This is a genomic window from Pseudarthrobacter sp. NPDC092202 (genome assembly GCF_044755505.1).
Taxonomy (GTDB): Bacteria; Actinomycetota; Actinomycetes; order Actinomycetales; family Micrococcaceae; genus Arthrobacter.
Genome location: NZ_JBIVRG010000001.1, coordinates 281180 through 727331 on the forward strand (window position 1 = coordinate 281180; position 446152 = coordinate 727331).

Annotated in this window: 393 protein-coding genes, 7 tRNA genes, 1 other RNA gene, 4 pseudogenes and 3 riboswitches (1 of these 408 only partly in view); of the genes and pseudogenes, 251 read left to right on the forward strand and 154 right to left on the reverse strand. The window is 65.1% G+C overall.

Annotated features, from left to right (window positions below; all coding sequences use genetic code 11):
• The 4 genes in view from ACIQF4_RS01390 to ACIQF4_RS01405 are tightly spaced (at most 34 nt apart) and all read right to left on the reverse strand, a layout consistent with a single transcriptional unit that may run on beyond the window.
• A protein-coding gene (locus ACIQF4_RS01390; RefSeq protein ID WP_400513938.1) for a hypothetical protein crosses the window boundary here: on the reverse strand, window positions 1–376 show its 5' portion. The gene continues 149 nt to the left of window position 1, outside the view; only the first 376 of its 525 coding nucleotides appear in the window; the start codon lies at window positions 374–376; its stop codon lies beyond the left edge, outside the window.
• A gap of 3 nt (window positions 377–379) precedes the next feature.
• Window positions 380–1375 carry a magnesium/cobalt transporter CorA gene (corA, locus tag ACIQF4_RS01395; RefSeq protein ID WP_400513940.1) on the reverse strand — a complete coding sequence of 332 codons (996 nt, stop codon included), beginning with the start codon at window positions 1373–1375 and terminating at the stop codon, window positions 380–382.
• Window positions 1376–1409: 34 nt separating this feature from the next.
• On the reverse strand, window positions 1410–1835 hold the full coding sequence (locus ACIQF4_RS01400; protein WP_400513941.1) for a DUF1761 domain-containing protein: 426 nt from the start codon (window positions 1833–1835) through the stop codon (window positions 1410–1412).
• Window positions 1836–1865: 30 nt separating this feature from the next.
• Window positions 1866–2345, reverse strand: coding sequence for an Lrp/AsnC family transcriptional regulator (locus tag ACIQF4_RS01405; RefSeq protein ID WP_400513943.1), 480 nt, complete (start codon window positions 2343–2345; stop codon window positions 1866–1868).
• Between the two features lie 172 nt (window positions 2346–2517).
• Here ACIQF4_RS01405 and ACIQF4_RS01410 point away from each other — a divergent pair, with 172 nt between their 5' ends.
• Window positions 2518–3762 carry an MFS transporter gene (locus ACIQF4_RS01410; RefSeq protein ID WP_400513945.1) on the forward strand — a complete coding sequence of 415 codons (1245 nt, stop codon included), beginning with the start codon at window positions 2518–2520 and terminating at the stop codon, window positions 3760–3762.
• Window positions 3763–3789: 27 nt separating this feature from the next.
• Here ACIQF4_RS01410 and ACIQF4_RS01415 read toward each other — a convergent pair whose 3' ends face one another.
• Window positions 3790–4293, reverse strand: coding sequence for an Lrp/AsnC family transcriptional regulator (locus ACIQF4_RS01415; protein WP_066277621.1), 504 nt, complete (start codon window positions 4291–4293; stop codon window positions 3790–3792).
• A gap of 165 nt (window positions 4294–4458) precedes the next feature.
• On the reverse strand, window positions 4459–5697 hold the full coding sequence (locus tag ACIQF4_RS01420; RefSeq protein WP_400513947.1) for an MFS transporter: 1239 nt from the start codon (window positions 5695–5697) through the stop codon (window positions 4459–4461).
• 108 nt (window positions 5698–5805) lie between these two features.
• Between ACIQF4_RS01420 and ACIQF4_RS01425 the strand changes: the two genes are divergently transcribed.
• Entirely contained in the window at window positions 5806–6780 is a 975-nt protein-coding gene (locus ACIQF4_RS01425) for a LysR family transcriptional regulator (RefSeq protein ID WP_400513948.1), read from the forward strand.
• A 58-nt stretch (window positions 6781–6838) separates the two neighbouring features.
• Window positions 6839–7786 (forward strand): N-acetylglucosamine kinase, encoded by a 948-nt coding sequence (locus tag ACIQF4_RS01430; RefSeq protein ID WP_400513950.1) that lies wholly within the window; start codon window positions 6839–6841, stop codon window positions 7784–7786.
• Between the two features lie 15 nt (window positions 7787–7801).
• Here ACIQF4_RS01430 and ACIQF4_RS01435 read toward each other — a convergent pair whose 3' ends face one another.
• Window positions 7802–8815 carry a pirin family protein gene (locus tag ACIQF4_RS01435; RefSeq protein WP_400513951.1) on the reverse strand — a complete coding sequence of 338 codons (1014 nt, stop codon included), beginning with the start codon at window positions 8813–8815 and terminating at the stop codon, window positions 7802–7804.
• Window positions 8816–9063: 248 nt separating this feature from the next.
• Between ACIQF4_RS01435 and ACIQF4_RS01440 the strand changes: the two genes are divergently transcribed.
• From ACIQF4_RS01440 to ACIQF4_RS01465, 6 genes are all read left to right on the forward strand, one after another.
• Window positions 9064–10164, forward strand: a complete 1101-nt coding sequence (locus ACIQF4_RS01440) for an ABC transporter ATP-binding protein (RefSeq protein ID WP_400513954.1) — start codon at window positions 9064–9066, stop codon at window positions 10162–10164.
• Window positions 10164–10895, forward strand: coding sequence for an ABC transporter permease (locus ACIQF4_RS01445; RefSeq protein WP_400513956.1), 732 nt, complete (start codon window positions 10164–10166; stop codon window positions 10893–10895). Before ACIQF4_RS01440 ends, ACIQF4_RS01445 begins: the two co-directional genes overlap by 1 nt.
• Window positions 10892–11638 carry an ABC transporter permease gene (locus tag ACIQF4_RS01450; protein ID WP_231457031.1) on the forward strand — a complete coding sequence of 249 codons (747 nt, stop codon included), beginning with the start codon at window positions 10892–10894 and terminating at the stop codon, window positions 11636–11638. The genes ACIQF4_RS01445 and ACIQF4_RS01450 overlap by 4 nt, the downstream gene beginning before the upstream one ends.
• Window positions 11635–12597 carry a glycine betaine ABC transporter substrate-binding protein gene (locus ACIQF4_RS01455; protein WP_400513958.1) on the forward strand — a complete coding sequence of 321 codons (963 nt, stop codon included), beginning with the start codon at window positions 11635–11637 and terminating at the stop codon, window positions 12595–12597. The genes ACIQF4_RS01450 and ACIQF4_RS01455 overlap by 4 nt, the downstream gene beginning before the upstream one ends.
• A 149-nt stretch (window positions 12598–12746) precedes the next feature.
• Entirely contained in the window at window positions 12747–13967 is a 1221-nt protein-coding gene (locus ACIQF4_RS01460) for a pyridoxal phosphate-dependent aminotransferase (protein WP_350001920.1), read from the forward strand.
• A 51-nt stretch (window positions 13968–14018) separates the two neighbouring features.
• Entirely contained in the window at window positions 14019–14873 is an 855-nt protein-coding gene (locus ACIQF4_RS01465) for a polyphosphate kinase 2 family protein (RefSeq protein ID WP_350001918.1), read from the forward strand.
• A gap of 49 nt (window positions 14874–14922) precedes the next feature.
• On the opposite strand, the gene ACIQF4_RS01470 is transcribed toward ACIQF4_RS01465, so the two are convergent.
• Together ACIQF4_RS01470 and xseA are read right to left on the reverse strand one after the other, a co-directional pair.
• A complete protein-coding gene (locus tag ACIQF4_RS01470; RefSeq protein ID WP_400513961.1) occupies window positions 14923–15141 on the reverse strand; it encodes an exodeoxyribonuclease VII small subunit in 219 nt (72 codons plus the stop codon).
• Window positions 15134–16474 carry an exodeoxyribonuclease VII large subunit gene (gene xseA, locus ACIQF4_RS01475; protein ID WP_400513963.1) on the reverse strand — a complete coding sequence of 447 codons (1341 nt, stop codon included), beginning with the start codon at window positions 16472–16474 and terminating at the stop codon, window positions 15134–15136. The genes ACIQF4_RS01470 and xseA overlap by 8 nt, the downstream gene beginning before the upstream one ends.
• 238 nt (window positions 16475–16712) lie before the next feature.
• Here xseA and ACIQF4_RS01480 point away from each other — a divergent pair, with 238 nt between their 5' ends.
• The gene (locus tag ACIQF4_RS01480) at window positions 16713–17564 is read left to right on the forward strand and encodes a hypothetical protein (protein WP_400513965.1); all 852 of its coding nucleotides are present in this window, start codon (window positions 16713–16715) and stop codon (window positions 17562–17564) included.
• A gap of 9 nt (window positions 17565–17573) precedes the next feature.
• Entirely contained in the window at window positions 17574–18653 is a 1080-nt protein-coding gene (locus ACIQF4_RS01485) for a 4-hydroxy-3-methylbut-2-enyl diphosphate reductase (protein WP_188809698.1), read from the forward strand.
• A gap of 172 nt (window positions 18654–18825) precedes the next feature.
• On the opposite strand, the gene ACIQF4_RS01490 is transcribed toward ACIQF4_RS01485, so the two are convergent.
• Window positions 18826–20073 carry a DNA recombination protein RmuC gene (locus ACIQF4_RS01490; RefSeq protein ID WP_350001910.1) on the reverse strand — a complete coding sequence of 416 codons (1248 nt, stop codon included), beginning with the start codon at window positions 20071–20073 and terminating at the stop codon, window positions 18826–18828.
• Window positions 20074–20173: 100 nt separating this feature from the next.
• Here ACIQF4_RS01490 and ychF point away from each other — a divergent pair, with 100 nt between their 5' ends.
• From ychF to ACIQF4_RS01530, 8 genes are all read left to right on the forward strand, one after another.
• The gene (ychF, locus tag ACIQF4_RS01495; protein ID WP_350001909.1) at window positions 20174–21259 is read left to right on the forward strand and encodes a redox-regulated ATPase YchF; all 1086 of its coding nucleotides are present in this window, start codon (window positions 20174–20176) and stop codon (window positions 21257–21259) included.
• A 113-nt stretch (window positions 21260–21372) separates the two neighbouring features.
• Complete coding sequence (locus ACIQF4_RS01500) at window positions 21373–22044, forward strand: SDR family NAD(P)-dependent oxidoreductase (protein ID WP_400513968.1); 672 nt, start codon at window positions 21373–21375, stop codon at window positions 22042–22044.
• Between the two features lie 81 nt (window positions 22045–22125).
• Window positions 22126–23745, forward strand: a complete 1620-nt coding sequence (locus ACIQF4_RS01505) for a cryptochrome/photolyase family protein (RefSeq protein WP_400513969.1) — start codon at window positions 22126–22128, stop codon at window positions 23743–23745.
• A 63-nt stretch (window positions 23746–23808) separates the two neighbouring features.
• Window positions 23809–25587 (forward strand): ABC transporter family substrate-binding protein, encoded by a 1779-nt coding sequence (locus ACIQF4_RS01510; protein WP_400513970.1) that lies wholly within the window; start codon window positions 23809–23811, stop codon window positions 25585–25587.
• 261 nt (window positions 25588–25848) lie between these two features.
• On the forward strand, window positions 25849–27519 hold the full coding sequence (locus ACIQF4_RS01515; RefSeq protein ID WP_350001900.1) for an ABC transporter substrate-binding protein: 1671 nt from the start codon (window positions 25849–25851) through the stop codon (window positions 27517–27519).
• A 129-nt stretch (window positions 27520–27648) separates the two neighbouring features.
• Window positions 27649–28578, forward strand: a complete 930-nt coding sequence (locus ACIQF4_RS01520; protein WP_066277571.1) for an ABC transporter permease — start codon at window positions 27649–27651, stop codon at window positions 28576–28578.
• Window positions 28568–29518: an ABC transporter permease gene (locus ACIQF4_RS01525; RefSeq protein WP_350001898.1), complete on the forward strand. Its 951-nt coding sequence runs from the start codon at window positions 28568–28570 to the stop codon at window positions 29516–29518. The genes ACIQF4_RS01520 and ACIQF4_RS01525 overlap by 11 nt, the downstream gene beginning before the upstream one ends.
• Window positions 29519–29529: 11 nt before the next feature.
• Entirely contained in the window at window positions 29530–31236 is a 1707-nt protein-coding gene (locus tag ACIQF4_RS01530) for an ABC transporter ATP-binding protein (protein WP_350001897.1), read from the forward strand.
• A 68-nt stretch (window positions 31237–31304) separates the two neighbouring features.
• On the opposite strand, the gene ACIQF4_RS01535 is transcribed toward ACIQF4_RS01530, so the two are convergent.
• Entirely contained in the window at window positions 31305–32186 is an 882-nt protein-coding gene (locus tag ACIQF4_RS01535) for an SGNH/GDSL hydrolase family protein (RefSeq protein WP_400513972.1), read from the reverse strand.
• Between the two features lie 270 nt (window positions 32187–32456).
• On the opposite strand from ACIQF4_RS01535, the gene typA reads away from it, so the two are divergent.
• On the forward strand, window positions 32457–34385 hold the full coding sequence (typA, locus tag ACIQF4_RS01540; protein WP_350001894.1) for a translational GTPase TypA: 1929 nt from the start codon (window positions 32457–32459) through the stop codon (window positions 34383–34385).
• Between the two features lie 160 nt (window positions 34386–34545).
• Here typA and ACIQF4_RS01545 read toward each other — a convergent pair whose 3' ends face one another.
• The gene (locus ACIQF4_RS01545) at window positions 34546–34785 is read right to left on the reverse strand and encodes a hypothetical protein (protein ID WP_350001892.1); all 240 of its coding nucleotides are present in this window, start codon (window positions 34783–34785) and stop codon (window positions 34546–34548) included.
• Between the two features lie 136 nt (window positions 34786–34921).
• On the opposite strand from ACIQF4_RS01545, the gene fdxA reads away from it, so the two are divergent.
• The 3 genes from fdxA (at window position 34922) to ACIQF4_RS01560 (ending at window position 37922) form a co-directional block, all read left to right on the forward strand.
• The gene (fdxA, locus tag ACIQF4_RS01550) at window positions 34922–35248 is read left to right on the forward strand and encodes a ferredoxin (protein WP_026265673.1); all 327 of its coding nucleotides are present in this window, start codon (window positions 34922–34924) and stop codon (window positions 35246–35248) included.
• A gap of 14 nt (window positions 35249–35262) precedes the next feature.
• Window positions 35263–36408 (forward strand): succinyldiaminopimelate transaminase, encoded by a 1146-nt coding sequence (gene dapC / locus ACIQF4_RS01555; RefSeq protein ID WP_400513975.1) that lies wholly within the window; start codon window positions 35263–35265, stop codon window positions 36406–36408.
• Between the two features lie 227 nt (window positions 36409–36635).
• Window positions 36636–37922: a citrate synthase gene (locus ACIQF4_RS01560; RefSeq protein WP_066277559.1), complete on the forward strand. Its 1287-nt coding sequence runs from the start codon at window positions 36636–36638 to the stop codon at window positions 37920–37922.
• Between the two features lie 82 nt (window positions 37923–38004).
• Here the strand turns inward: ACIQF4_RS01560 and galE are convergent, their stop codons facing one another.
• Window positions 38005–39018: a UDP-glucose 4-epimerase GalE gene (gene galE / locus ACIQF4_RS01565; protein ID WP_231456374.1), complete on the reverse strand. Its 1014-nt coding sequence runs from the start codon at window positions 39016–39018 to the stop codon at window positions 38005–38007.
• Between the two features lie 143 nt (window positions 39019–39161).
• Between galE and ACIQF4_RS01570 the strand changes: the two genes are divergently transcribed.
• Complete coding sequence (locus ACIQF4_RS01570; protein WP_350001887.1) at window positions 39162–39764, forward strand: TetR family transcriptional regulator C-terminal domain-containing protein; 603 nt, start codon at window positions 39162–39164, stop codon at window positions 39762–39764.
• Between the two features lie 96 nt (window positions 39765–39860).
• Window positions 39861–40472, forward strand: coding sequence for a hypothetical protein (locus ACIQF4_RS01575; protein WP_350001885.1), 612 nt, complete (start codon window positions 39861–39863; stop codon window positions 40470–40472).
• 46 nt (window positions 40473–40518) lie between these two features.
• On the opposite strand, the gene ACIQF4_RS01580 is transcribed toward ACIQF4_RS01575, so the two are convergent.
• Together ACIQF4_RS01580 and dapD are read right to left on the reverse strand one after the other, a co-directional pair.
• Window positions 40519–41376 carry a hypothetical protein gene (locus tag ACIQF4_RS01580; protein WP_400513977.1) on the reverse strand — a complete coding sequence of 286 codons (858 nt, stop codon included), beginning with the start codon at window positions 41374–41376 and terminating at the stop codon, window positions 40519–40521.
• Between the two features lie 7 nt (window positions 41377–41383).
• Window positions 41384–42406, reverse strand: a complete 1023-nt coding sequence (gene dapD, locus ACIQF4_RS01585; protein ID WP_350001881.1) for a 2,3,4,5-tetrahydropyridine-2,6-dicarboxylate N-succinyltransferase — start codon at window positions 42404–42406, stop codon at window positions 41384–41386.
• Window positions 42407–42456: 50 nt separating this feature from the next.
• On the opposite strand from dapD, the gene dapE reads away from it, so the two are divergent.
• Window positions 42457–43593 (forward strand): succinyl-diaminopimelate desuccinylase, encoded by a 1137-nt coding sequence (gene dapE / locus ACIQF4_RS01590; protein ID WP_400513979.1) that lies wholly within the window; start codon window positions 42457–42459, stop codon window positions 43591–43593.
• 55 nt (window positions 43594–43648) lie between these two features.
• On the opposite strand, the gene ACIQF4_RS01595 is transcribed toward dapE, so the two are convergent.
• The 4 genes from ACIQF4_RS01595 to ACIQF4_RS01610 form a co-directional block, all read right to left on the reverse strand.
• Window positions 43649–44488: an ABC transporter permease subunit gene (locus ACIQF4_RS01595; protein ID WP_350001878.1), complete on the reverse strand. Its 840-nt coding sequence runs from the start codon at window positions 44486–44488 to the stop codon at window positions 43649–43651.
• Window positions 44485–45135 (reverse strand): amino acid ABC transporter permease, encoded by a 651-nt coding sequence (locus ACIQF4_RS01600; RefSeq protein WP_102974984.1) that lies wholly within the window; start codon window positions 45133–45135, stop codon window positions 44485–44487. The genes ACIQF4_RS01595 and ACIQF4_RS01600 overlap by 4 nt, the downstream gene beginning before the upstream one ends.
• Window positions 45136–45220: 85 nt before the next feature.
• Window positions 45221–46108 carry a glutamate ABC transporter substrate-binding protein gene (locus tag ACIQF4_RS01605; RefSeq protein WP_350001877.1) on the reverse strand — a complete coding sequence of 296 codons (888 nt, stop codon included), beginning with the start codon at window positions 46106–46108 and terminating at the stop codon, window positions 45221–45223.
• 67 nt (window positions 46109–46175) lie between these two features.
• Window positions 46176–46931, reverse strand: a complete 756-nt coding sequence (locus ACIQF4_RS01610) for an amino acid ABC transporter ATP-binding protein (RefSeq protein WP_231456382.1) — start codon at window positions 46929–46931, stop codon at window positions 46176–46178.
• Window positions 46932–47035: 104 nt separating this feature from the next.
• On the opposite strand from ACIQF4_RS01610, the gene ACIQF4_RS01615 reads away from it, so the two are divergent.
• The 4 genes from ACIQF4_RS01615 to ACIQF4_RS01630 all read left to right on the forward strand — a co-directional run bounded on the left by ACIQF4_RS01615 (window position 47036) and on the right by ACIQF4_RS01630 (window position 49957).
• Window positions 47036–47818 (forward strand): TIGR00730 family Rossman fold protein, encoded by a 783-nt coding sequence (locus tag ACIQF4_RS01615; protein ID WP_104185063.1) that lies wholly within the window; start codon window positions 47036–47038, stop codon window positions 47816–47818.
• 58 nt (window positions 47819–47876) lie between these two features.
• Window positions 47877–48257: a DivIVA domain-containing protein gene (locus tag ACIQF4_RS01620; protein WP_400513982.1), complete on the forward strand. Its 381-nt coding sequence runs from the start codon at window positions 47877–47879 to the stop codon at window positions 48255–48257.
• Window positions 48254–49534, forward strand: coding sequence for a hypothetical protein (locus ACIQF4_RS01625; RefSeq protein WP_400513984.1), 1281 nt, complete (start codon window positions 48254–48256; stop codon window positions 49532–49534). Before ACIQF4_RS01620 ends, ACIQF4_RS01625 begins: the two co-directional genes overlap by 4 nt.
• Before the next feature lie 255 nt (window positions 49535–49789).
• Complete coding sequence (locus ACIQF4_RS01630) at window positions 49790–49957, forward strand: DUF3117 domain-containing protein (protein WP_009357720.1); 168 nt, start codon at window positions 49790–49792, stop codon at window positions 49955–49957.
• Window positions 49958–50012: 55 nt separating this feature from the next.
• Here ACIQF4_RS01630 and ACIQF4_RS01635 read toward each other — a convergent pair whose 3' ends face one another.
• Complete coding sequence (locus tag ACIQF4_RS01635; protein WP_350001871.1) at window positions 50013–50645, reverse strand: O-methyltransferase; 633 nt, start codon at window positions 50643–50645, stop codon at window positions 50013–50015.
• 225 nt (window positions 50646–50870) lie between these two features.
• Here ACIQF4_RS01635 and sigE point away from each other — a divergent pair, with 225 nt between their 5' ends.
• The 3 genes from sigE (at window position 50871) to ACIQF4_RS01650 (ending at window position 52842) form a co-directional block, all read left to right on the forward strand.
• On the forward strand, window positions 50871–51485 hold the full coding sequence (gene sigE, locus ACIQF4_RS01640; RefSeq protein WP_350001868.1) for an RNA polymerase sigma factor SigE: 615 nt from the start codon (window positions 50871–50873) through the stop codon (window positions 51483–51485).
• A gap of 7 nt (window positions 51486–51492) precedes the next feature.
• On the forward strand, window positions 51493–52365 hold the full coding sequence (locus tag ACIQF4_RS01645; RefSeq protein ID WP_400513986.1) for an anti-sigma factor: 873 nt from the start codon (window positions 51493–51495) through the stop codon (window positions 52363–52365).
• Between the two features lie 69 nt (window positions 52366–52434).
• The gene (locus ACIQF4_RS01650) at window positions 52435–52842 is read left to right on the forward strand and encodes a Sec-independent protein translocase TatB (RefSeq protein WP_350001865.1); all 408 of its coding nucleotides are present in this window, start codon (window positions 52435–52437) and stop codon (window positions 52840–52842) included.
• Between the two features lie 81 nt (window positions 52843–52923).
• On the opposite strand, the gene ACIQF4_RS01655 is transcribed toward ACIQF4_RS01650, so the two are convergent.
• Genes ACIQF4_RS01655 through ACIQF4_RS01665 form a run of 3 tightly spaced genes read right to left on the reverse strand, consistent with a single transcriptional unit; the run spans window position 52924 to window position 56034 of the window.
• Window positions 52924–54066, reverse strand: a complete 1143-nt coding sequence (locus ACIQF4_RS01655) for an Mrp/NBP35 family ATP-binding protein (RefSeq protein WP_400513987.1) — start codon at window positions 54064–54066, stop codon at window positions 52924–52926.
• A complete protein-coding gene (locus ACIQF4_RS01660) occupies window positions 54066–54767 on the reverse strand; it encodes a DUF1003 domain-containing protein (protein WP_400513989.1) in 702 nt (233 codons plus the stop codon). The genes ACIQF4_RS01655 and ACIQF4_RS01660 overlap by 1 nt, the downstream gene beginning before the upstream one ends.
• Window positions 54751–56034, reverse strand: a complete 1284-nt coding sequence (locus ACIQF4_RS01665) for a magnesium transporter MgtE N-terminal domain-containing protein (RefSeq protein ID WP_066277496.1) — start codon at window positions 56032–56034, stop codon at window positions 54751–54753. The genes ACIQF4_RS01660 and ACIQF4_RS01665 overlap by 17 nt, the downstream gene beginning before the upstream one ends.
• A gap of 77 nt (window positions 56035–56111) precedes the next feature.
• Here ACIQF4_RS01665 and ACIQF4_RS01670 point away from each other — a divergent pair, with 77 nt between their 5' ends.
• Window positions 56112–57029, forward strand: a complete 918-nt coding sequence (locus ACIQF4_RS01670) for a general stress protein (RefSeq protein WP_400513990.1) — start codon at window positions 56112–56114, stop codon at window positions 57027–57029.
• 77 nt (window positions 57030–57106) lie between these two features.
• On the opposite strand, the gene ACIQF4_RS01675 is transcribed toward ACIQF4_RS01670, so the two are convergent.
• Window positions 57107–58693: an aminopeptidase P family protein gene (locus ACIQF4_RS01675; protein WP_400513992.1), complete on the reverse strand. Its 1587-nt coding sequence runs from the start codon at window positions 58691–58693 to the stop codon at window positions 57107–57109.
• Between the two features lie 133 nt (window positions 58694–58826).
• Between ACIQF4_RS01675 and ACIQF4_RS01680 the strand changes: the two genes are divergently transcribed.
• Entirely contained in the window at window positions 58827–59675 is an 849-nt protein-coding gene (locus tag ACIQF4_RS01680) for a PHP domain-containing protein (protein ID WP_400513994.1), read from the forward strand.
• A 14-nt stretch (window positions 59676–59689) separates the two neighbouring features.
• Here ACIQF4_RS01680 and ACIQF4_RS01685 read toward each other — a convergent pair whose 3' ends face one another.
• The 4 genes from ACIQF4_RS01685 to thiE all read right to left on the reverse strand — a co-directional run bounded on the left by ACIQF4_RS01685 (window position 59690) and on the right by thiE (window position 64909).
• A complete protein-coding gene (locus ACIQF4_RS01685; protein ID WP_400513996.1) occupies window positions 59690–60562 on the reverse strand; it encodes a DNA-methyltransferase in 873 nt (290 codons plus the stop codon).
• 8 nt (window positions 60563–60570) lie between these two features.
• Entirely contained in the window at window positions 60571–62253 is a 1683-nt protein-coding gene (locus ACIQF4_RS01690; protein WP_350001856.1) for a DEAD/DEAH box helicase, read from the reverse strand.
• A gap of 301 nt (window positions 62254–62554) precedes the next feature.
• Entirely contained in the window at window positions 62555–64084 is a 1530-nt protein-coding gene (locus ACIQF4_RS01695; RefSeq protein ID WP_400513998.1) for an RNB domain-containing ribonuclease, read from the reverse strand.
• Window positions 64085–64159: 75 nt separating this feature from the next.
• Window positions 64160–64909, reverse strand: a complete 750-nt coding sequence (gene thiE / locus ACIQF4_RS01700; protein ID WP_400513999.1) for a thiamine phosphate synthase — start codon at window positions 64907–64909, stop codon at window positions 64160–64162.
• Between the two features lie 27 nt (window positions 64910–64936).
• Window positions 64937–65054, forward strand: a riboswitch (TPP riboswitch).
• Between thiE and ACIQF4_RS01705 the strand changes: the two genes are divergently transcribed.
• The 4 genes from ACIQF4_RS01705 (at window position 65050) to ACIQF4_RS01720 (ending at window position 67841) form a co-directional block, all read left to right on the forward strand.
• Window positions 65050–66408: an FAD-dependent oxidoreductase gene (locus ACIQF4_RS01705; protein ID WP_400514000.1), complete on the forward strand. Its 1359-nt coding sequence runs from the start codon at window positions 65050–65052 to the stop codon at window positions 66406–66408. (Overlaps the previous riboswitch by 5 nt.)
• Window positions 66405–66641 (forward strand): sulfur carrier protein ThiS, encoded by a 237-nt coding sequence (gene thiS, locus ACIQF4_RS01710; protein ID WP_400514002.1) that lies wholly within the window; start codon window positions 66405–66407, stop codon window positions 66639–66641. Before ACIQF4_RS01705 ends, thiS begins: the two co-directional genes overlap by 4 nt.
• Window positions 66642–66646: 5 nt before the next feature.
• A complete protein-coding gene (locus ACIQF4_RS01715; RefSeq protein WP_400514004.1) occupies window positions 66647–67459 on the forward strand; it encodes a thiazole synthase in 813 nt (270 codons plus the stop codon).
• 43 nt (window positions 67460–67502) lie between these two features.
• Complete coding sequence (locus tag ACIQF4_RS01720) at window positions 67503–67841, forward strand: 4a-hydroxytetrahydrobiopterin dehydratase (RefSeq protein WP_400514006.1); 339 nt, start codon at window positions 67503–67505, stop codon at window positions 67839–67841.
• A 164-nt stretch (window positions 67842–68005) separates the two neighbouring features.
• Here the strand turns inward: ACIQF4_RS01720 and ACIQF4_RS01725 are convergent, their stop codons facing one another.
• The 3 genes from ACIQF4_RS01725 to ACIQF4_RS01735 are packed head-to-tail and all read right to left on the reverse strand — an operon-like array spanning window position 68006 to window position 69284.
• Window positions 68006–68308, reverse strand: coding sequence for a hypothetical protein (locus ACIQF4_RS01725; protein WP_350001850.1), 303 nt, complete (start codon window positions 68306–68308; stop codon window positions 68006–68008).
• A gap of 37 nt (window positions 68309–68345) precedes the next feature.
• Window positions 68346–68570 carry a DUF3107 domain-containing protein gene (locus tag ACIQF4_RS01730; protein WP_104185044.1) on the reverse strand — a complete coding sequence of 75 codons (225 nt, stop codon included), beginning with the start codon at window positions 68568–68570 and terminating at the stop codon, window positions 68346–68348.
• A gap of 48 nt (window positions 68571–68618) precedes the next feature.
• Window positions 68619–69284 (reverse strand): TetR/AcrR family transcriptional regulator, encoded by a 666-nt coding sequence (locus tag ACIQF4_RS01735; RefSeq protein WP_231456289.1) that lies wholly within the window; start codon window positions 69282–69284, stop codon window positions 68619–68621.
• An 83-nt stretch (window positions 69285–69367) separates the two neighbouring features.
• On the opposite strand from ACIQF4_RS01735, the gene moeB reads away from it, so the two are divergent.
• A complete protein-coding gene (gene moeB / locus ACIQF4_RS01740) occupies window positions 69368–70567 on the forward strand; it encodes a molybdopterin-synthase adenylyltransferase MoeB (protein WP_400514008.1) in 1200 nt (399 codons plus the stop codon).
• 247 nt (window positions 70568–70814) lie between these two features.
• On the opposite strand, the gene ACIQF4_RS01745 is transcribed toward moeB, so the two are convergent.
• Window positions 70815–72131: a glutamyl-tRNA reductase gene (locus ACIQF4_RS01745; protein WP_400514010.1), complete on the reverse strand. Its 1317-nt coding sequence runs from the start codon at window positions 72129–72131 to the stop codon at window positions 70815–70817.
• A gap of 158 nt (window positions 72132–72289) precedes the next feature.
• Here ACIQF4_RS01745 and hemE point away from each other — a divergent pair, with 158 nt between their 5' ends.
• The 10 genes from hemE (at window position 72290) to hemL (ending at window position 83259) form a co-directional block, all read left to right on the forward strand.
• Window positions 72290–73384, forward strand: coding sequence for a uroporphyrinogen decarboxylase (gene hemE, locus ACIQF4_RS01750; RefSeq protein WP_400514012.1), 1095 nt, complete (start codon window positions 72290–72292; stop codon window positions 73382–73384).
• Window positions 73385–73388: 4 nt separating this feature from the next.
• Window positions 73389–74849, forward strand: coding sequence for a protoporphyrinogen oxidase (gene hemG / locus ACIQF4_RS01755; protein WP_400514014.1), 1461 nt, complete (start codon window positions 73389–73391; stop codon window positions 74847–74849).
• A gap of 92 nt (window positions 74850–74941) precedes the next feature.
• Window positions 74942–75715 (forward strand): hypothetical protein, encoded by a 774-nt coding sequence (locus ACIQF4_RS01760; protein WP_400514016.1) that lies wholly within the window; start codon window positions 74942–74944, stop codon window positions 75713–75715.
• A gap of 111 nt (window positions 75716–75826) precedes the next feature.
• Window positions 75827–76528, forward strand: coding sequence for a hydrogen peroxide-dependent heme synthase (gene hemQ / locus ACIQF4_RS01765; protein ID WP_188811698.1), 702 nt, complete (start codon window positions 75827–75829; stop codon window positions 76526–76528).
• Window positions 76525–77802, forward strand: coding sequence for a ferrochelatase (locus ACIQF4_RS01770; RefSeq protein ID WP_400514018.1), 1278 nt, complete (start codon window positions 76525–76527; stop codon window positions 77800–77802). The genes hemQ and ACIQF4_RS01770 overlap by 4 nt, the downstream gene beginning before the upstream one ends.
• Complete coding sequence (gene hemC, locus ACIQF4_RS01775; RefSeq protein ID WP_400514020.1) at window positions 77799–78797, forward strand: hydroxymethylbilane synthase; 999 nt, start codon at window positions 77799–77801, stop codon at window positions 78795–78797. Before ACIQF4_RS01770 ends, hemC begins: the two co-directional genes overlap by 4 nt.
• 70 nt (window positions 78798–78867) lie before the next feature.
• On the forward strand, window positions 78868–79752 hold the full coding sequence (locus ACIQF4_RS01780) for a uroporphyrinogen-III synthase (RefSeq protein WP_400514022.1): 885 nt from the start codon (window positions 78868–78870) through the stop codon (window positions 79750–79752).
• 62 nt (window positions 79753–79814) lie between these two features.
• The gene (gene hemB / locus ACIQF4_RS01785) at window positions 79815–80798 is read left to right on the forward strand and encodes a porphobilinogen synthase (RefSeq protein WP_350001840.1); all 984 of its coding nucleotides are present in this window, start codon (window positions 79815–79817) and stop codon (window positions 80796–80798) included.
• Entirely contained in the window at window positions 80795–81910 is a 1116-nt protein-coding gene (locus tag ACIQF4_RS01790) for an LLM class flavin-dependent oxidoreductase (RefSeq protein WP_350001839.1), read from the forward strand. Before hemB ends, ACIQF4_RS01790 begins: the two co-directional genes overlap by 4 nt.
• Before the next feature lie 17 nt (window positions 81911–81927).
• On the forward strand, window positions 81928–83259 hold the full coding sequence (gene hemL / locus ACIQF4_RS01795) for a glutamate-1-semialdehyde 2,1-aminomutase (RefSeq protein ID WP_400514025.1): 1332 nt from the start codon (window positions 81928–81930) through the stop codon (window positions 83257–83259).
• A 174-nt stretch (window positions 83260–83433) separates the two neighbouring features.
• Here the strand turns inward: hemL and ACIQF4_RS01800 are convergent, their stop codons facing one another.
• The 4 genes from ACIQF4_RS01800 to ACIQF4_RS01815 form a co-directional block, all read right to left on the reverse strand.
• Window positions 83434–84171 (reverse strand): amino acid ABC transporter ATP-binding protein, encoded by a 738-nt coding sequence (locus ACIQF4_RS01800; RefSeq protein WP_350001836.1) that lies wholly within the window; start codon window positions 84169–84171, stop codon window positions 83434–83436.
• Window positions 84168–84932: an amino acid ABC transporter permease gene (locus ACIQF4_RS01805; protein WP_102974951.1), complete on the reverse strand. Its 765-nt coding sequence runs from the start codon at window positions 84930–84932 to the stop codon at window positions 84168–84170. The genes ACIQF4_RS01800 and ACIQF4_RS01805 overlap by 4 nt, the downstream gene beginning before the upstream one ends.
• Window positions 84933–84948: 16 nt before the next feature.
• On the reverse strand, window positions 84949–85884 hold the full coding sequence (locus ACIQF4_RS01810; RefSeq protein ID WP_400514351.1) for an ABC transporter substrate-binding protein: 936 nt from the start codon (window positions 85882–85884) through the stop codon (window positions 84949–84951).
• Between the two features lie 325 nt (window positions 85885–86209).
• The gene (locus ACIQF4_RS01815) at window positions 86210–86920 is read right to left on the reverse strand and encodes a 3'-5' exonuclease (protein WP_400514028.1); all 711 of its coding nucleotides are present in this window, start codon (window positions 86918–86920) and stop codon (window positions 86210–86212) included.
• 63 nt (window positions 86921–86983) lie between these two features.
• Here ACIQF4_RS01815 and ACIQF4_RS01820 point away from each other — a divergent pair, with 63 nt between their 5' ends.
• Genes ACIQF4_RS01820 through ACIQF4_RS01830 form a run of 3 tightly spaced genes read left to right on the forward strand, consistent with a single transcriptional unit; the run spans window position 86984 to window position 94436 of the window.
• Window positions 86984–87400 (forward strand): MGMT family protein, encoded by a 417-nt coding sequence (locus ACIQF4_RS01820; protein WP_400514030.1) that lies wholly within the window; start codon window positions 86984–86986, stop codon window positions 87398–87400.
• On the forward strand, window positions 87397–90744 hold the full coding sequence (locus ACIQF4_RS01825; RefSeq protein ID WP_400514032.1) for an ATP-dependent helicase: 3348 nt from the start codon (window positions 87397–87399) through the stop codon (window positions 90742–90744). Before ACIQF4_RS01820 ends, ACIQF4_RS01825 begins: the two co-directional genes overlap by 4 nt.
• Complete coding sequence (locus ACIQF4_RS01830; protein ID WP_400514033.1) at window positions 90741–94436, forward strand: ATP-dependent helicase; 3696 nt, start codon at window positions 90741–90743, stop codon at window positions 94434–94436. The genes ACIQF4_RS01825 and ACIQF4_RS01830 overlap by 4 nt, the downstream gene beginning before the upstream one ends.
• Before the next feature lie 12 nt (window positions 94437–94448).
• On the opposite strand, the gene ACIQF4_RS01835 is transcribed toward ACIQF4_RS01830, so the two are convergent.
• On the reverse strand, window positions 94449–95738 hold the full coding sequence (locus ACIQF4_RS01835; RefSeq protein ID WP_400514035.1) for a macrolide 2'-phosphotransferase: 1290 nt from the start codon (window positions 95736–95738) through the stop codon (window positions 94449–94451).
• Between the two features lie 140 nt (window positions 95739–95878).
• On the opposite strand from ACIQF4_RS01835, the gene nudC reads away from it, so the two are divergent.
• From nudC to ACIQF4_RS01850, 3 genes are read left to right on the forward strand one after another with little or no spacing between them, the layout of a single operon-like run.
• Window positions 95879–96901, forward strand: coding sequence for an NAD(+) diphosphatase (gene nudC / locus ACIQF4_RS01840; protein WP_350001830.1), 1023 nt, complete (start codon window positions 95879–95881; stop codon window positions 96899–96901).
• A 57-nt stretch (window positions 96902–96958) separates the two neighbouring features.
• Entirely contained in the window at window positions 96959–99094 is a 2136-nt protein-coding gene (locus tag ACIQF4_RS01845) for an ATP-dependent DNA helicase UvrD2 (protein ID WP_400514037.1), read from the forward strand.
• Window positions 99094–99693 (forward strand): M48 family metallopeptidase, encoded by a 600-nt coding sequence (locus ACIQF4_RS01850; RefSeq protein ID WP_350001825.1) that lies wholly within the window; start codon window positions 99094–99096, stop codon window positions 99691–99693. Before ACIQF4_RS01845 ends, ACIQF4_RS01850 begins: the two co-directional genes overlap by 1 nt.
• A 35-nt stretch (window positions 99694–99728) precedes the next feature.
• Here ACIQF4_RS01850 and ACIQF4_RS01855 read toward each other — a convergent pair whose 3' ends face one another.
• Window positions 99729–101261: a zinc-dependent metalloprotease gene (locus tag ACIQF4_RS01855; protein WP_400514039.1), complete on the reverse strand. Its 1533-nt coding sequence runs from the start codon at window positions 101259–101261 to the stop codon at window positions 99729–99731.
• 321 nt (window positions 101262–101582) lie between these two features.
• On the opposite strand from ACIQF4_RS01855, the gene ACIQF4_RS01860 reads away from it, so the two are divergent.
• From ACIQF4_RS01860 to ACIQF4_RS01880, 5 genes are all read left to right on the forward strand, one after another.
• Window positions 101583–102611, forward strand: a complete 1029-nt coding sequence (locus ACIQF4_RS01860; protein ID WP_400514353.1) for a PDZ domain-containing protein — start codon at window positions 101583–101585, stop codon at window positions 102609–102611.
• 167 nt (window positions 102612–102778) lie between these two features.
• Window positions 102779–105763, forward strand: coding sequence for a UPF0182 family protein (locus ACIQF4_RS01865; RefSeq protein ID WP_400514354.1), 2985 nt, complete (start codon window positions 102779–102781; stop codon window positions 105761–105763).
• Between the two features lie 121 nt (window positions 105764–105884).
• Window positions 105885–105958, forward strand: a tRNA-Met gene (locus ACIQF4_RS01870).
• 144 nt (window positions 105959–106102) lie between these two features.
• Window positions 106103–106176, forward strand: a tRNA-Met gene (locus tag ACIQF4_RS01875).
• A gap of 142 nt (window positions 106177–106318) precedes the next feature.
• Window positions 106319–107251, forward strand: coding sequence for a cytochrome b/b6 domain-containing protein (locus ACIQF4_RS01880; RefSeq protein ID WP_400514041.1), 933 nt, complete (start codon window positions 106319–106321; stop codon window positions 107249–107251).
• Between the two features lie 30 nt (window positions 107252–107281).
• Here the strand turns inward: ACIQF4_RS01880 and ACIQF4_RS01885 are convergent, their stop codons facing one another.
• From ACIQF4_RS01885 to ACIQF4_RS01895, 3 genes are all read right to left on the reverse strand, one after another.
• The gene (locus ACIQF4_RS01885; protein ID WP_400514043.1) at window positions 107282–108715 is read right to left on the reverse strand and encodes a cryptochrome/photolyase family protein; all 1434 of its coding nucleotides are present in this window, start codon (window positions 108713–108715) and stop codon (window positions 107282–107284) included.
• A gap of 101 nt (window positions 108716–108816) precedes the next feature.
• Complete coding sequence (locus ACIQF4_RS01890; RefSeq protein WP_400514045.1) at window positions 108817–109608, reverse strand: PspA/IM30 family protein; 792 nt, start codon at window positions 109606–109608, stop codon at window positions 108817–108819.
• Window positions 109609–109714: 106 nt separating this feature from the next.
• Window positions 109715–111757, reverse strand: a complete 2043-nt coding sequence (locus ACIQF4_RS01895) for a TPM domain-containing protein (RefSeq protein WP_400514046.1) — start codon at window positions 111755–111757, stop codon at window positions 109715–109717.
• A gap of 285 nt (window positions 111758–112042) precedes the next feature.
• Here ACIQF4_RS01895 and ACIQF4_RS01900 point away from each other — a divergent pair, with 285 nt between their 5' ends.
• The 4 genes from ACIQF4_RS01900 to ACIQF4_RS01915 all read left to right on the forward strand — a co-directional run bounded on the left by ACIQF4_RS01900 (window position 112043) and on the right by ACIQF4_RS01915 (window position 116500).
• Complete coding sequence (locus ACIQF4_RS01900; protein ID WP_350001817.1) at window positions 112043–113701, forward strand: trypsin-like peptidase domain-containing protein; 1659 nt, start codon at window positions 112043–112045, stop codon at window positions 113699–113701.
• Window positions 113702–113953: 252 nt separating this feature from the next.
• Window positions 113954–114754 carry an electron transfer flavoprotein subunit beta/FixA family protein gene (locus ACIQF4_RS01905; protein WP_350002132.1) on the forward strand — a complete coding sequence of 267 codons (801 nt, stop codon included), beginning with the start codon at window positions 113954–113956 and terminating at the stop codon, window positions 114752–114754.
• A gap of 14 nt (window positions 114755–114768) precedes the next feature.
• Window positions 114769–115716 (forward strand): electron transfer flavoprotein subunit alpha/FixB family protein, encoded by a 948-nt coding sequence (locus ACIQF4_RS01910; RefSeq protein WP_400514048.1) that lies wholly within the window; start codon window positions 114769–114771, stop codon window positions 115714–115716.
• Between the two features lie 4 nt (window positions 115717–115720).
• Complete coding sequence (locus ACIQF4_RS01915) at window positions 115721–116500, forward strand: PIG-L deacetylase family protein (protein ID WP_400514050.1); 780 nt, start codon at window positions 115721–115723, stop codon at window positions 116498–116500.
• A gap of 78 nt (window positions 116501–116578) precedes the next feature.
• On the opposite strand, the gene ACIQF4_RS01920 is transcribed toward ACIQF4_RS01915, so the two are convergent.
• The 4 genes from ACIQF4_RS01920 to ACIQF4_RS01935 all read right to left on the reverse strand — a co-directional run bounded on the left by ACIQF4_RS01920 (window position 116579) and on the right by ACIQF4_RS01935 (window position 119711).
• Window positions 116579–117466 (reverse strand): anti-sigma factor domain-containing protein, encoded by an 888-nt coding sequence (locus ACIQF4_RS01920; RefSeq protein ID WP_400514052.1) that lies wholly within the window; start codon window positions 117464–117466, stop codon window positions 116579–116581.
• A 1-nt stretch (window position 117467) separates the two neighbouring features.
• On the reverse strand, window positions 117468–118076 hold the full coding sequence (locus ACIQF4_RS01925) for a sigma-70 family RNA polymerase sigma factor (RefSeq protein WP_400514053.1): 609 nt from the start codon (window positions 118074–118076) through the stop codon (window positions 117468–117470).
• Between the two features lie 194 nt (window positions 118077–118270).
• Window positions 118271–118738, reverse strand: coding sequence for a tRNA (cytidine(34)-2'-O)-methyltransferase (locus tag ACIQF4_RS01930; RefSeq protein ID WP_231457869.1), 468 nt, complete (start codon window positions 118736–118738; stop codon window positions 118271–118273).
• A gap of 22 nt (window positions 118739–118760) precedes the next feature.
• Window positions 118761–119711, reverse strand: a complete 951-nt coding sequence (locus tag ACIQF4_RS01935) for a J domain-containing protein (RefSeq protein WP_400514054.1) — start codon at window positions 119709–119711, stop codon at window positions 118761–118763.
• A 200-nt stretch (window positions 119712–119911) separates the two neighbouring features.
• Between ACIQF4_RS01935 and ACIQF4_RS01940 the strand changes: the two genes are divergently transcribed.
• The 9 genes from ACIQF4_RS01940 (at window position 119912) to ACIQF4_RS01980 (ending at window position 130578) form a co-directional block, all read left to right on the forward strand.
• Window positions 119912–120610: a hypothetical protein gene (locus ACIQF4_RS01940; RefSeq protein WP_400514056.1), complete on the forward strand. Its 699-nt coding sequence runs from the start codon at window positions 119912–119914 to the stop codon at window positions 120608–120610.
• Window positions 120611–120656: 46 nt separating this feature from the next.
• Window positions 120657–121886: a cysteine desulfurase family protein gene (locus tag ACIQF4_RS01945; RefSeq protein ID WP_400514057.1), complete on the forward strand. Its 1230-nt coding sequence runs from the start codon at window positions 120657–120659 to the stop codon at window positions 121884–121886.
• 139 nt (window positions 121887–122025) lie between these two features.
• Window positions 122026–123153, forward strand: coding sequence for a tRNA 2-thiouridine(34) synthase MnmA (gene mnmA, locus ACIQF4_RS01950; RefSeq protein WP_350001804.1), 1128 nt, complete (start codon window positions 122026–122028; stop codon window positions 123151–123153).
• A gap of 237 nt (window positions 123154–123390) precedes the next feature.
• Window positions 123391–125025: an ABC transporter substrate-binding protein gene (locus ACIQF4_RS01955; protein WP_350001803.1), complete on the forward strand. Its 1635-nt coding sequence runs from the start codon at window positions 123391–123393 to the stop codon at window positions 125023–125025.
• 141 nt (window positions 125026–125166) lie between these two features.
• Window positions 125167–126258: an ABC transporter permease gene (locus ACIQF4_RS01960; RefSeq protein ID WP_400514059.1), complete on the forward strand. Its 1092-nt coding sequence runs from the start codon at window positions 125167–125169 to the stop codon at window positions 126256–126258.
• Window positions 126259–126260: 2 nt separating this feature from the next.
• Window positions 126261–127274 (forward strand): ABC transporter permease, encoded by a 1014-nt coding sequence (locus tag ACIQF4_RS01965; protein ID WP_400514061.1) that lies wholly within the window; start codon window positions 126261–126263, stop codon window positions 127272–127274.
• Window positions 127271–128995, forward strand: a complete 1725-nt coding sequence (locus ACIQF4_RS01970; RefSeq protein WP_400514063.1) for an ABC transporter ATP-binding protein — start codon at window positions 127271–127273, stop codon at window positions 128993–128995. The genes ACIQF4_RS01965 and ACIQF4_RS01970 overlap by 4 nt, the downstream gene beginning before the upstream one ends.
• Before the next feature lie 105 nt (window positions 128996–129100).
• On the forward strand, window positions 129101–129508 hold the full coding sequence (locus ACIQF4_RS01975) for a chorismate mutase (protein WP_231455704.1): 408 nt from the start codon (window positions 129101–129103) through the stop codon (window positions 129506–129508).
• Window positions 129509–129510: 2 nt separating this feature from the next.
• Window positions 129511–130578, forward strand: a complete 1068-nt coding sequence (locus tag ACIQF4_RS01980; RefSeq protein ID WP_400514357.1) for a hypothetical protein — start codon at window positions 129511–129513, stop codon at window positions 130576–130578.
• A gap of 26 nt (window positions 130579–130604) precedes the next feature.
• On the opposite strand, the gene ACIQF4_RS01985 is transcribed toward ACIQF4_RS01980, so the two are convergent.
• Genes ACIQF4_RS01985 through ACIQF4_RS02010 form a run of 6 tightly spaced genes read right to left on the reverse strand, consistent with a single transcriptional unit; the run spans window position 130605 to window position 136602 of the window.
• Window positions 130605–131318: a DUF4166 domain-containing protein gene (locus ACIQF4_RS01985; protein ID WP_400514065.1), complete on the reverse strand. Its 714-nt coding sequence runs from the start codon at window positions 131316–131318 to the stop codon at window positions 130605–130607.
• Window positions 131319–131363: 45 nt separating this feature from the next.
• Window positions 131364–132656, reverse strand: coding sequence for a DUF58 domain-containing protein (locus tag ACIQF4_RS01990; RefSeq protein WP_400514067.1), 1293 nt, complete (start codon window positions 132654–132656; stop codon window positions 131364–131366).
• Entirely contained in the window at window positions 132656–133651 is a 996-nt protein-coding gene (locus ACIQF4_RS01995) for an AAA family ATPase (RefSeq protein WP_400514069.1), read from the reverse strand. Before ACIQF4_RS01995 ends, ACIQF4_RS01990 begins: the two co-directional genes overlap by 1 nt.
• Complete coding sequence (locus tag ACIQF4_RS02000; protein WP_400514070.1) at window positions 133648–134841, reverse strand: DUF4350 domain-containing protein; 1194 nt, start codon at window positions 134839–134841, stop codon at window positions 133648–133650. The genes ACIQF4_RS01995 and ACIQF4_RS02000 overlap by 4 nt, the downstream gene beginning before the upstream one ends.
• Complete coding sequence (locus tag ACIQF4_RS02005; RefSeq protein WP_400514072.1) at window positions 134838–135545, reverse strand: DUF4129 domain-containing protein; 708 nt, start codon at window positions 135543–135545, stop codon at window positions 134838–134840. Before ACIQF4_RS02005 ends, ACIQF4_RS02000 begins: the two co-directional genes overlap by 4 nt.
• Entirely contained in the window at window positions 135535–136602 is a 1068-nt protein-coding gene (locus ACIQF4_RS02010; RefSeq protein WP_400514073.1) for a hypothetical protein, read from the reverse strand. The genes ACIQF4_RS02005 and ACIQF4_RS02010 overlap by 11 nt, the downstream gene beginning before the upstream one ends.
• A gap of 510 nt (window positions 136603–137112) precedes the next feature.
• Here ACIQF4_RS02010 and mtrA point away from each other — a divergent pair.
• The 7 genes from mtrA to secA all read left to right on the forward strand — a co-directional run bounded on the left by mtrA (window position 137113) and on the right by secA (window position 147368).
• A complete protein-coding gene (gene mtrA, locus ACIQF4_RS02015) occupies window positions 137113–137787 on the forward strand; it encodes an MtrAB system response regulator MtrA (RefSeq protein WP_400514075.1) in 675 nt (224 codons plus the stop codon).
• Between the two features lie 136 nt (window positions 137788–137923).
• The gene (mtrB, locus tag ACIQF4_RS02020) at window positions 137924–139672 is read left to right on the forward strand and encodes an MtrAB system histidine kinase MtrB (protein ID WP_400514359.1); all 1749 of its coding nucleotides are present in this window, start codon (window positions 137924–137926) and stop codon (window positions 139670–139672) included.
• Entirely contained in the window at window positions 139669–141387 is a 1719-nt protein-coding gene (locus ACIQF4_RS02025; RefSeq protein ID WP_400514077.1) for an LpqB family beta-propeller domain-containing protein, read from the forward strand. The genes mtrB and ACIQF4_RS02025 overlap by 4 nt, the downstream gene beginning before the upstream one ends.
• A gap of 104 nt (window positions 141388–141491) precedes the next feature.
• On the forward strand, window positions 141492–142415 hold the full coding sequence (locus ACIQF4_RS02030) for a ComF family protein (protein WP_400514079.1): 924 nt from the start codon (window positions 141492–141494) through the stop codon (window positions 142413–142415).
• A 144-nt stretch (window positions 142416–142559) separates the two neighbouring features.
• Entirely contained in the window at window positions 142560–143285 is a 726-nt protein-coding gene (hpf, locus tag ACIQF4_RS02035) for a ribosome hibernation-promoting factor, HPF/YfiA family (RefSeq protein WP_231455689.1), read from the forward strand.
• 32 nt (window positions 143286–143317) lie between these two features.
• Window positions 143318–144583 (forward strand): DNA glycosylase AlkZ-like family protein, encoded by a 1266-nt coding sequence (locus tag ACIQF4_RS02040; RefSeq protein ID WP_350001782.1) that lies wholly within the window; start codon window positions 143318–143320, stop codon window positions 144581–144583.
• Window positions 144584–144629: 46 nt separating this feature from the next.
• Window positions 144630–147368 (forward strand): preprotein translocase subunit SecA, encoded by a 2739-nt coding sequence (gene secA / locus ACIQF4_RS02045; RefSeq protein ID WP_400514081.1) that lies wholly within the window; start codon window positions 144630–144632, stop codon window positions 147366–147368.
• A gap of 92 nt (window positions 147369–147460) precedes the next feature.
• Here the strand turns inward: secA and ACIQF4_RS02050 are convergent, their stop codons facing one another.
• Both ACIQF4_RS02050 and ACIQF4_RS02055 read right to left on the reverse strand, forming a co-directional pair.
• Window positions 147461–147808 carry an Rv3235 family protein gene (locus tag ACIQF4_RS02050; protein ID WP_350001779.1) on the reverse strand — a complete coding sequence of 116 codons (348 nt, stop codon included), beginning with the start codon at window positions 147806–147808 and terminating at the stop codon, window positions 147461–147463.
• A 188-nt stretch (window positions 147809–147996) separates the two neighbouring features.
• Window positions 147997–148794 (reverse strand): LysM peptidoglycan-binding domain-containing protein, encoded by a 798-nt coding sequence (locus ACIQF4_RS02055; RefSeq protein WP_400579826.1) that lies wholly within the window; start codon window positions 148792–148794, stop codon window positions 147997–147999.
• A gap of 238 nt (window positions 148795–149032) precedes the next feature.
• On the opposite strand from ACIQF4_RS02055, the gene ACIQF4_RS02060 reads away from it, so the two are divergent.
• A complete protein-coding gene (locus ACIQF4_RS02060; protein ID WP_400514086.1) occupies window positions 149033–149605 on the forward strand; it encodes a hypothetical protein in 573 nt (190 codons plus the stop codon).
• Window positions 149606–149637: 32 nt separating this feature from the next.
• Here the strand turns inward: ACIQF4_RS02060 and ACIQF4_RS02065 are convergent, their stop codons facing one another.
• Window positions 149638–149853: a helix-turn-helix domain-containing protein gene (locus ACIQF4_RS02065; protein ID WP_231455677.1), complete on the reverse strand. Its 216-nt coding sequence runs from the start codon at window positions 149851–149853 to the stop codon at window positions 149638–149640.
• A 148-nt stretch (window positions 149854–150001) separates the two neighbouring features.
• On the opposite strand from ACIQF4_RS02065, the gene ACIQF4_RS02070 reads away from it, so the two are divergent.
• The 4 genes from ACIQF4_RS02070 to ACIQF4_RS02085 are packed head-to-tail and all read left to right on the forward strand — an operon-like array spanning window position 150002 to window position 158356.
• Window positions 150002–150646: a hypothetical protein gene (locus tag ACIQF4_RS02070; protein ID WP_350001774.1), complete on the forward strand. Its 645-nt coding sequence runs from the start codon at window positions 150002–150004 to the stop codon at window positions 150644–150646.
• On the forward strand, window positions 150643–151950 hold the full coding sequence (locus ACIQF4_RS02075; protein WP_400514087.1) for a CpaE family protein: 1308 nt from the start codon (window positions 150643–150645) through the stop codon (window positions 151948–151950). The genes ACIQF4_RS02070 and ACIQF4_RS02075 overlap by 4 nt, the downstream gene beginning before the upstream one ends.
• A 57-nt stretch (window positions 151951–152007) precedes the next feature.
• Entirely contained in the window at window positions 152008–156861 is a 4854-nt protein-coding gene (locus tag ACIQF4_RS02080; protein ID WP_400514088.1) for an NAD-glutamate dehydrogenase, read from the forward strand.
• 28 nt (window positions 156862–156889) lie between these two features.
• Window positions 156890–158356, forward strand: coding sequence for a sensor histidine kinase (locus ACIQF4_RS02085; RefSeq protein ID WP_104184989.1), 1467 nt, complete (start codon window positions 156890–156892; stop codon window positions 158354–158356).
• A gap of 122 nt (window positions 158357–158478) precedes the next feature.
• On the opposite strand, the gene ACIQF4_RS02090 is transcribed toward ACIQF4_RS02085, so the two are convergent.
• Window positions 158479–158727: a WhiB family transcriptional regulator gene (locus ACIQF4_RS02090; protein ID WP_015937605.1), complete on the reverse strand. Its 249-nt coding sequence runs from the start codon at window positions 158725–158727 to the stop codon at window positions 158479–158481.
• 311 nt (window positions 158728–159038) lie between these two features.
• Between ACIQF4_RS02090 and ACIQF4_RS02095 the strand changes: the two genes are divergently transcribed.
• Window positions 159039–159446: a hypothetical protein gene (locus tag ACIQF4_RS02095; protein WP_350001768.1), complete on the forward strand. Its 408-nt coding sequence runs from the start codon at window positions 159039–159041 to the stop codon at window positions 159444–159446.
• Between the two features lie 15 nt (window positions 159447–159461).
• On the opposite strand, the gene ACIQF4_RS02100 is transcribed toward ACIQF4_RS02095, so the two are convergent.
• Entirely contained in the window at window positions 159462–163613 is a 4152-nt protein-coding gene (locus ACIQF4_RS02100; protein WP_400514089.1) for an FtsK/SpoIIIE domain-containing protein, read from the reverse strand.
• Between the two features lie 222 nt (window positions 163614–163835).
• Between ACIQF4_RS02100 and glf the strand changes: the two genes are divergently transcribed.
• The 5 genes from glf (at window position 163836) to ACIQF4_RS02125 (ending at window position 170711) form a co-directional block, all read left to right on the forward strand.
• Window positions 163836–165023: a UDP-galactopyranose mutase gene (gene glf, locus ACIQF4_RS02105; protein WP_400514091.1), complete on the forward strand. Its 1188-nt coding sequence runs from the start codon at window positions 163836–163838 to the stop codon at window positions 165021–165023.
• Complete coding sequence (locus tag ACIQF4_RS02110; RefSeq protein WP_350001761.1) at window positions 165020–167011, forward strand: glycosyltransferase; 1992 nt, start codon at window positions 165020–165022, stop codon at window positions 167009–167011. The genes glf and ACIQF4_RS02110 overlap by 4 nt, the downstream gene beginning before the upstream one ends.
• Window positions 167012–167881, forward strand: a complete 870-nt coding sequence (locus ACIQF4_RS02115) for an ABC transporter permease (protein WP_350001759.1) — start codon at window positions 167012–167014, stop codon at window positions 167879–167881.
• A gap of 1 nt (window position 167882) precedes the next feature.
• Entirely contained in the window at window positions 167883–168638 is a 756-nt protein-coding gene (locus tag ACIQF4_RS02120; protein WP_163162339.1) for an ABC transporter ATP-binding protein, read from the forward strand.
• Window positions 168639–168767: 129 nt separating this feature from the next.
• Window positions 168768–170711, forward strand: coding sequence for a DUF6541 family protein (locus tag ACIQF4_RS02125; RefSeq protein WP_400514093.1), 1944 nt, complete (start codon window positions 168768–168770; stop codon window positions 170709–170711).
• A 51-nt stretch (window positions 170712–170762) separates the two neighbouring features.
• Here ACIQF4_RS02125 and ACIQF4_RS02130 read toward each other — a convergent pair whose 3' ends face one another.
• Window positions 170763–171254 carry a hypothetical protein gene (locus tag ACIQF4_RS02130; RefSeq protein WP_400514094.1) on the reverse strand — a complete coding sequence of 164 codons (492 nt, stop codon included), beginning with the start codon at window positions 171252–171254 and terminating at the stop codon, window positions 170763–170765.
• Between the two features lie 146 nt (window positions 171255–171400).
• The gene (rfbA, locus tag ACIQF4_RS02135) at window positions 171401–172264 is read right to left on the reverse strand and encodes a glucose-1-phosphate thymidylyltransferase RfbA (protein ID WP_400514096.1); all 864 of its coding nucleotides are present in this window, start codon (window positions 172262–172264) and stop codon (window positions 171401–171403) included.
• Between the two features lie 140 nt (window positions 172265–172404).
• Here rfbA and ACIQF4_RS02140 point away from each other — a divergent pair, with 140 nt between their 5' ends.
• A complete protein-coding gene (locus ACIQF4_RS02140) occupies window positions 172405–173535 on the forward strand; it encodes an acyltransferase family protein (protein ID WP_400514098.1) in 1131 nt (376 codons plus the stop codon).
• 104 nt (window positions 173536–173639) lie between these two features.
• The gene (locus ACIQF4_RS02145; protein ID WP_400514100.1) at window positions 173640–175595 is read left to right on the forward strand and encodes a hypothetical protein; all 1956 of its coding nucleotides are present in this window, start codon (window positions 173640–173642) and stop codon (window positions 175593–175595) included.
• A gap of 104 nt (window positions 175596–175699) precedes the next feature.
• Here ACIQF4_RS02145 and ACIQF4_RS02150 read toward each other — a convergent pair whose 3' ends face one another.
• From ACIQF4_RS02150 to ACIQF4_RS02175, 6 genes are read right to left on the reverse strand one after another with little or no spacing between them, the layout of a single operon-like run.
• On the reverse strand, window positions 175700–176794 hold the full coding sequence (locus tag ACIQF4_RS02150; RefSeq protein WP_400514102.1) for an NAD-dependent epimerase/dehydratase family protein: 1095 nt from the start codon (window positions 176792–176794) through the stop codon (window positions 175700–175702).
• Between the two features lie 24 nt (window positions 176795–176818).
• On the reverse strand, window positions 176819–177706 hold the full coding sequence (locus ACIQF4_RS02155) for a glycosyltransferase (protein ID WP_350001746.1): 888 nt from the start codon (window positions 177704–177706) through the stop codon (window positions 176819–176821).
• 33 nt (window positions 177707–177739) lie between these two features.
• A complete protein-coding gene (locus ACIQF4_RS02160; protein WP_310111065.1) occupies window positions 177740–178156 on the reverse strand; it encodes a DUF2304 domain-containing protein in 417 nt (138 codons plus the stop codon).
• Window positions 178153–178902 carry a glycosyltransferase family 2 protein gene (locus ACIQF4_RS02165; RefSeq protein WP_350001745.1) on the reverse strand — a complete coding sequence of 250 codons (750 nt, stop codon included), beginning with the start codon at window positions 178900–178902 and terminating at the stop codon, window positions 178153–178155. Before ACIQF4_RS02165 ends, ACIQF4_RS02160 begins: the two co-directional genes overlap by 4 nt.
• A gap of 5 nt (window positions 178903–178907) precedes the next feature.
• Window positions 178908–179981 carry a glycosyltransferase family 2 protein gene (locus ACIQF4_RS02170; RefSeq protein ID WP_400514104.1) on the reverse strand — a complete coding sequence of 358 codons (1074 nt, stop codon included), beginning with the start codon at window positions 179979–179981 and terminating at the stop codon, window positions 178908–178910.
• A gap of 45 nt (window positions 179982–180026) precedes the next feature.
• A complete protein-coding gene (locus tag ACIQF4_RS02175) occupies window positions 180027–181247 on the reverse strand; it encodes a hypothetical protein (RefSeq protein WP_400514105.1) in 1221 nt (406 codons plus the stop codon).
• Window positions 181248–181675: 428 nt separating this feature from the next.
• Between ACIQF4_RS02175 and ACIQF4_RS02180 the strand changes: the two genes are divergently transcribed.
• The 3 genes from ACIQF4_RS02180 (at window position 181676) to ACIQF4_RS02190 (ending at window position 185486) form a co-directional block, all read left to right on the forward strand.
• Window positions 181676–182980, forward strand: coding sequence for a D-alanyl-D-alanine carboxypeptidase family protein (locus tag ACIQF4_RS02180; RefSeq protein ID WP_400514107.1), 1305 nt, complete (start codon window positions 181676–181678; stop codon window positions 182978–182980).
• Window positions 182981–183053: 73 nt separating this feature from the next.
• On the forward strand, window positions 183054–184052 hold the full coding sequence (rfbB, locus tag ACIQF4_RS02185) for a dTDP-glucose 4,6-dehydratase (RefSeq protein WP_400514109.1): 999 nt from the start codon (window positions 183054–183056) through the stop codon (window positions 184050–184052).
• A gap of 3 nt (window positions 184053–184055) precedes the next feature.
• Window positions 184056–185486, forward strand: coding sequence for a sugar nucleotide-binding protein (locus tag ACIQF4_RS02190; RefSeq protein WP_400514111.1), 1431 nt, complete (start codon window positions 184056–184058; stop codon window positions 185484–185486).
• A 171-nt stretch (window positions 185487–185657) separates the two neighbouring features.
• On the opposite strand, the gene ACIQF4_RS02195 is transcribed toward ACIQF4_RS02190, so the two are convergent.
• The 3 genes from ACIQF4_RS02195 to ACIQF4_RS02205 form a co-directional block, all read right to left on the reverse strand.
• Window positions 185658–187166, reverse strand: coding sequence for a GH25 family lysozyme (locus ACIQF4_RS02195; protein ID WP_400514112.1), 1509 nt, complete (start codon window positions 187164–187166; stop codon window positions 185658–185660).
• A 936-nt stretch (window positions 187167–188102) separates the two neighbouring features.
• Window positions 188103–188834, reverse strand: a complete 732-nt coding sequence (locus ACIQF4_RS02200; RefSeq protein ID WP_400514114.1) for an LGFP repeat-containing protein — start codon at window positions 188832–188834, stop codon at window positions 188103–188105.
• Window positions 188835–189095: 261 nt separating this feature from the next.
• The gene (locus tag ACIQF4_RS02205; protein WP_400579828.1) at window positions 189096–191495 is read right to left on the reverse strand and encodes a hypothetical protein; all 2400 of its coding nucleotides are present in this window, start codon (window positions 191493–191495) and stop codon (window positions 189096–189098) included.
• A 261-nt stretch (window positions 191496–191756) separates the two neighbouring features.
• Between ACIQF4_RS02205 and ACIQF4_RS02210 the strand changes: the two genes are divergently transcribed.
• The 22 genes from ACIQF4_RS02210 (at window position 191757) to ssrA (ending at window position 211655) form a co-directional block, all read left to right on the forward strand.
• Window positions 191757–192980 carry a CpaF family protein gene (locus ACIQF4_RS02210; protein WP_400514118.1) on the forward strand — a complete coding sequence of 408 codons (1224 nt, stop codon included), beginning with the start codon at window positions 191757–191759 and terminating at the stop codon, window positions 192978–192980.
• Window positions 192977–193834 (forward strand): type II secretion system F family protein, encoded by an 858-nt coding sequence (locus ACIQF4_RS02215; RefSeq protein WP_400514120.1) that lies wholly within the window; start codon window positions 192977–192979, stop codon window positions 193832–193834. The genes ACIQF4_RS02210 and ACIQF4_RS02215 overlap by 4 nt, the downstream gene beginning before the upstream one ends.
• Window positions 193831–194766 carry a type II secretion system F family protein gene (locus tag ACIQF4_RS02220; RefSeq protein ID WP_400514122.1) on the forward strand — a complete coding sequence of 312 codons (936 nt, stop codon included), beginning with the start codon at window positions 193831–193833 and terminating at the stop codon, window positions 194764–194766. Before ACIQF4_RS02215 ends, ACIQF4_RS02220 begins: the two co-directional genes overlap by 4 nt.
• On the forward strand, window positions 194726–196111 hold the full coding sequence (locus ACIQF4_RS02225; RefSeq protein WP_400514123.1) for a recombinase family protein: 1386 nt from the start codon (window positions 194726–194728) through the stop codon (window positions 196109–196111). The genes ACIQF4_RS02220 and ACIQF4_RS02225 overlap by 41 nt, the downstream gene beginning before the upstream one ends.
• Window positions 196112–196362: 251 nt before the next feature.
• Complete coding sequence (locus ACIQF4_RS02230; protein ID WP_400514124.1) at window positions 196363–196593, forward strand: hypothetical protein; 231 nt, start codon at window positions 196363–196365, stop codon at window positions 196591–196593.
• Entirely contained in the window at window positions 196590–196865 is a 276-nt protein-coding gene (locus tag ACIQF4_RS02235; protein ID WP_400514125.1) for a DUF6011 domain-containing protein, read from the forward strand. Before ACIQF4_RS02230 ends, ACIQF4_RS02235 begins: the two co-directional genes overlap by 4 nt.
• A gap of 177 nt (window positions 196866–197042) precedes the next feature.
• Window positions 197043–197822, forward strand: coding sequence for a helix-turn-helix domain-containing protein (locus ACIQF4_RS02240; protein WP_400514126.1), 780 nt, complete (start codon window positions 197043–197045; stop codon window positions 197820–197822).
• A gap of 36 nt (window positions 197823–197858) precedes the next feature.
• Window positions 197859–198140: a hypothetical protein gene (locus ACIQF4_RS02245; RefSeq protein WP_400514128.1), complete on the forward strand. Its 282-nt coding sequence runs from the start codon at window positions 197859–197861 to the stop codon at window positions 198138–198140.
• Window positions 198141–198510: 370 nt separating this feature from the next.
• Window positions 198511–199020 carry a hypothetical protein gene (locus tag ACIQF4_RS02250; RefSeq protein ID WP_400514129.1) on the forward strand — a complete coding sequence of 170 codons (510 nt, stop codon included), beginning with the start codon at window positions 198511–198513 and terminating at the stop codon, window positions 199018–199020.
• Between the two features lie 448 nt (window positions 199021–199468).
• A complete protein-coding gene (locus ACIQF4_RS02255; RefSeq protein WP_400514130.1) occupies window positions 199469–200782 on the forward strand; it encodes a phage major capsid protein in 1314 nt (437 codons plus the stop codon).
• On the forward strand, window positions 200782–201081 hold the full coding sequence (locus tag ACIQF4_RS02260; RefSeq protein WP_400514131.1) for a hypothetical protein: 300 nt from the start codon (window positions 200782–200784) through the stop codon (window positions 201079–201081). Before ACIQF4_RS02255 ends, ACIQF4_RS02260 begins: the two co-directional genes overlap by 1 nt.
• A 224-nt stretch (window positions 201082–201305) precedes the next feature.
• Window positions 201306–204146: a class I SAM-dependent DNA methyltransferase gene (locus ACIQF4_RS02265; protein WP_400579830.1), complete on the forward strand. Its 2841-nt coding sequence runs from the start codon at window positions 201306–201308 to the stop codon at window positions 204144–204146.
• 309 nt (window positions 204147–204455) lie between these two features.
• Window positions 204456–204701, forward strand: coding sequence for a hypothetical protein (locus ACIQF4_RS02270; protein WP_400514133.1), 246 nt, complete (start codon window positions 204456–204458; stop codon window positions 204699–204701).
• Between the two features lie 84 nt (window positions 204702–204785).
• Window positions 204786–205130 carry a TadE/TadG family type IV pilus assembly protein gene (locus ACIQF4_RS02275; RefSeq protein WP_400514134.1) on the forward strand — a complete coding sequence of 115 codons (345 nt, stop codon included), beginning with the start codon at window positions 204786–204788 and terminating at the stop codon, window positions 205128–205130.
• A gap of 112 nt (window positions 205131–205242) precedes the next feature.
• The gene (locus ACIQF4_RS02280; protein ID WP_400514135.1) at window positions 205243–205632 is read left to right on the forward strand and encodes a hypothetical protein; all 390 of its coding nucleotides are present in this window, start codon (window positions 205243–205245) and stop codon (window positions 205630–205632) included.
• A complete protein-coding gene (locus tag ACIQF4_RS02285; RefSeq protein ID WP_400514136.1) occupies window positions 205629–206075 on the forward strand; it encodes a pilus assembly protein TadG-related protein in 447 nt (148 codons plus the stop codon). The genes ACIQF4_RS02280 and ACIQF4_RS02285 overlap by 4 nt, the downstream gene beginning before the upstream one ends.
• A 118-nt stretch (window positions 206076–206193) precedes the next feature.
• On the forward strand, window positions 206194–207309 hold the full coding sequence (gene prfB / locus ACIQF4_RS02290) for a peptide chain release factor 2 (protein WP_400514137.1): 1116 nt from the start codon (window positions 206194–206196) through the stop codon (window positions 207307–207309).
• 180 nt (window positions 207310–207489) lie between these two features.
• A complete protein-coding gene (gene ftsE, locus ACIQF4_RS02295) occupies window positions 207490–208269 on the forward strand; it encodes a cell division ATP-binding protein FtsE (RefSeq protein ID WP_400514138.1) in 780 nt (259 codons plus the stop codon).
• The gene (gene ftsX, locus ACIQF4_RS02300; protein ID WP_350001700.1) at window positions 208266–209180 is read left to right on the forward strand and encodes a permease-like cell division protein FtsX; all 915 of its coding nucleotides are present in this window, start codon (window positions 208266–208268) and stop codon (window positions 209178–209180) included. The genes ftsE and ftsX overlap by 4 nt, the downstream gene beginning before the upstream one ends.
• Before the next feature lie 26 nt (window positions 209181–209206).
• Window positions 209207–210655, forward strand: coding sequence for a peptidoglycan DD-metalloendopeptidase family protein (locus ACIQF4_RS02305; RefSeq protein WP_350001698.1), 1449 nt, complete (start codon window positions 209207–209209; stop codon window positions 210653–210655).
• 84 nt (window positions 210656–210739) lie between these two features.
• A complete protein-coding gene (gene smpB, locus ACIQF4_RS02310; RefSeq protein WP_050054575.1) occupies window positions 210740–211213 on the forward strand; it encodes an SsrA-binding protein SmpB in 474 nt (157 codons plus the stop codon).
• 73 nt (window positions 211214–211286) lie between these two features.
• Window positions 211287–211655, forward strand: a transfer-messenger RNA (tmRNA) gene (ssrA, locus tag ACIQF4_RS02315).
• 251 nt (window positions 211656–211906) lie between these two features.
• Here ssrA and ACIQF4_RS02320 read toward each other — a convergent pair.
• The 11 genes from ACIQF4_RS02320 to ACIQF4_RS02370 form a co-directional block, all read right to left on the reverse strand.
• Complete coding sequence (locus tag ACIQF4_RS02320) at window positions 211907–212041, reverse strand: hypothetical protein (protein ID WP_350001697.1); 135 nt, start codon at window positions 212039–212041, stop codon at window positions 211907–211909.
• A 92-nt stretch (window positions 212042–212133) separates the two neighbouring features.
• On the reverse strand, window positions 212134–212502 hold the full coding sequence (locus ACIQF4_RS02325) for a hypothetical protein (RefSeq protein WP_350001696.1): 369 nt from the start codon (window positions 212500–212502) through the stop codon (window positions 212134–212136).
• A 58-nt stretch (window positions 212503–212560) separates the two neighbouring features.
• Window positions 212561–212974 (reverse strand): CrcB family protein, encoded by a 414-nt coding sequence (locus tag ACIQF4_RS02330; protein ID WP_350001694.1) that lies wholly within the window; start codon window positions 212972–212974, stop codon window positions 212561–212563.
• Window positions 212971–213399 carry a CrcB family protein gene (locus ACIQF4_RS02335; protein WP_350001693.1) on the reverse strand — a complete coding sequence of 143 codons (429 nt, stop codon included), beginning with the start codon at window positions 213397–213399 and terminating at the stop codon, window positions 212971–212973. Before ACIQF4_RS02335 ends, ACIQF4_RS02330 begins: the two co-directional genes overlap by 4 nt.
• A complete protein-coding gene (locus tag ACIQF4_RS02340) occupies window positions 213396–214124 on the reverse strand; it encodes a metal-dependent transcriptional regulator (RefSeq protein WP_231455088.1) in 729 nt (242 codons plus the stop codon). Before ACIQF4_RS02340 ends, ACIQF4_RS02335 begins: the two co-directional genes overlap by 4 nt.
• A gap of 49 nt (window positions 214125–214173) precedes the next feature.
• Complete coding sequence (locus ACIQF4_RS02345) at window positions 214174–214932, reverse strand: class I SAM-dependent methyltransferase (RefSeq protein WP_350001690.1); 759 nt, start codon at window positions 214930–214932, stop codon at window positions 214174–214176.
• A gap of 76 nt (window positions 214933–215008) precedes the next feature.
• Window positions 215009–216466 (reverse strand): aminotransferase class V-fold PLP-dependent enzyme, encoded by a 1458-nt coding sequence (locus ACIQF4_RS02350; RefSeq protein ID WP_350001688.1) that lies wholly within the window; start codon window positions 216464–216466, stop codon window positions 215009–215011.
• Window positions 216467–216500: 34 nt separating this feature from the next.
• A riboswitch (SAM riboswitch) is annotated at window positions 216501–216614 on the reverse strand.
• A 159-nt stretch (window positions 216615–216773) separates the two neighbouring features.
• On the reverse strand, window positions 216774–217586 hold the full coding sequence (gene hisN, locus ACIQF4_RS02355; RefSeq protein WP_231455085.1) for a histidinol-phosphatase: 813 nt from the start codon (window positions 217584–217586) through the stop codon (window positions 216774–216776).
• A 47-nt stretch (window positions 217587–217633) separates the two neighbouring features.
• Window positions 217634–218749, reverse strand: coding sequence for a ribosome small subunit-dependent GTPase A (gene rsgA, locus ACIQF4_RS02360; RefSeq protein WP_350001686.1), 1116 nt, complete (start codon window positions 218747–218749; stop codon window positions 217634–217636).
• The gene (aroA, locus tag ACIQF4_RS02365) at window positions 218733–220121 is read right to left on the reverse strand and encodes a 3-phosphoshikimate 1-carboxyvinyltransferase (protein WP_400514139.1); all 1389 of its coding nucleotides are present in this window, start codon (window positions 220119–220121) and stop codon (window positions 218733–218735) included. Before aroA ends, rsgA begins: the two co-directional genes overlap by 17 nt.
• Window positions 220122–220127: 6 nt before the next feature.
• Entirely contained in the window at window positions 220128–220676 is a 549-nt protein-coding gene (locus ACIQF4_RS02370; protein WP_400514140.1) for a DoxX family protein, read from the reverse strand.
• Window positions 220677–221022: 346 nt separating this feature from the next.
• Here ACIQF4_RS02370 and ACIQF4_RS02375 point away from each other — a divergent pair, with 346 nt between their 5' ends.
• Window positions 221023–221787 carry a sigma-70 family RNA polymerase sigma factor gene (locus ACIQF4_RS02375; RefSeq protein WP_374152947.1) on the forward strand — a complete coding sequence of 255 codons (765 nt, stop codon included), beginning with the start codon at window positions 221023–221025 and terminating at the stop codon, window positions 221785–221787.
• Window positions 221784–222044, forward strand: coding sequence for a mycothiol system anti-sigma-R factor (gene rsrA / locus ACIQF4_RS02380; protein ID WP_104184948.1), 261 nt, complete (start codon window positions 221784–221786; stop codon window positions 222042–222044). The genes ACIQF4_RS02375 and rsrA overlap by 4 nt, the downstream gene beginning before the upstream one ends.
• Window positions 222045–222153: 109 nt before the next feature.
• Here rsrA and ACIQF4_RS02385 read toward each other — a convergent pair whose 3' ends face one another.
• The 5 genes from ACIQF4_RS02385 to ACIQF4_RS02405 all read right to left on the reverse strand — a co-directional run bounded on the left by ACIQF4_RS02385 (window position 222154) and on the right by ACIQF4_RS02405 (window position 228458).
• Window positions 222154–222228: a 50S ribosomal protein bL37 gene (locus tag ACIQF4_RS02385; RefSeq protein WP_369299106.1), complete on the reverse strand. Its 75-nt coding sequence runs from the start codon at window positions 222226–222228 to the stop codon at window positions 222154–222156.
• Window positions 222229–222354: 126 nt separating this feature from the next.
• Complete coding sequence (locus ACIQF4_RS02390; protein ID WP_350001682.1) at window positions 222355–222966, reverse strand: PadR family transcriptional regulator; 612 nt, start codon at window positions 222964–222966, stop codon at window positions 222355–222357.
• Complete coding sequence (locus tag ACIQF4_RS02395; protein WP_400514141.1) at window positions 222966–223793, reverse strand: DUF4097 family beta strand repeat-containing protein; 828 nt, start codon at window positions 223791–223793, stop codon at window positions 222966–222968. Before ACIQF4_RS02395 ends, ACIQF4_RS02390 begins: the two co-directional genes overlap by 1 nt.
• Before the next feature lie 83 nt (window positions 223794–223876).
• Window positions 223877–224476: a GDSL-type esterase/lipase family protein gene (locus tag ACIQF4_RS02400; protein ID WP_231455096.1), complete on the reverse strand. Its 600-nt coding sequence runs from the start codon at window positions 224474–224476 to the stop codon at window positions 223877–223879.
• A gap of 187 nt (window positions 224477–224663) precedes the next feature.
• Window positions 224664–228458 (reverse strand): multifunctional oxoglutarate decarboxylase/oxoglutarate dehydrogenase thiamine pyrophosphate-binding subunit/dihydrolipoyllysine-residue succinyltransferase subunit, encoded by a 3795-nt coding sequence (locus ACIQF4_RS02405; protein WP_350001680.1) that lies wholly within the window; start codon window positions 228456–228458, stop codon window positions 224664–224666.
• 550 nt (window positions 228459–229008) lie between these two features.
• Between ACIQF4_RS02405 and ACIQF4_RS02410 the strand changes: the two genes are divergently transcribed.
• The 5 genes from ACIQF4_RS02410 to ACIQF4_RS02430 all read left to right on the forward strand — a co-directional run bounded on the left by ACIQF4_RS02410 (window position 229009) and on the right by ACIQF4_RS02430 (window position 234267).
• Window positions 229009–230397 carry a hemolysin family protein gene (locus ACIQF4_RS02410; protein WP_400514142.1) on the forward strand — a complete coding sequence of 463 codons (1389 nt, stop codon included), beginning with the start codon at window positions 229009–229011 and terminating at the stop codon, window positions 230395–230397.
• Window positions 230394–231464 carry a hemolysin family protein gene (locus ACIQF4_RS02415; RefSeq protein WP_350001677.1) on the forward strand — a complete coding sequence of 357 codons (1071 nt, stop codon included), beginning with the start codon at window positions 230394–230396 and terminating at the stop codon, window positions 231462–231464. Before ACIQF4_RS02410 ends, ACIQF4_RS02415 begins: the two co-directional genes overlap by 4 nt.
• Window positions 231465–231587: 123 nt before the next feature.
• The gene (locus tag ACIQF4_RS02420) at window positions 231588–232577 is read left to right on the forward strand and encodes a metal ABC transporter solute-binding protein, Zn/Mn family (RefSeq protein ID WP_400514143.1); all 990 of its coding nucleotides are present in this window, start codon (window positions 231588–231590) and stop codon (window positions 232575–232577) included.
• Entirely contained in the window at window positions 232574–233389 is an 816-nt protein-coding gene (locus ACIQF4_RS02425) for a metal ABC transporter ATP-binding protein (protein ID WP_350001674.1), read from the forward strand. Before ACIQF4_RS02420 ends, ACIQF4_RS02425 begins: the two co-directional genes overlap by 4 nt.
• Window positions 233389–234267, forward strand: coding sequence for a metal ABC transporter permease (locus ACIQF4_RS02430; RefSeq protein ID WP_350001673.1), 879 nt, complete (start codon window positions 233389–233391; stop codon window positions 234265–234267). The genes ACIQF4_RS02425 and ACIQF4_RS02430 overlap by 1 nt, the downstream gene beginning before the upstream one ends.
• On the opposite strand, the gene ACIQF4_RS02435 is transcribed toward ACIQF4_RS02430, so the two are convergent.
• Window positions 234264–234728 carry a Fur family transcriptional regulator gene (locus tag ACIQF4_RS02435; RefSeq protein ID WP_400514147.1) on the reverse strand — a complete coding sequence of 155 codons (465 nt, stop codon included), beginning with the start codon at window positions 234726–234728 and terminating at the stop codon, window positions 234264–234266. The genes ACIQF4_RS02430 and ACIQF4_RS02435 overlap by 4 nt on opposite strands.
• A 94-nt stretch (window positions 234729–234822) precedes the next feature.
• On the opposite strand from ACIQF4_RS02435, the gene ACIQF4_RS02440 reads away from it, so the two are divergent.
• On the forward strand, window positions 234823–235479 hold the full coding sequence (locus ACIQF4_RS02440) for an MBL fold metallo-hydrolase (RefSeq protein ID WP_350001671.1): 657 nt from the start codon (window positions 234823–234825) through the stop codon (window positions 235477–235479).
• Here ACIQF4_RS02440 and ACIQF4_RS02445 read toward each other — a convergent pair.
• The gene (locus ACIQF4_RS02445) at window positions 235476–236579 is read right to left on the reverse strand and encodes a PLP-dependent cysteine synthase family protein (protein ID WP_400514149.1); all 1104 of its coding nucleotides are present in this window, start codon (window positions 236577–236579) and stop codon (window positions 235476–235478) included. The genes ACIQF4_RS02440 and ACIQF4_RS02445 overlap by 4 nt on opposite strands.
• Before the next feature lie 76 nt (window positions 236580–236655).
• Between ACIQF4_RS02445 and ACIQF4_RS02450 the strand changes: the two genes are divergently transcribed.
• The 3 genes from ACIQF4_RS02450 to ACIQF4_RS02460 are packed head-to-tail and all read left to right on the forward strand — an operon-like array spanning window position 236656 to window position 239107.
• Window positions 236656–237552, forward strand: coding sequence for a sulfurtransferase (locus ACIQF4_RS02450; RefSeq protein WP_400514152.1), 897 nt, complete (start codon window positions 236656–236658; stop codon window positions 237550–237552).
• Window positions 237549–238685, forward strand: coding sequence for an NAD(P)-dependent alcohol dehydrogenase (locus tag ACIQF4_RS02455; protein WP_400514153.1), 1137 nt, complete (start codon window positions 237549–237551; stop codon window positions 238683–238685). The genes ACIQF4_RS02450 and ACIQF4_RS02455 overlap by 4 nt, the downstream gene beginning before the upstream one ends.
• Window positions 238682–239107: an HIT family protein gene (locus tag ACIQF4_RS02460; RefSeq protein ID WP_400514155.1), complete on the forward strand. Its 426-nt coding sequence runs from the start codon at window positions 238682–238684 to the stop codon at window positions 239105–239107. Before ACIQF4_RS02455 ends, ACIQF4_RS02460 begins: the two co-directional genes overlap by 4 nt.
• A gap of 62 nt (window positions 239108–239169) precedes the next feature.
• Here the strand turns inward: ACIQF4_RS02460 and hrpA are convergent, their stop codons facing one another.
• Both hrpA and ACIQF4_RS02470 read right to left on the reverse strand, forming a co-directional pair.
• Entirely contained in the window at window positions 239170–243168 is a 3999-nt protein-coding gene (hrpA, locus tag ACIQF4_RS02465; RefSeq protein WP_400514157.1) for an ATP-dependent RNA helicase HrpA, read from the reverse strand.
• Between the two features lie 76 nt (window positions 243169–243244).
• Window positions 243245–243412, reverse strand: coding sequence for a hypothetical protein (locus ACIQF4_RS02470; RefSeq protein WP_231455066.1), 168 nt, complete (start codon window positions 243410–243412; stop codon window positions 243245–243247).
• Between the two features lie 81 nt (window positions 243413–243493).
• Here ACIQF4_RS02470 and ACIQF4_RS02475 point away from each other — a divergent pair, with 81 nt between their 5' ends.
• Window positions 243494–244462, forward strand: coding sequence for a GlxA family transcriptional regulator (locus tag ACIQF4_RS02475; RefSeq protein ID WP_400514159.1), 969 nt, complete (start codon window positions 243494–243496; stop codon window positions 244460–244462).
• Window positions 244463–244559: 97 nt separating this feature from the next.
• Here the strand turns inward: ACIQF4_RS02475 and ACIQF4_RS02480 are convergent, their stop codons facing one another.
• From ACIQF4_RS02480 to ACIQF4_RS02500, 5 genes are all read right to left on the reverse strand, one after another.
• The gene (locus tag ACIQF4_RS02480) at window positions 244560–244892 is read right to left on the reverse strand and encodes a protealysin inhibitor emfourin (RefSeq protein ID WP_350001658.1); all 333 of its coding nucleotides are present in this window, start codon (window positions 244890–244892) and stop codon (window positions 244560–244562) included.
• 60 nt (window positions 244893–244952) lie between these two features.
• Window positions 244953–246005 carry a M4 family metallopeptidase gene (locus tag ACIQF4_RS02485; RefSeq protein WP_400514163.1) on the reverse strand — a complete coding sequence of 351 codons (1053 nt, stop codon included), beginning with the start codon at window positions 246003–246005 and terminating at the stop codon, window positions 244953–244955.
• A gap of 85 nt (window positions 246006–246090) precedes the next feature.
• Window positions 246091–246861 (reverse strand): hypothetical protein, encoded by a 771-nt coding sequence (locus tag ACIQF4_RS02490; RefSeq protein WP_400514165.1) that lies wholly within the window; start codon window positions 246859–246861, stop codon window positions 246091–246093.
• Between the two features lie 428 nt (window positions 246862–247289).
• The gene (locus tag ACIQF4_RS02495) at window positions 247290–248075 is read right to left on the reverse strand and encodes a tyrosine-type recombinase/integrase (RefSeq protein WP_400514167.1); all 786 of its coding nucleotides are present in this window, start codon (window positions 248073–248075) and stop codon (window positions 247290–247292) included.
• Between the two features lie 203 nt (window positions 248076–248278).
• Window positions 248279–248944, reverse strand: a complete 666-nt coding sequence (locus ACIQF4_RS02500; RefSeq protein ID WP_400514170.1) for a hypothetical protein — start codon at window positions 248942–248944, stop codon at window positions 248279–248281.
• A gap of 1418 nt (window positions 248945–250362) precedes the next feature.
• On the opposite strand from ACIQF4_RS02500, the gene ACIQF4_RS02505 reads away from it, so the two are divergent.
• Together ACIQF4_RS02505 and ACIQF4_RS02510 are read left to right on the forward strand one after the other, a co-directional pair.
• A complete protein-coding gene (locus tag ACIQF4_RS02505; protein WP_400514172.1) occupies window positions 250363–250674 on the forward strand; it encodes an HNH endonuclease signature motif containing protein in 312 nt (103 codons plus the stop codon).
• 429 nt (window positions 250675–251103) lie between these two features.
• Entirely contained in the window at window positions 251104–251244 is a 141-nt protein-coding gene (locus tag ACIQF4_RS02510; RefSeq protein WP_400514174.1) for a hypothetical protein, read from the forward strand.
• A 267-nt stretch (window positions 251245–251511) separates the two neighbouring features.
• Here the strand turns inward: ACIQF4_RS02510 and ACIQF4_RS02515 are convergent, their stop codons facing one another.
• Entirely contained in the window at window positions 251512–252405 is an 894-nt protein-coding gene (locus ACIQF4_RS02515) for a hypothetical protein (protein WP_400514176.1), read from the reverse strand.
• A 205-nt stretch (window positions 252406–252610) separates the two neighbouring features.
• Window positions 252611–253246: a hypothetical protein gene (locus tag ACIQF4_RS02520; RefSeq protein WP_400514179.1), complete on the reverse strand. Its 636-nt coding sequence runs from the start codon at window positions 253244–253246 to the stop codon at window positions 252611–252613.
• A gap of 102 nt (window positions 253247–253348) precedes the next feature.
• Between ACIQF4_RS02520 and ACIQF4_RS02525 the strand changes: the two genes are divergently transcribed.
• Window positions 253349–254029: a recombinase family protein gene (locus ACIQF4_RS02525; protein WP_400514181.1), complete on the forward strand. Its 681-nt coding sequence runs from the start codon at window positions 253349–253351 to the stop codon at window positions 254027–254029.
• On the opposite strand, the gene ACIQF4_RS02530 is transcribed toward ACIQF4_RS02525, so the two are convergent.
• From ACIQF4_RS02530 to ACIQF4_RS02550, 5 genes are all read right to left on the reverse strand, one after another.
• Window positions 254016–257057: an Eco57I restriction-modification methylase domain-containing protein gene (locus ACIQF4_RS02530; protein WP_400514184.1), complete on the reverse strand. Its 3042-nt coding sequence runs from the start codon at window positions 257055–257057 to the stop codon at window positions 254016–254018. The two genes, ACIQF4_RS02525 and ACIQF4_RS02530, sit on opposite strands and share 14 nt — an antisense overlap.
• 230 nt (window positions 257058–257287) lie before the next feature.
• Window positions 257288–257360 (reverse strand) — tRNA-Arg (locus ACIQF4_RS02535).
• A gap of 106 nt (window positions 257361–257466) precedes the next feature.
• On the reverse strand, window positions 257467–259011 hold the full coding sequence (locus tag ACIQF4_RS02540) for a ferredoxin--NADP reductase (protein ID WP_400514186.1): 1545 nt from the start codon (window positions 259009–259011) through the stop codon (window positions 257467–257469).
• Window positions 259008–259877: an FAD:protein FMN transferase gene (locus tag ACIQF4_RS02545; RefSeq protein WP_400514188.1), complete on the reverse strand. Its 870-nt coding sequence runs from the start codon at window positions 259875–259877 to the stop codon at window positions 259008–259010. Before ACIQF4_RS02545 ends, ACIQF4_RS02540 begins: the two co-directional genes overlap by 4 nt.
• Window positions 259878–259880: 3 nt before the next feature.
• Window positions 259881–260354, reverse strand: a complete 474-nt coding sequence (locus tag ACIQF4_RS02550; RefSeq protein WP_400514190.1) for a hypothetical protein — start codon at window positions 260352–260354, stop codon at window positions 259881–259883.
• 179 nt (window positions 260355–260533) lie between these two features.
• On the opposite strand from ACIQF4_RS02550, the gene argS reads away from it, so the two are divergent.
• From argS to ACIQF4_RS02600, 10 genes are all read left to right on the forward strand, one after another.
• Window positions 260534–262198, forward strand: a complete 1665-nt coding sequence (argS, locus tag ACIQF4_RS02555) for an arginine--tRNA ligase (RefSeq protein WP_400514192.1) — start codon at window positions 260534–260536, stop codon at window positions 262196–262198.
• 5 nt (window positions 262199–262203) lie between these two features.
• On the forward strand, window positions 262204–263685 hold the full coding sequence (gene lysA, locus ACIQF4_RS02560; RefSeq protein WP_400514194.1) for a diaminopimelate decarboxylase: 1482 nt from the start codon (window positions 262204–262206) through the stop codon (window positions 263683–263685).
• Window positions 263686–265014: a homoserine dehydrogenase gene (locus ACIQF4_RS02565; protein WP_400514196.1), complete on the forward strand. Its 1329-nt coding sequence runs from the start codon at window positions 263686–263688 to the stop codon at window positions 265012–265014.
• On the forward strand, window positions 265015–266121 hold the full coding sequence (thrC, locus tag ACIQF4_RS02570; RefSeq protein ID WP_400514197.1) for a threonine synthase: 1107 nt from the start codon (window positions 265015–265017) through the stop codon (window positions 266119–266121).
• 2 nt (window positions 266122–266123) lie between these two features.
• Window positions 266124–267098, forward strand: a complete 975-nt coding sequence (thrB, locus tag ACIQF4_RS02575; RefSeq protein WP_400514199.1) for a homoserine kinase — start codon at window positions 266124–266126, stop codon at window positions 267096–267098.
• Between the two features lie 296 nt (window positions 267099–267394).
• Entirely contained in the window at window positions 267395–269602 is a 2208-nt protein-coding gene (gene rho, locus ACIQF4_RS02580; RefSeq protein WP_400514202.1) for a transcription termination factor Rho, read from the forward strand.
• Window positions 269603–269805: 203 nt separating this feature from the next.
• Window positions 269806–270879: a peptide chain release factor 1 gene (gene prfA, locus ACIQF4_RS02585; protein ID WP_174179130.1), complete on the forward strand. Its 1074-nt coding sequence runs from the start codon at window positions 269806–269808 to the stop codon at window positions 270877–270879.
• A 21-nt stretch (window positions 270880–270900) separates the two neighbouring features.
• Window positions 270901–271773: a peptide chain release factor N(5)-glutamine methyltransferase gene (prmC, locus tag ACIQF4_RS02590; RefSeq protein WP_400514204.1), complete on the forward strand. Its 873-nt coding sequence runs from the start codon at window positions 270901–270903 to the stop codon at window positions 271771–271773.
• Between the two features lie 12 nt (window positions 271774–271785).
• Window positions 271786–272712 (forward strand): L-threonylcarbamoyladenylate synthase, encoded by a 927-nt coding sequence (locus tag ACIQF4_RS02595; RefSeq protein ID WP_400514206.1) that lies wholly within the window; start codon window positions 271786–271788, stop codon window positions 272710–272712.
• Window positions 272712–273485, forward strand: coding sequence for a WecB/TagA/CpsF family glycosyltransferase (locus tag ACIQF4_RS02600; protein WP_400514361.1), 774 nt, complete (start codon window positions 272712–272714; stop codon window positions 273483–273485). The genes ACIQF4_RS02595 and ACIQF4_RS02600 overlap by 1 nt, the downstream gene beginning before the upstream one ends.
• Window positions 273486–273507: 22 nt before the next feature.
• On the opposite strand, the gene ACIQF4_RS02605 is transcribed toward ACIQF4_RS02600, so the two are convergent.
• Window positions 273508–274407 carry a glycosyltransferase gene (locus ACIQF4_RS02605; RefSeq protein ID WP_400514209.1) on the reverse strand — a complete coding sequence of 300 codons (900 nt, stop codon included), beginning with the start codon at window positions 274405–274407 and terminating at the stop codon, window positions 273508–273510.
• A 286-nt stretch (window positions 274408–274693) separates the two neighbouring features.
• On the opposite strand from ACIQF4_RS02605, the gene ACIQF4_RS02610 reads away from it, so the two are divergent.
• The 14 genes from ACIQF4_RS02610 to ACIQF4_RS02675 all read left to right on the forward strand — a co-directional run bounded on the left by ACIQF4_RS02610 (window position 274694) and on the right by ACIQF4_RS02675 (window position 288198).
• The gene (locus ACIQF4_RS02610; RefSeq protein ID WP_350001632.1) at window positions 274694–275806 is read left to right on the forward strand and encodes an MraY family glycosyltransferase; all 1113 of its coding nucleotides are present in this window, start codon (window positions 274694–274696) and stop codon (window positions 275804–275806) included.
• A gap of 108 nt (window positions 275807–275914) precedes the next feature.
• Window positions 275915–276397: a hypothetical protein gene (locus tag ACIQF4_RS02615; protein WP_350001631.1), complete on the forward strand. Its 483-nt coding sequence runs from the start codon at window positions 275915–275917 to the stop codon at window positions 276395–276397.
• A complete protein-coding gene (locus ACIQF4_RS02620; RefSeq protein ID WP_350001629.1) occupies window positions 276390–276728 on the forward strand; it encodes a hypothetical protein in 339 nt (112 codons plus the stop codon). Before ACIQF4_RS02615 ends, ACIQF4_RS02620 begins: the two co-directional genes overlap by 8 nt.
• An 81-nt stretch (window positions 276729–276809) precedes the next feature.
• Window positions 276810–277610 (forward strand): F0F1 ATP synthase subunit A, encoded by an 801-nt coding sequence (gene atpB / locus ACIQF4_RS02625; protein ID WP_066277093.1) that lies wholly within the window; start codon window positions 276810–276812, stop codon window positions 277608–277610.
• Window positions 277611–277720: 110 nt separating this feature from the next.
• Complete coding sequence (atpE, locus tag ACIQF4_RS02630) at window positions 277721–277924, forward strand: ATP synthase F0 subunit C (protein ID WP_009356484.1); 204 nt, start codon at window positions 277721–277723, stop codon at window positions 277922–277924.
• A gap of 52 nt (window positions 277925–277976) precedes the next feature.
• Entirely contained in the window at window positions 277977–278528 is a 552-nt protein-coding gene (locus ACIQF4_RS02635) for a F0F1 ATP synthase subunit B (RefSeq protein ID WP_188811879.1), read from the forward strand.
• The gene (locus ACIQF4_RS02640) at window positions 278528–279355 is read left to right on the forward strand and encodes a F0F1 ATP synthase subunit delta (protein ID WP_350001625.1); all 828 of its coding nucleotides are present in this window, start codon (window positions 278528–278530) and stop codon (window positions 279353–279355) included. Before ACIQF4_RS02635 ends, ACIQF4_RS02640 begins: the two co-directional genes overlap by 1 nt.
• 80 nt (window positions 279356–279435) lie before the next feature.
• Window positions 279436–281073 carry a F0F1 ATP synthase subunit alpha gene (atpA, locus tag ACIQF4_RS02645; protein WP_350001623.1) on the forward strand — a complete coding sequence of 546 codons (1638 nt, stop codon included), beginning with the start codon at window positions 279436–279438 and terminating at the stop codon, window positions 281071–281073.
• Window positions 281074–281146: 73 nt separating this feature from the next.
• The gene (locus ACIQF4_RS02650) at window positions 281147–282037 is read left to right on the forward strand and encodes a F0F1 ATP synthase subunit gamma (RefSeq protein WP_231455043.1); all 891 of its coding nucleotides are present in this window, start codon (window positions 281147–281149) and stop codon (window positions 282035–282037) included.
• 83 nt (window positions 282038–282120) lie between these two features.
• Window positions 282121–283575 (forward strand): F0F1 ATP synthase subunit beta, encoded by a 1455-nt coding sequence (gene atpD, locus ACIQF4_RS02655; protein ID WP_104184908.1) that lies wholly within the window; start codon window positions 282121–282123, stop codon window positions 283573–283575.
• Window position 283576: 1 nt separating this feature from the next.
• Window positions 283577–283861, forward strand: coding sequence for a F0F1 ATP synthase subunit epsilon (locus tag ACIQF4_RS02660; protein WP_018760117.1), 285 nt, complete (start codon window positions 283577–283579; stop codon window positions 283859–283861).
• 10 nt (window positions 283862–283871) lie between these two features.
• Window positions 283872–284303 carry a DUF2550 domain-containing protein gene (locus tag ACIQF4_RS02665; RefSeq protein WP_400514214.1) on the forward strand — a complete coding sequence of 144 codons (432 nt, stop codon included), beginning with the start codon at window positions 283872–283874 and terminating at the stop codon, window positions 284301–284303.
• Between the two features lie 5 nt (window positions 284304–284308).
• The gene (locus tag ACIQF4_RS02670; protein WP_400514216.1) at window positions 284309–285619 is read left to right on the forward strand and encodes an alpha/beta hydrolase; all 1311 of its coding nucleotides are present in this window, start codon (window positions 284309–284311) and stop codon (window positions 285617–285619) included.
• Window positions 285616–288198, forward strand: a complete 2583-nt coding sequence (locus tag ACIQF4_RS02675; RefSeq protein ID WP_400514218.1) for a bifunctional lysylphosphatidylglycerol flippase/synthetase MprF — start codon at window positions 285616–285618, stop codon at window positions 288196–288198. Before ACIQF4_RS02670 ends, ACIQF4_RS02675 begins: the two co-directional genes overlap by 4 nt.
• Before the next feature lie 155 nt (window positions 288199–288353).
• Here the strand turns inward: ACIQF4_RS02675 and ACIQF4_RS02680 are convergent.
• From ACIQF4_RS02680 to nucS, 6 genes and pseudogenes are all read right to left on the reverse strand, one after another.
• Window positions 288354–288641 (reverse strand): annotated as a pseudogene (locus ACIQF4_RS02680) (transposase); the annotation flags it as partial.
• A gap of 10 nt (window positions 288642–288651) precedes the next feature.
• Window positions 288652–289761 (reverse strand): IS110 family transposase, encoded by a 1110-nt coding sequence (locus tag ACIQF4_RS02685; RefSeq protein ID WP_400514220.1) that lies wholly within the window; start codon window positions 289759–289761, stop codon window positions 288652–288654.
• A 102-nt stretch (window positions 289762–289863) separates the two neighbouring features.
• Window positions 289864–290631, reverse strand: a complete 768-nt coding sequence (locus ACIQF4_RS02690; protein WP_400514222.1) for an IS3 family transposase — start codon at window positions 290629–290631, stop codon at window positions 289864–289866.
• Window positions 290628–290951: a helix-turn-helix domain-containing protein gene (locus ACIQF4_RS02695; protein ID WP_234005536.1), complete on the reverse strand. Its 324-nt coding sequence runs from the start codon at window positions 290949–290951 to the stop codon at window positions 290628–290630. The genes ACIQF4_RS02690 and ACIQF4_RS02695 overlap by 4 nt, the downstream gene beginning before the upstream one ends.
• 278 nt (window positions 290952–291229) lie before the next feature.
• A complete protein-coding gene (locus tag ACIQF4_RS02700; protein WP_011692441.1) occupies window positions 291230–291433 on the reverse strand; it encodes a cold-shock protein in 204 nt (67 codons plus the stop codon).
• 303 nt (window positions 291434–291736) lie between these two features.
• Entirely contained in the window at window positions 291737–292432 is a 696-nt protein-coding gene (gene nucS / locus ACIQF4_RS02705; protein WP_400514225.1) for an endonuclease NucS, read from the reverse strand.
• Window positions 292433–292536: 104 nt separating this feature from the next.
• Here nucS and ACIQF4_RS02710 point away from each other — a divergent pair, with 104 nt between their 5' ends.
• Both ACIQF4_RS02710 and ACIQF4_RS02715 read left to right on the forward strand, forming a co-directional pair.
• Complete coding sequence (locus ACIQF4_RS02710) at window positions 292537–292893, forward strand: ATP/GTP-binding protein (RefSeq protein WP_400514227.1); 357 nt, start codon at window positions 292537–292539, stop codon at window positions 292891–292893.
• 42 nt (window positions 292894–292935) lie between these two features.
• Complete coding sequence (locus tag ACIQF4_RS02715; protein ID WP_400514229.1) at window positions 292936–293736, forward strand: alpha/beta hydrolase; 801 nt, start codon at window positions 292936–292938, stop codon at window positions 293734–293736.
• Between the two features lie 9 nt (window positions 293737–293745).
• Here ACIQF4_RS02715 and ACIQF4_RS02720 read toward each other — a convergent pair whose 3' ends face one another.
• Entirely contained in the window at window positions 293746–295077 is a 1332-nt protein-coding gene (locus ACIQF4_RS02720; RefSeq protein ID WP_400514230.1) for an AI-2E family transporter, read from the reverse strand.
• A gap of 191 nt (window positions 295078–295268) precedes the next feature.
• On the opposite strand from ACIQF4_RS02720, the gene ACIQF4_RS02725 reads away from it, so the two are divergent.
• The 9 genes from ACIQF4_RS02725 to ACIQF4_RS02765 all read left to right on the forward strand — a co-directional run bounded on the left by ACIQF4_RS02725 (window position 295269) and on the right by ACIQF4_RS02765 (window position 305033).
• Window positions 295269–296972: a hypothetical protein gene (locus tag ACIQF4_RS02725; RefSeq protein ID WP_400514232.1), complete on the forward strand. Its 1704-nt coding sequence runs from the start codon at window positions 295269–295271 to the stop codon at window positions 296970–296972.
• A gap of 52 nt (window positions 296973–297024) precedes the next feature.
• Window positions 297025–297996: a co-chaperone YbbN gene (locus tag ACIQF4_RS02730; RefSeq protein ID WP_400514234.1), complete on the forward strand. Its 972-nt coding sequence runs from the start codon at window positions 297025–297027 to the stop codon at window positions 297994–297996.
• Window positions 297996–299093, forward strand: coding sequence for an NADH:flavin oxidoreductase/NADH oxidase (locus tag ACIQF4_RS02735; RefSeq protein ID WP_400514235.1), 1098 nt, complete (start codon window positions 297996–297998; stop codon window positions 299091–299093). The genes ACIQF4_RS02730 and ACIQF4_RS02735 overlap by 1 nt, the downstream gene beginning before the upstream one ends.
• Before the next feature lie 96 nt (window positions 299094–299189).
• Window positions 299190–299432: a DUF3253 domain-containing protein gene (locus ACIQF4_RS02740; RefSeq protein WP_400514237.1), complete on the forward strand. Its 243-nt coding sequence runs from the start codon at window positions 299190–299192 to the stop codon at window positions 299430–299432.
• A 110-nt stretch (window positions 299433–299542) separates the two neighbouring features.
• Window positions 299543–300454 (forward strand): ATP-binding cassette domain-containing protein, encoded by a 912-nt coding sequence (locus tag ACIQF4_RS02745; protein WP_400514239.1) that lies wholly within the window; start codon window positions 299543–299545, stop codon window positions 300452–300454.
• A complete protein-coding gene (locus ACIQF4_RS02750; protein ID WP_400514241.1) occupies window positions 300436–302007 on the forward strand; it encodes a transporter in 1572 nt (523 codons plus the stop codon). The genes ACIQF4_RS02745 and ACIQF4_RS02750 overlap by 19 nt, the downstream gene beginning before the upstream one ends.
• Before the next feature lie 22 nt (window positions 302008–302029).
• On the forward strand, window positions 302030–302812 hold the full coding sequence (nagB, locus tag ACIQF4_RS02755) for a glucosamine-6-phosphate deaminase (RefSeq protein WP_400514243.1): 783 nt from the start codon (window positions 302030–302032) through the stop codon (window positions 302810–302812).
• Window positions 302813–302910: 98 nt separating this feature from the next.
• The gene (locus ACIQF4_RS02760) at window positions 302911–303252 is read left to right on the forward strand and encodes a DUF3039 domain-containing protein (protein ID WP_231455028.1); all 342 of its coding nucleotides are present in this window, start codon (window positions 302911–302913) and stop codon (window positions 303250–303252) included.
• Window positions 303252–305033, forward strand: a complete 1782-nt coding sequence (locus tag ACIQF4_RS02765) for a DEAD/DEAH box helicase (RefSeq protein ID WP_400514245.1) — start codon at window positions 303252–303254, stop codon at window positions 305031–305033. Before ACIQF4_RS02760 ends, ACIQF4_RS02765 begins: the two co-directional genes overlap by 1 nt.
• 4 nt (window positions 305034–305037) lie before the next feature.
• Here the strand turns inward: ACIQF4_RS02765 and ACIQF4_RS02770 are convergent, their stop codons facing one another.
• From ACIQF4_RS02770 to ACIQF4_RS02780, 3 genes are all read right to left on the reverse strand, one after another.
• Window positions 305038–306072, reverse strand: a complete 1035-nt coding sequence (locus ACIQF4_RS02770; protein WP_400514246.1) for an AAA family ATPase — start codon at window positions 306070–306072, stop codon at window positions 305038–305040.
• A 98-nt stretch (window positions 306073–306170) separates the two neighbouring features.
• Entirely contained in the window at window positions 306171–306809 is a 639-nt protein-coding gene (locus ACIQF4_RS02775) for an isochorismatase family protein (RefSeq protein WP_400514249.1), read from the reverse strand.
• A gap of 9 nt (window positions 306810–306818) precedes the next feature.
• Entirely contained in the window at window positions 306819–308147 is a 1329-nt protein-coding gene (locus ACIQF4_RS02780; protein WP_400514251.1) for a nicotinate phosphoribosyltransferase, read from the reverse strand.
• A gap of 165 nt (window positions 308148–308312) precedes the next feature.
• On the opposite strand from ACIQF4_RS02780, the gene clpS reads away from it, so the two are divergent.
• From clpS to rdgB, 6 genes are all read left to right on the forward strand, one after another.
• A complete protein-coding gene (clpS, locus tag ACIQF4_RS02785) occupies window positions 308313–308681 on the forward strand; it encodes an ATP-dependent Clp protease adapter ClpS (protein ID WP_350002640.1) in 369 nt (122 codons plus the stop codon).
• The gene (locus tag ACIQF4_RS02790) at window positions 308674–309240 is read left to right on the forward strand and encodes a DUF2017 domain-containing protein (RefSeq protein ID WP_400514253.1); all 567 of its coding nucleotides are present in this window, start codon (window positions 308674–308676) and stop codon (window positions 309238–309240) included. Before clpS ends, ACIQF4_RS02790 begins: the two co-directional genes overlap by 8 nt.
• Before the next feature lie 123 nt (window positions 309241–309363).
• Window positions 309364–310362, forward strand: coding sequence for a glutamate racemase (murI, locus tag ACIQF4_RS02795; RefSeq protein WP_400514255.1), 999 nt, complete (start codon window positions 309364–309366; stop codon window positions 310360–310362).
• Window positions 310359–311156 (forward strand): MBL fold metallo-hydrolase, encoded by a 798-nt coding sequence (locus ACIQF4_RS02800; protein WP_350002639.1) that lies wholly within the window; start codon window positions 310359–310361, stop codon window positions 311154–311156. Before murI ends, ACIQF4_RS02800 begins: the two co-directional genes overlap by 4 nt.
• Before the next feature lie 70 nt (window positions 311157–311226).
• Window positions 311227–311985: a ribonuclease PH gene (gene rph, locus ACIQF4_RS02805; RefSeq protein ID WP_400514257.1), complete on the forward strand. Its 759-nt coding sequence runs from the start codon at window positions 311227–311229 to the stop codon at window positions 311983–311985.
• Complete coding sequence (gene rdgB / locus ACIQF4_RS02810; RefSeq protein ID WP_400514260.1) at window positions 311982–312641, forward strand: RdgB/HAM1 family non-canonical purine NTP pyrophosphatase; 660 nt, start codon at window positions 311982–311984, stop codon at window positions 312639–312641. The genes rph and rdgB overlap by 4 nt, the downstream gene beginning before the upstream one ends.
• Window positions 312642–312728: 87 nt before the next feature.
• On the opposite strand, the gene ACIQF4_RS02815 is transcribed toward rdgB, so the two are convergent.
• Window positions 312729–313505 (reverse strand): VTT domain-containing protein, encoded by a 777-nt coding sequence (locus ACIQF4_RS02815; RefSeq protein ID WP_350002670.1) that lies wholly within the window; start codon window positions 313503–313505, stop codon window positions 312729–312731.
• Window positions 313506–313587: 82 nt separating this feature from the next.
• Here ACIQF4_RS02815 and ACIQF4_RS02820 point away from each other — a divergent pair, with 82 nt between their 5' ends.
• Together ACIQF4_RS02820 and ACIQF4_RS02825 are read left to right on the forward strand one after the other, a co-directional pair.
• The gene (locus ACIQF4_RS02820; protein ID WP_400514262.1) at window positions 313588–314598 is read left to right on the forward strand and encodes an exonuclease domain-containing protein; all 1011 of its coding nucleotides are present in this window, start codon (window positions 313588–313590) and stop codon (window positions 314596–314598) included.
• A gap of 76 nt (window positions 314599–314674) precedes the next feature.
• Window positions 314675–315154 (forward strand): DUF4395 domain-containing protein, encoded by a 480-nt coding sequence (locus tag ACIQF4_RS02825; RefSeq protein WP_400514264.1) that lies wholly within the window; start codon window positions 314675–314677, stop codon window positions 315152–315154.
• On the opposite strand, the gene ACIQF4_RS02830 is transcribed toward ACIQF4_RS02825, so the two are convergent.
• Window positions 315135–316289: an ADP-ribosylglycohydrolase family protein gene (locus ACIQF4_RS02830; protein ID WP_400514266.1), complete on the reverse strand. Its 1155-nt coding sequence runs from the start codon at window positions 316287–316289 to the stop codon at window positions 315135–315137. The two genes, ACIQF4_RS02825 and ACIQF4_RS02830, sit on opposite strands and share 20 nt — an antisense overlap.
• 164 nt (window positions 316290–316453) lie before the next feature.
• Between ACIQF4_RS02830 and ACIQF4_RS02835 the strand changes: the two genes are divergently transcribed.
• The 4 genes from ACIQF4_RS02835 (at window position 316454) to ACIQF4_RS02850 (ending at window position 323318) form a co-directional block, all read left to right on the forward strand.
• Entirely contained in the window at window positions 316454–317521 is a 1068-nt protein-coding gene (locus ACIQF4_RS02835; RefSeq protein WP_400514269.1) for an MIP/aquaporin family protein, read from the forward strand.
• A 53-nt stretch (window positions 317522–317574) separates the two neighbouring features.
• Window positions 317575–318759 (forward strand): exonuclease SbcCD subunit D, encoded by a 1185-nt coding sequence (locus tag ACIQF4_RS02840; protein ID WP_350002632.1) that lies wholly within the window; start codon window positions 317575–317577, stop codon window positions 318757–318759.
• A complete protein-coding gene (locus ACIQF4_RS02845) occupies window positions 318756–321824 on the forward strand; it encodes an AAA family ATPase (RefSeq protein ID WP_400514271.1) in 3069 nt (1022 codons plus the stop codon). The genes ACIQF4_RS02840 and ACIQF4_RS02845 overlap by 4 nt, the downstream gene beginning before the upstream one ends.
• Window positions 321825–322175: 351 nt before the next feature.
• Window positions 322176–323318: an MFS transporter gene (locus ACIQF4_RS02850; RefSeq protein WP_400514273.1), complete on the forward strand. Its 1143-nt coding sequence runs from the start codon at window positions 322176–322178 to the stop codon at window positions 323316–323318.
• Here ACIQF4_RS02850 and ACIQF4_RS02855 read toward each other — a convergent pair.
• A complete protein-coding gene (locus tag ACIQF4_RS02855; RefSeq protein ID WP_400514276.1) occupies window positions 323315–324049 on the reverse strand; it encodes an IclR family transcriptional regulator in 735 nt (244 codons plus the stop codon). The two genes, ACIQF4_RS02850 and ACIQF4_RS02855, sit on opposite strands and share 4 nt — an antisense overlap.
• 306 nt (window positions 324050–324355) lie before the next feature.
• Here ACIQF4_RS02855 and ACIQF4_RS02860 point away from each other — a divergent pair, with 306 nt between their 5' ends.
• Entirely contained in the window at window positions 324356–325687 is a 1332-nt protein-coding gene (locus ACIQF4_RS02860; protein WP_231456818.1) for an MFS transporter, read from the forward strand.
• A gap of 96 nt (window positions 325688–325783) precedes the next feature.
• Here the strand turns inward: ACIQF4_RS02860 and ACIQF4_RS02865 are convergent, their stop codons facing one another.
• The 3 genes from ACIQF4_RS02865 to ACIQF4_RS02875 all read right to left on the reverse strand — a co-directional run bounded on the left by ACIQF4_RS02865 (window position 325784) and on the right by ACIQF4_RS02875 (window position 328849).
• On the reverse strand, window positions 325784–326431 hold the full coding sequence (locus ACIQF4_RS02865; protein WP_400514279.1) for a phosphoribosyltransferase: 648 nt from the start codon (window positions 326429–326431) through the stop codon (window positions 325784–325786).
• 123 nt (window positions 326432–326554) lie between these two features.
• Window positions 326555–327394 (reverse strand): alpha/beta fold hydrolase, encoded by an 840-nt coding sequence (locus tag ACIQF4_RS02870; protein WP_350002628.1) that lies wholly within the window; start codon window positions 327392–327394, stop codon window positions 326555–326557.
• 72 nt (window positions 327395–327466) lie between these two features.
• Window positions 327467–328849 (reverse strand): amino acid permease, encoded by a 1383-nt coding sequence (locus ACIQF4_RS02875; protein ID WP_400514281.1) that lies wholly within the window; start codon window positions 328847–328849, stop codon window positions 327467–327469.
• A 255-nt stretch (window positions 328850–329104) separates the two neighbouring features.
• On the opposite strand from ACIQF4_RS02875, the gene ACIQF4_RS02880 reads away from it, so the two are divergent.
• Genes ACIQF4_RS02880 through ACIQF4_RS02900 form a run of 5 tightly spaced genes read left to right on the forward strand, consistent with a single transcriptional unit; the run spans window position 329105 to window position 334998 of the window.
• Window positions 329105–329815 (forward strand): NrtR DNA-binding winged helix domain-containing protein, encoded by a 711-nt coding sequence (locus ACIQF4_RS02880; protein ID WP_350002626.1) that lies wholly within the window; start codon window positions 329105–329107, stop codon window positions 329813–329815.
• Entirely contained in the window at window positions 329812–331116 is a 1305-nt protein-coding gene (gene nadA, locus ACIQF4_RS02885) for a quinolinate synthase NadA (RefSeq protein WP_350002625.1), read from the forward strand. The genes ACIQF4_RS02880 and nadA overlap by 4 nt, the downstream gene beginning before the upstream one ends.
• 35 nt (window positions 331117–331151) lie before the next feature.
• A complete protein-coding gene (locus ACIQF4_RS02890; protein WP_400579833.1) occupies window positions 331152–332930 on the forward strand; it encodes an L-aspartate oxidase in 1779 nt (592 codons plus the stop codon).
• Window positions 332923–333840 (forward strand): carboxylating nicotinate-nucleotide diphosphorylase, encoded by a 918-nt coding sequence (nadC, locus tag ACIQF4_RS02895; protein ID WP_400514286.1) that lies wholly within the window; start codon window positions 332923–332925, stop codon window positions 333838–333840. Before ACIQF4_RS02890 ends, nadC begins: the two co-directional genes overlap by 8 nt.
• Window positions 333841–333843: 3 nt before the next feature.
• Window positions 333844–334998 carry a cysteine desulfurase family protein gene (locus ACIQF4_RS02900; protein WP_400514288.1) on the forward strand — a complete coding sequence of 385 codons (1155 nt, stop codon included), beginning with the start codon at window positions 333844–333846 and terminating at the stop codon, window positions 334996–334998.
• A gap of 33 nt (window positions 334999–335031) precedes the next feature.
• Here ACIQF4_RS02900 and ACIQF4_RS02905 read toward each other — a convergent pair whose 3' ends face one another.
• Entirely contained in the window at window positions 335032–335694 is a 663-nt protein-coding gene (locus ACIQF4_RS02905) for a DUF1684 domain-containing protein (RefSeq protein ID WP_400514290.1), read from the reverse strand.
• Window positions 335695–335851: 157 nt separating this feature from the next.
• Here ACIQF4_RS02905 and ACIQF4_RS02910 point away from each other — a divergent pair, with 157 nt between their 5' ends.
• Together ACIQF4_RS02910 and ACIQF4_RS02915 are read left to right on the forward strand one after the other, a co-directional pair.
• Window positions 335852–336658, forward strand: a complete 807-nt coding sequence (locus ACIQF4_RS02910; protein WP_400514292.1) for a hypothetical protein — start codon at window positions 335852–335854, stop codon at window positions 336656–336658.
• 73 nt (window positions 336659–336731) lie between these two features.
• Window positions 336732–337538 carry a transglutaminase family protein gene (locus ACIQF4_RS02915; protein ID WP_400514293.1) on the forward strand — a complete coding sequence of 269 codons (807 nt, stop codon included), beginning with the start codon at window positions 336732–336734 and terminating at the stop codon, window positions 337536–337538.
• Window positions 337539–337550: 12 nt separating this feature from the next.
• Here ACIQF4_RS02915 and ACIQF4_RS02920 read toward each other — a convergent pair whose 3' ends face one another.
• The 8 genes from ACIQF4_RS02920 to bcp all read right to left on the reverse strand — a co-directional run bounded on the left by ACIQF4_RS02920 (window position 337551) and on the right by bcp (window position 347599).
• Entirely contained in the window at window positions 337551–338033 is a 483-nt protein-coding gene (locus ACIQF4_RS02920; protein WP_350002618.1) for a MarR family transcriptional regulator, read from the reverse strand.
• Window positions 338033–339142, reverse strand: a complete 1110-nt coding sequence (locus ACIQF4_RS02925; RefSeq protein WP_350002617.1) for an LLM class flavin-dependent oxidoreductase — start codon at window positions 339140–339142, stop codon at window positions 338033–338035. The genes ACIQF4_RS02920 and ACIQF4_RS02925 overlap by 1 nt, the downstream gene beginning before the upstream one ends.
• Before the next feature lie 137 nt (window positions 339143–339279).
• Window positions 339280–342510, reverse strand: a complete 3231-nt coding sequence (locus ACIQF4_RS02930) for an efflux RND transporter permease subunit (RefSeq protein WP_400514295.1) — start codon at window positions 342508–342510, stop codon at window positions 339280–339282.
• Window positions 342511–342579: 69 nt separating this feature from the next.
• Window positions 342580–344082 carry a malate:quinone oxidoreductase gene (locus ACIQF4_RS02935; RefSeq protein WP_400514296.1) on the reverse strand — a complete coding sequence of 501 codons (1503 nt, stop codon included), beginning with the start codon at window positions 344080–344082 and terminating at the stop codon, window positions 342580–342582.
• Window positions 344083–344161: 79 nt separating this feature from the next.
• On the reverse strand, window positions 344162–345832 hold the full coding sequence (locus ACIQF4_RS02940) for an ABC transporter substrate-binding protein (protein WP_400514298.1): 1671 nt from the start codon (window positions 345830–345832) through the stop codon (window positions 344162–344164).
• Window positions 345833–346004: 172 nt separating this feature from the next.
• Window positions 346005–346679 carry a fasciclin domain-containing protein gene (locus tag ACIQF4_RS02945; protein ID WP_350002614.1) on the reverse strand — a complete coding sequence of 225 codons (675 nt, stop codon included), beginning with the start codon at window positions 346677–346679 and terminating at the stop codon, window positions 346005–346007.
• A gap of 255 nt (window positions 346680–346934) precedes the next feature.
• Window positions 346935–347016: transfer RNA gene (locus ACIQF4_RS02950), tRNA-Leu, on the reverse strand.
• A gap of 109 nt (window positions 347017–347125) precedes the next feature.
• The gene (bcp, locus tag ACIQF4_RS02955) at window positions 347126–347599 is read right to left on the reverse strand and encodes a thioredoxin-dependent thiol peroxidase (protein WP_400514300.1); all 474 of its coding nucleotides are present in this window, start codon (window positions 347597–347599) and stop codon (window positions 347126–347128) included.
• A 96-nt stretch (window positions 347600–347695) separates the two neighbouring features.
• Here bcp and ACIQF4_RS02960 point away from each other — a divergent pair, with 96 nt between their 5' ends.
• Window positions 347696–348157, forward strand: a complete 462-nt coding sequence (locus ACIQF4_RS02960; RefSeq protein ID WP_350002668.1) for a MarR family transcriptional regulator — start codon at window positions 347696–347698, stop codon at window positions 348155–348157.
• 247 nt (window positions 348158–348404) lie between these two features.
• On the opposite strand, the gene ACIQF4_RS02965 is transcribed toward ACIQF4_RS02960, so the two are convergent.
• From ACIQF4_RS02965 to ACIQF4_RS02975, 3 genes are all read right to left on the reverse strand, one after another.
• Window positions 348405–348480 (reverse strand) — tRNA-Lys (locus tag ACIQF4_RS02965).
• 114 nt (window positions 348481–348594) lie between these two features.
• Window positions 348595–349557: a PQQ-dependent sugar dehydrogenase gene (locus tag ACIQF4_RS02970; protein WP_350002612.1), complete on the reverse strand. Its 963-nt coding sequence runs from the start codon at window positions 349555–349557 to the stop codon at window positions 348595–348597.
• A 160-nt stretch (window positions 349558–349717) separates the two neighbouring features.
• Window positions 349718–350857, reverse strand: coding sequence for a hypothetical protein (locus ACIQF4_RS02975; protein WP_400514301.1), 1140 nt, complete (start codon window positions 350855–350857; stop codon window positions 349718–349720).
• Between the two features lie 266 nt (window positions 350858–351123).
• On the opposite strand from ACIQF4_RS02975, the gene ilvD reads away from it, so the two are divergent.
• The 11 genes from ilvD to ACIQF4_RS03030 all read left to right on the forward strand — a co-directional run bounded on the left by ilvD (window position 351124) and on the right by ACIQF4_RS03030 (window position 367445).
• On the forward strand, window positions 351124–352842 hold the full coding sequence (ilvD, locus tag ACIQF4_RS02980; RefSeq protein WP_350002610.1) for a dihydroxy-acid dehydratase: 1719 nt from the start codon (window positions 351124–351126) through the stop codon (window positions 352840–352842).
• Window positions 352843–353210: 368 nt separating this feature from the next.
• Window positions 353211–355118 (forward strand): acetolactate synthase large subunit, encoded by a 1908-nt coding sequence (locus ACIQF4_RS02985; protein ID WP_350002609.1) that lies wholly within the window; start codon window positions 353211–353213, stop codon window positions 355116–355118.
• Between the two features lie 2 nt (window positions 355119–355120).
• The gene (gene ilvN / locus ACIQF4_RS02990) at window positions 355121–355633 is read left to right on the forward strand and encodes an acetolactate synthase small subunit (RefSeq protein ID WP_009356538.1); all 513 of its coding nucleotides are present in this window, start codon (window positions 355121–355123) and stop codon (window positions 355631–355633) included.
• A 92-nt stretch (window positions 355634–355725) separates the two neighbouring features.
• On the forward strand, window positions 355726–356751 hold the full coding sequence (gene ilvC / locus ACIQF4_RS02995; protein ID WP_174178122.1) for a ketol-acid reductoisomerase: 1026 nt from the start codon (window positions 355726–355728) through the stop codon (window positions 356749–356751).
• A 126-nt stretch (window positions 356752–356877) separates the two neighbouring features.
• The gene (gene serA / locus ACIQF4_RS03000; protein ID WP_104184856.1) at window positions 356878–358467 is read left to right on the forward strand and encodes a phosphoglycerate dehydrogenase; all 1590 of its coding nucleotides are present in this window, start codon (window positions 356878–356880) and stop codon (window positions 358465–358467) included.
• A gap of 208 nt (window positions 358468–358675) precedes the next feature.
• Entirely contained in the window at window positions 358676–361471 is a 2796-nt protein-coding gene (locus ACIQF4_RS03005; protein WP_400514304.1) for an ABC transporter permease, read from the forward strand.
• On the forward strand, window positions 361468–362223 hold the full coding sequence (locus tag ACIQF4_RS03010) for an ATP-binding cassette domain-containing protein (RefSeq protein ID WP_350002607.1): 756 nt from the start codon (window positions 361468–361470) through the stop codon (window positions 362221–362223). Before ACIQF4_RS03005 ends, ACIQF4_RS03010 begins: the two co-directional genes overlap by 4 nt.
• Window positions 362224–362257: 34 nt before the next feature.
• Window positions 362258–363817 (forward strand): methionine--tRNA ligase, encoded by a 1560-nt coding sequence (metG, locus tag ACIQF4_RS03015; RefSeq protein WP_350002606.1) that lies wholly within the window; start codon window positions 362258–362260, stop codon window positions 363815–363817.
• Between the two features lie 510 nt (window positions 363818–364327).
• Window positions 364328–365107 (forward strand): class F sortase, encoded by a 780-nt coding sequence (locus ACIQF4_RS03020; RefSeq protein WP_350002605.1) that lies wholly within the window; start codon window positions 364328–364330, stop codon window positions 365105–365107.
• Window positions 365108–365176: 69 nt separating this feature from the next.
• Window positions 365177–366229 (forward strand): 3-isopropylmalate dehydrogenase, encoded by a 1053-nt coding sequence (locus ACIQF4_RS03025; RefSeq protein ID WP_400514306.1) that lies wholly within the window; start codon window positions 365177–365179, stop codon window positions 366227–366229.
• Window positions 366230–366332: 103 nt separating this feature from the next.
• On the forward strand, window positions 366333–367445 hold the full coding sequence (locus tag ACIQF4_RS03030) for a branched-chain amino acid aminotransferase (RefSeq protein ID WP_400514308.1): 1113 nt from the start codon (window positions 366333–366335) through the stop codon (window positions 367443–367445).
• A 97-nt stretch (window positions 367446–367542) separates the two neighbouring features.
• On the opposite strand, the gene ACIQF4_RS03035 is transcribed toward ACIQF4_RS03030, so the two are convergent.
• Window positions 367543–368865: an LGFP repeat-containing protein gene (locus ACIQF4_RS03035; protein WP_400514310.1), complete on the reverse strand. Its 1323-nt coding sequence runs from the start codon at window positions 368863–368865 to the stop codon at window positions 367543–367545.
• Window positions 368866–369841: 976 nt separating this feature from the next.
• Between ACIQF4_RS03035 and ACIQF4_RS03040 the strand changes: the two genes are divergently transcribed.
• From ACIQF4_RS03040 to ACIQF4_RS03080, 9 genes are all read left to right on the forward strand, one after another.
• Window positions 369842–370675, forward strand: a complete 834-nt coding sequence (locus tag ACIQF4_RS03040) for an MBL fold metallo-hydrolase (RefSeq protein ID WP_350002601.1) — start codon at window positions 369842–369844, stop codon at window positions 370673–370675.
• Between the two features lie 5 nt (window positions 370676–370680).
• Window positions 370681–371457, forward strand: a complete 777-nt coding sequence (locus tag ACIQF4_RS03045) for a fumarylacetoacetate hydrolase family protein (protein WP_350002600.1) — start codon at window positions 370681–370683, stop codon at window positions 371455–371457.
• Between the two features lie 50 nt (window positions 371458–371507).
• Window positions 371508–373022, forward strand: a complete 1515-nt coding sequence (gene gltX / locus ACIQF4_RS03050) for a glutamate--tRNA ligase (protein WP_350002599.1) — start codon at window positions 371508–371510, stop codon at window positions 373020–373022.
• 13 nt (window positions 373023–373035) lie between these two features.
• On the forward strand, window positions 373036–373773 hold the full coding sequence (locus ACIQF4_RS03055) for an HAD family hydrolase (protein WP_350002666.1): 738 nt from the start codon (window positions 373036–373038) through the stop codon (window positions 373771–373773).
• 158 nt (window positions 373774–373931) lie between these two features.
• Window positions 373932–374003, forward strand: a tRNA-Gln gene (locus tag ACIQF4_RS03060).
• A 138-nt stretch (window positions 374004–374141) separates the two neighbouring features.
• Window positions 374142–374217 (forward strand) — tRNA-Glu (locus ACIQF4_RS03065).
• Window positions 374218–374317: 100 nt separating this feature from the next.
• Window positions 374318–375391, forward strand: coding sequence for an acyltransferase family protein (locus ACIQF4_RS03070; RefSeq protein WP_400579835.1), 1074 nt, complete (start codon window positions 374318–374320; stop codon window positions 375389–375391).
• A gap of 85 nt (window positions 375392–375476) precedes the next feature.
• The gene (locus tag ACIQF4_RS03075; RefSeq protein WP_350002665.1) at window positions 375477–377192 is read left to right on the forward strand and encodes a dynamin family protein; all 1716 of its coding nucleotides are present in this window, start codon (window positions 375477–375479) and stop codon (window positions 377190–377192) included.
• The gene (locus tag ACIQF4_RS03080) at window positions 377189–378805 is read left to right on the forward strand and encodes a GTPase (RefSeq protein WP_400514314.1); all 1617 of its coding nucleotides are present in this window, start codon (window positions 377189–377191) and stop codon (window positions 378803–378805) included. The genes ACIQF4_RS03075 and ACIQF4_RS03080 overlap by 4 nt, the downstream gene beginning before the upstream one ends.
• On the opposite strand, the gene ACIQF4_RS03085 is transcribed toward ACIQF4_RS03080, so the two are convergent.
• Both ACIQF4_RS03085 and ACIQF4_RS03090 read right to left on the reverse strand, forming a co-directional pair.
• On the reverse strand, window positions 378783–379328 hold the full coding sequence (locus ACIQF4_RS03085; RefSeq protein ID WP_400514316.1) for a DUF1697 domain-containing protein: 546 nt from the start codon (window positions 379326–379328) through the stop codon (window positions 378783–378785). The two genes, ACIQF4_RS03080 and ACIQF4_RS03085, sit on opposite strands and share 23 nt — an antisense overlap.
• Before the next feature lie 50 nt (window positions 379329–379378).
• On the reverse strand, window positions 379379–380098 hold the full coding sequence (locus ACIQF4_RS03090) for an IclR family transcriptional regulator (RefSeq protein WP_066276894.1): 720 nt from the start codon (window positions 380096–380098) through the stop codon (window positions 379379–379381).
• Between the two features lie 113 nt (window positions 380099–380211).
• Between ACIQF4_RS03090 and leuC the strand changes: the two genes are divergently transcribed.
• The 6 genes from leuC to ACIQF4_RS03120 all read left to right on the forward strand — a co-directional run bounded on the left by leuC (window position 380212) and on the right by ACIQF4_RS03120 (window position 386746).
• The gene (gene leuC, locus ACIQF4_RS03095) at window positions 380212–381666 is read left to right on the forward strand and encodes a 3-isopropylmalate dehydratase large subunit (protein WP_400514317.1); all 1455 of its coding nucleotides are present in this window, start codon (window positions 380212–380214) and stop codon (window positions 381664–381666) included.
• Between the two features lie 8 nt (window positions 381667–381674).
• Window positions 381675–382286 (forward strand): 3-isopropylmalate dehydratase small subunit, encoded by a 612-nt coding sequence (gene leuD, locus ACIQF4_RS03100; protein ID WP_400514319.1) that lies wholly within the window; start codon window positions 381675–381677, stop codon window positions 382284–382286.
• A 151-nt stretch (window positions 382287–382437) separates the two neighbouring features.
• Complete coding sequence (gene murA, locus ACIQF4_RS03105) at window positions 382438–383763, forward strand: UDP-N-acetylglucosamine 1-carboxyvinyltransferase (protein ID WP_188808571.1); 1326 nt, start codon at window positions 382438–382440, stop codon at window positions 383761–383763.
• A gap of 9 nt (window positions 383764–383772) precedes the next feature.
• Window positions 383773–384546, forward strand: a complete 774-nt coding sequence (locus ACIQF4_RS03110) for a lysophospholipid acyltransferase family protein (RefSeq protein WP_350002593.1) — start codon at window positions 383773–383775, stop codon at window positions 384544–384546.
• Window positions 384543–385595 carry an NAD(P)H-dependent glycerol-3-phosphate dehydrogenase gene (locus tag ACIQF4_RS03115; protein ID WP_400514321.1) on the forward strand — a complete coding sequence of 351 codons (1053 nt, stop codon included), beginning with the start codon at window positions 384543–384545 and terminating at the stop codon, window positions 385593–385595. Before ACIQF4_RS03110 ends, ACIQF4_RS03115 begins: the two co-directional genes overlap by 4 nt.
• Before the next feature lie 2 nt (window positions 385596–385597).
• Window positions 385598–386746 carry a D-alanine--D-alanine ligase family protein gene (locus ACIQF4_RS03120; RefSeq protein ID WP_350002591.1) on the forward strand — a complete coding sequence of 383 codons (1149 nt, stop codon included), beginning with the start codon at window positions 385598–385600 and terminating at the stop codon, window positions 386744–386746.
• An 87-nt stretch (window positions 386747–386833) separates the two neighbouring features.
• On the opposite strand, the gene ACIQF4_RS03125 is transcribed toward ACIQF4_RS03120, so the two are convergent.
• On the reverse strand, window positions 386834–387337 hold the full coding sequence (locus tag ACIQF4_RS03125) for a DUF3515 family protein (protein ID WP_350002590.1): 504 nt from the start codon (window positions 387335–387337) through the stop codon (window positions 386834–386836).
• A 252-nt stretch (window positions 387338–387589) separates the two neighbouring features.
• Between ACIQF4_RS03125 and thiL the strand changes: the two genes are divergently transcribed.
• The 4 genes from thiL to rsmD are packed head-to-tail and all read left to right on the forward strand — an operon-like array spanning window position 387590 to window position 392475.
• The gene (thiL, locus tag ACIQF4_RS03130; RefSeq protein WP_350002664.1) at window positions 387590–388540 is read left to right on the forward strand and encodes a thiamine-phosphate kinase; all 951 of its coding nucleotides are present in this window, start codon (window positions 387590–387592) and stop codon (window positions 388538–388540) included.
• A gap of 22 nt (window positions 388541–388562) precedes the next feature.
• Complete coding sequence (locus tag ACIQF4_RS03135; protein ID WP_400514324.1) at window positions 388563–389549, forward strand: DAK2 domain-containing protein; 987 nt, start codon at window positions 388563–388565, stop codon at window positions 389547–389549.
• Window positions 389539–391806 (forward strand): ATP-dependent DNA helicase RecG, encoded by a 2268-nt coding sequence (locus ACIQF4_RS03140; protein WP_350002588.1) that lies wholly within the window; start codon window positions 389539–389541, stop codon window positions 391804–391806. The genes ACIQF4_RS03135 and ACIQF4_RS03140 overlap by 11 nt, the downstream gene beginning before the upstream one ends.
• Before the next feature lie 45 nt (window positions 391807–391851).
• Window positions 391852–392475 carry a 16S rRNA (guanine(966)-N(2))-methyltransferase RsmD gene (gene rsmD / locus ACIQF4_RS03145; RefSeq protein ID WP_350002587.1) on the forward strand — a complete coding sequence of 208 codons (624 nt, stop codon included), beginning with the start codon at window positions 391852–391854 and terminating at the stop codon, window positions 392473–392475.
• Window positions 392476–392516: 41 nt separating this feature from the next.
• Here rsmD and ACIQF4_RS03150 read toward each other — a convergent pair whose 3' ends face one another.
• Window positions 392517–393299 carry a fused MFS/spermidine synthase gene (locus ACIQF4_RS03150; RefSeq protein ID WP_350002586.1) on the reverse strand — a complete coding sequence of 261 codons (783 nt, stop codon included), beginning with the start codon at window positions 393297–393299 and terminating at the stop codon, window positions 392517–392519.
• Window positions 393296–394525: an aminotransferase class I/II-fold pyridoxal phosphate-dependent enzyme gene (locus ACIQF4_RS03155; protein ID WP_350002585.1), complete on the reverse strand. Its 1230-nt coding sequence runs from the start codon at window positions 394523–394525 to the stop codon at window positions 393296–393298. Before ACIQF4_RS03155 ends, ACIQF4_RS03150 begins: the two co-directional genes overlap by 4 nt.
• Window positions 394526–394568: 43 nt before the next feature.
• Between ACIQF4_RS03155 and coaD the strand changes: the two genes are divergently transcribed.
• The 5 genes from coaD (at window position 394569) to mutM (ending at window position 397677) form a co-directional block, all read left to right on the forward strand.
• Window positions 394569–395069 (forward strand): pantetheine-phosphate adenylyltransferase, encoded by a 501-nt coding sequence (coaD, locus tag ACIQF4_RS03160; RefSeq protein WP_350002584.1) that lies wholly within the window; start codon window positions 394569–394571, stop codon window positions 395067–395069.
• Window positions 395070–395192: 123 nt separating this feature from the next.
• Window positions 395193–395717 carry a DUF177 domain-containing protein gene (locus ACIQF4_RS03165; RefSeq protein WP_082874416.1) on the forward strand — a complete coding sequence of 175 codons (525 nt, stop codon included), beginning with the start codon at window positions 395193–395195 and terminating at the stop codon, window positions 395715–395717.
• A 36-nt stretch (window positions 395718–395753) separates the two neighbouring features.
• Window positions 395754–395957 (forward strand): 50S ribosomal protein L32, encoded by a 204-nt coding sequence (rpmF, locus tag ACIQF4_RS03170; protein ID WP_009356569.1) that lies wholly within the window; start codon window positions 395754–395756, stop codon window positions 395955–395957.
• A 21-nt stretch (window positions 395958–395978) separates the two neighbouring features.
• On the forward strand, window positions 395979–396701 hold the full coding sequence (gene rnc / locus ACIQF4_RS03175; protein WP_350002583.1) for a ribonuclease III: 723 nt from the start codon (window positions 395979–395981) through the stop codon (window positions 396699–396701).
• A gap of 4 nt (window positions 396702–396705) precedes the next feature.
• Entirely contained in the window at window positions 396706–397677 is a 972-nt protein-coding gene (mutM, locus tag ACIQF4_RS03180; RefSeq protein ID WP_350002582.1) for a bifunctional DNA-formamidopyrimidine glycosylase/DNA-(apurinic or apyrimidinic site) lyase, read from the forward strand.
• A 35-nt stretch (window positions 397678–397712) separates the two neighbouring features.
• Here mutM and ACIQF4_RS03185 read toward each other — a convergent pair whose 3' ends face one another.
• Genes ACIQF4_RS03185 through ACIQF4_RS03195 form a run of 3 tightly spaced genes read right to left on the reverse strand, consistent with a single transcriptional unit; the run spans window position 397713 to window position 402486 of the window.
• Window positions 397713–398684, reverse strand: coding sequence for an NAD-dependent epimerase/dehydratase family protein (locus tag ACIQF4_RS03185; RefSeq protein ID WP_350002581.1), 972 nt, complete (start codon window positions 398682–398684; stop codon window positions 397713–397715).
• Complete coding sequence (locus tag ACIQF4_RS03190) at window positions 398681–401470, reverse strand: alpha/beta fold hydrolase (RefSeq protein ID WP_400514327.1); 2790 nt, start codon at window positions 401468–401470, stop codon at window positions 398681–398683. The genes ACIQF4_RS03185 and ACIQF4_RS03190 overlap by 4 nt, the downstream gene beginning before the upstream one ends.
• Window positions 401464–402486, reverse strand: coding sequence for a 3-oxoacyl-ACP synthase III (locus ACIQF4_RS03195; RefSeq protein WP_231456838.1), 1023 nt, complete (start codon window positions 402484–402486; stop codon window positions 401464–401466). Before ACIQF4_RS03195 ends, ACIQF4_RS03190 begins: the two co-directional genes overlap by 7 nt.
• A 233-nt stretch (window positions 402487–402719) precedes the next feature.
• Between ACIQF4_RS03195 and smc the strand changes: the two genes are divergently transcribed.
• Together smc and ftsY are read left to right on the forward strand one after the other, a co-directional pair.
• The gene (gene smc / locus ACIQF4_RS03200) at window positions 402720–406307 is read left to right on the forward strand and encodes a chromosome segregation protein SMC (RefSeq protein ID WP_400514329.1); all 3588 of its coding nucleotides are present in this window, start codon (window positions 402720–402722) and stop codon (window positions 406305–406307) included.
• A 75-nt stretch (window positions 406308–406382) separates the two neighbouring features.
• Entirely contained in the window at window positions 406383–407591 is a 1209-nt protein-coding gene (gene ftsY, locus ACIQF4_RS03205) for a signal recognition particle-docking protein FtsY (RefSeq protein WP_400514331.1), read from the forward strand.
• Window positions 407592–407640: 49 nt separating this feature from the next.
• On the opposite strand, the gene ACIQF4_RS03210 is transcribed toward ftsY, so the two are convergent.
• Window positions 407641–408879, reverse strand: coding sequence for an MFS transporter (locus ACIQF4_RS03210; protein ID WP_400514333.1), 1239 nt, complete (start codon window positions 408877–408879; stop codon window positions 407641–407643).
• Between the two features lie 234 nt (window positions 408880–409113).
• On the opposite strand from ACIQF4_RS03210, the gene ACIQF4_RS03215 reads away from it, so the two are divergent.
• Both ACIQF4_RS03215 and ACIQF4_RS03220 read left to right on the forward strand, forming a co-directional pair.
• Complete coding sequence (locus ACIQF4_RS03215; protein ID WP_400514335.1) at window positions 409114–410475, forward strand: ammonium transporter; 1362 nt, start codon at window positions 409114–409116, stop codon at window positions 410473–410475.
• The gene (locus ACIQF4_RS03220) at window positions 410472–410810 is read left to right on the forward strand and encodes a P-II family nitrogen regulator (protein ID WP_066276845.1); all 339 of its coding nucleotides are present in this window, start codon (window positions 410472–410474) and stop codon (window positions 410808–410810) included. Before ACIQF4_RS03215 ends, ACIQF4_RS03220 begins: the two co-directional genes overlap by 4 nt.
• 142 nt (window positions 410811–410952) lie before the next feature.
• Here ACIQF4_RS03220 and ACIQF4_RS03225 read toward each other — a convergent pair whose 3' ends face one another.
• Window positions 410953–412356: a glucose-6-phosphate dehydrogenase gene (locus tag ACIQF4_RS03225; protein ID WP_350002574.1), complete on the reverse strand. Its 1404-nt coding sequence runs from the start codon at window positions 412354–412356 to the stop codon at window positions 410953–410955.
• Between the two features lie 117 nt (window positions 412357–412473).
• Here ACIQF4_RS03225 and ffh point away from each other — a divergent pair, with 117 nt between their 5' ends.
• Window positions 412474–414057 carry a signal recognition particle protein gene (ffh, locus tag ACIQF4_RS03230; protein WP_400514337.1) on the forward strand — a complete coding sequence of 528 codons (1584 nt, stop codon included), beginning with the start codon at window positions 412474–412476 and terminating at the stop codon, window positions 414055–414057.
• A gap of 105 nt (window positions 414058–414162) precedes the next feature.
• Complete coding sequence (locus ACIQF4_RS03235; protein ID WP_400514339.1) at window positions 414163–414894, forward strand: alpha/beta hydrolase; 732 nt, start codon at window positions 414163–414165, stop codon at window positions 414892–414894.
• A 71-nt stretch (window positions 414895–414965) separates the two neighbouring features.
• Here the strand turns inward: ACIQF4_RS03235 and thiC are convergent, their stop codons facing one another.
• A complete protein-coding gene (thiC, locus tag ACIQF4_RS03240; protein ID WP_400514341.1) occupies window positions 414966–416795 on the reverse strand; it encodes a phosphomethylpyrimidine synthase ThiC in 1830 nt (609 codons plus the stop codon).
• Window positions 416790–416897, reverse strand: a riboswitch (TPP riboswitch). It overlaps the preceding gene by 6 nt.
• 80 nt (window positions 416898–416977) lie before the next feature.
• On the opposite strand from thiC, the gene ACIQF4_RS03245 reads away from it, so the two are divergent.
• From ACIQF4_RS03245 to ACIQF4_RS03315, 15 genes are all read left to right on the forward strand, one after another.
• Window positions 416978–418060, forward strand: coding sequence for an amidohydrolase family protein (locus ACIQF4_RS03245; RefSeq protein WP_400514343.1), 1083 nt, complete (start codon window positions 416978–416980; stop codon window positions 418058–418060).
• 98 nt (window positions 418061–418158) lie between these two features.
• The gene (locus ACIQF4_RS03250; RefSeq protein WP_400514344.1) at window positions 418159–419034 is read left to right on the forward strand and encodes a VOC family protein; all 876 of its coding nucleotides are present in this window, start codon (window positions 418159–418161) and stop codon (window positions 419032–419034) included.
• A gap of 205 nt (window positions 419035–419239) precedes the next feature.
• Window positions 419240–419680: a hypothetical protein gene (locus ACIQF4_RS03255; RefSeq protein ID WP_350002568.1), complete on the forward strand. Its 441-nt coding sequence runs from the start codon at window positions 419240–419242 to the stop codon at window positions 419678–419680.
• Between the two features lie 216 nt (window positions 419681–419896).
• The gene (gene rpsP / locus ACIQF4_RS03260; RefSeq protein WP_231457298.1) at window positions 419897–420319 is read left to right on the forward strand and encodes a 30S ribosomal protein S16; all 423 of its coding nucleotides are present in this window, start codon (window positions 419897–419899) and stop codon (window positions 420317–420319) included.
• Between the two features lies 1 nt (window position 420320).
• Window positions 420321–420563 (forward strand): RNA-binding protein, encoded by a 243-nt coding sequence (locus tag ACIQF4_RS03265; protein ID WP_013601399.1) that lies wholly within the window; start codon window positions 420321–420323, stop codon window positions 420561–420563.
• A 108-nt stretch (window positions 420564–420671) separates the two neighbouring features.
• Window positions 420672–421220 carry a ribosome maturation factor RimM gene (rimM, locus tag ACIQF4_RS03270; RefSeq protein WP_400517757.1) on the forward strand — a complete coding sequence of 183 codons (549 nt, stop codon included), beginning with the start codon at window positions 420672–420674 and terminating at the stop codon, window positions 421218–421220.
• Entirely contained in the window at window positions 421221–422033 is an 813-nt protein-coding gene (trmD, locus tag ACIQF4_RS03275) for a tRNA (guanosine(37)-N1)-methyltransferase TrmD (protein WP_400517758.1), read from the forward strand.
• A 284-nt stretch (window positions 422034–422317) separates the two neighbouring features.
• A complete protein-coding gene (gene rplS / locus ACIQF4_RS03280) occupies window positions 422318–422677 on the forward strand; it encodes a 50S ribosomal protein L19 (RefSeq protein WP_066276805.1) in 360 nt (119 codons plus the stop codon).
• An 85-nt stretch (window positions 422678–422762) separates the two neighbouring features.
• Window positions 422763–423437: a signal peptidase I gene (gene lepB / locus ACIQF4_RS03285; RefSeq protein WP_400517759.1), complete on the forward strand. Its 675-nt coding sequence runs from the start codon at window positions 422763–422765 to the stop codon at window positions 423435–423437.
• Entirely contained in the window at window positions 423438–424265 is an 828-nt protein-coding gene (gene lepB / locus ACIQF4_RS03290; protein WP_400517760.1) for a signal peptidase I, read from the forward strand.
• Window positions 424266–424267: 2 nt separating this feature from the next.
• Complete coding sequence (locus tag ACIQF4_RS03295) at window positions 424268–425047, forward strand: ribonuclease HII (protein ID WP_400517761.1); 780 nt, start codon at window positions 424268–424270, stop codon at window positions 425045–425047.
• Window positions 425048–425095: 48 nt separating this feature from the next.
• The gene (locus ACIQF4_RS03300; RefSeq protein ID WP_056335405.1) at window positions 425096–425422 is read left to right on the forward strand and encodes a DUF2469 domain-containing protein; all 327 of its coding nucleotides are present in this window, start codon (window positions 425096–425098) and stop codon (window positions 425420–425422) included.
• A 138-nt stretch (window positions 425423–425560) separates the two neighbouring features.
• Window positions 425561–425917, forward strand: a complete 357-nt coding sequence (locus tag ACIQF4_RS03305) for a YraN family protein (RefSeq protein ID WP_350002561.1) — start codon at window positions 425561–425563, stop codon at window positions 425915–425917.
• A gap of 146 nt (window positions 425918–426063) precedes the next feature.
• A complete protein-coding gene (locus ACIQF4_RS03310; protein ID WP_400517762.1) occupies window positions 426064–427389 on the forward strand; it encodes an AAA family ATPase in 1326 nt (441 codons plus the stop codon).
• Window positions 427390–427455: 66 nt separating this feature from the next.
• Complete coding sequence (locus tag ACIQF4_RS03315; protein ID WP_400517763.1) at window positions 427456–427911, forward strand: hypothetical protein; 456 nt, start codon at window positions 427456–427458, stop codon at window positions 427909–427911.
• Window positions 427912–428059: 148 nt separating this feature from the next.
• Here ACIQF4_RS03315 and ACIQF4_RS03320 read toward each other — a convergent pair whose 3' ends face one another.
• Entirely contained in the window at window positions 428060–428263 is a 204-nt protein-coding gene (locus tag ACIQF4_RS03320; RefSeq protein ID WP_400517764.1) for a hypothetical protein, read from the reverse strand.
• Window positions 428264–429169: 906 nt separating this feature from the next.
• Between ACIQF4_RS03320 and ACIQF4_RS03325 the strand changes: the two genes are divergently transcribed.
• The 3 genes from ACIQF4_RS03325 to ACIQF4_RS03335 all read left to right on the forward strand — a co-directional run bounded on the left by ACIQF4_RS03325 (window position 429170) and on the right by ACIQF4_RS03335 (window position 430611).
• Complete coding sequence (locus tag ACIQF4_RS03325) at window positions 429170–429304, forward strand: hypothetical protein (RefSeq protein ID WP_255428732.1); 135 nt, start codon at window positions 429170–429172, stop codon at window positions 429302–429304.
• 294 nt (window positions 429305–429598) lie between these two features.
• Window positions 429599–430132 carry an HNH endonuclease gene (locus ACIQF4_RS03330; protein ID WP_400517775.1) on the forward strand — a complete coding sequence of 178 codons (534 nt, stop codon included), beginning with the start codon at window positions 429599–429601 and terminating at the stop codon, window positions 430130–430132.
• Window positions 430129–430611, forward strand: coding sequence for a hypothetical protein (locus ACIQF4_RS03335; protein WP_400517766.1), 483 nt, complete (start codon window positions 430129–430131; stop codon window positions 430609–430611). The genes ACIQF4_RS03330 and ACIQF4_RS03335 overlap by 4 nt, the downstream gene beginning before the upstream one ends.
• A 170-nt stretch (window positions 430612–430781) precedes the next feature.
• On the opposite strand, the gene ACIQF4_RS03340 is transcribed toward ACIQF4_RS03335, so the two are convergent.
• The 6 genes from ACIQF4_RS03340 to ACIQF4_RS03365 form a co-directional block, all read right to left on the reverse strand.
• A complete protein-coding gene (locus ACIQF4_RS03340) occupies window positions 430782–431072 on the reverse strand; it encodes a hypothetical protein (RefSeq protein ID WP_400517767.1) in 291 nt (96 codons plus the stop codon).
• The gene (locus ACIQF4_RS03345) at window positions 431072–431476 is read right to left on the reverse strand and encodes a hypothetical protein (protein ID WP_400517768.1); all 405 of its coding nucleotides are present in this window, start codon (window positions 431474–431476) and stop codon (window positions 431072–431074) included. Before ACIQF4_RS03345 ends, ACIQF4_RS03340 begins: the two co-directional genes overlap by 1 nt.
• Before the next feature lie 746 nt (window positions 431477–432222).
• Window positions 432223–432921 (reverse strand): hypothetical protein, encoded by a 699-nt coding sequence (locus tag ACIQF4_RS03350; RefSeq protein WP_400517769.1) that lies wholly within the window; start codon window positions 432919–432921, stop codon window positions 432223–432225.
• A 50-nt stretch (window positions 432922–432971) separates the two neighbouring features.
• The gene (locus ACIQF4_RS03355) at window positions 432972–433793 is read right to left on the reverse strand and encodes a hypothetical protein (RefSeq protein WP_400517770.1); all 822 of its coding nucleotides are present in this window, start codon (window positions 433791–433793) and stop codon (window positions 432972–432974) included.
• Between the two features lie 964 nt (window positions 433794–434757).
• Window positions 434758–435102, reverse strand: coding sequence for a hypothetical protein (locus ACIQF4_RS03360; RefSeq protein WP_400517771.1), 345 nt, complete (start codon window positions 435100–435102; stop codon window positions 434758–434760).
• A gap of 59 nt (window positions 435103–435161) precedes the next feature.
• A complete protein-coding gene (locus tag ACIQF4_RS03365) occupies window positions 435162–436676 on the reverse strand; it encodes a recombinase family protein (protein WP_400517772.1) in 1515 nt (504 codons plus the stop codon).
• 22 nt (window positions 436677–436698) lie between these two features.
• On the opposite strand from ACIQF4_RS03365, the pseudogene ACIQF4_RS03370 reads away from it, so the two are divergent.
• Window positions 436699–437313 (forward strand): annotated as a pseudogene (locus ACIQF4_RS03370) (magnesium chelatase domain-containing protein); the annotation flags it as partial.
• Between the two features lie 623 nt (window positions 437314–437936).
• On the opposite strand, the gene ACIQF4_RS03375 reads toward ACIQF4_RS03370, so the two are convergent.
• The 7 genes and pseudogenes from ACIQF4_RS03375 to ACIQF4_RS03405 form a co-directional block, all read right to left on the reverse strand.
• Window positions 437937–440255 carry a SulP family inorganic anion transporter gene (locus ACIQF4_RS03375; RefSeq protein ID WP_377087172.1) on the reverse strand — a complete coding sequence of 773 codons (2319 nt, stop codon included), beginning with the start codon at window positions 440253–440255 and terminating at the stop codon, window positions 437937–437939.
• A 261-nt stretch (window positions 440256–440516) separates the two neighbouring features.
• A complete protein-coding gene (locus ACIQF4_RS03380; RefSeq protein WP_191079188.1) occupies window positions 440517–440741 on the reverse strand; it encodes a hypothetical protein in 225 nt (74 codons plus the stop codon).
• Window positions 440742–440777: 36 nt separating this feature from the next.
• Window positions 440778–440931 (reverse strand): annotated as a pseudogene (locus ACIQF4_RS03385) (IS110 family transposase); the annotation flags it as partial.
• A gap of 206 nt (window positions 440932–441137) precedes the next feature.
• Window positions 441138–441776, reverse strand: a complete 639-nt coding sequence (locus tag ACIQF4_RS03390; protein ID WP_191079187.1) for a hypothetical protein — start codon at window positions 441774–441776, stop codon at window positions 441138–441140.
• A 224-nt stretch (window positions 441777–442000) separates the two neighbouring features.
• Window positions 442001–443257 (reverse strand): ZIP family metal transporter, encoded by a 1257-nt coding sequence (locus tag ACIQF4_RS03395; RefSeq protein ID WP_223883698.1) that lies wholly within the window; start codon window positions 443255–443257, stop codon window positions 442001–442003.
• Window positions 443254–443625, reverse strand: a complete 372-nt coding sequence (locus ACIQF4_RS03400; RefSeq protein WP_377087169.1) for a multicopper oxidase domain-containing protein — start codon at window positions 443623–443625, stop codon at window positions 443254–443256. Before ACIQF4_RS03400 ends, ACIQF4_RS03395 begins: the two co-directional genes overlap by 4 nt.
• Before the next feature lie 86 nt (window positions 443626–443711).
• Window positions 443712–444062, reverse strand: a pseudogene (locus ACIQF4_RS03405) (multicopper oxidase domain-containing protein); the annotation flags it as partial.
• 256 nt (window positions 444063–444318) lie between these two features.
• Here ACIQF4_RS03405 and ACIQF4_RS03410 point away from each other — a divergent pair.
• Window positions 444319–445779, forward strand: a complete 1461-nt coding sequence (locus ACIQF4_RS03410) for a multicopper oxidase family protein (protein WP_191079186.1) — start codon at window positions 444319–444321, stop codon at window positions 445777–445779.
• The last annotated feature ends 373 nt before the right edge of the window (window positions 445780–446152 follow it).

The following is a 446152-nucleotide window of genomic DNA, read 5'->3' on the forward strand; positions in this document are numbered from 1 at the left end:
TGCCAGCCACGAACACCGGGGTTCCCCGGGCCGCCGCAACCGTCAGCACGGCCGCAAAGAGCTCCCACGCCTCGGCCCGCTGGCCTGCATCCGATGGCGACGGTGCCGGAACATCATCGATGACCCACAACTCTGGCCCCTCGGCAAGAAAGGAGTAATCCTCCTTGGAGGTACCCGGTGCGCACAGTTCGTCGAAGCTGATCCAGAGCAGTTCCGGCTCGCAGGCCTTGGCGGCAAAGACGCGGGACCCGGCGCCGGCCTTCCGGTGCTGGCCGGGAGCCGGGGGAAAGAGGCCGTAGACAGCCAGCTGCCGGCTGCTGCCGGGCACCAGGATGCGGCCCTCGCGGAGGACCGGCCGCTCCGGATGGGCTGCCATGGCCTACAGCCAACCCTTCTTCTTGAAGATTCCGTACATGAGGGCCGCCATCGCGATCATGAGGCTGATGGACAACGGGTAGCCCAGTTCCCAATGGAGCTCGGGCATGTGGTCAAAGTTCATGCCGTATACGCCGGCCACGAAGGACGGCGCGAAGAAGATCGCGGCCCAGGAGGAGATTTTCTTCACCTGTTCGTTCTGTTCGGCGCTGGCCTCGTTTTGCCGGTTCGCCGTAAGGGTGCCGTCCAGGGTGAGGGCGTTCTGCAGCAGGTCCCGGAAGGAGTCTGCCCGGGAGATCACGCGCTCCACGTGGTCCTCCACGTCGCGGAGGCTGTGCCGCAGATCCGTTTCCACGCCGTACTTCTCGAAACCCTGCTCCAGCTGGTGCATCATGTCCGGCAAGGGATGGATTGCCCGCTGGAACTGGATAACCTCTCGGGCCAGCTCGTAGATCCGGCGGGACACCGTGGTGTCACCGCTGAACAGCTGGTCCTCGATTTCGTCGATGTCGTTTTCCAGTCCGGCCACCACGGGCGCGTAGTCGTCCACCACCCGGTCCAGCAGCGCGTACAGGACAGCTTCCGGCCCGTGGCGCAGAAGGTCGGGCCGGGCCTCCATGCGCCGCCGGACGCGGGCCACGCCGGCCATCTCGGCATGGCGGACGGTGACCACATAGTTCTTGCCGGTGAAGATGTGGAGTTCGCCGAACTCCACGCTTTCGGATTCGTCGATGTACCGGGCAGGCCGGAGGACGGTGAACAGGCTGTCGTCGTAGCGTTCCAGTTTGGGGCGCTGGTGCGCCGAGATGGCGTCTTCCACCGCAAGGTCGTGGAGGCCGAATTCGCTTGCCACTGCCGCCATTTCCTCCGGCGTGGGCCGGTACAGCCCTATCCAGGCCATCCCGCCGTGGTGGGCGAGCATGTCAAAGGTCTGTTCAAGTGTCTCGGGTTCCACGTGGCGCACGCCGTCCACATAGACGGCGTTGTCGATGATCGTCATGGGCGCCGGGCTCCGGGTGACAGGAATGCGGCCATCAGGACATTCCTCCGATAATTGCGCCGGAGACCGCCATCGCCACCAGGTCGTGCCCGGAATCGATGAGGGTGACGGCCGCGGGGCGCCCTGCAAAGCCATTGTGGATGACGTGGCCGCCTGCGCGGAAGACCAGTCCTGCCACCAGGGCGAAGAGGCCGCCGGCCACAGCGTTGTCCAGCCCGAGCCGGGCGATCAGGACAGCAAGCAGTACCGCCGTCAGTGCGGCAGCCAGCATCATCGGCAACCAGATCCCGGCGCCGCCGCTGATGTTCTTCAGGTCCTCCTCGGTCTTGTCGATCGCGGCCATCCAGCGGTTGCCCAGTACTGCAGGCATGTACCAGACGAAGCCGATGGCCATGCTTGCCGCAAAGGCAAGCAGCACGGCAAGCCAGTTGATCTGTGAGACGTCTGAGAGCCAATCCATTCTGGAAATCCTAGCCGCCCGGCCAGGGCGTCAGGTGCCGGACGCCCTGGCGAGGCCGCTGATCAGGGGCTCGGTGCGGTAGGGAATATGGGTGTGCAGTGCCAGGACCGTTTCGGTCCGGATCACGCCCTTGATCCTCAGGACCTGCCGGAGCGAGGCCTGGAGGTTGTGGGTGTCAGTGGCCACAACACGGCACCAGACATCTCCACGGCCCGAGATCTCATGAACCTCCAAGACCTGGGGGATCAGCCGGAGTGCAGCGACCACGCCGTCCAGTTCCCGGTGCGACACCTCGATGGTCACAAAGGCCACCACGTCATAGCCCACCGCTTCCAGGTCCACCTCGCGGCCGCCGAGCCGCAGCACGCCTGCGCGGAGGAGGCGCCGGACCCGGGTCTGGGCCGTGTTCCGGGCAATGCCAAGCGATTCGCTCAGTTCGCCGATCTGGATCCTGGGGTCGCGGATCATGGCCAGGAGGATCTTGAGGTCGGTGGGGTCCAGCTGGTTCAAATAGTCACTTCCAATCACAAAAGAACGGCATTATTGATGATCTTGCCCAATTCTTCCATGAAAAGCCGCTCAAAAAAGTAGTCATAACGCACTCTTGAGGCATCGGATATCCACCCCGCGCCGGACTCCCACAAGGACCCCCGCCGTGGCATGAAACCAGAGGCGGCACACGATGACGGTCTTCAGTGAACTCCGCATGCGCCCGGCCCCCGCTGCTGCGTCCGCCGGCTGGGATGCATCCACCACAACCCGGCTGGTTATGGCGGGAACCGTAATCTTCACCCTCCTGGTGGGCGCCAACCTGGCCACGCCGTTGTATCCCCTCCTGCAGGCCGAACTGGGGCTGTCCACGCTGGGAATCACCGCCGCGTTCGCCAGTTACGTCCTGTCCCTGGTTGCCACGCTGATGCTGGCCGGGCACTGGTCTGACCACATCGGCCGGCGGGCTGCGCTTATCCTGGCCGTTCTTGCGGGACTGGCTGGCGGCTGGGTCTTCTCCGAGGCCCAGACGCTCGCGGCATTATGTGCGGGCAGGGCCCTGCAGGGGGCAGCGGTTGCGCTGGCCACGGGAGCCAGTGCCGCCGCCCTGCGTGAACTCCTTCCATCCCGTCCGGAATGGGCGTCCCGCTTCACCTTGCTGGCCTCATCCGGGGGAGTGGCGGCCGGGCCGGTCATTGGGGGACTGCTGTCCCTCCTCCCGGGCGCCACCACAGCCCCGTACTATGTCCACTCGCTGGTGCTGGCCGGGCTCCTGGTGCCGTTGTTCCTGCTGCGCGCCCGGCCCGCGATCAGCATCCCCGCCCCAACCCAGCCCCTGAAGGCACTGGCGCCGCGCCGTCCATCCGTATCCCGGGAGGCGAGGGGAGCCTTCTGGCTTGCCGCCGGCGTCGGATTCCTCAGCTTCGCGGTCTTCGGCTTCTGCCTGTCGCTGGCCCCCGGCTACTTTGCGCAGGTCCTGCAGACCGGCTCCCGCCCCCTCATAGGTGTCCTGGCCGGCCTCGCCCTAGGGTCCTCGGCGCTGAGCCAGCTGGTGTCCCTCCGTGGCCGCTACACGGTCCCGGCCGGCCTGGCGGTCCTGGGGGTGTCAGTCCTGCTCCTGGGGGCGGCGGGAACCTGGCACAGTCCCGTGCTGCTGGTGGCTGCAGCCATCGCCGCCGGTGCGGGGCAGGGTATCGCGTTCCGCACGGTCTTCAACGACGTCGCCGCAAGGGTGGAGGCATCCCGGCACGCGCAGATCGTCAGCACCGTCTACGTCATCACCTACCTTGGCAGCGCAGTGCCGGTCCTCGGCCTCGGCTGGGCAGCAGGCGCCTTCGGCCTGCCTGCTGCCGTATCCGGATTCGTGGCGCTGTGCGGCGGGGCTGCGCTGATCCTGTCGGCCGTAACGCTGCGGCTGGCGCTCATCGGACCCAGGTAACCTGCCCGGCCACTTCAGCCCGTGTGGCTAGTCCGGGAGGGGGCCGTGGTTGCCCTGGATGTGTTCGAACACCAGAGTGGTTTCGGTATGTCCCACCACAGGGTCCGTAGCCAGGTTGTCCAGCACCCAGTCCCGCAGGTCCTCGGTGGTTGCCACCGCGATGTGCAGGAGGTAGTCCACTGAGCCCGAGGTGTGGAAGGTGGACAGCACGGCAGGCAGATGCGGCACCCTGCCCGTGAAGCGGTCAATCTGGTCACGGTCGTGGGCACGGAGCCGGACGGCAACCAGCGCCTGCACGGACCGGCCGATCGCGGACAGGTTGAGCTTCGCCTCGTAGCCTTGAACAATTCCCCGCTCAGACAGGGCGCGGGTGCGCATCAGGGCGGTTGAGGGTGCGATTCCCACCAGTTCCGCGAGCTGCTTGTTGGAGATCCGCGCGTCAGCCACCAGGGCTGCCAGGAGCCGCTCGTCAATCGCGTCCAGCGGTTCCAGATGCGCTCCCGGCCTGGCGTTCCTGGCATTCGTGCTCACTGCAGCTCCTCGTGACGATCCTGGGTTTCATCCTAGCCGCGCCCGGCTGCGGTACCGCGTACCCTGGGCGCTGCCGGCCGAATTTCCCGTTGCCGCTTTCCGGGAAGCAGGCAGATTATTCACGGCGCACCGGCGTGTTCAGGGGAGTTCCAGCACCGCCGGCCCTTACGCCCGGGCGCGTTCCGTCCGGGGATGGACGACGGCGACAGCCGCGGCGGTGAGGCAGGCAAGGACCATGACTGCCGCGGCCAGCGCATTCCAGCCGAGGGACTGGAACACCAGGCCGCCGGCCCAGCCGATGATGCTGGACCCGAGGTAGTAGGCCAGGTTGTACAGCGAGGCGGCCTGGGCCCGCCCGGTGCTGGCGAGGGTGCCGGTCCAGCCGGCCCCAATGCTGTGGGCGGCGAAGAACCCGCCGGTGAACACCACCAGGCCGGCCAGGATGAGGGCAAGGGACTGCGTCAGTGTCAGGGCGAGGCCTGCGGTGGACAACGCCAGGCCGGCGAGCAGGACGGTCCGGCGGCCGAAGCGAAGGGTCAGCCCCGCCGACCAGTGCGACGTGACGGTCCCTGACAGGTATGCCAGGAAGATCAGGCTGATCAGCGTTCCCGGAAGGCCGAACGGCTCGCCCGAAAGCCGGAACCCCAGGTAGTTGTACACTGCCACGAATCCGCCCATCATCAGGAAGGCCTGGCCGTAGAGGACCAGCAGCCTGATGTTCCCCAGATGGCCGCCGAGGGTCCGGAAAGCACCGCGCAGCCCGGCGGCGGGTGCCGTAACGAAACCTTGGGCCCGCGGCACCAGGATCAGGAAGGCGACGGCGGCGAGGGTGGCCAGGATGGAAACGGCCAGTGCAGCCGCGCGCCAGCCCCACAGTTCGCCGGCGGGCCCGGCAACCAGGCGGCCGGCGAGCCCGCCCAGCGTGGTCCCGGCAACATAACTCCCTGCCGCCAGGGCGGCGTGGGCTTTAGTGACTTCTTCATTGAGGTAGGCAATGGCGATGGCCGGGATCCCGCCAAGCGCCATTCCTTCGAGGAGCCGCAGCGAAAGCAGCATACCGAAGCTGGTGGACAGCGGAACCAGCAGGCCAAGGACGGTGGCTATCGAAATGCCCCACGCCATGGCCCGGACCCGGCCGATCCTGTCCGCGAGGAAGGACCACGGAATCACCGTCACCGCAAGGCCCACCGTGGCCAGCGAGATGGTCAAGGCGGCATCCGCCGCGCTGACCTGCAGGTCCGACGCCAGGATCGGCAGCACGGCCTGGGTGGAGTAAAGCTGGGCGAAGGTGGCCACGCCGGCAAAGGAGAGGCCTGCGAGGATCCTGGCGTACGCCGTCGAGCCCTTGGCATGACCGTCCCAGCTGGGAGGGAGGGCGCTGCCTGGGCGGACGATGTGTGCCATCCGGCCAGCCTAGCTTTCAGCCAATAGATGCCTCCAATGCATGCTTTGTGCAAAACTGATAGCAACTTCGCATGCTTTCTCAACTAGGTAGCAGGAAGGAGGCCGCCCATGGAGCCAGACCAGAAACAGCTCGTGCAGCTGCTGCCGCTCCTGCCTGTGCTTGCCGAGCTGGGACGGACCGAGCATGTGACGGAAACCGCTGAAGTGCTCGGAGTACCCCAGTCCACGGTGAGCCGTGCGCTGGCCCGGGCGAGCGCCGTCGTCGGTACCGAACTCCTGGTTCGGGACGGCAGGGGAGTCCGGCTGACACCCGCCGCCCGCACCCTGCTGCCGTACATCGAGCAGGCACTCACGGCGTTCCAGGCGGGACTGGACCTGGTCCGCGACGAGTCGGAGGTAATGCGGGGGAGGATTTCCGTCTCGTTCCAGCACACGTTCGGCGAGGCAGCCCTGCCGCTCCTGATCAGTGCCTTCCGGACCCGCCATCCCGGCGCCGCCTTCATCCTGAGCCAGGGGGCCCGGAACGCCTGCCTTGACGAGCTGGCCTCGGGTGGATCGGACCTGGCGCTGACGGCTCCCGTGGCGCCGCCGGGCCGGAACCTGTCCTCGGCGCCGCTCTACCGCGAGCCGCTCCGGCTGGTGGTGCACCACAGCCATCCCCTCGCTGCAAAGGCCTCCGCCCGTCTTGCGGACATCAGGGCAGACCCCTTCGTGGCGCTCGGCCCCGGATACGGGATGCGTTCGCTCACCGATGCGCTGTTCCGCGAGGCCGGCTACAGGCCGCGCATCGCCTTCGAGAGCCAGGACTCGCACACCGTGCGTGGACTGGTCTCCGCCGGCCTGGGCGTGAGCATCCTGCCGCCGGGTGGCGATGGTCCGGGCCGTACCGTCAGCCCCGAAACCGGGAACCTGGGCTGGGTTGAAGTTCCCCTCGACTCCGCACTGGCGTTCCGTGAGGTGGGGCTGTCCTGGCGGCGGCGGAAAGCCGGGTCAGAGCCCGTGCCGGTCCGGCTGTTCCGCGACATGGTGGTGGCGGAGGGGCCCGGGCTGCTGGCCGGGCTGGTGCGCCAGCGGTCCCTTTAGCTGCGCCGGGAAGGCGGGGCATGGGCCTTCGCTGCCCCCACGCCATTACCCTTGTGACGTGACCAACACCGAAAATTCCTCCGCACTCCCCGCCGCTGCCCAGGTTCCCGCATCAGGCCCGCTCCGCGGTGTCATCATTGGACTCGACATCGGCGGGACCAAGACCCATGGGGTCCGCTTCGAGAACGGCTTGCCGGTGGCGGACCAGTCCGCCGGCAGCTCCAACGTGCAGAACGTCAGCCGCGAAGAGGCGGCGGCCAACCTCGCTGACCTCTTCTCACGCATCGGCGGAGGGCAGGTGTCCCAGGTCTACGCCGGTTCGGGCGGCATCGATACCGAAGAGGACGCCGCAGCCCTGGCGTCCCTGATCCAGCCCCACGTGCCCGGGGCCCGGGTGACGGTGGTCCATGATTCACGCCTGTTGCTGGCGGCCGGGCATGCGAGCACGGGAGTCGCGGTGATTGCCGGCACCGGCTCGGCAGCCTGGGGCAGGAATGCCGACGGCGGCGAAGCCAGGGCGGGCGGCTGGGGCTACCTCCTGGGCGACGAAGGCAGCGGTTACTGGCTGGGGCGCGAAGCGGTGCGGCACAGCCTGGCACGAATGAACCGGGGATTGCCTGCCGATGAACTCACCACGGCCTTGCTGCAGTCCTGCGGGGTGGGCGATCCCAACCGCCTTATTGCGCTGTTCCACTCGCCCAAGACCGGCCGGCGCTTCTGGGCCCAGCAGGCCCGGTACGTGGTGGAGGCGGCGGCAGGCGGCCACCCGGAGAGCCAGGCGCTGCTGGACCAGGCCGGAAAGGACCTCGCCGGCCTCGCGCTGCAGGTGCTGGACCAGCTGGGTATCACCGGTCCCGTGATCCTCGGCGGCGGCCTGGGCATGAACGTGGCGCCGCTGCAGCACTCCTTCCGCCGGCATCTGACGGACGCCGGCGTGAGCGATATCCGCGTGCTGGACCAGGAACCGGTGTTCGGGGTGCTGCAGCTGGTGGCTGAGCAGGCCTGACCGTGGCCGGCCCTGCTAGAGCCGCTTCCGGGGCGTCAGCCGCACGCCGGGCAGGGGAGGGGCGGGAATGCGTCCCGCCTCTGGCCCCGCATCCGGACCATGACCGCGGACCAGGCCATACCGTGCTGCCGCCGTTTCCGTTCCAGGCAGGCCTGCCTGGGCTTCCCAGTCGCTTCTGGCCTGCTCCACTTCGTCGTGGGTGCGGCCCACAAAGTTCCACCACATCAGCAGCTCTTCCTGGAAGGGCTCGCCGCCGATGAGGAGGAAGCGGGTGCCGGGAAGCGCCTGCACCCGCAGCTCCGTGCGGCCGGTGCCCAGGTAGCCCAGCGGGCCGGGGGGAATTTCCTGCCCGTCCACTGCCAGGCCGCCGTCGAGCACAAGGAGCCCGTGCTCAAACCCGGCGTCCAGCGGCACCACGGCGGCGCCTTCACACGAAATGTCCGCACCCACGATTGGTGAGTACATGGCGGCGGGGGAAGTGGCGCCGGCGAGTTCCCCCACCATCACGGTGGCGGTGAAGCCCTGGCCGCTGACGCGGGGAAGCTCGCGGTGCTGCTCGAAGGCGGGCTCCCTGTGCCTTTCGCTGTCCGGCAGGGCCACCCAGAGCTGCAGCCCGCGCTGCACCGGCAGGGCCCCGCCAGCCGGCGGAAGCACCGCGAACTCGGAGTGTGAGACGCCGTGGCCCGCGGTCATGATGTTCAGTTCACCCGGCCGGACCACAACATCGCTGCCCACGCTGTCCCGGTGGCGGATGTGCCCGGCCAGGGGCCAGGTCACGGTCTGCAGGCCGGTGTGGGGGTGGGGAAGCACGGACATCGCGGTCCTGTCCGGGCCGAAGCTGTCCAGGAAACACCACGCTCCGATGGTGGGGAGGCCGCGCTGCGGCAGTGTCCGCTGGACGTTCATGGCGCGGACCCCGCCGAGCGGCACTTCTCGTTGCGGCCACAGCTGCAGGCAGGGCCCGGAACTGCCTTCAGGGCCCGCCGGCGGACAGACTTCCTGCTGCGGCGCTATTTCCAAATTGGTCACCCCCTCACTTTAGGCCGGTCTGCCCGCGGCGGAACAGCGCCCCGCACCATGGTGGTCCCAGGCCGCAGGAACGGTTCCCATCCGGCACCGCCGCGGCTCCGAATAGTTACAGTAGGGATTCCTTTGCCCGGATTCGGGGCGCTGCAGGTGTTGCCGGCCCCGGTTTGGGTTACCGTAACTATCAGCGTGCTGATGACAATGTCGCGGTGCTTCCAGAGGCCGTCCCAGAGAACAGGTGAGTCCGCGCCATGGACCAGGCCAAGATCGAGTTTCAGAGCGTCACCAAGCAGTTCCAGGGCGGGCAGCCGGCCGTGGACAACCTTTCCATGTCCATTGGCAAGGGCTCCATCACCGTCTTCGTGGGCCCGTCAGGCTGCGGCAAGACAACCTCTCTGCGCATGATCAACCGGATGGTGGAACCAACCTCCGGGACCATCACGGTGGACGGCAAGGATGTCACCTCCGTGCCGGCGCCCGAACTCCGCCGGTCCATGGGCTACGTGATGCAGTCGGCCGGGCTGCTGCCCCACCGCTCCGTACTGGACAACATTGCCACCGTGCCCAGGCTGAACGGCGTATCCAAGGCGGATGCCCGCCGCCGCGCCGAGGAACTCCTGGATGTGGTGGGCCTGGCCCGGCCGCTCGCCAGGCGTTACCCGTCCCAGCTCTCCGGCGGCCAGCAGCAGCGCGTGGGGGTAGCCCGTGCGCTCGCCGCCGATCCGCCCATTTTGCTGATGGATGAGCCGTTCAGCGCCGTGGATCCCGTGGTCCGCGACGAGTTGCAGCAGGAGCTGCTGCGGCTCCAGAAGGACCTGGCCAAGACCATCGTCTTCGTCACCCATGACATCGATGAAGCCACCGTCCTGGGCGACAAGGTGGCCGTCTTCGCGGTCGGCGGGAAGCTTGCCCAGTACGCCACGCCGGAGGAAATCCTCCGTGCCCCGGCAAACGACTTCGTGGCCTCCTTCGTGGGACGTGACCGGGGATTCCGGCACCTGGGCTTCACCCCGTCCGACGGCGTCACCCTCCACACCGTGCCGACGATCATCCGCGGAAGCAGCGGTTCAGGGACGGATCCGGAGGCAGCCAGCGGCTGGCAGCTGGTGGTGGACGAAAACATGCGCCCGCTGGGCTGGTCCACGCCCGGCTCTGATGGCGGCCTCATCCCGGGAGGTTCATTGTTCCGTCCCGGGGAAAGCCTGCGCCGCGCCCTCGACGCTGCCCTGTCCTCGCCGTCGGGCCTTGGCGTCGCAGTGAATGCGGAGGGCCAGGTGCAGGGTGTCATCCGGGGCGGCGAAGTGCTGGCCCTCATCGAGGAAGCCCGCCAGCTCCGGCAGGCTGCACTCTGATGGAATGGTTCCTGGCCAACAGCGGCATGGTCCTGGAGCGGTCCGGCCAGCACCTGGTGCTTGCCCTGGTCCCCATGGTCCTGGGCTTTGTCATCTCCCTTCCCCTTGCGCAGCTGGCCCGCCAGAACCGGACCCTCCGCTCTGTGGTGCTGACAGCCTCCTCGCTGCTGTACACCATTCCGTCCCTGGCCCTGTTCATCATCCTTCCCACCGTCCTGGGCACCAGGATCCTTGACCCGCTCAACGTGGTGGTGGCCCTGACCATCTACGCCGTTGCCCTCCTGGTCCGCGCCGCCCTGGACGCCTTCGACTCGGTGAGCGAGGACGTGGGCCAGGCCGCGGTGGCCATGGGGTACAAGCCGCTGGCGCGATTCCTGCGGGTGGACCTGCCGCTGTCCCTGCCGGTGATGTTTGCCGGGCTCCGCGTGGTGTCCGTCAGCAACATCTCCCTGGTCAGCGTGGCAGCGCTGCTTGGCATCGGAAACCTCGGCATGCTGTTCACCTCAGGACTGCAGCGCGGCTTCGTCACGGAAATCGTGGTGGGGATCATCGCCATCCTTGTCCTCGCCCTGCTCATGGACGCATTGCTGGTCCTGCTGGAACGGCTCCTCACGCCGTGGGAGCGGGCCGGGCGGCGGGGGACCCGCCAGCAGGACGGCGGTAACTCGGTAGAAGCAGTTGACGCAGCCGCACGTTATTCCAAGCCGAGGACCGGAGGCGGAAGCGCATGAGCAACGTTTTCACGGACACTTTCGCCTGGCTGGCCGACCCCCTGCACTGGACCGGCGCCGCAGGAATTCCCGCCCGGCTGGGTGAGCACCTCCAGTACACGGGCCTGGTCATGCTGATAGCCGTTGCCATTGCCGTCCCCGTTGGCATGTACGTGGGCCACACGGGCCGGGGGAGGGTTGCCGTAGTGGCGCTCGCCGGTGCACTGCGCGCCTTGCCCACCCTGGGGCTGCTGACACTCTTCGTGCTGCTCGCCGGAATCGGGCTGATGCCGCCCATCTGGGCGCTGGTGATCCTCACGGTCCCGCCGCTGCTGGCCGGCACCTACGCCGGTATTTCCAGCGTGGACCGCAACGTGGTGGATGCCGCCCGGGCCATGGGCATGACCGAACTGCAGGTCCTGTTCCGGGCTGAACTGCCCAACGCCCTGACCGTTATGTTCGGCGGCTTCCGGACCGGCGTGCTGCAGGTCATCGCCACCGTCTCCGTGGTGGCCTATATCAACCTGGGCGGCCTGGGCCGCTACCTATTCGACGGACTGGTCCTCAGCGACTTCCCCCAGATGCTCGGCGGGTCCCTGCTCATCGCAGCGCTCGCTATCGCCGTCGACCTCGTCCTGTCCCTTTTCCAGAGGCTGTTCCTGGCAACAGGCGCCTCCGGCCAGTCCCGCCGCAGCCAGCAGGCTGCGGCCGATCTCACAGACCCCGTCCTGGCGGAGGCTGTGGTACAAGGAGGTAAATCATGAAGGAAAGCCGTCCACACCATCTCGGCAGGCGTGCATTCAGCGGGCTCGCCGCCGGGCTCGGCCTGGCCATGGCATTGTCCGCGTGCGGAGGATCCTCCGATCCGCTGAGCAACGCGCCGGCCACCAGCGGGGCAGCCTCCGGGGAAGCAACGTCCCTCGTTGTCGGCTCTGCCGACTTCCCGGAAAGCCAGATTGTGGCAGAAATCTACGCAGGAGCCCTGACCGCCGCCGGCATCACCGCCACCACCAAGCCGAACATCGGCTCCCGCGAGGTGTACATCAAGGCCGTCCAGGACGGTTCGGTGGACGTGGTTCCGGACTACACCGGCAACCTCCTGCTGCACGTGGACAAGGAAGCCGCCGAGGAATCGGCGGACGACATCGCCGCAGCCCTGCCGGAGAAGCTGCCGGACGGACTGGCGGTGCTGGAAGCCTCCGAGGCCGAGAACAAGGACGCCATGGTGGTCACCAAGGCCACCGCCGAGAAGTACCAGCTGAAGTCCCTCGAGGACCTGGCCAAGGTATGCAGCGAAATCGTGGTGGGCGCCCCCGCCACCTTCGCCGAGCGCGCCTACGGACTGCCCGGCCTGAAGGAGAACTACAACTGCGAACCGAAGAAGCTGGAGCCGTTCAGTGACGGCGGCGGTCCCGTGACGCTCAAGGCGCTCCTGGAGGACCAGGTGCAGGTGGCGGACATCTACACCACCACCCCGTCGATCGCAGACAACGACCTCGTTGTGCTGGAAGACCCCAAGAACAACTTCATCGCCCAGCAGGTGGTTCCGCTGTACAACGAGGCGAAAATGACCGACACAGCCAAGGAGGCCCTCAACTCGGTGTCCCGCATCCTGACCACCGAGGACCTCATCAACCTGAACCGGGCCGTCAGTGGCAGCCAGAAGCAGGGTGCCAAGGAGGCTGCGGACGCGTGGCTGAAGGAAAAGGGCATCGTCAAGTAAACCCTCCCCTCCTGGCCCTAGGCAGTACGACGGCGGCTGCCGGACTTCCCGAAGTCCGGCAGCCGCCGTCGTCCCTTCCTGGTGGCGGCGCGCGCAGCCTGTGGCTGACGTCTCACGGCCGTCCATCCTTCCTGTGGCATATTTGAGGGATGGCAGAATTCAGGCAGTCCACCAAGCTCAACAACGTCCTTTATGACATTCGTGGACCGATCCTCCAGGCTGCCCAGCAGATGGAGGCCGAGGGGCACCGGATCCTCAAACTGAACATCGGCAATCCCGCGCCGTTTGGCTTCGAAGCACCGGACGCCATCCTCGTGGACATGATCCGCCACCTGCCGCACGCCCAGGGCTACAGCGATTCCCGCGGCATTTTCTCCGCACGGACCGCCGTGTCGCAGTACTACCAGACCCGGGACATCCACAACATCCATGTGGATGACATCTACCTGGGCAACGGCGTCAGCGAACTCATCACCATGTCCCTGATGGCCCTGCTCGATGACGGTGACGAAGTCCTGATCCCCACCCCGGACTACCCGCTGTGGACCGCATCCGTGGCGCTCGCCGGCGGCAGGCCCGTCCACTACCTCTGCGACGAGGAAACGGGCTGGCAGCCGGACCTGGAGGACATGGAAGCCAAGATCACGCCCCGCACCAAGGGCATCGTGGTCATCAACCCCAACAACCCCACCGGCGCCGTCTACCCGGAAGAGACGCTGAAGAAAATCGTTGCCCTAGCAGAGAAGCACGGCCTGGTGGTCTTCGCCGACGAGATCTACGAGAAGATCCTGTATGAGGACGCCGTCCACATCAACCTGGCCAAACTGACCGGTGACGACGTCCTGTGCCTGACCTTCAGCGGCCTGTCCAAGGCCTACCGGGTGTGCGGCTACCGGGCAGGCTGGATGGCCATCTCTGGCCCCAAGAAGGATGCCGCGGACTACCTCGAGGGCATCAGCCTCCTGGCCAACATGCGCCTCTGCGCGAACGTTCCGGCCCAGCATGCCATCCAGACTGCACTGGGCGGCTACCAAAGCATCAACGACCTCATCCTGCCGGGCGGGCGCCTGCTGGAGCAGCGCAACAAGGCCTACGACATGCTCAACGCCATCCCGGGCGTCAGCACCCAGCAGGCACGCGGCGCGCTCTACCTTTTCCCGAAACTCGACCCCGAGGTCTACCACATCCGCGACGACGAGAAGTTCGTCCTGGACCTGCTCAGGGAACAAAAGATCCTGGTGTCCCACGGCAGGGCGTTCAACTGGGTCCGCCCGGACCACTTCCGGATGGTCACCCTGCCCAACGTCAAGGACATCGAAGAGGCCGTGGGCCGGATGGGGGACTTCCTAAGCAGGTACCAGGGCAACTAGCCTGTGCTCACGGGCGCTTCGGTCCCGTGGAACTTCGCGAAAGGACTTCCCATGGCTGGTGCCGTTGGCTTTCACCAGGACCCCTCCGAGACCCTGCGGGCCGGCAAGGGCTTTTCGTTGAGCGACCTGGATCCTGGTTCAACGCCGGGCTTCGATGGCACCAAGGAGGACGGCCAGGCCCTGCTCGCAGCGATGGACGACGAGCTGGCTGGACTGCAGGAAAAACTCTTCGCAGAGTCCCGGTTCGGCGGCCGCAAGCGCATCCTGCTGATCCTCCAGGCCATGGACACCGCCGGCAAAGGCGGCATCGTCAACCACGTGATGGCTGCCATGGATCCCCAGGGTGTCCAGTTCAAGGCCTTCAAGGCTCCCACGGATGTGGAAAAATCATATGATTTCCTGTGGCGGATCGAAAAGGAAGTTCCCGCTGCCGGCATGGTGGGCGTATTTGACCGCTCCCACTACGAGGACGTCCTGATTCACCGCGTCCACCGCTGGGCCAGCCCGGAGGAACTCAAGCGCCGGTACGTAGCCATCAACGAGTTTGAGGCCAGGCTCAGCGGCTCCGGAACCACGGTTGTGAAGGTGATGCTCCACATCAGTGGAGAGGAACAGAAGGAGCGGCTGCTGGCCCGGCTGGACAACCCGGCCAAGCATTGGAAATACAGCCGGGGGGACCTCGACGAACGCGCGTTCTGGGAGGACTACATGAGCGCCTACCAGTCAGCCATCGATGAAACCAACACCGCGAACGCGCCCTGGTACGTTGTCCCCGCCAACAAGAAATGGTTTGCCAGGATCGCCGTGCAGCAGCTGCTGCTGGGGGCGCTGAACGGCATGGACCTTCAATGGCCCAAAGCCGAGTTCGACGTAGCCCTGGAGCGGGAGCTGGTGGCACGGTCCTGACACTTGGCCCCGGATCCGGTGACCCGGGCTCAGGGCTCCGGCTGCGGGCTTAGAGCGGCTGGTCGCGGGCAGCTGCCAGCCGCTTCCGGGCGCCTTCCAGCCATTCCTCGCAACACGCCGCCAGGGCCTCGCCGCGTTCCCATAGGGCCAGGGATTCTTCAAGGCTGGCGCCGCCGGCCTCAAGCTTTCCCACCACGGCGATGAGTTGTTCCCGGGCTTCCTCGTAGCTCAGTGCCTTGATGTCGGCCGCTGGGTTCTGCTCAGTCATTGACTTCTCCGGTTTCCGTAGTGGGCTGTTCAAGTGTGCCGGTGGAGGTTGCGCCGAAGCGGCCTTCAGCCACGCGGATGGAAAGGGGCGAGCCGGCCGGAGCCTCGGCCGGGCGGCGCACCACTGCATGGCCCGCGGTGCCGGCTTCTTCGGCCTGCTTTCCGGCGAGTTCCACGACGGCGTACCCCCGGTCCAGCGTCTTCTGCGGTGACAGCGCCCGCACCTGGGCTTTCAGGTGCCCAAGCTGGTCAGCCGCGCGGACCACGGAGGAGCTGACGGCGGCGGAGGACCTCCTGAGCAGCCGCTCAATTTCTTCGGACCGGATGGTCACGAGTCCTTCCGGCGCAGCCAGCACCGGCCGCGAGTGGAGGGACGCCAGGCGGTCCGCTTCCCTGTCCACCAGCCGTTCCATGCACCGGCGCAGCTGCACGCGTGCCTGGCGCACCCCTGCCAGTTCCTCGGACACTTCCGGGACAATCCGCTTGGCGGCGTCCGTGGGGGTTGAAGCCCGCAGGTCCGCAACGTCGTCCAGCAGCGGCCGGTCCGCCTCATGGCCGATGGCGCTGACCACGGGGGTGGCGGCAGCGGCCACGGCCCGGATCAGTTCCTCGCTGTTGAAGGGCAGGAGATCCTCCAGGGCGCCTCCGCCGCGGGCGATCACGATGACATCCACTTCGGGCAGGCCGTCCAGGTCGCGGAGGGCGCGGACCACCTGGGCCACCGCTGTGTTTCCCTGCACGGCCACCTCCCGGATTTCGAACTCGACCGCGGGCCAGCGCAGGGCCGCGTTGCGCAGGATGTCCTTCTTGGCGTCGGAATCACGGCCGGTGATGAGGCCAATCCGGTGGGGCAGCAGTGGCAGGGGCTTCTTGCGGGAGTCCGCAAAGAGGCCTTCGGCGGCGAGGGCCTGGCGCAGCCGCTCGATCCGGGCCAGGAGATCGCCCAGGCCCACCGGCCTGATGTCCCTGACCATCATGTTCAGCCGGCCGGTCTTGATCCAGAACTCCGGCTTCAGCAGTGCAACGACCCGCGAGCCCCGCTCCAGCGGCAGGTTCTGGCGTTCCAGCACCTTGGTCCAGACAGAGGCCGGCAGCGAAACCTCGGCGTCGACATCCCTCAGGGTGAGGTAGGCGTTGCTGCCACGGCGGTTCAGCTCAATGACCTGGCCCTCAACCCATGCCGAAGGGGTCCGGTCGATATGGGCCTTGAGCTTCTGTGACAGCAGCTGGAGCGGCCACGGGTTGTCCGGGCTGGTTTCGGCGGCCGTGGCAGGCAGCGTTGTGGGCGCCGCAAGCTGCTGGCCGGAGACCGGAAGCGACGCCTGGTCAGACATGCGGACGCTCGTGGCGGGCTGGAGCTGCGGGCATGGGGTCCTTCATCCGTTGGTGGGCTGTTTGTTGCAGCGCTGGTTTTCATAGGGCCGGTTGTTATACGGCCGGTTTTTGTAGGGCTGTGGTTCTTCGGCGGTCATTTCAACCTTATCCATAAGCTCTACCACCCAGGACTGACAGGATCCCGCCTGGAGCCCCGCCTAGGATGGATTGACCGCCCGCCAACCTGAAGGATGCTCCGTGCGAAGTTTTGTCTCCGCTGCCGCCACCGTGCTGGCAGTCCTGCTGGCCGCAGTGGCAGTCCCCGCCATCTGGCTGGACCGCAACATCGTCCAGGAACAGGGCTTCGTTGAGCTGGCGGCTCCGCTCGGCAGGGATCCGGGGTTCCAGCAGCAGCTGGCCACGGCCGCAGTGGCAACCATCGATACCAGCGCCGTTCCCGGGTTTCTTTCGGACCTGGTCCAGCCGGTGCTGGAGGATGCCGCATCAGCACTGGCCGCCCTGCCGCAGTATCCGGCCGCCTGGGAGGAAACGCTGCGCAAGAGCCACCGGCTCAGCTTCGCCGGCCCGGCAACGGACGACGGCGGATCAGCGCCGGCTTCATCGCTCACCCTTGATGTCGCCCCCTTGGTGTCGCTGGGCGCCGGGGAGATCTCGCGCACCACGGGGCTGCCGCTGGACCCGCCGGACCAGACCCTCATCAATGTGGGCCAGCCCGAGCACAAGGAATGGACCGAGAGGCTCACCACGTACGCCCCCGCCGGATACCTGCTGGCCGGAGGCTCGGCGATCGCACTGCTCCTGGCCCTGGTGGCGGCGAACCGGCGGTGGTCAGTGGTTGCCGGTGCAGGAGCAGGCGCGCTCGTCCTCGCGGCTGCATGGTCCCTGGGGTCCGGGATTGCGTCCGCTACTGTTGTGTCCGCGGACAGCGGAAATGAGGTTGCCAACATGTTCAGGGACGAGTTCGTGGCTGCCGCTGCAGCAGATTTCGGCGGCTGGACCATGGCAGCGGCGGTTGGGGGCGGTGCCTTGTTGCTGCTGGGCCTGGTGGCCGGGCTGGCCACGCGAAAGCGGGCGCGGGCAAGCCGGTAGCATGGAGTAATGACCCCCTCAGCTGTTTCCCTTTCGATGCCCACCATCCCGCGTAGGCGCCGCTCACCTGAGGAAGTTGCTGCCGCAGCCCCCGTCTCCGGGACCAAGAAGGTGCTGCTCGCTGCTCCCCGCGGTTACTGCGCCGGCGTTGACCGTGCCGTCATCGCCGTCGAGAAGGCCCTGGAGCACTACGGCCCTCCGGTGTACGTGCGGAAGCAGATCGTCCACAACGTGCACGTGGTCAGCTCCCTGGAGGAGCAGGGTGCCATTTTCGTCGACGAGACCGACGAAGTGCCCGAGGGTGCCCTGGTCATCTTCTCGGCCCACGGCGTATCGCCGGCAGTTGTCCAGTCCGCCGAGGACCGCGGCCTGCGCACCATCGATGCCACCTGCCCCCTGGTGACCAAGGTCCACAAGGAAGCTGTCCGGTTTGCCAAGGACGATTTCGACATCCTGCTGATCGGCCACGACGGCCACGAGGAAGTCGAGGGCACGGCCGGCGAAGCCCCGGAACACATCCAGATCATCAACGGCCCCCACGAAGTGGACAAGGTCACCGTCCGGGACCCCGAAAAGGTGATCTGGCTTTCCCAGACCACCCTCAGCGTGGACGAAACCATGGAGACCGTCCGGCTGCTCAAGCAGCGGTTCCCCACCCTGCAGGATCCGCCCAGCGATGACATCTGCTACGCCACCACCAACCGCCAGGTGGCCATCAAGAAGATCTCGCCGCAGGCAGACCTGGTGATCGTGGTGGGCTCAGCGAACTCCTCCAACTCTGTCCGGCTCGTGGAGGTGGCCCTGGAGTACGGGGCGAAGGCGTCCTACCGCGTGGATTTCGCCAACGAGGTGGACGAGGCCTGGTTCGAAGGCGTGGCCACTGTGGGCGTGACGTCCGGGGCATCCGTTCCGGAAGTCCTGGTCCAGGACGTCCTGCGCCTGCTGGCCGACTACGGCTACGGCACCGTGGAGGAAGTCGTCACCGCTGAGGAAGACCTGCTCTTCTCGCTGCCCAAGGAACTCAGGGCGACACTCAAGCAGGCCGGCGACGTCAGCCGTGCCCTGGGTGGACGCCGCTCCCGGGACTGACCGGCACCCAGCCGAACCGGCGCAGGTTTGTGGTGTGCGCAGGTTTGTGGTGTGCGCAGGTTCGTGGTGTGCGCAGCGGGTGACTGTGCATCTGATTGCAGTTCGTAGTGACTGTTGTTGAAGTGGGCCCGGCAACAGCCGGGCCCACTTTTGTGTCCCCTTGGCGTGGCTTTCAGGCTGCCTCGTGGTCGCTTTGCAGTTCAGGCGCCGCCAGGGCCCGCGGGGTGACCTCAACAACGGGAGGGGCAGCAAGTCCGGATTCCTCAAGCGAGTTCAGTTTGCGTGCCGTGGGAAGGACACGGGCCTCCAGGGTCCCCACCATGGCGTTGTAGCGGTCCACCGACGATTTCAGGGACGAGCCCAGTTTGGTGACGTTCTCGCCCAGGGTCCCCATCCGGTCGTACAGCTGCCGTGCCAGTTCGAACAACTCCCGGGCGCTGTCCGTCAGGACGTCCTGCCGCCAGGTGAAGGCCACGGACTTGAGCACGGCCAGCAGCGTGCTGGGCGATGCCAGGACCACGTTCTTGGACAGTGCATGATCAAGGAGACCGGCGTCCGCCATGAGCGCGGCGGCCAGGATGGACTCGGCAGGGATAAAGCAGATCACCAGCTCGGGGGAGTTGCCCGGAATGTCCCAGTACTTCTTGCTGCTCAGGGAATCAACGTGAGCCCGCAACGCCTTGGCATGGGCGGCCAGCAGCGCCTGCTGGTTCCGGCGGTCGCTCCCGGACAGCGGTCCGGCCTGCCGGGCGCGGGAACCGTCGGCGGCGCGGAGGTCCTGCGCCGCGCCAAGTTCCTGGGCTTCCAGGTAGGAGGAGAGCGGTACTTTCGCATCCACCACCAGCTGTTTCTCTCCCGGCAGCTGCACCACCAGGTCCGGCCTCACGCCCGAATCGTGCCCGGCACTGTGGACCTGCTCCACGAAATCGACGTGCCGCAGCATGCCGGAGGCTTCCACCACCCGCCGGAGCTGGACTTCACCCCACTGGCCGCGGGCGCTGTTCGACCGGAGGGCAGACTCCAGTGCATGGGTCGAGCGGATCAGCTGTTCGTCGGAGAGCCGCGCTTCCTGCAACTGCTGGGCGAGCTGGCCGTATTGCTCCACCCGGTCCCGTTCCAGCAGCGCCACCTGCTGCTGGACGGCCGTCAGTTTCTCCGCCACCGGGGCCAGCGCCCGCAGCACGCTGCCGTCCTGTGTCCGGGCCTCTCCCAGCTCGCGGTTCTGTGCCGCCAAAAGCCTTCGCTCGGCGTCGGCCGCGGCAAACTGCGCGCTGACCTCGGAAAGCCGTGACGACACGGCGTCGAAGTCCTCCTCCAGGCCACGCGTGTTTTTCCGCAGCACGAAGAACACAACGGCAGCACCCGCCAGGGCGCCCAGCAGCAGCATGAACAAAGCAAGAATCAAGGCGAAACCATCCATGCCCTCACTGTCGCACGGGGCTGTGACATTTTGCCGAAGCGACATTTCCCCCGGCCGGCACCGGACCCCGGGCCGCCCGCTGCGGGTAGAATAAATCCTCGTGGCTCTTACTATTGGCATCGTCGGACTGCCCAACGTCGGCAAATCAACTCTCTTCAACGCGCTCACCCGCAACCAGGTCCTGGCAGCGAACTACCCGTTCGCCACCATCGAACCCAATGTCGGCGTCGTGAACCTGCCCGACCCCCGGCTTCAGAAGCTGGCTGAGATATTCGGTTCGCAGCGCCTCCTGCCCGCACCGGTGTCGTTCGTGGACATCGCCGGCATCGTCAAGGGTGCCTCGGAAGGAGAAGGCCTGGGCAACAAGTTCCTGGCCAACATCCGCGAAGCCGAAGCTATTGCCCAGGTGGTGCGGGTGTTCGACGACCCCGATGTCATCCACGTCGACGGCAAGGTTGATCCGCGCTCGGACATGGAAACCATCAATACCGAGCTGATCCTGGCTGACCTGCAGACCATCGAGAACGCGATTCCGCGGATCGAAAAGGAAGTCAAGATCAAGAAGCGGGAAGCCGCGGAGCTTGCCGCCATCAAGGCAGCCCAGGTGGTCCTGGAGCGCGGCGACACCATCTTCTCTTCCATCAAGAGCGACAAGCTGGAGATGGAACACCTCAAGGAGCTCGGCCTCCTGACGGCCAAGCCGTTCATCTACGTCTTCAACGCCGATGAAGGCATCCTGGGCAGTCCCGAAAAGCAGGAAGAACTGCGGGCCATGGTTGCCCCGGCGGACGCCGTCTTCCTTGACGCCAAGCTCGAAGCCGACCTCGTGGAACTGGACGAGGAAGAAGCCCGGGAGATGCTGGAAATGAATGGCCAGGACGAATCCGGGCTGGACCAGCTGGCGCGCGTCGGCTTCCACACGCTGGGGCTGCAGACCTACCTCACCGCCGGCCCCAAGGAAACCCGCGCCTGGACCATCCGCCAGGGCGATACGGCACCGCAGGCTGCAGGGGTAATCCACTCTGACTTCCAGCGCGGCTTCATCAAGGCCGAGGTGGTGTCCTTCAACGATCTGGTGGAAGCCGGGTCCATGGCCGAGGCCAAATCCCGCGGCAAGGTCCGCATTGAGGGTAAGGAATACGTCATGGCCGACGGCGACGTGGTGGAGTTCCGCTTCAACGTCTAGGCCACAGAATCTCCAGACGGGCCCATCTGCTGCCGCGCGTGGGCCCGTCTCGTCCAGCATCAGGGAACCGTCCCCCGCTCGGCTGCCTGCAGCACGTGACCTAGGATCTACCCATGACGACTCTTCAGGGTGCGGTTGTTCTGGTAGTTGGCGCCACCGGCGGGCTCGGTTCGCGCATCGCCGCCCAGCTGGAAAGCAACGGCGCCATCGTCGCCCGGTCGTCAAAATCTGCGGGGCACAATCTGCGCGACCCCTCCGTGATCCAGAAGGTGCTGGATGACACAACAGCGCAGTACGGACGCCTCGACGGGCTGGTGGTTGCGTCCGGGGTCGTGGCCTTCGGTGCCGCATCAGGGCTTGAACCCGCCACGGTGGACGAACTCTTCGCCGTGAACACGACCAGTCCGATCCAGCTCATCACGCGGAGCCAGCCCTACCTCGAGGCCTCGGCACGCGAGGGCCGGGAACCGTTCGTTGTCACACTGAGCGGCGTTGTGGCCGAGGCACCCGTCGCCGGCCTGGCGGCATACTCGGCGTCGAAGGCCGGGCTTGCGGCCTTCGTTGTCGCAGCGGCGCGGGAGTATCGCCGTGCGGGCATCCGGATCGTAGACGCCCGCCCAGGCCACACTGGCACCACGCTGTCCGATCATCCGATCGCCGGGTCAGCGCCGCAATTCGGCGCGGCACTGGATCCGGACCTGGTTGCAGCGCGGATTATCACCGCGATCGTCGACGGCGAGAAGGATCTGCCCAGCACCGCCTTCCACGCTCGTCCAAGTCCATAACTGCGCGCCAAAGAACCCAATGAATTCCGTTCAGGGTTCATTGCTGACGGCGGAGGCGTCCAGGCCCCTTATGGTTGGAAAATGACGTCCGGCCCGCACCTGCGCCTGGTACTGCCGCATCAGTTGTTCCGCGAGCAAGTCAATGCGGCAGATGAGACCGTATTTGTGCTGATCGAGCATGACCTGCTCTTTCGCCAGTACTCGTTCCACTCCCACAAACTGGTCCTGCACCGGGCGTCCATGATCCGTTTCGCCCGGCGCCTGGGCGGGAACGGCCAAGAGGTCATTGTCCTCCGCAGCGACTCCGGCCGCAGCTCCCGCCAGCAGCTCGCGGACCTGGTGCGCCGCCGCCGCCCGGCCCGGGTGACCTGGTTCGACGTGGTGGACGACTGGCTTGAACAGGACCTCCATGCCGGCCTGGCCGACGGCGGCTACCGGATGCGCGGCGAGGACGTGCTGGAGACGCCCAACTTCCTCACCGACCGAAGCCAGATTGACCAGTGGTTTGCCGCCAACGCTGCCCGCATGCATGACTTCTACGTATGGCAGCGCCGCCGCCTCGGCATCCTGGTCGACGGCGGGGAGCCGGCAGGCGGGAAATGGTCCTTTGACGCAGACAACCGGAAAAAGCTTCCCCGGGGGTACGCGCCTCCCACGGTGGGCCGGTTCGCCCGCCACGCCATCCAGCGGCCGGAGGGTACCTTTGACCTTGACGCCCTCACCGGACCGGAAGCCCCTCCCGGAGATGTGGCGTTGGACGACGTCGAACAGGCCATTGCCTGGGTGGCGGAGGAGTTTCCGGATGCTCCGGGCGATCCCGCCCTGTTTGCCTGGCCCACGAGCGCGGACGAGGCACGCAAGCACCTGCAAGAGTTCGTCCGCGAACGGCTGGACGACTTCGGCCCCTACGAGGACGCAATTTCCACAACGCATCCGTTCATCGCCCACGGCCTGCTCACGCCGGCGTTGAACATCGGCCTGCTGGACCCGCGGGAGGTCCTGGAGGCCGTGCTCGAGGGTGCAGGCCCAAATACTCCCCTCGCCTCCCTGGAGGGTTTCGTCCGGCAGGTGATTGGCTGGCGTGAATACATGCGTGCCACCTACCGGACCCGCGGCCGGCAGATGCGCACCGCCAACCGGTTGAACCACAGCAACGGGCTGGGGGACGGGTGGTGGGATGCAAGTACCGGGCTGGCCCCCGTGGACCTGGTGATCTCGCGGGTGCTTGCCACGGGGTATGCCCACCACATTGAGCGGTTGATGGTCCTGGGCAACGCCATGTCCCTGCTGCGGGTCCATCCGGACGACGTCTACGAATGGTTCATGGAACTCTTCGTCGACGCGTACGACTGGGTGATGGTCCCCAACGTGTATGCCATGAGCCAGTTCGCCGCGGGGGAGGAGATCACCACGAAACCGTACGTTTCCGGCAGCAACTACCTTCGCAGGATGTCGGACCTGCCGGCGGGGGAATGGGTGCACGACTGGGACGGGCTCTACTGGACCTTCGTCGATGACCACCGGGAGGTCTTCGCGCGGAATCCGCGCTCCCGGATGGCGGTCTCCCTGCTGGACGCCATGGACCCGGAGAAGCGGCGGGAGCACCGCCGTCGTGCTGAAGCCCTGCTCGGCGCAGGGCAGGAGGCAACACGGCTGCTGCGGGCGGCACCGGCAATCAAGGGGCCGCACGCACTATCCTGAGTACAGGGCGTGATCCTGGCGATTCCAGGAGCCCCTCCCGCAGAAGGAAAAGAAGGAGGCGGCATGCCGTTCAGGCGTCTGGTGCACTACATCACCGCGGCCGTGGCGGCCGCCCTGGTCCTGTCGGGGTGTTCAGGCAACGGCGGCACCGCTCCCGTGGTGGTGGGGGAAGCCAAACGCGGCGGCAGCGTGACCGTGGCGGAGGCCAACACTTTCTCGTCCTTCAACCCTTACAGCGCGGACGGCAACACCGATATCAACTCCAAGATCGGTTACATCACCCACTCAGGCTTCTACTACCTGGATGACGCCGCAAAGGTAGTGCGGAACGAAAAATTCGGGCGCTTCGAGAAGGTCTCGGACCAGCCGCTGAAGGTCAGGTATACCGTCAACGAGGGCGTTAAATGGTCCGACGGCGAGGCGGTCGACGCCGGCGACCTCCTCCTGAGCTGGGCGGCCGGGTCAGGTTATTTCGACGACGCCGACCCCCTGGCGGGCACAGGCACCACATACTTCTCAGTAGCCTCCGACACCAGCGGCCTTGCCGGTACCGTCCTGCCGGAAATCGGGGCAGACGGCCGCTCCATCACCCTGGAATACGCCGTCCCCTACGCTGACTGGGAAGTGGCGTTCGACGTCGGCCTGCCGGCGCACGTGGTGGCAGCCAAGAGCGGCCTGAACGACGAGGAAGACCTGGTCGACCTGATCCGGGACTCGCCCCGCGGCAACGGGGAGGAGCCGGCCGTCAATGAACCCCTCAAACGGGTCAGCGATTTCTGGAACTCCGGGTTCGACACCAAAAGCCTGCCCGAGGATCCTTCCGTGTTCCTCTCGAGCGGCCCGTACATCGTGCGCGACATCGTCCCCGAGGTCTCCATGACCCTCGTGCGGAACCGCGACTACGTGTGGGGCCAGGAGCCCTGGCTGGATGAAATAACCATCCGCTTCACCGGCTCCGTGCCCACGGCAGTCGAAGCGCTCCGGAACGGCCAGGCGGACATCATCTCGCCGCAGCCTTCCGCCGAAACCGGGGAACTCCTGGCAGGGCTTGCGGGCCAGGGCAACACCGTCGAGTGGTACAACCAGTCAGGCTACGACCACCTGGACCTCAACTTCTCCGGGCCGTTCGCCGACGAGGACATCCGCCAGGCGTTCCTCAAGACGGTACCCCGCCAAGCCATTATTGACGCCGTGGTGGGCGACCGGCAGCCCGATGCGGCACCGCTGGATTCGCACGTGTTCCTGCCCTCCCAGCCCAAATACAACGACACCGTTAAGGACAACGGCTCGTCGGACTACGCGGAGGTGGACATCGATGGGGCAAAGGCGCTCCTGGATGGTGCCACCCCCACCATTCGGATCCTCTACAACCGGGACAACCCCAACCGCGCCACGGCATTTTCCCTGATCAGGGACTCTGCCGCGCAGGCAGGTTTCCAGGTGGCCGATGCGGGGGAGGGGAGTGCTGACTGGGCCCGGGCGCTCGGCGGGGAAGGCTACGATGCCGCGCTGCTGGGATGGATTGGCACCGCAGCGGGGGTCAGCCGCGTCCCCCAGATTTTCCGTACCGGGGCCGGCAGCAACTTCAACGGCTTTTCCGACGGCGACGCCGACAGGCTGATGGAACAGCTTGCCGGCACCACGGACCTGGGCAAGCAGGATGAGCTGCTGGCGGAGATCGACAAACAGATCTGGGAAAGCGCCTATGGCCTCCCGCTCTACCAGACCGTTGGTGCCACTGCCTTCAGCGCCCGGGTGGCGGGCGTCAAGACGAGCGCCGGCCCCCTGGGTGTTTGGTGGAACGTGTGGGACTGGCGCCTGGCGCAGCCGTCAGCATCCTGAAATTGGCGGACAAAAGCTTCCAGCCTGGCCGATTCGCCGTAGGGGCTACCGGCGAGTAGCATGTGACTTGCACAACTTCCGTTGACCGACTAGGCGTTCAGTTCGAGCCGGTCACGGTTTGGCAACGGAGTACCAGTATCTGGACTTCGTGCGGTTAGGCTACTCGTATATGTAGGTTGCGTCACAGTCGAAAGCTGCGTCTCACCTGCGGGGAAGCACCAGATTCCCCCTCGTTATCTCCCACAACTCATAGGAGGCGGAATGCGTTTTACGCGCACTTCCAAAGCACTGGGCATGGTGGCAATCGCCGCCCTCGCCCTGACCGGCTGCGGCGCTGGAGGCGGCAGCAATGAAGGGGCAAGCGACGCCGCAGGCGATCCGGCCAAGATCATCACCGCCTACAGCAACGAACCACAGAACCCGTTGCTGCCGGCAAACACCAACGAAGTCTACGGCGGCCGCGTTGTAGAGCTTCTCTTCGAAGGCCTGACCAGCTACAGCCCCAGCGGCGAGTCGGTCAACGCGCTGGCAGAGTCCATCGAATCCCCGGATGGCCAGAACTACACCATCAAGGTCAAGAGCGGCACCAAGTTCACCAACGGCGAGGAAGTCACCGCCAAGAGCTTCGTTGACGCATGGAACTTCGCAGCGCTGAGCACCAACGCCCAGGCGAACAGCAGCTTCTTTGAGTCCATCGAGGGCTACGACGCCGTCAGCGCCACCAAGAAGGAAGGCGAGACGGAGGTTCCCGCCCCCACGGCCGAGACCCTCTCCGGCCTGGTCCTCAAGGATGACTCAACCATTGAGGTCAAGCTGACGCAGCCGGAGGCCGACTGGCCCCTGCGCCTTGGCTACACGGCCTTCATGCCGCTTCCCTCCGAGGCCATCGCTGATCCCAAGGCTTTCGGCGAGAACCCCGTTGGCAATGGCCCCTACAAGATGGCCAAGGAAGGCGCCTGGCAGCACGACAGCCAGATTGAACTCGTCAAGAACGAGGACTACGCCGGTACCCGCGAAGCCAAGAACGGCGGCGTGACCTTCAAGTTCTACACGGACCCGGCTCCCGCCTACACCGACATCCAGGCCAACAACCTGGACGTCACGGACGTCCTTCCGACCAACGCCCTGAAGACCTACACCACGGACTTCCCGGACAACCACCTGAACAAGCCTTACGCAGGCAACTCCACCCTGAACATCCCGGGCTACCTGCCCGAGTTCCAGGGCGAAGCCGGCAAGCTGCGCCGTCAGGCCATCTCCATGGCCATCAACCGCGACGAGATCACCAAGGTCATCTTCAGCGGTACCCGCATTCCGGCCAAGGACTTCACCTCCCCGGCCGTGGACGGCTACAACGAGAACGTCGAAGGATCCGACGTCCTGAAGTTCGACGCCGCCAAGGCAAAGGAAACCTGGGAAAAGGCGAACGCCATCAGCCCGTGGCCGGCTGACAAGACCCTTCAGCTCGGTTACAACACCGATGGCGGCAACAAGGAATGGATCGACGCCGTCGCCAACAACCTGAAGAACAACCTCGGCATCCAGGTCGAAGGCCAGCCCTTCGCCAAGTTTGCCGAACTTCTGGACCTCCGTAAGTCCCAGACGCTTCCCGGCTTCGCCCGGGCCGGCTGGCAGGCAGACTACCCGTCGCTCTACAACTTCCTCGGCCCGCTGCTGCGGACCGGCGCCAGCGCCAACTACGAGGGCTACTCGAACCCCGAGTTCGACAAGCTCCTTGACGAAGGCCTGGGTTCGAAGTCCACCGACGACGCCAACGCGAAGTTCACCGAGGCCCAGGAAATCCTGTTCCAGGACCTGCCCAACCTCCCGCTGTGGTACTCCGCACGCCAGGTCGTGTGGAGCCAGAATGTCACGAACGTGGACAGCGGCTGGAACGGTGTCATCCAGTACTACAACATCACCGCAAAGTAGTCCTGAGACCGTCCAACTCAAATAGCTAGTGGGGGTCCGGCACCAGCCGGGCCCCCATAGCCTTGATACCGGCAGGAAGCTGTCCTACATGAAATTCCCCCCATCTCCACAAACCCCGGAGGGTCTGCTGTGATCCAGTTCATTCTCCGGCGGTTGCTCCAAGTCATCCCCGTTTTCCTGGGCACCACCCTGCTGGTCTACTTCATGGTGTTTGCCCTTCCCGGGGACCCCATCAGGGCGCTCTTCGGAGACCGTCCCCCGAGCGAAGCCGTGATCGCGGCCCTTCGCCAGCAGTACAACCTGGACCAGCCGTTCTGGGTCCAGTACGGCCTGTTCCTCAAGAACCTCTTTACGTTCAACCTGGGTGTTGACTTCACCGGCCAGCCCATCGCCGCAACCCTCGGCCGCGTCTTCCCCGTCACCGTGATGCTGGCCGTCGAAGCGCTGGTCATCCAGGCAGTGTTCGGCATCGGCTTCGGACTCATCGCCGGCCTCCGCAAGGGAAAGATCTTCGATTCGACCGTCCTGCTGGCCTCGCTCGTCGTCATCGCCATCCCCATCTTTGTCCTCGGCTTCGTCCTGCAGCTCGTCTTCGGCGTCTACCTCGGTTGGGCCAAACCCACCGTGGGCACTGACGTCAGCTGGAGCACGCTGCTGCTCCCGGCCTTCGCGCTTGCGCTGGTCTCCTTCGCCTACGTGCTCCGCCTCACCCGCGCGTCCGTGATTGAAAACTCGACGGCCGATTACGTGCGTACCGCTACTGCCAAGGGCCTGTCCCGGCCGCGGGTAGTCATGGCGCACATCCTCCGCAACTCGATGATTCCGGTCGTCACCTACCTGGGCGCCAGCCTCGGCGGCCTGATGGGCGGCGCCATTGTCACCGAAGGCATTTTCAACGTCCCCGGTGTGGGGCAGAAGCTCTACCAGGCAATTCTCCGCAGCGAAGGACCCACCGTCGTCGCGATCGTGAGCGTGCTGGTGCTGGTCTTCGTTATCGCCAACCTGCTGGTTGATTTGCTGTACGCCTGGCTTGATCCGAGGATTCGCTATGAAAAGTAACCAAGACACCACGCACTTCGTTGCCCCGCTGGAGGAGACCCCTCTGCTGGCAACGGATGCGGTGAAGACTGACCAGGCCCCGCTGAGCCTGTGGGCTGACGCCTGGCGGAAGCTCCGCCGTCGTCCGCTGTTCATCGTCTCGGCAGTGATGATCCTGGTCATCCTTGTTGTGGCGTTCTTCCCGGGCCTGTTCACCCAGACTCCGCCGAACGACAACTGCCAGCTGGCAAACTCGGACGGCGCGCCCTCGGCCGGGCATCCGTTTGGATTCACCTTCCAGGGCTGCGACGTGTACGCCCGCGTCATCTACGGCACGCAAGCCTCGGTCATGGTTGGCGTGTTCGCCGTCATTGGCGTGCTCATCATCGGGGTGACCCTGGGCGCACTGGCCGGCTTCTACGGCGGCTGGCTCGATGCCGTGATCGCCCGCCTCGGCGATATCTTCTTTGCACTGCCGCTGGTGCTCGGCGCACTCGTGGTTACCCAGCTGCCGTTCTTCCGCGAAAACAAGAGTGTATGGACGGTCATCATGATCATCGTGCTGCTTGCCTGGCCGCAGATGGCAAGGTTGACCCGCGGCGCGGTGATCGAAGTCCGCAATGCCGACTTCATCACGGCCGCCCGGTCGCTGGGTGTGTCCAGGATCCAAAGCCTCATCAAGCATGTGCTGCCCAACGCCCTCGCCCCCATCATCGTGCTGGCCACCATGGAGCTGGGCGTGTTCATTGTGCTGGAGGCGACGTTGTCCTTCCTTGGCATCGGCCTTCCCGGCAGCATCATGTCCTGGGGCAACGACATTTCCGCGGCGCAGTCCTCAATCCGCACCAACCCCGCAGTGCTCCTTTACCCGGCTGCCGCCCTGTCCATCACCGTCCTGAGCTTCATCATGTTGGGCGACGCCCTGCGCGATGCTCTTGACCCGAAGAGCCGCCAGCGATGAAAGAGGCACATGTGACTGCATCAGACGTCACCATTACCGAAGCCGGATCACCCGCAAACCGGCCGCTCCTGGAAATCCGGGACCTGGCCATCACGTTCAACACCAGCAACGGCGAAGTGAACGCTGTCCGCAATGCCCACCTCACCATCATGCCGGGCGAGACCGTGGCGATCGTGGGCGAGTCAGGCTCAGGCAAATCAACAACCGCCCTCGCGGCCATCGGCCTGCTGCCGGCAAACGGACGGGTCTCCGGCGGACAGATCCTGCTGGACGGCGAGGATATCTCGCACGCGCCGGAAAAGCGGATGATCGAGCTGCGCGGCAACACCATCGGCATGGTGCCCCAGGACCCCATGTCCAACCTCAACCCCGTGTGGAAAATCGGATACCAGGTCAAGGAAACCCTGCGCGCCAACGGCAGGCCCAGCGGACCGGAGGACATCGCGAAGGTCCTGTCCGAGGCAGGCCTTCCGGATGCCCACCGCCGCGCCAAGCAGTACCCGCACGAGTTCTCCGGCGGCATGCGCCAGCGGGCCCTGATCGCCATCGGCCTGTCCTGCCAGCCCCGGCTGCTGATTGCGGATGAGCCCACGTCGGCGCTGGATGTCACGGTGCAGCGGCAGATCCTGGACCACCTTGAAGGCATGACCTCCGAGCTTGGTACAGCTGTCCTGCTGATCACCCACGACCTTGGCCTTGCCGCTGAACGCGCGGACAAGGTTGTTGTCATGTACCGGGGTCAGGTGGTCGAATCCGGGCCGTCGCTGGAGCTGCTGCAGAACCCGCAGCATCCCTACACCAAGCGGCTCGTGGAGTCGGCACCGTCCCTGGCCAGCCGGCGGATCCAAGTTGCCAAGGAACAGGGCGTGGAAGCGGCGGACCTCCTGGCTCCGGCCGCTGAGGCACTTGCCGCTGACAACGTGCTGCAGATCCAGGACCTGCGAAAGGTGTACAAGCTCCGGCAGGGCCTGGGCAAATCATCCGATTTTGCGGCCGTCGACGGCGTTACCTTCGACGTCCTTCGGGGAACCACGACGGCGATCGTGGGGGAGTCGGGCTCCGGCAAGTCCACAGTGGCCAAGATGGTGCTGCAGCTGGAGAAGCCCACCGACGGCAGGATTCTTTTCGACGGCGTGGACACCTCGCTGCTGAAGCCCTCGGAACTGTTCAAGTTCCGGCGCCGGGTGCAGCCCATCTTCCAGGATCCCTACGGCTCCCTGGATCCGATGTACAACATCTACCGGACCATTGAGGAGCCGTTGCGGGTCCACAAGATCGGGAACAGGGCCAGCCGCGAGAAGAAGGTCCGCGAGCTGCTGGACCAGGTGGCGCTGCCGCAATCCACCATGCAGCGGTACCCGAACGAGCTCTCGGGCGGGCAGCGGCAGCGCGTTGCCATTGCCCGTGCGCTGGCATTGGACCCCGAAGTCATCATCTGTGACGAGGCGGTGTCCGCCCTGGACGTCCTGGTCCAGGCGCAGGTGCTGAACCTCCTGGCTGACCTGCAGTCCAACCTGGGCCTGACCTACCTCTTCATCACCCACGACCTCGCGGTGGTCCGCCAGATCGCGGACCACGTCTGCGTGATGGAGAAGGGGCGCCTGGTGGAGACAGGATCCACGGACGACGTCTTCGACGCTCCGCAGCAGGAGTACACGCAGGCGCTGCTCAACGCCATCCCGGGGGCCAAGCTGATGCTTCCGCCGGAAGTTGCATAAGCACCAGGCAGCACAACAGGAACGGCTGGAGCCGGGGCCTTCGGGCCCCGGCTCCAGCCGTCTGCTTGTCAGTCCTGTCCCGGGCCGCCGTTCATGGTGCCCGAGGCGCGCAGCGGCTGCTGGTCCGCCGTCGGCTTCCGGTCCAGGCTCAGTTCCCGGAGGCGAGCCTCGAGGAGGGTTCCCAATTTTTGGTGGCCTGCAGGGTTCATGTGCACGGAGTCGGCCAGGTCCTTGACCAGGCCATACCGGGTCAACCAGTCGCCCACGGATACAAAGGGCAGGGCATGGGACGCAGCCACCGACCCCAGCACGGCATCAACTTCGGTTCGGCGGCCGCCGCCGTGGGCCTCGCCACGGGCAAGCGTTCCAATTATCGCCATCCGCGTGCCCGGGTAGCGCTCCCGGAGCTCGGCGATAAGGCGTTCGGCGTTGGCGGCTATCCGTCTGTCACTCGCTCCGCCGGCGGCGTCGTTGCCGCCTCCCTGGATAACAATGAGTGCCGGCGTGCCGGAGGGAAGCAGCCAGTCGCCACGCAGCAGGGCATCGATGTAGTTGCCTGTTGCGCCGTTCGAGGAGACAAAACCGGTCCCGCCCCGGCCGCAGAAGTACACCTTGTACCCTGCCGCAGCCAGGCCCAGGCGTGGCCAGCCGTCCACCGGTTCCGACTGTGAATCACCGATCAGCAGGACAGTCCTGCTGATCTCGGGGATCACGGCCTCAAGCCGGCCGTTGGCCGGATTCACAACGCGGGAACCGGCAGCTATTCCAGCAGGATTCCCTGGTGCCCCTTGGGATCCCGCCGCTACTGCCGCCGCCGCAACTGGACGGACGGGATTTTCCGGGGACGGGGCGGGCAGGCCGCAGGCGGAGAGGACAACAGCAGACAAGGCAACAACCGCAGCGACGTCGGCACAACGGGTCCAGGCCCTGGCGGCCGGGGATCTTCGCATCTGGTGTCTTTCGGGCTTGCACGGTCTGTCAGAGCAATCATGTGGCATGGCGATCCGTATGGCCAGTGATATTGCCCACAATTTTCCGTGGCGGAGCAGGGCCGGGGCCACGAGGTGCCCGCACACTGCCGGAGAATTTAGGCCAATAAATGGCACTGGCGCTAGAATGGAGGAAGGCGCCCTGTGCTAAGGGCCTGATCCGTCGTGCGTTCCGGTTGGAAATGTCGCGATACAACAGCTGACTTTCACCACTGAATCGAGCCATTACGCATGTCTGAAACCACCACCAACACCGCGGTAGCCACTGCATCACGCAGTGACCTCCGCAACGTCGCGATTGTGGCCCACGTTGACCACGGCAAGACCACCCTGGTCGACGCCATGCTCAAGCAGACCAACTCCTTTGCCGAGCACAACCACCTTGAAGACCGCGTGATGGACTCCGGTGACCTGGAGCGCGAAAAGGGCATCACCATCCTGGCCAAGAACACCACCGTGGCCTACAACGGACCGTCCTCCAACGGCGAGACCATCACCATCAACGTCATCGACACCCCCGGCCACGCCGACTTCGGCGGCGAGGTGGAGCGCGGCCTGTCCATGGTCGACGGCGTCGTCCTCCTCGTTGACGCTTCCGAGGGCCCGCTGCCCCAGACGCGCTTCGTGCTGCGCAAGGCCCTCGCCGCGCACCTGCCCGTCATCCTGCTGGTCAACAAGACCGACCGTCCCGATGCCCGCATCGAGGAAGTCGTCCACGAGTCCATGGACCTCCTCCTTGGCCTTGCCTCGGACCTGGCGGACGAAGTTCCGGACCTGGACCTGGACAAGATCCTCGAAGTTCCCGTTGTCTACGCAGCCGCCAAGGTTGGCCGCGCTTCCCTGGAGCAGCCCGCTGACGGCACCGCTCCTGAGAACGAAGACCTGGAGCCGCTGTTCAAGACCATCATCGAGCACATCCCGGCACCCACCTACAACCCGGAGGGTGTGCTGCAGGCACACGTCACCAACCTGGACGCCTCCCCGTTCCTGGGCCGCCTCGCCCTGCTGCGCATCTACAACGGCACCCTGCGCAAGGGCCAGACCGTTGCCTGGGCACGCGCCAACGGTGAGCTCAAGAACGTGAAGATCACCGAACTCCTGGCCACCAAGGCCCTGGACCGCGTTCCCGCTGAGTCTGCAGGCCCGGGCGAGATCGTCGCCGTCGCCGGCATCGAGGACATCACCATCGGCGAGACCCTGACCGACGCCGAGAACCCGCAGCCGCTGCCGCTGATCACCGTGGACGATCCCGCGATCTCCATGACCATCGGTATCAACACCTCGCCGCTGGCCGGCAAGGTCAAGGGCGCCAAGGTCACCGCGCGCCAGGTGAAGGACCGCCTGGACAAGGAACTGATCGGTAACGTCTCCATCAAGGTTCTCCCCACCGAGCGTCCCGACGCCTGGGAAGTCCAGGGCCGTGGCGAGCTGGCGCTGGCCATCCTGGTGGAGCAGATGCGCCGTGAAGGCTTCGAACTGACGGTGGGCAAGCCCCAGGTTGTCACCAAGACGATCGACGGCAAGATCCACGAGCCGATGGAGCACATGACCATCGACGTCCCCGAGGAGTACCTCGGCGCCGTGACCCAGCTGATGGCAGCCCGCAAGGGCCGCATGACCAACATGGCCAACCACGGCACCGGCTGGTGCCGGATGGAATTCATCGTTCCCGCCCGCGGCCTCATCGGCTTCCGCACCAAGTTCCTCACGGACACCCGCGGCGCCGGCATCGCAGCGTCCATCTCCGAGGGCTACGAGCCGTGGGCCGGCCCCATCGAGTACCGCACCAACGGCTCGATGATTGCTGACCGCGCCGGTGTTGTCACGCCGTTCGCCATGATCAACCTGCAGGAGCGCGGCTCGTTCTTCGTCAAGCCCACCTCCGAGGTTTACGAAGGCATGATCGTGGGCGAGAACTCCCGCGCCGACGACATGGACGTCAACATCACCAAGGAAAAGAAGCTCACCAACATGCGTGCAGCCTCCTCCGACACCTTCGAGAACCTGACGCCGCCGCGCGACCTGACCCTCGAAGAGTCCCTCGAATTCGCCCGCGAGGACGAGTGCGTGGAAGTGACCCCGGAAGCCATCCGCATCCGCAAGGTCATCCTGGACACCAACGAGCGCGCCAAGGCCAACCGCGCCCGCGCCAAGGTCTAAGAGTTTTTGTCCAGATGAGGTGGCTTGAGGGCCCTTGAACCCCGCATAGCTGGACAAAAACTTATCGAAGAGCCGGTACGGCGGCGCGGATTTCCCGCCGTCGTACCGGTTTTTTCTGCTTCCCGGGGCATTGAAGGCCGCACGGCAGTGAGGACCGCGCCTACTGAGCGGGCCGGCGCCGCTCGGGTGCCGGCGGAACTTCCTTGGCGGCCACTACGTCTGAGAGCTGGATGACGACGTCGGCCTTCCGCGTGCGGATGGTGCACGCACCGGCGTCGCACGCCACCAGATGGCCCAAGGCATCCGTCAGGCCGCCCTCGATGCGGTACCGCACCACCACCCGCATTCCGGGTGCTGCGCCGGAGAGGAACCCGGCAGGGGCAGGTACAGGCTGACTCACCAGTTCATACTAGGGTGTCCCGCTAGGTTCGCGGGAACGGGCTGGGAGATAATAGGCTCAGATGTCAATGGTCCGGCCCCAGCGCCGGATGCAAGTACCGGCGGGTTGCCGGAACCAACGTGGAGAGGCCAGGGACGTGACGTACGTAATCGCGCAGCCGTGTGTAGATGTCAAGGACAAGGCATGTATTGAGGAATGCCCCGTCGACTGCATCTATGAGGGTGAGCGTTCGCTGTACATCCATCCGGACGAGTGCGTGGACTGCGGTGCCTGTGAACCGGTGTGCCCTGTTGAAGCCATTTACTACGAGGACGACACCCCGGAGGAATGGGCGGACTACTACAAGGCGAATGTTGAGTTCTTCGATGACCTCGGCTCGCCGGGCGGGGCAGCGAAGGTCGGCAACACCGGCAAGGACCACCCCATGATTGCCGCGCTGCCGCCGCAGAACCAAGACCACTGACGCGGGAAGCTACCGTGACCGCAGCGAGGACGTTTGGCCTGGACCTGCCCGACTACCCGTGGGAAGCCATGGCGCCGTATGCCGCCAAGGCAGCGCAGCACCCCGGCGGGGCCGTCAACCTGTCCATCGGGACCCCGGTGGACCCGACCCCCGCCCTCATCCAGGATGCACTGAAGGCCGCTGCTGACGCCCCGGGATACCCCACAGTGCACGGCACCCCGGCTTTGCGTGAAGCCATCGCTGGATGGTTTGAAAGGCGCCGCGGCGTCGCGGGGCTTGATCCCCGCAACATCATGCCGACCGTGGGCTCCAAGGAACTGGTGGCCTGGCTGCCGCTCCTGTTGGGGCTCAAGCCCGGTGACGTCGTCGTCCGCCCTAAGGTCGCCTACCCCACGTATGACATCGGCGCCACCCTTGCGGGTGTTACGTCCGTGGCGACCGACAACCTCGACGAACTGGACGACGCCACCCGCGCGCGCGTCCGGCTGATCTGGGTCAATTCGCCGGGTAACCCCACGGGCAGCGTCCGGGGAGTCGACTCCCTGAGGGCACTGGTGGAGCAGGCGAGGGAACTAGGCGCCGTGGTGGCCTCCGACGAGTGCTATGCGGAACTTGGCTGGGGCGACTGGGATGTCCAGCGCGGCGGACAGGCCGTGCCCAGCATCCTCGATCCGCGCGTGGCCGGCGGCTCCCACCAAGGCCTGCTGGCCGTCTACTCCCTGAGCAAGCAGTCCAACGTGGCGGGCTACCGGGCAGCGTTCGTTGCCGGCGACCCCGGGCTCATGCCCAACCTTGTGAACAGCCGCAAGCACGCGGGCATGATCGTGCCCTATCCGGTGCAGGAGGCCATGCGCGTGGCGCTCGGGGACGACGCCCACGTGGAGGCACAGAAGGACCTCTACCGGGGGCGCCGCGAGCGGCTCGTTCCGGCGTTGCTCGACTTCGGCCTCGAGATCAAGGATTCCGACGCCGGACTGTACCTGTGGTCCACCGCCGGCGAAAGCACCTGGGACACCGTGGGACGGCTGGCGGAGCGGGGCATTGTGGTGGGCCCGGGGGTTTTCTACGGCGAAGCCGGCAACGGTTACATCCGCGTCGCGTTGACGGGATCGGACGAGCGCATCGACGCAGCGGTGTCCCGGCTCATTGCGGCGCCGTAACAATACTGTGACTCGCGCCACAACCGGCCGGTTTTAGGGGCTTCCGGACCGTCTCGGATTAGTGGCACCCGCCAAGGGGCGGTACTTTTTAAGTGACTATCAATGGTGGCTTTCTACAAGAAGGCAGCCCGGGTGTTGGAACCTGTGTTCTCAGGCTTCGTGCGCGGCTCACCTGATGTTGGATCAAGCTTTCGACAGAGGCCCAGAAGCCTCATGAAGGGGACTCCATGACTGAGACCAACAATGCGGCCACCCTGCACCACGCAGGAGGCGAGCTTAAGCTGCCGCGCATCCAGGTTGTTGAAGGAAACGAGGGCTACGACGTTTCCAAACTGCTGAAGCAGACGGGCGCAGTCACCTTTGACCCCGGCTTCATGAATACGGCAGCCACGACTTCGGCTATCACCTACATCGACGGCGATGCTGGCATCCTGCGCTACCGCGGGTACCCCATCGAGCAGCTGGCGCAGCACTCCAGCTTCCTTGAGGTGTCCTACCTTTTGATCTACGGCAACCTGCCCAGCCCCACGGAGCTGGAAGAGTTCGACCAGAAAATCCGCCGCCACACCCTGCTGCATGAAGAGCTCAAGGGCTTCTTCAGCGGCTTCCCGCGCGACGCGCACCCCATGCCCGTGCTGTCCTCGGCAGTGTCGGCGCTGTCCACGTTCTACCAGGACTCGCTGGACCCGTTCAACGCCGAGCAGGTGGAAGTTTCCACGATCCGCCTGATGGCCAAGATGCCGGTGATCGCGGCGTACGCGCACAAGAAGTCCATCGGCCAGCCCATGCTGTACCCGGACAACTCCCACAACCTCGTGGAAAACTTCATGCGCCTGAGCTTCGGCCTCCCGGCCGAGCAGTACGAAGTCGACCCGGTCATTGCCAAGGCGCTGGATCTGCTGCTGATCCTGCACGCGGACCACGAACAGAACTGTTCAACGTCCACTGTGCGCCTGGTGGGCTCGTCCAACGCCAACCTGTTCGCATCGGTGTCCGCGGGCATCAACGCGCTCTTCGGGCCCGCGCACGGTGGTGCCAACGAGGCGGTGCTCAAGATGCTCCGCCAGATCCAGGCCGACGGCACCAAGCCCGAGGACTACATGGAGAAGGTCAAGAACAAGGAAGACGGCGTCCGGCTCATGGGCTTCGGGCACCGTGTCTACAAGAACTACGATCCGCGCGCGAAGATCGTCAAGGCCACTGCCCACGAGATCCTCAGCAAGCTTGGCGGCAACGACGAACTGCTGGACATCGCACTGCGCCTTGAAGAGAAGGCACTCAACGATGACTACTTCATCCAGCGCAAGCTCTACCCGAACGTGGACTTCTACACCGGCCTGATCTACAAGGCCATGGGCTTCCCGGAGAAGATGTTCACGGTACTGTTCGCAATCGGCCGCCTCCCGGGCTGGATTGCCCAGTGGCGCGAAATGATCAGCGACCCGAACACCAAGATCGGCCGTCCGCGCCAGCTCTACATCGGCGAACCGGAGCGTGACTACCCGGTCCGCTGACCTCCGTTTCAGCAAGGCCTGACGTACGACGGCGGCCGCCCACCTTCCAGAGGTGGGCGGCCGCTTGCGTTGATGGGGGAGATCAGGCGTTGTAGCCCTGCGGGTTGTTCTTCTGCCAGCGCCAGTGGTCCTCGCACATCTGGTCAACGGTTTTGGTGGTGGACCAGCTGAGGTCCGCCAGGGCGGACGTAGCGTCGGCCCAGAAGGCGGGGAGGTCGCCGGCGCGGCGGCCGGTGATCTCGTAGGGGATGGGCTGCCCGACTGCCTTCTCGAAGGAGCGCAGCACCTCCAGGACGGAGGAGCCCTTGCCGGAGCCCAGGTTCCAGCGGAAGACGCCTGTGCGCTCCGCAACGTAGTTGAGCGCGGCCACGTGCCCTTCGGCAAGGTCCACAACATGGATGTAGTCGCGCAGGCAGGTGCCGTCCGGGGTGTCGTAGTCGCCGCCGAAGACCATCAGCTTCTCGCGGCGGCCGACTGCCACCTGGGCGATGAAGGGTACAAGGTTGTTCGGGATGCCCTGGGGGTCCTCGCCGATCCGGCCGGAGGGGTGTGCGCCGACGGGGTTGAAGTAGCGCAGCAGGGCTATGTGCCAGCGGGAGTCCGCGGCGCCCAGGTCCGAGAGGATGTCCTCGATCTGCTCCTTGGTCCGGCCGTAGGGGTTGTTGGCCCCGATCTCCATCTTCTCCACGTAGGGGATCGGGTTGTGTTCGCCATAGACGGTGGCTGAGGAGCTGAAAACGATGGACCGGACGTCGTGGCGGTCCATGACCCGGATGAGGTTCAGGGTCCCCACCAGGTTGTTGTGGTAGTACTTGAGCGGTTCCCGGACCGATTCGCCAACGGCTTTCAGCCCGGCGAAGTGGATCACCGCGTCAATGGGGCTGGCGGCGAAGACGCGCTCGACGGCGGCCTCGTCCACCAGGTCGACGTTGTGGAACTCCGCGGTCTTGCCGCTGAGCTCGGCAACCCGGCGGAGCGATTCCTCGCTGGAGTTGACCAGGTTGTCGATGACCACCACATCATGGCCGGCTTCCTGCAGGGATAAAACAGTGTGGGAACCAATGTAGCCGGTGCCCCCGGTGACCAGAATTTTCATGCTTCTAACGCTATCCCACGGACACTTGCTGCCGCCGCAGTGTTCCGGATGCCGGGCAGGGCCGCCGAACCCCGGGCCGGCGCGAAGTTGCGGCACGGCATGCCGGACCCCCTCAAGGAGCACATCCGTGCTAAATAGGAGGAGTGCCAAAAATTGTAGATGCCGAAGCCCGCCGCCAGGACGTTGTTGAAGCAGTTCTCCGCATCATTGCGGGTGACGGCCTGGAGCGGGCTTCCCTCCGGGAAACGGCGGACGAAGCCGGGCTGGCGGTTGGTTCTGTCCGGCACTATTTCGCAGGCAGCGAGGAGTTGCTGGCATTCTCCTTCGCCTCAGTGGTGGACCGCATCGTTCGCAGGCTTGAAGCGTCACTGCCTGACGTTCATGCGGCGGATCCTGGTAGCCCCGGGCACCGGGCTGCCATATTAACCCTTCTGTGCGGACTCCTGCCCCTGGACGGGCCCCGCGCGCTTGAGGTCTGCGCGTGGATGGCGTTCCGGAACGCGGCGAGGGTGCGTCCGTTCCTGGCCGCCGAAGCAGACAGGAGCCACCGGGAGGTGGCCGTCATCGTGGGCGCCGTTATCAGTGCGTTGAGGCCGGAGGGCGAGCCAAAGGAAAACCTGGTGGTGGAAGCCGAGCGGCTTCTTGCCACCCTGGACGGGCTGTGCATGCACGCCCTGCTGCAGCCCGGATGGATGACCCGGGAGATGTGCATCGAAGTCCTGGAACAGCACCTCGACGGGATGTGATGAGTGCCACTAACGTGGGCACAAGGGGGAATAGACTGGGAGCCGGGGGAGCTACCGGGTCACCCCCGGCATGGGCGCGCGACGGAAGGACGTCGGATGTATCAGACAAGCGGCACCAGGTGGCAAATCACCGCGGACACGTCGGGGCCAATGATGATAGCCCTGTTCGTCCGGGATACTGCAGGCCTGGACGGCGTTGGGCACCCCGCGTTGTCCCATGCAGCGCCTAAGGTACGCCGCGCCGATCATTCACACCTGACCGCGGATGTGGGCGGCCTGAGCGCATTGAAGACCGAGTGGGAGGCGTGGTGGGAGCAGTTGCTCAAGGCGCACCCCCAGACTTCACCTGAGCTGTCGCCGCCGGAATTCGACGCTTTTGGCAATTCTCCCGCCCTGCAGCGCGTGCTCCAGGCACACTTCGGCTCCGCCCTCACATGGGCGCGGGAGCGCAGGAGCGAATATGCCGAGCTTGAGGCGGAGCGGGCCGCCAGCGGTGCGGACCAGCTTCTTGAGGACATGGTGGACGACAGGCTTATGGAGGTTGGCCGGGACTCCCGGGACTTCAAACTGACGATCATCGAGCTGCCCCTTAATGAGCAGCGGGCCTGGTACCTGGAGCCGGACAAGATTATTATGAGCAACCGGCTGATGGCCGAACCTGAGCTCTTCCGCAGCTACGTGCAGCCGGTGGTCGAGATCCTCGTGTAGGGACGTCCACCAAGCAACAGCCGGGAGGTCTTCCTGCGGCAACCGTTCAGCTGCCGGTTCCTTGCGCCGCCACGGTGATCCGGACCTGTCCGTCCGTGGCTGCCGAGGCCTGCCACCCGTCCCGCGCTTCCCGGTCCCAGCTCCGGCCGGCGACCTCCACCCGGGTGACCTCGAAGCCTTTCGCGTTGGCAACCGCCCATTGCGCCACGGACCACGCCTGGCTGCCTGCGGCGTCCACCACCAGCGTTCCACCCTCAACAACGGTCCCGAGCGGCCCGTAGGCCTGGCTCAGCTCAGCCGACAGCGCTGCGGTGTCTCCGCCCGCACCAGCCGCCCGCAGGGTGCACTGGACGGCTTCGGGCGTCTGGCCGGACAGCCCGGAGGCAAAGGTCCGCCCCATTTCCTCGTGCTGCGCGTAGGCGGTGGGGTAGGCGGACCGCTGGACGCGCTGTGCTGCGTCCGTGATCTCCAGTGACTCATAACCGGGTATTTTGACCAGGGCGTCGTAAAAGGCGTTCGCAGCGTAGTAGGGATCCATGATCTGGGCCTCGGTTCCCCATCCCTGGGAGGGTCGCTGCTGGAACAGCCCCCGGGAGTCCGGACCCGCCTTGTCCCCGTGGTCAATGTTCCGGAGCTTGGACTCCTGCATGGCGGTGGCGAGGGCGATGCTCGCAGCACGCGGCGGAAGCCCGCGCTGCACCGCCACGGCGGTGATCAGGGATGCGTTGACGGCCTGGTCCGGGGCGAGTTCCGACGTACGCTCACCGATAGAGGCCCTGCAGCGCTCCGAAACAAGCGTTTCCGAGCGCTGCAGGAAAAACACGGCCGAGTAAATGCCGCCTGCCACCAGTGCCAGGGTGAGCACCAGTACTGCGAGGCGGCGCAGTCCGCGTCTTCGTGCCATGGAATGATCAGTTGGCGTGGAGGGCGTCGTTCAGTTCCACGGTCTGGCCTTTACGGGGGAGGACCTCTACCGCGCCGGTGGTGGAATTGCGGCGGAACAACAGGTTGGGCACACCGGACAGCTCGGCAGCCTTCACGATCTTGGTGGTGTCCTCGCCCACCTCGTCCTTGGGCCCCGGTACCCGCACCCGGGTCCCGGCCGTCACGTACAGGCCGGCTTCCACCACGGAGTCGTCACCGATGCTGATGCCCACGCCGGAGTTTGCCCCCAGCAGCACACGCTCGCCGATGGTGATCTTTTCCTTGCCGCCCCCGGAAAGCGTGCCCATGATGGAAGCCCCGCCGCCCACGTCACTGCCGTCGCCGGTGACCACGCCGGCCGAGATGCGGCCTTCCACCATCGACGTGCCCAGGGTTCCGGCGTTGAAGTTCACGAAGCCTTCGTGCATCACGGTGGTTCCTTCGGCCAGGTGCGCACCCAGCCGCACCCGGTCGGCGTCGGCAATTCTTACTCCGGAAGGAACGACGTAGTCCACCATGCGCGGGAACTTGTCGATGCCGTAGACGGTGACGGCGCCGCGGCGGCGCAGCCGCGCCCGCGTGAGCTCAAAGCCTTCCACGGCGGCGGGTCCGAAGTTGGTCCACACGACGTTGGGGAGCCTGCCGAAGATGCCGTCGAGGTTGATGGTGTTGGGGCGGACCAGGCGGTGCGAGAGGAGGTGCAGCCGCAGGTAGGCGTCGGCGGTATCTGCCGGGGCTTCATCGAGGTGGATCTGGACGAAAACGACCTTCTGCTCGGTGCCGCGGTCCTGGTCGGCACCATTTTCGGCAATGCTGGTCAGCGCCTCATCCGCGTTCTCGACCGAACGCAGGTTTTCGGCGGCCACGCCAAGGGCCGGAGCAGGAAACCAGACATCCAGGACGCTGGCGTCCCTGGTGGAAACGGTGGCCACGCCGAAGCCGTAGGCAGAGCGGTGGTCAGTGGATGCAGGCGAGGTTTCGGGCACGGCAGAAGAAGCAGTCTCAGTCATGGCCCCAGTCTATCGACGGGCGGGGACAGGGTCCGAACTAGACTGGCTTCGTGACTGCCGAAACCACTCCCCAGCCTTCCACCCTGCAGCTCGACCTCCGCCAGGATGTTGCGCTCCTTACTGCCGCCATCATGGACATCGACAGCGTGTCCGGGAACGAAAAGGAACTCGCGGACGCCGTGGAGGCGGCCCTGCTGGCCATTCCCCAGCTGAGCGTGCTCCGTGACGGCGATTCGATCATTGCCCGCACCGAATTGGGCCGCCCGGAGCGCGTCATCCTTGCAGGGCACCTCGATACGGTGCCGCTGCCGCTGGCAGGGGGTGCCAAAGGGACCGTGCCTTCCAGCTGGGAGTCCGGTATCCCGGGGGAGGGGATCCTGTACGGCCGGGGCGCCACGGACATGAAGGGCGGCGTGGCGGTCCAGCTGGCCCTGGCGGCCACAATGTTCGACGACGGCGCCGCGCCGAAGCGGGACGTCACCTTCGTGTTTTACGACCACGAGGAGGTGGAAGCCGTCAAGAGCGGCCTGGGGCGCCTGGTCCGAAACCACGGCCACCTGCTCCACGGCGACTTCGCCATCCTCCTGGAACCGACGGACGGGACGGTGGAGGGCGGCTGCAACGGCACCAGCAGGTTCGAGGTGGCAACGGTGGGGGAGGCGGCCCACTCCGCCCGCGCCTGGATGGGCAGCAACGCCATCCACGCCGCGGCACCCATCCTTGCGAGGCTGGCCGGTTACGAACCGCAGACCATCGCGGTGGACGGGCTCGAGTACCGTGAAAGCCTCAACGCCGTGAAGATCAACGGCGGTACGGCCGGCAACGTGATTCCGGACCGGTGCGTGGTGGAAATCAACTACCGGTTCGCGCCGGACAAAAACCCCGACCAGGCTGAAGCCGTAGTGCGGGAGCTCCTGGCGGGTTTCGACGTTGTGCGCACGGATGCTGCCGCAGGAGCCCGGCCCGGACTGAACCACCCGGCTGCCGCGTCCTTCGTTGCCGCCGTGGGAGCCGAGCCGAAGCCCAAATACGGCTGGACCGACGTCGCCCGTTTCAGCGAGCTGGGGATCCCGGCGGTGAACTTCGGTCCGGGGGACGCGCTGCTGGCCCACAAGGACAACGAACACGTCCACGCGGATGCCATCCGCGCCTGCCTGCGGGCGCTGCAGGACTGGCTCGCAACCTGAACTTAAAACGATGGCCCGGACCAGTTGGTCCGGGCCATCGTTGCAGGGAGAACGATCAGGGAACGGGTGCTTCAGCCTTTTCGGGCTCGGCCTTAGCCACGCCGCCAGCCGCCTTCTTCGATCCGCGCCGCTCGATCCACACCGCGATCCTCGAAACGAGGATGTTGATGGCGATGTAGATGGCTGCCGCCACGAAGAAGATCGGGAACAGGAACTGCGTACCCAGGAAGTCCGCCATGACCTGCACGGCGCGAAGGAGCTCGCCGTACGCCACGATGTAGCCGAGCGAGGTGTCCTTGAGGAGCACCACCATCTGCGCCACCAGGGACGGCATCATGCGCCTGATCGCCTGCGGCAGCTCGATCAGCATGCGTGACTTGAAGCTGGTCAGGCCGATGGCAAGCCCGGCCTCTCGCTGCCCCTTGGGCAGCGACTGGATGCCGGCACGGATGATTTCGGCGAACACTGCGGAGTTGTACAGCACCAGGCCGGTGACAACAGCAATGAACGGCGAGGTGCCGAAGCCCAGCAGGACGAACAGCATCATGAGGACTACCGGCATGCCGCGGAGGAATTCCAGCACCACCCGGATGGGGATCCGGATGAAGGCCACATCCGAGATGCGGAGCAGGCAGAGCAGCAGGCCCAGGGGGAAGGCGATGACAGCCGCGAGGGCTGCAGCGCTGAGCGTTGCGCCCAGGCCGTTGCCCAGGAGCGTCCATACATCGGCCCGGGTGAAGATCTGCCAGCGGCGTCCTTCAAAGATGCCCTGCTGCGCGAAAGTCATGATGATCCAGGCCAGCAGGCCCAGGATCAGCAGCGAACCCACGATGGATCCGATCAGGGAAATGCGCCGGGCTTTGGGGCCTGGCACGTCGTAGAGGACTGAGCTCATCGGGCAATCGCCACCTTTCGTTCCACCGTGCTGGCCAGGATGCCCAGCGGAACGGTGAGGAGCAGATAGAAGAACGCAACGCCCAGCAGGACGGGGATGACGGCGTCACCGTTGGCGTTTGCCAGCTGCCGGCCGTAGCCGAACAGCTCCAGGACGAAGAATGCGCCGGCAACCGAGGAGTTCTTGACCAGTGCGATCAGGATGTTGATAAGCGGCGGGACCACCGTCCGCAGGGCCTGCGGCAGGATGATGAGGTTCAGGACCTGCCCGAAGTTCATCCCGATGCTGCGGGCCGCTTCGGCCTGGCCCACCGGAACGCTGTTGACACCCGAGCGGACAGCTTCGGCGATGAACGCTGCGGTGTAGGTGCTCAGTGCAATGATGGCGGCAATTTCGAACTGCTCGAACTTCACTCCGAGCCGGGGAAGGACAATTGCGGCGAAGAAGAAGGCAATGGTCAGCGGAGTGTTCCGGAGGACCTCCACATAAACGGTGCTGAATCCGCGGAGCGCTGCCACAGGGGAAACCCTGGCTGCTGCGAGGAGGGTGCCGAGTACCAGCGCGATGACGCCGGAAACGGCGGAGAGGAAAAGCGTGCGAAGAAAACCGTTCCAGTAGAGGGGAAGGTTCTCAAGAATGACGTCCATAGGATCCTTTGGATGTGGGCGTGGACGGAAGCGGAGACGGTGGTTGCCGGGGCCGCGGAGCAGCCCCGGCAACCACTGGGGTTACTTAGTAACGGTCAATCTCGGGCAGCTCGGGGGCAGTCTTGATGACCGAGCCCGCAGTGTCCTCCCAGGCCTTCTTGTAGGACCCGTTTTCCTCGAACTTTTCCAGCTGGTCGTTGATCCAGTTGCGGAACTCGGTGTCGTCCTTCTTCAGGCCGATGCCGTAGGGCTCCTTGGTGAAGGTCTCGTCGGAGGCGAGCTTGAAGGCTTCCGGCTCCTTGTCCACGAAGCCGGCCAGGATCACGTTGTCCGTGGTGACGGCTTCTACCTGCTTGTTGCGCAGCGGCTCAAGGCAGGCCGAGTAGGTTGCAGCCGGAACGAGTTCCGCTCCGTACTGGTCCACGATGGTGGCGGCCGGGGTGGAGCCCGTCACCGAGCACACCTTCTTGCCGCGGACGTCTTCGGGGGTCTTAATGGAGTCATTGTCTGCGTTGACCATCAGCGCCTGGCCGGCCTCGTAGTACGGGCCCGCAAAGCTGACGACCTGCTTGCGCTTGTCGTTGATGGTGTACGTGGCGATGACCAGGTCAACCTTGCCCTGTTCGATGAACGGCTCGCGGTTGGCGGAAACAGTCTCGGACCATTCGATCTTGTCAGCCGGGATGCCCAGCTCGGCCGCGATCAGCTTGCCGATCTCGACGTCGAAGCCGATGGGCTTGCCGTCCAGGCCCACCTGGCCGAAGAGGGGCTGGTCGTACTTGGTGCCGATCTTGATGGTGCCGGCCGAGGCGAGCTTTTCCATGGTGGTGCCGGCAGCGAACGTGGGCTCTGCAGCAACCGAGGGATCGCCCCCGGCGTCGGTGCCGCCCCCGCCGCAGGCGCTCAGGGACAGGGCGAGAGCGGCGGTAGCCGCCACGAAGAATGACTTCCGCCGGGTCATAAATGCCTTCATGACATTCCTTTCATTGCGGCCGTGGGTCACGGCCTGGGTGCGAACTTGGAGTGTTTGTCCGGGTGGATCAGTGGGTGAGGAGCTTGGACAGGAAGTCCTTGGCGCGGTCGCTCTTCGGATTGGTGAAGAACTCCTCCGGGGTGGCGTCCTCAACGATCTGGCCGTCCGCCATAAATACGACGCGGTCCGCGGCCTTGCGGGCGAATCCCATCTCGTGGGTGACCACGATCATGGTCATGCCCTCCTTGGCCAGCTGGATCATGACGTCCAGGACCTCATTGATCATTTCCGGGTCGAGGGCGGAGGTGGGCTCGTCAAAGAGCATGACCTTGGGCTTCATGGCCAGCGCCCGGGCGATCGCGACGCGCTGCTGCTGCCCGCCGGACAGCTGCGCCGGGAGCTTCGGGGCCTGGTGGCCCACGCCAACGCGTTCAAGGAGCGCCATTGCGTCCTTGTCCGCGGCTGCCTTGGAGACGCCTTTGACCTTGATGGGCCCGAGGGTCACGTTTTCGAGGATGGTTTTGTGGGCGAAAAGGTTGAAGGACTGGAAGACCATTCCGACGTCGGCACGCAGTTGCGCCAGTTCCTTGCCTTCCTCGGGCAGGACCTTTCCATCGATGCTGATGGTCCCGCCTTCGATGGTTTCGAGGCGGTTGATGGCGCGGCAAAGGGTGGACTTACCGGAGCCCGAAGGCCCGATGACCACAACAACCTCGCCCTTGCGGACCTGGAGGTTGATGTCCTTCAGTACGTGCAGCTGGCCGTAATGCTTGTTTACGGCGTTCAGGGAGACGAGGGCATCGCCGGGCACATGAGTAGTCATAGGAAGAATCTAGCGAACAACACAGGCTTATGACGCGAATCACCCCATGTTCCTGCGGATCGTGATTCAAGAGATACCTCCGGCTGGCAGGTTAGCCTAGGGGAATGAGCATCAGTGCAGATCCGGCAAGAAATTCCCAACCACGCCGCAAGGGGCCCCTTGAGCTGCGCCGCAAACAAGCGGCCGTGGAGATGTCGGACCAGCATCTGCTTGATACCAAGGGCCCCGGGCAGTTCGTCCACACCGATCCCTGGCGGGTCCTGCGAATCCAGAGCGAGTTCGTGGAAGGCTTCGGTGCCCTGGCGGACATCGGCAAGGCCGTGAGCGTCTTCGGTTCAGCACGCACCAAGCCCGGCAGCCCCTACTACGAGATGGGCGTGGAGGTGGGGCGGAAACTGGCGGAGGCCGGCGTTGCCGTCATCACCGGCGGCGGCCCCGGATCCATGGAGGCCGCCAACCGCGGCACCGTGGAGGGCAACGGCGTGTCCGTGGGCCTGGGGATCGAGCTGCCGTTCGAGCAGGGCCTGAACCAGTGGGTGGACCTGGGCATCAACTTCCGGTACTTTTTTGCCCGCAAAACGATGTTCGTCAAATACGCCCAGGGGTTCATCGTCCTGCCCGGCGGGCTGGGAACCCTCGACGAGTTGTTCGAGGCCATGGTCCTGGTGCAGACGCGGAAGGTGACATCCTTCCCGATCGTCCTCCTCGGCGTCGACTTCTGGGGTCCAATGATCGAGTGGATCAGGGGCACCCTGGTGGCCGAAGGCATGGTCTCCGAAAAGGACCTGGACCTGATCCAGGTGGTTGACGATCCAGCCGAGGCCGTTGATCGTGTGCTCCACGGGGCAGTTACGCCCTCCTTCAAGGGAGAGCAGCGGCCGGAGTAGCCGGTCCCGCCCGGGTGTCCGGGCTGGCAGCAGCCACCCGGTCTGGCACGATGGAACGGTGAGTTTCTTTCTGGTTTTCCTGGCCATCGGGCTGGTCGGGGCAGTTTTCTGGGTGGGCCTCGGGCTGCGTTCCGGCAGGAAAGGCAACGGTCCGTTGCCCGTCCTGCTCGACGGCGGCTTTGAACAGCCGCCTGCCAACCTTCCCCCTGTCCTGCTTCCTGCCCGGGCCGCGCCGGAGGATGTGGACCGCGTGCGCTTCTCCCTTGGCCTCCGGGGCTACCGGATGAACCAGGTGGACCAGGTCCTGGATGAGTTGCGGGACCAGCTCGCCTCCAAACAGGAGGAGATTGACGCCTTGCGGGCAGAGCTGCTGGCCCTGCAGGAGGACGCCGCCACGGAACCCGGCGGGACCGGGCCCACTGGAGAGAACACGCTGTGAGCACAGTGGCGCGGCGCCGCGCAGGCATCCTCCCCTCGCTTCAAGGGGTAGCCGGGCAGGCGGGAACGGCCCTCCGGGGCTTGCCGTGGTGGCTGCAGGTTACCGCCATCTACTTGGCCGCCCGCCTGGCCAGCGCCTGCATCTTCATGGCTGCTGCCCTCCACCAGGGCCCCAACCCCTGGTTCCCGGCCAAGCCCGATTACTGGAACTTCATCAACATCTGGGACGCCCGCTGGTATGCCCAGGTCATTGCCGGCGGCTACCCTTCCGTCCTCCCGACGGACGCCGCAGGCAACGTCCAGGAAAACACGTGGGCCTTCTATCCCTTGTTTCCTGCCCTGGCCGGAGGGCTCAGCGGACTTACCGGCATGGCTCCCGCAGCTGCCCTGACCATCATCGCCATGCTTGCGGGCTGGGGCGCGGCGCTGGTTGTCTACGTCCTTTTCCGGCACAAGGCCTCCCACGCGCCCGCGCTTTGGGGTGTTGCCTTCTTCGCTACCTTCCCCGTCTCGGCCGTCCTGCAGGTGCCATATGCCGAACCGCTGTCCCTGCTGCTCCTCGCCGCAGCATTGCTGCTGGTGATCCGGAGGCAGTACCTCTGGGCCATTCCCGTGGTGGTGCTCCTGTGCCTGTCCCGCCCGGTAGGCGTTCCCTTTGCCGCCACCCTGGGGCTGCTCCTCCTGCACCGTCTCTGGGCGCGGTTCGGCAAAGATCGGTTCCGCAATGCACCACCGCCCGCAGGGCAGCGGGAAGGAACCCATGCCACCCGTGACCTCGCAGCACTCGCCGTCCTGACCGGCGTCGGAGGCGCCATGGCGCTCGCCTGGCCCGCGGCAGCCTGGGCGGCCACCGGAGACATCCAGGCCTACACCAAAACGGAAACGGTATGGCGCGGCCACGACCTGGTGCCCTTCAAGCCATGGTTCGACACCGGCATCAGCCTTTTCGGGCCGGTGTTGGGAGTACTGGCCCCCTTCATTTACGTGGCGCTCTTCGCCGCCATGCTCTTCCTGCCCGCCGTCCGGCAGCTCGGCGTCGAACTCCGCTTGTGGTGCGCCTGCTATATGGCCTACCTGGTGGTGTTCCTGCATCCGCAGACCAGCACCTTCCGCATGCTGCTGCCACTGTTTCCGCTGGCGTTGGGAGCCGCCCTGGCCTCCAGGTCCCGGGCCTACCGCGGGACGGTGGTGCTCATGTTCCTGCTGCTGCAGATTGTCTGGATCGTGTGGCTGTGGGCCTGGGCGCAATTGCCGGGCGGAGGGGATTACCCTCCCTAGCCAGGGGATTATCCACCCTGGCCATTGGGGCTTCCGCGCAGGTCAGGGCGGAAATAGCGGCACGCAGGAAATGTCCATCGATTAGCTACGTGCGGGTAATTCCGCGATAATAGTTAGTAAGCAAGGACAAAAAGCATTCAGAATACGCGCAGCCCGGGCGGTGTCCAACCACTCCGCCATGGCAGCTTTGATCTACATGCGGACACAGCCCGCCCGGGCTGATCAGTCCTGGGACTAAATGGAGGGGAATTCCTCATGGCGGCTATGAAACCACGCACCGGCGACGGCCCAATGGAAGTCACCAAGGAGGGCCGCAGCCTGATCATGCGCGTCCCGCTCGAAGGCGGCGGGCGTCTGGTGGTCGAGCTGAACGCTGCCGAGGCAGCCAACCTCAAGGAATGCCTGGTCGGCGTTACCGAATAATCGTGAAAAGGCAGGGCCTGCAGCCACCGGCTGCGGGCCCTGCCTTTTTCGGATCCTATTTCTTGACCGCTACCAGCAGGCCGTCGCCGGTGGGGAGCATGGCCGAAGCGAGCCTGTCGTCGTCGCGGATCGCCTTGCCCACCTGGCGAAGGACCACGGTGTTGGCTTCGCGGCTTGCCGGGTTGGCCACCTTGTCCTTGTCCAGCGCGTCGTTAATGATCAGCAGCCCTGCAGGCTTCAGTAGCCGGATGGCCTGTTCCACGTATCGGGGAAGCCCGGGTTTGTCGGCGTCAATGAACACCAGGTCATAGGCACGGTCTGTCAGGCGGGGAAGGACGTCGCCCGCCCGGCCGGAAATGGTCCGGGTACGGTTTGCCGGGCTGCCCGCCTCGGAGAACGCCTCCCGCGCCGCCCGAAGGTGTTCGACGTCCACGTCAATGGTGGTGAGCACGGACTGTGGGCCAAGGCCGCGGAGCAGGCACACACCTGAAACTCCAGCCCCTGTCCCGATCTCGACGGCGGTCTGGGCTTTGGACGCGGCAGCCAGCACAGTGAGGACTGCTCCCACTCCCGGGCCAATGGGTGTCACGCCAAGCTCGAAGGAGCGCTCCCTGGCCCGAAGCATGACCTCATCCTCAGCAGGAAGATCTTCTGCATAGGACCAGCTGGTGGACTTGTCGGCGCTCATGGGTTTCGCTTTCTGGGCGGCAGGGAATGTCCTTTACAGCCTACTGTGTCCGGCGGCAACGGCAGGGGAGGCGGGCGGTTGCGCCTAGGGCTGAACTTTTCCACAATCAGGAAATTCCCAGACAAGTTTGAAATGATTAATATCCGCTCATCCAAAAGGTGACCGGCGCCGAATCAGAGATGTCAACAGTATCCGGGCGTTAGTATTCCACGAGGGGAGTGGACGATGTCATCTTCAGTTGTGGCACCTGTCCCTGCAACAAACCATCCTGAGGTTGAGTGGGTTCGTCCCACCTGGGAAGAAGTGGTCACCAACCACTCGGCGAAGGTCTACCGGCTGGCTTACCGCCTGACGGGCAACAAGTACGACGCCGAGGACCTCACCCAGGAGGTGTTTGTCCGCGTCTTCCGCTCACTGGAGAACTTCAAGCCAGGCACGCTTGACGGCTGGCTGCACCGGATCACCACCAACCTCTTCCTGGACCAGGCGCGCCGGAAAACCCGGATCAGGTTCGACGCCCTCGCCGAGGATGCGGAGTCGCGGCTTCCCGGCCGCGAGCCCGGTCCGGAACAGAGCTTCGAGCTCAACAACCTGGACCTGGACGTCCAGGCTGCGCTGGAGGAACTTCCCCCGGACTTCCGCGCCGCCGTCGTCCTCTGCGACCTCGAAGGCCTGTCCTACGATGAAGTGGCGGAAGCGCTGGGCGTGAAGCTGGGCACCGTCCGCTCGAGGATCCACCGCGGCCGGACCATGCTTCGGGAGAAGCTGGCACACCGGGACCCGCGTCCCCAGCAGTCGCGCCGCAAACTGTCCATGCCGCGTATCGCCGGCATCCTCTGAACGGCGCATGAGGTCCCCGACTCCCTTCGGACGCAGGCACCAGCGCACCAGCAGCCACCTCCGGTCCTGCCAGGAATGCTCTGCAGCGGTGCGGCGGGAACGCCAGTACCTGGAGCGGCTCCGCGATGCCCCTATCCCTCCCGCCAGCGATGACCTGACAGCCCGGCTGCTGGCCCGGACGCAGGAGCTGGCTGCCGTCCCCCAGGTTCCCTTGCAACGGCCCGCGCAGCCCCGCACGGCTGTCCGGGTCCTGGCGCTGGCCGCCGGCGGCAGCACGGCCGCGGCGGCTGTCCTGGCTGCAGGCGCCTTTGCTGCGGCAGGGGATCCCCTGCCCGGGGAGGCCTTGGGGAACCCGGCTGCTTTCTCGCAGGTCTCGTCCCGGACACCGGCGGATGGCAGGCAGCTGAACGCTGAACAGCTCACCCTGCTTCGCTCCGAAGGCTGGGCCTGCCCGGAACTTGAAGCGATGGGCTTCCACCTTGAGTCGGCGAAGGCCACGGTGCTCAACGGGCAGCCGGCGGTGGAGCTGCGGCTGACGGACGGGTCCCACTACGCCACGGTGACCGAACAGCGGCTTCCCGCCCAAGGCGGTGGAGAACAGGGCGGAACTGCGCACCGGGAAGCGGATACCAATCTTCGCGTGTGGCAGTCATCGCCGTGGCTGGCAACCTACCGGACACCGGGGCACAGCTTCACTTACGAGTCCGACCTGCCGGCGGAACGGGCCGATGACGCCGTCGCCATCCTGCAGCGCCTGGGCGCCAGGGCTGAAGAAGGGGTTGCCGCCGGAGCATCGGCGTCCCCCGAAGCAGGAGGGGAGCCGCTCACCACGCGGCTGCAGCGGGGAGCGAACCGGATCGTGGCCTTTTTCACCCCATAGCGCATGCACTTCTCCCGGGCCCCGGGTTGAAATCGTCACTGGCAGCCCGGAGAGGGTAATCTTCCTAAAGTGTTTGGAATCAACGGCCCGGAGTTCTTTCTTCTGCTGATCATTGGCGTTCTGGTGATCGGCCCCCAGCGGCTGCCCGAATACACCCAGAAGCTGGCGAACCTGGTCAAGGAAGTCCGGCGCATGGCCTCCGGTGCCCGCGAGCAGATCAAGGAAGAAGTCGGGATCGACATCGATGATGTCGATTGGAAGAAGTACGACCCCCGGCAGTACGATCCCCGGCGCATCATTAAAGAGGCGCTCCTCGACGACGATTCCAAACCCGTCAGCGCCGGCGCGCCGGCCGCAGTGGCCGCCGTCTCCGGAGCCGCCGCCGTGGCAGCCGACACCGCGCCGAAGCGGCCTGAACGCGTGATCCAGTCACTGCCGCCGGGCGAAGCTGCCCCCTTCGACACCGAAGCCACCTAGAACGCCTGCACGGGTTTCACGGCACTGCATTCGGCTGCCGGCACCCAACTGGCTGAGCCTCGCTGGATGGCTGGCGCCGGCTCAGCGCGGCTGAAGCCCCAGTTTCATGCCGGCCAACCCACGCGGTTTTGCTGCCAGCTGCCCAGCGATACCTGACAGGGCCGCCGCAGCAGGAGTCCCGGACTGGCCCAGGACGATGGGCACACCCGCGTCCCCGCCCTCCCGCAGCTGGATGTCCAGCGGAATCTGGCCCAGCAGCGGCACCTCCGCCCCTACCGTTGCCGTCAGCCGTTCGGCGAGGACCTGCCCGCCGCCGCTGCCGAACAATTCCATCCTGCCGCCGTCGGGCATTTCCAGGTAGGACATGTTCTCGATGACTCCCGCCACCTTCTGGCCCGTTTGCGTGGCGATGGCGCCGGCGCGCTCGGCGACGTCGGCGGCAGCCGCCTGCGGCGTGGTGACCACCAGGATTTCCGCCTTGGGCAGCAGCTGGGCCACCGAGATGGCAATGTCGCCGGTGCCGGGCGGCAGATCGAGGAACAGGGCATCCAGGTCGCCGAAATAGACGTCGGTGAGGAACTGCTCCAAGGCGCGGTGCAGCATCGGCCCGCGCCAGGCCACGGGCTGGTTGCCGCTGACGAACATGCCGATGGAAATCACCTTCACCCCGTACGCGACAGGGGGGAGGATCATGTCATCCACCCGGGTGGGCGGCTGCGTGATGCCCATCAGGGCCGGGACGGAGAAACCGTAGACGTCCGCGTCCACGATGCCGACGCGCATGCCCTGGGCTGCCAGGGCACAGGCAAGGTTGACGGTCACCGAGGACTTGCCCACCCCGCCCTTGCCGCTTGCCACCGCGTAGACCCTGGTCAGGGAACCGGGCTCGTTGAAGGGGATCCCGCGCTGGCCTCCGGCGCCGCGGAGCAGCTCCTTGAGGGCATCGCGCTGTTCCTGGGTCATCACCTTGAGTTCAACGTCGACGGCGGCCACGCCGGGAACTGCCAGCAGCGCCTTTGTGGCGTCGGCCGTGATGGTCTCCCGCAGGGGGCAGCCGGAAATGGTGAGCAGGACAACCAGGCTGGCCCTGCCGGCGTCGTCTACGGAGACGGATTCAACCATGCCCAGTTCGGTGATGGGGCGGCGGAGTTCGGGGTCGATAACCGTGGCCAGGGCAGCGTTGACTGCCTCAGCCAACGCAGTGTTGGCAATGGGTTCGCTCATTAACGGTCCTGGGTGGAATGGCCGGGCTTGACCCGGGGGATTTGCTGGGTGCGCGGGCTGCGCTGCCGGTCACGCTGTTCCTTGAGTTTTTCCTTGACCTTGTCGCGCGGGGATTCGTGCTGCCCCTGGCCTGAGGGATCATGGGTCCGGAGCTCCTCCTGGGCCTCCAGCATGTCCTCAAGCAGTGAACGCAGCTCGGCACGGACGTAGTCGCGCGTGGCAACCTCGCGCAGCGCAATCCGCAGGGATGCGAGTTCCCGGGTCAGGTACTCCGTGTCGGAGAGGTTGCGCTCGGCGCGCTGGCGGTCCTGCTGGAGCGAGACGCGGTCGCGGTCGTCCTGCCGGTTCTGGGCCAGCAGCAGAAGCGGTGCGGCGTAGGAGGCCTGCAGGGACAGCATCAGGGTGAGCAGGGTAAAGCCGAGGTCGCGGGAATCGAACTGCCACGCCAGCGGCGCCCAGGTGTTCCAGGCCAGCCAGATGACCACGAAGACCGTCATGTAGACGAGGAACTGCGGCGTGCCCATGAAACGGGCAAAGCCTTCCGTGGCGTGGCCGAAGGCGTCCGGATCCGGCGAGAACTTGGGCAGGATGCGCTGGCGCCCGCTCAGTGGCGTATCCAGGCTGCCCTTGTCGGCCGTTTTTCGGGCGGGTATCCGCTGGTTGGGATTCTTGGGTGCGCTGCTCTCAGCCAATACGGCCACCAAGCCTTCTTATCGGGGCTTCGCCATCGTGGGCGCGCCAATCATCCGGCAACAGATGATCCAAGACGTCATCAACAGTCACCGCCCCCACAAGCCGGCCGGCGTCATTGACCACGGGGAGGGAGTTCAAATTGTAGGTAGCCAGCGTGCGCGCCACTTCGCTGATGTGGGCCTGGTCCGACAGTGGTTCCAGGTTCTTGTCCACCAGGTTGCCGAGCGGCTCGAACGGCGGGAACCGGAGCAGCTGCTGGATGTGGACAACTCCCAGGAAACGGCCGGTGGGCGTTTCCAGCGGCGGCCTGGCTATGAAGATGGAGGAGGCAAGTGCGGGGGAGAGTTCCTCGCGGCGCACGTGGGCCAGGGCCTCTGCGACCGTGGCCTCGGGAGGAAGGATGACCGGTACCGGGGTCATAAGCCCGCCTGCGGTGTCTTCGTCGTACTCCAGCAGGCGCCGGACGTCCTCCGCGCCTTCGGGCTCCATCAGCTGGAGCAGCTCCTCCGCCTGGGCCGAGGGGAGCTCACCAAGGAGGTCGGCGGCGTCGTCCGGGTCCATCTCCTCCAGCACGTCGGCTGCGCGCTGCACGTCCAGGGCGGAGAGGATCTCCACCTGGTCATCCTCCGGGAGCTCCTGGAGGACGTCGGCCAGGCGCTCGTCCTGCAGCTCGCTCGCCACTTCGAAACGACGTTTGTCGCTCATTTCCTGAAGGGCTTCGGCGAAGTCCGCAGGTTTGAGGTCCTCATGGTTGGCCACGAACTGGGTGGCGGCCTGCGGCTCGGTGCGCGGGCCCTGGAGGGCGTCGGCCCAGTCGATGATCAGGGTTTCGTTCCGGCGGAGCCGGCTCAGCGGGGACAGGGAATGGCCGCGGCGGACAAAGAGCTTGCTGACGAACCAGTCGCGTGAGCGGTGCTGGTCCATGGCGATGTCCTCGATGGTGGCGTCGCCGCTGCCGTCCCGCAGGGTGACGCGGCGGTCGAACATCTCGGCCACCACCAGCGTTTCGGCCCCGCGCTGTTCGAAGCGGCGCAGGTTCACCAGCCCGGTGCAGATGATCTGGGTCTGGTCAATGGAGGTGATGCGCGTCATCGGCACGAAGACGCGCTTCTTGCCGGGAACTTCGACGACGATGCCCACCACGTGCGGTGCGCCCTGGGTCCCCCGGGACAGCACAACAACATCGCGCAGCCGGCCCAGCCGGTCGCCCAGCGGGTCGAAGACGTCGAGGCCCAAAAGGCGCGCCACGAAGACGCGGGTAGGAGTTGTGCTCACTCCTACAGGCTACCGAGTCTGCTCTCTTTTAGCTGAATTTACAGGCAGCACACATGCTCATGGGCAAGAATGGGAGTATGGCAAACATATTTGGTGCTCCCAAGGCCGGCGGGCCCGGCGGAATGGATGAAGCCCGGGCCGTTCCCACCGGCGATACCGTGGGTTCCTACACGTCCTACCTGGATGCCCAGAAGGCCGTGGACTACCTGGCGGACCAGCAGTTCCCGGTCCACATGGTGTCCATCGTGGGCAACGAGCTGAAGATGGTGGAACGGGTGACCGGCCGCCTGAGCTACCCCCGGGTTGCACTTTCCGGAGCGCTGAGCGGCATGTGGTTCGGCCTGTTCGTGGGTGTCATGCTGTCCTTCTTCGCACCGTCACCGGGGTACTTCTCCATCCTTACCTCGGTACTGATGGGCGCAGCGTTCTTTATGCTCTTCGGCATCGTCACCTACGCCATGCAGCGCGGCAAGCGGGACTTCACCTCCACCAACCAGGTGGTGGCCACCAGCTACGACGTCGTGGTCTCGCCGGAGGCTTCCCACGAGGCCCGGCGCCTGCTCCAGCAGTTGCCGATGACCCGGTCGGATGCGGCCGCCGGCGGTGGTCCCTACACCCAGCGCGACTACAACAGCCAGCCCTACCAGCAGAACCAGCCCGGCCAGGGTCCGGCCCGCCCGTCAGGGTGGAACGATCCTTACGGCCAGCAGTCCTCGGGGTCCTCCGCCCAGGCACATCCGGTCCAGGAGGACCAGGGCCAGCCTGCTGCCGCCCAGGACACGCAGGAGCAGCCCGCTCCGGCACGGGCAGTTCGCTACCCGGACCTGCCGGACGGGCGGCCGCAATATGGAGTCCGGCTGCCGCAGGCTCCCGCCGCTGACGCCGGCCACTCTGACGCCGGCCACCCTGAGGGCGGCCAGCAGCACACGCCGGGGCAGCGCGTTGACGGCCAGCAGGACGCACCCGAGCAGCACCCGGGTGAGCCGCGGCAGTAGACTGCGGGCTGCCGAACGGGCAAAGACAAGAACGGGGCCGCCGGAACACAATGTTCCGGCGGCCCCGTTTTTTCTGCTTACGCTTCCAGGGTTCCGTCGGCTTCGCGGTAGATACCCGCCATCCAGTCCTGCACGTCCTCGGCCTTGCGCGGCAGGGCAGCGCTCAGGTTGATTGGCCCGTCGGCCGCCATCAGGACGTCGTCCTCAATGCGGACACCGATTCCACGGTATTCCTCCGGGATGGCCAGGTCCTCGGCCTTGAAGTACAAGCCGGGTTCGATGGTGAACACCATTCCTTCGGTGAGGATGCCATCCAGGTAGAGCTCGCGTTTGGCCTGGGCGCAGTCGTGGACGTCCAGGCCCAGATGGTGGCTGGTGCCGTGCGGCATCCAGCGGCGGTGCTGCTGGCCTTCGCGACTGATGGCCTCCTCCACTGTCACGGGGAGGAGCCCCCACGCCGCAAGCCGCTCGGCCAGGACAGTGGTGGCTGCGGTGTGGATGTCCCGGAACTTTGCCCCGGGCTGTGCCGCGGCAAAGCCGGCGTCAGCAGCGTCAAGCACTGCTTCGTAGACTTTGCGCTGGATGTCCGTGAACACGCCGCCGGCGGGAAGGGTGCGGGTGATGTCAGCCGTGTACAGGGAATCCGCTTCAACGCCGGCGTCCAGCAGTAGGAGCTCTCCGGCATGGATCCTGCCCGTATTACGGGTCCAGTGCAGAACCGTGGCGTTGTTCCCGGAGGCTGCGATGGTGTCGTATCCCAGCTCGTTCCCTACCTCGCGTGCCCGGGCGAAGAAGGCGCCTTCCACCACGCGCTCCCCGCGGGCGTGCGTGAGCGCGCGCGGCAGGACTTTCACCACTTCCTCGAACCCTTCAACAGTGGCTGCCACCGCGAGCTTCATCTGCTCGATTTCCCAATCGTCCTTGATCAGGCGCAGTTCGGAGAGGGCTTCGCTCAGCTTTTCGTCCAGGGCATCGAGGACGGCGAGGTCCAGGTTGTCCGGATCCTTTGCTGTGTTGTAGCGGGCAGTGTCCACCAGCGCGTCGATGTTCTCGTCCACCTTGCGGACCAGCCGGATGGAGATGCCGCCGATTTCCGGGGCGCCCACGTCCTTGGTGATGGCGGTCTCCAGTTGGTCGATGTGCGCTGTCGCCAGCCCAAGGCGTGCCTCGAATTCGGCGAGGGTGGGGCGCGCGCCGATCCAGAATTCGCCGGCCCGGGAGTCTGCATAGAACTGCTCGGTGTCGCGTCCGGCCAGCGGCCGGAAGTAAAGCGTTGCCCGGTGGTGGCCGCCGTCGTCGCCCTTTCCTTCCGCGACGGGCTCAAGGATCAGGACGGCGTCAGGCTCGTGGTCGAGGCCAAGCCCGGTCAGGTGCGCGAATCCGGAGTGGGGACGGAAGCGGTAGTCGCAGTCGTTGGAGCGGACTTTCAACGGGCCGGCAGGGATCACCAGGCGTTCGCCCTTGAACTGTCCGGAGATTGCCCTGCGCCGGGTTGCGGCGTAGCCGGCTACGGCGTCACGCTCCGGGAGCTCCTGGCTGGCGGGCGCCCAGTTGCCGGCCATGAAGGCCTTGAAAGCGTCGGAGCTGGGCCGCTGCGAGCGGTTGTTGACGCGCTCCTCCAGTGGCTGGGAAGCAGAGGTGGGGGTGTTTTCGGCATCTTTCACGGCACCATCGTCTCACCAGCTCCGCGGCTACGCGAACAGGCGGAGCCCCGTGTGCGGGGCCCTGCGGGAAGGCCGGCCGGTCGTTGCGGCCGCGCATACGCAGGGTGAACGCCGGGTCAACTACTCTGGAAAGGTGAGGATTGACCTGCATGCCCACTCCAATGTCTCGGACGGCACCGAGAATCCTGCAGACGTCATGGCTTCTGCTGCCCGTGCCAGCATGGACGTCATTGCGCTGACGGACCACGATTCCACGGCCGGCTGGGATGAGGCGTCCGCCGCAGCCATTGAGCACGGAGTAGCCCTGGTCCCCGGGATGGAGGTTTCCTGCCGGACGGAGGAGGGCATCAGCGTCCACCTCTTGAGCTATCTGCATGACCCGAAACACCCGGGGCTCCTCGAGGAAATCACCAAGGCCAAGGACGCGCGCCATACGCGTGCCGAACGGATGGTCACCCTGCTCGCGGAGGACTACCCCCTCACCTGGGACGACGTCATCCACCATGTGGCCCCGGGGGCTACCCTCGGCCGGCCCCACATCGCGGACGCCCTCGTGGCCGCCGGCGTGGTGGAGGACCGCTCGGAGGCCTTCGCCTCCATCCTCACCTCGCGGTCGCGCTACTTCATCCAGCACTACGCACCGGCGCCGGCCATCGCCGTCGAACTTGTCCGTGCCGCCGGCGGGGTCCCTGTCTTCGCCCACCCCGTGGCATCCTCGCGTGGGAGGATCGTGGGCGAGCGGGTGTACCAGGAGATGATTGACGCCGGCCTGGCGGGCCTGGAAATCGACCACCGGGACAATCCGGAAGAGGGGCGCGTGTTCCTGCGGCGGCTGGCCGCCAAGCATGACCTCCTGATCACCGGATCATCGGATTACCACGGCACCGGCAAGCCCAACCTGCTGGGGGAGAACCTCACCGAGCCGGACGTCCTCGCCCGGATCGAGGAACTGGGGACCGGGACCGCCGTCGTCCGTCCCTGATCCCGCGCTGACCCCTAGTTGGGAGGGTAGGCGGTGAACTGGGCGTGGGCACCCAGGCGCTGGGCCATGATGTCAATGGCCGGCTGGTTCTGGTCCACGCACACAAACCTGCGGTCCATCTTTGCGGCCACCGCGCCCAGCGTCCCGGAACCGGCGAAGAAATCGAGGCACCAGTCACCGGGCCGGCTGGACGCTGCCACCACCCGGCGGATGAGGCCCTCCGGCTTTTGCGTGGGGTACCCGGTCTTTTCCTTGCCGGTGGGGGAGACGATGGTGTGCCACCAGACGTCCGTGGGCAGCTTGCCCAGTTCGCGTTTGGCCGGTGTGACCAGGCCCGGCGCCATGTACGGTTCCCGGTCCACTTCGGCGCTGTTGAAGTGGTACTTCGCTGGATTCTTGACGTACACCAGGATGTTGTCGTGCTTGGTGGGCCAGCGGTTCTTGGCACGGGCGCCGTAGTCGTATGCCCAGATGATCTCGTTCAGGAAGCACTCCCGGCCGAAGATCGCGTCCAGCATCACCTTGGCGTAGTGCACTTCGCGGTAGTCCAGGTGCAGGTACAGGGTGCCGTCCTCGGCGAGCAGCCGCCACGCCTCCACGAGGCGCGGCTCCAGGAAGGACCAGTAGTCGCTGAAGGCATCGTCGTAGCGGTGCAGCGCCCCTTTGATGGTGTCGTAGGAGCGCCCCTTGAAGCCGACGCGGTCGCCGGTGCCGTCCGCGTTGGCCACCATGGTGGTCTGCTGGCGGCTTTGGGCCCGGCCCGTGTTGAACGGGGGGTCCACATAGATAAGCGTGAAGACGCCGTCCGGCAGCGAGGGAAGGAAGTCCGCGTTGTCCGCGTGGACCACCAGGCTGCTGCCGTCCGGCGCCCAGACAGTGTCAGTCATGAAGGGCGTTAGGCCTCGGTGCTTCCGGGCTGTGCAGCGTTCCCGCCGCCCACCACTTCACCGTTGCGGCGCCGTGTGCGGGTGCGGGGGCGCCGGGTGCGTGAGGGCTGCTCGGCTCCGGCTGCTGCCGGAGCGTCACTGGCAGCAGCGGGTGCTGCGGCTGAATCAGGCGTACGACGGCGGCGCTCACCGGAGCGGGCAGCGGAGTCGCTGCTGCGGCCGGCTTCGCGCTTGGCGCCACGGTCCCTGCTGTCGCGGCCACGGCCGTCGCGCGAGCTGCCGGTCTCGCGGCCCCCGCGGCTGTTCTTCTTTCCCGTCTCGCCTAGGTCCTCGAGCACCTCAGCGTCAACACCGGCGAGGGTGCGCTTGTCGCGCGGAAGCCGGCCCTTGGTGCCCTCGGGGATGTCCAGGTCCTCGTACAGGTGCGGGGAGGACGAGTAGGTTTCGACGGGCTCGGGCACGCTCAGCCCCAGGGCTTTGTTGATCAGTCCCCAGCGAGGCATGTCATCCCAGTCCACGAACGTGACGGCAGTGCCCTTGTTGCCGGCGCGGCCGGTGCGGCCCACCCGGTGCAGGTAGATCTTTTCGTCTTCCACGCACTGGTAGTTGATGACGTGCGTGACGTCGTCCACGTCGATGCCGCGGGCGGCGACGTCGGTTGCCACCAGGACATCCACCTTGTTGTTGCGGAAGGCCCGGAGTGCCTGTTCGCGAGCACCCTGTCCGAGGTCGCCGTGGATCGCTGCCGCCGCGAAGCCGCGGTCCACCAGTTCCTCTGCAACCTTGGCCGCGGTGCGCTTGGTCTTGGTGAAGATGATGGTGCGGCCGCGCCCCTTGGCCTGGAGGATGCGGGCCACCACCTCGATCTTGTCCATGCTGTGCGCGCGGTAGATCAGCTGGCGGATGTCCCGCTTGGTGAGGCCTTCGTCATCCGGGTCAGCGGCGCGGATGTGGGTGGGCTGGGTCATGTAGCGGCGGGCCATGGCAATGACCGGCCCGGGCATGGTGGCGGAGAACAGGAGGGTCTGGCGGACCGCCGGCGTGGCCGCGATCAGGGTCTCGACGTCGGGCAGGAAGCCGAGGTCAAGCATTTCGTCGGCCTCGTCCAGGATGACGATCTTCACGTTTTTCAGGCTCAGGTGCTTCTGCTTGTAAAGGTCGATGAGGCGCCCGGGGGTTCCCACCACAACCTCCACGCCGTTCTTCAGGGCCTCCACCTGGGGCTCGTAGGCCCGGCCGCCGTAGATGGTGGCGATGCGGGCGTTCCGCTTGCGGGAGGCAGTCTGAAGATCGTTGGCCACCTGCACCGCGAGTTCGCGGGTAGGGACGATGACCAGGGCCTGCGGTGCGCCGGGGACCGCGAGTTTCTCGTAGCCGGCGTCGTCCCGGCCCACTACCCGCTGCAGGGCGGGGATGCCGAAGCCCAGCGTCTTGCCGGTGCCGGTCTTGGCCTGGCCAATGATGTCGTGGCCGGAGAGGGCCACCGGCAGGGTCATGGCCTGGATGGGGAAGGGATGGGTGATTCCGGCGTCCGCCAGGGATTCCACGATGTCGGCGCGGACGTTGAAGTCCGCGAAGGACTTCTCCTCGATCTCGTGCGGCTTCTCGTCGGAGATGATGGTTTCTTCCGGCTCGATCGTTTCGGTGCCGGAGTCGTCAGTCAGAAGCTGGTGGGTATGCAATTCACTCACGTGGAGTTTCCTTATTCATTTGGGCAAGGGCGCTGCCTGCTCAACGGGCCGGCCTTGGCCGTTCCGGAGCACGCTCAGGCGCGCAAGCAATTCCAGTGGAAGCCGATCGCGGGCTATCTAAAATGCTGGCACTGGTGACCAGCGGGTGTTTCTCAAGATCGCGTAGGGGCGGGCTTGTTGGTTTCAAATCAAGGAAATCAACGACCGGGCATCCATTTCTACCTCTCCAGTCTAGCCGCAAGGGCAGGGAAACCCGGCTTTGGACCGCCGTGCCTGCCAGCTGGAAGGAAATCAGCCCGCTTCAGGACAGTGGCGGGACCAGTTCAAAATGCACTTCGCGGGTGGCGATATCGGAGGACACCAGGCGCACGCGGACCTTGGTGCCGGCCTCCAGCTCGCCGGCGCAGCGGGCCGTGACGGCAGGTTCGGCAATCTGGATAATGCCGGAGCCCCCGTTGCCGTTGCCATTGCGGCCGTTTCCGTTCCTGCCGTTGCCGCCGTTGCCGTTCTTGCCGGTGCTCCCGTTCCCGTTTTCCTTTTGGGGCTTGGATCCGGAGATGACAATTGCGTCGAACTCCTGCCCGATGTGGTTGACCAGGAGCGCCGCCTCCACGGTGTCCAGGGCCATGCGCTCCATCCGGGACGCCAACTGGTCCGAGCCGGCCATGATCTCGGGAAGTGAGGGCAGCGCATCACGGACCCAGCCGGGCACTTCGCCACCATTGCACAGGGCCTCGCAGGTCACCAGGACAAAGCGGTCCACCAGGCGGCGCAGAGGCGCGGTGGTGTGGGCGTAGGCCGCGCCAATGGCGGACTGAACGGCGTCTTCGGGGACCGTGCCGTCGAACGCCGTGTACGCAGCCCCCCGGAAGAGCATTCCCGCTGAATGCATAATGGCCAGCTGCCGGGGCTCCGTGGGGTCGAGGCTGCGAAGGTACTCGCCGTAGCTCACCTCACCGTCCCAGGGCTTTCCGAGGGCCTCCGTCTGGAGCCGGAAATGGTGCAGGGAACGCTCGTCCGGTGACGGCATGGTGCGGAGGATGCCCACTTTGCCGGCCAGCATTAGCTGCGCCGCCGCCATGCCCGTCATAAGCGAGATCTGGGCGTTCCAGTCCTCGACGGGCAGCTGCGGGGCCGCCGAAATCCGGTAGCCGCCGTCGGGAAGCTGGACAATCTCCTGGTCCGGCATGTTCAGGCTTGCGCCGTCCCGCGCGCGCTCCAGCGCCACGCGCTTTAGCCCCACCTCTTTGAGGAGGACCAGGACGGCGGAAGGGCTGCCGCCGTCCAGCTCCTCCTGGGCGCCCTTGTAGCTGAGCTTGGCGCGGCTGCGCATGCGGGCCCGCCTGACCGTGACGGCGGTGACTTCGGCGCTGGCGTCGAGCCGGAAATCCCAAACGAACGCCGAACAGTCCTGCCCCGGCAGGAGGCTTCCCGCGCCTTCGCTGATGACTTCCGGGTGCAGCGGAATGCGGCCGTCCGGGGTGTAGAAAGTCTGCCCCCGGCGCCGTGTCTCGGCGTCCAGCGGCCCGCCGGGAGCCACGAACACGGGGACGTCGGCGATGGCATACAGCACGCGGTAGCCGCTGCCGTCCCGCTCAATGTAGAGCGCCTGGTCAAGGTCGGTGGACGACGCAGGGTCGATGGTGATGAAGTCGATGCCGGTGAGGTCATGGGCCGGCAGCTGCAGTGCCGATACCGCCGCCTCGGCGTCCTTCACGGCGTCAGCCGGGTAGTCGCCCGGCAGCTCAAGTTCCGTCCGCAGGGCGCTGAGTGCAGCCTCGAGGGCGTTGGTGTGCTCGTGGACATTGGGGGCCAGCCGATGATGTGACACGAAAATCAGCGTAGCCCGAATTTCGCAAATAGTGCACCGGGCCGCCCGCGGCTGCCCCGGAGATCCGGCTCCGCGTCAGGGGCGGGCAGCGTCCAGGGCGCCGAGCAGCGATGCGGCAGCGGCTGCCGGATCATCGGCTTCCGTGATGGCCCGGACCACAACGATCCTGCTGGCACCGGCCGCCACCACCTGCTCCACGTTGCCGTGGTCAATCCCGCCGATCGCGAACCAGGGCACGCCGCCGTCGGGCCTTCCCTGCCCTTGCGCCGCCGAGGCGGCGGCCGCATGCTTCACCAGCTCCAAGCCGACGGCGGCCCGGCCGGGTTTGGTGGGTGTTGCCCACAGCGGGCCCACGCAGAAGTAGTCGAGCGCGGCGGGGCCGGCGGCAGCGGCCAGGGCGGCGTCCACCTGTTCGGGGCTGTGGCTGGACAGGCCGATTGCGGCGTTCCCGTTCAGCAGCGTCCGGGCTGCCTTGAGGGGAAGGTCTTTCTGGCCTATGTGGAAGACCGGGGCGCCTGAGAGTACGGCAATGTCCGCGCGGTCGTTTACTGCCCACAGCCTGCCGTGGCGGACCGCTGCCTCCTTCAGGACGGACAGGAGTTCCAGCTCCTCGGCGGCTTCGATGGACTTGTCCCGGAGCTGGATGATGTCCACGCCGCCCGCGAACGCGGCATCCACGAACTGTTCAAAGTCACCCTGGCGGCGGCGGGCATCCGTGCAGAGGTACAGGCGCGCATTGTGCAGGCCGGCACTCCCTTCCGCGTTGATAAAGGCGTCTGTACCGGACGGACGGGAAGCGGCGGCAGCGGGGTGGGACACATTCATGGGAGCCAGCCTAGTTCCTCTACACTGGGCTCGTACTGCGGGAGCCGCGGCAGCTGTCACAAAGCGCCGGGCTGAGAGGGCGTCAGAGCCGACCGCTTGACCTGATCCGGTTAATACCGGCGTAGGGAAGGAGACAACCGATGCCTCACGCACAAAGCGGCCGTCCTGGTCCCGGCTCCGCGATCGCGGCCGATGTTGCGGTGATCGGCGGGGGAGCCATCGGCCACGGCATTGCCTGGGAGGCGAGGCAGTCGGGCCGTTCGGTGGTGGTGATCGATGATGCGCCGGGTTCGGGGGCCAGCTGGGCGGCCGCGGGGATGCTTGCCCCGGTGAGCGAGCTGCACTACCAGGAGGAAGACCTCCTGGAACTCATGATCGATGCCTCCGCCCGCTGGCCAGGTTTCGCCGCGGACCTCGCCGCGGCTGCGGGTTCGGATCCCGGATATCTGACGACGCCGACCCTCGCCGTGGGTGCCGACGCCGCGGACAGGAGGGCTTTGCTGGACCTGCGTGCAGTCCAGCTGTCCAGCGGCCTCACGGTTGAACCGCTCACCATCCGCGAGGCCCGGCGCCGCGAGCCCCTGCTCAGCCCGGGCATTGCCTGTGCGCTGGATACCCCGGCGGACCACCAGGTGGATCCCAGGCTGCTGGTGGCCTGCCTCCGCCGTGCCCTGGCCGGGAATGCCGGCGGAGCGTTAAGCAGCCGTTGTCGTGTGCCCGGCGCCGTCGACGGATATGCGGTGCCGGACAAGGCAACCGGCCTGCTTTGGAAGGACGGTGCCGTTGCCGGAGCAGTCCTGGAGGGCGGTGGGACCGTCCTGGCGGGGGAGACGGTGGTGGCCAACGGGCTGCACGCCGCGGAACTCGCGGGACTGCCGGCAGGCCTGCACCTTCCCCTGCGGCCGGTGCACGGGGACATCCTGCGGCTCGCAGTACCTGCGCACCTTCGGCCGCTGGTGACCTCAACTGTCCGGGGGCTGGTTCGCGGGATTCCCGTATATATCGTCCCCCGGCAGGACGGGACCGTGGTGGTCGGGGCAACCCAGCGTGAGGATGCGCTGGGAAGGGACACCGGTTCCAGCGCGGAGGCGGTGTCTGCCGGGGGCGTATACCAGCTTCTCCGCGACGCGCAGGTGCTCGTGCCCGCCGTCGCGGAGCTAGAGCTGCTCGAATGCACGGCACGTGCCCGGCCCGGCACACCGGATAACGCCCCGCTGCTCGGACGGGTGCCCCTGCCCGACGAGCCCTCCGCAGGCCGCCAACCCGGCACTGGAGGGCCGAACACGCCCGGGCCCGGCCACGTGCCCGGGCTCATTGTTGCCACCGGTTTCTTCCGCCATGGCATCCTGCTCACCCCGGCTGCGGCCGTAATCTGCCGCGAACTCCTGGACGGCAGGGAAGACCCCCGCTGGGCCCCGTTCAACCCGGGCCGGTTCAGCGCGGCTCCCTCCCGCCCGGCCGACGCGGCCCACCCACTCAACATCCAGGAGACAGCATGAACATCACCCTGAACGGAACCGGCCGCACCGTGGCCGGCGATTCGTCCATCGCGGCGCTCGTCAGCGAGGTCACCGGCCGTCCACTGGCCGCTGACGGCCGGGCCACGGACGGCCGGAGGCTGGGCGTGGCCGTGGCCCGCAATGCCCAGGTTGTGCCCCGCAGCCTGTGGTCCGCCACGGCGCTCGCCGAGGGCGACGACGTCGAACTTGTCACGGCAGTACAGGGAGGCTGACCACCATGACCGAAACCACCATCAACAGCAGCCAGCTCTCCGGCCTCAATGACCCGCTGGTCATTGACGGCGTCCCCCTGGCATCCCGGCTCATCATGGGCACCGGCGGCGCGCCCAGCCTCGACGGGCTGGGCGCCGCGCTCCTGGCGTCCGGCACTTCACTCACCACCGTGGCCATGCGCCGCTATTCGCCGGACGAGGCAGGCTCGCTCTTCCAGCTGCTGGTGGACCACGGCATCCGGGTCCTGCCCAACACCGCAGGGTGTTTTACGGCGCGTGACGCGGTCCTCACTGCCGAACTCGCCCGGGAAGCCCTTGAAACCGACTGGGTGAAGCTCGAGGTCATCGCAGATGAACACACCCTCCTGCCGGACGCCGTTGAGCTTGTGGAAGCCACGGAGCAGCTGGTCAACAGGGGATTCAAGGTCTTTGCGTACACCAATGACGATCCCGTCCTGGCCCTGCGGCTCGAAAACCTCGGAGCCACCGCTGTGATGCCGCTTGGCTCGCCGATCGGGACCGGCCTGGGCATCCTCAATCCCCACAACATTGAACTCATTGTGTCCCGGGCCTCGGTGCCGGTGGTGCTGGACGCGGGCATCGGTACGGCCTCCGACGCCGCCCTCGCGATGGAACTGGGCTGTGATGCCGTGCTCCTGGCCACGGCCGTGACGAGGGCGCAGAACCCCGCCCTGATGGGGGAGGCCTTCAAGCACGCGGTCATCGCCGGTAGGCTGGCGAAAGCGGCAGGTCGCATACCCCGCCGTGAACACGCGCTGGCGTCGTCGGCAATGGAGGGCCGGGCCGAGTTCCTGTAGGGCCCGCATTCTGCCGGCCGGCGCCCTGATCCCAGGAGCAGCAGTGGCCGGCAAAGACGCACTTTCCCCGGAACGTATCAACGAAGCCCTCGCCGGGCTGCCTGACTGGCGCGCCGGGGATGGCGGGCTGGTCACCGTCTTCAAGATGCCGACGGCGGCTGCCGCACTCGAGCTGATTGCCGACGTCGGACGCCTGGCCGAGGAGCAGAACCACCATCCGGACCTGGACTGGCGCTACAACCGCGTCTTCATCCGCTACACGTCCCACGACGCCGGGGGACAGGTGACCGCGCGGGACCTCGCGGCAGCCGCGGGAGCAAGTGAGGCTGCGGCAGCGGCCGGGGCCGTAGCCGAGCCGGCGAAGTACGTGCAGGGGCATTAGGCGCCTGCACAGCGCCAAGCGTCCCCACCGTGTGGCAGGCGGGGCACCAGGCGGCCGCGTTCACCAGAGACTGTTTCCTTTAAACGGCCGTGGCCGCCACCCCGAGGGGCTGCGGCCACGGCCGTTTAGCGTGTGCTGCGCCCGTCCACGTTCCTGGCCGGGCCTCAGGCCCGCAGGATCGCCGTCAGACGTTCCGTATCCTGCCGGGCACGGGAGCGGCCAAGGTAGATGGCGGCCGCTGTTGCGGCCGCGGCTCCGAGCACGATCGGCAGCACCCAGGGGATCCAGGTGAGTCCCGGCAGGTATCCGAATCCGGCGGCCATCAGGATGATCCACGCCAGGGCCGCCACGGCCACGGAAGCCCCGGCGGGCACACCGGCCCCATACTTGGCATGCCGCTTGTCGTTAGCCCAGACAATAAAGCCTGCGGCTGCGGCTGCCAGTACAACGATGGTCAGCGAAAGCATGGTCCTCCTTGGACTGCGGGCGGTTCTTCGGCAGGTCCTAGAACTGGCCGAACCCTACGCGCCGCGCTTCTTCGGCCCCGATTTCCACGTAGCCCAGGGCGTTTCCGGGAACAATGATCAGGCGTCCCTTGTCATCCTTCAGGCGGAGCTCACTGCCCTTGGTGATGGCATCCTCCACAATCTTGGCTACCGAATCCGCATCCTCGTTTGATTCCAGTACGATTTCGCGGCCGATATTCTGAACGCCGATCTTAATTTCCACAGGGGCCTCCCAGCCATTCACGTTCGTTGCTTATGTCTTATTTGTAGTCTAGGACTCTTTGGGGAAGCGAGAGATTCCGCGCCAAGCTAAACGGTAGATGAGGTCGCTGGCGACATCGAGGTCCAGGTTGCCGTCCGTTTCAAGCCAGTAACGGGCACTGACCTGCGCCATTCCAGCGAGTCCCCGGCCCAGGAGTTGCGCCTCAAGATGGGGGAGCTTGGTGTCCTCGGCGATGACGCGGGCGATGGCGTCGGCAAACGTCCTGTTGAAGGTTTCCAGCCGTGCGCTGACGTCAGGGTCATTGATCAGGTCCGACTCGAACACCAGCCGGTGGGCCTGGTCGTCGTTGGCTATGAACTGGAAATACGCCCGCATGACGGCCTGGACGCGCTCGTCATTGTCCGTGGTGGAGTTCAGCGCCCCCAGCATGAGGTCGGTCAGGGACGCGAGGTGGCTTTCGAGCAGGGCGAGGTACAGTTCCCGTTTTGAGGGAAAGTGCTGGTAGAGCACCGGTTTGCTGACGTGCGCCGTCTCGGCGATCTCGTCCATGGCTGCACCGTGGTAACCGTTGGCCACGAAGACTTCCTGGGCTGCCATGAGCAGCTGGGCGCGGCGTTCGTCCCGTGGAAGCCTGGCTGACCGTTGGCCTGCAGGACGCGAGGGCGTTTGCGGTTCGACGGCCGGCGGGCGGTTAGCCCGAGCTTCATGGACCACGGTTGTCCTTCTTTCGTTGCAGTTACCTCCACTTTACTGCGGGGTAATATGACCGGGCGGTATCCCGGGGCATACATTGAAGTATGGCCTCGACGTTCAATGCAAATGTTTCAACTGTGTCCTTGGATCCGCTGGTGGAACCGGCAGCCGACCTCACCGCCGCAGAGGTGGAGCGCTATTCGCGGCATCTGATCATTCCCGAGATCGGCGCCATCGGGCAGCGGCGGCTCAAGAACGCAAGAGTGCTGGTTATCGGGGCCGGCGGGTTGGGATCGCCTGCGCTGCTGTACCTCGCCGCCGCCGGGGTGGGGACGCTGGGAATCATTGACGACGACGACGTTGACCTCAGCAACCTGCAGCGCCAGGTCATCCACGGGGTGAAGGACGTTGGCCGGCCCAAGATCGAGTCGGCCCGCGACGCCATCGCCGACCTGAACCCCTTGGTGGACGTCCGGCTGCATAATGTCCGGCTGGATGCCTCGAACGCACTGGAACTGTTCGCGGGCTACGACCTCATCCTCGACGGCGCCGACAACTTCGCTACCCGCTACCTGGTTAATGACGCTGCAGCCATCCTGGGCAAGCCGTACGTCTGGGGTTCCATCTTCCGTTTTGACGGCCAGGTCAGCGTGTTCTGGGAAAAGCACGGGCCCACGTACCGGGACCTCTACCCTGAGGCACCCCCCGCCGGCTCTGTGCCGTCCTGCGGCGAGGGCGGCGTGTTCGGCATGCTGTGCGCGGCCGTGGGGTCGCTGATGGTGACCGAAGCGGTCAAGCTGATCACCGGCGTCGGACGTTCCCTGCTGGGCCGGGTGGCGCTGTACGACGCCCTCGGCGGAAGCTGGCGGGAGATCCGGGTGTCCAAGGACCCGGCGGCGGAGCCGATCACGGAACTGGTGGACTACGAGGCCTTCTGTGGCATTACCCCGGCGGCCCCGTCGGACACGGAACATACCGTCACAGCCACGCAGCTCGCCACCATGCTCGCCTCACGGAAGGCAGGCCTCAAGGACTTCGACCTGGTGGACGTGCGGGAACCGGGTGAGTACGACATTGTCCGCATCGACGGCGCCGTGCTGATCCCGCAGGGCCGGATCCTGGCGGGGGAGGCCTGGCCGGAGATTCCCCAGGACCGGGATGTGGTGTTCCTTTGCAAAGCGGGTACACGGTCCGCCAACGTCCTGGCCGCGGCCAGGAAAGCGGGCTACCAGCGGGTCAGCCATCTCGACGGCGGCATTCTCGCCTGGGTGCGTGAGGTGGAACCCAACAAACCCGTCTACTAGGACGCTCTATCACTTGATGTGGGTTGAACTGAAACGCTCTATCACTTGATGTGGGTTGAACTGAAACGCTCTATCACTTGATGTGGGTTGAACTGAAACGCTCTATCACTTGATGTGGCTTGGACCGAAACGCTCTATCACTTTCCTGCGGGAGGTGAGCGAGCGTTGGCGAAAACGGCGCATTAATGGAGAGAGCGTGGGCCAAAAGGGCACAGGAAGTGCGAGAGCGTTGGCGGGGGAGGGCGGATCAGGCGGTTTCGAGGCCGCGGTGGTCCACCGGGCATTCGGCCTGGGGGGCCGCAGCCGCCGGCTGCTCCACGGTGATGCCGTAGAGGGCCTCCAGGGCTGCCACGTAGTCGTCCTGCTGGCCATTTGCGGCGAGCTCGCGGGCGCGCACCGTGGGCACATGGAGGAGCTGCTTGACCATGCGGCGAAGCGCAAACTCCACTTCCTCGGCAGCGGCCGTGCAGCCGTGCCGGGCCCGGACCTTTTCCATTTCCGCGTCCAGGACGCTCATGGTGTGCCGGCGCAGGGCAACGATAGCGGAATCCACGGACCTGACCTCGCGCTCGTGCTCGAAGGCCTTCGCGGCCCCGCTCACAATGCCGCTGGCCTGGGCCAGCGATTCGGCCTGCTCCTGGGGAGCGGCGAGGCGCACCGACTCCAGGGTGAGGAGCTCAACGCCATCAAGTTCGCCAACTCCGGGGTCGAAGTCATGGGTAAGCGCAAGGTCGATGGCAATCAGCGGCTGTGGAGAGTTCGCGCGGACATCAGCCAGTTCAGCGGCTTCCACCCTGGTGTCGGAACCGCTGCAGCCGATCATGACGTCAGCCGCAGCAACGGCCGGGCGAAGGGAGTCGGCGTCAAGCGCGGTGCCGCCACGGGTGGCCACGAAACCTTCGGCGCGGCCGGAAGAGGAAAAGACCGATATGTCCGTGCAGCCGCGTTCGCGCAGGAGCGCCATGGTGGCCCCGGCGTAGGCTCCCGTGCCGAACACCACGACTTTCTTGCTGGACCAGTCCGGATTCTCGGACAGGTCGGTTGCCAGGTCCAGGGCGACGGAAACAATGGACAGGCCCCGGGAGCCGAGGGCCGTTTGCGCGCCGACATCCTTGGCAGTCTTTGAGGCCGCCTGGAACAGTCGGACCAGGCCGGCGCTTGCCGTGCCTTCATGCTGGGCGGTGATCAGTGCCCGCCGGACCTGCCCGGCGATTTCACGTTCTCCGACGACGGCGGAGTCCAGGCCTGCGCTGACGGCAAAGAGGTGCTGGCTGACTTCCGGACCGGTGCGGGTACTGAAGGAGCGTGAGACGAGGGGTTCGCTCAGTCCACTGACGTCACTGATCTGGGCCACCAGGGCGGCGCGGGCAGCCTCCACATCATCCGGATGGGGTGCCTCGCCATAGATCTCGTAGCGGTTGCAGGTGGCAAGGACAATGGCACCCGTCACTGCCGGCGATCCGGAGAGGGCGGATGTGGCGATCCCAGAGGAACCGTTGCTCAACTGAGCAACGGTCTCAAGATCGATGTCGGCGTGTGTAGCCACCAATGAAAAAAGAACCACAGCAGGACAATCATAGCTTTTTCGTTACTCGGTAGAACAACTCCGGACGTGGACTGGTGCAGGCGGAGGCTGTGATTCCTGCCACGGCGCGGCCAAAGCACCTTCGGGTGACACTTTGTCGTTATCTTTTGCAGCCGATTTTCGGCACAATCAAAGGCATGACTTCCAGCCCCGCCATGTCCCCTGCCGGCGCCCTCGCCGCAGACCACCCGCTGCTGGACGGCCGCACCGCAGATTCCCCGCTGATCACGGCATACCGCGGAGGCAAACCGTCCCGGCGCCCTGTCTGGTTCATGCGGCAGGCCGGACGCTCGCTGCCTGAGTACCTCAAGGTCCGCGAAGGCGTTGCGATGCTGGACTCCTGCCTGCGTCCGGAGCTGGCTTCAGAGATTACGCTCCAGCCCGTCCGCCGCCACGACGTTGACGCGGGCATCTTCTTCTCGGACATCGTCATTCCCCTGAAGCTTGCCGGAGTCGGCGTGGACATCGTGCCTGGCGTGGGACCGGTCCTTGACACTCCGGTCCGCACGGCCGCAGACGTGGCAGCGCTGCCGCAGCTGACATGGGAATCACTGGAACCGATCCGTGAAGCGGTCCGCCTCACCGTGGCCGAGCTGGGCAGCACCCCGCTGATTGGCTTCGCCGGCGCACCGTTCACGCTGGCGGCCTACATGGTGGAGGGGAGGCCGTCCCGTGACCACCTGGGCCCCCGCACCATGATGCACGCAGACCCCGAAACCTGGAACGCCCTGGCCAACTGGGCCGCCGACGCCTCCGGCATGTTCCTGCAGGCACAGCTCGAGGCCGGCGCTTCCGCAGCCCAGCTGTTCGACTCCTGGGCCGGTTCCCTGGGCCTGGCGGACTACACCAGGTATGTGGCGCCGGCCTCGGCACGCGCCCTGGACCACGTGCGGCACCTCGGCGCTCCGCTGATCCACTTCGGCACGGGCACGTCAGAACTCCTGGTGGCCATGCGCGACGTTGGAGTGGATGTGGTGGGCGTGGACTACCGCCTTCCGCTCGATGAGGCAAACCGCCGGCTGGGCGGCACGGTGCCGCTGCAGGGGAACATCGATCCCGCGCTCCTGCCGGCTCCCTGGGAAATCCTTGAAGCGCACGTCCGCGAGGTCATAGCCGCCGGCGCCGCAGCCCCCGGGCACGTGGTCAACCTGGGGCACGGCGTTCCGCCGGAGACGGATCCTTCCGTCCTCACCCGGGTAGTCGAACTCATCCACTCCATCTCCCCGGAGTAACCCCATGGGCAGCATGCCGGCTCAGCCCCGGACCGCGCTGGTGCTGGGCGGCGGTATTTCCGGGCTGCTCTCCGCCCGGGAGCTGGCTTCCGCCGGCTACCAGGTCACAGTCCTGGAAGCCGGACCGGAATGGGGCGGCTGCGTAGGCAGCCACACCGTTGCCGGCCTGACCCTGGACAGCGGCGCGGAGTCCTTCGCCACCCGGTCCGACGCTGTTGCGCGGCTGGCCGGGGAGCTTGGCCTCGCAGGCAGCATCGTCCCGCCGCGCCCGGGGGGAGCATGGGTCGAGCTTCCGGACGGCCCGCGCGAACTGCCCAAGACGGGCGTCCTGGGCATTCCGGCCAACCCGTGGGACCCGGAAGTCAGGAGGTCGTTGGGCGTCCTGGGAACCCTCCGGGCCGCCCTGGACAGGTTCCTCCCGGCCTCAGTGGGGACGGCGGAAGATGTCATCAGCGTCTCCGCCCTGGTAAAAGCACGCATGGGAAACAGGGTCCTGGAACGCCTGGTGGCCCCGGTGGTGGGCGGTGTTCACTCCGCGGATCCAGGGCTGCTCGACGTGGACATGGTGGCTCCGGGGCTCCGCGCCGGCATCAGGCGGCACGGCTCCCTTGCCGCTGCAGTTTCCGCCCAGCGCCGCGCCGGCGCCGCGTCACAAAGGCACAACGGCCGCGGGCCGGAACCTGCCGCTCCGGCCAAGGCAGGCTCTGCCGTTGCCGGCCTTGAGCGCGGGATGCACACGCTGGTCACCGCTTTGGTGGGCGAGCTCCGCAGCCGCGGGGTGACGCTCCTTTCCGCGACGCCCGCCTCCGCGGTGGCCCGGACGGCTGAAGGGTGGCGGGTTAGCTCGCCGGGAGCAACGTTCGACGCCGGCCTGCTGGTGGTAGGAGTTGACGGTCCGGCCGCCGTCGGACTTTTGGAAGCCGCAGTGCCCGCCCTGGCAGGGCGACGGCCTCCCGCAGGACCCGACGTCAAACTGGTCACGCTCGTTCTCGACAAGCCCGAACTGGACAGCCGTCCCCGCGGCACGGGCGTGCTGGTGGCGCCCCAGACCCCCGGCATTGAAGCGAAAGCCCTGACCCATGCCACCGGCAAATGGCATTGGCTGGCCGAAGCGGCCGGCCCCGGCCGTCACGTTATCCGGCTCTCCTACGGCCGGGTGGACGGGGCCGGCGAACAGCCCGGCGGTCCTGGCACCGACGCCGAACTGCTCGCCGCTTCCCTGCGCGATGCACAGGCCCTGCTGGGCGTGGCCATCGAAGCCGGGGACGTGGTGGACTGGGACGTGGTCCGGTGGCGCGGATCGCTGCCCTTCGCCGCTGTGGGACACCGCGCCCGCGTGGCGGACATCCGGAAGGCCTGTGCCGCGGCGGGGAGCCTGGCCGTCGTCGGCGGCTGGGTGGCGGGCAACGGTCTGGCCGCTGTGGTCTCCGACACGATCGAACAGATCCACAGCCTGGTCCGCTGAACTTCGCTGCTGGTCAGGAGCGCGTAGCTGCCAGGGCCTCCTGCCAGGGCACTAAGTCGCTGATCTGCCCAACTTTTATGTCGCCAGCCGCCGTGGCTAGGGGGGCAGGCAGGGAACCGAGCGCGGAGCCGCGCAAGGACACAACGTACGACGGCGGCAGGCCTGCCAGGCAGGCAGCTGCCCCTTCTCCAGTCCCTTCCACCCTGTCCGTTCCAATTCCCCTCCTTCCGGCGGTCACAGCCTCGCTGGCTCCCTCGGCCACGGCATCCCCGTCGGCGGTACCGTCGACGCCCCTCCCGCTGCCGTCAGATGTACCGGACATACCGTCGGCAACGCTTCCTGCAACAGCCGTGCCGGTTCCGTCCCTGTCCTCGCCGGGGACGCTGACAGGGAGCCCGGCTCCTTCCGCGACCGCCGGGCCGACCGCGGCCGGCACTCCCACCGGCGCGCCCGTGCCGCCGATGGAACACGGGACGCGGGCAGAGCAGCCTGCGGCTGGCCTGCCTGGCACCGAACACCGAAGTGCTGAGCAGCCACCGACCGCACACCCGGTCCCCGCGCACCCGGCCTCCGCCCAGCCAGGCATTCCCGGGGACGGCGTGCCGCCGCCTGCGGCGGGCTTGGAGGCCGGGGCCGGCACGCCCGGAGCTCCGGGGGCAGCCGAAGCAGTACAGCCGGAGCAGGCCAGGGAAACGGGCGGACGCACTCCGCAGGCCGCAGGGACACTGCCGGGCAGCAGGCAGCGTGTGGGCTCCTACATCAGCACGCAGCCGGAGCTGCAGGCAGCCATGATCGGGCTCGGCCTGGGACTGGTGGGCCTGGCCGCCGGTGCGGGCGTGATCTACCTTCGGTTGCGGAAGCCCTAGGGGAAGCCGGGAACTGCCCGGCCCTCCCGCCGATGTGACGTTGCGCACTTCTACGGCTTGTAGAAGTTGTTGGTTTCGACTTGACGGGTAGGAGGGGGCAAACTTGTAACCATGAGCCACACTTCTGCCGAATCTGTCACTAAAACCGAAGAATCAGCCGAGCAGTTTTTCACCCTCTGGACGGTATTCAAGCGCTCCGAAACCCTGATCCGCAGCGCCGACGCAGCCGCTGACTTCGAGGCCCTCCTGGAACGGCTGGCCCAGGCCGGCGTGACGCACCGCGGCAGCTACGACGTCTCCGCCATGCGGGCCGATGCGGACGTCATGGTGTGGCTCCACGGTCCCAAGCCGGAAGCGCTGCAGCAGGCCATCCGCGACATCCGCCGCAGTACCCTCTTTGCCGGCACGGAAATTGTCTGGTCCGCCATGGGCGTGCACCGCGAGGCCGAGTTCGCCAAGAACCACACGCCCGCATACTCCCGTGGGGTAGCGCCGGCGGAATGGCTGTGCGTCTACCCGTTCGTCCGCTCCTACGAGTGGTACATCCTGCCCGAGGAAGAGCGGGGCGCGATGCTTCGCGAACACGGCCTCCTGGGCCGGGAGTTCCCGCAGGTCATCTCCAACACCGTCTCCTCGTTCGCCCTCGGTGACTGGGAATGGATCCTGGGCCTTGAGGCCCCCGAACTGGTGGACCTGGTGGACCTGATGCGCCACCTGCGCGCCACCGAAGCACGCAACCACGTCCGGGAGGAAGTCCCGTTCTACACCGGACGCCGGATTTCCCCGGCAGAAGTAGCGGAGGTGCTCGCATGAGCCAGCTTGACCCCACAACCGCCGGCGGCGCCGTCGTCGTCAACCCTGTCACCGAGGCCGGGCGGATGGCACCCAAGAATTACGACGCCGTCCTCCTCGCCTCCTTCGGCGGGCCGGAAGGCCAGGAGGACGTCATCCCGTTCCTCCGCAACGTGACCCGCGGCCGCGGCATCCCGGATGAACGGCTGGAAGAGGTCTCGCACCACTACCGCGCCAACGGCGGCATCAGCCCCATCAACCAGCAGAACCGCGAGCTCAAGGCTGCCCTGGAGGCCGAACTCGCTGCCCGCGGCATCGAGCTGCCGGTCCTGTGGGGCAACCGCAACTGGGCCCCGTACATCCCGCAGACCCTGCAGGACGCGTACGACGCTGGCCACCGCCGCCTCCTGATGATCACCACGAGTGCCTACTCCTGTTACTCCAGCTGCCGCCAGTACCGCGAGGACATCGGGATGGCACTGACCGAAACCGGCCTGGACGGCCGGCTCGAAGTGGACAAGGTGCGCCAGTACTTCGACCACCCCGGGTTCGTGGAGCCGTTCGTTGAGGGCACCGCCGCCGGCCTCGCCGAGGTCCGGGAACGGCTCGCAGCGGCAGGCGCCCCGGACGCGCCGGTCCAGATCCTGTTTGCCACCCACTCCATCCCCACCCGGGACGCGGAGGCCGCCGGCCGCTCGGAGGGCGAACCCCGCGAATTCGCGGAAGGCTCCGCCTACGTTGCCCAGCACCTGGCCACGGCTGCCGCCGTCATCCGGCGCGTGGAAGAGGAATCGGGCCTGACGGCGCCCTGGTCCCTGGTGTACCAGTCCCGGTCCGGCGCTCCGCACGTGCCCTGGCTGGAGCCGGACATCAACGACGCCATCGAGGAACTGGCCGGCCAGGGTGTCAAGGGAATTGTCATCGTCCCGCTTGGATTCGTCAGCGACCACATGGAAGTTGTCTGGGACCTGGACACCGAAGCCCTGGAAACCTGCGCCAACCTGGGGCTTACCGCCACGCGCGTCCCCACACCCGGCACACACCGGAAGTTCGTCAACGGCATGGTGGACCTGATTTCAGAGCGGACGGCTGCCAACAACATCAGTGACCGTCCGGCGCTGACGGACCTCGGCCCCTGGTATGACGTCTGCCGGCCGGGCTGCTGCCAGAACTTCCGCGGCGAAAAGCCCACCATTGCCGGTGCGGACACCACCGTGGGTACCGGGCACGACTCCTACCCCGGCGAGGCCGGCGCCAGCCAGCCAGCCGCTTCCGGGGGAGCGCCGAAGCAGTGACGGTCCGGATCGGCACCCGCGCCAGCAAGCTGGCGCTCACGCAGACGCAGCAGACCGCAGACCAGCTGGCCGCCGTCGGAGGGTTTCCGGTGGAGCTGGTCCACATCCGGACCGACGGCGATGTGTTGACGGGCTCGCTCTCCCAGATGGGCGGCACCGGCGTCTTTGTCGCCGCCCTGCGGGATGCGCTGCTGCGCAACGAGTGCGACGTCGCCATCCATTCACTCAAGGACCTGCCCACGGGCGCGGCCGTAGGGCTGAGCCTGGCGGCAACTCCGCGGCGGGTGGATGTCCGCGATGTCCTGTGCGCCCGGGACGGGCTGAAACTGGCCGACCTCCCCGCGGGCGCACGGGTGGGCACCGGCTCTCCGCGGCGCGCCGCCCAGCTCCGCGCCGCACGGCCGGACCTGGAGATCATCGATATCCGCGGCAACGTGGACACCCGCCTTGGCCGGGTCCCCGGGCTGCCGGGCAACGCCACAACTGAAGTGGTTCCCGGCAAGTCCTGCGACCTGGATGCCGTGGTACTGGCAGCCGCAGGCCTGGAACGCATCAGCAGGCTGGACACCGTCAGCGAGTTCCTCGAAACGGACGTTATGCTTCCCGCCGCCGGGCAGGGGTCGTTGGCCATCGAGTGCCGCACGGCCGACGCCCCCGCCCGGCCCGGCTTTGCCGAAGGGTCCAAAGACGTCCTGGCCCAGGCCCTCAGCGCACTTGACGATCCCGACACCCGGCTCGCGGTCACGGCCGAGCGGGCCCTGCTGGCCCGGCTTGAGGCCGGCTGCGCGGCACCGGTTGGCGCCTACGCCTTCCGCAAGGGCAGCCTGCTGCACCTGGAGGCCGTGGTGTGCGCGGTGGACGGCACGGCTTCTGTCCGGGACAAGCGGGCCACCGACGGCCTCACCGAGGTGGGCGCCACGCTGCTGGGCATCGAACTGGCCGAAGTCCTGCTCGCCGCCGGCGCCGCGGACATCGCGGACCTGCAGGCTTCCTGATTCCGGCCATGCGGTTGCCTGTCCAGTGCGTCTGTCAGGTCCGGCCGGTCCGGCCGGGACGCGGGTAAGCATGCAGGACAAGGGTTTGCCGGAGCGGCCACTGTCCGGGGCGCGGGTACTGATCACGCGCAGTCCGGAGCGGTCGCTGGCGCTCGTGGACGCGCTGCAGGCGGCCGGTGCCAGTGCACTCCTGCTGCCCTTGATCGACTTCGAGCGTGCGCCGGACCAGCACTCCCTCGATGTTGCCTGCGATGCGCTGGGTGCGGGGGCCTTCGACTGGCTGGTGGTCAGCAGTGCCACCACAGTCCATGTGCTCACGGCCAAGGCCGCTGAACGGGGCCTGTCACCGGCCCAGTGGATCCCGCCTGCTACCCGGATAGCCGCGGTGGGGGCGGCGACGCGCAGGCTCCTGGAAGACCAGGGGCTTGAGGTCGCACTCATGCCGGAGGAGGACCAGTCCGCAGCAGGCCTGCTCGCTGTGTGGCCGGGAGGGGACGGCAAGGTCCTGCTGCCTCAGGCCGACATAGCATCGCCCCGCCTGGCGGGGGGCCTGTCAGCCGCCGGAAGCAAGGTGACCGCAGTGACCGCCTACCGCACCGTTGATTACCCCGCAGCAGCCGAACGCAGGCTGGCCATCCCGGGGGTAAGCCGGGGAGCGGACCGGCAGCCGCCGTCGTACGCCCTGCTCACACCGGAAAACGCCGCAGCTGAGCTGGCGGCCGGACGCCTCGACGCCGTCATCGCCGCTTCCCCCAGCGCCGCCCGGCGCATCCACGAACTTTCCCCGTTGCGCGGGTGCCGCTTCGTGGCCATCGGGCGTTCGACGGCGGACCAGGCCGACGCGCTTGGCTTACCAGTCGCTGCCATTGCAGCGGAGCCTTCACCCAACGGGCTGGTTGCCGCCGTCGTTGCAGCACTCCGCATAACCGAGGATGCCGGCGGAGAACCACCCTGACGCGGGGGACGCCCGCCAGCGGGCATCCATATACCACCCATACCAACGTTAAGGACAGGACCATGACTTTTCCCAGCCACCGCCCCCGCCGCCTGCGCACCACCCCCGCCATGCGGCGGCTGACGGCGGAAACCCGCCTGGCGCCCGCGGAACTTATCCTTCCGGCCTTCATCCGGGAAGGCCTGGCGGAGCCCAACCCCATCACCTCAATGCCCGGCGTTGTCCAGCACACCACGGAGACTTTGAAGCGTGCCGCAGCGGAAGCGGTGGAGCTCGGGCTGGGCGGCATCATGCTGTTCGGCATCCCGGAGACCCGCGACGCCGAGGGAACGGCGTCCCTTGACCCGGACGGAGTCCTGAACAAAGCAATCAGGGACGTGCGGGCAGAGGTTGGAGACGACCTGGTGGTCATGAGCGACGTATGCCTCGATGAGTTCACGGACCACGGCCACTGCGGCGTGCTCGACAACGACGGGTATGTGGACAACGACCGTACCGTGGAAATCTACGCCCGGATGGCCGTGGCCCAGGCAGACGCCGGCGCCCATATGCTGGGCCCCTCCGGCATGATGGACGGCCAAATTGCCGCCATCCGTGGCGCCCTGGACGGGGCGGGCCACACGGCGACATCCGTGATCGCGTATTCCGCCAAGTACGCCTCCGCTTTTTACGGTCCCTTCCGCGAAGCAGTCGATTCCCAGTTGAAGGGCGACCGGCGGACCTACCAGATGGACGCCGGCAATCGTACCGAGGCCCTTCGCGAGGTTGAACTGGACCTCGCCGAGGGCGCTGACATCGTGATGGTCAAACCTGCCATGAGCTACCTGGACATCGTGGCCGATGTTGCCGCCATGAGCCCGGTCCCGGTGGCGGCGTACCAGATCTCCGGCGAGTACGCGATGATCGAGGCTGCTGCCGCCAACGGCTGGATCGACAGGCGGGCCGCGATCACCGAGTCCGTGCTGGGCATCCGCCGCGCCGGCGCCCACATGGTCCTGACCTACTGGGCCGCCGAGCTGGCCGGCTGGCTGAAGGAGTCCCGATGACCGCCTCCCCGGCTCCCAGGTCCGTGTCCGTGTCCGTTCCCGAGAGTCCCACCGCCCCTGTTGCACCGGACCGGATACTTCTGGGCCTCAACACGTTTGGCGATGTCGGCGAGAATCGGGACGGAAGCCAGCAGCCGCATGCCCGGGTGCTGCGCCAGCTGCTGGAAGAGGCCCAACTGGCGGACGCCGTCGGACTTCATGCCTTTGGCGTGGGGGAGCACCACCGCAGGGATTACGCGGTGTCCGCACCGGAAGTCTTCCTCGCCGCCGCTGCCGCCCGCACCACCCGCATCAGGTTGGGCTCCGCTGTCACCGTCCTGAGTTCCGATGATCCCATCCGGGTGTTCCAGCGGTTCTCCACCGTGGACGCCATTTCCAACGGCCGCGCTGAAGTCATGCTGGGCCGTGGTTCCTTCATCGAATCGTTTCCGCTGTTCGGGCTCGACCTGGCCGACTACGAGGTCCTGTTCGAGGAAAAACTCGAGCTCTTCGACAAAGTCCGGACACAGAAGCCCGTGCACTGGGAGGGCCGTACCAGGCCGGCAGTTGCCGGGTTGAGCGTGTACCCGCCGCTGGAGCGCCACCTGCTGCCTACCTGGATCGGGGTGGGCGGCACGCCCGAATCCGTGCTGAGGTGCGCGCAGTACGGCTATCCCATCATCTTCGCCATCATCGGCGGGCAGCCCCGCGCCTTCCGCCCCCTCGTGGACCTGTACAGGGAAGCGATGGCGAAGTACGGCCACCCCATGCAGCAGGTGGCCACCCATTCACCCGGACATGTGGCGGACACCGACGAGCAGGCCCGTGAGGAGCTTTTCCCGCACTGGCTGAAGCTGCGGAACAAGCTTGGCGCCGAGCGGGGCTGGGGACCTGCGGGAAGGGGCGAGTTCGACGCCCTGTGCGCGCCCGAGGGTGCCTTGTACGTCGGCTCACCCGAGACCGTGGCCCGGAAGATCGTCCTGCTGAAGCAGAACCTGGGCGTAGACCGCTTCGACTTCAAATACAGTAACGGCCCGCTGCCGCACTCCGCCATGATGCGCTCCATTGAGCTGATGGGGACGGCAGTGGCGCCCCGCGTGGCTGAACTGCTGGCCGATTCACCGGCCCGCTAACTGAGAGAATAGGAACCATGACTTCCAGCAATCCTCGCAACGAGGAACTTTTCGACCGCGCCCGCCAGCTCATGCCGGGCGGGGTCAACTCCCCGGTCCGCGCCTTCGGGTCCGTGGGCGGTACGCCGCGCTTCATGGTCTCCGCCAAGGGGCCGTACCTGACGGACGCCGACGGCAAGGAATACGTGGACCTGGTGTGCTCCTGGGGTCCGGCGCTGCTGGGCCACGCACACCCCGCTGTGCTGGACGCCGTGCACGCGGCCGTGGACCGCGGCCTGTCCTTCGGTGCCTCCACCCCGGATGAGGCGAACCTTGCCGAGATCGTCAAGGAACGCGTTCCCGCCGTCGAACGCCTCCGGATGGTATCCACCGGCACCGAGGCCACCATGACCGCCGTCCGCCTGGCGCGCGGCTTCACGGGGCGCAACCTCATCATCAAGTTCGCCGGCTGCTACCACGGCCATCTGGACGGTCTCCTCGCGGCCGCAGGTTCCGGCGTCGCCACCCTTGCCCTGCCCGGGTCCGCCGGGGTCACGGAAGCCACCGCCGCCGAGACGCTGGTGCTGCCGTACAACGACCTCACCGCCGTCAAGGAAGCCTTCGCCACCCACGGGCAGAACATCGCGGCCGTGATCACCGAAGCAGCCCCGGCCAACATGGGCGTGGTGACCCCGGGGGAGGGCTTCAACCTCGGCCTGTCCCGCATCACCCGTGAATACGGGGCCCTGCTCATCGTCGACGAAGTGCTCACCGGTTTCCGCACAGGCTACTCCGGCTACTGGGGGCTTACCGGCGGAGCGCCGGACGCCGCCGAGCCGTGGACTCCGGACCTGCTCACCTTCGGCAAGGTCATCGGCGGAGGAATGCCGACGGCGGCCCTCGGCGGACGTGCCGACGTCATGGACTACCTCGCGCCGACGGGGCCCGTGTACCAGGCCGGAACGCTCTCCGGAAACCCGGTGGCGATGGCGGCCGGCGTGGCCACCCTGACCCATGCCACCCGCGACGTCTACTCTTTTATCGATGTCCGGTCGCTGGAACTTTCGTCGGCACTGTCCACCGCCCTGGACGCCGCAGGCGTGGACCACTCCATCCAGTTCGCCGGCAACCTCTTCTCCGTGGCGTTTGGCACCTCGGCCCACGGCGTCCACAACTACGCTGACGCCCAGGCCCAGGAAAGCTTCCGCTACGCGCCGTTCTTCCACTCGATGCTGGAGTCAGGGGTGTACCTGCCGCCCTCGGTCTTCGAGGCCTGGTTCCTCTCCGCCGCGCACGATGACGCCGCCATGAACCGGATCTTCGACGCACTGCCGGCCGCGGCAAAGGCCGCCGCCGCGGCGCAGGGGTAGGGACCCAGGCGAGTCCCGCCGTCGTCCCTTTTGCTCCCGCGAGATGGCACTTGACGGCAATTCCGGCGCCTGAAACTGCCGCAAGATGCCATCTCGGCGTAAAACCAGAAATCCCCGGCTGCGGGCTGCAGCCGGGGATTTCTTTCTGTGCTTTTGGTGCTTGAGCTTTTGGAGCTAGAGGACGTCCGAGAGGAAGCCCCTCAGCCGGTCCGTCCGAGGCTCGGTGAAGATCTGCTCGGGCGGCCCGGATTCCACCACGACGCCGGCATCCATGAAGGTCACGGTGTCCGACACGTTGCGGGAGAATCCCATCTCATGGGTCACCACCACCATGGTCATCCCGCCCTTAGCCAGGTCCGTCATCAGCGCCAGGACGCCTTTGACGAGCTCCGGGTCAAGGGCGGACGTTGCCTCATCGAAAAACATGACCTCGGGCTTCATGGCCAGTGCCCGGGCAATGGCCACGCGCTGCTGCTGTCCGCCGGACAGGTTGGCCGGGCGGGAGTCAGCCTTGTGCTTCAGCCCCACCAGGTCCAGCTGTTCCAGGGCTTCGGCACGTGCCTGCTCCTTGGACAGCTTCCGCAGCTTCCGCAGCGCCAGGGACACATTGTCCACCACCGTTTTGTGCGGGAACAGGTTGAACTGCTGGAACACCATGCCAATCCGCTGCCGGAGCTCGTCGGGATTATCCTTCAGCACCGAGCGGCCGTCCAGGAGGATATCGCCCTGGTCGGGTTCAATCAGCCGGTTCATGACCCGCAGGAGCGTGGACTTGCCGGATCCCGACGGGCCGATCACGGAGGCCGTGGTGCCCTTCTCCACATGCAGGTCAATGCCGCGGAGAACATGGTTGTGGCCGAAGGAAAGGTGCAGGTTCTTGCCGGTCAGGGTGCCGGAAGCGAATTCCGTCATGCCTGTGCCCCCTTGCCGATAGGCGCGGCCAGCTCATCCGGTTCCTTCTTTTCGGGCTTGCCGGTGCGCAGGCGGTTGTCGATGAAGTTCACGAAATGCGTCAGCGGGACGGTCAGGATCAGGTAGAGCACGCCAGCGGCGACGAGCGGAGAGAGGTTTCCGGTATTGGCCATGGCGTCATTTCCGATCCGGAAGATTTCCCGGTCGGAAGCGGCGAGTCCAAGCATAAACACGAGCGACGAGTCCTTCAGCAGCGAGATGAACTGGTTCACCAGTGCGGGCAAGACCCGCCGGATGCCCTGCGGCACCACCACCAGGCGCATGGAACTGCCATAGCTGAAACCCAGCGCCCGGGATGCCTCAAGCTGCCCCTTCTCCACGCTCTGGATACCCGACCGGAATATTTCACCGATGTAGGCAGCCGCGATCAGGGTCAGGGCCAGGATGCCCAGTGGGTAGGGGTTCCGGGACCCGGTAATTTCCCGGGCGATGGGGCTGAGCCCGATACCGATCACGAGGATTACCAGGATGGCGGGGAGGCCCCGGAAGATGTCGGTGTAAATCCGAGCCACCCACCGGGCTCCCGCGTTCCGGGAGATTCCCATCATGGCCAGGGCCAGCCCCAGCACGGAGCCCAGGATCCCTGACGCTACCGCCAGTATCAGCGTGTTGGGCAGGCCCACCATGAGCAGGGCAGGAATGACCTTGGCCATTTCCTCCCAGTTGAAGAAAGTGTCAGCCAGTTGGTCCAGGAGATCCATATACGTCCCGGCTCAATCAGCTCTGCGGAACCGTGGCGGCCTTGCTGCCCGGCTTCCAGTCGGCCGGCATTTCGCGGTCCGGGTACCACTCCTTGGTCAGCTTGGACCAGGTTCCATCGGCGATTACAGCGTCCAGGCCGGAGTTCAGCGCATCGATCAGCGGCTGGTTGTCCTTGGCCACGGCGTAGGCAGTGAAGTTCTGCGTGTTGACGACGGATTCGGCGATGACGGTGCCGTCGCCTTCCTTGACCTGGCCGGTGGCCTGCTGGGACGGCGCAACCCAGGCGTCCACCTGGCCGTTGCGCACGTTGGCGTACACGGTGGCGTAGTCCGGGAAGCGGATCGGCTCAAGGTTGAGGGTGTTGGTGACGTAATCGTCCTGGACGGTGCCCTGGACCACGCCGATGCGGAGGTTGCCGGTGAGGTCGGCGAACCCCTTGACGTCGCTGTCGGTCTTGGCAACCACGGCCATGAATCCAAAGTCGTAGCCGTTGGTGAAGCCTACGTTCTGGCGGCGGGCATCCGTGGTGGAGATGGAGGAGGACCCGACGTCGAACTGCTTCGTCTGGACCTGGGAGAGGAGTGCCGAGAAATCGGTGGCAACGAACTCGACCTCAAGGCCGAGTTTGCCGGCGATGGCGCGCAGCAGTTCGTTGTCGTAGCCCGTGAACTTGCCGGAGGGGTCGATGAAGATGTTCGGCGGGGCGTCGGAGAGCGTGCCCACCTCAAGCTTGCCCTCTGTGTTGAGGCCCAGCGTGGCCGTGTCAATCTGGTCGACCGGAGTGACGTCGGCGGTGGTGTACTTGTCCAGCGTTTGCTGGTCGCTGCCGGCGAGGGCATCCGTGGGTGTCCCTGAGGGCTCGGCGGACCCTGAGCCGCAGGCGGCGAGGGAGACAGCCAGGGCAAGTGCCACGGGCGCCGTGGTGAGCCACTTCATCGCTTTGATTTTCATCAGGTTGTCGCTTTCATCTGAGTCATTAGTCAACCGGGCCGCGAGGCTGCGCTGGTGGCGCCTGGCACCTGCCCGGCGCTGTTCACGCACGGCTAGGCAGGGGTGACCGCAAAACTTTATTCTCTCACCTGGCCCTTTTCCCTGATGAACCGAACTAAGGAAGGGCAAAGCCCGCCAGAATCGAAGGTTCTTCCCTTGTGGCGGCATCATCCACTTCGATCGAACGGGCTAGGCCGGGAGCTGCCGAATGGTAGCAGTGGAAGTACGGCCCGGTATGTGAAGCCCTGTTACTGTGACTTGCCTCGCACCCTTGCCGCGGCAGGTTTCAGAAGCCGCCGAGGCTCGCGTCCTGCGGGGGAAGTACGGGCCAGTCACCCTCGATGACCGCAGCCGGCTTGGTTTTCCGGAGGTACCCCTGGAAGTCTGCAGCCTGGCTGATGGCCCAGTCCACCTGCAACTGGTGAAGCTGGCTCGCGGGCATCATCAGCTTGGGAAATTTCCCGGCCATGGCGTCCAGGACCCTCAGCGTGGCCAGGGCATCGGCCGCGGAGGTGTGGGCATTGTCCAGGGCCACACCGTACTCTTCACACAGCGCGGTCAGGGTGCGTTTGCCTTTCCGGTAGCGGTCCACCTGCTTGTTCATGATGTAGGGATCCAGGACCGGGAAGCGGCTCAGCTGGGGCACGCCATAGCGTGCGGATTCCGCGGCCAGGACGGTGAAGTCGTAGCTCGCGTTGAAGGCGATGACAGGGACGTTTGTATCGAAAAGTTCCTGCAGGACTGAGGCAAGCTCCTGCGTGACTTCGTGTGCCGGCCTGCCCTCCCGCCGCGCCTTTTCCGTGGTGACCCCGTGCACGTCGCTGGCCTCCGTGGGAATCTCCACCCCGGGATCGGCCAGCCACTCATGTTCCGTGATGACGTCGCCGTTGTGGTCCACCACCGTTACCGAAGCCGTGACGATACGTGCAGCCCGCGAGTTGCGGCCCGTGGTTTCGAGGTCGAACGCTGCGCGGGGGAGGGTGTTCCAGGTGCTCATATGTCAACGCTAAAGGGCACCACTGACAATTCCGTGGAGCGCCACTGCCGCTAGATTGGATCAATGCGGATTGAGTACGTGGACGCGGTGCTGGCCGTGGTGGAGCTGGTGCCCGCCGCTTCGGCCGTGGCGTACGGAGACGTCGCCGAGCTGCTGGGCTCGGGAGGCCCCAGGCAGGTAGGCAGCGTGATGAGCCACTACGGAAGCAGCGTGCCCTGGTGGTGGATCCTCAAGGCGAGCGGCCATGCACCTGCAGGGCATGAGGCCGAAGCACTCCGCCACTACCTTGCCGAGGGGACACCCCTGGTGGGCGCATATGTGGAATACGAACGGACCGGGGAAGGACGCTGGCGGGTGGATCTTCCGGCTGCGCGTTGGACGCCGACCGACGGTGAGCTGGACGTCATTGATGCCGTTGCCGGCGGGCTGGAGCGCCGGCTGCATGGATTGTCAGTGGCTGATGATGGAATGTCTGGGTGACAGTAACAACGCCTTTCACCGGCCCACGCGACGAGTACCGGGATGCTTCGCCGGCAGGTCCGGCACCTGATGCGGACTCAACTGCCGGCCCTGGAGGCGGCAGCCCTGACCGCAGTCATGGAAACCCTGAGGCAGCCGGCCTCAGGCTGCTGCCGCCGCGCCACATCCATGCGGTAGAGCCCCGGCTGACTGCCGACCAACAGGCCGCCGTTGATGTCCCCCAAGGAGCCGGCCCGGTCCTGATGCCCGGCGCTCCGGGAACAGGCAAGACCACCACCCTCGTCGAGGCCGCCGTCCGCAGGGCATTGCGGGACGGCGTGGATCCTGAGCGGATGCTGATTCTGGCACCCAGCCGCCTTGCCGCAGATACCCTTCGTGACCGCTTTACCGCACGGTTGGACAGGAGCCTGAGCACACCGCCGGCGCGTACCTGGGCCTCCTACGCCTTCGATGTCATCAGGAGGGCCAAAGCCGAAGGGCTTCTTTCCCTGTCAAGGCCGCCCAGGCTCCTCTCGGGCCCGGAGCAGGACCTTATTATCAAGGAGCTCCTTGAAGGACACCGGCTCCCGGGGCTGGAACTGCCCTGGCCGGCGGATATGGAGGGAGCGCTGGAAACGCGCGGTTTCCGGCAGGAAGTCCGGCAGTTGTTTGACCGGATCATCGAATCGGGGCGCACCCCGGAGGACCTTGTGCGGCTCGGACATGACTGCGGCAGGCCGGACTGGATTGCCGCTGCCGCGCTCTACTCGGAGTACCGGGACGTCCTGGACCTGCGGATGCCAGAGGCTTTCGACCCCGCCGGGATCATCACGGCTGCCCGGCAGATTTTCCAGGACTTTCCTGCGTTCCTGGCTGCGGAACGCGAGCGGCTGCAGGTCATCCTGGTAGACGACATCCAGGAGGCCAACCCCGCAGTCTTTGAGCTGCTGGCCGATATCGCCGGCGGTAAGGACTCCTTCGTAGCCTTCTGCCCGGACACCGTCGTCCAGGGCTTCCGGGGGGCAAGGCCAGACCTGGTGGCTGAGCTGCCGCACCTGCTGTCGCCCGGCGCCCCCGTTGTGGAGCGGCCGCTGCGGCACGCCCACCGGCAGAAACGCGCGGTTGCCGAAGCCTGGCTGAGCGTTGCCGGACGGATCTCCCAGAGGGCCGGCGGCCAGCTGGCCAGGCGTCTCGAGCACGACGGCGGCGGGGCGGAAGGGGCAGTGGAAGCACACCTCGTTCCGTCCGCCGTGCACGAACTGCGCTACGTGGCCCAGCGGATCCTGGACCAGCACATCAACCATGGCCGGGATTTGGCCGACGTCGCGGTCATTGTGCGCAACGGCGCGCAGGTCAGCGAGTTCCAGCGGTACCTGTCCGGCCAGGGGATCGCAGTAAGGGTCCCGGTGGCTGAGTCCGCTGTCCGGGACGAGGTAGCCGTCCGTCCGCTGCTTGATGCTTTCGCCATCGCGCTGGACCCGGCACTGCTCACCCCCGAGGCAGCAGTGTCGCTCCTGACCTCGCGTATCGGTGGAGCAACGTCCATCGAGCTCCGCCGGCTGCGGCAATCCCTGAGAAGGGAAGAAATCCTGGGCGGCGGAGGGCGGACCAGTGATGCGCTGCTGGTTGAGGCTCTGCTGGAGCCCGGTGCGCTGTCAACCCTCGGCATCGAGGGCAGTGCCGCACGGAGGGCGGCACGCATGATCCAGGCAGGCAGCCGGGCAGCTGCTGAACCCGGCGCCAACGCCGAGTCAGTCCTCTGGGCCCTTTGGAACTCCACAGGGCTCGCCGGCAGCTGGACCGCGACGGCTCTCTCCGGCGGACCCCACGGGGCCCGCGCGGACCGCGACCTGGACGCCATGATGGCGCTCTTCCACACCGCGGAGCGCTATGTGGACCAGATGCCCGGGGCGGGCCCTGAACAGTTCCTAGAATATCTCCTGAACCAGGAGCTGCCCATGGACACCCTTGCCGCCCGCGCCCAGGTGGACGACGCCATCGAACTTATGACTCCTGCCAGTGCAGCCGGGCGTGAATGGCCGGTGGTGATTGTTGCCGGCCTCCAGGAGGGCGTCTGGCCCAACACCCGGCTCCGCGGCGAGCTCCTGGGCAGCACCCTGTACAGCGATGCGGTGGAGCACGGCGCCGGCTATGCCCTGCAGCGGGATCCCTTGAGCCGGCTTCGCGATATCCGGTATGACGAGCTCCGCAGCTTTTCAACTGCGGTGTCCCGCGCCTGCGACCTTCTGGTCTGCACCGCGGTATCTTCGGAAGACGAACAGCCCTCCTCCTTCCTTGATTACGTGGCACCGTTGGCGCCCGGACAGGAAACCCGGGGCTTCACATCTGTGGAGCGCCCCATGACGCTGCGGGCGCTTGTTGCCGAGCTGCGACAGCATGCCCAGCTGGACGGAAGGGACGCTCCGCAGGCTGAGGAAGCGGCCAGGGTGCTTGCACGCCTGGCCAAGGCGGAGCCGCCGGTTCCGGGCGCGCATCCACAGAACTGGTGGGGTCTTCCGCCGCTGAGCTCCGAAGCGGCAGTGGTTCCACCGGGCGGTACGGTCTTCGTTTCGCCGTCAAAAGTGGAGACAGTCCAGAAATCACCGCTTGACTGGTTCGTCCAGGCCGCTGGGGGCGAAGCTGCCCCCGACTTCGCCCGCAGCCTGGGCACCCTGGTTCACGCGATTGCCCAGGAACTGCCGGACGCGTCCGGCGCCGAGTACGTCGCTGAACTCGTCCGGCGCTGGCCTGCGCTGGGCATGAAGGACAACTGGGAGGGCAGGCTTGATTTCCAGCGTGCCGAGTCCATGGTGCGAAAGCTGGCCCAGTATGTCCTCCTGATGCGCAGCGACGGCAGGAGCCTCGTTGGAGTGGAACAGGATTTCGAGGTGGCGCTAGGCGGGGTCCCTGTTGACGACGCCCCTGACCGGGACGCCGTCCTGCGCGGCCAGGTGGACCGTCTGGAGATAGATGCCGAGGGCAGGCTGGTGATCGTGGATCTGAAGACGGGGAAACGCCAGCCAGGCAAGGCAGAACTGGCGCGGCATCCGCAGTTGGGTGCCTACCAGGCCGCTGTGCTCGCCGGCGGGTTCGACGACGGTCCGGGCAGCCAGGCTCCAGTGCCCGGCGGGGCTGTGCTGGCCCAGCTGGGAACCGGAGCGAAAAGTCCGGCCATCCAGCAGCAGGACCCGATCGATCCCCAGGACAACTGGGCCCTTGACATGGTGAAGGATGCGGCGTCGGTGATGGGAGGCAGCGCCTTTGAAGCTCGGCATGATCCGTCCAAAGGCAGCCACGGCGGCCATGGCTGCCGGCTCCCCGAGGTCTGTCCGTTGTGTGTGCGTGGAAGGCAAGTGACTGAATGATGCAGGATGTGCAAGAGCAGGAGGCTTCCTTTTCTGCCGCGCCATCGGCTGCCATCCCCTTGGCTGCCGGGCACGGGGCCGGTGCCGCCACACCGCCCCCGCCGCGGTTCAGCCCGGAAGAGCTATCTGTGCTTCTGGGTGAAAAAAACGTTCCCACCCCGGAACAGTCGGCCATCATTGCCTCGCCGCTGACTCCTCGGCTGGTCATTGCGGGGGCGGGATCGGGGAAGACGGCCACTATGGCCGACCGCGTGGTCTGGCTTGTGGCCAACGGTTGGGTGAGGCCGGAGGAAGTGCTGGGCGTGACCTTTACTCGGAAAGCAGCCGGTGAACTGGCATCCCGCATCCGTGCGAAGCTGGCTGCCCTCCAGCGCCTGGTTGCCCAGGACAAGATGGCCCAGGACAAAATGGCGCAGGACAAGGCTGCCCGGGATGATGGTCGTGGGGTATTTCCGGAGGGACTGCTCAGCAGCGATGCCCTGGAACCGAAAGTCTCGACTTACCACTCGTTCGCCAGCGGCATCGTTTCCGATTACGGGCTCCGGCTTGGTGTGGAGCGTGACGTGGTCCTGTTGGGCGGCGCCCAGGCCTGGCAACTCGCCAGTGAGGTCGTGGAGGCCTATGACGGCGAATACGGGCATTTCCGGGCTGCCAAGTCCACGCTTGTGAAGGCGGTTATCCAGCTGGCCGGTGAGTGCGCCGAGCACCTCCAGGAGCCCGAGGACGTTGAAGCGTGGCTCATGGCGCGGTTGTCCGACTTCGAGTCACTCCCTTACCTTGCCGATAAGAAGAAGAACCCCCCGCAGGCAGTGGCCGATCTCGCCGGGATGCTGCGGACTAGGGCAAGCGTGGCTGACATGGTTGGACGCTATGCGGCGGCCAAACGGGCGCGGGGTGCACTGGACTTCGGTGACCTGGTCGCCCTCGCCGCCCGTGTGGCGCAGGAAGTCCCCCTGGCTGCCCAGATGGAGCGGCAGCGCTATAAGGTGGTCCTGCTGGACGAGTTCCAGGACACCTCGCACGCCCAGCTGGTCCTGTTCTCACGGCTCTTCGGCGGCGGGCACGCGGTGACGGCCGTGGGTGATCCCAACCAGTCGATATACGGATTCCGTGGCGCCTCGGCGGGGCAGCTCTTCCATTTTGTCCGGGAGTTTCCGGTGAGGACGGGGACGGGCGGTAAGGGTGCAGCGGAGGAAATCGCCGTAGGGAAAGAGACAGTGGAAGACGCCGGGACCTGGGCTCCTGCGCCGACGTCCTACCTGACAACGGCGTGGCGGAACGGGCGGTCGATCCTGGCGGCGGCCAACGTCATGTCCGAATCCCTGGGACGGGCGGCGGCGCAGCGCGGCCCGGCCGGCGGGGGAGGGGCTGCGGCTCCCGAAGTGCCGCCGCTGCAGCCCAGTCCGCACGCAGCAGCGGGATCTGTGGTGCTGGGCCGTTTTGCCAGCGACGTGGACGAAGCCACCGCGCTCGCTGAGGACATCCTGAAATACCGAGTGACGGACTTTGAGCTCACGCCCGACGGTTCCCCGGTTCCGCCCGCCATCGCCGTGCTGTGCCGGCGTCGTGCCCAGATGGAACCCATCCGCCGCCAGCTGGAGGCCCGCGGGATTGCCTACGAGATCGTCGGTCTTGGCGGCCTCCTGGATACTCCGGAAATTGTGGATCTCGTGGCCACCTTGCGTGTACTCGCCGACCCCGGCCGCTCCGACGCGCTGATGCGCCTGCTGGCGGGGGCCCGCTGGCGGATAGGCCCGGCAGATTTGATGGCGCTGAGGGACTGGTCCAGCCAGCTGGCCCGGCGGCGCGGCCAGGCAGGAGCGGCCGACGACAACGCCCCGGACGGCGAACCGGCCGTCCTGGAGGGCGACCTGACAGACGCCGCCAGCCTGGTGGAGGCGCTGGACTGGCTGCCGCGGGAAGGGTGGACCTCATCGAACGGCAGGTCCCTTACACCTGCCGGGCGCGGGCGGATGCTTCGGCTTTCCACGGAACTGCGCCAGCTCCGGGGGTACCTGGGAGACGACCTCACCACGCTGCTGGGGGAAGTGGAAAGGGCGATGCTCCTCGATATCGAGGTTGCCGCACGGCCGGGCATCAGCATCCACCAGGCCCGCAGGAACCTTGATGCCTTCCAGGACGCAGCCGCGGGCTTCCTGCGGACCTCCCAGCGCGTCGACATCCTCGCATTTTTGTCCTGGCTGGAGGCGGCGTCAGCTGAAGAGAACGGCCTGGAAGCACCGCCAAGCGATGTCAACCGTGAGGCTGTCCAGCTGCTCACCGTGCACGCCTCCAAGGGCCTGGAATGGGACGTTGTCTTTGTGCCGGGGCTTAATGCCAAGGACTTTCCCAGCGACCGCGACTCGCGCTGGAGCAGCGGATCAGCTGCCCTGCCCTGGCCGCTGCGCGGCGACCGGGCGGATTTGCCCCAGTGGGACCTGGACCAGCCGGACCAAAAAGGGTGGCTGGACGCGGAAAAGGACTTCAAGGCAGCCGTCCAGGCGCATGGGGAGTCCGAGGAGCGCCGCTTGGCATACGTGGCTTACACACGGGCCAAGCACGTCCTTTGGGCGTCCAGCGCAGCGTGGGTAGGGTCCAGGTCCGGGCGGGCTGAAATGTCGCCGTTCCTTGCAGAACTGGAGCCACTGGCCGCACCGGCCCGCGGGGGTGCTCCAGTGCTGGCAGGCATTCATCCGCGCTCGGTTGAGGAAGCTTCCTTGCCGGAGGCCAGCCCACTGACTGTCGGCGTGGAGGTGGCCGGCTGGCCCTACGATCCGTTGGAGGGGCCGGTGGATCCCCGGACGGGAGAGCGCCTTCGCCTTGCCGGGGGCCGCAGGAACGCCATGGAAAGGGCATCCGTCCGGGTGATGGCTGAGTTGGAAGCCCTGCAGGACGGGAGTGTGCTGCCCCTGCGGGGCGTCGGAGTGCCGGCGGGTGCTGTGCCAGGCCAAGACACCTTGATAGCCCCTCATCCGCCGTTGGCCGGCCCGGCTGCCGGCTGGGCGCGTGAAGCGGCGCTGCTGCTGGAACGCCGGGCAAGGAAGTCGTCCGTGCAGGAGGTCCACCTCCCCAGCCACATCTCTGCATCCACCCTGGTGGACCTGGGTGAAGACCCGGGGGCGGTGCTCTGGCAGCTCCGCAGGCCCGTACCGCGGGAGCCAGGCATGTCGGCGCGGAAGGGAACGGCTTTCCACGCCTGGGTGGAAGAGTACTTCGGAAGCGCAGGCATGCTCGACCTCGGCGAGGCGCCCGGCTCGGATGACCACATCGATGCGGCGTATGACCTGGACGCCATGGTGGCCACTTTCCGGTCGTCCCCGTGGGCCCACCGTTCGCCTGCCTTTGTGGAGGTGCCGGTGGAGACGCGGGTTGGGGACGTGGTGGTCCGTGGACGGATCGACGCCGTCTTCCAGGACGCGGACGGCCGCTGGGACCTGGTGGACTGGAAGACCGGGCGGCGGCCATCGGGGGCCCAGCTGCGGTCCCGGGCAGTGCAGCTTGCCGTGTACCGCCTGGCATGGTCGCGGCTGAAAGACGTGCCCCTGGAGGATGTCAGGGCGGCGTTCTTCTACGTGGCGGACGACGAGATTGTGCGGCCCCATGACCTCGCATCCGCCGGGCAGTTGGAGGAGATAGTCGCCGCTGCCTTTACCGCTGCCGGAAAGGCGCCTCGCGGACGTCCCCTTGCCTAAGCGCCCTTCGGGCTAGTTCTTGTGGACCTCAACAATGGCGAGGGCCGCCGTCGACGTGTCATCCGGACCGCCCGGTACGTCCGGGGAGTTGGTCGTTGCACCGTCGCCGGTGCTGCTTCCCGCACCGGCACCGCCTTCAGCGCCGGCCGGTGCTGGTGTCGGGTCTGCGGGTATCGGTGTCACGTGCACAGCCGGCTGGTCTGCCGGAACCGGAATGACGGTGACCGGAGGCACGGGGGTGGGTGCACCGCCGTCGGCCGCCCGCATGCCAGGGCCGGCTCCGGCCCCTGCGGCATGTGCTCCGGAAAGCGGCGCAGCGGGCGCGGCCGCGCCGGGAACCGCGGCAGCCGCCGCGGACGGAAGGGGTTCCACGCTGATGGGCTGGCCGCCGTGTTCTGCAATGTCGCTGGCCAGGGTGGCCAGCATCTCCTCTGCCTCGGCAACCATGGTGGCGTCTCCGGCTGCGATGCCCTTGACCAGGTACTGGGCCAGGGCGAATTCAGCTGAGAGCGCTGCCCGCCGCAGCAGGTGCTTGTCAGGCTTGTCCCGGCGGGCGGTGGTGTACGCGTCCAGGACGGCGTCCACAAAGTCCTGCTCGTTGGATGCGACCAGCCAGGCGAAGTCGTCCGCGGGGTCGCCGATGCGGAGGTCGGTCCAGCCGGTCACGGCGGTGACCCTTGGGCCTTCCACGAGAAGGTTGTCCTCATGGAGATCGCCATGCACCACGGAGGGATTGAAGCGCCACAAGGAGACGTCCTCAAGGGCGTGCTCCCAGCGCAGCAGCAGGGCCGGAGGGATTTTGCCCGTAGTGGCCGCCTGGTCCAGCTCGTTCAGCCTGCGCTGCCGGAATTCGTTCGGGGTGTAGCTGGGCAGGTCGGCGTTGCTGACGATAGCGCGGGGAAGATCGTGAATGGCCGCCAGTGCCGCACCGATTTCCCGGGCCAGGGCATCCGGCCCGGCCGTCAGTTCCTCGACGCTGCGGGTGATCCCGCCCAAATGTGAGTAGACGAACGTGGTCAGGCTTCCCAGGCGCACGCTGCCCGCAACCGTAGGCATCAGGAAGGGCAGCTCGGCGCGGATAGCCGGGGCGAAGGCACGCAGGACCAGGAATTCTGTTTCGAGCCGGGCGCTGGCCTCGGCATGGCGCGGCGACCTGACCCGCCAGCGCTTTCCCTCCGAGTCAAGGAGCAGCGCTGAGTCGAAGTCCGCGGGGTCATCCGGGGCAGAGCTGACTGCCGTCGGGGTCAGGCCGGGAACGGCCGCGGTTGCAACGGCTGCCAATTCAATCGCTTTTCTTCTCACCTTTCAACGGTAGATTGCCCGCGGACCGTGAGGCCGGTCCGGCGGCGGCGAGTCTTGAGATACCTGAAAATCAGGGGGGGTGCTGCCGCGTGGCCAGGCTACAAATGTCAATTGTCAGCCCCAGTCAGTACGGTTGACGTATGAGCCACGCGGAGTCTGTTACACCGGTCTACCAGGGGCAGCCTGCAACGCTGCCTGCGAACCACCTCATGGACACACTGCTCCCTGTCAGGCCGGCGCTGGTGGACCGCGGGTCGGTTGTCCGGACGGCCCCCGGAATCGTGGATGACCAATTGGCCAGTCCCGAAACGCTTGCAGTTGTCCTGTCGGGGCGGCAGGGCCTCGTTCAGGACGATCGCCTGTGCCTGGCTCCCGCGCAGCCGCTGCTCCAGGACCTCACTGCAGCCGGGTCGTCGCCCGAACTCGTCATCTACCTGGGTTCCGCGCTTCCGGATTCGGATCTGCCGGCTGGAACCGGCCTCCTGCTGTATGTCCTGCCGGAGCAAGTAACTCCGGGCACCGCGGGCATCCCTTCCGATGCCCGCTGGGCCGGCTTTCGTGAGGTTGCTGGCGGCCTGAGCGCAACGCACACCGCCCTTTTCGTTGAAGCCAGCGCCATCACCAACTGGCACGCCGGGCACACGCACTGCCCGCGCTGCGGGACCTCCACAAACGTGGAGGCAGGCGGTTGGGTGCGCCGGTGCCCCGCGGACTCCTCGGAACACTACCCGCGGACTGACCCGGCCATCATTGTCACTGTGGTGGGCCCTGACGGCCGGCTGCTGCTGGGCGGCGGCGGTCCGCAGGACGCCCGGAACTATTCCACACTGGCTGGCTTCGTGGAGCCCGGGGAGTCCCTTGAACAGGCAGTAGTCCGCGAGATTTTTGAGGAGGTGGGAGTCAAGGTGACTGCCTGCCAGTACCTCGGATCGCAGTCGTGGCCGTTCCCCGCCTCCCTTATGCTTGGATTTACCGCCATCACTGAAGACACCGAGGCAAGGCCCGACGGCGTTGAGGTCACCAGGGCGCGCTGGTTCAGCCGCGAAGAACTCCAGGAGGCTGTGCTCGCCGGTGATATCACCATTTCGAGCCGGCTTTCCATTGCCCGCTCGCTCATAGAGCACTGGTATGGCGGACGCATCCAGGACCGGCCGGGGGACTGACCTACTACGAATCCACCAGACTCCAGCACGCGGTAGTCGAGACAAAGAGCAGCAGAAGTGACTACAGAAGATTTTGACGGGGCAGCATCGCTTGAGGACCGCATCCTGGGAGGCCTGGACGCGGAGCAGCGGGAGGTGGCCAGCACCCTGAACGGCCCGCTGTGCGTCCTGGCCGGGGCAGGAACGGGCAAGACCCGTGCCATCACCCACCGCATCGCCTACGGCGTCCACTCCGGGGTCTACTCGCCGCAGCGGCTGCTGGCCGTGACTTTTACGGCCCGCGCTGCTGCGGAAATGCGGAGCCGGCTGCGTGACCTTGGAGCAGGCAACGTCCAGGCGCGAACGTTCCACGCCGCGGCGCTGCGCCAGCTTCAGTTCTTCTGGCCGCAGGCTGTCGGCGGGACCCTGCCCAACCTCCTGGACCACAAGGCCCAGATGCTGGCGGAGGCCGCACGGCGGCTACGGCTCAGCACCGACAGGGCATCCATCCGCGACCTCGCCTCGGAAATCGAGTGGGCCAAAGTGTCCATGCTGACGCCGGCGAACTATCTGGAGAACGCGCAGGACCGGGGTGCCCCGGGCGGCTTCGACCTCACCGCCGTGGCAAGGGTCTTCCAGTCCTACGAGGACGTGAAGACGGACCGCAACGTTATTGACTTCGAGGACGTCCTGCTGATCACGGTGGGAATTCTCCAGGAGGACGAGAAAGTCGCTGCCACTGTCCGCGAGCAGTACCGCCACTTCGTGGTGGACGAGTACCAGGACGTTTCCCCTCTGCAGCAGCGTCTCCTCGAACTGTGGCTGGGCGGCCGCGACGAGCTCTGCGTGGTCGGCGATGCCAGCCAGACCATCTATTCGTTCACGGGGGCGTCCCCCAAACACCTGCTGGAGTTCAAGGCACGGTATCCGCAGGCCAACGTGGTCAAGCTCATCCGTGACTACCGCTCCACGCCGCAGGTGGTGAAGCTCGCGAACGACCTTCTGGCAGGCAGGCGCAGCAGGGGTCCCGTGGCCGACGCCGCCTGGGCGGCGCCCCTTCAGCTCGTGGCCCAGCGGCCGGCGGGACCGGCACCACAGTTTACCGAGTGCGCGGATGACGAGGCCGAGGCCGCCACTGTTGCCCAGAAGATCAAGGCACTGCTCGACGCCGGCACGCCCGCCAGCGAGGTGGCTGTCCTGTTCCGCACCAACGGCCAGTCCGAGGCATACGAGCAGGCCCTGGCCGCCGCCGGCATCGGGTACCAGTTGCGCGGCGGTGAGCGGTTCTTCGCCCGCAAAGAGGTGCGCGACGCCATCCTGCAACTGCGCGCAGCAACCCGGGCTGTGGCGGAAACGGACTCCCCGCAACCGCTCGGGCAGCTGGTCCGGGACATCGTCTCCTCGCTCGGCTACACGGATTCGGCCCCGCACAGCGGCGGCGCCCTCCGGGAGCGCTGGGAGTCCCTTGCCGCGCTGGTTGCCCTCGCCGACGAACTGGTTCAGGTACGCGGCCCACAGTTTAGCCTGGCCGACTTCGTCAACGAACTCCAGGAACGTTCCCTGGCCCAGCACGCCCCCACCGTCCAGGGGGTGACCCTTGCCTCGCTCCACGCCGCCAAGGGCCTGGAATGGGATGCCGTGTTCCTGGTTGGCCTCAGTGAGGGCCTGATGCCCATCTCCTTTGCTGACTCACCGGAATCGGTGGACGAGGAACGCCGGCTCCTGTACGTGGGAATCACCCGTGCCCGTGAACACCTTTCGCTGTCATGGTCCACCGCCCGGACCCCGGGAGGCCGCGCCAACCGCAAACCCTCACGGTTCCTCGACGGGCTGCGTCCGGACTCCGTGGCCAGTTCAAGCACCCGGGGGAAGGTGACGGTGACCCGCAGGAAAGCCGCGGCTCCCGCCATGTGCAGGGTCTGCGGAAGCATGCTCGGCACAGGGGCGGAACGCAAAGTGGGCCGGTGCAACTCCTGCCCGCCGGGCTACGAGGAGCAGACCTTCGACGCCCTCCGGAACTGGCGCCGGGAAGTTGCCCTCTCCGCGGAGGTGCCCGCATTCGTGGTGTTTACCGACGCAACCCTGACGGCCATTGCCGAAGCCCGGCCCGCTTCGCTCGAAGAGCTCGCCCGGCTGGCAGGTGTAGGCCCTTCAAAGCTGGAACGGTATGGGGAAGACGTCCTGCGTGTCTTGACGGAAAGCACGTCTCTGTAATGGCCGGCCACTCCGCGAGGCATACGGTGGCGGCTGCTTCTTCGATAACCACGGAAGACGGTGCGCCTGTAGTGGTACGGCGTTCGTCACGGCGCACCCGCACCGTAGCCGCTTTTTGGGAGAACGGGACCGCGGTGGTCGCGATACCCGCCCGGTTCACTGCTGCCCAGGAGGCTGAGTGGGTGCACAAGATGGTGGCCAAACTGCAGCGCCAAGGGGAGCGGCGGGCAGCAGCGGGCAGGAGGCGACCGGCCACGGACGCTGCCCTCGCCGAACACGCGGCCCAACTGTCCGCCAAATACCTGGGAGGACGTGCCGTGCCGACGTCGGTGCGCTGGGTCAGCAATCAGAACTCGCGATGGGGCTCTGCCACCCCGGCAGAGGGAACCATCAGGCTTTCGGACAAGCTGCGCCCCATGCCCCAGTGGGTGATCGACTACGTCCTGCTCCATGAGTTGGCCCACCTGCTGGTGGCCTCCCACAACTCGGCCTTCTGGAAGCTGCTTGAAGCCTATCCAGAGACGCAGCGGGCCAAGGCGTTCCTTGAGGGTGTCTCCTTCGCCACCGGACGCGGCCTGGCCGATCCCGACGCCGACTGACTGCATCCCGCAAACAGCCAGCGCCGGGCGGCGTCCTAACCTTTCGGCTGGCCCTCCTGGCCCTCCTGGCCGCCCTTGTCGTCCTTGCCTTCGTCCGGACGTCCGTCGTCGTCCTTCACAGCATTGTCCCGACCGGCTGCGTTGTCCTGACCGGCTGCGTTGTCCTGCCCGGCAGCGCCGTCCCGTCCGCCGTCGCCAGTGCCTTCTTCCGGCTCAGGTGCGGAGTCGAAGCCGCCACTGAGGAGCTTCTGCAGGGCGTCGTCCACTTCGCTGTCGCTGGCCTCAGCCAGCTTGCGGCGGCCGCTGAAACCCTTGGGATCGTCCAGGTCCTCGGCGGTGGGCAACAGGTCCGGGTGGTGCCAGATGGCGTCCCGGCCCTCGATGCCGCGCTCTTCCTTGAGGGTGGCCCACAACGTGGCAGCATCCCGCAGCCTGCGGGGCCGCAGCTCCAGGCCGACCAGGGAAGCGAAAGCGTGCTCCGCCGGGCCGCCGGTTGCACGGCGCCGCCGCACGGTCTCGCGCAGCGCGCCCGCAGACGGCAGAACCTTTTCGGTGGCCGCCGCGGTGAGTTCGTCCACCCAGCCCTCCACCAGGGCCAGGGCGGTCTCGAGCTTCTCCAGGGCCTGTTCCTGGGCAGGCGTCCGCTGCGGCATAAAGACCCCTTGCGACAGGGCTTCCTGGATGCCTTCCGGGTTGCTGGGGTCAAGGTCCCGGGCGAGCTCCTCAATGCGTGAGGTGTCGATGTGGATGCCGCGGGCGTACGCCTCAATTGCACCCAGCAGGTGCCCGCGGAGCCAGGGGACCTGGACAAACAGCCGGGCGTGGGCTGCTTCCCGCACGGCAAGGAAAAGCCGGATGTCATTCTCGGGCAGGGACAGGCCCTCCCCGAACGCCGCGACGTTGGACGGCAGCAGCGCCATCTCAAGGTCCGCGAGGGGGACGCCGATATCGGTGGAACTGACCACATCAGCGGACAGGGCACCGATCGCCTGACCCAGCTGCATGCCAAAGATCGCGCCGCCCATGTTCTGGAGCATCGAGGACGCCCCGCCCATCATGAACTTCATTTCCTCGGGCATCTGCTCCGTCATGGCGGAGGACAGGGCATTGGCGATGCTGTTGGCCACCGGCTCGGTGAGCCGTTTCCAGGTGCCCAGCGTCGCCTCAACCCATTCCGCCCGGGACCAGGCCCGGCCGATCAGGCCGGTGGCGGGAAGATCCGTGACGGGGTCCAGCCACAGTTCCGCCAGGCGCAGTGCCTCGTCAACCTCGCGCGACTGCTGGGACGTTACCGACGGGTCGCTTCCGCTCGCGGCTACGCGGCGGGCGTTGTCATGGGCAAGCTGCCAGTTGACGGGGCCCTCGGACGGGGCGCTCATCATTGCCTGCACCTGGGAGAACATCTGGGCCAGCAGGTTGGGGTCGTTCGGAAGCCCTGCAGCCTTGGCCAGCTCGGCGGGGTCGAAATTCTCCATCCCCTTGCCGCCCATCAGGTTCTGCAGCATCTCGGTCAACGGATCCTTGGGGGTGTCGTCGCCGTTGGACGGATTGAGTGGATTGGAGGTCATGATCCCGCCGATCGTCGGTGTGGCTGTCAACCTTCACGGTACCCCGGCCATGGTCGGCTGTCTGCCGGACTGCGTTGCCGTTCGCTCTAGGCAAAGAGCTGGCATACACCGGCACCGCGTAGTCTTGGTTGGGTGACTACAACCCGCGGCGGCCACCCCTCAGAGGACCACGCTCCTGAGCTTTTCACCCGCAACCTGCCGGCGGAAACAGGCGAAACGCCCCTGCCCCGCACACCTGGCCATGAAGAAAAGGCCGACGACGGCACGGCGGACGGAGCGCCTGCTGCGGAACGCGCACCCCGGGACAGGAAAGTGTCGGCGATGCTCCTCGCGGGAATGTCGGCGCTGGGCCTGGGAATCGCCGTGGGCACCCTTCCCGTGCCGTACGTCGTGGAGTCGCCCGGACCGACGTACAACACCCTGGGTGAAAGCCAGGGGAGCCCGGTCATCAGCATCAGCGGCCGCGAAACGTACCCGGCCAAGGGAAACCTTGACCTGACCACGGTCTATGTGGACGGCGGACCAAACGGGCCAGTCAGCATCCTTGATGCGTTCTCGGCGTGGATCGATCCTTCCAAGGCGGTCCATCCAGTGGAACTGCTCTATCCCACGGGAACCACCAAGGAAGAGGCCGAGGAACAGAGTTCCGTGGCCATGACCACTTCGCAGGAGAACGCCGTCGCCTCTGCCCTGACGGAGCTTGATATTCCCTTTGGGCAGCAGCTTCAGGCAGCCGACCTCTCCGAGAATTCCGCTTCGGCCGGAAAGATCGAGCCCGGCGACATCCTGAAAACCATTAACGGCAGGGACATCACCGCACTGGCGGTCGTCCAGGAGGAGTTGGCTGCGGGAAACGGCGCGCCGGTTTCCGTGGTGGTGGAGCGTGACGGGCAGCCGGTCACGGAAACCATCACCCCCAAGGACAACGGCGAGGGCCGCTTCATCCTCGGAGTGATGCTCAAGTACCTCTTCACCTTCCCGTTCGATGTCGAGATCTCGCTCGAGAAAGTCGGCGGCCCCAGCGCAGGGCTGATGTTTTCCCTTGGCATCATCGACACCGTCACGCCAGGGGATCTGACCGGCGGCAAGCACATTGCGGGCACCGGCACCATCTCCCCGGACGGCCTGGTGGGACCCATCGGCGGCATCGAACAGAAACTCCAGGGGGCGCGGGCCGGGGGAGCGACGCTGTTCCTTGCACCCGCCGCAAATTGCCCGGAGGTTGCAGGTCGCATCCCCGATGGCCTGCAGGTGGTCCGGGTGGAGACCCTGGCGGAGGCACGCGACGCAGTCGAACGTGCGGGTAACGGTCAGGACACGTCCGGCCTCCCGGCGTGCCCCGGCAACTAGACTGGGCGCAACTAGACTCGACAGGAACTTAGTTTTACCGCCACTCGTGGCAATTATGACGGACGAAACCGGCCGTTTGACCGGTGCCGGACGTCGCCCGCACGCACGCTCTGATTTATCTGACGACCAGCTATGAGGTACCCAGTTTGTCCCGTCCCGCCAGCACCATGTCCACAGGCAGGCCCCCTTCACGACGCGGGGCGTTGACGCCCACTTTGATCGTTGTTGCCCTGGTGGTAGTGGGCTTCATCTTCTTTGCCAACGTCTGGACCGACGTCCTCTGGTACCGGCAGTTGGGCTTTATCGAGGTGTTCATCACCGAGAACCTGGTCCGGATCGGAATTTTTGCCGCCGGGTTCGCCATCATGTTCCTGGCGGTGTTCTTTGCCATCCGCATCGCGTATAACGCCCGGCCGGTGTACGCCCCCGACTCGGAAATCAGGGACAACCTGAACCGGTACCAGGCGCAGCTGGAACCCGTCCGCCGCGTGGTGATGATCGGCCTTCCCGTCCTCTTTGGGCTCTTCGCCGGCAGCGCCGCCGCCAGCCAGTGGCAGAAAGTCCTCCTGTTCTTCAACCAGGAGCCCTTCGGCGCAAACGATCCGGAATTCGACATGGACATCAGTTTCTACCTGATGACCCTCCCGTTCCTCGGCTTCGTGACCGGATTCCTGATCAGTGTTGTGGTAATTGCCGGGATCGCGGGCATCCTGACGCACTACCTCTACGGCAGCATCCGCCTGATGGAACGCGGTGTCTTCACCAGCCGGGCTGCGCAGATCCATATCGCCGTCGCCGGCGCTTCCTTCCTGGTGCTCCTTGGCATCAACTTCTGGCTGGACCGCTTCACCGCTGTCCAGAGCAACAGCGGCCGCTGGGCGGGTGCCCTCTACACGGATGTCAACGCCGTCATCCCCACGAAGGCCATCCTTGCCGTGGCGGCGGTACTCGTAGCCATCCTGTTCGTGGTCGCCGCCATCATCGGCAAATGGCGGCTGCCCGTCATCGGTACCGCGATGCTGGTCATCACGTCGATCCTGGCCGGCGGCGTCTACCCCTGGGTGATCCAGCAGTTCCAGGTGCGTCCTTCCGAGGAGACGCTGGAGAAGGAATACATCCAGCGCAATATCGACAACACACGGGCGGCCTACGGCCTGGACAAGATCCAGGTGGAACGTTATGACGCCACCAACACAGCCAGCACAGGGGCCCTTGCCCCGGATGCCCAGACCACGGCGAACATCCGCTTGCTGGACCCGAACCTGATCTCGGATGCGTTCTCGCAGCTGGAACAGTACCGCCCGTACTACCAGTTCCCGGAAGCCCTCAACGTGGACCGGTACGAGGTTGACGGGAAGATCCAGGACACTGTCATTGCTGTCCGCGAACTCAACCCGGCAAACGTGGCAACCAACCAGCAGGGCTGGCTCAACCAGCACGTGGTGTACACCCACGGCTACGGCGTCGTGGCCGCCAAGGGCAACAAGTTCACGGTGGACGGAAAGCCTGAATTCCTGCAGTCGGGTATCCCGTCGACAGGTGTCTTGGGTGACGATTCGACCTACGAGCCCCGGATCTACTTCGGTGAATCCTCGCCGGACTACTCGATTGTTGGGGCCCCGGACGGCGCCCCTGCCCGCGAGCAGGACAGGCCTTCGGGCCGGGAAGGTGAGGGGGACAACCAGTACACCTTTGAAGGCAACGGCGGGCCCAACGTGGGAACGTTCTTCAACCGCGTGCTGTACTCCATCAAATTCCAGTCCTCGGACCTGCTGCTTTCGGACGGCGTCAACCCGGAATCCCAGATCCTCTACGACCGCAATCCCCGTGAACGCGTGGAAAAAGTTGCCCCGTACCTGACGGTGGATGGCAACGCCTATCCGGCTGTGGTGGACGGGCGCGTCAAGTGGATCGTGGACGGTTACACCACCAGCCAGTACTACCCGTACTCCCAGCAGGAGCGGCTCTCCGACGCGACGGCTGACACCCAGACCACGTCCGGCCGCGCAGTTGCCTTGCCCAACAGCACTGTCAACTACATCCGGAACTCCGTGAAAGCCACCGTTGATGCTTACGACGGTTCGGTCACCCTGTACGCCTGGGACGACCAGGACCCCCTCCTGAAGTCCTGGCAGAAGGTGTTCCCCTCATCGCTCAAGCCGTTCTCGGAAATGTCCGGGGATGTCATGAGCCACGTCCGGTACCCGGAGGACCTTTTCAAGGTCCAGCGCCAGCTCCTGGGGGAGTACCACGTGACCGATCCGTCCACGTTCTACCAGACGAAGGATGTCTGGAGCGTGCCGGCTGATCCCACCGTTGATTCCAACAGCGGTGTGAAGCAGCCACCGTTCTACATGTCACTGCAGATGCCGGACCAGGACAAGCCCGCCTTCCAGCTGACGTCGTCGTTCATTCCACAGATTGTCAACGGAAACGCACGCAACGTGCTCTATGGCTTCCTGGCCGCTGACTCGGATGCCGGGAACGAGGCGGGTGTGAAGGCGGAGAGCTACGGCAAGTTGCGGTTGCTCCAGATCCCGCCGGAGATCCAGGTGCCCGGCCCCGGCCAGGCGCAAAACAAGTTCAACTCCGATCCCACGGTGTCCCAGGCCCTTAACCTGCTGCGCCAGGGTGCCTCCGAAGTGCTCAACGGCAACCTGCTGACGCTTCCGGTGGGCGGTGGCATCCTGTACGTCCAGCCCGTGTACCTCAAGTCCACCGGCGAGACGTCCTACCCCACCCTGCAGCGTGTCCTTGTGGCCTTCGGCGACAAGGTGGGCTTCGCTCCCACCCTCGATGAGGCACTGAAGCAGCTCTTCGGCGGGGACTCCGGAGCTGCCGCCGGTGATTCCGACAACAACGGCCAGACTCCTGCAGATCCGGCTGCGCCGGGAACACCTGCAGGTGCGGACGCCAAGGCAGAGCTGAAGGCCGCGCTGGATGAAGCGAATGCGGCGATCCAGGAGGGCCAGTCGGCTCTTGCCTCGGGGGACTTCGCAGCTTATGGCGAGGCGCAGAGGAAGATCGCGGCTGCCCTCCAAAAGGCCGTGGCTGCGGAAGCCAAGATCCCGGTTGCCGCACCCGAGGCCACCCCCGCGCCGGCAGCCACCGGTGCACCTGAAGCGAGCCCGTCACCCTCAGCCACCAGCTGATTACGACGTCGGCTAACGGCACCTGCTCCTTCGGGGCAGGTGCCGTTCCCGTGGGCGAGACGGAGATCACGCTGCCCCAATTTGGCCAGGTGTTCACCTACCGGTAAAGTAGTTCTTGCGACGCGGGGTGGAGCAGTTCGGTAGCTCGCTGGGCTCATAACCCAGAGGTCACAGGTTCAAATCCTGTCCCCGCAACTGAAGAAAAGATCCGGACACTGGAGACAGTGTCCGGATCTTTTCGTTTAAGCCCCGCGCCCTCTCCCGGTTGATAGACAAAAGGTATGTAAATCCCGGAGTGGAAAACGAAGCCGGAAAACTAGGGTAGTGTTGTTTCAGCGACGCGGGGTGGAGCAGTTCGGTAGCTCGCTGGGCTCATAACCCAGAGGTCACAGGTTCAAATCCTGTCCCCGCAACTATGTGAAGACCCCGACCGGCCTACCAGCCGGACGGGGTCTTCTTTTTTCCGTGGATACGTGCAGTTCCTAGTATTCTCTTTCGCAGAGCCTCACACGCCGTGAGCACTTGGCCAGTCATTCTCGAGAGGAATGTTGTTCGATGTCCACACCCACGAAGAAGCCCCGTGCCGCGGCGGGTAAGCGGTCGCGACTCTACTGGGCGGTGCCTGCCGTCCTCGGAGGGCTGGTCCTGGTGGTGCTGGTTGCCAAGTGGCTCATGGGGCTGCCTGCCGTGGCTTCGTTCGTGGCGGACTACCCGGGACACTCAGAGCTCCCGGACAACGCTCCGGTGGGCTTTCCTGCCTGGCTCGCCTGGCAGCACTTCCTGAACGCGTTCTTCCTGCTGCTGATCATTCGCACGGGGTGGCAGGTGCGGACCACCACCCGCCCCAGCGGACACTGGACCCGGAACAACAAGGGCATGATCAAGACGAAGAACCCGCCAACCAAAATCAGCCTGGAGCTGTGGTTCCACCTGACGCTGGACGTCCTGTGGATCCTGAACGGCCTGGTCTTCGCGGTCCTGCTTTTCGCCACCGGCCAGTGGATGCGGATTGTTCCCACCAGCTGGGACGTCATTCCCAATGCACTGTCCGCAGCCCTGCAGTACGCCTCCCTGGACTGGCCCACCGAGAACGGCTGGGTCAACTACAACGCCCTGCAGTTGCTCTCCTACTTCGTTACTGTCTTCATTGCCGCTCCGCTGGCGTTTGTCACGGGCCTGCGCATGTCCGGTGCGTGGCCCAAGAAGGCTGCGGGCCTGAACAAGGCCTTCCCCATCGAATGGGCGCGCGCCGTCCACTTCCCGGTGATGATCTACTTCGTTGCCTTCATTGCCGTGCACGTCTTCCTGGTGCTGGCTACGGGAGCCCTGCGCAACCTCAACCACATGTACGCCGTGCGGGACGACGACGGCTGGTTCGGCTTCTGGGTTTTCCTCGCCTCGGTTGTGGTGATGGTGGCCGCCTGGTTCCTGGCACGCCCCTTGTTCCTCCGGCCCATCGCCTCCCTGATGGGCAAAGTCAGCCGCTGACGGGTCCCGGCCGCCTGCCGCCGGGACGGGTCAGCTGTCCCTGAGCTTCTGGTAGGCCTCGAGTGCCCGTTCCCTGGACTCGGGCAGGTCCACCAGGGGCCCCGGATACCCGTCCAGTTCAACGCCCGCCTTCCAGGGCTCGTGGATGGCTTTACCGTCAAGGTCCGCCAGCTCAGGTATGAAGCGGCGCAGGTAGTTGCCCGCGGCGTCGAATTTCTTGCTCTGCGTGACGGGGTTGAAGATCCGGTAGTACGGTGAGGCGTCTGCTCCTGAGCCGGCAACCCACTGCCAGTTGGCAGGATTGCTGGCCGCGTCCGCGTCCACCAGGGTGTCCCAGAACCAGGCTTCCCCGACGCGCCAGTCCGTCAGGAGGTTCTTGACCAGGAAAGACGCCGCGGCCATCCTCACCCGGTTATGCATCCAGCCGGTCTGCCACAGCTGGCGCATGCCTGCATCGACGAACGGATACCCGGTCCGGCCCTGTTGCCAGGCGTCCAGCTCATCCTTGCCGGGCTTCTCCCACTCGAACCGGTCAAAGTCAGGCCGGTAGTTGCGGGTGGCAAGGTCCGGGTTGGTGTACAGAAGATGCCAGCAGAATTCCCGCCAGCCAAGCTCCGAGCGGAAGATGCCGACGTCGGCAGGTACTTTGTGCGGATAGCGGCGGCGGATCTGCCGCCACACGCGGAAAGGACTGACTTCGCCGAACCGCAGATGGGGTGAAAGCCGACTGGTACCTTCCACGCCAGGGATATTACGGCCTGTCCCGTACTCCTCCGCCGGCCCGTCCAGGAAATCCTCGAGCCGGTGCCTTGCGCCGTCCTCACCGGGTTCCCAGACGGCGGCGAGTCCGCCGCTCCAATCGGGGGCGGAGGGCAGGAGGCCCCAGCCATCAAGTGTGTCGTCCGCCTGTGCAGTCCCGGTTCGCTCCGGAGGCGCCGGCAGCGCTCCCGGAACCTGGAGCGGGTCTCGGATATCAGCGCTGGCGAGGCAAGCCCGCCAAAACGGCGTGAACACCTTGTAAGGCCCTCCGGCGCCTGTCTGGACCGTCCATGGCTCAAACAGGAGGTTCGCCTGGTAGCTCAAGGCCTGTAAACCGTTCTTAGTGGCCCACGCCTTCACAGCAGCGTCCACGGTGCGCTCAGGCTGGCCGTAGCGGCGGTTCCAGAACAGATGGCGGGCGTTGGTTTCCGCGGCGAGTTCCCTGATAGCCTCCGCGGCCGGCCCGCGGCGGAGGAGCAGGCTGGAGCCTTTGGCTTCCAGGGCACACGCGAGTGAAGCGAGGGAATGGTGCAGCCACCACTTCGTGGCTCCTCCCAGCGGCCGGACACCATCGGACTCCTCGTCGAGGATGTAGACGACCGTCAGGGGCAGGCCCAGCGCGGCAGCTTCGGAAAGAGCCGGGTTGTCATCAAGCCGAAGGTCGTCGCGGAGCCAGACGATGGAAGTCTCAGTGGAAGAAGCCATGCAACCACGCTACACACTGGCAGGGACAGGCAGGGCCGGGGCCATCGATGGCCCCGGCCCCACTCGTTGCTTCGCTGGCAGGTGGTATGTCCCGCCCCTGGTCAGAGTTTGTCGAAGTCTGCTTCGTCCATCGTTGAGGCTGTTGCTGCCGAACCGGAGGCACCGATGGCCGGCTTTGAGGAGTTGCCGGACTTCAGGGCCGCCAGGCGCGCTTCGATTTCAACCTGCTCACCAAGGTCCTCAAGCTGGTTGAACTGCGCGTCCAGGCTCGAGGCGGCGAGTTCCTGCTGGCCACGGACCTTGGCCTCCTCGCGGCGGATCTTTTCCTCGAAGCGGCCCACTTCGCTGGTGGGATCCATGAAATCGATGCTCTTGATGGCGTCGTGAACCTGGGACTGGGCGGCAGCGGTCTTCGACCGGGCCACGAGTTCATTCCGTTTGCTGGTCAGCTCGTTGAGCTTGCCCTTCATTTGGTCCAGGCCGGACTTGAGCTTGTCCACCACTTCGCGCTGGGAGGCAATGCTGGGTTCTGCTCCCTTGGCTTCGTTTTCGGCGGACATCTGGCGCTGGAGGGCCACCTTGGCAAGGTTGTCGAACTTCTCGGCATCAACCGTGTCGCCGCTGGCGCGGTATTCGTCCGCCTTCCGTGAGGCCGCGAGGGCTTTGTTGCCCCAGTCCTGTGCGTTCTTGACGTCCTCGCGGTAGTCGTCCTCAAGCATCCGCAGGTTGCCGATGGTCTGTGCCACGGCGGACTCGGCCTCAGCGATGTTGTTTGTGTAGTCCCGGACCATCTGGTCCAGCATCTTCTGGGGATCCTCAGCGTTGTCCAGCAAAGTGTTGATGTTTGCCTTAGCCAGCTGCGCGATACGGCCAAAGATGGACTGCTTAACCATGTTGCTACCTTTCGTCCTGCTCTGTGGTGACCACTGAAATCAGTGAACAGTTATGTTGTGGCTTGCGCGGGGCGCCAGCCTGTGTGGCCTTGTACTTGGCCGTGGTCTAGAAATCCCCGCCGCCGCCGGAGTCTCCGCCCCAGCCACCCATGTCGCCGCCGCCGAAGTCACCTCCGCCCCAGCCGCCGCCGTCGCTGTGGCCGCCGCCCCAGCCTGCCCCGCCGCCTCCGTTGAGGATCGAGTTGATGAGGATGCCGCCGAGGATTGCACCGCCCAGACCTCCGCCACCTCCGCCCCCAAACATCCCGCCGCGGCCGTAGCCCTGGTTGGCGTAGCCGCCAAAGTGGTCAACATCCGCCTGCGCCAGCTGGGCTGCCTGGGCGGCCAGGGCGTGCGCCTGCTGGGCGTACGTCAAGGCCGTCACCGGGTCGGTGCGTGCAATGGAGAGGGCATAGTCAAGGTTCCGCTGCGACTCGGCCAGCCGCGTACGTGCCTCTGTGCCCACACCGCCACGGCGGGCAGTGATGTAGTCCGACGTCGCGCTGATCTGGGCCTGGGCAGACATGATGGTTTGCTGGAGCGAAGCCTGTGCCCGGCGGGATTGTTCCTGCTGATCCCTGATGCCACTGAGGGCCTGGTCCAGCGACTGGTGGGCAGTCTCAACGCGCTGAAGGGTGGCAATGGGGTCGATCTTGCCGCCCTGGATTTCTGCCTTGACCTGAGCGAGGGCGTTTTCAACTCCGGCTACCGGTCCAGCCAGTTCGGGGTGGGCGCCCGACTGGATCATGGCCCGCGCCTGCGCGAGGTCCTGGGAGGTGTCCACCACTGCACTTTCGAGGGTGCTCCGGGCTTCATCCAGGTTGGAGGAAACCTTGGCGATGGCATCCAGGAGGACGTTGGTCTGGTGCAGGCTCTCTTCGGCTGCGCGGACTGCTACAGCGGCCAGGCTGCCTTCGCCCTCAGCCAGCTTCTGCTGGGCGGTGGCGGTGGCGTTCTGCACGAATGCCAGGCGTTCCTTGGCCTGCAGGATGTTGTCGGAAACCTGGGTCAGGGCGCTTTCCGAATACTTCGAACGGAGTGAGGTGAGGGACTCTTCCGCGCTGGAGATCTTCGAGTCAGCTTCGCGCGCACCGGCGTTGACAGCCGCAAGCGCCTGCGGTGCGTTCTTCTCAAGTTCACGCAGGGAATCGAAGTCCGCCTTTTGCTCCTGGAGGGACGCCAGCGCGGCTTCGGACCGGCGGATGATCTCGCCGAGCCACGTCCGCTGCTGCTCTTCGGTGTCCGGGATGTGGTCGTCCAGCTGCTGCTGCAGCTTGAAGGATTCGCTCAGGTGGGCCTTGGCTTCGTTCAGCGCTTTGGTGAAATTGCCGACGGCGGAATCACCGTACTGAGCCTGGGCGAACATGAGTTCCTGCTCGCTGGACTTGATGGCATCGTCCGCCTCAATCAGCAGGGAGCCGCCCTTGCGGCGGAGTTCCTCGATGCTCAGCGACGCCAGCGGATCGAGCTCAGCGCCCTGCGGGCCATAGCTGGCGTTGGCTGCCTGCCCGGCTGCCTTCTTGCGCTTGTTGCGGAAGTAGAGGTACGCGCCGGCACCACCGGCAGCCACAACACCCGCCCCCACAAGAACTGCGGCCCCGGAACCGTCGCCGGGGACATTGCCGCTGCCGCCGCCGGCAGCATCACCGATTGCTGCTGCGGCATCTACGGCAGCCTGGGCGTAGTCACCGGCCCGCAGTTGTGGATCTACGGCGCTGGAAAGGATCTTGTCGCGTTGGGCGTCGGTTATCTTGCTGTTGCTCGGCTTGCTGAGCTGATATTTGCGGGATTCAGTCGCAACAGCGAGGACCAAGGCGTTCTGACCCAACTTGGCATTGGTTGCCACTTCAGCAGCCCATTCAGCAGGAGCATCAGGATCGGTGAAGGTTTTGACGTAGACCACGTGCAATGTCATTGCGTGATCAGTGCCGAGCTTCTTGATGGCGGCTTCGACTTCTGCCTTGTCGCCGCCCAGTACTCCCGCCTTATCGACAATTTTCGTCACAGGGTCCAGGGTGACCGGCGGCTCGGCCCAGGCCGCGCCGGCGGGCAACCCCAGGAAGGCGGTAAGGCCGATCACGGCGAATATACGTTTGAACTTTGACCGCATGTGCAACCCTTCAGCACGCCTGACACCGATTCGGGACGAATCAGTCGTCTCAGAATCCAGCAGCGCCCCCACGCTTGGTGTGAAGCCGCAGGTCGCTGTGGCAATTCATCTTGATTCTATGGTGCACCCCACAGCCAGTCCATCGGCCGGAATATGCCAGCAGCGAAACGCCAACCGCCGTTAGTCCGGAGCGGAACGGCCCTTCAGGAAGCTCTCAGCAAACATCCGAGCTTGTTCCAGCCAGGGAGTCCATAGTTAATGCAGACGAGGATGAAAGGAAGTCCCATGACTGAGAACCAGACACCGGGTCCGGCCCCGCGGAACAGCGGCCAAGACGGGCAGGATCCCTGGGGGCAGCACGCCGAACAGACGCAGGAGCCGGCTGCCGGAGAGCAGCTTGCACGTGATCCCGGCGTGAACGAGTCTGGCTCCCGCCAGTACCCCACTGAGCGGCTTGAACAGCAGGGCGGCAACCCCACCGAGGAACTCCCCGGAACCCAGCGTCCCGTCTACCCGCAGCGGCAGCCCTTCCACGGCGGCCAGCACAGTGCTGGGCAGGACCCCACGGCGCAGCAGGCGCCCGGCCAGTACCAGGCGCCCCACCCCGGTTACGGCTACGCCAGCCAGAACCGCCGGGAAAGCCAGTACGCGGGCCAGGACCATGGCGCAACCACCCTCGGCGCCAGCAGCGCCCACAGCGGCAACTCTTTCGCCCCCAATCCCAAAGATGCCCCGCGGCGGAAAGCGACGTTCGGCGTGGGCACCCTCGTAGCCAGCATCCTGGCGGCCGGGCTGGTGGGAGGGGGAGTGGCCACTGTTGGTTCCGCGGAACTGTCCGGCAACGCCGGTTCCGGTGCTGCCGTGAGCAGCAACAGCCAGCCCGGCACAGTCATCGTCAACAACAAGGACAATGTCAACGCCATTACGGCAGCTGCCCTGAAGGCGTCGCCCAGCGTGGTGACCATCAGTGCTGCAAGCGGCGGCGCCGGAGGAACGGGCTCCGGGATCATCCTGGACGACCAGGGCCATGTGCTCACCAACACCCATGTTGTCACCCTGGACGGCCAGACGGCCGACGCTGCCCTTGAAGTCCGGACCAGTGACGGCAAGGTCCTCGCCGCCAAACTCGTTGGCACGGACCCGTTGTCTGATCTCGCAGTGATCAAGGTGGACAACGCCTCCGGCCTCACCCCCGCCACCCTGGGGGACTCCGGAAAGCTCAATGTGGGGGACACCGCCATCGCCATTGGCTCGCCGCTGGGCCTCACCGGCACGGTGACTGATGGCATCGTTTCGACGCTGAACAGGACCATCAGTGTCGCCTCCGCGGCCGCCCCGGAAGAGGGGGACAACGCCGAGGGTGACGACGAAGGCGGATTCCAGTTCGCGCCTCCGGGTGGGGGCCAGAGCCAGCAGACGGCGGACCAGGGCGAGATCTCCATCAACGTCATCCAGACTGACGCCGCCATCAACCCGGGGAATTCCGGTGGTGCCCTGGTTAACAGCAGCGGCGAGGTTATTGGCGTCAACGTGGCCATCGCATCCGCGGGATCCAGCGCATCCTCAACCAGCGGAAACATTGGCGTCGGCTTCAGCATCCCCATCAACCATGCCAAGCGGGTGGCGCAGGAAATCATTGACACCGGCAAGGCCTCGCACGGCCAGCTGGGTGTCAGCGTGAAGAAGAAAACTGCCTCCAGTGCCGCTTCGGGGTTCTCGGTCGGCGCGGACGTTGCCACGGTGGAGCCCGATTCCGCAGCCGGCAAGGCAGGGATCAAGGTGGGCGACGTGATCACCAAATTCAATGATCTCGCCATTGGCGAACCGGAACAGCTGACCGCTGCAGTGCGGGAACAGCCCGCGGGGTCCAGCGTCGAGATCACCGTCCTTCGGAACGGCAAGGAACAGACGTTCGATGTAACCCTGGGCGCCGCAGCCAGCTAGCACGGGGCCGGCAAGTCAACAGGCAAGGACAGGCGGCGGTGCCCCCATGTGGTGGGCGCCGCCGTCGTTATGTATCCGCCCTGAATGGCAGCCGGGGAGCGCTGACACAGGCGTTAACGGAAGAGGGCGCTGGAGTGCGCCTATATGGTTAGCTAGGAGCTACCCGCATGCCGGGGCATTCCGCGGCCATGACCTCACCCGGCTGGCTGTCCACAAGCATGGAAGGCTGCTGTAAACACAGTGGAAGATACATTGAAGATCATCGTCCTGGTCAAGCATGTACCGGACGCCCAGTTTGACCGCCACCTCACCGGTGAGGGCCACACGACTGACCGCGACGAGAGCATCCTGTCCGAGCTTGACGAATACGCCCTTGAGGCAGCGCTACAGCTGGCCGAAGCCCGCGGCGGAGCCAAGGCAGGAAACCAGGTCATCGCGCTGAGCATGGGCCCCTCGGGTGCAGTGAATGCCATCAAGAAGGCACTGCAGATTGGTGCAACCGAAGGCGTGCACCTCACCGACGATGCCCTTGCAGGTTCGGACGCCGCGGCTACGTCGCTGGCGCTGGCTGCGGCCATCCGGCACCTGGGCGCTGACGCGCCCGTGGACCTGGTCCTCACCGGCATGGCTTCAACCGACGGGGAGACCTCGCTGGTTCCCGCGCAGCTCGCGGAGCGCCTGGGACTGCCGCAGGTCACCTTCGCGTCCTCGCTTGAGGTCGACGGCGGCCGCCTCACCGCACGCCGCGACGCCGACACGTCCTCCGAGACAGTCGAAGCCCCCCTCCCCGCTCTCGTTTCGGTGACAGACCAGATCAACGAGCCGCGCTACCCCAACTTCAAGGGGATTATCGCTGCCAAGCGCAAGAGCATCACCACCCTCTCCCTGGCCGACATCGGGGTGGACCCGGCGCAGGTTGGACACACAGGTTCCTGGACCAGCGTGCTCAGCGCCGAGGAGCGTCCGCCCCGGACCGCCGGCACCATCATCACCGACGAAGGCGATGCCGGCATCAAGCTCGTTGACTTCCTGGCCGCCCAGAAGCTGCTCTAAGAGGGACCACAGACATGGCAAAAGTACTTGTATTCATTGACAACCCCGGCACGTCGCTCAAGAAGAGCAGCCTTGAGCTGCTCACCCTGGGACGGTCGCTTGGGGAAACCGCGGTTGCCCTCAACGGAAAGCTGCACGATGACGTCGCCGCCAGCTTCGCGGAGTACGGCGCCAGCACCGTGCTGCTTCCCTCTGCCGAGGACCTTGATGATTTCCTGGTGGCACCCAAGGCGGCCTACGTGGCGGCTGCCGCTGAACAGGCCGGCGCCTCAATAGTCCTGCTGGACAACTCTCCGGAAGGCAAGGAGATCGCGGCCCGGGCGGGGATCCGCCTCAGCGCAGGAGTCATCAGCGACGTGGTCGCCGTGGACGCGGACGGCACCGCGCACAAGTCAGTCCTCGCCGGTTCCTACAACACCGCCTGCAAGGCCGGCACGGCAGTCAGCGTGCTGACCGTCAAGGCGAACAATGTGGTCCCCGAACCCGCTGCGGCCCCGGCTGCGCTGGAGACCGTCACGGTCGAGGTGCCCGCCGTCAACGCCGCGGCCCGGATCACGGCCCGGGAGCAGAAGGTTGCCAGCGGCCGTCCTGACCTCACCGATGCCCGCATCGTCGTAGCCGGCGGACGCGGCCTGGACGGCGACTTCGGGCCGGTGGAAGAACTGGCCGATGCCCTCGGAGCAGCAGTAGGCGCCTCCCGTGCAGCCACCGACGCCGGCTGGATCAGCCACGACGCGCAGGTGGGGCAGACCGGCAAGACCGTGTCCCCGCAGCTTTACATTTCGGCGGGCATTTCCGGAGCTATCCAGCAGAAGGCCGGCATGCAGACGGCAAAGGTCATCGTGGCCGTGAACAAGGATGCCGAATCTCCGGTGTTCGAGATCGCGGACTTCGGCATCGTGGGCGACCTCTTCGACGTCCTCCCGCAGGCCACCGCCGAGATCAAGAAGCGAAAAGGCTGACTCTTTGACTGCCTTTCCCCAGCAGGCACAGAGCCCGTTCAACCCGGACGTACACCGGGTTGGGCGGGTGCTCTGTTTTGCGGCGCACCCGGATGACATCGATTTCGGTGCTGTCGGCACCATCGCTGCCTGGACGGCCGCCGGCGTCCAGGTCAGCTACTGCATCATGACCGACGGCGACGCCGGCGGCTTCGACCCGGCGCACCGGCCCGACATCATCGCCCTCCGCGACGCTGAGCAGCGCCGCGCCGCGGAGCTGGTGGGGGTTACCGATATCCACTACCTTCACCAGCGGGACGGGTTCCTTGAACCCTCGCACGAGGTGATGAAGGGCGTGGTGAAGCTGATCCGGGAAATCCGTCCCGACGTCGTGCTTTCCATGCACCCGGAACGGAACTGGAAGCGCATCCAGAAGAGCCACCCGGACCACCTCGCTGTGGGGGAGGCCGTAACCCGCGCCGTGTACCCGGCCGTGGAAAACCCCTTCGCCTTCCCCGAACTGGCAGAGGCCGGGCTGGAGGCCTACAAGCTCCCGTGGCTGTGGCTATACGCCGGACCCGAGGAACGGGAGAACCACTTTGTGGATGTCACGGACCACGTGGAGTCCAAGCTCGGGGCGATCCATGTCCACGTCAGCCAGCACCCTGACGTTGAAGCCATGGAGGCGACTGTCCGGCAGGGCATGAGGGTAAACGCCGCCCGTGCGGGACTCCCGGACGGGCGCAGTGCGGAGGCCTTCCACGTGGTGGCGGTCAACGGGCCCGGAACCATCGCCGGCTTCTGACAAGTACAGGCAAAAAAGCGCCCCGCTCCTTCCCTTGGCGGAATGGAACGGGGCGCTTTTGGCGTCCTTGCCGGTGCCTCAGGCTCCCAGCGGGGCGGCGGCAACCGTGGGCAGGGTGGGGGACTGGGATCCGCCTGCCGGCTCCACAGTTATTCCGAGCGCTGCGGCTGAGGAAATCCCCTCCACCACTGCGGGCTTGGACAGTGCCTCCTCGTCCATCAGGCCTTGTGATACCGGCGCTGAGCCGTCCTTGGGGATCAGCCACATCTGGTAGACCTTTCCCTCCGGCGGTGCGGGAACGCCGTTCATTTTGACGACGGCGGCATCCTCCGACGAAGAGATCAGGAGGGTCGCGGTACCGCCGCCCGCCACGTCCACCGAAGCTTCCCGCAGGTCTCCGGCACGCACCACCTGGTTCATTGGGTCATTCTGGTCAGCCAAGTAGGAACCCACGCCTACACCGCCCAGGGCTATGGCGGCGGCAGCCGCGACGCCGGCGAGCCAACGGCGCGTGCCTCCAGGCCGGCGCCGTTCCTCGCGGCGCTGCCGTGCTTTGGCGAGTTCGTCTCCGCCGGCAGGCTGCGCTTGCCATGGTGCCGCCTGCCCAGGTGCGGACTGTCCTGCCGCAATTTGTCCTGGGGCAGGAGGAGCCGGCGTGCCGGCGTCCAGCCGGCTGCCCTGGACGGGCAGCTGGGCAACGATACGGTCGAAAAGATCAGCCGGCGGCTGATCCTCGACGCGGAAGGTCCTTGCCAGGGTTTCCCTCGCCTGGCGCACCCGGTCGAAGAATTCGGTCCGTTCCGCCGCCGGGGCGGCAGACATGTACTGTTCGATTGCCTGGCGTTCCCCATCAGTCACCGCATCCAGTGCATAGAGCTCGGCCAGGTCCACAGCCCGTCCGGAAGCCAGGTCCATGGCGACGGTGTCTCCAAACGAACCGGAACGGCCGTTATTGCTTTCAGCCATCTTAACTCACCCCCAGACAGGTCTTCAGTCGGATCAATCCATCGCGGATACGGGACTTTATGGTGGGAACTGCGGCGTTCAGGCGTTCGGCAACTTCCCGGTAGGTGAGGCCGCCGTAGTACGCCAGGCGCACGGACTCCTGCTGCGTTTCGGTCAGTGTCTCCAAACACCGCACCACGGCCTCGGCCTCCAGCCTGCTTCCCACCTGGTCCGCCACGGAGTCGTGGTCGATGTCCTGGGTGCTGGCGCCGTACTTGGCCTCGCGATCCGTGGAGGACTGCGAGGACCGGACCCTGTCCACGGCCCGGCGGTGCGAAATAGTCATCAGCCAGGAGAGCGGGCTCCCGGCCTTGGGATCGAACTTGGACGCGTTCTGCCACACCTGGAGGAAGACCTCCTGCGTAGTGTCCTCGCTGAGCTCGGGGTCGATCAGGACCCTGCGGGCCATGCCAAACACACGGCGGGACGTGAGCTGGTAGAACTCGGCGAAGGCCGCCTGGTCACCCCGGCCTATGCCTTCCAGCAGCACTGAAAGCCGGTGGCTGAGGTCGGCCGGGGGGTCTGTCACCGCGGCGTGGGCCTCGGAATGTGGCGCGTTGGGGGTTTCCATCACTACCAAGCATAAGTCTCCCGGCCGTGAATGCTCAGCAGTAGCGCCGTGGCTGCTGCGTGAGGTCCTGGATCTTGACTCCAGCAATGTCACCTGCAGCTCCTCGAACGCCTGGGAATGTTGTCGGGAGTAATTCGGAGCAGCCGCCGGGATGGATGGGCCGGATGCGCAAAGAAGTTGCGGTTTGTGCGGTGTCAGATTTTGGCTCCGGCGAAGCCCTGCTGGCGCCAGGCTTCGTAGACGGCGATGGAGGCGGCATTGGCAAGGTTCAGGGAGCGCAGGGCCGGAAGCATGGGCAGCCGCACCGTGGCGGTCACATGCGGATCCGCCTTCAGCTCCGGCGGCAGTCCCACGGACTCCCGGCCAAACATGAGGACGTCGCCCGGCTGGTAGGAGATGTCGGTATAGCTGGCGGCACCATCGGAGGTGAAGGCGTAGACCCGTTCCGGTTGCAGGTGCTGCCACGCCTCCTCGATGCCCGCGTGCACTGTGACGACGGCGAGGTCGTGGTAATCCAACCCGGCACGGCGGAGCTTCGCATCCGAGAAGTCGAACCCCAGCGGTTCCACGAGGTGCAGTTCGGCGCCCGTGATGGCCGCGAGCCTGATGGCATTGCCGGTATTGCCGGGGATTTCGGGGGCGTGGAAAAGGATGCGGAACACCGTTCCATCCTAGCCACCGTTGTCAGTGCATGCCGCGCAGCAGCCTGGCCAGCACCGGAACATTGACGGTATTGGGCGCGGGCCCGGCAGCAAGGAATTCTTTCAGCCCACGCACCATCCCCGCCGCGTTGACAACCTGGACGGCCTCGAGGGCGCCGGCTGACCGGCGGTGGTTGTCTATGACGGGCTCGTGGAGGTTGCCGCCAGGGTTGAGCACAACGGTCCAGCCCGTGACGTTCAGCTCCGGGAAGATGTCCTGCATGGCCCGGACAACGTGCGTGAGCTGCGGCGGGGCGATGGCGCGGCCTCCATGGTTCAAAGTGCGCCCGTCCCAGGCGTAGGCGCCCTTGGGCAGCAGCATGGAGCCGATCAGTGCGAGCCGGTACCCGGACAGGACTGCGTGGTCGATGTGGCTGTTGTCGGCAGGGGACTGGAGGCCGTTGATCAGGCGTGCGGCCGGGATGGCCGGCAGGACCTGGCGGGTCAGGAGCTGGACGGTGCGCATCTCCCGCTGGATACGGGCCTCGGCCCCGAAAATACCGCGTTTGCGGGGCATGCCGTGCACCTGCTGGCGGGCGACTGCCAGGGGAACCAACGGGACCCCGCCGGCGGGGGAGTCATCATACGGCGGGACGTACACAGGCGGGTCGCCCGCGGTGTTGCGGGCGTTGCCCTGCCTGTGCACGGTGGCTGAAGCGCGGCTGCCCGCCGGAGGCGCGTCGAAATGCGCCTCCGTGTCCGCATCCTCGTTGCGGAGCGTACCGGCCGCATAGGAGCGGTCGTAGGCTTTCCTGCGGGTGGGGTCGATGAGGGTCTCGTAGGCACGGGTCACCTGCCGGAACGCGGCGGCGTCTCCGCCGTGATCGGGATGCGCCGTCCTTGCAGCCCTGCGGTAGGCCACCTTGATCTCCTTCTCCGTGGCAGTTACCGCCACGCGAAGCACCTGGTAATAGGAGCTGCTGCTCTCGGTCAAGCCCTCATCCTTCTGTTGGTATGGCCAGTCTTCGCAGGTAGCCCGGTCCGCACAGTTTAACGGCCTGTCTTGAACAACGACGCTCCAGCCCCGCAAGGTTCCCTTGAAGGAATCGGACCTGGTGCGGTGCCCCGGGCAGGTGCATCTAGACTCGTGCATGCGCGGCTGTCCCGGCTGCGGCGCAACGTAGTGGGGAGGGGATGGATATGCCGACGACGGCGCGATGGCCCGGCGGGGCCAGGCGGCGGGTGGTGCAGGTGCTGGCAGCCGCCCTTGGAGCTGTGCTGGCCGGCGGCTGCAGCGTGGACGTGCCGGACCCTGCGGCTCCGCAACCCGTCTCCAGTACGCCGGAGCTGGCCACGCCCACCATCACCCCAGGCCACGACGCTGCTGCGGTGGCCGCGCAGGATCTTCCCTTTACCGCCGGCGGCAGCCTGGCTCCCGGCAAGCCCATAGGCATCGCGGACGGGCTGAAGGAGGCGCCGGGATGGAAGGCCGCCGGCGGCAGCGTGGGCGGCGAAGCCCGGTACGTGAAGGGGGACGGTTGCCTCGTGGCTGCCAAGGTGCGCACCAACCAGGCCGCCCTGGTCCGGGGTGACGACAGGGAATCCACCGTTGCACTTTTTGAGTATCTGGACCCGTCCATCCTGCCCGGCTACCTGAAGGCGGAGACCCTGCGGTGGGGCGGGGACCCGGAAGGGCCCGGCAGGACTGTCGAGGTCCTGGCCCTGGAGCAGGCAGCCCAGCCGGCAGGAAGGGCAACTGCAGTGCTGGCCCGGCTGTTTGCTACGGCCGGTTCGTCCGTCTATATCTCCCTCTCGTGCCCCGACGCTGCCGCGCTCGCAGCTGCGAGGGCCGACGTCGCCCGTTTCCTGCCGCTGATCCCGCCGTCCGCCTAGCAGCCGGACGGCATCAGCCCGGCAGGCGGGCCGGTAGAATTGTGGCGTGCCCGTTTACCTCGATCATGCAGCAACCACCCCCCTTGCACCTGAGGCGCTGGCCGCGCTGACCCGAGAACTGGCCCGCACCGGCAACCCGTCATCGCTGCACGGTTCCGGCCGGCGGGCCCGCCGAGCCGTGGAGGATGCCCGGGAGGCCGTTGCTGCTGCCGCTGGGGCACATCCGTCGGAAGTCATTTTCACGTCGGGTGGCACGGAGTCGGACAACCTGGCCGTAAAGGGGCTGTACTGGTCCCGCGTGGCAGGGATGCCCGCACGGCGCCGCATCCTGTGCTCCGCCGTCGAACACCACGCGGTCCTGGACACCGTGGAATGGCTGGAACGGCACGAAGGCGCGGAGGTCGTGTGGCTGCCGGTGGACAGCTACGGAGTGGTGGACCTCGCTATCCTCGAAGGGGAACTGTCCCGTGAGCCGGACACCATTGCCCTGGTCACTGTCATGTGGGCCAACAACGAGGTAGGCACTGTCCAGCCCATCACCAGGATCGTGGAGTTGGCGCACGCCGCCGGCGTCCCCGTGCACTCGGACGCGGTCCAGGCGTTCGGCTCGCTCCCCGTGGATTTCAAAGCCTCAGGCCTGGACGCCATGTCCATTTCCGGCCACAAGATCGGCGGACCGGTGGGGGTGGGCGCACTCCTGCTGGGCCGTTCAGTGAAACTGACCCCTGTCCAGCACGGCGGAGGCCAGGAACGTGACGTCCGCTCGGGCACCCTGGACACCGCCTCCATAGCAGCCTTCGCAGCTGCCGCGGAGAAGGCCGCAGCCACCCTGGGCGCCGAGTCCGAACGCATCGCGGGCCTGCGCGACAAGCTGATCGACGGTGTCCTGGAACGGATTCCGGAAGCAGTCCTGCGCGGACCTGCCGGGGACGGCCGGCTCCCCGGCAACGCGCACTTCACCTTCACCGGGTGCGAGGGCGATTCCCTGCTGTTCCTCCTGGACCTGGCCGGCGTGGAGTCGTCCACCGGTTCGGCCTGCACAGCGGGTGTGCCCAGGCCTTCGCACGTTCTGCTGGCCATGGGCCTGGACGAGGAGACGGCCCGCGGCGCGCAGCGCTTCACCCTGGGCCATGCTTCCGTGGAGGGCGACGTCGACGCCCTCCTGGCCGCACTGCCTGATGCCTACGCACGGGCCCGCCAGGCGGGAATGGCCGGGCATGAGTCCAGCATCCAGACCGCAGGAACCCTCGCCCGCCGGGCCCCCGGCGGCGGCTGAAGGAGCCCCGCCTCACGGAACCTGGGGCAGGGGCCGTAGAATAGATAGGCAAGGATCGTTTCGGGGAGCCTGCCTTCCTGTAATCCAGTGCGTCCGCCGGCACCGGCCAGAGCCGGACCTTCCCCAACAGAAAGCCACCATGCGAGTTCTAGCAGCCATGAGCGGCGGAGTCGATTCCGCCGTTGCCGCCGCCCGCGCCGTCGAGGCGGGGCACGACGTCGTCGGCGTCCACCTGGCGCTCTCACGCATGCCCGGAACGCTGCGCACCGGAAGCCGCGGCTGTTGCACCATCGAGGACTCCCGCGATGCCTGGCGCGCATGCGACGTCCTGGGCATCCCGTACTACGTCTGGGATTTCTCCGAACGGTTCAAGGAAGACGTCGTCCAGGACTTCATCGATGAGTACGCGGCCGGCCGCACCCCCAACCCCTGCATGCGGTGCAACGAGCGGATCAAGTTTGCCGCACTCCTGGAAAAGGCCATCGCCCTGGGGTTTGATGCTGTATGCACCGGACACTATGCCAAGGTCATCGAGGATGCCGACGGCAACCGCGAGCTCCACCGTGCTGCGGATTGGGCGAAGGACCAGAGCTATGTCCTGGGCGTCCTGACGCACGAGCAGCTCAAACACTCCATGTTCCCGCTGGCCGACACCCCCTCCAAGGCTGAAGTGCGTGCGGAAGCCGAGCGCCGGGGGCTCTCGGTGGCCAACAAGCCGGACAGCCACGACATCTGCTTCATTCCCGACGGCGACACCGCAGGATGGCTCGCCGAAAAAATCGACATGTCCACCGGGGACATCGTGGACGAAACCGGCACGAAGGTCGGGGAGCACCCGGGTGCCAACGCCTTCACCGTGGGCCAGCGCCGCGGTTTGAAACTGGGCACACCCGCAGCCGACGGCAAGCCCCGGTTCGTCCTGGAGATCCGGCCCAAGGAGAACAAGGTGGTGGTGGGCCCCGAGGCCCTGCTGGCGATCGACGAAATCCGGGGCATCAAGGTCTCCTGGGCAGGACTGCCCATCAGGGAAGTCGAAACCGGCGAGGAGTTCGACTGCTACGCCCAGGTCCGGGCGCACGGCGACCCCGTCCCCGCGACGGCCCGCATGGAGACGGCCGGGCATTCAACTGGGCAGCTGGTGGTCCGGCTGACAGACCCCCTCCGCGGGGTGGCGCCCGGGCAGACTGTTGTCCTCTACCAGGGCAGCCGGGTGCTGGGCCAGGCGACGATTGACGCTGCCCGCTCGCTTCAGCGCGCCGAGCTCTAATCCATCAGTACAACAACACCACCCCGGTTCCGCCGGGGCGGTGTTGTTGGTTGTGCCGCCGGTTCCCGGGCGCTGCAGAGCAATCAGGTAAATTTTGTGTCTCAACTCACAAAATGGGCCGGTCTGAGTGTTGACTCTCTGATTGAATCTAGGCATCAGCACCGCGCGCTTCCCGCCTGAGCAAATGCACCCATCAGCGGTCGGCGGGCGCGCACTCATCGAACAGAAAGTTCACAGATGACGAAGAGCAATAAAGCACTGCACGGCGCAATCGCGCTGGCAGGCGTTTCCGCCCTCGCACTGACGGCCTGCACGGGCCCCTCAGGCGGAGGCGGCGGGACCTCGACCGGCGATGCAGGGGGTGGTGCCATCACGTACGGCACCACGGACAAAGTGGTCACCCTGGATCCGGCCGGGTCCTACGACGGCGGATCCTTCATGGTCATGAACCAGATCTATCCCTTCCTGCTCAACTACAAGCCCGGCACCGCCGATGCCGCCCCGGACATCGCCGAGTCGGCTTCCTTCACCAGCCCCACTGAATACACGGTGAAGCTCAAGCCCGGCCTGAAATTCGCCAATGGCAACACGCTGGATTCCTCCGACGTGGTGTTCTCGTTCAACCGGGTCAAATCGATCGATGACCCCAACGGGCCGGCGTCCCTGCTCTCCAACATGGAGAAGATCGAGGCGACGGACGCCAACACCGTGGTGTTCACCCTTGCCGCCGGCAACGACCAGGTGTTCCCGGGCGTCCTCGCTTCCAACCCGGGCCCGATCGTGGACGAGGAAGTCTTCCCGGCAGACAAGATCATGGACGACGACGCCATCGTCGCGGCCAAACCCTTCGCCGGCCAGTACACCATCGAAAGCTACAAGAAGAACGAACTGGTGAGCTTCAAGCCCAACCCGGATTACCAGGGGATGCTGGGTGCTGCGGCCAACGACGGTGCCACCCTCAAGCACTACGCTGACCCGAACAACCTGAAGCTCGACGTCCAGCAGGGCAACATCGACGTCGCCGGGCGGATCCTTACCGCGACCGACGTCGCAGACCTCGAGAGCGACGACAAGGTGAAGGTCCACAAGGGCCCCGGCGGGGAACTGCGCTACATGGTGTTCAACTTCGACACCATGCCGTTCGGTGCGAAGACCCCGGAAGCCGATCCCGCCAAGGCCCTCGCCGTACGCCAGGCCATAGCCCACCTGGTTGACCGCGACGTCATTGCCTCGCAGGTCTTCAAGGACACCTACACCCCGGTCTACTCCTATGTGCCCAAGGAATTCGAAGGCGCAACGGAGCCGCTGAAGAGCCTTTACGGCGACGGCAGCGGCAAGCCGAGCCTGGACAAGGCAAAGCAGGTCCTGGCCGACGCCGGCATCACCTCGGTGGTCGACGTGAAGCTGCAGTACACGGACCGCTACGGCACCTCCGCGGCCGATGAATACGCCCTGGTCAAGGAACAGCTCGAAAAGTCAGGGCTCTTCACCGTCGACCTCAAGTCCACCGAATGGACCACCTACACCAAGGAACGCCGGGCCGACGCGTACCCCGTGTACCAGCTGGGCTGGTTCCCGGACTATTCGGACGCGGACAACTACCTGACGCCGTTCTTCATCCCGGGCAACTTCCTCGGCAACCATTACGAGAACCCGGCCGTGACGGACATTGTCAAGAAGCAGCTGGTCACCGCGGACAAGGCGGAGCGGAGCGAACTCCTGGGCGAGGCCCAGGAAGCCATCGCCAAGGACCTTTCCACGCTGCCGCTGCTGCAGGGTGCCCAGGTCATGGTGGCCGGAACGGATGTCCAGGGAGTGGAAAAGACCCTCGATGCCTCGTTCAAGACCCGTCTTGGCGTGATGTCCAAGTAGGTCCACCGCACATCCGGCTCTGACCGCACACGGGGCGGGACACGGTGCACCTGATGCCAGGTGCACGTGTCCCGCCCCGCGTGCTGGTCGGGAAGCGGTGCCGGCCCACCGCGGGCACCGCAAAGACAACCTGAGGCACCCATGACTACATTGATCGACGCGCCACCCACTGACGCGGACGGCCTGCTCCCGGCGGCCAAAAAATCTTCCGGCGGCGGACTGGGACAATACATCCTGGTCCGTTTCCTGCTGATCTTCCCCACCATCTTCATCCTGGTCACCATGGTCTTCTTCCTGATGAGGATCACCGGTGACCCCATCACCGCAGCCATGGGCGGGCGCCTGCCGGCGGACCAGCTCCAGGACAGGATCCAGGCCGCCGGCTACGACCGGCCCATCCTGGTCCAATATTTCGAGTACCTCGGCCAGCTGGCCACCGGCAACTTCGGACGGACGCTCACGGACAACCGCGCCGTCGTCGAAATGCTCACCACCTACGGTTCGGCCACCCTTGAGCTGAGCATCAACGCGCTGCTCGTCGCCCTCCTGGTCGGCATTCCCCTGGGCATGGTGGCCGCCCACCGCCGGGACAAGGCACCGGACGCCGTCCTGCGCGTCTTCGCCATTCTTTGCTACGCAACCCCTGTGTTCTTCGCCGGCATGCTCCTGAAGCTGACCTTCTCCGTCTGGCTCGGCTGGCTGCCGGTGGCAGGGCGGGCAAAGACGTCCAGCGAACTTGCCCTGACGTCCCTGGAAGCGCCCACCGGAATCTACTGGCTCGACGCGCTTCGAAGCGGCAACATGGCCGCCCTCGGAGACGTCATGGCCCACGCCGTGCTGCCCGCGGTGGCATTGGGGCTGCTGACAGCCGGCATTTTCCTCCGCCTCGTCCGGACCAACGTCATCGGCACACTCGGCAGGGACTACATTGAGGCAGGCCGGTCCAGGGGTGTCAGCGAATACCGCCTGGTCACCAAGCACGCCTACAAGCCAGCCCTGATACCCATCATCACGGTGATGGGCCTGCAAATAGCAGTGATGCTCGGCGGCGCGGTGCTGACCGAAAAGACGTTTGAGTGGAAGGGCCTGGGATTCCAGCTCGCCAATTACCTCACGGCCCGTGACTTCGTGGCCGTCCAGGGCATCGTGGTGCTGCTCGCCATCATCGTGGCCATGACCAACTTCATCGTGGACATCATCGCCGCGCTGATCGATCCCCGCGTGAGGTACTGACCATGAGCATTCCGGCCGTTCCCGTCCCGATGGAAAGCCCGCGGGCCCCTTGGTACCGCCGCCTTCCGGTGGTCTCGCACTACAACAAAAGCGTCGGCCTCCAGCGCGGCATGCTGGTGGCCGGACTGATCCTCACCGGCCTGTTCGTCCTAACGGCGCTTTTCGCACCGCTGCTGGCACCGTACGGTTTCTCGCAGCTTTCCGACGCCGACGGCAACTTCCCCACGCAGCAGGCCCCCGGAGGCAAACACCTCCTGGGGACGACAGTGGGCGGCTACGACGTCCTGTCCCGGGTCATCTGGGGGGCGCAGACGGCGATCCTGGTGATCGTCGTCGCCGTGACCATGTCAATCGTCATCGGCGTCGTCCTTGGCCTGGTCAGCGGCTACCTCGGCGGGTGGCTTGACCGGATCCTGGTGGTCATCGCCGATGCCGTGTACGCCTTTCCCTCGCTGCTGGTGGCCATTGTCATGGCCATCGTCATCAGCGGCGGACAATCCAGCCTCACCGGCGGCATCTTCGCTGCCGGCACTGCCATCACGCTGGTCTTCATTCCGCAGTATTTCCGGGTCATCAGGGCAGAGACCGTCAGGCTGAAGGCTGAGCCGTTCGTGGAGTCCGCCAAAGTGGTGGGAGCGTCCAACATCCGCATCATGACCCGCCATATCTACCGCAACGCCACCCGGACACTGCCGCTGATCTTTACCCTGAACGCTTCCGAAGCCATCCTCACCCTGGCTGGCCTCGGCTTCCTCGGCTTCGGCATCGAACCCAGTTCCGCGGCGGAGTGGGGCTTCGACCTCAACAAGGCGCTCGCCGACACCACGTCCGGCATCTGGTGGACGGGCCTGTTTCCCGGCCTGGCCATCGTGCTGACCGTGGTGGGCCTGACCCTGGTGGGCGAGAGCATCAACGACCTGAACGATCCGCGCCTCCGCGGCCGCAAGAGCACGGGGAGCAGCTCCCCGGCGCCGGTGGACAGCGCCGGGATCGCAACCGAAGTGAGGACATCATGACCGTCAACATCGATCCGCTGTCCGGGCGGAACTCCAACGGGGAGCCCGACGACGGCCGTCCCGTTCTCGACATCGACCACCTCCAGGTCACGTTCGCCACTGACGGTGGGCCAGTCCATGCAGTCAAGGACGTCAGCCTGGAGGTCCGGAAGGGGGAGGTACTGGCGATCGTAGGGGAGTCCGGATCCGGCAAGACTGTCACCGCCAAGACCATTCTGGGCCTTCTTCCCGAAACGGCCAGCAGTTCCGGGGCGGTGGTGATCAACGGGGCCGACGTCATCAGCGTCAGCGCGGCACGGCTGCGCCAGATCCGCGGCCGGGACGTTGCCATGGTGTTCCAGGAACCGTCCACCGCGCTGAACCCGGTGTTCACCGTGGGCTGGCAGATCGCAGAAGGCATCCGGGCCCATGCAGGCAGCGACGGGAAGCGGGTCCCGGCCAAAGAAGCCAAATCCCGGGCCATCGAGGCGCTGCGCAAGGTGGGCATCCCCGATCCGGAACACCGGGTCAACTACTACCCGCACCAGTTCTCCGGCGGCCAAAAGCAGCGGGTGGTTATCGCTGCGGCGCTGGCCCTGAACCCCGGGCTGATTGTCGCCGACGAGCCCACCACTGCCCTGGACGTTACCGTCCAGGCGGAAATCCTGGAACTGCTCCGGGACCTGCGGGACAAGTACGGTACGTCCATTGTGCTCATCACGCACAACATGGGGGTGGTGGCGGACCTCGCTGACCGCGTGGTGGTGATGTACCAGGGGGACGTGGTGGAGGAAGCCCCGGCCCGGACCCTGTTCGCAGAACCGCGGCAGGACTACACCCGGGCTCTCCTTGCTGCGGTTCCCCACCTCGGGCGGAACTCCGCCTCCGGAGGGCTCAGCAGCCGGGCCCACCAGGATGAGGAAATCCTGGTGGAGGCCAACAACCTGTCCATCGAGTACCCGGGCAGGCTGGGAACGCCCGCCTTCAAGGCCGTGGACCGGGTCAGCTTCACCCTGTCCCGGGGTGAGGTGTTCGGGCTGGTCGGGGAATCCGGCTCCGGGAAGACCACCATCGGACGCGCCATTGCCGGGCTGAACCGGACCACGGGCGGCAGCCTGAAAGTGCTCGGGTACGAGATGCTGAACCTCAAGGAACGCACCTTCAAACCGCTCCGCAAGGACATCGGTTTTGTGTTCCAGGACCCTGCTGCCTCCTTCAACCCGCAACTGACCATCGGGGACTGCATCGCAGAACCCATGGTCATCCACACAAAGCCAAGCCCGGCGCAGGCGCGCAAACGCGTGGGCGAGCTCCTCGAATCAGTCCAGCTGCCGGCGTCGTACGCAGGACGGTACCCGCACGAACTGTCCGGCGGCCAGCGCCAGCGGGCGTCGCTGGCACGGGCACTAAGCCTGAATCCGCGGCTGCTGATAGCCGATGAGCCAACGTCGGCTTTGGACGTTTCGGTGCAGGCCAAGGTCCTGGAACTGTTCAGGGACATCCAGCAGGAGTTTGGCTTCGCCTGCCTGTTCATCAGCCACGACCTCGCGGTGGTGGACACGCTGTCCTCGTGGGTGGGCGTCCTGTACAAAGGCCGGCTGGTGGAGCAGGGGATCGGCAGCCAGGTGATGGGAAACCCGCAGCACGATTACACGCGGCGGCTCATCGCGTCCCTGCCGGTGCCCGATCCGGATGAACAGGCGAGGCGGAGGGAAGCGCACCGCGCGCTGCTTGGCATCTGAGCGCTAAGCCGCAGGCCGGCGTTGGGACTCTAAGCGCCGGTGCCGGATACCGGCACCGGCGCTTAACACCCGGATGATTCCGGTGCCTGCCCATAGACTTGAAACATGACGCAGCACAACCTTCACACCCCTGACTCCGATGACTACGACCCCTCAGCCAGTTCGCTGGCGGACCAGGTGGACCAGTCGGTGATGGCTGAACTGCTCTCCATCCGTTCGAGCATCGACAACATTGATGCCACCCTGGTTTACCTGCTGGCGGAGCGCTTCAAGGCCACCCAGAAGGTGGGCTTCCTCAAGGCCGCCCACCGGCTGCCCGCCGGGGATCCCGGCCGCGAGGCCGCGCAGATCGCCAGGCTTCGCCGCCTTGCCGAGGACGCCCACCTGGACCCGGCCTTTGCCGAGAAGTTCCTCAACTTCATCATTGGCGAAGTCATCAGGCACCACGAGGCCATCGCCGAAGACCATGAGGCTGCCTCGGGCCAGCACCCGCAGGCATCAGCCCTCGCGTGAGCATGGTTGAAAGGCATGAATTCCGCGCCGGCACTTCGTCGCAGGCGCCGGCTCCACCCCGTGAAGTAACGGCCACCGCGCTGGGACCGTGGCCGGGCGAAGACCCCGTCGAGGCGGCCAGGATCATCCGGGGCGAACTCGGCAGCCCGCACCTGCCGTTCCTCGCCGAACTGCCGGACCGCGGAGTTGGGTCCGATGCCCTGGGGCGCACGGCCTCCCTCCTTGCGGAGCTGGCCGTTGACGTCCAGCCGTATGGGTGGCGGCTGGTTGACCGTCCCGGCAAGGACTTCCGCCGCGCCGCGTCAGCCCTGGCGACGGACATCAACGTCCTTGCGGACGTGGCCGGTGCCGAGGAGAACCCTGCCACGGAGATCAAGGTCCAGCTGGTAGGGCCGCTGAGCCTGGCGGCGGGGCTCCACCTGCACAACGGCGAGCGGGCACTCCTCGACTACGGTGCCCGGCGGGACCTTGCAGCCTCGCTTGCCGCCGGGGTAGGGGCATACCTCTCCCGGGTGGCGGCCGCCGTGCCGGGCGCGCGCCTGGTAGTCCAGATGGACGAACCGGACATTGCCGCGGTGCTGGCCGGCACCATTCCAACCTCCAGCGGCTACCGTACCCTCCGGGCGGTGCCGGTATCCGAAGCACGCGAATCATGGCGGGTGGTCCTTGACGCCCTGCGGGCCGCGGGTGCCGTCGAAACAGTCATTTCTGTTCCGGAGGTGGAGGCGCCCTTCGAGCAGATCCTGGCTGCCGGGGCGGACGGCATCGCTGTTCCGCTGAAGGCCTTGACCTCGCGGCAGTGGGAGCAGCTGGCTGGAGCAGCGGAATCCGGCGCACGCCTCTGGCTCGGCGCGCTGGAGGCAGGCGGCGGGCCGCTGCCCAAGGTCGCTGAATCAGCGGAGGCAGTGTGGCGGCCCTGGCGGCAGCTGGGGCTGCCGGCAGACACTCTGGCCTCCATCCGGGTGACACCCTCGGCCGGGCTTGCCGGCGGCTCTCCATCGCAGGCCACCGCCGTGCTGGGCAGGCTCACCCAGCTTGCGGACGGGCTAAACCAGCTCGCCCAGGGCTAGCCGGCGCGGCTTCCGCCAGGGGTTTGTCAGACCCGGTTCTCCCAGCGGTCCGGCTGCGCGTAGCGTGGCAGGAAGCTGTGGGCTGAACTGCCGCCGGTGTAGGGGCGCAGCCGGTAGTCGAAACTGCCGGCGTAGACCAGGACCAGCCCGATCTGCGGCTGGATGACCTTCACCTGTATCCGGTGCTTTCCGGCGGGTCCTTCTGCCGGGTCCCACCACTGTTCGGCGTAGGCTTTGGCGTCCAGGGCGGCAGGAAGCGGAATGCGCAGGGGGCCCAGGAGGAGCCGTGATGCTTCCGATACGCCCCGCAGCCTGCCCTCCGCCGTGACGCTCAGGTTCAGGTCGGTGACCAGCCGCCGGTACCGGCCCACGTAATCCACCAGCTGGGGCGCTCCGTCCCGGCGGGTGGCGCTTGTGGTGTCCTGGAAGATGCGGGTGCGCCCCGGGAACCGGATCTCACGGCGCGCCGTAAGGCTGGAGCGGCCAAAGGGGTCCTGGTGGGCGTGGTTTTCGATGCGGAACGGAATATTTTCGCCGTACTCGGGAAAGAACGCTTCCTCCCCGCTGGTGAGCCGCAGCAAAGGCCGTAGCCACTCCTGCCGGCAGCCCACGACGTCGAACGTTCCTTCACCGACGCCGTACCGGCCCGAGCCGGGCACCAGGGAAAAGTAGTCCTGCAGCTCGGGCTGCAGGCGCGAAAAGTCCGCGCCGAGGGCCTGCTGGTAGATGGGACTGTTCATGGGAACCTCCTGCTGGGAATGTGGCTGGAACAAGGTGCTGTGGTTTCACAATGTACCGGCAGCCTTGAGCCTGATGTACATGTCCGCCAGCCGGGGCGGCAGCTGGTGGGGTTCGGCATCCACCACTGACACGCCGTGCCGCCGGAGCTCTGCGCTGATCGCCGCACGCTGCAGGAGCGCCCGTTCTGCCGCTGCGGCCCGGAAGACACCGGTGGCGTCGTCGCGTTCCCCAAGCATGGTTCCCAGCTGCGGGTCCCGGACCGCCGCAACCACCACCACATGCTGCCGGGCCAGCTGGGCCGCAACGGGAAGCAGGCCTTCCTCGGGTGCGCCGCCGTCCAGCGACGTGAGCAGCACAACGAGGGACCGGTGCGCGGACACGGCGCGGACCTGCGCCGGGACGGCCGGCCAGTCCATCTCGATGAGGTCGGGCTCAAGCGGTGCCATGGCCTGGACCATCTGTCCCAGGAGGTTTCCCTGCCCGCCGGACCCTGCCCGGGTGCGTGTCCGGCGGTCAAAGGCAAGGAAATCCACCCGGTCCCCGCCGCGCTCCGCGAGGACGCCCAGCAGGAGCGCCGCTTCCATGCCGGTATCCAGGCGGGTTTCGTCGTCGATCCTGGCTGCGGACGTCCTCGAGGTATCAAGAACCATGACCACACGGCGGTCGCGTTCCGGCCGCCACGTGCGTACCACCACCGCGGACCGGCGTGCCGTGGCCCGCCAGTCAATCGACCGGACGTCGTCGCCGCGGACGTAGTCCCGCAGGGAATCGAACTCGGTGCCCGCCCCGCGGATCTGTACCGCGGCCTCGCCGTCGAGCTCGCGCAGTTTCCGCAGCTTGGACGGCAGGTGCCGGCGGGAGTGGAAAGGAGGCAGCACCCGCAGCGACCCGGGGCAATCGATGGTCCGCTGGCGCGCAGCCAGCAGCAGGGGGCCGAAAGACCGGAGTGTGACGTGCGGTGCCCGCAGGTCTCCGCGCCGGACGGGCCGCAGCCGGACGGTGACGCGCCTGCCCTCGCCGGCCGGAACCTCAACGTCCTGGACCGGATTCTCCGCTCCGGCCGAGGGTTGCCAGGCATCGCGCAGGACTCCGCGGAGCCGGCGGCCGCCGTCGTTCCGGACTTTCAGCCCGGCGGCCACGGCCGCATGCAGCGTAACGTTTCCGGGCTCCGTGCGCTGGACGCTGACCGTCCGCAGCGGAGCCGCTGCCAGAAGGTCGACGGCGGCAAGAACCGTCAGCAGCCCGGCCACCAACAGCACCGTTCCCCAGCCGGGCAGCACCAGGACCGGCACCACACCCAGCAGAACCAGGAGCACGAAACGGCCGGAGATGGCCATCAGCGGGGCACGGGAACGGAAGCCAGGATGCTGCCCAGCACGTCATCCACCCGGACCCCGTCCATCTGGGCTTCCGGCTGGAGCGCCACGCGGTGCCGCAGGCAGGGGAGGGCGAGGGCCTTGACATCGTCCGGGGTGACAAAGCTCCGGCCTGACAGCCAGGCCCAGGACCTGGACGTGTTCAGCAGGGCAGTGGCCCCACGGGGCGAGACTCCCAGCAGGAAGGACGGGGCAGAGCGGGTGGCCCGCACCAGGTCCACGATGTAAGCGATGATTTCCGGCTCCACCGCCACCGAAGCCACCGCCTGCCGGGCTTTGGCCAGGTCTGCCGCGCCCGCTACTGCGCGGACCCCGGCCGCTGTGAGGTCCCGCGGATCAAAGCCGGCAGCATGGCGCCGGATGACTTCCATTTCATCCTGGCGTCCGGGCAGCGGCATGGTCAGCTTGAGGAGGAAGCGGTCCAGCTGTGCTTCGGGCAGGGGATAAGTGCCTTCGTACTCCACCGGGTTCTGGGTGGCAGCCACGAGGAAAGGTGCGGGCAGTGGACGGGACACCCCGTCCACTGAAACCTGCCGTTCCTCCATGGCCTCGAGCAGGGATGCCTGCGTCTTGGGCGGCGTGCGGTTGATCTCGTCCGCCAGCAGGATGTTGGTGAATACCGGCCCTTCGCGGAACGTGAATTCTGAGGTGTGCGAGTCGTAGACCAGGGATCCCGTCACGTCACCGGGCATGAGGTCCGGCGTGAACTGCACGCGCTTTGTGTCCAGGCTCAGGGCTGCGGACAACGCACGAACAAGCAGGGTTTTTGCGACGCCCGGGACGCCCTCAAGCAGCACGTGCCCCTGGGAGAGGAGCGCAATCAGCAGCCCCGTGACGGTGGCGTCCTGCCCCACCACGGCCTTGGCTACCTCGTGCCGCACGTCCAAAAGGGCCTGCCGGGCGGAATCGTGGTCCATGTGGTCCAGGACCCGGGGGCTGCTGCCTTGCTCGCTCATCGGCTCTTGACTTCTTTCTCTAGGGTGTCCAGCTCGCGCGACCAGGCCACAAGCCTCGCCTCGGTGCCGGGACGTTCATTAACGAGTTCGCGGATATCCCGGGCCGGCCTGCCGAGGTGCTGCGCGGCTGCTTCGATGACCTGGCCGGCAGTGGCCCCTGGCCCGGTCCGCAGATGCCCGGAAAGCCGCACCAGGGTACCGGCCCGGAGGTTGTCCCGGGCCTGGTCCACGGCCCGGGAGTCTTGATAAAGCCGTGCCCGGCCCTCGGCCGTCTCCGCTGCCTTGACCACAACCGGCAAAGGCTCAAACACCAGAGGGCCAAGGCGCCTGCCACGCCAGGCTATTGCCGCCAGGGCAACCAGGACGAGCCACGGGCCAAGGAAGCGCGCCCAGTCGGGGGCCAGCTCATCCAGGCTCTCGGGCCGGCCCTCGGTTTCCAGGTCTTCAAGGGTTGGGATGTACCAAACAAGGTCCGGGGACGGGCCCAGGGTCCGGATGGCCAGCGCGGCATGCCCCAGCCTGTCCAGCTCTCCGTTACTGAAGACGGCGGTGCTGCCGACGACGATGAGCCGGCCGTCGCTGCTGGCGGCAACGAGTCCGGCACCGGAACCGTCCGGCCGGTAGCAGGACGTCCCGCCGTCGTACAGGAAGCCGGACTCCCCGGAAACCGTACCTGCGGCTTGCGGGTCAGTCAGGCTGCACCCGGGCTCCAGCACCGGAGAGGCGTCCGGCACAACTCCGGCCTGCCGGATGCCGGCATCGAGGCCGTCGAGGGTCTGCAGCCTCGGGGATACCACCACCATCCTCTGCGCGGACGCCGCCAGGTTGAGGAGACGGGGCCCGTCCAGGAAGCCGTTCCTGTCGTAGAGCAGCAGGGTGGGGGAGGAACCCGCCTGCAGCGCTGCCATGGCTGCTTCGTAGCTTCCTGCATCCTGGACCGCAACGCCGTGCCTTCCCAGGATCTGCGTGACGGCGCGGGCACCCCCGGGACCGGCGTTGTGCACCGACAACGGAACGGCGTCGCCTTTGGGACTGAGCTGAGCCCAGAGGACAAGTCCCGGCGCGGCAGCCACCACTGCGCTGAATACCGCAATTGCACGGTGCCGCCGGAGCCACCCTGTCCTGCGGAGGGGAGCCGGCTCCGCGTCGGGGCTTTCATGAAGTGTGGAAGCCGGAGTTGCGCCGGTCATGGCAGGGCCGCCGGATGCGATACTCCGAGGTCCTGGTTACTTCCGTCCTGGTGGCTTCCGTCCCGGCGGCTTTCCTGCTGGTGGTCCGGGCTGCGGATGGGCTTGAGGGCTTCGAGCGCGTCGTCCAGGCCGGCCATCGCCCGGTAGTCTGCCCCGTCCGCCGCCCTGTTTCCATAGCGGATAGCGTCGAAGGTGCCTGCCGCCCAGCCCAGGCGCTGGGCTTCGGCGCTGAAGGGAAGAGCCAGGTCCCGGGCTACTTCATCGGCCGTCCGCCCCGGCTGGGGGTCCAGGATGGTGCGGTCTTCGGCAGAGCGGACCAGGGCCCGGAAACGGTCCACGACGGCGTCTGCCCACCTTCCATTCGCTGCGGAATTTTCAGCGCGCCGCCGGTAGTCGCCCGCTGCCAGGACGCTTTCGGTACCGAACACCTCGTTAGCCTGCCGCGCCTTGTGGTTCAGGCGGGGCCTGGCAATGATCACCGCGGCCACGACGATCACTGCGATCACCACTCCAATGACGGGGCTTGGCACCGTGCTGGACGGATCGGGCGACCCGTCCAGGGACGAAAGCCAATCCAGGAAGTCCTCCCAAAGCGTCTCCACCCAAGGCGGGGCGGCGTCACGGTATTCAGGTTGCGAAAGCTCCTCTGCTGCCCAGCGTCGGGCTTCCTCGGCGCCGGGCAGCACCGGCGGTTCAGCGGCCATCCGGCCATGCCTTTGGCGCAGGCCCGGGGCCGGGGTTCCAGCCACCGGCGTACCCTCCGGTCCGGGCGGTTCCCTGGCTACGGCCCGGGATGCCGTCCGGATCCGCGCCGGACTCCATCATGCGGAGCAGCGCGATATCCAGTCCGTCCTTCCGCATCCGGAGATCCATGTAGATCAGCGCCATGACGGACGTCTGGAAGGCGTAACCCAACGCTCCTGCAAGTGCACCCAGGACTGCGGTGACGATTCCGACGCCGACGGCAATGGCTACGTCCTGCCCGGCACCACCGTGGGGTGAGAGGAAGCCCGCCATCAGCGGAGGCACAAGGCTCACCGGGATCATGACCACCTGGCTGATGACGCCCACCATGATGCCCACCACTAGGGTGATTCCAAGGATCCGCCACCAGTTGGCCCGGGTCAGTTCCCAGGACCGGCGCAGGGCGGCCAGGGCGCCCAGTTCTTCAATGACGACGGCGGCCGGGGCCACCAGAAGTTTGATGTAGATCCAAACGAACAGGGCAACAAAGCCGAGGAACATGGGGATGAGCAGCAGGATGCCTATCCGCTCCATGCTGGCTATCAGTGCGACGGTTGCCGCTGCCGGGATGAGGATGCCAAGAAGGCCGGCAACCATCAGCAGTGCCGCCAGCCGCATCAGTGCTCCCACCCGCGGCCTGGCCAGGGCCCACATCTGGCGGAAACCGGTGGGACGGTTCAGGATGGACCGCGCCACCGGCACCACCATGGCGCCCTGCAGGACTGAGGCCAGGAAGATGGTCAGGACAGCAACCAGCATGATGGCGGCAACGAAGCCCAGGCCGAGCGATGTGAGGTCGGCGGGGCTGGCGCTTTCCGCCCAGGCCTCGATGGAGCCCACCGATGTGGCTGTGGCGGCCGTAAGGACAGCCGTCAGGATGGCGGCAAGGGACTGGGCCAGGAGGGAAGCACCCAGCATGGCTTTTGCATTCCGCCTGATCGTTTGGAAGGAACCGTCCATGATCTCGCCGAACATCAGGGGGCGCAGGGCGACGATGCCCGGCTTGGGCGGAGCCACATACCGTGGCTGGCCGTAGGGGGAGCCCCCATGGGGATAGCCGGCGGGATAGCCGGCGTTGGGAGGTTGCGCCCGCGGCGGGCCCGGGTATGCCGGACCGGGCTGGCCCCACGATTGCTGCCACGCCGGCGGCCCCCAAAGGTGCTGCTGATCCGGCGGTGGACCCCAGGGTTGCTGCTGATCCGCTGGCGCGCCCCAGGGTTGCTGCCGATCCGGCGGTGGCCCCCAGGGTTGCTGCCCTCCCGAAGGCGGGTGCTGCTCCGGAGCCTGCCGCCATGCAGGCAGGCCGGGGTCGCGGGGCTCCTCCGCGTCCGAATCCTTTGGTGACACCATGTTCCTTCCCCCCATGCAGTCCGCCGTCGGCCTGGCGCCGCTTCCGCAACTCCCGCATGTCGCTCTGAACGTCCGGCGTGGCACCAGCTTATAGTTCCGGCGTCGGGCATCCTAGCGCCCGCCATGCCGGAGGGCGCTGAACAGGACAAAGCCATCCTGATAAGGGAATATATAACTATGAAGGCACGCATTCTGGTGGTAGATGATGATGAAGCGCTGGCCGAAATGATTGGAATTGTCCTTCGCAACGACGGCTTTGAGCCGGTCTTTTGCGCGGACGGCGCCCAGGCGCTCGATGTTTTCCGGTCATCGCGGCCGGACCTTGTTTTGCTGGACCTCATGCTTCCGGGCGTGGACGGCATCGAGGTCTGCCGGCAGATCCGGGGAGAGTCGGATGTGCCCATCGTCATGCTCACCGCCAAGTCGGACACGTCCGACGTCGTCCGGGGACTTGAATCCGGTGCAGACGACTACGTGCCCAAGCCTTTCAAGCCTGCCGAACTGGTGGCGCGCGTGCGGGCCCGGCTCCGCCCGGGCGACCAGAAGGCTCCGGAAACCCTGCGCATTGCCGACATCACCATCGACGTTGCCGGGCACACCGTGAGCCGGGGCAACAACCGGATTTCGCTGACGCCCCTGGAATTCGACCTCCTGGTGGCCCTGGCCCGGAAACCATGGCAGGTGTTCACCCGGGAACTGCTGCTGGAGCAGGTCTGGGGCTACCGCCATGCTGCCGACACGCGCCTCGTGAACGTCCATGTCCAGCGCCTCCGGTCCAAGATCGAACAGGATCCGGAAGCTCCGGAAGTCGTATTGACGGTGCGTGGTGTCGGCTACAAAGCAGGGGCCTGAACCCGCGGCGCAGGACGGTGCACCGGATACGGGCGCGCCCGCTCCCGCTGGGAGTTCCGCTTCCGGGCATGGCGGTGGGGCGGGCCTGCCTCCAGGGCCCGAACACACCGACGCCGTCACTGCCCGCCTCCGGCGCCTGACGTTCCGCTCCCACCTCTGGCAGCGGCGTGCCCTGATCGTCAGCCTGCGGGTCGCACGGCTGGTCAGGACCGGATTCCGGCGATTCCTGCCGGCGCTGCGGTTCATCGGCCGGTCCCTTCACCGGCGGTGGCGCCGGTCACTGCAGTTCCGGACAGTCCTCACCACGCTCCTCCTTGCCGTTACCTCCTTCGCGGTTGTGGGGGCCTACCTGTCCAACCAGATCGCCAACAACCTCTTCCAAGAGCGTCTGGCCCAGGCTGAGTCGGAGACCAGCTACCACGTCAAGCAGGTGCAGGACACGTTCGACGGCGCGCAGGTCACCGACCAGGCCAGTGTCATCACTTTGGTGTACGACACCCTGAACGCGGTGGAAGGGCGCGGCTCGGTCATCCAGCGAAGGTACGTTTTTGAGGCCATGCCGGAGCAGACCAAGCCCAGGAACCGCTGGGTCGAATCCCGGGCCTCTGACCAGCTGACTGTGAGCGTCATCCCGCCTGAACTGCGCAAGGCAGTGCAGGAGTCGGGTAAGGACCAGTACTGGGCCTCCACCGTCATTCCGGTGGGCACCGAAGACCGCCCCGGCATTGCAGTGGGGAACAAGGTGACCTTTAACGGCACCGTCTATGAGCTCTACCTCATCTACGACCTGAACTCCGCACAGCAGACCCTGGACGAGATCCAGAGCGTCCTGTGGGCCGGCGGCGCGGTGCTTGTCCTGCTGATCGGCGCCGTTGCCTGGTACGTCACCCGCAACGTGGTCAGCCCCGTCAGCCATGCCGCCATGGTGTCCGAGAAACTCGCCGCCGGCCAGCTGCAGGAACGGATGGTGGTCCGGGGCGAAGACGAAGTTGCGCGTCTGGGGGCATCCTTCAACCACATGGCAGCCAGCCTCCAGGAGCAGATCACCCAGCTGGCGACCCTCTCGCAGATGCAGCAGCGATTCGTCTCCGACGTCTCCCACGAACTGCGCACGCCGTTGACCACGGTGCGGATGGCGGCGGAAGTCCTTTACGACGCGCGGCACGACTTCGATCCCATCAATAAGCGCTCCGCCGAGCTGCTCTACAACCAGGTTGAACGCTTCCAGTCACTCTTGTCGGACCTGCTCGAAATCTCCCGCTTCGACGCCGGCGTGGCAGTGCTCGACGCCGAGGCGGAGGACATCCTGCAGGTGGTCACCCATGCCATCGAGGGCGCAGCACCGGTAGCTGCGGAATACGGTTCGGAGATCGTCCTCAGGGCGCCGGAGGGTGCCATCATCGTGGAGATGGACGCCCGGCGCATCGACAGGATCATGCGGAACCTGATCCTTAATGCGGTGGAGCACGGCGAAGGGAAGCCGGTCACTGTCACAGTTGGAGCCAGCCAGACCGCCGTCGGAATCGCCGTCCGTGACCATGGGATCGGAATGGCGCCCGCAGAGGCGGCGCGCGTCTTCGACCGTTTCTGGCGGGCCGACCCCGCACGTGCCCGAACAACCGGCGGAAGCGGCCTGGGCCTGTCCATCGCCATGGAGGACACCAAGCTGCACAACGGCTGGCTCCAGGCCTGGGGCAAGAAGGGCAGCGGGGCGAACTTCCGCCTGACGCTGCCCTTGCGCCAAGGGGAAGAAATCGACAAATCGCCGGTCCAGCTTGAGCCGGAGGACATTGTGATGCCTGGAGAACAGGGGAACGGCAACATGCTGGTCCTGGGAACACGCGCCCCGGCCGGAACAGGGCCTGCCCCCGAGGAGGGAACATGACAAGCTGCGCCAGCCGCCGGGCACAACTGTCTGCCTCCCTGCTGGTCCTCCTGCTCGTCCTGATGGCGGGCTGCGCCAGGATTCCCACGTCCGGGCCGGTGGGCAAAAGCAGTGAGGGCAGCGCGGGCAACCTCAGCGCGCCGGTGTTCCTGCCGGCGGCGCCGCAGCCGGGCGCCTCGCCAGAGACCATCATCGATTACTTCTACCGGGCCGGAAGCGGCTACGAAGACGATTACGCCGTGGCCCGCCAGTACCTGACGCAGGCCTCCTCCGTGTCGTGGAAACCGGACCAGCGTGCCCTCGTTTACCGGGAGGCGCGGGTGGTGGCGACCGCCACCGAGAACGTCTACAACTACGAGCTTGACGTCGCCTACACGGTGGACGCAGACGGCATTGCCACTCAGTCGCCGCAGGGAACGATTGAAAACATCCCAGTGACCGTCACCCAGGTGGAAGGTGAATGGAGGATCTCCGACATTCCGGACGGCACCGCCATCGCGGAGGAAACCTTCAAGGTCATCTACGGTGCCTACCCAATCTATTTCTACGACCCCTCCTTTACGTTCGCAGTCCCGGACGTCCGCTGGTTCATCAAGAACAAGACCGTCAAAGCGATGACCAGTGCATTGCTGGCGGGGCCGGCACCCTACCTGCGCGGCGCCGTCGCAAGCGCCTTTCCTTCCGGCATCAAGCTGGCCCGTGAGTCGGTCCCGGTCGTTTCCGGCGCGGCGCAGGTGGACCTCACTGCAAAAGAACTGATGGAAACGTCGCCGGAGGACAGGCTGCGGATGCAGATGCAGCTGACGTTGACTTTCCGCAGCCAGCCCGACGTCGTCAATGTCGAACTGCGGGCAAACCAGGACCTCGTGCGGGTGGAAGACGACGGATCCGTGCTTCCGCCTGTGCAGGACAAGAACGTGCCCTCCCGCCAGATAGCCATCAGCGGCAACGAGCTGGTGCGGTATGAAAACAACAGGGTTTCGCCGCTGCCCGACATGCAGCCCGTCTCCTCCCTCAACCCCAGGCTTCCCGCGGAATCTCCCGTGTCCCAGACTGCGGCCTTCCTCAATGACAGCCGCACCACCCTGTACAGCATCAGCCCCGGGCAACCGGCCCGGGCGCTCACCACGAGGAGCACCCTGAGCAGGCCGTCCTTCGGGCTTAATGAATGGGTCTGGTCGGCCGGGCCCGGAGCAACGGGGGGCACCGAAGTGGTGGCTTACCGCCCGGAGGGTATTGCCGAGGGCGCCACCGTGCCCTCCGTCACCCTGACGCCGGCCTGGCTGGCCGGGCGGACCGTCAAGGAGTTCAGGATTTCCAGGGAAGGGGTCCGTGCCCTGGTGATTTCGGAGCAGAACGGAAAGACCCGGGTGCAGGTGACCGGCATAATCCGCGGCGGCGACGGGACGCCCCGTGAGCTGACACCACCCGTTACTTTGGCAACCGGCAGCGAGCCCGACCAGGGCGCGTGGGTCTCCGACACAACAATCGCAGTCATGAAGGGGTCGGCGGCATCAAACGTGACGCCGGAGTTGCTGTCACTCGCCTCCGGGCAGCCGCAACAGCTGGCGCCCTGGCCAGGCCTCGTCGCCTTGAGCGCGGGGAACGGTCCTGAGGACATCTATGCCCAGTCAGCTGAGGGCATCTTCCAGCGACTGGGGAACGGCTGGTCACCGCAGATTAAGGGGCCTACCGATCCATCCTTTCCAGGCTGACCACCATCTGCGTGGAGCGGCGCGGGGCCCGGCAGGACCGGGCCTTGTCCACATAACGCAGGTAGGTGCTGTCCCGGAGCCGCCGGCCGGAGGACAGTCAAGGAATGGCCACCAGAGCAGGACTGCGTGACAGCGCCGGGACACCCTTGCGGCTGGACCCTGACCTGGCCCCGCCGCCCGGATACAGCGCCAGGCACCGTGCGGAGCACGGCAGCAGGGTCCTGCGCTCCCTGGACCAGCTGGCGGGCGCGGCGGCTGACCTGCTTTCCCTGGCAGTTCCCGTGGACTGCGTCTGCTGCGGTGCGGAAGACCGGGCGCTCTGCATCCGGTGCGACCGCAACATCCGGCGGCTCACCGCGAACCCGTTCCGTGCGGAGAGCGCAGCCCCGGCGCTTATGGACGTGGCGGGGACGGTGCTGCTTCCCGTGGTTGCCGCCGGCGTCTACCGCGAAGAACTTTCCCAAGCGCTGCTCTCCTTCAAAAGGCATGGCCAGCACCAGCTCAAGGGAAGCCTGGGGCGCGCGCTGGGCGGCGCGGTCCGTGCCGCTGCGGAAGGTGCAGGAGAATTCTTCCTGGTCCCCGTCCCTACCGGCGCCGCGGCGTACCTGAACCGGGGGTTCAGCCCTGTTCATTTGCTCCTGGGCGGCACGCCAGGACAGCTGCCGGGGCTGGGTGTTGCAGATGTCCTCACCAAAACACGCGGGCCGGGCCTGCTGCTGTCCGGCGGGCAGAAAGGCCTTGGCCGTGGTGCCCGGGCAAAGCGGGTGCGCGGCTCCATGCGGGTCCGCCGGCGGGCCCGGAACAAGGTCGCCGGGTACCCCTGCGTCATCGTCGACGACGTCCTGACCACCGGGGCTACGCTGGCTGAAGCAGCCCGGGCCCTTCATGCGGCCGGGGCGCAGGTGGCGGGCGCCGTCGTCCTCGCGGCGACACGCCCGCCGGACGCCGACGGCTACGCCGCAGCGGCCGCGCAGACCCGCGGAACCTGCCATGACTTAGAAAAAAATAAACCGGGAAAGGATGAATAACGGGTGCCTATGAACTAACGTCGGTGGTGGGTACCAAGAACAGAATGTACCTTTCGATGGCGGCTCGGAGAGGGGCTCGACTGTCAGGCAGATCGGCCCAGGGAAGCGCCGCCGTCGTGTCACCGAAGTCATTTGGAGGGCACCATGGAGTTTATGATCAGCGGACGAAATCTGACAGTTTCAGACCGGTTCCGCGAATACGCCGGGGAAAAGATCTCGAAAATCGAATCGCTTGGAGACAAGGTCCAGCGGGTCGATGCGAAAGTCTCCAAGGAGACCAATGCCCGGCAGACCGGCGATCAGCTGACCGTTGAGGTGACAGTCCTGGGCAGGGGGCCCGTGATCCGCGCTGAGGCCAGCGCCGCTGACAAGTTCGCAGCATTCGACCTCGCCTACAACAAGCTGCTCGAACGCCTCCGGCGCGCCAAGGACCGCAAGAAGGTCCACCATGGACGGCACACACCCAAAGCTGTCCGCGAAGCTACCGCCTCCCTCGAGCCCGCCAGCCCGAACGAGCCCCTCTACGTAGAGGCAAGCCACCGGAACGAGGCTGCTGCTGCCCCTGACGACAAGTCTCCCTACGATGTCGAAAACGACATCCCGGCCGGCAATTCCCCGGTCCTGATCCGGCGGAAAGTCTTCCCGGCCGCTTCGCTTTCCCTCGATGATGCCGTGGACAACATGGAGCTCGTTGGCCACGATTTCTACCTTTTCGTGGATAAGGCCACTAACACGCCATCGGTCGTGTACCGCCGCCGCGGCTGGACCTACGGCGTGATCACCCTGGACCACGAATGCGAACCCGGTGACACAGTGGTGGAGGAAAAAGTCCTTGCCTACCGTTCGGACGACACCCCGGCCAATGCCTAGGGTGGTGAAAACCATCAACAGAGAGGACTGATGTGCCGGCAACGCTGAGCCTGGACCAGGCACGGCGGATCGCTTTGGCAGCTCAGGGACTCGATAAAGGACGGCCCGCCGGCCCCGTGACATCACGGACGGTGGGCCGCACCTTTGCCCGGATCCAGCTTGTCCAGATCGATTCCGTCAATGTTGTAGCCCGCAGCCACTTCCTTCCGTTCTTTTCCCGGCTCGGCAATTACGACCGCACGATCCTCCAGCGGATGTCCGCCGTTCATCCGCGGCGCATGGTGGAGTACTGGGCACATGAGGCCAGCTACATCCGGCCGGAACACTATGCGGACCTCCTCTTATGGCAGAAGCGGTCCTGGGTGGGTGCCTCCCGTATGGACCCCGCACTTCGTGCCGACATCTCCGGGCGTATCCTCGACACCCTCGCCCGGTCGCGCCCCCTGACCGCTGCCGAGCTGACCGCCCGGATAGGGCACGTTGAGGAAACGCAGACAGTGAACTGGGGCTGGAACTGGAATGCGGTGAAGAGGGTCCTGGAGCACCTCTTTGAGGAGGGCCTGGTGTCAGCTGCATCGCGGACGGAGCAGTTCGAGCGGAGGTACGCGCTGGCTCCCAAAGTGTTGCCGCAGCCTCCCATCCAGGTAACAGGCGCCGACGCGGCAGCCGAGGCGATGCAACGCCTGATCGACGCCGCCGCGCAGGCCCACGGCATCGGCACCGTACGTTGCTTCGCGGACTACTTCCGCACGCCTGTCAAAGAGGCAGCGGCCGCCGTCGGACATCTTGTGCAGCGCGGAAGGCTGGAACCGGTGACCGTGGCCGGCTGGGACCGTGCCGTCTTCCGCCACGTCGACGCGAAAATGCCCCGACGGGCGACGGGCCGTGCGCTGCTGAGCCCCTTCGATTCACTGGTCTTCGAACGCCGGCGGCTTGAGGAACTGTTCGGCTTTCACTACAGGATCGAAATCTACACACCTGAACACAAAAGACGCTTCGGCTACTACGTCCTGCCCTTCCTCCTCCGGGAAAGCATCGTGGCGCGGGTGGACCTCAAGGCCGACCGGAAAGAAGGGAAGCTGCTGGTAAGGTCCTCCTTCGCGGAACCGGGCGCCCCGCCGGACACCGCCGTTGAACTTGCTGCGGAGCTTTGGCTCATGGCCGGCTGGCTGGGCCTGCCCGACGTTGAGGTTTTCCCCGTTGGCGACCTTGCAGGCAGCCTCGCCCACGCTGTAGGCAGGGGAGCGGACTCCGCTCTGAGGGAACAAGCGGGCGCCTCGGCGGTGTCTCTCCCGTAGACTAAAAACGCCAGAATTCGGCGGCAAAGACTGGGAGCATCTTCACGTGGCATCACTTATCGAAAAACTTCTCCGCACCGGTGATAAAAAAACCCTCCGGCAACTGCGGAACTATGCCGACTCCATCAATGCCCTGGAAGATTCGTTCAAGACGTTCACGGACGCCGAACTCCGGGAGGAAACCGACCGGCTGAGGGAGCGGCACCAGGACGGGGAGAAGCTGGATGACCTGCTTCCGGAAGCGTTCGCCGCCGTCCGGGAAGCTTCCTCGCGTACCTTGGGCATGCGCCACTTCGATGTCCAGATGATGGGCGGCGCCGCGCTGCACCTGGGCAACATCGCAGAGATGAAGACCGGTGAAGGCAAGACCCTGGTGGCGACCGCTCCCGCCTACCTGAATGCGCTCACCGGCAAGGGCGTCCATGTGATCACCGTGAACGACTACCTCGCTGAATACCAGTCGGACCTGATGGGACGTGTCTACCGTTTCCTGGGCCTGAGCAGCGGGTGCATCCTCGCGAACCAGGATCCCGCCGTCCGGCGCCAGCAGTACGCCGCTGACATCACGTACGGCACGAACAACGAGTTCGGTTTCGACTACCTGCGCGACAACATGGCCTGGGACAAGAATGAGCTGGTCCAGCGCGGGCACCACTTCGCCATTGTTGACGAAGTGGACTCCATCCTCATTGACGAGGCCCGCACACCGCTCATCATCTCCGGTCCGGCGCAGGGGGACACCAACCGGTGGTACAGCGAATTCGCCAAGGTGGTCCTCCGGCTCCAGCCTGAGAAGGACTACGAGGTCGACGAGAAGAAGCGCACCGTCGGCGTACTGGAGAGCGGCATCGAGAAGGTGGAGGACTACCTCGGTATCCAGAACCTGTACGAGTCTGCCAACACACCCCTCATCGGGTTCCTCAACAACGCCATCAAGGCCAAGGAACTTTTCAAGCGGGACAAGGACTACGTCATCCTGGACGGGGAAGTCCTGATTGTCGATGAGCACACCGGCCGCATCCTTGCCGGCCGCCGCTACAACGAGGGCATGCACCAGGCGATCGAGGCCAAGGAAGGCGTCGAGATCAAGGCCGAGAACCAGACCCTGGCCACCGTGACGCTGCAGAACTACTTCCGCATGTACCAGAAGCTCTCAGGCATGACCGGTACTGCCGAAACCGAGGCAGCGGAATTCATGAGCACCTACAAGCTGGGCGTGGTGGCCATTCCCACCAACCGCGACATGCAGCGCATCGACCAGGCGGACCTGGTCTTCAAGAACGAAACGGTAAAGTTCGACGCCGTTGTCCGGGACATCGCCGAACGGCATGAAAAGGGCCAGCCAGTCCTGGTGGGCACTACCAGCGTGGAGAAGAGCGAATACCTTTCCCGGCTCCTTGCCAAGGAAGGCATCCGGCACGAGGTCCTCAACGCGAAGAACCATGCACGCGAGGCTGCCATCGTCGCCCAGGCCGGGCGCAAGGGCGCCGTCACGGTGGCAACCAACATGGCCGGCCGCGGTACGGACATCATGCTTGGCGGCAACGCTGAATTCACCGCCGTGGCCGAGCTGGCAAAGCGCGGGCTGGATCCGGAGGAGAACTCCGAGGAGTACGAGTCCGCCTGGCCCGCAGCGCTCGAAGCTGCCAAGCAGTCGGTCAAGGACGAGCACGAGGAAGTCCTGAACCTCGGCGGACTCTACGTCCTTGGAACAGAGCGCCACGAGTCGCGCCGCATCGACAATCAGCTCCGCGGACGCTCCGGCCGCCAGGGTGACCCCGGCGAATCCCGTTTCTACCTGTCGCTGACCGATGACCTCATGCGGCTTTTCAACTCGGGCGCCGCGGAGCGGCTCATGAACAGTTCCGTGCCCGACGACGTCGCACTGGAATCGAAGCTCGTGTCCCGGGCCATCGCCTCGGCGCAGGGCCAGGTTGAGGGCCGCAACGCCGAACAGCGCAAGAACGTCCTGAAATACGACGACGTCCTCAATCGCCAGCGTGAGGCTATCTACAGCGACCGGCGGCGGATCCTGGAAGGCGACGACCTGCACGAGAAGGTCCAGTTCTTCGTCGAAGACACCGTCACCGCCCTCATCGACGCCGCAACGGCGGAAGGCAACGGCGACGACTGGGACTTCAACCAGCTCTGGACCAACCTCAAGACCCTGTATCCCGTGAGCGTCACGCCGGAAGAGATCATCGAGGAAGCCGGCGGCAAGTCCAGGCTGACGGTGGAATTCCTGAAGGAAGAACTGCTGTCCGACGCGCGGCTTGTGTACCAGGCGCGGGAGGAGGCCCTTGGCTCCGAGAGCATGCGCGAACTTGAGCGCCGCGTGGTCCTCTCCGTCATCGGCCGCAAGTGGCAGGAACACTTGTATGAGATGGACTACCTCAAGGAAGGAATCGGCCTCCGCGCCATGGCCCAGCGCGACCCCCTGGTGGAATACCAGCGTGAAGGCTTCATTCTCTTCCAAGGCATGATGGAAGCTATCCGGGAAGAAAGCGTCGGATTCCTGTTCAATCTCGAAGTTGAGGTCACCCCCGCACAGGATGTCGTGGTCGCGGACGACGCCGGCGAACACACCGAGCACGTGCAGCCACAGGTTCACGCTGCCGGGCTTGAAGCGCCGGAGAAACCAGCCCAGCTGCAGTACACCGCCCCCAGCGAAAGCGGTGGAACGCAGACCCGTGTGGAGACACGTTCCTCGGGCAGGTCAGGTAACCCGGCCAAGGCGGCAGCACAGGATGCGGCCAAACGTCCGGCCAAGAAGAAGCGCCGCTGACCGAGGGCTGAGCTGCCAGCCGCGCTGGGGCTCACAGTGGTTTTGGCAGGGCCGGGAACGGTGTTCCCGGCCCTGCCGCGTTCCGTTCCCTTTCAGCCGATGACAAGTTCAGTCACCCGCCACACCTGTTTGCTCCGCTCAAGCCGGACGGCCACGGCGCGTGCGCGCACGTCGTCCACCACCACAGCGCTGGCTTCGTAGATGCCGTCGGAGACTTCGCAGACACGGACGGAGCGGACTGCGGAATTGCGGTGGAGCCGGGCGAGCGCCGGATTGCCGGTCCTGGTGATTTCCCGCCTGATAAGGGCAGCGCGGTGCTGCAGTGCGGCAAGGCACCGGGGGTCAAGGCGCCTGGCGAGCTGATGGATGGGCCTGATTCCGGCAAGGACTTCCATTGCGGCCTGGACTGTGCCGCGGGTAATTGCGCGGACTTCCGCCATAGGGTCCACAGGACGCAGAGGTGCCGAGGCTCCGTCGCGTAAAGGCACCACGGGGGCAGTTGCAGCCAGCCCCTGGGGTGGGTTGGCGGGTTCTGTTGCTCCGGGCGTGGTCCTCTTCCGAACGGCGTGTAATGGTGTTGCTGCAGTCATCTGTCTTCCCCTCACGTTGATTGATTGGTGCGGCCGGGCTATTTCCGTCCGGCCAGTGGTGGCTGAAGAATTTGCCCCGGGAGCAACGCATCGGGATCCTGGCCGATGACGCCCCGGTTGGCCTCGTACCAGCGGGGCCATTGAAGTGCGATGTCCAGGTCGGACGCGCCGGGTCCCAAATGGCGGGCCGCTATGTCCCAGAGCGTGTCTCCGGCCTGGACGGTGACACCCTCGTCCTGCAGGCGGCCTTCTCCTGGAGCGGAACGGTGGGCCGGAGCTGCGAGCATTCCAGGATCCACGATGGGTGGGACGGGCTGCCAGCCTGGGTTGAAGGTTGACGGGGGAGCGGCTACTGCTCCAGCCGGTTCAGGCGAAGGGACCTCTCGGGGTGCAGCGGACGGCTCCGGTACGGTGGCCGGCGTCCCGAAGATGGCCTGCGGGGTCTGGTCCTCCACCGCGGCTGCCCCCGCTACCCCTTCTGCGGGTTCTTCGGTGGCGGGTATGGCAGGAGCCGAGGAGAACTGTCCTTGGGTGGGAGCCCATTCCGGCCCCGACCCCGGGCCGGTGACTGCGGCCTGCGCTGCGGGCCCGGCCAGAAGGTGGACTGACAGTGCGCCCAGAACCAGTCTCTGCATGAAGGCGGGTGAGAGTTTTCGTGTCGCTGCCGCGGCGCGGGTACGGCCGGTCCGGTCCAGAAGGGCGCTCAGGGCAGCACATACGAGCGACAAGATCCACCAACCCAGAAGGCAGGCCCCGGCCACGACCGACCCGATACCCAGGAGGTCATCGATGCGGGTCTCCTGGCGTCGGCCGACGGCTTCCTTCAGCTCACCCACGAGGCCCAAGCCAATGAGGCAGAGAAGCAGTCCCAGGAGCAGCAGAGCAAGCGCGGTGAGGATGTCACCCGCCTGTCGGGAGGCTTCTGATCGGCCTGCGCTAACCGGCTTTGATGCAGTTTGATGCAGTTTGCTATGCATAGACCAAGTTTGCGGGCGTGTGTCTTGATTTGTCCATACACTGGAGAGATGTTTCTTCCGATTGACCGGGTCTCCTGCAGGGCCCTACGCTGGCGCAATGCGCTGGGATTCCCTTTTCAACGACATGGAAAGTCAATTCGCTGAATCAGAGCGGCTGGCGATTGACTCTGAAATTACTGAACGCGCCCGGGCTGAGATGGTGTCCACAGACTTTGCGGATCGGCTGCGGGCGGCGGTTGGCTGCCGGATTGCGGCCCATCTCGACTGTGGGGATGTGGTCAGGGGCGCGTTGAGCCATGCGGGTGCGGATGCCTTGCTGGTGGACGAGGAACAGTATCAGGTTCTCATCCCGTACACGGCCGTTATTTGGTACGAAGGGCTGGGCCGCGCAGCCGTGGCAGAGCCGTCACGGGTGCGCAAGGGTATTGGACTTGCCCACTCTCTGCGGGGCCTGGCAAGGGACCGCGCGGAACTGTCAGTGACGGTAAGGGGGCGTGGTTCCGGCCCGGTCAGGCTGGTTGGAGTCATCGACAGGGTGGGCAAGGATCATCTGGACCTGGCCGTCTTCACTCCCGGGGAGGTGCGGCGCAGCAGCCAGGTCAAGCAGGTGGCAGTCATCCCTTTCGCGGCGCTGGGAGTCATCAGGTCCCGAAGGTCCGCAGAATTCTAGCGGCCTCGCCCGCCGGGATGACCAACGCGCCTTCAGACGGACTTGGCCTTCGACTCCTGGATCATCCGGCTGGCCTCGGCGTAGCGCTCCTCGATGTACTGCTCCAGCATCTTCTCCTCCACGCGCCACTGACCCCGGCCACCGACCTGGATGGCTTTCAGTTCTCCGCTGCGGACCAGTGCGTAAGCGGCCGGAGAGTTGATCTGGAGTTGTTCGGCAACATCTGCGAGCGTGAGGAACCTGGGCATAATCACATTTTGCCATCGAATGGCTTCAAGTGCTGCTGTTATCCACAGATTGGCCTTGTTTGCAGATATGACTTCTGTTCCGGCGTCCCGGCGGTAACAATGAGGGTGATACGGCGAGCAGGGCCGGCTTATAGGGGGAGAAGACTTGATGGTGCCTGAAGTATCTGCCACAGCGGCACGGCTGAAGCGGCCGTCCTGGAAGGATCCCCGGCTGCTGGTGGGTATCCTCCTGGTTTTGGTCTCGGTGGCGGGTGTTGTTTTCCTTGTCGGCAGCGCGGACCGGACAACAGAAGTATTCGCGGCGCGGGATGGTATCGCTGTAGGGGAGAGGCTGACCCAAGACAACGTGGTTCGTGCGAGGGTGCGCCTGGGAGATACCGAAAGCCAGTACATCACAGCAGAGTCCGGGCTCCCTGAAGGCGTCGTGGCACTTCAGCGTATTGGAGAGAACCAGCTGGTTCCCCGGGCCAGCCTCGGCGAGGTGGACGAACTTGACCGAAAGCCGGTAGCTGTCACTGTTGACGAGACACTCCCGGCACAGGCCGTAGCCGGAGCCAGGGTAGACGTCTGGGTGGGGCTACCGGATGCCCGCAATGGGTTCAACGAGCCGAAGCTCCTTCTTCCCGGCGCTGAGATAGCCGAGGTGGCAGCCGGATCCACGGCTTTGGGGTCGTCAAAGAAAACCGTCCTGATGGTGCTGGTGGAGGACAGCCATATGCCAGCCTTGCTGGGAGCCCAAGCCAACGGAGCTAAGATCTCCGTGGTCTGGAACCCGGGCGGCGGCACCAAATGAGCATTCCGGTGGTCACCGTCGGTCAGAGCCGGGAGGATCTTGTCGGTGGCTTGGAGCGGCTGCACGGGCCGGTAACGGTGGTCAGGAGGTGTGCGGAACTTCCCGAACTCCTCGCCGCATGCCAAAGCGGGCTGGCGCGGGCCGCCGTCGTGGCGGAAGGATCCGAAGGGCTGACCTCTTCGCTGGTGGACCGGCTTTCAGCAGTTGGGGTGGCCATTGTTGCCCTAACAGACAACACGGATGAAGCGGCCAGGCTCCGGGCGATAGGGGTAGCGTCCGCGCTGACCGGGGTGGAGTCCGCTGCATTGTCGGACAGGATTGCCGAAGCTGTGTCCCAGTTGTCGGGAACGGGACCGCGTGCTTCCGCCCGGAGCAGCCCGGCTGATCCCGGCGACGCGCTGAAGCCGGTCCTCGCGGAGCCGCCTCCAGGCGCGGACGATCCTGGGCCGGGCAAGATCATCGCCGTCTGGGGACCGGCTGGAGCGCCCGGCCGGACCACCGTGGCTGCAAACATGGCCGGCGAGCTGGCGGCGGACGGCAAAGGAGTAATTCTTGTCGACGCTGACAGCTATGGCGCCAGCATCGCTGCCGTGCTCGGGCTCCTCGATGAGTCCGCTGGCCTGGCACAAGCTTGCCGGCTCGCAGACCAGGGACTGCTGGACAGCGAAGCGCTTGAAAAGATCGCAGCGCCGGTCGCCATGAAGTCCGGTACCTTCAGGGTGCTCACGGGCATAACCCGCGCAGACCGCTGGACGGAGCTTCGCGCCTCAGCACTCGCGCTCGTCCTCGGCCGGGCGCGGGAAATAGCTGAGGTGGTGGTGGTAGACGCCGGATTCTGCCTTGAAGCGGATGAGGAGCTCAGCTTCGACACGATGGCGCCGCGGCGGAATGCGGCAACGCTGCGGTCCCTCGAACTGGCCGACACGGTTTACGCAGTCGGTGCTGCCGATCCGGTTGGGGTGCCAAGACTGGTGCGCGGTCTGGCCGAACTCGACGAGGCCGTGCCCGGCATCTCGCCAATTGTCGTCATGAACAGGGTGCGTGCCTCGGCCGTGGGCAGGGGCCCCGAACGCCAGTTGAGGGACGCGTGGGAACGTTATGGCCCGTCATCTGACCTCAAGTGGTTCCTGCCCCACGATGCTGCCGCGGCTGATGCCGCCCTCCTGGGAGGCTCGCTGCTGCTTGAAGCGGCACCTGATTCTCCTCTTCGCCACGCAATCCGGGAATTGGTTTGTGCACCCGCCCAGCAAAAGCGGAAATCCTCTGTCTTTTCTTCTACAGCAAGCCGCCGGGCGAAGGACTAGGCTCGCCATAAGAGCTGCAATGGTGCAGCAAATATTTCGTGATGGAGGCGTTTGTCGATGTCGTCTGGATCCAGCGTGGAGGATCAGCCCCTTTCCATTGAAGGCGATGAGAGTTTCATCGGGGACTACTATCAGCACCTTGCCGAAGAGGACGCCCGGGCCTATCCTCGGGACGTGCTGGTGGCGCGGGCGGACTATCACCGCAAGGTCGCCTCGGTCCGGCAGCGGGGACAGGCGAATACCGCCGTCATGGACGAGGAAGACAGCAGCGTCGTCTTCGTTGTCACGGATGACATGCCGTTCCTGGTCGACTCCGTGAATGCCGAGCTTGTCCGGCAGCATGCCGCCATCAAGCTGGTAATCCACCCGCTATTTGTAGCGGCGCGCAACCGGGAGAGCGGCCAGCTGGCCAAGGTCAGCAGGGTCCCGGCCCACCTCGGCATATCCAGCGGTGACACTGCTGCCATGCCCAGCCTTTCGCACCTGATTGCCCAGGGCGGGGATGCCTCCCACATGGAGTCGTGGATCGCCGTCGAGATTAACCGTGTGTCGCAGGAAGCAAAGACTGCTCTCCTCGAGGGCCTTGAACGTGTCCTTAAGGATGTCCGCGCCGCCGTTGAGGACTGGCCGAAGATGCGCCAGAAGGCCGTCCAGATCGCGGAAAGCCTGGACCAGATCGCCCATCCTGCACAAATCGCGGAACTGCGGCAAGCGAAGGACCTGTTGCGCTGGCTTGACGATGGAAACTTCACGTTCCTCGGTTATCGGGAATACGACCTGGTCAATGTCGATGGTGAAGACGTCCTGGAGCTGCGCGACAACAGCGGCCTTGGGCTGTTGAGGGATTCCGAGGACTCGCCCCATATCCAGCACCTGACAGATACCGGCCGGAAAAAAGCCCGTGAGAAGCGTGCACTGGTCATCACCAAGGCGAACTCCAGGTCCACCGTCCATCGTTCGGCATACCTGGACTACATCGGGGTAAAGAGCTTTGACGCCGAGGGCAACGTCAATGGGGAGCGCCGCTTTATTGGACTTTTTGCCACCAGCGCCTACACCGGCTCCGTCCGGGATATCCCCATCGTGCGGGAAAAGGTGGACGCGGTGCTCCAGAGCGCAGGCTTTCCGCCGGACTCCCACTCCGGCAAGGACCTGCTGGGAATCCTGGAAACATACCCGCGGGACGAGCTGTTCCAAATCGAGATCCAGGACCTGGCCGCAACGGCTCTTGGGATTCAGAAGCTTCAAGAGCGCCGGCGCACCAGGCTTTTCCTCAGGCCGGACATCTATGGCAGGTTCATGTCCGCCGTGGTGTACCTCCCCAGGGACAGGTACACCACCAACGTCCGGCTCCGTATCGAGCAGGAGCTCCGCGAAACCTTCCGTGCCGTTTCCATCGACTACGAAGCCCGCATGACGGAGTCGGCGCTGGCGCGGCTGTTCTTCCGCATCCGGCTACCCAAGAATGCGGACTTCAGTGGCGTGAATACCGTGGAGCTCGAGAAGCGCCTGGTCCGCGCCGCCCGTTCCTGGAGCGAGGGCATCGCGGAGGTGTTGCGCGAGAAGGGGGACGTTGCGGGGGCAAAGGAGCTTGCCGCCATCTGGTCCGAGGCGTTCCCGGCCAGCTACCGCGTGGACTACGAAGTCGAGGACGCCCTCGAAGATATCGCGCGTTTCGAGAAATACGGCGCGGCCGCAGAACGGTCTGGGGGCACCGTGCAGGAGCGGCCCGGCGTGCACGTTTACCTCCCGGAAGGAGCGGGCGCAACGCTGGAGGAAGACGCCCGCGTCAAGCTCTACATGCTGGAACCCAAGAGCCTCAGCCAGATTCTGCCGTACTTCCACAACCTTGGCCTGGAAGTCCTGGACGAGCGGCCCTTTGAAATTGAGACCGCGGACAGCCGCGACTTCTTTTTGTACGACCTCGGCCTGAAGTACCCGGCCAAGGTGGATCCGCTCTCGACCGGGCAGCTGCTGGCCGATTCCTTCGGCGCCGCGGTTACGGGCGCAGCCGAATCGGACAGCTTCGACCGCCTGGTCCTGCGGGAGGGCCTGCAATGGCGGCAGGTCACCGTGCTGCGCGCCTATGCGCGGTACATGCGCCAGATGGGCAACACCAATTCCTTCGGGTTCATGGCAGATACCCTGCTGGCCAACCCGCACGTAACCAAGGGGCTCAATGCGCTGTTCGCGGCGCGATTCGACCCGTCCCTCTTGGAAGACGAGCGGGCCGAGGCGCAGGCTTCCGTCCGCAAGGATCTGGAAGTGTCCATTGAGAAGGTGGCAACGCTCGACGCCGACAGGGTCCTGCGCACGTTCGTCAACCTGATCGAGGCGACGCTCCGGACGAATTACTACCAGAACAGAACCCACCTGAGCTTTAAACTCGATCCTTCACAGATCGAGGGACTGCCCTTCCCGCGTCCCATGTTCGAGATTTGGGTCTATTCGCCGCGGGTAGAGGGCGTCCACCTCCGCTTCGGCAAGGTGGCCCGCGGCGGGCTGCGCTGGTCCGACCGTCGCGAGGATTTCCGCACCGAGATCCTCGGACTGGTGAAGGCGCAGACCGTCAAGAACGCGGTCATCGTGCCCACGGGCGCCAAAGGCGGGTTCTTCGCCAAGCAGCTGCCGGACCCCACCGCCGACCGTGCTGCCTGGATGGCGGAAGGAATCGAAAGCTACAAGACCTTTATCAGGGGTCTGCTGGACATCACCGACAACCTTATTACTGAGGGTGACAACGAAAGGCTCGTGCCGCCGTCGGACGTTGTCCGGCATGACGACGACGATTCCTACCTCGTGGTGGCCGCCGACAAGGGCACTGCGACCTTCTCGGACATCGCCAACGGCCTGGCTGCGGAATATGGCTTCTGGCTGGGTGACGCGTTCGCATCCGGCGGCTCTGTAGGGTACGACCACAAAGCGATGGGTATCACCGCCCGCGGCGCGTGGGAGTCGGTGAAGCGCCACTTCAGCGAGCTCGACCTTGATACGCAGACCCAGCCGTTCACCGTGGTCGGCGTGGGTGACATGTCCGGAGACGTGTTCGGCAACGGCATGCTGCTGTCCCGCCATATCCGCCTACTCGCCGCTTTCGACCACCGGCACATCTTCCTCGATCCCAACCCCGACGAGGAATCCTCGTTCGCGGAACGGCAGCGGTTGTTCGAGCTGCCGAGGTCCTCCTGGGATGACTACAACAAGTCGCTGATCAGCGAGGGCGGCGGCGTCTTTGCCCGGCAGGCCAAATCAATTCCGGTGTCAGCCCAGGTTCGTGCTGCACTGGGGCTGCCGGCGGAAACAACCGAGCTCAGCCCGCCCGAACTCCTCCGCGCCATCCTCCTGGCCCCGGCGGACCTGCTGTACAACGGCGGCATCGGTACATACGTTAAGGCGAGCACCGAAACCAACGCTATGGTCGGGGACAAGGCGAACGACGCGATCCGCGTCGACGGCCGGGACCTGCGCGTCAAGGTTGTGGGCGAAGGCGGAAACCTCGGCATGACACAGCGCGGCCGCATTGAAGCAGCGCTGCAGGGCGTCATCCTCAATACCGACGCCATTGACAACTCTGCCGGTGTTGACTGCTCCGACCATGAGGTCAACATCAAGATTTTCGTGGACCGGATGGTGGCGGCCGGAAAGCTGTCGCCGGAAGAGCGCGCTGGCTTCCTGGCGTCAATGACCGACGAAGTGGGCCGGCTGGTGCTCGAAGACAACATCGACCAGAACATCCTGCTGCTTAATGACCGGACCAGGGTTGCCGAGTGGAGCCCCAGCTACGAACGTCTGATGGACTGGCTGGACAAGAAAGCCGACCTGAAGAGGGATCTCGAGGCGCTTCCCACAACGGAGGCGCTGCACGAGAGGCTGCAGCAGGGGCAGGGGCTGACGTCTCCGGAGCTCTCGGTGCTGGCCGCCTACGCAAAGATCGAGCTGGCGACTGCTCTGAGGGAAAGCGACCTGGCCGACGACCCGTGGTTCAGGCAGACACTGCGCGCCTATTTCCCGGCGCAGCTGCGCGAGCGCTTTGACGCCGAACTGGACACCCATCCGCTCCGCCGCGAAATCATCGCCACGGTGGTCGCCAACGACATGATCAACCTCGGCGGGATTACGTTCGCCTTCCGGGTCATGGAGGAAACCTCCGCCGGTGAAGTGGCCGTGGCCAAGGCGTTCGTTGCGCTGAGGGAGGTCTACGATCTGGACACCATGGTGGGGGAACTGAACAGCCTCCCGGCGTCCTTCCCCACGGAGCATTGGAGCACCGTCCACCTGGACATCAGGCGGTTGCTGGACCGGGCAGTCCGCTGGCTCCTGGGACAGGGAACGCTGTCGCGGCCCATCGCAGACGTAGTCTCTGAGTTCAAACCCGTCATGGAGCCAATGCGGGGGCGCCTGCTGGAATACCTGCGCGGTGATGACCGGGAACGGGTGGCCGGCTGGCTGGAGAACGCACGCGAGTGGGAGCTGCCGGAAGGTCTTGCCCTGCGATGGGCAGAACTTTTCGAAAGCTTTGTGCTGCTCGACATCGCCAAGATTGCGCACGTGCGCAAAGACCCGGTAGAGGAGATCGCGGCCGTTTACTACACCGTCTTCAACCGGTTCCACGCCGATTCACTGCTGGAGCGGATCAGCAGCCTGCCCCGGCAGGACAGGTGGCAGGCGCTGGCCCGGGCGGCCTTGCGGGATGACCTGTACTCCACCATTTCAGACATGACGACGGCGGTGCTGGACGCTACTGCCGCCGCTGACTCGCCGGAGGCGCGGCTGAAGGACTGGGAGGCGCGGAATGCCGAGCAGCTCACCAGGGCCAAGAGCATGTTCGACGAGGTGAATTCGCTGGAGGCCGACGATATGGCTTCACTGTCGGTAGCATTGAGGCTCTTGAGGTCAATCGTCCGACGCTAGCAAGTCCGGCGTCGCAAATGGAGGTGCAGTGGCAATCTTTACGGACCCTATCAGGGAACACGCTGATTTTGGGCCGGGCGATGCCGAGTGGCTGCACCTCCTGGTGGGGGACTGGCAGATGGTTGCGGACCTTGCTTTCGCCGACCTGGCCCTGTGGTTTCCCCACCCTGAGCTTGGCTACGTGGCGCTCGCCCACGTGCGGCCCTCCACCACGCACACCGTGTTCCACGGGGATTTCGTGGGGGAGGGCATCCGCTCCGACCTGCAGCCCCTTGTGGACAAGGCCTGGAACAGCCGTTCCATCGAGCGCTCCAGCGAAACCAATTGGAGCAGCGATATGGCCCTCCGCGTGGAGGCCGTTCCCATGGTCCGCAACGGGCGCACGCTGGCGGTGGTCACCACCCATATGGATCTCTCCAGCTCGCGGATGCCGTCCCGCCTTGAACTCACGTACCGCCAGTGCGCCTACGACCTCCTGCGGATGGGCACGCTGGGGCTGTGGCCGGACTTCGCCTCGCCCACCGGTTCCCGCCGCGGCGCACCCCGCGTAGGGGACGGGCTCATCAGGCTGGATGCGGAGGGAATCGTGCAGTACGCGAGCCCCAATGGCGTCTCGGCGTTCAGACGGCTCGGTGATGGGGAATCGTTGGAGGGCCGCTCACTGGCCGAGGTGACCGCCAGCCTGCTCAAGGACCGCCGCATGGTGGACGAGACATTGCCCCTGGTGGTTACCGGGCGGATGCCCTGGCGCAGTGAAATCGAATCACGTGGCGTGAGCCTGTCACTGCGCGCGATTCCGTTGCGGGATGAGCAGCAACGGTTCGGCGCGCTGGTCCTTTGCCGTGATGTGTCGGAGCTTCGCCGGCGCGAAATGGAGCTGGTGACCAAAGATGCAACCATTCGTGAGATCCACCACCGCGTCAAGAACAATCTCCAGACTGTAGCGGCGCTGCTGCGCATGCAGTCCCGCCGGATGGTCAGCGACGAAGCAAAGCAGGGGCTGGAGCAGGCCATGCGCCGGGTCGCCACTATTGCGCTGGTCCACGAAACTTTGTCCCAGGGGCTTACGCAGAGCGTTGATTTCGACGAGCTGATCGGGCGCCAGTTCCGGTTGTCGGCCGAAGTCGCCTCACCCTCGCAGCAGGTCCGGACGGAGCGATCCGGCACTTTCGGAGAGCTGCCGAGCGATCTTGCCACCCCGCTGGCCCTTGTCATCAATGAACTGGTGACCAATGCTGTGGAGCACGGGCTCGAAGGCAGGGCCGGGACTGTCTGGCTCATCGCTGACCGGTCCGAGGGGGATGATGGTGAGGAACTGACTGTCACCATTGCCGACGACGGCGTGGGGCTTCCGGATACGCCTCACGTTGAGGGGCTTGGGCTTCAAATCGTTCGGACCTTGGTGACCAGCGAGCTGGGCGGGACTATCCAATGGCGGCCGCGCGAAGGCGGGGGCACCGCAGTGGAGATTCGGATAAGCCTGGCCGGTAAGTAAGTCCATTCCGCGGGAAGCTGTTGGTTAGCCCGACCTTCGGGTTGGGCAGGCCGAACAAGCAACAGCCCCGGCTGCAACCTTGTGGTTGCGGCCGGGGCTGTTATTTATGCCTTGCTGTATGCCTAGGAAGCGCGGCGGGCGCGTGCAGCGCGGCGCTTCAGCGCACGGCGCTCGTCTTCACTCATGCCGCCCCAGACGCCTGCGTCCTGGCCCGATTCCAACGCCCACTGCAGGCACGTGTCCACAACGGGGCAGCGGCGGCAGACGCTTTTTGCTTCTTCGATCTGCAGAAGGGCTGGCCCGGTGTTCCCGACGGGGAAGAAGAGTTCAGGGTCCTTTTCGAGGCACGCTGCGCGGTTACGCCAATCCATGCTGATCAGTTGCTCCATTTCTGGGAAGAGCCCTTGTGAAATTATTCACTAGTGGCTACAAAGGAAAAGGGCCCGGCAGGGCCCCCTTGGTCATCTGAATCAAGCCTGTCATGTTAACGACGTGTAAACAAGAGGTAATACGGCTTGATATCCGCGGAAAGCTGAGCGATACATCACACTGGCGCTGGCGGCCCCAACCACTGTCCGACTATGTCCGGTAGGGTGCCAGTGTGTCAAGACCCCCGATAAACCCAACGAACCCCCAGCCTTCCTTCGAAGAACCCGGTCAGGGCCCGGAACGGCCTGATGGAATGGCCCAGGGTCACCGGCCGCCGGCCGCTATTGTCGTGACTCTGGTGGTAGCAGCAGAAGCCACGGCCCTACTGCTCGCTGCCGGCTGGTACGGGTACCAGTTGGTGATCGGGGCCCCGGTCCTGTCCTTCTGGGGAGCTGTATTCACCCTAGGCCTATTGCTTGCCTTCTCTGCGTGGCTGTACGCCGTTGCCGTCTTCCTTTTCCGGGGGTACCGCTGGACCCGCGCCGCTGCCCTGGTGGCGCAACTGTTTGTTTTAACCATCGGGTTCCCAGCCCTCAGCAGCGGCCTCGTGCCCGCCGGCCTCGCAATGCTGGTTCCTGCGGTCACCGCGATCGTGCTCCTGTTCAACAACAAAGTGATCAGCTACGCCTCCCGCACCGGAGGTGCCACCCCGGCATTATGACCCGGTTCCGTCGCATCAGGTCGTCCCCGCCCAGGCAACCTGCACCGCCGAAGACTTCCCGCGGGCAATCAGAACCCCCCTGCCCGGGGGAGGGTTCGGTTCTATCTCGAAGCGGATTCCGAAAAGGTCGCCCTCCGACATTGATCGCGGCCCCAGCAGGAGCCCTCTCCCGGCGGCGCGGGCGTCCATCGCCACGGGAACGCGCTGGATCAGTAAAGGACTGTAGCTGGCCGTGAAGACCACTGCCTGGCCCAGGCTGTGCAGGTCGGAGAGATCCCTGAGGGTACCGGCAGCCATCAGGTCAATGTCGTCCACCAACAGCGCCGCTGATCGGGGCAGTGTTCCCTGCCTCGCCTTCTCGAGGACTCCCTTCCAAAACTCGGCGGGGTCGCTCATCTTGGCGGGGTGAAGCCACGCGTCTGCACCCGGGTTCAGCGCCTGCAGGGCCCGCAGGAAGTTTGTTTTTCCTGATCCAGGTCCTCCCAAGACGGCAAAGGTGCCCCCTGGCGGCACCTGCACAAAGACGGGGTCCAGCTCGTCGCCGCCGACACCGACAAGCACATCCCGCGGCACGGACGCACCGGCCGCAGGGCGATGTCCAGCAACCCCTGCCAATGCTGGCGCGAAGATTCCTTCCGGTGCGTTGTCCCCGGCTTGCCTTGGCCCGTACTTTGCGGCTACCGCAGCCTTAGTCTGGGCCACTGCATCTGCAATAGCAGGCTGTCCCCGTCCCGTCGCCGTCCCTTGCGTACCATGGGCTGCTGCCCTGGCCTCCGCGACTGTCAGCCGGACGGGCAGCGGCTCAATCCGAAAGGGCCGTGCCAGAGACTGCTGGGTGACGGTCCTGCCGGCTCTGTCGGGCCCGCAAGTGTCGGGAGCGGGCTCGTAAAGCTGGCACACAGATGCGGTGCCGCAGGCAATGGAACCAAACGCTACGCCTCTACCCTTGACCGCTGCAGTGGCGGGCAGCTTTGGCCACGCTATCCTGCTGTCCTCATTGGAACCGGTGGGGAAATAGATGCGGCTGGGCAGCGATCCGCAGAACCTGGCGGTAACGAGTTCCCGCTCTCCGGAGATGATGACAGTAATTCCGGTCCTCATTCCGTCGCGGACAAGATCGAGCATTACGTCCTCGGCCCAAGCGAACGGGCCCGCCCGAAAAGCTGACACCCAGGAACCCCATCCAGAGATGGCGAGAACCAGCGGAATACCCCCGTGGTCAGCCCGGCTTAGCCGGGTGGCCAGTTCCTGGCCCAGCCGCTCAAGGACACGGACGCCCCGCCGCAGCTCATGCAGGCCGGCGTGAGCTCCGGTGCGCGGGTGCGCTGCCAGTCCGCGGAACGCGGCAACCGCATCCAGGAAGTACAAGTGGGTTTCTTCCGCATGTTCTGCCATGCCACGGACTGCCAGTTCGAGGGCTTCTGATGCTCCGGACAGGGGAGCACCTATCAAGGCAAGATGGCCGTCAGTTGACGGGCACCAGACCAAGGACCTGATTTCCTGCCGATGGGGCATGTCGATCAGGCCCAATGCAATAGCTGGCCCCTTTGTCCTGCCGCCCCCCGGGTGCAACACGGGCACGCCGGACTCAGGGCGGGCTGGCTTCAGCGGCAGCGGAGGGGCCACCGGAATCCGCGGTGCCGGACCTGCCGCTATGGTCCAAAGATGCCGAACCATCGCGACGAGAGGGGCAGCTGCCTGTGCGGGAGTCCGGCCCGCGGGACCTGCAGGTGCCGGGCTGATTTGGCCGCAGGCAGAAAGGAAATCAGCGGCGAGCTGCACCTTGATTTCTTCCAGGTCCCCGTCCGGGGCGGGCATCCCGATTGATGCAGCCTGAAACTCCACAGGCGGTTCCGTACCCCGGGCGATGAAGGCACGCCCCGGGGTGCCAATGCTGATTCCTGCAGCAGCGTTGCTCTGGAGGATATCGTGCGACTCCATACCGGATTGAACGCGGAGCGCGATGCTTGAGGTGACGTTTGCCCGGATATCTGCGGTCAGTGCGCCCTGGGGCCGCTGGGTTGCCATGACCAGGTGCAGGCCAAGCGAGCGGCCGATTGAGGCGATGCGCATCAGTTCTCGGAGTACTTCGGGCGCATCGTCCACGAGCATGCGGAACTCGTCGATGACGATCACCAAGTGTGGAAGTGGGTTGTCCCGGGAGGCAGGAGAGGTTCGGTAGGCTGCAAGGTCCGGCACCTGTGCCGCAGCGAGGGCTTGCTCGCGGAGCCTGATCTCAGCCTTGAGCGAGGTAAGCGTACGTTCGAGCTCATGGGCGGACAAGTCGGTCAGGACGCCGACGCAGTGGACCAGTCCGTCCAAGGGGCTGAGTCCGGCACCGCCTTTGAAATCGATGAAAAGGAAATTGACGCGGTCCGGCGGATGGGTCAGGGCCAGTGCCAGCACCAGGCTGCGCAGCAGTTCGGACTTTCCTGAACCAGTTGTTCCTGCAACCAGCACGTGCGGACCATCGCTTTGCAGGTCCAGGATCAAGGGACCCGTTGCCTGGAGGCCCAGGGGGACTGCCAGAGTGCCCGCGCGCGCAGGGGAGTTCCAGCGGGCAGCAGTGTGCGTGGGGGACGGAGGCAGCAGCCCGTCAAGGGTGCAGACCGGGGGAACTTGGTTCTCCGCGCGGTCCAGCCGCTGCGGGGAGGCCGCCAGTTGCCGGCAGTAGCTGCTGAACACATCCTCAGGCGCGAGGTCCGGGATGAACGTGGTTTCCCTGCCTGGCTCGCGCAGGTACGACTCCTTTTCGGTGAGTTCTACGTCGGCAATACCGGAAGGGCTGTCAGCCGAACGAAACTCCAGCACTTGCCAGCCCTGTTGAGCCGCCTGCTCGAGCAGCCCTGCCTCATCCTCGCCCAAGGCGGACGTGAGCAGGAGCACGCCGTGATCATGGTTGTGATTGAAACCTTCCGTGAGCGTGCGCAGGCACGACTCCAGGGAGGCGGCCAGCGTGACGCTGCGGAGAAAGCGGGCAGGAAGGGGAAGTGTTCCCGGATGGCCGCAGATCACAATGCGAGCCCTGCAGCCTCCTGGATACCCGGCGAGTTGCATAACGAGTGACCGCAGCATTCCGTCGAGCATTGTCCGGGGTCCCCGCAAGGTGGTGGGGCTGTGCGCCGGGTTCAACAACACGGGCATCTCCCCGGCGGACGGAATCGCCTGCGGAGCGTTCCCCGATTCGATCTTCAGGTTGGCGGCCTGCGGAGCCAGTCCAAGCCGCAGCCACACCCTGCCCTCCCCGGGAGCTGCCGAAGGCGCAACCTGGCATTGGGCTGCAGCGAGCGCCAGCAGCGCCAGTGACGGGCCGGCGCGCTTCCGCCGCTCCTGGTCCGCCTTGACGGCGGCGCTGATCCTGTTGGCGAATTCGAGCCGCTGCCGACGCCCGGCAGCCAGCGGGATGAGCACGGATACTGCCGAAACCGCCGCAAAAGCCAGGAACATCCACATGCCCGTGAGGACGGCGAGTCCCACGCCGATGACCAGGGGAAGCACTGCGGTGAGCACAAGGATTCCGCGGTTGCCGGACTCCGGACGACCCGCAACGGTAAGGGGATCCTGGACTGAAGTGCCGGCGTCGGCAAGTGCTTTCTCCGGGCCGTCGAGAAAGATCAGGGACATCGTTGAACTGCCACAGCGGATGGAGGTAGCCGAGGAGATCAGCGCATGGCGTACCCGCTCGCCGTCGATGAACGTGCCGTTGGCACTGCCCAGATCGACGATCATGATGTCCTTTTCGGTGACGACCAGACGGGCGTGTTCCCGGGAAAGCTCAGGGTCCGGGATGATGATGCGGGTGCTACTTCTGCCAATGGTGTAGGTGCCGCGCTGCAGGGGAATCAGGGTGCCGGCTCCGGCGCCGCTGTGAACCGCCAAAGCGATGGGGGCACCGGAATCGGAGGCAGGCCGCCGCCGGGCTTTCCGGCCAGCGGGCTCGCTTCCGCCGTCAACCAGGACGGCGCCCGCGATCAGGGGTGCCGTTCCGAGGCTCAGGGAACGCAGATCCTCCCCGTCAACATAGACAACTCCCGTGCCGAACGTACTGACAAGCTCAGTGTGGATTGCCTCACCGGACGTGCCGGCGGGAGCCGTGACAGTGAGTTCCAGGGGCGGTCCGGCTTGCGGTGACCGCGGGCCTCGGACCAGTGTGCAGTGAAGCGTCATGGTTGCAGATCCTTTGGTGCCTTTGCACTCAGGCTAGCCAGCGGCACTGACTGCGCGACACTCCCATATGTCCTATGTGGACAAGTTCCGCATGTCCGTGGCAGAGGTGCTGTGTGCGCGCCGGTGCCCAGCCGATTCGACGAGGGCTGCTGTGCCTCGGGTAGGCTAGAGCAGCAGACTTTGGACGACATTGTGCTGCCCGCATACGACACTGGAGATTTTGTGACCGCTGACCTCGTTATCGTTGGGTCCGGCTTTTTTGGCCTGACAATCGCAGAACAGGCCGCTACTGAACTCGGCTTGAAGGTCGTCGTTATCGACCGCCGCCACCACATCGGTGGTAATGCATACAGCGAAAGAGAAGAGCATACAGGTATCGAGGTGCACCGCTACGGGGCCCACCTGTTCCACACCTCAAACGAGCGTGTGTGGGAGTACGTCAACCGTTTCACCACGTTCACGAACTACGTCCACAAGGTTTACGGCGTCCACAAGGGCGAGGTCTATTCCCTGCCCATCAACTTGGCCACGATCAATCAGTTCTTCCGTGCCAACCTCACGCCCGGCCAGGCGCGTGACCTTATCCAGGAGCAGGCAGGCGAACTTGCCGGAACGGATCCCCAGAACCTGAATGACAAGGGAATCCAGCTGATTGGCCGTCCCTTGTACGAGGCATTCATCAAGCACTACACAGGAAAGCAGTGGCAGACGGATCCCAAGGACCTGCCGGCTGGCATCATCTCCCGGCTTCCGGTTCGCTACAACTACGACAACCGGTACTTTAACGACAAGTACGAGGGCCTTCCCACGAACGGCTACACCGCGTGGATCGAGAAGATGGCACAGCACCCGAACATTGAGGTGCGGCTGAATACAGATTTCTTCGACGAGTCGCATGAGTACAGCAAGAAAAGAGTGGTGGGCAACATCCCGGTTGTTTACACGGGGCCGGTTGACCGCTATTTCGATTACGCCGAAGGCGACCTTTCCTGGCGCACCATCGATTTTGAAGAAGAAGTCCTGGATATCGGTGACTTCCAGGGCACCTCGGTTGTGAACTACAACGACGACGACGTCCCCTACACCCGCGTCATCGAACCCCGCCATTTTCATCCGGAGCGCGACTACCAGACGGAGAAGACAATTATCATGCGCGAATTCTCGCGCTTTGCCGAGAAGGGCGATGAGCCGTACTACCCGGTCAACACTTCCGCCGACCGGGAACGCCTGCTCAAGTACCGAGACCTCGCTGCTGTGGAGAATGACGTCCTGTTTGGCGGCCGGCTGGGCACATACAAATACCTTGATATGCATATGGCCATTGGTTCTGCACTCAGCATGTTCGACAACAAAATCAGGCCGCACTTCGAGGCGGGCACCAAACTTGAAAGTGGAGGAGTGGACGCATGAGTGAGCAAGAAGAAAGCACCCGCTGGGCACCTATTCAGCGCATCATTCTGCCCTCGTCGGACCAGCCGGACACAGTGTCCCTCTATGTGGATGCCGGATCCGCCAGTGGAATTCGGCTTCGCGAAAATGATGAGTTTGCCCGAACGCCCAAGCTGCTTGAAGATAAGCTGCAGATGTCCAGTTCGGAAAGCCGTGAGGCACACTTCGAAGACCTTTTGTCCCGTCACTCCATGCGCATCCGTTCTGGTGAACAGATGTCTTTTGGCACCTACTTCAACGCGTTCCCTGCGAGTTACTGGCGGCGCTGGACCTCCGTGCGCGACGTGCGCCTCGTAGTCCAGACAAAAGGAACCGGGACCGTAACTGTCTACAAGTCCAACGCCCGCGGGTCTGTGCAGCGGGTCGATGGAAAACATGTCGACGGTACTGCCACTTCAATCTTTGAACTGACGCTGAAGCCGTTCGGAGACGGCGGCTGGTATTGGTTTGACTTGGCTGCGAGCTCCGGTGATCTCGTTATTGAGAACGGGCAGTGGGAAGCCCGGGACGGTTCCCGGCCGAAGGGCCAGGTAACGCTGCAAATCACCACCATGAATAAACCTGACTTCTGCCTTAACAACGCCCGAATTTTGGCTGAGAACCGTGACGTGTTGGACAACGTCAAGGAGATTCTCATTGTGGACCAGGGAACATTGAAGGTCGAACAGCAAGAGGACTTCGAGGCTGTTAGGGAATCACTGGGCGGCAAGCTAAGGGTGATAAACCAGGCCAACCTCGGGGGATCGGGCGGCTTCGCCCGCGGGATGTATGAGTCGGTAGAAAACGGCAGCGACTACGTACTTTTGCTCGATGACGACATTGTGGTGGAGCCCGAGAGCATTGTCCGGCTGCTAACTTTCGCCGACCATTGCCGGAAACCGACCATTGTTGGTGGCCATATGTTCGACCTCTATAACCGCAGCGTCCTGCATACCTTCGGCGAGGTCGTGGATCCGTTCCGGATTGTTCCGGCCCTGCCGCATGCCGACATGGAAACACGGCACGACTTCAGCGTAGCCAATCTCCGCCAGACTCCGTGGCTGCACCGGCGCGTGGATGTGGATTACAACGGATGGTGGATGTGTCTGATCCCAACATCGGTCATCAAGGAGATCGGCCTATCCCTTCCGCTCTTCATTAAATGGGACGATGCCGAGTATGGACTTCGCGCGAGGGAAGCAGGGTTCGCCACCGTGTCACTCCCCGGTGCGGCTGTGTGGCACGTCTCCTGGATTGACAAGGATGACCTGGTGGGCTGGCAGGCGTATTTCCACGCCAGGAACCGGCTGATCACCACGCTGATCCACAGTCCCTATCCAAAGGGGGGCCGTGTTTTGCGTGAATCCGTGCAGGCCGATGTTAAACATCTTGTGTCCATGCAGTACTTCACCGAGCACGGTCGGATTGAGGCGCTCCGGGACCTCTTCAAGGGGCCCGAAGGTCTCCATAAACTCCTGCCCACCAAACTGCCGGAGATCAATGCGCTGAAGTCCGAGTATCCGGATGCCCAGCTGAAGGATGACGTGGACGACTTCCCTGCCCCGAAGATCGGCCGCGGACCTATGGGGGGCACAGTCGTAGGAATGCCCAGCAAGAAGGAGCTGATTCCTTGGGGGATAAAGACGGTTGCCCGGCAGCTGATCAAAGCGCCCGGTCCGGAGAGCACCGAGCGTCCTCAAGGATACTTGGCCCACCGGGATAACCGTTGGTTCAGGGTTGCCCACTACGACAGCGTTGTGGTGTCCAACGCCGAAGGCACCGGTGCTTCGTGGTATCAGCGGGACCCAAAAAAGCTGAAATCGATGCTCGCCGAAGCGACCCTGCTGCACGCCAAGCTACTTCGAGAGTGGGACAAGCTCGCCGACCAGTATCGTCGGGCTGTGCCGGAAATCAGCTCCTTCGACGCTTGGAAGAAGACGTTCGAGGCGAATGCGAAGGACGACGCCTAGATGGCCGGTCAAACCGACCAGTTAGTAAAGCCTGGAAGCGGACGAGGGCTTCTTGACGTATACGGGGACAGGTTCCTCCTAAAGCTGCTGGTGCGCAAGGAAATCAAGGTGCGCTACCGCGGCTCCGTATTGGGGCTGCTCTGGTCCTATGTCAAGCCGCTGGTGCAGTTCCTCATCTACTTCGTTGCGCTGGGCATCTTCCTGAACCTCCAGCGGGGCACACCCAACTACGCCATCTATTTGTTTGCCGGCATTGTCCTGGTGAATTTCTTCACGGAGTCGCTCTCAAATGCAACCCGTTCCATTGTTGATAATCGTGATCTGATTCGGAAGATTTACCTCCCCCGAGAACTGTTTCCGGTATCCACTGTGTGGGTTTCGGCCGCCCACTTCCTGCCGCAACTACTCGTCCTGATTGGTGCCTGTTTTGTTGTGGGCTGGACGCCATCGATCCTGCAATTGGGCGCGGTGGTCCTGATTTTCGGGATGGTCGCTGTTCTGGCCACGGGGCTGGGCCTTATGTTCGGTGCTATCAACGTCTATTTCCGCGACTCCGAAAACATTGTGGATATGATCGTGATGGTCGTGACGTGGGCCTCGCCCGTACTCTATGTCTGGTCAATGGTCGAACGGGTGATGGGACCATGGTTCTGGGTCTACCAGCTGAACCCCATGACAGTCGCCGTCGAGGTCTTCCACTGGGCGTTTTGGGAACCGACGCTGAAAGCGGATCAGATGGTCGCCGACACAATGCCGCCCGATCTTCTGACGGTCTGGTTGCCCGTAGCGATGCTGGTGACATTAGCAGTTTTGTTCCTGGGCCAGCTGACGTTCCGCCGCCTTGCCATCCACTTTGCACAGGAGCTTTGAGATGACTTCCCACGGCAACGTGGCCATCAGTTGTGTGGGCCTCAGGAAGCAGTTTGTCCTGCGCCATACACGCTCGTTGAAGGAAGCCCTTGTTTGGCTCGTCAAGGGCCGGAAGGGGGACTTGTCCAAAAAGTTCCTGGCGCTTAAAGACGTTTCTCTTGAGGTGAAACAAGGGGAAACGGTGGCGCTTATGGGCCTCAACGGCTCCGGAAAGTCGACACTGCTGAAGCTCATTTCTGGAGTTCTGCAGCCAGACGGCGGGACTGTCCGGACACGGGGCCGGGTGGCCGGACTGATTGAAGTGGGTGCCGGGTTTCACCATGACCTGAGCGGTCGTGACAACGTGTACCTGAACGGCGCGATTCTCGGGATGACTGAGAAGCAGATCGATAATATGTTTGATTCAATCGTCGAGTTCTCCGAGATTGGTGAATTCATCGACACCGAAGTCAAATTCTATTCGTCCGGAATGTATCTCCGGCTCGCTTTCTCCATCGCAGTGCACACAGATCCTGAAGTGTTCCTGATCGACGAAATTTTGGCTGTCGGCGACGAACCATTCCAACGGAAGTGCATCGCAAAGATCAAGGAGCTGGCCGATTTGGGCAAGACGCTTTTTGTGGTCAGCCATGATCTGGACCTCGTTGCCACTGTCTGTGAGCGCGGCGTCCTTCTGGAGCACGGCCAAGTCATTATGGACGGGGATGTGCATGACGTCGTTTCGGAACTGCGTCGCCGGTCCCTCACTGAGACTTAGAGCTAGAAGCCGGTGAACTGGATCAACGTGGTTTCCTAGCCGGCGCCTCCCTGTCAGTATCTGTCCCAAATCTCCCGAGAGTGGTGTTCCGTGTCCTGGTGGCAATCATTGCCAGTAATCCTTACAGCAGTGCTGCTGCTATTGCTTCCTGGTTTGGCAACCGCGTTGGCTGTCCGAATGCGGGGAATCAGTGCCCTCCTGGTCGCACCAGCGTTCAGCATCGGAACTATCGGGTTCCTGGCGCTGATATTTCCATTTGCCCGGATACCGTGGTCGCCAGTACCGGTCGTTGTAGGCTGCGCGGTCGTCTCAGTTGTTGCGTTCTTTGTGTCCAAATTTTGGGGTTCGGGGAAAGCCCGCGCCGAACATCCTCGGAGCAGGTCAGGATTATCCCTGACGGTGGGCGTCGGAATCGTCATTACGTCTTTGGTCATCAGCATGCAAATGGCAACTGCCATGATCCATCCCGACTCCATTTCGCAGACCTACGATAATGTCTTCCATTTGAATGCAGTCCGTTGGGCAATGGAGTCACAAAATTCATCACCCCTCAATTTGGGAGCCTTTACGGGGATCAGTGCCTATCCCGCGGGTTGGCACGCATTTGTGGCAATCGTGGGGGAGCTCACGGGTGCGACCATACCCGTCCTCGTGAATTCCACCAGCATTGCCATCGGCGCAGTAGCGTGGCCACTCAGCGCTCTCTTCCTCACCTTTGCGGTCGCCGGATATCGTAAGGCGACGGCGATCGTGACCTTAGTTTTCTCAGCTGGCTTTGCGACATTTCCGATCCTGATGATCGACTGGGGCGTGCTGTATCCCAATCTGCTTTCGATCTCTGTCCTGCCTGCCGCGCTGGGGCTCGCCTTCACTGCGCTGGGGCTGGGTTATCACAGCCGCCCGCCAGCCCTGATCGCTTGGCTAAGCCTGGGTGTTGCCGTCGCAGGAGTCGCCCTCGCACACCCAAGTACGTTGATGGCTTTTCTGGCATTCGCTCTTCCAGGAGCATTGGCGGTCTACTACTTCCGGATCAGGCGTCTTTGGCCGCCAGAATCCAAGGATTCCCGGCGTCAGGCCCGGATTCTGACTGCAGCGCTGCTCGGTGGCCTGGTCCTGCTAACAGTTGTGTGGTACTTCCTTCGGCCCCCGTCAGATGCGGCGAATTGGAGGGTTGTCCAAACCCCTCCCCAGGCCATAGGGGAGCTCCTGTTCAATGCTCCGTTGGGCCGTCCGTCCCAAGAGATACTCAGCGTTTGCCTCATTGCGGGCATAGTCCATCTCTGGATCACGAAGTCTAGACGGTGGTTGATCGGAACGTATCTCATCGGCGCGGCTCTGTTCTTCTTCGCCGCAGGGTACAACGCACCCATTAGGCAATTCATCACGGGAGTCTGGTACTTCGACAGCTACCGCTTGGCGGCATTGCTGCCCGTTGTCGTTTTGGGACCAGCGGTTATTGGCGCGCTGTTCCTCTTAGATCTTGTAAGAGAAAAGATCCGGACGGCTGATGGGTCCGTCTTTGGAAAGACCCGACTTCCTGGTACCCCAGGTCCCACACGGCAGGCCGTCCTGGCCTCGGTGGTCTATGCCGCGGCCATTGTTCCGATAGCACCTCAACTGCTGCCGGTGAATTTTGCCTCCTACCAAGCACACTGGCAATACCGCAGTGACGCCAATGCTGCGCTCCTGTCCCCAGAGGAAAGAAAATTGTTGGAGCGCCTTCCGCAAACAACCGAGCCAGGCGCCAACATTGCCGGGTTACCAAGCAGCGGGACGGCACTGGCCTACGCGTTGTCCGGCCGTACTGTTATCCAGCCCCACATCCTGACCACTCATGGGTCTGACGTCGATGTCGTAAATGCCGGCCTCAAGGACGCTGCTGATTTTCCCGCTGTCTGTGAGTCTGTTCGAAGCCTTAACGTCCGGTATGTTCTGGACTTTGGCACCAGGACCGTCACGGGAACCCTCGCCGGCTATGGCGGTGTGATGGATCTTGAGGAGAATGCAAGCCTGGAGCTCGTTGATTCGGAAGGATCCGGCGCGCGTCTATTCAGGGTTGAAGCCTGCTGGTAGGAGGCGGCTGATCGGAATGCCGATCGGCACTACGCGGAAAGCCGTCCTCGCCTACTTCTCCTTAACGCTTCCCAACAGTGTTTCCAGCTTGTCCCATGTCTTGACGTTGCATTCATTGTCGCGGCGGAAGCTGGTCCTGACTGCCTTGCCATCGATCTCGCCGAAAACATCTGCAATATGCGGCTGACCAACGGCCTCACAGTCTTCACTGGTCTCGGCCGACTCATACTCCAAGAGACTCGGTTGCCGTTCCAGAACCCTGCAGGCGTCCCCTGCACCCGGAAGATCTGTTCCCTCTACGGCCGAGGTTCCAACGCAAACGAGATGATGTGTCGACTGAAGACCGGCATTTCCGCTCAGGGTGGTAACCGTCAGCCGCACGTCTGGTTCCCGATCTGATGGCGGGTACGTAGTGCTGGCGGTTTTAGTTGGCTGCAGGGTAGGCGTGGGGGAGTTCCTGGGAGGCGCGTCGGCAATACTGCATGAGCTGAGGGCCGCACCTACAGCAACTATCGAGAGGATGACTTTAATCGGGGTTCGCATGATGCTCCTTGGCTGAACTGCAGCCTTCGCGATAGTGGATCTGCTGGTAGTGCGAGTGGCGTCCTTCTTTGCCATAGTCCGGGATGGCGCGCCTCCTGCGGACCAATCTCCAGCCGCAAGTTCCGGCTTAGTGACAGCAGACTGCATCATTCATCCAGGAGTTCCAGAAGATAGGCGCCGTAACCGCTCTTCACCAGGGGCTCTGCGCGGCGGCGCAGGTCGTCGTCCGTAAGGAAGCCCAAACGCCACGCGATCTCCTCCGGGGCGCCGATTTTCTGGCCCTGCCGGTTTTCCACCGTCCGAATGAAGTTCGATGCGTCGCTGAGATCGTTGAACGTTCCGGTATCCAACCACGCGGTCCCGCGCGGCAGAATTTCCACCTGCAGATTGCCACGGTCCAAGTACACCTTGTTGACGTCGGTGATTTCCAACTCTCCGCGAGGAGAGGGCTTGAGGCTCTTCGCAATGTCGATTACGTCGTTGTCATAGAAATAGAGGCCAGGAACGGCATAGTGGCTGCGTGGGTGCGCGGGCTTCTCCTCAAGGGAAAGTGCTTTGCCTTCGCTGTCGAATTCCACCACTCCATACGCCGAGGGATCTTTTACCCAGTAGCCGAACACGGCGCCCCCCTTGATGTTCGCGTGCCGACGCAACTGCGTGCCCATGCCTTGGCCGTAGAAGATGTTGTCTCCAAGAACCAGGGCAACGGTGTCGTTGCCTATGTGATCTGCCCCTAGGATAAACGCCTGCGCGAGGCCGTCCGGGCTGGGCTGCTGGACGTAGGAGAGGTTCACACCGAACTGTGAACCATCACCAAGAAGGCGCTGGAACTGGTCCGCGTCCTGGGGCGTGGTGATGATGAGGATGTCCCGGATGCCCGCCAGGATCAACGTGGACAGGGGATAGTAGATCATTGGCTTGTCGTAGACCGGGACCAACTGCTTACTGATGCCAAGCGTGATGGGGTGGAGCCTGGATCCGGTGCCTCCGGCAAGGATAATTCCGCGCATTAGTCCATCATTGCCGCAGCTTTGGCGCGGGGCAAACCGGGAGTTAAGCCCGGCACGGTAGAATTGCGTGTCAGTGTCATTCCCAATGAGCCGAACCCGGAGTCCGCGTGTCATCAGAAAAAGCCCCTACAGGACTCCTGGTGGGCAAGCCGCTCGATCCACGGAATAACAGCCTCAACCTCATCCGGCTTATCCTGGCACTCGCGGTGCTGGTCCATCACAGCTGGCCACTGACGGGTTCAGCTAATGAGCCCGTCTTCGCCGGTGAAACACTGGGCGGATGGGCGGTTTCCGGTTTTTTTGTAATCAGCGGCTACCTTATCACCGGCAGCAGATTCAGCCACGGACTGGGTGACTACCTGGTGCACCGTGTGGCCCGGATCATGCCGGCTTTCGTTGTCTGCCTGCTCACAATGGTTGTCTTCTTCGCGCCCATTGGTTACTTCGTTGCTCGGGGAAGCTTGTCGGGTTATTTCGGTACGGCAACATCGCCGTTGAATTTCCTGTTTTCTAACCTCACCTTGAAAATGAACCATTACGATATCGCTGGAACGCCGCTTAATGTCCCCTATTCCGGGGCGTGGAACGGCTCGCTGTGGAGCCTCTACTACGAGTTCCTGTGTTATCTGGTCGTGGCCGCCCTTGGTTGTTTCGCGATCTTCCGGAAGTCCCCCTGGTTCCTGACGCTGTTTTTCGCCGCTTCCGTCGTGGCACAGGCGAACATCGAGGTTATCAACCGGTACACCAACGGAAATTTTGATGTAGTCCTCCTGTTGAAGCTCCTTCCCTTCTTCCTCGGCGGCGCTGTCCTCTTCGTCTGGAAGTCCCGGATCGGAATCCATTGGGCTCCTGCCGTCGCAAGCCTCATCGTGTCGCTGCTCATGGTTTCGGCTTTCCCCCTCTGGGGAGGTCAAGCATCTGGTGTTCTGATTGCCTACGGCACCCTTTGGATCTCAACCTGGCTTCCGCAGCCGAAGCTGATAGCCAAGAATGACGTCTCCTACGGTGTCTACATCTATGCTTTTGCGTTCCAGCAACTGTTGGCGGTCTTCGGGGCCCATGAGTGGGGCATTGTTCCCTTTTCGTTGGCTGCAGCGGCACTGACCATCCCTACAGCGATCGCGAGCTGGCTTTGGGTCGAGCGACCCGTGATGCGCAGGGTGCGCAGTAAAGACCATCGACCGATTGCGGCGCCGGTGGAGAAAACGCCCGCTGCCATGCCCACCCGGGAAGCGGCGACGAGGTCTGATACCGTCCGTACACCGTCGTGACCGCCGTGCAAACCCGGCGCGGCACCCAGCGACCTTTCTCTCACCGTAGAGGGCCGGATCGCAGCTGGTTCCTTCCGACGCCCCGGGGACACAAACCAACCGCCATGCTGAGGGGAACCCTTGCATTCTCCGCTGCGGCCGCCGTTGTCGCTGCCCTGCGCCTCGCGGATTCCATCACGGGTGGCTGGACGATCGGCCTGATTTTGGCCTGCTTGTTGGCACTCCCAACAGCCCGTACGTTCTCGGCCCGCATTGCCGTATCGCTCAGCGTGCTGCTAGGGCTGATTCCGCTGCTTTGGTGGGTTCCTTCAGGATTCGGGCCGCTGGGTCGGGGAACGCTAGTGCTGGCCGGAGCGGTTGGCGCTGTGGCTTTCGTGGTGTTCAGTGAGGGCGTCAAGGCGGGTGTACGCCGTCTAGTGCCTCAGTTCTCATGGCTCGATTGGTTGCCTGGGGGCGCCGCAGCACTGTCCGTCTGGGTCCACTTCAACCTCCTTTCGGTACGCTCCTACGAGAAGGCCCTGAGCCTGCTCACCTTGAATTGGGACAACGCTTCCCACTTCGACATCTTCCACATGCAGCGGCTCTATGGCCGCGTTGTGCCCCTCTTGGGCGCTTCTCCTGACGGCAGTGACTGGTCCTTCAAGGATTACCCGCAGGGTTTTCACGGAGTGGTTGCCATTTTTGCGGAACTCAGGTTTGCGAAGCCGGCGGGTACACCGGCGGAGGAACTGGTGAATTACGCCAATGGGAGTGCCCTTGTCTCCGTGTTGGTGGCAGCGATGGTCCTCGCTGCGCTCGCGTCGGTACCTGCGTTCCGCCGCCAGCCGCTCATTGGTTTTCCTGCTTTGACGCTGGTGGCAGCAGGCTGGGTCTTCGGCCCCGGATCCTCGGCTTCACTCCACGGCTTCCCGAACTTTTTCCTGGCAGTAGGGCTCGCATCTGTGGCGATCGTCCTGGCAGCCGGCATGGGCCGACCGCTGCACTCTCCACTATTGCTGTCCCTGGTGGCATGCGTGGTGGGGGTGGCCCACAACTGGGTTCTTCTTGAGGTGCTGGTGCTGGGTGCGGCAGTAATGGTGCTGCTTCCCTGGGACTTGAGGCGGTGGCGTGCCACCCGCAGCGGCTATGTCTTCGCGGTTGGGGTCGCCCTGGTGGGCGTCGCCGGCGTTGGCCTGGCGCTTGGCCAGCTTGCAGGGGTTTCGACGGACGCTGTCCTATACGGTGTGGGCGGCGTGCCGATACCGGATCTGGGCCAGTTGGCCGTCATCATCATTGGCACTGCAGCGTTGGCGACTCTTGTCTTCTCGAAGTCTTCCCGGCGCTTAAGCGGCACCTCACAACGACTGCGCTGGTCCTTCACAGGCCTCATCGCTGCGCTGGCGCTGGCAATTTGCATGGCAGTCGCCCAGCTGGTCAAGGGCGGGACGCTGACCTATTACTCCCACAAGCTAGGAATTGCGTTGTTCCTCGCTGGGCTCGTGACGCTCGCCCTGATGCTGGCCGCCTTCTTGGAAACCGTTCGTGTCCGCCCCCGGTCGGGATTGGATGCAGCTGGGGGAAGCGGAGCGGCTGCTGCCTCCCCAATAGACTCCAGGCGGCTCAGCAGGACAGGACCCGTTGCGGCTTCGGCGCTGGCGACTCTTGCGGCAATGCAGGCCTTCGGCTTCATTTTCCCGCTGGCAAAGGAGGGCCTGCCGCCTTCGTCCCCTTCGGCGGTGGCCATGGCGAAGGAGCTGAAAGTACTCGAAGAAGTGCCGCGCCCCGTGGAGATGCTGATGGCCGCCACCATGGGCCGCCAGGGCCAGCCAGCAGTCTATGTCACCACAAGGCCTGCCGACATTGATGCCATCCTGGCCAAGCAGTGGTACGACGGCCTGACGGCAACCTACACCGAAAGAAGCTGGGAGCTTTCGCTGAACATGTTCGAGCTCAGCGGGGGCGTGGACAACCTGCGCCCTGTGGTGAACAGGATCATGAAGGCGGAGCCGTCAGCCGTTATCATCGTAGATCCCGAAAATCAGGCAGCACTCAATCACATCCTGGCCACCTTGGACAGCTGAGAATGGGCAGCCCTTTGTCAGCCGGGGGCTTTGGATCAGGCATTGAACGCAGGCGACGGCGGTACCTTCCGGTACCGCCGTCGCCTGCGTTCTGCTGGCTATGCTTAGTAAGGCTGAACGTCCGGCTGTGCGTCAATCCATGTGCTGAGCCGTTCAATGCCCTGTTCCAGGTTGTACTGAGGCTTCCAGCCAAGTGTTGCCTTGGCAGCTTCGACGTCAGCCCACGCGTGCCGCACATCGCCCTGGCGGTACTGGCCCGTGACGTGCGGATCGGGTGCGCCGTAGCGGGCCGCGATGATCTTGGCGGCGGTGCCGATGGTTTGGAATTCCCCGGAGCCAATGTCCATGGGTTCTCCTTGAACGGTCGGGGAAAGTGCTCCAGCCACGATAGCCGAGGCTACGTCGTCGATGAGCACGAAGTCACGGCGGACCTCGCCGTCCTCGTACAGAGGAATTGACTTGCCGCCCATGGCCATGCGGCAGAACAAACTCATAATTCCGGTATAGGGATTGATGAGGGACTGGCCGGGTCCGTAGACATTCTGGAGGCGCAGGATAACCGTCTCAACGCCGTAGGACTTTGCCCATGCCTGGAGGATGTTTTCCTGGGCGAGCTTTGTGGCGCCGTAGACGCTGACAGGAGCGGGGAAGGTCTCGGAGGCCTTCATAGCTGCAGGCGTCGCATTGGGGAAGTCCCACTGTGCCTTGTCCAATGTGGCGCTGGTGCGCTGTCCCGGGTAGAACCTGTGCCCTTCGGCATCGTCCCAAGGGCCTTCGCCGTAGACCGCGCGGCTGGAGGACAGGACAATCCGACGGGGGAGCTTGCCGTGGCGGTTCAGTCCGTCAAGCATCTGCGACGTTCCCACCACATTGACGTGGGCGTGCCGCGTGGACTCCTCCAGCGACTGCCCCGTCCCGGTCTCGGCGGCGAGGTGGATGACGACGTCGGGAGCGACGTCTGCGAGGACCTTGTCCCACGTTTGGGCCTCGGTAATGTCAGCAACCACCAATTCGGCGCCTTCGTGAAGCGCGGCCGGCCGCTCGCCGGAAGCGTGGATCTGCGGGTGCAGATTATCCACCACCACCACGCGGCCGAAGTTGGCTACTAGGTCGCTCGAGATGGCGCAACCGATGAAGCCGGCGCCACCGGTTACCAGGACTGTTCCCTGGGTCCCGGCTTCGGAGGTGGTTGTTGTCATGATGGGCCTTTCTGAAGCTGACATCTAGTTACCGAATGTGTGGCTGAGGAGGACCTTCGCTGCCGGAAAGTTCCTGCTGCCCAAGGCCTTGGGCAGCAGTGCGAGGGCGTGGGCGCGGGATGTCAGGCGCAGGTTCGCAGCACGTGAGGCTTTGGTCCAGCCATTGAGTCTTGCCTGTTCTGCCGACACCTCGAAGTACTCTCGTTCGCCGGCAAAGCGGGAGCCGTCAACCAGCTTTGTGGAGGAGGCACTTTCCGAGTGGCGTCGGTAAGCAAAGCACACGGTGGGTTCGAGCAGGAGCTGGTCGCCGCGGTAGACCATGTCCATGACCAGCGCGAGGTCTTGAATGATGGGAAAGCCGGACCGGAATTCGACGGCACGAATTTTGTCAGTGCGGAACGCTAGGGAAGGCCAGTAGAGCCAGTCGCCGTGCATCAGGTTGACCGCAAGAGACTCGCCAGACAGGAGACGCGGCCCCTGGGTCCGGGGCCGGACAAGGTGCTGCTTGGTTATGTCCACCAGGGTTCGCACCGCGGTGCCATCCCCGTCGATGACACGGACGCCAGGTTGGATGATGGCGGCCTCGGGAAACCTCTGATGGGCGGCGTTGATCACCCTGACGTAATTGGGCAGGAGTACATCGTCGCAGCCCAGGATGACCATGACCTCTTCGGTAGCGAGGGCGACGCAGGTCTTGTAGTTCTCAGTGATTCCGGCGTTCTGTTCCTTGCGGATGTACTTGACGCGGGGGTCCTCGATCCCGGCCATGTACCTCTGGATCTCGTGGTCAGGGTAAGCATCGTCAACAACGGTGAGGAGCCAGTCGTCAGAGTCCTGTTCGAGGACACTTCGGACCGTCTGCTTCATGTAGTCCGGGTCGCCCCAGTAGGGAATGAAAATATCAAGTGCCATAAGTGATCCAATGCTTTTTGGGGCAATGCGGCTTTAGCCGCGGTCAAGGGGAGCGGGCTCGTTTGCTGGCGAAGTCCGGGAAGGCTCCGCCAATTCGGCGTCCAGCCTGGCTTCCAGCCGTTCGATATGGGTTCGCAGGATTGCTGCTTCCTCGGCCAGGGTTCGGGTCTCATCCTCCACGACAGAGATTTCCCATGAGAGGTGGAGGCAGACGCCCAGCGCCAACAAGATGGTCATGGAGAACAAAAGGTTGGAAGGGACCTGGACACCGAGGAGCCGGGCTGTCTGGGCCAAAAGCTGTGGGAAGGCCGCAAGGACCAGTGTGGCCAGGCCGACCACAAGCCAGAGCGCCGCATACTTCTCGCGGAGCTTCTTCCGGCGGAGCATCTCGACCACGAGGACGACGATGACAAGGGCAAGTATGAAAGCAGCCAGAACGGGCAAGATCATGCACTTTCGAGTTGGGGGGAAGTTGTTTGGATCTGCGAGCGTCGCCGTGTCAGGGCGAAGAGCAGGGCAAACACCGACCGGCCTAGGTAGATGGCAGATTTCAGTGGATTGTGGCTGGGCGTTCCGCCTTGGCGCGCCCGCATCTCTACGGGAACCTGGGTGATCACGCAGCCGGACCTGATGGCTACAACCAGCGAGTCGATGGTGTCGCCCAGGTACTCGGCAGGGTAGTGGTCGATGAACTGATCGATGCCACGGCGGTTGGCCGCCTTGAATCCAGAGGTAACGTCCGTCAGGCGGGTATGGGCCAGGGCGGAAATGACCTTGGCGAGCAGGACCATGGCCCAGCGCCGTGGTCCGGTGACCTTGTAGGTGCCGCGGTCCGCGAAGCGGGCGCCGATGGCAATGTCCGCCTCCGCCAAGGCAGCCAGTACCCGGGCGATTTCTTTGGGATCATGCTGGCCGTCGGCGTCCACCTGAATGACGGCGTCGTATCCGTTCCGCTTTGCGTACTTGAAGCCGGCACGCATGGCCCCGCCTACGCCGAGGTTGAAGGGGAGGTCCAGAACCACGGCTCCAGCCTCTCGGGCTACGGCAGCCGTGCTGTCCTGGGAACCGTCATTCACGACCAGAACGTCATATGTCTCACGCAGCGCCAGCACTTCGCGGACTGTATTGCCAACGGACTCCGCTTCGTTCCACGCCGGCATAATGACGAGGGCGCGGGTGTAGGGGGGGATTGACATAGGTACTAATCTATACCAGAACCGCTGCCGGGGGTGGCGGGTGGAGCCGCTACAGGCATCTCCGACGAGGGCGCTTGGGGCTTTCCCACGCCATATGCGGCGCGGATGTGGCGGCGGTACAGATAGGCGTACAAGGAAGGCGCCAGCTTGAGTAAAAGGGCGCCGGCGCCGATGACCTTGTGCACAGCGAGGGTCCGGTAAAGCATCCGCCAACCAAGGTCCTTGCGGCACTCGGTTACCGTGGCTGCAGCGGCGGGCGAGCCGGTACCGCGGGCAATTGCGCTTTGGGCCACAAGCAGGATTACCAGCGAGCGCATGCAGTCATACGCGGCTCCGTACTTGCCTTCCTTAAACCGCTGGTCCAGGTGCTCGGCCAGGTGGTTCATGGCCACAGTGGTGTCCGCTACCGTGGGAACCCTGCCCCATGTAAGGGAAGCATCCATGATGTAGTACCGGTAAACCGGCGTATCGATCGATCGGACCCTGCGGGACAGCGAGTGCAAGATGACGTTGACAGCCATGTCCTCGAACCGCGCGGCACCTTCGGCGAACCGGACCTTGCTGAACAGTTCCCTCCGATACAGCTTGTCCCATGGGAACGGAGTGAGCTGGTCACACATGGCCAACCGGCAGGCTTCTGCGCCGTCGAATTCGCCGAGCGCGCGCGAGCCATTGCGCGTTTCCGTACCGTTCGACTGGACTACGATTCGGCCGCCGACTACAAGGTCCACATCCGGTGCGGTGGCCGCGTGCATGGTCTCGAGGAATGCAGGCAGGTACTGGTCGTCGCTGTCGATGAAGCTGATCCAAGCTCCCCGGGCCGCTTCAAGGCCGGCGTTACGGGCCGCCGACACTCCTGCATTGGAGGGCAAAGCGATCACCGTTAGATTTCCGAACTCCTCCTCGAGCTTCCTGGCCAAGTCCAGCGTTCCGTCTGTGGAGTGGTCATCCACAATAACCAGTTCGAAATTTGGGTCTGTCTGGGCCATGACACTCCGCACCGCCCGTTCCAGAAAGCAGGCGGCGTTGTATGCGGGCAGAATTACGGTGGTCCGCGGCATGTCGGGATTGTTCGTCACGGGGCTTCCTTTGTTGGGGAGGTCGGCAGGGAGAACGGCGTCAGATCAGGCGGGCGAAGCAGCAGCGGGGTTGCCGGTACGCACGATCGAGGCGACATGGATAGCTGCGCCCACGACGGGTCCTGCCGCCAGGGCGACTGTCGTCCGGACGGACAGGGGCAGCGGCAGCAGGAGGCAGAGCACGCTGACAACCGTGCCGCTGACCCAGCCTGCGGAATAGCCACGGTGCATCCCCACTGCCAGGGCTGCCGTGCCGGTAAGCGTCAGGACAGCCATTAGCGCGGCGTCGAATGTCAGTGCGGCCAGAAGCCAGGCCGGTACATCGTATTTGCCCGGGAACAGCAGTTCCATGAGCCAGGGGCCCAGCAGACCAGCTGCGATCCCGCCTGCCAGACCCACGCCGAGGAAGAGGGCAGCGGGTTTGATCAGCGCGTGGACGCCCCGATCGCGCTGGTTCACGAACGCGGCGATGGCCACGCCCTGGAACGCCTGGAGCGGAACCATGATTGGCGCCCTCGTGAGTTGGATGGCGAGGAGAAGTCCGCCGGCCGCGGCAAGTTCCTGCGCACTGCTGGTGAAACTCAGGATCACGGGGAATCCTACGATGAGGGCAGCAGTGGCGCTTGAGGAGAGCATGGCGTGGCCGGTCTGCTGCAGGTATGCCGTGCGGGGCACATCGGCGCGGGCAGCTGCGGCGTGGCGTGCAGTTGGTGAGACCAGGAGGAAGACCAGCCAAAGGACCGCCGCCAGCGCGCAGGCGAGTTCGAGTCCCAGGAGTCCGACGCCGAGCAGGGCCACGGTGCCTACAGTTGCCAGGCGGAACACCGCCTCCGCACTCATCAGTTTGGAGTACAGGTTCCAATCCTGGGTTCCTGCTGAGGCGCCGGCCAGGGCGGAATGGCCAGAATAGGCGATTGCGGCGGCGGCCAAGGTGGGCAGGAGCCAGGGGGTGTTACTGCCGAGGACGGACGGCGCCCACAGCCAGGAGGACGCCAGGACAAGGACGGCAAGGATTCCCCCCACCAGCACCCCGTTTGCCAATACCAAGGGGTGCTGTTGTGCGCAGGCGGGGTCGCTGCCCAGAGTTTCCGCGGAGCGGACAGCGCGGGTGGTCTCGCTCTGTATGCCGGAGAGCACGCCAAAGATGCCAAACAGTGCGCCCCAAAACACGCTGAACTGTGCATATTCCTCGGGGCGGAGGTGGTTTCCGGCAATCACCAGGATAACGAACCCTGCAGCCGCGGAGACAATGGAGGCAGCGCCCACGCCCGACGCACTTCTGGAGCTGATAGTCCTGTCAGTGGCAGCGTCAGGCTCCTCCTCTGGTTGCGCAGAGGCGGGCTTCTTCCAAGGCAAATTCATTGAGGGCTTTCCGTGGCGACGCGATGCCTGGCTTTCCCAGGTGCCTTTCGATCTTACGGTAAGGCGTGCAGGGGCATGCCTGAGCGGGACCGGGTCAGCGGCATCCTGGCTACTTCGCAGATTCCGGGCCCTTTTGCACCGGAAGTGTCCGAACGGTGAAGCAGACTGCCCCTGGTGGTTTCCGAGAATCCGTGATGGGAAGAAAAGTCCATGCGTTGATGAGTCGAGCCCGTTGCCGCCGATAGAATCACGTCCAGGAGCCAGCAACGCACCGGCCCCGGTGATGGCCGTCCGTCTGGAAAACCCTTATTCCATCAAGCAGTCAGGTGAACATGAAGCACATTCGGGTTTCCGCCCTATCCACGGTCCTCAGCATCCTGTTTCTACTGGCCGGACTCTTGGTCGGCACCCCGGGTTGGGCTGCGACACCAATCCAGGACAAACATCAGGCCCTTGGGGGACCGGCGGGCAATCTTGGAGCTGCCATCGGCGGAGAAAAATGCGGGCTTGCCGGCGGCGGCTGCTACCAGGACTACCAGCGCGGCCAAATCCACTGGACGCCCGCGACAGGAGCCCGTGCCACGTGGGGTGCGGTCGGCGGACTCTGGCAGCAGCAGGGGTGGGAACAAGGCCGGCTCGGGTACGCGGTCACGGATGAGGTCTGCGGGCTCGTCAGGTCGGGCTGCTACCAGAGCTTTCAGGGCGGACAAATCCACTGGTCGCCTGCCAGTGGCGCGCAGCAGACGCTTTGGGGGGCAATCAGGAACAGGTGGGCAGGTGGAGGCTTCGAATCGGGTCCGCTGGGCTATCCAATGGCCGCCGAACGATGCGGTCTCAGGGCAGGTGGCTGCTATCAGTCCTTCCAGGGAGGTCAGGTCCATTGGGCGCCGGGTATCGGCGCTTATGCCACGGGAGGCTCCATTGATTACGTCTGGGGAACGCTCGGATGGGAGAACGGGCGTTTGGGCTATCCCTTGACCGAGGAGTTCTGCGCCGGTGATGCCGGCTGCACCCAGAATTTCCAGGGCGGCATCCTGACCTGGCACCCATCTACGGGCGTTACCGTCACGTACTACCAGCCGGGGGAGTACCAGCGCGTCATCAATAAGCGCAATCCTCTCTCGCCCATCGATTATGCGCCTTCCGACATGGTGAATGTTGGGGGGTACCCCTTGCGTTACCAGGCAGCCGTAGGCTTCTGGCAGTTTGCTGATGCTGCAAGTGCCTCGGGTGCTCCGGTGACCGTGGTCAGCGGCTTCCGGAGCTACGCGACCCAGGCGTCGCTCTACAACAGCTACGTCGCTATGTATGGGCAGGAACGCGCTGACACGATATCGGCCCGGCCCGGATTTTCCGAGCATCAAAGCGGGCTGGCCGTCGATATCGGGAACCCTGGTGGAGCCTGTGGACTCCAGGACTGTTTTGCCCAGACGGCAGCCGGGCGATTCGCGGCAAATCGTGCCCATGAGTTCGGCTTTATTGTCCGGTACCCGGCAGGAATGAGCTACTGGACAGGGTATGCCTACGAACCTTGGCATCTCAGGTATGTCGGCAAGGACGTAGCCATCGACATGCACCGCCGTGGCATCGCCACCCTTGAGCAGTACTACGGATACCCGCCGGCGCCCGGTTATTGAGCCCAAGTTCTAGAGGGGCCTGGATACCCGGATGGATGACATGGGACCAACAGCCAGCCGGTAACCTATGAATATGTCGCGACTCCTCGTAACCGGCGGTGCCGGATTCATTGGCTCAAATTTTGTCCACTACGTTCTGGAAAATACAGATGACCGGGTCACTGTGCTGGACAAGTTGACCTACGCCGGGAACCTGGAATCTTTGCGGGGCCTTCCCGAGGACCGCTTCACGTTTGTTCAGGGAGATATCGCCGACGCCGAGGTGGTGGACCGCCTGGTGGCCGAGACCGACGTCGTTGTCCACTACGCGGCGGAGTCACACAATGACAACTCGCTCCATGATCCGCGACCCTTCCTGGATACCAACATTATTGGTACCTACACGCTGATCGAGGCTGCGCGGAAGCACAACAAGCGTTTCCACCACATTTCCACGGACGAGGTCTACGGCGACCTGGAACTGGATGACCCGGAGCGGTTCACGGAGCAAACGCCGTACAACCCCTCCAGCCCGTATTCCTCCACGAAGGCCGGCTCGGACCTGCTGGTCCGCGCCTGGGTCCGTTCCTTCGGCCTGCAGGCGACCATCAGCAACTGCTCCAACAACTACGGGCCCTACCAGCACGTTGAAAAGTTCATCCCGCGCCAAATCACCAACGTAATCGACGGGATCCGGCCCAAGCTTTACGGCAAGGGAGAGAACGTTCGCGACTGGATCCATGCCAATGACCATTCCTCGGCCGTGCTGGCGATCATCGCCAAAGGCAGGATCGGCGAGACCTATTTGATCGGTGCCGACGGGGAGAAGAACAACAAGGACGTTGTTGAACTGATCCTGAAGCACATGGGCCAGGCCGCCGACGCGTACGACCACGTTGTCGACCGCCCGGGCCACGACCTGCGGTACGCCATCGACTCCACCAAGCTCCGCGACGAACTCGGCTGGGAACCAAAGTTCTCCAACTTCGATGCCGGCATCGAGGACACCATCGCCTGGTACCGCGAGAACGAAAACTGGTGGCGTCCGCAGAAGGCGCAGACCGAAGCCAAGTACAAGGAACAGGGCCAGTAGACGATGTCGATCGAGTTCTCAAAGAAGCTGACCGCACACGAAACGCCGATCCCCGGCGTCGTCCTGTACGACTTGCCGGTTCACGGCGACAATCGTGGCTGGTTCAAGGAAAACTGGCAGCGGGAAAAAATGGTGGCACTCGGGCTGCCGGACTTTGGCCCAGTGCAGAACAACATCTCTTTCAACGAGAAGGCAGGCACGACCCGCGGAATCCACGCCGAGCCATGGGACAAGTTCATCTCGGTGGCCACCGGGAGGATCTTCGGCGCCTGGGTTGACCTGCGCGAAGGCCCGTCGTTTGGTGCCGTTTTCACCGCTGAAATGGACCCCAGCCAGGCGATCTTCATTCCGCGCGGCGTGGGCAATGCCTTCCAGACCCTGGAGGACAACACGGCCTACACCTACCTGGTCAACGACCACTGGTCAGCGGATGCCCAGGGCCAGTACACCTTCCTGAACCTCGCGGACGAGACGGCGGCAATCGGCTGGCCGGTGCCGCTCGAGGAGGCAGAACTGTCCGACAAGGACAAAGCGCACCCCCGCCTTGCGGACGTTGTGCCGATGCCGGCCAAAAAGATCCTCGTGGTAGGTGCCGACGGCCAGGTGGGCAAGGCCCTACGGGAACAGTACGACGGCGATGCAACAGTTGAGTTTGCCGGCCGTGCGGGCTTCGATCTGGGCAGCGAGGCGTCCTTCGCGGAGCGGAACTGGAAGAACTACTCAACAATTATCAATGCCGCCGCGTACACCGCGGTCGACGCCGCGGAAACCGCGGAAGGCCGTGCGGCTGCCTGGGCCGTCAATGTTGCTGCCGTCGCGCGGCTGGCTCGTACCGCCGTCGACCATGACCTCACCCTGGTGCACGTCTCCTCCGACTACGTCTTCGATGGTGCGCGGGAGAGCCATGACGAAACTGAACCCTTCACCCCGCTGGGTGTTTATGGCCAGACCAAAGCAGCCGGCGACGCCGTCGTCAGCGTGGTTCCCCGCCACTACATTGTGCGGACCAGTTGGGTTATCGGTGAGGGAAACAACTTCGTGCGCACCATGGCATCGCTCGCCGGCCGGGGCATCGAGCCGTCCGTGGTCAACGACCAGATCGGCCGGCTCAGCTTCACGGAAGATATTGCCGCGGGCATCCGGCATCTCCTGGAATCGGGGGCGGAGTACGGAACGTACAACCTCAGCAATGACGGAGAGCCACAGTCATGGGCAGACATCGCCGGTGATGTCTATGAGCTGATGGGTAAGCCGAGATCAGCGGTCACCGGTGTCAGCACAGTCGAATACTTCAGGGATAAAGCGGCTGCGCCCAGGCCACTCAACAGCACTCTGGACCTCAGTAAGCTCACTTCTAAGGGATACGCCCCAAGGGATTCCAAAAAGGCCTTGGAAGAGTACGTGCGCGGAATTCGACGCGAGGACGAACAGTAGATTGATCTTGACTATCCTCACGCTGCCTCAGGATTGGCGGGATTCGTCCCCAGACAACCGACCTTAGGACCAGCGAGGGAGGACGCCTACCACAAGGGATCCTGACTCTTTCGAGTCAGGATCCCTTGTGCGTCGAGTTACCGTCCTGGGCCGACGTCACAACCTATTTTTCTATCGACGGTAGACGCTGACACCGGTCTTCGGGGTCCATATGAGGGACCCGCCCTGGAAATCTTGCCGGCATTCGCCCGATGAGGAGCAATACTCATTTGTAAAGGGGTATCCCAGCCAGCCGTTTTCGAAGTTCTGGGACGCCCAGACTCCCCTGATTGAGCCAAACGGGCTGAAATGCGCGCCTGTGGTTGACGACCAGATCATTGAGCCGCCCTGGAAGAACTGGTAGCAGCCACCATTCTTGAGCCCGCATACTTCGTTGCTGACGGGATAGCCGGGCTGCCCACCCTGCGCGCCGAGGCTTCCGTAATTAGCCCTAATGGCGCCCGCTGTGACCGCATAGGCCCCAGAGCCTGATGACCACAGGATGTCTCCTCCTTGGAAGGATTGGGAACATCCGCCGGAAGCCAGACCACACACTTGGCTGGAGGTCGGGTATCCCAGGGGGCCGTTTTCAAAACCCATGGAAGCGTAGCGGTCCCGGATGGGACCCGCGAGGCTGATCTGTGCTCCAGTAACGGAGTTCCAGATGACGGCTCCACCTTGGAACATCTGGTAGCAGCCGCCGCCTTTAAGGCCGCAAATTTCGGGGCCCAGGACGGGGTATCCCAAGGGCCCGTTTTCGGATCCCGACCGCTGGTAAGTCCCGCGTATTGCTCCGTCACGGACTGAGTGGGCTCCCGTGGCAGGGGACCATTGGATCGACCCGGCCTGGAAAATCTGGTAGCAGCCGTTGTTCACCAGCCCGCAGGCTATTGGTCCCCAAGGGTTCCCTAGCCACGAACTGGACGCTTGGTATTCCCGATTGAAGGCTTCCTCGATGCCACTCCCGGCACGGGCAAAACGCTGCAAGCTTGCATAATCGCCGTTCCACACATTCGAGTCGCCGGCAAACGGCCCGGTGCTGCTGTACTGCCACATGCTGTAGCCGCTCCAGCTGGCAGTGGGAACCGGTCCGGCGTTGTTCGTAGGCGAGCTGGGGTAGGCGGCAATCCAGAGCGGGTAGTCACCAAATCCTGAAGGGTTGGCGAGGCATTGGTTCCACCAGCTTGTGTTGGTATATATGACCGGCAATCGGCCGGTCAGCGCCTGCATGGTGTTCCCGAAGTCCCGAACCCAGGACTGAAGCTGCGACGGGGACATGTTGTAACAGGTGTTGCCGAAGTAAAAACCATTGATGGTGCGGCCCTCATACGGATTGAACTCGAAGTCCAGCACTGGCGGCATGGTGTAACCGTCTGCAGACCAGCCTCCGCCGTTTTGCACGAAGTACCGCGCCTGGTCGGCTCCTGATGACCAGTTGGGAATCGCAAAGTGATAGGCGCCGCGAATCATCCCTACGTTTCGCGAACCCTGGTACTGCGAGCTGTACGAAGGATTCTTGTAGTAGTTGCCTTCTGTCGCCTTGACATAAGCGAAACGTGCACCCATGTTCCACTGGTGCTGCCAGTCCACACTGGGCTGGTGTCCGCTTACGTCCAGTCCCTGAACACCGAACGTGGGCATCCAAGTGCCCTCGCTGGACAAAGACTCCGTACTAAGCCTCATGACGGGCCCCGACGGAGCAGCAGCGGTGACGCGAGCGGACCGCTGTCCCATTTCAGCTCCGCCCACCCCGACTGCTTCCGCCATCGACTGCGCTGTTGTCGGCGCCGGCTGGGGAGAAGTCGTGTCCACTGAAGCCGTCTCTGTCGGCGTAGGGGACGGGGACGGCACGGCAGGCAACGGTGACACAGCATCCGACCCTGCAGTTGACGGGGAAGTCGGTACGGGACCCGGCGTTGCAGTTGCGGGGGAGGAAACAGCCGGCGCAGGAGTGGGCTCCACGGTGGTTTCAACGCCCGCTACACCTGGGCTGGCTGCAAGGGTTGCAGCCAGAAGCGCTATTCCCAAGGACATAAACGCGGGGCGACGGGACTGAGACAGGTTCCGCTTCATTTTTGCTCCGGAGACAATGCGGCGCTTCGCCGAGCGCTCATTTGGTTTGCTGCGCAGGTGATTTCCCCCCAGGGAATGCACAGGGCAGGTGGTGGTTCAACAGTTAACGCGCTCACCTTAGCACTGCTGTTACCACTGCAACTAGTGGTTCAGTTGTTGCTGCTGTGATTTGTGCCTCCCGACCGTGCACTGCGGCCGCAGGCCCTGGACAGGGAGGGGATTCGCTGCTTTTGATTGCTTTACCGCCGTGATACGCCATGATGCGAGCGCTTGCAGGCGGCAGAGTGCTGGCGGTGTTCGCCAGCGTCGTGCACCCATGATGGTGGCCTGTCATGGGTGCAACGAGCTGAATACTTGCTTAGGTGGGGACTGCGCCCGCCTTGCACCGTACGGCCTTCCGCCGTCTATGCCACGAGAGAGACTGAACCATTGTCACAGGAGGCTTACTGCAACTCAGAATATTTTTCTCGCTCCCGTGACCAGCCGAAGGGTCCGGCGGGTGTTTTAGTACCTCTCGGTCCAGATTCTTCCGTTAGACCAGTAAATGATGCCGTCTTCAAAGCGCTGCGCACGAGTCGATGCGTTTGCAGAGTATTCGTCCGTCACGGGGCGGCCTAAGTAGAAGTAGCCACCGCTCCGCTCATATTCCCAGCGGATGGCGCCCTGCAGCAGTCGGGTCCCATACTGGGGTGTGAAGTAAAAGGTTCCACCCTGGAAGGCCTGAATCGCCCCTCCTGCGTACCAGTAGCCTTCATCTGACACCGGGTAGCCCGCTACCCCCGTCTGCCCGCCCTTGTTCCACCAGGCCTCGCGGATGCCGGCCCCGATGTAGTGGAGACCAATCTGCGGCGTGTAGTACATGGTTCCGTTTGTGAAGTGCTGGGCGATGGCGCCGCCGCCGAGCGGTTCTTCGTCACGGAGGGGCCAGCCCGCTTCGTGACCGGCGTACCACTTATTCTCGATGGCCCCCCAAAGCGGGTGTGCTCCTCCTACCGGTGACCAGAAGATAATCCCGCCTTGAAAATCCTGCTGAGCCCCTCCGGTGACCGGGTACTCGTTCCACAGCGGTTGTCCGAGCTGGGATGAGGGACCACCCATCGAGTAGTATTTGGCGCCGATTGCGCCGCTTACTGTTGGTGTGTAGGCGCCGGCCGCCGACCCAAGCCCTGACAGCGCAAGCACTCCTATAACTGCTGACGCCAATCTGCTTCTAAACTTCATCGTTCTTCTCCCCATAACTTTTCCTGAGACTGTGGCGGCCCCTGCGAACCGGATGACTCATTATGCGCGAGCTTTTGACCTGCGCCATAACATATTCATTCGATCGTCATGCTGGCGCCGCAGACAAAATGATGCCCCGCCCTCAGATATTGGAGGGCGGGGCATCTTGCATTCATTTATAACTCCGGGCCGCTGCGCCGGTCACCTCGATTTCATCACCGGAGGTTTACCGCGCCTGCCCTGCCGTGTGCGGTGACCTAGACAGTTGCCGCTGGCTTAAGCAATGGACGCATATTGGATAGAGACACTTCCTGATCGCCAGATAATCCGGCCACCCTGGTAGTCCTGCGCGCGACCGCCGCCGCTGGCGGCGTATTCATTGGTTGTCGGGTAACCCAAACGTCCGCCTTCCGAGCCCTGGCCGACCCAGGCGGTCCTGATGCCGCCGGTGACTATGCGGGCGCCTGCAGCGGGTGACCAAACTATCTCCCCACCTTGGAAGTACTGCTTTGCGCCGCCCCGGACGAGCCCACTAATTTCGTCCGACGTCGGATAACCGAGCCCACTGTTGGGCCCCCCAGCGTTGATCCACGTCTGACCAATCCCGCCCTTGATGAAACGGGCACCAGTGGAAGGCGACCATACAATCTGACCGTACTGGAAGGCCTGCGTCACTCCGCCGTTGGCGGTGGCGTATTCATCCGTGGTGGGGTAGCCAAGTCCGCTGAGCGGGCCGCCGACCTTGTCCCAGGTTGCCCCAATGCCGCCCTTTGTGATGCGTGCGCCTGTCGCGGCCGTCCATGAGATTTTGCCGTACTGGAAACCTTGCATGACTCCACCGGCCATTGGTGAATATTCGTCCGTGGTGGGGTAGCCAAGTCCGCTGAGCGGTCCACCGGCATCGTCCCAGGTGGCGCCGATGCCACCCTTGGTGATGCGGGACCCGGTCGCAGCGTTCCACGAGATCTTCCCGAACTGGAAGTCCTGCATTACGCCGCCGGCCATGGGTGAGTACTCGTCTGATGTTGGGTAGCCGAGGTCGCTGTTGTGGGCCCCAATACTGTTCCAGACAGTATTGATACCGTTGGCGACCGCGAAAGCGCCCGTATCCGGGAGATAGGCAATAATTCCGCGTTCGAACTGCTGGTAGGAGCCTCCGAACCGCTGGCCCGTTACCTCATTTGCAGTCGGAAGCCCGACAAGGTCGGATACCTCGGCATACTTTTCGCCAATAGGACCTTGGACGGTGTAGGTCTCCTCCTCGGTGGTGCCGCCGAAGTCGGCGAACCAGTAGCGTCCTTCCTCGTTGTCACTGGCCAGGACCACCACGCCGCTTTCAGGGGTTACAGTCTGCTTGGTGGTGGTCACGTTGTTGACGCTGGGTGTCCCGTCCTGAATGACCGGGGTGCCCCGTCCTGAAGGGAAGACGGGGTTGTCCAAGGAAGCTGTCTTTTGATAAATGGCGCCTGACACTCCGCTGTACGGGCAGCCGGTCACCGTTGTTGCCGGACCGGATTGGAAGGCATGGATTTTGTTATTTTCCGGGTCGAGCACAACCTGCGGACGGGTGTGGCAGTCGCCGATCGTCGAGATGGTGAACTTGTCAAATGCCCCCGTGGCCGGTTTGAACACCAGCAACTGCAACTGCGGATCCGAGTTTTTTGCGGTGGTGTTCATATCAAAGCTCGTCTTGACCGCTGCGAAGACGCGGCCACTACTGTCCGCTTGCAAGGATTTGATGTTGAGGTGGTCGTCAGCCTGGTTTGGACCTCGGACGGCCGACTGCACCTTCCACGAGTCGTCGGACTGGCCGTCAGTGCGGGTGGCCCACCAAACCGAGCCGGTAACATGGTCGGACCACATGACCCCGATCTTGTTGTTGCCGAAGGCCACAATGGACGAGATGTCGTCAGGGGCGACCGGCGCGTTCTCCCCGGAAAGAGTCTGTGGCGCGCCCCATGAGGTGCCGCCCGCGGCTGAGCTGTTGACCATCACCGCGCTGGTATATCCCCCCGTGGTCACGCCAGACACCTGGGTCCAGGTAGCCCAGATTTTTCCTGTGCTGTCCTTGTCGATAGTCATCGACTCACTGCTGTTCCTGGTGATCTCGGTGGGAAATCCGCTGTCCAGCGTGTATTTCCCATTGGCGTAGCTGTACCGGTAGAGCTTTGCCGGGGAGTCAGGGCGGGAAGCTTTGGGTCCGCCTTCGGTGGAAATCGTGACCACGTGGGAGGCGATGTAGAGGTGGGTGCCGTCCCACAGTGTATCTGCCAGCGTGTTCGCGCGGTTGTCAATCGGGACTTCGGTGTCCACCCACTGCTTCCCGGCGCGGTCCAGTTTGTGAATACGCCATCCGCTCGACGTCCACATATCGGCCCACCAGGAGCCGTCGTTCCACCACAGCTTGCTCTGGGGCTTGTCCGAGGTGGGTGGATTTGCGACACCGGCATAACTGAAGCTGGCGGTGCCATGGGTTGGTGCTGGCGGGGCCGGCGGCGGCACCGTTGCGCTGGCAGGCCCTCCCATTGCAGCACTGAGCCCGGCGAGGACAAGGGCTGTTGCCAGTCCTTGGCTCAGGGCGCGTTGTATCACTTTCTTCACGGTTCTCCTTAAACGGTCCGCCCCCAACGCTGTCGCGTCCAGGTCCCTGAGGAAGCTGGTGCCCCCGCACATCATTAACCTCTTCTGCAACATCTGCCCGCACGAGTAGCGGATACCTAGATTTGGGGGTATGCAGCACTCGCGCTGCCGCCTGTACTCAAAAGTCAGGGGCCGGATCCCTCCGCCGGTGTGGCCCCACCCCTCTGAACAGGGAAGATCATCAACCATGGTTGTCCACAGGTTGGCCGATATGACTTGTTGCAGTGCTGGACCGTCCTTAAGCTTTATCCCAGTTGCACTGCCTCCGCCGGGGGCGGCAGTTGTATTGGGGAACGTATGGACGCGCTGGGAATAGTCGAGGATGAAGTCCGCGAGCTTATCCGTCGTCGAGGGCTTGATCCGCTTCATCAGGCCGGCGAGGTTCGCCGCCTGGTCGAGGCGGCGGTATCGGATTACGATGAGCGGGCGCTTTTGGGTCCGCTGCCTCCGCTTGGGCCCCTGGACGCGGCCCGCAGGTTCCTCTTTGACGCGGTCGCAGGTTTCGGCGTCCTTCAGCCGCTGCTGGACGATTCAACCATCGAAGAGATCTGGCTGAACGCTCCCAACGAAATTTTTGTGGCCCGGAACGGTGAATCCGAGCTGACCTCTCTCAGCCTCACGGAGCAGCAGGTTCGGGACCTGGTTGAGCGGATGCTGAAAAGCTCAGGCCGCCGGCTGGACATGTCCTCTCCGTTCGTGGACGCAGCGCTTCCTGACGGGTCCAGGCTCCACGTGGTCATCCCGGATGTGACCCGCAAGCACTGGGCAGTCAATATCCGGAAGTTCGTGGTCAAGGCCAGCCGCCTCGAACATCTTGTCGAGCTGGGCACGTTGACGCCGCAGTCCGCCCGTTTTCTGGGTGCAGCCGTTTCCAGCGGCCTCAACATCCTGGTCTCAGGCGCCACCCAGGCAGGCAAGACCACAATGCTTAACTGCCTGGCTGCGAGCATAGGCAGCCGGGAGCGCGTGATCACCGTTGAGGAAATCTTCGAACTGCAGTTTCCCCTGCGCGATGTCGTAGGACTCCAGTGCCGCCAACCGAACCTGGAGGGGGAGGGCGAAATTCCGTTGCGGCGCCTGGTCAAGGAAGCGCTCCGCATGCGTCCGGACCGCCTGGTGGTGGGGGAAGTCCGTGAAGCTGAGAGCCTGGACATGCTCATCGCCCTAAATAGTGGTTTGCCAGGCATGTGCACCGTACACGCGAACTCGGCCCATGACGCGGTCACCAAGATCTGCACGCTGCCCTTGCTCGCAGGCGAGAACATCTCTTCAGCCTTTGTCGTCCCAACGGTCGCGTCCTGTATCGACCTTGTGGTTCATTGCAGCCGGAAGGCCAACGGCCGTAGGGAAGTCACTGAAATCCTCTCCTTGGGCCGGCGGGTGGAGAACGGCATTATCGAGTCGTCTCCCGTCTTTGCGATGGTGGACGGCACCCTTCAGGCACGTGCCAGCTCGATGCCGGCCGCGGAAAAGTTCAGCCGGGCAGGGTACGACGTCGCGGCGCTGCTGGATCCGCGATGACGTCGGCTTTGCTGGGTATCGGCGCCGGGACGGGCCTCTTCCTCATCTGGTGGTCCTTCTGGGAGACACCTGAGCAGCGCCCCAAGGCGCCGAAGGTAAGCCGCCTGGCCGACCTTCTCGCCTCCGCCGGTGTCGACAAAGTATCCCCGGGGGGCCTCATCGGCACCTGCGCGGGGCTGGGGCTCTTTGTGGCATTGGTGTTTTACGCCGTTAGCCGTTCCTGGCCTATCGCCTGTTGCTTCGCGCTGTTTGCCGCATGGCTTCCCATCAGCATCCTGCGCTGGAGGGCAAAAAAGAGAAGCGCGTTGTTGCGCCAATTGTGGCCCGACGTCGTTGATCACCTCCGCTCCGCCATACGCGCCGGCCTGCCGCTGCCGGAAGCCCTCATTCAGCTGGGGGAAAAGGGGCCCGACGAGCTTCGTCACGTATTCCGGGAGTTCGGTGCCGACTACCGCGCCGGAGGACAGTTCGACGCCTCGCTCAACAAACTTAAGCACAGGCTCGCAGACCCGGTCGCCGACCGTATAGTCGAAGCCCTTCGACTGACCCGGGAAGTTGGCGGCTCAGACCTGGGAAAGTTGCTCGGCACGTTGGCTGAGTTCCTCCGCGAGAGTGCACGCACCAGAAGTGAACTGGAGGCCAGGCAGTCCTGGACCGTCAACGCCGCACGCCTTGCGGTCGCGGCCCCGTGGATCGTCATGCTCCTGCTTGCAACAAGACCGGAGGCGGTGCAGGCATACAACACCGCCATGGGTGCAGCAGTCCTGCTAGGTGGCCTGGTAATTTCGCTGGTCTGCTACTCCATCATGCTGAGGATTGGGGCCCTGCCCCAGGATGAGCGGGTGCTCAGGTGATCGACATATCTCCTGCCGCCGTCGCCTGCGGGATTGTCCTGGGGACCGGTCTGTGGCTCGTCATCTTCAGATCGCCGTTGATGCGCGCCACCACCCTGACAGAACGCATTGAGCCGCAGTTGAAGTCCCAAAACCTTGAATCCCGGCTGTTGAGCCTGGGGGAGGCCAATCTGACGCCGTTCGGTCCGCTTGAAAGGATTTTGCGTCCGGTGATCCGGGACGGCATGGCGGCATTGGGGAGGCTGAATCCATCGCCCGGAGCGACCGCACGACGGCTGGCGCAGGCAGGAATTACCAAGACCTCCATCGACTTCCGGGCCGAGCAGCTACTGTGGGCCGCTGCCGGATTCGTGGCCGCCCTTGGCGTCACTGCCCTAGGAGCCGCCGCCGGGAGGTTCAACCCACTGCTCGCCGCGGTCGCCGTCCTGGGCAGTGCTGTGGGCGGCTTCATGCTGCGGGACTATTGGCTTGGTGTACAGGTCAAACGCCGTGAATCCAGGATGATGGCGGAGTTTCCGAGCCTGGCTGAACTGATGGCGCTCGCCGTCAGCGCAGGGGAGAGCGCCACCGGAGCCCTCGACCGGGTTTGTCGCAGCGCCAAGGGGGAGCTCACCAAGGAGTTCGCGGACATTCTTGCGGAGACCCGGGCGGGCAAGCCCCTGGTGCAGGCATTGCAGGAGTTCTCGGCACGGACCGACCTGGCCCCTCTGGTGAGGTTCGTCGACGGCATCATAGTTGCTGTCCAGAGAGGCACGCCCCTGGCGGATGTCCTGCGTGCCCAAGCCCAGGACGTGCGGGATATCGCCAAACGCGACCTTATGGAAGCTGCGGGCAAGAAGGAAATCGCCATGATGGTGCCCATTGTGCAGTACTGGGGGTACTCTTCGAGCCATGAGCACCACCGCGTTATACGTACGGCAGTCCGAGCATAAGACCGGAGCGGAAGCGGCTGTCCAGCGACAGGAGGCCGCCTGCCGTCTCCTGGCAGAAGCGAAGGGGTGGGACAGCCCGCGTCTGTACGCGGACAACGCCATCAGCGCCAGCACAGGCAAGACCCGTCCCGCCTTCGAACAGCTCCTTGCAGCAGTTGAAGCGGGCGCGGTGTCCGCAGTGGTTGTTTGGCATTTGGACCGGCTGACCCGGTCGATGAAGGACCTGACGCGCATCATCGAGGCTGGGCAGGCGCACAGAGTAAACATCGCCTGCGTTCACGGCGTCTCCCTGGACCTGGGGGACCCAACGGGCGTAGCTGTGGCGCAGATTCTCACGGCTATCGCTGCAATGGAAGTGGGGCACAAGGGACGCAGGCAGCGGGAGGCAAACAAGCAGCGTGCCGAGGCTGGGGAAGCTTTCTGGAGCCGCAGGCCATTCGGCTACGACCGCGAAGACGGCAAGGTGGTGACTGTCGAGGCTGAGGCCGCAGCCATCCGGGAAGCTGCCAAAGCGATCCTAGGCGGCGCAACCCTGACCAGCGTGGTCAGTAGCTGGAATGCTGCGGGGCTGAGGACGACCACGAAGGAACAGGGCCTGTGGGGCGTTACGCAGTTGCGCCGGGTGCTGATGAACCCCCGATACGCTGGCAAGCGCCTCTATAACGGCGAGGACAAAGCAGCGGGCAAATGGGAAGCAATCCTCGATGAGGAAACGTCTCGTCGCTTAGAGGAGATTCTGACGGACCCCAGGCGGCGGACAGCCCCGGATGACCTGAATGCAAAGTATCTGCTGTCCGGGATCCTGGTGTGCGGTAAGTGTGGCCGCAAGATGTTTGCAGCCCCTTACAAGAAGAAGGGGCGGGCGATTATGATCTACCGCTGCTTCGGTGGGCTGTGCATGCAGCGGCGCATGGACTTGGTTGACGAATATGTGGAAGGTGTGACGGTTGGCTTGCTCGCGCGCCCTGATGCCGCGGACCTTTTCGCCAACGCCGATACCGCGGCGCAACTGCGGCGGGAAGCGACCGAGCTGCGGAACCGGCGTGACGCCCTGGCATCCCTTTTGGCTGATGGGCTGATGTCTGCTGCATCAGTGCGGGAGCAGGCTGGCAAACTGAGCAAGGCGCTCGCGGATGTGGAGCGTTCCATAACTGCGGCCGAGCATTTGAACCCGGCTGCAGGCGTCATTGGCGCGGAGGATGTAGCTGAAGCCTGGCACGCGCTGCCTGTCGCCAACAAACGGCAGGTAGTCAGAGCACTGATGGACCTCACTGTGTTGCCAGCCGGTAAGGGCGTGAGGTTCAGCCCCACTCAGGTACAGATCGGTTGGAAGGCAGCAGCGTAGGCCTCTCCGAGGAACTTTTCTTCCACATTTCCAGGTCGCGGCACCGGAGCCCCGTTTGTCCGCACAAGCAGTTAGTAAAATAAGCTCAGTGCCCTTGCCCCGGCGCTTCACCTGGGGCAAGGACTGACAAGCTTCCGCAAGGAAAGCGACACATCAGAATCTGAAAGCCCTTGTAGGGCCTTCACGAATGGCTACCAGCCGCCCCCCTTATTGGGCGGGCGCCCACTCCATTTAGCTGATAGGTGATCGCTTTGCCTGGTACGCCCTCAAAAGAGGTTGCCCACGCCCGCGGCGTCGTAGCTGGCCTTTCTCGTTCACGCGCTCTCGATGACCCGGAGTTCGTGGCCGCCCGGCAGGAACTGAAGGCCGCCAAGCTTGCGGCTTTTGTCTCCAAGGCCGTGGCCGAGGCTCCGCCACTTACCCCTGAGCAGCGGGACCGCATCGCTGGCCTGCTCCGGCCGCAAAGCGGTGGTGCAGCATGAGTAACGAGGAATCCCCAGCCTTCGGGGGATCCGCTGGGGCTGCTTCCGGTCTTGGGGACCTGCCGTTTCAGTACGGCGCCGCTGACGTGCCGCCGGTAGCGCAGCACGCGAACCCCTCGGACGTCACTCTTGCACTCCTGCGGCGTGCGGCGGCCGCCTTCGGGCTTTCCCTGGCGGCACGCTGCACCCGTTGCGGGGCGCCCCTGTGGGCTGCAGCCAGTGTCGCAGCCAAACTCGGCCCGACCTGCGCTCGCCGGGGGGCGGGGAAGTGAAGGCCAACCGTGCTACCCGACGGGCGTGGCTGGCTGCTGTTCGTAAGTCTGACCTACCACCCGAGACCAAGCGCGTAGCAGAGGTCGTGGCCAAGGCAGCAAGCCCGAAGGGCCTGATACGTGACACGGGAGTTGCCGCACTCCTGGCCTCAATCGACGAGGAAGACGGGAACAGCGATGACTGACCTCAAATTCGCTTGGCACCGCGCGCTCCTGGAATCAACGCTGCATGACACCACCAAGCTTGTCGGCGTTGCCCTATGGGACTACGCCGACAAGGACGGCTGTCGCGCATTCCCTGGGAACAAAACGATCGCACAGCGCTTGGACAAGAGTGATCGCACAGTGAAGTCGCACATGAAGAAACTCCGCGACGAAGGCTGGATTGAGCGTACTAGCGTGTCCAAGAATGTAGCCGCGGACCGCCGCCTGGCGGACGAATATCGCCTTGTGATTCCAGGCGGTAAGGTGCAGAGCTCGTTGCACCTTACCGAGGTGGGCAAGGTGCAATCTGGACCACCCTCTAAGGTGCAACCTGGCGCCTCTAAGGTGCAGGGCTCGTTGCACCCCAATAAGCATTTAAGAACAAGAAGAGAAGAACAGGGTGGTTCCTTCGGAACCACTGCCCAGCGTTCGCGCACGCGCATATCTCCTGTCCCTGCTGAGTTTTCAATCTCAGCCTCGATGAAGACCTGGGCTAGTGAGAATGCGCCAGCAGCCAATCTGGAGCTTGTTACCACGAAGTTCCGTAACTACTACGAGGCAGCAGGCACCGAGAGGTTCAGCACTCTGGAGCCGCTTTGGCGCAACTGGATGTTGGAGGCGCACGACCACGTAGTGAAAGAGCGCGCAAGGAGGAACCCCTTTGCGTCCTATAGCCCCCCAACAGGCAACGAAAAGAAGCTCATCTTCGACTACGACAACTGGGGCGAAGACGAAGAGACACCAAGCAATTGACGGACGGTGGCCGACATGGAGAAGGAGAACAACAAAATGGACAACAACACAGGGGCTACGGCAGGTATCAGGCAGGGGGAGCAGCGGAGGGTACTCGGGCTCCTGCGCTCGCTGTACGAGGAAGACCCGGCCCGCGCAGTTGAGGACCGGGCGGCGCTGGCCCCGGTAGACGAGAGCGATGCACGCGCGCTGCTGGACGCAGCGTTGGTGCTGCTGGGCATGTTGACGGGCGACCCACGCCTCGGCGGCCGTGACGAAGAGATAGCCAGGCTTACAAAGCTGAGCCTGGTGTTCGAGACGAAGTACGGAATGCCATGAACGGTGGCGACCGGCTGTCTGCCCCGAGACCGGGACGAACAGGCCGCTCAGCTATGACCATCCAGAGCCAGCCGTGACAGCGCGACAGACGGGCAGACAGCACGGAGACAGCAGGGAGCGGCAATAGCGCGGGGAGCAAGGGCCGGAGGGGGACTGGCTTTTCAGCAGACACCAGACGGCAACGACCGCCCAGGTGCACCTCTTTATAGATGGTCGGGAATCGCGAAATACCGCGTACGGACAGGAGGCGGCTGTGGCTGCTGAGAAGGACCCCCGCTTTGTGGCTGTGAAGCGGCATGGGGCGCCTGGCTACCGTCAGGGCTGCCGTTGCGGGCAGTGTGTGGCGGGTGAGCGGGGGAGGAAGCATGGCGTGGCGGCTGATTCCCCCGTGCCTTCACCGCTTTCCGCTGCCCGCCGCAGGCAGGGTGAGATGGAGCGGCGCACCAGGGCGCTGATCCGGTCGATGGCCCTGGAGGGGACGGCGGCGCAGAAGTTGCTGGTGGCGCAGGCTGTTGCCGGGGCGAGGGCGCTGGATGAGGCTCTGGCCGCGGGACGGCCGTTGTCAGCGGCGCACAAGCTGCATGACGCGGCGATCAAGGGGCTGGAGGCGTCTATGCAGGCGCCCGAGCCCGACGGGCCGGGGGAGAACGGGACCAGCAACTTGGAGCTGTGGGTCGCGGCGATCCATCGACCGTCGGTGGAGTGCCAGGGCGCCTACCCGGTGGTGACACCGGGGGAGTGCGTGGCTTGTGACGAGGCTGTTGTGGCGCGGGCGCAGTACGGGGCGCGGAATCCTGACAAGCCGGGGCACGAGTACGGGATGAGCCGGGAGCAGTGCGGGTGTGCTGACTGTGGGGCTGCCCTGGGCCGTGAGTCTTAGCTGTCGGGCTTGTCTCGGTGCCTGTCGGCGCGTTCACGCCGGGTCCGGGCGGACATGCCGAGTTGGTGGTTGCTGGCCTGACAGGGGCGGAGACGGGCTTGGCACGTAGGTGGCAAAGGGTCCGTTCCACATCCGCCGTTAGTCTCCACAAGTGCTTGCTGCACTGGGTTTAGAGTCGAGGTAGCTGCTTACATGCAGCAACGGCCAACGTAGCTGAAGACGAGGCGCGGGCAGGGCAGTGCGCAACACACCCGGTCAGAACCCCGTCGGCAAAGCACTGGAGCCGCTAGAAGCGCAGAGCTTCCGCTGCCGGGCAGCGCGCAACGCACCCGGACTCGCCAAACTGGCGCGGCGTTGAGGCGAAATCTGCTTCTGCTTCCCCCATCATTCCTTCTTGCCTGGCGCCATGTTTGGCATGCTGCGCCGACCCTAGAAAGGGGTACACACAATGACATACATTCAGGAACTGACCGCTAGGAAGCACGAGCTCATGACGGCAGCTCGCGCAGTCACTGACAAGGCGACGGCCGAGAAACGTGAGCTGACACCTGCCGAGCAGGCCGAGTACGACAAGTACGACAAGGACATTAGGTCGCTGGCTCAGCACATTGAGCGGCTGGTCGATGAGCGGGAAACCGATAGCGTGCTCGAGAGAGCCCTCGGTGAGATGAACGGCGGCGGCCGTAAGGAAGCCCGTGGCGGCGAGTTCGTGAACCTTGCCACTGGCGCACCGGCTGCCGTGCGTTCCGGTGAGAGCTACCTGAACCACGAAGTGGTGCGCGCTGCTCGGGCGAATGAATCTGCGCAGGAAGAGGCTGCGGTTGCCACCTTTGGCAACCTGGCCAATCAGCTTCGCGCGGTGACGTTGTCGGGCGGCGCTGCGGTGGTGCCGCAGGTGTGGTCAGCGCAGTTGATCGACCTTGCCCGCAACAAGTCGGCTGTCCTCCAGGCCGGGGCGCAGATCGTGCCGATGGAGGCGGGCGTGGTGAAGATTGGCCGCCTGACGGGGGACCCGACGGCCGCTTTCCGCACGGAAGGTTCGCTGATCACGCCAAGCGACCCGACGTTGGATAACGTGACGCTGACCGCGCAGGACATGTCGTGCCTCGTCATCGGCAGCCTGGAGTGGTTCCAGGATTCGCAGAACGGCGACATGATCGTCAAGAACGCAATTGCCCAGGCAATGGCTTCGCGCCTCGACCTGGTGGCACTTTATGGCGGCATTACTTCCGGGGCCGGCTCAATCAACCTGCCCACCCCGCCGAACCCTCGCGGTGTGCTTGCTTCGCTGAACGCGACACTGGCGGGCAACGTGTTGGGCGGCGTCGCTAACGGTACGGCGCAGACTGCGGCGACGTACTACAACGAGGTGCTGGACGCCATCTACAAGGTGCGTTACGGCAACGAGGAGCCTAACGGGCTGATCTGGAACGCCAAGCTCTCCCGCCAGTACGCGGGAGCGAATGACACGACGGGGCAGCCGCTGCGCTTGCCTGCCGCTGTGGAGTCCATCCCGCAGTACACCTCGAACCAGTTGCCCAGCTACACGCAGGGCACGATGACGAACCGGGCTACGGACCTGTTCGTGGGGGACTGGACGCAGTTGCTCATCGGCCAGCGCCTCGGCATCACCATCCAGGTGCTGACGGAGCGGTACGCAGAGTATGGGCAGATCGGCATCGTCGCCCACTGGCGCGGCGACGTCGCACCGGCCCGCCCCGCAGCGTTCTCCGTCTACAAGGCAATCCAGGGAGCACTGTGATGAGCCGCGAAACGGATCGCCTGGAAGACGCCGGACTGACACCTGAGGAGGCAGCGGCCGTGGCCGTACCCGAAAGCGGTCCAGCGCTGACAACGAGCGGTGGCAACAGGTACGGCATTGCCCTGGACTTCTTGCACACCACGCACCCGGAAACGGGCAACGAGGTGGTGTTCGTGCCAGGCGAAGCCTTGCCCGAGTGGGCGGCTGCTGCCCAGGCAGCCAAGGAGCAGCGGATGCTGGCGGTCCTCCAGGGCCTGCCAGCGGAAGCGAAAGGCAAGCGGCCCGTCAAGGGCCGCTGAGAAGGGCGTCAACGCCACCCCCGCCCGCTGACCTGAAAAGGGACACGGGGCGGGTGGGGGAACGATGGCGGCTAGGGCTCTCCCTCACTTCCAGCCCATTGACCCGTCAGCGCCCACAACCATAAGTGGCCTCGGTCCGATCCATTAGGCGGGCTGAGGCCACTTGTCTGTGTCGTCGAGCCAGGATGTATCCCGCGACATCTACACTGAGGCGCGAGGGTTGAATGGACAGCCCGCAGGCAACACACAAGGGGGACAACTCTCAAATGGAAAAGGCACTTTCTCGGAATGAGGTTAGGCGCAGAGCGCAGAAGTTTGCGACGCGTTGGAAGGGTACTAAGTACGAGAAAGGTGAGTCGCAGTCCTTCTGGAACGACTTCCTCACGGTTTTCGGCATTGATCGAAAGCGCGTAAACGCTTCCTTTGAGCACGCGGTAACAAAGTCATCGACGAACAAAATCGGTTTCATCGACATGTTTTGGCCAGGGATTTTGTTGGTGGAGCAGAAATCCGAAGGCAAGGACCTGGATAAGGCCACTTTCCAGGCTCTGGACTACTTGCCGAACATTCCAAACCATCAACTCCCTCGCGCCCTTGTCATGTCCGATTTCCGAACCATTCGTATAAAGCGTTTGGACGGCGACGGTACTACCACCACGGAAACCTTCGAAACCGTTGACCTCGCCAAAGAGATCGATAGATTTGGGTTCCTTACGGATCAGCGCGACAAGATCATCGCCGCAGAAGTAAAGGCGAACCAGAAGGCAGTTGCCTTGATGGGTGAACTGTATGAGGAACTCGCGTCAACTGGATACGACGAGCATGAGACGTCGGTCATGATGGTGCGCCTGCTCTTTTTGTTTTTTGGTGACGACACTGGGCTGTGGAAGCGGGGCCAGTTCCATGACTTCATTTCCAAGCGAACAGTTCCTGACGGCACGGATACCGGCCCGCAGCTAGCCTCGTTATTCCAGGTTTTGGATAGGGCCGTTGACAAGCGTTCCCCACATTTGGATGACGCGCTGAATGCTTTCCCGTACGTAAACGGCGGGCTGTTTAGCGAACATGTGGGGATCGCGTCGTTTAGCCCGGAGATGCGGGGGAAGCTGCTCAAAGCCAGTGAGTTCGACTGGGGGCAAATTAGCCCAGCAATCTTCGGCTCCATGTTCCAGACCGTGCGTAACGATGAAGAACGCCGGGCCGGGGGGGAGCACTACACCTCAGAGGAAAACATCCTCAAGACTATCCGCCCCCTCTTCTTGGACGATCTCCGCGAAAAGTTCTTGTCATGCGGGACTAACCAGACCGCCTTGGAAGCTTTTCACAAGACGCTTGGCCGTTTCCAGTTTTTGGACCCAGCCTGCGGCTGCGGTAACTTCTTGCTTCTTGCATACAGGGAGCTGCGGGATCTTGAGCTTGAAGTGATGCTGAAGCTGCGGGACATCACCGGACAAAGCGTCATGGCGGCCATCGACTACGTTCACTTATTGCGGGTTTCTCCCAAACAATTCCACGGGCTGGAAATTGATGAGTGGCCAGCTAAAATTGCGGAAGCTGCCTTCTTCATGGTTGACCACCAGGCCAATCTCAAGTTTGCAGAAGAGTTCGGAGAGATGCCCGAACGCCTGCCAATTACCATCACAGCAGATATCCGTAACGTGAATGCTTTGCACCAAGATTGGGCGGAAGTCGTTCCTGCCACCAAAGACACTATTGTCTTCGGAAATCCGCCATTCAATGGCGCACGGACTGTTACTAAAGACCAGAGAAAGGACATGGAGGCGGTATGGAAGAAGGACCTGAACGCCAACTTCGACTTCGTCACGGCTTGGTACAAAAAGGCCCTCGACTTTTACGGTGACGTTGATGGGCAGTGGGCGTTCGTATCGACTAACTCCATCTGCCAAGGCGAACCGGTGGCAGACCTGTGGCGACCGATACTTGATGCTAACTGGCGGTGCCGCTTCGCACATCGTTCCCTGAAGTGGGACTCAGAGGCAAGAGGTAAAGCAGGGGTTACGGTCTCAATTGTCGGTTTCGACAGGAAGAAGTCGCCCAAGCCGGTGCTCTGGGAATACTCAGAGGGAGGCAGCGGAGATGGCGTGCCAGTGGAAGCCACTCGGATCAACCCCTATTTGATCGACGGACCAAACATTCTTGTCAGGGCTCGCAAAAAGGAGGGGCCGTTGCACCCAGGGCTTCCTCCAGCGATCCTGGGCCATCGCGCCATTGACGGAGGTGGGTTATTTCTCAACCAGGACGACTACGACCGGGTGTCTACTGACCCCGTTGTGATGAAGTATGTTCGACCCTTCCTTGGGGCAAGTGAGTTGCTGTATGACACCCCTCGATGGTGTTTATGGATGCTGAATTTCAACCCGGCGGACGTAGCTTCAAGCGCATTTCTCCAAGAGCGCTTAGGCAGGGTGAGGGACTTCCGATTGAGCAGGACCAACAAGGCTACGCGAGAGGCTGCCGACGCGCCGCAGCGGTTCGGCATTATTGCACCTAGCGACAAATTCGACCTGGGAGCCAAGTACCTGGCAATCCCGCGGCACGTTGGGGAACGCCGCCCCTACTTCTTCGCAAAATACACGGACCCGAGCACCATAACGGGCGACGCCAACTGTATTGCCTCGGACCCGGACGGTTACGGCTTGGGCATCCTGTCTTCATCTATGTTCATTGCATGGATGAAAGCTATTGGAGGTCGACTGGAAACGCGGCTCCGTTTCTCCAGCACGTATACCTACAACACCTTCCCGATGCCTGCCGCGACTCAGAAGCAGCGTGATGCAGTGGTTGCGGCAGCGCAACTCGTCATAAAGGCCCGAGAAAACCATCCAGGAGTCTGCTTGGCGGACCTCTATAATCCGCTGGCTATGCCTTTGGAGCTTGTGAAGGCGCACCAGGCAGTTGATCGGGCCGTGGACAAGATTTTTAGGACAGAAGCCCCCCTCTCAACTGTCGAAGACAGGCAAAAGGTCCTGTTTCGTTCATATGCCAAGCTGACCAACCACGAAGAGCTGCTGCTGGAAAGCGAAAGGTTGTCACTGGCTTACTAGGAAGCGCGTCACGCAGAGCGCCGCTGTTGACCCACCAAAGTCCAACAGCGGCGCTTCTGTTTGAAGAGGATCCGACGATTCTCGTGGGCCACCTCTGACAGGTCCCGCGGCTCTGGCCGAACCAGGCGCGCGGGAAAAGAACTGTAAGCGATGCACGACCGGGGTGCCGCTTGTTTTTGGCGTGCTCCCGCTGACTGTGGTGTTTGCCGTTTTCCCAGGGCTCGCGGCCATCAACCTGGGGTTTTAGGGACAACCAGTGGAGCCGGAATGCATATCGATCGAAGAACCGAACCAGGAATAGGACGGGAAATGAAAATGATGGGAACTCGCTGGGCATCCCTGCTCCTTGTTGTGAACACCGCCCTGGGCACTGCCCTTTGCACGGGAGTCCGTCGCGGTGGGAACCACAGTGACAACCACAATGAAAGGGGAGATGTGCCTGGATGGGTCATGATCACCCTGATGTCGGCTGTGCTGGTGGCGGCGCTGCTGGCACTTGCCGGACCGGCGCTGGAGTCGATGTTCAACCAGGCGATGGATACGGTCGGAAGCTAGCCCGTGTCGAGGTCCTCCCGCCCGACAAGCCAGGCCTGCAGGGTTCGCGGCTTGCCCTCGGCGCGGGAGCAGGGTTCGGCGGTCGTGGATTTTGTCCTAGTGGGTGGACTCCTCGCGATGTTCTTCCTGGCCATCATCCAGCTGACCTTGATCCTGCACGTGCGCAACACGTTGATCGATGCTGCGTCCTCAGGCGCCAGGTACGGAACCCTCGCGGACAGGGGACCAGCCGACGCCGAAGAGCGGACACGCAGCCTGATCGGCTCAGCGCTGACGGCTGGATTTGCCGAACAGGTGAGCACCAGCGAAGTGACCGTTCAAGGTCTCCGCACCCTGGAAGTGACGGTGCGGGCGCCGATGCCGGTCATCGGGCTCATAGGTCCCCGGGACATGCTGGAGGTGAAGGGCCATGCCGCCGTGCAGCCGTAGGTTCTGCGCGCTGTTCCTGAAACGCAGGCTGGCCCAAGCACTGTGCCTTCGGCCGCCTTCAGCAGGCAGTGGCCAGGAAGGCGGGGCAGAACATGAACAGGGGAGTGCCGTCGTGGAGTTTACCTTTCTTGCCCTCCTGCTTATGGTCCCGCTGGTTTACTTTGTCATTACCGTGGGGCAAATCCAGGGCGGCTCTTTTGCCGTGGTGGGAGCAGCTGACCAGGCGGCCAAGGTCTACGTCTCCCAGCCTGACGGATCGACGGCACAGGCTGCCGCCGAACAGGCGGTGTCCATCGCTCTTGCCGACTTCGGCCACCAGCCGGACAAGGCAAGCATCTCAACGACATGCGAGCCCGCAGACTGCCAAGCTCCGGGCACCGCGGTGACCATCACGGTAAGTCTGTCGGTGCCCCTGCCGTTTGCACCCTTCAACAATGACCTCCGGTTGACCGCCAGCGAGGTTGAGGCCTCCGCAACACAATTGGTGGGCAGGTTCCGATGACCGCCAGGACCAGCCACGAAGACGGCCAGATGATGGTCATGATCCTCGGCTACGTGACCTTGGCTCTGCTGGTCACCACTGTGGTGATCGGCATTTCCTCTGTGTACCTGGAACACAAGCGGCTGCTTTCGCTCGCTGACGGCGCCTCCTTGGCGGCAGCGGACAGTTACACCCTGGGCGACGTGGACGCGCACGGCGGAAGTCCCTCTGCAACACTGAACCCGGCAAGGGTCAGGAACGTCGCGGCGGACTTCGTCTCAAGGAGCCCTGCTGCCCAGCGATTCAGCGGACTCGCCGTCGCCGGGGTAACGGGCAGCCCCGATGGTTCCACCGCCGTCGTGGTGCTGACTGCTGCTGTCCACCCTCCGGTGGTCAACTTCCTGGTGCCGGACGGTATACGGATAGAAGCGACGTCAACGGCACGCTCACGGCTGACGCGCTGAACGATCGCCCGGCGGGGGCCTCACGACCGGTGCCGGGGTGCCTTTGCCCGCGGCCCCGCAAGGCAGCAAAACCAGTCCATGCCGAAGGCTTTGCCGGATAGCGTAGGCTTAAACAACCATGGCCAATATTGATTTTTCCGCTGAAATCCGCGCCCTTCGCGCCACCTACGACTCCATTGAGCGGGTCTCTGATGTAGACACGCTTAAGGAAGACATCGCCGAATTGAGCGAGCGGGCAGGCGAGCCGGACCTGTGGGACGACCCCTCGGCAGCGCAGAAAATCACGTCAAAGCTCTCGCACAAGCAGTCCGAACTCGAGCGCCTTAATAAGCTCGCCGCCCGGATCGACGACCTCGAAGTCCTGGTGGAGCTGGGACAGGACGAGGACGACGCCGCTTCGATGGGCGAGGCGGCCGCAGAGCTCGAGTCCATCAAGAAGGCCCTGAAGGAACTCGAAGTGGTCACCCTGCTCTCCGGTGAGTATGACGAGCGGGAAGCCGTCGTCTCCATCCGTGCAGGGGCCGGTGGCGTGGACGCCGCCGACTTCGCCGAGATGTTGATGCGCATGTACCTCCGCTGGGCGGAGCGCCACGGTTACCCCACAACTGTCATGGATACCTCGTACGCCGAAGAAGCCGGCTTGAAGTCCGCAACTTTCGAGGTGAAGGCACCCTACGCCTTCGGAACCCTCAGCGTCGAGGCGGGCACCCACCGGCTCGTCAGGATCAGCCCCTTCGACAACCAGGGCAGGCGGCAGACGTCCTTTGCCGCTGTGGAGGTCATCCCGCTGATCGAGCAGACGGACTCCATCGAAATTCCGGACAACGAGATCCGCGTGGATGTCTTCCGCTCGTCGGGGCCCGGCGGGCAGTCGGTCAACACCACGGACTCCGCCGTCCGCCTCACCCACATCCCCACCGGAACCGTGGTCTCAATGCAGAACGAAAAGTCGCAGCTGCAAAACCGGGCGGCTGCCATGCGGGTGCTGCAGTCCAGGCTGCTGTTGCTCAAGAAGGAGCAGGAGGACGCCGAAAAGAAGGCATTGGCCGGCGACGTCAAGGCGTCCTGGGGTGACCAGATGCGGTCCTACGTCCTCAACCCCTACCAGATGGTGAAGGACCTTCGGACCGAGCACGAAGTAGGCAACACCTCGGCCGTGTTCGACGGCGAAATTGACGACTTCATCGACGCCGGAATCCGGTGGCGCACGGATAACCGCAACGCAGAAAAATAGGCCCACACCGGCCCAGTCACGCTGATCCGGCGACACGCCTCCTGAAAGCAGTGCGATACGCGGGAACTCCTGCGTATAGTCGAGGGGCCGGGGCCCTACTTCCCCCACACGAAACCCGCGCACCGGCTGCAGAACTGGGCTGCATCAGAATCAGCCATGCCCTGCAGGGTACTTAGGGCCATGATCCGATTCGAAAATGTCACCAAGGTGTACGACCAGAAAGCCCGGCCCGCGCTGGACGCTGTCAGCCTTGAGATTGACCGCGGCGAATTCGCCTTCCTGGTCGGTGCATCCGGCTCCGGCAAATCCACCTTCCTCCGGCTCGTCCTCAAGGAGGACCGGGCAACATCCGGGGCCGTCTACGTCGCCGGCCAGAATGTCGCCAAGATCTCCAGCTGGCGCGTGCCGAGGCTCCGCCGGGGAATCGGCGTCGTCTTCCAGGATTTCCGGCTCCTGCCCCAGAAGAACGTCTTCGCAAACGTCGCCTTCGCCATGCAGGTCATCGGCAAAAGCCGAAGCGTCATCCGTGATACCGTCCCCGAGGTCCTGAAGACCGTGGGCCTCGAAGGTAAAGAACACCGCATGCCGCACGAGCTCTCCGGCGGTGAGCAGCAGCGCGTCGCCATCGCCCGCGCCGTCGTCAATCGTCCCGGCATCCTGCTCGCCGACGAGCCCACGGGAAACCTTGACCCCACCACCTCAATGGGCATCATGGGCGTCTTGGACAAGATCAACCAAAACGGGACCACCGTGGTCATGGCAACGCACGACGACGACATCGTCAACGAAATGCGCAAACGCGTGGTTGAACTCAAGAACGGCGTGGTGATCCGTGACGAGGCAAAGGCGCTTTACACCTCGATGATTCCGGTAGTAGGGCAGTCGCGCAGGCTCAAGGACGCGAGCGGGCGGGACACCCCCGAAGCAGGACTTCCCGGCGAAGGCGAGGGGAAGCGATGAGGCTCGCGTTCATCCTCGGTGAGATCGGAAGCGGACTCCGCCGCAACCTCTCCATGGTGGTCTCGGTCATCCTGGTCACCTTCGTCTCGCTCACCTTCGTGGGCGCAGCGGGCATGCTGCAGATGCAGATCAACCAGATGAAGGGCTACTGGTACGACAAAGTCCAGGTGGCCATCTTCCTGTGCAGTGAGGGCTCGACGGCGGCAGGTTGCGCCAGCGGGCCGGTCACCGCCGAACAGCAGGCCAGCCTTAACACACTGCTGGAATCGCCCGCCGTGTCGCAATACGTCAACGACTTCCAGTTCGAGTCCAAGGAGGAGGCCTACAACCACTTCAAGGACCAGTTCTCCAACTCGCCCATCGTGGACTCGGTAACCCCGGACCAGCTGCCGGCTTCCTTCCGGATCAACATGAAGGATCCCGAGAAGTACCAGATCATCAGCGAGACCTTTTCCTCCCAGCCCGGAGTGGAAACTGTCATCGACCAGCGCCAGCTGCTTGAGCGCCTGTTCTCGGTCATGAACGGCGCTTCCCTGGTGGCAGTCAGCATTGCCGGGGTTATGATCGTCTGCGCAATCCTGCTGATCGCCACCACCATCAGGCTCTCGGCGTTCAGCCGGCGCCGCGAAACCGGCATCATGCGGCTGGTGGGCGCGTCCAAGACGGTAATCCAGCTGCCGTTTATCCTCGAGGGGGTCATTGCCGCGGTGATCGGCGCTGCCCTGGCGTCAGCAACCCTCTGGGCCGTGGCACACTTCTTCCTCGGCGAGTTCATGTCCCAGCAGTACCCGGACACCGCCTTCATATCCTCCGGCCAGACGCTGATCCTGGTTCCCGCGCTGCTAATCCTTGGTGCATCCTTGGCTGGAATTTCGTCTCTCTTGACCTTACGCAGATACCTTCGCGTCTAGGTATGCAAACCAAACAAGGAATGCCCATGAACTCACCGGACAAAAACGCTTCCCGCTCCCGGCGAAACGGCGCGCGCAGTGCAGCGCCCCGCACCAGCCTCCTCAGTGGTGTGCTGGCCGTCGTCCTCGCCGCAGGACTGGCATCCTCCACACCGGCGGCCTTCGCTGACGAGCTTGAGGACCGGCAGAAAGCCCTCGAAGCTGAGGCCTCGCGTGTCCAGCAGTCCCTGGAATTCGTTGATTCGCGCATCGCAAAGGCAGCCGGCGACCTCGTGATCTACCAAGGGCAACTTCCCGGTGCGCAGCAGGCACTCCTTGAAGCGCAGGGCCGAGTTGCCGGCGCCGTCAAGGAAGTCGAGGCGCTCTCCGCACGCGTTGACATGGCCCAGCAGAACAAGGCCAAAATCACGCAGCAGCTCGAATCGGACAAGCAGAAGATTGCCGACACCAAGAAGCTGATCGGCCAGATTGCCACGCAGGCCTACAAGTCCGGCGGCGTGCCGTCCAACCTGTCCCTCTTCTTCGGCTCCAACAACGGCGGCAGCCTCACCGAAACCATGGACCTGGCGGACCAGGCCATGCGGAGCCAGAACGCTGCCATGGACAAGCTCTCGCAGCAGAGCGCCACCAACGTGAACTCTGAAGCGCGCCTCCAGGCCGTTGAGGCCGAGATCAAGGACCTCAAAGCCAAGGCTGATGCAGCCTTGGAGCGTGAGAAAGCAGCGCGCGACGAAGCGGCCGCGAAGAAGGAGCAGGTCGATAAACTCATCGCTGACACCACCCGCCTGGACGCGGAGCTGCAGGCAGCCAAGCCGGGGATCCAGTCGCAGCTGGCCGGCGTCCAGGCCAGCCAGAATGCGGTGGCTGCCGAGATCGAGGAGCGTGACCGCAGGCTGCGCGAGGCCTGGGAAGCAGAGCAGCGCAGGAAGGCTGAAGCAGCCGCCGCGGCTGCCGCGGCTGCTGCAGCAGCAGAAGCTGCAGCGCGAAACCAGCCGCCGCCGCCAGCCCCTCCGGCGCAGTCATTCATGCCGCCGGTAGGTTCGCCGTCGGCCTTCGGCCTCCGGCACCCCTTTGACGGCAGCGTTCCCATTACGTCCGGTTTCGGGTGGCGGGCCACCCCGCCTGGAACCATCGACTTCTACGGCCAGGGCGGGTACATGCATACCGGGCTGGACTTTGGCGCGGCCTGCGGCACACCGGTCTACGCGGCAGCGGCCGGGGAAGTTTTCAGCTCCGGCTGGAACTCCGGCGACGGAGGCGGCTGGCGCGTGAAAATCTCCCACGGCCTCATCGAGGGCAACACCCTGAACACCATCTACTACCACAACGCCAGCATCGTGGTCTCCAACGGCCAGCGGGTCTCACAGGGTCAACTGATTGCCTACTCCGGCAACACGGGCAACTCCACAGGCTGCCACGCCCACTTCGAAACCTGGCTGAACGGCAGCCCGGTGGACCCGATGAGGCTGCTGTAGCACCTTCTTTGACCTGCCGTACACTGGTATGACTCCCCGCCGGCTGGCCCGGAGGACAACCCATTTACACTGAGGAGCTTTCCCTTGCCTAAAGAAAGTGGCCGTAAAGTGGTGGCCACCAACCGCAAGGCCCGGCACGATTACCACGTGCTGGATACCTACGAGGCGGGAATCGCGCTGATGGGCACGGAAGTGAAATCCCTGCGCGAGGGCCACGCCTCCATGGTGGACGGCTTCTGCACCTTCTACAACGACGAGCTGTGGATGGAGGCCATCCACATCCCTGAGTACAACCAGGGAAGCTGGACCAACCACGCGGCCCGCCGGCGCCGCAAGCTCCTGCTGCACCGTGAGGAACTCATCAAGATCTCCCACAAGGTGCGCGAATCGGGCTACACCATCGTCCCGCTGCAGCTCTACTTTGTGGACGGCCGTGCGAAGGTTGAAATAGGTGTGGCCCGGGGCAAGCGGGAGTACGACAAGCGCCAGACTCTGCGCGAGCAGCAGGACAACCGCGAAGCACAGCGTGAGATGCGGGAGCGCAACCGTCGCCGCTAGGAATGTTTTTCTGCGCAGGTGCGTTATGATTAATAGTCCGGTGGGCCAGCCTGCCGGTTTGATAAAAGAATATGGGGATGATCGGTTTCGACGATGTTAGTCGCGACAGGTGAAGCGGGCCGAGGATGCAGAATTATCTCGTAAACGCTGTCTGCAAACCAATAAGTGCCGAATCTAAGCGCACTGACTTCGCTCTTGCTGCCTAAGCAGTAAGACAGTCCGTCAGCCCGAGGTTGCTATCGCCCCGGATCCTGGCGTCATTTAGATAGCCACTGCTGTCCACCTCCGTCATCGGGGTGAACGGGACTTTTAGATGACTGGGCCCGGATCAGCCAGCTGTTTGCAGCATGGCTGGGGCCGAGAAAATCCGACGCAAACTGCGCCCGGAGAAGCCCTGACAACACGACATCGGACGGGGGTTCAATTCCCCCCATCTCCACATTTTGAAAATGCCGCAAGGCGCACCGAAAGACCCGGACACTGCGTCCGGGTCTTTCGGTGCTTAACAACCAGTTGGTCAGCGCATGCCATGGGCCGGCAGCACGGATCACACTCCGGAAGAGCTCGACGACGTCCCGCCGGGCCCACATGCGGAGGCGGTCATGAGGGTGGTCGGGACGGTGTCACCACCCCTGGCACCATAGTCACCTTCAGCGGCTGCCGGCATGGAACCCAAGCCAACCGGCGGCAGGACTACCGGCGCTTCTTCAAGTGAGCCACCGGGTCCAGGGCGGCTTCAGGGTGCTTCGCCTTCTTTTCGGCGCGTTTTTCCTTGATGGTCTTGACCGGCTTTTTTGCCAGGTTTTGGTGGGGTGTCTTGTCCGGCATGGCGTGCTCCTTACGGCAGGGGACGGGCTGCGTCCCTCCTCGTAAAGTACGCCTTTTCGGCCCCGAATGTAATGGCCTGGAGCAGCAGGAAGTCAGTCCGGGACAGGCACGTCCGCGATGCCCACGAAGCGCGTGCCCACGCCGTCGAACTCGCTCCGGACCAAGCCTGAACGGGCAGCGGGCACCTCGTCCGGACGGTGGTGGCCGCAGATTACGTAGGTAAAGTCCGGCCACCATTTCTTGGGCCGGGCCGCTTCCTCGTAGCCGCACACCGCGCATTCAAGGTGGACCCAGACGGGCCGCTTGCCCGTCCGGTTCGCGCGGGACTGGACCAGCCAAGGCGGCGGGTTGTCCAGGATCTCACCCAGCTCAGCCTCGGTCAGCCATTTTGGAAGGCCGTGGCGCTGTGCCATCTCCATGGGTACGTCAAGGGCAATGGCCGCGTCGCGTCTGCTAATCATCACCATCCACGATACGGGAGCCCACCAAATCAGGGCTTCCCGGCCGTGGCCGCGCTTCCTATGCCCAGGTGGCCAGGACGATCCCCGCGGCGGCCGCAGCGAGGCCGAGGACCAGGTTGGCGGCAATGTTCACTGCGGCAGATCCGAGGCGTTCTTCGGCCACCAGCCGCACCGTGGCCGTGGTCCACGAACTGAAGGTGGTGAGCCCGCCGGCCAGGCCGGTGGTCAGCCCGGCCTGCCACTCTGCCTCCAGCCCCAGGTCTGCTGTAAGGCCGTGGGCGGCGCCAATAATGAAGCATCCTGCCACGTTCACCAGCAGTGTTGCCCAAGGCCAATGCAGCCGCGCGGGGCCGTTCCGGCCGCCGGCACGGACAGTCCGCCTGGAGCTGTGGTGGGCAAACCAGCTGTCAATGCCGAAGCGGAGGAGGGCGCCGGTTACCCCAAAAACTCCCACCAGGACAGCGGTAATCACTGACGGCTCCGGGACGGGCGGCCAATAATCTTTCCTGTCCGCCACCCAAGGCCAGCCGCCGCCAGCCCCAGCACCAGGGACAGGGCGAGATACCCAGTCCACACTCCGTGCTGCCCCGCCCTCACCAGCTGGTCCAAAGAAAAGACCACAGCGGAGAACGTGGTGAAGGACCCCAGCAGGCCCGGCCCCAGCCCTGCCCGCAACCAGAAGGGGGTGTGCGGGCGGGCCATCCACGCGGTGGTCAGGGCGGCCAGGACAAAGCTGCCGGCCACGTTGATGCACAGGGTGGTCCAGGGAAACGATCCGGGAAACTCAGGGAAGGCCAGCCCCAGGCCATAGCGAAGTTCCGTCCCCACCAGGCCGCCGGCAGCAACGGCCAGCCAGGCTCCAGCCCTGGGTGCCCACGAAATCTTCAGCCCGCTCATGCCTTGGGCAACCCGGCATCCCCCAGGAGGCAGCCTGGATGGGGCCGGTCGCTGTGCACCCACAGCGCCGACGTGATCTCATCGGCCAGGTCGTAATCACGCGTACGCCCTGAATCCCGGACGCGCACCATCAGGGCGCCCCCGAACGGCCTGCGCCCCATCACCTCCACCTCGGCATCGAGGTCTATCTCCTCGGCCGCAAGGTAGCGCAGCAGCTCCGGGTTGTCGTCGCTGATCCGGGTGATCCGGCCCGTGTGGCCCTGGTCCAGCTCGCCCATGAGGTGCGCGCGGGGCATAAAGACCGTGCCGTCCGCCGTCGGAATCGGATCACCGTGAGGATCCCGCTGGGGGTTGCCCAGCTTCGCCGCTACGCGTTCTATGAAGGTGTCCGAGACGGCGTGCTCGAGCAGCTCCGCTTCATCGTGGACTTCGTCCCAGCTGTACCCCAGCTGCTGGACGAGGTAGGTCTCGATCAGGCGGTGCCGGCGCACCATGGAGAGCGCGAGCTGCAGGCCCGCGTCCGTGAGCCTGATGGCGCTGTACGGCTTGTGGTCCACCAGGCCCTGGTCCTTCAGCTTCCGGACCATCTCTGAGACGGATGAGTTCGCCACCCCCAAGCGCTGGGCCAGCTGGGAGGACGTGATGGGTTTGTCCTGCCATTCAGTGAAGGAATAGATGACCTTGACGTAGTCCTCAATGGAGGAGGAGGGCGCGCTGGTCTTCACAGGATCCAGCCTACCGGCTGCCCTTGCCCACACGGGGGCTGCCAGCCGCTCATGCCCTGACCGCCCGCCACGACAGCGTCAGGTACGGCAGCTCCAGTACCTCGTCCGGCCCGTGGCCGAGGTGGTCATGGAGGTACCAGTCAAGGTTCGCAAGCACCTTCGCCCGGGTGGCCTCACCAGCGCGCAGGTAATAGCTGCGGGATTTCGTCAGTTCCATCAGGTCTGCGGTTGTCACGGAGTCCTGCCAGTGCGTGACATGCTCCTCCAGCGCCTCAAACTCAGGTCCTATGAGCGGGCGGTGGCCGGGTTTGTAGACATCCCCGGCATGCATGATCCTGGACAGGCGGTGGACCCAGGAAACCGACGTGTCCAGCTGGTTCCAGACGAGTCCCAGTGTTCCGTGAGGGCGGAGGACGCGGGCAAGTTCCGTGCTCGCCCTCAACGCGTCGCACCAGTGCCAGGCCTGGGCTACGGTAACGACGTCGAAGGCCTCGTCGGGCAGGCCAGTCGCCTCTGCGGTGCCAAGGACAGCTGTGGCGGCAGGATAGTGCTCGGCCAACTGCCTGAGCATGTCCGCTGAGGGGTCAACCGCCGTGACGGACAGCCCCATGCCCAGCAGCAGCTCAGTAAATTTGCCGGTGCCGGCGCCAACGTCGAGTGCATCGCGGGCCGCGGGAGTTACGAGCCAGCGCGCTGAGTCGGCAGGATACCCCGGCCGCACCTGCTGGTAGTGCTTGCCGCCGTCCTGGAAACTCAGGCCGAGCTCCCGGCGCCGGCCGTGATCCAGCCGTGGGCCACCCCGTGCCACGTGCGGCCTCCTTCATCCGGTACTTTTAGTTCCTCCGAATTTACCGCATGGGCCGCAGCAGGGCGCCAGCCGCAGGTCAGTCGTCGAGGCAGGGCGCGGCGCCGGCTGTTCCCGGGGTGTTGGGCGCCCAGTGGGGGTACGTACGGTTGTCATTGGCCGGAACCCAGCGGCCGGCGTCCACCACATAGTCCCAGCCCAGGCCCTTGCTCCGAAGGTCCCGGATGCCAGCCAGCAGCCGCTCCGCATCTTCCAGCCTTGAGCCGACGCCGAAGCTGGCCCGAAGGGAACCGGACGGAAGGCCCAGCCGCTTCAGCAGCGGGTGCGCGCAGAACCGGCCGTCGCGCAGGCCCACCCCGTGTTCGGCCGACAGGTAGGCGGCCACCAGGCCGGCGTCGTAGCCTTCAACGGAGAAGTTGACCACGCCAATCGTGTCGGTGTCCGGGTTGGTGTCCTTGAAGATCTGGTGGACCGTCACGCCGTCGATTTCCTGCAGCCCTTCCACCAGGTAGGAGCGGATGGCTGATTCGTGGGCGTGCCAGCGGTCCTGGTCCAGCTCCGCGATGACCTGCGTTGCACGGGCCAGCGTCGCCGCACCGAGCACGTTGGGTGATCCGCCCTCGTGGCGGGCCGGACCGGTTGCCCAGCTGACGCCGTCGAGCCTTGCTTCCTTGACGGCGCCTCCGCCTGCGAGGTGCGGTGTGCCGGCGTCGAGCCAGTCCGGCCGGCCGACCAGCACGCCGGCACCAAAGGGTGCGTACAGCTTGTGGCCCGAGAAGGCGAGGTAGTCGACGTCGTCCGCGGTGATGTTGACGCGCCGGTGCGGTGCCAGCTGGGCCGCGTCCACAGCGATCCGTGCCCCGTGCTCGTGCGCCAGCGCGGCAAGGGCGCGGATGGGGAGGATTTCGCCGGTGACGTTGGAAGCACCGGTCACGGCCAGCAGGCTGACGCCGCCCTGCTGCAGTTCCGCACGGACGGCGTCGATGGTTCCGGCAATGGTATCTGCTGCCACGATGCTGCGGTGGGGGACGCCCTGCCACGGAAGCAGGTTGGCGTGATGCTCAATATCGAGGTACAGGACGTCGCCGGCCGGCCGTCCATCGGTGGCCGGCAGGCAGCCCGCCAGCAGGTTCAGGGAGTCGGTGGTGTTCCGGGTGAAGATCACCGAATCATCCGGGCGGCCGCCTACGAAGTCGCGGACGATGGCACGGGCATTCTCGTAGACCGACGTGCTGATCTGGGAGGCGTAACCCGCACCGCGGTGGACGCTGGCGTAGAAGGGCAGGATCTCGTTGAGGTAGGCCGACACCACCGAGAGGGCGGGAGCGGACGCGCCATAATCCAGGTTGGCGTACCGGACGTGGCCGCCGTGGATCAGCGGAGCCTGGATCTCGGCACCGCTGACGGCAGCGAGCGGACGGCCTGCGGCGGCCTGCCACTGGTCGAAGAGCGCTGACGATTCCCGCGGAACGGCCTGATGCTGGAGAGCGGCCTTGCTGGAGAAAGCGGCGTTGGGGGAGACGGTGGCAGTTGTCACAGAGACCTCACTTCAAAACAGGACTCCGTGCAGGAATCCGCGCTTGCCGCATCCCTTCCGGACCGGCCTGGTCGTCACCCGGGGCACCCCACCGCGAATGGAGGGTTGCCGGCCAGCAAACCGGGGTTTTGCGCTGGCACTCGTGACCTGGTTAAGAGCGTAGAACATGGGCCGCGAAGGTTAAAAGCCCGCTGGAATGTTAAGGACTTTGTTACGCGCGGTTGAAAAGGGGCGGTTGAACCGAAGATCACGACGGCGGGCGCAGCCTTTCGGGGGCGTCCGCCGTCGATTGTTCGTAATGCCTGGACTAGAGCAGGTCGTCCAGGTTCGGGTTCAGGCGCCGCAGGACCTCCGAGTGGAGGATGGAATTCGTGGCCAGGGCGTTCCCGCCAAACGGACCGTCCTCGCCCTCCAGCGACGTAAAGCGGCCCCCCGCTTCCACCACGATGGGCACCAGCGCGGCCATGTCGTAGAGATTCAGCTCAGGTTCACAAGCGATGTCCACGGAACCTTCTGCCACCATGCAGTAGGACCAGAAGTCGCCAAAGGCACGGGTCCGCCACACGTCCTCGGTAAGCCCCAGGAATTCATCAAGGTTTCCACGTTCCTTCCAGCCGCCGAGGCTCGAGTAGGAGAGGGAAGCATCGGACAGGCTGGAAACATTGGACACCCGGAGGCGGGTTGCCGCGGCAAGGGAACGCCCCATGTAGGCTCCCATGCCCTTGGCGGCCCACCAGCGCTTGCCGAGGGCAGGCGCGCTGACCACGCCCACCACCGGTTCGCCCTCATCCACCAACGCGATCAGGGTGGCCCAGACCGGGACGCCCCGAACGAAGTTCTTGGTGCCGTCAATGGGGTCGATGATCCACCGCCGCGACCCATGCCCCGTACTGCCGAACTCTTCGCCGAGGACGGCATCGCGGGGACGGGAGCGGGAGAGCTGGCCACGGATGGCTTCCTCGGCTGCCTTGTCCGCATCGGTGACGGGCGTCAGGTCCGGCTTGGTCTCAATGTGGAGGTCCTGGGCCTTAAAGCGGCTCATGGTCTGGTCATCCACGGAATCGGCCAGGACATGGGCCAGGCGCAGGTCATCGTTGTAGCTCGAAGCGGGTTGGATCATGGTTCCAAACTACCGTCTGCGCGCCGTTCTGCCGGGAAGCGGGCCCGTCAGGTGACGCTGCCCAGTTCCTTGGCCTCCTGGGCTTCCATCCTCGGGTCCGTGCCGAGGAGGCGCCGCAGGGACCCCAGCCTCGCTGCTCCGGTGGGGCCGGCGTGCCCCGCACCAACCCATGCGTCCAGCCCGCAGTTGACCGCGGCGGCGGTGTGCTTGCATCCGCGCTCGCAGTCTTCAATGCCGGGGGAGAGGTCCGGGAAGGAACGGAGGATCCGGTCGGGATCCACGTGCGCCAGGCCAAAGGAGCGGATGCCGGGGGTGTCGATGATCCAGCTTCCGGACGGCGCGTCCGCGAGCTTCAGCGCAAGGGCCGACGACGACGTGTGCCGTCCGCGCCCCGTTACGGCGTTTACTCCGCCAGTAGCCCGTTCCGCCCCGGTCAGCGCGTTGACCATGGTTGACTTCCCAACACCGGAATGCCCAAGCATCACGGTGACCTTGCCGTCCAGGTGGCCGCGCATCTCGGCAACGGCGGAGATGTCCAGCCGGGCGGACAAGCCGTCATCCGAACGGGCATCAATGCCGGAAGCGCTGGCATCGGCGGTCCGGCTGATGATCACGGGAAAGTCCAGGTGGGTGTAGTTGGACAGCAGTTCCGCAGGGTCTTTGACGTCCGCCTTCGTGACCAGCAGGATCGGATCGATGCCGGCGTCGTACGCGGCCACCAGGGCACGGTCGATAAAGCCGGTCCGTGGTTCAGGATTGGCTGCTGCCACCACAATCACCAACTGGTCGGCATTGGCCACCACTGCCCGTTCAACGGGGTCCGTGTCGTCGGCGCTGCGCCGCAGCAGGGTCCTGCGGTCCTGGATTTTTACCAGGCGCGCCAGGGTGTCCGGCTCCCCGGAGACGTCGCCGACCAGCGAGACGAAGTCTCCTGCGACTACCGGATTCCGGCGGAGTTCCCGGGCCCGGGCAGCAATGACTATCCTTTCGTCGCCCGAGTCCTCTCCCACCACAGCGGTGTACCTGCCCCGGTCAACGGTAATGATGCGCCCCGTGACGGCGTCGTCATGGCTGGGCCTGTCCTTGGTGCGGGGCCGGGAGCCCTTCTTGCTGGGCCGGATCCGGACGTCCGATTCATCCCAGGAGTCAGTGCTCCGCGCCACCGCTGGAACCTTCCGGCGCTGTTTCGGCAGGACTGTTCTGCGCCAGCATGCCTGCCCACAGCCGGGGGAAATCCGGCATGGTCTTGGCTGTGGTGCCGATGTCCTGCACCTGGACGCCCTCCACGGCGAGGCCAAGGATGGCCCCCGCGGTGGCCATGCGGTGGTCGGCGTAGCTGTGGACGACGCCGGCATGCAGCTTTGCGGGCCGGATCACCAGTCCGTCGCTGGTTTCCTCGGCGTCACCGCCCAGGCGGTTGATCTCTGTCACAAGCGCGGCGAGCCGGTCGGTCTCGTGTCCCCGCAGGTGTGCGATGCCGGTGAGCCGGGAGGGGCCCGTGGCCAGCGCGCACAGGGCGGCTACGGTGGGCGCGAGTTCGCTGGTGTCCGCGAAGTCTCCGCCCTTGATGTGGGGGCCGCCGGTGACCGTGAGGACGCCGTCGTGCAGGGTCACCTGGGCGCCCATGGCGGCCAGGATGTTGCGCCAGAGGTCACCGACCTGCTGCGTTTCGTCCGGCCAGCCCGGGATCCGCACCGTTCCCCTGGAAGCCAAAGCAGCGGCCAGGAAGGGGCCGGCGTTGGACAGGTCCTGCTCGATCCGCTGGTCGAAGGCACGGATGGGGCCGGGGCTGACCACCCAGTGGTTGGGCACTGAGTCATCAACGGCAACCCCGGCGCCGCGCAGGACTGCCACGGTCATGTTGATGTGGTCGAGGCTGGGCACCGGCTTGCCCACATGTTCCAGGTGCAGGCCCTCGGTGAACCTTGCGCCCACCAGGAGCAGCGCCGAAACGAACTGGGACGATGCACTGGCATCGATGACCAGGTGGCCGCCGCGGACCTCACCAGTGCCTTCCACCACAAAGGGCAGGGACGACGGCGTGCCGCCCCCTTCTGCGGAAACAGCGACGCCAAGCGCAGAGAGCGCTTCGATGATCGTTCCCATCGGCCGTTTGCGGGCGTGGGGGTCGCCGTCGAACACGCTTTCGCCGTTCCGCAGCGCAGCCAGCGGCGGAACGAACCGCATAACCGTACCCGCAAGCCCGCAGTCGATCCTTGTAAGGGGTGACGCTGCATCCGGGTCCAGCGGAACCACTTCCAGGTCGGGCCCGAAGGCACCGTCGCCGGGAACCTCCGTAATGGTGGCGCCCAACTGCCGGAGTGCCTCGATCATGAGCGCTGAGTCCCTCGAATGCAGGGGTGCGCGGAGGCGGGACGGTCCGTCGGCCAAAGCGGCAAGAACCAGGTACCTGTTGGTCAGGGACTTGGAACCGGGAACCGTGACGGTGGCGTCGACGGGCCGGGATGCGAAGGGTGCCGGCCAGTGGGGAACATGCATTCCGGAGTCATCCCGGACGTCGGCTGCTGCGGTCATGCGTTGTTATGCCCCCGTGGCCTGTTCCACGGCGCGCCGTACAACCTTGTCTGCCTTGTGGAGCTTCTTGTTGGTTGTCTTGCGTGCGTCCGCTGCCAGGTGCGAGGCACCCTTGCGGGCGTCTGCGGCGAGGTGTTCCGCGCGCCAGGCCAGACCTGGCTTGCCGGCTGTGTCAACGGACGCCAGCAGGGCGCCGCCACTCAAGGACAGGTTCTTGAGCAGCTGGTTACGGCGGTTCTGCCGCCCTTCCTTGGTGCTGATATCCGCACTCCGCCACTCAACAAAGGTGTTCAACAGGGAGATCACCGTGAGCAGCGTGGCCGACAACCTGGAGAATTTGCCCAGTCCGAAAAGCACGCCGGCGCCCACCTGTGTTCCGCCGATGACGCGGGCCAGGGTTTTCTCATCTGACTTAAAGGGCAGGGACGCGGCCGCCTTGCGCAGCAGCGGGGAAAGCTGCTGCGCTGTGTCATCGGCGTTCTTGAGCTTATCCACTCCGGCGATGACGAAACTGGAGGCCAGCATGGGGCGGGCAAGCGTGCGGAAAAAGGACATTGATTTCCTCCTGGATGGACGAACCGCGTCGAAAGCGGCGGAGTCCGTTCTAGTCTTGCACTTTTGGGGAATATTTGCCGAAGGCATGAGGTTATTCATGACGCATCCGGAACGCGCTGCCGCAGCGAAATCATGGGCTACAGCATGCAGGTGCCGGCCGAAGGAGCTCGCCGGATGCAGATAGCCGGTGCAGTACAGGACGGACAAGCAGAGCGGAGTTGTGCCCTTGGCACGGGTGTTGGACGGAATTGAAACAGCAGGCCCGGTGGCGATGGACTCATTTGAGGCGGAACCCCGGAGCTATGGCCAGCCGCGTGCGCGTAGCCGCCCAGTAGACTTGAAGGCAATGAGCACCCTGGATCCGGCCGTCGCGGCCATGTATGAGGCTTCCCAAAGCGAAGCGAAGAGCAGCGCAGCAGCTGGGCCTGGGGCTGCGGGCTCCGCGGCTGTCCCGGCGCCGGCCGAATCCGGCGGGGACCTGGTGGATGTTTCCACCGAGTCGGTCGAGGAGCGCCGTCTGAGGTTTGAACGCGATGCGATGCAGTATGTCGATCAGCTGTACTCGGCGGCAATGCGCATGGCCAGGAACCCCTCTGACGCCGAAGACCTCGTCCAGGAGGCGTACACCAAGGCTTTCTCCGCGTTCCACCAGTACCGGCCCGGGACCAACCTCAAGGCCTGGCTGTACCGCATCCTGACAAACACGTACATCAATTTGTACCGAAAGCGGCAGCGCGAACCGCTCCAGTCCAATTCGGACACCATCGAGGACTGGCAGCTGGCGCGGGCCGAATCACACACCTCCAGCGGACTCCGCTCCGCTGAGGCAGAAGCGTTGGACCACCTTCCGGATTCCGACGTCAAAAGGGCACTCCAGGACATTCCGGAGGAATTCCGCCTGGCGGTCTACTTCGCGGATGTGGAGGGGTTCGCCTACAAGGAAATTTCAGAAATCATGAACACGCCCATCGGTACGGTGATGTCCCGGCTCCACCGCGGCCGGAGGATGCTGCGGGACATGCTGGGGGAGTACGCCGCGGAGCGCGGGTTCAAGACGGCCGCTGATGCACAGGACGCGGCAGGAAGCACACAACAGGAGAGCAGGAAATGAGCGACTGCCAGGGATTGGGCGACTGCGACGACAGCCGGATGCAACGCATCTACGAGTACCTCGACGGTGCCCTGACCCGCGAGGACATCACGGAAATCAAGAACCACCTCGATGACTGCCCGGAATGCACGGAGCAGTACGACCTTGAGTGCGTCATCCGCAACATGGTCAAACGCTCCTGCACCGAGGCTGCTCCGGAGAACCTGAAGAACGCCATCCTGGACCGGATCCATACCATCCGGCCGGTGGACGCCTAGGAACAGCGCCCGGGCGTTGCGTACGCCCTTGATCCAATGACAACAAAGGACCCCGGAAGCCATGTGGCTTCCGGGGTCCTTTGTTTGAACCGTAGTTCCTGGCATGTGCCTAGGTGTTGGGGCGCTTCCCGTGGTTCGCGCCGCCACGCTTACGGTCACGACGCTTGCGTGCACGCTTGCTCATAGCTGGCCTCCTTAAATGTTGGTACTCAAAAGAGCTGCCCTCAAGTCTCCCACATCAAGGGACAGCCCGCGAACCAGGAACCGCCGCATGACCTGCGTATTGGGGCCGGCGGGGTGACTGTGGGGGCTAGGAATTGAGCGAGTTGCGGATTGAGATGCCGGCCTGTTCCAGCACCGTCCTGACGGTTTCCAGCGCAAGGGGACTGAGCGGCTGCCTGCCCGCCTGCAGCCGAAGCTCGGCCCGGAGGTCATCCCGGAATTGCTGGAGCATCATTTCGGCTTCCTTGAGCGACCGCTGGCTTTCCGCCGGCAGACGTCCGGGAACCCTTAAATCCGTGGACAATGCAGTAGCCCGGGCCGCCTCAGCAGTGGCGGCAAGATCCGCGCGCAGCCCCCTCATGTTGCTGCGGATGTCCTCCCGCAGGCTGTCTGCCAGCCGCCGGACGGAGGCCGAGATCTCGCTCTCCACGCCTGCCAGCTCATCGCGGCGGCGGTTGAGCTCGGCCAACCCGGAGGCGGTGATGCGGTAGTTCGTGCGGCGGCCGGCGGATTCCGTGGCCACCAGGCCTTCCTCCTCAAGTTTGCCCAGCCGGGGGTAGATGGTGCCGGCGCTGGGGGAGTACGTTCCGCCGAACCGCTCCTTGAGCGCCTTGATGAGTTCGTAGCCGTGTTTGGGGCCGGACTCAAGAAGTGCCAAAAGGTACAACCGGAGCGCGCCGTGCGCAAAGACCGGTGCCATCAGGTCCCTGCTTCTGCAGATCCTGCCACGGTCCTGTGGAATATCGAGGTTTTTCCGGATACCGAGTTGGTACGTACCAGCATGAGCTGGCCGTCAGGGCCCGCGATGGTCTCCACCTTGCCGCCCACCACCGTGTACCGCTGGTCACCAATCACAACCGCACCGCTGGCAGACTTGGCCACGATGTCCACCCCTACGTCATGGGGCAGCCGGATGGTGAGGTCTCCCGACACCGAGTTCGCCCCGAAATCATGGGTAAAGCCCAGGAGGTCGAAACTCATGTCCCCGCTGACGGTGTTCGCCCGGATATTGCTGAGGCGCCCGGACGCCGTGACTTCGCCGGAGACGCTTTTGGCTGTCAGGACGCCCGTGTGGTTGCGGACTGATACTTCGCCGCTGACGGTCTGGACGTGCAGTTCCCCATTTGTGGTGTCCGCCATGACTGACCCGGATACCGTGTTGAGGCGGATGTTCCCGGTTACCCCGGACACCAGCCCGTCGCCGCTGACCGTGCCGGCCTCAAGGCTGACGTGCGCGGGAACGGCGATGCTGATGACGGCGGAGTTTTCGCTGTTGTGGTTAACAGTCCCCATCAGGTTCTTGAACCAGCCCTGGGGTCCGTGCAGCTGGTGGCGGATTTCCAGCCGGCCGCCGCTGAGGGACACCGCCACGGGATCGCCATGCACATCGGAGATCTCAAGGCGGGTGACGGGTTCCTGGTGCGTGACGACGTCGAAACGTCCCTGCACCATACCAAGCTTCAAGGACGTCACGTCGTCGACATCTATGGTTTGGGGACTGGTGACAGTCCACTCTTGATCGGTCACGGGCCCTCCAGGCGATATATCGTGTTGACCCTCCCCAACGTACCCCCGCCGCAGGGAAGGGTCAAGATATATCGCGAGAGGGGTTACTCCGGAGCGTCCATGCCGAGCCACTGGAACCAGCCGCGGTGCAGCACCAGCCAGGCCATGAGTCCGTAGCCTGCCTGCCCGGGGGTGCCGCCCTGGGCTGCCAGGTCCTGGCGCCACTGTTCGTGGTTCAGGAGCGGGGAGAAGGTGTCAACGTACAGGTGCTTGCGCCGGGTGGTGACGTCGGCGAAAGCCGTGTTGAGTTCATCCAGGCGCCGGTTCTGCGCGGGGTCCAGGGTGGGCGGCGGGCCCACAACGAACACCTCGATGCGGTTCTGGGACGCCGAATCCAGGATGTTCGCCAGGTTAAGCCGGCTGCGCGCGGTGGAGAGTCCGAACTCAATGTCGCGTCCGGAAAGTCCGATCACCAGGCGGTTCTCCGTCTGGTTGCTGAAGCGCCGGCCGGCCTCGTCGAGCCAGCGCGCGGCCAGGCCTTCCGTTCCTTCCTCCGGGCAAGGGAGGGCGTAGCTTTCGAGGAGCATGCTGTCCCGGGGAGTGCGGGCCAGCACGCGGCCCAGCCAGCCGAGGGCCCGGGGATCGCCCAGTCCGGCCAGCAGTTCATCTCCTACAGCTGCAATCCGCAGCTTCCTGTCTTCCACGCGTTCCTCTTTACGTCGGTGCGGAGCCGCCGCCGTGGAACCTGGTTCCGGCCACGGGATTGGGCTGCGCATGCGATTGGGGTTTGTCCTTCAGCGCTGTGTATTTCATCAGCGCCGTGCACTCCATTAAACAGAACCGCCCGGCCGGAGTCTGGGATTTCGACGTCCGGCCGGGCAGCCTTAGTGCTTACTTCCGTGCAAATGCCTGCTTCAGGAGGACATCCTGCTCGGCGGCGTGCCGTTTCATGGACCCGGCGGCAGTGGACGCCGACGCCGGACGCGAAACCAGCCGGATGTTGCGCTCCAGGGCACCCGGGAGGTTCAGGCCAATGAACGGCCACGGCCCCTGGTTGGCCGGCTCATCCTGGGCCCAGACAACTTCTGCGTTCGGGTACTTGGCAAGTTCCTTTGCGATTTCCTCGTGCGGCAGCGGGTAGAGCTGCTCCACGCGGATGATCGCCGTGGTCTTGTCGTCCGTCTTCTGCCGCGTGGACAGGAGGTCGTAGTACAGGCGGCCGGAGACCAGGAGGACGCGTTCGACGGCGTCTCCCGCCAGCTGCTCGTGTTCGCCGATGACGGGGCGGAAGCTGCCGGTGGTGAAGTCCTCCACCGACGATGCGGCAGCCTTGAGGCGCAGCAGCTGCTTGGGCGTGAAGATGATGAGCGGCTTGCGCGGCCGGTTGTAGGCCTGGCGGCGCAGCAGGTGGAAGTGCGAGGCCGCCGTGGTCGGGTTCGCCACGATCATGTTCTCTTCGGCACACAGCTGCAGGAACCGTTCGATCCTTGCGGAGGAGTGGTCCGGGCCCTGGCCCTCGTAGCCATGCGGCAGCATCAGGACCAGCGAGGACCGCTGTCCCCACTTCTGCTCTGCAGAGGAGATGAACTCGTCGATGATGGTCTGTGCACCGTTGACGAAGTCGCCGAACTGGGCCTCCCACAGGACCAGCGCATCCGGCCGCTCAACGGAGTAGCCGTACTCGAAGCCCATGGCCGCGTATTCCGAAAGCAGGGAGTCGTAGATCCACAGCTTTGCCTGGTCGTCGGAAAGATTGCTCAGGGGCAGCCATTCCTTGCCGTTGGCGCGGTCGTGGAACACGGCGTGGCGCTGCACGAACGTGCCGCGGCGGGAATCCTGTCCCGCCAGGCGTACGGGGACGCCCTCCATGATGAGTGAACCGAAGGCCGCGATTTCGCCGAAGCCCCAGTCGATGCCGCCCTCCCGGGACATCTGCTCACGCTTTTCAAGCAGCTGCTTGAGCTTGGCGTGCACAGTGAAGCCCTCGGGGATTTCCACGTGGGCCTTGCCGATCCGAGCCAGGGTATCGGCGGAAATAGCCGTGGAAACGGGTGCGCTGGTGCCGGAGTCGGACTGCTGGGCGTGCGGACGCTCAATGTCCGAGACGGCGGCAGTGTCCGCCGTAACGATCGGGATGGGGGAAGTCTGGGCCGCGTGCGTTTCGGCGAAGACGCGTTCCAGCCTCTCCTGGTAGTCGCGGAGCAGCTGCTCGGCTTCTTCCTCGGTGATGTCTCCGCGGCCGATCAGGGACTCGGTGTAGAGCTTGCGGACGGAGCGCTTGGCTTCGATGAGGTTGTACATCAGCGGCTGCGTCATCGAGGGGTCGTCGCCCTCGTTGTGCCCGCGGCGCCGGTAGCAGACCATGTCGATGACGACGTCCTTGTGGAACCGCTGGCGGAACTCGTAGGCGAGCTGGCCTATGCGGACCACTGCCTCGGGATCATCGCCGTTGACGTGGAAAACAGGTGCCTGGATCATCTTGGCAACGTCCGTGGAGTACGTGGAGGAGCGCGATGATGACGGGGCCGTGGTGAAACCAACCTGGTTGTTGACAACAACGTGGATGGTTCCGCCGGTGCGGTAGCCGCGGAGCTGGGACAGGTTGAGCGTTTCAGAAACAACGCCCTGGCCGGCGAACGCCGCGTCCCCATGGACCATGATGGGCAGGACCGGGAAGGACTCACCCTGGTCCAGGCGGTCCTGCTTGGCCCGGACAATGCCCTCAAGCACGGGGTCCACTGCCTCAAGGTGGGAGGGGTTGGCGGCGAGGTAGACCTTGGTTTCCTTGCCGTTGTCCGAGGTGAAGGTCCCCTCGGTGCCCAAGTGGTACTTGACGTCGCCGGATCCCTGGACGGAGCGGGGGTCCTGGGTGCCTTCGAATTCGCGGAAGACCTGCGCGTAGGTCTTGCCGGCGATGTTGGTGAGCACGTTCAGGCGGCCGCGGTGGGCCATGCCGATGGCTACCTCATCCAGGCCGTCGTCGGCGGCGTCGGACATGATGGCGTCAAGCAGCGGAATCAGGGATTCGCCGCCCTCCAGGGAAAAGCGCTTCTGGCCGACGAACTTGGTCTGCAGGAAGGTTTCGAAGGCCTCGGCGGCATTCAGCTTGGAAACGATGCGCAGCTGCTCTTCGCGGCTGGGCTTGGAGTAGGGGTGCTCCAGCTGGTCCTGGAACCACTTGCGCTCGGCAGGCTCCTGGATGTGCATGTATTCGATGCCGGTGGTGCGGCAGTAGGCATCGCGCAGGACGCCCAGGATGTCCCGGAACTTAAGCATGGGCTTGCCGCCGAAGCCGCCGGTGGGCCACTCGCGGTCCAGGTCCCACAGCGTCAGGCCGTACGTGAGGACGTCGAGGTCCGGGTGCTTGCGCTGGACGTACTCAAGCGGATCGGTATCCGCCATCAGGTGCCCGCGGACGCGGTAGGAGTGGATCAGCTGCTGGATCCGTGCCACCTTGTTGATTTCGTCTGCCGGGTCCACCTGCTTGTCGGCGCTCCAGCGGACAGGCTCGTACGGGATGCGGAGCGACTCGAAGATTTCATCGTAGAAGTTCTGCGCGCCCAGCAGCAGCTGGTGGACAAGCTTGAGGAACTCGCCGCTGCCGGCACCCTGGATCACGCGGTGATCATAGGTGGAGGTCAGGGTCAGGACCTTGCTGATCGCGTTCTGGGCGATGATCTTTTCGCTGGCGCCCTGGAATTCGGCGGGGTAGTCGAGGGCGCCGACGCCGATGATGGCAGCCTGGCCCTTGGACAGGCGGGGCACCGAGTGGACGGTCCCGATGCCGCCGGGGTTGGTCAGCGAGACGGTGGTGCCCTGGTGGTCCTCTGCCGTCAGTTTGCCGTTGCGGGCGCGCTTGATCAGGTCTTCGTAGGTGTGCCAGAACTCGGAGAAGTTGAGGGTTTCGGCCTTCTTGATGTTCGGCACCATGAGCAGGCGGGTGCCGTCCGGCTTGGGCATGTCGATGGCAATGCCGAAGTTGACGTGGGCCGGCTGGACCGCAACGGGCTTGCCGTCCACTTCGTCGTAGTACACGTTCATGGAAGGGAACTGGGAGAGTGCACGGATGACGGCGTAACCGATCAGGTGCGTGAACGAAACCTTGCCGCCGCGGGCGCGGGCCAGGTTCGAGTTGATGACCACGCGATTGTCGATCAGCAGCTTGGCCGGGATGGCACGGACGCTGGTGGCGGTGGGCACCTGGAGGCTGGTGACCATGTTGGTGGCAATTGCCTTTGCCGGTCCTCGGAGGACGGAGACGACGTCTTCCTCAGGAGCGGTAGGTGCCTTCACGTTTTTGGGCAGCTGCGCCGGGATGGGCTGGGAGCCGGTACCGGCCTCGGTCTTCTTGCCGCCGTCGCGGGCAACAGTGGCCGGGGCCTTCTTGGCCGATGCGGGCGCAGAGGCCGGAGGGGCCGGCGGCACCGGCGGGACGGCGGGTGCTTTTGCCGGCGACGGTGCCGGGGCTGCGTTCACTGCGGGCATTTCCCTGGTGGCGGGCCGGACTGCGGCGTGCTCCGAATTTCCGTTGGAAGAAGAACTGCCCGACCCGAACGATTCAAACAGCGGCCACCACTTGGCATCCACGGCGTTCTTGTCCTGCTGGTACTGCTCGTACAGTTCGTCAACGAGCCACTCGTTTCCGCCAAATTCCTCTGGTAGACGGTGGCTAGGCTGCTCTGGCACTTGAAATACGCCTCTTCCATGAGTTTGATTTCTCCCCGGCCCCACGGTGCTTCAGCAACACGTTCGAACCGATCTCTGCGTCCTCTGAACCCAGACCTTTGCAAGTCTAGTGAGCATCCTGTGTTAACTGCCAATAAGGGTGACCCAAATCATGAAGTGACGCCGGGATCGCGGAATATGGCGGGAAAAGACGTCATGCCCGCGTGTTGCGCAGCGGCCGAAAGGCCGCCGTTGCGGCACCCGCCGGGGGCAGCGCCGGTGAAGCGGGCGCAGGTGCCTCCTGTAGACTGAAGCCCTTATGGACAGTAAATCTAGGTGCCGGCCTGGGGGCTGTCAGCGGAGCATGAAGAGCAGCGCCGCGCAGTCCACCCGCAGAGCCGGCAAACCCCGAACACGAGCCCATCATCCGCCGGCGGCGCAGCCGGCCAGAACCCCCGGGGAAAGGGCGCCGGTTTCCGCCGACCATCCTCCGCCGGGAAGACCCTCCAGCTTCCCTGGTTCAACTTCCTTTTTCGTGCCGCTGGCCACCGCCTTCCAGGCGGGATGCTGAATGGAGTGGCTTCTCCTCGCAGCGGGCCTGCTGCTGATCGCCGGCACGGGCTTCTTCGTGGCCGTCGAGTTCTCCCTCATTGCCCTGGACCAGCCAACGGTCCAACGAGCCATTGACGACGGCGACACCGGCGCTGTTCCCCTGCTCACGTGCCTGAAATCGCTGTCCACCCAGCTTTCCAGCTGCCAGCTGGGCATCACGCTCACAACGCTCCTGACCGGCTACGTGATGGAGCCCTCGGTGGGACGCCTCCTGGAAGCCCCCCTGGCCGCCGTCGGACTTCCCGACGTCGCAGCAGCTTCGGTCTCCCTGGTCCTTGCCATGGTGCTTGCCACCCTGCTCTCCATGCTCCTGGGCGAACTGGTGCCAAAGAACATGGCTATTGCGCTGTCCTTCCCGGTTGGCCGGGCGCTTGCCCGGCCCCAGCTGATGTTTACGGCCGTCTTCAAGCCGGCCATCGTGGTACTCAACGGGTTCTCCAACAAGGTGCTGAACGTCTTCGGGCTGGAAGCGAAGGAAGAGATATCCGGGGCCCGGACGCCGGCGGAACTCGCATCGCTGGTGCGACGTTCGGCGGCAATGGGAACGCTCGACGCCGGAACAGCCAACTTCGTGGCGCGCACCCTGGACTTTTCCACCAGGACGGCGGCGGATGTCATGACGCCGCGCATCCGGGTGGAAACGATTGATGCCGACCAGCCTGTTTCGGATGTCCTCAGCGCGGCACGCCGGACCGGATACTCACGGTTCCCGGTGATTGGTGACTCAGCGGATGATATCCGGGGGCTGGTCCACGTCAAGAAAGCCGTCGCAGTGCCGTGGGACCGCCGTCAGAACCTGGAAGCCGGTGCCATCATGACAGAGGTGCTGAGGGTCCCCGAGACAATCCACCTCGACGCCCTGCTTGCCGAACTCCGCGAGGGCAACCTTCAGCTCGCTGTCGTCCTGGACGAGTACGGCGGAACCGCCGGCATCGCCACGCTCGAGGACCTGGTGGAGGAAATCGTGGGAGAGGTTGCGGACGAGCACGACAAGGTCCGCCCGGGACTCCTGCAGAGTGCTTCCGGCGACTGGTATTTCCCGGGCCTGCTCCGCCCGGATGAGCTGTCCGAGCAGATTCCCAGGCTGAGCGTCCCTGACGAAGCCGCCTACGAAACAGTGGGCGGATACGTCATGAGCAAGCTGGGCCGCATCGCCGCAGTTGGGGACACGGTCCCCGTTGGCGGCGGCACACTGAGTGTCACCAGGATGGACGGCCGCCGCATTGACCGGATATGTTTCCGGCCGGCTGCCGAGTCCGAAGACACCGGCGGGGCGGACAGCTCCCAGCGCGATGACAGGTCCACACGTAACGGCAGGAACCAACGCGACGACAGGACTGGACGATGAGCGACTGGGCCGGAATCTTCTGGCTGGCTGTGCTTCTGCTTGGCAACGCCTTTTTTGTGGCCGCTGAGTTCGCGGTTATGTCCGCCCGGCGCAGCCAGATCGAGCCGCTGGCCGAGGCCGGGTCGAAGCGGGCCCAGACCACGCTTCGCGCCATGGAGAACGTGTCCCTGATGCTGGCGTGTGCCCAGCTTGGCATCACCGTGTGCTCCCTCCTGATCCTGCTGGTGGCCGAACCGGCCATCCACCACCTGCTGGCCGTCCCGTTGGAGACACTGGGAATGCCGAAGGAAGTTGCCGATGTGGCTGCCTTCGCGGTGGCGCTGATGCTGGTGACGTTCCTGCACGTGACCTTTGGCGAGATGGTGCCAAAGAACATCTCGGTCAGCGTGGCGGACAAGGCGGCGCTCCTGCTGGCCCCGCCGCTGATGTTCGTTGCCCGGTTGGTGCACCCGGTCATCTCGGTCCTCAACTGGTCGGCCAACCACATCCTCAAGCTCCTTCGCATCGAGCCGAAAGATGAGGTCAACTCCTCCTTCACGCTGGAGGAAGTGCAGTCCATTGTGCAGGAGTCCACCCGCCACGGCCTGGTGGATGACGACGCCGGGCTCATCACCGGCGCGCTGGAGTTCTCCGAATACACGGCGGCGGACATCATGGTTCCCCTCGAGAAGCTGGTGATGCTCCGTGCGGCCACCACCCCCGTGGAGTTCGAGAAGGCAGTGAGCCGCACCGGATTTTCCCGGTTTCCCATGCTTGACGAGGACGACATGCTCTACGGCTACCTCCACGTCAAGGATGTCCTCTCCATCGCGGAGCAGGCGTATGAGCGGCCCATCGCCGAGAGCCGCATCCGCTCCCTGGCCAATCTGGCGCTGGATGATGAGATTGAAAAAGCAATGTCAGTCATGCAGCGCACCGGGTCCCACCTTGCAAGGGTGATCGGGCCCGATGGCAACACCAAGGGCGTCCTGTTCCTGGAAGACGTCATTGAGCAGCTCGTGGGCGAGATCCGGGATGCAACCCAGGCCACCGGCATCCGGCGCCTGGGGCAGCCGAACGGGGGATAGCGGGGGAGCGCCCTTCCGTAGGGGAAGGGCGCCCCCTCCGCGCAGCCTTTTCTAAATAGGAATCATTCCCATTTAGTTGTAGGCTGGAGTGGTCTTCGCCTTTCCCCCTTGAATGAGGTTTCAGTGCGCCGTTTCACCGCTGCCCGATCGTCCCTCGCCGCCCTCGCCGGGCTTGGACTGCTGCTCACCGGGTGCAGCCAGCAGGCGGAACCCGCGCCCGGCGCAGCCGATGGAATCAACGTCGTGGCCTCCACCAACGTCTACGGCGACATCGCCAGGACGATCGGCGCGGACAAGGTCAGCGTTACCGCCATCATCACCAAGACCAGCCAGGACCCGCATTCCTACGAGGCCACCGCCCAGGACCGGCTTGCAGTCTCCAAAGCCGACCTTGTGCTGGAAAACGGCGGCGGCTACGACGACTTCATCCACACCCTGGCCGAAGACAGCGGCCTCGACGACGCCAAGGTGCTGAACGCCGTCGAACTTTCCGGCATGGCGCATCCCGAGGAGGAGGAAGCTGCTGCGGAAGCCCCGGCCACGGAAGCGGCGGAAGGCGGAGAATCCTCGCACGACCACGGAGAGTTGAACGAGCATGTCTGGTACAGCCTCCCGGCGATGGAACGTTTGGCCGACGAAATCGCAGCAAAGCTGGGTGAGCTGGATCCAGGCTCCGCTCCGACGTTCCAGTCAAACGCCTCAGCCTTCAAATCCAATATTGCAGAACTGCACGGCAAGCTGGATGCACTGAAGACCGCTTCGGCGTCTACCGAGGTGGCGGTGACTGAGCCGGTGCCGGTCTACCTGCTGGCGGATGCCGGGCTGGTGAACGCCACGCCGGAGGACTACACTGCTGCGATTGAAGAAGGCTCGGACGTCCCGCCGGCAGTACTCAAGGCCGCCACGGACCTTGTGGCTTCGAAGTCGGTGCGCCTGCTGGCCTACAACAGCCAGACTGAAGGCCCGCAGACGGAGTCGCTGAAGAAGGCGGCGGAAACAGCGGGGGTTCCTGTGGTCGACTTCAGCGAAACACTGCCGGAGGGCAAGACGTACCTCCAGTGGATGACGGACAATGTGGACAACATCGCGAAAGTTCTGGAGACAAATAGTTGAAACCCGTGGTCAGCCTCACCGGCGCGTCCCTGAAGTTCGGTAAGCGGGCGCTCTGGGAGGATCTGGACCTGGACATCATGCCTGGCGAATTCTTCGCGGTGCTGGGTCCCAACGGAAGCGGCAAGACCAGCTTCCTGAAGGTCCTGCTGGGGCTGCAGGACCTCCACCGGGGACAGGCCAGCCTTGGCGGACGTCCGGTGGAACGGGGCAGCAGCCTCATTGGCTACATCCCCCAGCAGAAATCGTTTGCCCCGGACACCCCCATGCGCGCCCGGGACCTGGTGGGCCTGGGCGTGGACGGCCACCGGTGGGGCCTGCGCCTGTCCTCGGGCAAGGCCAACCGCAGGATTGATCAGCTCCTTGAACTCGTAGGGGCTACGGAGTACGCGAAAGTTCCGGTAGGACAGTTGTCCGGCGGGGAGCAGCAGCGGCTGCGGGTTGCGCAGGCCCTTGCCACGGATCCGCAGATCCTGCTGTGCGACGAGCCCCTGCTCTCCCTGGACCTCCATCACCAGCAGGCGGTCAGCGCCCTGATCAACAAGCAGTGCCGCGAGCAGGACAGTGCCGTGGTTTTCGTAACGCATGAGATCAACCCCATCATCGACTACGTGGACCGGGTCCTGTACCTGGCCGGCGGGCGTTTCAAGGTGGGTACCCCTGAAGAGGTCATGACCACCGAAGTCCTTTCCGACCTTTACGGCAGCCATGTCGAGGTGATCCACGCCAACGGACGCATTGTGGTGGTGGGCCTGCCCGACGCAACCACCCATCACCATGCGCCAACGCATGTGCTGGCCGGAGAGGCAGCCTGATGGACGCAGACAGTATCCTCGGCGCCATCTTCAGTTTTGAAAACTACGGCGAACTCCTCGTCCTGGTGCAGAACTCCATTTGGGCCGGAGCCGTCCTGGGCCTCCTGGGCGGCCTGGTGGGGACCTTCGTGATGAAGCGGGACCTGGCGTTTGCGGTGCACGGCATCTCCGAACTCTCCTTCGCCGGGGCCGCCTTTGCGCTGCTGATTGGTGCGGACATCGTTTTTGGGTCGCTGATCGGATCCGTCACCGCGGCGTTGTTGCTGGGCCTGATGGGCGTCCGGGCCAGGGACAAAAACTCGATCATCGGCGTCATCATGCCTTTTGGGCTGGGGCTGGGGATCCTTTTCCTGTCCCTTTATGAAGGCCGGGCTGCCAACAAGTTCGGCCTGCTCACCGGACAGATCGTCTCGGTGGACACCGTCCAGCTGCAGGCGCTTGCCGGAACGGCAGTTGTGGTGATGGTGGCGCTGGCGGCCATCTGGCGGCCCCTCAATTTCGCCAGCGTGGATCCCGAACTTGCCGAGGCCCGGGGCGTTCCAGTGCGGACGCTTGCCATCGTCTTTATGGTCCTGCTGGGCGTTAGCGTGGCCCTGTCCATCCAGGTGGTGGGAGCCCTTTTGGTACTGGCACTGCTGATCACGCCGGCGGCGGCCGCACTCAGGGTGACGTCCTCGCCCGTTGCGGTGGTGCTGCTCAGCGTGGCCTTCGCGATGACCGCGACCGTGGGCGGAATCCTGCTGGCGCTTGGAGGCCGCATCCCCATCAGCCCCTACGTCACCACGTTGTCCTTCCTGATCTACGTGGTGTGCCGGATGGTTGGCTCGGTGCGGGCCCGAAACGGGCTCAACGGGCGGGTCCTGGCGGAAACGGCCTAGAGGTTGCCGGCGGCCTTGCGCGCCGCGCAGTCAGGACACAGGCCAAAAATTTCCACGGTATGCGCGACTTCCGTATATCCGTGCTCTGCCGCTGTGCGCGCCGCCCAGGTTTCCACGGCCGGAGCCTCCACTTCCACTGCCTTTCCGCAACTCCGGCACAGCAGGTGGTGATGGTGTCCGGTAACGGCACAGCGGCGGTATACGGCCTCGCCGTCACCATTGCGCAGGACATCCACCAGGCCCTCGTCAGCGAGGGACTGGAGAATCCGGTAGGCAGTTGCCAGTGAGACCGGAGCGCCCTGGTTTTGGAGGATCCGGTAGAGCTCCTGGGTGCTGACGAAATCGTCCAGTTCATCCAGGGCCGCGCTGACAGCCAGGCGCTGCTTCGTGACGCGCTGCTCCTTGCCGCCGCCCGTCGCCGGGGATGACGTGGTGGAATCAGCTTTGGCGCCGACGGGCATGAAAGGACTCGCTTCCTCAGGTTGGTGGCAAAGATCCAGATTACCAGCCGGAGCTTCGTGGACAGGGTCCGGAGAAGGACCCTAGGCTGGCGCTATGAAGTTGACGAAATACACCCACTCCTGTGTCCGGCTTGAAAAAGACGGCAGGGCGCTGGTCCTGGATCCGGGCAACTTCTCGGAATCGGCTGAGGCCCTGGAGTCCGCTGAGGCAGTCCTGGTGACGCACGAGCACGCCGACCACATTGACGTTCCAGCCGTGGTGGACGCGCTGCGCGCAAATGCCGGGCTTGCAGTGTTCGCCCCGGCGCGTGTTGCCGGCCAGCTGCAGGACAAGGCCACCGGCGAGGCCGCCCGCATCCACGCCGTGAACCCGGGCTCAACCTTCCAGGCTGCCGGTTTCGAAATCCGCAGCTTCGGCGGCCAGCATGCCTTGATCCACCCGCAGATCCCCATCGTGGCCAATATCGGCTACCTGGTGGACGGGAACGTCTACCACCCGGGGGATTCCTTCGTGGTTCCGGACGGCATCAGCGTCAAGACGCTGCTTGTTCCCCTCCACGCACCGTGGAGCAAGTCCGCCGAAGTGCTGGACTTCGTGATTGCCGTCAGGGCCCCGCGGGCATTCCAGATCCACGACGGGCTGCTCAACGAGAACGGCCTGAAGATCGTGGAAGGCCATGTCCAGCGGATCGGTGCGAAGTACGGCACCGAATACGCCCATCTTGCGGCCCGGGAGTCGGTGGACGTTTAAGCTGCGTCTCCGGTCCATATGCCCGTGTCCATGAACCGCCGGATCACCGCTTCATATGGTGCCGGGTCCAGCCCGTGGGCAGCCAGCCAGTCCTCGTTGTAGTAGTTTCCCGCGTACCGGTCGCCGCCGTCGCACATAAGGGAAACGATGCTGCCTTTGCGGCCGGCGGCAACCATCCCCGCCACGAGCTGCCACACTCCCCAGAGGTTGGTTCCGGTGGACGGACCGGCGTGGAGCCCCGCAAGGCTGTGGAGGTGGCGCATGGCAGCCACTGACGCGGCGTCCGGAACCTGCACCATAAGGTCGATCACGGAGGGCACGAAGCTCGGCTCCATCCGCGGACGCCCGATTCCCTCGATCCGGGACGGCAGGCCCGCCGGTGCGCCGGAGGTGCCCCGCCAGCCCGGGTAGAACGCCGAATTTTCCGGATCCACCACCAGCAGCTGCGTGGGGTGGCTGTGGTAGCGGAGGTACCTGCCGATGGTGGCGCTCGTTCCTCCGGTGCCGGCTCCCACCACGATCCAGTCCGGCACCGGGTGTTCCTCCAGCCCGAGCTGGCCGAAGATCGACTCTGCAATGTTGTTGTTGCCCCGCCAGTCGGTTGCCCGTTCGGCGTAGGTGAACTGGTCCATGTAGTGGCCGTTGCAGGTCTCCGCCACCTCCTGCGCAGTCGCGTACACGTCGGACGCGTGCTCCACCAGCAGGCAGGAACCGCCGAACTGCTCGATCAGGGCGATCTTCTCGGGGCTGGTGGTGCGTGCCATCACGGCAACGAAGGGCAGGCCCAGGAGCTGCGCGAAGTACGCCTCGGACACGGCCGTGCTGCCGCTGGAGGCTTCCACGATGGTGGTGTCCTCCCGGATCCAGCCGTTCACCAGCCCAAAGAGAAACAGCGAGCGGGCCAGCCGGTGCTTCAGGCTGCCGGAGCGGTGGGTGGACTCGTCCTTGAGGTAGAGGTGGACGCCCCAATGCTCCGGAAGCGGGACAGAGTAGAGATGGGTGTCGGCGGAGCGGTTGTTTTCTGCCCGGATATTGCGGATTGCCTGGTCCGCCCAGTCCCGGTCCGCGGTGTACCGGCTGGCGCTGCGCTCGATCTTCACCGCACCAGACTACCCGCGGCGGGAAGGGCTGCCGCTAGAGTGGACCCGTTGGCCCAACCACCGCTGGAGGAGTGCAATGAGCCCCCTGATGGACGTTGCCGGTCTGCAGGCCCGCCTTGCGGATCACCGGCGCACCGTACTGCTGGATGTGCGCTGGGCCCTGGGCGATCCCCACGGCTACCGCCACTACCTGCAGGAGCACCTGCCGGGCGCAGTGTTTGTTGACCTGCATACGGAACTCGCCGCCCCCGGGGTTCCCGAACGGGGAAGGCACCCGCTGCCGGCACCGGAAGATTTCGAAGCATCTGCCCGCCGCTGGGGCATCAGCGACGGCGACGTTGTGGTGGCCTACGATGACAGCGGCAACATGGCGGCAGCCCGCGTGTGGTGGATGCTTCGGGACGCCGGGCTGGCGCAGGTGTACCTGCTCGACGGCGGCCTGGCCGCCTGGCGTGCCGCGGGACTTCCGCTTGAGGCAGGCCCCGTTGTTCCGGCCCCCGGCGGCGTGCACCTCACGCATGGAAAGATGCCGGCGCTCGACGCCACGGCGGCGTCCGCCTGGCCGGAGGCGGGCCTCCTGCTGGATGCGCGGGCGGGGGAGAGGTACCGCGGCGAGTTTGAGCCCATCGACCCGCGGGCCGGGCATATCCCCGGCGCGATCAGTGCGCCGACGTCGGAAAACGTGGACGGCAGCGGGCGGTTCCTGCCACCGGACTCCCTCCGCCGCCGGTTCGAGTCGCTGGGCGTCCGCGACGGAGTACAGGTGGCGGTGTACTGCGGATCAGGAGTTACTGCGGCCCATGAGGTCGCAGCCCTGGAAATCGCCGGGTTTGCTGCCGCGCTGTATCCGGGTTCGTTCTCCGAGTGGTCCAACAACCCGGACCTGCCGGTGGCCACCGGGGCTGAGCCCGGCCTCGGCGGCGCGCAGCCGGGTGGCAACACGGATGCGGGCAAGGGTAGCGTCGCACTATGACTCCAGGACGACCCGTACCTCCGCCCCTCGCACAACCTGCCGCACCTTCCGGCGACGGCGTACTTGCCGCAGCTTACGGCGCAACGTCCCCGGACAGCGGGCTGGTGCCGCTGACCCTCGCCCGGCGCACGCCGAAGGCAGACGACGTCGAAATAGCCATTGAATACTGTGGCCTCTGCCATTCGGATGTCCACGCCACCCGGGGCGAGTGGGGCGGTACAACCTGGCCGCTGGTGCCGGGACACGAGATTGTGGGTACCGTCCGCCGGGTGGGTTCCGCGGTTGTTGATTTTGCCGCCGGCGACCGCGTGGGCGTCGGGTGCATGGTCGATTCCTGCCGGACATGCGAGAGCTGCCTGGACGGCCTGGAACAGTACTGCGAAAACGGAATGACCGGCACGTACGGTGCCATCGACCGCCGGAACGGCGATTCCGTCACCCAGGGCGGATACTCCTCGTCCATCGTGGTGGACCGGCGCTACGTTGTGCGGGTTCCGGAATCACTTGACCCGGCGGCCGCCGCGCCCTTGCTCTGTGCCGGCGTCACCACATTCTCGCCGCTGCGGCACTTCGGTGTCGAAGAAGGGGATGTTGTGGGTGTGGTGGGGCTGGGCGGCCTGGGCCACATGGCCGTCAAGCTTGCCAGGGCCATGGGCGCAAAGGTGGTGGTGTTTACGACGTCGGATGCCAAGGTGGCGGCCGCCCTTGAGTTGGGTGCCGATGAGGTTGTCCTGTCCAGGGATGAAGAAGCGATGGCCGGGGCAAACCGCAGCATCGACCTCATCATCGACACGGTCGCGGCCCCGCATGACCTGAACCCCTACTTCCGGACACTCCGCGTGGACGGTGCGCTCTTCCAGCTGGGCCTTCCGTCAGAGCCGATGCCGCCGGTCAACCCGGGCTCATTGATCCGGCGCCGGATAGCCTATGCGGGGTCGCTCATCGGCGGCATTGCAGAAACCCAGGAGATGCTGGACTTCTGCGCTGGGCACGGTGTGGCGGCGGAGATCGAGATGGTCCGAGCCGACCAGCTCAACGAAGCCTACGACCGGATGGTGGCAGGCGATGTGAAATACCGGTTTGTGCTGGACACCAGCACACTGCACGCACCTGCCAAGGAGGCACACGCATGAGCACTCTCTTTACCAGGATCCTGAACGGCGAAATCCCGGGCCGCTTCGTCTGGCGGGAACCCGATGTTGGCGCTTTCCTCACCACGGGGCCGCTCGCCGATGGCCACACGCTGGTGGTTCCCACCGAGGAAGTGGACCGCTGGACCGACGCCTCTCCCGAAACGCTGGCCAAAGTCATGGAAGTGGCCCGCCGGATCGGCGCGGTCCAGGTGGATGTCTTCGGCGCGGCAAGGGCGGGCCTGATTGTGGCCGGCTACGAGATCAACCACCTCCACGTTCATGTCTGGCCTTCCCGGAGCATGGCGGAGTTCAACTTTGCCACCGCGGACCAGAACCCGGACCCCGACGTCCTCGACGCCAATGCGGAGAAGCTCCGCCAGGGCCTCCGGGCCGCCGGATACGGGGAGTTCGTTCCGGCCTGAAACCCGGTACGGCGCGGACCCGGTCCGGGATCCGCGCCGTTGCCTGGCGGGAAAGAAGAGCCCTACGCCGGGGCCAGTGCCTTGTTGAGCACGGCCCGTATACGCTTCTCGGACACCGAATACGCTGTGCCGAGTTCGACGGCGAAGAGGCTCACCCGGAGCTCTTCAAGCATCCAGCGCACCTGGGTTAATTCAGGTCCGGCCTTGCGTCCGGGAAGCAGGGCAGACACGGCGTCGTCGTAGTCGTCCTCAAGCCGCTGTACCACTGCCATATTGAGGGCGTCCCGCTGGACGCTGCCCGGCAGGCGTTCCAGCCGCTTCTCGATGGCGGAAAGGTATCTGGGCAGCTGGCTGAGCTGTGCGTAGCCCGTCCGTGCCACAAAGCCCGGGTACACCAGCTGCTCCAGTTGGCTCTTGACGTCGTTGAGGGCAGAAATGAGCGCCAGGCTGGTGGTCCCTTTCAGCTGCTTTTCGATCCGCCGGGTGCTGGCCAGGATCCGCTCCACCACGGCGGTCACGCTGAACACCGTGTCGATCAGTTCGGCCCGGACCACCTCATACAGGCGGTCAAAGGATTCCCGGTCCCACGGCAGGTCCTGGGGCGTGAGTTTGTCGATGGCTGCCAGTGCGCAGTCCGCGATCAGGGCTGAGACGGAGCCGTGCGGGTTCTGGCTGAACGTCAGTTTCTCGGTGTTGCTCAAATGCTCCAGCACGTAGCGGTCCGGTGCCGGGACGCGCAGGGCCAGCAGGCGGATCACGCCGCCGCGCATCGCCTCCGCCTGTTCTGCCGCCGTCTGGAAGACCCGGAGCGCCACTGACGTTCCCTGGTCCACAACCGCCGGATACCCGGTGACGGTGTGGCCCTTGACCGTGTTGCTGACCTGCCGCTGAAGGGTACCGAAGCTCCATTCCGTCAGGCCTGCCTGCTCCCTGAAACCTGCCGAAGCTGCGGCTGCCGGCACTTCGGCCGGCTGCCGTGCCGCGGGGGAGCCGGCGTCGTACCCTTGGCCGGCTGCCTGCCCGGCCTTCCTGCCGTTGCCGGAGCCCTTGGCGCCGCCGGGAGCGGTGGAGGCGGGCGTGGCACCCAGGGATTCGGCGATGGCCCGCCGGGTGGCCGGAGCCAGTTTCTCCTGCAATGCAGCGAGGTCCTTGCCTTCATCCAGGACCTTGCCCTTGCTGTCCACTACCCTGAACGAGACACGCAGGTGGGCGGGGACGGCATCCCAGTTCCACGACCCCGGAGGGACGATGTGTCCGCGGATGCGGCGCAGGGCGAGCTCAAGGGAGGGTTCCAGGTCATCGGCCGCCGGATCGAAGTCGGCTTCCAGCACTGCCACCGCCTGGCGTGCCACGTCCGGGGCAGGGACGAAGTTCTTCCGTATCTGCTTGGGGAGCGACTTGATCAGGGCTGTCACCAGCTCCACGCGCTGCCCGGGAATCAGCCAGCGGAAGGCTTTGTCGTCCAGCTGGTTGAGGAACAGGACGGGCACCTCGGCTGTCACGCCATCGGAAGGATTGGGCGGTGAGCCCGGGGCAACAGGGTGGAACTCGTAGCTCAGGGGAAGTTCGAAGCCCTTGTGCAGCCAGGTTTTGGGGTAGGCGGAGTCGTCGAGGTCGTCGGCGTCGTCGCTGAGGAGGAGCGACTTGTCGTAGTCCAGGAGGTCCGGGTTCTTCTGCCGCGCCTCCTTCCACCACTTGTCGAAGTGACGCTCGGACACCACGTCAGGTCCGATCCGCGCATCGTAGAACTCGAACAGCGTCTCGTCATCCACCAGGAGGTCACGGCGGCGCATCCTGGCCTCCAGCTCCTCAACCTCATTCAGGAGGGCACGGTTGCGGTGGAAGAACTTGTGGTGCGTTTTCCAGTCGCCCTCCACCAGGGCATGCCGGATAAACAACTCCCGGGCTACCACCGGGTCAACCCTGCCGTAATTGATCCTGCGCTGGGCGATGATGGGCACGCCGTAAAGGGTGACCTTCTCATAGGCCATCACGGCACCCTGCCGCGTGGACCAGTGCGGTTCACTGTAGCTGCGCTTCACCAGGTCCGGCGCCACCTGCTCTGCCCACACAGGATCGAACCTGGCAGCCACCCTTGCCCAGAGCCGGCTGGTTTCCACCAGTTCCGCGGCCATCACGAACGTGGGCGACTTCTTGAACAGGGCCGAGCCGGGGAAGATCGCGAAACGGGACCCGCGCGCTCCGGCGTACTCGCGCTTGCGCTCGTCCAAAATGCCGATGTGGCTCAGGAGCCCGGAAAGGAGGCTGATGTGGATGCCATCGTCGTTGCCCACGGGATCGGCCAGGCGCTTGTTGTCGAGGCTGATGCCCAGGGGCCGGGCCAGCTGGCGCAGCTGGGCAAACAGATCCTGCCATTCGCGCACGCGCAGGTAGTTGATGAACTCTGCCCGGCACATCCGGCGGAAGGCCGACGACGAGAGCTCCTGCTGCTTCTCCTGGAGGTAGTTCCAGAGGTTAAGGAATCCGGTGAAATCCGAATTTTCGTCCTTGAACCGGTTGTGCTTTTCCGCCGCAAGCTGCTGCTTGTCCGTTGGGCGCTCGCGCGGGTCCTGGATGGTGAGCGCGGCAGCCAGGATCATGACTTCGCGGACACAGCCCCGTTTTCCTGCTTCCACGATCATCCGGCCCAGCCGGGGATCCACCGGCAGCTGAGCAAGCTTTTGCCCGACGGCGGTTAGCCCGCCGCCGCTTTTCGCCCCGTCCGTGCCGTTCTGCGGCCGGGCGGCTGCAAGGGCGCCGAGTTCGCGGAGCAAGGTAACGCCGTCGTTAATTGCCCGCGTTTCAGGTGGTTCCACGAACGGGAAGTTTTCGACGTCCTTGGGGCCGCGGGCCACTCCCATGGCGGTCATCTGCAGGATGACGGCAGCGAGGTTGGTCCGCAGGATCTCCGGGTCCGTGTAGAGGGGCCGGGAATCGAAGTCTTCCTCGGAGTAGAGGCGGATGGCAATGCCGTCCGAGACGCGGCCGCACCGCCCCGAACGCTGGTTGGCGGACGCCTGCGAGACCCGCTCGATGGGCAGGCGCTGGACCTTGGTGCGGTGCGAGTACCTGGAGATACGGGCGGTTCCGGTGTCGATGACGTATTTGATGCCCGGCACCGTGAGTGACGTTTCGGCCACGTTGGTGGCGAGCACGATCCGGCGTTTGTTGCCGGGGTGGAACACCTTGTGCTGTTCCTGCAGGCTCAGCCGGGCGAAGAGCGGAAGGATTTCCGTTCCGGCCAGGCGGCGGTTGGACTGGATGCGGGCCTGCAGCGCGTCGGCCGCGTCCCGGATCTCGCGCTCGCCGGAAAAGAAGACCAGGATGTCGCCGGGTGCCTCGGCGGCGAGTTCGTCGACGGCGTCGCAGACGGCGTCGAGCGGGTCGCGGTCTTCCTCAAGTTCGTCGTCGGAGCCATTTCCGTCGTCATCCGCGGCCGCTCCTCCGGGCGGTTGGGACAGGGGGCGGTAGCGGATCTCCACGGGGTAGGTCCGTCCGGAGACCTCGACGATGGGGGCGGGGTTTTCGGCTGTGCCGAAATGGTTGGCAAACCGCTGGGGGTCGATGGTGGCGGAGGTGATGATCACCTTGAGATCCGGCCGCTGCGGCAGGATCCGCTTCAGGTAGCCCAGGATGAAGTCGATGTTCAGGCTGCGCTCGTGGGCCTCATCGATGATGATTGCGTTGTACTTGCGGAGCAGCTTGTCCCGCTGGATCTCCGCCAGCAGGATGCCGTCAGTCATCAGCTTGATCTTCGTGGCGCGGCTGACTTCGCCGGTGAAGCGGACCTGGAAGCCCACCTCCTGGCCGATGTCCACGCCCAACTCCTCCGCGATGCGCTCGGCCACGGTGCGCGCGGCCAGCCGGCGGGGCTGGGTATGGCCGATCAGGCCATTCTCACCCAGGCCAAGCTCAAGGCACATCTTGGGTATCTGGGTGGTCTTACCGGAGCCGGTCTCGCCGGCGATGATGGTGACCTGGTTTGCTGCGATGGCTGCCATCAGGTCTTCGCGCCGTTCGGAAACCGGCAGCTCAGCGGGATAGGCGATGTGAAGTGTCATGTCTGCTGACAGTCTACTGCGGGAGCCCGGGCATCCCGTTTCGACTGTCTGCAGTTGTTTCCGGATCGGGGGGTGGTTAGAAGACGCGAAGCGTGTAGTTGATGCTGGGAAGGTCCAGGGCGGACCATGCCTCGTGGGATTCGACCGGAGGCGTATGTCCCCTTCCGTCACGCAGGAGTGCTGAAAGGGTGGCGGCGATAACGAGGAGGATCACGATGAGGAGGGCGGTTATGAGGATTTCCATACCTCCATGCTTCTCCTGGTGCCACGCTGAAAAAAGTGGCAGAAATGCCCAAAAAGCTAAAATTACTGCCACAATGGTGGCATGCTCAAATCAGTGGCAGTCATCGTGGTTCCCAACTTCTCGATGTTCGAATTCGGGACCGCATGCGAAGTGTTCGGCATCGACAGATCGGCCAGGGGGAGCGGCGTTCCGGCTTTCGATTTCCGCGTGTGCACCGCTTACCCCGGAAACGTGCCGTTGAAGTCGGGGCTCTCCATGAACCTGGGCCTGGGGCTCGAAGCCACACAGGATGCGGACCTGGTCATCATGGCACCCTATGGCAGGGACGAGGAGCTGCCCGAACAGGTTTTGGAGGCGCTCCGCGCTGCCGATGCCCGGGGTGCCTGGGTCATGTCCATCTGCTCCGGCGCTTTTGCGCTGGCCCGTGCCGGCCTGCTCGACGGGCGCCGCTGCACCACCCACTGGCACTATTCGGGCCAGCTGGCCGCCGAGTATCCGCTCGTGAAGGTTGACGAGAACGTCCTGTACGTCCAGGACGGCAACATCATCTCCTCCGCCGGCACCGCCGCAGGGATCGATGCATGCCTCCACCTGGTGCGCGTGGAACTGGGCGCGCACGTGGCTGCCGCGATCGCCAGGGACATGGTGGTTCCTCCGCACCGCGACGGCGGCCAGGCGCAGTTTATCGACCGGCCCATGCCCACCTGCGGTTCAGCCCCCATGGAAAAACTGCTGCGCTGGATGGTGGAAAACCTCGAGCACGAGCACACTGTGAATGAACTGGCGTCACGGGTCCACATGTCTCCGAGGACCTTTGCAAGGCGGTTCAGGTCGGAGACCGGAGCCACCCCTGCCGCCTGGCTCAACTCGCAGCGTGTACTCCGCGCCCAGGAGCTCCTTGAATCCACTGACTTGAACATCGACGAGATCGCCAGGGAGTCAGGTTTCGGGCATCCTGTCCTGTTGCGCCACCACTTCGCCAAGGTCCTGGACACCAGTCCGCAGTCATACCGCAGGGCCTTCCGCGGCCAACTGGCTGAGGCGGGGTAGCTACTGCCTGGCCGGAGCGTGTTCCGGCTGAAGCTGCAGCGGAGCTTTCTGCGCACCCAGCGGGGCTTTCGTTTACCCAGCCGGGCTTTCCGCGCACTCAGCCGGGGGACGCGCCGTCCTGCCGCCGCTGGACCCGGGAGGCCTCGGCGGCTTCCCGGGTGCTGTCCACCAGCACGCGCCACGGCCCGGTCACGGCCTGCTCCGGAAGCGCGGCCCGGTGCTGGCCAGCCCGGATGGAGTAGAGGAACCGGTCCGGCTGGTGCCCAGCAAACTTCTCTGCCGCAGCCCTGGGCGTCCTGGGCACCGAATCCCATGGGCAGGCTTCCACGATGGGCTGCCACTGGCTGATAGCGGTCTCGGAGCGGGCTTCCACAGTCCACACCCGGGGTATCGCGGCGATTCCTCCGGTGCGCTCAACGCTGATCTTCATGGCCTGGTCCTTGGGCTTCCCCTGCAGCCCGGCGGCCAAACTGCGCCAGCCGGGCGTTTGTTAGAGCTTGACCTTCACAGTTTCCCACGCCAGCTGTACGGCGTCATGCTCCGGTGATCCGGAACCGAAGAGCTCTACGGCTGATTCAACCGTGGCGCGGGCGAAGACCCTGAAGGTGGCGGCCGGCGGAAGCGATCCGCCGGTGAGTGTCTCGTACCAGATGCGCCCGGGGGAGTCCCAGGCGTTTCCGCCGAGAGACTCCGCCACCAGGTAGAAGGCGCGGTTGGGGATGCCGGAATTGATGTGGACACCGCCGTTGTCCGCGCTGGTCCTTACGTAGGTGTCCATCGAGTCCGGCTGTGGATCCTTCCCCAGCACGTCGTCGTCGTACGCCGTTCCGGGGGCCTTCAGGGAGCGTAAGGCGCGGCCTTCCACTTCAGGAGTGAAGATGCCCTCGCCAATAAGCCAGCTGGCGTCAGCGGCGGACTGGTTCTTGACGTACTGTTCCACCAGCGCGCCGAAGACATCGGACATGGATTCATTGAGGGCACCAGCCTGGTTCCGGTACACGAGCGCAGCTGAATGCTGGGTAACGCCGTGGGCGAGCTCGTGCCCGATGACGCTCAGGGACTTGGTAAACCGTTCAAAGACCTCACCGTCCCCGTCCCCGAAGACCATCTGCTTCCCGTCCCAAAAGGCGTTGTCGTAGAGCCGGCCGAAGTGGACCGTGGCGTTCAGGGGCAGCCCGCGACCGTCAATGGAATTGCGTCCGAACACGTCGGCGTAGAGCCGGTGCGTGTGGCCAAGCCCGTCAAAGGCTTCGTCAGCCGCAGGGTCGCCGACAGGTGCCTCGCCTTCCTTGCGCACCAGCGTGCCGGGGAGAAGCTCCGAGCTGTTTGCGTCGAAGATGCTCCGGTCCGGTGGTCCGGGCTTGGCCTGGCGGACGCCTGCCGGCGCGCCGGGCGCGGACTTGGCCCGTGCTGAACGGAACGATTCAACATGGCCTAAAGCTTCCTTGGCTGCCCTGGCCGCGGACGAAAACTCCGGCGCACCCTGCCTGGCAAGCCTCCTCAGCATGTAGGGCGGGATGATGGAACAGAACGGACCGTGCATGGCGTACCCCCTCAACTTGGTGGATTCAGACTACGAGGAGGCACCGACAATCCTCGGCAGGCTCCCGGCATTGCCGGCCTGCCCCCTAGCCGGACCCGCCGGCCAGCACATCCACGTGGACGTGGTCGAGGTGGCGAAGGATCTCGTTGCGGGGCTCAGGTGCACGGTACGCCTGCCATTGCCCGCGGGAACTGTGCACGCTCCAGAAGCGGTCGTCAAAGATGACGTACTGGATATCCAGCGCCTCGGCGTGGGCAACCAGCCAGTGGGCCAGCACCCAGCCCGCACGCCGGTTTTCCTCGGTCACCGGGCGGAAGAAGACATCGATCGCCCTGCCGTCATAGTGCGTCGAGTCAGCTCCGTGCCCCTGGCCAACGCCGCCCGGGGCGAACCCGCCCAGGCTTTGGGCGCCAAATACCTCCGTCATGGCTGCGCGCAACCGCCCGGCACGGGGTGTCAGGCCCGTAGCGGTCAGCTGCTGTTCGCCCAGGCCGCTGGCGGCCGAGCCCCGGCAGGAGAGGGAAGGGCCTGCGTCTTCGGAAGGGCCGGCGGCCAGCTGCTGCAACGCCGCACTGTCGATGCCGGAGGTGTCCGGGGCCTCCACCCCGCGGGCCAGGAGCGCGACGGCCGTGGTGGCCCGCTGCGCCTCATCCCGATCGAGGCCGACGCTCCCTTCCGGGGTTTCGACGGTGCACTCCGGGCCCCATCGCAGCGGTCCGTCCCCGATGCGCAAACCGCTGGGCAGCGCGGACATGAGGAGCGCCAGCGCTGTGGCGAGCAGCCCGAACAGGAGGAAGCGTGGAAGCAGCCGAAGCGGGCCGTGCCGTCTGTCCCGGGTCCCGCCGCGGCTCAGCACGGGACCACAACGATAAGCCGCAACATGACCTCGGGGTTGTTGCGACCGGGCAGCACCAGGGGCAGGGCCGGCCCGGGAGCTCTTGTGCTGGTCACGGCGTTCCTGCCTGCGATGACGCGCCTTTCGTTCGGTGGCAGCGCTCCGGCGGTGGTGCGGGGGCGCTCCTGAAAGGTTTAATCGACGGCCAAAGCCAATAGTTCCCGCACGGAGGAGTCACAAGCGTGGGCATTATTCACCTGCAGAAACCGCTGGAATGCAGAAAACCGCCAGGAATCACTGATTCCTGGCGGTTCTCGGTGGTGCCCTCGATAGGATTCGAACCTACGACCTTCTGCTCCGGAGGAAGAACCTACTTCCGCGAATCGTATGGCCTCCAAGGCCGAGGGGTGACAGAAAAGTGACATCTTGCTCCTTTACGGCAAGAGATGTCACGACCAGCCGAGCCCCTCCAGCCGCGAATTCAGGCGTGCGGCGCTATCGTGTAGGTCTTCGTCGAAGAGGCCCGCATAGGTGTCCAGGGTAAGCGTGGCGCTGGCATGACCTGCTATCCGCTGCACCACCTTCACATTTGCACCGGCGCTAATAGCCAAGCTGACGGCTGTATGCCGAAGGTCGTGCCAAGTGGGCCTAGGAAAGTTGTCGTCTCCGGCAGACGCACGGTCGATGGCAGGCTTGTACACGGTCGATGCGAACTTGCTGTTGCGTAGGGGAGCGCCCCGCGTCGAACTGAATATCCGCTCCTCGGGGTTCTTCCCCTCCATTGCCGCAGCCAGACGAGAGGCGATTAAATGGGGGATTGGGACCTGCCTCTCTTCCCCTCCCTTAGTCGTGCCCAAGATCAGCCTCCCGGAAACCTCGCTGTAGGCTCGGACGACGTCGATTGTGGGTCGGTCGCCTAGTGTCACGCTTGACACGGTCAGCGCAGTGATTTCCCCCCACCGGAGTCCGCACGTTCCTGCAAGCATCACCATTAGGTCATAGCTCCCAGCCTCTTTTGCAATCGCGACGAGTTGCGGCATGGCAAGGTATGTGTGCTTTTTCAGACGTTTTGCATCGGGGATATAGTCCGCGCCCCCAAGAGCGTCTTTGGCGGGGTTGTGGGCTAGAAGTCGCTTCTTGACTGCGTATCCAAGCAGACGACCAAAGATGGTCCCGACGAGTTGCCGTGTCCGCGCACCGGCAGCTTGGCCGTCCATCCCGCGCAACGTCGTCATCCAATCCGAAACGGCCTCATACCTGACGTTGGACAGAACCGTGTCGCCCCACCTGGGGAAAATGTAGTTCTCGCCGTACCGCCTGGAGAGTCTCAGCCTGAAATGCTTCAGCTTCCTTCTTCGTCGAGAAGCGTTTTCGCTTGCGCTTCCTGTCAGCGGTTGTGTAGTCCACTTCCCAGCGCTTGACGCCGCTGGATAGCCGATTAATTGCCATTGGCTGCCTCCCGCGCCTCGCGCAGTGATGCGCGAATTTCATCCACCACAGGCCAGTATTTAGGGGCGATGCTGGCTTCATGACCCTTGCCAACAAGGATGCCTCGTGTCCGGGCCCTGCGAAGGCGTGCAAACCAAGTGTCCACGCTTTCGCCAGTCCACTCTGAGAGTCGCTGTATCGGCTGTACCGAGTGGCTCTTCACGAGGTCCACATACGCCGCTGAGATATGAACATAGTCCTTTTCGGACTCCACTCGGGAGGGAAGCGGTGTTATGCGTTGCTCTACGTCTTGGAGGGACAGGCGCTCGTGTAGTCCGCGCATCAACGCCTGAGCGTGCCGAATTGGAACTGAGCGCAACACCGATGAAGTGACCCCTTCGAACACTTTTGAAAACTCATTGATCTCGTCCCCTTCAGCGGTTCCATAGCTGAAGGACTCGAAGTCGATTTCCATCTTGTTCGGGCCACTAAAGCCACCCATTGGATGCCCGACCATCCAGCTGAGTTCGACTAAGTATCCATGCACCCGGTAGGAGGCGTGGATTATCTGTACCGGCTGGTCGTCCACCTCGGTGGTCTCAACGGCGGGAGGGGATTCGGGGTCGCCTAGATACTTGACGCCACTGGGGAGCGGTGGGAGCTCGTTATCTTTCATAAGAGCGAGCGTAACACAGGGTTTCTGCCACCGACCATGTTTAAACAGGTTGCGTGCCTCCGGTCCTGTGCTGTAGGTTTTAGGAGGCCGCCGAGGGGCGGCCTCTTGTTTGCTCATGACAACACAGGGCTGTTGCCTAACGGCCTGTATTTATTTTAGGAGAAGGAATGAATACCACCAATGCTTTGGCTGTTGCCAAAGAAGGGCAGAGTCCCGCGAGTGGGATGGAGTGTCTGTTCCTCACCCGGAGGCAGACCGCTTCCGTGTTGAACGTTTCGGAAAAGTGGCTGGCTCAGTCAGGACGCGATAGCGGACCCCGGTTCCACAAATTCGGAGGTCATTGCCGCTATCACGTCGATGACCTAAACAACTGGGTTCGCCAGCAGAGGGTAGCGCGATGACAGCGCGGGCGTTGAACTCCACGGACGTCGTTGTACTCGATGAGCTTCGGAGGCTGACATGGACTGTAGGGCATTGTTCTCTATCTACCAGGCAGTTTTACGAGCTCTCCGGAATTAGCCGGAAAACCGTACAGAAGTCACTTTCCAGATTGGCGTCGGCGGGATTGGCGCGGCGCGTGCGGACGGCCCGTGCAGGTGCGTCAGCGCACTGGATTGCCGTTCCAGCCGATGGCTGGCCAGTCGATGACGCTGCTCAAACTGGCATGGCGCTAATTGACCCAAGGAAGAGTGCTGACGGCATCATTCCCGACGCCTTCCGTAGAAGTGACCTACGTTCCCCGTGGCTCCTGTATTGCAGGCTCCCTATGATGCCGCTGACTTTGGACGAGGTGGTCGCCATATCTGGCCTCACCACCAGGAAAAGAACGGTTGAGTGGTGGCTCTTGGTTTTGGCGTCCTTGGTGCCCCCGTTCGTCGACGCATCAAGCGCGGAGCGGGACTGCACTTGGACAAAGCTGCCAGCTGACGAAAGCCACTTGGCTCAACTCGCGGCTCACCTTGAAGCAATGGCATTTACGGGACGCAGGAGGCCATTGCATACAGCGCAGTTCGCACAGTTGAAGAATCAGTTGGAACGGGAGAGTAATCTCCGGCGTAGGGAGGCTCGGCTTGGCTACTAAGGCGCAGGAGAAGAAGTGCCAGCGCCGTGGGTGCCACAAGCGGTGGAGACGCCTACAGCTCTGCAGTAAGCACCTGCGGGATTACCTTTCGCATAACCCCCAGCCAGAGCCTCAGTGCAGTCAGGACGCATGCTCTAATGCTGTCATAGCACCGGGACGTTGTTCACTACACCAATATGAGCTGTACAAACAGCTCCAACCGGAAGCTCTGAGGGCGATCGAGGTCCGCCTGGGTGGCAAGCTCCGTGCGGGCCGGAACGGATGCTGGGAGTGGACCGGGCGCGTCAACCGGGACCAGTACGGGAAGACTGATGTCAACTTCCAAAAAGGCGTTCTGGTGCATCGGTGGATGTGGATGCATCTCGTAGGACCCATACCCCTAGCAATGCATTTGGACCATCTGTGCGTGAATCCATGCTGTGTTCGACCCGGTCATCTCCAACCCGTTACTCCTGAAGAGCACGAGGACATCACTAGCGAGCGGCGGCGGTTGTTGCTGGAAGCCGGTGGCGACTATGAATGGGTCGGTCCGAATATCCACCGCAGCCTTAGCGAAGCTTTCTTCGGAATCATGTTCGATTTGCCCTATACGCTGGGTTCGATGGTGCTCCCGTCGAACTTGGAGTTCGCGCCGGCACTTGTCTCTTAGGACAAGTCCGCATAGGGGGGACTTGTCCACAGCAGTGCGACACGCCGTGATGTTCACGACACGCTGGGCTCTAAATGTGACTAACTTATCCACAGGCTGTGGTCAGCGTAGTCACAAAGCCCGAAAAAACAAGGGATTGACACGCTGGCGCTTGTGGATTATTTACTGCAATGTGCGAGTTAGGGGAGCGGGGAATTACATGCTTGTTCTTTGGGGCGGGTTAATGTCGATACTGCCCGGTAGACTTAGAGAGCAAGCAAGAACCTCAGCTGCACAGTGCAACTGGGAGCGTCTAGCTGCGCAACTGAGGGTCTTTGAATATCTGGCGAGATATAGAAGTACCCTACAGGGATTTTGTAAACGGATTCAAACGAATCCGCGTGTCGGTCCCGGTGTGTTATGCAGCGCTGCTTGGGAAAGTAGTAAACCATGGCATCGAAGAACTCGAAGCAGACAAGTTCCAAGGCAGCATCCGCAGCCAGCAAGGTTCTGAAGGACGGACGCACGAGCGCCGCCTCGAAGACTGCGGCAGCGAGTGCCCTGTCCCAGAAGGGCAAGGGCAAGAAGTGAGGGGCCGGAAGCAGGAAGAGCCGTTCGACGGCGAAGAGCGCTTCTACTGGGGCGGCAAAGGCAATACGCAGCCCTACACCGAGACGTATAACGTTCTTACAGGGTCGTGGCATCGCGACCTGTAGTTCCTAACCGAGAAACCCCGCTTCCTGGTGGAGGCGGGGTTTTTCATGTCAACGCTGTGGTGGTAACGAGAGGTTAAAAGTCCTCGAATATGTGTGCCACCAGCTAAAAATCTCGTAGTTCGGCTGCATCCTGCCATGGTCGTCATCTCAAAGACACAAGACGAGCGTGGTCGGCAAACTTACCGGCGGTGTTGCGGTCATAAGCTGTGCACTTTCTGCCAATCAGAGCCGTTACGGCGGCTTGTAGTTCCTTTGTTTCCGCCCTCAGACTGGCGCTGATCAGGCCTTCCTCGTTTACAACTATGTAGCCCCATTCGAACAACGCGTCGCAGCCAAGGTTGCATATAAGCATCGCTGAGCGATAGTCCCTACGTTCGTCCTCGGTGCACTTGCTTCTGGGCTTTATGTGCCCAGCGATCAGTAAGCGTGACGGGAAGGTATTGCCGCACAATGAGCAGCTAGCGACTGCCCGACCCCGCAGGAGTTTGCGGCGCAGAGCCGACTGCTCAAGACGAATCTTGTTCAATGCCTCTCCGTCGGTTTCGCCACCGTCCCAAGAATCACCAGGTCTGCCGAGTAAGCTGCCATCTTCTTCTGGTGGTGCCACGTTCAACTCGCTCAGTAGTCCCTTGCCTTCCTCATCCGACAACGGTGACAAGTACTTCTGCGCAGGAATACCGTTCGCCCCAAGAGGGCCGCTTGCGCCCTTGCGGATTAGTTCACCCACCCTGTGAAAGCTCAGGGCTAAGTTGGTGACGAGAGGTTCGACTGTAACCAGCCATCCGTCGTCGCCTTCCCCAGGTCGTCGGGTGTATTCAGGCGGGCGTGGAAAGTTGCGCCACTCCTCGAGGACAGTGCTAACGGCCCTCAGATAGCCTTTCTGGTAATGAAAGACGATGTCTCCACTCCGCAGTTCCTTAATGAGCCGGCGAGATTCCTTGAGCGGCTGGCCGTAGGCACGAGGACATGTCCATAAAGTGCCAGCGGCGATTGCCTCTGGGTAGTTGGAGGTTTGGGTGGCCCACCAAAAGTTCATGTACCCAGCCTGCCACTTTGCTGATGAACGTACTGGTGAGACGCGCTGGCCTGAAACCTTCTAACCCGTACAAGATTGAAGGAGCTAACTACCACCGGGGATGACGATTGGCCTCCAAGGGGTCCCCCCCCCAGGGGGTGGGTGGGTGAAGGGGACTCGGATTCCTGCTAGCAGCAGGTCATGCCCTTGTAGGTCGCCGCCTATTTCAGGAGGAGGTGGGTTCCTTCTTCTCAGAGGTGCTAAGGGGGCTTGAAGGCATGATGGACATAACCAGTTGTCGCACAGTCTCTGACTTGTGCTGTTCGTCCATACTTTCAATCAGGCGTTCTGCACCCAGCAAGCGAGCGAACTCCACTGGTTGATTGAAGAATTCCCGGAGCTGAGCAGACGCTTCTGACTGCGCTTTCATAAAAGTGGCTCCGATGTAGGCACTCAAGGCAGCTCCTACAACTCCCACAGCACCGGCTGAGATAGCCCCCACAGCAGTCGTGGCTTGGGCAGCGATTATGCCGAACACCACTAAAAGGATGAAGCCGGCCACAATTGCCAACTGTGAGCTAATGAAACTGTTGCGTGCCTGGGAAGTGGCTATGCGGTGGTAGTAACCGATCCTCTTTTGAGTAGCTACCCAAAGCGTCCCAAAATCTGTTTGATCAGTCTTGGTCAGCTCTTCTGCAACACGGTTTTCATTCTGTTCGATTTCCTCTCGCCAAGTCTCTTCCTTACGGTTCGCCACGAAGTCCAGAAGCGTCCTTAGCACCATTAGGGCTACCGTAGAGAGAATGAGCAGCGGCAATGTGGAGTTGATGCCGTTTCCTAGGCCGTTTGAAATGGCATCCATTGTTTAGGTCTCCTAGTACAACGAGAGTATCTGTCGCCGCAGGATACCAAGCATCAGTGTGTGGGGTGTACACAAAGGGCACGCTTTGTGTACGCTTCGTGCATGACTGAAGACAACGTAGCTATCGTTTACGCTCGTGTTTCCACTGAGGAGCAGGCCAAACAGGGGGCGTCTCTAGCCTCACAAGTTGCCGTACTGGCGGCAGAAGCTGCGCGTAGAAATTGGGATATTCACGTTATTCGCGAGCAAGCGTCAGGCAAGAGCCTAAACAGGAAGGGAATAGCGGAAGCCCTGAGGCTGCTCCAGGCAGGAAAGGCCCGCTATCTCATGGCGATCCGCATTGATCGCCTGTCAAGAAACGTCGCTGACTTCGCCGGTTTGATGGAAACGGCCCGTAAGCAAGGTTGGGCACTGGTGATGCCCGAGATGGACATTGACACCACCACTTCCCAGGGGGAATTTATGGCCAACGTGCAGGTTAGCGTCGCTCAGTATGAGCGGCGGCTCATTGGGGACAGGACGCGGGCAGGTATGGCGCAACGCCGACTAGAGGGTAAGCACCTAGGGCGGAAACGTGAACTCACCGAAGAGCTAGTACACCGTATTGCAACTATGAAGAGCAGTGGTATGAGCCTGCGAGCTATTGCTTCAGAACTGGAGGCCGAAGGCATCCCAACTGCCCACGGCGGTTCAGCGTGGCATGCTTCGACCATACGCAGTGTCCTCAATTCCCGTACAGCTCTAGGCACCTACACCGCTGGGCAACCAGCTACGTCCCCGTAACCAAGGCCAGTTCTGCCTCCGTTAGCCCATAGATTTCTGCGACTAAGCGGTCAACGTCCGCTTGAAGTGTCCGAGCCCTGAGGCTGGCTTGGCTGACCAATTGCTTGGAGGACTCAAACACTGGTAGGAGTTCCTGCATTTCTGTCAGATTCAGCTTCACTCCAATACCCTTGCTGAAGCGCGAAAAGTCGAGCTCCCACCATGAATCTAAAGCACTGGCCCATGCATCAGACCCGTACTTTGCCTTGAGGAGGGAGCGCAAGGACTCCGTCTGCTCCAACACAAACTGATGCGTTTCCAGCAGCTCGCTGACCAAGCCTGCTATGTGCTTTTGGTCTACATCGTCCGCAACGATGATGGGCAGCTTAGCGAGATAAACCCTCTTCACTTCGGCAAAGGTTCGGCCTTGCTCTTGCGAGATTCCTTGATAGATGTAATTAAGGACAGGACTGTTGATAAGCGCCAGGAGATACTCGGCCTGCAGGGTCGAGTCCTTCGGCGCGATGTTGTAGACATTGTTCAGGTTGATCCGCTGAGCTGTGTCCAAGTACCCGATTAGAGAGTCCGCCGTCTGGCGAATGACTATCTTCTTGGAAGCAAAGAAAGGGGCTGACTCGCGCGGCTCCGCAAGCCACTTTCCGTACTTCAAATACATGGTGGGCCGTCGCGTCAGACGATACCGGTGGAAGTCTCTTCCAATCATGCAAGGTAGGTATTCGGCCGTGAGCTGAGTGAACGAAGTAAAAGGCTTGGTCACGACGTCTTCCTTCGTTTGCTTAGGCACCCCCTTGCCTGTCTGGTAAGGCTTCACTCCCACGATGACGTCAGCCAACTCGCCCAAGGGTTGGGCCTTCTTTGAGATCCGCTTCAGGTCCAATCCGCTGGTACCCAAGCTATAGGAGCCATCGGCAGCAACAGTCTCGGCGTAGTCACGCTCAGTGAACAAAGGAGTTTGTATGGCAGGTGATTCAACTACTGCTACACGAAGAGGTTGCCGACTGTTTGGACTGTTGCGCATGGTCCAGGCAACGCTGTCTCCGACGTCCGCGTCACCAAACACCTCATACGTGTATTTGGTGATGGCGCGGTGCTCATACTTCTGCAGGAACGCCCTTAGATTGCGGAAGAAGTGCTGGTAGGTGAAGGTTGCGGGCGTGATGAAACCAAGCATGCCGCCAGGCTTGAGGAGATGCATGCCGCGTTCATAGAAGAGGGAGTATGAGTTGAACTGGTATTCGTAAGTCTCATAAAGGTCTGCAAGGTGCGTCTTCTGGAGTTCTGGCACTTGGGCACCATAGGGAGGGTTACCGACCACGACGTCGAACCCTCCTGCTTCCATGATGTCCGGAAATGAGGACGTCCAAGAAAAAGCACTGGCTGGGTCAACCTGCGAGTCACTAATGAGGCTGTTGCCGACCCGTATGTTCTTCTCCAAGGACGTTAGTTTCTCGCCCTTTTTGGCGGACTTGAGCCACAGGCTGAGTTGGGTTATTTCCACCGACTCGCCGTTGAGGTCGACGCCGTAGATGTTGTTCTTCAGGATTAGTCGCACGTAATCGTCGGTTGAAAACAAGTTGCCAAGTACTGCACCTACACGTTGATTTTCCGCCATGAGGTAGTCAAAGACGTGAACTAGGAAAGCTCCGGATCCGCAGGCCGGGTCAACGACTCGAACATTTTGCAGGAACTCTTGATACCGCGTGTAGGCCTTCTGCTCTCGTTTTAGGTAGTTGGCTTCGTTGATGTCGGCGTGCAGGTTCTCGTCTCTACGAAAGGAGTCCTCGGCCTCTCGTAGGTATGACCCGAGAGTCGTGTCGACGATATGCCGAACTACGTAGTCTGGCGTGTAGAAAATGCCATCCTTTTTGCGCCTCGAAACTTCCTCGAGCTCGAGGTCCTTGCTCTCCGCCACCTTCTCTCGGATGATCTGGAGGTCGGAAATAGACTGCTCAAAGATGTGTCCGAGCACCGTTACGCTGAGGTCTTCATTGAAGTTGTACTTGCTAAGCGCAAGGAGCCCCTTCAGCGCTTCTTCGCCGACATCGAGGGAGGACAAGACTTCGTCCCGGCGGAAAAGGCCGCCGTTGTACCCCGAGGGAATCCCCAGTTTGTCACTGCCCTTATCGATGGCCTCGAAGAACCCTTGAAGATTCGACCACAACGAGCTGAAGCTTGAGTCCGCCACCTTGACCAAGCGTTCCACGCTGTTGTCGGGAAGCAGGCCCTTATCTTCCGCAAAGCAAGCGAACACCAGCCGATCAATTATCTTTTGGGCCTTCTCGATACCGAGGTCGATGTCATCACGCACGACCGCATTCCGGCGGTATAGATCACGGAGCAGCTCAAGGCGGGCGGTGCTGTACTGTGCGTAAAATTTCCGTCCTATGGTCTCCTGCTCTGTCCTGATGTCCGACAGTAGGAGTTCGGTCGCGGAAGGGCCACTGACTGCAGTCAGGCTGGGTTGCTTCAGAAGCAAATACCAAGTCTTGAAGTTGCTGTAGTCGTTTGAGGGGTCAAGTAGCTGATCCAGAGTCCAACGTTCGAAGTCGAGCTGGTTATCGTGATAAAGCCGAAATTCATAGAAGTTTGATACCACGACGAATGGGCAGCGCGGGTAAAGCGGCTTGTACTTGAATCCCTGCTGTACAGGGGTGAGGTTTCCAGCTCGTTGCTGAGGCCGATCTAGATCAACGGAAGCGCCCTTGAGTTCCACCACCGCAGCAACATTGGTCATGGCTGTTGCATCGTCGGCGTATCCCAAGACGAGGTCCGGGAGCTGCCCACCTTGGGTCGACGCTTTTGGCTCGAGGGTGTACGGCAGGGCTGGCTTCTCGACATAGCCCAAAATCTGCTTGAAGAAATCGTTGTTGTATTGCTGCTCGCGGCTGGTTTCCTTGTCGCGCTTCAGGGAACCGCTGTTGTAGTCGTCCCACCAGGCTTGCACAATCGTGAGATGTCCCTGGATGGCATCGTTGCTGATCCTTTGCGCCAACTCATTGACCTGATGACGTCCGAACAACTGTGCCAAGTAGCATCCCCCTTGTGGTCCTGCACCAATTTGCTGCAGCCGTCGAACGTTTAGTTCGTTCAACAACACCTGATCCTACGACAAGGAATTGTCGGAGCTGGGAGGTGACGAAAAAGTGACATAGAGATCCGGATAGCGTGGGAAACAGCAGGAACGCATAGGGACGGTGTCATGTCAAGGAAGACAGAAAAAACCCCCGGATTCCGTTGGAATCTAGGGGTTTTTCTCTGTGCCCTCGATAGGATTCGAACCTACGACCTTCTGCTCCGGAGGCAGACGCTCTATCCCCTGAGCTACGAGGGCAATCCGGGGTTCCTGCCGTTGCCGGCGGGACGTCCTAGAGCTTAGCAGCAAGGTGGCCCGCAAGGGAAAATCGGCACTGCGCCAGGAGGAGCCGAACGGTGGAAAGTCAGTAGCCCGAGAAGGAATCAACGTGGACTTTTCTTGCCCCGGCCTCTTTTGCAGCCCGCCTCAGTGAGGCCACGCTGGCAGGGGAACCCGAGATGTACACCTCACGGTCAGCGACGTCGGGGACCAGGGCGCGGATGGCCTCACCATCCACCCGCGTGCCATCCCAGGACGCGGTGGCCAGGCCCGGGGGCGGCACGGAACCGTCCGCCACGCGGACCAGGACGCGGATACCTGCCGCCTGCAGCTCCTCGGCATAGGCAACCTCCTCCGCGCTCCTCGCCAGCAGGAGCAGCACCGCATCCCGGTCCCGCAATCCACCGGACGCCAAGTGTGAAAGGTAGGGCGTGATGCCGATCCCGGCGGCAATCAGCAGGACACGCTTGCGTGGATCGCGGGGAAGGACAAAATCACCTCCAACCGCCGTGGCCGTCACTTCATCCCCCGGCTTCAGCGACAGGAGGACCTTCTTGGCTGCGGACAGGGGCTCCGCGGTCCGCACGCCGAACTTGACCACGCGTTCACTGGGTGAACCCGTCAGGCTGAACACCCGGCGTCGTCCCTTGCCGTCCGATTTTGCATGCGGAAGGTCCAGTTCCATGTACTGCCCCGGCACGAAGCGCACGGGCCGGGACGGCTCGAAACTGAACTCCGTGGTGCTGCGCGTCAAGGGCCTGGTCCCGGTCAGGCGAAGGGCCACCCTGCCCCGCTGCCCCATCAGGAACGCGATCGCATTGCCCAGCAGCAGCGCTGCCTCCGGCGAATTGGCCAGGAAACCGAAGTTGTAGGGGACTGCGAACACCACGCCCACTACGGCGGCAAGTGCCAGCTGCTGTCGCCTCCGTGGCGGCAGGGTGAGTGGTTCGGTGAGCATGAAGCCAACAAAAAACAGCAGCGGCCGCTGGGCCAGGGATTGCCACAGTGCCATGCCCACGGACATCCCGGCCTGCAGCAGTTCCGCCGTGATGATGGCAGTTGCCACAGCAACGAAGACGGACGCCATCAGGAACTTCCGTGTTCTGTGCAGGACCAGGAGAACACCGGGCACCAGCACCCACAGCATCGCAGGAGTGGCGGCCCACCAGGTTGCAATATTGAGCCCGGTGAGCCCGGCCACGAAAGCTCCCGCCGCGGCGGCGTTGAAGATGTGCCGGCCGCGCCACGCGAGCGCATACTTCGATGCCGACGCCAGGACGCAGGCCAGGGCCACGCCTGCCACGTCCAGCGGCGCGAACGAGGGCCAGAACAGGAAGTACAGCAGCAGGCCCGTGATGAGCGAGGACTCAGAGTGCGGCCGGACCCGGAACAGCGGCGCCAGCGCCCTGTTTGAGGCGTATGTCAGGCCGAGGCACAGCACCAGGTGCGCCAGCATTTCGGGAATACCGAACGTCAGCCAACCAAGGGCATCGAGGACCAGGCTGTATACAGCCAGGACCGCGAGGACAAGGAGGACCAGCCGGTACATGGTGAACCGGCCCAGTGCGGTGTCCAGCCGGGCACCCAAGGCGGCGCCCGGCGGCGCTTTCGGCGTTTCCACAGGGCTCATGTGAACAGTGTCCCCTCAAACTCTGCTGAATGGGCGGCGCTTCCGTCCGAGAAAACGGTGAGCCAGGAGAAGTCGAAGGACCGTTGGAGTTCAGTGCCGGGTACAAAGAAGAGCGCTGTTGCCAGGGCATCGGCCAGCATGGTGGTGCCGGCCAGTGCCCACGTGGCCACGGCCGTCCTGACGGGCCGGCCGGTCCTCCCGTCCAGGACGTGGTGCAGGCCGTCGCCCCAGGCGCGCCGGTTGGCCGCAGAGGCGCACAGAGCACGGTCCGCCAGTTGCACCACCCCAATGGCCTGCGTTGTGTTGTACGGGTGTTCCAGCGCCACGGCAACGGGTTCCGGACCCTTCGCCAGCAGGTCTCCGCTGCCATCAACGGCGTACGCCTCGAGCCCGGCCTCCTCAAGCTGGGCAGCCAGTAGATCCACCAGCAGGCCCTTGCCGGCGGCCCCGACGTCCAGCACAACGGGAGCCGAGGTGGTGAGGGTGCTGCCGGCCCACTCCAGCACCCCGTCCCAGGCCGGCGCCGGCAGTGCGGAGCCCGAGGGGCGAAGGGAGTAATTCGCGTCGTACCCCAGGCGCTCCAGGCTGGGTCCGATGAGCGGCGTCATGGCCCCGCCGGTGGCCTCATAAAGGTTCCGGTACAGCTGCCCCAGCGCCTGCGCCTCCGCGGCAAACTCATACTTTCCGGGTTCCCTGGCCATGGCGCTGACAAGGGAATCCGCCCGGAACCGGGACCAGTCGGCGTCGAACCGTTCCACCAGGGCCAGCAGGCGCGCGCGGAGGGCGGAATCGAGCGGCTGCGGCGTTGATATTTCCCAGCGCGTTCCGATCCCCTCAAACGCAAAATCCTCCCAGCCGACCGGCACGTTCTATCGCGCTTCCGACTTGATCTGCTCCACGGCCTGGTTGAAGCCGCCACTGGTGAGGGAGGAGCCGGCAACCTTGGAAACATTGAGCTGATCAATGCTCTTGCCTACCACCTGCCCCGCGATCCCACCGGCGAACTCGCCCTGGAACTTGCGGGTGTTCGGGTTGGAGGGGTGCTGCGTGATCTGCACGTCCGTGACGGTCCCGGATGCCAGGGTCAGTTCCACGCCCACAGTTTCGGTGCCGTTGGGTGAGACGTACGTCCCATCCGCGCTGTAGGTGCCGTCTTTGTAGTCCGCTCCGCTGCCGGCCGGGGTTGACGCGCCGGGTGCTGGAGCGCTTCCGGTGTTGCTGCTTCCGGTGGCTGCGGGTGCGGGGGAGGAGTCCCCGGCAGAAGGGGCGCAGGCGGCTACCGTTCCGGCCAGGGACAGGCCGGCGATCCCGGCATAAACACTTTTACGGACTGCGGGCCTCATCGGGGTTCTCGTTTCGTCGGTGGACTCGGTGTGGAAATGCCAGGTGGTTACGTGTTGTCAACGCCGAACCCAGCGTATTGGTTCAACCTGTACCCGCATTCCCTGTTTCCTGTGGATCCCCGGTGCATCAAAAACGCCTGAATTACTTGCTGTTACTGGGCCCCCGGTAGGCTAGAGGGGTGACTCCCGAAGAACTCTCCCTCGCCATATCCGCCTGCCTGAAGGAAGCCGTCGCCGCCGGCGACATCGCCCTTCCTGCATCAGCCGTGCCTGATGAGGTGCGCGTGGAGCGGCCAAAGAACAGGGACCACGGAGACTGGGCCACCAATATCGCCCTTCAGCTGGCCAAACAGGCGGGCACCAACCCCCGGGAATTCGCCACGATCCTCAGCGCGCGGCTGAAATCCATCGACGGCGTTTCCGCGGTGGATATCGCCGGGCCGGGGTTCCTGAACATCACCGTGGACGCCGCCGCTGCCGGCGCCCTCGCCAAGGCGATTGTGGAAGCCGGAAAGCAGTACGGCACCAACTCGGCGCTCGCCGGCCACACGGTGAACATGGAGTTCGTTTCCGCCAACCCCACCGGGCCCCTGCATATTGGACACACCCGCTGGGCAGCCTTGGGCGATTCGATCGCCCGCGTCCTGCGCGCTTCCGGTGCCGAGGTCACCGCTGAGTACTACATCAACGACGCCGGCACCCAGATGAACGTGTTCGCCCACTCCGTTTACAACCGGCTCCACGGCCTGCCCGTGCCCGACGGCGGCTACCCCGGCCAATACATTGCCGACCTCGGCCATGAGGTCCTCACCGAGCACCCCGGCATCCGCGAACTGACCGAAGTGGCTGCCCTCCCGGTCATCCGCGCCGCGGCCTACAAGGCGCAGATGAAGGACATCAAGGCCACCCTCGCGGACTTCGGCGTGGAGTTTGACGTCTTCTTCTCCGAGCAGGAACTGCACGACGCCGGTGCCATCGAAAGTGCCGTGGCGCGGCTGCGCGAGCAGGGCCACGTGTTCGACGACGGCGGTGCGGTCTGGCTGCGGACCACGGACTTTGGCGACGACAAGGACAGGGTGATGATCCGCGCCAACGGCGAACCCACCTACTTCGCCGCGGACGCCGCCTACTACCTGTCCAAGAAGGACCGGGGATTTACCGAGAAAATCTACCTGCTGGGTGCGGACCACCACGGGTACATCAACCGGCTCAAGGCCATTGCGGCCGCCGCCGGCGACGATCCCGAAGTCCATATCGAAGTGCTGATCGGCCAGCTTGTCTCTGTCAACGGGGCCAAGCTGTCCAAGCGCGCCGGCAACATCATCGAGCTCAAGGACCTGATCGACTGGCTCGGGAAGGACGCTGTCCGCTACTCCCTGGCCCGGTTCCCTGCGGATTCGCCGCTGACCCTCGACCCGGAGCTGCTGAAGAAGCACAGCAACGAAAACCCGGTGTTCTACGTCCAGTACGCCCACGCCCGCTCCCGGGGCGCCGCCCGGAACGCCGTGGCCGCCGGTGTGGAACGCCAGGTGGACGGCACGGACTCCTTTGACGCTTCCCTGCTGGACCACGCCACAGAGAATGAGCTGCTTTCCTACCTGGGCAGCTACCCCTCGATCGTGGCCAAAGCCGCCGAACTGCGCGAGCCGCACCGGGTGGCCCGGCACCTTGAAGTCATTGCCGGTGCCTACCACCGCTGGTATGACGCCTGCCGTATTGCTCCCATGGGGGACGAAGCCGTGACCGACGTCAACCGCACGCGCCTGTGGCTCAACGACGCCACGAGCCAGGTGCTGGCCAATGGCCTGGACCTGCTGGGCGTTTCGGCGCCGGAACGGATGTGATCCCCATGTCACCGCAGAACGAGGATTTCGCGGGCCAGGCATCCCCGCTGGCACCCGAATGGTTGTCTGTCCCCGCGGACCTGAATGCCCTTGAGCCCAAGATGTGGGCACAGGACGCGGCCCGCAACGAGTCCGGCGAACTCACCCTGGGCGGCATTCCGGTCAGCGAGCTCCACCGGCAGTACGGAACCCCGCTGTTCGTCATGAGCGAGAACGATTTCCGCGCCCGCGCCCGCGCCTTTAGCGACGCGTTCAACAATGCGTTTGCCGATATTTGCGGGGGAGTGGACGTCTACTACGCAGGCAAATCGTTCCTGTGCACCGCTGTGGTGCGCTGGGTTGAAGAAGAAGGCCTCCGGCTGGATACTGCCTCCGGTGGTGAGCTCGCGGTCGCGGCAAGGGCCGGCATTCCCGGCGCAGACGTCGCCCTGCACGGCAACAACAAGTCCGACCTTGAGATCCACCGTGCGCTGGACATGAAGCTGGGCAGGATTGTGGTGGACAGCCTCGGCGAGCTGGTCCGGGTTGGCGACATCGCACAGCGCCGGGGCGAGCAGGCCAAGGTCATGCTGCGGCTGACGCCCGGCGTGCACGCCCACACCCACGAGTTCATCGCCACTGCCCACGAGGACCAGAAGTTCGGCCTTTCCATGGCCGCGGATACCACTGAACAGGCCGGCCTGTCGGCTGCCGAGGAGGCCGTCGCGGCTGCGTCGGCGCATCCGGGCATCGAACTGCTGGGGCTGCACTGCCACATCGGCTCCCAGATCTTCGAGCCGGACGGTTTTGCCCTGGCCGCCCAGAAGCTCCTCCGCTTCCTCGCCGCCATGCAGGAAAAGTACTCCATCGTCCTGCCGGAACTGGATCTTGGCGGCGGTTACGGCATTGCCTACACGCCGGTGGACACCCCCCGTCCCGCATCGGAAATTGCGGAGGCTATGGCCGCCGTCGTGCGTTCCACCTGCGCTGAACTGGGCATTGACGCTCCCCGCATCTCCATCGAACCCGGCCGCGCCATTGTGGGCAGCACCACCTTCACCCTCTATGAGGTGGGAACGCTCAAGACCGTCCGCGTGGATGCGCCCGCCGCGGACGCGAGTGACGCGGGCAACAACGTTACGTATCCGCGGCGCTATGTTTCGGTGGACGGCGGAATGAGCGACAACGCCCGCCCGGTGCTGTACGACGCGGATTACTCCGCAATCCTGGCGTCCCGCACGTCCGCCGCCGGCCCGCAGCTGTCCCGCGTGGTGGGCAAACATTGCGAGAGCGGCGACATAGTTGTTAGAGATGTATATCTGCCCGAGGACGTGGCAGCCGGTGATCTGCTTGCTGTACCGGGTACCGGCGCCTACTGCTGGGCCCTGTCAAGCAACTACAACTATCTGGCCCGGCCGGGCGTTGTCGCGGTGCGCGACGGATCTGCCCGGCTGATTGTCCGCGGGGAAACCGAAGAAGATCTGCTGAACCGCGACATGGGAGTCTGAATGACCGAATTGCGAACCCTGAAAGTGGCCCTGCTGGGCTGTGGCAACGTTGGGGCCCAGGTTGCGCGGATTCTCATCGAGGACGCCGACACCCTTGCCGCCCGCGCGGGAGCGAAGCTGCAGCTGAGCGGCATCGCCGTGCGCAATGTCCACGCCAAGCGCGACGTCGACCTTCCGCAGGACCTTTTCACCACCGACGCCGACACGCTGGTGAAGGACGCGGACCTGGTCATCGAACTGATGGGCGGCATCGAACCCGCCCGCACCCTGATCCTTTCCGCACTCCGCAACGGTGCCTGCGTTGTCACGGGCAACAAGGCGCTTGTGGCGCAGGACGGCCCCACCCTCCACGAGGAGGCTGACAAGGCAGGCGTCCAGCTCTCCTACGAGGCCGCCGTCGCCGGTGCCATTCCCATCCTGCGGCCCATCCGCGACAGCCTCGCCGGCGACCGCATCACCCGTGTCCTGGGCATCGTCAACGGCACCACGAACTTCATCCTTGACCAGATGGACACCACCGGAGCCCAGTTCGCCGACGCCCTCGCCGAAGCGCAGCGGCTCGGCTACGCGGAGGCGGACCCCACTGCCGACGTCGAAGGCCACGATGCCGCCGCGAAGGCCGCCATCCTTGCCTCGCTCTCCTTCCACACCCGGTTTGCCCTGGAAAACGTCCACTGCGAAGGAATCACCGCCGTCACTGCGGCGGATATTGCCGCGGCCAAGGACGCCGGCTTTGTCATCAAGCTGCTGGCGATTGCGGAAAAGCTGAATGTTGCAGACACAGAAGCAGGCGGCGGCGAGGGCGTCTCCGTGCGCGTGCACCCCACGCTGCTTCCCCGCGAGCACCCGCTGGCCGCCGTCCACGGCGCCTTCAACGCAGTGTTCATCGAAGCCGAGAACGCCGGCGAACTGATGTTCTACGGCCAGGGAGCCGGCGGCACTCCCACGGCGTCCGCCGTCCTGGGCGATCTGGTCTCGGCCGCGCGCAGCCTGGTCCTCGGCGGCCCGGGCCGCACGGAAACGACCACCGGCCAGGTTGCGGCGCTGCCGATCGACGCGGCCGTCACCAGCTACTACATCGGGCTCGACGTCGCCGACCAGCCCGGCGTGCTGGCACGGATTGCCCAGCTCTTCGCTGAGCATGGCGTGTCCATCGAGATCATGCGGCAGACCATCCACCGTGATGCGGAGTCCAACGTGGAATCCGCCGAACTGCGGATTGTCACCCACCGCGCGTCAGAGGCTGCCCTTGCGGCCACCGTCCAGGCCGTGAAGGGCCTGGACGTCATCAACTCAGTTACATCCGTTCTGCGGGTAGAAGGAGTCTAAGTGGCTCACCAATGGCGCGGTGTCATCCGCGAATACGCTGACCGTCTGCCCGTGACGGAATCCACCAGGGTGATCACCCTGGGCGAGGGCGGCACCCCCCTGGTGCACGCGCAGAAGCTTTCGGAACTCACCGGTTCCGAGGTGTACCTCAAGGTGGAGGGCATGAACCCCACCGGTTCCTTCAAGGACCGCGGCATGACCATGGCCATGACGGCAGCCGTTGCCTCCGGCGCGAAAGCGGTTGTCTGTGCCTCCACGGGCAACACCTCCGCCTCCGCTGCTGCCTACGCCACGGCCGCCGGCCTGAAGTGCGCCGTCCTGGTGCCCGAAGGCAAGATTTCCATGGGTAAGCTCAGCCAGGCGATCGCGCACGGCGCCACGCTGCTCCAGGTGGACGGCAACTTTGACAACTGCCTGGACATCGCCCGGAAGCTGGGGGAGTCCTACCCGGTGTTCCTGGTGAACTCGGTGAACCCTGCCCGCATCCAGGGACAGAAGACCGGCGCCTTCGAAATCGTCGACGCCCTGGGCGACGCTCCGGACATCCACGTCCTGCCGGTGGGCAACGCCGGAAACATCACCGCGTACTGGAAGGGCTACAAGGAGTACTCCGCTCCGTTCGAGTCCGAGACGGCCGGCACCCTTCCCGCAGTCTCCACCCGGACCCCTGCGATGTGGGGCTTCCAGGCGGCAGGTGCGGCGCCGTTCGTCGCGGGCCATCCCATCACCGAGCCTGACACCATCGCGACGGCCATCCGTATTGGCAACCCCGCCTCCTGGGACGGTGCCATCGGCGCCCGCGACGAGTCCGGCGGGCTGATCGACTCCGTCACGGATGAGGAAATCCTGAGCGCCCACCGCTGGTTGTCCGCCCGCGAAGGAGTCTTCGTCGAGCCGGGCTCGGCCGCCGGTGTGGCAGGGCTCCTCAAGAAGCACGCCGCCGGGGAAGTCCCCTCCGGCAAGACCATCGTCATCACCGTCACGGGCCACGGGCTCAAGGACCCCCAGTGGGCCCTGCGCACCGAGGACGGCAGCGACGTACAGCCGGTCAAGGTACCCAACGACGTGGTCACGGTTGCTGCTGAACTGGGACTGGAAGAAAAATAGCCTTGGAAACCACTTCGCCGGCCGCCGTCGGACTGCAACGTATCGAGGCCGGCCAGATTGTCACCGTCCGGGTGCCGGCAACCACGGCCAACCTGGGCCCGGGCTATGACAGCCTGGGCTTGGCCCTGGCACTGCACGACACCCTGACAGTGGAGAGCCTGGAAGCGGACGAGCTGCTGTTCGAGCTTCGCGGCGAAGGCGCGGAAACCCTGCCCCGGGATGCAAGCCACCTGGTCGTCAGGGCCATGGAAGCGGCGTTCGAAAGGCTCGGTTTCCGCCACGGCGGCCTGAAGGTGACCGCTGACAACGTCAACCCGCACGGCCGCGGCCTCGGCTCGTCCGCCTCCGCCGTAGTGGCGGCAGTATCGGCGGCCAATGCCATGGTGCCGGAGGCGCACCGACGGGGCCGGGACTGGATCCTGCAGCTGACCAGTGAAATCGAAGGCCACCCTGACAACGTGGCACCCGCCATTTTCGGCGGACTGGCGCTGTCCTGGCAGGACAGTGACCAGTACAGCAGCACCAGCGCCACGGTGGTTGATTCGATCATCCCGGTCGTGGCGGTCCCGGACTTCGAACTGTCCACGGAGGCGGCACGCGCCCTCTTGCCGGCATCGGTGGGCCACCACGCCGCTGCCATGAACGCGGGCCGCGCAGCCCTCCTGATCCACGCACTGACGCATAAGCCCGAGTTCCTGCTGGCCGGCACCGAGGACTATCTGCACCAGAGCTACCGGGCCGAGGCAATGCGGCCCAGCGCGGCCCTTATCGGTGCGCTGCGCGCCGCGGGCCACGCCGCCGTCGTCTCGGGTGCCGGGCCCACGGTGCTGGTCCTTGCCAACGGTGAGGCCGAAGCCGCCGCCGCTGTGGCTTTCATCGGGGAGTTCAATGCGGCCAACACGCCGGATATCTCCTGGCGGGTGCTGAAGCTGGCAGTGGACGTCGAAGGTGCTAAGGTGGACTTGCACCGGCGGTAATTCCGCCTATCTGATCTGCTATTGCACTTAGTTGCCGCCTGGTCTCTTACTGCGCAATCTATTCCGGTGCCGCCTGCTAGGTCTGTCGCAGGAATCTGCAGCACTTAAACTGCCCCTGAAGCGTCAGTCCGGCGTCCCGTCATGGGCGGAGCGCAAGGTGAATCAGTATCCGGCCCTGCTGGCCGAAATCCAACCGGCAAGGCCGAACAATCCGGCTGCAGATCTGAACTGCAGCCCAGATCAAATCATCGCGCCCAGCTCCCAGTCTGGACGCCGTCGAGGGGGAAGGATCCTTCGTGACCGAAACCACTGAGCTGTCGCCAGCTGTGGAACTATCATCTTCTGCTGCCGAATCACCGGCAGCACCCGCCAAGAGCAGCGGCCTTGCCGGCCTCAAGCTCGCCCAGCTGCAGGCACTCGCCAGCCAGCTCGGCATTTCAGGCGGTTCCCGGATGCGCAAGGGGGACCTGGTTTCGGCCATCTCTGCCCACCGCGCCGGCACCCCCATGACCAAGGCTCCCGCCAGGGCAACAGAAAAGGCCGTCGAAGCCGCGGCCGTCTCCACCGCGGTGACCTCCCCGGCCGCCGCCGAGGCAACGGAAGCTCCTGCTGAAGGAACCCGGGCGCGCCGCGGCCGCAGCCGCCGCGCAGTCAGCGACGGAGTTGTGGCCCCTGCCGCTGCCGAGCCGGCCGCTGCCGAAACCAGCAGCGCCGCTCCGGTTGAGGCACCCGCCGCCGAGGCAGCCGAAGCACCCGAAGGCGCCACCGAGCGCCGCCAGCCGCGCACCCGCAACCGCCGCCGCGGTGAAGCAACCGCTGCGCCGCAGGCTGCCGAAGCCGCCGAGGCTCCCGCTGAGCAGGCCGACGCCGACCAGCGCGTGTCAGAACAGCGCACGTCAGAACAGCGCGCGTCAGAACAGCGCACCGAAGCCCCCGCCGAAGCCGGCGAGGCAGGCCAGCGCACCGACCGCCGCGAAGCCGGCCGCACCCGTGGACGCGACAACAGCGGACGCGACAACGCCGGCCGTGACAACGCAGGACGCGACAACGCTTCCCGCGACAATGCAGACGGCGGCCGGGACAACACCGGCAGCCGCGAGGCAGGCCAGCGCGATGGCGCCCGCCGCGATGACAACCGCGACACCCGCGACGGCGATGACTCCGACGGCGGCAGCCGGCGCAACCGGCGCAACCGCCGCGACCGGAACGACCGCAATGACCGTTCCGGCGGCCAGGACCGGGACAACAACTCCCGGAACGACCGCTTCCGCGACCGCAATGACCGCCGCCGCGGCCGTTCCCAGGGGCCGGACGTCGACGACGTCGAGGTTACCGAGGACGATGTCCTGCTGCCCGTAGCCGGCATCCTCGACGTCCTGGAGAACTATGCGTTCATCCGCACCTCCGGCTACCTGCCGGGCCCCAACGACGTCTACGTTTCCCTGGCCCAGGTCAAGAAGTACAACCTGCGCAAGGGCGACGCCGTCGTCGGCGCCATCCGTGCACCCCGCGAAGGCGAAGACCGCAGCCAGCAGTCCGCCCGCCAGAAGTTCAACGCCCTGGTCCGCGTCACCTCGGTGAACGGCAAGACCGCCGAAGAGCTCAAGGACCGCGTCGAGTTCGCCAAGCTGGTTCCGCTCTACCCGTCCGAGCGCCTGCGGCTGGAAACCGATCCCAAGAAGATCGGCCCCCGCGTCATCGACCTCGTGGCTCCCATCGGCAAGGGCCAGCGCGGCCTGATCGTTTCGCCCCCGAAGGCCGGCAAGACGCTCATCCTGCAGTCCATCGCCAACGCGATCACCACCAACAACCCTGAGGTCCACCTCATGATGGTGCTGGTTGACGAACGCCCCGAAGAAGTCACGGACATGCAGCGCACCGTCAAGGGCGAGGTCATTGCCTCCACCTTCGACCGTCCTGCCGATGACCACACCACCGTGGCCGAACTTTCCATCGAACGCGCCAAGCGCCTCGTGGAAATGGGCATGGACGTGGTGGTACTGCTGGACTCCATGACCCGCCTGGGCCGCGCCTACAACCTGGCAGCGCCGGCCTCCGGCCGCATCCTGTCCGGTGGCGTGGACTCCGCGGCGCTGTACCCGCCGAAGCGCTTCTTCGGTGCAGCCCGCAACATCGAAAACGGCGGCTCGCTCACCATCCTGGCCACCGCGCTCGTGGAGACCGGTTCCAAGATGGACGAGGTCATCTTCGAGGAGTTCAAGGGCACCGGCAACATGGAGCTCCGCCTGTCCCGCCAGCTGGCAGACAAGCGCATCTTCCCGGCCGTGGACGTCAACGCGTCCGGCACCCGCCGCGAGGAGAACCTGCTCTCGCCCGAGGAAGTCAAGATCATGTGGAAGCTGCGCCGCGTCCTCTCCGGACTCGAGACCCAGCAGAGCCTCGAACTCCTGACCAACAAGATCCGGGAAACCCAGAGCAACGTCGAGTTCCTCATGCAGGTCCAGAAGACGACGCTTGGCGCGAAGTCGGATAACGACAAGTAGCTAAGCCAGGGGTGGGGCCGTCGCATATTTTTGCCGGCCCCGCCCCTTCGCGTTGCAGCTGACGTACTGCGTACGTCAGCTGCAACGCTCCGACAGGCCCGATGCCACTCCCTGGCCGGCAAAAATATGCGACGACTGCCGTACGTCACCTGCCGCTGTAGGCGTCATTAGACTGTTACTCAGCGCGTTGAAAGGTTTTGAAAATGTTTGAGTCCGTACAGGGCCTGCTTGATGAGCATGATGCTATCCAGGCGCAGTTGGGGGATCCTGCTGTTTATGCTGACCAGCGGCTTGCCCGGAAACTGGGGCGGCGTTCGGCTCAGCTCAATGGCATTGTTGAGGCCTACCACAAGTGGGAAGGCCTCCGGGATGACCTTGCCGCTGCCAAGGAGATGGCCTCGGAGGATCCGGAGTTCGCGGCTGAGGTCCCTGAGCTGGAAGCCGCCCTTGAGGTGGCCGCTGCGAAACTGCGCCGCCTTCTCATCCCGCGCGATCCTGACGATGCCCGCAACGTGATCCTCGAGGTCAAGGGCGGTGAAGGCGGCGACGAAGCCGCCCTGTTTGCCGGTGACCTGCTCCGTATGTACACGCGGTACGCGGAGTCCCGGGGCTGGAAGACCGAGATCATTTCCGCCACCGAATCCGACCTCGGCGGCTACAAGGACGTCCAGGTTGCCGTCAAGGGGAGCTCGAACGATCCTGCAGAGGGCGTCTACGCGCGCCTGAAGTTCGAAGGCGGCGTGCACCGGGTCCAGCGCGTTCCCGTCACGGAATCGCAGGGCCGTATCCACACCTCCGCTGCCGGCGTCCTTGTCCTCCCCGAAGTGGATGAACCCGAAGAGCTGGAAATCAACCAGAACGACCTCAAGATCGACGTCTACCGGTCTTCCGGTCCCGGCGGCCAGTCCGTTAACACCACTGACTCCGCTGTGCGCATCACCCACCTTCCCACGGGCATCGTGGTTGCCATGCAGAACGAAAAATCCCAGCTCCAGAACCGTGAAGCGGGCATGCGCGTGCTCCGGGCACGCATCCTGGCGCACCAGCAGGAGCAGATCGACGCCGAGAACTCGGCTCAGCGGAAATCCCAGATCCGCACCATGGACCGTTCGGAGCGCATCCGTACCTATAACTATCCGGAGAACCGCATCGCGGACCACCGCACCGGGTACAAGGCGTACAACCTGGACCAGGTCATGAACGGCGACCTCGAGCCCGTCATCCAGTCCGCCATCGAGATGGACGAACAGGCGCGCCTGGACGCCATCGGCGACTAGTCCTTTCGGCACACAGCAGACATGACACTCGAGCCAGGCCAGTCGCTCGCGGACGCCGTCAGCGCGGCAACGGACATACTCCGTGACGCCGGCGTCCCCAGTCCGCGGGTGGACGCGGAGCTGCTGGCGGACCACCTGCTGAATGTGGGGCTCGGCCGGCTGCGTGCCATGATGCTGGGGGATGCACCCGCGCCGGAAGGCTATGCGGCGCTGGTGGCGGAGCGCGCCAGCCGCGTACCGCTGCAGCACATCACGGGGGTGGCGTATTTCCGCTACCTCGAACTGGCCGTCGGCCCCGGCGTTTTCGTGCCCCGCCCCGAGACCGAATCGGTGGTGCAGCTGGTCATCGACCACGTCCGGGGGATGGCCCACCCGAGGATCGTCGACCTCGGGACGGGCTCCGGCGCCATCGCAGGCTCCATCGCCCACGAAGTGCCGGGCGCGGAGGTGCACGCCGTCGAGTTCAGTCCCTTCGCCCATGCCTGGGCAGCAAAAAACCTGGGCCCGCTGGGTGTCCGGCTTGTCCTGGGGGACCTGCGGAACGCGCTGCCAGAGCTGAACGGGACTTTCGACGTCGTGGTGTCCAACCCGCCGTACATCCCCGCCGAAGCCGTCCCCAACGAGCCGGAAGTGGCCCTCCATGATCCGCCTGAGGCGCTGTACGGCGGGGGAGCGGACGGCATGGAACTTCCGACGGCGGCCGCTGCCTCCGCCGCCCGCCTCCTGCGCCCGGGCGGCTACTTTGTGATGGAGCATGCAGAAGTCCAGGCGGGATGGATTTCCGACCATTTGGCGGGTTCAGGAAACTGGACCGGAATCAGGACGCACCTGGACCTCAACGGCAAGGAGCGCGCCACCAGCGCCCTGCTCGCGGATCCGGACCACAGCGAATGAAAGAATAGGCGAGTGACCACTACCTACAACTGCACCAGTGACGACGAGCGCGCCAAGGGACTCGAGCACGCCCAGCGTGCCATCAGCGAAAAGAAGTGCGTGGTCTTCCCCACGGACACGGTCTACGGGATTGCCGCCGACGCCTTCTCGCCCCAGGCCGTGACAATGCTCCTGGTGTCAAAGGGACGCAGCCGCACCATGCCGCCGCCCGTGCTGATCCCGCGGATCAATGCCCTGGACGGCCTCGCCACGGAAGTGTCGGCCGACGCCCGCAAACTGGCGGAGGCTTTCTGGCCCGGTGGCCTAACCCTCATCCTGCACGCGCAGCCTTCCCTGGACTGGGACCTTGGCGAGACCAAAGGCACGGTGGCACTCCGCATGCCGGACGATGAGATCGCCCAGGAGCTCCTGACTTTGACCGGCCCGCTGGCTGTTTCCTCGGCCAACCGCACCGGCCATGCCCCCGGACAGACGGCTGCAGCCGCGCGCGAACAGCTGGCTGACTCCGTGGAGGTCTACCTTGAAGGCGGCTTCCGGCCGGTCGAAGGAGAAGCAGCGGTACCGTCCACGATTGTCGATGCCACGGGTCCGCGCCTGCGCGTGGTCCGCAACGGTGCGGTGACCCTGGACCAGCTTCGTGAACACGTACCCGGCGTCCTGGGCCTCGGAGAGATCCCCATGGCTGAAGAGGAACCGGTGGAAGCAACGGAAGAACCTGCACCCGCCAACGAGTCTCCGGCCGTTGTGCCTCCTGCTGTTGAATCTCCTGCTGCTGAGTCTGCCTCGGACAAAATTGCAGGAGTCCCGGCTGACGCTGCTGACGAGTCCGCAGCTGAACCGGTTCAGCCGGCGGCATCCGGTTCCTCCGCGGTTGACCCAGCAGCGGCCAAACCTTCGTCTGCTGCTGCCCCGGCGCCGGTTCGGAACCCTGAACCGTGATGGCTCTGGACCGCCAGCGGATTCCGGTCCTGGAGGTTGATGCGACACCGCTCCGGGTTCCCGAGCTGATGGCGGAACTCAGCCGCTTCGTCGAGGAAGGCTCCACGCGCACGGTGCTGGGGCACAACCTGCACAGCGTGACACTGACGCTCTCGGATGAAGGCTTCCGGAACCTCTACCAGCGCAGCGACGTAGTTTTGCTGGACGGTGCACCCGTGCTCTGGCTGTGGGGGAGGACCGGCAAAGCCGAAGGGCCGGTCATGGACTACAGGCTGGGCACCACCGACTGGCTTCCGGCGCTGGGCCAGGTTCACGGTTTGGAGCGGATTGCAGTGATCGGCGCCGGCGCCGAGGCAAATGCTGCGGCCGTTAAGCAACTGGAGTCGATTGTCCCCGGCGCCCGGGTGGCGGGACTGCCCGGTGAGGGCTGGAACGGGGACCTGGAAGACCAGGCTGTTGCGTGGCTGCACGCCCAGCAGCCGCAGCTTGTCCTGCTGGGCCTGGGCATGCCCCTGCAGGAGGAAGTCCTGCAACGGCGCCTGGGCGACATGCCGACTGCCATCTATTGCGCCGTGGGGGGAGCAATCGAACAGCTGGCCGGCTTCCAGAAACTTGCACCGCGCTGGCTGGGCCGGATGGGGCTGGAATGGGCCTGGCGGCTGCTGCTGCATCCCCGACGTGTTGCCTACCGCGTGCTCGGAGAGCCCTGGGTCCTGCTGTGGCTCCTGGGAAACCGGCACTTGAAGCGGCAGATCCCCAGGTCCGGCAGGTAAAAGCCGTTTGACCGGAGGTGCGTCACTGGAACTTCTGGTCCTCCAGCGGGGCAAAGCCCTTGCCGCGCAGGCCGGTGGTGAAGGACCTGGCCCAGCCGACGAACCCCCGCAGGTCCCGCCGCTGCGCGAAGTAGCCCACATAACCGCCCACGTCCGCAACAAAAGAGCGGACACGGAAGTAGCGGCGGATCAGGTAGCCGCGGTTCCGGTAATAGTAGTAGCGCTTGAACGCGGACTCCGGAACGATGACGTGCCAGCCTGCGCCAAAGACATGCTGGGTTTCGGAAAACGCATGCGGGTGGGTGATGGCTGTGGTGGTCACGGTGCCAAACCTGATGCCCGCCTTGCGCAGCCGGATGGTGAAGTCGACTTCGTCGCCACGGATAAACAGCCGCATGTCCGGCAGGCCCACTTTGAAGAAGACATCGGAGCGGATCAGCGCTCCGTTGAAGAAGTGGCCGTCGTTGGGGAGGAAGCCAAGCTTCTCCACCTCGGCGCGGCTGTGCGTCACCTTGCCGTCGAGGCGGAAGAAGAAGGAAAGCCGGTCCGGCTGGCCGGGCGCAGTCACAAGCGGAACCACCGCCTCAAGGTCCCGTGCCTCAGCCTCACGCAGCAGCGTGGCGAGGCATTCAGGATCTGCCGGCTCGGCGTCGTCGTCCATCATCCAGATCCACCTGGCGCCGCTGGCCACTGCCTTGAGCGCTGCCAGGGCGAAGCCGCCCGCACCGCCAAGGTTGGCCTCCGAACGGACATAGTCGACGTTCGGGTGCAATCCGGCTGCTTCGCGCGCCGGGGTTTTGCCGCTGTCAACAAGGCAGATTGTGTCCACCGCGGCCGTCTGGGCGTTGATGGAATCCAGCAGGACAGCAAGTTCCTTCGGCCTGTCGAAGGTCACGGCAGCAACTGCTATGCGGGGGGTCATGGGGGTCCTTTCAGCATGGCTGACAGGGATTTCCCCGCTCGCAATGCGCCAGTGTGGCGCGAAGCCATGAAGCTGTTGGCGCTAGTATCTTTGACTAGAGTCCACTGTAATACAGCCCTGTACGGCACTGCGTATGAGGAAATACGCGCTGCCTGCCGCGCGCTCGGCGACGGAGAAGTTTCATTTATCGAAGAACAGATTCCCGGCCAGTGAGCCCCATAGCCAAGGACCAGCAGCCAGTGCCGTTGCCCGCCTGCAGCGTCCCCCCGGAGACGGAACCCGCCCCATGATCATGTACCTGCTGATGGGGCTGACGGCTGCCGTTGTGTCCTATGCGGCAACGTGGGGGGCGCGGGTCGTCGGCCACCGGCTCGAGCTCCACATGCCCATCCGCAGCCGCGACATGCACTCCATTCCCGTGTCCCGCCTGGGCGGCGTGGCGATCTTCCTCGGCGTCATGGTGGCCCTCATCGTTGCCAGCCAATCGTTTTTCGTGAAGGACATCTACCGGAACAACTTCTCGCCCTGGGGTGTGCTTGCAGGCGCCGCAGTCATAGTCCTGGTGGGCGTCGCAGACGACCTGCTGGACATCCGGTGGTGGGTAAAGCTGATCGGCCAGAGCATTGCAGGCCTGACCGTGGCCATCTGGGGAGTCCAGATGACTATCGTCCCCTGGGTTCCCGAGCCGGTCTACCTTGAGAATGAAACAGTCCGGGTCCTGTTGACCGCCGGGCTGATCGTCACCACGATGAATGCCTTCAACTTCATCGACGGGCTGGACGGCCTTGCCGCGGGCGTCGCCATCATCGGCGGCACGGCGTTCTTCTTCACCGCCTACTGGGTGCACCGCAACGCGGTCCTGCTGGACTATTCAGACCTCGCCACCCTCATAACCGCCGTCCTGGTGGGCAGCTGCCTTGGCTTCCTGCCGCACAACTGGTTTCCGTCCAAGATCTTCATGGGCGATTCCGGCGCCATGCTGATCGGCCTTCTGATGGCCTCCGCCGGTGTGGTGTCCACGGGCCAGATCACCTCGGGCCTGTATGACAGGGTCAACGGCATCTCCACCGTGATTCCCATCCTGCTTCCGTTCGCGGTCCTCTTCCTTCCGCTGCTGGACCTTGGCCTGGCTGTTGTGCGGCGGACTGCCCGCGGACGCTCACCCTGGTCGGCTGACCGCGGACACCTGCACCACAAGCTCCTGGACATTGGCTACTCGCACCGCACGGCAGTCATCCTCATGTACCTCTGGACCGGGATCCTCTCCTTCGGGGGACTGGCCTTCGCTATCTTCCCCTGGCAGATTGTGCTGTCCATTGACCTCTTCGCCACCCTGGTCATGGGCCTCGTCACTGCCTGGCCCTATCTGGCACGCCGGGGCGAAGAGACCCGGGCGTAACGTCCGTGCAGAAATATTTCTATCTCATGTAGAATTTAGGGGCAGCCAAAGCTGCCCCTCCACACAGCCTGTTGGTGATTCGCCGCAGGAGCCGACGATTGGGATCGAATGACCTCCAACGCCGAGTCCGGACCGTTGTCCGGCAACGGAAACGTTGGCGCATCCGGCCCCACGCCGTCACTCTGGCTGCACCTCCTCAAGCTGAGCTCGATCGCTTCGGCGTTCGGAGTACTTCTCTGCGCTGTCCTGGCCCTGCTGCTGGATGGCATGGACGGGGCGCTGTCCAGTTCGTCCGGTGGCCTGCTGGTGATGCTGTTCTTCGGGATCAGCCTCCTCGTGGGGCATTTCGTGGGCCGCACGAACCCCTCCGGAGCCATCGGAATGTTCGTGGCCACCTACTTCGTCAAGGTGGTCGGCTTCGCCGTCGTGCTGTTCTTTGTCGGAGCGCCGCAGTGGCTGGACGGGCGTTGGTTTGTTGCCGGCGCGGTCACCGCCGTGGTGCTGTGGCAGGCTGCTGAGCTCTACGGTTTCAGCAAAGCGCGCCTCCAGATTTACAACGATCCACAAACCAAGGAAAACCCCGATGCGTGATCCTCAGAAGCCGAATGATGGCCGCAGCGGAAACGGCGGACTGAGCGGTTCCGCTCCCGGTGTATCAGGCGACGGAACCAGCGGCGGATACAACGCCGGCATGGCCGTATTCAGCTACATCATTGGCGGAATCATCGTCTGGAGTTTGATAGGGTGGGGACTGGATTACGTGTGGGGAACGCGCTGGATTGTGCTCGCAGGCGCTCTGCTTGGAGCCGTCGGAGGTTTTTACCTTTCCCACATGCATGGCCTTACCAGTTCTCGAAACAACGCTGGGGAGCGCCGTGCTTCCAGCGGGCCGTCCCAGGACGGCGACACTAATGCCAAATAATTTCACAGGGGGAACAGCAGGCCATCAGGCTGCCGGTCCCCGCCCAACGCCCAATGATGGACACTGCAGAGAGGAAACGCGTTGATCGCGCTTGCGCTCCCGGCCCAAGATTCAGGAGAGTTCACTCCTCCTGGTATTAACGAAATGCATTTGCCGGCAATCCTGCCGTGGGGTGCCGCAGAAGGATTCTCCAAGCAGATGCTGCTGGTCCTCCTCTCTGTCGTCTTTATCGCCGTCTTCTTCGTGCTCGCTGCACGCAAGCAGCAGCTGGTACCCGGCAAACTCCAGTTCGCCGGCGAGGCCGCCTACGGCTTCGTCCGCAACGGAATCGCCAAGGACATCATCGGCGGCAAGGACTTCATCAAGTACGTCCCGCTGTTGTTCAGCCTCTTCTTCTTCATCCTGGTGAACAACATCTACGGCGCCATCCCGTTCTTCCAGCTCCCCACGTTCTCCCACGTGGGCGGAGCCTACGTGCTGGCGGGCATCGTCTACTTCACCTGGATCGCCATCGGCGTCAAGAAGAACGGTCTCCGTTACTTCAAACTGGCCACCGTGCCCTCAGGTGTTCCCTGGTACATCCTTCCGATCGTGATCCCGATCGAGATCATCTCCAACTTCCTGGTCCGGCCGGTTACCCACAGCCTCCGTCTGTTCGCCACCATGCTGGCAGGCCACCTCATTGTGATGATCGCCGGCTACGGCATCGAGTTCCTCGTCATGCAGGAGAACATCCTGCTCAAGGGATCCTCGCTCCTGGTCCTGGGCGGCGCGATCGCCATGTACATGCTTGAAGCCCTGATCATGGTCCTGCAGGCCTACGTCTTTACCCTGCTGACCGCGATCTACATCGAAGGCGCGCTTCACGCCGACAGCCACTAAGGCATCCGCCCAACGGCACCGCGCCGCAAGGCGCACTAAAAACTTCCCCTCGCGGGGATAGAGCAACCCAAACAACCTGCCACACGGGTGGCATCTTGAAAGGAAGAAAAATGGAAGGCAATCTCAACCTCGTAGGTTACGGTCTGTCCGCAATCGGCGGTGGTATCGGTGTTGGCCTCGTATTCGCTGCCTACATCAACGGCGTTGCACGTCAGCCGGAAGCACAGCGCGTCCTGCAGCCGATCGCATTCCTCGGCCTTGCGCTCACCGAAGCCCTCGCCATCCTCGGCCTGGTCTTCGCCTTCGTTCTCTAGTCCTTAGAGCGAAGCGAACTTACAGAACCGAGTAGAAAAGGACGGGTGAAATATGAATCAGCTGATCATCTCAGCCGCCACTGAGGGCGAAGTCAACCCCCTGGTTCCCAATGTCTGGGAAATGGGCGTTGTCCTCGTGGGCTTTGCCATCCTCATGTTCATCGTGGTCAAGTTCGTTGTCCCGATGTTCGAAAAGACCTTCGCCGAGCGTGCTGAGGCCATTGAAGGCGGCATTGCAAAGGCTGAAAAGGCCCAGGCTGAGGCTTCTGCTGCACTCGAAGAGTACAAGCAGCAGCTGACCGACGCCCGCACCGAAGCCAACCGCATCCGTGAGGAAGCCCGCGCCGAAGGTGCCCAGATCCTCGCGGATCTCAAGGAGAAGGCAGCTGCAGAGTCTGCCCGCATCACGGCCCAGGCGCACGCACAGATCGAATCCGAGCGCCAGGCGGCCGTTGTGTCGCTGCGCTCCGAGGTCGGCACGCTGGCCACCACCCTGGCTGGCCGGATCGTCGGCGAATCGCTCAACGATGACGAGCGCGCAGCTCGGGTCGTGGACCGTTTCCTGGCAGATCTGGAGACCCAGAACGCAGGTGCAGCTAAGTAATGGCAGGCGTATCGAGCGAATCGCTGGCAACAGCGCTGGCAGCGTTGGAAGCCAAGCTTCCGACGGCGTCGCTGCAGCTGGCAAAGGAACTCTTCGGAATTCTGGGAATGGTGGACAGCTCGGCTGGCTTGCGCCGCGCCCTGACTGACCCGTCCCGCAACGGTGACGAAAAGTCGGCGCTGGTCAGGCAGCTGGTTGGCGGAAAAGTCTCCGCTGATGCTGCAGAGATCGCGGGCGGACTGGCCAGCTTGCGCTGGGCAACTGCCCGTGACATCGGCGATGCACTCGAGACTCTTGCCGCAACGGTGGTCATTTCCGTTGCCGAAAACAAGTCGGCCGTTTCTGCCTCCGGAATCACTGGCCTGGAAGAACTGGAGAACGATCTGTTCTCCTTCAACCAGGCTGTTGCCTCCAACCATGAGGTACAACGTGCTCTGTCCGAAACACAGGCCAGCGCTGCTGCCAGGTCGGCATTTGCCGAAAAGCTGGTGCCGGCCGCCAGTGAGGAAGCAAAAGTCCTCATCAGACAGGCCGTCACCGAGCCCCGCGGCATCAAGCCCACCCGGCTGGTGGAACGTTTCGCGGAGCTTGCGGCCAAGCGCCAGCAGCGCTGGATTGCAACGGTCAATGTGACCCGTCCCCTGACGCAGACGCAGCTTGCACGCCTCCAGGCGGGCTTGAACGCCATGTACGGGCGGGAACTGAAGATCAACGTCAACGTTGATCCGGCACTCATTGGCGGCATCCGCGTCCAGGTCGGTGACGAAGTGCTCGACGCTTCGGTACTCACCAGGCTGGGCGAGCTGCAACGCCAGCTGGCCGGCTAGCCGGACAAGCACAAACAAACTGATAGAAACCCCGGTCATCGGCAACGGTGATCACAAAAACAGGAGAGCAGGGACTGCAGATGGCCGAATTGACCATCAACGCCGACGACGTCCGTAATGCGCTGAACGAGTTCGCGGCGTCCTACGAACCCGGAAACGCAGAGCGCGTAGAGGTCGGCCGCGTAACCACCGCTGGTGACGGCATCGCCCGTGTTGAGGGCCTTCCCTCGGTCATGGCGAACGAGCTGCTTCGCTTTGAGGACGGAACGCTGGGCCTGGCCCAGAACCTCGACGTCCGCGAAATCGGTGTCATTATCCTCGGCGACTTCACCGGCATCGAAGAAGGCCAGGAAGTCCACCGCACCGGACAGGTTCTGTCCGTTCCCGTGGGCGACGCCTTCCTTGGCCGCGTTGTCGACCCGCTGGGCATGCCCATCGACGACCTCGGCGAGATCAAGGCTGAAACCACCCGCGCACTGGAGCTCCAGGCTCCCGGCGTGACCCAGCGCAAGTCGGTGCACGAGCCGATGCAGACCGGGCTCAAGGCAATTGACGCCATGATCCCGATCGGCCGCGGCCAGCGCCAGCTCATCATTGGCGACCGCCAGACCGGCAAGTCGGCCATTGCGATTGACACGATCATCAACCAGAAGGCCAACTGGGCTTCAGGCGATGTGGCCAAGCAGGTCCGCTGCATCTACGTGGCGATCGGCCAGAAGGCGTCCACCATCGCCGCCATCCGCCAGACCCTTGAGGACAACGGCGCACTGGAGTACACCACCATCGTGGCGTCTCCGGCATCCGACCCCGCCGGCTTCAAGTACCTTGCACCGTACGCCGGTTCGGCCATCGGCCAGCACTGGATGTACGGCGGCAAGCACGTCCTCATCGTGTTTGATGACCTCTCCAAGCAGGCTGAGGCCTACCGTGCAGTGTCGCTGCTGCTCCGCCGTCCGCCGGGCCGCGAAGCCTACCCGGGTGACGTCTTCTACTTGCACTCCCGCCTGCTGGAGCGTTGTGCAAAGCTCTCCGACGAACTGGGTGCCGGTTCCATGACGGGCCTGCCGCTGATCGAGACGAAGGCGAATGACGTTTCCGCCTACATCCCGACCAACGTCATCTCCATCACCGACGGCCAGATCTTCCTGCAGTCGGACCTCTTCAACGCCAACCAGCGTCCCGCTGTTGACGTGGGTGTGTCCGTGTCCCGCGTGGGCGGCGCCGCACAGGTGAAGTCCATGAAGAAGGTCTCTGGCACGTTGAAGCTGGACCTCGCCCAGTACCGCGACATGCAGGCATTCGCCATGTTCGCCTCGGACCTGGACGCCGCGTCACGCCAGCAGCTGACCCGTGGCGCCCGCCTCATGGAGCTGCTCAAGCAGGGCCAGTACTCGCCGTTCCCGGTGGAGAACCAGGTTGTATCCATCTGGGCCGGCACCAACGGCTACCTGGACGACGTTCCGGTTGAGGACATCAGCCGCTTCGAGTCCGAGTTCCTGGAGCACCTGACGCACAAGTCCTCGATCCTCACCACGCTGGCGCAGACCAACGTGCTGGACGATGACACCGCGGCAGCTCTGAAGTCGGCCATCGTCGACTTCAAGAAGGGCTTCTTCGGCGAGGGCGACAACCACCTGGTAGGTGCGGGGCATGAGGAATATGCCGCCATCGACGAGGGCCAGGTTGACCAGGAAAAGATCGTCAAGCAGAAGCGCTAGTTCCATTGGCCGGGTGTGCCGGGTCCACAGGACCCGGCACACCCGGCCTACGGAACGCTAGGAAAGGATAAGTATGGGAGCCCAGATCCGGGTCTACCGCCAGAAGATCAGCTCGACCACGTCGATGCGCAAGATCTTCAAGGCGATGGAACTGATCGCTACCTCGCGCATCGGCAAGGCCCGTGCGCGCGTAGCAGCTTCACTGCCTTACGCGAACGCGATCACGCGCGCCGTTTCTGCTGTCGCAAGCCAAAGCGAAATCGACCACCCGCTGACCACTGAGCCGGAGCAGATCCGCCGTGCCGCCGTCCTGGTAATTACCGCGGACCGTGGACTGGCAGGTTCCTACTCGGCCAGCGTGCTCAAGCAGGCGGAAGGTCTCATCGAGCTGCTCCACGAAGAAGGCAAGGAAGTCAAGACTTACGTCGTTGGACGTAAGGCCCAGGCCTACTTCGATTTCCGGAACCGTGAGTATGCACGGGTTTGGACCGGAGGGACGGATTCGCCTGAGTTCAGCACCGCGCGCGAAATTGGCGAGGCACTGCTGGCCGAGTTCGCAACCGACTACGAAGAGGGCGGCGTGGACGAAATCCACGTGGTTTACACCCGCTTCAAGTCCATGGTCACCCAGGAGCCCACGGTCATCCGACTGCTTCCCCTGGAAGTAGTGGAAGAGCAGGCAGCTTCTGAATCGGACCTGTTGCCGCTGTACGAGTTTGAGCCGGAAACGGAGCGCGTTCTTGACGCCCTGCTGCCGCGCTACATCGAGTCACGCATCTTCGCGGCCATGCTGCAGGCAGCAGCTTCTGAGCTTGCTGCACGCCAGCGGGCCATGAAGTCCGCCGGCGACAACGCCACGGACCTCATCAAGAAGTACACGCGTCTGCGCAACACGGCCCGCCAGGCTGAAATTACGCAGGAGCTTTCCGAGATTGTTGCCGGCGCCGACGCCCTCGCGTCCTAGCCTGCAGCAGACCGGATTCCGCTGGACCTGCAACACCACAGATAAACTTAAACCCACGCCATCTACTGAGTGAAGTGAGAGAGATGACTGCCACTGCTACCGAACACGTAGCCGCAACGTCCGGTGCCACCGGCCGCATTGCGCGCGTAATCGGCCCGGTTGTCGACGTCGAATTCCCGGCCGACGCAATCCCGTCCATCTACAATGCCCTCACCACTGAGATTACTCTCAACGGTGTAACCAAGACCATCACGTTCGAGACCGCCCTGCACCTGGGCGACAACCTCATTCGCGCCATCTCCCTGCAGGCTACCGACGGACTGGTCCGCGGAACCAACGTAGTGGACACAGGTGCCCCCATCTCCGTACCCGTTGGCGACGGCGTCAAGGGCCACATCTTCAACGTGCTGGGCCAGCCCCTGGACGTTGCAGAATCGGAACTGGACATCAGCGAACGCTGGCCGATCCACCGCAAGGCTCCGAACTTCGCCTCGCTCGAAGGCTCAACCGAGATGCTGGAAACCGGCATCAAGGTCATCGACCTCCTCACCCCGTACATCAAGGGTGGAAAGATCGGCCTGTTCGGTGGCGCCGGCGTGGGCAAGACCGTTCTGATCCAGGAAATGATCACCCGCGTGGCACGCAACTTCGGTGGTACTTCGGTATTCGCCGGTGTTGGCGAGCGTACCCGTGAAGGTAACGACCTCTGGGTTGAAATGGAAGAGGCAGGTGTCCTCAAGGACACCGCCCTTGTATTCGGCCAGATGGATGAGCCGCCGGGAACGCGCCTGCGCGTGGCACTGTCCGCACTGACCATGGCGGAGTACTTCCGCGATGTGCAGAACCAGGACGTGCTGTTGTTCATCGACAACATCTTCCGCTTCACCCAGGCAGGTTCCGAGGTTTCCACCCTCCTCGGCCGCATGCCGTCCGCTGTGGGCTACCAGCCCAACCTGGCAGACGAGATGGGCCTCCTGCAGGAGCGCATCACGTCCACCAAGGGCCACTCCATCACTTCGATGCAGGCCATCTACGTTCCCGCAGATGACTACACCGACCCGGCTCCGGCAACGACCTTCGCACACCTCGACGCGACCACGGAACTTTCCCGTGAAATCGCCTCCCGTGGTCTGTACCCGGCCGTTGACCCGCTGACGTCGACCTCCCGCATCCTGGATCCCCAGTACATCGGCAAGGACCACTACAACACGGCTGTGCGCGTGAAGCAGATCCTGCAGAAGAACAAGGAACTCCAGGACATCATCGCCATCCTCGGTGTGGATGAACTCTCCGAAGAGGACAAGATCGTCGTGTCGCGTGCACGCCGCATCCAGCAGTTCCTGTCGCAGAACACCTACACCGCCAAGCAGTTCACCGGCGTTGAGGGCTCCACGGTTTCCATCAAGGACACCGTTGAAGGCTTCACCGCGATCTGCGACGGCGACCTTGACCACATCGCTGAGCAGGCGTTCTTCAACGTCGGCGGTCTCGACGACGTCGAGCGCCAGTGGGCCAAGATCCAGGAACAGACCAAGTAATATGGCTGAGCTTGAGGTTGAGATTGTCGCAGCGGACCACTTCGTGTGGTCCGGAGCGGCCAAGATGGTCAAGGCCCGCACCAGCGATGGTGAAATCGGAATCCTGCCCGGCCACTCGCCCCTGCTGGCGATCCTGGCCGAGGGTGAACTGGCGATCCAGCCGGTATCGGGAGACCGTATCGCGGTAGACGTCGACGGCGGGTTCTTCTCCGTGGACAACAACCGCGTGGTCATCGTTGCTGACAACGCCCAGTTGGGCGGCTCGGCTACCGCTGGGATCCGCTAGCATCACTTTGATGGACGCTTCGAGTCTTCCGTTCATCGCCATGGCAATCGCTTTCGGATTGCTGATCTTTGCACTGTGCCTTTCGGGGGTGCGCCGCTTCAACCTGCGGCGTGCCCTCGGCACGGTGGACGCCTCCATTTGCATGGCTGGAAACAGCTGGCAGATGGGGGTTTGTCGTTATCAGGACAACGACCTCGAATGGTTCCGCCTGATGTCATTGAGCGTCCGGCCCAAACACAGGTTCAAGCGCCACAGCCTTGAACTGCTGGGCCGCCGCAAACCCACGGAGGCCGAGGCCGTGAAGGTCCAGCCCGACGTCGTGATTGTGGAACTGCGCTATGAAGGCAAGGACCTGCGCCTTGCCATGAAATTCGACGCCTACACCGGCCTCTCGTCCTGGCTGGAGGCCGGACCGGTCATCGGCGTCGGCACCTGGCGCTAGCCGGCGTGGACTGGCTCTTTGATGTCCGGCTCGTGGACGGGCCGGCCTACTGGTTTTCCCTCCTCTTGGGCCTCGCCGGGGCCGCCTACCTCCTGGTGCCCCCTGCCGGCATCCGCCCCCGTCCCTGGCTGTACCGGGTCCTGGCTGCCGCGGCCGCGGCGCTGGTAATGGTCGGTGCGGTGCACTGGGTCCTCATCAACGTCTTTTCGGTCTTCCCTGCGAACATCCCGGACACGGTGCTGCTCTGGGTGGCGGCGGGCGCAGCTGCGCTCATTCTCCTGGTCCTGCGCCTGCCCCGCGGCAGGTGGCGAAGCCGCGCCACCGGCCTTGCAGCCTCCCTTCTGGTGGCGGTTCTCTGTGGCGTGCAGATCAACGCCTACTATGGGCTCAACCGCACCGTCAGCGACCTCTTCGGCACGGCGCTGGCCCGGATCCCGGTGCTGGAGCAGGAGCTGAGGCGCCAGCCCGGTGAGTCCGACGGCGTCCAACTCCAGGGATGGGCACCGCAGGGGGAGATGCCTTCCGGGGGAGCCCTGCGACGGCACGCTATCCCGGGGGACGTTTCCGGCATGGATACCCGGGAAGCCTACATCTACCTCCCGCCGGCATACTTTGCGCAGAACCGTCCCGCCCTCCCGGTGCTGGTGCTGGTGGCGGGACAGCCGGGTGGTCCGGCAGACTGGCTGACCGGAGGCCAGCTCCAGTCCCACCTGGACTCCTATGCCGCCGCGCATGGGGGAGTCGCGCCCGTGGTGGTGGTCCCGGACCCCAACGGATCACAGTCCGCCAACACCATGTGCATGGACAGCCGGATCGCACGCGCGGACACCTACCTGTCGCAGGACGTTCCGCACTGGATAAAGTCCACGCTCGCCGTCGAAACAGACCACCGCAAGTGGGCTGCCGGCGGATTTTCCTTCGGCGGTACCTGCGCGCTGCAGCTGGGCACCCGGCATCCGGACCTCTTCCCCTCCGTTTTGTCCTTCTCCGGCGAGGCGGAGCCGGCGATTGCCAAGGAGCGCCACAAGACCATCGAGGCATCTTTCCCCGGAGATCCTGAGTCTTTCATCCGCCAAACACCGCTGGCCATCATGGAGCGGCAACGCTTTGAAGGCAGCGGACTCTACCTGACCGCCGGGCAGGACGATCCCGAATTCGTCGGATACCTCCGTACCGTGGCCGCAGCGGCGGAGGAGGCCGGGTTTACGGTGCGCTCCTACGAGGTGGAAAGCACCGGCCACTCCTGGGATACGTCGTCGAAGCGTATTGCGGACGCACTCGATTTCCTGGCCCAGCGGTGGGGACTGTACGGGTGACCGCGGATAAGCAGGTGCGGACTGCCCGCCTTGCCTGGTCCACGGTGGCGCTGCCCGCCCTTAGGGATGCAACGGCTGCGCTGAAGTCGGCTCCCTTCACATTGGGGATGCTCGGACTCTTCCTGGCCACAGCGGCAGTGACCGGGAGCTTCGTGGCGGGGCCACCCGAACAGCTGATGGGGCTTGCGGGCGTCAGCGGTCCCGGGCTCCGGGACGGTAACTGGTGGTCCCTCTTCACCAGCATGTTCTTCGCCACGAATCCGGCTGCCTACCTGGCGGCTGCCCTGATGATCGTTGTGCTGCTGGGTCCCGCGGAGCGCAGGCTGGGAACCCGTGCGGCCGTTGCGCTGGTGCTGGGCGGCCAGTTTTCCGCCGTCACGCTGTTCCTGCTGGTGACCCAGGTGGCCGGATATGTCGGTGACGGCTGGTTGGACCAGATGGCCGATGATGTCCTGGTGGGCCCGTATGCCCCGCTGCTGACGGCGGGCATGGCGGCAAGCGCGCGGCTGCCGGTCCTGTGGCAGCGCCGGCTGCGGACGGCAGTGCTGTCCATCTCGCTCCTGCTGGTCCTGTACGTGGGGCACGCTGAAACTGTTATCGGGTTCTTGGGGGCCGTACTGGGGCTGCTGGCGGGGTGGTGGATCCAGGGGGACCACGGCCAGCTGCACCGGCACCGTTCAACGGGGCGGGAAACAAGGAACCTCCTGGCCCTAACCGTCGCGGTATTTGCCGTGGGGCCGATCCTGGCTGGCGTCACCCGGGCGCCCACGGGTCCGCTGGCCCTTCTGCGCGACGTGGTCCTAAACCCGCTCCCAACGCTTGGCCAGCTGGCGTTCAACTGCGGCGACACGGTGCAGGCTTCCTGCCTGGAAGCGGGGCGGGCGGGTTTTGCAGGTCCGGTCGGGCTGGCCCTGGCAGTGGTTCCGGTAGCCCTGCTGCTGATCTGTGCGGACGGCATGCGCCGAGGCCGGCGCCTTGCCCTGAACATCACCATCGGCATCCAGCTGGCAGTGACGGCCATGGCCGCCGTCTACCTTGCCCTCTTCGCCCTGCTGGCCACGAGGGGCCAGGTTCCCAACGCCCGACCGATGGGCTCCGCGTTTGCCCACGTGCTTCCCCTGGTGGTGGTGCCGCTGCTGCTTGCCCTGGTCTTGTGGTTGAACCGGCGGCAATTCCGCGTGCAGACGGCGCCGTCCGCGCGCCGCATGCTTGCCGCGGTGGTGGGAGGAACGTGGCTTGCCCTGGCCGGCTCCTACGCGCTGGCCTGGTTCTGGTCGGGAGGGCTGGAGCGCGACGGCGGGTTGCTGGGACTGCTGGCCGAGCTGTCCCGGCAGTACGTCCCCATTCCCATCCCGCAGCACTACCGCAGCGTTTTTGCGGAACGCAACGCCCTGGAGTCCGTTCTTTTTGCCTATGCCGGACCGGTGTTCTGGGTCATCGCGCTGGCGGCAGTGTGGTGGGTGCTGCTGGGTAAAGCCCATGGCACCGATTCCGGCGTGGTGGACCGGGACCGGGCCCGGTCGCTTCTGCATCAGGGTGGCGGCCCGCTCTCGTGGATGGCGCTGTGGGAACCCAACACCTACTGGTTCAGCCCCGGCGGCACGGGTGCGGTGGCCTTCCAGCAGCATGGAAGTGTTGCCCTCACCCTCGGTGGAGCCTTCGGACCCAAGGAGGCACAGCAGCGGGTCACCGGGGAATTCCTGGCCTACTGCCGGAGCCACGCGCTGATTCCGGCGCTGTACTCCTGCGATGACACACTGTGGCCGGCACTGCAGGAACAGGGGTTCGCCCGGGTGGCCGTTGCCCAGGAAACACGGTTGCCGATCCGCGAACTCGAGTTCAAGGGAAAGGAATGGCAGAACGTCCGGACAGCGCTGAACCGGGCCGCGAAGCTGGGCGTGCGTGCGGTGTGGGGGCCGTACCATTCGCTGCCGGCGGCGCTCCGCTCAAGGTTGAGCGAGGTGTCCGAGGAATGGGCAGCAGGAAAATCCGTCCCTGAGATGGGCTTCACGCTGGGCGGTGTGGACGAGCTTGAGGACGAGGAGGTGCTGTGCTGCCTCGCCGTGGATGGCAACGGAACAGTCCACGGGGTGACCAGCTGGCTTCCCGTGTACGACGGCGGGCGGCTGGCCAGCCGGACGCTGGACGTCATGCGGCGCGGCGCCGAAGGATTTCCAGGGGTAATGGAGTTCCTCATCGCATCTGCGGTCCTGGAGCTGCGCGACTCCGTGGAGGTCATCTCCCTGTCCGGTTCTCCGCTGGCAAAGGTTCCCGTGGGGCAGGCAGGTTCCCCTGCGAACGGTCCGGCCGGGAGTCAGGAGAGCGGGGAGGACGGGCAGCCGGGGCCGGAGAACCTGGTAAAGATCCTGGACCTGGTGGGGCATGCGCTCGAACCCGTCTACGGCTTCCGTTCCCTGGCGGCGTTCAAGTCCAGGTTCAAGCCCGAGTACCGCGCCCTGTACCTTTACTACCAGGACCCGCTGCATCTGCCGGCCATTGGCCGCGCGCTGACCCGTGCCTACCTTCCCGGACTTTCGCTTGCGCAGGGCGCCCGCCTGGTGCGCAGTTTAGTGAAGTGAATACCGGCGCAGTTTTAATGGGTTTTCTGCCATTCAGGGGTGGGCCGGAATCCGCGCGCGTTGTGTGTTGGATTTGCACGACTGTAAAACGGAATAAAAAATGGCCCCGGCATGAATGAACTGGTCCCCGATAGTTGGACTGGCCAAGTAAGATCCTAAGCCGCGAGGGCCTGGGCTCGGTATTGCACCGGGCTCAGGCCCTCGAGCTTTGTCGAGATCCGGTCGTTGTTGTACCAGCGGATGTACTCGTTTAGGTTTGCGGTCAGTGCGTCGGTGCTGATGAACCGAACGTGGTGGAACATCTCTTCCTTGAGGTGGCCGAAGAAGTTTTCCATCACGGCGTTGTCGTAGCAGTTTCCCTTGCGGGACATGGATTGGGCTGCGCCGGCGTCCTTGAGGAGCGATTTCCATGAGGCGTGACGGTACTGGAAGCCCTGGATGCTCTCCTAAGTGTCAAGCGGCGTTTCGGTGTTGTCTGGTGTTCGGGACGATGTGCTGGCGGCCGGGGTTGAGTACGAAGTAGACCTCGCGGGCGAGGTACCGCTTTAGGCAGCGGATGATCTCCATCTTGGAGTGTCCCTCGGCGGTCTTTTTCGCGACGTACGTCTGCGTTCTCGGGTCGAGCCTGATTCGGCTGATGACCGCGAGGTGCAGTGCGCGGTTGGCTTGGCGGTCGCCGCCGCGGTTGAGTCGGTGCCGTTGTGTCATTCCAGAGGACGCGGGCAGCGGTGAAACGCCGCAGAGCATCGCGAATGCGGCTTCGGATTTCATCCTGTTGGGGTTGTCACCGGCCGTCACGAGGAACTGTCCGGCGACTTCGATGCCGATTCCGACGCGTTCGAGGAGTTGGGGTGCGAGGGCTTCGACGATGGGGTTGATGAGCTCGTCCAGGTCGGTTATCTCGTCGGTGAGTTCCAGGTAGCGGCGGGCCAGGGACTTCATCGAGACCCGGTAGGCGGTGACGGGGTCGGTCGCGTTTGATACGTCCGGCCGCCATGCAGCGAGGGTGCGGATGAGCTGCATCCGGGTCAGGTGGCGGACTTGGTCACGAAGTACCTCCGGCGCGGAGACGATCGACATCCGAAGGAGCTGCAGGGCGCTGCGGCGCTCCCGGACCGCGTGGGCGCGGGTGACGCGCAGCACGCGCAGGGCTTCGACGGCGCCGTCCTTGCTTTTTGGGATGCTGGTGCGTCGGCCATGGAGTGCGGCGCGGGCTGCATTGATCGCGTCCAGATCGTCGTCCTTGCCTTTGCGGCGGCGGTCAGAGCGATCGGGCCGGTCGACCTCAAGGATCATGACGCCGGCTTTGGCGAGGTGCCGGGTCAGGCCGGCACCGTAGGATCCGGTGCCTTCGACGCCGATCCGGGCCAGGTCACCGAACTCGCCGATCCAGGCGAGCATCGCCCGGTAGCCGGTCCGTGTTGTCGGGAAGCTTCTAGTGCCTAACAATTTTTCGCCGGCGTCGATGACGGCGGCGACGTGGAGTTCTTTGTGCGTGTCGACGCCGGCGAAGACAGGCGTCCGTGCCTGGTCCGGGTCGCTGGTAGCGGGAGTTCTGGTCATGTCGTTTTCCTCCGGTCCATCCGGTGTGCAAAGGGGAACGGCCCCGCGCATCGACCGACCGGCGGACAAGACAGTGATGAGCACCCTTGGCGCAGGCTCTCCTTAGGTCACTCCGGCGGCGAGGCGTAGCGCCTCACCGGGTACGCCTCGGGGACTGACAGATCCGGGGAAAGACAACAGCTGTCGATCGGAGTGAGAGTCAAGAACCCCGGGGCCCACCCGGCACCAGCATCCTGTCGCATCCATCACTATGCGAGTCAAGGACCCTCCGGGAATACCGGTACGGACAGTCTCACTGTCTGAATGCACGATCGGCTGTTGACCGGGTTCCAGGCAGGCGAGGGCTTGCTTGAGCGAAGAGTTGGTGAGTGTAAGGTTCGGGGACGGGCTAATCGAATGGGCGATGATCTGCCGGTCAAAGAGGTCCATGACCGGTGAAAAGTAGAGCTTCCGGTCGCCGACGCTGAATTCGGTCACGTCCGTGACCCACTTCTGATTCGGGGCGGTGGCCTCGAACTCCCGGTTCAGCAGGTTAGGCGCGGCAGTGCCTTGTTCGCCTTGATAGGAGTTGTAGCGCTTCCTCCGCCGGACCTTGCAGGCCAGCCCGAGTGTGCGCATCAGCTTCAGCACGGTCTTCTTCGCGAGTATCCAGCCCTGCTTGAGCAGTTCCGTGTGGACACGGCGGTGCCCGTACCGGCCGTGGTTCGTCGTGAAGATCTCCGAGACTGTGGCCTTGAGGGCCTCTTGGGGGTCTGGAGCCTGGAGTCGTGACTGGTGATAGAAGAATGTCGATCGGGCAAGACCCGACACTTGCAGCAGAACAGAAAGCGGGAAGTCAGCCTTGAGGGCGGTGAGGGCCTGGACCTTCACCGTTGTTCTTGAGCCCTCAAGGCCCGCAATTTTCCCAGATAGGCCACTTCTGCCCGCAAACGCTCGTTCTCACGGCGCAGCCGCTCCAGCTCGGATGGTTCAACCGGCGGGGTGTCTGGCTTCCGCGGTCGGCCTTTTGGTTTTGGTCGCAAGGAGTCCGGGCCCTCAAGACGATAGGCGCGTACCCACGTTCTCAGTAGGACCGGAGAGGACAGGCCAGCTTCTGCTGCCAAATCAGGGGCAGTCTCGCCGGCGAGGAACCGTTCGACCAAAGCGAGCTTGAATTCGAAAGAGTATGACTGTTTTGTCGGCTTGGTCACCAGCGCTCCTTGGCCATGAATCCTCCACCGCCGATACAGCCTCTTGACCGGCCAATTAGACACGCCCAACAAATTAGCTGTCGCCTTATCTGCAAGGCCTTTCTCAAACCACGCTACAGCCGCCTCACGCTGAGCCGCGGACAACGAACTATCTACACGCAAAGAACTGCTCCCCGGAAGTCAGAACTGAATTTCTCAGTCCAACTTCCGGGGAGCAGTTCAGAATGCCGGGGCCATTTTTCGCTGCAGACCGCAGGTGCGGCGGCGGCGGGCTGAGACTAGACCAGCGTTACGCCGGTAGCCTGCGGACCCTTGGCGCCCTGGCCGATTTCGAACTGAACACGCTGGTTCTCATCGAGGGTCTTGAAGCCACCGGTCTGGATTTCGGAGTAGTGGACGAAGACGTCCCCATCCGAATCATCCGGGGTAATGAAGCCGAAGCCCTTTTCAGCGTTGAACCACTTGACGGTTCCCTGTGCCATTTATTTCTCCTCATTGTGGAACTTTTTAAGAGCGGCACACCTCGTGCCGGCCTTGGTCACTCCGCGAGAAGAATCCTGGTTCGCCGTGCCCGGAAAAGGGAAACCGGCGGTGCAGGAGCTTCGCGCTCGCAACTTGTCTTGCGAGCATGAAAAACACCTACACAAAGACTGAGATAAGAATTTCATGCCGGTTCGCGCAGGTCAACGGTTTTGGCTTCAAAACGGATAAATTTTGGCTAAAGAGGAGGTGAATGCGCACGTCAGCAGCAGGTTCAACCGTTCATGGACCACCACGGGCCCCAGTCAGAAAAGGCGGGATTCGCTGTCGTCAACGCCCCGCATGGCGTCGTAGTCCAGGGTGACGCAATCGATGCCCCGGTCATTGGCAAGCACCTTGGCCTGCGGCTTGATCTGCTGGGCTGCGAAAATCCCGCGGACCGGGGCCAGCAGCGGGTCGCGGTTAAGCAGCTCGAGGTAGCGCGTCAGTTGCTCGACGCCGTCGATGTCGCCGCGCCGTTTCAGCTCAATGGCCACCGTCGCGCCCTGGGCATCACGCGCCAGGATATCCACCGGGCCGATGGCGGTGAAGTATTCACGGCGGATGAGGGAGTAGCCCGTCCCCAGTGTTTCTATCTGTTCTGCCAGGAGCCGCTGCAGGTCTGCCTCCACGCCGTCCTTGATCAGCCCGGGGTCCACGCCGAGGTCGTGGGATGACTCATCGAGTTTTTCATGGATGTTGATGATCAGCCGGTCGTCAGTCTTGGCCGACTGCACGGTCCACTGCTCCATCACCCCCAGTTCAAGGTCCACATCCTCCGGCGAGGCAACCCGGAGGGTCGCCGGGGGGCTCATCCAGTTAAGCGGCTTGTAGGAACCGCCGTCCGAATGGACCAGGACGGACCCGTCGGCCTTCACCAGCAGGAGCCTGGTGGCTAGCGGGAGGTGGGCTTTGAGCCGGCCAACATAATCAACGGAGCATCGGGCTATGACAAGTCGCACGCCGTACAGACTACCGTCTGCCGCGCAGGCAAGTGGCAGGCGGTGGCCCGTCCCGCGGGGGCTGCCCGCAGGAAACCGCGCGGCGGCTGGGGCAGAATGGATGCATGCCGCGCTCCAACCGACCCCGCCGTCCAGTGTCCGGGAAGGGTTCCGTGTCCGGAAGGGCAGGTGCTGGAAAAAAGGGCAGCCGGGAGGTTCCCGAGCTTGACCTCGAACGTGCGCGCGCCGGGATTGCCCGGCGGGAGAGCGCCCCCGACGGCGAGTGGATGGTCCGCACCATGACCGCCAGGAACGCCGAGAAGACCTATATCTGCCCCGAGTGCTCCACCGCCGTGCAGCCCGGTGTGGCCCACCTGGTGGTCTGGAAGGACGACCACCTGTTCGGCGCCGCCGCCGGGCTGGCTGAGCGCCGGCACTGGCACACCAACTGCTGGATGTCGCGGAGTTACCGCTACCGCTGACTTGCGGGCAAAGATGCGCCCGCTGTCGCTAAGCTGGCAGGCATGAGTTTTGATCCGGCGTCGTACGAATTCCGCCAGGGCCCTGGCCCCACTCCTATCCGTGCCTCAACCGTGCTGCCCGCGAAACGCGAACTGGTGCAGCTGGAAACGGAAGACGGCCACACCCTGGTGGCCGAGCTGGCGCTGCCGGAATCCGGGCCCGTGAAGGCCACCCTGATCACGCTGCATCCTCTTCCAACGCACGGCGGCTTCATGGACTCGCATGTCTACCGCAAGGCTTCCTACCGGCTGCCGGCGCTCGCCGGCATCGCCGTGCTGCGCTTCAACACCCGCGGAACCGCATCCCCCCACGGAACCAGCAGCGGGGCCTTCGAGGAAGGCGTCGGGGAACGCCATGACATGGAGGCGGCGGTCCGCTTCGCCGTCGAACGGGGCCTGCCCAACCGCTGGCTGGTGGGATGGTCCTTCGGCACGGAACTTGCCCTGATGTATGGAGCCGTGGAACCGGTGGCGTCCCAGGTGGAGGGAGCGGTCCTGCTTTCACCTCCGCTGCACCGGGCCACTGACAAGGACCTGCTTCAGTGGGCCTCCTCAGGCAAGCCGCTCACGGTGCTGGTGCCCGAGCACGACGACTTCCTCAAGCCTGCAGAGGCGACCGAACGCTTCAGTCTGGTGCCGCAGGCCCGCGTGGTGGGTGTGGACGGCGCCAAGCACCTGTGGGTGGGGGAGAAGTATGCGGCCAGGGTCCTCAATGAGATTGTCGACGAAGTCAGCGAGGCAGGATCTGGCGCCGCGGGGCTGCCGCAGGAGTGGGACGGGCCTGTAGCTACGGCCTCCGCCTAAGGAGCCGGGCTAGTGCTGGTCCTGGCGGACGATGTAGATCTCCCTGACCAGCAACAGGACGGCAGCCGCCGTGGGAATGGCGATGAGGGCGCCGAGCACGCCCAGCAGGCTGCCGCCGGCGATGACGGAAATAACAGCCACGGCGCCGGGAACCGCAACGGCCTTCTGCATGATGCGGGGGGAGATGAAATAGGCCTCGAACTGCAGGTAGGAGAAGTAGCAGATTCCGTAGATGGCGGCGGTCTGCCAGCCCTCGGTGAGCGAGACCAGCAGCACCACGACCCCGGCAATCATGCCGCCCACCAGCGGAATGAACGCGAGCAGCGCCACCACGAAGGCCAGCAGCAGCGCGAAGGGAATTCCCACGATTGACATCACGATGAAGGCAAAGGTGGCGTTCAGGAGGGCCACCACCGCCTGTCCGATGACGTAGTTGCCCACCGAGCGGGTGATTTCCTCGGACAGGGCCTCCACCCGGTGGCGCCGGGACCGCGGCGCAAGCCGGTAGCCCCACTTCTTCATCGCGGGCAGGGCGGCAAGGAAGTACAGGCTCAGCACCAGGACGATCAGGGTGCCGAAAAGGCCATTGGCCACGGTGGAGCCAAAACCGACAACGCCGCCAAAGATTCCCCCCATGGCGGCGGGGTCGTTGACGAACTTGTCCAGCTCTTCCGTGACCCTGTCACGGACACCGAACTGGTCGTCCAGGCTGCGGAAGAACTCGGAGTCGATGAAGTCCCGGATCCACACCGGTGCCTGCTGGACGATCTCCGTGACCTGTTCCACGATGGTGGGAATGAGGGTGGCGAAAAAGCCGACGACGGCGCTGATAAGGACCGTGACGGACACCAGGATTCCGGCGGGGCGGGGGATCTTGCGGCCTTCCAGCCAGCTGACGACAGGTTCCAGCCCCAGCGCGATGAAGAGCGCCGCAACGATCCACAGGAGCAGTTGGGTGGTGTTGGACCCGATCCAGTAGACCAGCAGCGCAAGTCCAACGCCCACGGTTCCCATGAAGCCCAGGTACAGCGGATGCTGCGGCGAAATCCGGGGTCCGGGACTGCCGAACTGCGGCTGCACCTCGCTGTCCCCGCCGGCATCCCCGTCCTGCCGCGTGTACTCCGGCGGCATCTCGAACCGGAGCCGTGGCTGGGCTCCCGGCAGGGGCTGGCGGAGCCGCTGTGCCAGCATTCCGAGCGCGGCCGCGGCCGGCCTCTTCCGGCGGGCAGTTCCAGGACCTTTTCCAGGGCCTTTCCCAGGACCGTTGGGAACTGCTGCCGGCGGCTGCGTACCCCCCGGATTCTCTGGTGCCGCGGAGGATTCGTCCGTCTTGTCAGTCACTGGTTTTGGGGGCCTGTTCCGTACATGGCACCGCATGCGCGGGCCGGTGTGATGATCATCGCAAACACTATCAGCAGCCTTGTCAACAACAGCTGAAGTGCCTGTTCAGCGGCCTGCTGGCGCTCCTGGCGGATACCCCGATCCGGGCTCGCGATAACAAAACGGATACTATTGAAAGTAAACCCCCGCTGATGATAGGTGTTCCCTTGCGTTTAAAGACTGCAGTCGCACTCGTGCTGCTCGGCCTCCTGACACTTTTGGCCGGCATCGGCCAGAGGACCATCTGGGCCCCCTCCGAGACCTTTACGGCTTCCGCGCCGGCCGATGCCGCTGGGGCGCCGATCACCCTGATCGACCAGAACCTGCGGACCCTTCATGGCGGGACAGTCAAGATCGACATCGAGGGCGACGGCAACTTTATGCTGGCCGCCGGCAGGCCCGACGACGTCGAGGCGTGGGTTGGACAGGCCGCGCACAACACCATCACCGGCGTCTCCGAGGACGAGAAGTCTCTTCAGGTTGAGCGCGCCGACGGCGAGGCCGCCGCACCGAACCCTGCCGGCTCGGACCTCTGGGTTTCCACCGAGAATGCCAGCGGCGAGCTCGAGTACTCCTGGACCCCGCCGGCTGACGGCGACTGGACGCTGCTGCTGGCTTCGGACGGAACCCAGCCCGCGCCTGCCTCCATCTCCATGACGTTCCCGAACGACACCTCCACCCCCTGGGCTGTTCCACTGATGGTCCTTGGTTCCCTGCTGGTGATCGGCGGAATCGTCCTGGCCCTGCTCTCTGCCCGCAGGCGCAACGGTGAAGGCGGCGGCGAGGGCAGCGGTTTCGCCCGGCGTGCCCGCGCCCGCAGCGAAGCAAAGTCGTCCTCCCGGGTGACTATGGCTGCTGCCGGCGTGGTTGCCGCTGCCGTGGTGGCCGGCACCGGTGTGGCCGCAAGCGCCACCTCGCCTGCGCCTTCCCCGGAGCCCTCCTCCTCGACGTCGCCCGCTGCGCAGGAGGCAGGTTCACCCGTCCTGCTGGATGCCCAGTTCCGGCGGATCCTGGAACAGGTCTCCAGCGCCGTTGATGCAGGGGACGCCGCAAAGGATGCTGCCAAGCTGGCCGAGCGGGTGGGCGGGACCGAACTGGAAGTCCGCACTCAGAACTACAAGATCCGTTCACAGGTTGGTTCCTACGAACCGCGCATGCCGGTGCGTTCCACCAAGCTCCTCACCACGGTGGTGACCAGTGACCGCGAGTGGCCCCGGTCCGTCATGGCCGTTACCCAGGGTGACGGCAACGTCGTGCCGCAGCTGCTGACCCTGGTCCAGGCCTCACCCCGCGAGAACTACAAGCTCGTCGAAACCAACCCGCTCCAGCCCGGAACCACTTTCCCCACCATCAGCAGGGACGGCACCGAGACGCTGGCCCCGGCAGACAAGACCGGCCTGCTCTACAGCGGGGAAGAGGCCCTGTCCGGCCTGGCCGACCGCCTCACCTCCGAAGATTCCGCTTTCAAGGACAAGCTGGTAGAGGGGGAGTCCTCGCCGTACATCGCGGACACCCTCTCCTACCAGGCTGAAGTGGTCAAGGCTGGCGAGAACGGCAACTTCTCCTTCACCCACAAGGTGGTCCCCGAAAGCACTGTTGTTTTCCGTACGGCTGACGGCGGCGCGCTGGTCCTGGGCCGGATCAACTTCGGCTTCGAAGGGACCCCCAAGGCCGCAGGCGACAAGCTGACCATCGGCGATGACGCTGCAGCACTGGCCGGCGGCAAGGAAACCACCACGGGCATGGTCCTGAGCTTCGCCGAGTCGGTGGCCGTGTACGTGCCGCCGGCAGGATCAACGGACCCGATGAAGCTCGTGGCGGCAACCCGCGGCCTGACGGGGGCCAGCTTCAAGTAATCCCCCTCCTGCAGTAGCACCGGCGGCGGCCGGAGTGGCTAGAGTGGAAAGCATGAGTTCGCCAGCTTCCCGCCCTGTCCCTCCTGCCGCCGACCTGCTTAACCTGCGCGGCGCCGTCGACCTATCCAGCCTGAAGCAGCGCCCGGCCTCCCCGGCCGGGACCGGAACGCAGCAGGACGGCGCCCAGCCGGGTGCCGGTACCGCGGAACTGAAGGTCAACGTCACCGAGGGCAACTTCCAGCAGCTCGTGGAGCTCTCGGCGCAGGTGCCGGTGGTGTTCGCCCTGTGGGCCTCCTACTCGCCGGAATCGGCAGCCGTGCTGGAGGTCCTGGAACGGGTGGTTGCGGGCTACGGCGGCCGGCTGGTCCTTGGCGCCGCGGACATTGAAGCGTTCCCGCAGCTTGCCCAGGCCTTCCAGGTGCAGGCCGTCCCCACCGCAGTTGCCGTACTCAAGGGCCAGCCCGTGCCGCTCTTCCAGGGCAGCGCGGATGAGCAGCAGGTGCGCAGCCTTTTTGACGAACTGCTGAAGGTGGCCGCTGCGAACGGCGTCACCGGGAGCCTGGGGGCCGGCGCTGCGGAGGAAGGGGACGCCCCGGCGCCCCTGCCGCCGCTGCACCAGGCGGCGTTCGACGCCATTGAGGCGGGAGACTATGCCGCCGCGGCAGATGCCTACCGCCAGGCGCTGACGGAGATGCCTGCCGACCATGAGGCCAAGGCCGGACTGGCCCAGGTGGAGCTGATGGCGAGGCTGCAGCCGCTGTCCGCCCAGGACAGCGAAGCCCTGCGAACCCTCGCGGCCAATGAGCCGGACAACCTTGAGGCCCAGCTGGGGGTGGCTGACCTGGACGTGGCCGGCGGCCATGTGGAGGATGCATTGAACCGGCTGGTGTCCTTCATCGGCAGGAACTTCGGTCCGGAGCGCGAGACTGTCCGGGTCCGGCTGCTGGAGCTGTTCGATGTGGTGGGTGCCGCGGACGAGCGGGTTGCCAAGGCACGCCAGGCGCTCGCGAGGGTGCTCTTCTAGTGACGGCACTGTTCCAGCCCCTGCGGCTCCGCTCGCTGGAGCTGCAGCACCGGGGCTGGGTATCGCCGATGTGCCAGTACAGCTGCGATCCCGACGACGCCCCGGGAGTCCCCAACGACTGGCACCTGATGCACTTGGGGTCCTTCGCCGCCGGCGGCGCCGCGCTGATCCTGACCGAAGCCGCCGCGGTGAATGCAGAGGGCAGGATCAGCCCCCGCGACGCCGGCCTCTACAACGGTGCGCAGGCCGAAGCGTGGGAACGGATCACCTCCTTCGTCCACCGGCACGGCGCCGCGAAGGCCAAGATCGGCGTGCAGCTCGCCCATGCCGGCAGGAAAGCTTCCACTTATTGGCCGTTTTCCGGCAAGCACGGCAGTGTTCCGGAGTCCGACGGCGGCTGGGCCACCGTGGGCCCGTCACCGTTGGCCTTTGAAGGATACGCAGCCCCTGCGGAGATGAGCGCTGGGCAGATCACGGGTGTGGTGCGGGACTTCGCCGACGCAGCCGTGCGGGCCGTGGACGCAGGCTTTGACACCATCGAAATCCACGGTGCCCACGGGTACCTCCTGCACCAGTTCCAGAGCCCGCTGATCAACACACGGACCGACTCCTGGGGCGGGGATGAAGCCGGCAGGAACCGGCTGATGCTGGCCGTGGTCGACGCCGTCCGGGCCGTCATTCCGGAGTCCATGCCGCTGCTCCTGAGGATCTCCGCCAGCGACTGGGCGGAAGGCGGCGTGGACCTGGCCGCCTCCATTCGCCTGGCCCGGCAGGCGGCCGGGCGCGGTGTGGACCTCATCGACGTGTCCAGCGGTGGCGCCGTAGCCCATCAGCAGATAAAGGCCGGCCCCGGCTACCAGACCGGTTTTTCGGCTGCCATCCGGAAGGAAGCCGGTGTGGCCACCGGGACCGTGGGCCTGCTGACCTCGGCGGGGCAGGCTGAACACGCCGTCGCCACGGGCCAGGCTGACGGCGTCCTCATCGCGAGGGCTGCCCTGCGCGACCCGCACTGGTGGCTGCGGGCCGCGTTCGAACTGGGCCACGACCTTGCCTGGCCGCCGCAATACGAGCGCGCCGTTCCACGGCGCACCTTCTGACTGCCTATGACTGCCCACCGGGACCGGCGCACCGCGCCAAACCCTGATCCCGCCCCCGGTAAGTTGCCAGCCCCTGAAAGGGAACCGCAAAACGCGGTGGACCAGCAGTTGGAAGCCGCCATCCTGGAACTCCTGGCCGCAAGGGCCGCCACGTCCACCATCTGCCCGTCGGAGGCTGCCCGCGCCGTTGGCGGTGGGACATGGCGTGACCTCATGGAGCCTGCCCGCGGAGCGGCGCGGCGGCTGGTTGATGCAGGCGAGGTCGAGGTGACCCAGGGCGGTTCGGTGGTTGACCCGGCCACCGCCAGGGGACCCATCCGCATCCGCAAGGTCCGTTAGGGGCCCGGCGCCCATCCCGGACAGTGCCACCGGAAGCGCGGACCCTACGCCTTTTTCGCTACTCCTCCGGGAGGACCCCGCAGCGGGGACCCGGGGACTACTCTGGCATCATGACTGCCCCGCACTCCGAACCGGTCCCGCAACCAGATCAGGCACTGCAACCGGATCCGGCGCTGCAACCAGCGCCGGTCCCGCAACCAGACCCGGCACTGCGCTCCACGCCGGAGCTGGCCCCCGCCACGTCGCTGGGCCCCCGTGCGGCACCGCGGGTGCCCGCACTGTCCATCCGCGGACTGGCAAAGCGCTTCGGCGACAAGATCGCCGTGGACGGCATCAGCCTGGACGTGCCAGCCGGCTCCTTCTACGGCATTGTGGGCCCCAACGGCGCCGGTAAGACCACCACCTTGTCCATGGCAACCGGCCTCCTGCGCCCGGACTTTGGGACAGCGGCAGTCCACGGCGTGGACGTCTGGCAGCGGCCCTTGGAAGCGAAGAGGCTGATGGGCATCCTGCCGGACGGGGTGCGGCTGTTCGACCGGCTCACCGGCGAACAGCTCATTACCTATGCGGGACTGCTGCGGGGAATGGACAGGGAAACGGTGGCCACCCGCGTTGCTGACCTCCTGGCCGCCATGGATCTCCAGGAGGCCGCCGGGACCCTGGTGGTGGACTACTCGGCGGGCATGACCAAGAAGGTTGCCCTGGCCTCCGCCCTCATCCACGCACCCAGGCTTCTGGTCCTGGACGAACCCTTCGAGGCGGTGGACCCGGTCTCAGCGGCCAACATCCGCTCCATCCTGGACAGCTACGTCGCCTCGGGCGGCACGGTCATCGTGTCCAGCCACGTCATGGACCTGGTACAGCGCATGTGCGACCACGTGGCAGTGGTGGCAAACGGACGGCTGCTCGCCGCCGGAACCGTTGACGAGGTGCGTGCCGGAGCCTCCCTGGAGGACCGGTTCGTGCAGCTGGTGGGCGGCCGAAGCCACACGGAAGGACTGGAATGGTTGCGCACCTTCTAAGGCTCAAGCTGACACTGCTGCGCAACGGTTTGCGGCGCAGCCCGTGGCAACTGGTGGGGATGGCCTTCGCAGGGCTCTACGCGCTGGGGATGGTGGCAACGCTGGTGATCGCACTCGTGATGCTGCGCAATGCTCCCCTTGACCTGGCCCAGACAGCTGTGGTCCTCGGCGGATCCGCCGCCATCCTGGGCTGGGGCATCATTCCGGTGGTCGCGTCTGCCACGGACCTGACCCTGGACCCTGCACGGTTTACAACCTTCGCGATTCCGATGAGGCAGATGCTGGCCGGGCTAACCCTGGGCGGACTGATCGGCATTCCGGGGCTGGCCACCTCGCTGGTGGCGCTGGCCACGGTGGTTACCTGGTCCCATGGTGTCCTTCCTGCGCTCGCCGCGCTCGCGGGGGCGGTGCTGGGCGTGCTGACCTGCGTGGTGCTTGCCAAAGTGGTGACCACGGCAACGGCAAGCCTGGCAGCATCGCGGCGGTTCAAGGACGTCAGCGCCATTGCGTTCATGGTGCCCCTGGTACTGATGGGACCCATTGTGGCAGGAGTAGGCCAGGGCCTCTCAGCCTCCTCGGGTTTCCTGCCAGGCTTTGCCCGGACGCTGTCCTGGACGCCGCTTGGCGCACCGTGGTCCCTGGGCGGCGATATTGCCGCCGGGCAGCCGGGACAGGCGGGGCTGAAGCTGCTGGTTTCGGTTGCGTCCCTGGCTGCGTTGGCGTGGGCTTGGAAATCCTTGCTGGAACGTGCGCTGGTAACGCCCCCTTACGCGGGAAGCGGCAAGCGGAAAGGCGGCAGGCTGGGGCTGCTGGGTATGCTGCCCGCCACTCCGGCCGGTGCGGTGATGGCGAGGTCCCTCACCTACTGGTTTAGGGACCCGAGGTATTCGGGATCGCTCGTGGTGATCCCGCTGCTTCCCGTGGTGCTCGCCTTCCAGGGCAGCCAGACGGGGGACTTCACCAGCCTGGGCATTCTTGCCCCGCTATCCGCGTTCATCCTCGCGTGGTCCATCTCTGCCGACGTGTCCTACGACAACACCGCGTTCGCCCTGCACCTCTCCACCGGCGTGAGGGGAGTGGCGGACAGGCTGGGCCGCGCCCTGGCCTGTATGGCCTTCGCCTTGCCGGTGGTGCTGGTGTTTGCCGTTGGCTATTCCGCCCTGACCGGAGACTGGGCAGGCCTGCCCGGCCAGCTGGGCCTGAGCCTGGGCATCCTGTTCACCGGGCTGGGACTGTCTTCGGTGGTCTCGGCCCGCTACACCGTGGCCGTCCCGCTGCCGGGCGACAGCCCGTTCAAGAAACCGCCCGGCAACGTGGGGCAGACCCTCGCCGTGCAGTTTGGAGGGCTGCTGGTCCTTATGGTCCTGGTGCTGCCCCAGGTGGGCCTCCTGGTTGCCCAGGTGGTGACAGGCAACAGCCTCTTCGGCTGGATCAACCTCACAGCCGGGACAGCCCTGGGCCTGGGCCTGTTTGTTGCCGGCGTCAGGCTGGGCGGAAAATGGCTGGACGCCCGCGGGCCCGAACTCCTGGCCCAGGTGTCCGTAAACCGCTGAAAAGCTTTGGGAAGGAAACAGCATGGAAGTGGTCATCCTCAATGGCAGCAAACAGATCGCCAAACTCGCCGCCGATGCCGTCGAGGACCTGCTTCGCAGCAAGCCGGACGCCGTCCTGGGGCTGGCGACGGGTTCGTCCCCGCTGCCGGTCTACGATGAGCTGGCGTCCCGCCATGAGCGGGACGGCCTGGACTTCAGCCGCGCCTCAGGTTTTGCCCTGGACGAGTACGTTGGGCTTCCTCCGGGCCACCCCGAGTCCTACCGGGAAGTGGTCCGCCGCGAGTTCACCAACAGGGTGAACATACGGCCGGAGAACGTCCACGGGCCGGACGGTGCCGCTGCGGACATCCCAGCTGCCTGCCGCGCCTACGAGGAGGCGATCGCTGCGGCCGGCGGGGTGGACCTGCAGATCCTCGGGGTGGGAACGGACGGCCATATCGCGTTCAACGAACCGGGATCCTCGTTCGCATCCAGGACCCGCATCAAGAGCCTGATCGAACAGACCCGCCGGGACAACGCCCGGTTCTTCTCCAGCCTTGCGGACGTCCCGCACCATGTTTTGACGCAGGGACTCGGAACCATCATGGAGGCGCGGCACGTCATCCTGCTCGCAACCGGTGCGCAGAAGGCCCAGGCTGTCCGCGAATTCGTTGAAGGTCCTGTTGCCGCCATCTGCCCGGCGTCGATCCTGCAGTTCCACCCGCACGCCACCGTCCTGCTGGACGAGGCCGCCGCGTCCGCGCTGAAACTGGCGGATTTCTACCGGCACACGTATGACAACAAGCCCGCCTGGCAGGGAATCTAGAGGGCGCCGCACCCTGCCAACACACGCCCGCGGCAAAGTCCGGCGGCGGCCGGCGGGGACGCGCCGCCGTCGAACGTCCGGCCGGTGGAACAGCTAAGATGGTTGGCATGACTAGCACGACGGACCCTCTCGAAAACGACCCGATGCGCGAGCTTTCCGGGGCTGGAACGTCCACAGCCACCATTGAGCGCGAGGAACTGCGCCAGGAAGTGGAGCCCGGGGACCGGGAGCGCTTTTCGCACTATGTGCGCAAGGAAAAGATCATGGAGTCCGCACTGACCGGGGAACCGGTCATCGCGCTGTGCGGCAAGGTCTGGACGCCGGGCCGGGATCCGCAGAAGTTCCCGGTCTGCCCGATGTGCAAAGAGGTCTATGACGGCCTCCGCCCGGGCAACGACGGCGGCAAGGGTCCCGGAGGGGACTCGGGCAACAACAAATAGTGACGGAGACGCTTTTTGGCGGCCCCACCCTGCCTCCGGCCTACCCGGAACGTGCAGCCTGGGGAACCGCCCCGAAACTCCGTGCCTGGCAGCAGGAAGCCCTGGACCTCTACCTGCGCAACAGCCCCCGCGATTTCCTCGCCGTGGCTACGCCCGGCGCCGGCAAGACCACCTTCGCGCTGAGGGTGGCGTCCACCCTCATCGACTCCGGCGCCGTCAACAGGGTGACCATCGTGGCGCCCACGGACCACCTGAAGCGGCAGTGGGCGGACGCGGCGGCAAAGGTGGGCATCGCCATCGACCCCAACTTCAAGAACTCCGACGGGCAGCACGGCCGCGGCTTCATCGGCGTTGCCGTCACCTATGCGCAGGTGGCCAGCAAGCCGCTGCTCCACCGCGCAAAAACGGAAGCTGCGCGCACGCTGGTGATCCTTGACGAAATCCACCACGGCGGCGAGGCACTGTCCTGGGGTGACGGCCTGCGCGAAGCCTTCGACCCCGCGGTCAGGCGGCTCTCGCTGACCGGAACGCCGTTCCGTTCCGACACCTCTCCCATTCCCTTCGTCGAATACGCCGAGGACCGGGACGGCATCCGCCGCTCCAAGGCCGACTACACCTACGGGTACGGCAACGCGCTGCGCGACCACGTGGTCCGTCCGGTGATGTTCATGGCCTATTCCGGGCAGATGCGCTGGCGTACCAGTGCCGGCGAGGAGATGGCGGCGTCGCTGGGGGAGGCCGCGGTGACCAAGGACATCACGTCCCACGCCTGGCGTACCGCCCTGAACCCGGCAGGGGAGTGGATTCCCGCTGTGCTGGCTGGCGCGGACAAACGCCTCAGCGAGGTGCGCCGCACCGTTCCCGACGCCGGCGGCCTGGTGATTGCCACGGACCACGAGGACGCGCGTGCGTATGCAGGGCAGCTCAAGAGGATCACCGGGGAGTCGCCCACGGTCATCCTTTCCGACGACGCGAAAGCGTCGAGCAAGATTGAAGAATTCACCGCCAGCGAGAAACGCTGGATGGTGGCCGTCCGGATGGTGTCCGAAGGTGTGGACGTGCCGCGGCTTTCCGTCGGCGTGTATGCCACTTCAACCTCCACCCCCCTGTTTTTCGCCCAGGCGGTGGGACGCTTCGTGCGTGCCCGCAAGCGGGGCGAAACGGCGTCGGTCTTCCTTCCCTCGGTGCCGCAGCTGATGGCCCTGGCCAACTCCATGGAGGCGGAACGGGACCACGCCCTGGACCGCCCGGAGAAGGAAGACGGGGACGGCCTGTTCAACCCCGAGGACTCACTGATGGCCGAGGCCAACCGCGAGGACAAGGCATCGGACAGCCTGACCAAGGGCAAGTTCGAGGCCCTGGATTCGCAGGCCTCCTTTGACCGCGTTTTGTTCGACGGCGGCGAATTCGGCACGGGCGGTGAGGTGGGGTCCGACGACGAGCTGGACTTCCTGGGGATCCCCGGGCTGCTGGACGCGGAGCAGGTGGGCACGCTGCTGCGGCAGCGCCAGCACGAGCAGCTGAACCGCAAGAACCGGAAGGCGCCTGCGGCGGCGGAAAGCCCGGCGCCGGCCGTCCCGGACCACCGGATGCTGATGGACCTCCGCAACGAGCTGGCCAAGAACGTGGCGGCCTGGTCTGCCCGCACGGGCACTCCCCACGGTGTGGTGCACACCAAGCTGCGGACGGTGTGTGGCGGACCCCCCGTTGCCCAGGCGAACGAGGAGCAGTTGCAGTCCCGTTTGCGGAAGCTCCAGGACTGGTTTATCGGCCGGAAGTAGCGTGTCAGGCCAGCCAGCGCCACCAGCGTGGCTGCTCCGGTTCCGGCGTGGGCTCCGGCTCCGGCTGCTCGCCCAGGGCCAGCGCGGCCTCGACGATGTCATCCGCCGTGAGCGTCATGACGGCCTCACGATCGAGCGCGTCGAGGCTGTGTTCCTCGTCGAGCGACAGGCGCAGCGCCTGGCGGTTGAGCGCCTGCTCGAACAGCGTGCGGGCGAACCGTGCGTTGCCGGAATCCTCGCCCGCGTGGAGCCCGGTGAGGATGCGGCGCAGCATCTGGTCCGCACCCGGCTCCAGCGTGTACTCGTGCTGGGCCAGCATCTGGTGGAAGATCGTCTGGAGTGCGTCCACGGAGTAGTCGGGGAACGTGATCTCCCGGGCGAACCGGGAGCGCAGTCCGGGGTTCGACAGCAGGAAGGACTCCATCAGCCGGGGGTACCCGGCCACGATCACCACCAGGCGGTGGCGGTGGTCCTCCATGCGCTTAAGCAGGACCTCAATCGCCTCGGGGCCGAAGTCCATCCGGCCGTCCTCCGGGGCCAGCGCGTAGGCCTCGTCGATGAACAGCACGCCGTCCAGCGCACGCCGGATCACCCGGTCCGTCTTGATGGCGGTCGCACCCACGTACTGCCCCACCAGGCCCGAACGGTCGACCTCCACCAGGTGGCCTTTCTGCAGCAGGCCGACCGCGCGGTACATCTCCGCGAGGAGCCGCGCCACGGTGGTCTTGCCGGTGCCAGGATTTCCGAGGAACACCAGATGCTGTGATGTGGCCACCTCCGGAAGGCCGTGCGCCTTACGGCGGGCCTGGACCTGGAGCAGTGCGACGAGGGCCCGCACCTGTTCCTTCACGGTCTCCAGTCCCACCAGGGCATCGAGCTCGGCCTGCACCTCGGACAGCGGCCGGGCAGGCGCCGGCCTAGCACCGACGAGATCGCCCATCAGGTCATCGACGCGCTCCGAATTGGGCAGCTTAAACTGATCGGCCAGATGGCCGATTGTTTCGCGCAGGTCGTCGAGCGGGTGCCGGCTGGGAGCCATGCATCCACTGTAGTACCCGATTCCCGGCTGGAGTGGAGTGCGGAGGAAACAAAGCAGTGGCCCGGCGCCCAGTGCGCCGGGCCACTCCTGTTGCCGCCCTAGGCCACGTTCACGCCGCCCAGTTCCATCTCGGCCACCGCTTCTTCCAGGTCCTCGGCGATCCCGGCCGACAGCGAGCGGAGGACGGTAACGGAGTAGCCCGCCTGCACGGCGTCCAGGGCCGTTGCCATAACGCAGTAGTCGGTGGCGATTCCCACAACGACGACGTCCTCCACGTCGTGGCTCTGCAGCCAGTCGTCCAGCCCGATCGCATCTTCGTCCGGCGTGAACCTCTCGGCGTCCGCGGGACCGGGCAGGGCCCCGGGCTGCCGTTCGCCGGTGGGCACCGCGTCCTCGGGGGCCAGGAGGCCTTCGAAACCCGAGTAGGCAGCGGAGAACTGGCCTTTCTGGAAGTAGGCCTGGATGTATTCGGTATCCAGGTCGGGATGCAGTTCAGCGCCGGGGGTGCCGGCCACGCAGTGCGGCGGCCAGCTGTCCTTGAAGTCAGGAGCGTCCGAGAAATGATCTCCCGGATCGATGTGCCAGTCCTGGGTGGCAACGATGTGGTCGAACTCGCCGTGGTGGCCGTCCACGTACTCGCTGATGGCGCCGGCCACGTCCGCGCCGCCGGAAACAGCGAGTGAACCGCCCTCGCAGAAATCGTTCTGGACGTCAACGATGATCAGTGCCCGGGACATCGGTTCTCCTCAGTTTTCTTCATAGAGAGTAGGGATGGCGGCTTCCCCGCGCTGCAGGCGGTTGACCACCGGCGGCAGCTCCGCCATGGAGTCCGCATGGCGCTGGCGGGCCCGGAGCACGCCCTCGTGGCCGGTCCACCCCGGAAGCAGTTCGCCGTTCTTCATGAACTGCTGCAGGAGGGGCCGGTCATTGCCGTCATCCTCCGGCCGCCGGCCGACGCCCACCACCTCCGCAGTGGCAATGCCGCGCTCGTTCAGCTTGCGCAGCGCGTACTTGCGGCCGCCCACGCTGGCCTTGTTCTTGGCCGCCTTGGCCACGGAGACGAACGTGCCGTCGTCGTCCGTGCGGCTGACCAGCTTGTACACCATGCTGGCTGTCGGGGCGCCCGAGCCCGTGACCAGAGAGGTGCCCACGCCGTAGGAATCCACGGGGGCGGACTGCAGCGCGGCGATGGCGTACTCATCGAGGTCCGAGGTGACCACGATCTTGGTGTTTTCATTGCCGAGATCGTCAAGGAGCCTGCGCACCCACTGCGCCTGGGCCACAAGGTCGCCCGAGTCCAGCCGGACCGCTCCCAGGCGCGGACCCGCAAGGTCCACAGCCGTGCGGACGGCCGCTTCGACGTCGTACGTGTCCACCAGCAGGGACGTCTGGTCCCCAAGCGAGGCAATCTGCGCCTCGAAGGCGTCCCGCTCGGTGTCATGCAGGAGGGTGAAGGAGTGGGCGGCGGTGCCAACCGTCTTGATTCCGTAGCGGATGCCGGCCTCAAGGTTGGAGGTGCTGTCAAAACCGGCAATGATGGCCGCCCGGGCGGACGCGGTGGCCGCTTCCTCGTGGGTGCGCCGGGACCCCATCTCAATGCAGGGCCGGCCGCCGGCGGCGGTGACCATCCGGGAAGCAGCCGAGGCAATGGCGCTGTCGTGGTTCAACACGGACAGAAGGTAGGTTTCCAGCATGCAGGCCTCGGCGAACGTGGCCTCGACGATCAGGATGGGGGAGTTCGGGAAGTACGCCTCGCCTTCGGGGTAGCCCCAGATATCTCCGGAAAACCGGTAGGACGCGAGGTACTCCAGGGTCTGGGCGTTGACCACATTGGTGCGCTCCAGGAATTCGAGCTCGGCGTCCCCGAATCGGAAATTGGCGATGCCCTCAAGCAACCGCCCGGTGCCGGCCACGATGCCGTAGCGCCGGCCGTCCGGCAGCCGCCGGGCGAAAGCCTCGAACACCGACTTGCGGTGCGCGGCCCCGGAATGCAGCGACGCCTGCAGCATGGTCAGCTCGTAGTGGTCGGTGTAAAAGGACGTGCGGGGATGCTCCCAGCCAGCGGAGGTACTCACGAAAATCACTCTAGTCCCCACCGGCTCCCACGTCTCGCTTCGCTTCGCCGCGGGGCCCTCGCCGGCGTGGGCCCACCCACCGGCTCCCACGTCTCGCTTCGCTTCGCCGCGGGGCCCTGTAGAGCCCCATCCGGCGTGCGCCCGGCATCCCCATAGAATGGACAGATGACCTTAAGCGTTGCGCTCGGCCCTGATACACAGGAGGGCACCCGGACCGGAACAGTGGAATCCACAGATTCCCTGACCGCACCGGACATCCCCTGGAACCTGGTGATCTGGAACGATCCCGTCAACCTCATGAGCTACGTGAGCTATGTTTTCCAAAGCTATTTCGGCTACTCCGAGAGCAAAGCGAACAAGCTCATGATGGAAGTCCACAAGAAGGGCCGCTCCATTGTTGCCTCGGGCAGCAAGGAACAGGTGGAACGCCATGCCGTGGCCATGCACGGGTTCGGGCTGTGGGCCACCGTGGAGAAAGCCAGCGGCGGAAACGGCAACTCCGGCGGAGGCCAGGGCAAGGGGAAACGTGGCTAAGGCATTCAAGTACGGACTCAAGGGGATCACCGGCTACCTTGAGCCCGCGGAACGGGACCTGCTGCGCAGCCTGATCCATGACGTCATCTCCATGCTCCAGCCTGAGGACCGGGACGGCCAGGATCCCCTGGCTGCCCTGATCGGCCTGGACATGGACGTGGCAGAGCCCACTGACCGGGCCGTCAGGCGACTGCTCCCCAACGTGATGAAGGACGACGCCGGGGCCTCACTGGAGTTCCGCCAGCTCACCGAACGCTCGCTGCGGGAAACGAAGATCGGCGCCCTGCGGGCGGCCGCGCTGGACCTGGACAAGGACGAGATCGTGCTGACGCCCGACGGTGCACGGCACTGGTCCATGGCGCTGAACGATGTCCGGCTGGTCCTTGCCGAGCGGCTGGACATCCAGGACGAGGAGGACGCCGAACACGTCCACCTGATGCAGGACTGGTCCCAGGCCGAGGACGTGGAGAGCTATCTGGCCCTGGTCTACAACTTCGCCACGTGGCTCCAGGAGTCGCTGGTGCAGGCCATGCTGCAGTCCCTGGACTCCGGCCGATGAGCGGCGCGGATTCTTTCCCGTCCCTGCGCTGTGACACACCAGACATGAGCTCCCGGCCACAGGTTCATGACTGGAGCCGCGGGGAAGACCTATCCTCGAATAATCATGAGTAGAGCCTCAAGCATGGATCCGTCAGCCGGCGCTGCCGCGGGGTCCGACGCCAGCGACCTGCCCGCCGCCGCCCTGGAGTCGCGGCCCATTGGCGTTTTCGACTCCGGTGTTGGCGGGCTGACGGTGGCCCGCTCCATCATCGACCAGCTTCCCAATGAGTCCATCCTCTATGTGGGGGACACCGCGCACGGACCGTACGGCCCCCTGCCCATCGCGGAGGTGCGGGCCAACGCCCTGGGCGTGATGGACGAACTGGTGGACTCCGGCGTCAAACTGCTCACCATAGCCTGCAACTCGGCGTCGGCCGCTGTCCTGCGGGACGCCCGCGAGCGGTACACGGCCAAGTACGGCATCCCGGTCATCGAAGTCATCCAGCCGGCGGTGCGGCGTGCGGTGGCAGCAACCCGCAGCGGACGGGTCGGCGTGATCGGCACCTCCGCCACGATCGGCTCGCGCGCCTACGAGGACACGTTCGCCGCCGCGCCGGACCTGGCGATCACCTCGGTGGCGTGCCCGGAATTCGTCAGCTACGTCGAGGCCGGGATCACCACCGGGCCTGCGCTGCTGGCCGTCGCCGAGGAATACCTCGCCCCGCTCAAGGCGGCCGGCGTGGACACGGTGGTCCTGGGCTGCACGCACTACCCGCTGCTCACCGGCGTCATCTCCTACGTCATGGGCGCGGATGTGACCCTGGTGTCCAGCGCGGAGGAAACTGCCAAGGACGTCTACCGTGCACTGGCCACCCACAACCTGCAGCGCATGGACGCAGCCGCGCCGGAGCACCACTTCGTGGCCACCGGAGATGCGGGCCAGTTCGAGGCCCTGGCCCGCAGGTTCCTGGGCCCCGAAGTCCTCTCGGTCCGCCACGTGGACCATGTGTCCGCCCAGTACCCCACGGGAAGCCTGGCCAGGATCACGCCGGAAATGATCGCCGCCGCCCAGAGTGCCGCCGCGCGCCCGCGGATCTCCAACTTCGTGGGCAGTTCAGTGACCGGAGGCACCGGCCAATGAAGCTCACCATCGTAGGCTGCACGGGTTCCTTTCCCGGTCCCGGGTCACCGGCATCGTGCTACCTCCTGACCGCGAACGACGGCGAGCGGACCTGGAAAGTGGTCATGGACCTGGGCAGCGGGGCACTGGGTGCCATCCAGCGGTACACCGACCTGGAGGACATTGACGCCATCTTCCTGACCCACCTGCACCCCGACCACTGCATGGACCTGTGCGGTCTGCACGTGGCTGTCCGGTGGAAGCCCGGCGGCTGGGGCCGCGGCCGTATCCCTGTCTGGGGACCTGCGGCTACGGCAGACCGGATGGCGACGGCGTACGGCCTGGAGCTGGATCCCGGGATGCGCGAGGAATTCGACTTCACCAACTGGGCAGAACGCGAAGCCGTGACCGTGGGCCCGTTCACCGTGACCCCCTTTGCCGTAAACCACCCCGTGGAGGAGGCCTATGCCCTGCGGGTGGAAGTGGTGGAGCCGGACAAGGAGGGCGCCTTGGTGTCCCGGGTCCTGACGTATTCCGGCGATACTGATTCCTGCGCCGGGCTTGAGGAAGCAGCCAAGGACGCTGACCTGTTCCTGTGCGAGGCAGCCTTCGAGGAAGGCCGCGACGACGGGATCAAGGACGTCCACCTGACCGGCAAGCGTGCCGGGGAAGCCGCTGCGGCGGCGGGCGCGCGGCGGCTCCTGCTGACGCACATTCCGGTGTGGACATCGCAGACTACGGTGATGGCCGAGGCCCGCCCGGTGTTCGGCGGCGACGTTGCGGTGGCCGTTGCGGGAGTGCACTACACCATCTAGCCCTTCTGCTGTTCCTGGCTTCGAACCAGGGCTCGGCATAGGTTGGGCGTGCAGTCGATAAGCTAAAGGCATGACTTCTGAAGCAACTGCAGTGCCCATCGTGCGCGCCGACGGCCGCGCCCCCGACCAGCTCCGGCCCATCAGCATCACCCGCGGATGGTCCACCCAGGCCGAGGGATCCGCCCTGATCGAGTTCGGCAACACCCGGGTCCTGTGTACCGCATCCCTGACGGCGGGCGTCCCGCGCTGGCTTAAGGGTGAAGGCCGCGGTTGGGTCACCGCCGAGTACGCCATGCTGCCCCGGGCTACCAACACCCGCTCCGACCGCGAGTCCGTCAAGGGCAAGATCGGCGGCCGCACCCACGAAATTTCACGGCTGATCGGGCGGTCGCTGCGCTCCATCATCGACACCAAGGCCCTGGGCGAAAACACCATAGTGCTTGACTGCGACGTCCTCCAGGCGGACGGCGGCACGCGCACGGCAGCCATCACCGGCGCCTACGTCGCGCTCGCAGACGCCATCCGCTTCGCCCGCGACAACAAGCTCATCGCGAAGAACGCCCAGCCCCTGGTCGACACCATTGCCGCCGTATCCGTGGGCATCATCGACGGCGTTCCCATGCTGGACCTGCCGTACGTCGAGGACGTCCGGGCCGAAACCGACATGAACGTCGTGGTCACCGGGTCGGGCAAGTTCGTGGAGGTGCAGGGAACGGCCGAAGGCGCACCCTTCGACCGGGCCGAGCTGGACCAGCTCCTGGACCTGGCGCTGCTGGGTACCACCCAGCTCGCCGCCATCCAGCGGGAGACCCTGGCGGACACGCTGTGAACCCGGCCGGCGGCCCAGCTCCCCGCCTGGTCCTGGCAACCCACAACAAAGGCAAGCTCCGGGAGCTCCGCGAGCTGCTGCGGGGACAGGTCCCCGGGCTCGACGTCGACACCCAGGTTGTGGACGCTGCGGCGGCAGGTGCCCCGGACGTCGTCGAAACAGGCGTTACTTTTGCCGAGAACTCGCTGCTGAAAGCCCGTGCCGTGGCGGAGGCCACCGGCCTGGCGGCCATTGCCGACGACTCCGGCCTTGCGGTGGACGTGATGGGCGGAGCCCCCGGGATCTTCTCCGCCCGGTGGGCCGGGACGCATGGGGACGACGCCGCCAACCTGCGGCTCCTGCTCAGCCAGCTCTCCGATGTGCCGGACGTCCACCGGGGCGCGGCCTTTGTCTGCGCGGCGGCCCTGGCAGTGCCGGACAGAGACGGGCAGCCCGGCCATGAAGTAGTGGAATACGGGCAGCTGGAGGGCGTGCTGCTGCGCGAACCGCGGGGCAGCGGAGGATTCGGCTACGATCCGGTGCTGCAGCCCGCGGGGGAGGACCGGAGCTGCGCTGAGCTGTCCGCGGAGGAAAAGAATGCCATCAGCCACCGCGGCAAGGCTTTCCGCGCGTTGCTGCCGGACATCGTCGAGGCGCTGCGCCGGGCGGACGGCTGACGGGCACGGCACCAACGGTGGCCGCTTAACCAAAAAAGGTATGCTTCCCGCCGCAACGGGGAGCATACCTTTTGTGTGTCCGGCGCCTTACGGAAGGCGGGGGGTCTTCTGTTCGTCGTCGGGAGCGTGCTCCTCGATGAACTCGTCCACGGGGTCAGTGCCGTAGGCCTTCGCCTGGCGCTTGGCGGACAGGCCGCGGAGGACCTCCACGCCGATGGGCAGGACAGACACCAGGACGATCGCGATGAAGATGATGTCCAGGTTGTCCCGGACCCACGGGATGCGGTCGCCCAGCAGGTAGCCGAGGAGCGTTACGCCGCCGCCCCAAAGTACCGCGCCGATGACGTTGAAGAGGAAGAACTTCTTTTTGTTCATCTGGGCGACGCCCACGATGACGGGGACGAAAGTCCTGATGATGGGGACGAAGCGCGCCAGGATCAGGGCCTTGCCGCCGTGCTTTTCGAAGAAGGCGTGCGCGTTCTCCACGTTTTCCCGCTTGAACAGGCGCGAGTTGGGCTTGTTGAAGATGGCGGGGCCGGCTTTCGACCCGATGAGGTAGCCGGTCTGGTTGCCCACGATGGCCGAGATGATGATCAGCAGCGCGAAGACCCACACGTTGAACTTGATGGTGTCCGTGGCCACCAGGAGGCCGGCCGTGAACAGCATGGAGTCACCGGGCAGGAAGAAGCCCACCAACAGGCCGGTTTCCGCGAAGACGATGCCGCAGACCAGCAGGACCACCCACGGCGCCAGGGCGGGATCGGCCAGGAAGACTTGGGGGTTCAGCCAGTCGGGCAGGAAAGAGGCCAGCTGGGGCTGGACCGGTCCTGCTCCGCCCAGCATGGACACGGCGAGGTCATTCATCACAGGAAAGTTCACCCCTCAAGGGTACTTGACAGAGCTGTGCCTGCATGGAGGGGCAGCATTCCGGCGGTAAGGTGGGGCCGTGGGTTTGGACTTTACGGCGATCGACTTTGAAACTGCGAACGGCTTCCGGGGCTCTCCCTGTGCGGTGGGCCTGACGAAGGTCCGGGGCGGCCGGATCGTGGAGGAGGCCTCATGGCTGATGCGCCCGCCGCAGAACCACGACCACTTTGACTACCACAACGTCCGAATCCACGGCATCCGCGCTGACGACGTTGCCGGGCAGCCCCGCTTCGGGGAACTCTTCCCCGAAATCGGCGCGTTTATTGGCGATGACATCCTCGCCGCGCACAATGCCGCCTTCGACCTCGGCGTGATCCGTTCGGGCCTGGAGGTCTCCGGCCTGCCGGGGCCTGCCTATGATTACGTATGCACGGTCATGCTCTCCCGGCGGTGCTATTCGCTGGTGTCCAACTCCCTGCCGTTCGCCGCCGAGGCAGCAGGCGTGCCGCTGGTGAAGCACCACGACGCCGCAGAGGATGCCCGGGCGTGCGCCGGCATCCTGGTCGACATCGCCCGGCGCAACCAGGCCAACAGTATCGCCGAACTTTACCTTTCGCTGGGGCTGGTGATGCCGCGCCAGCAGGCCTTCGACCCGGTGACGGACGGGCTCTCAAAGGCCAGCATCACGGCCCTTGCCGCTGCCGCCGGCGGCACTGCTGCGCCGCTGCGGCCCTTCCAGGCGGGCTGGCCGGAGGAGGGCGACAATCCGCTTCCCAACCCCGACGCCGAGCCGGGCCACCCCCTGTACGGACAGACCGTCGTCTTCACCGGGGAGCTGTCCATCGGGCGCCCGGAGGCCAAAAGACGCTCTGCCGAGGTCGGCGCCCGGCCGGAAAGCCGGGTGACCGGGCGCACCACCGTCCTGGTGGTGGGGGACGGCTTTGTTGCCTCCGACCTCCGGTCCGGCAGGCTGACCGGCAAAGCCCGGCGGGTGCTGGAGCTCCACGGGCGGGGCCAGGCGATCGAAGTATTGTCCGAAGGCGAGTTCCTGCAGATGGTGGGGGACTTCGCAGCCGCAGCCATCGCCTGAGGCCCCCGGTTGGGCTGTTTCTTCATGGGGCGCAACAAAGCTTTGCCCGCGTACTCCGCGCTCCTAGCCTTGGCTCATGGGCTCCCTGTTCGCTTTCCCCAATCCGGTTAACGAGTACGCCGCGCGCGTCACTGCCGGGCTGGTGGTGGCGCTCGCCGTTGTAACGCTTGCCGCCGGCTCCGGCTGGGGCCTGCTGGCCATCGCCGCCGGGTTCTGGCTGCGCGTGCTCTTCGGACCCAAAATTTCCCCGCTGGCACTGGTGTCCGTCAAGGTCATCACGCAGCGGCTGGGACGGGTGAAGCTGGTTCCCGGGCCGCCCAAACGCTTTGCACAGGGCATGGGCGCAGCAGTCTCCACCACGGCCCTTGCCCTGTTCGCGGCCGGAGCCGTACCCGCCGCCTGGACGGTGCTGGGCGTCCTGATCGTGGCGGCGTCCCTTGAAGCCTTTGCCGGATTCTGCCTGGGCTGCGTGGTCTTCGGGTTCCTGCAGCGCCGCGGACTGATCCCGGAGGACGTCTGCGAGGCATGCAACAACATCAGCCTTCGCCGGTCGTGACCCCCACCAGCATTTTGGCCATGCCGCGGATTGCCTCGGGCGCCTCCAGCGACTCCAGCCAGTCCGCAGGAAGGCACTCCTCGCCGTAGAAGGCCCCCAGGATGTTCCCGGCCAGGGAACCGGTGGCGTCGCCCTGACCGCCGTGGCTCACCGCCAAGGACACCGCCGCGCGGAAGTGCCGGACGGGCAGCGTGTCCGCAACGCCGTCGTTAGTGCCACCACCGTCAGTGCCGCCGTCCTTAGTGCCACCGTCGTCTTCGCCGGCGTTGCCTGAGGCAGCGCCGGGGAGGGTTGCGAGTACCGCGTAGAGCGCGACGGCGAGGGCTTCCTCAGCGGTCCGGCCGTCACCGAGTGCATGAGTGAGCTCCTCCGGCGTCACCACGCCCCGGGTGGCAAGCGAGAGTGCGGCTTCCAGGCGTTCGGGCAGTTCCGGTTCCACCCCGCCCAGGGCACGTGCGTGGGCGGCCACGGAAGAGGCGGCGTCCGGGAGCCCCTCACCCGAAACCAGACGGTGAACCAGAAGGCTGAAAATCCCGGCAGCCTGGCGCGCTGCAGGGTGCCCGTGGGTCAGGGAGGCTGCGTCGGCACTCAGCTTGTAGACGGCGTCGGGCGCAATATGCGGGATCAGCCCGAACGGGGCAGAGCGCACCACGGTGGCGGAATCCTTCGATGCGGGATTCACGGGGCGGGCGGAGGTGCCCATTTCACCCGTTGCCAGCCCGGAGATGCAGGTAGCGCTGGGGTTCCGGCGCTGGCGGAGCGCAGCGTGCCCGTCTATCCATCGGGGCTGGGGTGTGGGAGCCGACGCCGGAGCGACCTCCCCCTGCGCGGCGAGCCACCGCAGATACGCCAGCCAGAGGCAGGCGTTCACGTCCGCGCCCACACCCGAATTTGCCCATTCCAGCGCCTCCACCAGCCCGTCCACCGTGTAGAGGGTCAGCTGGGTCTCGTCGGAAAATGCGCCTGTCACGGGACCGGATCCGGTGAGGCCGCGCCCGCCTGGGCGGCGCCGGATCTCCTCCACTGGCTGCGTGCCGATGGTGTAGCCCAGGGAATCGCCCAGCGCGCCGCCCAGCAGGCAGCCATGGATGCGGGACTTGAGGGCGGGGACGGATGATCCGGGGTCAATGCTCATGCCTGTAAATTTACCGTGGCTCCGGCGGCGCAGTGATTCCCGCTCGGCCCTGCAGGGCTGGGCGGGAAACGCGAGGCCCCAGCAAACGTCCAGCGTCGGCTGGAATAATGGAAGGGTTGCCCGGCGGCAGCACCGCCATCTCCTGCCTACCAAAGGGTCCCACCATGAGCACGCCCGCCCCCGTTCCACACGACGTCCTGCTGCCCCGCAGCCCGGAGACCGCCCCGCCGGGACTCCTGCCCAGGCTGGGGGCCGAGGCGTTCGGCACGTTGTTCATCGTGGTGGCCGGCCTTGGCGTGCCGCTGTTCACTATCCCCGATTCCAGCCCTGTCCCCGCGGCACTTGCCGCCGGCCTGGCCGTGACCGCCGCGATGCTGGCGTTCGGCCACGTCTCGGGCGGCCACTTCAACCCCGCCATCACGGCGGGACACCTTGTGGCCGGCCGGATCAGGGCCGGGGCTGCTGCCGCCTATGTGGGCGCCCAGCTGGTGGGGGGACTCGCAGGCGCCACCGCGCTGTTCGGGATCCTACGCACCTTGCCGGGTATCTCGGACAGCCGAACCGCTTTTGACACCGTGACCGCCGGCTTCGGCGAACACTCCATCATCCAGGCGCCGCTCGCGGCGGTACTGCTCCTTGAAATGCTCGGAGCCGCAATTGTTGTGGCGGTCTTCCTGGGCGCGCCGGGCCGGGAAACCGGCTTTGGCGGGGACGGCGGCCCAGCGGGGCAGTCCGGCAGGGACAGCCGGGACCGGGGCAGCCGGTCTGCAGCCCCCGTGGCCGTGGGCCTGACCTTTGCCGTGCTCCTGCAGTTGGGCCAGTCGGTGGGGAACCTGCCGTTCAATCCTGCCCGCGCCGTTGCGTCCGCGGTGTTCAGCTCGGGCTGGGCCGTTGGGCAGCTCTGGGTATTCCTGGCCGCCCCGCTGCTGGGTGCAGCCATTGCAGGACTGGTTTTCCGGAGCTTTGGAGCGCCTGCCCATGCCGGTGCCGCCGCCCAGGCCGCGGGAGAATCCCGTGAAGCAGGGGAAACCGGCGGAAACGCCGGAACCGCCGGAACCGCCGAAAGCGCTGAAACAGTTGAAACCAACGAAACCGGCCAGGGAGCCGAAACCGCCGCGGACGCTGGGGTGGCCGGGCAGGGCGGCCGAGCCGGCAGCGGCACGCATGGATCCGGGCCCGGTGAAGCCCAGCCCAGCGAAGCCCAGGAATTCTTTGACGGCAAGCGGGGCTGACGGTGGATGCGGCGTTTGCTCCCGCTGTCAGTGGCAGCCGATAGCTTAGGAACATGCGGTTACTTCACACATCGGACTGGCACCTGGGCCGGTCCTTCCATGGCGTTGGCATGCTGGATGCCCAGCGGGACTTCGTAGACCAGCTGGTCCGTGCGGTCACCGAGCACGGCGTTGACGTCGTCCTGGTGGCCGGGGATGTCTATGACCGCGCCCTTCCGGGCGTCGACGTGGTGAACCTGCTGGATGAGGCCCTGGTCCGCCTGACAGCTGCGGGTGCACAGGTGGTGCTGACCAGCGGCAATCATGATTCCGCCATCCGCCTGGGTTTCGCCTCCCGCCTCCTGGAACGCGGGGGAGTCCACCTCCGCACCAGGATCGAGAGCCTGGACACGCCGCTGCTGCTGCCCCTGGACCAGGCCCCTGGCGCCGGCACCGCAGAAGCAGTGCTGGCCATCTACGGCATACCCTGGCTCGAGCCCCGCCTGGTCGCCGAGCAGCTCGGGGCGGACACCCCCAGCCACTTCGAGGTCACCCGGGCGGCAACCGCGATGATCCGGGACGACATCGAACGGCGTTCAGCTTCCGCTGCCGTCCACTCCGTGGTCCTGGCGCACACTTTTGCCAGCGGCGGGATCAGCTCGGACAGCGAACGCGACCTCAGCATCGGCGGCGTCGGTGCCGTTCCGCTGGACCTTTTCGACGGCTTCAGCTACACCGCGCTGGGCCACCTGCACGGACGGCAGGCCCTGTCCCCGCAGGTCCGGTACTCAGGCTCGCCGCTGGCGTATTCTTTTTCGGAAGCCGGGCACCGGAAGGGCGGCTGGCTCGTGGACGTTGACGCAGGGGGAGTCAGCTCTGTGCAGGAAGTCCTGTGGGAAGCGCCCCGGGTTCTGGCCGTGCTGCGCGGTCCCCTGCAAGAGCTCCTTGAACGGCCCGAACACCAGTGGGCGGAAACAGCCTACTGCCAGGTCACGCTGACAGACGCCCAGCGCCCGGCCCGCGCCATGGAGCGGCTCCGCACCCGTTTTCCGGAGACGCTGGTCCTCGGTTTCGATCCGGAGGGCGGAACACCGGCCACCGCTTCCAGCTACAGCAGCAGGCTCGCCGAGGCACCCGACGATCTCTCCGTATGCTGCGGCTTCCTGGAACACGTGCGGGGCAGGGTCCCCGATGACACTGAAAAGGCGGCGCTCGCTGCCGCGCTGGAGAACGTCCGCCTCCTGGAGGCTTCACGATGAGGATCCACCGCCTGCTGATTTCCGGGTTTGGCCCGTTTGCCGGCACCGAGGAGATCGATTTCGACCGGCTCAGCGCACACGGCCTGTTCCTGCTCAACGGCCCAACAGGTGCCGGGAAAACCAGCGTGCTGGATGCCATCTGTTTTGCCCTCTACGGTTCCGTTCCGGGAGCCCGCCAGGACGGTAAACGGCTCCGCAGCGACCATGCCGAGCCGGCCCAGGAACCCGCGGTGACCTGTGAGTTCTCGGCCCAGGGACGCCGCTTTGAAGTGACAAGGTCCCCGGCCTGGGACAAACCGAGCGCCCGGGGCAAGAACGGCTTCACCACCCAGCAGGCGAAGACCCTGCTGCGGGAACGGGTTGGAGGGACGTGGACGGAAAAGTCTGCCCGCAATGACGAAGCCGGCGCTGAGATCCTGGCCCTGCTGGGCATGGACCGGGAGCAGTTCACCCGTGTGGTGATGCTGCCGCAGGGAGACTTTGCTGCTTTCCTGCGCTCCAAGGCCACCGACCGGCTGGAACTCCTCCAAAAGCTTTTCGGTACCGAGCGGTTCGAATCGGTGGAGCAGGAACTGTCCCGTCAGGCGCAGGTGGCCAAGGAGGAGGTGTCCCATCTTGCGGACCGGCTCGGGCTCCTGGCAGCCCGCGCTGAAGCCGAGGCCGCACGCCTCGGCCTCGACGCGTCCAGTGCGCCTTCTTCGGAGAACACCGCGGTGCGGCTCGACTGGCTGGAAGCAGCAGTGGCGGGCCGGCTGGAGGAGCTGACGGACGGGGCCGGACAGGCCGAAGCCGCCAGCACTGAATGCAGGAAGGCCGCGGAAGCTGAAGCATCGCGCGTCGACCGGCGCCGGAAGCTTGATTCCGCCGCCGCCCGGAAGGTGGCGGTGGAGCAGGGCGCGCAGCTGCTTGACGATCACATCCTCCGGCTTGCCCGGCACCGGAAGGCCGAGGTCCTGCAGGGGCAGCTGCGGAACGTTGATGCCACTGCCGCCAAGGCCCGGAGCGCCGCAACCGCCATGGAATCAGCCATGACCCTTCTGAGCCTGGCTGCGGGGGAAGACCCTGAACTGGCTGAGCTGGAACTCCACTTTGCCCCGGGCCCCGCCACCGATGCGGCAACGTCCGTCGCCGGAGCCGGGGAGGAGCTGGCGCGGCTGCGCTCCCTCCTGGCCGTGGTCGAGGCCAGGCTGCCGGACGAAGACAGGCTGCAGGCCCTTCGGAAGCGGCACGGCACCCTGGCAAAAAAGCAGGAGGAACTTGCAGCCGCCCTTGCAGAGGCCAACAGGCGCGCCGATGCACTGACGGACGAGCGGCGCGTGCTCCATGCCGGGCTGCCTGTCCTGGAACAGCATGCGGCTGCCGCGCCTCTGCGGCAGAAGGAAGCTGCGGCTGCGGAGGAACTGCTGGACGTGGTCAGGCGCTACGGTTCCGCCGTTGCGGCCCGGGACCTGGTGAAGGTCCGCCATGACGAAAGCCATGACAGGCAACTGGAGGCGAAACGCCGCTGGCTGGACCTGAGGGAGCGGCGCCTTGCCAATGCCGCCGCCGAGCTGGCAGCCAAGCTGGTTCAGGGGGAGCAGTGCCCCGTATGCGGCAGTCCGGACCATCCTGCCCCGGCGGCAGGCAGTTCCGGTGGCCCGGAACTTGCCCAGGAGGAGGAAGAAGCGCGGCTGGTCCACGAGGCAGCAGAGGCGGCGTACGCCCTGGTGGCCCACGAACTCGGGGAGGCCAGGCAGCTGGTGGCAGTACTCGCCGGGCAGGGCGGAGACACCGCGGAGGACGAGGCACTTAACGCGGCGGACGGTGCGCGGCGGGCAGCCGCCGATGCCCGGACTGCAGAGAAGGAACTGGAAGCCGTCAGGCTGCGGCTCGGCAAACTCGACACCGCTGCCGCAGCTGCGCAGGAATCCCGGACCGGCACCGAGGGCGAACTTGCCAGGACCGCGGCGTCTCTGGCCGACGTATCCGAGCAATCCTTGGCCCTTGACCAGGCTCTGGCCGGGCTGCGGGGCACCCACCGGACGCTGGCCCAGCGGTTGCGTGCCTTGGAGGGCGCGGTGACGGTGCTCAACAAGGCGGTTGAGGCGCAGGCGCACCTCGAACGGATGGAAGCCCAGGCCGCCGAGGCGCTGGAGCAGCTCGACCTGGCGCTGCCTGCGGCCGGTTTCACCTCGGCGCGTGAGGCACGTGAGCAGCTGCTCGACGCCGCCGAGGCCGCCGCACTCGAGGCACGGGTGCGGGCAGCCCAGGACGAGGAAGCCAGAGTGGCGGAACTGTTCGTCTCCGATGACGTCCTGCAGGCGTTGGAGGAGAAGTCCGCAGGTTACGAGTTGGATGGGAAACGGCTCGAGGACCTTCGTGAAGCTGCTGCACAGGCACTCCAGGCCGCACGGGACGCCGACCTGGCTGCCGGCATGGGCGCACGGTGCCTAGCCTCGCTGCGCAGCATCCGTGCCGAGTACGAAGACGTGGCAGGATCGGCGCGGCAGCCGGCAGAGCGGGCGCAGATGCTGGCCGGGCTGGCGGATGCCGCGGCAGGCCGCGGCGAGAACACCTACCGGATGAGCCTGAACAGCTACGTCCTGGCTGCCCGCCTGGAACACGTTGCCGCGGCTGCCTCAGAACGGCTGGTGGCCATGAGTGATGGCCGCTACCTGCTCCAGCATACGGACGCCAAGGCCGCGCGCGGGGCAAAATCCGGGCTTGGACTGGAGGTGGTGGATCAGTGGACCGGGTTCCGCCGGGACACCTCCACCCTGTCCGGCGGAGAGTCGTTCATGGCATCCCTGTCCCTGGCGCTTGGCCTGGCGGACGTCGTCCAGCAGGAATCCGGTGGAGTGGAAATCGAAACCCTGTTCGTAGACGAGGGGTTCGGCAGCCTCGATGAGCAGTCGCTGGAGCAGGTGATGGACGCCCTTGAAGGGCTGCGGGACGGCGGCCGCGTGGTGGGCCTGGTCAGCCATGTTGCGGAGATGAAGCAGCGGATAGGCGCCCAGCTCCAGGTGCTAAAGGGCCGGAACGGCTCCACGCTCCGGATCTCGGACGCTGCAGACGCACCAGTGTGACAGGGTAGTGCCCCTGCGCTCCAGCCGGACTGGCGGGCTGCAGGCCGGATAGGTATACCGTCCGGATATAATTGCACTGTTACCGGGTTGCGCGCATCGGGAGGAGGGACGATGCGCACGAGATGAACGAGCCCGGAATTGAACTCACCCCTAACACCTGCCAGCACGCAAGTACCCGGCCCCGCCGCCGGAGAGCTGTCACCAGCCCCGGCCCCAGGTACCCCCGCTCCACTCCTTCCGGGAGAAACCCCTGCGGCCTCCCGAAGCCGCTTCGCCAGACTGCCCCTTCTGGCCGGCCGGACCTTTATACCCCTTGGCCTGTTTGCCCGGCTGCCGCTGGCCATGCTGACAGTGGGTACCCTGACCCTGGTCACGTCAGCCAGCGGCTCCTACGCGCTCGGCGGGATGGCGGCAGGAGCCGTGGGGATCGGTTCGGCCCTTGGCGCGCCGGTTCTGGGGGCCCTTGCCGACCGCCGGGGACAACGCCCGGTGCTCCTGCTCGCCGCCCTTCTCAACAGCGTCGCCGTGGTGGCCCTGATCCTGGCTGTGTGGGCAACGGCGGAATCCCCGGGTATCCCGGCCGCGGTACTGGCCGCCGCCTTCCTGTCAGGTGCCAGCTGCCCGCAGGTTGGCCCGCTTGCCAGGGTCCGCTGGATGGCACTGGCCGCCCGCGGTCCGGGCAAGGACCAGGCACGGGACCTGGACACCGCTCTTTCCTACGAAAGCACGGCAGATGAGGTGACCTTTGTCCTGGGCCCGGCACTGGTGGGAATCCTGGCCAGCCTGCTGGCGCCCTGGCTGCCCCTCGCAGTGGCGGTGGCACTGACCATCACCCTCGTCCCCGCGTTCGCAGTCCACCGTACACACCGGGCGGTTCCGGCAAGCAGGCCAGCCGCGGGAAACATGATGCCGGCCGGTTCGCGGGGCCGGGCCGGAAGGCTGCCGGCAGTGGTGGCTGTGCCGGTGCTTGCCATGGTGTGCATGGGGACGTTCTTCGGCTCCACCCAAACCGCCCTGAGCTCCTTCTCGGCAGGGTTTGCAGGCTCTGAGGCGGCCGGCCTGCTCTATGCCGTGATGGGGCTGAGCTCGGCCGTGGCCGCACTGTCTGTTGCGTACTGGCCCCCGCGCTTCGGCCCTGCCCGGCGCTGGATGCTGTGCGCCGCGCTCATGGCTGCGCTGTCCCTGCTGCTGCTCCTGCCAACCTCGATGCCCGCGATGGTCGCGGCGCTGCTGATCCTGGGCCTCCCGGTGGGGCCCGTCATGGTCACAGTCTTCGCCGTCGGCGGGACCATCGCCCCTGCCGGCCGCCTAAGTACTGTGATGACGGCGCTGGCCAGCGGCATCGTTGCCGGCACTGCGCTGGGATCTTCGCTGGGCGGCCAGCTTGCCGAAAGCCACGGCTACGCAGCGGCCTTCCTTGTCCCGGTCTGCGCCGCCTCCGCGCTGGCACTCCTGGGGGCGGGAGCCGCCGTCACCCTTGGCCGGAAGGCCTAAGCGAGCTGCCGCTCAATCCTGGCCGCGCTCTCAACCAGCGCGGCTCCCACCGCAGCGGGATCATGGGATGAGCGGATATAGACGACAGACAGCGCAGCGGGGCGGCCGCTAGGAACCCGGACCGGCGCCGCCAGGGAGGAAACCCCGGCAATCACCTCGTCATGGCTGGCGGAATAGCCGGCGCGGCGGGCTTCGGCGGCTTCGGGGCGGTAGGGGATTCCCGTGGCCAGCCGGTCCCATTCCGCCTCGGTGAGCGCGGACTGGATGGCGATGCCGGGCGCCCCGGCGTTGATCGGATGACGGGTGCCGGGACGTTGCGCCACCGTGGCGCCGGAGTGCCTCGGTTCCACCGTGAGCAGGGTAATGCAGTCGTGGTGGTCCCAAACAGCGACAAACGCCGTCATGTCCAAAGCATTAGCCAGCTGCGTCAGTTCCGGCAGGGCTGCAGCCTGAAGGTTGCGGGAAACGCCGCGCGCCAGAACCGCCAGGCCGGGCCCGGGCTGGACCCGGCCGGCGTCATCACGCACCAAGAGTGAATGGTCCTCCAAGGTGCGAAGGATTCGGTAGGCCACCGACCTGTGCACACCCATGGCGTCCGCCAGTTCCGCAATCGTCAGGGGCGAGGATGCCGCTGCCATGATCTCCAGGGCGCGGATACCCCGCGACAAGGTCTGGGAGGGGGAAGCCTGCGCTGGCGCTGCTCCGGCCGGGGCTGCGGCGGTGGAATTCATGGTGTCCATCCTAGGTGCCGGGTACGCCCGACGCCCCCATCGCCAGGTGTCTGCGGCCGGGGAACGTCCTGAATACGAAACGGCATTCCAAATATAGAACTCGTGTACCGGGGAGTCTACGGCGCCGGGGTATGAGCCCCTCCTTGCACCGATGGCATCCGGTGCCGCCGGCCGGCCTGGCAAGAAAGTTCCGGAAGCCCGTGTTCCGCCTCACATTTTCGGTGTACCCTACTAACTAACTGACCGTTCTGTCGGTAATCCTGAAGGCGTCCCGGCAGCACTGCTGCCTTGAACAATGGAGTTTCAATGACCACACCTTCCAAGGTGGACACACTCGCCGGCCCCAGCTCCCGGCGGGAGGAACGCAAGGTCCTCGCCGGCACCCTCGTCGGTACCACCATCGAGTGGTACGACTTCTTCATCTTCGCGCAGCTGACCGCAACGCTGCTGTCGCCGCTGTTCCTTGCACCGCTGAACCAATCCAACCCGGGCCTGGCGCAGATCCTCTCGTTCGCCCTGATCGGCATCAGCTTCCTCTTCCGGCCCCTGGGCGCCGTGGTGGCCGGGCACCTGGGCGACCGCCTGGGACGCAAGGCCATGCTCGTCTTCACCCTGGTAATGATGGGGGCAGCCACGGCACTCATCGGCATGCTCCCCACCTACGCGCAGATCGGCGCCTGGGCTCCTATCCTCCTGATCCTGCTCCGCATTATCCAGGGCTTCTCGGCAGGCGGCGAATGGGGTGGCGCGGCACTGATGGCCGTTGAACACGCTCCCCTGAACAAGCGCGGCCTCTTTGGCGCCTACCCCCAGATCGGTGTACCGATCGGCATGATCCTGGCCACCGGGCTGCTCTTCTTCCTCAACTCCAACATGTCCAAGGAAGACTTCGCAGCCTGGGGATGGCGCGTGCCGTTCCTGCTCTCCATCGTCCTGATCGTGGTGGGCTACCTGATCCGGCGGGCCGTCGCCGAAAGCCCGGTCTTCCAGGAGATGGCCGCCCGGAAGCAGGAAAGCAAGGCACCGCTGGGCGAACTGGTCCGCAGCCACAAGAAGCCGGTCCTGTACTCAACCATGATCTTCATCGGCAATAACGCCGCCGGCTACCTGCTAATCGCCTTCTTCATCGCCTACGCCACTCGGACCCTGCAGATGCCCACCCCGCAGGTCCTCCTGGCCACCACCCTGGCGTCCTTCGGCTGGCTAATCTTCACCCTGGCCGGCGGCTGGCTCTCGGACCGCATCGGCCGGGTCAAGACCTTCCTTACCGGCTACGCCATCATCTTTGCCTGGATGATCCCCATGTTTGCCCTCATCGACACCAAGAACATCTGGCTGTACGGGCTGGCACTGTTCGTCCTCACCATCGGACTCGGGCTGTCCTACGGCCCGATGTCCGCAATGTACGCCGAGATGTTCCCGGCCAACGTCCGCTACTCGGGAATCTCCATCGGCTACGCCTTCGGCGCCATCCTTGGCGGTGCCTTCGCGGCGACCATCGCTGAAACCCTGCTGCAGGCCACCAAATGGACAGGCTCCATCGGCATCTACATCATGATCCTCTGCGTCATCTCCGCCATCGGCGTGGTTCTGGCCAAGGAAACCAAGGGGCGGCCGCTCGGCGTCAGCCACCACTGACGGCGTGGATCCCTCACCGTCTTCCTAACGACAGCGGGCCGGACCATAGTGGTCCGGCCCGCTTTGGCGTATCAGGCCAGACGAGGGTCGCCGTTATCACTGCTCCAGGATGCTGATCGCGTCGTCGTCGGACAGTTGGTCAAAGTGCCGGTAGAAGCTGCCCACCGCCCGGAACTTGCCGGGCAGGTGCAGGCACAGCACGGCGTCGCACACCCGCTCCAGGGAAGCCTCCGCCTCGACGGAACCCACCGGGGCGGCCGCAACGACGGTGGCCGCGCCGCCCTCGCGCACTGCTTCCACCGCTGCCCTCATGGTGGCGCCGGTCGCCAGGCCGTCGTCGACCAGCAGGACGGTCTTGCCTGCCACGTCCAGGTCCGCTCCGGGGTAAAGTTCCACGCGGCGGAGAAGTTCCGTGCGTTCCCGCCGTTCCACCGCGTCCAGTGACTCCTGGCGCACGCCGTGTTCGAGGACCCGGTCCAGCAGGGGTTTGTTGATCAGCCGGACGGTGCGGCCCCGAACCCACGCCAGTGCCCCGTAGGCCGTTTCATCATGGCCGGGGATCCCCAGCTTCCGGACCAGGACTGTTCCAAGGGGCAGGTAGAGGGCTTTGGCGACGGCGGCCGCTACCGGGATGCCGCCCCTGGCCAGGCCAAGGACCACCGTGTCCGGCCGTTCACGGAACTGCGTGAGCACAGCAGCGAGGCGTTCACCGGCATCCGTGCGGTCTTCAAAAAACGTGCCCATCAGTCCCTCCAGGCTCCTCCGGCCTAAAGTTCAGCCTACCGTTTGCGGGGGCGTCAGGCGCCGTCTGGTGCCGGCGGAATCCGGGCGGAGGACTGTCTTGGCAGCAGGCCGGAAAAACGGGGGTCAGGCGGGTTCCTGGCCTGCCAGGAACCTGACGGCAGCTTGCTTGAAGGCCCTGCTGGTGATGGCATTTGTGTGGTTCCGTCCCGGCAGGATCAGCTGTTCGGCCGTGCCCCCGGCTTTCCTTGCCAGTTCGGCAAGCTGCGGCAGGCTGCCGGCACGTTCGTCCTTGTCCCCGGCCACCAGGAGCATCGGGACGTGGGGAACGGCCTCCGTGGGATCGTACGGCTCGGCTTTGATGGCCTCCACCAGGGAGAGCAGCGCGAAGATGTTGTTGCTGGGCAGCAGGAGGGCCATCTTGAGCAGCTGGGCCGTGGACTCGTCGGCAATGGCCGTCCCGTCGGCCAGGTAGTCCTGTGCCGCCCGCAGGTCGAACTCCGCCAACGGATCAGCCATGTTGGGGCCGCCCAGCACCAGGCGGTGGGTGATTTCCGGCTGGGTGGCGCCGAACTCCCAGGCAAGCCGTGAGCCCAGCGAATAACCCACCACGTCCAGCCCGCTGGAAGGCTCACCGTCCTGCAAGGGCCGCACGCCGGCGTCGAACGCTGTTTGCAGCAGGTCCGCCCGGATCCTGCTGGGGGAGTACGAGTCCAGGTCTTCCGGAGCGCCGCTGCGGCCGTGCCCGGGCAGGTCCACCGTGATGACGCGCCGGCCGGCGTCCAGGAGCGCGGCCACCCAGCCGGTGTCCTCCCAGTTGAGCTTGCTGGACGAGGAGAAACCGTGCACCAGCAGGACGGGGCGGAGCCCGGCGTCGGCGGCGGGCTCGTGCACCGCCACGTAGAGCTGTGGGTCGGTGCCCTCCACGGTGTGCGTCTGCTGTTGGCCGCTGTGCCTGCCGCTCATGGTGTCAGTCCTCATCAACTACGGCGCCCGGGCGGACCCGGCGCTTGGGTGCCTCTTGCTTTGGAAATTACTCTACCTGCCAGCCCGTTGCGTGAGCCGGGCGCCCAGCGCGCAGGCCAGCGCGATGCCGCCAATGAGTGCAAAGGTGCTGAACAGCTGGATGCGGCTGCCTTCAGCGCTGAAGCCCACGGCGAAAATGACGGCCAGGAGCGCCAGCCCCAGGATGGTCAGGCCGGGAAAGCCCTTCATCCGGAGGGGCAGGTGCGTGCCGGCGCGGTCGGCGCGGCGGCGAAGGATCAGCTGCGATACGAGGGCGCTGCCCCACACCACCAGGCAGGTGGACCCCACCAGCTGGAACAGCGCCGGCAGGATCCGTTCAGGGAAGAGGAGTTCCAGGACTGTGGCGATAAACCCGAAGGCTACAGATACGCCGACGGCCAGCACAGGGACGTTCGCGCCGTAAAGCCGAGTCAGGAACCGGGGCGCGGCGGAGCGCTGGGCGAGGGAGTAGGCCATGCGTGAGGCCCCGTAGAGGTTGGCGTTCAGTGCGGACAGGAGCGCGACGACGGCCACCAGGGTGATGGCCGCCCCGGCACCGGGGATGCGGGCGGTGTCCAGGACGCCGGCGAAGGGTGAGGAAAGGCTTTGGGATGTTGCCGGAAGGACCGCGGCGATGACGAAAACGGAGCCGATGTAGAAGACCAGGATGCGCCACACCACAGTACGGATGGCTTTCGCCACGCTCCGCTCGGGGTCTTCGGTCTCCGCTGCGGCGACGGACACAATCTCGGTGCCCCCGAACGCAAAGATGACCACAAAGAGCGCTGAGGCAATGCCGCTGAGGCCCTGCGGGGCGAAATCAGTGGTGAGGTTGGACAGTCCCGGCGAGGCCACCTCCGGCAGCAGGCCCAGCAGCAGGGCTGCGCCCACCGCCAGGAACAGCACGATCGCGGCCACTTTGAGGATGGCGAACCAGAACTCGAACTCGCCGAAGTTGCGCACCCCGGCAAGGTTGATGCCGGTGAAGAGCACCATGAATGCCAGCGCCAGGGCCCAGACCGGAAGGACCGGCCAGACGGAGAACAGGAGGGCAGCCGCCCCAAGGGCTTCGGCGGCGATCACCACCACCAGCTGCAGCCACCACAGCCATCCGATGGTGGCGCCGGCCGTCTTGCCCAGGGCGCGTTCGGCATAGACGGAAAAGGCGCCGCTGTTGGGATTCGCGGCCGCCATCTCGCCCAGTGCCCACATGACCAGGATGATGAGCGTCCCGGCCACCAGGTACGAAACGAGGACGGCCGGGCCGGCCGCCTGCACGCCGGCGCCTGAGCCCAGGAAGAGACCCGCGCCGATGGCGCTGCCCAGTCCCATCATGGTGAGCTGCCGGGGCTTCATGCTGTGGACGGGGTGCAGGGGGTTTCCTTTGGGACGGGCTGTGGTGGACTTCGTCGTCATAGTGCCGTGAACCTTCTTGGGGTCTCGATGGTGGCGCCTTGTGGGCCCACTCGAATTTACCGCCTCCACCGCGTTGGCGGTATTCGGCGCAGCGGTGGGCGTTCGTGCAGCACGCGATGGAAGCCGGCGGCAGGGCCGGAAACATTTGGCATTTCCACGGCGCATGCCCGTACAATTAGTTTTGGTCAAAGTGACCATAACTAGATTGCGCGCCCTTCCGCAGAAAGGGCCCGGCTGCCAGGAAGGCGGTGGACCATGTACTCCAGTTCGGCAAACGTGTCGGAGCGCCAGGCGGCCCCTCCTTCCCTGGCCATCTCCACCGTCATCTTTGCCCTCCGGCCCAGTGAAAGCTCGGGCCGGCCTACGCTTTGGCTGCCCCTGGTCCGCCGGATCAGGGAGCCCTTCAAGGGGCTCTGGGCGCTGCCCGGCGGCCCCCTCAGCCACTCGGAGTCCCTCCAGGACGCCGCATCCCGGAACCTGAGGGAGACCACCGGGCTCGCCCCCAGCTACCTGGAGCAGCTCTACGCTTTCGGTGGGCTGCACCGCTCACCCACCCAGCGGGTGGTTTCCATCGTTTACTGGGCCCTGGTCCGGCCCACAGAAGCCGCGCTCGCCGACGAGTCCGAGAACGTCCGGTGGTTCCGGGCGGACCGGCTCGGGGAACTGGCCTTCGACCACAACGCGATCGTGGAGTACGCGTTGTGGCGGCTGCGCAACAAACTGGCCTACGGCTCCGTGGCCTACCACCTGCTGGGGGAGTACTTCACACTGGCCCAGGTCCGCGAGGTTTACGAGGCAGTGCTGGACCGCGAGCTTGATCCGGCAAACTTCCGGAGGCAGCTCAAGTCCACCCCCGAAATAGAAGAGACCGGCGAATACCTCCAGGGCGGCAAGCACCGCCCCCCGCGCCTCTACCGCTTTACCGGCCGGCCCGGCCTTGACCCAGACAACAGGAGCACACTATGAGCAGCGTCAACACAGCCATCCAGCTGATCACGCGCGAGCAGGCCGAAAAAGGCGCGACGGCGGCAGGCAGCACCTGCAGCCCCGCCCTGGCCAAGGGCCCGTGGGACTACGACCTCGCCGAGGCGCTCGCCGGCATTCCCGCCTACGGACCCGGCGCTTCCAGTGCAGATGTTGCGCCTGCCGCGACCCCGCGCCAGGGCCAGTTGCCGGAGGAGTACAAGCTCGCCAGCGACGCCGAGTTGAGCGAACGCATCCTGGCGGCAAAGGCCGCCCTGGGTGACCGTGCCGTTATCCTGGGCCACTTCTACCAGCGGGACGAAGTGATCCAGTACGCCGACTTCGTGGGGGACTCCTTCCAGCTGGCCAACGCCGCACTCACCAGGCCGGACGCGGAAGCGATCGTGTTCTGCGGTGTCCACTTCATGGCGGAAACCGCTGACATCCTGTCCGCACCGGACCAGGCGGTCATCCTTCCCAACCTTGCGGCCGGCTGCTCCATGGCAGACATGGCGGACGCCGACTCCGTGGCCGAGTGCTGGGAGCAGCTCGTAGAGATCTTCGGCACCGAGCCCGACGCTGAAGGCCGGGTCCCGGTCCTGCCCGTCACCTACATGAATTCCTCGGCCGCCCTGAAGGCGTTCTGCGGTGAGCACGGCGGCATTGTGTGTACGTCCTCCAACGCCAGGACCGTGCTTGAGTGGGCGTTCCAGCGTGCCCAGCGCGTGCTGTTCTTCCCCGACCAGCACCTGGGCCGCAACACCGCCAAAGCCCTGGGAGTGCCGCTGGAGCAGATGCCCATGTGGAATCCGCGCAAGGACCTCGGCGGCAACGACGAACAGGCGCTGCTCGATTCCAGGGTCATCCTCTGGCACGGGTTCTGCTCGGTCCACAAGCGCTTCAACGTGGGACAAATAGAGAAGGCCAGGAAGGACTTCCCCGGCGTCCAGGTGATTGTCCACCCCGAGTGCCCCATGGACGTCGTGGACGCCGCCGACTCTGCCGGCTCCACCGACTTCATCAAGAAGGCGATCGCCGCGGCCACGGAGCCCACCACGTTCGCGATCGGCACCGAAATCAACATGGTGAACCGGCTTGCAGCGGAGTACCCGCAGCACACCATCTTCTGCCTGGACCCGGTGATCTGCCCCTGCTCCACGATGTACCGCATCCACCCGGGTTACCTGGCCTGGGTGCTGGAGGAACTGGTGGCCGGCCGGGTGGTCAACCGCATCACCGTAGCGGAGTCCGTCCAGGACCATGCCCGGACCGCCCTCGAGCGCATGCTCGCCGCCAGGCCGTAATGAAAGCCGAGCCCCTTGTGCCCCGTGGGCCCGTGATGCCAGGCCACCGCCGGCTGGTGGTCATTGGCAGCGGCATTGCCGGACTGTACGCGGCGCTGCTGGCAACAGACGCCGACGCCTCCGTGGTTCTGCTGACAAAAGGCGGGCTGGACCACAGCAACACCTGGTATGCCCAGGGCGGCATCTCGGCCGTGCTGGATGAACCAGCCCCGGGTGACACCGCAGCGGCCCACATCACCGACACGCTCCTGGCAGGCGCCGGGCACTGCAACGCCGACGCCGTCCGGCTGATGTGCACGCAGGCCCGGCACGACATTGACGGCCTGCAGCGCTTCGGCGTGCACTTCGACCTGCAGGCCGCCGGGCGCCCGGGACTCGGGCTGGAGGCCGCCCACTCCGCGCCCCGCATCCTCCACGCCGGCGGCGACGCCACGGGCGCGAAAGTGGCCGCTGCCCTCATCCAGGCGGTGCTTTCCCGGCAGGCGGCCGGTGTCCTGACGGTCATCACCGGTGCACACGCCACCTCACTCCTGCACGGCGACGGCACCGTCACCGGGGTGGAATACCTGCAGGACGGGAAGAGGGCAGAGCTGCGTGGGGACGCCGTCCTGCTGGCAACGGGAGGCGCCGGCCGGCTGTTTGCCCAGACCACCAACCCCGCAGTGGCCACCGCCGACGGCCTGGCGCTCGCGGTGCGCGCCGGAGCAAGGACAGCGGACCTGGAATTCTTCCAGTTCCACCCCACCTGCCTGGTCCGGAACGCCGTGCCCACCTCCGCGGGCCTTGCCGGCGAGCCGCTGCTGATCTCTGAGGCTGTCCGCGGCGAAGGGGCAGTCCTCGTTGACGGCAACGGAAAGCGCTTCATGCGGGCATACCATCGGGACGCGGAGCTCGCCCCCCGGGACGTGGTCTCCCGCAGCATAGCCCTGCACCTGGCCAAGCTCGGCGACCCCAACGGCCACGTATACCTTGACGCGCGCGTCATCGAGGCGGCCAGGGGTTCCGGTTTCCTGGCCCGGCGGTTCCCGACCCTCACCGAAAAAACCCTCGCAGCCGGCATCGACTGGACCCGGGACCTGGTCCCCGTGGCCCCGGCAGCCCACTACTGGATGGGCGGCATACTCACCGACCTGCACGCCCGCACCAGCCTCCCCGGACTCTACGCCGCCGGCGAAGTCGCGTGCACGGGCGTCCAAGGGGCAAACCGGCTGGCCAGCAACTCCCTCCTCGAGGGACTCGTCTTCGGCCGCCGCGCTGTTGAGGACTTCCTCTCCGGTGACTTTGGCTGGGGGTCGCCTGAGGGCGCCCCTCCGCATGCTAGGTCGGCCGCGGGCGGCCTCCCCTTTACGCATGCTTCCGGGGCACCCTCAGGCGACCATTTGTCCGTCACCTTCCCTGCAGGTTCAGCTGGTGCGGTGGCCGATTCGGTTGCGCCAGGTGGGAGCCTGCCGGCCAGCTTCGGTGGGGGCGGAGGTATGGAAACCCCGTTCTCCCGTGATGCTCTTCGCCGGTTGATGACTGCCAAGGCCGGGGTGCTTCGGAATGGGGTGCTTTTGGGGGAGGCGGCGGAAACTCTTGGCCGGTGGGCCGCCGTCGTTCTTCCCGGAACTGCAACCGCCGGGGCGGACCCTCGGGACCATGAGGACCGCAACCTGCTGCTGGCCGCCCAGCTGCTGGTGGCTGCCGCCCTGGAACGGACTGCGTCCCTGGGCGCCCATTACCGGAGCGACAGCCCTACTGATGCCGCCGGCATTGCTGACGAACTCCAAGAACACTCCCGCCTGCGCCCGAAAGCGAGCCTTGTCCGTGACTGAAAACTCCGTGATTGCACCCGTGGCGGCCAGCGCCGCTGGTCTGGACCTCACCCTGCCGGCGACTCCCGTCCGCGAGATACTGGAGCGCGCCTTCGCCGAGGACGCTCCGGGCGGGGACATTACTTCCCAGCTGCTCATTCCCGCCCGCGCCCGCGCCACGGCGGTCCTGAACGCCCGCGTGCCCGGGGTCTTCAGCGGAGCCACCGTCTTCCGGGATGCCATGCAGCTGGTGGATCCCGGCACCGAGGTGGAGCTGCTGCTGGCGGACGGGGACAGGTTCGACGCCGGCACGCACCTTGCGCGGGTCAGCGGACGGGCACGCTCGGTCCTGCTCGCCGAACGGGTCGCCCTCAACCTCGTTCAGCGGATGTCCGCGATCGCCACCAGGACCGCCGAATTTGTCCAGCTGGCCGAGGGGACACGGGCCAGGATCACCGACACCCGGAAGACCACCCCCGGCCTGCGGATCCTGGAACGGTTCGCTGTGCGGTGCGGGGGAGGCGCGAACCACCGGTACAGCCTCTCCGACGCAGTGCTGGCGAAGGACAACCACCTGGCCGTGATGACCGGAGGGGACCCCGCCAGGCTGACGGAGCTGCTCCGGGCGGCCAAGGCCCAGCTGGGGCACACCACCCACTTCGAAGTCGAGGTGGACCGCATGGACCAGATCGAACCTGTCCTGGCCGCCGGCGTGGACACCATCATGCTGGACAACTTCACGCTGGACGAGCTCCGCCAGGGTGTTGCCCTGGTGGCAGGGCGGGCCCGCGTGGAAGCAAGCGGCAACGTCAACCTCAACACGGTCGCAGGAATTGCCGCGGCCGGGGTTGACGTCATCTCCATCGGTGCCCTCACGCACACGGTGGCCGCCCTGGACCTTGGCCTGGACGTGGAACTGACAGCCGGGTAAGCCGTGATTTTCCTTGACGCAGCCGCCACCACCCCGGTTCGCCGCGAGGTGCTGGAAGCCATGTGGCCATACCTGACCGGTGACTTCGGAAACCCCTCCAGCCACCACACCCTTGGTGAGGCCGCCGCGCGCGCCCTCGCCGCTGCGCGCGATTCGGTGGCCGCTGTCCTGGGCTGCCGGCCGGGTGAGCTGACCTTCACGTCCGGCGGAACGGAGGCGGACAACCTGGCCGTCAAAGGCATTGCTTTGGCGCGGCAGGCTGCCAACCCGAAGCTTGACCGGGTGGTGATCAGCGCCGTCGAACATCCGGCCGTGGAGGAATCCGCACGCTACCTGGAACGCTTCCACGGATTCACGGTGGACGTGGTGCCCGTGGACGGGACAGGACTGGTGACGCCTGAGGCCTTTAGTGCGGTCCTGCGCCCGGAGACCGCACTGGCCAGCATCATGTACGCCAACAATGAAGTGGGAACCGTACAGCCGGTGGCCGGGCTGGCAGCGGTTGCGCGCCAGGCTGGAGTTCCGTTCCACACGGACGCGGTGCAGGCGGCGGGATGGCTCCCCCTGGACTCCAGGACGCTGGGCATTGATGCCATGAGTATTTCGGGCCACAAGCTGGGGGCCCCCAAGGGCTGCGGCGTGCTCTTTGTCCGGGGCCGCACCAGAATCGAGCCGCTCATCCACGGCGGCGGCCAGGAACGGGGCCGCAGGTCTGGGACGGAGAACGTGGCAGGTGCCGTGGGCATGGCCGCGGCGCTGGCGCTGGCGCAGGCCGGCCAGGAGGAACAACGACGACGTGTTGCGGCCCTGCGCGATGGCTTCATCAACGCCGTGCTCACCGGCGTGCCGGGCGCAGTCCTTACCGGGCATCCGTCCCGGCGGCTGCCGTCCGTAGCGTCCTTCTGCTTCCCGGGAACCAGCGGGGAATCGGTGCTGCTGGAACTGGAACGCCAGGGGGTGGTGTGCTCCAGCGGATCAGCATGCGCAGCCGGGTCCGACGCCCCCTCGCCTGTCCTCACAGCACTTGGTATTGAACCCGAGGTGGCCCAGACGGCGGTCCGCTTCAGTTTTGATGCGGCAGTCACGGAGGAGGACCTCAACGCCGCGGCGGGGGCGGTCAGCCACGCAGTGGAGAGCGTGCGGGCGCTCGGCGGCTAGCCCCGCATCGTCCCAGGCCGTTGCCCACAGGGGTCAGTACAGCTCGCCGACCGGAATCTCCACAGCCAGCCGGTTGGACGGACCGGGCAGGGGACACGCCCAGGCCTCGTTGTAGGCGCAAGACGGGTTGTAGGCGAAGTTGAAGTCAAGGACGAAAGCGGCGTCCGGGCCCGTCCCGCTGACCCCGTGGAACGCGCCCTTGATGGTATCGAGCAGGTACCGGCCGGCGCCGTAGCTTCCGCCGGGCTGGCCGGCCGTCGCGTCCCGGAAGGGCACGAAAATGCCGCCGCCGTATCCCCGAAGCTTCCACACAGCCAACTGCCCCATCTCGGGGAGATCGAACGTCCCCAGCCGCACGAAGTTGACCACCCCGTCGGTTCCGGTTTCCACGCTCATTTCCCGGCCCGCACCCTCCTTGGTCAGCGGGACGTGGAAACGGTAGATGGGATCATAGTCAGCCGTCTTAAGGCCGGAGAATCGCGCTTTATCCGTTGCGGACAACGCGGAGGCCGGGTGCGTGGCAAAGAGAAGGTCGCGCTGGTGGCGCCAGTAGGAATGTGCTTCCGCCGGGCTTTCCACGGAGAGTTTGCGGACATTGTCGTACAAGGCAAAGGTCCGCAGCCGCCAGTCAGCAATGTCGACGGCGGAGATATCCGCCGGGTTCTCTTCGGCTGCGCCGTGCTGGATGTCCGCCATAGCACCAGCCTAGTCCCCGGGACCGGCGATGCCCTCCGACCGCGACACGCACCGCTTTTGCCCGGCGCCGTCCCGTCGTTTTTGGCGGCGGGGGAGCGGCAGGAAACGCCGCTCCCGGCCACGTCCCGCCGCTGCCCCATCCCGTTAGGCTGGCTGCATGAGACGCATCGCATCAGCTGGGGTACTGCCCGGAGCCGCCGTGCTCCTGGCCGGCGCACTCCTCGCCGGCTGCTCCACCCCGTCAGGCAGCGGGCCCGCATGGACAGCGGAGCCCAGTGACTCCGGCGCCACCGCCACGGCTTCACCGGATGGGTCCGCAACAGCTGGGCCATCCTCCGGTGCCACGGCCGCTGCGTCCGCTTCCGCAACAGCCGGGCCTGCCGCCACAGCCTCTGCGTGGAAGACCTTCTCCGATCCGGCTAAGACCGTTGTGTTTGACCTGCCCGAGTCCTGGATAGCGCAATCGGTCCCTCCTGAGGACGGAACCCTGCCCGGTGCGTTGAAAATCGAGGTGAAGAAGCCGGACGGCACTTTCGTGGCGGCGCTCCGGACGGGACTCCCGCCGTCGTCCGCTGACTGCCCGGCGGACGCCCGGCGGCCCTACACGGTGCTCAGCAGCGTGCCGGTGGAGCTGTCAGCTGAAGGCGGGGAGGGGACCATTCCGCCCAGGGTGGTGTTCCGGGCAATCCAGGGATACCGGTTCTTCGGCTCCTACGGCATCACAAACATCGTGGGCGGTGCCGACGGACAGGCCTGCGAACTGCGCAACATCGTCCGCGGGCCGGCGGACAAGGGCGACTACTCCTTTGGCGACCTTGTGTCCGTCAGGGCCTTCGCGCCCGATGAGAAAGTGGCGCCGGCCAAAGCATTCGACACCCTTGACCAGGCCGCAACGTACGCCAGCGAGAGTGCTGACTTTGCCAACGTCCAGCGGATGCTAATGTCTCTGGAGATCAAGAACTAGCCCCCGTTCCCTGCCCGCATCCCCGGCCGGGACAAGCGGCGGCTTCTTTCCTGCCGACACCCCCCGGAGAGTCATGGAACGCACCGTTTCCGCACGCCTGGTCTTCAAGACCGCCCCCAACACCAAGGTGGCCATGGCCATAGCCGCCGCCAGGAACACCGGATACTCGTCCTTCGAGGAAAGCCTGTCCATCACGGCCGGCGGCGGGCAGGTTCCCGTGAGCGAGGTTCCGGACCACCACGGAGGCCGGCTCCACTACATGGAGTTCGCCGAACCGTCCGAGGTGGTGGTGGAGTACTCCGCGACGGTAGCGGGCCGGGCCCGGCCGGAAGAAGTCGGGCTGGCTGACCGCATCCGCTACGTCCGGCCCAGCCGCTACGCGGAGTCGGACCGCCTCCTGCCCACCGCCTACGCAGAATTCGACGGAGCCGCCGGCGGGGAGCTGCTGCACGCCGTGCGGAACTGGGTGAACGGCGAACTGCGGTATATCAGCGGCTCCTCCCGCGGGACGGACGGCGCGGTGGAAACCCTCCTGAGCCGCCGCGGTGTCTGCCGGGACTTCGCGCACCTGGCCATTGCCTTGCTGAGGTCCAAGGACATCCCGGCCCGCCTGGCTGCCGTGTATGCCCCCGGCCTGAGCCCCATGGATTTCCACGCCGTCGCAGAGGCCTACGTGGAAGGCGGATGGCACGTGATCGATCCCACGGGGCTGGCCCCGCGGGAGTCAATGCTGCGGATCACGGCCGGCCGGGACTCAGCCGACACGGCATTCCTATCCACGGTGGGCGGAAGCCTGACGTTGAGCCAGATGCAGGTCACGGCCGTGGTCAACGGCACCCTGCCCGTCGAAAACCCCGCGAAGCTGGTGGCCCTGGGCTAGCGGAGGCCTGGGCTAGCGGGAGTCCTGCCGGGGCTGCCGCTGGTCCAGGGAACTGCGCAGCTTGGCGGTGAGCCGCATGAGTTCCTTCTGTTCCGCCGGCGTCAGCGCGGGGACCATCAGTTCGGAGATGTCGCGCACATGCTCACGCCCAATCTCCTTCTGGAGTTCCCGCCCCTCGTCAGTAAGTTTCAGGAGCACACCACGGCCGTCCTCAGGCGCCGGCATCCTCGCGACCAGCCCGCGCTTCTCGAGCCGCTCCACCAGCCTGCTAAGGCTCGACTGGCTCAACAGGACGTTGTCGTTGAGTTCGTTGAGCCGCAGCCAGCCGGACGGACAGCGGGACAGGGTGAACAGGACGTCGTACTCGTTGACGGCCAGCTTCCGGAAGGCCGGGCCGGACTGCAGCTTCCGCATCACCGCAACCTGGGCACGGAACAGCGACTCCCAGGTTTCTGCGGCGAGCCGCACCGGCGACTCCGCGCTCTTGCCGGCCATCACGCGTCCGCGGCGGACTTTTCCGCGTCCTGGGCGGCGAGCAGTGCGGCCACCCGGCCGGCGTGGGTTGGCGGTTCGGGAACGTGGGCCGGCTTGCGGGCCGCGTACTCCTTCCGCAGGACGGGCAGGACCTCCTCGCCGAACAGGTCCAGCTGCTCCAGCACGGTCTTCAGCGGCAGGCCCGCGTGGTCAATCAGGAACAGCTGGCGCTGGTAGTCGCCGAAGTACTCCCGGAACGTCAGGGTTTTCTCGATGACTTCCTGAGGGCTGCCCACAGTGAGCGGTGTCTGCGAGGTGAAATCCTCAAGCGAGGGACCATGGCCGTAAACAGGCGCATTGTCGAAGTAGGGGCGGAACTCATTGACGGCGTCCTGCGAGTTCTTCCGCATGAAGAACTGTCCGCCGAGGCCCACGATGGCCTGGTCTGCCTTCCCGTGGCCGTAGTGCTCGTACCGTTCACGGTAAAGGCCGATCAGCTGCTGGTAGTGCTCCTTGGGCCAGAAGATGTTGTTGGCGAAGAAGCCGTCGCCGAAGTACGCCGCCACTTCGGCGATCTGCGGCGTGCGGATGGAGCCGTGCCACACAAAGGGGGCAACGCCGTCGAGCGGGCGGGGCGTGGACGTGAAGTTCTGCAGCGGCGTCCGGAACTTGCCGGACCAGTTCACGGTGTCCTCGTCCCACAGCTTCCGCAGGAGGCTGTAGTTCTCGATGGCCAGTTCCACGCCGTCCTGGATGTTCTTGCCGAACCACGGGTAGACGGGCGCCGTGTTGCCGCGGCCCAGGACCAGGTCAACACGGCCGTCTGCCAGGTGCTGGAGCATCGCGAAGTCCTCGGCGATCTTGACCGGGTCATTGGTGGTGATCAGCGTGGTGGCCGTGGACAGCGTGATGCGTTCCGTCTGCGCGGCGATGTAGGCGAGGGTCGTGGTGGGGGAGGAGGAGAAGAAAGGCCGGTTGTGGTGCTCGCCGAGGGCGTAGACATCCATGCCGATTTCCTCGACTTTTTTGGCGATGGCCACCGAGGCCTTGATGCGTTCGTTCTCGGTGGGGGTCTGCCCCGTCGTGGGGTCTGTGGTGATGTCGCTGACGCTGAAAACACCGATCTGCATGATGTGCCTTTCCCTTCCTGGACTCTCCGGGCTTGGTACCAGTGTAGTCCAATTTAGATGCATTTGCATCTATCGGGAGGTACAACGCATCCCGGATGGAAATATTCCTTGAGGGCCTGCCGGGAGGCAGTACGAGCCTAGGAGGGGCCGGGGGCGGCGCGGCGGCCGCTGGTCTTGGGAACCATTCCCGTGGTCCAGTCCCTGAATTCCTCGTCGACGTCCCGTCCGGGCCCGAATTCCGGACGTGCCTGAAGGTCCCGGAGCAGGGCCTTCTTCTCACGCCGGCCCTCCACCAGCCTGTACAGGACCGGTACCAGGACCAGGGTCAGCGCGGTCGAGGAGATCAGCCCACCGATAACGACAACCGCCAGCGGCTGCGAGATGAAGCCGCCACCGCCGGTGAGGCCCATGGCCATAGGCGTCAGCGCGAACACGGTGGCGAGTGCGGTCATCAGGATGGGGCGCAGGCGCTGCCGTGCCCCATGCGTGATGGCGTCCGCCACGTTCATGCCCGGCCGGCCGTCCCGGGGCTGCCGGTACTGGTTGATGAGGTCGATCAGCACGATGGCGTTGGTGACCACAATCCCAACCAGCATGAGCATGCCGATCAGCGAGGGCAGTCCCAGCGGCACGCCCGTCACTAGGAGCAGCGCCACGGCACCGGTGGCTGCGAACGGGACCGATACCAGCAGGATCAGCGGCTGGATGAGGGATTTGAAGGTGGCCACCATGATCACGTAAACAATGGCGATGGCCGCCAGCAGGGCCAGCCCGAGCTGCTGGAAGGACTCCTGCTGCTGGGTGGTGGCGCCGCCGATTTCTGCGGTGACCCCCGGCGGCAGCTGGACGTCCGCCAGGCGTTTCTGGACCTCCGCGTTGACCGCACCCAGGTTGGAGCCCGACGGCGTCACGGACACGCGTGCCGTGCGCTGGCCATTGCTGGCGGTGATGGACACCGGCACGTCCACCTGTTCCACTGAAGCGATGCTTCCCAGCGGCACAGGCCCGCCCGCTGCCGGGAGCGGAATGCCACGGACGGCGTCGATGCTGGTGAACCTGGTGCCCTGCCCGATCTGGACAGGGAAGTCGTTGGTGTCGATCCGGACTTCGCCGGCCGGAATGGGGCTGATGGTGGAGGCCAGGACCCCGGCCACCTGTTCCTCGTTGAGCCCGGCGGCTGCCGTCCTGGCCCGGTCCACCTTGACCTGGACCACGGGTTGGCTGGCCGCGAGGTTGGTTGCCACCTCGCTGGTGCCCGGCACCCCGGTCATCGCCGCGACCACGGTGTCGCTGGCTTCCTGGAGGTCGGCAGTGGTGGCTGCCTTCAGGGTGATGTCCACCGTGGAGGATGTGCCGAAACCGCCCTGCTGGGTCCCTACCGAGATCTTGCCGGAATCGGGCACCTTCGCCAGTTCGCTGCGCACCGTCTCCTGCAGCTGCTCCTGGTCCGCCTTCTCGTCCGTCACCACGGTAAAGGTGGAGTTGGACGAGCCGGTGGAGGTCAGGGCGGCGAAACCTGCCTGGGCATTTCCTGACGTCACCTGGATGTCCTTGACGCCGTCGATGCCGCGCAGCACTTCCTCAAGCCGGATGGCTGCCGCGCTGGTGTCGGCGAGGGTGGTGCCGGCCGGCAGGACCTGGCGGACTGTGAGGCTGTTCTGGCCGGAGTTGCCCAGGAGGTTGGTGGCCAGCAGCGGTGTCATGGCGGCGGTGGCACCGAGGACCAGGGCTGCGGCCACCAGCGTGATCACGGGGTGCTTCTGGGTCTTGGTGAGGATGGGCAGGTAGCCGCGCTGGAGCCTGCTGCGCTGTTCGGCTTCCATGGCCCGGGCACGGGCCTCGTCCGCGTTCCGCCGGGCAGCAGCCGGCCCTGCCGCAGCCGCGGCTGCCGGGGCATCGGTGTTTTTAAGGAACCAGTAGGCCAGCACGGGAACGATGGTCAGCGAGACCAGCAGCGATGCGAGCAGTGCCATGGTGACGGTGAGGGCGAACGGCCTGAAAAGTTCGCCCGCCAGCTCACCCACGAAAGCGATGGGGAGGAATACCGCCACGGTGGTGAGGGTGGAGGCGGTGATGGCCCCGGCCACCTCCCTGATGGCGGTCAGGATGGCCGTGACCTTGTCTTCGCCGTAGCTCAGGTGCCGCTTGATGTTCTCGATGACCACGATGGAGTCATCCACCACGCGGCCGATGGCGATGGTGAGCGCACCCAGCGTCAGGATGTTCAGGGAGTATCCGGTGGCGGACAGGCCAATAAACGTGATCAGGAGCGAGAGCGGAATGGAGACCGCCGTGACCAGGGTAGAGCGGGTGGACATCAGGAAGACCAGGATGACCGCAACGGCGAAGCCCAAGCCCAGCAGGCCCTCGGTGGTGAGGTCCTTGATGGACTTCTCAATGAAGGGGGCCTGATCGAACACCGGAGTGAACTTGGCATTCGAGCCCAGTTCGGCCTCAAGTTCGCCAAGCGTGTCACGCACCGCGTGCGAGATGCCCACCGTGTCGCCCTCAGGCTTCTTGGTCACGGACACGGCGAGGGTTTCCTCCCCGTTGGTCCGTGTGATGGACGTCCGTTCGTCATCCTTCAGGGACACCTCCGCCACGCTGCCAATGGTGACCCCGCCCTGTGCACCCGCCAGCGGCAGCGCCTCGATGGCTGCCAGGGAATCCACAGGGCTGCCGATCTGCAGCGAGAGGGTCTTGCCCTGTTCCTCGAGCGTGCCGGCCGGGACCAGCGCGCCGTTGTTGGCCAGCGCGTCCCGGATGGACGTGATGCTCGCACCCGCCGCGGCCATGGCGTCGGCGCGCGGAAGGATCTCGATGTGCTGGGAGGCGCCGCCGGTCACGTCAGCGCCGCGGACGCCGTCAATCTTCTGCAGCCGGGGCACGCTCAGCCGCTGGAGGTCGGCGTTCAGCTCGCTGAGCGTCTTGTCCGAGGACACGGCCAGGAAAACAATCGGGAAGTCGCTGATGCTTCCGGCGATTGCCTGCGGCTGGACGTCCTCGGGCAGGGAGCGCTTGGCGTTCGAGATGGCCCGGTCGATCTGGTTCCGCGCCCGGTCCAGGTTTGCACCATAGGTGAACACCATGGTGATCTGCGAAACGCCGTTGCGCGAGGTGGAGGAGGTGGATTCCAGCCCTTCCACGCCGTTCAACGCAGTTTCCAGCGGCCCGCTTACCTGCTTGTCCACCACCTCCGGGGAGGCCCCGGGCATGGCGGTCAGCACCGTGATCTGCGGAAACTCGATCGAGGGGATGAGTTCCTGCTTCAGCGATGACATGGTGATCACGCCGAAGACGGAAGCGAAGACTGTGATCAGTGCGATCAGTGCCCGGTTTGCAAGTGAAAGTTGTGCCAGCCGGAACATCGCATGATCTCCTGAGGGGTTGAAGGACTGATACGGACCCGTAGGTGCCGGCCGCCGGCCCCGGCAGGGTCAGCGGCTGGCGGAAACGCTCTCCAGCTGAAGTGAGGCGGCCGTCGCCTTTTCCAGCTCGGCAGCCAGGTCCGGGTTCTCGTCCAACTTGACCCCGTAGCCGGGCATCATGTCCTTGAGCTTGGACTGCCAGCCCTTGAAGTTCCGGGGGAAGGTCCTCTTCAGCAACTCGATCATGATAGGTACCGCGGTGGAGGCTCCGGGCGAGGCGCCCAGGAGCGCACCGATGGAACCGTCCCGGCCGGCGATGACTTCAGTGCCGAACTGCAGCACGCCGCCCTTCTGCGGATCTTTCTTGATGATCTGTACACGCTGGCCGGCGGTGATCAGTTCCCAGTCGCCGTCCTTGGCCTCCGGGTAGTACTCACGCAGGGCCTCCACCTTGTCGGCGTGTTTCTTGGCCACTTCCTTCACCAGGTAGGCGGTGAGGTCCATGTTGTCCTTGGCCACTGCCAGCATCGGAATGATGTTGCTGGGCCGGATGGACAGCGGAAGGTCCAGGTACGAGCCGTTCTTCAGGAAGTTGGTGGAGAAGCCGGCGTAGGGGCCGAACAGCAGCGACCGCTTGCCGCCGACGTACCGGGTGTCGAGGTGCGGCACGGACATGGGGGGAGCGCCCACCGATGCCTGGCCGTAGACCTTTGCGCTGTGCTGCGCGGCAATGGTTTCGTCGGTGCAGCGGAAGAACTGCCCGGAAACCGGGAATCCGCCGTAGCCTTTGCTTTCCGGGATCCCTGAAGCCTGCAGCAGGTGCAGGGCGCCGCCGCCGGCGCCCACAAACACGAACTTGGCGTGGATCTTGCTGTGCTCCCCGGATTTGGGGTACTTCAGCGAAAGGTCCCAGCCGCCGTCGGAAGCCCTGGAGATTCCCGTGACGTCATGGCCGTAGTTGATTTCGACGCCGTTGTTCCCGACGTAGGTGGTCAGCTCGCGGGTCAGTGCCCCGAAGTCGACGTCGGTGCCCTCGGCTGCGCGCGTGGCGGCGATGCGCTGCTTCGGGTCGCGTCCCTTCACGATCAGGGGCGCCCACTTGGCGATCTGGGCGTGGTCCTCGGAGTACTCCATGCTCCGGAACAGCGGGTGGGGCTTGAGGGCCTCGTAGCGCGTCCGCAGGAACCGGGTGTGGTCCTCGCCGATGACGAAGCTCATGTGCGGCACCGTGTTGATGAAGCTTTTGGGGGATCCGATCAGCTTCTGGTCCACCAGGTGGGACCAGAACTGGCGCGAAAGCTGGAACTGTTCGTTGATGAGCAGCGCCTTGGAAGGATCCACTGAGCCGTCTTTGGCTGCTGGGGAGTAGTTGAGCTCGCAGAGGGCTGCGTGGCCGGTGCCGGCGTTGTTCCATGGGTCGGAGCTTTCCAGCCCCGGCTGGTCCAGCCGCTCGAACAGGGAGATGGTCCAGTCCGGCTCGAGCTGCTTGAGGAAAGCCCCCAGCGTGGCGCTCATGATGCCGCCGCCAATCAGGACGACGTCGGCATGTGGGGTCTTGGAAATGAAGGTCACGATCAGTCTCCGATTGCAGCGGCTCTGGCTGTCACAGAATATCCCCGGGCAGCGGACATACTGAAATTGGACCGCTCCGTCAAGGCTTTAGTTGCACCTTCGTGAAAACTTCATTTAAGACCGGGGAGGCCGGATAGCTCAGTACGCGGTCGGAGAGGGCCAGCGCGGAGATGGGGAAGGCAACGGGGACGGCCGGGACGGTGGCCGCGATCTGGGCGTTGATGGTGTGATATTGCTCATCCCGTTCCTCCCCTTCCGGAAGCCCCCGCGCCCGGTTGATTTTCGAAAAGACCTGGGGATCGTGGTAGCCGAATTCACCGTTCTTCTCACCGAAAAGGGGTCCCACGAAGTTGTCGGCGTCGGAGTAGGAGCCGTTCCAGCCCAGGAGATGGAGCGCATGGTCGCCGGGGGACTGCACTTTCTGCAGATAGCCGTCAGCCCAGTCCACCGGAACGGGCCGGATGTTGATCCCGACGGCTGTGAGCTGGCGGCTGATCTCGGCGTACACCTTCTCGGGTGTGGGCAGGTAGGGGCGGGTGACGTTCAAGGGATAGTAGAACTTCAGCTCCTCACCGGCATACCCGCCCTCTTCGAGATATTCCTTGGCCTTGGCGGGATCGTGGCCCAGCTCCGGGGCGTCGTTGTTGAAACCGCTGATCTTGGGCGGGACGAACTGTGTGGCCTTGGCAGTGTTGTCTATGAAGAACCGGCGGATCAGTGTTTCCTTGTCGATCGCCATTTCGATCGCCTGCCGAACCTTGAGGTTCTGGAGCACCGGGATGTCCTGGTTGATGCCCACGTACATGACGGAGAACGGGTCACGCTGGACAATCTGCTTTCCGCGTTTCACCAGCTGGTCGAAGTTGCCCACCGTGACGGCGTCGTAGCCGTCGATCTTGGCGTCCAGCAGGGCCTGGAGGCGCGCCTGCGGGTGGTCGTAGGCGACGAAGTTGATGGTGGCAATCTGGCCGCGCTCTCCCCAATAGGAGGTGTTGGTGGCCAGGGTGACACTTCCCTCGTCCCAGGAGGCCAGGCTGAACGGTCCGGTCCCCACCGGACTGGTCCCGAAGACGGACACGGGCTGGCCGCCGCGGTTCTGGTCCAGGACCTCGGCCGTGCCCGCGGCGAGGGCGGCCGGCGAGGCGATGGCGAAGGCAGGCAGGGTGAGGGCCTGCAGGAAGGCGGTGAAACGCTGGGTGAGGTCAATCTGCACAGTGTCCGCCGATATGGCTGTGCAGCTCTTGAAGATGGAAAGCTCCGGCTCGTCCGAGTGGGCCTTGAAGACATCCTTGAAGGAGCTGCCGGGGGCCTGCCGCCGTAATTCGGGGGAGAAGGCAAACCATCGGTTGAAGTTGGTGCACACGGCGTCGGCGTTGAACGGGGTCCCGTCCTGGAACAGGACGTCGGTCCGGAGCTTGAAGGTGTAGGAGCGGCCTTCGTTGGATTCGGTCCATTCCGTTGCGAGCAGTGGCGTGGGTTTCCCGGTGACCTGGTCCACGCCCACAAGTCCTTCGAGGATCTGGCGGGTGATGCGCTGGGACTCAACGTCATTGGAAAGGGCAGGATCCAGGCCCAACGGCTGGGCCGCTGTTCCGAAATTGAAGGCAGCGGCGGGCTCGGGGGCGGCGGTTGTGCTGGGGGAGCCGGATGTCGGCGAGGGCGATGGAACAGCGGTGCACGAGGTCACGCCCAGGGCCAGGAAAACAGCGCCGGCCTTGATGACCGTCCGCCGCGATGTACTGCTGGGCACTCGATTATCACCTCGGGATCTTGCCGGTTCCGCCGCGTGCGGACCGGAGCCCAGTCTAGTAGACGCTGCCTGAAGCTACCGGGACCCGGTCGGACCCGCCGTGGCAAAGAGCCGGGGGCCGTCCCTCCGGACGGCCCCCGGCTTTACCTGAAGGAAGAGACCTGCCTGGTGCTTACTTGGGCATCAGCACCGAGTCGATCAGGTAGACGGTTGCGTTCTTGGTCTGCACGCCGCCGCAGATTACGTTGGCGTCATCCACCTTGAGCTCGTCGCCGCTGCCGGTCACGGTCACGCTGCCGCCCTGGACGGTGGCGTGGGTGCCGGCGATCATGTCAGGAGTGATCTGGCCCGGAACCACGTGGTAGGTAAGGATCTTGCTCAGGAGGGCGTCATCCGTCTTGAGAGTTTCGATGGTGGCCGCATCGATCTTGGCGAAAGCGTCATCCACCGGTGCGAAGACCGTGAATTCGCCACCGTTAAGGGTGTCCACCAGGTCCACCTTGGGGTTCAGCTTTCCGGACACTGCTGAAGTGAGGGTGGTGAGGATCGGGTTGTTGGATGCTGCGACGGCAACCGGGTCCAGGGCCATGCCCTCAACCGAGCCTGCGCCTGAGGGAACCTGCTCGGCGTAGGCGGCACAGCCGGGGCCAACCAGGTTGGCGGCCGGGTCCATGGCGGCAGCAGAGGCGCTGGCCGAGGGCGAGGGGGCCATGCTGGACGCGGACGGCTCGGCTGCAGGGGCGGATGAAGCGGTGGTGCCCGCGGAACCGCCACAGGCAGTCAGGCTGAGAAGGGCTGCTGCTGCAACGCCTGCGACGGTGAAGGTTGTGCGCTTGATGGTCTGCATGTCGGTTTCTCCTTGATTGTGGCAATTACCCGCCGCGGACGTGGTGCCTGTGGCGTCTTTCGAAACTTGCTGGTGGGCACCTGCCCTTGGCTGGTGTCTCACTGTCTATTCGGCCGGCGGCAGGATGCGGATGGGTAAATTCCCTGGAGTTTTTCGACGGGAGCTGAATCAGCCCTCTGTGCCAGTGCGGAAGGGACGCGGCGGAAGGGACGTTAAACGCAAAGGTCCCCCGGCCAAAGCCGGGGGACCATGCAGTGCGCAAGGGGGGACTTGAACCCCCACGCCCGAAGGCACAGGAACCTAAATCCTGCGTGTCTGCCAATTTCACCACTCGCGCAGGGCTTCCGGCCGTTGTTGCCCAAAAAGGCCCGACGGCGGATGCCAGTGTCCATTGTAGCGTCGCTGCGGCAGGACCTTAGGTAGGGGCCGCTGGCAGCGGTGCCTTCTCAGGCGTCCAGGTCCAGGTCCCGCCGAAGTTTGGCTACGTGGCCGGTGGCCCTCACGTTGTACTGGGCCAGCGCAACCTTCCCGTCCGGGTCCACAACGATGGTGGAGCGGATGAGCCCCTCGTAGGTCTTGCCGTAGTTCTTCTTCTCGCCCCAGGCGCCGTATGCCTCGGCAACTGCATGGTCCGCGTCCGAGAGCAGAGGAAAGCTCAGGCCTTCCTTGGCTGCGAATTTGGCGAGTTTCTCCACGGGGTCCGGAGAGATGCCCACGACGTCGTAGCCTGCTGACTGGAGGGAGGCCAGGTTGTCCCGAAAGTCACACGCTTCCTTGGTGCAGCCAGGCGTTGCGGCTGCCGGGTAGAAATACACAATCGTGTGGCGGCCAGGACGCGGGGACAAACTGACGTCGGTGCCTGCGGAATCCTTCAAGGTAAATCCGGGCGCGTCGTCGCCGGTAACAAGTCTTTCAGCCAATGTTTTTCTCCTAGTTGCAGGCGGGACACACCAGCCTAGTAAGCGCCGGGAACCAGCGCTAATCCCCACTTGGCTATACTGGCTGCTATGCCTGATATGGATCACTGGCCCACGGGGCGCCTCTTGTCCACTGCCGCGCGCCTCGTCGAACACTCCTGGAACGAAAAACTCGGCGCCATCGGCCTCACCCACGCCGGGGTTATCGCCATCGAGGTCCTGGATGCGCAGGGCCCCATGACGCAAGCCCAGCTCGCGCAATACGTTCGCGTCCAGGCGCAGACCATGGGCAAGACGCTCAGCCGTTTGGAGGCCCACGGACACATTGTCCGGGTCCGCAGCACCTCGGACCGCAGGAGCCACGTCGTGTCGCTTACCGAGCAGGGCAAGGAAGCGGTTGCTGCGGCGGTGGAAATGGAGCGGTCCGTGCTGGCCTCAGCTTCGATCGATCCGGACCTGCTGCGGCAGGAGCTCCAGGCAGTGGTGCGGGAACTCGCCAGCCAGTTTGCCAATTCTCCCGGCGACGGGGCATTGGTGGAGAATTCGCCGTCAACACGCTAAACCGGCGGTCTTGACGCCCAAGCGTGGCCCCAGCTTCACAGCTGGGGCCACGCTTTTTTGTTGCCGCCACATCTGCCGCCGCGGGTGCCCGGGGGCCGGAGCAGGAGTGTGAACAATATGGCAAGGCTAAACGGGAAGGTTAAACAGGAAGACTGTTGCGGAAGCCGATGGGCAGGGCGGCCGGATAGCGGACACAACAAAACAGCCTCCGGTTCGCGTTGCCGCAAGCCGGAGGCTGTTTTCCCAGTGGTGCACCCCCCGGGACTTGAACCCGGAACCCATTGATTAAGAGTCAATTGCTCTGCCAATTGAGCTAGAGGTGCATCTTCTTTGCTGTGGTCATCGGGCTTTTCTTTCCCCGTTGACCTCCGCAACGACATGAAACTCTACACGAACTTTTTGCCCATGTGAAATCGGCGTCCCGGCCGGCTCCCGCTTCACGCGGATGGGGGCAAAACCAGCACGAAATCAGGGTTTTCGTTGTTGGTCAGCAGCCAGAATCCGCCCTCCGGGGTGCGGACGACGTCGCGGATCCTGCCGAACTGGCGTGTGAAATGGGCCACAGGCGTCCCGGCTTCAGCACCTTCCAGGGGAACCGTCCATAACCGCTGGCCCCGAAGCGCCCCCAGGTATGCGGTGGAGTCCACGATCTCCAGCCCGCTGGGGGAGGAATCGGCCGTTGAAGGCCATACGACTTTTGCGTCCTGGAACTCGGGGCGGCCGGGTGCGCCGGTCACCGCAGGCCAGCCGTAGTTTCCCCCGGGGACAATGAGGTTCAGTTCGTCATTGACGTCGGGGCCGAACTCGCTGGCCCACAACCGTCCTGCGCTGTCCCATGCGAGTCCCTGGACGTTCCGGTGGCCCAGGCTGTAGACCGCGTTGCCGAAGGGATTGCCCGGCGCGGGACCTCCGTTGGGCGTCAGCCGCAGGATTTTGCCGCCCAGGGCTTGGGGGTCCTGGGGCTGGTCCCTGCGCTGGGAGTCGCCCGTTCCCACGTACAGGAGACCGTCCGGGCCGAAGCGGATCCTGCCGCCGTTGTGGGTGTTGGCCTTCGGGATGCCGGTGAAGATGGTCTCGGGCTCGCCCAGGGCCAGTGCACCGCCGCCGGATTCCTGCACCCTCGCCCTGGCGATCCTGTTGTCCTCGCGTGCCGTGTAGTACATGTACAGGTATCGGTCGGACGCAAAGCCGGGGGACAGCGCAAGCCCCAGCAGGCCGCCCTCGCCGGCGGCGGCCACCTCAGGAACTTCGCCGAGTGCCACGGCGTCCCTGCTTCCTGCCGGCACAGCCTTGAGCAGGGCGGTGCTGCGCTCGGAGATGATGGCCGTTCCATCCGGCAGGAACACGGCGGACCATGGGATGTCCAGTTGAAGTTCAAGGCGTTCGGCGACATCCGGCACGCGTACCTCCCTTGCCTCCGGAAGGGAGGTACTTCCGGTCGGCCCGGCGCCGGGTCCGCCCGTGCAGCCTGCCAGAAGCAAAGCGAGGCAGGACGCAGCGGCAGCAGGAAAACGCTTGTGGAGGCCGGGCAAGGCCTGGCTTGACCGGCCCGGTCCTCGACTAGGGGCGCCTGCGCCGAGGAGCCCGGAAGCCGGCTGCCTCGGCATGCGCCTCCGATTCAAACCAGACGTCAGCCCGGACAGGTTCATAGTCGGGGTGTCCCTCCTCGTAGTAGACCATGGCCCCGGCATCACCCTTCACGGTGTATCCGTCAGGTCCGCTGCCGTCTGCTCCGGCGGCCGCCGAACCGGCGCCGTAGGGCTCGTCCGCTGCAAGGTGGCCCGCGGGTTCGGTTGCCGGCGCCGCCGGGGGCTGCTGGGTGCGGTCCGCTCCGGTTTCCACCAAAGCAGAGGACTGGGTGCGGTCCGCGGTTTCAGTGGTAGCGGCGTGTCCCGACATCATGCCGGGCGCTGCGGGTGCCGTTGAGCTGTCCTCGGGTTCGGGCTGCCGTGCGCCGGAACTCGTACGCATCGGAGCCTGTGCTGCCGTCCCGGCGTCGTCAATGCCCTCCACTGCGGCTGTTTCTGCGCCCGGGAGCGTTGGAGCGTGGGGCTCGGTGTACTCGGGGTGGTGGACCGGGGCACGGTGGGATTCCGCATTCGGCACTGCCGCTGGTTCAGCCTGCTGTCCCGTGGCAGCGGGTACGCCGCTTCCTCCGGCCGGATTTACTTGGGCTGCATGGGTGGGAACACCACCCGTCGAGGTGCCACCCCTGGATTCCGCGCCGGGGGCAACAACGGAGGAACCCGAAGCCTCCGACCACTGTGTTTCCCACTCTTCGTTGTCCCGGCGGCGGGCGTCCTGGCCGGACGCAGCCGGCGCGGCGCTGGTTTCGGACGCCGCTGACGTGCCGCTTGCCGCAACTGCCGGGGAGGCCGGGCCGGACTCCTCCCGCTCCTTCGTGCCCGCGGTCCGGTCCGTATCCGTTGCCGGGGCCGGCGCCGCGGCCACCACGTGATCGTCGGCCGTGGTGGGAGCCGCAGGTTCGGCGGGACGGCCGAAGCCTGCTGCCCCGGCGATGCCGGTGGTGCCGGCTGCTTCAGCGGACGCCGCGGCGCTGCCGCCGGAAAGCGCTCCGTCCGCCCGGGTCCGCTCCGCCGTGGAAGCCCCCGGCGCCTTGGCTGAACTGCTCCGTTTGAGCAGCCACCATACGACGCCCACTATGACAACAAGCAAAATGATCCAGAAAACAAAATCCATGGCAAGCCCTTCAGTCCGGATGGCGAGGTGTACTTTCCCTGACGCTACGTCCGGCGGTCACAACTGTCCAGATTGAGGGGAGCTTCAGGAGTGTCCGTGCAGGTTGCCGATCATCCGTCAGCTGCGCCACAGCCGGAGGGCTCATCCCCGGCTCATCTCATTATGTGAGATACGTGTCCATCATCTGATTGAAATTTTCGGTTTTTTGGACCTAAACGTCCCGGATCTGTCGTTGGGCCGTTCGGCGGAGCCATAGACTTTCCCCTATGAGTGACACCCACATCGCAACCGAGAACACGCCTGACATCAAACCCCGGAGCCGGGTTGTAACCGACGGAATCCACGCGGCTCCCGCACGTGGCATGTTCCGGGCGGTCGGCATGGGGGACGACGACTTCGCGAAACCCCAGGTCGGTGTGGCAAGTTCCTGGAACGAGATCACTCCCTGCAACCTCTCCCTGAACCGGCTCGCGCAGGGCGCCAAGGAAGGCGTGCACGCGGGCGGCGGTTTCCCCATGCAGTTTGGAACCATCTCGGTGTCCGACGGCATCTCCATGGGCCACGAAGGCATGCATTTCTCCCTGGTTTCCCGCGAAGTCATTGCCGACTCCGTAGAGACCGTGATGCAGGCTGAGCGCATCGACGGATCCGTGCTGCTGGCCGGCTGCGACAAGTCCCTTCCCGGAATGCTCATGGCAGCAGCCCGCCTGGACCTGTCCAGCGTGTTCCTCTACGCCGGCTCAATCATGCCCGGCTGGGTCAAGCTTGAGGACGGCTCCGAAAAGGAAGTCACCCTCATTGATGCCTTCGAAGCCGTCGGAGCATGTGCTGCGGGCAAGATGAGCATGGAAGACCTGACGCGCATCGAAAAGGCGATCTGCCCGGGCGAAGGCGCCTGCGGCGGCATGTACACGGCCAACACCATGGCATGCATCGGCGAGGCACTCGGCATGTCCCTGCCCGGCTCGGCCGCGCCCCCCTCGGCAGACCGACGTCGCGACGAATTCGCCCGCAAGTCCGGCGAGGCAGTGGTCAACCTGCTGCGCAAGGGCATCACCGCCCGCGACATTATGACCAAGAAGGCCTTCGAGAACGCTATCGCCGTCACCATGGCCTTCGGCGGCTCCACGAACGCCGTCCTGCACCTGCTGGCCATCGCCCGCGAGGCCGAAGTCGAGCTGACGCTGGACGACTTCAACCGGATCGGGGACAAGATCCCGCACCTGGGCGACCTCAAGCCCTTCGGCCGCTACGTGATGACCGACGTCGACAAGATCGGCGGCGTGCCCGTCATTATGAAGGCACTCCTGGACGCCGGCCTGCTGCACGGCGACTGCCTCACCGTTACCGGCAAGACCGTGGCCGAAAACCTCGACGCCATCAACCCGCCGGACGTGGACGGCAAGATCCTCCGCGCGCTGGACAACCCCATCCACAAGACCGGCGGCATCACCATCCTGCACGGCACCATGGCACCCGAAGGCGCCGTGGTGAAGAGCGCAGGCTTTGACGCCGACGTCTTCGAAGGAACCGCCCGGGTGTTCGAGCGCGAGCAGGGTGCCCTGGACGCGCTGGACAAGGGCCAGATCAAAGCCGGCGACGTCGTGGTGATCCGTTACGAAGGGCCCAAGGGCGGCCCCGGCATGCGTGAAATGCTGGCCATCACCGGTGCCATCAAGGGTGCAGGCCTTGGCAAGGATGTCCTGCTCCTCACCGACGGCCGGTTCTCCGGCGGCACCACCGGCCTGTGCATCGGCCACGTGGCGCCGGAAGCGGTCGACGGCGGCCCCATCGCCTTCGTCAAGGACGGTGACCGGATCCGCGTGGACATCGCCGCCCGCAGCTTCGACCTGCTGGTGGACGAGGCTGAGCTCGAAGCCCGCAAGGTGGGCTGGGAGCCCCTGCCCGCAAGGTACACCAAGGGTGTGCTGGCCAAGTACGCCAAGCTGGTGCACAGCGCCAGCACGGGCGCATACTGCGGTTGATGCCTTCCCCGTGCGTGAGGCGCTGGGCGCCTCACGCACGGGGCCCCGCGGCATCACCCTTATTAAGCCCTTCCGGGCCGGGTGATCAGCTGCAGGCCTGATCCCACCGCGAGGTAGGATCATTCCGTGGACAATGATGTCCACATGGTGAGATCGGGTGGTGCCTCGTTGACACCCGTCACACCAGAGGGAAAACTGAACGCATGACTTTCGTTACCGGCATCGTCGTCGTCCTTACCAAGCGCGTGGCACATTAGCCCCGGGTAACGAACCGTCACGCGCAACCCCTCGAAGAGCCGCCAGGCTGAGGGGTTTTTTTATTTCCCGCAGTATCCACGAACCACAGATGATCCACAAGGAAGAGTCCGATGAGCAAAGGATCGCCGATCAGCCCCTCGCTGATGGCTACTAAGTCCGCTGGAGCCACCAAGGCTCCGGAACGCGCCGACCGGACGGCTGAGCAGGCCGTCGTCGCCGCCGACCTTGCCGCCGCCTCTCCTGTCCTTGGGCCGAACAACGTTGTACCCCCAACGGTGATGACCGGCTCGCAAGCTATTGTCCGCTCGCTCGAAGAACTCGGCGTCGACGATATTTTCGGTTTGCCCGGTGGCGCAATCCTGCCCACCTATGACCCCTTGATGGCCTCGAGCATGAACCACGTGCTGGTCCGTCACGAACAGGGAGCCGGCCACGCCGCGCAAGGCTACGCCATGGTGACCGGGCGGGTGGGCGTGTGCATCGCCACCTCGGGCCCGGGCGCCACCAACCTCGTTACCGCCATCATGGACGCCCACATGGACTCCGTTCCGCTGGTGGCCATCACCGGCCAGGTGTCCAGCGGCGTGATTGGAACCGACGCGTTCCAGGAAGCCGACATTGTGGGCATCACCATGCCCATCACCAAGCACTCCTTCCTGGTGACCGATCCCAACGACATTCCCCACGTCATGGCCGAAGCGTTCCACCTCGCTTCCACCGGACGCCCCGGTCCTGTCCTCGTGGACGTGGCCAAGGATGCCCAGGTCGGGCAGATGACCTTCTCCTGGCCGCCCAAGATCGACCTGCCCGGCTACCGCCCGGTTACCCGCGGGCACAACAAGCAGGTGCGCGAGGCGGCCAAGCTCATTGCCGCGGCCAGCAAGCCCGTGCTGTACGTCGGCGGCGGTGTCATCAAGGCGCACGCCTCGGCGGAACTGCTGGCACTGGCCGAGGCCACCGGAGCCCCGGTGGTCACCACGCTGATGGCCAAGGGCGCCTTCCCGGACTCACACCCCCAGCACATGGGAATGCCCGGCATGCACGGCACAGTCTCGGCCGTGACTGCCCTGCAGCAGTCCGATCTTCTCATCACGCTCGGTGCCCGGTTCGATGACCGCGTAACCGGTGTCCTCAAGACTTTCGCCCCCATGGCGAAGGTTATCCACGCCGACATCGACCCCGCCGAAATCTCAAAGAACCGCACGGCGGATGTGCCCATCGTCGGGTCCGTCAAGGAAATCATTCCTGAGCTCACCGAAGCCGTCCGCACGCAGTTCGAGGCATCCGGAACCCCTGACCTCACCACCTGGTGGGCCTTCCTGAACAACCTCAAGGAGACCTACCCGCTGGGCTGGACCGAACCCGATGACGGGCTCAGCGCACCGCAGCGCGTCATCGAGCGCATCGGTGCCCTGACCGGGGCCGAAGGCGTGTACGTTGCCGGCGTGGGCCAGCACCAGATGTGGGCAGCGCAGTTCATCAAGTACGAGCGTCCGCACGCTTGGCTGAACTCGGGCGGAGCAGGGACCATGGGCTACGCGGTTCCGGCGGCCATGGGCGCCAAGGTGGGCGAGCCGGACCGCGTGGTCTGGGCTATCGACGGCGACGGCTGCTTCCAGATGACCAACCAGGAACTGGCCACCTGCGCCATCAACAACATCCCCATCAAGGTGGCGGTGATCAACAACTCCTCCCTGGGCATGGTCCGGCAGTGGCAGACCCTCTTCTACGAGGGCCGGTACTCAAACACCGACCTCAACACCGGCCACGACACCGTCCGCATCCCGGACTTCGTCAAGCTGGGGGAGGCCTACGGCTGCGCGTCATTCCGCTGTGAACGCGACGAGGACATCGATGCCACCATCCAGAAGGCACTCGAAATCAACGACCGCCCGGTGGTCATCGACTTCGTGGTGAGCCCGAACTCCATGGTGTGGCCGATGGTGCCCGCCGGCGTGAGCAACGACCAGATCCAGGTTGCCCGCAACATGACCCCGGAATGGGAAGAAGAGGACTGACCATGAGCCGCCACACACTGTCCGTCCTGGTTGAAGACAAGCCCGGCGTCCTGACCCGCGTCGCGAGCCTCTTCGCCCGCCGTGCCTTCAACATCAACTCCCTGGCTGTTGGCCCCACCGAGGTACCGGGCATTTCCCGGATGACCGTCGTCGTCGATGCGGACGGCGACCTGATCGAGCAAGTCACCAAGCAGCTCAACAAACTGATCAACGTCATCAAGATCGTTGAGCTGACTTCTGAATCTTCCGTACAGCGAGACCACATCCTGGTCAAGGTACGTGCGGATGCCGCGACACGTCTGCAGGTGACCCAGGCTGCAGACCTGTTCCGTGCCGCCGTCGTCGACGTGTCCACAGACTCGTTGGTGATCGAGGCAACCGGTACCCCGGAGAAGCTTGCAGCACTGCTCTCAGTGCTGGAGCCCTTCGGCATCCGCGAAATTGTGCAGTCCGGCACCCTGGCCGTTGGACGGGGATCCCGCTCCATGAGTGACAGGGCGTTGCGTTCCGCCTAGGAAGCTGCCCGGGCCCGGCCCGGCAGCAGGCAACGCCCGCAACCGCACCACAAAGACACCTATCTACAACCCACTCAAGAGGAGTTACGCAAGTGACTGAAATGTTTTACGACGACGACGCCGACCTGTCGATCATCCAGGGCCGCAAGGTAGCCATTGTTGGCTACGGCTCCCAGGGCCACGCCCACGCGCTCAACCTGCGCGATTCCGGCGTCGAGGTTGCCATCGCCCTCAAGGAGGGCTCGACGTCGATCGCCAAGGCCGAGGACGCAGGCTTCACGGTCAAGAACGTTGCCGACGCCGCCGAATGGGCCGACGTCATCATGATCCTGGCGCCGGACCAGCACCAGCGCTCGATCTACAACGACTCCATCAAGGACAAGCTGAAGCCCGGCAAGGCACTTGCCTTCGCCCATGGCTTCAACATCCGCTTCGGCTACATCCAGGCTCCGGAAGGCGTTGACGTCATCCTGGTTGCCCCGAAGGCTCCCGGCCACACCGTGCGCCGCGAATTCGAAGCCGGCCGCGGCATCCCGGACATCATCGCCGTCGAGCAGGACGCCACCGGCTCCGCCTGGGACCTGGCCAAGTCCTACGCCAAGGCAATCGGCGGCACCCGCGCCGGCGTCATCAAGACCACCTTCACCGAAGAAACCGAAACGGACCTCTTCGGCGAGCAGGCCGTCCTGTGCGGCGGTGTGTCCCAGCTGGTCCAGTACGGCTTCGAAACCCTGACCGAGGCCGGCTACCAGCCGCAGATCGCCTACTTCGAGGTCCTCCACGAGCTCAAGCTCATCGTTGACCTCATGTGGGAAGGCGGCATTGCCAAGCAGCGCTGGAGCGTTTCCGACACCGCGGAATACGGCGACTACGTTTCCGGTCCCCGCGTCATCACCCCCGAGGTGAAGGAAAACATGAAGGCCGTCCTGGCCGACATCCAGTCCGGTGCCTTCGCCAAGCGCTTCATCGAGGACCAGGACAACGGCGGCGTGGAGTTCAAGGCACTGCGCGCCAAGGCTGAGCAGCACCCCATCGAGGCTGTTGGCCGCGAACTGCGCTCCCTCTTCGCCTGGCAGCAGCAGGACGTGGACTACGTCGAAGGCTCCGCAGCCCGCTAAGGCTGGCTCAACGTGCCGTTATAAAGACAGACTGTGAGGCCGGGTTCACACTTAACAATGTGAGCCCGGCCTTTCCGTCGGCCTAGACTTGTTTTATCCCCCGGACTGCAACGCAGAGGATCAGCCGTGTCAAAACCCGTAGTACTGCTCGCCGAAGAACTTTCCCCCGCCACCGTCGAGGCCCTGGGCCCGGACTTCGAGATCCGCCAGACCGACGGCGCCGACCGTTCCCAGCTGCTCTCCGCCATCGGCGACGTTGACGCGATCCTGGTCCGCTCGGCCACGCAGGTGGACGCCGAGGCGATCGCCGCTGCGAAGAACCTCAAGGTCATCGCCCGCGCGGGAGTTGGCCTGGACAACGTGGACATCAAGGCAGCCACCCAGGCCGGCGTCATGGTGGTCAACGCCCCCACCTCGAACATCGTTTCGGCAGCTGAACTCACCGTTGGCCACATCCTCAGCCTGGCCCGCCACATCCCGCAGGCAAGCGCAGCCCTGAAGGACGGCGAATGGAAGCGCTCCAAGTACACGGGCATCGAGCTATTCGAAAAGAAGATCGGCATCATCGGCCTGGGCCGGATCGGGGCCCTCGTGGCCGCCAGGCTGAAGGGCTTTGACACCAAGATCCTCGCCTACGATCCCTACATCACCTCCGCACGTGCGGCACAGCTCGGCGTGCAGCTAGTGACCCTGGACGAGCTCCTGGCCCAGGCAGACTTCATCACCATCCACATGCCCAAGACGCCGGAGACGGTGGGCATGCTGGGCGCGGACGCCTTCAAAAAGATGAAGAGCACCGCCTACGTGGTCAACGTGGCCCGCGGCGGGCTCGTGGATGAGGAAGCTCTCTTCACCGCCCTGCAGGACGGCGAAATCGCCGGCGCCGGCGTGGACGTCTTCTCCAAGGAGCCCAGCACCGACCTCCCGTTCTTCAAGCTGGACAACGTGGTGGTCACCCCGCACCTCGGCGCATCCACGGACGAAGCACAGGAAAAGGCAGGCGTTTCAGTCGCCAAGTCCGTCCGCCTTGCCCTGGCCGGTGAACTGGTTCCCGACGCCGTGAACGTGGCTGGCGGCGTCATCGCCCCCGATGTCCGTCCCGGCATCCCGCTGATCGAGAAGCTCGGCAGGATCTTCACCGCCCTGACGCATGCCTCCCTGACCCAGTTCGACGTCGAAGTTGCCGGTGAGATCTCCTCCCTCGACGTCAAGGTCCTGGAACTGGCCGCCCTCAAGGGCATCTTCGCGGACGTTGTGACCGAGCAGGTCTCCTACGTCAACGCGCCGGTCATCGCCGAGCAGCGGGGCATCAACGTCCGCCTGATCACCACGCCTGAAACCGAGTCGTACCGGAACGTCCTCACCCTCCGGGGCGCCCTGAGCGACGGCACCCAGATCTCCGTGGCCGGCACCCTGACCGGCCCCAAGCAGATCCAGAAGCTGGTGGGCATCAACGGGTTCGAAGTTGAAATCCCCATCAGCGAACACCTCGTGGTGGTGGCCTACACGGACCGCCCCGGCGTGATCGGAACCATCGGCCACATCCTGGGCATGAACAACATCAACATCGCCGGCATGCAGGTGGCACGCTCTGACGAAGGCGGCCAGGTGCTCGCGCTGCTGACCATCGACAGCTCCGTGCCCCAGCAGGTCCTGGACGCCATCAAGGCCGGCATCGGTGCCGAAATGGTGCGTGAAGTGGACCTGGAAGACTAGCCCGCACCAGGGAAACACCGTACGGCCGGCGCCCCTCGGCGAGTCCCGGCACCGCCACGTATGATTGGCCGGTCTGCTTACAATGGCTAGGTCCTGATTCGGGACCGGGCCGGCAGGCCGGCCAATATCTTTTGCACATCCGTCCCCGTCCATGTCCGCATGGGCGGGGCGCGTATGTGCGCACGCAATCCAGGTTTCAGGGAGTTCCATGAACGCCGTCCAGAGGTTCATCAGAAGCAAAGTGCTGCTGTTGACCGCGGCCATCTTGATCGCAGCCATGTGCTTGTCGGTCCTTGTCCAAAGCCAGTCCCAGGCCGCGCTCAACAGGACCGTGGACGAAAATTCACGGGGCCTCTACGACGTCCTGGTCCAGGCCAAGGCGCCCTCAGGCTCGCTCATGCAGCCCGAGATTGCCAACGGCACCGGCGGGATCAGCTTCGAGCAGCTGGAGGCCATCAGGAAGCTCTCCGGAACCTCCGTGGCAGCCCCGATCAGCTTGGTCTCCCGCGTCACCCAGAACCTTGAATCCCCGCGCCTTGATGCCATGGACTACCTCGGCTACAACGCCGGGCTCGCCGGCACCGCCACCGCGGACCAGGCCGCCGGGGCAACCGCCCCGGACCAGTGGCCTGCGGCCGAGTCGGTCCTGGGCGATGAAAGCAGGAAGTACCGCCTGACGGCCAGCGCAGTCAGCTCCGATGGCGTCTCCGAGCAGACACTGTTCAAGTCCACCGCCGAGGGCACCCTTGGCAAGGCCAGGCTCGTGGAGGAGCAGGCCGCCGGCGGCAGCAGCATCCGCATCGCAGCGCCCGCTGACGAAACCGGCATCAAGTTCCCCGCCCCGGCCGGCGGCTCCGAACACAACCTCTTCAACCTCTCCGTTTCCCTGCCCATGGCCCCCGAAATAACGGAATCCGTGGTCGCCGTCGATCCGGCTGCCGAACGCGCCCTCCTGGGCTCCGCGGGCGACTTCCTGTCCCCGCTGGAAAAGGCACCGCCGGGCGACGCCCGCGGCGCCGGCGCCGTGGGACGCTACCTTGAGGGACTCTTCACCAACGGCATCAGCCTTGACGAGCTGGAGGAAGGGCCGGATTTCCTCGGCGTCAAACTGAAGTACTGGGCGCCGCTGATGACCCAGTACCAGCAGGCCAAGCGGAACGGGCAGCTGACGGATGCCTCCCAGGCCATTCCGCTGATCGTCCGGTCCGGCACCTCCATCGACCTGAAGTACAACGTCAAGATCGAGGAGATCGACGACGCCGGAAAGGTCGTCAAGGACGTCGGCACCGTCTCACGGTCCCTGGACAAGGACTACCTGCCGTTCGTCTCGAAGGAACCCTTCGTCCTCTCCTGGCCGGGTTCCACGGACCACTCCTCGCTGCTCGGCAACAGCGGCAACTTCAACCAGGGCCTCTACAATCCCGCCACCTGGAGCACCGACTTCGCCGCGGCGCCCAAGTACACCGACGGGGAAGCAGCCGCCAACGGTGCCGAGGAAAAGACCGCAGTGCCCGGCGAGTGGGTCACCGTCAACCGGCTTCCCGAGAAGGGTGCCAACGGCGCGCCTGTCGACCAGACCCAGCGCGAACCCGTGGATGAGCGCTCCTACCGGGAGAACCTGGAGACCGGGGAGCAGGCAGCTGCCCCGCTTGCCATGGTGTACGGGACGTTCGATCCCACGGCCGTTGCCGCCGCCGCCGGGGACGTCAACAAGCTGCCCCTGGGCGGTTACGATCCCACCCCGTTCACTCTGGTCAAGGACGCCGCGGGCAACAATGTCCCCGCCACGGAACTTGAACCTTCCCTCAGCGCCACCGGGCTCGCCAGCCAGTCCGCCGGCGCCATCACCGACTACTACGGACTTGCTGCTGCCCGCGGCCTCACCGAAAACGCCAGCGTGATCGACGCCGTCAGGGTCCGTGCCAAGGCGCCCGGCAGCTGGAAGGAAGCGCAGCCCGACGTCGAACAACTGGCCGGCGACATCCGCGCGATGGGCCTGGAAGCCACCATTGTGGCCGGTTCCGCGCGGGAGGACGCCAGCATTTTCGTCCCGGGATACAGCAAGGACGACGCCGGCAAGGAATCTGCCCTGGGCACCGTCCAGCAGTCCTGGGTCCGGCAGAACGCCGCAGAAGCCGTCACCGGATCGCTGTCCGGCACCAACATCACGCTGCTCTTCCTGACCCTTTGCGGCGCAGCCCTCCTGACCGGCGCGTCCACGGTGAGCTACATCCGCAAGCGCAGGAGCGAAGCCGGTACCCTGCGTGCCATGGGGTGGACCCAAGGCCGGATCCGCCGCTGGGTGCTGGAGGAATTCGGCGTTGGCGCGGTCCTGCTGGCCGTGGCCGGCATCGTGCTGAGCCTGGCCAGCTGGAGCCTTTCCACAGCCCTGGTATCCGCCTCCGTCCTGGTGCTGTACGCGGCGGCGGCGTTCTTCGCCGCGCAGCAGCTGCGCCACCGTGACGAGATCGACCAGGAACCGCAGCATGATGAACGGCTGATCCCGGTGGACTCACCGCTGACCTTCGCCAACCGCCAGCTGAGCACCAACAAGTTCAACACGTTGTCCCTGGCCGTAGCTGTGGGCGTGTTCGGGGCGGCAGTGGGCGGCCTGATCGCCTTGCTCATCGACATTCCCCGCGCCGCCGGCGCCAGTGCCCTGAGCGGTTTGGCCGCGGCAAGCGTCGCCCTGCCCAGCATCCTCCTGGCCCTCGCCGGTGTGGCCGTGGGCCTGGTGCTCACCCTGGTCACCGGGCGGTTTGAACTCAACGCCAAGCGCCAGTACCTTGGCATCCTCGAGGCCATGGGCTGGAACCCGGACATGCTCCGCCAGGTCCGGCTGTTCGAGAACGCGCTGGTGGGAACCGTGGCCCTGCCCCTGGGCGTGCTGGGCGCCCTGGGCATCGGCCTGCTCCTGGCCCCCTACGCCGCACTGTGGGCGGGCGTCGCAGGCCTCGTGGCTGTACTTTGCTGGATACCGATTGCAACGAAAGTGGTCCAATGACAAACCCGACCAACGTCCAGCGGAGCCGGAGGTCCGGCTCCGCTGAAGTCCCCCTGCAGACCCGGGCCAACACCATCGTCAAGGCCGCCGACCACGCCACCCCGCTGGAACTGAGCGACATCACCATCCGCTATGGCGGCGGCAAGGGCGGCGCGGAGGCAGTCAGCGTGGTGGAAGGCTTTGACCTCACCCTGCATGCCGGTGAGATGCACTGTGTTGCCGGGCGAAGCGGTTCCGGCAAGACCAGCATCCTGACCGTCGGCGCGGGGCTCACCCTGCCGACGTCGGGCCGCGTCTTCTGGGAAGGCGATTCGCTCGAAAGCATGGGCGACGACGAAATCGCGGACCGCCGTCGTGCATTGATCGGTTACGTCGATCAGGGCGGCGCCCTGATCGACGGCATGAGCGCCCTCGAGAACGTGCTCCTCCCGGCGGTTCCCGACGGTGAGGTGGACCAGCGGCGGGACATGGCCAAGGACCTGCTGGACCTCGTTGGCCTGGGCCGGCGCATGCGGCACCGTCCCGCCCAGCTGTCCGGCGGCGAACGCCAGCGCGTGGCCATCGCCCGGGCACTGATCCTGGGCACCCGGGTCCTGGTGGTGGATGAGCCCACCGCGAGCCTCGACCGTGCCTCGGCCAACCGCATCATCAGCATCCTGAAGGACACCACGTCGGACGGAATCGCCGTGCTGGTGGCCTCGCACGACCACGAACTGGTCCGCCTCAGCGATACCCTGACCGAACTCATCTAGCCCGTCCCTCCCCAGCGAAGGTAACGTCCTCCACGTGACTGCTTCAGAGAAAACGCCGTTCTACATCACCACGGCCATCACCTACCCCAACGGCGTGCCGCACATCGGCCACGCCTACGAGTACATCGCCACCGATGCGATGGCGCGCTTCAAGCGGCTGGACGGCTTTGACGTGATGTTCCTGACCGGCACGGACGAGCACGGAATGAAGATTGCCCAGACGGCCGAAAAGGAAGGGATTACCCCCAAGGAACTGGTGGACCGGAACGCCGAGGTTTACAAGGCCGCCCACGCCGCCCTGGGGATCACGTACGACCGCTTCATCCGCACCACCGACGAGGACCACTACGCCGCCTCGCAGGCCATTTGGAAAAAGATGGAAGCGAACGGTGACATTTACCTGTCCAAGTACGAGGGCTGGTACTCCGTCCGGGACGAGGCCTTCTATGGGGAGGACGACACCGTGGTCAAGGACGACGGCGTGCGCTACTCCAAGGAGACCGACACCGAGGTGACCTGGACGGCTGAGGAGAGCTACTTCTTCCGGCTCTCGGCCTACCAGGACAAGCTCCTTGCCCTGTACGAGGCCCAGCCCGAATTCGGCGCCCCGCAGTACCGCTTCAACGAGGTCATCAGCTTCGTCAAGCGCGGCCTGGAAGACCTGTCCATCAGCCGCACCACCTTCGACTGGGGCGTCCCGGTTCCGGGCAATGACAAGCACGTCATGTACGTGTGGGTGGATGCCCTGACCAACTACCTCACCGGAGTGGGGTACCCGGACGTTGATTCGGAGAAATTCCGGAAGTACTGGCCGGCGGATCTCCACATCATCGGCAAGGACATCTCCCGGTTCCACGCCATCTACTGGCCGGCTTTCCTTATGAGCGCCGGCCTTGAGCTGCCCAAGCGGGTGATGATCCACGGCTTCCTGCACAACAACGGCGTCAAGATGTCCAAGTCGCTTGGAAATGTGGTTGCTCCAGCGGACTTCGTGGCGCAGTACGGACTGGACCAGGTGCGCTTCTTCTTCCTGCGGGAAGTGCCCTTCGGCGCGGACGGCAGCTACAACCACGAAGCAATCGTGGGGCGGATGAACTCGGACCTGGCCAACAATTTCGGTAACCTGGCCCAGCGTTCGCTGTCCATGGTGGCCAAGAACTGTGACGGCAGGGTGCCTGTCCCGGGGGAGTTCACCGCAGAGGACAACGCCATCCTGGCGCAGGCCGCAGGGCTCCTCGACGCTGCGCGGGCAGCATTCGAGAAGCAGGAGTTCAGCCGCGCCCTCGAAGCGATTTGGGGCGTCCTGGGCAACACCAACGCCTACTTCGCCGAGCAGGCGCCGTGGGTGCTGCGGAAGACCGACGTCGAACGCATGAACACCGTGCTGTACGTGACGCTGGAAGTCCTGCGGATCGTGGCCATCCTTGCCCAGCCCGTCATGCCGACCGCAACAGCGGCGCTCCTTGGCACCCTCGGCCAGCCGGAAGGGGAGGCCCGCCAGTTCTCCGCCATCGGAACGCCGATTGCTGCGGGTACTGAACTGCCCGCACCGTCCCCGGTCTTCCCCAAGTACGAGGAGCCCGCCGGGGCCTGAACAAAGGCGTAGCTGACCGGACATTTCCGGACCCATTCCGGAAGGCAACGCGGTCTGTAGACTTCAGAGCCGGTGTCGCTTAGCCTTCAGAGGATTGCTACGCCCGGTGGTGAAACAATTTTGGGGGATTCATGCTACGGCAAATGGTTGTTCTTGGGCTGGTAGGTCTGGGCATGGCGGGGGGAGTGGCTACGGCGAACGCTGTTCCGGCGGCTACTCAAGGGGGCACCCTTATTTGCCACGCAAATCGTGACGGTACATTCACGCCGGTATACGTTAGGCCGCACGGTTGGACCATGAACATAGCTGGCCATGGCAACCATGAAGCCGACATCATTCCAACCCGCATAAGCGACGGCGAACCGCAGGGTCGGAACATGACACCGCAGAACGTTGCCATTTACAAGAACGGGTGCCTGGTCACCGCTACCGCACCAGTCCCACCAGGTCAGGGCACGGAGGTGGTTCCGGCCCCGAAGGCCGCCCAGCCCAGAAGCCAGGGATATAACGTTGACACCGCTGTGGAGCGTCAGCGCGACCATGTTGCCCCCATGTGGCTGGCTGCAGCAGCCGGAATCCTTCCGGCCGCTGTTTTCGTTCTCTGGCGGAGCCGATACCCAGGGCGCACCACGCTTTAGTTTCATGATGCGACCTGAACATCGGCAGGCGCAGCACCTGACCCTGCGGAAGGCGGCCTGCTCGTTGGTGCTGGTGTGCGGGCTGGCCAATTGCAGCGCTGCCATCAGCCCGACGTCAGAGGTGCCGGTTGCCGCTGAGCCCGGAGCCTCGGCGGCTGGTTCGTATCCCGGCTTGATCCCGGAGGTCGCTGCCGGACCGCCTGCTTCGCCTCCGCTGCACATTACTTACCCTGCTGCCCGCATGGACATCCCGGTCCACCCATTTGTTCCGGACGAAGCGTCCGTGGCAAGCCGCAGCCTCGTCCCGCCGGAGACCATGGATGGATACTGGTTGGCGTCCTTCGGCTCGCCTGGGGCGGGGTCCACGGACACTACCTATGTGGTAGGCCATAGCTGGCTGGGACGTGATGCACCTTTCAATCACCTCAGCATGTTTGCGCGCCCTGGTGACCGACTGACGGTCCACACTGGTGCTGGTGCGTTGGAGTACCAGGTGGATTCGGTGACGATCCATACAAAAGCGACATTGAAGGACAGCGCCATATGGGAAGTCGTGCCCAACAGCGTTGTCCTGATCAGCTGCTTTACGGAGGATCCACAGGGCAAAAACGTGGTAGTACTGGCGCTGCCTTCTCCGGCAGAACTTCAGTGAGTCCTTCACGCATGTTCGGATAATGAGACGGTTTGACCAGCATATGGATAACTTGGCTACCCTAAAAATATGAGCGCATCCTCCATCGATCTTGCAGTTATCCCCGGCGACGGCATCGGCCCCGAAGTGATTGCCGAGGCAGTCAAGGTCCTCGAAAAGGCCGTGGCGGCGGAGGGCGTCGAGCTGAAGCAGACGCACTACAAGCTTGGCGCCGAGCACTGGCTGGCGACGGGGGAGACCCTGCCCGACGAAGTCCTTGCGGACCTCCGCACGCGGGATGCCATCCTGTTCGGCGCAGTGGGCGCAGCGCCCGGGGATACCCGGATTCCGTCGGGGATCATCGAACGCGAGATGCTGCTCAAGCTCCGCTTCAGCCTGGACCACTACGTCAACCTCCGCCCGTCGAAGCTCTACGGCACGGTGGGCAGCCCCTTGGCCAACCCGGGCGCCATCGACTTCATCGTGGTCCGCGAAGGTACCGAAGGCCCCTACGTGGGCAACGGCGGGACGCTCCGTGCGGGCACTCCCCACGAAGTGGCTACCGAGGTCTCGCTGAACACCGCGCACGGGGTGGAGCGTGTTGTGCGGGATGCATTCCGCCGCGCAAGCACCCGGGAGCGCAAGCACGTCACCCTGGTCCACAAGCACAATGTCCTGGTCTTTGCAGGGCACCTGTGGAAGCGCACGGTTGAGGCAGTGGCCACCGAGTTCCCGGATGTCACCCACGATTACCTGCACGTGGACGCAGCCACCATCTTCATGGTGACGGATCCGTCACGCTTCGACGTGATCGTCACGGACAACCTTTTCGGCGACATCCTCACGGACCTCGCCGCTGCCGTGACAGGCGGTATTGGGCTGGCCGCGTCAGGCAACATCAACATGGACCGCACGGCGCCGTCCATGTTCGAGCCTGTCCACGGTTCCGCCCCGGACATCGCCGGCCAGGGCAAGGCCGACCCCACGGCTGCGATCCTGTCCGCCGCCCTCCTGCTGGACCACCTCGGCTACGCCGCTGCGGCCCGGAAGATCGAAGCGGCAGTGGTTGCCGACGTCGAAAAGCGCGACGGCGGTGCCCGCAGCACGAGTGCCGTGGGCGACGCTATCGCAGCCGGACTCTAACCCGCGCCAGGGCCGCAGGCATCGGGCGTAAGCTTGACTCGAATCACCAAATGCCGCCTTGCCGTTCAATGCTGAACCCGGGGCGGCCGATCGTGGAGGAACCATGACCCAGACTGCCCATGGCGTCGAATTCAGCCAGCAGCCCTCGGCCAACCCGAAATCTGCTGAAGAGCGTGCAGCCATCCTGGCCAACCCGGGATTCGGCAACCACTTCACCGACCACACCGCCGTCGTTGACTACACCGTGGACGAGAAGGGCAACGGGGGCTGGCACAACGCCCGGATCGAGGCGTACGGGCCCATCGTCCTGGACCCCTCGGCTGCCGTGTTCCACTACGGCCAGGAGATCTTCGAAGGGCTTAAGGCGTACCGCCACGCGGACGGCTCCATCTGGACCTTCCGCCCCGAAGCGAACGCGGCGAGGCTGAACAAGTCGGCCCGCAGGCTCGCCCTTCCCGAGCTGCCGGCCGAGTACTTCCTCGGAGCAATCCGCGAACTCGTTTCCATCGACAAGGAGTGGGTCCCCGCCGGCGAAGGGGAGGCGCTGTACCTGCGGCCGTTCATGATTGCCACCGAGGCCTTCCTCGGCGTCCGCGCCGCTCGGGAAGTCTCCTTCCGGGTGATCGCCTCACCGGCCGGCAACTACTTCGGCGGGGAACTGAAGCCCGTTTCCATCTGGATCTCAAGGGAGTATGCCCGCGCCGGCCGCGGCGGAACCGGTGACGCGAAGTGCGGCGGTAACTACGCGGCGTCGCTGATCGCCCAGCAGGAGGCAGAAGCCAACGGCTGCAAGCAGGTCCTCTTCCTTGACCAGTTCAATGACAACGCAGTCGAGGAACTGGGCGGCATGAACGTCTTCTTCGTGATGAAGGACGGCTCGCTCGTCACTCCCGCGCTGACCGGCACAATCCTCGAAGGCATCACCCGGATGTCCGTCATCCAGGTGGCCAAGGACATGGGCCGCGAAGTCACCGAGCGCAAGATCACCCTCGATGAATGGCGCGACGGCGTTGCCTCCGGTGACATCACGGAGGTGTTCGCCTGCGGCACGGCAGCTGTGATCACGCCGATCGGAGTCCTCAAGGACGCCACCGAGTTCATCGGCTCCGAAGATGCCAAAGCGGGGGAGACCACCATGGCCATCCGCGAGCAGCTCCTCGGCATCCAGACCGGCACCGTACCGGACACGCACGGCTGGCTGACCCGCCTGGCCTAGCTGCCGGGTTCAACCACGTTAAAGAACTGCGGCGCCTGCCGGGCTTGGTCCCGGCAGGCGCCGTCGTTTTGTCCGTGCAGCGGCACGGCAGCACCGCTTACGGCGCGTAGCCTCCTTCGATACCGAGGCCGGTGCCCCAAACCAGTTGGCCTCGCTGAAAGTACTGGACGCAACCGGTGCCATCCGGTCGGCAATACTCGGCGCTTGTGGGGTATCCCAGGTAACCATTTTCTGCTCCAGCAGACCTCCACTGGGTTTCCATGCCTCCGCGGATGGGCCACGCGCCGACTCCCGGAGCCCAATACATCCTGCCGCGGGCGAATTGCTGGACACAGCCGCCGGATCGCAGCCCACAGGTCTCCTGAGATGTCGTGGGCCCTCCCAGGTATGTAGCGTAGCGCTCGAACTTTGCCCCAATTGCGCCGGCTGTCAGTTGGGTACCTGCGCCGGGACTCCATACCAAGTAGGCGCCGCTTTGGAATCGCTGGTAGCAAAGGCCCAAGTGGCAGAATTCCTGGGAGATCGGATAGCCGAGCGCGCCGCGCTCTGCGCCCGACGAAGACCAGGCACTCAAGATGCCACCACCAATGGTTGACGGTCCCACCACAGGGGCCCAGTATGCCCGGCCGGCTTCCAGGTGCTGCACGCAGCCGCCGCCGGCCAGGCCGCATTGTTCCTCGGACGTGGGCCAACCAAGCCCGGCTTGCGCTGTGTCGTGATAGAAGGCATTGATGGCCCCCGTCATGGTGAACGTGCCGAGCCTTGGTGAAGAGTACACCTTGCCCCGTTCGAAAAGTTGGGAGCATCCGCGGTCGGAACAGCCAGGGACGCCGTACGGCAGGCCCAACGTTGATGTCCGGGCCGCGTAATAGGCATAAACATCGCCGAATGTCACAGCAGGCGGTTCAGTCCCGCGAATGTAGATGAGACCGCGTTCAAATGTCTGGCTGCAAACGGAGCCGGAATCGCAGGTGGAGTCCGCCAGAGGCCAGCCAAGCTGGTTCACGTAGTAGTCGTAGGTCCTGAACTGTCCGGCGACCAGAACCGCGGTCCCGGCGCTTGGGGCGTAAATGCTTCCACCCTCAAATCTTTGTTGACAGTTCAGTGCGGCATCGCAATTCATCTGACTGGAAGGAAAACCGACTGCTTCCCCGGACATCCCCCCGAAAGCATTCCACTTCAGGTAAATGGCCCCGGAAACTACGATCGGCTGTTGGTAGGCGCCAAGGACATAGATCCCGCCTGCAGTAAAAGTCTGCCAGCACGGATAACTCTCCGCCCGGCATTCGGCGATTCCCGTGGGCTCACCGAGGACCGCGCTATTCGCTTTATAAGCCTGTCCAATAACTGTCTCCGAGTACTGGAGCGGAGTTGGAGCAGCAGGAGCAGTCGCGGCCACAGCGCCGCCGGCAAACGGCATCAGGATGAATAACGCGAATGCGAATGCCGAGAGAAGGCTCCGCACCCGGAGCGGGTGGGATGCGCTGCTTGCCGTCCGAAATGGTGTACCTATAGTTCTTCTCACAAAACCCCCCAATCAGGGGAGTCCCCCTGTGTTTACTGAACGCTAAATGCTCTCATGCCCGCCGGGGTCCGTCGATTATCGGCATTCACATCTCCTACGGTGAGGCTTGGGCTTTATCAAGGGCGGCATGAGCGGAATTAGAAAAGTGGGATACCCGTTGGTTGCTTCGATCAGGAACCTGTCCGAGGACAACGATTCGGGCAAGCTTTGTGCTTTTACGGGACCATTCTCGCCGCCAAGACAACAATGACTGCATGAAGGTTCATGGACGGTCTCCTGCGGGAGTGAAGTCGCTGGAGATGATCTTTACCATTGTCTTTGGTGCTGGTCTGGCACTTGGCCCTAGCGCGTGCTCATCGTCCTGGAACAGTGGAAAGCCTTGTCTTCCGCCTGCCTATTCGCTAAGTCCCACAAGCGCCAAACCTGGCGAGACGGTGACAGTTTCTGCTCAGCGGCAACCTGTGACCCGCGGTACGGCCCAGATGCCCACGTTCAAGTGATAGTCACCGCTGAAGGTGGTGCTGAAGTTATTAACACAACGGCTCCAATGACCGATGCTGGGGAATTCACCTACACTTTCGCTGTTCCTGCAGGCATGGCGGTTGGGACAGCGGAGGTGACTGCCATGCCGCACAACATCGACTGGTGCGATGACACTGGCGTAAACAACCGGGCAAAGGGAACCTTGCAGCTTGAGCTCGCCTGTGCGTCCAGCCGGTGGAGCCGCTCACGATTACGCGCTAGCGTCCTGCGGGTCCCGTTCAGGCTCCTGGGGGGATCGGGTGGTTTTGATGCTCAATCCTGAACTCTTGCTGTTTCAGGTACGGACAGAAAAGGAAGCGTGCCAACATCGTGCTGCAATGATGGGGTGGTGACTCCAGCTTCCGGTCCCGTGCTGCAGCGCAGCACCGCCCTCACACAGTTCCTCCTGGCTCCCAATCCCGGGCCCATGAGCCTGGAGGGAACCAACTCCTACGTCCTGAGGGCACCCGGCAGCCCGGCCGCCGTGGTGGTTGATCCCGGACCGCTTGACGAGGCCCACCTTCAAGCACTCGCCGCCGCCGGGCCGGTCGACCTGATCCTCGTGACCCACCACCACGCTGACCACACGGCCGGCTCCGCCCGCCTGCATGAACTGACCGGCGCCCCGGTGCGGGCGGCAGACAAAGCCCACTGCCACGGCGGCGGCGCTCCCCTTAAAGACGGCCAGGCAATACTCGCCGGAGGCCTTGAGGTCAGGGTGGTTGCTACTCCCGGCCACACGTCGGATTCGGTCTGCTTCCACCTTCCCGCCGACGGCCCCCATGGCTCGGTTCTCTCCGGCGACACCATTCTTGGCCGCGGCACCACCATGCTCGACTACCCTGACGGGACCCTTGGCGACTACCTGGCCTCGCTGGACAAGCTTGAGGCGCTCGGGTCCGCCGCGGTGCTCCCTGCCCACGGCCCAACCCTTCCTTCGCTGGCGGGCGTTACCCGTGCCTACCGCAGCCACCGTCTGGAACGGCTGGAACAGGTGCGCGCTGCGCTGGCCCGCCTGGGCGCGGAAGCCTCCGCCGGTGACGTTGCGGACGTCGTCTATGCCGACGTCGACCCTTCCGTCCGGCGCGCGGCTGAAACTTCCGTCTCGGCCCAGGTCCACTACCTCCGGGAAGAGGCGGCGCGGCGGTCCCGGGGAGCCGCACCTGGCGAGACGGTAGGGTAGGAGCCATGCGTATTGCCAGGTTTGTCGTTGATTCTGATCCCCTGTACGGCGTCGTCGAAGGTGACACGGGCAGTGAGGAAATCACTGTCATCCACGGAGACCCCTTCTTCAACGGCGTGGAGCGTACCTCCGTCCGCCACAAGCTGGAGGACGTCCGCCTGCTCGCTCCCATCATTCCCCGCAGCAAGGTCATCGGCGTGGGCCGCAACTTCGTGGAGCACGCACACGAGCTCGGCAACGAAGTCCCCGCCCAGCCGCTCCTGTTCCTGAAGCCGAACACCGCCGTCGTGGGCCCCAACGATCCTGTGGTACTGCCGGACTTCTCCGAGGAAGTCTCCTTCGAGGCGGAACTGTGCGTGGTAATTGGCCGGATCTGCAAGGACGTGCCCGAGGACCGGGTGGACGACGTCATCTTCGGCTACACCTGCGGCAACGACCTCACCGCCCGGGACGTCCAGAAGACCGACCTGCAGTGGACCCGGGCCAAGGGCTTTGACACCTCGGCGCCTTTGGGCCCCTGGATCGAGACCGAACTGGACACCGAGGACCTGCAGATCCAGGGCCGGCTCAACGGGGAACTGCGCCAGGACGGCAGCACCAGCCAGATGATCAGGGGAGTCCGCGAGCTGGTGTCCGTCGTCTCCCAGGCCTTCACCCTCCTGCCCGGCGACGTCATCATGACCGGAACGCCTGCCGGAGTGGGCCTGGTCAACGCCGGCGACCGCTTTGAGGTGGAGATCGAGGGCATCGGCCGCCTGTCCAACCCCATCGTGCGCCGCTGACCCCCGGGCCGCCCGGACCCCTGGTGGCAGACGGTAAAGTTGGAGCCACTATGACTACTGCTTCCGCGTCGAATGCTGCCTCCCTGCCCCCTGTTTCTGCCGATACGCCCGTGCGGGTCCGGTTCTGCCCGTCGCCCACCGGCACCCCGCACGTCGGGCTGATCCGGACGGCCCTGTTCAACTGGGCCCATGCCAAGCACACCAAGGGCACATTCGTGTTCCGCATCGAAGACACGGACGCGGCGCGCGACTCGGAGGAAAGCTACCAGCAGCTGCTCGAGGCCCTGAAGTGGCTTGGCATCACATGGGAAGAGGGCGTCGAGGTGGGCGGTCCCCACGAGCCCTACCGGCAGTCGCAGCGGCTTGACCTCTACAAGGACGTGGTGGCCAAACTGATCGAGGGCGGCTACGCCTACGAGTGCTATTCGTCCCCCGAGGAAGTCGAGGCACGCCACCGCGCCGCAGGCCGCGACCCCAAGCTCGGCTACGACAACTTCGACCGCGAACTGACCGACGAACAGGTGGCCGCCTTCAAGGCAGACGGCCGCCAGCCCGTTCTGCGGGTCCGGATGCCCGACGAGGACGTCACCTTCACCGACCTTGTCCGCGGCGACATCACCTTCAAGGCCGGCAGCATCCCGGACTACGTGATTGTCCGGGCCGACGGATCCCCCCTCTACACACTGGTGAACCCGGTTGATGACGCACTGATGGGCATCACCCACGTGCTGCGCGGCGAGGACCTGCTGTCCTCCACGCCGCGCCAGGTTGTCCTCATCCGTGCACTCATGGAACTCGGTGTTGCCAGCTACATGCCGGAGTTCGGCCACCTGCCCTACGTCATGGGCGAAGGCAACAAGAAGCTCTCCAAGCGTGATCCGCAGTCCAACCTGTTCCTGTTGCGTGACCGCGGCTTCATTCCCGAGGGCCTCCTGAACTACCTGTCCCTGCTGGGCTGGAGCCTCTCCGCCGACGAAGACATCTTCACCGTGGACCAGCTCATCGAAAACTTTGACGTCCACGACGTCCTGGCCAACCCGGCGCGCTTCGACATCAAGAAAGCCGAAGCCATCAACGGCACCCACATCCGCATGCTTGCCCCTGAGGACTTCCGGGACCGGCTGGTGCCGTACCTGCGCACCGCCGGATACGTGGGGGAGCAGCTCACCGCGCGGCAGGAAGAAATCCTCACCGAAGCCGCGCCGCTGATCCAGGAGCGCATCACGCTCCTGGGCGAGGCACCGGACATGCTCGGATTCCTGTTCAAGGACGACGACGCCATTGACGTTGCCGACGACGCCCGGAAAGGCCTCCCGCAGAACCTCGATGAGGTGCTGGACGCAGCAATTGCGGCCCTGGACGGCGTCCGGGAATGGACAGCTGAAGAGATCCAGGCGGCACTGAAACAGGCGCTCGTGGAAGACCTGGGCCTCAAGCCCCGGCTCGCCTTCGGACCCGTGCGTACCGCTGTATCCGGACGGCGCATTTCGCCGCCGCTGTTCGAGTCCATGGTGATCCTGGGCAGGGAATCCTCCCTCCGCAGGCTCCGGGCCTTCCATGGCTGATGAGCGCACGGCGATGACAGCTCCCCGAAGGGCAGGAGCCGGGGTCCTGGAAACGCCCTTCGGGGCAGTCCGCGGGATCCTGTTCGACATCGACGACACGCTGGTGGACCTCGAGTTTTCGATGACCACAGCCCTCCGGGAAGTCAGCGAACACCTCCTGCCCGGGATGGACCAGGCCGGCTGGGAGAGGTTCGGGCGGATCTTCACGCACGAAACCACCCACTATTACGACCGTTACCTCTCAGGTGAACTGACCTTCAACGAACAGCGGTTGCTGCGCGGCCGCGCAGCCCTGGGCCACTTCGGGGTTGAGCTTGCCGAAGGTGAGCAATCCCACCAGTGGCTCACGGCGTACATGGAAAAGCAACCGGCCTACGTGAAGCCGTTTCCGGATGTCATGCCGCTGCTGGACCTGCTGGACCAGGCCGGCGTCCCATACGGCGCGGTGAGCAACAACGTCCATGACTACCAGCGCGCCAAGCTGGACGGTGCAGGGCTCGAACGCGTCCGGCGCCTGGTGGGGACAGATACGTTGGGTGTGGCAAAGCCCGATCCGTCCATCTACCTGGAAGGTGTCCGGCTCCTGGGCACCGGGCCAGCGGAGACCCTCTACGTGGGGGACAACCGCCTGCTGGACGCAGAGGGCTCGACGGCGGCCGGCCTCCTGGGAGTCTGGCTCAACAGGGCAGGGGAACGAGTGCAGGAATTCCGGGGCAACATGGTGTCCTCCCTGGGCGAACTTATCGCCTAGGTACGGGGACGCAGGCCGGGCGTACGCCTGGCCTGCGTCCCCCGACCCGCGAGCCGGAGGCCGATTTGTGCGAGCACGAAGTCTCGGGTAAAGTAATTTCTCGTGCTGAGGCGCACGGAGCAGGGCAAAAGCCCTGAAAACCGGCCCGAAAGTATCATTGGGATATGGTGTAATTGGCAACACTACGGTTTCTGGTACCGTCATTCTAGGTTCGAGTCCTGGTATCCCAGCTCTGGTTTGAGCAGCTAGCAATAGCTCAAAACAGACGGTTTCAGCCGGTCCGCCGATTTGAAACCAAAGCGAAGTGTATGAAACAATCACTGAGCTTGACCAGCGGAAGCGCCGGTCAGAAGTACGGTAAAGTACACGGCCCCATCGTATAGCGGCCTAGTACGCCGCCCTCTCACGGCGGTAACGCGGGTTCGAATCCCGCTGGGGTCACCATTGAAATGGTCCCGGGCAAATGCCCGGGGCCATTTTTCGTTAAAGCTGCGGCAAACCTGATCCAGTCCAAAGGGAAGCTTCCGTACCCTGAACCCAATCGATGTCATTGGGGGCAGCTGTGCTGGGAAGCCGCTTTGCTGAGAGCCGGAACTCGTTGAACGCCATACGCCTGTTGCTGGCAGCGACCGTCATCCTGTCGCACTCCTGGTGGCTGGGTGGCTATGGACCAGAGCCGAGTCCCGGAGGTGTGAAGCTGGGAAGCTGGGCGGTACTTGGTTTCTTCGGTATCTCTGGATACCTCATAGCTCGAAGCAGGGTACGTGCGGCTACTTCCTTCAGCTACTTCAAAGCGCGGCTTCTGCGTATCTTCCCCGGTCTCGCTGTCTGTGTTGCGGTTGTCGCCTTCGTCATTGCGCCCCTGGCAGCCGTTATGGCAGGCAACAGATACTTCATGCCGGACGCGGTGAGCTTTTTCGCCACCAATCTCTCTGCTGGAACACCAGGCATCGCCCTTGCCGGCATTCCAGGAACGCTGGACGGCGTACATGATCCCGGATCCTGGAATGGCCCGCTATGGACACTTTTCTGGGAGCTTGTATGCTACGGAATCGTCGGACTCGTTCTCGGCGTCCTGCGTCCGAACCTTGGGCGCGTTGCATTGCTGGTGCCGTTTCTGGCAGGTTCTGTCTACGTCTTTGTGCTGGACGCAGGCTGGGGACCCGTTTCGACACCACCCGACTGGCCTCTGATACCCGTACTGACCTTTCTTGCCGGCTCGCTGGTGTATCTGTTTCAGGACACTATTCCCGCGAATCGTTCCATGCTCTTTCTCACCGGCGCCCTTGTGGTACTGCCTGCTAGCCTCGGCTTTACTGCCTCTTTGGTCCACCTGCCGCTCAGCATCTTCCTGATAATGGCATCACTACATTTGCCGTTTCCCAATGTGGGATCCCGTTTCGACGTGTCTTTCGGCGTCTATATTTACGGTTGGCCTGTGCAGCAGTTACTCGCCTCCATGGGTCTCCCTCCTGTGGTGCCGCCCTTGGTGTTCGCTGGAGCTACATTGCTGTTAGTCGCCCCACTTGCCTGGCTGTCTTGTCGATACGTAGAGCAGCCGGGACAGCGCTGGCATCGCCCGCGGGTCACTCAGCGAAGGATGGAGAAACTGGCATGATGTTGCTGTGACCTCCCCGAACGAGCAGGACCACCCGCACAACGCGCAGCGCACGCCCACGGGAAGCGCCGGAGCCCTGGCAGCCATAGCGCTGCTGGAAGAGGTGCGGGAGGATTTGGCCGCCACTGAACTGCCGCTTGCCCTGCCTGAGGCGGAGCAGGCCCGGCGCGAGGCCGCCAGTGCCGTGGCCCAGCTCGATGACTACATCCTTCCGCGATACCGGAGCCTTGACGCCCCGCTCCTGGCCGTCGTCGGAGGTTCCACGGGGGCGGGCAAGTCAACCCTCGTCAATGGGATCGTGGGACATCCGGTCACCCGTGCCGGCGCCATCCGCCCCACCACGCGCCAGCCCATCCTCCTGCACCACCCGTCAGAAGGCGACTGGTTCGAGGGCCAGCGCGTGCTGCCGAGCTTGAGCAGGATCCGTGGGTTTGTAACCAACAGTACAGTGCCGGCAAACCGGGCCGGCGCGGTGCCGGATGCAGGAGCCATGTCGTCCCTCGTCCTTGTTGCGGACCCGGGAGTGCCTGCAGGAATTGCGGTCTTGGATGCCCCGGACGTGGATTCCATCTCCGATGACAACCGTAAGCTCGCCTCACAGCTCCTGGCCGCGGCCGATCTGTGGGTTTTCGTCACCACTGCGAACCGCTACGCCGACGCCGTTCCCTGGAAGCTGCTCCTCAACGCAGCTTCCCGGGACATCATGGTTGGGGTGGTCCTGGACAGGGTGCCCGCGGGGGCGGAAGAAGAAGTCAGCGAGGACCTGCGCAGCCTCCTGGACAGGGAAGGCCTTGGTGCGGCGCAGCTGTTCGTTATACCGGAGACCACTTTGGACCCGATGGGCATGCTGCCTGCAGGGTCAGTCCAGCCGCTGCGGGCCTGGCTGGCCGGCCTGGCCGCCGACGCTGCCGGCCGGTCTGACATCGCACGCCGCACGTTGAACGGGACCGTCAGGGCGATGGCAGGACGCGTCGCCGCCGTCGCGCAGGCCGCCCGGGAGCAGCAGTCCGCCGCCGCCAACCTGGAGGATGCCGCCGTCGCGGCCTACCGGGACGCCGCGGACCGCATCCTGGATGCCACAAGGGACGGCGCCCTCCTGAGGGGGGAGGTGCTGGCCCGCTGGCAGGACTTCGTGGGTACGGGTGAATTCTTCCGGGTCCTCGAGCAGAACGTGGGGCGGTTCCGCGACCGCGTGGGTGCGTTCTTCCGCGGTGAACCGGCCCCCGCCGTCAGGGTGGAAGCCGCCATCGAGACCGGCCTGCAGGCAGTCATAGTTGACGAAGCCGCCAACGCCGCAGAGGACACGGACCAGCGCTGGCGCAACGACCCTGCCGGGCGCCAGCTGCTGGGTACGGATGATCTCTCCGGCACAACGCCGGGTTTTGAAGACCGCGCCGCCGCTGAGATCCGGGCCTGGCAGGAAACGCTGATGGACATGATCCGTACTGAGGGCCAGGGAAAGCGGACGCAGGCCCGCTGGCTGTCCTTCGGCATCAACGGACTTGGCGCCGCCCTGATGATCGTCGTCTTTTCCATGACAGCGGGACTCACGGGCCTTGAGGTAGGCGTTGCCGGCGGCACCGCCGTCGTTGGCCAGCGCCTGCTCGAAGCTGTCTTCGGCGAGGATGCCGTCCGGCGCATGGCCGACAAAGCACGCGAGGACCTTCACACCCGCTGCCAGGCCCTGCTGCAGGAAGAGCGGCGCAAGTTCCTTTCCCGGCTGCCCGGGTACGACGACAAGGCCCCTGACACCCTCGCCGCGCACGCTGCCGCGCTGGTCCGCCTGGCGGACAACGCATGAGCCGCCACAGCGACACCCGCGAGGCGTCCCGGCTTGACCGCCGGCTTTCCGCCCTCAACGACGCCCGCGAGCTTGGCGAAGGCGTCCTTCCGGATGAGTCCCTGCAGGAAGTCTTCAGCGTTTTGGAGCGGGCAAGTTCGCGGCGGTCACTCTCTGCAGACCACACAGTGGTGGGATTTTTTGGTGCCACGGGAAGCGGCAAATCCTCACTGTTCAACGCGGTCAGCGGCGCGGAAATCGCGACGGCGGCGGCCCGCCGTCCAACGACGTCGGAACCTTTGGCGGGGGTGTGGGGTGCGGAGGGCAGCGAGCCGCTGCTGGACTGGCTGGAAGTCCGCAGCCGCCACCACGCCGGCGCCGTGGAAGGATTCGCGGACGAGGATACCGGTCTGATCCTGCTGGACCTGCCGGACTTCGACTCCACCAAGGCATCCAACCGCGAAGTGGTGCAGCGGATGGTGGGAATGGTGGACGTCCTGGTCTGGGTCCTTGATCCGCAAAAGTACGCCGACGCTGCAGTGCACAACGACTTCCTGTCCCGCCTGGCGTCGCACGGCGCGGTGACCCTGGTGGTCTTGAACCAGGTGGACCGGCTGCCCGAACGTGACGTGCAGCCTGTCCTGGAATCCCTACGCTCCATCCTTGCCAGGGACGGACTCGCCAAGGTCCAGGTGCTTGCGGCGTCGGCGTTGACGGGGGCCGGCGTTGACCAGGTCCGGGCTGCCATCCGTGGAGTTGCCGTAAAGCGCAAGGCACAGTCGCAACGGCTGGCTGCCGATATCACCAGGGCCTCAGCCGAGCTGGGCGCTGTGTCCGGCGAGGGGGCCGCAGCTGGCGTACGGCCTGCGGCCGTTGCCCGGCTGTCCGACGAACTGTCTGTTGCAGCGAACGTTCCGGTGGTGGTCCGCGCAGTGGGCCAGTCGTACCGGCTGGAGTCGGTCAGGCGCACCGGCTGGCCGGTGACCCGGTGGATCTCCCGGTTCCGTGCGGATCCGCTGCGGCGGCTCAATCTGCGCAGCAACGCGCCATCGGAAATCAACCGGACATCCTTGCCGCCGGCAGGGGCGCCGGAACGGGCACGCACGGACGCCGCTGTGCGTGAATTCGCCGACGCCGCCAGCGCCGGCGCCTCCGGGCCCTGGCGGGCCGCCATCCGGGGCGCCGCCAGGGAGGGGAGGGAACGCCTGCCTGACGCCCTTGACCAGGCCATTGCGGGAACGGACCTCGCAGCCAACCGGAAGTCCTGGTGGTGGGGGGTCTTCAACGTGGTGCAGTGGGTGGCACTGCTGACCGTTCTGGGCGGCCTGGGCTGGCTCGGCGTCCTGGCGGCTTTGGGTTATTTCCAGATGCCCGTGCCTGAGGTGCCCCGGGTGGAGGGTTGGCCAATTCCCACGCTGATGATTGCCGGGGGAGTGGTGCTGGGCATTTTCCTGGCCATCACCGGCCGTTTTATTGCCGCTGCTGCGGCGAATGTGCGGGCGGCCAAGGCGCGGAGGCGGCTCAATTCCGCAGTGGCGGCCGTCGCGAGGGGGCACGTGGTAGAGCCGGTGGAACTGGAAGTCAGCAGGCAGGCCGCATTCGATGCTGCACTCAGGAAGGCTGCAGCCGGCTAGCTGCGTCCCGGACCTTGACCAGGGTCCGCAGGTTGCGCGTGGTGGTGGCTTCCTTGAATCTGGCTTTCGCGGAGATCTTGCTGAAGGGGCTGTCCAGGGTTCCCCCGGCCGGCGCCAGCCACGCCAGTGCCTCCGGCCCCAGCCTCTTCTGCTGGTGTCCTTCCAGCGCGGAGCCGGCCGCATCCAGCTCATCGAGCACTGCCTTGTCCGAGGAAAGCGTGATGTAGGTGTGGGTGGCCTTGTCGTCATCCGGGTAGGGGCACGCTGCCACCAGTTCGGAGACCCGGCCGGCCTCGAGGACCACCACCCACGCGTCATAGCCGAAGGCGTCCCTGAGGCACTTCTCACAGGTGCGCTTTACAGCGGCGGCGCCCTGGTTGCTGGTGAGGACCACGTTCCCGCTCGCAAGCAGTGTCCCGGCATCCTGGAAGCCGGCGGCCTGGAGGGCCTCCCGTAAGGCGGCCATTTTGATGTTGATGCCGCCCACGTTGATGCCCCGGAGGAAAACCGCATAGCTGGTCATGGCGAAATCCTAGCCCCGGCCGGGCGGGTTGTGGCTGCCTTTGCGGGGCGTCAGTCGTTGTTCTTGCGGAGGGCCTCGGTAAGGAGCCGTCCGGCGTTGCACACCACTTCCGCGTGCAGCCGGCCGGGCTGGCGGGTGAGGCGCTCGATCGGCCCGGAAATGGAGACAGCCGCGATAACCCGGCCGGACGGTCCCCGCACCGGTGCGGAGACGGACGCAACCCCCGGCTCCCGTTCGCCGAGGCTCTGGCCCCAGCCCCGCCGTCGTACTCCTGCCAGGACCGTTGGCGTGAAACGCGCTGACTGCAGTCCTTCCAGAAGGCGGTCGTGGTCTTCCCATGCAAGCAGCACCTGGGCGGCCGAGCCTGCCTTCATGGACAGCTGCGTGCCCACGGGAATGGTGTCGCGGAGGCCGATGGGGCGCTCGGCCGACGCCACGCACACGCGCCAGTCACCCTGGCGGCGGAAAATCTGGGCGCTTTCGCCCGTGGCGTCGCGCAGCTGCATCAGGACGGGCCCGGCCGAAGCTATCAAACGGTCTTCACCTGCGGCGGACGCCAGCTCAACCAGGCGGCTTCCCAGGACAAAGCGGCCCTGGATATCGCGGCTGACCAGGCGGTGGTGGACCAGGGCCAGGGCGAGGCGGTGGACAGTGGGCCGGGCCAGGCCCGTGGCTGCCACGAGCTGCGCCAGCGTGGTGGGGCCGGCTTCGAGCGCGTCAAGCACCTGGGCCGCTTTATCAATGACACCGACTCCACTAGAATTGTCCATGTAATGATATTGCCGTCTCAATATCTGAGATGCAAATCTTTCGGCTGGCGCTGTGCCAAGCCGTCCTGATTCAGTTGATCTCATCAGCCAAACAGCAGTGAAGGGAGATGGCCATGGCAAAGACATTGGCCGAGAAAGTCTGGGACGCACATGTGGTGCGCAAAGGCGACGGCGAAGGTGCCAATGCCCAGCCCGACCTTCTCTTCATCGACCTTCACCTGGTCCACGAGGTCACGTCCCCGCAGGCGTTCGAAGGCCTGCGGCTGGCCGGACGCAAGCTGCGCCGCCCGGACCTCACCATCGCTACGGAGGACCACAACACTCCCACGCTGGACATCGACAAGCCTATCGCGGACCTCACCAGCCGCACCCAGATCCAGACCCTGCGCAATAACTGCGCCGAGTTCGGTGTCCGGCTGCACAGCCTGGGGGACGCGGAGCAGGGCATCGTCCACGTGGTGGGCCCGCAGCTGGGCTTGACCCAGCCGGGCATGACCGTGGTCTGCGGCGACTCCCACACCTCCACGCACGGCGCCTTCGGCGCGCTGGCCATGGGCATTGGAACGTCCGAGGTGGAGCACGTCATGGCCACCCAGACGCTGTCGCTGAAGCCGTTCAAGACCATGGCCATCAACGTCGAGGGCACCCTCCGTCCCGGCGTGACCGCCAAGGACATCATCCTCGCCGTCATCGCCAAGATCGGCACCGGCGGCGGCCAGGGCTACGTCCTGGAATACCGGGGCTCGGCCATCCGCGCCCTGTCCATGGATGCCCGGATGACCATCTGCAACATGTCCATCGAGGCCGGCGCCCGCGCCGGCATGGTGGCGCCGGACGAGACCACCTACGCCTACATGAAGGGCCGCCCCCACGCGCCGCAGGGCGCGGACTGGGACGCCGCCGTCGAGTACTGGAACACGCTGCGCACTGACGACGACGCCGTGTTCGACGTCCAGGTGGACCTGGACGCGGACACGCTGGAGCCCTTCGTCACCTGGGGCACCAACCCGGGCCAGGGCGTTTCGCTGTCCGAGTCCGTGCCGTCGCCCGAGGACTTCGGCGACGAGAATGCCAAGGCCGCCGCCGAGCGTGCGCTGCAGTACATGGGACTGGAGGCCGGCACCCCGATGAAGGACATCCGAGTGGACACCGTCTTCCTGGGCTCCTGCACCAACTCCCGGATGGAGGACCTGCGGGCTGCCGCGGACATCATCCGCGGACGCCAAAAGGACCCGAACGTCCGCATGCTGGTGGTGCCGGGCTCCGCCCGCGTACGGCTCGAAGCCGAGGCTGAGGGCCTGGACCGCGTGTTCAAGGACTTCGGCGCTGAGTGGCGCTTTGCCGGCTGCTCCATGTGCCTGGGCATGAACCCGGACCAGCTGGAGGTGGGGGAGCGCTGCGCTTCCACCTCCAACCGCAATTTCGAAGGACGCCAGGGCAAGGGCGGCCGCACCCACTTGGTCTCCCCGGTGGTCGCCGCTGCCACCGCCATCCGGGGCACCCTGAGTTCGCCCTCGGACCTTGACCCGGCCCCCGAATCCGCCGCCATCCGCACCGACGCAGCCTAGGACACGCCATGGAAAAGTTCACCACCCACACCGGAATCGGCGTCCCGCTGCGGCAGAGCAACGTGGACACGGACCAGATCATCCCCGCCGTCTACCTCAAGCGGATCACCCGGACAGGCTTCGAGGACGCCCTGTTCTCGGCGTGGCGCAAGGACCCGTCCTTCATCCTGAACAAGGAGCCCTTCAATGCCGGCTCCGTGCTGGTGGCCGGCCCGGACTTCGGCACCGGATCGTCGCGCGAACACGCTGTCTGGGCACTGAAGGACTACGGCTTCAAGGCCGTGCTTTCCTCCCGGTTCGCGGACATCTTCCGCGGGAATTCCGGCAAGCAGGGCCTGCTTGCCGCCGAACTCTCCCAGGACGACATCGAGCTGATCTGGAAGGAGCTCGAGAATGCCCCGGGGACCGGCGTCACCGTGGACCTGGTGTCCAAGACCGTGGTGTGCGGAAACATCGTTGCGCCCTTCGAAATCGACGACTACACGCGCTGGCGCCTGCTCGAAGGCCTCGACGACATCGGGCTCACCCTGCAGCATGAGGCCGACATCACGGCCTACGAAGCCACCCGCCCGTCGTTCAAGCCCAAAACCCTGCCGGCGCGCCTTTCCTCCGCGGGCTGAAGCAGAGTCGCCTGTCTTAAAAAGGTGCGACGGCGGCACGCCACGCCCTGCCGCCGTCGCCCGCGTATTTCGGTTCGGTAACGCAACCTCCTATGCTTGGTTGGAGCCTTTGCAAGGATTTGGGGGCGAGTGATCGTAAGGAAACCGGTATATGAGTAGTGTTCTGACAATCCGCGGCGGAGTCCCGCTTACAGGCCGCGTCAGCGTCCGGGGAGCGAAGAATCTTGTCCCCAAGGCGATGGTGGCCGCGTTGCTGGGCAACGAACCCTCGGTGTTGCGGAACGTGCCGGAGATCAAGGACGTGGAGGTGGTCACCTCACTCCTGCAGCTGCATGGCGTCACCGTGGTCAAGGACCCCGTCAACGGCGACCTCACGCTGGATCCCAAGGCCGCCAAGACGGCGTCCAGCACTGCCATTGACGCCCACGCTGGCGACTCCCGGATCCCTATCCTGCTCTGCGGGCCGCTGATCCACGCCATCGGTGAAGCCTTCATCCCGGACCTCGGGGGCTGCAAAATCGGCGACCGCCCCATCGACTACCACCTGGACGTGCTGCGCCAGTTCGGGGCCGTGGTGGAAAAGCGCCCCGGCGGGATCCACATCTCAGCGCCCAAGGGCCTGCACGGCGCAAAGATTTCCCTTCCCTATCCTTCCGTCGGTGCCACCGAGCAGGTCCTGCTGAGTGCCACCCGCGCAGAGGGCATTACTGAACTCTCCGGCGCCGCAACAGAGCCGGAAATCATCGACCTCATCGCCGTGCTGCAGAAGATGGGCGCCATCATCAGCGTCCAGACGGACCGGACCATCCGCATCGAAGGCGTCCGCGATCTCGGCGGCTACAACCACCGGGCCCTCTCGGACCGGAACGAGTCAGCGTCGTGGGCCTCTGCTGCGCTGGTCACCAAGGGCGACATCTTTGTTGAGGGCGCCTCCCAGCGGGACATGATGACATTCCTGAACACGTACCGCAAGGTGGGCGGCGGGATGGACATCGGCGAGGACGGCATCCGGTTCTACCACAAGGGTGGCAAGCTCAACCCGCTGGTCCTGGAAACGGACGTGCACCCCGGCTTCATGACGGACTGGCAGCAGCCGTTGGTGGTTGCCCTGACCCAGGCCGAGGGTGTCTCAATCGTCCACGAGACGGTCTACGAGAACCGCTTCGGCTTTACCGACGCACTGATCCGGATGGGCGCCAGCATCCAGGTGCACCGTGAATGCCTGGGCAGCGTGCCGTGCCGCTTCGGCCAGCGCAACTTCCTGCATTCGGCCGTGATCTCCGGACCCACCCAGCTCAAGGGCACCGATATCGACGTCCCCGACCTCCGTGGAGGCTTCAGCCACCTGATTGCCGCATTGGCGGCGACGGGAACCTCACGCGTCACCGGCATCGACATCATCAACCGCGGCTACGAACGGTTCACCGAAAAGCTGGCCGGGCTGGGTGCCGACTTCGACATCACCACCACGAAGTAGCGGGCAGACGTGAAGGAACCGGCCAAGAGCCGCGCCACCCTTGCGGTGGTCGCTGGAATAGTCCGCCCCCTGTTCAACCTCATGATGGACAAAGAGTGGAAGGGCACTGAGAAGCTGCCTGCCGGCGGCTTCATCGCGGCGCCCAACCACTGCACCGAGATCGATCCCCTGATCATCGGCCACCTCCTCTACAACCACAAGGTTCTGCCGCATTTCCTCGCCAAGTCCGGACTGTTCAAGGTTCCGGTGCTGGGCTGGGTCCTGCGGGCCACCAAGCAGATCCCTGTGGAGCGTTCGACGGCGGGAGCGAACCGTTCCCTCCAGCTCGCCCAGGAGATCGTCGCCGAAGGTGGGGCCATCATCATTTATCCCGAAGGCACCCTCACCAGGGATCCGGACCTCTGGCCCATGAAGGGCCACACCGGAGCCGCGCGGCTCGCCCTCGAAGGCGGCATTCCGGTGGTCCCGATCGCCCACTGGGGCGCCCACGAGGTCTTCCCCCGCTACGGCAAGCGGTTCCACCTGTTCCCCCGCAAAAAGTCGCGGGTAGTGGTGGGTGAGCCCGTGGATCTCAGCGCCTTCAGCGGCCGCCCCCTGGACAAGGCCACGCTGACAGCGGCCACCGATGCCATCATGGACGCCATCACCGCCCTCCTGGCGGAGATCCGCGGAGAGCAGCCTCCCGCAGAGCGGTGGGACCCGGCCAAGCAGCAGCAAGCGAAGCACGGCAGGTTCATGGAACGCGGACAGCAGCAGCCCGGCACCGGAACGGACGCTCCGTGACCGCTGGGGGAAGGCAAACGGGTTCTGCCCTTTCCGTTGCAGTCCTCGGTGCCGGCTCCTGGGGGACGACATTCGCCAAGATCCTCGCCGATGCCGCGGCTGCGGCAGGGGATCCGCGCACCATCAGGCTGTGGGGGCGCCGGGCTGAAGTGGTGGACCAGATCAACACCAGCCACGTCAATGCCCAGTACCTGAAGGACGTCCCGCTCCCGGAGAGCATCTCGGCGTCCACGGACGTCGCCGCCGTTCTCAAGGATGCCGACCTCGTGGTGATCGCCGTCCCGGCGCAGTCGTTGCGGCCCCAGTTGCGGGAATGGAAGGACCTGATCGCGCCGGACGCCATGGTGGTTTCCCTCATGAAGGGCCTGGAGCTTGGCACGGACGCCCGGATGAGCGAGGTCATCGGCGAGGAGCTTGGCCTGCCCGCCGAACGCATCGCAATCGTGTCCGGGCCCAACCTGGCCATGGAAATCGCCCGTGAAGAACCAACCGCATCCGTAGTTGCCTGCTCTGATTCCGCCGCGGCCGGATGGATCGCCAGGAGTTGCACGGCCCCCTATTTCCGGCCCTACACCACAGCGGACGTTGTTGGGGTAGAGATCGGCGGAATCGTGAAAAACGTCATTGCGCTGGCCGTGGGCATCTGCGAAGGCAAACAGATGGGGGACAACACCAAAGCGTCCGTCATCACCCGCGGACTGGCCGAGACGTCCCGCCTCGCCCTGGCGCTTGGCGGTGAGGCCAAGACAATGGCCGGCCTGGCCGGGCTCGGGGACCTCGTGGCCACCTGCTCCTCGCCGCTCTCGCGCAACCACACCGCGGGCCGTCTGCTGGGCCAGGGCCTTACGCTCGAGGAAGTTGGCCAGAAAATGACCCAGACGGCCGAAGGCATTAAGTCCGGCCAGGCTGTCCATGAGCTGGCAGGCAATCTGGGCGTCGAGATGCCCATTACGGCCGCCGTCGTTGCCGTGCTGGCCGGCAAACTGTCCGTTGACCAACTGGGGCCTGTCCTGCTGTCCCGGGAATTGAAACCTGAAGGCGATTACTGACGATGTCCCAAGAAAATTTGGCCACGGGGGAAACCGCGCCGCGGACAAAACCACGGGTGGCGGTACTTTTCGGCGGCCGCTCCAGCGAGCACGCCGTGAGTTGCGTAACGGCTGCCGGCGTACTCGGCGCCATCAACAAGGACAAGTACGAGGTGATTCCGATTGGTATCGCCAAGACCGGGCAGTGGGTCCTCACGGGTGCCGACACCGCCCAATGGTCCCTGTCCTCAACGGCCCTGCCTGAGGTGGCGCCCTCGCCGCAGACGGTGACCCTCGCCGAGATCGGGGGCGAACACCAGCTGATCGTGGCCTCCCCGAACGAGGTGCCCCGGGAGCTCGGCACCGTTGACGTCGTGTTCCCGCTGCTGCATGGCCCGTTCGGTGAGGACGGCACCATCCAGGGGCTGCTTGAACTCTCGGACACCCGCTACGTGGGTGCCGGTGTCCTGGCCTCCGCGGTAGGCATGGACAAGCACTACATGAAAGTGGTGTTCGAGGCCGCCGGGCTGCAGGTAGGCCCGTACGTGGCGGTCACGGACCGGCAGTGGCGCAAGGACCCGGAGCTGGTCCGGAAGCAGGTGGACCGGCTGGGCTTCCCGGTCTTCGTCAAACCAGCCCGCGCCGGATCGTCGATGGGTATTTCCAAGGTTGATTCCCTGGCGGACCTGGACGCCGCCATCGAGGAAGCCCGCAAGCATGACCTAAAACTTGTGATCGAAGCCGGGATTACTGGCCGGGAAATCGAATGCGCTGTCCTTGAAGGCAGGGGCACCGACGCTCCACGGACCTCCATGCCCGGAGAGATCTCCGTGGCCGGCGGCACACACGAGTTCTACGACTTCAACGCCAAGTACGTGGAGGACGACGCCGCCTCCCTCAGCTGCCCGGCCGATCTTCCGGAGGAAGCCATCTCACGGGTCCGCGAGCTGGCAGCGGCAGCGTTTGACGCCGTGGGTGCCGAAGGACTCAGCCGCGTGGACTTCTTCTACACTCCCGCCGGGGAACTCATCATCAACGAGATCAACACCATGCCCGGGTTCACGCCCAAGAGCATGTACCCGCAGATGTGGGCGGCCTCCGGCCTGGACTACGCCGACCTCATCGATGAACTGATCTACCTGGCGCTGAACCGCAAAACCGGGCTGCGCTGACGTTCCCCACCCGCCGTCCCCTGACCTCGCTTCGGCCAGGGAACCCTGCCGGCGTGGGCCCACCGCCGGCACCCTGCCGGAATGGGCCTACTGGCTGGGCGGCAGGTTTTGCAGGTCTTCCTGGCCTACGCAGTTCCGTGCCGCCGGCACCTTGCCGGCGGCCGCTGCGAGGTCTGCCAGGACTGTGGCGGAGCTGATCTTGTCCGGATCCATCAGGATCTCGGTTGCCGGTTCGCGGCCGTAGGTGGTCAGGGTCCAGACGGGGTTGCCCTCCTTGATGACCCAGTCGATGCCGTTGACGGTCACGCAGCGGTCTGTGGTGGGGCCCGGGACGTTGACGCCGCAGCGCAGGATGACCAGGGAAGGGTCTCCCCAGGCTGCCGTCGCCTGGCTGTTCGTCTTCCGGAGCGGGCTGTCGCCTATCGCGTCCGGCAATGCCACCATCATGGGAGCGCACGCCGCGTTGGCCGCGTCCTCGGCAGCAGGAACATCCACGGGGGGCGAGCACGACGTCAACGGTATGGCCGCGAGGCTCCCAATCAGTGCCAGCCTGGCAACACGGGCGGGCAGGGAAAGCTGGGCTCGGTGCATTCCTCCAGCCTATCGCCGCGAACGGACCCTGCCCGACGCCCGGCACCGCCTGCCCCCAATGTCAGGGCCCCGCGATAGCGTAGTGGGGTGCCTGAAAATCCCTCGTCCTCCCGCCCGCAATCCGATGTGCAATCCGGCGATGGCCAGTCCGACGCGAACCAGCTGACCGTCCCCGCCCCGACCGTCCCTGCGCTGGCTGTTTCTGCCCTCTCCGAGGGCGAGCTGCTGGCCCGCATCTTCCCGCGACTGGCCATGGAAGGCACGTACGGCGCCGCCACCCTTTTAGGGCCGGGGGATGACGCTGCCGTGATCGCCGCTCCGGACGGCAGGACGGTCATCAGCATCGATACGCAGGTCCAGGACCAGGACTTCAGGCTCCAGTGGCCAAGCGGCTACAAGACCACCGGCTTTGACGTCGGCTGGAAAGCAGCGGCGCAAAACCTCAGCGACATCAACGCCATGGGCGCCACTGCAACCTCGCTGGTGGTAAGCCTCACCCTTCCCCCTGAGACCCCTGTGGGCTGGGTTGAGGACCTGGCCGACGGCCTCACCTCCGCGATCAGGGAGCTCGGTGCGGCCAACTGCTCGGTAGCGGGCGGCGACCTGGGCCGCGGGCGGGAAATTTCCGTGACCGTCGCAGTCCTCGGCACCCTGGATGGCGGTCCGGCCGTCCTCCGTTCCGGAGCCAAACCAGGAGACATCCTTGCCCTCGCAGGCACCGCCGGCCATGCCGCAGCAGGCCTCGCCCTGCTGGAGTCCAGCGTTCCACTGGACAGTCTCGGCCCTGAACTGCGCGGCCTGGCGGAACTCCAGTGCAGGCCGCAGCCACCCCTGGCCGCCGGGCCCGCCGCTCGGGCTGCCGGCGCCACTGCGATGCTGGACATTTCGGACGGAATGCTGCGGGACGGCCTGCGGCTGGCGGCGGCCAGCGGTGTCGCCGTCGACCTCCATCCGGGTCCGCTGGAACGGCTGAAGGACATCCTGCTGCCCGCCGCGGAACTGCTGCACGCGGATGCCCGGGACTGGGTGCTCGGCGGCGGGGAAGACCACGGGCTGCTGGCCACATTCCCCTCCAGCACCCCGCTGCCCCCTGGATTCACTGCGATAGGCTCAATACAAGCACTGGGAATCAACGAGCGCCCGGGCGTCACAATAGCGGGCCGGTCCGCGGACACCGGGGGATGGGATCACTTTGCACACTAAGGTTGCCGCCAACGCGCAAGCGATGAAGAGGTGGTTGGGCAAGGCTGAAACAGCACTTGGCAACCACAGCGACCGCCTGAATGCCATCAATATTTTTCCGGTGGCCGACGGCGACACCGGGACCAACCTCTACGTCACCGTGCGGGCAGCCGCCCGGGCCGTGTCCGCCGGCGGGGACCAGCCGGCCCAGATGGACGTGGGCGCCGTCCTGGCCACCGCGGGACAAGCCGCAATGGAGGAGGCCCGGGGAAACTCCGGAACACTCCTCTCGGTGTTCCTGTCTGCCGCCGCTGAACCACTCGCAGGCCACACCCGCCTGACGTCCACCCTCCTCGCAGCAGCTCTCAACCGCGCCCAGATCCGCGCCTGGTCAGCCCTCAGCGACCCCGTTCCCGGAACCATGCTCTCGGTCATGGAAGCGGCAGCCAGGGCTGCGGCCGCCGTGGACGCAGGGCAAAACGGAAACGACAGCAACCATGCCCTGGGATTGGCCCTGGATGCCGCCGTCGAAGCTGCCCTCGCAGCCGTGATCCACACCGAGGACCAACTGGCCGCCCTGACCTCCGCGCACGTGGTGGACGCCGGCGGGGTGGGAATGCTGCTGATCCTCGATTGCCTGCGCTCGGCGATCCTGGGGGAGGAACTCCAGGGCAAGCTCCTTGACGGGCTGCACGGCTACGACGTGTCGGACCCGCACATCCACACCGCCATGCCGGACGACGACGGCGTGGAAGTCATGTGCACCATCAGCCTTTCCCCGCTCAACGCAGCCACTCTCCGGCAGCGGCTGGACGAGATCGGCGAGTCAGTCATCATGAGCCAGGTGGGCAGCGGGCCTGACACCGAGGGCAACTACCGATGGCGCGTCCACGTCCATGTGCCCGAGGGGGAGCCGGCCGTCGAGATCATCAGGTCCTTCGGTGAGCCCGCCAACATCAGCATCAGCGAACTTGCCCTGCCGCGCGATCCGGCAGCGGATGCAGTGAACTCCAGCGGGCATGAGCGCTGAACTGGACCTGGCGCTGGAACGCCGGCTTGGCAAGCGTTCCGCAGCCGTCATTGAGAAACACCTGGGCATCACCACGGTGGAGGGGCTGCTTAACTATTACCCGCGCCGCTACATGAACCGCGGGGAGCTGACCCCCATCAGCGAGATCCCGCGGGACGAGGAAGTCACGCTGATTGCACGGGTCCTGTCCAGCAGCACCCGCCGCATGCAGGCGCGCCGGGGCACCATCACGGACGTTGTGGTGTCCGACGACGACGGAAAACAGGGACTACGGCTGGTAGGTGGCACCGAGTACCGCGGCAAAGCGCCCGGGACCCTCAAAATCAGCTTTTTCAACGGCTACAAGGCCCAAGCGGAACTGCTCCAGGGCCGGCTTGCGCTCTTCTCCGGCAAGGTCACCAGCTTCAAGGGATCCCTAGGCCTCACCAACCCGGACTACCAGCTCCTGGACGAGGACATGTTCAGCGACAACGGCCGCGATCCGGAAAAGATGGCCGCAATGCCCATCCCCGTGTATCCGGCCACGTCCAAGCTGCCCAGCTGGAAAATCCAGAAGGCCGTATCAACCCTGCTCGAAACCGCTGACCTCGACTCCCTGCCCGACCCCATCCCTGCCGCGATCGCAGAACGGGAGAAATTCCTGCCCATCGCCAGGGCGTACCGGCTGATCCACGAGCCGGAGTCAGCCGGTGACTGGCAGCAAGCCCGCCGCCGTTTCCGGTACCAGGAAGCCCTGGTGCTGCAGTCCGCCCTCGCCCGCCGCCGCGCCCAGCTCGCTGCGGAGGAAGCCACGGCCCGCCGGCCCGTCCCGGACGGTCTCCTGTCCCGCTTCGACGCTGACCTGCCGTTCACCCTCACGGCCGGGCAGGCCGCCGTCGGGGAGACGCTCGGGCGCGAGCTGGCCCGCGACACCCCCATGAACCGGCTCCTCCAGGGCGAAGTGGGCTCCGGCAAGACCGTCGTGGCCCTCCGGGCAATGCTGCAGGTGGTGGATGCCGGGGGCCAGGCAGCCCTGCTGGCACCCACGGAAGTCCTCGCCGCACAGCATTTCGATTCAATCCGCCGCACGCTGGGAGCCCTGTCCAGCGACGGGCTGCTGGGCGGAACGGACGGCGCCTCCGTCCAGGTCTCACTGCTCACCGGGTCCATGCCCACGGCGGCACGCCGCCAGGCGATGCTTGATGCCGCGTCCGGGACGGCGGGGATCGTCATCGGCACGCATGCCCTGCTCAGCGGCAATGTTTCGTTTTACGATCTTGGCCTTATCGTGGTGGATGAACAGCACCGTTTCGGCGTGGAGCAGCGTGACGCGCTCCGGGCCAAGGCCAGGAAGCCCCCGCACCTGCTCGTCATGACGGCCACGCCCATACCGCGCACGGTGGCCATGACCGTTTTCGGCGACCTGGAAACGTCCGTCCTGGACGAGCTGCCGGCCGGCCGGGCGCCCATCTCCACCCACCTGGTGGGGCTCGCCGAAAACCCGGCGTGGGCCGGCCGCATCTGGGCGCGGGCCCGGGAAGAGATTGACGCGGGCCACCAGGTGTACGTGGTGTGCCCCAGGATCGGAACGGACGACGACGGCGATTTCAGTCCCGGGGAGGCGGCGCCTCCGCCGGGGGACACGGAAGGCGACGGCGGGCGGGAGCTCGCATCGGTGACAGCCGTCGTCGAGCATCTGTTGGAGGAGCCGTCGTTGTCCGGCGTTCCGCTGGCGCCGCTCCATGGCCGGCAGGAGCCTGACCTGAAATTCGGGGTGATGGACGACTTTGCCGCAAACCGCATCAAGCTGCTGGTGTCCACCACCGTGATCGAGGTGGGCGTGGATGTCCACAACGCCACCCTGATGGTCATCCTTGATGCCGACAGGTTCGGGATCTCCCAGCTGCATCAGCTCCGCGGCCGCGTGGGCCGGGGAGGGCTGCCGGGCACCTGCCTGCTGGTGACCTCCCTTGAGCCGGGCCACCCCAGCAGGCGCAGGCTCGAAGCAGTGGCCGCAACAACTGACGGGTTTGCACTGTCCGAGGAGGACCTCAAGATGCGTCGCGAGGGCGACATCCTCGGTGCCTCGCAGTCAGGCGGACGCTCCACCCTGAAGCTGCTGCGGGTCCTGGAACACGGGGATGTGATTGCCCGGGCACGTGAAGATGCGCAGCAGATCGTGGGCGAAGACCCCGCCCTGGCGGCCCGCCCGGAGCTTGCCGAGGCGATAGAGAAGTACCTCAATCCGGAAAAGGAGGCGTTCCTTGAACGCGGATAGCATGGTGCGCGCCGGACAGCCTGGCTTCGCAGACAGGAGTGTTCAATGACCCGGATCATTGCGGGGGCCGCCGGCGGTTCCCCCCTCACGGCCGTTCCCGGTTCCCTGACCAGGCCCACCACGGACCGGGTCAAGGAGGCGCTCTTCTCCCGGCTTGACGCCTTCAACGCCATCGCCGGAGCCAGGGTCCTGGACCTATACGCAGGCTCAGGCTCCCTGGGGGTAGAGAGCGGCAGCAGGGGAGCCCGCACAGTCGACCTCGTGGAGTCAGACGGCAAGGCAAGCGCCGTGTGCCAGCGCAATGCCGACCTCGTCAACGGCGTCCTGGGGCGCAAGGCCGTCACCGTGCACCGTTCCAAGGTCGAACCCTTCCTGGACCGCGCCCCGGAAACCGCTGAGTGGGACCTAGTTTTCATGGACCCCCCGTACCCGCTTGAGGAAGTGGCGCTGAATGCCGCGCTCCAGAAACTGGCCCGCCACCTGTCGCCTGCCGCCGTGGTGGTGGTGGAGCGGTCGTCCCGTTCCCCGGAACCACAGTGGCCCGACGCCCTGACGCGGTTCGCAGAGAAGAAATACGGGGAAACCAGGCTTTGGTACGCGGAGCCCTACGTGCCTGACGCCATTGACGGGGACGACATTCCGGACGGGCAGGAACCGGCGGAACCCTAGCCTCTTCCGGCGCCCGTCCTGTTCATCGCCCCGGTCATCGGTCACCCCGCGAAAGGGTCCAGATCCACCCCGGCCAGGACTTTTGCCGGGTGCGGTCCACGGGCAGCCAGTTCCGCGCTCCATTCCCTGGGCCACGGGGCCTGCGTGCCCGCAAGGATAATGTTTCCGGGATAGCGGCCCTCGAACATGCCCGTTTCAGCAAAGGCAGCCACATCCGCCATGGCCTCCCGCATCTCCGCCACCTGGCTCCGGACCAGTGTGAGCCCCGGTTCGTCACCCACATTGACAATCAGCACACCGGCGGGGCTGAGCCGGTCCCGCAATTCCCGGTAGAACGCGCTGCATGCGAGGTGCGCCGGCGCCTCCGGCCCGGAGAAGATATCCAGGATGACCACGTCGAACCGGAGTTCCGGGTCCAGCCGGGCCAGTGCTTCCCGGGCGTCGCCGATGACAGTGTGGAGATCCGTGCCCTCGGGCAGGGGGAGCTGGCGCAGGACAAAGTCAAGCAGCTCGCGCTCCAGCTCCACGGCGTACTGCGCCGATCCCGGCCGGGTTGCCTGGATGTACCGGGCCAGAGTCAGTGCCCCGGCTCCCAGATGCAGCGAGCGTACAGGATGGCCGGCAGGTGCTGCCAGGTCCACCAGGTGGCCGATCCGGCGGAGGTACTCGTAAAAGATCTCCTCCGGCCGGGCAAGGTTGACGTGGGACTGTTCGGCCCCGCCGATGCTCAGGACGTAGCTGCCCTCTGTGAAAGCATCCGGTTCGATGGACGCGTGCTGCCCCGTGGTCCGCAGGAACCGGGTCCCGCCCCCGGCGGGTATCAAAGCCTGCCCCTGAGGGAAGCGAGGCGTTCGGCAGCCTCGTGGAGGATTCCGGACTTCTTGCAGAAAGCGAACCGGAGCAGGCTTCGGGTCCGCTGCGCACCTTCGGCGTGGCAGAACACGGGCACGGGGATCGCCGCGACTCCCACCAGCGCCGGAAGCCTCCGCGCCAGGTCCACGGAGTCGGTGATGCCCAGGGGAGCAGTGTCCACGTTGACGAAGTAGGTGCCCTGCGGGGAAAAGACGTCGAACCCCGCGGCGCGGAGCCCTTCGCTCAGGATGTCGCGCTTCAGTTGCAAGGATGACGCGATGCCTTCGTAGAAGGAGTCCGGCAGGGCCAGCCCCAAGGCTATGGCCGACTGGAACGGGGTGCCCGAACTGTACGTAAGGAACTGCTTGACCGTCCGCACGCCGGCCACCAGGTCTTCCGGGCCCGTGAGCCAGCCGATCTTCCATCCTGTCAGGGAGAACGTCTTGCCCGCAGAGGAGATGGTGATGGTGCGGTCCGCGGCGCCGGGCAGGGATGCCACCGGCAAGTGGCTGACGCCGAACGTGAGGTGTTCGTAAACCTCGTCCGTGACGATGATGCTGTTGTGCCTGCGTGCCAGGTCGACGATCCGCTGCAGCACTTCCCGCGGAAATACAGCGCCGGTTGGATTGTGGGGGTTGTTCAGGAGGACAACCTTCGTCCGCGGGCTGAAGGCGGCTTCCAGCGCTGCCATGTCCGGCATGAAGTCCGGGGCCAGCAGAGGGGCGGTCACGTGGGTTGCGCCGGACAGGCCGATCACCGCGCCGTAGGAATCGTAGAAGGGCTCAAGGGTCAGAACCTCGTCGCCGGGCCCGGCGAACGCCAGGAGCGAGGCGGCAATGGCCTCGGTGGCGCCGGTAGTGATGACTACCTCGGTGGCGGGATCCGGCGACAGGCCGTAGAAGCGCTGCTGGTGGACCGCCACTGCTTCCCGCAGTTCCGGGATGCCTTTGCCGGGCGCATACTGGTTAGCGCCTGCCGAGATGGCGGACCTGGCCGCTTCCCTGATTTCCAGCGGTCCGTCCTCATCCGGAAACCCCTGGCCGAGGTTGATGGCGCCGGTCTGGACAGCAAGGGTGGTCATTTCCTCGAAGATGGTGACGCCAAGCGCCCCGCCAGGGGAGAGGAGGTTCGCTCCGAGGGCCGTGCGCTGCCAGGGAGCGGGGGCCGTGGGCGCGGAAACTTCCCGTGGTGCATGCATCCAGTCATGGTATCCCGGCCATTCCATGGGGTAGGTTCGGAGCATGAGACGCGCTGTCTGCCCCGGATCCTTCGACCCCATCCACAACGGCCATCTCGAGGTTATTGCACGTGCGGCCGGCCTCTTCGATGAGGTCATCGTGGCCGTTTCCACCAACCAGGCCAAGCAGTATAAATTCGCCCTGGCCGAGCGACTGGAAATGGCACGGGAAACCCTCGCCTCACTCAAGGGCATCGTGGTGGAACCCGTAGGGGAAGGGCTGCTGGCCGAGTACTGCCGGCAGCGCGGGGTCTCAGCCATCGTCAAAGGCCTGAGGTCATCCTCGGACTTTGACTACGAACTGCCCATGGCCACTATGAACCGCCAACTCAGCGGCGTGGAAACAGTCTTCCTGCCGGCCGAAGCTCACTACCTTCATCTGTCCTCCACCCTCATCAAGGAGGTGGCAGGCCTTGGCGGCAATGTGTCCGATTACGTGCCCCGGTCAGTGCAGCGGCGGATGCTCGCGGGCGAGCCTCCGCGCAACCAGCAGCCGAAAGGGTAGGCTTGTCCGGTACTTCGGCGCTGTGCGCCGGCCGGTTTGAGTCCCCGTGGCTCTTCAGGCTAAGATGGTACGTCGGTCATATGTTCAACAGGAGTTCTCATTAAAAGAGATGCTGGTTCGCCCTTGGCGTTCGACGTCAAGGACCTCGGGCGCAGCCCGGGAAGCATGCGGACGCTGAAGGAACATGTACCCGCACCAGGTGACCTTGGTGTGGCGCTCATTGGCGTTCAGGAAGGCTCGGATGTCGAGCTGGATCTGAGGCTTGAGGCCGTACACGAAGGAATTTTGGTATCAGGTACTGTCCTCACCGAGGTAACGGGTGAGTGCGGCCGATGCCTGGATCCCCTTGCGTATGACCTTGAGGTCAATGTGCAGGAACTTTTCTTCTATGAAGGCGTGGAGCTTTCGGACGAAGAAGATAATGAAGAGCAACGTCGAGTCGAGCACGATGTAATCGATCTTGAACCGGTGTTGCGGGACGCAGTGGTGACCGCGCTGCCGTTCCAGCCGGTGTGCCGGGAAGACTGCCAGGGCCTTTGCTCCGAATGCGGAGTTCGCCTGGAAGACGAGCCGGGGCACCACCACGAGGTCCTGGATCCTCGCTGGGCTGCCCTAGCTGATATGGCTAAGCCTGACCGGCAAAATTGATTTGTACGTGTTTGTCTAGAGAGAAATGAGTTAGCCGTGGCTGTTCCCAAGCGGAAAATGTCTCGCTCGAATACCCGCGCCCGCCGCTCCCAGTGGAAGGCGACCGCCCCCCACCTGGTGAAGACCGTCGAGAACGGCCAGGTCACCTACAGCCTGCCGCACCAGGCAAAGGTTGTCACCGACTCGGCCGGCACTGCGCTGTTCCTTGAGTACAAGGGACGCAAGGTCGCTGACGTCTAATCGGCCACTCAGGCTGACATGATGTCTTCAACTGAAGAGCTTTTGAAGCGTCTCGGTGTCTCTATTGACGCCGGGACGCTTCGTCTTGCGCTCACCCACCGTTCCTACGCCTACGAAAACGGCGGCATTCCCACGAACGAGCGCCTGGAATTCCTGGGCGACTCCATCCTGGGTTTTTCCGTCACGGACGCGCTGTACCGGGACAACCCGGACCTTCCCGAAGGCGACCTGGCCAAGCGGCGCTCCGCCGTCGTCAGCACGCGGGCGCTGGCCGGCATCGGCCGCAGCCTGGGCATTGGGGATTACATCTACCTTGGGCAGGGCGAAAAGCTCACCCAGGGCAAGAACAAAGCGTCCATCCTGGCGGACACCATGGAGGCGCTGATCGGCGCCACGTACGTCTCCAACGACATCGAGACAGCACGCCAGCTGGTCATGCGCCTGATCGGCCCGCTGCTCAAGGACGCCGCAGCCCTGGGTGCCGGGACGGACTGGAAGACCAGCATCCAGGAACTGGCCGCCAGCCGCCAGCTCGGCACCATCCACTATGCCGTGGATGGTTCCGGGCCGGACCACGCGCGGACCTTTACGGCAGTCCTGCATGTTGGCGGTACCGCTTACGGCAAGGGCTCCGGCCACTCGAAGAAGGAAGCGGAGCAGGAAGCGGCGGCCGACGCCTGGCGGGTGCTCTCCGGAGCCGGCAACCCTCCGGGGGCAGCCGCGTCTCCCGTCCCCGCCACCTAGCGCCGTGCCCGAACTTCCCGAAGTCGAAGTGGTCCGGCGCGGGCTGGTGAGCTGGGTCCGGGGACGGACCATCGACGCCGTGGAGGTGGTCGATTCACGGTCAGTCCGCCGCCACGCGCTGGGCCCCCAGGACTTCATCGGGAACCTGGAAGGCGCCACCGTCCTGGACGTTGTCCGGCGGGGCAAGTTCCTCTGGATGCCGCTCCTGGACACCAGTGCCGGCGGCTCTGCGGAAACCCCGGGCAGTGCCGGCATCCCGCAGGTGGCGCTCATGGCGCATCTGGGCATGAGCGGCCAGCTCCTGATGCAGGGCGGGGAGGTGCCGGACGAAAAGCACCTCAAAGTCCGTTTCCGGCTCAGCCCACGGGACGGCATGCCCGGGCAGTTGCGGTTCGTGGACCAGCGGATCTTCGGCGGCCTGTTCGTCACCGACCTGGTTCCAACGGACGACGGCGGCCCGGGCGGACTCGCTGAATCACCCCTTCCGCTGATCGCGGCGGAAGCGGCGCACATCGCACGGGATCCGCTGGACCCTGCATTCTCCTTCGACCTTTTCTACCGGCGTCTCCGGAAACGCAAAACGGGGCTGAAGAGGGCATTGCTGGACCAGGGCCTGATATCCGGCATCGGCAACATCTACGCCGATGAAGCCCTCTGGCGCGCCCGGCTGCACTACGCGCGGCCCACGGACACGTTGCGGCGTGCCGAGGCCGAACGGGTCCTCGCGCAGGCCCGGGAGGTCATGCTGGACGCCCTCGCCGCCGGCGGGACCAGCTTTGACTCCCTCTACGTGAACGTCAACGGCGCCTCCGGCTACTTCGACCGGTCCCTGAACGCCTATGGCCGCGAAGGCCTCGAATGCAAGCGCTGCGCCGCAGCCGGCATCTCCAGCCGCATGAAGCGCGAGCAGTTCATGAACCGCTCGTCCTACACCTGCCCTGCCTGCCAGCCCCGTCCGCGGAACGGCCGCTGGTAGCGGAAAGCTCCCGGCAGGCCGGATAAGGCTGCCGCCTACCGGGCGCGGTAGTGTCCGGCCAGCTTCGCCAGGCCCTCGTCAATGGATACTGCTGGTGCCCAGTCCAGGAGCCTGCGGGTTTCACGCTGGTCGAACCAGTGGGCGGTGGAGAGCTGCTCAGCGAGGAACCTGGTCATCGGCGGTTCCCCGGGGCGCCCGGACCGGGTCCAAAGAACTTCGATCAGCGATCCTGCTGCCCGTGCCAGGCCGCCTGGCGCCGACCAGGAGGGTGCCGGAACGCCGCCGGCGGCGCAGATGCCCGCGAGCAGCTCGCCCACAGGCCGGGGTTCACCGTTGCTGACCACGAGCGCCCGGCCGTGGATGTGCTCCATGCGGTGCAGCGCCGCGACGATGGCCGAGGCCGCGTTGTCCACATAGGTCGTATCGATCAGGGCGGCCCCGTCGTCGAGCAGCGGCAACCGGCGGCGGCGTGCACGGTCCAGTACACGTTCCACCAGCTGGGTGTCCCCGGGGCCCCAGACGATGTGCGGGCGCACCGCTGCGACCCGGAAATCCGGCGAGTCAGCTGCCAGGGCAAGAAGTTCGGCCCTGGCCTTGGTGCGCGAATATTCCCCGTGCGCCCGGTCCGGGTCCGCCGGTTCGGCGCCCAGTCCCGCTATTGCGGCCCCCGAATTGGCCACGGACGGCGAGGAAACAAAGACCACGTCCTGTGCGCCCGCCGCACGGGCCGCACGGAGCAGGCGGCGCGTGCCTTCTACATTCACGGCGTTGAATTCTGTTGCCTTGCCCGTAAAGGAGACCTTGGCCGCCAGGTGGATAATTCCCTCTGCGCCGGCAACGGCCCGGCGGACCGCGTCGTCGTCCGTGATGGACCCGGTAAGGTCCGTGGCGCCGTCGACCCCGGCGGGGCGCCGCTGGAAGGTGGTCACGGTGTGGCCCTGGCGGACCAGCAGCCGGGCCACCTCGCCGCCCAGCAGGCCGCTTGCGCCGGTGACGAGGACCCTCACGGCCTGCCCGCCCGCCCGCCGGCCAGCACCGCACCAGCCCACAGGGAGAGGCGGGTGCGGTCGATCTTGGCGTTGTGGCGGATGTCGGTGGGTTGGGCGGGAACAACGAGGACGGCGGAGACGCTGACGCCCGCCGCACGGGCCGCTTCCCGGACCCGCGCTGCCAGTTGCGGCGCGGCAGGGCCGGCGCGGCGGGTGCGCGGCACAGTCTCGACGACGGCCACCACGGCCTGCGTCCCGGAAGGGCCGACACCGGTGACGGCGGCCAGCCCGACGCCGTCCAGCCTTTCGATGGCCTGTTCGGGGCCAACCGGTGTCACAACGGTGTTCGGCGCGGTCACCACATGTGCCAGGCGTCCCTCCACCCAGAGCCGCCCGGCACTGTCGAAGTGCCCGACGTCGCCGGTGCGGTGCCACCCAGCCGTGCGGCTGCTCTCGCGCTGGGTCAGCCAGAGCCTGTCGTAGGTTTCCTTCACATGCGGGGCGCTCACCAGGATCTCCCCGGTGACTCCCGGCTCCGTGACGGGGATGTTGCCGGGGGCGGTGCCGTCCGCGGCAAGCGGAATGACGGCGACGCGGGCGCCGTGCACCGGAAGCCCCACGCACACGCCATTGCCCGCTCCTGCCATGTTTCCGGCGGCAGCGTCTGCGGCGGCGGTACGGATCTGTTCAAGGCTGATGTCCGTGACGGGCAGTGCCTCGGTCATTCCATAGGGGGTGTGCAGCGAGGCACGGGGCACCAGCCGCTGCATCTCCGCAAGGAGCGGCTCGGGTACGGGGGCGCCGGCCGAGAGGAGCAGCTCCACGCGGCCCAGGGCCTGCCGGCCGGCGGGACCCATCCTGTTTTGGGTGGCGAGGACGTTGCGCAGTGCCGCGGGGGAGGCGAAGACCACGGTGGCATTGATGGCCGCAGCGGCATCCGCGAGTGCGCGGGCTGTCAGGGTCCGCGGTGCGGTGACGTCCATGGCTGGCGTCACGGAGACGGCCCCCAGGGCCGGTCCCAGCAGCGCGAAGGGCGCGAACCCGGCCACCACGCGCCCGCCGGGACGGATCCCCAGCGTCGCGGCAACGCTGTCCCGCATGGCCGCCAGCCGCCGCTGCGTGTACACCACGCCCTTGGCGGGTCCGGTGGATCCGGAGGTGAAGAGCACCGCCGCGGGCGCATCCGGGTCCGGGTCCTGAGGCGCCGGCGCCGTTCCGGCGGGGACGCTGCCCCGGCGGGCCAGTGCGGCCAGGGAGGTCTCGACGGCGAGGAGCCGGCGGCGGGCAGCCGGCAGGTCCTTCACACTGATGCGGCGCCCCGGCCAGCCGAGCACCGATGCTGCGGCGAGGGCCTTGTCGATGCCGATAAGGAAGTCCGGGGCGGCGCCTTTGACGGCGCGGCTGAGGCCGCGGGTGCCGAGTCCGGCGTCCGCGACCACCACCACTGCGCCCACCCGGAGGCAGGCGTAAAGGACCACTGTCAGGTCCACGCCGGGTGGAACCATGAGGCTCACCCGGCTGCCCGTCCGCACGCCCGCCTGCCTGAGTCCGGTGGCGAGGGCGGCGATCCGCTGTTCAAGCTCCTGCCAGCTGAGGGCACGGGAGACACTTCCGTCCGCAGCCATCTCGGCGACGGCGGTGTCCCCGCCGGCCGGTCCTGCAGCGAGCTGCGTCAGCGGCGCCCACAGGGGAGTGAAGCCGGTGCCGGAATCTACCGCAGGGGAAGACACAGCAGAAGGGGGCACAGCACGGGCAGGCACAGCAGGGGAGGGCGCGGCATGGGGAGGCACAGCAGGGGGAGGTGCTGCAGGGGACTGGGCAGCCGGCGGCGGACCACCCGCGGACACCGTCCCGGCACCGACAGGTGTCCTGTCCCCGCCGTACCCGGCGAGCCAGTCGAAGACGGGACCGGCGATATCCCGGTCTTCCGCGACCAGGTGGCCCGCACCTTCGAAGCGGTGCACTTCCGCGGCAGGCAGGCGGCCGATCAAGTCCTTGAGGTAGCGGTCCGAAAAGATCGGGTCCCGCGGTCCCCAGAGCAGCAGCGCCGGAACGTGCAACCCGGACAGCCCGCCGGCGACGCGGCTGAGCGCGGCAAAGCTTGGATGGGACGCGTCGGCGGGGATGTCCGCGACGAAGTTCCCCACACCCTCGCGGCGGCCGGGGCCCAGATACGGGGCCATGAACGCGCGGCGGACCTCGGGGGCAAGCGGCGGGCGGGCCAGGGAATGGGTCACCCGCAGGAAAGCGTCCGACGTCGTTGTGCCCCACCTGTGCACCGCGGGGTGCAGTGCAAGCCGCAGCGCCGGCGGGATGGGCGAGCCCGGAGGCTGGTGGACGGCTGTGTTGGTCAGCACCACGCCGGCGAGCTGCTGCGGATGGGCCAGCGCCCAGCCAAGGCTGACAACGCCGCCCCAGTCGTGGCCAACGGTGACCACCGGGCCGTCCAGCCCCAGCGCATCGGTGAGGTCGCCGAGATCATTGATCCGGTCCGCCAGCCGCCGGAACGTCCCGGTCCGCTCCGAGAAGCCCATGTCCAGCTGGTCCACGGCCACTACGCGCCAGGGCTGTTCTGCACGGGATCCGGCGGCCAGCAGCGTCCGCCACAGGTAGGACCAGGTCGGGTTGCCGTGCACGCACAGCAGGGTGCCGGCGGGGGCCAGGCCGCGCCGGGACAGCTGGGGCCCGTTGTCCAGCAGGTGCCAGCGGCGTACCGTTCCGCGGTCATCCGCGGCAGAGGTGGACGTAACGTCGATTTCGCGCGACCATTCCGGGTCGACGCCTGTCCAGTCTGCGGTTACCAAACGATTTCCACCATGGCGGTGTTGAGGCCGGACCCAACGCCCATGCACAGCACGCGGTCCCCTTCGTCAAGGTTCTGCGCTTCGGCGGCCAGGGTCATCGGCAGGGATGCCGGGCCTACGTTGCCCCAGTGCGGGAAAGTGATGGGCACCTTGTCCGGGTCCAGGTCGATAGCGTCAACGATGGCCTGGGTGTAGGCCGTACTCACCTGGTGCGTGACATAACGGTCCATCGAGCCCCAGTCCCACTCCGGCTGGGCCTCGTGCCACGCGTCAAGCACGAGCTGCAGGCCGCCGTCGAGCAGGCCCTTCGTGTCGGTGGCCATGCCGTCGATGCCACCCACGCACAGCTCATGGTGCTCCGTGCCGGCCCGCATCACGCCACCAAGGATCCGGTGTGCCCCCGGGTGTTCATCCGCCGGCCCCAGGACGGCAGCAGCGGCTCCGGAGCCCAGGGTAAGCGTGGCGAACTCGCGGTTGAAGTCCTCCCGGGTTGTCTCCGGCCGCTGCAGCCTGGCCAGGGTTGCCTCCTGCGTGGCCTGGGCATCCTCACCGTTGACGATCACCGCGTACTTGATCTGGCCGGAGTCGATCATGTTGGCGGCCAGGGTCATGCCGTTGACGAACCCGAGGCAGGCGTTGGCGACGTCGAAGTTCATGGCGGAGGAGGGGAGGCCAAGCCCGTGGTGGACCTTGACCGCGACGGACGGTTCGAGGTTCCGCCGCGTGACGGACGTGTTGATCAGCAGTCCCACCTCGGATGCTTCGATGCCGGAATCGGCCAGGGCCTTTGCGCCCGCCTCAATGGCGGCGTCGTCGAACGAGGTCCCGGGGGCCCACCACCGGCGGTGCGTGACACCGGCCACCCGTTCGAGCAGCCTGGGCGGGAACTTCAGCCGGCGCAGGGTGGATGCCAGCCGGTGGTCGAATTCCGTGGAACTGACAATCCGCGGAGCCTGGACGCCGATCACCGAGAGCAGAGCGGTGTTGCGGTGCCGGAATGTTGCATTCCCTATCAAATCAAGCCTCTGTTCGTGTCCGTCCTGTGCTGTGGCGGGTAACCGCCCCCTCAAGCACAAAGCCCAAGGACTAATCATGCCCGGTGGTGGTCCATTCCTGCACATGCCCAGCAGGACATCCGGCCCGGCCCGGCCGGGCTTCTGCGCGAAAATGTCCCGGCCCCGCAGTAGATTGTAGGTATCCGTGGCTGTCCCCACCATCCGCGTCCGCCGAGCAGGAGAACCGAAACGCCTTGCACCTCAAAAGCCTGACCGTCCGGGGGTTCAAGTCATTCGCGTCCGCCACCACCTTCAATTTCGAGCCTGGGGTTACCGCGGTGGTTGGCCCCAATGGATCCGGAAAGTCCAACGTGGTGGACGCCCTGGCCTGGGTTATGGGGGAGCAGGGTGCCAAGACCCTTCGCGGCGGGAAGATGGAGGACGTCATTTTCGCCGGCACCTCGGGCCGGCCGCCCCTGGGCCGGGCCCACGTGTCGCTGACCATCGACAACACCGACGGCGCCTTGCCCATCGAGTACAGCGAAGTGACCATTTCGCGGACCCTGTTCCGTTCGGGCGGCTCCGAATACGCCATCAACGGTGCAGGCTGCCGCCTGCTGGATATCCAAGAATTGCTCTCCGATTCCGGCCTCGGCCGCGAGATGCACGTCATTGTGGGCCAGGGCCAGCTTGACCGCGTCCTGCACGCCACACCGGAGGACCGCCGGGGCTTCATCGAGGAAGCGGCGGGCATCCTGAAGCACCGCCGGCGCAAGGAAAGAACGGTGCGCAAGCTGGACGCCATGCAGGCCAACCTGCAGCGGCTCAACGACCTCACCGGAGAAATCCGCCGCCAGCTCACACCCTTGGGAAAACAGGCCGAAGTGGCCCGCCGGGCCCAGCGCGTGCAGTTCGATGTCCGCGATGCCCGCGCCCGCCTCCTGGCAGACGACCTCGTCCAGCTTCAGCTGGCCCTGGAAAAGGACGTAGCGGACGAGGCTGCCCTGAAGGAACGCCGGACACTCGCTTCCGGGCAGCTGGAGGCCGGCCGCAGGCAGCAGGCGGCCCTGGAACAACGCGCAGCTGAAGCAACCCCCCAGCTGAACGCCGCCAGGGACACCTGGTACCGCTTGTCCGCCACCAGGGAACGCCTGCGGTCCCTGGGCTCACTGGCGCAGGAACGCAACAGCCTCCTGGGTTCTGTGGAGGCCCCGGCGCCCGGCCGTGATCCGGAACAGCTGGAACGCCAGGCCGCCAGGGTCCGTGAGGAACTTGCCGAACTCGAGCGTGGCATCCTGGACCGGCGAGCCGCCCTTGAGGCAGCCTCAGCGGACAAGGCTGAAGCCGAACGCGCCGCCCTGGAAGAGGACAAGCGGCTCACCGCAGAACTCCGTGCGGCAGCCGACCGGCGTGAGGGGCTGGCCCGCCTGGCCGGCCAGGTGGCAGCGGCAAGGTCACGGGTGGAATCCGCCCAGGCGGAACTGGGCAGGCTGCGCGAATCACTTGCCGCAGGAACCGAGCGGCGGGCCCGCGCCCAGGCCGAATTCACCGCCCTGGAAAACCAGGTGGCGGGCGTGGAGGAAGGGGAGGAATCCCTCGACGCCGACTACGAGGCCGCCAGTGCGGCCCTGGACACGGTGATCCAGAAGATCGAGGGCCTCCAGGCAGCTGTCAGCGAGGGGGTCCGCAAGCGGGACGCCTTGGTGGCGCGGCGGGACGCCCTGAAGCTTGGCCTCGAACGGAAGGACGGTGCCAGCCACGCCCTGCACGCAGGCCTCGATGGGATCCGGGGGTCCCTGGCAGCGCACCTGGCCGTGACACCGGGCTTCGAGACCGCCATCGCCGCTGTCCTGGGCGAGGCTTCCGAGGCAGTCCTGGTCCAGGATGAGGCCACCGCTGTTGCCGTGATCCAGCTTCTTAAGGACAACGACGCCGGGCGGGCGTCGCTGCTCGTCGCCACGGCAGCGGCCGCTGCGGCAAAGGCGGGGGACGCCACAGCCGCCCTCCCATCGGGGGCCCAGTGGGCAACGGACCTCGTCACGTGTCCTTCCCCCTGGACGCCCCTCGTGGCGCACCTGCTGTCCGGCACCGCCGTCGTGCCCGACATCCAGGCTGCCTCCGCCCTGGTCGCGGCCCACCCGGAGCTGACTGCCGTGACCCGGGCCGGAGACATCTTTACAGCCCTTTCAGCCACCGGCGGCTCGGCGAAGGCGCCGTCCCTCCTGGAGGTGCAGGCCGCAGTGGACGACGCCGAGAACGAGCTTGCCAGGGTTACCGCGGGCCTGGAGCGGGACAGGTTCGCCCTGGCCGGCGCCGAGGCTCAACGCGCCGAGGCGCAGGAGCGCGCCGACGCCGCACTGGACAGGCTGCATGACTCGGATGCCAGGCTGGCCGCCGTCGCAGAACGCCTGGGCCACCTGAACTCCGTCCTTCGCAGCGCGGTCGGGGAGAGCGACCGCCTCGCAGCATCGCTGGCCAAAGCCGAGGAAAACGTTGCCGCAGAGGAGCAGGCGCTCGCTGCCGTCACCGCACGCCTGGCGGCAGCCCAGGAAGTCCCGCTGGAACAGGAGCCCTCCACCGGGCACCGCGATGCGCTGGCACTGGCTGCCTCACACGCCCGGAGCGCCGAGGTCGAGGCGCGGCTGTCGCTCCGCAGCGCCGAAGAGCAACTCACGGCCACTGGGAACCGGGCCGCTTCCCTGGAGCGTGCAGCCGCCACGGAACGCAGGGCACGCGAGGAAGCTGCCGAACGGGCCCGGATCCGCCGCATCAAGGCGCGGCGGGCAGCTGCAGTTTCCGCCGCCGCCGGCCTGGCGCTCCGCTATGTAGACGTGTCCGTGGACCTGGCACAGCATGAGCGGGACCTGGCGGAAGAGAACCGGGAGCAGAGGGACCGGGAGCTCGCGGAGATCCGGACCGCAAACGAAGTGCTCGCCCGTGAACTCGCCGACCTCACGGACAACGTCCACCGTGACGAGCTCGCCCGGACCCAGCAGAAGGCACGGATCGAAGCCCTGGAAAGCCGGTCCATCGACGAGCTGGGGATAACCCCGGACGCCCTGGTGGCCGAGTTCGGGCCGGACGTCCCGGTTCCGGTTCCCGCCGGGGAGAGCGGGGACAAGTGGGCGGCCCTTCGCGCCCCCGTGGACCACACCGGCGCGGACATTGTCGAGGGAAAGCCCTACGTCAGGGCAGAGCAGGAAAAACGGCTGCGGAAAGCGGAGCGGGACCTCGCCGGCCTGGGCAAGGTCAACCCCCTGGCGCTGGAGGAATTCGCCGCGCTGGAGGAACGCCACCAGTTCCTGAGCAGCCAGCTGGAGGACCTGAAGGCCAGCCGGAAGGACCTCCTGGACATCATCAAGGAGGTGGATGACCGGGTCCAGCGGGTCTTCACGGAGGCGTTCGAGGACACTCAGGCCCAGTTCACCAGGGTCTTCGCCAGGCTCTTCCCGGGCGGCGAAGGGCGGCTGGTCCTCACCGACCCCGCCGATATGCTCGCCACCGGCATCGAAGTCGAGGCCCGCCCTGCCGGCAAAAAGATCAAACGGCTTTCGCTCCTGTCCGGCGGCGAACGCTCACTGACCGCGGTGGCCCTGCTCGTGGCCATCTTCAAGGCGCGGCCTTCACCGTTCTACGTGATGGACGAGGTGGAAGCTGCGCTGGACGACACCAACCTGGGCCGGCTCATCACGATCTTTGAAGAACTCCGGGAATCCAGCCAGCTCATCGTCATCACCCACCAGAAGCGGACCATGGAGGTCGCCGACGCCCTGTACGGCGTCACCATGCGCGGTGACGGCGTCTCCACCGTGATCAGCCAGAGGTTGGGGGCCGAGGTCTGACCCGGCCGGCGTAACGGCAGGTCAACTGCCTTCCCGGCCCCAAAAGAGCCCCGGCGTCTATGAGAAGCTAGGGGTGTGAATGACATCCTTCCCATAGTTCTGTCCATCCTTGCTGCCCTGGTGGTTCTCGGCGGGCTGATTCCGGTCTTCCTGAGGACCCGGAAGAACATCACGCGCTACCCCGGCCCGCGGGACGCCAACGACCCCGTCCTGCCCCGGAGCGGCAGCACGGCCGTGGAGGACCGGCCGGGTGCGGTGGCAGACCGCACGGCCCCTGGCGGCGCGGACCTGGACGGGCTGGAGACCACCGAGGTCCCGGACAACGCCGCAGGCCTCGAAGTCATTCCAGTGGAGACCCCGCTGCCTGTGGCAGGCCGGCTGGTCCGCCTCCGCGAACGGCTGGTCCGCTCCAACAACGTTATGGGCAAGGGACTCCTGGCCCTGCTTTCCAGTGACAAGATCGACGAGAACGTTTGGGACGAAGTGGAGGAAACGCTCCTCCTCGCAGACCTGGGCACCGAGCCCACCATGCAGCTCGTGGACGCGTTGCGCGAGCGGGTCAAGGTGCTGGGCACCCGGACTCCTGAACAGGTCAAACTTCTCTTGCGGGAGGAGCTCATCAAGCTGGTTGATCCCACCATGGACCGCACGCTCAACGTCCAGCGGCATGCGGACCGGCCTGCCGTGATGATGGTGGTGGGCGTGAACGGCGTCGGCAAGACCACAACCGTCGGCAAGCTTGCACGCGTGCTGGTGGCCGAGGACAAGGACGTCCTGCTGGGCGCCGCGGACACCTTCCGTGCCGCCGCTGCCGAACAGCTCGCAACGTGGGGCCAGCGCGTCGGCGTTCCCACCGTCAAGTCGGACATCGACGGCGCGGATCCGGCCTCGGTTGCCTACGAAGCGGTCAAGGCCGGCATCGACCAGGAAGTCGACGTCGTGATGATTGATACCGCCGGACGGCTCCAGAACAAGGTTGGCCTGATGGATGAGCTCCGGAAGGTCAAGCGGGTTGTGGAGAAGCTCGCTGAAGTGGACGAGGTCCTCCTGGTGCTGGACGCAACCACCGGCCAGAACGGCCTGAACCAGGCCCGTGTGTTCTCTGAAGTGGTCAACATCACCGGCATCGTCCTCACCAAACTGGACGGAACCGCCAAGGGCGGCATCGTCGTCGCAATCCAGAAAACCCTCGGCGTCCCGGTGAAGCTGATCGGCCTTGGAGAAGGGGCCGACGACCTTGCCCCCTTCGAGGTTGAGGGCTTTGTGGACGCACTGCTGAACTAGCCGCAGCCGCACCCGGAGCCTGCCCTGGCGGCCTGAAGGCAGCCCGCCGTCAGGCCCCGGGCTTCCGCAGGCTCTCCCGCGTGGCAAGCCATGTGCCCGCCGCAACCACCATGATGCCTCCGGTCACTCCGAACGCCCAGCCGTAGCCCAGCCGGTCAGCCAGTACTCCGGCCAGGACCGGCCCAACAATCGCGCCGACGTCGGACGTCATCTGGTAGACGGCCAGCACCTTGCCTCCGGACCGCCCGTTCCCGATCACATCGGCGACCGCGGCCTGCTGTGCCGGGCCGAAAAGGCCCGAGCCGACGCCAGCCAACGCGGATGCTGCCAGGAACCAGCCCAGTCCGGTGGTGAAGCCGATGGCAGCCGTGGAGGCACCGGCCACGAGCAGCCCGGCCACCATCATGGGCTTGCGGCCCAGGGTGTCGGCCAGCCGGCCCGAGAACGTCAGCGCCGCAGCGTTGCCGGCGGCAAAAACAGCCAGCGCAAACCCCGCCGCCTCAGGCCCTGCGCCGAGGGCTGCAACGGCAAACAGCGGAACGGTGGCCATCCGGACGCCGAAAGTGGCCCAGCCATTGACGAAGCTGGAAACCAGCGCTGTCCGGTACGTGCCCGCGGCAAGGGCCTCGGCCAGGGGCATATCGGCACGGTCCTGCTGCGGCCCGGTGCCCCGGCGCTGATGGCTCAGCTGCGTCTGGACCACGACGGCGGCCACCACCAGGGCCGCGGCGTAGGCCAGGAACGGAACCCGCAGGCCGAATCCTGCCAGCAGGCCGCCAACGATCGGCCCGCAGACGTTCCCGATGAGGAAAGCGGACGCGTAGGCACCTGAGACACGGCCCCTGCTTTCCGGCGGCGCGAGCCGCACCACCAGCGCCATCGACGCGACCGTGAACATCACTGAGCCGGCGCCGCCAAGCCCGCGGAACAGCAGCAGCTGCCAATAGTCCTGCGCGAAGGCGCACGCAGCCGTGGACGCCGCCACGATCAGCAGTCCCGTGACGTAGACGGGGCGTTCGCCGAGCCGGCCTATCAGGGCGCCTCCCGCAGGGGCAAAGACCAGCCGCATGAACGCGAAGATCGCCACGATCACGGACGCTTCGGTATTTCCCACCCCGAAGGTTGTGGCAAATTGCGGCAACACGGGGGCAACAAGGCCGAATCCCAGCGCAATCAGGAAGGCTGCGGCCAGCATCACCTTGATGTCGCGCGGGAGCTTCTGCCTGTCCTTGCGCAGCAGGGAAAAAATCCGCGATGTTGCGCGGCTCACGCGGGCATCTGCCGTCATGGTCCAGTGGTCCTTGCGTATGTGGGTGCCGGGCTTCGGCGGGAGCGGTGAAACATAACCGTAACAAGCCAGATATGCACCATTTACTTCCTAGAGGTTGTTGTAACAGCCCCGCAATACAAATCCTCCGCGGCCGAAACACAGCGCCGACACACTCGTTACAGGACGCAAAAGGCGTTGGCAGGCGGATCAGCTCCGCAATTTTTGACCAAACAGATAAGAGAGGCGTGCACCATGGAACTTACCGCAGGTCACGTATGGATCATGGTGTCGGCGGCGCTCGTGCTGTTGATGACACCGGGTCTGGCATTTTTCTACGGCGGCATGACCCGGGCCAAGGCCGCGCTGAACATGATGATGATGAGCTTCATCTCCATCGGCATGGTGGGCGTCATCTGGGTCCTGTGGGGTTACTCGATGACCTCCGGGGACGGCTTCCTCCAGATGGTGGGCAACCCGTTCGCCAACTTCGGGCTTGAAGGCATCGACAGCCCTGACGGGCTCATCACGGTAGGCTTCGGCGCCACCTTTGCCATCATCACGGTGGCCCTCATCAGCGGCGCCATCGCGGACCGCGCCAAGTTCGGCGCCTGGACCGTCTTCGTTCCGGTCTGGGTCACGCTGGTCTACTGCCCGCTTGCCTATATGGTGTGGGGCGGCGGCCTCTTCAGCACCGAAGGCGCTGTTGGTGCGGCACTCGGCGAGGCCATCGACTTCGCCGGCGGCACTGTGGTCCACATCAACGCCGGTGTTGCTGCCTTGATCCTCGTCTTCATCGTCGGCAACCGCCGCGGCTTCGGCAAGGACCCCAACCACCGCCCGCACAACATCCCGTTCGTGATGCTCGGCGCTGCAATTCTCTGGTTCGGCTGGTTCGGCTTCAACGGCGGCGCTGCCTCCACTGCTGAGCAGGGCGGGCTCATCTGGGTCAACACCCTCGCCGCCCCGGCCGCGGCAATGCTCGGCTGGCTGGTCACGGAGCGCATCCGCGACGGCCACCCCACTTCGCTCGGTGCAGCGTCCGGCGTGGTCGCAGGCCTTGTTGCCATCACCCCCGCCTGCGCCAACGTCAGCCCGGTCGGTGCCCTTGGCCTGGGCGTCGTGGCAGGCGTCGCCTCCGCCCTGGCAGTGGGACTGAAGTTCCGCTGGGGCTTCGATGACTCGCTCGACGTCGTGGGTGTCCACCTGGTCTCCGGCATCATCGGCACCGTGGCCCTTGGCTTCATCGCCCTTCCCGAGGAAGGCGCCGGCGGCGGCCTCTTCTACGGCGGCGGCATGGCCCAGATGTGGGCACAGCTGGCGGCAGCGGGCATCGCCATCGCCTACTCAGCAATCCTGACCACCATCATTGCCCTGGCCATCCACAAGACCATGGGCTTCCGGGTCTCCCAGGAACAGGAAACGGTGGGTGTGGACCTCAGCCTGCACGCCGAGACCGCCTACGAGTTCGGTGTCGGGGGACACGGCGGAAGCTTCCAGCCCCTGCACGACATGATCACCGGAAAGACCCAGACGGACCCTGCGCAGGCATCCGACGCAGCAACGGGTGCGCAGAAGACCGAATCAGCAACAGGTAAGGAAAGCGTGGGGGCATGAAACTGATTACAGCGATCGTCAGGCCGGAAAAGCTCGAAGCCATCCGGGAAGGACTGGAGGCCTATGGCGTGCAGGGCCTGACGGTCAGCGCGGCCAGCGGCTACGGCCGGCAGCGCGGCTATACCGAGGTCTACCGCGGAGCGGAGTACAACGTGGATCTGCTGCCAAAGATCCGCGTGGAGGTCCTGGCCACGAACGAGCAGGCGGACGACATCCTCGATGTCATCATCGCCAGCTCCAACACCGGCCGGGCAGGTGACGGCAAGGTCTGGACCATGGATGTCTCCGAAGCCGTCCGGGTCCGCACCGGTGAACGCGGCGTCGCCGCAATCTAGGGCGGGCGGCACTCTACGGAAAAATCCGTGAACAGGCGTCAAAGAGCGGGCAGGAAACCCACGGGTTTCCTGCCCGCTCTTCCGTCGTTTAGGGGCAGGCCCGGAAATCTTCGCCGGGCAAGCCCCCCGAAGCCGCCGCGGTTCAGTCCCTTGGCACTGCGGTGGGCCACGCTGCGGGACCGGCAGAGCCGGCGTCGTACTCCTCCAGCGGGACCGTGTCCTGCTGCCAGGCCTTCAAAACCGGCTCCACGATCCGCCAGCACTCCTCCGCCGTGTCTCCGCGGACGGACAGCAGCGGATCGCCCGCGAGCACCCCTTCCAGGACTTCCCCGTAAGGGAGGAGATCGGAGCCGCTGAGCTCGGTTTCCAGGGTTGCCCGGCTGAGGCTGAAGATGTTGCCGGGCCCATTGACGTCGACGTCGAACCTCAGGGTGTCCGGGCCGAAACCAATGCGCAGCTTGTTGGGGGAGTCAACGCCGGTAAAGCCTTGGGGCAGGTGGGGCACCGGGCGGAAGGTCACCACCGCCTCCTTGCGCTTGGCGCCCAGCGCCTTGCCGGACCGGAGAATGAACGGGACCCCGTTCCAGCGCCAGTTGTCGATATTCACCTGGATCTCGGCCAGGGTCTCGGTTCCCCGCCCGGCGTCCACGCCTTCCTCCCGGGCGTAGTCCGGAACGTCCTTGCCCCCTGCATGGCCGGCTGTGTAGCGGGCCCTGCGGGTGGACCCGGCATAGGGGACCGGGACGCTGCTGGCCCGCAGGACAGTGGAAATGGCATCCCGCAGGTCCCGTTCACCGATGGTGGCCGGAGGCTCGATGGCCAGCAGCGCCATGATCTGCAGCAGGTGGCTCTGGATCATGTCCCGCAAGGCGCCGGCGCCGTCGTAGTAGCGGGCCCGGCCCTCCAGCGCGAGGTCCTCGTCAAAGATGATCTCCACCTTTTCCACATGGTGGCGGTCCCATACCGGTTCCAGGAAGTTATTGGCGAAGCGCAGGCCCAGGATATTCAGCACCGTGGCCTTGCCCAGGAAGTGGTCCACCCGGTGGACGTGGTCTTCGGGGACCAGCCGAACCAGTGTCTGGTTGAGCGAGCGGGCCGACTCCTCGCTGGAACCAAAGGGTTTCTCCATCACCAGCCGCGTGCCCGGCGGGACCTGTTCCGGACGAAGGGACTCGCAGGCAAGCTGGCTGATGCGCGGCGGCAGGGCAAAGTAGACGGCGGTGGGCCCGTCAAGCGTGCCGAGAAGCGAGGCCAGGGCCCCCTCTGCGGTGACATCCACCTGGTGGTACACCGTTTCCTTCTCCAGGGCCTGGAGGGCTTCCTTTCCCTCGGTACCTGCGGACGCGGCGGCAGCCTCGAAGGACGCGTGCACCCGTTCCCGCCACTGCTCGGGGGTCCAGGGATCGGATCCGGCACCCACCAGCCGGAGGCCCGCAGCGCGTCCCCTCGCTGCCAGGCGCGCCAGTCCCGGCAGGAGCAGCCGCCCCGTCAGGTCTCCCGAGGCGCCGAGGATGAGCAGGGTCTTCACAGTTGGTTGGCTCGTCATCTGGCCAGCATGCCACCTTGCGGGCCCGGCTTGGTACCCTAGATAGTCGAGTCCGGATCATCAACAGCCTTTGATCATCCACTGCCCTGATCATCCACTGAAAGAAGTGCACGTCGCGTGTTCAATTCACTCTCTGACCGGTTGACAGCAACCTTCAAGAACCTGCGCGGTAAAGGCAGGCTTACTGAAGCCGACGTCGATGCCACAGTCCGCGAGATCCGCCGCGCCCTTTTGGACGCCGATGTTGCCGTTCCGGTTGTCCGTGAGTTCACCGGCCGGGTGCGGGAACGCGCCTTGGGCGCTGAGGTTTCCGGTGCACTGAACCCGAGCCAGCAGATCGTCAAGATCGTCAACGAGGAACTCGTGGAGATCCTCGGCGGCGAAACCCGCCGGATCCGCCTGGCCAAGAGCGGGCCCACCATCATCATGCTCGCGGGCCTCCAGGGTGCCGGCAAGACCACCCTCGCCGGCAAGCTGTCCAAGTGGCTGAAGGCACAGGGCCACAGCCCCATGCTCGTGGCCTGCGACCTCCAGCGCCCCAACGCTGTGACGCAGCTGCAGATCGTTGGCCAGCGCGCCAAGGTGCCCGTCTTCGCACCGCATCCCGGGGCCACCTACACCGAGCTCGAGCACCCGGCCGGGGACCCGGTTGAGGTGGCGCGTGCCGGTGTTGAGGAAGCGCGCCAGAAACTCCACGACGTCGTGATCGTGGACACTGCCGGCCGGCTGGGCGTCGACGCGGACATGATGGAGCAGGCGCGACAGATCCGCCGCGCAATCGTGCCCAACGAGGTCCTGTTCGTCATCGACTCCATGATCGGCCAGGACGCCGTCAACACGGCGCTCGCCTTTGATGAAGGCGTCAACTTCACCGGCATCGTGCTGTCCAAGCTCGACGGCGACGCCCGCGGCGGTGCCGCGCTGTCCGTGGCGTCGGTCACCGGCAAGCCCGTCATGTTTGCGTCTACGGGCGAAGGCCTGGACGACTTCGAGCTCTTCCACCCGGACCGGATGGCCTCCCGCATCCTTGACATGGGTGACGTCCTCACCCTGATCGAGCAGGCCGAGAAGTCCTGGGACAAGGACGAAGCCGCCCGGATGGCGAAGAAGTTCGCCGACCAGGAGGACTTCACCCTTGACGACTTCCTGGCCCAGATGCAGCAGATCCGCAACATGGGCTCCATGAAGAAAATGCTCATGATGATGCCGGGTGCCCAGAACATCCGCCAGCAGCTGGAGCAGTTCGACGAACGCGAAATTGACCGCGTTGAGGCCATTGTCCGTTCCATGACGCCCCATGAGCGCGTGGCCCCCAAGATTATCAACGGCTCCCGCCGTGCCCGCATCGCCCGCGGTTCCGGCGTCCACGTTTCCGAGGTCAACGGCCTGCTGGAGCGCTTCGCGCAGGCCCAGAAGATGATGAAGAAAATGGCCCAGGGCGGGATGCCGGGCATGCCCGGAATGCCTGGCTTGCCCGGGGCCGGTGGCGGTGCCCGGAAGAATGCCAAGAACGCGCCGAAGAAGAAGGCCAAGTCCGGAAACCCGGCCAAGGCCGCGCAGGAGCGCAAGGACGCCGAGGCCCGCCGGGCGAACGCCGCCAAGGCGCTGCCCACCGGCGCGGCCTTTGGTCAGCAGGCGGGCGACTTCGACCCCTCCCAGCTGAACCTGCCCAAGGGCTTCGACAAGTTCCTCGGCAAATAAGCACCCCTTGCCCAACTAAGTAGCAGCAGATGTCGTTTTGAGGGCTCAAACCGACATCTGCTGCTACTTACATGGGATGTCGGGGCCGTGGAATAGGGTTGGGTCATGTTCAAGCAGAGGGTAGTGTTCGTGCACGGCGCGGGCAGCTTCGGTGCCGCGGCCTGGCCCCGCCAGCACGGCGTGGCCCTGTCCTACGACGCCCTGTTCCTGCGCCGCCACGGCTTCGATCCCCTTGCCGATCCCACGGAGTCCTCGTTCGAGGAGGACACACGCATCCTGCTGAGCTCCCTGGGGGACGACGGCAGGGGCATCGCCGGCGGACATGTCGTGGCGCATGCGCAGGGCGCCATCGCAGCCATGATGGCCGCCGTCGAACGTCCGGACCTTGTCTACTCGCTGACCCTGGTGGAGCCAGCCTGCCTGTCCCTGACCGCTGAACTGCCGGCCACGGCAGCGCACATCGGGCTGATGCAGCCCCTTTTCAACGTCCGGCATCAATTGAGTGACGAGGATTTCCAGCGCGAGTTCGTCCGCAGGGTCTATGCCACGGACCTGCAGCAGCCGGTGACCGCCGAGGAGAAGCGCTCCGCCAGGCGGCTGCGGCTGCAGGCACCTTCCTGGGAAGCCCCGCTGCACATCGTGCCCGGCGTGCCGACGCTCGTCCTGACCGGCGGCTGGGAGCCGCTGTACGAGGAGATCGCAGGCTACCTCCGCGAGACAGGGGCGTTCCACCGCACGGCCGCCGGCGGCCACCGGCCCCATGACTCCGTTGAAGGGGACCGCATCATCCGCGCGTTCATCAGCGACGCCAGCCGCCTGCAGGCGCGCGCCTCCTGACGCCTGGGCCTGATCCATATAAGTCCGTCCGGCCGGCCCCCAATGACCAGCCGGACGGAACCTGCGGGCTGCTACCGCCGGCCGCCCGGCGGAACGCTCAGCGCCGGAAGGTAAACCTTCCCGCCAGCGGCCAGGAATTCCTCGCTCTTGCCCCGCATGCCGGCTGCGGCTTCAGCCAGGGCGGCCTGGGCCTCTGCGGAGCCGTATTCGTCCCTGATGTCCTGGCTGATCCGCATGGAGCAGAACTTGGGCCCGCACATGGAGCAGAAGTGGGCGGTTTTCGCCGGTTCGGCCGGAAGGGTCTCGTCGTGGAAGGCCTCGGCCGTCTCCGGGTCCAGCGACAACGCAAACTGGTCACGCCACCGGAACTCGAAGCGTGCCTTGGAGAGCGCGTCATCCCGTGCATGCGCGCCGGGATGGCCCTTTGCCAGGTCCGCGGCGTGCGCGGCGATCTTGTACGTGATCACTCCCGTCTTGACGTCGTCCCTGTTGGGCAGTCCCAAATGCTCCTTGGGGGTGACGTAGCACAGCATTGCCGTGCCGTAGCGGGCAATTTCCGTTGCGCCAATGGCTGAGGTGATGTGGTCATAGCCCGGCGCCACGTCGGTCACCAGAGGGCCCAGTGTGTAGAAGGGCGCGCCCTTGCACAGCTCCTGCTGGCGTTCAACGTTCTCCCGGACCAGGTGGAACGGGACATGGCCCGGGCCCTCCACCATCACCTGGACGTCGTACTCCCAGGCGCGCTGCGTGAGCTCGGCGAGGGTGTCCAGTTCGGCAAACTGGGCTGCATCGTTAGCATCGGCCGTTGCCCCCGGCCGGAGCCCGTCGCCCAGGGAAAACGCGACGTCGTACCTCGCGAAGATCCCGCAGAGCTCGTCGAAGTGCGTGTACAGGAAATTTTCCCGGTGATGGGCCAGGCACCAGCCGGCCATGATGGACCCGCCGCGGGAGACGATGCCGGTGACGCGGTTGGCGGTCAGGGGAACGTACCGGAGCAGCACGCCTGCGTGGATGGTCATGTAGTCCACGCCCTGCTCGCATTGCTCGATTACGGTGTCACGGAAGATCTCCCAGGTCAGGGCGTTGGCTTCGCCGTTGACCTTCTCCAGGGCCTGGTAGATGGGGACGGTGCCGATGGGAACCGGGGAGTTGCGGATGATCCATTCCCGGGTGGTATGGATGTCATCCCCGGTGGAGAGGTCCATGACGGTGTCTGCGCCCCACCGTGTTGCCCACTGCAGTTTGTCCACCTCTTCGGCGATCGAGCTGGTGACCGCGGAGTTGCCGATGTTGGCGTTGATTTTCACCAGGAAGGCCTTGCCAATGATCATCGGCTCGGATTCCGGGTGGTTGATGTTATTGGGAATGATGGCCCGGCCTGCGGCCAGTTCGCTGCGGACCAGTTCAACATCGCAGTTCTCGCGCAGCGCCACGAAGCGCATCTCCGGGGTGATCACGCCCTGCCGTGCGTAGTGCATCTGGGTGACGGTCCGGCCGTCGACGGCGCGGCGGGGCACCGGAGGTGCTCCTTTCCACTCTGCGCTGGCGGCGCCGCGGCGCACAGCCGAGCGGCCGTCGTCGAGCAGGTTCCTTTCCCTGCCGCTGTACGCTTCCGTGTCTGCCCGCTGTTCGATCCAGTCCTTGCGGACAGGAGGAAGGCCTTGAACGGGGTCGCTCCCCGGACCGGCGGTCCGGTAGGTCCGGAACGGCTGGTTTGGCACGCCGTTGGGGGACGGCTCCAACGCAATTTCGGTCACGGGAACACGGATCCCGTTCCCGGCGTCCTCGAGGTATGCCAGGGAGTGGGATTTCAGGGATTGCGTTACGGGGGGCTGGTTGCCGGCAGGGCCGGCACCCGGGTTGTTGAGGGCAGGGTTCAGCTGCTGATGGGGTGTACTCAAGGAATACTCACTTCCTTCGCCGGCATTACCCGGACAGGTTCGACGGTCGCAGGCTGCGGCAGCCCGATCTCAGCCCCTGCAGGGGCACCCGTGTGGTCAGGATGAAAGCTACCACAGGCCTTGACGCGGGGCGTGTCACATCACGCGGTGCTAGCCTGTCCGGGCGGGAGAGAGGCAAATTCATGGCAGAAATTATCGAGTTCACGGGGACGGTGCTGACCGGGCCGGACACTGAGCGGCACGGGCTCTGGTCCGTTGGCGGGCGGCTGACGTTCCGCCGGCCGGCAACGGCCCCGGACAGGATTCTGGCGGGATTCGTGCTGCCTGGCTTTGTGGATGCGCACTGCCACATCGGGCTGGGCGCCGGCGGGCCGGTGGATGCTTTGACGGCCGAAGAACAGGCACGGACGGACCTGGACGCCGGCACCCTGCTGGTCCGCGACGCAGGTTCCCCTGCGGATACCCGATGGCTGCAGGGCAGGAAGGACGTCCCGGTGCTGATCCGCGCCGGCCGCCACGTTGCGCGCACTCGCCGGTACCTGCGGGGGTTCGCGGAAGAAGTGGAACCTGAGGGCCTGGTGGAAGCCGTGCGTAAGCAGGCCAGGGAAGGTGACGGGTGGGTCAAGCTTGTGGGGGACTGGATTGACCGCGACGCCGGCGACCTGGCGCCTTCGTTTCCTGCCGGCGTCGTCCGTGACGCCGTCAAAGCCGCCCACGATGAGGGCGCGCGCGTAACGGCGCACTGCTTCGCGGAAGAGACGCTCGACGACGTGCTGGACGCCGGCATCGACTGCGTCGAGCACGCCACGGGGCTCCTGCCGCGGCACCTGCCCCGGTTCGTGGAGCAGGGGGTGCCCATTGTGCCCACCCTGGTCAACATCGCCACCTTCCCCGACATCGCAGCGCAGGCTTTACCCAAGTTCCCGCGGTATGCGGCGCATATGCGTTCATTGTGGGAACGCCGGGAGGAACGGGTCCTAGAGGCGTTCGAGGCAGGCGTGCGGATCTATGCCGGGACCGACGCCGGCAGCGTGATCAGGCACGGCAGGATAGGCGACGAAATCCTGGCCCTTCATGCAGCCGGACTGCCCATGGCCTCCGCCTTGGACGCGGCGTGCTGGGGCGCGCGGGAGTGGCTGGGCGCGGAGGGCCTGGAAGAGGGGGCGCGGGCAGACCTCGTCCTGTGCCGGGAGGATCCCCGGAAGGTGCCGGAGGCGGTCAACTGCCTGGCACACGTGATCCTGGGCGGACGGGTGATCCGCTAAAGGGATATGCCCCGGGACTTGGAATAAATTGAAGCTTCAAGTAATTTTATAAGTGTAAGGGCTGCCAACCGGAAGGCCCACAGCACCGGGAGTTTTCAATGACTGCACAAGCCGCCAGCCAGGATCTTCTTCCTGCCGATCTCGCCATGGGCACCGTGATGCTCAAGGTGGGCGACATGAAGGTGATGACCGATTACTACCAGCGGGCCCTCGGCCTGGAGGTCATCGCCGAGCAGGACGGCGGAATCTACCTGGGCCGGCTGCAGAAGCCGCTTGTGCACCTGGCCCCCGCGCCCGGACTGAACCTGCCGGGCAGGGGAGAGGCCGGCCTCTTCCACACGGCGTTGCTGTTTGAGAACCAGGCAGACCTGGCCGCCACCATCGCCACGGCCGCCCGGTTCGAGCCGCGCTCCTTCACGGGCAGTGCTGACCACCTCGTCAGTGAGGCCTTCTACTTCAACGACCCCGAAGGCAACGGCATCGAGCTCTACTGGGACCGGCCGCGCAGCAACTGGTCCTGGAACGGTACGGACGTGGTGATGGACAGCCTGGCCCTCCCGCCGCAGCGGTACCTTGAGCAGCACCTCACCGAAGAGTCCCTGGCGCGCCAGGCCGGATCCGTGGCCGGCGTGGGCCACGTACACCTCCAAGTGGGCGACGTCCAGACGGCGCGCGACTTCTACGTGGGAACCCTCGGGTTCGAAAAGACGGCCGGTTGGCATGGGCAGGCCCTCTTCGTTTCCGCGGGCCGCTACCACCACCACATGGCGATGAACGTCTGGAACAGCCGCGGAGCGGGCCCCCGCAAGGACACCCTCGGCCTGGGTGAGGTCCTCATTCAGGTGCCGTCAGGGGAGGACGTCGGCGCCCTCGCCGACCGCCTCAGGGTCGCCGGTGTTGCCGCCCACCACACCGGAGCGGAGCTACGGTTCGACGATCCGTGGCGCAACCGCATTCGTGTAGCGGTGCGCTGACCCTTCTGCCTTGCCGGTGCGCCACGCGCCGGCACCTGGGTTGAACTCAAACCAGATTGAACTCGAGCCGGGTTGAATCAGGACCGGGCCAAATCCGGACAGCGCTGAATCCGGACTGGGCCTAATCCGGACTAGGCTGAATTCGAACAGCCGGGCAGGCGCTGCCTCCCGGCGCCGCACCGCCAACGGAATGAGGGCAATCGCCATGGGCTTCACCGAGATCTTTGTTGCCACCCACGACGCAGCACTGAAGCGTGCCGGCGTCCTTGACGGGGGCGGCAGCGCGCCCGCGGGCGACGCAGTCCGGATCCCGGACATTAGTGATTTCGAAGTGGAGCAGCTGGGTGACCTGGCCGGCACCGCCGTGCACGCTGGAGGGGCGGATTACGAACTGACCATGGTGGATGTGGCCAGCGATTCGCTCCTGGCCGTTCCGCCAGCCATGGTCCGCGCCCTGGCCGACCTGCTGTCCTATGAAACCGAAGGCGAGGGCGACGTCCTCGAAGAGGTGGCCGAACAGTGGGCGGCGCAGGATGACATGCCGTTTGGCGCTTCGGAGGCGCGGACGTACGTGCAGCGGGTGGCAGAACTCGCCAGCGGAATCGACGACTCGGAGCGTACCGGCCTGTACGTCTGGTCCGCCTGACTACTTCCGGCCGCACGCTCCGGCCGGCGTCGTCTGTGTCCCGCCGCGTCAAGTCGAAAAGTTCACGCTGATCTGGCACAATAAACAGGTACTCGATCTGCGTGGCCCCTCTCTCCGCGTCTGGATCCTGTCCTTCGAACCCGCAAGTACGGCCCGCCCCACGGGTGCAGAACGCCGGGTTCACCCCCCTTTTCTGAAACAGGAGTGACCACAACAGTGGCCGTAAAGATTCGCCTTAAGCGCTTTGGCAAGATGCGCGCCCCGTACTACCGCATCGTCGTCGCGGACTCACGCACCAAGCGTGATGGCCGCGCCATCGAAGAGATCGGCAAGTACCACCCCACCGAAGAGCCCTCATACATCGAGGTCAACTCCGAGCGTGCCCAGTACTGGCTGTCCGTCGGCGCCCAGCCGTCCGAGCAGGTCGCCGCGATCCTCAAGATCACCGGTGACTGGCAGAAGTTCAAGGGCCTGCCGGGCCAGGAAGGCACCCTGAAGACCAAAACCCAGAAGGAAGCCTTCGTTGCCCCGGAAAAGGGTTCCGTGATCATCCCGGAAGCCATCACCAAGAAGGCATCCAAGTCTGAGGCAGCCGAAGCTCCCGCCGAGGCCGAAGCAGAGACCACCGAGGCTGAGTAGATTGCTGGCAGAAGCGCTGGAACACCTGGTCCGGGGAATCGTTGATTCCCCAGACGACGTCAAGGTCAGCTCCAAGAGCAACCGCCGCGGGGACACCCTCGAGGTGCGCGTTCACCAGGACGACCTCGGACGGGTGATTGGCCGCCAGGGCCGTACGGCGCGCGCACTGCGCACCGTGGTGGCAGCCTTGGCCGGCGGCGAGCCGGTACGGGTCGACGTTGTCGACACCGACCGCCGCCGCTGAGCGCTCGGCACTATTCAGTTCTTAGCTCCGGCCCCTCCACCCCTGCGGTGGAGGGGCCGGAGTGCTTTTACCAGAGCACCGTCAACCCCATCCAATACAGAGGAACACATGCAGCTTCAGGTGGCACGAATCGGCAAACCGCACGGCATCCGCGGGGAAGTGACGGTCCAGGTCCTGACCGACGCCCCCGGGGACAGGTTCGTGCCGGGCACCGAGTTCGTGGTCGAGCCGGCGTCGGCGGGTCCGCTCACCGTAAGCAGCGCCCGCTGGAACAAGGACATCCTGCTGCTGGGCTTCGAAGACATTGAAACCCGCAACGAGGCGGAGACCCTCCGGGGCGCCAAGCTCTTCATCGAAACAGAGGAACTGGACGAAGACGACGACGAGGGCTGGTACGAACATGAACTCGTGGGTCTGGAGGCCCGGGTGGGCTCGAGGGTGGTGGGCAAAGTTGCTGCGCTGAACACCGGCACCGCGCAGGACCTGCTGATGGTCACCACTCCGGAGGGTAATGAAATCCTGGTTCCCTTCGTGGAGCAGATCGTGCCTGAGGTCAATGTTGAGGAGGGGTTCATCCGCCTCACGCCGCCGGAGGGCCTCTTCGAGCTGAACGCGGAGGATGACGCTGCCCCATCCGAACCGGAAGGCAAAGCCTAGATGCGGATCGACGTCGTCAGTATCTTTCCCGAGTACCTGGCACCGCTGGAACTGTCCCTGATCGGGAAAGCCCGCCAGGACGGCATCCTGGACCTGCGCGTCCACGACCTCCGCGCCTTCACCACGGACAGGCACCGCACCGTCGACGACACACCCTACGGCGGGGGCGCCGGCATGGTGATGAAGCCTGAACCCTGGGCGCAGGCCTTATCCGCGATTGCGGACGACCGGCCCGAGGGATCTGGCAGGCCGGTCCTGATCGTGCCGTCGCCGGCAGGGGAGAGGTTCACCCAGGCGCTGGCATACGAACTGGCCGAGCAGGAGCACCTCGCGTTCGCCTGCGGACGCTACGAGGGCATCGACGAGCGCGTCATCGAATGGTCCCGGGAGCACTTCGAGGTCCGTCCCGTCAGCCTGGGGGACTATGTCCTCAATGGCGGGGAAGTGGCCGTCCTGGCCATGGTGGAGGCCATCGGCCGCCTGCTGCCTGGCGTGGTGGGCAATCCGGAGTCATTGGTGGAGGAATCCCATTCAGACGGGCTGCTGGAGTACCCTGTCTACACCAAGCCCTCCGTGTGGCGGGAGCGGGAAGTGCCGGCCGTGCTGCTGAGCGGCAACCACGGCAAGATCGCGCAGTGGCGCCGCCACGAACAGTTCCGGCGGACGGCGGAGCGCCGCCCCGACCTCCTCGAAGCGTTCGACGCCGGGAAGTTGCCACGTGCTGACCGCACCGAACTGCAGGACCTGGGGTACGACGTCGTGGACGGCCGCCTGCGCCGCCGCCCCGGCGGGGAAGATGCCCGGCAGGACTAAGCCTCGCCGGCAGGACGCCTCCGCCTGGCTGCCCCGCCGGGCTGCCGGAGTTGCGGGATTGGCTGTAGCCTCCGCAGTGTGGCAAAATTAGTCCTTGTGTCTACTGGGTACGCACCTGCCACAGGGGGAGCGCAACCAACAGCTAAGACAACCGGCCTCATCAATCAGTGAAGGGGCCGGGCCAATTAACTTTCGGCGGAGATCGCCGGTGCGCCACCAGCGCACTAGGTTCTCCTGCCGTGACCCAAAGTGAATGACCTGTGGCGTTCACCAGGAGTGCAATTATGCATATTCTCGATTCCCTCGATGCAGCCTCGCTGCGTACCGATGTTCCCGAGTTCCGCGCGGGTGACACCCTCAAGGTGCACGTGAACATCATCGAAGGCAAGAACTCCCGTGTCCAGGTTTTCCAGGGATTCGTCCTGGGCCGCCAGGGCGACGGCGTCCGCGAAACCTTCACGGTCCGCAAGGTTTCCTTCGGCGTCGGTGTGGAGCGTACCTTCCCGGTCCACTCCCCGATCATCGACAAGATCGAGGTTGTTACCAAGGGTGACGTCCGCCGCGCCAAGCTCTACTACATGCGCGCACTGCGCGGTAAGGCTGCGAAGATCAAGGAAAAGCGCGACTTCAGCACCGCCAAGTAAGTCCTTTCGGACCTGCAGAGGCCGGGCCGCGGCCGTATCCGGCCAGCGCCGGAGCCATTCAGCACCAGCGCCCAGGATACGGACCATGGACCACACAAAACGCCAGCCCCGAAAAATGGGCTGGCGTTTTGCGTTCATGGCCGTCATCCTGGCCGTTGCGGCCAGCGGACTGGTCCGTTCGCTCTGGCTGGATGTGTATTTCATTCCCTCCGCGTCTATGGAACCTGTGCTCGCAGGCGGGGACCGCATCCTGGTGTCCCGGACCGGATTCGGCACCGAACCCATCCGGCGCGGGGACATCGTCGTCTTTGACGGCAGGGGCACCTTCGCGCCGCTCAACAGCGGCAACGGCCCCCTGGTGGACACCGCGGCCGCCGTTACCCAATGGCTCGGCCTCACCGGCAGCGACACCACCTATGTCAAGAGGGTCATCGGGCTCCCAGGCGACTCGGTGGCCTGCTGCGACGCCGGCGGCAACGTAACGGTGAACGGTGAACCCTTGGCGGAGCCTTACATCTTTAACGGCGATGCCCCCAGCACCCAAAAATTCAGTGCCGTGGTCCCGGACGGCCGGCTGTGGCTGATGGGGGACCACAGGTCCCTGTCGGCCGACTCACGGAGCCTGCTCGGCGCCCCCGGCGGCGGCATGGTCCCGGTGGACAGGGTGATCGGCCGGCCGGTCCAGATCATCTGGCCCCTTGATAGATTTGCTTCAGTACCCCGTCCGCCTGCAGGACCAACAACAGAGAACGGACAGTAGATGCCCGAGAACCACGCGCGGACACCCGAACCACGCCACGACGGCGCTTCGGACGTTCCGGCCGATGCCGTTCCCGGGACTCCCGGCCAAGGTCCTGACGCACCTGCGTCCGGCGCCGCGGGCAGCCGCGCCGCAGCCAAGTCAGCGGCGAAGCCCGCCGGCAGCCCCGTCTTTGCCTGGCTGAAGGAAGTGGCCACGGTGGTGGTGATCGCCGTCGTCCTCTCCTTCCTTATCAAGACATTCCTCTTTCGGGCCTTCTTCATCCCGTCCGAGTCCATGGTTAACACACTTGAGGTTGACGACCGCATCTTCGTCAATCTCCTGGTCCCTGAACCGTTTGCGCTGAGCCGCGGCGACGTGGTGGTCTTCCGGGACACCAAGGGCTGGCTCCAGGCAGCGCCCGAGCAACCGCAAGGTCCGTTCACCTGGGTCCAGGACGGACTGACGTTCGTGGGGCTGCTGCCCGACAACTCCGAGCAGCACCTGGTCAAAAGGGTCATCGGACTCCCGGGGGACCATGTGGTTTGCTGTGATGCTGGCGGTAGACTGACGATCAACGGGACTGCCATCAACGAGAGCTACATCAATCCGGCTGAGGTCCCGCAGATCCGTGACTTCGACGTGACTGTCCCCGAAGGCAAGGTGTGGGTGATGGGCGACAACCGGAACCATTCCGCCGACTCGCGGGCCCATATGGACTCCGACGGCGGATTCATCGACATCGCCGACCTCGAGGGCAAGGCTGCCGTCATCGCCTGGCCCCTAAGCCGGTTCACCACGCTGGGCAACTATCCGGACGTTTTCCGCAACGTACCGACGGCGCCCTGACCATGCCCGCCGCACTCAAGCCCAGGACGGGCTCGGCCAAGGTTCCCCAGGCCAAGGCTCCCACGCTCAGGCACGAGCGGACATTCAAGGACCAGGGGATCCGGTACCTCGCAGGCGTGGACGAAGTAGGGCGCGGCGCGCTTGCCGGGCCTGTCAGCGTGGGCATCGCCGTCGTGGACCTGGAACGGCAAAAGCCGTTGGCCGGCGTCCGGGACAGCAAGCTGCTCACCCCGGCGGAGCGGGAACGGCTTGATCCGCTGGTCCGCCGCTGGAGCGTGGCCTCGGCGGTGGGCCACGCCTCCGCGCAGGAAATCGACTCGGTGGGAATCATCGCCGCGCTGCGCCTTGCAGGAACCCGCGCATGGCTGGAGGTCCTTTCTGCGGGGATCCGCCCGGAGGCAGTGCTCCTGGATGGAAGCCACAACTGGCTTTCACCTGCCGAACAGCTGTCCCTGTTCGACGAGCCGGCCGTGGCGAGTTGTGACGCCCCCGTGCACACCAAGGTCAAAGCGGACATGCAGTGCCTTAGCGTGGCGGCGGCCAGCGTCATCGCCAAGGTTGAGCGGGACCGGATGATGCGGGAGCTGCATGCTGACTTCCCGGACTTTGGCTGGGACATCAACAAGGGCTACGCCACCGCACTGCACCGGGATGTCCTCCGAGCTGCCGGGCCCACGCCGTACCACCGGGTCAGCTGGCGGCTCCTCGGAGGGGAACTGGCTGACGGCGGGCTGACGGACGATGCAGGGGCGGACGGGGAAGAAGCTGCCGCCGGGGACTGAGCCCCGCGCCGGGCAGCAGCCGCCCCGCCGATAGTGCAAGATGGAAGCATGAGTGCCGAGGATCTTGAAAACTATGAAACCGACATGGAGCTTCAGCTCTACCGTGAATACCGGGACGTCGTCGGACTGTTCAGCTACGTTGTCGAGACCGAACGCCGCTTCTACCTGGCCAACCATGTGGACCTGCAGGCCCGCAGCGCTGACGGCGAGGTCTACTTCGACCTGACCCTGCAGGACGCCTGGGTGTGGGATGTCTACCGCTCAGCACGATTCGTCAAGAGCGTCCGCGTCCTGACCTTCAAGGACGTCAACGTCGAAGAGCTGCCGCGCAACGAGGAGCTTGCCCTGCCCAAGGATGTTGACCTGGGCAACTAATACTGTGCGTTGCCGCGCACTTCTCCGGCACAGCTGACCTTCCCTGCACAGGGACCCCCGGCCCCGGTTCATCCACATAGGGGGCGGCCGTCCTGTCCTTCGCGTTCCAGCCCGTCCAAGCTGGTTGCGGAGGTAGACATGAAATCGAAAGACCTGTTGGGCCGGCACGGCGAGGACCTTGCCGCCGGTTACCTGGAAACCCTCGGCATGCTTGTGGTGGAGCGCAACTGGCGCTGCACGGAGGGCGAGATAGACATCGTCGCGCTGGACGGCGATGCCCTGGTGATCGCCGAGGTCAAAACCCGCCGCACCCTCGATTACGGGCATCCTTTTGAGGCCGTGGGACCGGACAAGCTGGCGCGGCTGCACCGGCTTGGGGCCGCGTGGTGCCGGGACCGTGAGCTGAGGATGCCGCTGAGGCGCATTGACGTCATTGCGGTGATTGACGACGGCGGCGGGTCGCCCCTGGTGGAGCACCTCCGGGGGGTGGGCTGAATGCCGCTGGGACGCACCTACTCCATTGCACTGGTGGGGCTGAACGGATACATCGTGGAGGTCGAGGCTGACATCGGCCAGCCGATGCCAAATAAATGACACATGTAGCTTTGGCGGTGCCTCCAGAGGGTGACTATTGTCATGGAATGGACTACCTCTACCCGGAAGACGTCTTTACGCCCCGGACGATTGTTACTGCTGCCATGTTCGAACGCCGTAATGAGCCTGATCTGGGCGGGCTCCCCGGGCTACAGGACAGTCTCCAGGACGCTTTACGGGAGCGCGGTGGCCAGGTGCTCCTTTACGGCGACACCGGAGTCGGCAAGTCTTCCCTCCTCAAGTACGCGGCGGAGGAGGAGATGTTGGACTTCGTCTTGGTTGAGTGCAACACCGGGATGTCCTACGACGACATCTTGGAGTCCGCGATTCGACAGATGGTTGATGTCAAGGAGATAAGCCGAACGGTAAAGGTTTCCGGCTCTGTAGAGATCACCGGCGAGGGGGGAATCCCCTGGATTACGAAACTCACCGGCAAGATTAAGGGGGAAGCGGGCCGGGATAAGACCTTCGAGGTTCTGGATAAGGCTGCAATCGACGTCCTTACCTCAGCAATGGATCAGGCGGACAAGTGGCTTATCGTTTTGGACAACTTCCAGAACATCAAGGACGTAGCGGTTCGGGAAAGGGTTGCTCAGGGGATGGAGACCCTGTCCGACCGGGCGGGCCGCTCGGCGGGGAGGGACTACAAATTCGTTGTTATTGGTATCGCCTCTGACGCCGCTACTCTCTTGGGCGACTCTCGATCCTATGGGAGACGCACAACGGAGCTAGGGGTTCCCCGGATGCCCGACGATGAAATAGCAGAAATTCTGCGCCGGGGCTTCGAGATTCTGGAGATCAACGTCGATGATGACTTGATAGATGAACTCGTGTTCTTCAGCGACGGCTTCCCGTACTTTGCGCACTTACTTGGGCTAGAACTGGCACGTGCAGCGAGGCGCGCAGGGGTCGACGTGGTGGAAGATGCCACAGTCGACCTCGCCCTCAAGAGAGCAGCCAAAGCCGTCTCCAGTTCCTATGCTGACAGGTTAAGGCGGGCATATGAGGCTGGCGGGGATGTCCAACCCCGTAAGCGCATCCTGGGACTGCTGGCCAAATCTAACGAAAGAGTCTGGACTGGATCAGACGTCGTCGATTTGTGGGAGGCGACATACGACAAGCGCCCGAACTACTCGTTTCTACACTCAGCACTCGGACAGTTGAGTGACGAAAAGTACGGCAATGTGCTTGCTCGCACAGGTCCTAAAAGAAGGTACGTTTTCACTTTCAGCGATCCTCACCTGCGTCCCTACCTCCGCATAGCCATTGCCGAGGAGGAGGAATCCGCGGCTAAGAAGGCCGAAGTGCGGGCCATGGTTGCCCAAACGTTTGAAGAGATAAAGAAGGATTTTGAGAGGCTTTTAGGCAACTAAGTTCGCAGCCGGGATACCTGTCCCAGGGAAGCCCAGTGTATTGCTGAGCGCATGTAGGCTAAGTCGGTGGAAACCGCACTTGTCGTAGCCATTATCGCCGCCGCCGCCAGCGTGGTTAGCGCCGCCGTGGCCGCATTGAGCGCGCGGAGTTCCAGGCTGAGTGCTAATCATGCGCTCAGCGTCAACCATCACGTTGCTTCCGTCGACCGGGACGCCGAAGAATTACGCGAGGCCTTTAAACTCGTTATGGACAGATTCAGCACCTACGATGTCGCGTCTGTGGCCGACCTGAAGGCCATGATGGGGGCACTGGAGGGACTGATGGGTTGTCGCGGGGCCAGTAAAGAGCTCGAAGGCTGCGGGCACGAGTTTCAGATGAACTTGGCGGGTCGGAAATTTGGAGCAAATGAGGTAGGCATCAAGCAACTCCGCAAGGCGTACACGGCCTGCCAGGACGAACTGCAAGCCAAGCGCGATTCCATTCTGGAGAGGCCCTCGTTACGACGTTTAGGAGGCCGCTAGTCTAGCCATACCGGGCAACGGTAAGACGGCGGCGGGTCGGGCCAGGAGTTGCACGAACACCCCTGGCCGGTAGACAAGTAGCAATCAGATGGTGAACCTCTCCGCGAGTGTAGGGGTTTTTTTGTTCCGAATAATATTCCTGGGCTGGTCAGGGCCGGTACTTCTTCCCATCCATGTAGACGGCGTAGGTGGCGTCCGTCAGAGTCATGCTCGGGATAGTGCAGTAGTCCGTGGTCGCGGCCTGAAAGTCCTTGATTAGGGAGTCGGGCGGCATTCCGGTGCCCTTGTCGACCTTGTTCCGGCCGCTCGTCAGAATGTCGGCGGACGCAGCGAACTGCTGAGTGGGGGTCATTAAGCTAAGCCAGTCGGTGCATGTTGTCTTCGAGTAGCTCTTGGTCCACGTCTGGGCGTACTTGTTGGCAGTCGGCGCTGGTGTCGGGCTGGTGGTCGCCGGAGCGGCAGCCGTGCCGCCGCCGCAAGCGGTGAGGAGGGCGGCGGACAGGGCTAGCGGCGCGAGTAGCTTTTTGATGATTTCCCCCAGGAAGTGAACGGCAGTTACTGGGGACTCTACTTGGGTTTCGCCTGTAGGGGGATCACTAGGGGAACGGGAAACACTAGCAGGACACCCTTGATGTGTAGTGCGACACGCCGTCTTTTCCACGACACGCAGGGCGTTAAATGTGGCTAAGTACTCCACAGCATGTGGATTGCCTCCGCCAAATCGCCGGGATTCCGGACATTTTGACGACCCCTGCCTGTGGATTAAAGGTGCATTAAATGACATCCTTGTAATACATCATCTTGGGGTTCCTAAGAGGCGTCTGCCCTAGATGTAGTATCTAGGTACAGGTTCATCCAGATGGTGGATCACGCAACGAAGCGCACGTACGGCTGGTACCCGGACATGCGCTTCATTTACAACAAAATAGGGATCGACGCCACGCAGCCAAAGTGGGTGCGCAACGGCCCAAGATATTGTGTTTTGTCGTTTTCGTTCGAACTAGGAACGTCAGAACAGACTACGAGCGGTTAGAACATTCGTCAATCTTGACAACGTTTCGTGTCTTGTGCCCGGTGATCCCGGAAAGGAGTAGCCGCAAATGGCTACACGTGTAGTACGGATCCGCATTAAGCGGACCATCCGTATCCGCCCGACCCAGCGCTAATGCGCTGAGTTGGACCGGGTCCGGCGCCGCGATGGCTCGAATCAAAGCGCCGGTCCCACCCTTTCAACGGATCAACCTGAAGGACCAGGATTATGGCTAAGAACAGCCGCCAAACCAGCAGCAAGGCTGCAACCGCCGCAAGCAAGGTCTTGCGTAACCCCAGCTCCACCAAGGCGGAGAAGACCGCCGCAGCAAGCGCCCTTTCTCAGAAGGGCAAGGGCAAATGAGGGTAGAGCAGTACCCCGGTGAAGACGAAGAACAGTTCTTCTGGGGGTCGCCCGAATACCCGCGTCCGTTCGTCAGGCGTGTGTCAGGCGTAGTGGCAACCACCTGAGCTAGCTCTTGACTTACGGAGAACCCCGTCAGCCCGCCGCTGGCGGGGTTCTTGCCATACGGGCTACACGGCGAAGTGCTTAGGGGTAATGACTATGGATCGGGAACAAGCGGTCTGCAAGGGCTGCGGGACGGGATTCGAGGCACACACGAAAAGCCGCGCGTACTGCTCCGCGATATGCAGGATCATGCGGAGCGCCGCTGCTGGGCAGATCGGAACCTGCCTCGTTTGCCAAGGCAGCTATTGGGACGGTCCTCATGCGGCCGGACGAACGCACGAAGAGTTCGTTGCCGACCACGAGACCTGTCGCAGGACCATTTTGGATCGTGAGGGGCGGCCCGACGACTGCCTTTGCCGAGAGTGCAAAGCCCGCAAAGGGGTTACGACAACTCAGTCGGTTCCGCCGTCGGCGCGGAAGCGCAACAAGGGCAGGACCTACAGCAAGCACCGGCAGCTAGTCTTCGAGCGTGACAACTTCACGTGCCAAGTTTGTCTGCTTCCAACCGACCCGGGCGCCAGGCCAACAGACGATCAATACCCGACGCTTGACCATATTTTCTCGTTGGCACTCGGCGGGGATGACGATCCGGATAATCTGCGGACGGCCCACCGGTGGTGCAATCTCGCACTCAGCAGTGAGGGTGGGCTCGTCTACGACCAGCAGGTCCGCGAAGCGGCGCTGCGTAGGTTCAGCAGCGCGGAAAGTAGCGTTGAGCCATGACGAAAGAAGAAATAGCGCTGTGGGTCCAAGTGGCCGCAGTGGTGGCGGCGGTCCTGGCCGCAATCGTGGCGTTGGTCGTCTCGGCCTTGGACCGGAGAAACGCTCGCCGTATTGCTGACGAAGACCGAAGGGCGGCTCTCAAACAAGCGCACATGATGTTTGAGCTTCAAGCGCTGCTGAAACTCGCGCAGAACAAGAATCGCGGGGGGCATAGTGATTCCAATATCGCGAAGGACATGGGCGCAGAGTGGGCGGGGTTGGTAGGGGCCCTCGGACCCGACAGGGTGCCGCGCAATTGGTCGAAACTCGTTGACAGCACGCCGGAGGAGATCGCGGCGATGCTGGAAAGTGACGAGGCATCGACGGAACACAAAGAGTCCATAGAAGCGCACCTTGCGCTTGCCGCTGTGGCCGAGGAGATCCGCCAGGAGAACGCAAAGACAGAGTCGCGGGTCACTAGGGGCCGGACGCGAGGCTGAAGAGCTACCTATGCGGCAAAGCCCCCCCGCTAAGCCGATGGGGGGAAGGCTCGCGGAGGGGCTACTAGCGCCGTCGACGCCGGGATTATGTCTAGGCGGCTGGGGAAACCGCCAGGGACGCAACTACATTAGAGACACCGCTATCGGTACTGCAAATCGACGCGGAGCGTTCACCCAGGGGCTGGGCGGCCTTGGAGGCGTTCGACTATATCGGCGCCGTGGAGGCCGGGGAAGGCGCCGAGGAGGGCGACGTAGGCGCACTTTTCCAGCCGGGAGGCGGGCGGAAGGTCGGCGAGGCCCGAGAGGCTAGCGGCGTAGTCCTGGGCTGCTTCCCACGCGTTGGAGGGCGTCCAGCCGCCGCGAGGCGTGACCGGTGCCCAGGCTGGAAGAAGCTGGCCGCCGGAGCGCGGTTGGATGGTCTGAACTTGGGGCGTCGGGCGGGCGCTGTTGCGGGGGAGCATTAGCTAGTTGCCCTGACGCCGGGAGTGCGGCCGTGGTGGCGCTTCATTGCCAGGGCTGCCCCTGCCCTGGAGGCTCCGGACTGGCCGGGGGCGACTCCGAAGGATTTGAGGGCCGTGATCGACTGGACGCGGGCGAGGCGGATCTCGGAGAGTAGGCCGTTGGGGACCATTTGGCCGGAGGAGCCGGGAATCATGAGGCCGTCTGCGTTTACACGCTCTTCCATGTGGTCGGCGAGGGCCAGGAGGTTGCAGGCTTCGTAGAGGGCGGCTGCGCTGGCGGCGTCCATGCTTGGGTGTTCCCGCTCGACTTGGATATATGTCTCCTTCGCGGAGTCGCTCCAGGTGGTCGGGAGTCCTTCGTAGGGGTCGGGGGCGAGGGGTGGAGCGCTGGTGAGGTCGGGCATGAGTTTCTTTTCGGGTTTCGGGGCGGGTTGGGAATCCGGCGGGGGCTGCGCACGCGGGGGCAGAAGGTATGCCGGTCCGGGCTGGGAGGGAGGGGGTACCGGGAGTCCCTCCCCAGGGGTTAGCGGCTTGGTTGGCCGGGAGTGTCTAGCCGGGGCAAGGCTTGTGTCTTCTTGCCCCGCTGACGTGATTACTTTGTGTGCTTCGGGCACTTAGCGCGCCGCGCTCGCGGGCTGGGCACGGGAACGTACTCGCCGCAGATGGAGCAGGGCAGGGAGTAACGTGCGGCTGTGGCTGGCACTGTCTCCGGGACCGGGACCGGGACCGGGGCAGGGTCGGCGGGCGGGACGTAGGTTCCGGCCTCGACGGCGGCCTTGTCGCCTTGTGAAAGCTCCAGATAGGCAAGGACGCGGGCCGGAGGATTCTGAAGGACCTCCGTCAGGCACCGGGCGTATTCGTTATGTTGCATGCCGCTTCGTAGATGTTCGAAGCGTTCCTCTTCAGTTAGGGCCAGCCATTGTGACTGGGTGTGCGGGCGGCGCATGGCCGAAGGAGTGGCGGCGGCGTCCTCTGCGGCGAAGAGGCTCAGACGTCGGCGGGCACGCTTGACTCGGTCAGTGGCACGGCGGGCGGCGAGCTTCTGGGGGCTCATGGGCATAGCGGGCATTGCTGGTAGGGCTTTCGGTCGAAGGGAGCCCAGGCGCGGCGTGACGGCCACGCCTGGGCGGTTGAGTAGCGGGCTAGGCAATCAGCGACGGTTGCGGGCGGCGGACGCAGTGCGGCGGTTGATCCTGTCGGCTTCTTCCTGGTCGGCGGCGTCGATCTCGGCCTCGGTCATTACTTTCTCGCCGTCGGCGGCCCTACCGGCGGCGGCAGTGTCGAAGCCGTCAACCCAGAGTGCAAGCCCGCGTTCGACCTGGCTAATGATCAAGTTGGGGCCTTCGCCGCTTCGGCGGGACCAGTGGAAGCCAGGTTTTCCGGCTGCCACAAATGCCTCGTCGCGCTCCGTGAGGACGCGGAGGAGATCGGACTTCAGCCGTTCAGCTTCTTCCTGGCGGGCAACGGCGAAGGAGGCAGCAGCGCGACGGCGGGCCGCCGGATCGAGGGCGCCGGAGCGGCCTTGCATTAGGTCGTCGTAAGCCTTGCGGGCGTCTGGGCCTGCGGAACGGCTGGCGCGCTGAAGGTCGGCGAGCTCGACGAGGACCTTGTCGAGGTCGTCCTGGCGGACGCTGGGCTTGCGCTGGCGGTCGCCGGGGGACGCCCAGTAGGTCATGTGGTTCTTTTGGCGGGTCAGGTCCGCGATCCGCTTGCTCTTCAGGGCGGCCTCTTCCTGGGCCTTCAGTACGGCCTCGTAGGCTTCGGTGGCGCCGGGGGTGAGCTCGACGAGCCAGGCCGGGTAGATGACGTTTCCGGCTGCGTCGCGGTTCTGTTTCATGATCTGGGTCATTGTGTGGGTTTCCTTTCGGTGGTCTTCCTGGCGGGCGCCGGGAAGGGGTCTTAGTTCGCCGCCTTCGCGCGGGCGGGGCGGTAGGTGTAGATGCCCTGGAGCTTGCGCGGGGCGCCCCAGCGGGTAGAGGCCAGGGCGCGGAGCTCGTCGGGGGAGAGGCCGCCGGGGTACCCTGCGTCGGCGTAAAGGGCGACGAGCGCGGAGCGGCGGAGTGTTGCCTGGCCGTCCAGGGATGCGAGGAAGTCCTCGGCGCTCGGCCGGTCGTCCTCCGTCCGGTCAGCAGGCGCCGGAATTGAGCGGCGGAGAAGTTGAAGCATTCGGCCCTGGACAGTGGGGGAGGCTTTGACGTCGCGGGCGGTGCGGGCGAGGGCCTGGGCGTGTTCTTTCCAGGTATCGCCGGTGTTTGCTTCGCGGTCCTCGACGAGGGCGTCGGGGGCCTCCAGGGCGGTGCGAATGCTCGAAATCAGGGCGCGCGCGCCGGTTGAGGTGACCCGGAAGAGGAGCTCGGCGGCTTCGTAGTCGTCCGTCTCCCTGTGGGCCTCGGCCTGGAGGCGGTCGGTTTCGGCGTCGAGTGGGGCGGCGTGCTCGAAGAGGATCGCGGAGCGGGGCCGGGGCAGGTGGAGGCTTTCGGCGGCGATCTGGAGCGTGACGGCCGTGAGGCGGGCGGCTTCGTAGTCGTCGATGGGTTCGCCCGCGATCGAGAATCCGGAGCCGCGCCTGTATTCCAGGCCCCTGCGGGTCAGGTCTTCGGCGAGTCGATCGATGGGCAGGAGGCCGACGGGCCAAGCCCCGGTGCGGCGGCGGGCGGCAAGGGGAGGCAGCGGGCACTGTGCGGCTGTTGGCTGTCCGGCGAAGTCGAGGAGTGAGGGCATGGCTGAGCGGGTTCCTTTCAGGGGTGGGGGCGTTGCCCGGCGTTCTGCGTGGCTAGCCGTGGAATGGCTGGGAGGAGTCGAGGGCTTTCCTGCCTTCGGCAGGTCAGGGAGCGGAGCTCCCCTCGGCGTCTTTGCAAGGGGTTTCTATTAGGCGGGTTTCGTGACCCGTCATGCCCCTGCGGTGCCCCTTCTTTCGCCGCCTCCTTCGGGGAAAGGGGGCACTTGGGGCACAGGGGCAGTTCGGGGAGAAGAAGAAACGAGAATCGAACTAGAACAAGAAGAGAATCGTCACTTCGTCACCGCCCATTTACTCGTGACAGGAGGCGTCGGGCTTCGCGAGTCAGGGATTCTAAAACCACTGGATCGGCGCCAGCGGTGAGGGCGTCGGTTTGCCGGTCTAGGAGGTCCTGGACGCTTTCAAGAGCGGCAGCGCGGGCAGCGCGCGCTTTGCGCTGACGGCAGCGACTGGAACAGGTGATGCGGTGACCGGTAACCGGCACGCCGCAGACAGGGCACTTCAAAGGCACGACTCCTTTCGCAAGGTCGAGACGGGGCACTGTTTGTCACAGTGCGAGGGCTGAGAAAACCCGCCCACCATGAAGGAGGGCGGGGCGGCGGGTTGCTTGCGCCTGGACAACAAGCCAGGGCCAGTCGAAAAGGAAACCCATCTCCCGAGCGGCGCGGCAGCCGTTCCCGTCAATAGAGGAGAGGGCCGGGAGGCTCTTTCTGCTCAGTTACGGACGAAAAACCTTTGGGTCGGAAACGCCGCAAGGCCCACGCCGGGATGGGCGGGGCCTTGCATGGTGGGCGGTGACGAAGTGACGGAAACAAGCGTCACTCCTATTACTTCTTCTAGGAGGGAAGTCCTTGAAGAAAAAAGACGGTGACGCTCGATTCCGTCACTTCGTCACTTGAACAGGATCGGGCAGGGCGTTTACACGCCGCTTCCGGCGTCTGACGGGCCTTAGGCGGCAGGTCCGATTATTTTCAGGACTGGATGCGAGTAGCTCACGGCCTCGCTCGCGCGCTCGCCGTTCTTCGGCGTAGAGGAGACGTCGACGGTTTCCAGTGTCGCGCTGGCGGGGCCGTCGATCTCTTCGAGCCGCTCCCTCACCTCGTCCTGGACTAGCTGAGACGCGAAGGCGAAAGACTTACTAGTAAGGGTTAGGGCGCCGAGCTCCGGCAGGGCGCCCAGGCGGAAGCTAAGGGTTATCGCGAAGTCGCGAAGCTCGGGCCGCCTTCCGTTTAGGAAGTAGCCCTCCTGCTTCAGCGCGTCCGGGCCGCTAATGATTATGTCGATTTTGCTCATGTTTGGGAGCGTACAAAGAAGCCCCGACTTCGCACTAGACGGAGACGGGGCTTTCGAAGTTAGTCCGCGCGGGCCGCGTCCAGGAGGTACGCCTCGATATCGGCCAGGTCCGGCTCCGTCCAGCGCCAGGGGATCTCGACGCGGCTCCAGTCGATTTTGACGGAGCGGGTCAGCGCGGGCGAGACGACGATCGGGCCAGTGAGCGCGGAGGCAATCAGAGAGCGGCGGCCGTCGACGTCGCGCTTCTCCCAGGCTTCCGCGAAGGTGTCGCCGGTCCGGACCTCTTCCAGGACAGACTCGACCGGGACTGAGGCCAGGACCTCGCGCCGGGCGCGGAGCATGGTCAGCCGCTCGACGAGGGCGCCGAAATCAGCGTCGGGAGAAGCCATATCCGCCGCCGTCGAGGCGATGGCTTGCTCGACTTCCGCGAGCTCGCCAGTGTCGCGGCTCGTCTCGCGCATTTCGACGACCTCGAAGCTCCCGAAGACTTCCAGGAATTGAGCGGCGACGAAGTCCTCGACGTGAAGGGCGGAGATACTTACCTTCCTTGGGCAAGCGCCAGCGGGGGAGCCGCAGACGTAGCGGAAGACCCGCTTCCCATTTTTCGCGAAGTCTCCTTGTCCGGCGCGCATGATCCGGCCGCAGGAGGCGCAAGCCAGGTGTCCGGAGAGGAGGCGGGTCGCGACCTTGCGGCCGGTGCGGGCCTTGCGGCCCCAGTCGCCGCGCGAGCGGAGGAGAGCGCGGACCTCGCGCATTTCGGAAGGCGTCACGATCGCGGGCCATACCTGCTCCGGGAGGCCGTCCTCGCCCAGGAGCGGCCGGCTCGCCCGCGTCGAGTCGCCTTTCATCCGGTGAGTCATGTAGCCCAGGAGGCCGTCGCGTTGCATGACGTCGGCCAGGGTCGAGGCGTTCCACTTCGCCGCGCGGCGCGGAGGGCGGCCCTCCTCGTTTAGGATCTTCGCCGTCATATAGGCGGACTTCCCGGAGAGGATCAGGTCGAAGGCGCGCCGGACGGTCGCGGCCTCGTCCGGGCGGATCTCCAGGGCGCGACCCTTGCCGGAGGGATGCGGGATGGGCCGGTATCCGAAGCAAGGCTCGCCGGAGTGGCGGCGCGTCTCGCGCTGATGCTTGCGGGCGGAGCTTACGCGAGTCTGGACGTTTTCCCGCTCCATACGACCGACCTCGGCGATCAGCGAGACGTGCATCCTCCAGGTTTGGGCGTCGGAGCGGATACCGTCACCCAGGGCCACGAAGAGCGCCGGGAGCCCGGAGGCTTCGCGCTCGTCGATCGTCTCGACGAGGTCGGCGACGGCGCGGACGCCCTGGCGGCTCCAGCGGTCGAACTTCCAAACGGCGATAATGTCGGCGGAGCCCTCGCGGAGCATTTCCAGGGCGCGGTCGGCCTTCAGTCGTCGCTTACCTCCTGATAGCCCGTCATCAGTGAGTACCTCGACAACCTCCCAGCCTTCGCGGGCAGCCAGGTCGCGGAGGTCCTTCTCCTGGCGGACAATAGACGTCGACTCGTCCGTCGTGACGGAGAGGCGGAGATACAGGACGGCGCGCTTCTGGTTCATTCGGAGCATGTGTCTTTTATACGACATCGGCCAGACCCTTCCGGCCTTCGTGCTCCTCGGCCTGCCGGACGCCTCCCTCAACGAGGCCAAGGAAAGGATCCGCTCGGCCGCGAAGAACTCCGGAATTCCCTTGAGCCGCCGGAAGATCACCGCCAACCTCATCCCTGCCTCCCTGCCCAAGCGGGGATCCGGATTCGACTTGGCGGTGACCATGGCCGTGCTCCGCGCCGCCAATGACATCAAACCCACCGGGCGGACGGTGTTTATCGCCGAGCTGGGACTCGACGGCCGGCTGCGCCCGGTCCGTGGCATCCTTCCAGCTGTGATGGCGTCGGTGCAGGCCGGATATCCGGATATCGTGGTGGCGCAGGCAAACTTTGCCGAGGCGTCCTTGGTTCCTGATGCGCACGTGCGGGGATACAGCACCCTTGCCCGGCTGGCGCTGGACTTCGGCGCGGACCCCCAGGAGCTTGCGCTGGATTTCGAGCCCGAGGACGCGGACGGCACCGGGGATGCATTCGCGGAAGCCGGCCCCTATCCTGACATGGCTGACGTCTCCGGCCAGGGCGATGCCCGGCGCGCATTGGAAGTCGCAGCCGCCGGGGCACACCACCTGCTGCTGACGGGCCCGCCGGGGGTATGCCCTTAACCATGTATGCGTGAAGGGCATAAGCGGTGCTGACTTGCCGTCAAACATGCGCGTGACATTCATCGCGCGGAAGCAGCGCCTGCCCGAGCCCGGCCGAGCGGCTGCCCGGGCTCACCGTGCGACGTGCGAGCGGTGAGCGCGGACCTCGACACGGCGATGAAAGCCAGTGGGCTAAGCCATCTAACCGCGGCCTCCGGTGTCCGCCTAGTTCTTTCGGTCGGTTCCGCGAGTGTGGTGGCGATGCTCCGGCGAGCAGCGCTGGGTACAGAAGCGTTCCCAATGCGGCAGAGCGGTGAGCAGCTTGCCTCAGAGCCCTTCGCTCAGCTTGTCGCCATTCCCGTCCTCGTCTTCAAGGGATTCAGATCAGCTTGGGTGCCTGGTTTGACGGCGGCTGGATGCTTTGGCTCTCCGCCGTGCTCCTGACCTCATCGCAGTGGCACGACTAAGCAATCCGCAACTCAGCTACCTCCCGTGGCCTCAAGCCCATCCAGCGGCAGCATGCGGCTGGGCTTGTCCCCACGGCCTTCTGTGAAAGCCCGCTCACCCCGACACGCCGTGAAAGCCGGAGTGTCGGGGCCATGGCCGCGTCGAGGGTCGTGAAGGGACGCCGCCTAGCGAAGCGCCATGCTCGGATCCAGCTGCTCGATGCCCTGCGGGGTCACCAGGACCACGCGGGCCGTAGAGATGTCGTAGAACAGACCAGTGGCCTGTACCTGTCCGGAAGCCAAGGCGGGACCGGTGACCGGGTGTTCTTCGAGCTTTCTGAGTTGGACGGCGACGTTGACCATGCTGAGCTGGTCGAGGTGGCTGTACCCTGCGGCTTCAGCGGCCAACGCCACGGGGTGACCGGCCACGGGGTGACCGGCCACGAGTTCGCGGTAGCTTGGCCGGGCGTGTTCCAACCAGGCATCGAAGCCCGCTCCCAGTGCGGCATTCGAAGCACCCTGGGCATCAGCCAGCACGGCCTTCATCGCGCCGCAGTTGGAGTGGCCGCAGACCGCGATCGAGTCCACGGACAGTCCCTTGACCGCGAAGGACAGCGCCGAATCGATCGAGGCATCGCGGCCGTCGCTGCACACGACGTTGCCGATGTTCCGGAGAGTCAGGAGGTCACCGGGGCCGCTGCTGGTGATGAGGTTCGGGTTGACCCGGGAGTCGACGCAGGCGACGAACAGTGTGTCCGGATTCTGTCCCTCGGTGAGATCCTGTACCAGCGGCCGAACCTTGTCCGCGTAGCGCCGGTGGTATTTGTCGATGCCCAGGAGAATTGACCGCAGCGGCAGCCGCCCGCCGTCGGCGTCCTCTGCTTGGTGGGCGCTGTCCAGAGGTGACGGCTGCCAGGATGTGCGGGGCGGCAGCGGGAATTCGCGGGGGTCCTGGCGCTGGGGTGTGTTGTCCGCGGCATCGCGGAACGCCGTGGTGCCGTGCTCCTCGAGAGTCACGGTCCCGCCCGTGTCCCGGTGCTGCCGCTGCCAGGCGAGCAAAGCCTCGCGGAAAGCATGATCGAGGTAGTCGGCGTTGAGTTCGACTACAGTGTCCTGGCCCTCGGGCACGGAATGGAGAGCGCGATTGAGCCGCGGCAGGGCGAAGAAGCTGCAGGAACCGGCGATCGTAACGCGCCACGGAAGTCGTTGTGCGGACGGTGCGTGCGTGTGGATTTGCGCCCGGAGCACGCGCCACAAAACGCACAGGGCAGCGAGTGCGAGGCCAATGATCACGCCTTCGAGCAGGTTGAGGAACACGACGCAGACCAGGGTGACCACGTAGACGAGGAGGTCCCCGGTGCGCAGGCTCGTCCTGATGTCGGCGACTTTGATGAGCTTTGCACCGATGACCAACAGCAGCCCCGCCAGAACGGCCAGCGGAATCAATTGGATGAGGCCGGCGAACAGGGCGGAGAACACAAGGACCCAGACGCCGTGGAGGATGGCGGACGCGCGGCTTGCGGCGCCGGCTTCCACGTTGGTGGCGCTGCGGACGATCACACCCGTCACCGGTAAACCGCCGAGCATGCCGGAGAGAATGTTCGCCGAGCCTTGGCCGATGAGCTCGCGGTTGAGATGTGAGCGCGGGCCGGTGTGCATCTTATCCACGGCCACCGCGCACAGCAGCGACTCAATGCTCGCGATCAACGCGACCGTGATGACGGCTGTTGCAGCGCCGCGCCAGTTGCCGTCCGGCAGATTCGGCAGGGCGATGGCGTCGAACAGGGAACCGTTGAAGCTGATGCGCGCCACGTTAGGGGCTACCGCCACGGACAACGCAGTGACAGCGACGACGGCGACGAGCGGGCCGGGGATTTTCCGCACCGCGGCCGGGAGGTACTTCCAGGCAAGAAGAATGGCTACGACGGTGAGGCCGAGTAGGGCTGAATGCAGCTCCACGTTGATGATCGCCGCAGGAACGGCGGCGAGGTTTTCGACGGCGGAACCGGCCGCGTTGCCGCCGAGCAGAACGTGCAACTGCTGCAGGATGATCGTGATGCCAATGCCGGCCAGCATGGCCTTGACCACCACCGGCGACACGGCCAGCGCGGCGCGCCCTGCGCGGCTGACCCCCAGTAGGAGCTGCATGACGCCGGCAGCAGCGGTGATCGCGCATGTCACTTGCCAGCCGAACTCGTCCACTAGGCCGGCAACGACGACGGTCAGGCCGGCCGCCGGGCCGCTCACCTGCAAAGGGGAGCCGCCCAGAGTGCCCGCGACAATTCCTCCGACGGCCGCCGCGATAAGGCCGGCCATGACTGGTGCCCCCGAGGCTGCGGCGATGCCCAGTGAGAGCGGGAGGGCGACAAGGAAGACGACGAGTGATGCGGGAAGGTCGGCGCCGAGGGAGCTGAGGAAACTTGGTTTCTTGATTCTCTGGGGTCTTCGGCCCGGCGGGGTGTGGGCGTCATTGGGGACGGTGGCGGAACCTGATGAATGCGGCATGGAGTTTCCTTTGCTCGGGAACGCTGAACCCCTTTAGCGTAGGAAGGCTGTCATGTGCAGTGACAAGTTGATGTGACAAGCGTGACCAAGTTGTCGAGTATGGGCCGTCATGTGGGGACCAACGGGAACTTTTGTGGGGGCACTGCGCGTTAGGGAGACCTTGCGCTACAACTCGACGGCGGTCAGCCGGTGCACTTCCGGCATTCAGTGAAGACGACTTCGGTGACCCCGTAGTGTCCTGAGGACCTGCCGATGGAGTGGCTAAGCTCGGGCAACGAGGTGGTACGCGTAAAGCAGAGGCGCATCCACGCTGGATGCGGTGATTTCCACAGGGCCCGATTCCGGAATCAGGATTTTAATACTTTCGCGCGCACCGGTGCAGACCGCACCAAAGTCAATCAACTCGCGTTCTTCCACCCGTGCCGTAAGGAAGGCTTTGCCGCCGCCTTCGCACACGAACGTGAGGGTGTAGTTGCCCTCCGGCACGTTCACGATGCTGGCAACGTGTCCCTATGCTTTTGGTCAAGCGGCCTGGGGAACTTTTTCCTGGTAGAGGGTTCCGTTTTTGAGCATGGCGCAGATGACTCGCAGCGGCGCCGGGCGAGGCAGATGATGGCAGCGTTGTGTTTCTTCCCTTCGTGCGTTTCCGCTCGTAGTAGGCCAATGGATAAGGATCGGAACGCCATCCTTTCAATAACCCGCTATCGGCTTCTACCCTTGATGCCAGCTGCTGTGTTGACCCAACGGGCGCGCTTGCGGAGAAGATCACACCTTCGCTGGCGACGTAAGGGCCCTGCGAGCCAATTCGGACCGGAAATACCGACGTTACCCGCAACGAATTCAGGTGCATCAGTTCCGCTGCCCACTGTCCGGGCAGGCTGGTCAGGGCCGACCGGCGCCCAGCCGGACTTCCCGGCGGCCCAGAAGCACCGCCGCTCCTCCCACAGCCAGGCTCAGCAGGAGAAGCACCCAGCCCGAAACAGCGAGGGTGGACGCCAAAACCACCGAGCCTGCGTCGGGCGTTGGCGTGGCCAGGGCCGCATCAATAGCCACATTGCCCCAAAGCCGGATAACAACAAACAGCAGGGGTCCAGCCCACATCGCCCAGCGTAAGGCTTTTCTGGGCACGTTCGTGCCGATCAGCAGGAGCCAGCTGAAGCCGAAAATGAGCGGAAACAGTGTGCCGGCGGTCTTGTGGACGTAGTTCAGCTGCCCGCGGGCTTCGTCATCCATGGCTGCCCGGAGCTGCTGAAGGTATTCGGTGGAGAAGCCGCCCACGAGAGAATCCGGCATGGCGAGGCCGCCGGTCAGCTGGGTCATCTGGTTCAGTGTGAGCAGGTGCAGGTACCAGAACAGGAACAGGCTGGCTACGACGCCGGCAATGACGATCGGGTTGCCGTTGGACTGCGCCTTCTGCAGCGACCGGGTGGTGGTGGGGTTGATCACCGGAGGCAGCTGGTGTTCGGGTACCACGGCCTTGTTGCCGTGCTTTTTGATGCGCTGGGCGGGAGTCTTGGCCATGGCCCTATTATCCCGCGGCGGCTGGATCCATTAGGACAATACCTGATTGAACAGCCGGGAACTGGCGAGAAGTCCCACCGGCAAGAACGCGTCGCATGATGCTGGCTGCTGGCAGGACGGCGCGAGGCACCCCTGGTCCCGTGCCACAGCACTGCATGGAGCCACCCCGCCGTCGGTACTGTCATGGCGCGGCAGCGGGGTCCTGTGCCCATTCCGTGGCGGTTTCAGGCGACGACGAGCAGTCCGGTTGCGAACATGACGGCGATGCCGGCCAGGATGCCGCCGGCGGTCAGTGGCGTGAGTGTCTTTCCGTCGTGGTCTTTGAGGAGCGGCAGGAGCTTGACGGCGACCTGCCCGACGGCTCCGGCGCCCACGCCGAGCAGGAAGGCGCCCAGTGTGGGCTGGTAGACGGTGGCTCCGATGAGTGCCCCGAGCACGGCTGGTGCCCCGGCGATCAGTCCCAGGGCCGCGAGCCGGCCCAGGGAGGGACGGGTGCGGGCCAGGGGTGTGACGATGGCCAGACCCTCGGTGGTGTTGTGGATGGCGAAACCGACAATCAGGGACGCGCCGAGGGCCAATGATCCGATTGCGTAGGCGGAGCCGATGGCAAGACCCTCGCCCAGGTTGTGCAGCCCGATGCCGACGGCGATCAGCAGGGCCAGGCGCCCGGGCGGGAGTGCGGCAGGCTGCGCGGCCGCGTGCAGCTCCTGGCGGCGTCGCATCCAGGCATCGGTGGCTTCCAGAACCAGGTAGGAGAGCAGGGCTCCGAGGATCACGACCAGTGGTCCGCCGAAGGAGCTGTTGCCGGCGACAAGGTCGAAGGCCTCGAAGGTGGCGTCGAAGGTCAGGAAGGCCAGCAGCCCGACGGTGACGCCAAGAAGTCCGCGCACCCACGCCGCCGAGGAGCGCCGGACGAAGGGCATCCAGAGCATGCCCAGGGCCACCGGAATGATTCCGACGTATACGCCGAGCAGGGCCATGAGGCCCAGAAAGGAGCCGTCACGTTCAGGGCTCAGGGCGGCGGCGTCGATCGCCGCGGTGATTTTGCCTCCGATGGAGGTCACCAGGGCAATCTCGTAGGGGTCACCGTCCACCCAGTGGTAGCTGACGGTGATGGTGGTGGACTGCAGCGGGGCCATGACCTCCGCGGTCTGGCTGAAGGGCGCGTAGTAGTCCGAGACATTGACCTGGGCGATGGAGACCGGGTCAGGGCCCTGGTTGCGGACCGTGAGAATGATCTGACCCGGGGTCAGCCGGATGTCTTCGACAGCCACGTCTTCCTTGGGTGGAACCCCCTCGCCGAGCCGGGACAGCCCGGGTCCATTCAGGAGCGAAAACAGGCCCAGCAGGACCGCGATCAGCACCAGGGGCCCGAGGCCGAGCAGCCAGCGCGGTTTCGGCGGCCGCGGCGCTGCGCCTCCTGCCGTTTGTGTGGTGCTCGTAGTGTCTGTCGTCGTGGTTGTGGTGTCTGTGCGGGTCATGACGGGCTCACTTCGAAGAAGCCCATCCAGCCGAGTTCGGCGAATTCGGTTTTGTGGGCGTGGAACATGTATTTGCCCGGGTACGGGAACCGGAGCTCCAGGATCCCCCGTTGGCCCTGCATCTGGGAGATGGTGTCCGTGTATTCGCTGGGGGTCAGCATGGTCCCGGTCGGGTAGTAGTGGAAGAAGTTCCCGTGCACGTGGAAGGAATTGATCGGGTCGTATTCCAGGACGTTGATCAGGTGGATCCGCACCAGTTCGTTCTGCTTGACCTGGACCGGGTAGTCCATGAAGTGGAACGGCAGCCCGTTGACGGAGTAGAACTCGTTGTCGTCACCGCCGTCCGTGTTGTACCCGTTCGTGACCATGACCATCTCGTTGTCGGCCTTGGGCCGGGTTCGATGATGAAGCCGCCGTAGAGTCCCTTGGCGATGTGGGGGGCCAGCGGTGACTGGTGGCAGTGGTACAAGTGGGTGCCGAACGGTGTGGCATCGAATTCGTAGGTGAAGCTCTGCCCGGGGGCGATGGACCCGGCGCCGATCCCGGGCGTGCCGTCCATCTCGGCCGTGTGGATTCCGTGGAAGTGGATGGTGTGGGGGTGGGCTCCGGCGTTGGTGAAGTGGATCTTCAGTGCATCGCCTTCCTTCGCCCAGAGGGTCGGTCCGGGAATCCGGCCGTTGTAGCTCCAGCCCGGGAACGTCACCCCCGGCGCGATCTCAAAATCCTTATCGACCGCGACGGCAGGACCCTGCGCGAATGGGACATCGTCGCGCTCACCAGCATCCGCGTGGCAGGGAACGGCCACGAGCTCGACCTCGGATCAGCGGCCGCCGATTCAATCTGGGTCGTAGCCGCCTGAAAGCGCCGCTAAGCGTTTACCTGCACCACCGTTCCGGTCCGGCCGGAACGATGGTGCCTGACTCCTGGCGACAGAAACACCTGCATTGTGTGAATCCCGGCGATCGCCAGGACCTGCGGGAAGTCATGATCCTGGGTTCAACGAACCAAACCCCTCGTTTAGCGTGCCGTGGCCGACTTTGCTTGCACGTTAGGCTGGAGGGGTGAATCCCCCTGTTTCCCGGCGCGCGTTCCTGCTCGGAGCGGCAGGCGCCGCAGCCCTGACCGTGACCGGTTGCAGGAACGGCGACACACGCGCGGCGTTCTCCACCGTCGGGACCTTGGACTTCGCCAATCCTCTGGGCATTCCGCCGCTGGCTGATTCGATGACCGCAGCGGACGGAACCCGGGTCTTCGAGTTAACCGCGGAGGCCGGAAGCAGCCGTTTCCTGCCGGACAGGACGACTCCTACCTGGGGGTATAACGGAGCGTTTCTGGGTCCCACCCTCAGGGCGCGCCGCGGTGAGAAGGTCCGCGTCACCGTCGTGAACGCCTTGGAGGAGTCAACGACCGTGCACTGGCACGGCATGCGGCTGCCCGCCGTTTTCGACGGCGGCCCCCACCAGATCATCAATCCCGGCGCTGTCTGGACCCCTGAATGGACCGTGGACCAGCCCGAGGCCACCCTGTGGTACCACCCGCACCCCCATGGGCAGACCGAAGCGCAGATGACCCGCGGTCTGGCGGGGATGTTCATTATTGACGGCGACGAGCCGGTTCAGGGCCTGCCCTTCGAGTACGGGGTGGATGATGTTCCCGTCGTCGTCCAGGACCGGACCTTTGGTGATGATGGATCCTTCCGGCCGGGCCCGCCCGCCCAGACCGGGCTGCTGGGCGACACGGTCCTTGTCAACGGTACCTGCAACCCGCACCTGGCCGTCACAACGGAGGCTGTACGGCTGCGGCTCCTCAACGCTGCGACCGCACGCATCTTCAATTTCGGTTTCGCCGATAACCGGCAGTTCCAGGTGGTAGGCAGCGACGGCGGCCTGCTGCCGGCACCCGTTGCTGTTGGGAGGCTGCTGCTCTCACCGGGGGAGCGGGCCGAAATCGTGGTCCGGTTCACGCCCGGGGAACAGCCCGTGCTCCGGTCCTTTCCCCACGAACTGGGGATGAGCAGGGAATTTAACGACGGCGCCGGCGGCAACGACGTGCTGGACCTGCTGCAGTTCAGGGCCGCCGATAAGCTGGCCGGTTCACCGCAACTGCCCGAACGCTTGGCCGACCTCGAGCCTGTTGACCCGAAAATGTCGGCGGCAACGCGCAGCTTCATTCTCAAAGGCATGTACATCAACGGGCGCATGATGGACATGTCCCGGATCGACGCGACCGTCGGCGCCGGCACGGTGGAAATATGGATGGTCAGCAACATCGATAACCAGCCGCACAGCTTCCACGTCCACGGGGTGCAGTTCCGGATCCTGGAACTCAACGGCGCCGATCCTGGCCCGGAATTCTCCGGGTGGAAGGACACCGTGTTCCTGCCGGTAGGGACCTCGGCGCGGATTGCCTTGAAGTTCGGCCGCCATACCGACCCGGAGACGGCCTACATGTACCACTGCCATTTGGTACGGCACGCCGACCAGGGCATGATGGGCCAGTTCATAGTCGTCCAACCACAATGAAGCCAAGAAACAGAGGCCTTCATTGTGCTCTAAAGAGACTGACGGCCGCCACTAGGGCTCGGAACAGTACATCGGTATGGGGACGTTCTGACGCCGCCAGCACGACAGCTCTTGTACCCGGCCAAAGAGGAACAAGGTTCAAGTCTTCCTGTTGACGCCTTGGCGTCAGATTTGGATGTACCTGAACCTGGACGTACACCTGGCACGCCAGTCGATTTTCCGGCTGGGTTACCCTGGCCACCCACGAGGCGGATTGTTTTGATCAGACTGGTCCTAAACCTCGATCCACCGATGAGCTTGGGTGACAAGCGGGTGCCGTGACGCAGAAATGCCCCTCTGATCAGGAAGAATAGTGATTGTCTAGACCGCTGTT

Excerpts from the sequence above, each read along its gene's own strand:
- corA (WP_400513940.1), bottom strand. The coding sequence starts at position 1,375 with ATGACGATCATCGACAACGCCGTCTATGTGGACGGCGTGCGCCACGTG.
- ACIQF4_RS01400 (WP_400513941.1), bottom strand. The coding sequence starts at position 1,835 with ATGGATTGGCTCTCAGACGTCTCACAGATCAACTGGCTTGCCGTGCTG.
- ACIQF4_RS01410 (WP_400513945.1), top strand. The coding sequence starts at position 2,518 with ATGACGGTCTTCAGTGAACTCCGCATGCGCCCGGCCCCCGCTGCTGCG.
- ACIQF4_RS01420 (WP_400513947.1), bottom strand. The coding sequence starts at position 5,697 with ATGGCACACATCGTCCGCCCAGGCAGCGCCCTCCCTCCCAGCTGGGAC.
- ACIQF4_RS01425 (WP_400513948.1), top strand. The coding sequence starts at position 5,806 with ATGGAGCCAGACCAGAAACAGCTCGTGCAGCTGCTGCCGCTCCTGCCT.
- ACIQF4_RS01440 (WP_400513954.1), top strand. The coding sequence starts at position 9,064 with ATGGACCAGGCCAAGATCGAGTTTCAGAGCGTCACCAAGCAGTTCCAG.
- ACIQF4_RS01445 (WP_400513956.1), top strand. The coding sequence starts at position 10,164 with ATGGAATGGTTCCTGGCCAACAGCGGCATGGTCCTGGAGCGGTCCGGC.
- ACIQF4_RS01450 (WP_231457031.1), top strand. The coding sequence starts at position 10,892 with ATGAGCAACGTTTTCACGGACACTTTCGCCTGGCTGGCCGACCCCCTG.
- ACIQF4_RS01455 (WP_400513958.1), top strand. The coding sequence starts at position 11,635 with ATGAAGGAAAGCCGTCCACACCATCTCGGCAGGCGTGCATTCAGCGGG.
- ACIQF4_RS01460 (WP_350001920.1), top strand. The coding sequence starts at position 12,747 with ATGGCAGAATTCAGGCAGTCCACCAAGCTCAACAACGTCCTTTATGAC.
- ACIQF4_RS01465 (WP_350001918.1), top strand. The coding sequence starts at position 14,019 with ATGGCTGGTGCCGTTGGCTTTCACCAGGACCCCTCCGAGACCCTGCGG.
- ACIQF4_RS01470 (WP_400513961.1), bottom strand. The coding sequence starts at position 15,141 with ATGACTGAGCAGAACCCAGCGGCCGACATCAAGGCACTGAGCTACGAG.
- xseA (WP_400513963.1), bottom strand. The coding sequence starts at position 16,474 with ATGTCTGACCAGGCGTCGCTTCCGGTCTCCGGCCAGCAGCTTGCGGCG.
- ACIQF4_RS01485 (WP_188809698.1), top strand. The coding sequence starts at position 17,574 with ATGACCCCCTCAGCTGTTTCCCTTTCGATGCCCACCATCCCGCGTAGG.
- ACIQF4_RS01490 (WP_350001910.1), bottom strand. The coding sequence starts at position 20,073 with ATGGATGGTTTCGCCTTGATTCTTGCTTTGTTCATGCTGCTGCTGGGC.
- ACIQF4_RS01500 (WP_400513968.1), top strand. The coding sequence starts at position 21,373 with ATGACGACTCTTCAGGGTGCGGTTGTTCTGGTAGTTGGCGCCACCGGC.
- ACIQF4_RS01505 (WP_400513969.1), top strand. The coding sequence starts at position 22,126 with ATGACGTCCGGCCCGCACCTGCGCCTGGTACTGCCGCATCAGTTGTTC.
- ACIQF4_RS01510 (WP_400513970.1), top strand. The coding sequence starts at position 23,809 with ATGCCGTTCAGGCGTCTGGTGCACTACATCACCGCGGCCGTGGCGGCC.
- ACIQF4_RS01515 (WP_350001900.1), top strand. The coding sequence starts at position 25,849 with ATGCGTTTTACGCGCACTTCCAAAGCACTGGGCATGGTGGCAATCGCC.
- ACIQF4_RS01525 (WP_350001898.1), top strand. The coding sequence starts at position 28,568 with ATGAAAAGTAACCAAGACACCACGCACTTCGTTGCCCCGCTGGAGGAG.
- ACIQF4_RS01535 (WP_400513972.1), bottom strand. The coding sequence starts at position 32,186 with ATGCGAAGATCCCCGGCCGCCAGGGCCTGGACCCGTTGTGCCGACGTC.
- typA (WP_350001894.1), top strand. The coding sequence starts at position 32,457 with ATGTCTGAAACCACCACCAACACCGCGGTAGCCACTGCATCACGCAGT.
- ACIQF4_RS01560 (WP_066277559.1), top strand. The coding sequence starts at position 36,636 with ATGACTGAGACCAACAATGCGGCCACCCTGCACCACGCAGGAGGCGAG.
- galE (WP_231456374.1), bottom strand. The coding sequence starts at position 39,018 with ATGAAAATTCTGGTCACCGGGGGCACCGGCTACATTGGTTCCCACACT.
- ACIQF4_RS01575 (WP_350001885.1), top strand. The coding sequence starts at position 39,861 with ATGTATCAGACAAGCGGCACCAGGTGGCAAATCACCGCGGACACGTCG.
- ACIQF4_RS01580 (WP_400513977.1), bottom strand. The coding sequence starts at position 41,376 with ATGGCACGAAGACGCGGACTGCGCCGCCTCGCAGTACTGGTGCTCACC.
- dapD (WP_350001881.1), bottom strand. The coding sequence starts at position 42,406 with ATGACTGAGACTGCTTCTTCTGCCGTGCCCGAAACCTCGCCTGCATCC.
- ACIQF4_RS01595 (WP_350001878.1), bottom strand. The coding sequence starts at position 44,488 with ATGAGCTCAGTCCTCTACGACGTGCCAGGCCCCAAAGCCCGGCGCATT.
- ACIQF4_RS01600 (WP_102974984.1), bottom strand. The coding sequence starts at position 45,135 with ATGGACGTCATTCTTGAGAACCTTCCCCTCTACTGGAACGGTTTTCTT.
- ACIQF4_RS01605 (WP_350001877.1), bottom strand. The coding sequence starts at position 46,108 with ATGAAGGCATTTATGACCCGGCGGAAGTCATTCTTCGTGGCGGCTACC.
- ACIQF4_RS01610 (WP_231456382.1), bottom strand. The coding sequence starts at position 46,931 with ATGACTACTCATGTGCCCGGCGATGCCCTCGTCTCCCTGAACGCCGTA.
- ACIQF4_RS01615 (WP_104185063.1), top strand. The coding sequence starts at position 47,036 with ATGAGCATCAGTGCAGATCCGGCAAGAAATTCCCAACCACGCCGCAAG.
- ACIQF4_RS01630 (WP_009357720.1), top strand. The coding sequence starts at position 49,790 with ATGGCGGCTATGAAACCACGCACCGGCGACGGCCCAATGGAAGTCACC.
- ACIQF4_RS01635 (WP_350001871.1), bottom strand. The coding sequence starts at position 50,645 with ATGAGCGCCGACAAGTCCACCAGCTGGTCCTATGCAGAAGATCTTCCT.
- sigE (WP_350001868.1), top strand. The coding sequence starts at position 50,871 with ATGTCATCTTCAGTTGTGGCACCTGTCCCTGCAACAAACCATCCTGAG.
- ACIQF4_RS01645 (WP_400513986.1), top strand. The coding sequence starts at position 51,493 with ATGAGGTCCCCGACTCCCTTCGGACGCAGGCACCAGCGCACCAGCAGC.
- ACIQF4_RS01655 (WP_400513987.1), bottom strand. The coding sequence starts at position 54,066 with ATGAGCGAACCCATTGCCAACACTGCGTTGGCTGAGGCAGTCAACGCT.
- ACIQF4_RS01670 (WP_400513990.1), top strand. The coding sequence starts at position 56,112 with ATGGCAAACATATTTGGTGCTCCCAAGGCCGGCGGGCCCGGCGGAATG.
- ACIQF4_RS01685 (WP_400513996.1), bottom strand. The coding sequence starts at position 60,562 with ATGACTGACACTGTCTGGGCGCCGGACGGCAGCAGCCTGGTGGTCCAC.
- thiE (WP_400513999.1), bottom strand. The coding sequence starts at position 64,909 with ATGAATGTGTCCCACCCCGCTGCCGCCGCTTCCCGTCCGTCCGGTACA.
- ACIQF4_RS01705 (WP_400514000.1), top strand. The coding sequence starts at position 65,050 with ATGCCTCACGCACAAAGCGGCCGTCCTGGTCCCGGCTCCGCGATCGCG.
- thiS (WP_400514002.1), top strand. The coding sequence starts at position 66,405 with ATGAACATCACCCTGAACGGAACCGGCCGCACCGTGGCCGGCGATTCG.
- ACIQF4_RS01715 (WP_400514004.1), top strand. The coding sequence starts at position 66,647 with ATGACCGAAACCACCATCAACAGCAGCCAGCTCTCCGGCCTCAATGAC.
- ACIQF4_RS01725 (WP_350001850.1), bottom strand. The coding sequence starts at position 68,308 with ATGCTTTCGCTGACCATCGTTGTACTGGCAGCCGCAGCCGCAGGCTTT.
- moeB (WP_400514008.1), top strand. The coding sequence starts at position 69,368 with ATGGCCTCGACGTTCAATGCAAATGTTTCAACTGTGTCCTTGGATCCG.
- hemE (WP_400514012.1), top strand. The coding sequence starts at position 72,290 with ATGACTTCCAGCCCCGCCATGTCCCCTGCCGGCGCCCTCGCCGCAGAC.
- hemG (WP_400514014.1), top strand. The coding sequence starts at position 73,389 with ATGGGCAGCATGCCGGCTCAGCCCCGGACCGCGCTGGTGCTGGGCGGC.
- hemQ (WP_188811698.1), top strand. The coding sequence starts at position 75,827 with ATGAGCCACACTTCTGCCGAATCTGTCACTAAAACCGAAGAATCAGCC.
- ACIQF4_RS01770 (WP_400514018.1), top strand. The coding sequence starts at position 76,525 with ATGAGCCAGCTTGACCCCACAACCGCCGGCGGCGCCGTCGTCGTCAAC.
- ACIQF4_RS01780 (WP_400514022.1), top strand. The coding sequence starts at position 78,868 with ATGCAGGACAAGGGTTTGCCGGAGCGGCCACTGTCCGGGGCGCGGGTA.
- hemB (WP_350001840.1), top strand. The coding sequence starts at position 79,815 with ATGACTTTTCCCAGCCACCGCCCCCGCCGCCTGCGCACCACCCCCGCC.
- ACIQF4_RS01790 (WP_350001839.1), top strand. The coding sequence starts at position 80,795 with ATGACCGCCTCCCCGGCTCCCAGGTCCGTGTCCGTGTCCGTTCCCGAG.
- hemL (WP_400514025.1), top strand. The coding sequence starts at position 81,928 with ATGACTTCCAGCAATCCTCGCAACGAGGAACTTTTCGACCGCGCCCGC.
- ACIQF4_RS01800 (WP_350001836.1), bottom strand. The coding sequence starts at position 84,171 with ATGACGGAATTCGCTTCCGGCACCCTGACCGGCAAGAACCTGCACCTT.
- ACIQF4_RS01805 (WP_102974951.1), bottom strand. The coding sequence starts at position 84,932 with ATGGATCTCCTGGACCAACTGGCTGACACTTTCTTCAACTGGGAGGAA.
- ACIQF4_RS01810 (WP_400514351.1), bottom strand. The coding sequence starts at position 85,884 with ATGAAAATCAAAGCGATGAAGTGGCTCACCACGGCGCCCGTGGCACTT.
- ACIQF4_RS01815 (WP_400514028.1), bottom strand. The coding sequence starts at position 86,920 with ATGAGCACCTGGAACACCCTCCCCCGCGCAGCGTTCGACCTCGAAACC.
- ACIQF4_RS01820 (WP_400514030.1), top strand. The coding sequence starts at position 86,984 with ATGCGGATTGAGTACGTGGACGCGGTGCTGGCCGTGGTGGAGCTGGTG.
- ACIQF4_RS01830 (WP_400514033.1), top strand. The coding sequence starts at position 90,741 with ATGATGCAGGATGTGCAAGAGCAGGAGGCTTCCTTTTCTGCCGCGCCA.
- nudC (WP_350001830.1), top strand. The coding sequence starts at position 95,879 with ATGAGCCACGCGGAGTCTGTTACACCGGTCTACCAGGGGCAGCCTGCA.
- ACIQF4_RS01850 (WP_350001825.1), top strand. The coding sequence starts at position 99,094 with ATGGCCGGCCACTCCGCGAGGCATACGGTGGCGGCTGCTTCTTCGATA.
- ACIQF4_RS01855 (WP_400514039.1), bottom strand. The coding sequence starts at position 101,261 with ATGACCTCCAATCCACTCAATCCGTCCAACGGCGACGACACCCCCAAG.
- ACIQF4_RS01860 (WP_400514353.1), top strand. The coding sequence starts at position 101,583 with ATGCTCCTCGCGGGAATGTCGGCGCTGGGCCTGGGAATCGCCGTGGGC.
- ACIQF4_RS01865 (WP_400514354.1), top strand. The coding sequence starts at position 102,779 with ATGTCCACAGGCAGGCCCCCTTCACGACGCGGGGCGTTGACGCCCACT.
- ACIQF4_RS01880 (WP_400514041.1), top strand. The coding sequence starts at position 106,319 with ATGTCCACACCCACGAAGAAGCCCCGTGCCGCGGCGGGTAAGCGGTCG.
- ACIQF4_RS01885 (WP_400514043.1), bottom strand. The coding sequence starts at position 108,715 with ATGGCTTCTTCCACTGAGACTTCCATCGTCTGGCTCCGCGACGACCTT.
- ACIQF4_RS01890 (WP_400514045.1), bottom strand. The coding sequence starts at position 109,608 with ATGGTTAAGCAGTCCATCTTTGGCCGTATCGCGCAGCTGGCTAAGGCA.
- ACIQF4_RS01895 (WP_400514046.1), bottom strand. The coding sequence starts at position 111,757 with ATGCGGTCAAAGTTCAAACGTATATTCGCCGTGATCGGCCTTACCGCC.
- ACIQF4_RS01900 (WP_350001817.1), top strand. The coding sequence starts at position 112,043 with ATGACTGAGAACCAGACACCGGGTCCGGCCCCGCGGAACAGCGGCCAA.
- ACIQF4_RS01910 (WP_400514048.1), top strand. The coding sequence starts at position 114,769 with ATGGCAAAAGTACTTGTATTCATTGACAACCCCGGCACGTCGCTCAAG.
- ACIQF4_RS01920 (WP_400514052.1), bottom strand. The coding sequence starts at position 117,466 with ATGGCTGAAAGCAATAACGGCCGTTCCGGTTCGTTTGGAGACACCGTC.
- ACIQF4_RS01925 (WP_400514053.1), bottom strand. The coding sequence starts at position 118,076 with ATGGAAACCCCCAACGCGCCACATTCCGAGGCCCACGCCGCGGTGACA.
- ACIQF4_RS01940 (WP_400514056.1), top strand. The coding sequence starts at position 119,912 with ATGGATATGCCGACGACGGCGCGATGGCCCGGCGGGGCCAGGCGGCGG.
- mnmA (WP_350001804.1), top strand. The coding sequence starts at position 122,026 with ATGCGAGTTCTAGCAGCCATGAGCGGCGGAGTCGATTCCGCCGTTGCC.
- ACIQF4_RS01955 (WP_350001803.1), top strand. The coding sequence starts at position 123,391 with ATGACGAAGAGCAATAAAGCACTGCACGGCGCAATCGCGCTGGCAGGC.
- ACIQF4_RS01960 (WP_400514059.1), top strand. The coding sequence starts at position 125,167 with ATGACTACATTGATCGACGCGCCACCCACTGACGCGGACGGCCTGCTC.
- ACIQF4_RS01965 (WP_400514061.1), top strand. The coding sequence starts at position 126,261 with ATGAGCATTCCGGCCGTTCCCGTCCCGATGGAAAGCCCGCGGGCCCCT.
- ACIQF4_RS01970 (WP_400514063.1), top strand. The coding sequence starts at position 127,271 with ATGACCGTCAACATCGATCCGCTGTCCGGGCGGAACTCCAACGGGGAG.
- ACIQF4_RS01975 (WP_231455704.1), top strand. The coding sequence starts at position 129,101 with ATGACGCAGCACAACCTTCACACCCCTGACTCCGATGACTACGACCCC.
- ACIQF4_RS01980 (WP_400514357.1), top strand. The coding sequence starts at position 129,511 with ATGGTTGAAAGGCATGAATTCCGCGCCGGCACTTCGTCGCAGGCGCCG.
- ACIQF4_RS01985 (WP_400514065.1), bottom strand. The coding sequence starts at position 131,318 with ATGAACAGTCCCATCTACCAGCAGGCCCTCGGCGCGGACTTTTCGCGC.
- ACIQF4_RS01990 (WP_400514067.1), bottom strand. The coding sequence starts at position 132,656 with ATGGCCATCTCCGGCCGTTTCGTGCTCCTGGTTCTGCTGGGTGTGGTG.
- ACIQF4_RS01995 (WP_400514069.1), bottom strand. The coding sequence starts at position 133,651 with ATGAGCGAGCAAGGCAGCAGCCCCCGGGTCCTGGACCACATGGACCAC.
- ACIQF4_RS02000 (WP_400514070.1), bottom strand. The coding sequence starts at position 134,841 with ATGACCGGCGCAACTCCGGCTTCCACACTTCATGAAAGCCCCGACGCG.
- ACIQF4_RS02005 (WP_400514072.1), bottom strand. The coding sequence starts at position 135,545 with ATGGCCGCTGAACCGCCGGTGCTGCCCGGCGCCGAGGAAGCCCGACGC.
- mtrA (WP_400514075.1), top strand. The coding sequence starts at position 137,113 with ATGAAGGCACGCATTCTGGTGGTAGATGATGATGAAGCGCTGGCCGAA.
- ACIQF4_RS02025 (WP_400514077.1), top strand. The coding sequence starts at position 139,669 with ATGACAAGCTGCGCCAGCCGCCGGGCACAACTGTCTGCCTCCCTGCTG.
- ACIQF4_RS02030 (WP_400514079.1), top strand. The coding sequence starts at position 141,492 with ATGGCCACCAGAGCAGGACTGCGTGACAGCGCCGGGACACCCTTGCGG.
- hpf (WP_231455689.1), top strand. The coding sequence starts at position 142,560 with ATGGAGTTTATGATCAGCGGACGAAATCTGACAGTTTCAGACCGGTTC.
- ACIQF4_RS02050 (WP_350001779.1), bottom strand. The coding sequence starts at position 147,808 with ATGGCGGAAGTCCGCGCAATTACCCGCGGCACAGTCCAGGCCGCAATG.
- ACIQF4_RS02060 (WP_400514086.1), top strand. The coding sequence starts at position 149,033 with ATGCGCTGGGATTCCCTTTTCAACGACATGGAAAGTCAATTCGCTGAA.
- ACIQF4_RS02065 (WP_231455677.1), bottom strand. The coding sequence starts at position 149,853 with ATGCCCAGGTTCCTCACGCTCGCAGATGTTGCCGAACAACTCCAGATC.
- ACIQF4_RS02070 (WP_350001774.1), top strand. The coding sequence starts at position 150,002 with ATGGTGCCTGAAGTATCTGCCACAGCGGCACGGCTGAAGCGGCCGTCC.
- ACIQF4_RS02075 (WP_400514087.1), top strand. The coding sequence starts at position 150,643 with ATGAGCATTCCGGTGGTCACCGTCGGTCAGAGCCGGGAGGATCTTGTC.
- ACIQF4_RS02080 (WP_400514088.1), top strand. The coding sequence starts at position 152,008 with ATGTCGTCTGGATCCAGCGTGGAGGATCAGCCCCTTTCCATTGAAGGC.
- ACIQF4_RS02090 (WP_015937605.1), bottom strand. The coding sequence starts at position 158,727 with ATGGATTGGCGTAACCGCGCAGCGTGCCTCGAAAAGGACCCTGAACTC.
- ACIQF4_RS02095 (WP_350001768.1), top strand. The coding sequence starts at position 159,039 with ATGGCCCAGGGTCACCGGCCGCCGGCCGCTATTGTCGTGACTCTGGTG.
- ACIQF4_RS02100 (WP_400514089.1), bottom strand. The coding sequence starts at position 163,613 with ATGACGCTTCACTGCACACTGGTCCGAGGCCCGCGGTCACCGCAAGCC.
- ACIQF4_RS02110 (WP_350001761.1), top strand. The coding sequence starts at position 165,020 with ATGAGTGAGCAAGAAGAAAGCACCCGCTGGGCACCTATTCAGCGCATC.
- ACIQF4_RS02115 (WP_350001759.1), top strand. The coding sequence starts at position 167,012 with ATGGCCGGTCAAACCGACCAGTTAGTAAAGCCTGGAAGCGGACGAGGG.
- ACIQF4_RS02120 (WP_163162339.1), top strand. The coding sequence starts at position 167,883 with ATGACTTCCCACGGCAACGTGGCCATCAGTTGTGTGGGCCTCAGGAAG.
- ACIQF4_RS02130 (WP_400514094.1), bottom strand. The coding sequence starts at position 171,254 with ATGCGAACCCCGATTAAAGTCATCCTCTCGATAGTTGCTGTAGGTGCG.
- rfbA (WP_400514096.1), bottom strand. The coding sequence starts at position 172,264 with ATGCGCGGAATTATCCTTGCCGGAGGCACCGGATCCAGGCTCCACCCC.
- ACIQF4_RS02145 (WP_400514100.1), top strand. The coding sequence starts at position 173,640 with ATGCTGAGGGGAACCCTTGCATTCTCCGCTGCGGCCGCCGTTGTCGCT.
- ACIQF4_RS02150 (WP_400514102.1), bottom strand. The coding sequence starts at position 176,794 with ATGACAACAACCACCTCCGAAGCCGGGACCCAGGGAACAGTCCTGGTA.
- ACIQF4_RS02155 (WP_350001746.1), bottom strand. The coding sequence starts at position 177,706 with ATGGCACTTGATATTTTCATTCCCTACTGGGGCGACCCGGACTACATG.
- ACIQF4_RS02160 (WP_310111065.1), bottom strand. The coding sequence starts at position 178,156 with ATGATCTTGCCCGTTCTGGCTGCTTTCATACTTGCCCTTGTCATCGTC.
- ACIQF4_RS02165 (WP_350001745.1), bottom strand. The coding sequence starts at position 178,902 with ATGTCAATCCCCCCCTACACCCGCGCCCTCGTCATTATGCCGGCGTGG.
- ACIQF4_RS02180 (WP_400514107.1), top strand. The coding sequence starts at position 181,676 with ATGAAGCACATTCGGGTTTCCGCCCTATCCACGGTCCTCAGCATCCTG.
- rfbB (WP_400514109.1), top strand. The coding sequence starts at position 183,054 with ATGTCGCGACTCCTCGTAACCGGCGGTGCCGGATTCATTGGCTCAAAT.
- ACIQF4_RS02190 (WP_400514111.1), top strand. The coding sequence starts at position 184,056 with ATGTCGATCGAGTTCTCAAAGAAGCTGACCGCACACGAAACGCCGATC.
- ACIQF4_RS02195 (WP_400514112.1), bottom strand. The coding sequence starts at position 187,166 with ATGCCCACGTTCGGTGTTCAGGGACTGGACGTAAGCGGACACCAGCCC.
- ACIQF4_RS02200 (WP_400514114.1), bottom strand. The coding sequence starts at position 188,834 with ATGGGGAGAAGAACGATGAAGTTTAGAAGCAGATTGGCGTCAGCAGTT.
- ACIQF4_RS02205 (WP_400579828.1), bottom strand. The coding sequence starts at position 191,495 with ATGATGTGCGGGGGCACCAGCTTCCTCAGGGACCTGGACGCGACAGCG.
- ACIQF4_RS02210 (WP_400514118.1), top strand. The coding sequence starts at position 191,757 with ATGGACGCGCTGGGAATAGTCGAGGATGAAGTCCGCGAGCTTATCCGT.
- ACIQF4_RS02215 (WP_400514120.1), top strand. The coding sequence starts at position 192,977 with ATGACGTCGGCTTTGCTGGGTATCGGCGCCGGGACGGGCCTCTTCCTC.
- ACIQF4_RS02225 (WP_400514123.1), top strand. The coding sequence starts at position 194,726 with ATGAGCACCACCGCGTTATACGTACGGCAGTCCGAGCATAAGACCGGA.
- ACIQF4_RS02235 (WP_400514125.1), top strand. The coding sequence starts at position 196,590 with ATGAGTAACGAGGAATCCCCAGCCTTCGGGGGATCCGCTGGGGCTGCT.
- ACIQF4_RS02240 (WP_400514126.1), top strand. The coding sequence starts at position 197,043 with ATGACTGACCTCAAATTCGCTTGGCACCGCGCGCTCCTGGAATCAACG.
- ACIQF4_RS02245 (WP_400514128.1), top strand. The coding sequence starts at position 197,859 with ATGGACAACAACACAGGGGCTACGGCAGGTATCAGGCAGGGGGAGCAG.
- ACIQF4_RS02255 (WP_400514130.1), top strand. The coding sequence starts at position 199,469 with ATGACATACATTCAGGAACTGACCGCTAGGAAGCACGAGCTCATGACG.
- ACIQF4_RS02260 (WP_400514131.1), top strand. The coding sequence starts at position 200,782 with ATGAGCCGCGAAACGGATCGCCTGGAAGACGCCGGACTGACACCTGAG.
- ACIQF4_RS02265 (WP_400579830.1), top strand. The coding sequence starts at position 201,306 with ATGGACAGCCCGCAGGCAACACACAAGGGGGACAACTCTCAAATGGAA.
- ACIQF4_RS02270 (WP_400514133.1), top strand. The coding sequence starts at position 204,456 with ATGAAAATGATGGGAACTCGCTGGGCATCCCTGCTCCTTGTTGTGAAC.
- ACIQF4_RS02285 (WP_400514136.1), top strand. The coding sequence starts at position 205,629 with ATGACCGCCAGGACCAGCCACGAAGACGGCCAGATGATGGTCATGATC.
- prfB (WP_400514137.1), top strand. The coding sequence starts at position 206,194 with ATGGCCAATATTGATTTTTCCGCTGAAATCCGCGCCCTTCGCGCCACC.
- ftsE (WP_400514138.1), top strand. The coding sequence starts at position 207,490 with ATGATCCGATTCGAAAATGTCACCAAGGTGTACGACCAGAAAGCCCGG.
- ftsX (WP_350001700.1), top strand. The coding sequence starts at position 208,266 with ATGAGGCTCGCGTTCATCCTCGGTGAGATCGGAAGCGGACTCCGCCGC.
- ACIQF4_RS02305 (WP_350001698.1), top strand. The coding sequence starts at position 209,207 with ATGAACTCACCGGACAAAAACGCTTCCCGCTCCCGGCGAAACGGCGCG.
- ACIQF4_RS02320 (WP_350001697.1), bottom strand. The coding sequence starts at position 212,041 with ATGCCGGACAAGACACCCCACCAAAACCTGGCAAAAAAGCCGGTCAAG.
- ACIQF4_RS02325 (WP_350001696.1), bottom strand. The coding sequence starts at position 212,502 with ATGATTAGCAGACGCGACGCGGCCATTGCCCTTGACGTACCCATGGAG.
- ACIQF4_RS02335 (WP_350001693.1), bottom strand. The coding sequence starts at position 213,399 with ATGAGCGGGCTGAAGATTTCGTGGGCACCCAGGGCTGGAGCCTGGCTG.
- hisN (WP_231455085.1), bottom strand. The coding sequence starts at position 217,586 with ATGATCCAACCCGCTTCGAGCTACAACGATGACCTGCGCCTGGCCCAT.
- aroA (WP_400514139.1), bottom strand. The coding sequence starts at position 220,121 with ATGACCGCAGCAGCCGACGTCCGGGATGACTCCGGAATGCATGTTCCC.
- ACIQF4_RS02370 (WP_400514140.1), bottom strand. The coding sequence starts at position 220,676 with ATGTCCTTTTTCCGCACGCTTGCCCGCCCCATGCTGGCCTCCAGTTTC.
- ACIQF4_RS02375 (WP_374152947.1), top strand. The coding sequence starts at position 221,023 with ATGAGCACCCTGGATCCGGCCGTCGCGGCCATGTATGAGGCTTCCCAA.
- rsrA (WP_104184948.1), top strand. The coding sequence starts at position 221,784 with ATGAGCGACTGCCAGGGATTGGGCGACTGCGACGACAGCCGGATGCAA.
- ACIQF4_RS02390 (WP_350001682.1), bottom strand. The coding sequence starts at position 222,966 with ATGGCACCGGTCTTTGCGCACGGCGCGCTCCGGTTGTACCTTTTGGCA.
- ACIQF4_RS02410 (WP_400514142.1), top strand. The coding sequence starts at position 229,009 with ATGGAGTGGCTTCTCCTCGCAGCGGGCCTGCTGCTGATCGCCGGCACG.
- ACIQF4_RS02415 (WP_350001677.1), top strand. The coding sequence starts at position 230,394 with ATGAGCGACTGGGCCGGAATCTTCTGGCTGGCTGTGCTTCTGCTTGGC.
- ACIQF4_RS02430 (WP_350001673.1), top strand. The coding sequence starts at position 233,389 with ATGGACGCAGACAGTATCCTCGGCGCCATCTTCAGTTTTGAAAACTAC.
- ACIQF4_RS02435 (WP_400514147.1), bottom strand. The coding sequence starts at position 234,728 with ATGCCCGTCGGCGCCAAAGCTGATTCCACCACGTCATCCCCGGCGACG.
- ACIQF4_RS02440 (WP_350001671.1), top strand. The coding sequence starts at position 234,823 with ATGAAGTTGACGAAATACACCCACTCCTGTGTCCGGCTTGAAAAAGAC.
- ACIQF4_RS02450 (WP_400514152.1), top strand. The coding sequence starts at position 236,656 with ATGAGCCCCCTGATGGACGTTGCCGGTCTGCAGGCCCGCCTTGCGGAT.
- ACIQF4_RS02455 (WP_400514153.1), top strand. The coding sequence starts at position 237,549 with ATGACTCCAGGACGACCCGTACCTCCGCCCCTCGCACAACCTGCCGCA.
- ACIQF4_RS02460 (WP_400514155.1), top strand. The coding sequence starts at position 238,682 with ATGAGCACTCTCTTTACCAGGATCCTGAACGGCGAAATCCCGGGCCGC.
- hrpA (WP_400514157.1), bottom strand. The coding sequence starts at position 243,168 with ATGACACTTCACATCGCCTATCCCGCTGAGCTGCCGGTTTCCGAACGG.
- ACIQF4_RS02470 (WP_231455066.1), bottom strand. The coding sequence starts at position 243,412 with ATGGAAATCCTCATAACCGCCCTCCTCATCGTGATCCTCCTCGTTATC.
- ACIQF4_RS02475 (WP_400514159.1), top strand. The coding sequence starts at position 243,494 with ATGCTCAAATCAGTGGCAGTCATCGTGGTTCCCAACTTCTCGATGTTC.
- ACIQF4_RS02480 (WP_350001658.1), bottom strand. The coding sequence starts at position 244,892 with ATGAAGATCAGCGTTGAGCGCACCGGAGGAATCGCCGCGATACCCCGG.
- ACIQF4_RS02485 (WP_400514163.1), bottom strand. The coding sequence starts at position 246,005 with ATGCACGGTCCGTTCTGTTCCATCATCCCGCCCTACATGCTGAGGAGG.
- ACIQF4_RS02495 (WP_400514167.1), bottom strand. The coding sequence starts at position 248,075 with ATGACGACGTTGCGCGGGATGGACGGCCAAGCTGCCGGTGCGCGGACA.
- ACIQF4_RS02500 (WP_400514170.1), bottom strand. The coding sequence starts at position 248,944 with ATGAAAGATAACGAGCTCCCACCGCTCCCCAGTGGCGTCAAGTATCTA.
- ACIQF4_RS02510 (WP_400514174.1), top strand. The coding sequence starts at position 251,104 with ATGGCATCGAAGAACTCGAAGCAGACAAGTTCCAAGGCAGCATCCGCA.
- ACIQF4_RS02515 (WP_400514176.1), bottom strand. The coding sequence starts at position 252,405 with ATGAACTTTTGGTGGGCCACCCAAACCTCCAACTACCCAGAGGCAATC.
- ACIQF4_RS02520 (WP_400514179.1), bottom strand. The coding sequence starts at position 253,246 with ATGGATGCCATTTCAAACGGCCTAGGAAACGGCATCAACTCCACATTG.
- ACIQF4_RS02525 (WP_400514181.1), top strand. The coding sequence starts at position 253,349 with ATGACTGAAGACAACGTAGCTATCGTTTACGCTCGTGTTTCCACTGAG.
- ACIQF4_RS02540 (WP_400514186.1), bottom strand. The coding sequence starts at position 259,011 with ATGAGCCCTGTGGAAACGCCGAAAGCGCCGCCGGGCGCCGCCTTGGGT.
- ACIQF4_RS02550 (WP_400514190.1), bottom strand. The coding sequence starts at position 260,354 with ATGAGGCCCGCAGTCCGTAAAAGTGTTTATGCCGGGATCGCCGGCCTG.
- lysA (WP_400514194.1), top strand. The coding sequence starts at position 262,204 with ATGTCACCGCAGAACGAGGATTTCGCGGGCCAGGCATCCCCGCTGGCA.
- ACIQF4_RS02565 (WP_400514196.1), top strand. The coding sequence starts at position 263,686 with ATGACCGAATTGCGAACCCTGAAAGTGGCCCTGCTGGGCTGTGGCAAC.
- prfA (WP_174179130.1), top strand. The coding sequence starts at position 269,806 with ATGTTTGAGTCCGTACAGGGCCTGCTTGATGAGCATGATGCTATCCAG.
- prmC (WP_400514204.1), top strand. The coding sequence starts at position 270,901 with ATGACACTCGAGCCAGGCCAGTCGCTCGCGGACGCCGTCAGCGCGGCA.
- ACIQF4_RS02600 (WP_400514361.1), top strand. The coding sequence starts at position 272,712 with ATGGCTCTGGACCGCCAGCGGATTCCGGTCCTGGAGGTTGATGCGACA.
- ACIQF4_RS02605 (WP_400514209.1), bottom strand. The coding sequence starts at position 274,407 with ATGACCCCCCGCATAGCAGTTGCTGCCGTGACCTTCGACAGGCCGAAG.
- ACIQF4_RS02610 (WP_350001632.1), top strand. The coding sequence starts at position 274,694 with ATGATCATGTACCTGCTGATGGGGCTGACGGCTGCCGTTGTGTCCTAT.
- ACIQF4_RS02615 (WP_350001631.1), top strand. The coding sequence starts at position 275,915 with ATGACCTCCAACGCCGAGTCCGGACCGTTGTCCGGCAACGGAAACGTT.
- ACIQF4_RS02620 (WP_350001629.1), top strand. The coding sequence starts at position 276,390 with ATGCGTGATCCTCAGAAGCCGAATGATGGCCGCAGCGGAAACGGCGGA.
- atpE (WP_009356484.1), top strand. The coding sequence starts at position 277,721 with ATGGAAGGCAATCTCAACCTCGTAGGTTACGGTCTGTCCGCAATCGGC.
- ACIQF4_RS02635 (WP_188811879.1), top strand. The coding sequence starts at position 277,977 with ATGAATCAGCTGATCATCTCAGCCGCCACTGAGGGCGAAGTCAACCCC.
- ACIQF4_RS02640 (WP_350001625.1), top strand. The coding sequence starts at position 278,528 with ATGGCAGGCGTATCGAGCGAATCGCTGGCAACAGCGCTGGCAGCGTTG.
- atpA (WP_350001623.1), top strand. The coding sequence starts at position 279,436 with ATGGCCGAATTGACCATCAACGCCGACGACGTCCGTAATGCGCTGAAC.
- ACIQF4_RS02650 (WP_231455043.1), top strand. The coding sequence starts at position 281,147 with ATGGGAGCCCAGATCCGGGTCTACCGCCAGAAGATCAGCTCGACCACG.
- atpD (WP_104184908.1), top strand. The coding sequence starts at position 282,121 with ATGACTGCCACTGCTACCGAACACGTAGCCGCAACGTCCGGTGCCACC.
- ACIQF4_RS02660 (WP_018760117.1), top strand. The coding sequence starts at position 283,577 with ATGGCTGAGCTTGAGGTTGAGATTGTCGCAGCGGACCACTTCGTGTGG.
- ACIQF4_RS02665 (WP_400514214.1), top strand. The coding sequence starts at position 283,872 with ATGGACGCTTCGAGTCTTCCGTTCATCGCCATGGCAATCGCTTTCGGA.
- ACIQF4_RS02685 (WP_400514220.1), bottom strand. The coding sequence starts at position 289,761 with ATGACCAGAACTCCCGCTACCAGCGACCCGGACCAGGCACGGACGCCT.
- ACIQF4_RS02700 (WP_011692441.1), bottom strand. The coding sequence starts at position 291,433 with ATGGCACAGGGAACCGTCAAGTGGTTCAACGCTGAAAAGGGCTTCGGC.
- ACIQF4_RS02710 (WP_400514227.1), top strand. The coding sequence starts at position 292,537 with ATGCCGCGCTCCAACCGACCCCGCCGTCCAGTGTCCGGGAAGGGTTCC.
- ACIQF4_RS02715 (WP_400514229.1), top strand. The coding sequence starts at position 292,936 with ATGAGTTTTGATCCGGCGTCGTACGAATTCCGCCAGGGCCCTGGCCCC.
- ACIQF4_RS02725 (WP_400514232.1), top strand. The coding sequence starts at position 295,269 with ATGATAGGTGTTCCCTTGCGTTTAAAGACTGCAGTCGCACTCGTGCTG.
- ACIQF4_RS02730 (WP_400514234.1), top strand. The coding sequence starts at position 297,025 with ATGAGTTCGCCAGCTTCCCGCCCTGTCCCTCCTGCCGCCGACCTGCTT.
- ACIQF4_RS02745 (WP_400514239.1), top strand. The coding sequence starts at position 299,543 with ATGACTGCCCCGCACTCCGAACCGGTCCCGCAACCAGATCAGGCACTG.
- ACIQF4_RS02750 (WP_400514241.1), top strand. The coding sequence starts at position 300,436 with ATGGTTGCGCACCTTCTAAGGCTCAAGCTGACACTGCTGCGCAACGGT.
- nagB (WP_400514243.1), top strand. The coding sequence starts at position 302,030 with ATGGAAGTGGTCATCCTCAATGGCAGCAAACAGATCGCCAAACTCGCC.
- ACIQF4_RS02760 (WP_231455028.1), top strand. The coding sequence starts at position 302,911 with ATGGTTGGCATGACTAGCACGACGGACCCTCTCGAAAACGACCCGATG.
- ACIQF4_RS02770 (WP_400514246.1), bottom strand. The coding sequence starts at position 306,072 with ATGGCTCCCAGCCGGCACCCGCTCGACGACCTGCGCGAAACAATCGGC.
- ACIQF4_RS02775 (WP_400514249.1), bottom strand. The coding sequence starts at position 306,809 with ATGTCCCGGGCACTGATCATCGTTGACGTCCAGAACGATTTCTGCGAG.
- clpS (WP_350002640.1), top strand. The coding sequence starts at position 308,313 with ATGACCTTAAGCGTTGCGCTCGGCCCTGATACACAGGAGGGCACCCGG.
- murI (WP_400514255.1), top strand. The coding sequence starts at position 309,364 with ATGGATCCGTCAGCCGGCGCTGCCGCGGGGTCCGACGCCAGCGACCTG.
- ACIQF4_RS02800 (WP_350002639.1), top strand. The coding sequence starts at position 310,359 with ATGAAGCTCACCATCGTAGGCTGCACGGGTTCCTTTCCCGGTCCCGGG.
- rph (WP_400514257.1), top strand. The coding sequence starts at position 311,227 with ATGACTTCTGAAGCAACTGCAGTGCCCATCGTGCGCGCCGACGGCCGC.
- ACIQF4_RS02815 (WP_350002670.1), bottom strand. The coding sequence starts at position 313,505 with ATGAATGACCTCGCCGTGTCCATGCTGGGCGGAGCAGGACCGGTCCAG.
- ACIQF4_RS02825 (WP_400514264.1), top strand. The coding sequence starts at position 314,675 with ATGGGCTCCCTGTTCGCTTTCCCCAATCCGGTTAACGAGTACGCCGCG.
- ACIQF4_RS02830 (WP_400514266.1), bottom strand. The coding sequence starts at position 316,289 with ATGAGCATTGACCCCGGATCATCCGTCCCCGCCCTCAAGTCCCGCATC.
- ACIQF4_RS02835 (WP_400514269.1), top strand. The coding sequence starts at position 316,454 with ATGAGCACGCCCGCCCCCGTTCCACACGACGTCCTGCTGCCCCGCAGC.
- ACIQF4_RS02840 (WP_350002632.1), top strand. The coding sequence starts at position 317,575 with ATGCGGTTACTTCACACATCGGACTGGCACCTGGGCCGGTCCTTCCAT.
- ACIQF4_RS02845 (WP_400514271.1), top strand. The coding sequence starts at position 318,756 with ATGAGGATCCACCGCCTGCTGATTTCCGGGTTTGGCCCGTTTGCCGGC.
- ACIQF4_RS02855 (WP_400514276.1), bottom strand. The coding sequence starts at position 324,049 with ATGAATTCCACCGCCGCAGCCCCGGCCGGAGCAGCGCCAGCGCAGGCT.
- ACIQF4_RS02860 (WP_231456818.1), top strand. The coding sequence starts at position 324,356 with ATGACCACACCTTCCAAGGTGGACACACTCGCCGGCCCCAGCTCCCGG.
- ACIQF4_RS02865 (WP_400514279.1), bottom strand. The coding sequence starts at position 326,431 with ATGGGCACGTTTTTTGAAGACCGCACGGATGCCGGTGAACGCCTCGCT.
- ACIQF4_RS02870 (WP_350002628.1), bottom strand. The coding sequence starts at position 327,394 with ATGAGCGGCAGGCACAGCGGCCAACAGCAGACGCACACCGTGGAGGGC.
- ACIQF4_RS02875 (WP_400514281.1), bottom strand. The coding sequence starts at position 328,849 with ATGACGACGAAGTCCACCACAGCCCGTCCCAAAGGAAACCCCCTGCAC.
- ACIQF4_RS02880 (WP_350002626.1), top strand. The coding sequence starts at position 329,105 with ATGTACTCCAGTTCGGCAAACGTGTCGGAGCGCCAGGCGGCCCCTCCT.
- nadA (WP_350002625.1), top strand. The coding sequence starts at position 329,812 with ATGAGCAGCGTCAACACAGCCATCCAGCTGATCACGCGCGAGCAGGCC.
- ACIQF4_RS02890 (WP_400579833.1), top strand. The coding sequence starts at position 331,152 with ATGCCAGGCCACCGCCGGCTGGTGGTCATTGGCAGCGGCATTGCCGGA.
- ACIQF4_RS02905 (WP_400514290.1), bottom strand. The coding sequence starts at position 335,694 with ATGGCGGACATCCAGCACGGCGCAGCCGAAGAGAACCCGGCGGATATC.
- ACIQF4_RS02910 (WP_400514292.1), top strand. The coding sequence starts at position 335,852 with ATGAGACGCATCGCATCAGCTGGGGTACTGCCCGGAGCCGCCGTGCTC.
- ACIQF4_RS02915 (WP_400514293.1), top strand. The coding sequence starts at position 336,732 with ATGGAACGCACCGTTTCCGCACGCCTGGTCTTCAAGACCGCCCCCAAC.
- ACIQF4_RS02920 (WP_350002618.1), bottom strand. The coding sequence starts at position 338,033 with ATGGCCGGCAAGAGCGCGGAGTCGCCGGTGCGGCTCGCCGCAGAAACC.
- ACIQF4_RS02925 (WP_350002617.1), bottom strand. The coding sequence starts at position 339,142 with ATGCAGATCGGTGTTTTCAGCGTCAGCGACATCACCACAGACCCCACG.
- ACIQF4_RS02930 (WP_400514295.1), bottom strand. The coding sequence starts at position 342,510 with ATGTTCCGGCTGGCACAACTTTCACTTGCAAACCGGGCACTGATCGCA.
- ACIQF4_RS02945 (WP_350002614.1), bottom strand. The coding sequence starts at position 346,679 with ATGCAGACCATCAAGCGCACAACCTTCACCGTCGCAGGCGTTGCAGCA.
- ACIQF4_RS02960 (WP_350002668.1), top strand. The coding sequence starts at position 347,696 with ATGGATCACTGGCCCACGGGGCGCCTCTTGTCCACTGCCGCGCGCCTC.
- ACIQF4_RS02975 (WP_400514301.1), bottom strand. The coding sequence starts at position 350,857 with ATGGATTTTGTTTTCTGGATCATTTTGCTTGTTGTCATAGTGGGCGTC.
- ilvD (WP_350002610.1), top strand. The coding sequence starts at position 351,124 with ATGAGTGACACCCACATCGCAACCGAGAACACGCCTGACATCAAACCC.
- ACIQF4_RS02985 (WP_350002609.1), top strand. The coding sequence starts at position 353,211 with ATGAGCAAAGGATCGCCGATCAGCCCCTCGCTGATGGCTACTAAGTCC.
- ilvN (WP_009356538.1), top strand. The coding sequence starts at position 355,121 with ATGAGCCGCCACACACTGTCCGTCCTGGTTGAAGACAAGCCCGGCGTC.
- ACIQF4_RS03005 (WP_400514304.1), top strand. The coding sequence starts at position 358,676 with ATGAACGCCGTCCAGAGGTTCATCAGAAGCAAAGTGCTGCTGTTGACC.
- ACIQF4_RS03010 (WP_350002607.1), top strand. The coding sequence starts at position 361,468 with ATGACAAACCCGACCAACGTCCAGCGGAGCCGGAGGTCCGGCTCCGCT.
- ACIQF4_RS03025 (WP_400514306.1), top strand. The coding sequence starts at position 365,177 with ATGAGCGCATCCTCCATCGATCTTGCAGTTATCCCCGGCGACGGCATC.
- ACIQF4_RS03030 (WP_400514308.1), top strand. The coding sequence starts at position 366,333 with ATGACCCAGACTGCCCATGGCGTCGAATTCAGCCAGCAGCCCTCGGCC.
- ACIQF4_RS03035 (WP_400514310.1), bottom strand. The coding sequence starts at position 368,865 with ATGCCGTTTGCCGGCGGCGCTGTGGCCGCGACTGCTCCTGCTGCTCCA.
- ACIQF4_RS03045 (WP_350002600.1), top strand. The coding sequence starts at position 370,681 with ATGCGTATTGCCAGGTTTGTCGTTGATTCTGATCCCCTGTACGGCGTC.
- gltX (WP_350002599.1), top strand. The coding sequence starts at position 371,508 with ATGACTACTGCTTCCGCGTCGAATGCTGCCTCCCTGCCCCCTGTTTCT.
- ACIQF4_RS03055 (WP_350002666.1), top strand. The coding sequence starts at position 373,036 with ATGACAGCTCCCCGAAGGGCAGGAGCCGGGGTCCTGGAAACGCCCTTC.
- ACIQF4_RS03070 (WP_400579835.1), top strand. The coding sequence starts at position 374,318 with ATGTCATTGGGGGCAGCTGTGCTGGGAAGCCGCTTTGCTGAGAGCCGG.
- ACIQF4_RS03080 (WP_400514314.1), top strand. The coding sequence starts at position 377,189 with ATGAGCCGCCACAGCGACACCCGCGAGGCGTCCCGGCTTGACCGCCGG.
- ACIQF4_RS03085 (WP_400514316.1), bottom strand. The coding sequence starts at position 379,328 with ATGACCAGCTATGCGGTTTTCCTCCGGGGCATCAACGTGGGCGGCATC.
- ACIQF4_RS03090 (WP_066276894.1), bottom strand. The coding sequence starts at position 380,098 with ATGGACAATTCTAGTGGAGTCGGTGTCATTGATAAAGCGGCCCAGGTG.
- leuC (WP_400514317.1), top strand. The coding sequence starts at position 380,212 with ATGGCAAAGACATTGGCCGAGAAAGTCTGGGACGCACATGTGGTGCGC.
- leuD (WP_400514319.1), top strand. The coding sequence starts at position 381,675 with ATGGAAAAGTTCACCACCCACACCGGAATCGGCGTCCCGCTGCGGCAG.
- murA (WP_188808571.1), top strand. The coding sequence starts at position 382,438 with ATGAGTAGTGTTCTGACAATCCGCGGCGGAGTCCCGCTTACAGGCCGC.
- ACIQF4_RS03120 (WP_350002591.1), top strand. The coding sequence starts at position 385,598 with ATGTCCCAAGAAAATTTGGCCACGGGGGAAACCGCGCCGCGGACAAAA.
- ACIQF4_RS03125 (WP_350002590.1), bottom strand. The coding sequence starts at position 387,337 with ATGCACCGAGCCCAGCTTTCCCTGCCCGCCCGTGTTGCCAGGCTGGCA.
- thiL (WP_350002664.1), top strand. The coding sequence starts at position 387,590 with ATGGAAGGCACGTACGGCGCCGCCACCCTTTTAGGGCCGGGGGATGAC.
- ACIQF4_RS03135 (WP_400514324.1), top strand. The coding sequence starts at position 388,563 with ATGAAGAGGTGGTTGGGCAAGGCTGAAACAGCACTTGGCAACCACAGC.
- ACIQF4_RS03140 (WP_350002588.1), top strand. The coding sequence starts at position 389,539 with ATGAGCGCTGAACTGGACCTGGCGCTGGAACGCCGGCTTGGCAAGCGT.
- rsmD (WP_350002587.1), top strand. The coding sequence starts at position 391,852 with ATGACCCGGATCATTGCGGGGGCCGCCGGCGGTTCCCCCCTCACGGCC.
- ACIQF4_RS03155 (WP_350002585.1), bottom strand. The coding sequence starts at position 394,525 with ATGCATGCACCACGGGAAGTTTCCGCGCCCACGGCCCCCGCTCCCTGG.
- coaD (WP_350002584.1), top strand. The coding sequence starts at position 394,569 with ATGAGACGCGCTGTCTGCCCCGGATCCTTCGACCCCATCCACAACGGC.
- rnc (WP_350002583.1), top strand. The coding sequence starts at position 395,979 with ATGTCTTCAACTGAAGAGCTTTTGAAGCGTCTCGGTGTCTCTATTGAC.
- ACIQF4_RS03210 (WP_400514333.1), bottom strand. The coding sequence starts at position 408,879 with ATGACGGCAGATGCCCGCGTGAGCCGCGCAACATCGCGGATTTTTTCC.
- ACIQF4_RS03215 (WP_400514335.1), top strand. The coding sequence starts at position 409,114 with ATGGAACTTACCGCAGGTCACGTATGGATCATGGTGTCGGCGGCGCTC.
- ACIQF4_RS03220 (WP_066276845.1), top strand. The coding sequence starts at position 410,472 with ATGAAACTGATTACAGCGATCGTCAGGCCGGAAAAGCTCGAAGCCATC.
- ACIQF4_RS03225 (WP_350002574.1), bottom strand. The coding sequence starts at position 412,356 with ATGACGAGCCAACCAACTGTGAAGACCCTGCTCATCCTCGGCGCCTCG.
- ACIQF4_RS03235 (WP_400514339.1), top strand. The coding sequence starts at position 414,163 with ATGTTCAAGCAGAGGGTAGTGTTCGTGCACGGCGCGGGCAGCTTCGGT.
- ACIQF4_RS03245 (WP_400514343.1), top strand. The coding sequence starts at position 416,978 with ATGGCAGAAATTATCGAGTTCACGGGGACGGTGCTGACCGGGCCGGAC.
- ACIQF4_RS03250 (WP_400514344.1), top strand. The coding sequence starts at position 418,159 with ATGACTGCACAAGCCGCCAGCCAGGATCTTCTTCCTGCCGATCTCGCC.
- ACIQF4_RS03255 (WP_350002568.1), top strand. The coding sequence starts at position 419,240 with ATGGGCTTCACCGAGATCTTTGTTGCCACCCACGACGCAGCACTGAAG.
- rimM (WP_400517757.1), top strand. The coding sequence starts at position 420,672 with ATGCAGCTTCAGGTGGCACGAATCGGCAAACCGCACGGCATCCGCGGG.
- trmD (WP_400517758.1), top strand. The coding sequence starts at position 421,221 with ATGCGGATCGACGTCGTCAGTATCTTTCCCGAGTACCTGGCACCGCTG.
- rplS (WP_066276805.1), top strand. The coding sequence starts at position 422,318 with ATGCATATTCTCGATTCCCTCGATGCAGCCTCGCTGCGTACCGATGTT.
- lepB (WP_400517759.1), top strand. The coding sequence starts at position 422,763 with ATGGACCACACAAAACGCCAGCCCCGAAAAATGGGCTGGCGTTTTGCG.
- lepB (WP_400517760.1), top strand. The coding sequence starts at position 423,438 with ATGCCCGAGAACCACGCGCGGACACCCGAACCACGCCACGACGGCGCT.
- ACIQF4_RS03295 (WP_400517761.1), top strand. The coding sequence starts at position 424,268 with ATGCCCGCCGCACTCAAGCCCAGGACGGGCTCGGCCAAGGTTCCCCAG.
- ACIQF4_RS03300 (WP_056335405.1), top strand. The coding sequence starts at position 425,096 with ATGAGTGCCGAGGATCTTGAAAACTATGAAACCGACATGGAGCTTCAG.
- ACIQF4_RS03305 (WP_350002561.1), top strand. The coding sequence starts at position 425,561 with ATGAAATCGAAAGACCTGTTGGGCCGGCACGGCGAGGACCTTGCCGCC.
- ACIQF4_RS03310 (WP_400517762.1), top strand. The coding sequence starts at position 426,064 with ATGGACTACCTCTACCCGGAAGACGTCTTTACGCCCCGGACGATTGTT.
- ACIQF4_RS03320 (WP_400517764.1), bottom strand. The coding sequence starts at position 428,263 with ATGACCCCCACTCAGCAGTTCGCTGCGTCCGCCGACATTCTGACGAGC.
- ACIQF4_RS03325 (WP_255428732.1), top strand. The coding sequence starts at position 429,170 with ATGGCTAAGAACAGCCGCCAAACCAGCAGCAAGGCTGCAACCGCCGCA.
- ACIQF4_RS03330 (WP_400517775.1), top strand. The coding sequence starts at position 429,599 with ATGCGGAGCGCCGCTGCTGGGCAGATCGGAACCTGCCTCGTTTGCCAA.
- ACIQF4_RS03335 (WP_400517766.1), top strand. The coding sequence starts at position 430,129 with ATGACGAAAGAAGAAATAGCGCTGTGGGTCCAAGTGGCCGCAGTGGTG.
- ACIQF4_RS03340 (WP_400517767.1), bottom strand. The coding sequence starts at position 431,072 with ATGCTCCCCCGCAACAGCGCCCGCCCGACGCCCCAAGTTCAGACCATC.
- ACIQF4_RS03345 (WP_400517768.1), bottom strand. The coding sequence starts at position 431,476 with ATGCCCGACCTCACCAGCGCTCCACCCCTCGCCCCCGACCCCTACGAA.
- ACIQF4_RS03350 (WP_400517769.1), bottom strand. The coding sequence starts at position 432,921 with ATGACCCAGATCATGAAACAGAACCGCGACGCAGCCGGAAACGTCATC.
- ACIQF4_RS03355 (WP_400517770.1), bottom strand. The coding sequence starts at position 433,793 with ATGCCCTCACTCCTCGACTTCGCCGGACAGCCAACAGCCGCACAGTGC.
- ACIQF4_RS03360 (WP_400517771.1), bottom strand. The coding sequence starts at position 435,102 with ATGAGCAAAATCGACATAATCATTAGCGGCCCGGACGCGCTGAAGCAG.
- ACIQF4_RS03365 (WP_400517772.1), bottom strand. The coding sequence starts at position 436,676 with ATGAACCAGAAGCGCGCCGTCCTGTATCTCCGCCTCTCCGTCACGACG.
- ACIQF4_RS03375 (WP_377087172.1), bottom strand. The coding sequence starts at position 440,255 with ATGCCGCATTCATCAGGTTCCGCCACCGTCCCCAATGACGCCCACACC.
- ACIQF4_RS03390 (WP_191079187.1), bottom strand. The coding sequence starts at position 441,776 with ATGGCCAAGACTCCCGCCCAGCGCATCAAAAAGCACGGCAACAAGGCC.
- ACIQF4_RS03395 (WP_223883698.1), bottom strand. The coding sequence starts at position 443,257 with ATGACCCGCACAGACACCACAACCACGACGACAGACACTACGAGCACC.
- ACIQF4_RS03400 (WP_377087169.1), bottom strand. The coding sequence starts at position 443,625 with ATGGTCACGAACGGGTACAACACGGACGGCGGTGACGACAACGAGTTC.